Origin of the sequence: Rubinisphaera margarita (assembly GCF_022267515.1) — a bacterium.
Classification (GTDB): domain Bacteria; phylum Planctomycetota; class Planctomycetia; order Planctomycetales; family Planctomycetaceae; genus Rubinisphaera; species Rubinisphaera margarita.
Genome location: NZ_JAKFGB010000009.1, coordinates 459,960 through 921,332, shown reverse-complemented (window position 1 = coordinate 921,332; position 461,373 = coordinate 459,960). Strand labels below are relative to the sequence as shown.

General features: G+C 58.6%; 355 protein-coding genes, 1 tRNA gene and 2 pseudogenes (2 of these 358 running past the window's edge). 171 read left to right on the top strand and 187 right to left on the bottom strand.

Annotation, left to right across the window (positions count from 1 at the left end):
* The 5 genes from L1A08_RS06945 to L1A08_RS06915 form a co-directional block, all read left to right on the top strand.
* On the top strand, positions 1 to 1,544 hold the 3' portion of the coding sequence (locus L1A08_RS06945) for a PVC-type heme-binding CxxCH protein (RefSeq protein WP_238755587.1). Its footprint begins 1,060 nt before the window's first position; 1,544 of the gene's 2,604 nt are visible here — the last part of the coding sequence; its start codon lies off the left edge, out of view; its stop codon occupies positions 1,542 to 1,544.
* Positions 1,545 to 1,751: 207 nt separating this feature from the next.
* The gene (locus L1A08_RS06940) at positions 1,752 to 2,006 is read left to right on the top strand and encodes a hypothetical protein (RefSeq protein ID WP_238755586.1); all 255 of its coding nucleotides are present in this window, start codon (positions 1,752 to 1,754) and stop codon (positions 2,004 to 2,006) included.
* A gap of 14 nt (positions 2,007 to 2,020) precedes the next feature.
* Entirely contained in the window at positions 2,021 to 3,046 is a 1,026-nt protein-coding gene (locus L1A08_RS06930; protein WP_315860567.1) for a DUF1559 family PulG-like putative transporter, read from the top strand.
* Between the two features lie 517 nt (positions 3,047 to 3,563).
* Complete coding sequence (locus L1A08_RS06920; RefSeq protein WP_315860566.1) at positions 3,564 to 4,592, top strand: DUF1559 family PulG-like putative transporter; 1,029 nt, start codon at positions 3,564 to 3,566, stop codon at positions 4,590 to 4,592.
* Between the two features lie 112 nt (positions 4,593 to 4,704).
* Positions 4,705 to 5,172, top strand: coding sequence for a carboxypeptidase-like regulatory domain-containing protein (locus tag L1A08_RS06915; RefSeq protein WP_238755585.1), 468 nt, complete (start codon positions 4,705 to 4,707; stop codon positions 5,170 to 5,172).
* A 76-nt stretch (positions 5,173 to 5,248) separates the two neighbouring features.
* Here L1A08_RS06915 and L1A08_RS06910 read toward each other — a convergent pair whose 3' ends face one another.
* The 3 genes from L1A08_RS06910 to L1A08_RS06900 all read right to left on the bottom strand — a co-directional run bounded on the left by L1A08_RS06910 (position 5,249) and on the right by L1A08_RS06900 (position 7,265).
* Positions 5,249 to 5,932 (bottom strand): NAD(P)H-hydrate epimerase, encoded by a 684-nt coding sequence (locus tag L1A08_RS06910; protein WP_238755584.1) that lies wholly within the window; start codon positions 5,930 to 5,932, stop codon positions 5,249 to 5,251.
* A complete protein-coding gene (locus L1A08_RS06905; RefSeq protein ID WP_238755583.1) occupies positions 5,932 to 6,759 on the bottom strand; it encodes a purine-nucleoside phosphorylase in 828 nt (275 codons plus the stop codon). Before L1A08_RS06905 ends, L1A08_RS06910 begins: the two co-directional genes overlap by 1 nt.
* A gap of 164 nt (positions 6,760 to 6,923) precedes the next feature.
* Entirely contained in the window at positions 6,924 to 7,265 is a 342-nt protein-coding gene (locus L1A08_RS06900) for a hypothetical protein (RefSeq protein ID WP_238755582.1), read from the bottom strand.
* 376 nt (positions 7,266 to 7,641) lie between these two features.
* Between L1A08_RS06900 and L1A08_RS06895 the strand changes: the two genes are divergently transcribed.
* The 12 genes from L1A08_RS06895 to L1A08_RS06840 all read left to right on the top strand — a co-directional run bounded on the left by L1A08_RS06895 (position 7,642) and on the right by L1A08_RS06840 (position 17,795).
* Positions 7,642 to 8,013 (top strand): hypothetical protein, encoded by a 372-nt coding sequence (locus L1A08_RS06895; RefSeq protein WP_238755581.1) that lies wholly within the window; start codon positions 7,642 to 7,644, stop codon positions 8,011 to 8,013.
* 59 nt (positions 8,014 to 8,072) lie between these two features.
* On the top strand, positions 8,073 to 8,525 hold the full coding sequence (locus tag L1A08_RS06890) for a hypothetical protein (protein WP_238755580.1): 453 nt from the start codon (positions 8,073 to 8,075) through the stop codon (positions 8,523 to 8,525).
* Between the two features lie 49 nt (positions 8,526 to 8,574).
* On the top strand, positions 8,575 to 9,330 hold the full coding sequence (locus tag L1A08_RS06885; protein ID WP_238755579.1) for a DUF1573 domain-containing protein: 756 nt from the start codon (positions 8,575 to 8,577) through the stop codon (positions 9,328 to 9,330).
* A gap of 311 nt (positions 9,331 to 9,641) precedes the next feature.
* A complete protein-coding gene (gene ligA / locus L1A08_RS06880) occupies positions 9,642 to 11,654 on the top strand; it encodes an NAD-dependent DNA ligase LigA (RefSeq protein ID WP_238755578.1) in 2,013 nt (670 codons plus the stop codon).
* Between the two features lie 256 nt (positions 11,655 to 11,910).
* Positions 11,911 to 12,474 carry a hypothetical protein gene (locus L1A08_RS06875; protein WP_238755577.1) on the top strand — a complete coding sequence of 188 codons (564 nt, stop codon included), beginning with the start codon at positions 11,911 to 11,913 and terminating at the stop codon, positions 12,472 to 12,474.
* A gap of 230 nt (positions 12,475 to 12,704) precedes the next feature.
* Complete coding sequence (locus tag L1A08_RS06870) at positions 12,705 to 13,502, top strand: alpha/beta fold hydrolase (RefSeq protein ID WP_238755576.1); 798 nt, start codon at positions 12,705 to 12,707, stop codon at positions 13,500 to 13,502.
* Positions 13,503 to 13,632: 130 nt separating this feature from the next.
* Positions 13,633 to 14,541 carry a TatD family hydrolase gene (locus L1A08_RS06865; protein WP_238755575.1) on the top strand — a complete coding sequence of 303 codons (909 nt, stop codon included), beginning with the start codon at positions 13,633 to 13,635 and terminating at the stop codon, positions 14,539 to 14,541.
* A 278-nt stretch (positions 14,542 to 14,819) separates the two neighbouring features.
* Positions 14,820 to 15,641 carry a glutaminyl-peptide cyclotransferase gene (locus L1A08_RS06860; protein WP_238755574.1) on the top strand — a complete coding sequence of 274 codons (822 nt, stop codon included), beginning with the start codon at positions 14,820 to 14,822 and terminating at the stop codon, positions 15,639 to 15,641.
* A 21-nt stretch (positions 15,642 to 15,662) separates the two neighbouring features.
* Complete coding sequence (locus tag L1A08_RS06855) at positions 15,663 to 16,376, top strand: MotA/TolQ/ExbB proton channel family protein (RefSeq protein ID WP_238755573.1); 714 nt, start codon at positions 15,663 to 15,665, stop codon at positions 16,374 to 16,376.
* The gene (locus tag L1A08_RS06850) at positions 16,373 to 16,804 is read left to right on the top strand and encodes an ExbD/TolR family protein (RefSeq protein ID WP_238755572.1); all 432 of its coding nucleotides are present in this window, start codon (positions 16,373 to 16,375) and stop codon (positions 16,802 to 16,804) included. The genes L1A08_RS06855 and L1A08_RS06850 overlap by 4 nt, the downstream gene beginning before the upstream one ends.
* Before the next feature lie 145 nt (positions 16,805 to 16,949).
* Positions 16,950 to 17,417 carry an ExbD/TolR family protein gene (locus tag L1A08_RS06845; RefSeq protein ID WP_238755571.1) on the top strand — a complete coding sequence of 156 codons (468 nt, stop codon included), beginning with the start codon at positions 16,950 to 16,952 and terminating at the stop codon, positions 17,415 to 17,417.
* Positions 17,418 to 17,525: 108 nt separating this feature from the next.
* Positions 17,526 to 17,795, top strand: a complete 270-nt coding sequence (locus L1A08_RS06840) for a DUF167 domain-containing protein (protein ID WP_238755570.1) — start codon at positions 17,526 to 17,528, stop codon at positions 17,793 to 17,795.
* Between the two features lie 122 nt (positions 17,796 to 17,917).
* Here the strand turns inward: L1A08_RS06840 and L1A08_RS06835 are convergent, their stop codons facing one another.
* Positions 17,918 to 19,696: a BBP7 family outer membrane beta-barrel protein gene (locus L1A08_RS06835; RefSeq protein WP_238755569.1), complete on the bottom strand. Its 1,779-nt coding sequence runs from the start codon at positions 19,694 to 19,696 to the stop codon at positions 17,918 to 17,920.
* A gap of 225 nt (positions 19,697 to 19,921) precedes the next feature.
* Here L1A08_RS06835 and L1A08_RS06830 point away from each other — a divergent pair, with 225 nt between their 5' ends.
* From L1A08_RS06830 to L1A08_RS06820, 3 genes are all read left to right on the top strand, one after another.
* On the top strand, positions 19,922 to 21,058 hold the full coding sequence (locus L1A08_RS06830; RefSeq protein ID WP_238755568.1) for a M20 family metallopeptidase: 1,137 nt from the start codon (positions 19,922 to 19,924) through the stop codon (positions 21,056 to 21,058).
* A gap of 72 nt (positions 21,059 to 21,130) precedes the next feature.
* Positions 21,131 to 22,513 (top strand): sulfatase family protein, encoded by a 1,383-nt coding sequence (locus L1A08_RS06825; protein ID WP_238755567.1) that lies wholly within the window; start codon positions 21,131 to 21,133, stop codon positions 22,511 to 22,513.
* Positions 22,514 to 22,598: 85 nt separating this feature from the next.
* Positions 22,599 to 24,233 (top strand): hypothetical protein, encoded by a 1,635-nt coding sequence (locus tag L1A08_RS06820; protein WP_238755566.1) that lies wholly within the window; start codon positions 22,599 to 22,601, stop codon positions 24,231 to 24,233.
* A 52-nt stretch (positions 24,234 to 24,285) separates the two neighbouring features.
* On the opposite strand, the gene L1A08_RS06815 is transcribed toward L1A08_RS06820, so the two are convergent.
* Positions 24,286 to 25,797 (bottom strand): hypothetical protein, encoded by a 1,512-nt coding sequence (locus tag L1A08_RS06815; RefSeq protein WP_238755565.1) that lies wholly within the window; start codon positions 25,795 to 25,797, stop codon positions 24,286 to 24,288.
* A gap of 189 nt (positions 25,798 to 25,986) precedes the next feature.
* Between L1A08_RS06815 and L1A08_RS06810 the strand changes: the two genes are divergently transcribed.
* The 4 genes from L1A08_RS06810 to asnS all read left to right on the top strand — a co-directional run bounded on the left by L1A08_RS06810 (position 25,987) and on the right by asnS (position 29,009).
* A tRNA-Asp gene (locus L1A08_RS06810) sits at positions 25,987 to 26,060 on the top strand.
* 285 nt (positions 26,061 to 26,345) lie between these two features.
* Positions 26,346 to 26,618, top strand: a complete 273-nt coding sequence (locus L1A08_RS06805) for a hypothetical protein (protein WP_238755564.1) — start codon at positions 26,346 to 26,348, stop codon at positions 26,616 to 26,618.
* A 112-nt stretch (positions 26,619 to 26,730) separates the two neighbouring features.
* Positions 26,731 to 27,519 carry a TatD family hydrolase gene (locus L1A08_RS06800; RefSeq protein ID WP_238755563.1) on the top strand — a complete coding sequence of 263 codons (789 nt, stop codon included), beginning with the start codon at positions 26,731 to 26,733 and terminating at the stop codon, positions 27,517 to 27,519.
* 101 nt (positions 27,520 to 27,620) lie between these two features.
* The gene (gene asnS / locus L1A08_RS06795) at positions 27,621 to 29,009 is read left to right on the top strand and encodes an asparagine--tRNA ligase (RefSeq protein WP_238755648.1); all 1,389 of its coding nucleotides are present in this window, start codon (positions 27,621 to 27,623) and stop codon (positions 29,007 to 29,009) included.
* Positions 29,010 to 29,071: 62 nt separating this feature from the next.
* On the opposite strand, the gene L1A08_RS06790 is transcribed toward asnS, so the two are convergent.
* Positions 29,072 to 29,644 (bottom strand): isochorismatase family protein, encoded by a 573-nt coding sequence (locus L1A08_RS06790; protein WP_238755562.1) that lies wholly within the window; start codon positions 29,642 to 29,644, stop codon positions 29,072 to 29,074.
* A 90-nt stretch (positions 29,645 to 29,734) separates the two neighbouring features.
* A complete protein-coding gene (locus tag L1A08_RS06785; protein WP_238755561.1) occupies positions 29,735 to 30,190 on the bottom strand; it encodes a hypothetical protein in 456 nt (151 codons plus the stop codon).
* 386 nt (positions 30,191 to 30,576) lie between these two features.
* Between L1A08_RS06785 and L1A08_RS06780 the strand changes: the two genes are divergently transcribed.
* Entirely contained in the window at positions 30,577 to 31,887 is a 1,311-nt protein-coding gene (locus tag L1A08_RS06780; RefSeq protein WP_238755560.1) for an alpha/beta hydrolase, read from the top strand.
* 88 nt (positions 31,888 to 31,975) lie between these two features.
* Here L1A08_RS06780 and L1A08_RS06775 read toward each other — a convergent pair whose 3' ends face one another.
* On the bottom strand, positions 31,976 to 32,878 hold the full coding sequence (locus tag L1A08_RS06775; RefSeq protein WP_238755559.1) for a hypothetical protein: 903 nt from the start codon (positions 32,876 to 32,878) through the stop codon (positions 31,976 to 31,978).
* A gap of 388 nt (positions 32,879 to 33,266) precedes the next feature.
* Here L1A08_RS06775 and L1A08_RS06770 point away from each other — a divergent pair, with 388 nt between their 5' ends.
* Together L1A08_RS06770 and hisS are read left to right on the top strand one after the other, a co-directional pair.
* Positions 33,267 to 33,698 (top strand): YkgJ family cysteine cluster protein, encoded by a 432-nt coding sequence (locus tag L1A08_RS06770; protein WP_238755558.1) that lies wholly within the window; start codon positions 33,267 to 33,269, stop codon positions 33,696 to 33,698.
* A gap of 146 nt (positions 33,699 to 33,844) precedes the next feature.
* Entirely contained in the window at positions 33,845 to 35,176 is a 1,332-nt protein-coding gene (gene hisS, locus L1A08_RS06765; RefSeq protein ID WP_238755557.1) for a histidine--tRNA ligase, read from the top strand.
* Between the two features lie 84 nt (positions 35,177 to 35,260).
* Here the strand turns inward: hisS and L1A08_RS06760 are convergent, their stop codons facing one another.
* Entirely contained in the window at positions 35,261 to 35,605 is a 345-nt protein-coding gene (locus L1A08_RS06760) for a hypothetical protein (protein WP_238755556.1), read from the bottom strand.
* Between the two features lie 184 nt (positions 35,606 to 35,789).
* Between L1A08_RS06760 and L1A08_RS06755 the strand changes: the two genes are divergently transcribed.
* Positions 35,790 to 36,335, top strand: coding sequence for a putative signal transducing protein (locus L1A08_RS06755; RefSeq protein ID WP_238755555.1), 546 nt, complete (start codon positions 35,790 to 35,792; stop codon positions 36,333 to 36,335).
* A 196-nt stretch (positions 36,336 to 36,531) separates the two neighbouring features.
* Here L1A08_RS06755 and L1A08_RS06750 read toward each other — a convergent pair whose 3' ends face one another.
* The 9 genes from L1A08_RS06750 to L1A08_RS06710 form a co-directional block, all read right to left on the bottom strand.
* Positions 36,532 to 38,151, bottom strand: a complete 1,620-nt coding sequence (locus L1A08_RS06750; protein ID WP_238755554.1) for an arylsulfatase — start codon at positions 38,149 to 38,151, stop codon at positions 36,532 to 36,534.
* Between the two features lie 51 nt (positions 38,152 to 38,202).
* Positions 38,203 to 39,606, bottom strand: a complete 1,404-nt coding sequence (locus L1A08_RS06745; RefSeq protein ID WP_238755553.1) for a sulfatase family protein — start codon at positions 39,604 to 39,606, stop codon at positions 38,203 to 38,205.
* Between the two features lie 227 nt (positions 39,607 to 39,833).
* Positions 39,834 to 41,687 (bottom strand): malto-oligosyltrehalose trehalohydrolase, encoded by a 1,854-nt coding sequence (treZ, locus tag L1A08_RS06740; RefSeq protein ID WP_238755552.1) that lies wholly within the window; start codon positions 41,685 to 41,687, stop codon positions 39,834 to 39,836.
* Between the two features lie 153 nt (positions 41,688 to 41,840).
* Positions 41,841 to 43,211: a hypothetical protein gene (locus L1A08_RS06735; RefSeq protein WP_238755551.1), complete on the bottom strand. Its 1,371-nt coding sequence runs from the start codon at positions 43,209 to 43,211 to the stop codon at positions 41,841 to 41,843.
* A gap of 1,137 nt (positions 43,212 to 44,348) precedes the next feature.
* Positions 44,349 to 44,762: a hypothetical protein gene (locus L1A08_RS06730; protein WP_238755550.1), complete on the bottom strand. Its 414-nt coding sequence runs from the start codon at positions 44,760 to 44,762 to the stop codon at positions 44,349 to 44,351.
* Positions 44,763 to 44,985: 223 nt separating this feature from the next.
* Positions 44,986 to 46,494 carry a carboxypeptidase M32 gene (locus L1A08_RS06725; RefSeq protein WP_238755549.1) on the bottom strand — a complete coding sequence of 503 codons (1,509 nt, stop codon included), beginning with the start codon at positions 46,492 to 46,494 and terminating at the stop codon, positions 44,986 to 44,988.
* A gap of 507 nt (positions 46,495 to 47,001) precedes the next feature.
* Positions 47,002 to 48,339 (bottom strand): hypothetical protein, encoded by a 1,338-nt coding sequence (locus L1A08_RS06720; protein ID WP_238755548.1) that lies wholly within the window; start codon positions 48,337 to 48,339, stop codon positions 47,002 to 47,004.
* Positions 48,336 to 50,000 carry an ABC transporter permease gene (locus L1A08_RS06715; RefSeq protein ID WP_238755547.1) on the bottom strand — a complete coding sequence of 555 codons (1,665 nt, stop codon included), beginning with the start codon at positions 49,998 to 50,000 and terminating at the stop codon, positions 48,336 to 48,338. The genes L1A08_RS06720 and L1A08_RS06715 overlap by 4 nt, the downstream gene beginning before the upstream one ends.
* Before the next feature lie 113 nt (positions 50,001 to 50,113).
* Positions 50,114 to 51,079, bottom strand: a complete 966-nt coding sequence (locus L1A08_RS06710) for an ABC transporter ATP-binding protein (RefSeq protein ID WP_238755546.1) — start codon at positions 51,077 to 51,079, stop codon at positions 50,114 to 50,116.
* 354 nt (positions 51,080 to 51,433) lie between these two features.
* Here L1A08_RS06710 and L1A08_RS06705 point away from each other — a divergent pair, with 354 nt between their 5' ends.
* Entirely contained in the window at positions 51,434 to 51,832 is a 399-nt protein-coding gene (locus L1A08_RS06705; RefSeq protein WP_238755545.1) for a hypothetical protein, read from the top strand.
* Between the two features lie 41 nt (positions 51,833 to 51,873).
* Here L1A08_RS06705 and L1A08_RS06700 read toward each other — a convergent pair whose 3' ends face one another.
* From L1A08_RS06700 to L1A08_RS06685, 4 genes are all read right to left on the bottom strand, one after another.
* On the bottom strand, positions 51,874 to 52,338 hold the full coding sequence (locus tag L1A08_RS06700) for a hypothetical protein (protein WP_238755544.1): 465 nt from the start codon (positions 52,336 to 52,338) through the stop codon (positions 51,874 to 51,876).
* A gap of 83 nt (positions 52,339 to 52,421) precedes the next feature.
* On the bottom strand, positions 52,422 to 52,829 hold the full coding sequence (locus tag L1A08_RS06695; protein ID WP_238755543.1) for a Minf_1886 family protein: 408 nt from the start codon (positions 52,827 to 52,829) through the stop codon (positions 52,422 to 52,424).
* 148 nt (positions 52,830 to 52,977) lie between these two features.
* Positions 52,978 to 53,883, bottom strand: coding sequence for a hypothetical protein (locus L1A08_RS06690; protein ID WP_238755542.1), 906 nt, complete (start codon positions 53,881 to 53,883; stop codon positions 52,978 to 52,980).
* Positions 53,884 to 54,238: 355 nt separating this feature from the next.
* Entirely contained in the window at positions 54,239 to 55,576 is a 1,338-nt protein-coding gene (locus L1A08_RS06685; protein ID WP_238755541.1) for a reverse transcriptase family protein, read from the bottom strand.
* Positions 55,577 to 56,246: 670 nt separating this feature from the next.
* Between L1A08_RS06685 and rsmA the strand changes: the two genes are divergently transcribed.
* The 3 genes from rsmA to L1A08_RS06670 are packed head-to-tail and all read left to right on the top strand — an operon-like array spanning position 56,247 to position 60,052.
* Positions 56,247 to 57,182, top strand: a complete 936-nt coding sequence (gene rsmA / locus L1A08_RS06680) for a 16S rRNA (adenine(1518)-N(6)/adenine(1519)-N(6))-dimethyltransferase RsmA (RefSeq protein ID WP_238755540.1) — start codon at positions 56,247 to 56,249, stop codon at positions 57,180 to 57,182.
* Between the two features lie 4 nt (positions 57,183 to 57,186).
* A complete protein-coding gene (gene guaB, locus L1A08_RS06675) occupies positions 57,187 to 58,680 on the top strand; it encodes an IMP dehydrogenase (RefSeq protein ID WP_238755539.1) in 1,494 nt (497 codons plus the stop codon).
* On the top strand, positions 58,613 to 60,052 hold the full coding sequence (locus L1A08_RS06670; protein ID WP_238755538.1) for a hypothetical protein: 1,440 nt from the start codon (positions 58,613 to 58,615) through the stop codon (positions 60,050 to 60,052). The genes guaB and L1A08_RS06670 overlap by 68 nt, the downstream gene beginning before the upstream one ends.
* A gap of 70 nt (positions 60,053 to 60,122) precedes the next feature.
* Here the strand turns inward: L1A08_RS06670 and L1A08_RS06665 are convergent, their stop codons facing one another.
* Positions 60,123 to 60,965, bottom strand: a complete 843-nt coding sequence (locus L1A08_RS06665) for an OmpA/MotB family protein (RefSeq protein WP_238755537.1) — start codon at positions 60,963 to 60,965, stop codon at positions 60,123 to 60,125.
* 392 nt (positions 60,966 to 61,357) lie between these two features.
* Here L1A08_RS06665 and bfr point away from each other — a divergent pair, with 392 nt between their 5' ends.
* The 4 genes from bfr to L1A08_RS06645 all read left to right on the top strand — a co-directional run bounded on the left by bfr (position 61,358) and on the right by L1A08_RS06645 (position 65,724).
* On the top strand, positions 61,358 to 61,846 hold the full coding sequence (gene bfr, locus L1A08_RS06660) for a bacterioferritin (RefSeq protein ID WP_238755536.1): 489 nt from the start codon (positions 61,358 to 61,360) through the stop codon (positions 61,844 to 61,846).
* 250 nt (positions 61,847 to 62,096) lie between these two features.
* Positions 62,097 to 63,881, top strand: coding sequence for an ABC-F family ATP-binding cassette domain-containing protein (locus L1A08_RS06655; RefSeq protein ID WP_238755535.1), 1,785 nt, complete (start codon positions 62,097 to 62,099; stop codon positions 63,879 to 63,881).
* Between the two features lie 307 nt (positions 63,882 to 64,188).
* Positions 64,189 to 65,145 (top strand): DUF1559 domain-containing protein, encoded by a 957-nt coding sequence (locus L1A08_RS06650; protein ID WP_238755534.1) that lies wholly within the window; start codon positions 64,189 to 64,191, stop codon positions 65,143 to 65,145.
* 162 nt (positions 65,146 to 65,307) lie between these two features.
* Complete coding sequence (locus tag L1A08_RS06645) at positions 65,308 to 65,724, top strand: hypothetical protein (RefSeq protein ID WP_238755533.1); 417 nt, start codon at positions 65,308 to 65,310, stop codon at positions 65,722 to 65,724.
* 72 nt (positions 65,725 to 65,796) lie between these two features.
* Here L1A08_RS06645 and L1A08_RS06640 read toward each other — a convergent pair whose 3' ends face one another.
* Positions 65,797 to 66,186, bottom strand: a complete 390-nt coding sequence (locus L1A08_RS06640; RefSeq protein WP_238755532.1) for a RidA family protein — start codon at positions 66,184 to 66,186, stop codon at positions 65,797 to 65,799.
* Positions 66,187 to 66,420: 234 nt separating this feature from the next.
* Between L1A08_RS06640 and L1A08_RS06635 the strand changes: the two genes are divergently transcribed.
* Positions 66,421 to 67,365 carry a hypothetical protein gene (locus tag L1A08_RS06635; RefSeq protein ID WP_238755531.1) on the top strand — a complete coding sequence of 315 codons (945 nt, stop codon included), beginning with the start codon at positions 66,421 to 66,423 and terminating at the stop codon, positions 67,363 to 67,365.
* Positions 67,366 to 67,373: 8 nt separating this feature from the next.
* Here the strand turns inward: L1A08_RS06635 and L1A08_RS06630 are convergent, their stop codons facing one another.
* The 3 genes from L1A08_RS06630 to glgC form a co-directional block, all read right to left on the bottom strand.
* Positions 67,374 to 69,614 (bottom strand): prenyltransferase/squalene oxidase repeat-containing protein, encoded by a 2,241-nt coding sequence (locus tag L1A08_RS06630; protein ID WP_238755530.1) that lies wholly within the window; start codon positions 69,612 to 69,614, stop codon positions 67,374 to 67,376.
* Positions 69,611 to 70,111: an ExbD/TolR family protein gene (locus L1A08_RS06625; protein ID WP_238755529.1), complete on the bottom strand. Its 501-nt coding sequence runs from the start codon at positions 70,109 to 70,111 to the stop codon at positions 69,611 to 69,613. Before L1A08_RS06625 ends, L1A08_RS06630 begins: the two co-directional genes overlap by 4 nt.
* 434 nt (positions 70,112 to 70,545) lie before the next feature.
* Positions 70,546 to 71,823 carry a glucose-1-phosphate adenylyltransferase gene (glgC, locus tag L1A08_RS06620; protein ID WP_261362783.1) on the bottom strand — a complete coding sequence of 426 codons (1,278 nt, stop codon included), beginning with the start codon at positions 71,821 to 71,823 and terminating at the stop codon, positions 70,546 to 70,548.
* A gap of 105 nt (positions 71,824 to 71,928) precedes the next feature.
* Between glgC and L1A08_RS06615 the strand changes: the two genes are divergently transcribed.
* Positions 71,929 to 72,855 carry a peptidylprolyl isomerase gene (locus tag L1A08_RS06615; protein WP_238755527.1) on the top strand — a complete coding sequence of 309 codons (927 nt, stop codon included), beginning with the start codon at positions 71,929 to 71,931 and terminating at the stop codon, positions 72,853 to 72,855.
* A 300-nt stretch (positions 72,856 to 73,155) separates the two neighbouring features.
* Here the strand turns inward: L1A08_RS06615 and L1A08_RS06610 are convergent, their stop codons facing one another.
* Together L1A08_RS06610 and L1A08_RS06605 are read right to left on the bottom strand one after the other, a co-directional pair.
* On the bottom strand, positions 73,156 to 73,905 hold the full coding sequence (locus tag L1A08_RS06610) for an NTP transferase domain-containing protein (protein WP_238755526.1): 750 nt from the start codon (positions 73,903 to 73,905) through the stop codon (positions 73,156 to 73,158).
* Between the two features lie 35 nt (positions 73,906 to 73,940).
* The gene (locus tag L1A08_RS06605) at positions 73,941 to 74,978 is read right to left on the bottom strand and encodes a hypothetical protein (RefSeq protein ID WP_238755525.1); all 1,038 of its coding nucleotides are present in this window, start codon (positions 74,976 to 74,978) and stop codon (positions 73,941 to 73,943) included.
* A 596-nt stretch (positions 74,979 to 75,574) separates the two neighbouring features.
* Between L1A08_RS06605 and L1A08_RS06600 the strand changes: the two genes are divergently transcribed.
* Positions 75,575 to 76,921, top strand: coding sequence for a DUF1501 domain-containing protein (locus L1A08_RS06600; RefSeq protein WP_238755524.1), 1,347 nt, complete (start codon positions 75,575 to 75,577; stop codon positions 76,919 to 76,921).
* A 190-nt stretch (positions 76,922 to 77,111) separates the two neighbouring features.
* Here the strand turns inward: L1A08_RS06600 and L1A08_RS06595 are convergent, their stop codons facing one another.
* Together L1A08_RS06595 and bioB are read right to left on the bottom strand one after the other, a co-directional pair.
* Positions 77,112 to 77,876, bottom strand: coding sequence for a heavy-metal-associated domain-containing protein (locus L1A08_RS06595; protein ID WP_238755523.1), 765 nt, complete (start codon positions 77,874 to 77,876; stop codon positions 77,112 to 77,114).
* Between the two features lie 257 nt (positions 77,877 to 78,133).
* Positions 78,134 to 79,162 carry a biotin synthase BioB gene (gene bioB / locus L1A08_RS06590; RefSeq protein WP_238755522.1) on the bottom strand — a complete coding sequence of 343 codons (1,029 nt, stop codon included), beginning with the start codon at positions 79,160 to 79,162 and terminating at the stop codon, positions 78,134 to 78,136.
* Positions 79,163 to 79,589: 427 nt separating this feature from the next.
* Between bioB and L1A08_RS06585 the strand changes: the two genes are divergently transcribed.
* Entirely contained in the window at positions 79,590 to 81,200 is a 1,611-nt protein-coding gene (locus L1A08_RS06585) for an isochorismatase family protein (protein ID WP_238755521.1), read from the top strand.
* 107 nt (positions 81,201 to 81,307) lie between these two features.
* Here L1A08_RS06585 and L1A08_RS06580 read toward each other — a convergent pair whose 3' ends face one another.
* The 7 genes from L1A08_RS06580 to L1A08_RS06550 form a co-directional block, all read right to left on the bottom strand.
* The gene (locus L1A08_RS06580) at positions 81,308 to 82,699 is read right to left on the bottom strand and encodes a deoxyribodipyrimidine photo-lyase (protein ID WP_238755520.1); all 1,392 of its coding nucleotides are present in this window, start codon (positions 82,697 to 82,699) and stop codon (positions 81,308 to 81,310) included.
* A complete protein-coding gene (locus L1A08_RS06575) occupies positions 82,699 to 82,923 on the bottom strand; it encodes a hypervirulence associated TUDOR domain-containing protein (protein ID WP_238755519.1) in 225 nt (74 codons plus the stop codon). The genes L1A08_RS06580 and L1A08_RS06575 overlap by 1 nt, the downstream gene beginning before the upstream one ends.
* 355 nt (positions 82,924 to 83,278) lie before the next feature.
* Complete coding sequence (gene nusB, locus L1A08_RS06570) at positions 83,279 to 83,677, bottom strand: transcription antitermination factor NusB (protein WP_238755518.1); 399 nt, start codon at positions 83,675 to 83,677, stop codon at positions 83,279 to 83,281.
* 237 nt (positions 83,678 to 83,914) lie between these two features.
* Positions 83,915 to 84,394, bottom strand: coding sequence for a 6,7-dimethyl-8-ribityllumazine synthase (gene ribH / locus L1A08_RS06565; RefSeq protein ID WP_238755517.1), 480 nt, complete (start codon positions 84,392 to 84,394; stop codon positions 83,915 to 83,917).
* A gap of 181 nt (positions 84,395 to 84,575) precedes the next feature.
* Positions 84,576 to 85,943 (bottom strand): transcription termination factor Rho, encoded by a 1,368-nt coding sequence (gene rho / locus L1A08_RS06560; protein WP_261362735.1) that lies wholly within the window; start codon positions 85,941 to 85,943, stop codon positions 84,576 to 84,578.
* A gap of 137 nt (positions 85,944 to 86,080) precedes the next feature.
* Positions 86,081 to 86,719 carry a dephospho-CoA kinase gene (gene coaE, locus L1A08_RS06555; protein ID WP_238755516.1) on the bottom strand — a complete coding sequence of 213 codons (639 nt, stop codon included), beginning with the start codon at positions 86,717 to 86,719 and terminating at the stop codon, positions 86,081 to 86,083.
* A 416-nt stretch (positions 86,720 to 87,135) separates the two neighbouring features.
* Positions 87,136 to 88,329, bottom strand: coding sequence for a phosphoglycerate kinase (locus L1A08_RS06550; RefSeq protein WP_238755515.1), 1,194 nt, complete (start codon positions 88,327 to 88,329; stop codon positions 87,136 to 87,138).
* Between the two features lie 243 nt (positions 88,330 to 88,572).
* Between L1A08_RS06550 and L1A08_RS06545 the strand changes: the two genes are divergently transcribed.
* Both L1A08_RS06545 and L1A08_RS06540 read left to right on the top strand, forming a co-directional pair.
* Positions 88,573 to 89,112, top strand: coding sequence for an O-acetyl-ADP-ribose deacetylase (locus L1A08_RS06545; RefSeq protein WP_238755514.1), 540 nt, complete (start codon positions 88,573 to 88,575; stop codon positions 89,110 to 89,112).
* Between the two features lie 258 nt (positions 89,113 to 89,370).
* Positions 89,371 to 90,069 (top strand): annotated as a pseudogene (locus tag L1A08_RS06540) (manganese catalase family protein); the annotation flags it as partial.
* Positions 90,070 to 90,396: 327 nt separating this feature from the next.
* On the opposite strand, the gene L1A08_RS06535 reads toward L1A08_RS06540, so the two are convergent.
* The 5 genes from L1A08_RS06535 to L1A08_RS06515 form a co-directional block, all read right to left on the bottom strand.
* Entirely contained in the window at positions 90,397 to 91,785 is a 1,389-nt protein-coding gene (locus tag L1A08_RS06535; RefSeq protein ID WP_238755512.1) for a sulfatase family protein, read from the bottom strand.
* A 168-nt stretch (positions 91,786 to 91,953) separates the two neighbouring features.
* Positions 91,954 to 93,261 (bottom strand): beta-ketoacyl-[acyl-carrier-protein] synthase family protein, encoded by a 1,308-nt coding sequence (locus tag L1A08_RS06530; RefSeq protein WP_238755511.1) that lies wholly within the window; start codon positions 93,259 to 93,261, stop codon positions 91,954 to 91,956.
* A gap of 368 nt (positions 93,262 to 93,629) precedes the next feature.
* Entirely contained in the window at positions 93,630 to 94,694 is a 1,065-nt protein-coding gene (locus L1A08_RS06525; protein WP_390896850.1) for an aldose epimerase family protein, read from the bottom strand.
* Positions 94,695 to 94,804: 110 nt separating this feature from the next.
* Complete coding sequence (locus L1A08_RS06520) at positions 94,805 to 96,466, bottom strand: solute:sodium symporter family transporter (protein WP_261362734.1); 1,662 nt, start codon at positions 96,464 to 96,466, stop codon at positions 94,805 to 94,807.
* A 253-nt stretch (positions 96,467 to 96,719) separates the two neighbouring features.
* The gene (locus L1A08_RS06515; protein ID WP_238755509.1) at positions 96,720 to 97,673 is read right to left on the bottom strand and encodes a universal stress protein; all 954 of its coding nucleotides are present in this window, start codon (positions 97,671 to 97,673) and stop codon (positions 96,720 to 96,722) included.
* Between the two features lie 433 nt (positions 97,674 to 98,106).
* Here L1A08_RS06515 and L1A08_RS06510 point away from each other — a divergent pair, with 433 nt between their 5' ends.
* Positions 98,107 to 99,495 carry a sigma-54-dependent transcriptional regulator gene (locus tag L1A08_RS06510; RefSeq protein WP_238755508.1) on the top strand — a complete coding sequence of 463 codons (1,389 nt, stop codon included), beginning with the start codon at positions 98,107 to 98,109 and terminating at the stop codon, positions 99,493 to 99,495.
* A gap of 159 nt (positions 99,496 to 99,654) precedes the next feature.
* On the opposite strand, the gene L1A08_RS06505 is transcribed toward L1A08_RS06510, so the two are convergent.
* Complete coding sequence (locus tag L1A08_RS06505; RefSeq protein ID WP_238755507.1) at positions 99,655 to 100,329, bottom strand: HAD family hydrolase; 675 nt, start codon at positions 100,327 to 100,329, stop codon at positions 99,655 to 99,657.
* A 291-nt stretch (positions 100,330 to 100,620) separates the two neighbouring features.
* Between L1A08_RS06505 and L1A08_RS06500 the strand changes: the two genes are divergently transcribed.
* Positions 100,621 to 101,157, top strand: coding sequence for a PspA/IM30 family protein (locus L1A08_RS06500; RefSeq protein WP_238755506.1), 537 nt, complete (start codon positions 100,621 to 100,623; stop codon positions 101,155 to 101,157).
* Here L1A08_RS06500 and L1A08_RS06495 read toward each other — a convergent pair.
* The 4 genes from L1A08_RS06495 to L1A08_RS06480 all read right to left on the bottom strand — a co-directional run bounded on the left by L1A08_RS06495 (position 101,148) and on the right by L1A08_RS06480 (position 106,764).
* A complete protein-coding gene (locus L1A08_RS06495; protein ID WP_238755505.1) occupies positions 101,148 to 102,338 on the bottom strand; it encodes a hypothetical protein in 1,191 nt (396 codons plus the stop codon). The genes L1A08_RS06500 and L1A08_RS06495 overlap by 10 nt on opposite strands.
* Positions 102,289 to 102,837, bottom strand: coding sequence for an RNA 2',3'-cyclic phosphodiesterase (gene thpR / locus L1A08_RS06490; protein ID WP_238755504.1), 549 nt, complete (start codon positions 102,835 to 102,837; stop codon positions 102,289 to 102,291). Before thpR ends, L1A08_RS06495 begins: the two co-directional genes overlap by 50 nt.
* 101 nt (positions 102,838 to 102,938) lie before the next feature.
* Positions 102,939 to 104,516 (bottom strand): transcription termination factor Rho, encoded by a 1,578-nt coding sequence (rho, locus tag L1A08_RS06485; protein ID WP_238755503.1) that lies wholly within the window; start codon positions 104,514 to 104,516, stop codon positions 102,939 to 102,941.
* Positions 104,517 to 105,759: 1,243 nt separating this feature from the next.
* Entirely contained in the window at positions 105,760 to 106,764 is a 1,005-nt protein-coding gene (locus L1A08_RS06480; RefSeq protein ID WP_238755502.1) for a thioredoxin domain-containing protein, read from the bottom strand.
* A 306-nt stretch (positions 106,765 to 107,070) separates the two neighbouring features.
* On the opposite strand from L1A08_RS06480, the gene L1A08_RS06475 reads away from it, so the two are divergent.
* Positions 107,071 to 108,333 (top strand): NAD(P)/FAD-dependent oxidoreductase, encoded by a 1,263-nt coding sequence (locus L1A08_RS06475; RefSeq protein ID WP_238755501.1) that lies wholly within the window; start codon positions 107,071 to 107,073, stop codon positions 108,331 to 108,333.
* Positions 108,330 to 109,124, top strand: a complete 795-nt coding sequence (locus tag L1A08_RS06470; protein WP_238755500.1) for a DUF1365 domain-containing protein — start codon at positions 108,330 to 108,332, stop codon at positions 109,122 to 109,124. The genes L1A08_RS06475 and L1A08_RS06470 overlap by 4 nt, the downstream gene beginning before the upstream one ends.
* Before the next feature lie 28 nt (positions 109,125 to 109,152).
* Here L1A08_RS06470 and L1A08_RS06465 read toward each other — a convergent pair whose 3' ends face one another.
* Positions 109,153 to 109,740 (bottom strand): hypothetical protein, encoded by a 588-nt coding sequence (locus tag L1A08_RS06465; protein ID WP_238755499.1) that lies wholly within the window; start codon positions 109,738 to 109,740, stop codon positions 109,153 to 109,155.
* 220 nt (positions 109,741 to 109,960) lie between these two features.
* On the opposite strand from L1A08_RS06465, the gene L1A08_RS06460 reads away from it, so the two are divergent.
* Positions 109,961 to 110,554 (top strand): hypothetical protein, encoded by a 594-nt coding sequence (locus tag L1A08_RS06460; protein WP_238755498.1) that lies wholly within the window; start codon positions 109,961 to 109,963, stop codon positions 110,552 to 110,554.
* A 141-nt stretch (positions 110,555 to 110,695) separates the two neighbouring features.
* Here L1A08_RS06460 and L1A08_RS06455 read toward each other — a convergent pair whose 3' ends face one another.
* Positions 110,696 to 111,145 (bottom strand): DUF4112 domain-containing protein, encoded by a 450-nt coding sequence (locus L1A08_RS06455; protein ID WP_238755497.1) that lies wholly within the window; start codon positions 111,143 to 111,145, stop codon positions 110,696 to 110,698.
* Between the two features lie 125 nt (positions 111,146 to 111,270).
* Positions 111,271 to 112,386: a right-handed parallel beta-helix repeat-containing protein gene (locus tag L1A08_RS06450; RefSeq protein WP_238755496.1), complete on the bottom strand. Its 1,116-nt coding sequence runs from the start codon at positions 112,384 to 112,386 to the stop codon at positions 111,271 to 111,273.
* A 139-nt stretch (positions 112,387 to 112,525) separates the two neighbouring features.
* Between L1A08_RS06450 and L1A08_RS06445 the strand changes: the two genes are divergently transcribed.
* The 3 genes from L1A08_RS06445 (at position 112,526) to L1A08_RS06435 (ending at position 117,682) form a co-directional block, all read left to right on the top strand.
* On the top strand, positions 112,526 to 115,816 hold the full coding sequence (locus tag L1A08_RS06445) for a DUF7133 domain-containing protein (RefSeq protein WP_238755495.1): 3,291 nt from the start codon (positions 112,526 to 112,528) through the stop codon (positions 115,814 to 115,816).
* A gap of 93 nt (positions 115,817 to 115,909) precedes the next feature.
* Positions 115,910 to 116,446: a peroxiredoxin family protein gene (locus L1A08_RS06440; protein WP_238755494.1), complete on the top strand. Its 537-nt coding sequence runs from the start codon at positions 115,910 to 115,912 to the stop codon at positions 116,444 to 116,446.
* Between the two features lie 273 nt (positions 116,447 to 116,719).
* Entirely contained in the window at positions 116,720 to 117,682 is a 963-nt protein-coding gene (locus L1A08_RS06435) for an alpha/beta hydrolase family protein (RefSeq protein ID WP_238755645.1), read from the top strand.
* A gap of 193 nt (positions 117,683 to 117,875) precedes the next feature.
* Here L1A08_RS06435 and secD read toward each other — a convergent pair whose 3' ends face one another.
* The 5 genes from secD to L1A08_RS06410 form a co-directional block, all read right to left on the bottom strand.
* Positions 117,876 to 120,818 (bottom strand): protein translocase subunit SecD, encoded by a 2,943-nt coding sequence (gene secD, locus L1A08_RS06430; protein WP_238755493.1) that lies wholly within the window; start codon positions 120,816 to 120,818, stop codon positions 117,876 to 117,878.
* 134 nt (positions 120,819 to 120,952) lie between these two features.
* On the bottom strand, positions 120,953 to 121,330 hold the full coding sequence (yajC, locus tag L1A08_RS06425; protein ID WP_238755492.1) for a preprotein translocase subunit YajC: 378 nt from the start codon (positions 121,328 to 121,330) through the stop codon (positions 120,953 to 120,955).
* Positions 121,331 to 121,455: 125 nt separating this feature from the next.
* Positions 121,456 to 122,574: a tRNA guanosine(34) transglycosylase Tgt gene (gene tgt, locus L1A08_RS06420; RefSeq protein ID WP_238755491.1), complete on the bottom strand. Its 1,119-nt coding sequence runs from the start codon at positions 122,572 to 122,574 to the stop codon at positions 121,456 to 121,458.
* A 3-nt stretch (positions 122,575 to 122,577) separates the two neighbouring features.
* Positions 122,578 to 123,288 carry a hypothetical protein gene (locus L1A08_RS06415; protein ID WP_238755490.1) on the bottom strand — a complete coding sequence of 237 codons (711 nt, stop codon included), beginning with the start codon at positions 123,286 to 123,288 and terminating at the stop codon, positions 122,578 to 122,580.
* The gene (locus L1A08_RS06410; RefSeq protein ID WP_238755489.1) at positions 123,288 to 123,968 is read right to left on the bottom strand and encodes a 7-carboxy-7-deazaguanine synthase QueE; all 681 of its coding nucleotides are present in this window, start codon (positions 123,966 to 123,968) and stop codon (positions 123,288 to 123,290) included. The genes L1A08_RS06415 and L1A08_RS06410 overlap by 1 nt, the downstream gene beginning before the upstream one ends.
* Positions 123,969 to 124,831: 863 nt before the next feature.
* Here L1A08_RS06410 and L1A08_RS06405 point away from each other — a divergent pair.
* Together L1A08_RS06405 and L1A08_RS06400 are read left to right on the top strand one after the other, a co-directional pair.
* Positions 124,832 to 125,731, top strand: coding sequence for a DUF1559 family PulG-like putative transporter (locus tag L1A08_RS06405; RefSeq protein WP_238755488.1), 900 nt, complete (start codon positions 124,832 to 124,834; stop codon positions 125,729 to 125,731).
* Between the two features lie 2 nt (positions 125,732 to 125,733).
* Positions 125,734 to 126,297, top strand: a complete 564-nt coding sequence (locus tag L1A08_RS06400) for a hypothetical protein (protein WP_238755487.1) — start codon at positions 125,734 to 125,736, stop codon at positions 126,295 to 126,297.
* Positions 126,298 to 126,673: 376 nt separating this feature from the next.
* Here the strand turns inward: L1A08_RS06400 and L1A08_RS06395 are convergent, their stop codons facing one another.
* Positions 126,674 to 128,185, bottom strand: coding sequence for a Gfo/Idh/MocA family protein (locus L1A08_RS06395; RefSeq protein WP_238755486.1), 1,512 nt, complete (start codon positions 128,183 to 128,185; stop codon positions 126,674 to 126,676).
* Between the two features lie 216 nt (positions 128,186 to 128,401).
* Here L1A08_RS06395 and tadA point away from each other — a divergent pair, with 216 nt between their 5' ends.
* Positions 128,402 to 128,890, top strand: coding sequence for a tRNA adenosine(34) deaminase TadA (gene tadA, locus L1A08_RS06390; RefSeq protein WP_238755484.1), 489 nt, complete (start codon positions 128,402 to 128,404; stop codon positions 128,888 to 128,890).
* A gap of 867 nt (positions 128,891 to 129,757) precedes the next feature.
* A complete protein-coding gene (locus tag L1A08_RS06385) occupies positions 129,758 to 130,156 on the top strand; it encodes a hypothetical protein (RefSeq protein WP_238755482.1) in 399 nt (132 codons plus the stop codon).
* A gap of 52 nt (positions 130,157 to 130,208) precedes the next feature.
* Here L1A08_RS06385 and L1A08_RS06380 read toward each other — a convergent pair whose 3' ends face one another.
* Entirely contained in the window at positions 130,209 to 130,475 is a 267-nt protein-coding gene (locus L1A08_RS06380) for a hypothetical protein (protein WP_238755480.1), read from the bottom strand.
* Positions 130,476 to 130,813: 338 nt separating this feature from the next.
* Between L1A08_RS06380 and L1A08_RS06375 the strand changes: the two genes are divergently transcribed.
* Entirely contained in the window at positions 130,814 to 131,689 is an 876-nt protein-coding gene (locus L1A08_RS06375; RefSeq protein WP_238755478.1) for a hypothetical protein, read from the top strand.
* 83 nt (positions 131,690 to 131,772) lie between these two features.
* Here the strand turns inward: L1A08_RS06375 and L1A08_RS06370 are convergent, their stop codons facing one another.
* The gene (locus L1A08_RS06370; protein ID WP_238755476.1) at positions 131,773 to 132,720 is read right to left on the bottom strand and encodes a phytoene/squalene synthase family protein; all 948 of its coding nucleotides are present in this window, start codon (positions 132,718 to 132,720) and stop codon (positions 131,773 to 131,775) included.
* Positions 132,721 to 132,808: 88 nt separating this feature from the next.
* Positions 132,809 to 134,449 (bottom strand): hypothetical protein, encoded by a 1,641-nt coding sequence (locus L1A08_RS06365; RefSeq protein WP_238755473.1) that lies wholly within the window; start codon positions 134,447 to 134,449, stop codon positions 132,809 to 132,811.
* A 323-nt stretch (positions 134,450 to 134,772) separates the two neighbouring features.
* Here L1A08_RS06365 and L1A08_RS06360 point away from each other — a divergent pair, with 323 nt between their 5' ends.
* The 3 genes from L1A08_RS06360 (at position 134,773) to L1A08_RS06350 (ending at position 142,081) form a co-directional block, all read left to right on the top strand.
* Entirely contained in the window at positions 134,773 to 135,681 is a 909-nt protein-coding gene (locus L1A08_RS06360; protein WP_238755471.1) for a LysR family transcriptional regulator, read from the top strand.
* A gap of 178 nt (positions 135,682 to 135,859) precedes the next feature.
* A complete protein-coding gene (gltB, locus tag L1A08_RS06355) occupies positions 135,860 to 140,452 on the top strand; it encodes a glutamate synthase large subunit (protein ID WP_238755468.1) in 4,593 nt (1,530 codons plus the stop codon).
* Positions 140,453 to 140,560: 108 nt separating this feature from the next.
* Entirely contained in the window at positions 140,561 to 142,081 is a 1,521-nt protein-coding gene (locus L1A08_RS06350) for a glutamate synthase subunit beta (RefSeq protein WP_238755465.1), read from the top strand.
* Positions 142,082 to 142,587: 506 nt separating this feature from the next.
* On the opposite strand, the gene L1A08_RS06345 is transcribed toward L1A08_RS06350, so the two are convergent.
* The 4 genes from L1A08_RS06345 to L1A08_RS06330 form a co-directional block, all read right to left on the bottom strand.
* Positions 142,588 to 143,076: a PH domain-containing protein gene (locus tag L1A08_RS06345; protein WP_238755463.1), complete on the bottom strand. Its 489-nt coding sequence runs from the start codon at positions 143,074 to 143,076 to the stop codon at positions 142,588 to 142,590.
* 125 nt (positions 143,077 to 143,201) lie between these two features.
* Positions 143,202 to 144,203 carry an RluA family pseudouridine synthase gene (locus L1A08_RS06340; RefSeq protein WP_238755460.1) on the bottom strand — a complete coding sequence of 334 codons (1,002 nt, stop codon included), beginning with the start codon at positions 144,201 to 144,203 and terminating at the stop codon, positions 143,202 to 143,204.
* Positions 144,193 to 145,116, bottom strand: a complete 924-nt coding sequence (locus L1A08_RS06335) for a tetratricopeptide repeat protein (RefSeq protein ID WP_238755458.1) — start codon at positions 145,114 to 145,116, stop codon at positions 144,193 to 144,195. The genes L1A08_RS06340 and L1A08_RS06335 overlap by 11 nt, the downstream gene beginning before the upstream one ends.
* 163 nt (positions 145,117 to 145,279) lie before the next feature.
* Positions 145,280 to 145,783, bottom strand: a complete 504-nt coding sequence (locus L1A08_RS06330; protein ID WP_238755456.1) for an MOSC domain-containing protein — start codon at positions 145,781 to 145,783, stop codon at positions 145,280 to 145,282.
* Positions 145,784 to 145,811: 28 nt separating this feature from the next.
* Between L1A08_RS06330 and L1A08_RS22725 the strand changes: the two genes are divergently transcribed.
* The gene (locus L1A08_RS22725) at positions 145,812 to 145,940 is read left to right on the top strand and encodes a hypothetical protein (RefSeq protein WP_261362733.1); all 129 of its coding nucleotides are present in this window, start codon (positions 145,812 to 145,814) and stop codon (positions 145,938 to 145,940) included.
* A 35-nt stretch (positions 145,941 to 145,975) separates the two neighbouring features.
* Here the strand turns inward: L1A08_RS22725 and L1A08_RS06325 are convergent, their stop codons facing one another.
* From L1A08_RS06325 to L1A08_RS22850, 3 genes are all read right to left on the bottom strand, one after another.
* Positions 145,976 to 147,316: a DUF1501 domain-containing protein gene (locus tag L1A08_RS06325; RefSeq protein ID WP_238755454.1), complete on the bottom strand. Its 1,341-nt coding sequence runs from the start codon at positions 147,314 to 147,316 to the stop codon at positions 145,976 to 145,978.
* A 221-nt stretch (positions 147,317 to 147,537) separates the two neighbouring features.
* Positions 147,538 to 148,467 (bottom strand): hypothetical protein, encoded by a 930-nt coding sequence (locus tag L1A08_RS06320; RefSeq protein WP_238755452.1) that lies wholly within the window; start codon positions 148,465 to 148,467, stop codon positions 147,538 to 147,540.
* 386 nt (positions 148,468 to 148,853) lie between these two features.
* Positions 148,854 to 149,597 (bottom strand): sugar phosphate isomerase/epimerase family protein, encoded by a 744-nt coding sequence (locus L1A08_RS22850; RefSeq protein ID WP_238755450.1) that lies wholly within the window; start codon positions 149,595 to 149,597, stop codon positions 148,854 to 148,856.
* A 383-nt stretch (positions 149,598 to 149,980) separates the two neighbouring features.
* Here L1A08_RS22850 and L1A08_RS06310 point away from each other — a divergent pair, with 383 nt between their 5' ends.
* The 5 genes from L1A08_RS06310 (at position 149,981) to L1A08_RS06290 (ending at position 160,112) form a co-directional block, all read left to right on the top strand.
* The gene (locus tag L1A08_RS06310) at positions 149,981 to 150,592 is read left to right on the top strand and encodes a hypothetical protein (RefSeq protein WP_238755448.1); all 612 of its coding nucleotides are present in this window, start codon (positions 149,981 to 149,983) and stop codon (positions 150,590 to 150,592) included.
* A gap of 338 nt (positions 150,593 to 150,930) precedes the next feature.
* Positions 150,931 to 153,978, top strand: coding sequence for a PSD1 and planctomycete cytochrome C domain-containing protein (locus tag L1A08_RS06305; protein WP_238755446.1), 3,048 nt, complete (start codon positions 150,931 to 150,933; stop codon positions 153,976 to 153,978).
* A gap of 16 nt (positions 153,979 to 153,994) precedes the next feature.
* Positions 153,995 to 155,440, top strand: a complete 1,446-nt coding sequence (locus L1A08_RS06300; protein WP_238755443.1) for a DUF1501 domain-containing protein — start codon at positions 153,995 to 153,997, stop codon at positions 155,438 to 155,440.
* Positions 155,441 to 155,474: 34 nt separating this feature from the next.
* Positions 155,475 to 158,630 (top strand): DUF1553 domain-containing protein, encoded by a 3,156-nt coding sequence (locus L1A08_RS06295; RefSeq protein ID WP_238755441.1) that lies wholly within the window; start codon positions 155,475 to 155,477, stop codon positions 158,628 to 158,630.
* Positions 158,631 to 158,702: 72 nt separating this feature from the next.
* Positions 158,703 to 160,112, top strand: a complete 1,410-nt coding sequence (locus L1A08_RS06290) for a DUF1501 domain-containing protein (RefSeq protein ID WP_238755644.1) — start codon at positions 158,703 to 158,705, stop codon at positions 160,110 to 160,112.
* A 557-nt stretch (positions 160,113 to 160,669) separates the two neighbouring features.
* Here L1A08_RS06290 and L1A08_RS06285 read toward each other — a convergent pair.
* The 6 genes from L1A08_RS06285 to L1A08_RS06260 form a co-directional block, all read right to left on the bottom strand.
* A complete protein-coding gene (locus tag L1A08_RS06285; RefSeq protein WP_238755439.1) occupies positions 160,670 to 161,839 on the bottom strand; it encodes a beta-ketoacyl-[acyl-carrier-protein] synthase family protein in 1,170 nt (389 codons plus the stop codon).
* A gap of 42 nt (positions 161,840 to 161,881) precedes the next feature.
* Positions 161,882 to 162,049, bottom strand: a complete 168-nt coding sequence (locus L1A08_RS06280) for a hypothetical protein (protein ID WP_238755437.1) — start codon at positions 162,047 to 162,049, stop codon at positions 161,882 to 161,884.
* 108 nt (positions 162,050 to 162,157) lie between these two features.
* Positions 162,158 to 162,670: an HYExAFE family protein gene (locus L1A08_RS06275; protein ID WP_238755436.1), complete on the bottom strand. Its 513-nt coding sequence runs from the start codon at positions 162,668 to 162,670 to the stop codon at positions 162,158 to 162,160.
* Positions 162,671 to 162,776: 106 nt separating this feature from the next.
* Entirely contained in the window at positions 162,777 to 163,652 is an 876-nt protein-coding gene (locus L1A08_RS06270; RefSeq protein WP_238755433.1) for an SDR family oxidoreductase, read from the bottom strand.
* 109 nt (positions 163,653 to 163,761) lie between these two features.
* Complete coding sequence (locus tag L1A08_RS06265) at positions 163,762 to 164,340, bottom strand: hypothetical protein (protein ID WP_238755431.1); 579 nt, start codon at positions 164,338 to 164,340, stop codon at positions 163,762 to 163,764.
* A gap of 426 nt (positions 164,341 to 164,766) precedes the next feature.
* A complete protein-coding gene (locus L1A08_RS06260) occupies positions 164,767 to 165,663 on the bottom strand; it encodes a DUF58 domain-containing protein (RefSeq protein WP_238755430.1) in 897 nt (298 codons plus the stop codon).
* A gap of 801 nt (positions 165,664 to 166,464) precedes the next feature.
* On the opposite strand from L1A08_RS06260, the gene L1A08_RS06255 reads away from it, so the two are divergent.
* On the top strand, positions 166,465 to 168,531 hold the full coding sequence (locus L1A08_RS06255; RefSeq protein WP_238755428.1) for a tetratricopeptide repeat protein: 2,067 nt from the start codon (positions 166,465 to 166,467) through the stop codon (positions 168,529 to 168,531).
* 51 nt (positions 168,532 to 168,582) lie between these two features.
* On the opposite strand, the gene L1A08_RS06250 is transcribed toward L1A08_RS06255, so the two are convergent.
* Positions 168,583 to 168,975, bottom strand: coding sequence for a hypothetical protein (locus L1A08_RS06250; protein ID WP_238755426.1), 393 nt, complete (start codon positions 168,973 to 168,975; stop codon positions 168,583 to 168,585).
* Positions 168,972 to 169,925, bottom strand: a complete 954-nt coding sequence (mch, locus tag L1A08_RS06245; RefSeq protein WP_238755424.1) for a methenyltetrahydromethanopterin cyclohydrolase — start codon at positions 169,923 to 169,925, stop codon at positions 168,972 to 168,974. Before mch ends, L1A08_RS06250 begins: the two co-directional genes overlap by 4 nt.
* Positions 169,926 to 170,375: 450 nt before the next feature.
* Here mch and L1A08_RS06240 point away from each other — a divergent pair, with 450 nt between their 5' ends.
* The 9 genes from L1A08_RS06240 (at position 170,376) to L1A08_RS06205 (ending at position 187,895) form a co-directional block, all read left to right on the top strand.
* A complete protein-coding gene (locus L1A08_RS06240) occupies positions 170,376 to 172,541 on the top strand; it encodes a flagellar basal body P-ring protein FlgI (RefSeq protein ID WP_238755421.1) in 2,166 nt (721 codons plus the stop codon).
* 131 nt (positions 172,542 to 172,672) lie between these two features.
* Positions 172,673 to 176,530, top strand: coding sequence for a chromosome segregation protein SMC (smc, locus tag L1A08_RS06235; RefSeq protein ID WP_238755418.1), 3,858 nt, complete (start codon positions 172,673 to 172,675; stop codon positions 176,528 to 176,530).
* A gap of 389 nt (positions 176,531 to 176,919) precedes the next feature.
* Positions 176,920 to 178,167, top strand: coding sequence for a hypothetical protein (locus L1A08_RS06230; protein ID WP_238755416.1), 1,248 nt, complete (start codon positions 176,920 to 176,922; stop codon positions 178,165 to 178,167).
* A gap of 59 nt (positions 178,168 to 178,226) precedes the next feature.
* Positions 178,227 to 178,361, top strand: a complete 135-nt coding sequence (locus L1A08_RS22715; protein WP_261362732.1) for a hypothetical protein — start codon at positions 178,227 to 178,229, stop codon at positions 178,359 to 178,361.
* Positions 178,362 to 178,644: 283 nt separating this feature from the next.
* Positions 178,645 to 180,819 (top strand): terpene cyclase/mutase family protein, encoded by a 2,175-nt coding sequence (locus L1A08_RS06225; protein WP_238755414.1) that lies wholly within the window; start codon positions 178,645 to 178,647, stop codon positions 180,817 to 180,819.
* A 115-nt stretch (positions 180,820 to 180,934) separates the two neighbouring features.
* Positions 180,935 to 181,393: a CBS domain-containing protein gene (locus L1A08_RS06220; protein WP_238755412.1), complete on the top strand. Its 459-nt coding sequence runs from the start codon at positions 180,935 to 180,937 to the stop codon at positions 181,391 to 181,393.
* 442 nt (positions 181,394 to 181,835) lie between these two features.
* Positions 181,836 to 184,841: a secretin N-terminal domain-containing protein gene (locus L1A08_RS06215; RefSeq protein ID WP_238755410.1), complete on the top strand. Its 3,006-nt coding sequence runs from the start codon at positions 181,836 to 181,838 to the stop codon at positions 184,839 to 184,841.
* A gap of 97 nt (positions 184,842 to 184,938) precedes the next feature.
* Entirely contained in the window at positions 184,939 to 186,630 is a 1,692-nt protein-coding gene (locus L1A08_RS06210; RefSeq protein WP_238755408.1) for a GspE/PulE family protein, read from the top strand.
* 104 nt (positions 186,631 to 186,734) lie between these two features.
* Positions 186,735 to 187,895: an alpha/beta hydrolase family protein gene (locus tag L1A08_RS06205; protein WP_238755406.1), complete on the top strand. Its 1,161-nt coding sequence runs from the start codon at positions 186,735 to 186,737 to the stop codon at positions 187,893 to 187,895.
* A 137-nt stretch (positions 187,896 to 188,032) separates the two neighbouring features.
* On the opposite strand, the gene L1A08_RS06200 is transcribed toward L1A08_RS06205, so the two are convergent.
* Positions 188,033 to 189,508: a pyridoxal phosphate-dependent decarboxylase family protein gene (locus tag L1A08_RS06200; protein ID WP_238755404.1), complete on the bottom strand. Its 1,476-nt coding sequence runs from the start codon at positions 189,506 to 189,508 to the stop codon at positions 188,033 to 188,035.
* A 238-nt stretch (positions 189,509 to 189,746) separates the two neighbouring features.
* Between L1A08_RS06200 and L1A08_RS06195 the strand changes: the two genes are divergently transcribed.
* The gene (locus L1A08_RS06195) at positions 189,747 to 191,261 is read left to right on the top strand and encodes an SMP-30/gluconolactonase/LRE family protein (protein ID WP_238755403.1); all 1,515 of its coding nucleotides are present in this window, start codon (positions 189,747 to 189,749) and stop codon (positions 191,259 to 191,261) included.
* A gap of 106 nt (positions 191,262 to 191,367) precedes the next feature.
* Here L1A08_RS06195 and L1A08_RS06190 read toward each other — a convergent pair whose 3' ends face one another.
* Positions 191,368 to 192,576, bottom strand: coding sequence for a DegT/DnrJ/EryC1/StrS family aminotransferase (locus L1A08_RS06190; RefSeq protein ID WP_238755401.1), 1,209 nt, complete (start codon positions 192,574 to 192,576; stop codon positions 191,368 to 191,370).
* 728 nt (positions 192,577 to 193,304) lie between these two features.
* On the opposite strand from L1A08_RS06190, the gene L1A08_RS06185 reads away from it, so the two are divergent.
* Both L1A08_RS06185 and L1A08_RS06180 read left to right on the top strand, forming a co-directional pair.
* Positions 193,305 to 193,673 (top strand): hypothetical protein, encoded by a 369-nt coding sequence (locus tag L1A08_RS06185; protein WP_238755399.1) that lies wholly within the window; start codon positions 193,305 to 193,307, stop codon positions 193,671 to 193,673.
* Between the two features lie 248 nt (positions 193,674 to 193,921).
* Positions 193,922 to 194,755 (top strand): ParA family protein, encoded by an 834-nt coding sequence (locus L1A08_RS06180; RefSeq protein ID WP_238755397.1) that lies wholly within the window; start codon positions 193,922 to 193,924, stop codon positions 194,753 to 194,755.
* Between the two features lie 245 nt (positions 194,756 to 195,000).
* Here L1A08_RS06180 and L1A08_RS06175 read toward each other — a convergent pair whose 3' ends face one another.
* Positions 195,001 to 195,582 (bottom strand): flavin reductase family protein, encoded by a 582-nt coding sequence (locus tag L1A08_RS06175; protein ID WP_238755395.1) that lies wholly within the window; start codon positions 195,580 to 195,582, stop codon positions 195,001 to 195,003.
* Positions 195,583 to 195,823: 241 nt separating this feature from the next.
* Here L1A08_RS06175 and L1A08_RS06170 point away from each other — a divergent pair, with 241 nt between their 5' ends.
* The 6 genes from L1A08_RS06170 (at position 195,824) to L1A08_RS06145 (ending at position 203,273) form a co-directional block, all read left to right on the top strand.
* Positions 195,824 to 197,149 (top strand): CpaF family protein, encoded by a 1,326-nt coding sequence (locus L1A08_RS06170; RefSeq protein ID WP_238755393.1) that lies wholly within the window; start codon positions 195,824 to 195,826, stop codon positions 197,147 to 197,149.
* Between the two features lie 41 nt (positions 197,150 to 197,190).
* A complete protein-coding gene (locus L1A08_RS06165) occupies positions 197,191 to 198,165 on the top strand; it encodes a type II secretion system F family protein (protein WP_238755391.1) in 975 nt (324 codons plus the stop codon).
* A 72-nt stretch (positions 198,166 to 198,237) separates the two neighbouring features.
* Positions 198,238 to 199,170 (top strand): type II secretion system F family protein, encoded by a 933-nt coding sequence (locus tag L1A08_RS06160; RefSeq protein WP_238755388.1) that lies wholly within the window; start codon positions 198,238 to 198,240, stop codon positions 199,168 to 199,170.
* A gap of 218 nt (positions 199,171 to 199,388) precedes the next feature.
* Positions 199,389 to 201,458, top strand: a complete 2,070-nt coding sequence (locus L1A08_RS06155; protein WP_238755386.1) for a hypothetical protein — start codon at positions 199,389 to 199,391, stop codon at positions 201,456 to 201,458.
* Positions 201,459 to 201,701: 243 nt separating this feature from the next.
* Complete coding sequence (gene ispE, locus L1A08_RS06150; RefSeq protein ID WP_238755384.1) at positions 201,702 to 202,604, top strand: 4-(cytidine 5'-diphospho)-2-C-methyl-D-erythritol kinase; 903 nt, start codon at positions 201,702 to 201,704, stop codon at positions 202,602 to 202,604.
* Positions 202,605 to 202,628: 24 nt separating this feature from the next.
* Complete coding sequence (locus tag L1A08_RS06145; RefSeq protein WP_238755382.1) at positions 202,629 to 203,273, top strand: SpoVG family protein; 645 nt, start codon at positions 202,629 to 202,631, stop codon at positions 203,271 to 203,273.
* An 87-nt stretch (positions 203,274 to 203,360) separates the two neighbouring features.
* Here L1A08_RS06145 and rlmN read toward each other — a convergent pair whose 3' ends face one another.
* Both rlmN and L1A08_RS06135 read right to left on the bottom strand, forming a co-directional pair.
* A complete protein-coding gene (gene rlmN, locus L1A08_RS06140; RefSeq protein ID WP_238755380.1) occupies positions 203,361 to 204,446 on the bottom strand; it encodes a 23S rRNA (adenine(2503)-C(2))-methyltransferase RlmN in 1,086 nt (361 codons plus the stop codon).
* Positions 204,447 to 204,637: 191 nt separating this feature from the next.
* Positions 204,638 to 206,185, bottom strand: coding sequence for a TolC family protein (locus L1A08_RS06135; protein WP_238755377.1), 1,548 nt, complete (start codon positions 206,183 to 206,185; stop codon positions 204,638 to 204,640).
* A gap of 297 nt (positions 206,186 to 206,482) precedes the next feature.
* Here L1A08_RS06135 and purH point away from each other — a divergent pair, with 297 nt between their 5' ends.
* Positions 206,483 to 208,057 carry a bifunctional phosphoribosylaminoimidazolecarboxamide formyltransferase/IMP cyclohydrolase gene (purH, locus tag L1A08_RS06130; RefSeq protein WP_238755374.1) on the top strand — a complete coding sequence of 525 codons (1,575 nt, stop codon included), beginning with the start codon at positions 206,483 to 206,485 and terminating at the stop codon, positions 208,055 to 208,057.
* 580 nt (positions 208,058 to 208,637) lie between these two features.
* Here purH and L1A08_RS06125 read toward each other — a convergent pair.
* The 7 genes from L1A08_RS06125 to coaD form a co-directional block, all read right to left on the bottom strand.
* Positions 208,638 to 208,886, bottom strand: coding sequence for a hypothetical protein (locus L1A08_RS06125; protein WP_238755372.1), 249 nt, complete (start codon positions 208,884 to 208,886; stop codon positions 208,638 to 208,640).
* A 24-nt stretch (positions 208,887 to 208,910) separates the two neighbouring features.
* On the bottom strand, positions 208,911 to 209,756 hold the full coding sequence (locus tag L1A08_RS06120; protein WP_238755369.1) for a hypothetical protein: 846 nt from the start codon (positions 209,754 to 209,756) through the stop codon (positions 208,911 to 208,913).
* Positions 209,757 to 209,798: 42 nt separating this feature from the next.
* Positions 209,799 to 210,359 (bottom strand): molybdopterin adenylyltransferase, encoded by a 561-nt coding sequence (mog, locus tag L1A08_RS06115; protein WP_238755367.1) that lies wholly within the window; start codon positions 210,357 to 210,359, stop codon positions 209,799 to 209,801.
* A gap of 29 nt (positions 210,360 to 210,388) precedes the next feature.
* Positions 210,389 to 213,337: a HEAT repeat domain-containing protein gene (locus L1A08_RS06110; protein ID WP_238755365.1), complete on the bottom strand. Its 2,949-nt coding sequence runs from the start codon at positions 213,335 to 213,337 to the stop codon at positions 210,389 to 210,391.
* Between the two features lie 86 nt (positions 213,338 to 213,423).
* Positions 213,424 to 213,969 (bottom strand): NUDIX hydrolase, encoded by a 546-nt coding sequence (locus L1A08_RS06105; protein ID WP_238755363.1) that lies wholly within the window; start codon positions 213,967 to 213,969, stop codon positions 213,424 to 213,426.
* 11 nt (positions 213,970 to 213,980) lie between these two features.
* A complete protein-coding gene (locus L1A08_RS06100; RefSeq protein WP_238755361.1) occupies positions 213,981 to 214,574 on the bottom strand; it encodes a thioredoxin family protein in 594 nt (197 codons plus the stop codon).
* 171 nt (positions 214,575 to 214,745) lie between these two features.
* A complete protein-coding gene (gene coaD / locus L1A08_RS06095; RefSeq protein WP_238755359.1) occupies positions 214,746 to 215,246 on the bottom strand; it encodes a pantetheine-phosphate adenylyltransferase in 501 nt (166 codons plus the stop codon).
* Positions 215,247 to 215,638: 392 nt separating this feature from the next.
* On the opposite strand from coaD, the gene L1A08_RS06090 reads away from it, so the two are divergent.
* From L1A08_RS06090 to L1A08_RS06060, 7 genes are all read left to right on the top strand, one after another.
* Positions 215,639 to 216,079 carry an Hsp20/alpha crystallin family protein gene (locus tag L1A08_RS06090; protein WP_238755357.1) on the top strand — a complete coding sequence of 147 codons (441 nt, stop codon included), beginning with the start codon at positions 215,639 to 215,641 and terminating at the stop codon, positions 216,077 to 216,079.
* A gap of 51 nt (positions 216,080 to 216,130) precedes the next feature.
* Complete coding sequence (locus tag L1A08_RS06085; protein ID WP_238755355.1) at positions 216,131 to 216,616, top strand: Hsp20/alpha crystallin family protein; 486 nt, start codon at positions 216,131 to 216,133, stop codon at positions 216,614 to 216,616.
* A 118-nt stretch (positions 216,617 to 216,734) separates the two neighbouring features.
* On the top strand, positions 216,735 to 217,244 hold the full coding sequence (locus L1A08_RS06080; protein WP_238755353.1) for an Hsp20/alpha crystallin family protein: 510 nt from the start codon (positions 216,735 to 216,737) through the stop codon (positions 217,242 to 217,244).
* A gap of 67 nt (positions 217,245 to 217,311) precedes the next feature.
* Positions 217,312 to 218,736 (top strand): TAXI family TRAP transporter solute-binding subunit, encoded by a 1,425-nt coding sequence (locus L1A08_RS06075; RefSeq protein WP_238755351.1) that lies wholly within the window; start codon positions 217,312 to 217,314, stop codon positions 218,734 to 218,736.
* A gap of 1 nt (position 218,737) precedes the next feature.
* Positions 218,738 to 219,322: a zeta toxin family protein gene (locus tag L1A08_RS06070; RefSeq protein ID WP_238755349.1), complete on the top strand. Its 585-nt coding sequence runs from the start codon at positions 218,738 to 218,740 to the stop codon at positions 219,320 to 219,322.
* A complete protein-coding gene (locus L1A08_RS06065; protein WP_238755347.1) occupies positions 219,322 to 219,534 on the top strand; it encodes a hypothetical protein in 213 nt (70 codons plus the stop codon). The genes L1A08_RS06070 and L1A08_RS06065 overlap by 1 nt, the downstream gene beginning before the upstream one ends.
* 238 nt (positions 219,535 to 219,772) lie before the next feature.
* Positions 219,773 to 221,233, top strand: coding sequence for a Gfo/Idh/MocA family oxidoreductase (locus L1A08_RS06060; protein ID WP_238755345.1), 1,461 nt, complete (start codon positions 219,773 to 219,775; stop codon positions 221,231 to 221,233).
* A gap of 109 nt (positions 221,234 to 221,342) precedes the next feature.
* Here the strand turns inward: L1A08_RS06060 and priA are convergent, their stop codons facing one another.
* Positions 221,343 to 223,700, bottom strand: coding sequence for a replication restart helicase PriA (priA, locus tag L1A08_RS06055; protein WP_238755344.1), 2,358 nt, complete (start codon positions 223,698 to 223,700; stop codon positions 221,343 to 221,345).
* A gap of 198 nt (positions 223,701 to 223,898) precedes the next feature.
* Here priA and L1A08_RS06050 point away from each other — a divergent pair, with 198 nt between their 5' ends.
* Positions 223,899 to 227,315, top strand: a complete 3,417-nt coding sequence (locus L1A08_RS06050; protein WP_238755342.1) for an efflux RND transporter permease subunit — start codon at positions 223,899 to 223,901, stop codon at positions 227,313 to 227,315.
* Between the two features lie 770 nt (positions 227,316 to 228,085).
* Here L1A08_RS06050 and L1A08_RS06045 read toward each other — a convergent pair.
* The 3 genes from L1A08_RS06045 to L1A08_RS06035 form a co-directional block, all read right to left on the bottom strand.
* Positions 228,086 to 228,391, bottom strand: a complete 306-nt coding sequence (locus tag L1A08_RS06045; protein WP_238755339.1) for a hypothetical protein — start codon at positions 228,389 to 228,391, stop codon at positions 228,086 to 228,088.
* A 12-nt stretch (positions 228,392 to 228,403) separates the two neighbouring features.
* Complete coding sequence (locus tag L1A08_RS06040) at positions 228,404 to 228,778, bottom strand: hypothetical protein (protein WP_238755337.1); 375 nt, start codon at positions 228,776 to 228,778, stop codon at positions 228,404 to 228,406.
* A gap of 308 nt (positions 228,779 to 229,086) precedes the next feature.
* On the bottom strand, positions 229,087 to 231,069 hold the full coding sequence (locus L1A08_RS06035; protein ID WP_238755335.1) for a hypothetical protein: 1,983 nt from the start codon (positions 231,067 to 231,069) through the stop codon (positions 229,087 to 229,089).
* Between the two features lie 232 nt (positions 231,070 to 231,301).
* On the opposite strand from L1A08_RS06035, the gene L1A08_RS06030 reads away from it, so the two are divergent.
* Genes L1A08_RS06030 through L1A08_RS06020 form a run of 3 tightly spaced genes read left to right on the top strand, consistent with a single transcriptional unit; the run spans position 231,302 to position 234,221 of the window.
* On the top strand, positions 231,302 to 232,186 hold the full coding sequence (locus L1A08_RS06030; protein ID WP_238755333.1) for an MBL fold metallo-hydrolase: 885 nt from the start codon (positions 231,302 to 231,304) through the stop codon (positions 232,184 to 232,186).
* A gap of 44 nt (positions 232,187 to 232,230) precedes the next feature.
* Positions 232,231 to 233,466, top strand: a complete 1,236-nt coding sequence (gene pepT / locus L1A08_RS06025) for a peptidase T (protein WP_238755331.1) — start codon at positions 232,231 to 232,233, stop codon at positions 233,464 to 233,466.
* The gene (locus L1A08_RS06020; RefSeq protein WP_238755329.1) at positions 233,466 to 234,221 is read left to right on the top strand and encodes an ABC transporter ATP-binding protein; all 756 of its coding nucleotides are present in this window, start codon (positions 233,466 to 233,468) and stop codon (positions 234,219 to 234,221) included. Before pepT ends, L1A08_RS06020 begins: the two co-directional genes overlap by 1 nt.
* A 16-nt stretch (positions 234,222 to 234,237) precedes the next feature.
* Here the strand turns inward: L1A08_RS06020 and L1A08_RS06015 are convergent, their stop codons facing one another.
* Together L1A08_RS06015 and L1A08_RS06010 are read right to left on the bottom strand one after the other, a co-directional pair.
* On the bottom strand, positions 234,238 to 235,065 hold the full coding sequence (locus L1A08_RS06015; protein ID WP_238755327.1) for a TSUP family transporter: 828 nt from the start codon (positions 235,063 to 235,065) through the stop codon (positions 234,238 to 234,240).
* Between the two features lie 23 nt (positions 235,066 to 235,088).
* Positions 235,089 to 235,709: an RsmD family RNA methyltransferase gene (locus L1A08_RS06010; protein WP_238755325.1), complete on the bottom strand. Its 621-nt coding sequence runs from the start codon at positions 235,707 to 235,709 to the stop codon at positions 235,089 to 235,091.
* Positions 235,710 to 235,911: 202 nt separating this feature from the next.
* Between L1A08_RS06010 and L1A08_RS06005 the strand changes: the two genes are divergently transcribed.
* On the top strand, positions 235,912 to 236,865 hold the full coding sequence (locus L1A08_RS06005; RefSeq protein WP_238755323.1) for a metal ABC transporter solute-binding protein, Zn/Mn family: 954 nt from the start codon (positions 235,912 to 235,914) through the stop codon (positions 236,863 to 236,865).
* Positions 236,866 to 236,868: 3 nt separating this feature from the next.
* On the opposite strand, the gene L1A08_RS06000 is transcribed toward L1A08_RS06005, so the two are convergent.
* The 4 genes from L1A08_RS06000 to L1A08_RS05985 are packed head-to-tail and all read right to left on the bottom strand — an operon-like array spanning position 236,869 to position 242,260.
* Positions 236,869 to 238,206, bottom strand: coding sequence for a carboxypeptidase-like regulatory domain-containing protein (locus tag L1A08_RS06000; protein ID WP_238755321.1), 1,338 nt, complete (start codon positions 238,204 to 238,206; stop codon positions 236,869 to 236,871).
* 9 nt (positions 238,207 to 238,215) lie between these two features.
* A complete protein-coding gene (locus tag L1A08_RS05995; RefSeq protein WP_238755319.1) occupies positions 238,216 to 239,604 on the bottom strand; it encodes a hypothetical protein in 1,389 nt (462 codons plus the stop codon).
* The gene (locus tag L1A08_RS05990) at positions 239,601 to 240,911 is read right to left on the bottom strand and encodes a carboxypeptidase-like regulatory domain-containing protein (protein ID WP_238755317.1); all 1,311 of its coding nucleotides are present in this window, start codon (positions 240,909 to 240,911) and stop codon (positions 239,601 to 239,603) included. The genes L1A08_RS05995 and L1A08_RS05990 overlap by 4 nt, the downstream gene beginning before the upstream one ends.
* Positions 240,908 to 242,260: a DUF4198 domain-containing protein gene (locus L1A08_RS05985; protein ID WP_238755315.1), complete on the bottom strand. Its 1,353-nt coding sequence runs from the start codon at positions 242,258 to 242,260 to the stop codon at positions 240,908 to 240,910. The genes L1A08_RS05990 and L1A08_RS05985 overlap by 4 nt, the downstream gene beginning before the upstream one ends.
* Before the next feature lie 146 nt (positions 242,261 to 242,406).
* Here L1A08_RS05985 and L1A08_RS05980 point away from each other — a divergent pair, with 146 nt between their 5' ends.
* The 10 genes from L1A08_RS05980 (at position 242,407) to L1A08_RS05935 (ending at position 254,419) form a co-directional block, all read left to right on the top strand.
* On the top strand, positions 242,407 to 243,918 hold the full coding sequence (locus L1A08_RS05980) for a sulfatase (RefSeq protein ID WP_238755313.1): 1,512 nt from the start codon (positions 242,407 to 242,409) through the stop codon (positions 243,916 to 243,918).
* A 43-nt stretch (positions 243,919 to 243,961) separates the two neighbouring features.
* Positions 243,962 to 244,408 carry a hypothetical protein gene (locus tag L1A08_RS05975; RefSeq protein ID WP_238755311.1) on the top strand — a complete coding sequence of 149 codons (447 nt, stop codon included), beginning with the start codon at positions 243,962 to 243,964 and terminating at the stop codon, positions 244,406 to 244,408.
* 254 nt (positions 244,409 to 244,662) lie between these two features.
* Entirely contained in the window at positions 244,663 to 245,223 is a 561-nt protein-coding gene (locus L1A08_RS05970; protein WP_315860558.1) for an S-adenosylmethionine decarboxylase family protein, read from the top strand.
* 647 nt (positions 245,224 to 245,870) lie between these two features.
* Entirely contained in the window at positions 245,871 to 247,286 is a 1,416-nt protein-coding gene (locus L1A08_RS05965; RefSeq protein ID WP_238755307.1) for a hypothetical protein, read from the top strand.
* A gap of 345 nt (positions 247,287 to 247,631) precedes the next feature.
* The gene (locus L1A08_RS05960) at positions 247,632 to 247,781 is read left to right on the top strand and encodes a hypothetical protein (protein WP_238755305.1); all 150 of its coding nucleotides are present in this window, start codon (positions 247,632 to 247,634) and stop codon (positions 247,779 to 247,781) included.
* A gap of 168 nt (positions 247,782 to 247,949) precedes the next feature.
* Positions 247,950 to 249,812: an outer membrane protein assembly factor BamB family protein gene (locus L1A08_RS05955; RefSeq protein ID WP_238755302.1), complete on the top strand. Its 1,863-nt coding sequence runs from the start codon at positions 247,950 to 247,952 to the stop codon at positions 249,810 to 249,812.
* Between the two features lie 89 nt (positions 249,813 to 249,901).
* Entirely contained in the window at positions 249,902 to 251,092 is a 1,191-nt protein-coding gene (locus tag L1A08_RS05950) for an iron-containing alcohol dehydrogenase (protein WP_238755300.1), read from the top strand.
* A complete protein-coding gene (locus L1A08_RS05945) occupies positions 251,074 to 252,267 on the top strand; it encodes an outer membrane protein assembly factor BamB family protein (protein WP_238755298.1) in 1,194 nt (397 codons plus the stop codon). The genes L1A08_RS05950 and L1A08_RS05945 overlap by 19 nt, the downstream gene beginning before the upstream one ends.
* 87 nt (positions 252,268 to 252,354) lie before the next feature.
* Positions 252,355 to 253,677, top strand: coding sequence for a coproporphyrinogen-III oxidase family protein (locus tag L1A08_RS05940; protein WP_238755296.1), 1,323 nt, complete (start codon positions 252,355 to 252,357; stop codon positions 253,675 to 253,677).
* Between the two features lie 205 nt (positions 253,678 to 253,882).
* Positions 253,883 to 254,419 (top strand): hypothetical protein, encoded by a 537-nt coding sequence (locus L1A08_RS05935; protein WP_238755294.1) that lies wholly within the window; start codon positions 253,883 to 253,885, stop codon positions 254,417 to 254,419.
* A 51-nt stretch (positions 254,420 to 254,470) separates the two neighbouring features.
* Here the strand turns inward: L1A08_RS05935 and L1A08_RS05930 are convergent, their stop codons facing one another.
* The 10 genes from L1A08_RS05930 to L1A08_RS05885 all read right to left on the bottom strand — a co-directional run bounded on the left by L1A08_RS05930 (position 254,471) and on the right by L1A08_RS05885 (position 267,239).
* Positions 254,471 to 256,852, bottom strand: coding sequence for an ABC transporter permease subunit/CPBP intramembrane protease (locus L1A08_RS05930; RefSeq protein ID WP_238755292.1), 2,382 nt, complete (start codon positions 256,850 to 256,852; stop codon positions 254,471 to 254,473).
* A gap of 92 nt (positions 256,853 to 256,944) precedes the next feature.
* Complete coding sequence (locus L1A08_RS05925; RefSeq protein WP_238755290.1) at positions 256,945 to 257,703, bottom strand: ATP-binding cassette domain-containing protein; 759 nt, start codon at positions 257,701 to 257,703, stop codon at positions 256,945 to 256,947.
* Positions 257,704 to 257,955: 252 nt separating this feature from the next.
* Positions 257,956 to 259,017 carry a DUF1559 domain-containing protein gene (locus L1A08_RS05920; RefSeq protein WP_238755288.1) on the bottom strand — a complete coding sequence of 354 codons (1,062 nt, stop codon included), beginning with the start codon at positions 259,015 to 259,017 and terminating at the stop codon, positions 257,956 to 257,958.
* A gap of 321 nt (positions 259,018 to 259,338) precedes the next feature.
* A complete protein-coding gene (locus L1A08_RS05915) occupies positions 259,339 to 260,394 on the bottom strand; it encodes a DUF1559 domain-containing protein (RefSeq protein ID WP_238755286.1) in 1,056 nt (351 codons plus the stop codon).
* Positions 260,395 to 260,774: 380 nt separating this feature from the next.
* Positions 260,775 to 261,830, bottom strand: a complete 1,056-nt coding sequence (locus L1A08_RS05910; protein ID WP_238755284.1) for a DUF1559 domain-containing protein — start codon at positions 261,828 to 261,830, stop codon at positions 260,775 to 260,777.
* Between the two features lie 199 nt (positions 261,831 to 262,029).
* Positions 262,030 to 263,088 (bottom strand): DUF1559 domain-containing protein, encoded by a 1,059-nt coding sequence (locus L1A08_RS05905; RefSeq protein WP_238755282.1) that lies wholly within the window; start codon positions 263,086 to 263,088, stop codon positions 262,030 to 262,032.
* A gap of 498 nt (positions 263,089 to 263,586) precedes the next feature.
* Positions 263,587 to 264,684 (bottom strand): DUF1559 domain-containing protein, encoded by a 1,098-nt coding sequence (locus L1A08_RS05900; protein ID WP_238755280.1) that lies wholly within the window; start codon positions 264,682 to 264,684, stop codon positions 263,587 to 263,589.
* A gap of 258 nt (positions 264,685 to 264,942) precedes the next feature.
* A complete protein-coding gene (locus L1A08_RS05895) occupies positions 264,943 to 265,812 on the bottom strand; it encodes a heme-binding protein (protein WP_238755278.1) in 870 nt (289 codons plus the stop codon).
* Positions 265,813 to 265,896: 84 nt separating this feature from the next.
* Complete coding sequence (locus L1A08_RS05890; RefSeq protein WP_238755277.1) at positions 265,897 to 266,250, bottom strand: DUF1499 domain-containing protein; 354 nt, start codon at positions 266,248 to 266,250, stop codon at positions 265,897 to 265,899.
* Between the two features lie 131 nt (positions 266,251 to 266,381).
* Positions 266,382 to 267,239 carry an MBL fold metallo-hydrolase gene (locus tag L1A08_RS05885; protein WP_238755275.1) on the bottom strand — a complete coding sequence of 286 codons (858 nt, stop codon included), beginning with the start codon at positions 267,237 to 267,239 and terminating at the stop codon, positions 266,382 to 266,384.
* A 127-nt stretch (positions 267,240 to 267,366) separates the two neighbouring features.
* Between L1A08_RS05885 and L1A08_RS05880 the strand changes: the two genes are divergently transcribed.
* Together L1A08_RS05880 and L1A08_RS05875 are read left to right on the top strand one after the other, a co-directional pair.
* Positions 267,367 to 268,470: a glucose 1-dehydrogenase gene (locus L1A08_RS05880; protein WP_238755273.1), complete on the top strand. Its 1,104-nt coding sequence runs from the start codon at positions 267,367 to 267,369 to the stop codon at positions 268,468 to 268,470.
* 95 nt (positions 268,471 to 268,565) lie between these two features.
* Positions 268,566 to 269,351 (top strand): SDR family NAD(P)-dependent oxidoreductase, encoded by a 786-nt coding sequence (locus tag L1A08_RS05875; protein WP_238755271.1) that lies wholly within the window; start codon positions 268,566 to 268,568, stop codon positions 269,349 to 269,351.
* A 77-nt stretch (positions 269,352 to 269,428) separates the two neighbouring features.
* On the opposite strand, the gene L1A08_RS05870 is transcribed toward L1A08_RS05875, so the two are convergent.
* Complete coding sequence (locus L1A08_RS05870; protein ID WP_238755269.1) at positions 269,429 to 270,595, bottom strand: baeRF3 domain-containing protein; 1,167 nt, start codon at positions 270,593 to 270,595, stop codon at positions 269,429 to 269,431.
* Between the two features lie 562 nt (positions 270,596 to 271,157).
* Here L1A08_RS05870 and L1A08_RS05865 point away from each other — a divergent pair.
* From L1A08_RS05865 to uvsE, 4 genes are all read left to right on the top strand, one after another.
* Positions 271,158 to 271,472, top strand: coding sequence for an ArsR/SmtB family transcription factor (locus L1A08_RS05865; RefSeq protein WP_238755267.1), 315 nt, complete (start codon positions 271,158 to 271,160; stop codon positions 271,470 to 271,472).
* A 27-nt stretch (positions 271,473 to 271,499) separates the two neighbouring features.
* Positions 271,500 to 271,844 (top strand): hypothetical protein, encoded by a 345-nt coding sequence (locus tag L1A08_RS05860; RefSeq protein WP_238755265.1) that lies wholly within the window; start codon positions 271,500 to 271,502, stop codon positions 271,842 to 271,844.
* A 103-nt stretch (positions 271,845 to 271,947) separates the two neighbouring features.
* Positions 271,948 to 272,352: a TspO/MBR family protein gene (locus L1A08_RS05855; protein WP_238755263.1), complete on the top strand. Its 405-nt coding sequence runs from the start codon at positions 271,948 to 271,950 to the stop codon at positions 272,350 to 272,352.
* On the top strand, positions 272,349 to 273,239 hold the full coding sequence (gene uvsE / locus L1A08_RS05850) for a UV DNA damage repair endonuclease UvsE (protein ID WP_238755261.1): 891 nt from the start codon (positions 272,349 to 272,351) through the stop codon (positions 273,237 to 273,239). Before L1A08_RS05855 ends, uvsE begins: the two co-directional genes overlap by 4 nt.
* Before the next feature lie 203 nt (positions 273,240 to 273,442).
* Here uvsE and lptE read toward each other — a convergent pair whose 3' ends face one another.
* From lptE to recO, 3 genes are all read right to left on the bottom strand, one after another.
* On the bottom strand, positions 273,443 to 273,964 hold the full coding sequence (gene lptE / locus L1A08_RS05845) for an LPS assembly lipoprotein LptE (protein WP_238755259.1): 522 nt from the start codon (positions 273,962 to 273,964) through the stop codon (positions 273,443 to 273,445).
* 14 nt (positions 273,965 to 273,978) lie between these two features.
* Entirely contained in the window at positions 273,979 to 275,577 is a 1,599-nt protein-coding gene (locus L1A08_RS05840; protein ID WP_238755257.1) for a tetratricopeptide repeat protein, read from the bottom strand.
* A 163-nt stretch (positions 275,578 to 275,740) separates the two neighbouring features.
* On the bottom strand, positions 275,741 to 276,487 hold the full coding sequence (gene recO, locus L1A08_RS05835) for a DNA repair protein RecO (protein WP_238755255.1): 747 nt from the start codon (positions 276,485 to 276,487) through the stop codon (positions 275,741 to 275,743).
* A gap of 575 nt (positions 276,488 to 277,062) precedes the next feature.
* On the opposite strand from recO, the gene L1A08_RS05830 reads away from it, so the two are divergent.
* Positions 277,063 to 277,800, top strand: a complete 738-nt coding sequence (locus tag L1A08_RS05830; protein ID WP_238755253.1) for a hypothetical protein — start codon at positions 277,063 to 277,065, stop codon at positions 277,798 to 277,800.
* Between the two features lie 320 nt (positions 277,801 to 278,120).
* Here the strand turns inward: L1A08_RS05830 and L1A08_RS05825 are convergent, their stop codons facing one another.
* Entirely contained in the window at positions 278,121 to 279,164 is a 1,044-nt protein-coding gene (locus L1A08_RS05825; RefSeq protein WP_238755251.1) for a formylglycine-generating enzyme family protein, read from the bottom strand.
* Positions 279,165 to 279,323: 159 nt separating this feature from the next.
* On the opposite strand from L1A08_RS05825, the gene L1A08_RS05820 reads away from it, so the two are divergent.
* The 6 genes from L1A08_RS05820 to L1A08_RS05795 all read left to right on the top strand — a co-directional run bounded on the left by L1A08_RS05820 (position 279,324) and on the right by L1A08_RS05795 (position 286,047).
* Positions 279,324 to 280,319 carry an FAD:protein FMN transferase gene (locus tag L1A08_RS05820; protein ID WP_238755249.1) on the top strand — a complete coding sequence of 332 codons (996 nt, stop codon included), beginning with the start codon at positions 279,324 to 279,326 and terminating at the stop codon, positions 280,317 to 280,319.
* A 139-nt stretch (positions 280,320 to 280,458) separates the two neighbouring features.
* Positions 280,459 to 281,913, top strand: coding sequence for a POT family MFS transporter (locus L1A08_RS05815; RefSeq protein ID WP_238755247.1), 1,455 nt, complete (start codon positions 280,459 to 280,461; stop codon positions 281,911 to 281,913).
* 280 nt (positions 281,914 to 282,193) lie between these two features.
* Positions 282,194 to 282,625 carry a hypothetical protein gene (locus L1A08_RS05810; RefSeq protein WP_238755245.1) on the top strand — a complete coding sequence of 144 codons (432 nt, stop codon included), beginning with the start codon at positions 282,194 to 282,196 and terminating at the stop codon, positions 282,623 to 282,625.
* Between the two features lie 401 nt (positions 282,626 to 283,026).
* Positions 283,027 to 284,472, top strand: coding sequence for a sulfatase family protein (locus L1A08_RS05805; RefSeq protein WP_238755243.1), 1,446 nt, complete (start codon positions 283,027 to 283,029; stop codon positions 284,470 to 284,472).
* 41 nt (positions 284,473 to 284,513) lie between these two features.
* On the top strand, positions 284,514 to 285,308 hold the full coding sequence (locus tag L1A08_RS05800; RefSeq protein ID WP_238755240.1) for a TPM domain-containing protein: 795 nt from the start codon (positions 284,514 to 284,516) through the stop codon (positions 285,306 to 285,308).
* Between the two features lie 58 nt (positions 285,309 to 285,366).
* Complete coding sequence (locus L1A08_RS05795; RefSeq protein WP_238755238.1) at positions 285,367 to 286,047, top strand: TPM domain-containing protein; 681 nt, start codon at positions 285,367 to 285,369, stop codon at positions 286,045 to 286,047.
* A 47-nt stretch (positions 286,048 to 286,094) separates the two neighbouring features.
* On the opposite strand, the gene L1A08_RS05790 is transcribed toward L1A08_RS05795, so the two are convergent.
* The 3 genes from L1A08_RS05790 to L1A08_RS05780 all read right to left on the bottom strand — a co-directional run bounded on the left by L1A08_RS05790 (position 286,095) and on the right by L1A08_RS05780 (position 291,664).
* A complete protein-coding gene (locus L1A08_RS05790) occupies positions 286,095 to 288,629 on the bottom strand; it encodes a hypothetical protein (protein ID WP_238755236.1) in 2,535 nt (844 codons plus the stop codon).
* Between the two features lie 87 nt (positions 288,630 to 288,716).
* A complete protein-coding gene (locus L1A08_RS05785; protein ID WP_238755234.1) occupies positions 288,717 to 289,955 on the bottom strand; it encodes an aminotransferase class I/II-fold pyridoxal phosphate-dependent enzyme in 1,239 nt (412 codons plus the stop codon).
* A gap of 176 nt (positions 289,956 to 290,131) precedes the next feature.
* Positions 290,132 to 291,664 (bottom strand): sulfatase-like hydrolase/transferase, encoded by a 1,533-nt coding sequence (locus tag L1A08_RS05780; RefSeq protein WP_238755232.1) that lies wholly within the window; start codon positions 291,662 to 291,664, stop codon positions 290,132 to 290,134.
* Positions 291,665 to 292,172: 508 nt separating this feature from the next.
* Between L1A08_RS05780 and L1A08_RS05775 the strand changes: the two genes are divergently transcribed.
* Positions 292,173 to 295,337, top strand: coding sequence for a tetratricopeptide repeat protein (locus L1A08_RS05775; protein ID WP_238755230.1), 3,165 nt, complete (start codon positions 292,173 to 292,175; stop codon positions 295,335 to 295,337).
* 244 nt (positions 295,338 to 295,581) lie between these two features.
* Complete coding sequence (locus tag L1A08_RS05770; RefSeq protein ID WP_238755228.1) at positions 295,582 to 296,439, top strand: MotA/TolQ/ExbB proton channel family protein; 858 nt, start codon at positions 295,582 to 295,584, stop codon at positions 296,437 to 296,439.
* A gap of 199 nt (positions 296,440 to 296,638) precedes the next feature.
* Here L1A08_RS05770 and trmB read toward each other — a convergent pair whose 3' ends face one another.
* Genes trmB through L1A08_RS05755 form a run of 3 tightly spaced genes read right to left on the bottom strand, consistent with a single transcriptional unit; the run spans position 296,639 to position 298,350 of the window.
* Positions 296,639 to 297,304 (bottom strand): tRNA (guanosine(46)-N7)-methyltransferase TrmB, encoded by a 666-nt coding sequence (trmB, locus tag L1A08_RS05765; RefSeq protein WP_238755226.1) that lies wholly within the window; start codon positions 297,302 to 297,304, stop codon positions 296,639 to 296,641.
* Between the two features lie 33 nt (positions 297,305 to 297,337).
* A complete protein-coding gene (locus L1A08_RS05760; protein ID WP_238755224.1) occupies positions 297,338 to 298,069 on the bottom strand; it encodes a carboxylesterase family protein in 732 nt (243 codons plus the stop codon).
* Positions 298,070 to 298,092: 23 nt separating this feature from the next.
* Positions 298,093 to 298,350, bottom strand: a complete 258-nt coding sequence (locus L1A08_RS05755) for a hypothetical protein (protein WP_238755222.1) — start codon at positions 298,348 to 298,350, stop codon at positions 298,093 to 298,095.
* 498 nt (positions 298,351 to 298,848) lie between these two features.
* Between L1A08_RS05755 and L1A08_RS05750 the strand changes: the two genes are divergently transcribed.
* Positions 298,849 to 300,360 (top strand): arylsulfatase, encoded by a 1,512-nt coding sequence (locus L1A08_RS05750; RefSeq protein ID WP_390896849.1) that lies wholly within the window; start codon positions 298,849 to 298,851, stop codon positions 300,358 to 300,360.
* Positions 300,361 to 300,566: 206 nt separating this feature from the next.
* A complete protein-coding gene (locus L1A08_RS05745; protein ID WP_238755218.1) occupies positions 300,567 to 303,692 on the top strand; it encodes a sulfatase-like hydrolase/transferase in 3,126 nt (1,041 codons plus the stop codon).
* Positions 303,693 to 303,806: 114 nt separating this feature from the next.
* On the opposite strand, the gene L1A08_RS05740 is transcribed toward L1A08_RS05745, so the two are convergent.
* The 3 genes and pseudogenes from L1A08_RS05740 to L1A08_RS05730 form a co-directional block, all read right to left on the bottom strand.
* A complete protein-coding gene (locus L1A08_RS05740; protein WP_238755216.1) occupies positions 303,807 to 305,327 on the bottom strand; it encodes a sulfatase family protein in 1,521 nt (506 codons plus the stop codon).
* A 111-nt stretch (positions 305,328 to 305,438) separates the two neighbouring features.
* On the bottom strand, positions 305,439 to 305,585 hold the full coding sequence (locus L1A08_RS05735; RefSeq protein ID WP_238755214.1) for an ammonia-forming cytochrome c nitrite reductase subunit c552: 147 nt from the start codon (positions 305,583 to 305,585) through the stop codon (positions 305,439 to 305,441).
* Between the two features lie 7 nt (positions 305,586 to 305,592).
* Positions 305,593 to 306,033 (bottom strand): annotated as a pseudogene (locus L1A08_RS05730) (ammonia-forming cytochrome c nitrite reductase subunit c552); the annotation flags it as partial.
* 171 nt (positions 306,034 to 306,204) lie between these two features.
* Between L1A08_RS05730 and L1A08_RS05725 the strand changes: the two are divergent.
* Positions 306,205 to 306,834: a hypothetical protein gene (locus tag L1A08_RS05725; protein WP_238755209.1), complete on the top strand. Its 630-nt coding sequence runs from the start codon at positions 306,205 to 306,207 to the stop codon at positions 306,832 to 306,834.
* Between the two features lie 22 nt (positions 306,835 to 306,856).
* On the opposite strand, the gene L1A08_RS05720 is transcribed toward L1A08_RS05725, so the two are convergent.
* The 5 genes from L1A08_RS05720 to L1A08_RS05700 all read right to left on the bottom strand — a co-directional run bounded on the left by L1A08_RS05720 (position 306,857) and on the right by L1A08_RS05700 (position 312,358).
* The gene (locus L1A08_RS05720; RefSeq protein ID WP_238755208.1) at positions 306,857 to 307,855 is read right to left on the bottom strand and encodes a zinc-dependent alcohol dehydrogenase family protein; all 999 of its coding nucleotides are present in this window, start codon (positions 307,853 to 307,855) and stop codon (positions 306,857 to 306,859) included.
* A 320-nt stretch (positions 307,856 to 308,175) separates the two neighbouring features.
* Positions 308,176 to 309,108, bottom strand: coding sequence for a hypothetical protein (locus L1A08_RS05715; RefSeq protein WP_238755206.1), 933 nt, complete (start codon positions 309,106 to 309,108; stop codon positions 308,176 to 308,178).
* Positions 309,105 to 310,433, bottom strand: coding sequence for a diaminopimelate decarboxylase (gene lysA, locus L1A08_RS05710; RefSeq protein ID WP_238755204.1), 1,329 nt, complete (start codon positions 310,431 to 310,433; stop codon positions 309,105 to 309,107). Before lysA ends, L1A08_RS05715 begins: the two co-directional genes overlap by 4 nt.
* The gene (locus L1A08_RS05705) at positions 310,430 to 312,052 is read right to left on the bottom strand and encodes an acyl-CoA ligase (AMP-forming), exosortase A system-associated (protein WP_238755202.1); all 1,623 of its coding nucleotides are present in this window, start codon (positions 312,050 to 312,052) and stop codon (positions 310,430 to 310,432) included. Before L1A08_RS05705 ends, lysA begins: the two co-directional genes overlap by 4 nt.
* A gap of 42 nt (positions 312,053 to 312,094) precedes the next feature.
* Entirely contained in the window at positions 312,095 to 312,358 is a 264-nt protein-coding gene (locus L1A08_RS05700) for an acyl carrier protein (protein ID WP_238755200.1), read from the bottom strand.
* Between the two features lie 647 nt (positions 312,359 to 313,005).
* Here L1A08_RS05700 and L1A08_RS05695 point away from each other — a divergent pair.
* Complete coding sequence (locus L1A08_RS05695) at positions 313,006 to 314,715, top strand: polysaccharide biosynthesis/export family protein (RefSeq protein WP_238755198.1); 1,710 nt, start codon at positions 313,006 to 313,008, stop codon at positions 314,713 to 314,715.
* Between the two features lie 50 nt (positions 314,716 to 314,765).
* Here L1A08_RS05695 and L1A08_RS05690 read toward each other — a convergent pair whose 3' ends face one another.
* The 6 genes from L1A08_RS05690 to L1A08_RS05665 form a co-directional block, all read right to left on the bottom strand.
* A complete protein-coding gene (locus L1A08_RS05690; protein WP_238755196.1) occupies positions 314,766 to 315,413 on the bottom strand; it encodes a PIG-L deacetylase family protein in 648 nt (215 codons plus the stop codon).
* Positions 315,413 to 316,336: a glucose-1-phosphate cytidylyltransferase gene (locus tag L1A08_RS05685; protein ID WP_238755194.1), complete on the bottom strand. Its 924-nt coding sequence runs from the start codon at positions 316,334 to 316,336 to the stop codon at positions 315,413 to 315,415. Before L1A08_RS05685 ends, L1A08_RS05690 begins: the two co-directional genes overlap by 1 nt.
* Positions 316,337 to 316,440: 104 nt before the next feature.
* On the bottom strand, positions 316,441 to 317,739 hold the full coding sequence (locus L1A08_RS05680) for a class I SAM-dependent methyltransferase (protein ID WP_238755192.1): 1,299 nt from the start codon (positions 317,737 to 317,739) through the stop codon (positions 316,441 to 316,443).
* A 47-nt stretch (positions 317,740 to 317,786) separates the two neighbouring features.
* The gene (locus L1A08_RS05675; RefSeq protein WP_238755190.1) at positions 317,787 to 318,701 is read right to left on the bottom strand and encodes a hypothetical protein; all 915 of its coding nucleotides are present in this window, start codon (positions 318,699 to 318,701) and stop codon (positions 317,787 to 317,789) included.
* Positions 318,702 to 318,753: 52 nt separating this feature from the next.
* Positions 318,754 to 320,031 (bottom strand): DUF4910 domain-containing protein, encoded by a 1,278-nt coding sequence (locus L1A08_RS05670; RefSeq protein WP_238755188.1) that lies wholly within the window; start codon positions 320,029 to 320,031, stop codon positions 318,754 to 318,756.
* 86 nt (positions 320,032 to 320,117) lie between these two features.
* Positions 320,118 to 321,455 (bottom strand): glutamate-1-semialdehyde 2,1-aminomutase, encoded by a 1,338-nt coding sequence (locus tag L1A08_RS05665; protein WP_238755186.1) that lies wholly within the window; start codon positions 321,453 to 321,455, stop codon positions 320,118 to 320,120.
* A 333-nt stretch (positions 321,456 to 321,788) separates the two neighbouring features.
* On the opposite strand from L1A08_RS05665, the gene L1A08_RS05660 reads away from it, so the two are divergent.
* From L1A08_RS05660 to L1A08_RS05595, 14 genes are all read left to right on the top strand, one after another.
* Positions 321,789 to 322,997, top strand: a complete 1,209-nt coding sequence (locus L1A08_RS05660) for a sugar transferase (protein ID WP_238755184.1) — start codon at positions 321,789 to 321,791, stop codon at positions 322,995 to 322,997.
* Between the two features lie 17 nt (positions 322,998 to 323,014).
* Positions 323,015 to 323,914, top strand: coding sequence for a WecB/TagA/CpsF family glycosyltransferase (locus L1A08_RS05655; RefSeq protein ID WP_238755181.1), 900 nt, complete (start codon positions 323,015 to 323,017; stop codon positions 323,912 to 323,914).
* Positions 323,915 to 323,952: 38 nt separating this feature from the next.
* A complete protein-coding gene (locus tag L1A08_RS05650; RefSeq protein WP_238755178.1) occupies positions 323,953 to 324,948 on the top strand; it encodes an NAD-dependent epimerase/dehydratase family protein in 996 nt (331 codons plus the stop codon).
* A gap of 84 nt (positions 324,949 to 325,032) precedes the next feature.
* Positions 325,033 to 325,881 carry a hypothetical protein gene (locus L1A08_RS05645; protein WP_238755176.1) on the top strand — a complete coding sequence of 283 codons (849 nt, stop codon included), beginning with the start codon at positions 325,033 to 325,035 and terminating at the stop codon, positions 325,879 to 325,881.
* Complete coding sequence (locus tag L1A08_RS05640; RefSeq protein WP_238755174.1) at positions 325,878 to 327,104, top strand: class I SAM-dependent methyltransferase; 1,227 nt, start codon at positions 325,878 to 325,880, stop codon at positions 327,102 to 327,104. Before L1A08_RS05645 ends, L1A08_RS05640 begins: the two co-directional genes overlap by 4 nt.
* Before the next feature lie 13 nt (positions 327,105 to 327,117).
* Complete coding sequence (locus tag L1A08_RS05635) at positions 327,118 to 328,182, top strand: GNAT family N-acetyltransferase (protein WP_238755172.1); 1,065 nt, start codon at positions 327,118 to 327,120, stop codon at positions 328,180 to 328,182.
* 43 nt (positions 328,183 to 328,225) lie between these two features.
* Positions 328,226 to 329,383, top strand: a complete 1,158-nt coding sequence (gene rfbG, locus L1A08_RS05630; protein WP_238755170.1) for a CDP-glucose 4,6-dehydratase — start codon at positions 328,226 to 328,228, stop codon at positions 329,381 to 329,383.
* Between the two features lie 188 nt (positions 329,384 to 329,571).
* Entirely contained in the window at positions 329,572 to 331,161 is a 1,590-nt protein-coding gene (locus L1A08_RS05625; protein WP_238755168.1) for a GumC family protein, read from the top strand.
* Positions 331,162 to 331,164: 3 nt separating this feature from the next.
* Positions 331,165 to 332,481 carry a lipopolysaccharide biosynthesis protein gene (locus tag L1A08_RS05620; RefSeq protein ID WP_238755166.1) on the top strand — a complete coding sequence of 439 codons (1,317 nt, stop codon included), beginning with the start codon at positions 331,165 to 331,167 and terminating at the stop codon, positions 332,479 to 332,481.
* Positions 332,481 to 333,794, top strand: a complete 1,314-nt coding sequence (locus L1A08_RS05615; RefSeq protein WP_238755164.1) for an O-antigen ligase family protein — start codon at positions 332,481 to 332,483, stop codon at positions 333,792 to 333,794. The genes L1A08_RS05620 and L1A08_RS05615 overlap by 1 nt, the downstream gene beginning before the upstream one ends.
* The gene (locus tag L1A08_RS05610) at positions 333,791 to 335,005 is read left to right on the top strand and encodes a glycosyltransferase (protein WP_238755161.1); all 1,215 of its coding nucleotides are present in this window, start codon (positions 333,791 to 333,793) and stop codon (positions 335,003 to 335,005) included. Before L1A08_RS05615 ends, L1A08_RS05610 begins: the two co-directional genes overlap by 4 nt.
* A 49-nt stretch (positions 335,006 to 335,054) precedes the next feature.
* Positions 335,055 to 336,011, top strand: coding sequence for a glycosyltransferase family 2 protein (locus L1A08_RS05605; RefSeq protein WP_238755159.1), 957 nt, complete (start codon positions 335,055 to 335,057; stop codon positions 336,009 to 336,011).
* 451 nt (positions 336,012 to 336,462) lie between these two features.
* Positions 336,463 to 337,731, top strand: a complete 1,269-nt coding sequence (locus L1A08_RS05600; protein WP_238755156.1) for a sulfatase-like hydrolase/transferase — start codon at positions 336,463 to 336,465, stop codon at positions 337,729 to 337,731.
* Positions 337,728 to 339,224, top strand: a complete 1,497-nt coding sequence (locus L1A08_RS05595; protein ID WP_238755154.1) for a sigma-54-dependent transcriptional regulator — start codon at positions 337,728 to 337,730, stop codon at positions 339,222 to 339,224. The genes L1A08_RS05600 and L1A08_RS05595 overlap by 4 nt, the downstream gene beginning before the upstream one ends.
* Before the next feature lie 18 nt (positions 339,225 to 339,242).
* On the opposite strand, the gene L1A08_RS05590 is transcribed toward L1A08_RS05595, so the two are convergent.
* Positions 339,243 to 339,578, bottom strand: coding sequence for a hypothetical protein (locus tag L1A08_RS05590; protein WP_238755152.1), 336 nt, complete (start codon positions 339,576 to 339,578; stop codon positions 339,243 to 339,245).
* Between the two features lie 307 nt (positions 339,579 to 339,885).
* On the opposite strand from L1A08_RS05590, the gene L1A08_RS05585 reads away from it, so the two are divergent.
* Positions 339,886 to 341,307, top strand: coding sequence for a DUF58 domain-containing protein (locus tag L1A08_RS05585; protein ID WP_238755150.1), 1,422 nt, complete (start codon positions 339,886 to 339,888; stop codon positions 341,305 to 341,307).
* A 142-nt stretch (positions 341,308 to 341,449) separates the two neighbouring features.
* On the opposite strand, the gene L1A08_RS05580 is transcribed toward L1A08_RS05585, so the two are convergent.
* Positions 341,450 to 342,097, bottom strand: a complete 648-nt coding sequence (locus tag L1A08_RS05580; protein WP_238755148.1) for a D-sedoheptulose-7-phosphate isomerase — start codon at positions 342,095 to 342,097, stop codon at positions 341,450 to 341,452.
* Positions 342,098 to 342,578: 481 nt separating this feature from the next.
* On the opposite strand from L1A08_RS05580, the gene L1A08_RS05575 reads away from it, so the two are divergent.
* Both L1A08_RS05575 and L1A08_RS05570 read left to right on the top strand, forming a co-directional pair.
* On the top strand, positions 342,579 to 343,076 hold the full coding sequence (locus L1A08_RS05575) for a hypothetical protein (protein ID WP_238755146.1): 498 nt from the start codon (positions 342,579 to 342,581) through the stop codon (positions 343,074 to 343,076).
* Between the two features lie 89 nt (positions 343,077 to 343,165).
* Positions 343,166 to 343,642: a hypothetical protein gene (locus L1A08_RS05570; protein ID WP_238755144.1), complete on the top strand. Its 477-nt coding sequence runs from the start codon at positions 343,166 to 343,168 to the stop codon at positions 343,640 to 343,642.
* A 358-nt stretch (positions 343,643 to 344,000) separates the two neighbouring features.
* On the opposite strand, the gene L1A08_RS05565 is transcribed toward L1A08_RS05570, so the two are convergent.
* From L1A08_RS05565 to L1A08_RS05555, 3 genes are all read right to left on the bottom strand, one after another.
* A complete protein-coding gene (locus tag L1A08_RS05565) occupies positions 344,001 to 345,290 on the bottom strand; it encodes a DUF1552 domain-containing protein (protein ID WP_238755142.1) in 1,290 nt (429 codons plus the stop codon).
* A gap of 33 nt (positions 345,291 to 345,323) precedes the next feature.
* On the bottom strand, positions 345,324 to 347,714 hold the full coding sequence (locus L1A08_RS05560) for a DUF1592 domain-containing protein (protein ID WP_238755140.1): 2,391 nt from the start codon (positions 347,712 to 347,714) through the stop codon (positions 345,324 to 345,326).
* Between the two features lie 423 nt (positions 347,715 to 348,137).
* On the bottom strand, positions 348,138 to 349,712 hold the full coding sequence (locus L1A08_RS05555) for a sulfatase (protein WP_238755138.1): 1,575 nt from the start codon (positions 349,710 to 349,712) through the stop codon (positions 348,138 to 348,140).
* Between the two features lie 206 nt (positions 349,713 to 349,918).
* On the opposite strand from L1A08_RS05555, the gene L1A08_RS05550 reads away from it, so the two are divergent.
* From L1A08_RS05550 to L1A08_RS05540, 3 genes are all read left to right on the top strand, one after another.
* Entirely contained in the window at positions 349,919 to 350,386 is a 468-nt protein-coding gene (locus L1A08_RS05550; protein ID WP_238755136.1) for a DUF1801 domain-containing protein, read from the top strand.
* 31 nt (positions 350,387 to 350,417) lie between these two features.
* Complete coding sequence (locus L1A08_RS05545) at positions 350,418 to 354,476, top strand: DUF1553 domain-containing protein (RefSeq protein WP_238755134.1); 4,059 nt, start codon at positions 350,418 to 350,420, stop codon at positions 354,474 to 354,476.
* Positions 354,477 to 354,558: 82 nt separating this feature from the next.
* A complete protein-coding gene (locus L1A08_RS05540) occupies positions 354,559 to 356,013 on the top strand; it encodes a DUF1501 domain-containing protein (RefSeq protein WP_238755132.1) in 1,455 nt (484 codons plus the stop codon).
* Positions 356,014 to 356,022: 9 nt separating this feature from the next.
* Here L1A08_RS05540 and L1A08_RS05535 read toward each other — a convergent pair whose 3' ends face one another.
* The gene (locus tag L1A08_RS05535; protein WP_238755130.1) at positions 356,023 to 356,721 is read right to left on the bottom strand and encodes a hypothetical protein; all 699 of its coding nucleotides are present in this window, start codon (positions 356,719 to 356,721) and stop codon (positions 356,023 to 356,025) included.
* A gap of 25 nt (positions 356,722 to 356,746) precedes the next feature.
* Positions 356,747 to 357,427, bottom strand: a complete 681-nt coding sequence (locus L1A08_RS05530; protein WP_238755128.1) for a hypothetical protein — start codon at positions 357,425 to 357,427, stop codon at positions 356,747 to 356,749.
* Positions 357,428 to 357,624: 197 nt separating this feature from the next.
* Between L1A08_RS05530 and L1A08_RS05525 the strand changes: the two genes are divergently transcribed.
* From L1A08_RS05525 to L1A08_RS05515, 3 genes are all read left to right on the top strand, one after another.
* A complete protein-coding gene (locus L1A08_RS05525; protein WP_238755126.1) occupies positions 357,625 to 358,422 on the top strand; it encodes a ferritin-like domain-containing protein in 798 nt (265 codons plus the stop codon).
* Positions 358,423 to 358,551: 129 nt separating this feature from the next.
* Positions 358,552 to 362,007 (top strand): DUF1553 domain-containing protein, encoded by a 3,456-nt coding sequence (locus tag L1A08_RS05520; protein WP_238755124.1) that lies wholly within the window; start codon positions 358,552 to 358,554, stop codon positions 362,005 to 362,007.
* 17 nt (positions 362,008 to 362,024) lie between these two features.
* The gene (locus L1A08_RS05515; RefSeq protein ID WP_238755122.1) at positions 362,025 to 363,476 is read left to right on the top strand and encodes a DUF1501 domain-containing protein; all 1,452 of its coding nucleotides are present in this window, start codon (positions 362,025 to 362,027) and stop codon (positions 363,474 to 363,476) included.
* Between the two features lie 149 nt (positions 363,477 to 363,625).
* Here L1A08_RS05515 and L1A08_RS05510 read toward each other — a convergent pair whose 3' ends face one another.
* Positions 363,626 to 364,996, bottom strand: coding sequence for a PhoH family protein (locus L1A08_RS05510; RefSeq protein ID WP_238755121.1), 1,371 nt, complete (start codon positions 364,994 to 364,996; stop codon positions 363,626 to 363,628).
* A gap of 385 nt (positions 364,997 to 365,381) precedes the next feature.
* Here L1A08_RS05510 and L1A08_RS05505 point away from each other — a divergent pair, with 385 nt between their 5' ends.
* Complete coding sequence (locus L1A08_RS05505) at positions 365,382 to 365,714, top strand: HesB/IscA family protein (RefSeq protein ID WP_238755119.1); 333 nt, start codon at positions 365,382 to 365,384, stop codon at positions 365,712 to 365,714.
* A 412-nt stretch (positions 365,715 to 366,126) separates the two neighbouring features.
* On the opposite strand, the gene L1A08_RS05500 is transcribed toward L1A08_RS05505, so the two are convergent.
* Both L1A08_RS05500 and L1A08_RS05495 read right to left on the bottom strand, forming a co-directional pair.
* A complete protein-coding gene (locus L1A08_RS05500; protein WP_238755117.1) occupies positions 366,127 to 370,746 on the bottom strand; it encodes a PVC-type heme-binding CxxCH protein in 4,620 nt (1,539 codons plus the stop codon).
* A 170-nt stretch (positions 370,747 to 370,916) separates the two neighbouring features.
* On the bottom strand, positions 370,917 to 371,441 hold the full coding sequence (locus L1A08_RS05495) for a hypothetical protein (protein ID WP_238755115.1): 525 nt from the start codon (positions 371,439 to 371,441) through the stop codon (positions 370,917 to 370,919).
* A 175-nt stretch (positions 371,442 to 371,616) separates the two neighbouring features.
* On the opposite strand from L1A08_RS05495, the gene L1A08_RS05490 reads away from it, so the two are divergent.
* Positions 371,617 to 371,976: an STAS domain-containing protein gene (locus L1A08_RS05490; protein ID WP_390896846.1), complete on the top strand. Its 360-nt coding sequence runs from the start codon at positions 371,617 to 371,619 to the stop codon at positions 371,974 to 371,976.
* A gap of 35 nt (positions 371,977 to 372,011) precedes the next feature.
* The gene (locus tag L1A08_RS05485) at positions 372,012 to 373,085 is read left to right on the top strand and encodes an LOG family protein (RefSeq protein ID WP_238755110.1); all 1,074 of its coding nucleotides are present in this window, start codon (positions 372,012 to 372,014) and stop codon (positions 373,083 to 373,085) included.
* A gap of 619 nt (positions 373,086 to 373,704) precedes the next feature.
* Here the strand turns inward: L1A08_RS05485 and L1A08_RS05480 are convergent.
* The 3 genes from L1A08_RS05480 to L1A08_RS05470 all read right to left on the bottom strand — a co-directional run bounded on the left by L1A08_RS05480 (position 373,705) and on the right by L1A08_RS05470 (position 376,567).
* Positions 373,705 to 374,571 (bottom strand): class I SAM-dependent methyltransferase, encoded by an 867-nt coding sequence (locus L1A08_RS05480; protein ID WP_238755108.1) that lies wholly within the window; start codon positions 374,569 to 374,571, stop codon positions 373,705 to 373,707.
* Complete coding sequence (locus L1A08_RS05475; RefSeq protein WP_238755106.1) at positions 374,568 to 376,031, bottom strand: sulfatase; 1,464 nt, start codon at positions 376,029 to 376,031, stop codon at positions 374,568 to 374,570. Before L1A08_RS05475 ends, L1A08_RS05480 begins: the two co-directional genes overlap by 4 nt.
* Before the next feature lie 125 nt (positions 376,032 to 376,156).
* Positions 376,157 to 376,567, bottom strand: coding sequence for a DUF1844 domain-containing protein (locus L1A08_RS05470; RefSeq protein ID WP_238755104.1), 411 nt, complete (start codon positions 376,565 to 376,567; stop codon positions 376,157 to 376,159).
* 127 nt (positions 376,568 to 376,694) lie between these two features.
* Between L1A08_RS05470 and L1A08_RS05465 the strand changes: the two genes are divergently transcribed.
* Positions 376,695 to 378,113 (top strand): right-handed parallel beta-helix repeat-containing protein, encoded by a 1,419-nt coding sequence (locus L1A08_RS05465; RefSeq protein WP_238755102.1) that lies wholly within the window; start codon positions 376,695 to 376,697, stop codon positions 378,111 to 378,113.
* A gap of 121 nt (positions 378,114 to 378,234) precedes the next feature.
* Here L1A08_RS05465 and L1A08_RS05460 read toward each other — a convergent pair whose 3' ends face one another.
* From L1A08_RS05460 to L1A08_RS05430, 7 genes are all read right to left on the bottom strand, one after another.
* Positions 378,235 to 378,687 carry a hypothetical protein gene (locus L1A08_RS05460; RefSeq protein ID WP_238755100.1) on the bottom strand — a complete coding sequence of 151 codons (453 nt, stop codon included), beginning with the start codon at positions 378,685 to 378,687 and terminating at the stop codon, positions 378,235 to 378,237.
* A gap of 222 nt (positions 378,688 to 378,909) precedes the next feature.
* Positions 378,910 to 379,581 carry a hypothetical protein gene (locus L1A08_RS05455; RefSeq protein WP_238755098.1) on the bottom strand — a complete coding sequence of 224 codons (672 nt, stop codon included), beginning with the start codon at positions 379,579 to 379,581 and terminating at the stop codon, positions 378,910 to 378,912.
* Between the two features lie 413 nt (positions 379,582 to 379,994).
* Positions 379,995 to 384,206 carry a hypothetical protein gene (locus L1A08_RS22845; protein WP_315860554.1) on the bottom strand — a complete coding sequence of 1,404 codons (4,212 nt, stop codon included), beginning with the start codon at positions 384,204 to 384,206 and terminating at the stop codon, positions 379,995 to 379,997.
* 752 nt (positions 384,207 to 384,958) lie between these two features.
* Positions 384,959 to 386,260 (bottom strand): peptidylprolyl isomerase, encoded by a 1,302-nt coding sequence (locus L1A08_RS05445; protein WP_238755096.1) that lies wholly within the window; start codon positions 386,258 to 386,260, stop codon positions 384,959 to 384,961.
* A 142-nt stretch (positions 386,261 to 386,402) separates the two neighbouring features.
* Entirely contained in the window at positions 386,403 to 389,696 is a 3,294-nt protein-coding gene (gene mfd, locus L1A08_RS05440) for a transcription-repair coupling factor (protein WP_238755093.1), read from the bottom strand.
* A gap of 670 nt (positions 389,697 to 390,366) precedes the next feature.
* The gene (locus L1A08_RS05435; RefSeq protein ID WP_238755091.1) at positions 390,367 to 391,170 is read right to left on the bottom strand and encodes an HpcH/HpaI aldolase family protein; all 804 of its coding nucleotides are present in this window, start codon (positions 391,168 to 391,170) and stop codon (positions 390,367 to 390,369) included.
* Positions 391,171 to 391,266: 96 nt separating this feature from the next.
* On the bottom strand, positions 391,267 to 392,550 hold the full coding sequence (locus L1A08_RS05430; protein WP_238755089.1) for a hypothetical protein: 1,284 nt from the start codon (positions 392,548 to 392,550) through the stop codon (positions 391,267 to 391,269).
* Positions 392,551 to 392,715: 165 nt separating this feature from the next.
* On the opposite strand from L1A08_RS05430, the gene L1A08_RS05425 reads away from it, so the two are divergent.
* The 11 genes from L1A08_RS05425 (at position 392,716) to L1A08_RS05375 (ending at position 405,596) form a co-directional block, all read left to right on the top strand.
* Complete coding sequence (locus tag L1A08_RS05425; RefSeq protein WP_238755087.1) at positions 392,716 to 393,918, top strand: FG-GAP repeat domain-containing protein; 1,203 nt, start codon at positions 392,716 to 392,718, stop codon at positions 393,916 to 393,918.
* Positions 393,919 to 394,136: 218 nt separating this feature from the next.
* On the top strand, positions 394,137 to 395,456 hold the full coding sequence (locus tag L1A08_RS05420; RefSeq protein WP_238755085.1) for a nucleotide sugar dehydrogenase: 1,320 nt from the start codon (positions 394,137 to 394,139) through the stop codon (positions 395,454 to 395,456).
* A 69-nt stretch (positions 395,457 to 395,525) separates the two neighbouring features.
* Positions 395,526 to 396,404 (top strand): sulfotransferase, encoded by an 879-nt coding sequence (locus L1A08_RS05415; RefSeq protein WP_238755083.1) that lies wholly within the window; start codon positions 395,526 to 395,528, stop codon positions 396,402 to 396,404.
* Positions 396,405 to 396,454: 50 nt separating this feature from the next.
* A complete protein-coding gene (locus L1A08_RS05410) occupies positions 396,455 to 397,777 on the top strand; it encodes a lipopolysaccharide biosynthesis protein (RefSeq protein ID WP_238755081.1) in 1,323 nt (440 codons plus the stop codon).
* 28 nt (positions 397,778 to 397,805) lie between these two features.
* The gene (locus L1A08_RS22705; protein WP_261362728.1) at positions 397,806 to 398,351 is read left to right on the top strand and encodes an acyltransferase; all 546 of its coding nucleotides are present in this window, start codon (positions 397,806 to 397,808) and stop codon (positions 398,349 to 398,351) included.
* Between the two features lie 19 nt (positions 398,352 to 398,370).
* On the top strand, positions 398,371 to 399,567 hold the full coding sequence (locus L1A08_RS05400; protein ID WP_238755079.1) for a glycosyltransferase: 1,197 nt from the start codon (positions 398,371 to 398,373) through the stop codon (positions 399,565 to 399,567).
* Between the two features lie 34 nt (positions 399,568 to 399,601).
* Positions 399,602 to 400,897: a hypothetical protein gene (locus tag L1A08_RS05395; RefSeq protein WP_238755077.1), complete on the top strand. Its 1,296-nt coding sequence runs from the start codon at positions 399,602 to 399,604 to the stop codon at positions 400,895 to 400,897.
* 15 nt (positions 400,898 to 400,912) lie between these two features.
* Positions 400,913 to 402,145, top strand: a complete 1,233-nt coding sequence (locus L1A08_RS05390; RefSeq protein WP_238755075.1) for a glycosyltransferase family 4 protein — start codon at positions 400,913 to 400,915, stop codon at positions 402,143 to 402,145.
* Positions 402,146 to 402,193: 48 nt separating this feature from the next.
* Positions 402,194 to 402,847: a sugar transferase gene (locus tag L1A08_RS05385; RefSeq protein ID WP_238755073.1), complete on the top strand. Its 654-nt coding sequence runs from the start codon at positions 402,194 to 402,196 to the stop codon at positions 402,845 to 402,847.
* Positions 402,848 to 402,896: 49 nt separating this feature from the next.
* Entirely contained in the window at positions 402,897 to 404,114 is a 1,218-nt protein-coding gene (locus L1A08_RS05380; protein WP_238755071.1) for a metallophosphoesterase, read from the top strand.
* A 54-nt stretch (positions 404,115 to 404,168) separates the two neighbouring features.
* On the top strand, positions 404,169 to 405,596 hold the full coding sequence (locus tag L1A08_RS05375) for a sulfatase (RefSeq protein WP_238755069.1): 1,428 nt from the start codon (positions 404,169 to 404,171) through the stop codon (positions 405,594 to 405,596).
* A 9-nt stretch (positions 405,597 to 405,605) separates the two neighbouring features.
* Here L1A08_RS05375 and L1A08_RS05370 read toward each other — a convergent pair whose 3' ends face one another.
* Positions 405,606 to 406,046 (bottom strand): cupin domain-containing protein, encoded by a 441-nt coding sequence (locus tag L1A08_RS05370; protein ID WP_238755067.1) that lies wholly within the window; start codon positions 406,044 to 406,046, stop codon positions 405,606 to 405,608.
* Between the two features lie 131 nt (positions 406,047 to 406,177).
* On the opposite strand from L1A08_RS05370, the gene L1A08_RS05365 reads away from it, so the two are divergent.
* Both L1A08_RS05365 and L1A08_RS05360 read left to right on the top strand, forming a co-directional pair.
* On the top strand, positions 406,178 to 406,516 hold the full coding sequence (locus L1A08_RS05365) for a winged helix-turn-helix transcriptional regulator (RefSeq protein ID WP_238755065.1): 339 nt from the start codon (positions 406,178 to 406,180) through the stop codon (positions 406,514 to 406,516).
* A 35-nt stretch (positions 406,517 to 406,551) separates the two neighbouring features.
* Positions 406,552 to 407,985 (top strand): aldehyde dehydrogenase family protein, encoded by a 1,434-nt coding sequence (locus L1A08_RS05360; protein ID WP_238755062.1) that lies wholly within the window; start codon positions 406,552 to 406,554, stop codon positions 407,983 to 407,985.
* A gap of 535 nt (positions 407,986 to 408,520) precedes the next feature.
* On the opposite strand, the gene L1A08_RS05355 is transcribed toward L1A08_RS05360, so the two are convergent.
* The 3 genes from L1A08_RS05355 to L1A08_RS05345 all read right to left on the bottom strand — a co-directional run bounded on the left by L1A08_RS05355 (position 408,521) and on the right by L1A08_RS05345 (position 413,847).
* Entirely contained in the window at positions 408,521 to 409,948 is a 1,428-nt protein-coding gene (locus L1A08_RS05355) for a class II fumarate hydratase (protein ID WP_238755060.1), read from the bottom strand.
* Positions 409,949 to 410,206: 258 nt separating this feature from the next.
* Entirely contained in the window at positions 410,207 to 411,388 is a 1,182-nt protein-coding gene (locus L1A08_RS05350; RefSeq protein ID WP_238755058.1) for an SDR family oxidoreductase, read from the bottom strand.
* Between the two features lie 257 nt (positions 411,389 to 411,645).
* Positions 411,646 to 413,847: an efflux RND transporter permease subunit gene (locus L1A08_RS05345; RefSeq protein ID WP_238755056.1), complete on the bottom strand. Its 2,202-nt coding sequence runs from the start codon at positions 413,845 to 413,847 to the stop codon at positions 411,646 to 411,648.
* Between the two features lie 428 nt (positions 413,848 to 414,275).
* Between L1A08_RS05345 and L1A08_RS05340 the strand changes: the two genes are divergently transcribed.
* A complete protein-coding gene (locus tag L1A08_RS05340; RefSeq protein WP_238755053.1) occupies positions 414,276 to 414,632 on the top strand; it encodes a gamma-glutamylcyclotransferase family protein in 357 nt (118 codons plus the stop codon).
* Between the two features lie 74 nt (positions 414,633 to 414,706).
* Here the strand turns inward: L1A08_RS05340 and L1A08_RS05335 are convergent, their stop codons facing one another.
* Positions 414,707 to 415,684 carry an AAA family ATPase gene (locus L1A08_RS05335; protein ID WP_238755051.1) on the bottom strand — a complete coding sequence of 326 codons (978 nt, stop codon included), beginning with the start codon at positions 415,682 to 415,684 and terminating at the stop codon, positions 414,707 to 414,709.
* Between the two features lie 69 nt (positions 415,685 to 415,753).
* Positions 415,754 to 416,581, bottom strand: a complete 828-nt coding sequence (gene map, locus L1A08_RS05330) for a type I methionyl aminopeptidase (protein ID WP_238755049.1) — start codon at positions 416,579 to 416,581, stop codon at positions 415,754 to 415,756.
* Between the two features lie 342 nt (positions 416,582 to 416,923).
* Between map and L1A08_RS05325 the strand changes: the two genes are divergently transcribed.
* On the top strand, positions 416,924 to 418,588 hold the full coding sequence (locus L1A08_RS05325; protein WP_238755047.1) for a PQQ-binding-like beta-propeller repeat protein: 1,665 nt from the start codon (positions 416,924 to 416,926) through the stop codon (positions 418,586 to 418,588).
* A complete protein-coding gene (locus L1A08_RS05320; RefSeq protein WP_238755045.1) occupies positions 418,585 to 419,898 on the top strand; it encodes a PP2C family protein-serine/threonine phosphatase in 1,314 nt (437 codons plus the stop codon). The genes L1A08_RS05325 and L1A08_RS05320 overlap by 4 nt, the downstream gene beginning before the upstream one ends.
* Before the next feature lie 135 nt (positions 419,899 to 420,033).
* Here L1A08_RS05320 and lptB read toward each other — a convergent pair whose 3' ends face one another.
* The 10 genes from lptB to L1A08_RS05270 all read right to left on the bottom strand — a co-directional run bounded on the left by lptB (position 420,034) and on the right by L1A08_RS05270 (position 435,429).
* Entirely contained in the window at positions 420,034 to 420,819 is a 786-nt protein-coding gene (lptB, locus tag L1A08_RS05315) for an LPS export ABC transporter ATP-binding protein (protein WP_238755043.1), read from the bottom strand.
* 195 nt (positions 420,820 to 421,014) lie between these two features.
* Positions 421,015 to 422,796, bottom strand: coding sequence for a signal peptidase I (gene lepB, locus L1A08_RS05310; protein ID WP_238755040.1), 1,782 nt, complete (start codon positions 422,794 to 422,796; stop codon positions 421,015 to 421,017).
* Between the two features lie 177 nt (positions 422,797 to 422,973).
* On the bottom strand, positions 422,974 to 425,529 hold the full coding sequence (locus L1A08_RS05305) for a ComEC/Rec2 family competence protein (protein ID WP_238755038.1): 2,556 nt from the start codon (positions 425,527 to 425,529) through the stop codon (positions 422,974 to 422,976).
* Positions 425,530 to 425,588: 59 nt separating this feature from the next.
* Positions 425,589 to 426,452 carry a sugar phosphate isomerase/epimerase family protein gene (locus L1A08_RS05300; protein WP_238755036.1) on the bottom strand — a complete coding sequence of 288 codons (864 nt, stop codon included), beginning with the start codon at positions 426,450 to 426,452 and terminating at the stop codon, positions 425,589 to 425,591.
* Between the two features lie 314 nt (positions 426,453 to 426,766).
* On the bottom strand, positions 426,767 to 427,552 hold the full coding sequence (locus L1A08_RS05295; protein WP_238755034.1) for a DUF1295 domain-containing protein: 786 nt from the start codon (positions 427,550 to 427,552) through the stop codon (positions 426,767 to 426,769).
* A 1-nt stretch (position 427,553) separates the two neighbouring features.
* Entirely contained in the window at positions 427,554 to 428,705 is a 1,152-nt protein-coding gene (locus L1A08_RS05290; RefSeq protein ID WP_238755032.1) for an SAM-dependent methyltransferase, read from the bottom strand.
* Positions 428,706 to 428,770: 65 nt separating this feature from the next.
* Positions 428,771 to 430,000, bottom strand: coding sequence for an SAM-dependent methyltransferase (locus L1A08_RS05285; RefSeq protein WP_238755030.1), 1,230 nt, complete (start codon positions 429,998 to 430,000; stop codon positions 428,771 to 428,773).
* 253 nt (positions 430,001 to 430,253) lie between these two features.
* Positions 430,254 to 431,249: a C-terminal binding protein gene (locus L1A08_RS05280; protein ID WP_238755028.1), complete on the bottom strand. Its 996-nt coding sequence runs from the start codon at positions 431,247 to 431,249 to the stop codon at positions 430,254 to 430,256.
* A 72-nt stretch (positions 431,250 to 431,321) separates the two neighbouring features.
* Positions 431,322 to 434,276: a hypothetical protein gene (locus L1A08_RS05275; protein WP_238755026.1), complete on the bottom strand. Its 2,955-nt coding sequence runs from the start codon at positions 434,274 to 434,276 to the stop codon at positions 431,322 to 431,324.
* A gap of 121 nt (positions 434,277 to 434,397) precedes the next feature.
* Positions 434,398 to 435,429, bottom strand: a complete 1,032-nt coding sequence (locus L1A08_RS05270) for a KpsF/GutQ family sugar-phosphate isomerase (protein ID WP_238755024.1) — start codon at positions 435,427 to 435,429, stop codon at positions 434,398 to 434,400.
* A 432-nt stretch (positions 435,430 to 435,861) separates the two neighbouring features.
* On the opposite strand from L1A08_RS05270, the gene L1A08_RS05265 reads away from it, so the two are divergent.
* From L1A08_RS05265 to L1A08_RS05255, 3 genes are all read left to right on the top strand, one after another.
* Positions 435,862 to 436,665, top strand: coding sequence for a TrmH family RNA methyltransferase (locus tag L1A08_RS05265; protein WP_238755022.1), 804 nt, complete (start codon positions 435,862 to 435,864; stop codon positions 436,663 to 436,665).
* A 52-nt stretch (positions 436,666 to 436,717) separates the two neighbouring features.
* Complete coding sequence (locus L1A08_RS05260) at positions 436,718 to 438,298, top strand: SLC13 family permease (RefSeq protein WP_238755020.1); 1,581 nt, start codon at positions 436,718 to 436,720, stop codon at positions 438,296 to 438,298.
* A 312-nt stretch (positions 438,299 to 438,610) separates the two neighbouring features.
* Positions 438,611 to 438,823: a hypothetical protein gene (locus L1A08_RS05255; RefSeq protein ID WP_238755018.1), complete on the top strand. Its 213-nt coding sequence runs from the start codon at positions 438,611 to 438,613 to the stop codon at positions 438,821 to 438,823.
* Positions 438,824 to 438,953: 130 nt separating this feature from the next.
* On the opposite strand, the gene L1A08_RS05250 is transcribed toward L1A08_RS05255, so the two are convergent.
* The 19 genes from L1A08_RS05250 to L1A08_RS05160 all read right to left on the bottom strand — a co-directional run.
* The gene (locus tag L1A08_RS05250) at positions 438,954 to 439,328 is read right to left on the bottom strand and encodes an STAS domain-containing protein (protein WP_238755016.1); all 375 of its coding nucleotides are present in this window, start codon (positions 439,326 to 439,328) and stop codon (positions 438,954 to 438,956) included.
* 45 nt (positions 439,329 to 439,373) lie between these two features.
* On the bottom strand, positions 439,374 to 441,905 hold the full coding sequence (locus L1A08_RS05245; RefSeq protein ID WP_238755008.1) for a transglutaminase family protein: 2,532 nt from the start codon (positions 441,903 to 441,905) through the stop codon (positions 439,374 to 439,376).
* A gap of 179 nt (positions 441,906 to 442,084) precedes the next feature.
* The gene (locus L1A08_RS05240) at positions 442,085 to 443,527 is read right to left on the bottom strand and encodes an Ig domain-containing protein (RefSeq protein WP_238755006.1); all 1,443 of its coding nucleotides are present in this window, start codon (positions 443,525 to 443,527) and stop codon (positions 442,085 to 442,087) included.
* Entirely contained in the window at positions 443,527 to 445,068 is a 1,542-nt protein-coding gene (locus L1A08_RS05235) for a hypothetical protein (RefSeq protein ID WP_238755004.1), read from the bottom strand. Before L1A08_RS05235 ends, L1A08_RS05240 begins: the two co-directional genes overlap by 1 nt.
* A gap of 48 nt (positions 445,069 to 445,116) precedes the next feature.
* On the bottom strand, positions 445,117 to 446,796 hold the full coding sequence (locus L1A08_RS05230; protein WP_238755002.1) for a type II secretion system protein GspK: 1,680 nt from the start codon (positions 446,794 to 446,796) through the stop codon (positions 445,117 to 445,119).
* 526 nt (positions 446,797 to 447,322) lie between these two features.
* Positions 447,323 to 448,207 (bottom strand): glucose-1-phosphate thymidylyltransferase RfbA, encoded by an 885-nt coding sequence (gene rfbA, locus L1A08_RS05225; RefSeq protein WP_238755000.1) that lies wholly within the window; start codon positions 448,205 to 448,207, stop codon positions 447,323 to 447,325.
* A gap of 169 nt (positions 448,208 to 448,376) precedes the next feature.
* Positions 448,377 to 448,736 carry an endonuclease domain-containing protein gene (locus L1A08_RS05220; protein ID WP_238754998.1) on the bottom strand — a complete coding sequence of 120 codons (360 nt, stop codon included), beginning with the start codon at positions 448,734 to 448,736 and terminating at the stop codon, positions 448,377 to 448,379.
* Positions 448,737 to 448,944: 208 nt separating this feature from the next.
* A complete protein-coding gene (locus L1A08_RS05215; protein WP_238754996.1) occupies positions 448,945 to 449,955 on the bottom strand; it encodes an NAD-dependent epimerase in 1,011 nt (336 codons plus the stop codon).
* Positions 449,952 to 450,902 (bottom strand): UDP-glucuronic acid decarboxylase family protein, encoded by a 951-nt coding sequence (locus L1A08_RS05210; RefSeq protein WP_238754993.1) that lies wholly within the window; start codon positions 450,900 to 450,902, stop codon positions 449,952 to 449,954. The genes L1A08_RS05215 and L1A08_RS05210 overlap by 4 nt, the downstream gene beginning before the upstream one ends.
* Positions 450,903 to 450,950: 48 nt before the next feature.
* Positions 450,951 to 451,931, bottom strand: a complete 981-nt coding sequence (locus L1A08_RS05205; RefSeq protein ID WP_238754990.1) for an NAD-dependent epimerase/dehydratase family protein — start codon at positions 451,929 to 451,931, stop codon at positions 450,951 to 450,953.
* Positions 451,932 to 452,318: 387 nt separating this feature from the next.
* Positions 452,319 to 453,038 (bottom strand): hypothetical protein, encoded by a 720-nt coding sequence (locus L1A08_RS05200; protein ID WP_238754988.1) that lies wholly within the window; start codon positions 453,036 to 453,038, stop codon positions 452,319 to 452,321.
* 52 nt (positions 453,039 to 453,090) lie between these two features.
* Positions 453,091 to 453,696 (bottom strand): hypothetical protein, encoded by a 606-nt coding sequence (locus tag L1A08_RS05195; protein ID WP_238754985.1) that lies wholly within the window; start codon positions 453,694 to 453,696, stop codon positions 453,091 to 453,093.
* Between the two features lie 64 nt (positions 453,697 to 453,760).
* Complete coding sequence (locus L1A08_RS05190) at positions 453,761 to 454,777, bottom strand: nucleoside hydrolase (RefSeq protein ID WP_238754982.1); 1,017 nt, start codon at positions 454,775 to 454,777, stop codon at positions 453,761 to 453,763.
* A complete protein-coding gene (locus tag L1A08_RS05185) occupies positions 454,770 to 455,750 on the bottom strand; it encodes a nucleoside hydrolase (RefSeq protein ID WP_261362766.1) in 981 nt (326 codons plus the stop codon). The genes L1A08_RS05190 and L1A08_RS05185 overlap by 8 nt, the downstream gene beginning before the upstream one ends.
* A 55-nt stretch (positions 455,751 to 455,805) precedes the next feature.
* Entirely contained in the window at positions 455,806 to 456,789 is a 984-nt protein-coding gene (locus L1A08_RS05180; protein ID WP_238754977.1) for an ABC transporter permease, read from the bottom strand.
* Positions 456,789 to 458,321, bottom strand: a complete 1,533-nt coding sequence (locus L1A08_RS05175; RefSeq protein ID WP_238754975.1) for a sugar ABC transporter ATP-binding protein — start codon at positions 458,319 to 458,321, stop codon at positions 456,789 to 456,791. The genes L1A08_RS05180 and L1A08_RS05175 overlap by 1 nt, the downstream gene beginning before the upstream one ends.
* The gene (locus L1A08_RS05170; protein WP_238754973.1) at positions 458,318 to 459,298 is read right to left on the bottom strand and encodes a sugar ABC transporter substrate-binding protein; all 981 of its coding nucleotides are present in this window, start codon (positions 459,296 to 459,298) and stop codon (positions 458,318 to 458,320) included. Before L1A08_RS05170 ends, L1A08_RS05175 begins: the two co-directional genes overlap by 4 nt.
* 41 nt (positions 459,299 to 459,339) lie before the next feature.
* Positions 459,340 to 460,287: a ribokinase gene (gene rbsK, locus L1A08_RS05165; protein WP_238754971.1), complete on the bottom strand. Its 948-nt coding sequence runs from the start codon at positions 460,285 to 460,287 to the stop codon at positions 459,340 to 459,342.
* A 283-nt stretch (positions 460,288 to 460,570) separates the two neighbouring features.
* Positions 460,571 to 461,373, bottom strand: partial view of a nucleoside hydrolase gene (locus tag L1A08_RS05160; RefSeq protein ID WP_238754968.1) — the 3' portion only. The gene runs 241 nt beyond the window's last position; 803 of the gene's 1,044 nt are visible here — the last part of the coding sequence; its start codon lies beyond the right edge, outside the window — the gene reads right to left on this strand; it ends in the stop codon at positions 460,571 to 460,573.

Sequence of the window (461,373 nt, the reverse complement as noted above, 5' to 3'; positions counted from 1 at the left end):
AAGTGGACTTCCCAGATCTGCAGAACCCCTGCAAGTTCACCTTCGATGGCAAAGGCCGACTGTGGGTCTGCACGATGCCGTCGTATCCGATGTATCTGCCCGGCGAGCCCGTCGACGACAAGATTCTGATTCTCGAAGACACCGACGGCGACGGCAAAGCCGACAAGCAGACGATCTTCGCCGATGGCCTGCACCTGCCGACCGGCTTTGAACTCGGCGATGGCGGCGCCTATATCGCCCAGCAGCCGAACCTGATCTTTATGAAGGACACCGATGGCGATGATGTCGCCGATGAGAAGCGAATCGTGCTGCACGGCTTCGACTCGGCTGACTCGCACCATTCGATCTCCGCCTTCACCTGGGGCCCGGACGGAGCCCTCTACTTCCAGGAAGGAACGTTCCACCACACCCAGGTCGAAACCCCGTACGGTCCGGAACGCTGCGTAAATGCGGGCGTTTATCGTTACGAGCCGAAGACGGAGAAGTTCGAGACGTTCATCTCGTACAACTTCGCCAACCCCTGGGGACACACCTTTGATGAGTGGGGCCAGAACTTCGTCGCCGACGCTTCTCCGGGAGCGAACTACTTTGGAGCCGCCTTCTCCGGACAGGTCGACTATCCCGACAAGCACGGCCGGTTGAAGCAGTTCCTGGTCAAGCAGTGGCGTCCGACCTGTGGCTGCGAATTCGTTTCGAGCCGAAATTTCCCGAAAGAAATGCAGGGCGATTATCTGCTCAACAACTGCATCGGATTTCAGGGAACGCTTGAGTATCGCATGAAGGACGAAGGTTCGGGCTTCCACGCCGATCCGGTCGAGCCGCTGCTGCAGTCTTCGGACCGCAACTTCCGCCCGGTCGATCTGCAGTTCGGCCCGGATGGCGCACTGTATGTTCTCGACTGGTTCAACCCGCTGGTCGGTCACATGCAGCACTCGGTTCGCGACCCGAACCGCGACTCTCAGCACGGCCGCGTGTGGCGAATTCGTCACAAGTCGAAGCCGCTCGTCACGCCGATGGTTGTCAGCGGCAAGCCGGTTCCGGAACTGCTCGAAAACCTCGACACTTATGAACAGCGGGACCGTTACCGCATTCGTCGTGAACTGCGAAACCACAAGACCGAAGAAGTCATCGCCCACGTGAACAACTGGTTGAAGGGGCTCGACCCGAATGCCGAGTCGTTCGCCCGCCTGCAGCTGGAAGGTCTCTGGATTCACCAGCAGCACGACGTGGTCGATGAATCGCTGTTGAAGCAGGTTCTGCAGTCGAAGGACCCGCGAGCCCGAGCCGCGGCGACTCGCGTCCTCAGCTACTGGCGAGATCGCGTCGAGAACCCGCTCGCTCTGCTCGAAGCCAGCGTCAACGATGAGCACCCCCGTGTGCGACTCGAAGCCGTCCGGGCCCTGAGCTACTTCCACGGCGACGACATCCTCCCGGCTCTCGAACTGGCCGCCGAATCGCTGATCCACGAACAGGACGACTACCTCGAGTACACCCTGAACGAAACCATGGGCACGCTCGACAAACGCCTGAACGCCGGCAACTAACGCCGGACCAACAGAACCGACACCTCAACGGCAGTGGATTCCCTTCCACTGCCGTTTTTGTCGTTGATCCCCAGCAAGCCCCGCCCCCTACTCCAGTGGACTCCTCCAGCTAAGGGCCCTCATCCCAACCCGAAGCGTCAGCGAGGGAATTCAACGTCACTCGTACAACCGGGCCCTCGCTCACGCTTCGGGTTGAGATGTCGCGCCATGGACGAGACTTCTTCAAGACCGGATGATCTCACGACATGGGACGATGATGGCGCTGCCTCTTGTCGCTGGTGCGACCTTGCCGCGCCGCCACAGCCGGCCGCGGCTGCAATCGATTCGGGCATGCCTGCCAGAGGATTAGTCAGCCCGTTGGCCGGAAACCCCTACGAAATCGTCAAAAAGCCGTCTTTTCGTGGTTCGGACTGGGATTTGCAAAAGCTGCAATCATCATCTCTGTCCAATTCTCGTTCTTGAAAGGACACGTCACTATGAAGTTTTCGCGAAGAGGGTTTACACTAATCGAGCTTCTTGTCGTGATCGCGATTATCGCCATTCTAGTCGCTCTGTTATTGCCAGCCGTCCAGCAGGCTCGTGAAGCCGCCCGTCGCAGCAGCTGTAAGAACAACCTGAAACAGATCGGCCTGGCCCTTCACAACTACCACGACACCTTCAGCGTCTTCCCGTACAGCACCTCCGCAGATGGATCGGTCACAGCCAACAGTTCTGCGAACACCGCGAACTCCACAGGGTTCACCTTGAACCACCGCGGCTGGGTCGGACTGCTGCCGTATCTGGAGGAACCGGCCCTCTTCGACAAGTTCGATCCACTCTACCCGGCCGGAGCTCACCGCAGATCGGGCGGCACCGCTCCCGCTGCTCTCGTCCAGCCGGAAGCGACCATCGCCAGTAGTGGAAACGCCGAGGTCGTCAGCACGCTGATCGATACGCTTCTGTGCCCGTCCGACAGTGGTAACAATCGCTACACCGGCACCTCGGCCAGCTACGCGGTTTATCCGACGGCCAATGCCGATGGCTACCCCGGAGCGAAGACGAACTACGACTTCTCCGTCGGTCGCTACAGCAGCAGCACAACCGTCTGGTCCTCGTGGGGACTCACGACTCGCCGGATGTTCGGCCTCTACTCAGCCTGTCGCATGCGGGATGTTAAGGACGGAACAAGCAACACAGTCATGGTCGCCGAGACGACTCTCGATGTGAAGAACGGCGTCGGGCAGACCTGGGGCTATTCCAAATGGGTCGGCAATGGTGTCGATCTGGCTTCTTCAAGTGGCATCAACAACTTCAGCATCTGCTGCAGCTGGACAACTCCGCCGAACCAGAATGATTCCAAGACGCAGCTGAAAGACTGGGGACTGGTCGGGAGCCTCCACAAAGGGGGAGCCCAGGCCGTTCTCGCCGACGGATCTGTTCGCTTCCTGAGCGAGAACATGTCGGCAACCACCCGGATCAATCTCGCCTACATGGCTGATGGACAGGTTCTCGGCGAGCTTTGATTCTCCGCAAAGGCGTCGCAGGTTCTCCAGTCTCACGCGGCCAGGGAGACCGCGGGGTTCGAGCAAGTTCGCATGCCCGCGCGGGAGTTCGGCTGAAACTCACGAAAGCCCTTTGCCTACGGGGGAAACTGGCTGGTAAACCGGATGTGTCCAAGAGAGCTGGGTCAACAACTGCGCTGTCGGACTCAGAAGTCCTCGCCACGACACATAAAATTCCACTTACGTATATTGCAAGTTGGAAGAAAAGGATATAGTCTGCAAAGGTCATGGAACTGCAGCGAGAACTCTGATTGCTGCGACATTCTGTCGTTCCATCATTCCAGGTTTTTTCAACGATCGTGCAGCGAACCCATTCGTGCATTTAACTTCAGGAATCTCGCTGGCGAAATCGCCTGCGGAATCTCATAGCGGCGCTGATTTCCCCAGAACGCGGTCCTCGCGTATTCAGACCCGGATTCGCGAAGCGTTTTGAGGCCACTACCTGTCTTCTTAAGTTTTATTGAAAGGCACGGGGTCGATGAAGAAGTTAAAAAGAGGTTTCACGCTGATCGAGCTTCTCGTAGTGATCGCGATTATCGCGATTCTGGTTGCTCTGCTCCTCCCGGCTGTCCAGCAGGCCCGGGAAGCGGCCCGCCGAAGCAGCTGCAAAAACAATCTGAAGCAGATCGGACTGGCGCTTCACAACTACCACGACACGCACAACGTCCTGCCTTACAGCACCTCGGCGGATGGTGCGATCACCGCGAACAACTCGGCAAACACGGCCAACTCGACGGGCTTCACTTTGAATCATCGCGGCTGGCTTGGCCTGTTACCTTATCTTGAACAGCCGGCTCTATTCGATCTGTTCGACAGTTCGGTCCCAACGGGGGCCTATGTGCGTTCCGGCAGTGGGACGACCCCCGCTCCGCTGGTGAAACCGGCCGCGACAATCGGCACGAGCGGAAACGGCGAAGTCGTCAGCACGCTGGTTTCCACGCTCCTCTGTCCCTCAGATAACGGCCGGAACCGTTATCAGGGCGGCTCAGCGAACTACGCGGTCTATCCCGGAGCCGCTGCTGCGGGTCACGAGGGAGCCAAAACGAACTACGATTTCTCCGTCGGCCGCTACAGCAGCAGCACAACCGCCTGGCCGGCCTGGGGATTGACGACCCGGCGGATGTTCGGCACTTACTCCGCCTGCAAATTCCGCGACGTGACCGACGGAACCAGTAACACCGTGATGGTCGCCGAAACCACGCTCGACGTGAAAAACGGCGTCGGACAGACGTGGGGTTACTCCAAGTGGGTGGGCAATGGAGTCGACCTGGCTGCATCGGCCGGCATCAACGACTTCAGCGTCTGCTGCAGCTGGACGACGCCTCCCAATCAGAACTTCTCCCAAACGCAGCTCAAGGACTGGGGACTGGTCGGCAGCCTGCACCAGGGAGGCGCCCAGGCCGTTCTAGCTGACGGCTCTGTCCGCTTTCTGAGCGAGAATATCGACGCCTCCACCCGGGTGAATCTCGCCTATCTCGCCGATGGACAGGTCATCGGGGAATTTTAGCCAACCGCGGCTGAAAGCTTTCTCAACACGTTCTTTTCTATCGATCCAGGGCGACGGGGGCGATTCATCTCGCCCTCGTCCCATGATTCTTCAAGGTTTCAGGTCTGCACTGATGACACGACAAATTCCACGTACTGCATCTCATTTTTGTGGTCTCGTTCTCTGCCTGTTCGGTGTGCTCGGATGCGGCGGAGGTGACAACGTCGAAATTTCCCTGCTGCCCGTCACCGGGACGGTGCTCGCAGACGGTCAGCCGGTCGCGAATGCCGCGGTCACGTTCGCACCTTACGGCGCCCAAGTCGGTCGCCCGGCGTACGGACGAACCGATGAGTCTGGAAAGTATGAACTCGCCTTTGTCGATGGTCGCCCGGGCTGCCCGCCGGGAAACTACATCGTAACGATCTCCAAATTCGCTCAGCCTGATGGCTCGGCCTTCCCGGCAAACGTGCCTCCCGAGGAGCAGACCGCGATCGGCGTTGAACACATTCCGCCTCAATACAGCGACCCGACAAAAACCAAGCTTCTCGCGGAAGTGAGTCCTCAAGGGGGCGACATCCCCTTTGAGATCAGCATGAAATAATCGAGTCCACCAGAGTGGGTGACTCAACGAAAATTCGCGAATTACGTCCCCTGAATGGGCCGGCCGGAAACCGGCCCTACGGAGTTTGATTGAGGACGTCGTCGACGATTCGGTCCGGGACGCCGATGGAGACGACGTCGATCGAACCGGCCTGGTGCGGGCCGCTCTGCCGCATGAGACCGGTTTTCAGCGTAACGAACGTGGCAGTGCGAGTGGCGTTGATGGCATGGCCGAGGACCTCGCCCGTATCGGCGTCGAGGCCGGAGGGAATGTCGACTGCAAAGATCGGCTTACCCGCATGATTGACCAGGTCGATCATGCGGGCGAACGGTTCACGAACTTCGCCGCGGATTCCGGTCCCGAGCAGGGCATCGACGATCCAGTCGGCCTGTCGCAACGACTGCGCAATCGATTCGGACTCGCAGGACGGGTCGACTACTCGGGTGGACAGACCGAACTTGTGGACAATCTCGCAGTTCGTGCGGGCATCCCCGGAAAGGTCTTGGAGCGGGACGAGCATCAGAATCTCGACCGAAACCCCGGCATTGTCGAGATGTCGGGCGATGACGAAGCCGTCGCCGGCGTTGTTCCCTTTGCCACAGACGATGACGACCTTCTTCGGCTCTTCCTGCAGCAGCAGTGCGGTCGAGCCGCGGCCAGCGTTCTCCATCAGGACCAGCCCCGGCACCGCATACTGTTCGATCGCAATGCGATCGACGGCTCGAGACTGCTCACTGGTGAGAACAACGGGCGTATTCATCAGCTGTCGATGCGTGAGATGACTTCGGGAATCAGTTTGGCGAGACGCTCGCCCCCCTTCGCTGCGACGGCCAGAATCTTTGAGAGTTCGACCGGTTCCAGAGCATCCGGCAGGCACATGTCGGTCACGACCGAGAAGCCGAGGACGCGCAGTCCGGCGTGAGCGGCGACGATCACTTCCGGCACGGTCGACATGCCGACACAATCGGCTCCGAAGGCTTTCAGCATCCGGTACTCGGCTCGGGTTTCGAGGTTCGGCCCCGGCACGGCGACAAAGACGCCGGTATGAGCGGGCACCTGCAGTTCGAGAGCGGCCGCTTTCGCTTTGGTGAGCAGCTCCTTGTCGTACGGAGCACACATATCCGGGAAGCGAGGACCGAGCTTGTCGTCGTTCACGCCTCGCAGCGGGTTCTCCGGCATCATGTTGATGTGATCCTCAATCATCATGATGTCGGCCAGCGAGTACTGTGGATTCATCCCGCCGGCGGCATTGGTCACGATCAGAATCTCACAACCGAGCTGCTTCATCACGCGGACCGGAAAGGTCACATCCTGCAGCGAATAGCCTTCGTAGTAATGGAAGCGACCTTCCATGGCGAGGATATTCTGCCCGGCCAGTTCGCCGCAGACGAGTTGGCCTTTGTGCGATTCGACGGTCGACTTCGGGAAGTGCGGAATGTCGCCGTACGGCAGCACGGCCCGTTGCTCGATCTGTTCGGAGAGACCGCCGAGACCGGTTCCGAGAATGAGCCCGATCCGCGGCTTCTCCGAGTCGGCGGCAGCAATGGTTTTGGCGGCTTCTTCGATTTTGGGCATCAAATGCAGCATCTGGGGTCTTCCTGAATTCTGAGTGTCGCGCAAAAAGAAGGGATGAGGCTGGCTCATCCCTTACGCTGCATCGTTATTGTGGCTGCTGAATGGCGATCCGTCGAGTCTCAGGTTGTGTCGAGTCCAGCGGGCTGCCGAGTCACCACTTCGTGTCGAAGCCGATCCTAGTAATCTTCTTCCTCTTCGAAGTCGTCGTCGAGGTCATCCTCTTCGTCGTCTTCAAAGTCATCGTCTTCGTCCTCGAAGTCATCATCGAAGTCTTCGTCGTCGTCGACATCGTCATCGTCGAAGTCGTCGTCGTCGAATTCATCATCGTCGAAATCGTCATCGTCTTCGAAGTCGTCGTCTTCGTCGTCGTCATCATCTCCATCGTCGTCGAAGTCGTCATCGAAGAATTCTTCATCGTCATCGATCGCCGAAATCGGGCCATCGAATAGCGAGAAATCGGCTTCATCCATCCAGGGATGCTCCGATGGTGAATTCCACTCGTGAACGACTTCCGACATGGTGACTATCCTCTGCAGCAGCAATTGAATCGGTATCCCTGAGCCCGCAATTCCGCACCTGGATGACTCGGGATCGCCCACACGATCCATCGCGGGGAAATTCCACACGGCAAATGAACCTGGCGAGCGAACAGCTCATCGGTTTTATGTTGGTACGGTCAATAACTGTCAAGCGTAATCACTCGATTTTCCAAATTTCTTCCAGGCCTCTGCAGAGTTTACAAAGACGACCCCGAAATCAATCACGATTCCCCCCAGAAAGATTGCTCTTCGCCATTCGAAATCGCGACTGTTACACTGAATCCCGTTCAGACCGCACGGCTGTGGAGCCGCCTCGCGGTCCCCTGTTTTTCTGATCGTAACCTTGAGCAGTCTCGTGTCGCGTCCCTTTGACAGCCCGATGCCGGAGTTCGGCGTTCTGTACGATGACACCCGTTTCTGGGTGATCCATCGCCGGGACTGCTACGGGCCGTTCGACTATCAGTGGAGCCCCGATCTTTACGGCGTGGAGCTGCTTTATCAGGGTGAGAAATTCGGGGAATGCTGTAGCATGCATCAGTTTTTTGCCGACCTGAAACCGTTCCGTTTACCGACCCGCGTCAGCGAAGTCGCGATCACGGTGTCGGGAGCGGTGGTGAAATGTCTGCTGCGATCGGTCAATCGAAATGAACGGATGGAGCAGGTCTCGCGGGTCCTTACAGAGACCGGGCTCGGACGGTACCAGCTTTCCATGCGGAGATCGGCCTGATGTCTTCCCTCCTGCCCGGCTTCCCCTCCTGAATCAATCCCTGTACGGAGTCCTCACGGATGAGTTCCCGTTCCTCCCTTCTCCGCGGACTTCCGATTCTGCTCCTTGCGGGCTGGCTCATCGGCCTCCCCGGTTGCACCAGCCTGGTCGATACCCTCTTTCCGGTCGACAGTTCCCGCTTCGCGGAAGAAGAACGTCGCCGCGAGGAGTATCTCGCCACGCACGAATCCGAACACATTCGCTGGCTGCTCAACAATCGAGTTCAGAACGGGATGAGTAAGGGAGATATCGACCGCATCGTCGGTGAAGACGGTGATCGGGTTTTCAACGACCAGGGCGTGTTGACTTCGGAATCGGTGTATCGCACCGACGACCTCGTCTACAGCTGGGGTCCCGACAGTAGCGGCACGGTCTATATGCTGGTCTTTCGCGACAATCGGTTAATCAACTACGAGAACTTCGGCGAACCGGGCCTTCCGACTGAAACCGCCGACCTGAGCAACGATATCTGATCTTCACACCTCCTCAATTCTCCGACTGCTTCAAGACCGAGGACATCACATGCGTTCCGCCGCCATCTGCCTGCTCGCACTGACACCATGCCTGGCCTCCGCCTGGTCGGCGGCTCGAGCTGTCGATTCGCGGTTCATTCCGGAAGCGGCCGTGGCTCCGCTGGCCATGCACATTCATATGGTGCATTTGCGCGAAGTCGATCTGCGGGAAGGGAAAGCCGTGGCCGAGTTCGGCTTCCACAACGCGGGCGAGCAATCGCTGACCATCACCGCCGTGAAGCCGAGTTGCGGCTGCGTCACGATTCGGATGCACGAGAACCGCGAGTTCAAACCTGATGAACATGGCAAATTCTACGTCGAAGTCGATACCGCCGGCGAGCAGGCCGGACTGCAGGAGTACACGGTCGATGTCGCTTACCGCACCGCCGGAAGTACAGCCGAGGAGCACAAACACGTCACCTTCCGCGTCGATGTGCCGGAGAAGAAAGTGACCGTGAAGCCTCGGGCACTGATCTTCTATCAGCTGAGCGCTCAGAAGACGACACAGACTGTGACAATCACCGATTTCCGATCTCTGGGAACACTGGAAGTGCTCGATGTCCGCTGTGAACTCGGTCAGCTGTCGATTGAGAACCGCCGCGTCGAACAGGACGTCCACGGCAACCCGCAGGTGAAGTTTGATGTCGCCATCACCGGCATCGCCCCGGCTGGCCGTCAGACGGATGTCATTATCGTCACCACCAACGACCCCGAGTTCCCGGAAATCAAGGTCCCTCTGCTCGTCAACGGCCCGATGGAGAAGTAACCGTTCTGGCTGCGGGGGAATACGCTTCTGCAGAAAACGGAGGGGCGCTGTCGGCTTACCCCGCCATTCGATCCCAGATTCAACGGCTGACAGTCATCGATAGCTGAAGCCCCGGCGGGTAGAAGAAGGCCGGTCCGGGCAATCGTTCTGCTTCGCGGCCGACCAGCCGTTTGCCGCCCTCCGCTTCCATGGTCTTCGTCGTCGGGAAACGACATACTTCGCAGAGCCGGCTTGCGAGGATGGTCTCCCTCTTCTGCATGCCTGGCGACCGCCCGACCAGACCATCTGTTTCCGACTGACGAGCTTTAGAGATGTCTCAAACGACCAAGGACCGTGTCCAGCATCTGCGTGAGGAGCTGAATCGACACAACCGGCTGTACTACGTCGAAGCCGCCCCGGAGATTACCGATCGTGAGTTCGATCGGATGATGCAGGAGCTGATCGAGCTCGAAACCGCTCATCCTGAACTGCAGTCGCCTGAGAGTCCCTCTCAGAAAGTCGGCGGGGCTCCCATCAGCGGCTTCACACAGGTCCAGCATCGCGTGCCGATGCTTTCGATCGACAACGTGTTCGAGCCGGAAGGGATTGTCGAGTTCGACCAGCGAGTTCGGCAGCTGCTAGGGCGGGACACTGTTGACTACACACTCGAATACAAAATCGACGGCGTGGCTCTCGCGGTCATCTATAAGAACGGCCACCTCACTCAGGCGGTCACGCGGGGCGATGGCCGAACCGGGGATGATGTTACACACAACGCCCGCACTATTCGCGGCATCCCGTTAACTCTGGATGGCAAGAAATTCCCCGAGCGGCTCGAAGTGCGTGGGGAAGCCTACATCGCCAACAGCGACTTCGCGGTACTGCGAGCCGAACAGGAACAGAGCGGCTCCACCGTTCACGCCAATCCCCGCAACAGCACGGCCGGCGCTCTGAAATTGCTCGATCCGGTGCAGTGTCTGCGTCGCAAGGTTCGTTTCGTCACGCACGGCATGGGAGAGATCATCGGCGTTCGTTACGAGACGCATATGGACTACCTGAAAGCCGTTCGCGGCTTCGGCCTGCCGACCACGCCGGGCATTCGCGTCTGTCGTGGTCTCGAAGAGGTTCAGCAGCAGGTTGAAGTCATGATGGACTCGCTGCACGAGCTCGATCTCGAAATTGACGGACTCGTGATCAAGGTCAACTACCTCGCCAGCCGCGACGAAATGGGTGTGACGAGCAAGAGCCCCCGCTGGGTCGTGGCCTACAAATGGGAACGGTACGAATCGTCCACTCAAGTAGAATCAATCGACGTGCAGGTCGGAAAAACGGGCACGCTGACACCGGTCGCGAATCTCACGCCGGTCGAAATCGCCGGGACGACCGTTTCGCGTTCCAGCCTGCACAACCGCGATGAAGTCGAGCGGCTCGGCATCGCCGTGGGCGACTGGGTCATCGTCGAGAAAGCCGGGAAGATCATTCCGCACGTGCTCCGGGTCGAACTGGAAAAGCGGACCGGTGATGAAACCCCCTTTGTCTTTCCGGAAGAATGCCCGGAATGCCAGACGCCAGTGGTGCAGGATGAAGGGGGCGTGTATGTTCGCTGTCCAAATCCAGACTGCCCTGCCCGTCTGCGGGAAACGCTGCGGTTCTTCGCGTCCCGGCAGGCGATGGATATCGATGGCCTCGGCATCAAGCTGATTGAACAGCTCATCGGAGCCGGCCTTGTGAGCAGCCTCGTTGATCTCTACGACCTGAGCGGCAAACGGGACGAACTGCTCAGTCTGGAACGTCTCGGCGAGAAATCGGTCGACAAGTTGCTCGAAGGTATTGAGACCTCGAAAGCACAACCGGTCTGGCGACTGCTTACCGGCTTGAACATCCGCCATGTCGGCACGAGCAACGCCCAGGTCCTCGTCGACCACTTTCATTCGATGGAGAAGATTCGCGAGGCTTCGCTGGAAGAACTGGCGAATGTCGAAGAGATCGGCCCGGTCATCGCGACTTCCGTCCACGAGTTCTTCCACTCCGATTACGGCCTCGCGCTCATCGAGAATCTGGCTCAACGCGGGTTGAAGATGGCCGAAGCGGAAACGTCTTCAGACTCCGGCAGCCAGCAGCTCGAAGGCAAGACGATCGTCGTGACAGGAAGCCTGCAAAGATACACCCGCGACGAGATCAAAGAGCTGATTCGCGAGCATGGCGGCAAGGCTTCCGGAAGCGTTTCGAGCCGAACCGATTACGTCGTCGCGGGCGAGAACGCCGGCAGCAAACTCGACAAAGCGCAACAGCTGAACATTCCGGTGCTCAGTGAAGACGAGTTCCACGAAATGCTGTTTGGGTGAGTTTCGGGAATTTGCGTCAACTCGGTATTGACGGTCGTAAAAACCGCATCACCATCGTTAGATGGAGGAGATGCAGAAAATGCGGAACAGGACACAGCACCCTCCCATTTTCTTCATCCACCCTTGAATAACTCAGTTCGCCATGTTAATACAGTGAACAAACTACAAGAGTCGCTCAGATCACGCGCCGAGTCCCTCGTGTATCTGAGACAACAAATCTGGGACACATTTGATTTCAGTGCAGGGAGAATCAAACATGCGTACTTTTCTGAGCGTCATGGCTGTTGCCATGCTGGTCGTTTCGGTGGCCGATACCGCCGAAGCTCGTCGTCGTGGTCGTAGCCGCTGCTACAGCAGCTACAACAGCTGCAGCAACAACTGCTACAGCAGCAACCGTTGTTACACCAGCAACAACTGCTACAGCAGCAATCGTTGCTACTCCAACAACTGCTACTCCAGCAACCGTTGCTACACCAACTCCTGCGGCAACAGCTGCTACAGCAACAGCTGCTACAAGAGCTCCTGCTGTGGTAACAGCTGCGGAACCAGCTCCTGCTGCAGCACCAAGAGCTACTGCTCTGACTGCGGGCAGAGCTCCTGCGCCTGCGAAACCAAGGGCTGCGATGCCTGCGGAACCGACGCCTGCACCTGTGACAAGGGTGGCAAAGACAAGGGTCACTACGGCGAAGACGCCCACAAGGGTGGCAAAGACGTGAAGAAGGACGACAACAAGAAGGCCAAGAAAGTCGTCGCCGGCGATGACAAGGCCGACAACGACAACAAGAAAAAGAAGAACAACAAGAAGGACGACAAGAAGTAAGACTCTGGATTTCACTCCAGAGCTGACTTCTGTCCGACGGGACGAGCGACACCACGCGGTCTTCCCGTGACAGTTCATGAGAAAGCGGAATGCCCTTCGGGTGTTCCGCTTTTTCTTTTTGTCCCGCTCACTTCTCCGTCTCTTTGTTCCCAAAGATTCCGGTTATAATCGGGGCTGAATCTCGCTGTCCGCCAATTCTTTGAGTCCCCTCTGGCCTTCGGAGTCGTCCGATGAACTACACCGTCGATCAATCCACATTCTCTGTCGAGGATCGTGGAGCCGGCGATCCGCTGCTCTTCGTTCACGGATTCCCACTTAACTCCAGTATGTGGCAGGCTCAACTCGAGTTCTTCGAATCGCGGTACCGCGTCATCGCTCCCGATCTTCGCGGGTTCGGCTCCTCGAAAGGAGCCGCCTCGCTGGTCACGATGCAGGACTACGCCGACGATCTCGCCGAGCTGCTCAAGGAAATGAAGATTCTCGAACCAGTCACCTTCTGTGGACTCTCGATGGGCGGCTACATCGCCTGGCAGTTCGCAGAACGGCATCCGCACCAGATGAAGCGTCTCATCCTCTGCGACACAAAAGCCACCGCAGATCCCGAAGCCGCCCGACTTCAGCGACTGGAACTGGCCGACCGGGTCGAACGGGAAGGCTCCGAGTTCTTCGTCGACACGATGCTCAAGAAGATTTTCGCGCCGGCGACCTTCGCCTCGCAGCCAGAGCTGGTTGACTCATTCCGCAAGCTGATCCTGAACACGGATCCTCAGGCGATCGCCGGAGCCTCACGCGGCATGGCCGAACGTCCCGACTTTACCGAACGGGTCGGCGGCATCACGGTACCGACTCTTCTGCTTTGTGGCTCGGATGACACCCTCACGCCGCCCGATCAGATGGAGCAGCTCGCAGGAATGATGTACAAAGCCGAGTTTCATCTCATCCCGGGAGCCGGCCACATGGCTCCGGTGGAGAACCCGCAGGCAGTGAACGAAGTGATCGCCCGCTTCCTCGCCGCCACCGATGTGTGAAGACAGAGACGCCGGGCAAGAGAGATGGACGCATCAGCCGATTGACATAGTTCTCCCTAAATCCGAAGATGGCAATAGCATTTGATGCACCGCTCCGAAGATCCCGCCGCACAAAACTGGAAGTCTTGCCATGAAAATTATCGATCCCCACATTCACGTCTCGTCCCGCACCACCGACGATTACGAAGCGATGGCCGCAGCCGGCATCGTCGCCGTCATCGAACCGGCCTTCTGGATGGGACAGCCCCGCACGAGCGTCGGCACCTTTCAGGACTACTACTCCAGTCTGGTCGGCTTTGAACGCTTCCGGGCTGCCCAGTTCGGAATTCGTCATTACTGCACGATCGGCTTGAACTCCAAAGAAGCCAACAACGTGCCCCTGGCCGAGCAGGTGATGGAGATTCTGCCACTCTATCTGGCCAAAGAAGGAGTCGTCGCCGTCGGTGAGATCGGTTTCGACGACATGACCGACGCCGAGGAACGCTTCCTTCGCGAACAGCTCGAACTCGCCAAAGAAGCCGAGCTGCCCGTGATGATCCACACACCGCACCGCAACAAAAAGCAGGGAACGCTGCGGAGCATGGACATCATCGAAGAGCACGGCATTCCCCCGCACATGGCCGTGATTGACCACAACAACGAAGAGACCGTGCAAAGCGTCCTGGATCGCGGCTTCTGGGCCGCCTTCACGATCTATCCCAAAACCAAGATGGGGAACGAGCGGATGGTCGAAGTCGTTCGCAAATTCGGCTCCGACCGAATTATCGTCGATTCGTCGGCCGACTGGGGCGTTTCCGACCCGCTGGCCGTGCCGAAAACCGCCAAACTGATGATCGATCGCGGCATTCCCGAGAACGATGTCCACCTTACCTGCTACGGCAACGCCCTCGCCGCCTACGGGCAGAGCGGACAGTTCAACGAGGAAGACTGGCTCAATCCCCCGCCGATCGACCAGCGAACCCTCTTCTCCGGCAACAGCGTCCTCCGCGGCCAGGAACCTCGGGTCGACACACCCGACGCGAAGGAGTTAATCTCCTGACCTGGAGGCGCTCGGCGTCAGGGGTCAGGTGTTACGATACAAGGGAAGACTGCAGCGATAGCCGAAGATGCATCCCGCTGGGGATGCCCTCCGTAGCGGCGGCATCCTGTCGAATGAACGTGGCTATCAACGAAAGTGTGAAGCCTGTCTTCATTTGCCGGAATCGTTCGGATCGCCAGCGTTCCCGACATTCATCGCCTCAGTCAAATTGAAAGCACAACCGGCGGCTGGAAACTGCCGCTACGAGTCCGGAGCAGTTCGTGTCGGCAGGGATGATCATGGAAAGCGAAGTCCAGGAACAGGCTCGCGCGCAGCAGAAACTGCGGCTGTGGTTCGCGCTTCCCGTGCTGATTCTGCTCGTGATCATCGGAGCGGGTCTCCCCTGGGCCGCCGCTCAGTTTCAGCAGCCCGAACGCTGGTCGCATCGGGTCGTTCAGAAATATCCGCACGATGCCGAAGCCTTCACGCAGGGGCTCGTCGTGCACAACGGCATGCTCATTGAAGGGACGGGCCACTTCGGCAAATCCCGCCTGCAGCAGATCGATCTGGAAACCGGCAACGTTATCAAATCGGTCGCGCTGCCGCAGCAGTACTTCGGGGAAGGCATCGCGATTGCCAATGGCGAGCTGTTTCAGCTGACCTGGAAGAACCGGGTCGCCTTCGTCTACAACCCCGACACACTCGAGTACCTGCGAACCGAACGCTATTCGGGCGAGGGCTGGGGGCTGACTTTTGACGGGCAGCATCTCATCATGAGCGACGGCTCGGCGGTCCTTCGTTTTTACGATCCCAAAACCTTCCGCGTCGTCCGCCGCGTCACCGTACACGATGGCCGCAAGACGATCGACAAACTCAACGAACTCGAATTCATTCAGGGCGAAGTCTGGGCCAACGTCTGGTACAGCGATGAAGTCGTGCGAATCGATCCTGCCGATGGCCGCGTGCTCGGCCTGGTCGATCTCAAGGGCCTCAAGCCTCCCAGCCTGCTGCTCGACCGCGACGCCGTCTACAATGGCATTGCCTGGAGCGGTGAAGATCGCCGACTGTTCGTCACCGGCAAAAACTGGCCGGTCCTGTATGAAATCGAATGCGTGAAATAACGCCACAGCAAGGACGTTGCTTTGACTCTCACAGATGGACTTCTTCTCGCTCAGCAGGCCGCAGAGCCGACCCTCGACTGGCAGCAACTCCTGCAGGCCGGCGGCTATGTCGGCTACATCATCGTCGGCCTCAGCGTCATCATGGTCACGCTGATTATGCAGAATCTGCTGATGCTCCGCCGCGGCAACCTGATGCCGCTCGAGATGGCCCGGCAGGCTCATGAGCTCATCACCGCCGGCCGGTTCCAGGAAGCCAACCAACTCTGCCGCGACAAGCCCTGCTTTCTCGGCGACATGATTCAGGCTGGACTCACCGAAGCCGAACTCGGTTACGCGCACATCGAGAAAGCTCTCGAAGACGCCAGTGCCGAACATTCCGCCCGGATGATGCGGAAGGTCGAATACCTCAACGTCATCGGCACTCTCGCTCCAATGCTCGGACTGCTCGGCACCGTCTGGGGGATGATCCAGGCCTTTCTGGAGTTCCAGTCGCAGGCCAGCCCATCTGTTTCGGAGTTCGCCCCGGGAATCTCGCACGCTCTTGTCACCACGCTGATGGGACTGAGCGTCGCCATTCCCGCGCTCGGCACGTTTGCTCTGCTGCGAAACCGGGTCGATGAGATGGTCTTTGAAACTTCGCTGATGGCCGAACAGGTCTTCTCCGGCTACCGTCGCGCCCGTCCGAAGCGAAAGGCTCCGGCTCCTGCCCCCGCTGCCCCGAAAGGCGACGCATGAAGCCGGCCACCGCTCCCCGCTCCCGTTCGCTGCGGTTCGCGATCACGCCGATGATCGACATCGTCTTTCTGCTGATTATCTTCTTTCTGGTCGCTACCCACTTCGTGAAGAGCGAAACACTGGAGCCGGTCGAACTGCCGGAAGCGAGTCAGGCTGAGGACCCGGAAGCCAGTTCGCCGCATCGTATGACGATCACGATTCTCGAAGACGGCTCCTACATCCTCAACGGCCGCAAGCTCGAATGGCTCGAACTCGAATCGATCCTCCTTCAGGTGGAAAAACCACGCGAGAAAGACGCCGAACTCGAAGTCCGCCTGCGGGGTGATGCCCGAGCCGAGTACCGATTCATCAAACCGATTCTCGAAGCGTGCGCGAAAGCCAACCTCACCAAAGTCGGTTTCACCGTCCTCCCGGGTGGAGGAGAGTAATTCGGGATGGCGCGGTCTGATTTCCAGCGGGATACAATCCCCGGATAGACCGGGTTACCCCTGCCAGTGACACATAAGCACTTCAGAGATCATTCTCTGGGCCATCCGAATCAACCAATCCCCCAATGAAGACAGACGAGTAACCATGCGTATCCGTTCCGTGATCGGTGTCGACCGGGATCTCAACGACAGTCAGACGATGACGCCGATGATCGACATCGTCTTCCTGCTGCTCGTCTTCTTCATTTGCGTAGCGACTGATCAGGTGGTTGAAATGTCGCTTCCGACGGAACTGGCGAGCGGCGACGTTTCCGCCCAGGAAACCCAGCCCCAGGATTCGTGGGTTACCGAGATTCGTCTGCACCTCTACCCCGGCCCCGGCGATTCCGGCACGGTTGTCGAAATGAACAGCCGCATCCTCACGTCGTTTCCGGAAGTGAAATCAACCCTGCAGGCCCTGGCCGATGTCTCCCGCGAAAGCCCGGTGCTGCTCAACGTCGAAGACGATGTCCCCCTCGGCGATCTGGTCCAGGTCTACGACGCCTGCCGTTCGGCCGAGTTCGAACTGATCAACTTCGTCATGGACCGCCCAGCCGCCAAGTACGGAATGTAAACCTGCAATTTGCAGGCCGTGCGTTGGGAGGCCGCGACTTAAGTGGCCTGCGGCAACGGGCCGTTATTAACAATCCCGAGAACTTTTTAGTCCAGTGAGCGCGTTCCCGTGGGTCGAGTCTCACTTAAAGTCGTCCCGTCGTCTTCGCGTGACCAGATTACCGGTTGGCTTGGGGCGTCACTGAAAATCAAAGTGCAGGCCCCGCCCGAGAAAGGCAAAGCGAACGCAGCCGTGATTGCCCTGCTGGCTCGATCTTTGAAGATCGACAAGAATCAGCTCTCTCTCGTGAGTGGCGAGACTTCCCCCGTCAAAGTCATCGAAGTGACTGACTGCAGCGACGAAGACCTGCGGGAACGCCTGACTGCGATCACCAGTTGAGACAGAAGCAGGCGGGCGGGCGTTTCTCTTCAGGCGCCTGGAAAGCAATCAGGCCAGACAGTCGGCACTGTCTGACCTGAGGATTCCGTTCGATTTGCGAAAGCCGGCTGTGGCAATCGGGATTACCAGTCGATCAGCACCCCGACCGAGAGACCGCTCAGGCTGATGGTGGTTTCTTCCTTGCGGACAACCACGCCGTTGCTGACATCGTAGTCGGGACCAACGCTGGCCGTGCCGTTGGCGGTCGCCGGCAGTCGGGTGGCGTTGATGTTGTAGTAGATGTTCTCATCCGGTCGCGTGATGTCGGTGAACCAGAGGAAATTGTAACCGGCCGTCAGCGTCACATGATCCCGCAGTCGCACGCGGGCATCGAGCACCATTTCGAAGCCGGCGGAGAAGTTTGTCGAGCTGGCTTCCGTGAAGTTGTCGTCGCCCACGAACAGCAGGTCGTCGACTGCGACTTCCGCTTCCCAGGTATTCACCCCGGCCATCACGTGAGTATCGAGATTGAAGGAGACTCGATCGTCGCCGATCTGCGACCTCAGACCAATCTGCGGTCCCATCACGCGGTTTTCAGTAACAGAGTTGATAACCGAAAGAAGATCATCGCTGGTCGATGTATTCGTGTCCTGCAGTTCGTTGTCGTAAACATAGAACGGACGCAGCGGATCAGGCGCTTCCTGCGTGAACGAACCGACTTGGCGGAACTGTTCCCGGAAATCGAAGTACCGGAAACCGAGCGAGCCGGCGAGCTTGAAACGGTCTGGACGCTCATTGAGAGTCCAGTAGATGTTCGGATCGAACCCCCAGGCTTCCGACTGATAGGTCGCCCGATAGGTATCGTTAAAGATAACGTAGTAGTTGTTGCTGTCGGTGATCAGGTTGCCAGCCGTATCGAAGATATCCGGAGCCATCTGACCGTTGACCAGGAACGGAATCACAGCCGGGTCGGCCGCCGCGCCACTCACTGCCCCGCCCGGGGTTCCGAGCAGTCCGTCGGGAATCGGAACGAATTCCAGTCCCGTATCGGATCGTCCCATCGTGAAGAAATCGAACTCGATCGCACCAAACGTGGTGTCCAGCCCGATCACTCCACGGAAGCCGTTGTTGTTGTCCAGCTGAAAGGATCGCGTATTGGCCAGGCGGCCCACAGTCAGAACAGCGACCTGAGCGGGATCCCCCGCCGTCCCTGTTGACGGAACGAGGACATTTCCTCCACCGACTCCGGGATTCTCGTCACCGCGGAGAAACGAAAGCTTCTGCGTATTCGTGACGCGGGGAAAGATATCCAGATCGTTGTCGTCGTCGTTGATGCCGTCACCATCGGCGTCGATGATATCGTACTCGAACAGATCGCCATCCAGATCCACCAGTTCGCTCGGGTCGCTTTCCCAGATCTGGATCAGGACCAACCCGTCCGGATTGGAACGCAGCAGCGGATTGCGGACCGGATAGAACTGATCCAATCCTGTGACCTGGTTGGCCCGGGCCATATCGATGAAGGCCGGCTTCTCGAAACCAACGTTCTCGTTGAGTCTCTTGCCGGGGGCTCCGATGATACTCTGGCTCGGGTCGGAAACGGACCACAGCAGGTAGTCGAATCGGGTGTAAGTCTGGCTGCCGACCTGCTTCAGAAAGCGATCGAGCGGCGAATCGGAATACTGATCCCAGTCGCGACCACTGGGCAGATATTCGTAGTACTGCCGAGACTGGGGCAGCTGCACCTGCTGGATCCCGGCTCCGGGCATCATTCCTGGCGGGTATTCACCGATCGCATGAACGACATCCGGCTGCTGAGCGTAAGCGGCGACCGGGAAACTGGCCCCGACCGACGAGCACAACAGCAGGCACAGTCGCCCTGCGACGGGTTTTAACCAGCTGCAGTCAATAATGTCATTCATGTGTCAGACGCCACACTGGAGTGAGTTCGATTGCTTTGTCATAATCTGGACCGCTGCCTGGAACCACGCCGAAGCGCGCACTGGGGAGAGTCCGGTCCTATCGTTGGTATCGGTTGTATCGGTCGATCGACTTGCGCGAATTCAGCATCCAGCTGTAAAAACGCAACGATTATTCGGCCTGTGCTGAATGTAGCGTTGCAAAACCGGAAAGATGGAGAACCTGGGATGACACTGCAGCGGGCGTTAGATTACCAGCGAACGCTGGTGAATATGCCATCGGTCAGTTGCGACTCCAATCGCCCGATCAGCGAATCGATCGAGACCACCTTGCAGACACTGGGGTTCCAGACTGAGACCGTTGTCTACACCGATGAGCAGCAGTTGGAGAAGGTGAGCGTCATCGCCACACGCGGCTCCGGGACGGGCGGCCTCCTCTATAGTGCCCATTCCGATGTCGTCCCGGCCGACGCCTGGAGCTTTCCGGAAGCCGGCCCTTTTGAATGCTTCCAGACCAGCGAACGGGTGTACGGTCGCGGCAGCTGCGACATGAAAGGGTCACTCGCCTGTTTTCTTGCCGCTGTTGAATCCGTCGCCGACCGCGAACTGCGGGCCCCGCTTTCGATCATCTGCACGTCCGATGAAGAACTCGGCTTCTACGGAGCCGGTCATGTCGTGAAGCAGTCTCACCTCTACCGACAGTTTGTCGATCAGCAGCCCGTCACGATTATTGGCGAGCCGACGCTGCTCGAAGTCGTCCACGCTCATAAAGGTGTCTATGTCTTCAAGGCGATTGCCTGGGGACGAGCCGGGCATTCGAGTACGTCGCACGGCATCAACGCGAATCTGGCCATGATTCCGTTCCTGCAGGAGATGCTGAGCCTGTATCACGAGACGGCTGAAAATCCCCTCTGGCAGGACACGACCTTCGATCCGCCCGGAATCAGCTGGAACATCGGCATCAACGACTTCACGTACGCCTCAAACATTACGCCAGAACGGAGCGAGTGCACCGTCTGCTTCCGCCCGATGCCCAACCAGCCAGCCGATGATCTGATGGAACGGGCCCGCAAAGCTGCGGAGAAACACGGCCTCGACTTCATCGTCGAAACCGCTGCCCCGCCGTTCCATTCCCCGTCCGACGCCGATTATGTCCGCGATCTGCTCGAACTCGCAGGTCAACAGGCGTCCAGAACTGTCAGCTACGCCAGCGACGCAGCGATGTTCGGCGACCTAAAGAAGAAAGTCATCTGCGGCCCCGGCGACATCGTCCAGGCCCACACTGAAGACGAATGGATCTCCCTCGACCAGCTGGAACAGGGAACCAGTCTGTACCGAAGAATGATCGAACGCTTCTGTCTGTAACGATCTGCACGTTCGCTCAAAGAGCGATTATCCGTGCCGAAGCGATCTCAACGCGGAAAGAGGAGAAACACGATGGTGCGCCGCCTTCTTGCCTGTTGCCTGCTCGCGATTGCATGTTGTTCGCATGCTGTTGCTGCTGAGGATCGCCTGCCCGATATTGTCGTCTATCTTGTCGACGACCTGTCCGCCCTGGATTTGCCCGTCTACGGCGGAACGAACATCGAAACGCCCGCCATCGATGCACTGGCCGCCGAAGGAATGACGTTTGATCGCGCGTTCGTGGCCAGCCCCGCCTGTGCTCCCAGCCGGGCGGCTCTGTTAACAGGGCTGATGCCGGCTCGGAATGGGGCGGAAGAAAATCATACCTATCCGCGCGAGGGAACGGTTCGCCTGCCCCGCATTCTGAACCAGCTCGGTTATCAGACCGCGGCTTTCGGCAAGGTGGCCCATTCAAAAAGTGCGAAGAACTACGGCTTCGACACCATCGACCTGCACAAAGAAATTCCCGAGTTGCGGAACACCGTGAAAGCGTTCCTCGAAAATCGCGACGACCCGCGACCGCTCGCATTGTTCGTTGGAGTCTCTGATCCGCACGTGCCCTGGCCGAGCGAATCGACCGTCGACCCGGAATCAATGAGCCTGCCTCCAAAGTTGCTGGACACCCCGCAAACTCGGGTCCAGCGGTCTCGGTATCTGCAGGAGGTCAAAGATCTGGATGCCTGGCTGGGCGAACTCCGAGAACTGACCGACAAGCACCTGGCGACTGATACGTTGTTCCTCTTCTCCAGCGACCATGGAGCCCAGTTCCCCTTCGGCAAATGGACGCTGTACGACGAAGGCATCCGCGTGCCGTTGATCGTCGCTCGCTCCGGGAAGATTCCCGAGGGAGCCCGAACCGATGCGATGGTCAGCTGGGTCGACATACTGCCCACGCTGATTGACATTGCCGACGGCTCCGTGCCCGACAATCTCGACGGACGCTCTTTCGCCCCCGTGCTTCGGGGAGAGACTGATTCGCATCGGCAGCGGATCTTCACCACGCACAGCGGCGACCGCCAGATGAACGTCTACCTGAGTCGCTCTGTTCGCACCGATCGATACAAGCTGATCTGGAATCCGCATCCGGACTTCGCGTTCACGACGCATATCGATCTACTGCTGCGTGAAACCTCGGGAGACTATTTCAAGCAATGGACCGAACGAGCGAAGACGGACAAGCGGGCCGCAAAGATCGTCGCCAGTCATCACGGCCGCCCCGAGTTCGAACTGTTCGACCTGCAAAAAGACCCCCTCGAACAGAACAACCTCGCTGGCAGCGAGCGTGTCCGGGATGTTCAACAGGATCTTCTCGCCGAGCTGAAAGCCTGGATTGAACGACAGGGTGATAAGTTGACCGTGTTTCATGAACCGCTCATGCTGAATGAGCCGGAGACGTGGAAGCCTCGCGGGAGGTAGTCGAGACCGATTCGAACTGAATCCTTCAGAGCGCTCTCAACGAATCATCTCGAAGAACAGAACCGCTTCGTCGGCCGAAGTCACAATGGGAACACGTACTCTCATCCAGGTCACTCCGATGCAACGCCTCGCACTCCCGATCCTCTCTGTTCTGGTGTTGGGGTTCACGCCCCCGTTAATGGCCTACGAACCAGCCGAGCCGGCCTCCGACACCACGTTGGTCTCTCAAGAAGTCGACGGCATTCTGGTTATCGAGGCGGAGCACTTTGCCTCTCAGGAAAAGACTGACGTTCGCAGCTGGCATCTCTTCGACAACGACCATCAGCCCCAGGTGACCCCGGATCCGGATGAGCCGCACCTGATGGGAGTCAGCGGTTCGGGCTATCTGGAAGCACTTCCCGACACCCGAACGACTCACGACGACAAGCTCATCAAAGGCGAGAACTTCTTCCCCGAACCGGGCCAGGCGGGCGTCCTCACGTATCGCGTCAAAGTAACAAATCCCGGACGCTACTACGTCTGGGTCAGGCATTTCTCAACAGGTACGGAAGACAACGGACTGCACATCGGTCTGGACAGCCAGTGGCCCGAATCGGGACAGCGATGGCAGACAACGAAAAAGCGAGCGTGGGCCTGGGAGAGCCGGCAGCGCACTGACAAGGTTCATACCGGAGTTCGATTCCAGCTCTATCTTGATATCGAAACCGCAGGCGAACACACCATCCACGTTTCAATGCGTGAAGATGGTTTCGAGTTCGATAAGCTTGTGCTCGCGCGAGATCGAGACTATCAGCCCGAGGGACCTGGTCCGAAGCCAACCGTCAGAACTGAATCCGCGCCCGGTTCGACGAGAAAACGTTCTCCTGAAGGAACCGAGAAAGCCCCTATAAAGCCGCCCCGGAAAGCTGTCGAATCAAAAACCTCCGCGGTCGTCCGACCACCTACCGGGCGGCTGGCCATTGTCGCCGACGGAAACTCACCTGACCCTGATGACATCGGTGCGATCGCGGTTATCTTTGGCCTGCTGGACGCCACAGGACTTAACGAACGGCTCGTGCATCTTTCCCACTCCTGCGACCTGAAACCGGTCGCTCGCATTTCCGTTTCAGATGAATTGCGGCGGCAAAAAGTCCTGGATCAACTCTGTAAAGAGGGTGTCGACCAGTTCGGTCCATTCAATCATCTGGCTGGCAGCTTCAATTGCCGCACAGAACAACAGGCCGCCGTGGAGGACCTGCGCGATGCAATCAACGAGTCCTCGGAGAACGATCCTCTGTGGATCATCGAAGCCGGGGAACCGGACGTGATCGGTTTCGCCCTCGCCGCGTCAGCAGTCGGCAAACGGAAGCACGTTCATATCGTCTCCCATCATCCCGCCAACGACAACGCAGGCGACTTTTTTACGTGGCGGGAGATCCTCGATTTCGGAGTGACCGAACACCAGATCGGCGACCAGAACGCAGGCCTGAAAACGGCCATTGAACCTTGGGACTGGGCTCGAGAACATCCCGACCGAGGCGTGCGATGGATCTGGAATCAGCTCGCATACGCTGAGCAGGATGATGTCGTGACGTTTCAATCGGGCCACTTCGATTGTTCCGACGCCGGCATGGTTTACTGGTGGATCACCGGCGCCAGCCATGGCGGAATCAAAGACGCCACGCCGACCGAAATTGCCATCATGCTGCAATCGGCAGGGACGACCAACAACCGAAGATGACCCCCGACGCCGGAAGAGTCCGCTACGTGCGGATATGGTCTGCCGCACACAACTACTCCAGCTCAACATGCACTGAGACGGCGCCGGCGTTGTTGGACCAGCTGCTGGGGCGATCGTTGACGCGGAGGAACAGTTCGCCTCCGGTTTCGGATGTGATCGTCCCCTCCCGGCCGATCGGAATCACGTTCAGGAAACCGTAGTCCTGCTTCTCCCCGGCGACACGTTCATTGAACACAACCGCCTGCAGTTGTCCGACGGGGTGTCCATCGACATATTCCGCCGAGACTCCCTGCGGCTCGGAGATCCACGGCTTGGGGGCATCGTTAATCTGGAACTGGCCTGCTGCCGAGATGCGGCACGTCTGGCCCGCTTTCAACACGACGCCGGCCGGCTGCCAGTTGCGGTCGGCCTGAACCGTCATCTCGACATTCCCCGCCAGCGGCCTGGCAGGGGAATCGTCCCATTGAATCAACATGCGGTCCGGTTCGAAGTCGGGTTCCAGTGTCGTGGCGAACACGGCCCAGTCGGCTCGCAAGCGGGGAGAATCGAGCGACAGATTCTGTTCCAGCTGCTGACGGAATTGCGGCGGGTTCACGCTTGCGAGCAAATTCTCAAAGCCGACGCTGGTCAGCTGGTCATCGGCCAGAAAACGACAGATCGCCCACGCCCACGCATACGATTCCTGATGCGGGTAAAACTCGTTGGACGACATGGTGATCACATCTTCCAGCGTGCGAAAGCGACCGGCTTCAATCTCCCGGTGAATGTTGGCAATGCGTCCGAAACCGCCCTCGACCTGATCGGAGCCGGGCACGATTCCGAACTCCAGCGAACCTTCGGGCGTGATGCGATGCACGGCGTAGAGCTCGGCCATTCCTTCATGGAACCAGACCGGATACCCGTAGCCGTAGATGTCGAGCAGGCAGTGAATCGACTCGTGAAAGAAGAGGTGCCGGCGGTAGTAATCGGTCGCCTGTTCCCGCATCCAGAAAGTCTGATCCCGATAGACGCCGTGCAGCATCTCCCGCAGTTCGAGCGGAGCCAGATCGGCCTGCACGAACAGTTTGAGGTCTTCCATAATGAACGAACGAACCGGCAGCCGGGCCTGAATGGGCAACGAAGGGGCGTACTTCTCCAGCCGCTCGATCATCGTCTCCAGCAGTTCACTCGTCAGCTCCGGCAGGCTCCGTAGTTCTTCCTCATTCTCGAAGGTAACCGCATCGGTTCGCAGAATGACATGCGGCGAGCGGAAGGTTCGAATCCCCAGGTTGAGAAGCTCAGCGTCATCGAGCTCCGGACGGGACACAGCAGGCGGTTCCATTGGCGGCTGCATTCGAGCCTTCGGCTGTTCGTCCCGCATCGGCTCTTCCGGGGACGGGAGGGAATCGGACGCGGAGCTGTGGTCCTGTTCGGGCGTGATCGAGACTTCGACGTCGGCCGGATCGGGTTCCGGAGCCGGGGAATCTCCACAGCCGGCAACCAGGAACGCCAGAAGAGTGACGACCAGAAATTGCGTCTGAGAAGGCGAACTTCCGGGGGAGAAACGGTGTCGAAAAGAAGACATGCCACTGATCTCCCGAAACGGAGTTCCGCTTCGCAAGCGATTGCGGTTGAGGGAATTGCGACGACGAGAGATAGGTCGCAGGATGCGATTACTGTGTCGGATTGAGGAAAATCAATCAAGTCGATTCGAAATTTGGCCGACTTAATTGACTACCTACGACGATCAGCTAAGATGCGTTCGTTGCCACTTGGCCCTGTAGCTCAATTGGTTAGAGTACCGGACTGTCGATCCGGTGGTTGCGGGTTCGAGTCCCGTCGGGGTCGCTAGGTCACCTGGTGACTTTTTTCAAAAAGCCTCTGGATTTTTCCAGAGGCTTTTTCTGTGCGCGGTGCGGTCATTGCAGGTGACTGCCACTGCCTCGATCACTCCGGGGACTCCTGCTCCTCGTCCGTCATGTTCGCGACATTCTCCGGGTACGCACCGCGTTCCGACCGTGGTAAGATAAAGGTGCCTGTGGACGCGGTCTCACCGTGGGATCAGCACCAGCAGGCGGAGGTATCCAGTCCGCTTTGATTCCTACTGGCACGCCCTGGTCGAGAGTGGCAGCGATGACAACGGCCCATGCAGCTCACGAACCGGAACATCGCAGTTGGGCGGACGACCTTCCGCTTCGCTTCTTTTATGGCGTGCTGACGCTGGCGATTTACGTGTTGTCCGAGCCGGTCGCACGGGCGGTGGTGAGTCAGAGCCGGTGGACTTTTCCGGCTGCGTTCTATCAGCTGTTCTATTACCCGGTGATCAAGATCTCGGAGAACTGGCTGTTCCTTCGCATCCTGCGAAGCATTCTCCGCGACTGGTGGAGAGAATTACTGTTCGGGTGAGTCCCGCCGAATCGCGAGCCATTGCGACCCCCGGAGCCGTTGACTACGCTTCCGTTCGAACGTTCAACCATCCTCGCCCGACCGCCAGCTTTCTCTTCCTCGGCCATCCGCCATGCAAGCTCCTCCGCCACTTATCGACAGTCACGCCCATTTCGACGAGCCGTCCCTCGCTGGCGAACTCGAGCAGCTTCTCGGCAACTGCCGCGAGAATGGCGTTATCGGCGTACTCACGATCGGCACCACGGTTGAAAGCAGCAGGGCGTCCATTGAACTGGCCCGGAAGCACACGGAGATCTATGCCGCGGTCGGAATTCATCCGAATTACGTCAGTCAGGTCGGGCCGTCGGACTGGGACCAGATTACGAAGCTGGCCGAAGACGATCTTGTGAAAGCGGTCGGAGAAACCGGTCTCGACCGATACTGGAAAGAAACGCCGATCGAAGACCAGATCGACTATTTCCGCCGGCATCTCGAACTGAGCCGGGCGCTTGGCAAGCCGTTCATTGTTCATTGTCGCGACGCCGAAGAAGACGTGCTGGTCGTCCTCGAAGAAGACGCGAAGCAGGGGCCGCTCAACGGAGTGATGCACTCCTTCTGCGGTTCCGCCGAGACGGCTCGCCGCTGCCTCGACTGGGGCATGATGATTTCGTTCTCCGGGATGCTGACCTTCAAGCGGAACATCGAACTGCGGGAACTGGCGGCCACCGTGCCTCACGATCGGCTGCTCGTCGAAACGGATGCTCCCTATCTGGCTCCGATGCCGTATCGCGGCAAGCGAAACCAGCCGGCTTACGTGAAGCACACCGCGGAAGTACTCGCAGAAACTCTGGGCGTCAGCTATAACGACGTGTGTGAACTGACCACGAACAACGCCCGCCGGTTTTTGAAGATCGAAGGGTAACGGCTGCGTGTGAACCACCTGCATCTGAGGTTTCGCACGAGAAGCCGGGGGAGTTCCACGGAAGTTGACCCGCACGGCGGAAAACGAAGACACGGAGGAAGATTGTGGCCCGCATTAAAGACGTTCGCGATGTCCTCGAACCGGGACAGACTCTCACGCTGCACGGCTGGGTCCGCACCCGCCGCGATTCCAAGCAGGGGTTGTCCTTCATTGAACTCAACGATGGCAGCTGCCTGGGCAACCTGCAGATCATCGTCGAAGGGACCACCGAAGGCTTCGAAGACCAGCAGAAGCACATCACGACCGGGGCTTCGCTCGAAGTGACCGGCGAGCTCAAGGAATCGCCCGGCAAGGGACAGCGGGTCGAACTGCACGCGACGAAGATCGTCGTCCTCGGCTCGGCCGATCCGGAAACGTATCCGCTGCAGAAGAAGCGGCACACATTCGAGTATCTCCGTGAGATCGCCCATCTTCGTCCGCGATCGAACACGTTCGGGGCGATTGCCCGCGTCCGCAATGCGGCCTCGGCTGCGATTCACAACTTCTTCCAGAGTCGGCATTTTCTGTACGTGCACACGCCGATCATCACGACCAGCGACTGTGAAGGCGCCGGTCAGATGTTCCGGGTGACGACACTCGACCTCGCCCGCATCGCACAGATTCAAACTGAGATCGATTACGCTCAGGACTTCTTCGGCAAGGCGGCGTCTCTCACGGTGAGCGGCCAGCTCGAAGCCGAGATCTATGCGACGTCCACCGGCCCCTGCTACACATTCGGGCCGACTTTCCGAGCCGAGAACTCGAACACGACGCGGCACCTTGCTGAGTTCTGGATGGTCGAGCCGGAGATTCCCTTCTTCGATCTGCAGGCCAACATGGAACTGGCCGAGGAGTTCATCAAGTACGTGATCTCTCACGTGCTCGAAACCTGTGCCGAGGACATGGACTTCTTCAATCAGCGAATCGAAAAGACCGTTCTCGAAACGCTGAAGAACATCGTCGATCACGACTTCGAACGAATTCCTTACACCACCGCCGTGGAGATCCTCGAAAAGGCCGACCGCAAATGGGAGTTCCCGGTTCAGTGGGGACACGATCTGCAGTCGGAGCATGAACGCTATCTGACCGAAGAGCACTTCAAGAAGCCGATCATCCTGTTCGATTACCCGCGGACAATCAAACCGTTCTACATGCGGTGCAACGAGGATGGCAAAACCGTCCGGGCGATGGATGTGCTGGTGCCGCGAATCGGCGAGATCATCGGCGGCAGCCAGCGGGAAGAACGACTCGATGTCCTCGAAGCCCGCATGAAGGAATGCCACCTGGATCCCGAAGACTACTGGTGGTATCTCGACCTCCGCCGCTTCGGCACAGTGCCCCACGCCGGTTTCGGTCTCGGCTTCGAACGCCTGATTCAACTGCTGACCGGCATGCAGAACATCCGCGACTGCATCCCGTTCCCGAGAACGCCGAAGAACGCGGAGTTTTAAGCGGGCCGCAGGATGAGCTGACACAACCAGCCATCCACCGATTCCTGAACAACTCCCGCAGCCTACTCCCGGCCCGTAATCATGCGGCTGACCGTTTTGAAGCGGGGGTGTTCGGCGGTTTCGCAGCACTCGAACAAAAGCGTTTCCACGGTAGTCAGAGTCACTCCCATGGACTGCATCCGCTGCAGAGCCGTCTGACGATCGATGGCGTTTCGGCTCGTGACCGCATCGACCGGAATGAGGATTTCATAGCCGAGCGACTGCAGATCAAAGACCGTCTGCAGAATGCAGACATGCGCTTCGATGCCGAGGACGATGACCCGAAAGCGATCGTCGTCCCGCTCGCCGGCACAAGGAAGATCGAGAGTTTCGACACTGCTGAACCGTTTCTTGGCTGCGGCGTGGGGAATCAGTTCGGCAATCGAGGGCTCTGTCGAGCCGAGTCCCTGCGGATATTGTTCCGTGGCCAGAACTGGAATCTCCAGTTCCCGGGCCCCCCGCAATAACAGGCGACAGCGGGCCAGCAGGTCCTCCCGATCGGACATTCCGGCCAGCAGTTTCTCCTGAAGATCGACGGCGATCACCAGGCATTCGGAAGCACGGGCCAGCTGGGGCGAACGGAGATACTCGGGCATAATCAGAGGCCGCAAAAAGAAGATGATCGGGCGAACAAAATGCTCGTCCGATCATAATGCGACTGGCAGAAGTGTACCAGTTCTGCAGGATCAGGTTCGGTGCAGCGACGCTGTGGAGCGTGGCCGCTTGGTCTCATTGGCATCCCAGGTAATCTGATCTTCTTCCGACGTCCACGGCAGCGGGCGGTCGTGAGGAATCTCCTCGGCTGGCCCGGAATGCAGATGGTAGATCTCGCCGCCACGATCCGAGAAGAACCGCTGGAACCACAGCATCCCTTTGACATGGTCGTTCGGGGACAGCAGCAGAATCTCCACTTTCTTGTCGAAGCAGTCCAGCAGCATTCCGAAGAACCCGCTCGGAACATATTTCACGTGTTGCATCGCGAAGGACAGCGACTTCCGCTGATCTCCTTCCACCAGCTGGCAGACGGTTTCCCGGAGGAGAGCCAGATCGGCTCCGTCCCAGATCTCAATCGGCCCCATATCCAGAATGATGGTGCTGCCGTGCTCGTGAAGACTGATCCGTTGACGTTTCTTGCGTGGCATGTCTCTCCCAGTGCATCAGCGTGGTCATAACAGGTGTCTGTCGAGATGCAGGGGAAACGCAACGGACGGGCCAACGTGTTCAGGTTCGGTGTAAACATTTGAAATTGATCGCCCTAAACGCCTTGAAATCCGTGAGTTGCGTCCTGTCAGATTTCCTCCTCGACCCCAGTCGACCTGTTCGCGGTCTGTTGCATTGGGGAAACATCAGTCCACAAAATGTTTCCCGTTCGCACCATTTTTCGAGCGTGATGCCACCCCTGAGGTGCGACGGAAACGCAGGGGAATCGGCCGTGCCGAAACACCACGGCGTGACACTTCTCCCGTGCTGTGGTAATGTCCGATGGATATGCTCGAATGAACACTGTCTGGTTTTTGAAGGAGAAACGATGACGCTGGTCGATTCTTTGCATCGGGTTGTACTGGCCTCTTTGATCGCAACCCTGGGCGGAACCGCGATCGCCGACGAGCCACATGAGCCACTGCTGTCAGACAGCCTGGAAACCGGAGACACAGTTCCCGTGGGCTGGGAGCAGGGAGCGAACCTGAACGGTGTGGAGTACATCTACGACCGGAACGCTGCGTCCGATGGCAATCGTAGCCTGAGCATTCGCAAGACGGCTCAACGCTACTTCCCGATCGCCGCCTGGTGGCGACGTCTCGATCACACCGGCGACGCCCCGGCCGTGCAGCTTTCCGCGCAGGTGAAAGCGGAGAACGTCACCAAGGTCGTCCTCGATTTCACCTTTCGCGGTGCCGGAAAGAACGATCTGGGCCATGCATGGGTGACCTATCTCATTCCCGACTCGCCTGAAGAACCGATCACACACGACTGGAAACTCTACGAAGGCACGGTCGCGATCCCGAAAGACGCCGCCGAGATTATTGTCGGGCTGCAGATGTACGGCCCGGGGCAGGTCTGGTTCGATGAAGTCGAAGTCCGTTATGCCGATGAAGTTCCGTCCAAGTCGCCGACGGACTCGGCTGGCACCGACAAATCGATGAAAGATCAAGGCAGTTCCGACGAGCAACCGGTCGAGTTCGAAGTGGCCACCGACTCCGGGGAACCATCCCGGTATCTGCTCATTCCGACCGACGAGGGAACCGAGAAGCCCGAGGATGGACACCCACTGGTCATTGTGATGCCGGGCGGCGATGGTTCGGCGGACTTTCACCCCTTTGTTCGTTTCATCAGCGATACCGTTCTCCACGGCAAGTTCATCGTCGCGCAGCCGCTTGCTCCGTCGTGGATCGTCTGGCCGACCAGAGCCTCCATCGACCGGATGATGACGACGGAGGACACTTTGAAAGCCGTAATCGAAGACATCGCCTCGCGGCATGACATCGACAAATCCCGTGTCTACGCCGTCTGCTGGTCATCAAGCGGACCAGCCGTGTATGCCTCGCTGCTGCAGAAGGACTCCCCGCTGGCGGGAGCACTGATCGCCATGTCGGTCTTTAAGCCGGATCAGCTACCGCCACTCGAAAACGCTGCTGGCCGAAAGGTCTACCTGCTGCATTCCACCAGCGACCGTGTGTGTCCGTTCTGGATGGCCGAGAAAGCTCGCGACCAGTTGCAGAACGCCGGCGTCGGCGTTCGTCTTGAAACCTACGACGGCGGCCACGGCTGGCAAAGCGGCAGCGTCAGCCACATAGGCAAAGCTCTTGAATGGCTCGACGGGAAAGCCCCCGCCCCGTAGTGGTCGGCCCTGACTGACGCAAAGACCTTCAGCGATATCCGTCGCACGTCAGGGAAAGCCCGGGCCGGATGATGAAAGCGACAGCGACTCAGTTACTGGCGGCATCCTGCGGAGCAGCTGCGGTGCTCGATGTCGTGCCCAACTTTCGCTCCAGCTCGGCGTTGGTGGCCAGCAGCTGTTCGAAGCGGGAATTCAAATCTGCGAGCTGCTTGCGGAGCTGCTGAATGTCGGACAAAGCGGCATTTCGCTGTTCCTCGGCGGCGTCCAGCGTGGCCAGCAGGCCGATGCGATATTCATCCGGAGCTCCCTGCGGAGCATTCGGGTTTCCTTCGAGCTCTTTCATCCTCTGTTCAAGAGCGGTCCTGGCGGCAACTACACTCTGTTGCTGAAATGCCAGGAACTGACGACGATCCGCCAGACGCTGTTCCATTGTCGTCATGCGAAGCAGCAGATCCCCCACCGCCTGACGTTTGGCCGGCGGGATCTGATCGTGAATCCGCCACTTGGTGTTGAAATTCCACGTCTCGGTCTCGCCTTCACGCGGCTGTCGGGCCAGTTGCAGAGCGGCCCGGTTCACGTCGACCTGGGTGACGCGGAACTCGCCCACATAGCTCATCCGGCCATCCGGAAGCTCCTGGAACGCGTACATCAGCGGAAACTGCTCGCCCTGTTCGGTCTGCATCGAAAGGTTCTGATTCCGACCGATCCCGATATTGATCAGCCCTCGTGCGATGTTCGTGCCGGGGGCGACTTCGACGTCATCCCAGTGGCGACCCCAGTCGAGACGCAGCAGAGCCAATTCGTCTTCGAGCTGCGTTTCTTTGGCTTCGACATCCGGCAGCTTGGCGGCCGATTCTTCGTAGGCTTTGCGCGCCTTCTCGACACGCTGATTCCACTCGTTCTGCTTGTCGAGCGTCTGTGCGGTCAGAATGATCGCAGCGATCGCCAGACACAGGGTCAGGAACGCAAAGATTTTACCAGTCAGGTGCATATCGGAACTCTCGAACTCGTTGCGGCTCGATGGTCGACAGGGGATCGAAACGTCGTGAGAAAGCAGCGCGGCCGCGACAGACCGCTGCCTGCGGTCGGACCGGGACCAGACAAAGTATCGGCAAAGACCGCCTCATATCTAATGTCAGCATCAAGAGGTATGATACGGAAGCAGAAAATCGATGGTCAACATGAAAGCCTGTCAAAGCCTGCCAGTTACGACGATTAGTGCGGTCACACGCCCTGGTCTGGCGCAGTATTTCGTCGTCCCACCACCGGAAGACCCGGAAAGCTCAGCGATCGGACCCGCCCATGGCTCGCAGGCAGTTGTGAGCCTTTTCCCGTTCGGTTAAAACATGGCCCGGAACCTTTTTGCGAGAGATCTGTCCATGACAGCAACAAAACGAGTCACGCGAGCCGACCTGAAGCCGGGCGAATTCCTCTGTGATCACTGCACGGCCAAGTGCTGCCGCTATTTCGCCCTGCCGATCGACACCCCCGACAGTCGGGAAGAGCTCGAGAATATCCGCTGGTATCTGCTCCACGAGGATGTCTCGATCTTCGTCGATGAGGGAACCTGGTTTCTGATGGTGCACACCGTCTGCCGGAAACTCCGGTCGGACAACCTTTGCGGCATCTACGAAACCCGTCCGCAGATCTGCCGCGATTACTCGACCGACAATTGCGAATACGACGGCGACGGCTGCTACGACCAGCTGTTCGAATCCCCCGAGCAGATGTGGGAATACATCGAAGCGGTCTACCCGCAGAAGAAACCGAAACGAAAACCGGCACGGACCGAACTGCCGATCGTGAGTTAGGACATCTCACGCAAAGGCGTGAAGCCGCTAAGAGTTTCAGTTCTCGTTCAATCCTTATTCGTTGCGCCCTGGCGGCATTGCGTGAAATCAGTTTTAAGGCAGACATCCGTTCCCATTTTGGGGAACGATCCAACACCAGAGACATCGTGAATCAGCCCATCATCAAACCTCAGACACTGCGCGGCTTCCGGGACTTTTTGCCGGAGACCATGATTCCCCGACTCCAGATCATCGAAGCCGCCCGCGAGGTCTACTCGCGTTACGGCTTCAGTCCGATCGACACGCCGGCTCTCGAATACTCCGAGATCCTGCTTGGCAAGGGGGGCGATGAAACCGACAAGCAGCTCTTCCGCTTCACCGATCAGGGGGATCGCGATGTCGCCATGCGGTTCGACCTGACAATTCCCTTCGCCCGCTTCGCCGCCCAGCACATCAACGAACTCGGCACGCCGTTCAAGCGATACCACATCGCCCCGGTCTGGCGAGGGGAACGTCCAGCTCGCGGCCGCTTCCGTGAATTCATTCAGTGCGACTTCGACACCATTGGCACCGAATCGCTGGCCGCCGACATTGAAACGCTGCTCGTCGTGCACGATCTGCTCGAAAAGCTCGACGTCGGTGAATTCACGATTCGCATCAATCACCGTCAGCTGCTCAACGGTCTGCTCGAACAACTCGGCCTGCTCGAACATTCCAAGCTGCTGCTCCGCGCTCTCGATAAACTGCCGAAGATTGGAGCCGAGGCGGTCGTCAAAGAAATGACAGAGACGACCGGAGTGGACTCCGCCCAGGGGGAACAGGTTCTCGAACTGGCTTCACTGCAGGGTGATCCGGCGACCGTGCTCGACAAAGCTCGCGGCATGATCACCACTTCCGAACTCGGCAAAACGGCTCTGGCCGCACTGACGGAGATCACGGAAACCTGTGCCGCCATCGGCATCAAGCCGGGACGGCTCGCTCTCGATCTGTCGATCGCCCGCGGCCTCGACTACTACACCGGTCTGATCTTTGAGACCTTCCTGGCCGACCTGCCCGACATGGGGAGCATTTCCTCGGGGGGCCGTTACGACAATCTGGCTGGATTGTATACGAAGCAGAAGCTCTCCGGCGTCGGCGGCAGCCTGGGGCTCGATCGCCTGCTGGCCGCTCTCGAAGAACTCGGTCGCCTCGATGCAGCCGCCACGACTTCGAAGGTGTTGATTGCCCGCTTCGTCGAAAACCGTCTGGCCGACTACCAGAAGATGAGCAGATCGCTCCACCAGTCCGGCATCGCCAGCGAAGTCTTCCCGGAAGCGAAGAACCTCGGTAAGCAGCTGAAATACGCCGACAAGAAACGCATCCCCCTTGCCCTCATCGCCGGCGACGACGAATTCGCCAACGACGAATGGCAACTCAAGAACCTCGCCCAAGGAACCCAGCAGACACTGAAGTCGGCCGATGTCCCGGGAGCAGTGCTGAAAGAACTGGCCGGGGCTTAGTTCGAATTGCCTCACGCAAAGTCGCAAAGCCGCAAAGTCGAGCCGGTTTCAAATCGACCGAATGAACTAATTCGTCGGGAGTCGTTAACCCCAGGTTGAGAACTCACGAACGAAATAGCCATTCACGGCAAATGTGGTGATGATCAACAAGGGGACGACAACGACCTTAAAGACCAAGTCTGTCATTCTCTGTAGAAAGCGGTAACGTGAGCAAACTGCAACAAAGACAGCGCAAGCAGCAGCCATCGCAACAAATGGAAGTGCAAACACAAAGAGGAGATTGCCCGGCAGGATCTCTTCAACGGTAATCAAATACCAGAGCAACGACAGTACGCAGACATGCGTGCTAACTGTCAGGAAGACGGTATAACACATCAACCCGATAGTTCGCGTCGGCGTGCTCAGTAGTTTGCCAGGCTCTTGATCCATTCCATCATCATCGGTGAGAGGTCGAGAGCAAACAAGCCCTGAGTCGATCACCGGCTCTCGTGCCTGATCAGTTCCGTCGGAATTCCTTTGCGTCTTCGCGACTTTGCGTGAGGCATAAGCCACCTGGACGCAGCACAACGCCTGACCTGCCGACTGAGTCCGTCGATCTGAAAGAAATAACCGCATGTCTTTTGAGCGAGTGGCCAGTTTCGATAACGCGAACGATGCCAGAATCGCCGCCATCGTTCTGCAGCAGGAAGGCATTCAATCCCGGATCGAAAACGAAGACTCGTTCAGCCTCGTGGGAGCGGCAGCGTTACTTCCTTCATCGTTGCCTCAGGTTCATTTGCATGTTGCGGACGAGTTCGTATCGCACGCGAAAGAGGTTCTCAAGAGCGGCCGACTGGCAGCCGCAGTTGACCATCCCGGAAGCGAGTCATCGCGGGATGCGGAAGTCGTGCAGAGCCTGTTCCGTCGGGTCGCATGGCACTCTGTCTTTGGGATGTTCGCCTTCCCGCTTGCACTGGCCGCTCTGTGGCAGATTCGCAAGCTGACGAGTTATTCGAGCGGCTTTTCAGGTCGCGACTGGATCCGTTTCCTCGTTCTGCTTCTGTTCGCCAGCTTCTCCGTCTTCGTCTCACTGGCCCTCACGACCGTACTGCTGATCGAAGCGGACGAAGTTAAAAAGCTCCTTTTCCCGCGTCCAATGAACTATTACCCCAGCTACTGATATGCAGGCTACCATTCTCCGGGCGAAACTTCGGAGAACTTCTCGCTGTACCTCAAGGCTTCAATGTATTCGCGGGCGGCCTTGATAGCTGTGCTATCAGTCCCGTAGGTCAGGCACCGCCAACCGAATCGGACAAGACCGCCCACGCGAAAACGTTGCGTCTTGGCGCCTTGGCGTGAGCCTCCAAAACCCGAATTCACTTCCCGTCCTGTCCCTGTTTTCTCAGGAACTCGTACATATTGAACCGTTCCGGGAAGGCGACGTCGTGGGCGGTGGCCCATTCTTCCCACATGGCGACCATCTTCTGTTTCTGGTCGGGGTGGGCGGTCGCCAGGTCGTGGAGTTCGGTGCGGTCCTGGCTGATGTCGTAGAGTTCCCAGGGCTTTCTGTACTCGCGAACGAGCTTCCAGTTCCCCATCCGCATCGCGGCATTCCCTTCGTGTTCCCAGTAAATGGGTTCCGAATGAATCGCCTTCTCAATGCCTTTCAGCAGAGGGAGCATCGACTGGCCGGCATGAGCGGGCTTGCCTTCCGGATAGGTGGCTCCGGAGAGTTCGACACACGTCGCCATGAAGTCCGGCAAATAAGCGTACTCGCGAACGAACGTCCCTTCGTCGCTGTCGGCGATGCCGGCCGGCCAGTGGGCGATCATCGGCGTGCAGGCGCCCCCCTCATGGACATAATGCTTGTAGAGGCGGAACGGCGTGTTGCAGGCGTTCGCCCAGGCGAGGCCGAGCTTCACGCCGTCGACCGTTTCGAGCGGCGGGTTGCGGACCATCTTCTCCCCTCCCTGCCCCAGCGTGCCGCCTTCCTGACATGCCCCGTTGTCGGAGAGGAAAAAGATGACCGTGTTCTCGTACTCGTCCTCGTCTTTTAAATGCTCGATGAGCCGGCCGATATTCTGATCAATCGAATCGACGCAGCCGGCGTAAGCCGCCATCACGGCATCAAGACGATCCCGCTGGTTGTCATTAAGCGAATCCCACTTCGGCCCGACATGCGACGCCTGCTCAGTGTCCTCCGGAAACAAACCGAGCTCGACCTGCTTGCGGAAGCGGTCCTGCATCAGCTTCTCCCAGCCGGCCGTGTACTTGCCACGATACTTCTCGAAGTCTTCGACTTTCGCGTTGAGCGGCCAGTGGGGTGCATTGTACGCCAGATACAGAAAGAACGGCTGTTCCTCGTTCTTCGAGGCGTCGGAAATAAACTCGCAGGCGTAGTCGGTGAAGGTATCGGTGGCGTAGAAGTCCTTCGGCACGTCGACGTTCCTGTTGCCGAGCGTGAGCCCGCGATCGCCACCCGGTTTAAAGTAGTTGATCGCGCCGCTGATGCAGCCGAAATAACGATCGAACCCACGCTGCAGCGGCCAGCATTCCTGCTGTTCGGCTCCGAGATGCCACTTGCCGGTCATCAGCGTTTGATAGCCGGCTGACTTGAGCACTTCGGCAACCGTGGTGCAGTTCTGGTTCAGGTACCCCTGATAGGCCCCTTCAAATCCCAGCGGCTTGCCGGGAGAAGCCGTCATGTGGCCGATGCCGACCTGATGCGGATGCAGTCCGGTCATCAGACTCGCCCGCGTCGGACAGCAACGGCCCGAGTTGTAAAACTGCGTAAACCGCAGCCCCTTCTCGGCCAGCTGATCGATGTGCGGCGTCTCAATCTCGCTGCCGTAACACCCCAGATCCGAGAAGCCCATGTCATCGACCAGAACGATGATGATGTTCGGTCGGGGAGCCTCCGGGTTCGCCGCGATAAGAGAGTCCGTCAGACAGAGAGTCAACAGCAGTGTCATTGACCAGATAAGCGTGCGGTGCATGAAATGGTTCCTGGTGAAGCAGTCGAAAAGCAATAGGAAAGCGAAGGAGACTCAGCGGCTGCTGGCGTTCTTCCGGGATTTCTGCCGGGCATTCTTACCGGCGGGCTTCCTGCCACGATTCTGATGATCCCCGGCGGCCATTTCGGTGGCGATGCCCTCATCGCCCTGGTCCGCCATCCACGCTTCCAGCGATTTCCGCAGGGATGCCATCTCCCCGTCGAATTCTTTCTCCCCGGCCAGATTTCGCATGTTGTGTGGATCGTTGACGACATCGTACAGTTCGTACTCGGGACGATGCTGATACTTTTCAGTCAACTCTCGCGCCTGTTCGTTTCCGGAGGCCGCCGCCTGTTCCATCGACTTGAATTCCGAACTCTCTGTGCAGGCGTTCTGGAAGGTGACATCCGGACTCAGATTCCAGATCAGACGGAACTGTTCGTTGCGGGCGGAACGAATGGGATAGTACTCCGAACCGTTGTTAATTCCCCGCGTCGTCATCAGGCTATAGGTGACCTTTTTGTGGTCGTCCCGCTCTCCCTGCAGCACCGGCAGAAAGCTCTTCCCGTCGAGCGTTTTGCGAATGTTCCCACCCGCTGCTTCAACGAACGTCGGTAAAATGTCGACATACTCCACCATGGCATCGGTTTCGCTTCCCGGCTTCACGCGGCCCGGCCATCGGACCACCATTCCCGAAGCGACGCCGGCTTCGTAACAGGTCCACTTGGCGAACGGCAGACTGTTTCCCTGCTCGGAAAGCACCATCACCAGCGTATCGTCCTCGAGGCCGTGCTTCTCCAGCAGATCGACGATTTCCCCAATCTGACTGTCGAAGTACGTGATCTCAGCGAGGTACTTCGTGAACTGCTCGCGAACGTGCGGCGTGCCGACAAGGTAGGGCGGGAACTCAAGTTCGTCGGGATCGTATTGGGACGCATCCCCCTTATTCCACGGCGTGTGCGGCTCGTTCGAGCAGGCGATCAGACAGAACGGCTGCTCGTCGGCTTTGCATTCCTGAAACAGCGTATTGATGACCTGCATGTCGGGATTGCTCTTCCCGGAATACTCGAACGGAAAGACCTCCACCGGTCCGATGTGTCGCTTGCCGGAGAGATGCACGCGATAACCGAGCGGCTTCAGATCGTGGACGATGCTCTTCGTCCCCTTCTTGGCGAACGTATGATTCGGATACGCCCCCGACTTCACCGGGAACAGACCGGTGTAGATATTGTGCCGTGTCGGCGAACACATCGGGGCGGACTGGAAGCATTGCGTGAACTTCATCCCTTCAGCAGCCAGGGCGTCAAGATTCGGCGTCTTCGCCTGTCCGCCGTAGGTGCCGAGATCGCTATAGGTGCAGTCATCCGCAATGATAAGCACGAGATTCGGACGCTCGGCGGCCGTTACTGAACCCGAAAGGAGCAACAGTAGCAAGCAGGTCCACTGGATTGACTTCATAAAAATTCGCCTCAGAATGAGGAATGGAATAGACCGTAGAGCCGAAACCGTAGTCGTCCGCCTGCCGGCATTTGTCATGCGAGGGATTCCACTACTGGCTTGCCCGACGGTGCGATCTTGATCTCAACGACTGACAACGATCGACAGGTGAAGCACCGCCTGACCTGCCCGTGTTCACACATCGGAGACCGTGCATCCATCCTAGACACTGCCGGACAAAAAAGCCATCAGCTGCGTGGCTTTCCGATCACCATGCACTCCCACGGTTGAAGCTTCAGTTCGACGCTGTCTGCCGGTTGCGAATGCGTGCCGAAGGATCCGACTTCCGACAGGAACAGCACGTTGAGATTCTCTGGAAGATGAGCCGACTTCAGGCTCTGCTCGACGCCTGTGAGATTGAAGTAGCAGTACAGATCGTCCTCTTCATCCGCCAGCGATTCTTCGCCGGCAGCCGCCGAGTATTTCCATTCCAGCACCAGTCCCTGTTTCTCGTCGGGCAACAGACGGGCTTCCCGGGATGAATTCTGATGCAGAATCGGCTGACTCCGCCGGAAGTCGAGCAGGCTCTGATAGAGCCGCCGCATTCCCGCCGAATCGGTCTCCTCAGGCCAGCTCCAGCTGAGGATCGCCTTCTGAAACTCCGCGGGATCCTGCGGATCGGGTACCTCGCCTTCGAAATCGTAGTCGCGGGCTCGCCCTTTGCGGACGTTCTCGATCAAACCTTCATCCTGGAACGAACAGAAGAACGGAAACGGATTCGTTTCGCCATACTCTTCGCCCATAAAGATGAGTGGCAGAAACGGACTGAGCAGCGACATGGAAGCGGCGAGTCGACACTGAGCCGGCGACACCAGATGAGCAATCCGTTCGCCGCGAGCCCGGTTGCCGACGTGATCGTGATTCTGGATCCCGGCGACAAATCGGGTCCCCGACAGACCCGCCGCTTCCGCCCCCCAGCGGCGACCGCGGAAACGACTGTACCGACCGGCCAGGCTGAACGTCTTCTCAAAAATCGTTGCGAGATGAGACGCTTCGCCAAAGTCGGAGTACTTGCCGAACTCTTCGCCGGTCAGATACGCCTGCACCGCATGATGGAAATCCTCGTTCCATTCCGCATCGAGTCCGTAGCCTCCTTCTCCGAGCGAGCGAATCATGCGCACGTCGTTCATCAGACTTTCGGCGACAACCACGGCTCGACTCTCACGCTTTTGGGCAGCGGCATCGGCAACCTGTTTGATTTCGGCCAGGAGGTGAATCGGACTCTTATCGAAAATCGCATGCACGGCATCGAGCCGAAGTCCATCGAAATGAAAATCGTGAATCCAGTGATGCACATTCTCGAGCACGAAGTTCCGAACCGCGTCGCTGTCGCGTCCGTCGTAGTTGAGCGCCGGGCCCCAGGGCGTTGAATAACTGGCCGAGTAATACGGGCCGAATTCAGAGAGGTAATTCCCCTCCGGCCCGAGATGGTTGTAAACCACGTCCAGGTAGATCGAAAGCCCAACCGCGTGGGCGGCATCGACCAGCTTCTGCAACTCCAGTGGACCTCCATAGGTGTTCTGAGCCGCATACGGATGAACGCCGTCGTATCCCCAGTTCCGCTCGCCGGGAAACTGGGAGACGGGCAGCAGTTCAATCGCCGTGATCCCCAGCTCTTTCAGCTCCTGCAGTCGGGGAATGACAGCCTCGAAGGTTCCTTCCGGCGTGAACGTTCCCACGTGCAGTTCATAGAAGACAAGATGCTCCCGCTCATGCGGCTGCCAGTGTTGATCGCTCCAGGAAAATCGATCTGTTCGCACCAGCGCCGACATCTGATGCACGCCATCCGGCTGCCACATCGTGCAGGGATCGGGTCGGACCGGACCGCTGTCGAGCCGATACCCGTACTGCGTCCCCTCGGGTAACTCCGGCAGACTCAGTTCCCAGTACCCCCAATCCTTCCGCTCCATAGGACGAGCGTCGTTCTCAAGAACCAGTTCCACATGTTTCCTGCCGGGAGCCCAGACACGAAACACGGTTTGGCCGTCCCGAAACTGCGGACGGCAACGAAACTCCGATTGGTAGCCACTCTTCAGAGGCATGATGTCGATCTGCCATACGAAAGGACACAGGTGCGAGCCGAGAATTCATCTCCGAGTGTAGCAGAGGAATCCGAGGCGCGAAGCAGTGTTTCTGGCGAGGTCTCGCGCGATCCTGACCAAAGCGTCAGCGAGCGTAGGGGATTCCAGTCGGTGTCAGGGAATCGATTCGAAGCGCGTCCACCGCAGGTCCTCGGCGGCGATGCGCCACAGATCCCCTGAAGCTCGCCCACTGACGAAATAGACGTCGTCGGTTTCGCCCGAAGAATACGGGTCGGCCAGATCGAATCCCACGCCAGCTACGCGAGCCACTTCAAGCTGCGCGAATGGATCCCCGATGGTGGAACGCGTCGATCGAGCGATCTGGGTTGAAGATTCCGTTTCCGAATCGGCGGCGAGAGTGGCGTAAAGCCTCAATCCGTTCTCGCCCAAAGACAGCGACTTGAGACGCGTTTCATCGAACGGCCCGGTCGGCAACGGAACCGGTTCACGCCAGGGTTGTTCTCGAGTCGGTCGGGTCAACAGCAGCGGAGAGCCAGACTCCCGCTGTTCAACCAGCAGCATTAATCCGTCGCTGCTGAGCGAAGGATTCGTGCAGTTAAGTTCCCGGAGTGGCGGGATCTCCGTCGCTGGCCCGAACTCGTCCTCCCGGGAGGATCGAGCGGCCACGTGCATCTTCAGGTCCTCGTCGCGTCCCGGCAGAAAAACCATCTCCAGTTGATCGCCCGTGAACGTGGGGGCTTCGCCGATTCGAAGCAATCGCTTCCGGGAGAACACCGCCTGAGCGTCGAGCCTGCTCGCTGTCCAGATTTCGGATTCTGCATTCGGATCGGGCCGCACCCACCAGTAAATCGTCAGTCCGTCCGACGAAACCCAGGGGCCGCGTTCGTCGCCCAGCGTATTGAGTTCCCGCAGGCGACGAGCGGTGACCGGGCTGTTGGTCACAGTTTCATTTCCAGATGCACGGCTGTCGTTCGTTGCGTTCGACATGGTCGCGTTGGAGTCCTCGTCCGACTCAAGATCGATATCAGCCGCAGCCAGATCCGCGTTCGCAGCCGCTGGGTCGAGAGGCTCGTCATTCGACGGCCAGGCGAAGAAGCCCATGATCAGAAGCAGGGCTGCGGTGCCGGCGATGGCGAGCAGCTTTTTCAAATGCAGATCGCCCCCGTCGACGGGCTCGTCTTCGATTTCGTCAACGAACTCAAAAGCGTCGGAGCTTTGTTCCCCGTGGTCGGCCCGGCTGCGAACCGTGTGAGCGAGTCGGCGGTCATAGTCTTCCCGCAACGACGAAGAGAGGAGCGTCGTCTCGGCTTCACCAATCTGATACAGCAGCGAACTGACGACCGAATCGTGCCCGGACCCTCGTTTCGACTGCACGAGTTTCCGCCGCTGAACAGCCGCCCGTCGGATAATCTCGGGATCAGACTCACCGGGATCGATGGCGAGCAACTGATAGAACGTGGGGGAATCGTCGTCGATGTCGAGCCAGTATCGCTGCCCGTTGAAGTCGTCAAATCGGTCGTTCATCGTCGGCTCCCTGCCTGCGTCGCACTTCCAAGACTCCTCACTGCTGAATGGTTCTGTCGCGGGTCCACGTCCGCTGCCGAGATGGTGTCGAACAGCCGTGAAGATTCCGTGAGCAGCCCATGAACGCGAATTGACGAATGCCAATGGGCCACCGCGTCCCTCCAATCCCAACCCGAAGCGAGATGACAGGGGGCACGGCCCCCGCTCATGGCTCGGCATGTATTCACCGCAACACGTCGAAACGCCGCGTGCCACTGGCGTCTCGCCAGTGGAGTACTGGACCCTCGTTTCAGTGAAAGACCATCAGGATTCCAACCACTTCGGCTCAACAGCACGCAATGCCTCGTCAACAACGAAGAGCACTGGCGAGACGCCAGTGGCACACCTATTCATCGTTATCGAATCCGACAGACCGGGCGGCCAACGACCAGCGGCCCTCGCTCACGCTTCGGGTTAAGAAACGAGATGGTAGGCGGCAATCTTGCAACAAGCCCGCTGAAACGTGCTTGAATAAACTGGCGATTAACACCAGTTGCTCCCGGGGCCTTGGGAACTCGGAGCCTCATGCATGGACCCCGAGAGCAGGCGGGGACTCTTCGGAGCGCGCATGAAAAAACCTCGACTCTTCCGAAGAAGAGCCGAGGCATTAAGCATGCGGGACTAACGTCCTGCGTTGATAACCTCGTTCGGATCGAAGATCATTTCCAGTTTGGTTTGCCGTCCTTCGGCAGAAGGACAACCCGGAAATGTCTTGAAGGTGATCCTGACGAGACGGTGGCACTCGGGCAAACAACCCGCCGACCGTCCGCCCTTGCTAAGCGGTGCCACCTCTCTGGCTACAACAACAGTCACTTGTCACAAGACCACCTCCTCTCTAGATGAATAGAACTCGTCGCCTGAACCGGCAAGCCAATCCCGGCCCATCTTGACGACAGAACCTTTTGTCACGTTGCGTTTGGCGTGACCCATGTGCCCGAATTCTTGCACTGAGTCGAGGTTCTGACAATAGCGATTCCGATGAAAAATTCAGGAATTGGAGGATGCCGTTCTGGCTGCTTGTCATGGCTCCGTATGAGCCGTAAGCACTCCCGCCCCTTGCGAAGACCTGACGAGCCGATCGTAAGAACAGACGTCGACTCAGTTCGACTCCGCTGAGGACTCCCCGTCAGCTGGCGGATGAAATTCGTCCCAGCGCTGCCAGGCATAGGTCCACTCCATCCACAATCGCAACAGCGACCAGAGGACACGCATCTTGACGAGGTGATCACTGTCGAGCTTTTCCTGACGGGCCACACTGCTCTGAGCCGCCTGATCGAGACCCCAGCGGGTCGCGAGAAGCTTGCAGAGTTCGTCGGCTGTCAGGTCATGCTCGGCGTTCTCTTCGAGGAAGCCGGCTCCGTGTGCCACTACGAACAGTTCGAACAGTTCGCCGCGAATCGGGTCGACTTCGAGCGGCTGGCTCTTTTCTTCCGACCGTCTCAGGATCTCTTCGACCTGGTTCACCAGTACTTCATGAAGGGGAGCGGTCTGCATGTTGGTCGTCTCTGTCATCACCATTTCACCGTAATCTCAAAACCGGACAAACGTGTCCATTGTCTTACCGACTCCTCAGCAGACCCGATTCCGCAGGGGCCTGCAAGGGAGCCGTCCAAACTATTTGCTGCGGATCGCGAATTCCAGCTCGTGGCTCGCGAATGCTCTCCCGAGCTGCTCACGTCCTGGAGCAAATTCAAACTCCAACTGCAGGCGTTTGCAGGAGAAGCATGAAAATGCTCTAACTTAGCCGATACACATCGCGGAACTTGGTCCGCAGATGAGTCACGAGCGGTTCGGCATCAAACTCATGGTTGGTCACGACCTTCACCAGGTCGAGAGCGGAATATTGTTGTCCACGCTGGTGGATGTTCTCGTTGAGCCACTTCTTCAGCGGTGCAAACTCGCCCTTCGCGATCAGATCGTCCAGTCCGGAGATCTGGTCGTGAGCGGCGCCAAAGAACTGCGAGGCGTAAACATTGCCCAGGGCGTACGTGGGGAAGTAGCCAATCAATCCGGCCGACCAGTGCACATCCTGCAGACAGCCGTGAGCATCATCCGGCGGCACCAGACCGAGATAGGCTTCGAACTTCTCGTTCCAGGCCGTCGGGACATCGGCTGCGTCGAGTTCGCCACTAATCAGCATCTGCTCCAGTTCGAATCGCAACATGATGTGGAGATTGTACGTCACTTCGTCGGCTTCAACACGAATGAACGAGGGCTCCACGGTGTTCACGGCTCGATAAAAGTCGTCCAGCTTCACGTTGCCGAGAGCTTCCGGAAAATAGTGCTGCGCCCGAGTGTAGAAGTGGTCCCAGAACGGTCGTGACCGGCCGACAAGATTTTCCCACATTCTGGACTGCGATTCGTGAATGCCGAGCGAGACCGCTGCCCCCATCGGCAGGCCAAACGCGTCCGGATTCAGCCCCTGCTCGTAGATGCCATGGCCGGCTTCATGCAGCGTGCCGAAGAAAGCCATGTTGAAGAAGCGGTCATCGAATCGCGTCGTGAGCCGGCAGTCGCCGGGACCGAAACCGCTGCAGAACGGATGAGCCGATTCGTCGAGCCGACCGCGATCGAAATCGAAACCGATGGCCCGTGCCGCCTCTTCGGCGAAAGCTCGTTGAGCGGCGACCGGATAGCTGCGGGTCGGAATCGAGGTGTCGGGCCGATTCTTCGCCTCCGCAATCTCGGCGACCAGTGGAACCAACTGGTCCCGCAATGGTTGAAAGGTCGCCTGCAGTTCGGCTGTGGTCATTCGGGGTTCGTAGTGATCGAGCAGCGTATCGTAAAGCGGTCCGCCGTCTTCCTGCAGACAGCGGGCTTCTTCGCGTTTGAGTTCAATGACCTGCTGCAGCCACGGCTGGAAGTCGGCGAAGTTGTTCTTCTTTCGGGCCTGACTCCACGCCTGTTGAGAGAGCGTCGTCACCCGCGACAGTTCTTCGACCAGTCGCTGCGGAAGTTTCGTGGCACGCTCGTAATCGCGACGGGCTTCCCGAACATTCACCGCTTCCGGACTGTGCGGATCGCCCCAGTCCTGGGTCGACAGTTCGGCCAGAAGCTCGCCGAGCTCCGGAGCGGTCGCCCGCTGATGTGCCATGCCAGCGATCAGGCTGATCTGTCGAGAGCGAAGTTCCGCTCCTCCGCCCGGCATGTAGGTCTCCTGCTCCCAGCCGAGCACACTGCCGATCGAGCCAAGCAATCCGACCTGCTGAAGCTGTGAAACCAGTTCTGCGTAACGTTCATTCATGAGTTGTCTGCTTCCTGATGATGACCCTGTATCGAATTCGCGTCGGGTTCCATGGCATCGATGTTTCCAGCCGGCGTCTGATCAACATCTTTAAGGATGGCTCAGACGCGTGCGTCTGAGTGGCGCAGCCACAAGAGGCTGCTTACCGACGTGAACTCAGCTTGTCTCGTCTGAACCCTGCCGCGACGGACAGCGGCTTCCTGTGACTTCGTCACCCAGACGTGCACGTCTGGGCCCACCTGCCGCGTGGCCCCACGTGGAATTACATCGAAATGCAGCCTCCAACGGCTTCGCCGCCCTGATAGCACAGCTATCAGGGCCACCCCGGCCGGCACGATAGACATTGAGCCGGTTTGCCCTGGCAACATCATAGCAGCCTGCCGGGCAACGCAACGACTGTCCTCGGCAGCGCACGAAAAAACCTGCCGCACAAAAGGTCGCACATCCGTGACGACGCCTGCGTGAATCGTGCGGCAGGTCAAATGAAGTTCCAGAGATTCCGAGCGATCAGCCGCCGTAGAGCGTGCGGAACAGTTCGGTGTACTCGGCCGCTTCGGTTGGATACGAATCCCAGAGATTCCTCAACGGGAAGTCGGCAGGCACGTCCTTACCCTGCGCCTGCTTGGCACCACGCCACAGCACGACAGCTTTCAGACATTCCTCGCGGAAGTTGTCTTCCTGCTCCAGTTCCGGCCATTCGGAAAGAATCTCTTCCATGGCGACCATCCCTTCGGTCAGCAGTCGCTCCGCCTCGACCACGTCTCCACGATCGATGAGAGCCCGCTTGCCGAGGAACAGGTTGCGGTGAGCATTGATGGTCTCTTCTTCCGATTCGACCTGACACCGCAGACGCCAGTAACGGTAGTTCGACATGTTCTGTCGACGGTTCACCCATTCCCGCTTTTCGGCCAGGGAGAATCGTTCCCCTTCTTCTTTGACGATCGCCTCCAGGGCCTCGTCGTTGGCTTCGAGAATGATGGCTCCGGCGGGCGTCATGAAGCGTTCCGAACCCCAGTCGTTTCGCAGCTCGGTCGAGGCCACTTCCCAGGCTTCCCGAATACGCTCGATCTCGTCGAACTTCCCTTCCGACTGGAAGGTATCGGCATAGTCAATCTGCGAGCGAACCGGATACGAACGGAACAGCACGCGAGCGAGTCGACTCTGAGAAATGCCCGGCTGGTCTTCGACTTCGTTGGCCCGAACGAACCAGTCCTTGGCCGCCAGATAGTTATCTTTTCCGTCCGGGTTCACGTCCGGATCCGGACCGCCGCCTTCGCGGGTCGGGTCATCCAGGAAGTACTCCCGGAAGTATTTCTTTTCATCCGCACGACCGATTTTCTGCCCCAGAATTCGACCGGTTTCCCAGGCGAGCTCCGGATACTTCTGATTGCGGTCGCTTCCTTTGATCATGAACTTCGCGCCTTCCTTGACCCACTCGTAGCGGTCAGCGACGCCGTCCCATTCTGCGGAGACGTTGTAGGCCAGATTCCAGCCCTGGAACTCCCACACCTGCTTGAAGTGTGGCTGCAACAGGACGATCGAGTCGACCGTAGCCCGCAGTCCGGCCCAGTCTTTCTGATCCTTCTGCTCAACGGCCTGCCCCCAAAGCATGTTCGAGGCGATGCCCCTCAGCCCCAGCAGAACGAGGTTCATCGTGGCAGAAGCCGGATCGACGTTGCCGAGGCTCGTTTCGCCCAGATCGTATTCACTGCGAAGCTGGGACAGCTGGCCGCCGGAATCGTCCGACCCGTCGCCCGGAGCGCCGAAGTAGACGATTGGAGCGAGCAGCAAGCCCATCGCAATGAGGTAAACCAATTTTCGCTGCTGTGACGAAATGCGATTCATTTCGCTTCCATTTCTCTTAATTGCAGTGAGAAGTAACCGAGAATAAGACACGGAATAACAAAGGCGAGGGTCACGGCAATGCTCGGGAGAAGCGATGCTCTCCAGGGCACATCAAAGCCGTTCGCCACGAATGGAATCATGTTGTAGTACTCGAACCGCGGGAACAGGTGCTGCACCGTCCAGAGGAAGCCGATGGCAATCTGGTCCACCAGAGTGATCACGGTTTTCAGCGGACCATCATCGAACCCGGTCGTCGGATTCAGGTGCATAAACATCCGGTAGGCCGACTCGAATGGTCCGCCACCTTCTGTCTGCCCGGCTGCCAGCCCCTGCATCAGTTCGCTGAAGCCGGTTCCCACGACCAGAATACCGAAGGTGAGCAGCGTCGCCACGGGTCCCTTCACGAAACAGCTGGCCGTCACACCGATCACGATGATCAGCACCATCTGCAGCCAGATTCCGAAGACCGCCTTGAAATAAGTTGAGGCGAACGAGCGGTCCGGCATGCGGATAAACAGGTCGGGACGCGCCATTCCCAGGAACTGACCGGGGTCGAGACATTGCACTTCAATCGTGATGTCGCCCCCTTCGAGAACCTCGTCGTACAGGTTCACCGTCTTCAGTTCGTTGGTTGCTTCTTCATTATAGGTGACAGTGTCAATACTGTTGCCGTCTTCGTCGGTGCCGCCCAGGACAATGGTCTTATCCGCGGCCCGGTTACTGAATTCGTGCACCTCGAAAATCGGCAGGGGGACACGTAGTCCGTTGGTGTTATTGACGATCGTCATCTGGCAGGCCAGACGCTTGTCGATATCCCCTTTGTGCGTGCGGAACGCTTCGAAGTTGTATTCGATCCGGAACTGGCCGGCATTGCGGATGGCGCTGACATTCAGGTTGTCGAAGTCGTAGAAGGTTCGGGACTTCGTTCCCCCTTCGATATAACTGCGGAATTCCCAGATGTCGCCGACGTTAACTCCGCTCGACTCTTCGCTCGTGTCCTGACGACGATTCCCCTCGCGGTTGGAGTAAGTCATGTCACCATAGACCGGGACACGGCCCACGAGTTCCGACTTCGCCCCGGCCGGCATCTGTCCCACGGTCCAGAAGTAGCCGATGACTCCCATAACAAGCAGAACCACAGTTCCGACGAGAGAGAATCCGAAGAAGCGTCCCAGGACCACTTCATGACGACGCGTCGGCTTGGTCACTACCGTGTGCAGCGAACGGTTCTTGATGTCGGTCGGCAGCCCCCAGCAGGCGAGCAGCAGGACCACGGGCAGCGTCAGCCAGGAGATCGCGGTCAGCACGAACTTCACGTAGACCTTGAGCTGCAGATCGGGCCGGTCAACCGAGGACCGGAGGAACCAGCCGGCGAACATGATGAGCAACGCGAAGACCACGAAGACGAACAGAGCCTTCTTTCGGCTCGATTCTTTCCAGGTGAGCATCGTGATCGCCCACACCCGGCGCGGCGAGGTATGTACGAAATCGACGACCGCCTGCCAGATGGTCTTGAAGAACAGTCCGAAACCGCGAGGCCCGTACTTCAGGAAGGCGATAACAAGGGACACGACCAGAGCAGCAGCGAGAATGCCGCCGAACACTTTCAGGAAGTGCGTCAGTCCTTCGAGAAAATCAAATCCGACAACGTCAAAGGACATTGATCGAGGTACTCCGCAAGAGAATGAATATCAAAAGATGCTACGGATGATGAATCCGGAATCATTGGCATGTGTGCGGACCTCGCCGGGAGCGTGGCCCTTCAGTCGACGACTCAGGTGCTCGCCTTGTTCTCGGCGGTCTTGTTCTCGGCGGCCTTCTGCTCGTCGTCGAGAGGAGATTCGCCCTGGTCGCCCCCTTCGGCCACAAACCGTTTCCCGGGCTGAGCCTGGCTGATCTGCACCGTTTTGAGGAACAGGTCTTCCAGAGTCGAGGTCGGCCGGTCGGCCGAGATGAAGTCGGCATTGTGCTTCTTGAGAACGGCTTTGACTTCGTTGAGAGCTTCGTCGCTCAGCGTGCTGGTCAGGATCTGTTCCTGTTCCTTCGACTTGAGCAGCTCTTCGACGCGGCCGATGACCTTGAGTTCGCCGCCGTAGAGAATCGCGATCCGGTCACACACATCCTGAACGTCGGCCAGAAGGTGCGAACACATCACCACGGTTTTGCCCTGATCGCGGAGCTTCAGAATCATGTCTTTCATGTCGCGGGTACCGATCGGATCCAGACCGGAGGTCGGTTCGTCGAGCAGAACCAGATCGGGATCGTTGATCAGCGCCTGAGCCAGGCCGATACGACGGGTCATCCCCTTGGAATACTCTTTGAGCTGTCGTTTACGGGCGTGCTGAATGCCGACCTGCTGAATGAGTTCATCACAACGCTTCTTGCGAACATCAGCCGGCATGTTGAACAGACGACCGTAGAAGTCGAGTGTCTCTTCCGCATTCAGGAAGCGGTACAGATACGACTCTTCCGGCAGATACCCGATGCGTTCGTTCTTTTCGACGTTCGAAGCCGGCTCGCCGAAAATGCTGACATCACCGCCGGTCGGAAAGAGCAGTCCGAGCAGCAGTTTCATCGTGGTGGTCTTGCCGGAACCGTTCGGACCAAGGAGACCGAAGATCTCCCCTTTGCGAACTTCGAGGCTCAACGACTTGAGAGCCTGGACTTTCTTGCGCCCCCAGAAATCGCGGTAGACTTTGGAGAGATTGCGAATCTCGATCACATTTTCCGGTTGATTCATGCCTCGGGCCTTACCACCAAGCTGCGTCAGATGGATAGAAAAGATGTTTCACGAAAGACCAGCCGCGAGCTGAATGCCCGACGACAAGAGCGGAGAATGCGCAGACGCTCCCCGCGAAAAAACGATCTGGAGTATATGACCACCCCTACCCCGATACGAGCAATCAACCCGAATCGTTGGCGATTTCAGAATATTTTCGTGCCGAAAATCTCACAATCGTTAGGGCTTGCGCCAGATGAGGAAGCCGGACCGCGCAGTCGTCCCTGCCGATGAGACTACCACCTCAGTGGACACTTTTATATAAGTTCCGCCGGGGTTGTTGCAGCTTCTGGACAGATTTTGGGAAGTGCTCACATGCAGGAATCCGGACTGTCACTCACCTGGGTGGTGGCCAGCGTTATGGTGATTATCGCCGCGTTCGGCTGGTGCTCTCTGGCTGGATCGTACGTTGAAGCTCACGCTCCGACCGTAACCGACGAACCCGCCGACACCCAGGAAACACGGCGGGTGCGAATCACCCGGGTTCACGTTGCCACCCTATGGGCGAAGTCCGTGGCACTCTTCGGTTACCGAGGACTCCACCAGCTGCCAAACGCCCCGGCGGTGATCTCGTGGCATTTCTCCAAACGACTCTGGCTGCCGACGGTTTTCATCGTGTTGGAAATCGTCGCTCTGGCGTCTGGATTCGTCTTCAAGCACGTCGAGAGACAACTGGCCGAGCCGTACCCCTCCAAGCGGAAGCGGAAGACGTAAGCGACTGGGAGGATGCATTATCCCCGAGTAATCGGCCGGACTCAGGAACGAGGGCGCTGCAGAATCTCGTCGACCTGCTCCAGCACCTCGTCAGTAGCCGGGTAATCGAGATGCACCGTGTCGGGCAGCGGAGCCGGGGCGATGGTCCAGTTTCCATTCGCATCCCGCGTCAACGGCAGCACGCGGTTTTCGCCTGCGTTCCAGTGATCCCCAGCACGGTGGATTGAGACTCTCGATTCCGGCTGCAAATCGCCGTCGGCTCGACCTTTCAGAATCGACGACACTTTGACTTCGCCCGTGGGCTCGACAATCTCAGCGATGATAACCGCATCGGCCAGCAGGAGCTGTTCGCGGTTCACCGTCACGGGATTGGCGGTCCAGAGAGAGAGGCCGGCTAGAATGAGAAGCCAGACGAGTCCAATTCCCAGCGCCAGATAAAAGCGAGGATCCCGGCGACGGCCGCGCGTTTCGGCAGGAACGGCATCGGCTTCCTGAGCTGGCGGCATGAGCCCGGTTCTTTCGGAATCGCCCCGGAGAGAATCAGTCAACGGTTTCCGATAACGACCAGGAAACCAGCAATCGCAGAGGCTTAGCGGTCGACCTTGAAGGCTTCGCGAAGATCGATGACGTAGTTGTCGTCGAAGGCTTCTTCGAACTCGTAAACGTGTACGAAGTCGCTGATGCTGTCCCGTTCGGTCTTCTTCATCTCGCCACGTTCGACCAGTTCGAAGACGATACGGCCAAAGTCTTCTGTCGACTTGATGCCCCAGGAGCGGAAGACCATCTGCGAGAGCAGTCCAAACCGCTCCAAAGCGAGCAGACGGACACCTTCGAGCAGTTCCCGGCCCGAGATGTGCGCGGAGTCTTCGGTCATCTCGTCGACCACATGCCCCCGATTGAGCATCTCCTGCGTGTAACGCAGAGAGTCGAAAACAAACTCGTATGCATTGCGATGATACGGTTTATGTGTTTTCACTGCGGGATCCATCGTCGCCATGAATTATCCTGAACTCAGTTCGCTTCGCGTCATGAAAAATACTGAAGAAAACGCGCCCGTATTGTGGCGAGTCTGCCCTCAGAAATCCAGAAGCAATCTGGTTCGTTAAGTAAACTTTTTGCAGTCGATCACATCAATCCAGCCGATTTCATCGTCTTACTGGGGCTTCTGTTCCAGGCTCCGCTGCTGTTGCCGTCAGTTCTTTATAGCCGCGCAGGCTCGGCTCGAAAGGGTTCCCCTTCCACAGCTGACGCACCAGGCTCTGCTCGGCGTTTCGTACGACATCCTGGAACACGTAAACCGTCTCCGCATTCCCACCGGGATGGATCAGCTTGATCGCACTCGGCAAATAGGATTTGGCATTCAGCATCACTTCGGCTTCCTGCCAGTTGGCGGCGTCCTGCTGCCAGAGCGGCTTGACGCGAAGGTGAATGATGCCCTGATTCAGATCGTGCTTGCCACCGGTTTCGGCCGTGTGCAGCATCACGTGATACCGCATCAGCACCTTCTCTTTAGAGATGCCGAACAGAAACGGCAGTGGACCATCGACAATATTCTTGCCGCGACTGTCGATCGGAATCGGCAAACGCTGGTACTCCCGGCGATCTTCATCGATGGCGTAAACCTGCGTGCCATCGCAGATCCAGCGTTCCGGCTTATCGGCTTCAATCGTGTATTCTTTGCCGTTTCGAACCCGCTTTTTCCCTTTTTCAAAGGCCGACGGCGCGGCCAGGTCGAGCCGACCTTTGTCGGGAGCTTCGTAGTAGAACTCGCCGGCGGCCCACTTTTCGACAAAGAATACGTGGTCGTAGATGTAGCGGATATGCTTGCCTTCAAGCCGCTCGGTCACGTCGCCGGCTTTCTCCCAGTTATCCAGGATGAAATTGAGTTCCGGACTCAACTGCGGGCCTTCAGGAGCAGGAGTCTGGACCTGAGCCTGACCAGGAGCATTTCCCTGTTGAGCTGAGACGGTCGTAGACCATGCGCTGGCAAACAGCGTGAGACAGCAAAGCAGCGCAGAAGGTGAAGTCACGGGGAAGCGACAGAGTTTCATGAGACGACATCCTTGTCGATCGATTTGTCGTAGCTTCGGAGGGACAGGTACGACCGCTACAGCGACTGAGTTTCTAGGATTGCTGCGAGAGCAACGTACGCAGGAGCCGCGAAATGTACCACTAATCATCATTTGCGAAAAGAGCGGTTTTCACCGGGAAAACAGGGCTCTTCCGCGGTAAAATTCACAAATCCTGAACACCGGCCGCCCTTCGGACTCGGCACTCCGGGTGAATTCCCAATTCCGGATGAGCGGGGCGATCAGCCGGCCGCGTTCCCCGCAAATCGGGAATCCTCGGTCTGCGAGGTATGGCCCCCGCGTTTCCCCTCATCCTCTCGCCTAACCCGCGTGACATCTACGACCAGTTGATGGCCTGATAGAGGCTGAGCAGTTTGTTGCCACGATGTTCATTCAACTGCTGCACGTAGGCAATGCGTCCGCGGAGATGGGCTCGGAAGTTAGGATGCTGATCGTGATTCTGCGAATCCGGGCCGTGCTGGACGCAATTGTGCAGTGTGGCTTTGAGGCGGTCGAATTCTTTCCGCGGGATGTTCGTTTTGTCGTTGACGACAACGCCAGTGACTTTCTGCTGGCTCACGCGGCGGCGGATCTGCTTCTTCTTGCCGTTCAGAACGAAGCGTTCCTGGCGGATGATCTGATGCGCCAGCGGAATGAACACCCGCAGGGAACGGAGATAGGACTCGTCCCCCGAGAAGGTCAGGTCGTCTCCATACCGCGTGTAGGTCGCTCCGAAGGACTTCGCCAGACCGGACAGCCGAACGTCGAGCGAAAAGGCCACCAGATTCGCCATGCAGGGCGAAGTCGGGGCGCCCTGAGGCAGGTGTCTCGGTAGAAACAGTCTCAACCGTTTCGGCTGCCGTCCCGGGAAATCGAGGTTGGCCGGAATGGCCGAGGTACTCAGCCTCGCCAGCCAGATCGCCACTTCACGCGAGTATCCAAAGCTGCGGAAGACCGCCACGACCCGCGAGTAACGGACACGGGTGTAGAAATTGTCGAGGTCGAACTTCACGACGACGGCCTGGCCGACATGCGGCTCGGCATTGGTGACCACGGACCGGCCCGCACAGAATCCATGAGCGGCATCGTGGGTCGGCACACGGTCGAGAATTTCGTCGAGAATCTGCTCCTGCACCTGTCGCATCAACGGGAGCGGAGCTTCAATGAGTCGGTATCCCCCGCTGCGCTTCGTTCGCCACTGGTAGCGGTAGTGGGCCTTGCTTTTGTCGACCGGGCGTTTGCCATCGCTGAACCGATCGGTCAGCCAGGCGAGTTGCCCCAGCGGCAGATTGAACCACTCGGCGAGCTGCGTCGGAGTTTCAAAGTAAGGCAGATCCCAGCGATCGAGCCGCTCCCGATCGGTATCCTTTGTCAGGTCGAGATAGCTGCCGTCGGAAACCACATACGGATACGCGAAGGGGTATTGCTTGCTGCCCGCGTTCGCGGCGGCATCACGCTCAGGCCGGACCTTCTTGCGACGCAACGGCCGTAGAATCGGCCAGGTCTGTTCTTCTCTGGGTTTTTTGCGCGGCTTATCGGCAACGGCAACGGAGGCCTCAGCAGGCGGCGAGAACCGGCCGTCAGAACGAGACGAGGCGGTTTCGACCACACGTTTTTTCGAGGAAACTGCAGACGAACCAAACAGCAGGCGTTTCAGCAGTTCAAGCAGTAGCATTTGGGTCGATCATCGCTGGATGGGAGGCAACTGTTGAATGATGCGAAGCTGGACAGGTCCCGATGATAACAGGAACGTGCGAGAAATCGCGCTGTTTCAGACAATGAGAACAATGGACAGTGAGAGCCCCCGCACGAATCACGTGGCGAGAGACCCGGAAACGATTCCTGCCAGAGGGACTCGAAAAAAGAGATCACAGTACGGCTCGTATAACCGATCCTGTCGCGAATGAAAACGGGTGGCTTGAAAGCCCAAGCCGCCTTTTCATTCCAATCGTAAAGTCAACAATCAATCGACCATGGGGTAACCCCACAGCGCCTGCAGTTGCCTGCAAGCCGAGCTTATGCGATCGCCGTACTGTGATCGCCGTGCATTCTAATGGGTTTCACTAAGGAACCGTCAACACAAGTTACATGACCGGTTCTAAAAAAGTCATATCACCACGGTTTTCAGGTGGTCAATTGATGAACATTGCCCGATTTAAAGTCGCTTCACCTCGGTCCCTATTGCCGTCGCGGCCCACAAGCCCGCTCCGATGGATTCGTCAATCCCCGTCAATTCGACGAAAGCTTCCTCCAGATGCCTACCGTTTTCGCCCCTTGCCGCGTATGATTCTTGAGTAAATCATTGGCCACATATCCGCCCCGCACATTGATTTACAGACGCTTATATGACCGAGGCTCTCCGCCAGACCAAGACACACCTGCAGGACCTGCTCTCTCAGTTCGGGATCAATCCTCGCACGGACCTCGGTCAGAATTATCTGATCGATCTCAACATCATCGACTTCATCGTTCGCGAGGCCAGAATTGGCCCGAAAGATGTCATCCTTGAAGTCGGCACCGGCACGGGCGGCATGACCGCTTTCATGGCCGAATACGCCGCTCATGTGATCTCAGTCGAGCTCGACCGAAACATGCACGCTCTGGCGTCGGCTCAGCTGGGGGATCGCCCCAATCTGACGCTGATGCGGCAGGACGCATTGCACAACAAGAACCGTTTCGCCCCCGAAGTGCTGGCGGAAATCGAGAAGCAACTGGCGGTCGATCCGTCCCGGCGGCTCAAACTCGTGGCCAATTTGCCATACAACATCGCCACGCCGGTCGTGTCCAACCTGGTCGCGACAGATATTCCGTGGGAGCGAATGATTGTCACCATTCAGCTCGAGCTCGGCCTGAGAATGCAGGCTCGGCCGGGGAAAAGCACCTACGGAGCCCTGTCGGTCTGGCTACAGTCGCAGTGCTACGTGAAGTTGCTGAACAAGCTGCCTCCGTCGGTGTTCTGGCCACGACCGAAGGTGAACTCAGCGGTCATGAAGCTGGTCCCCAATCCGAAAGGACGGGCTCAGATCGCAAATCGGCCGTTTCTGCAGGACTTCGTTCGCCGGCTGTTCCACCAACGGCGAAAGATGCTGCGAAGTGTCCTGGTCGGCATGTACCGCAAGCAGATCGACAAACAGGTCATCGACGACATCATGACCGAAATGGAGCTCGGCGAGAAAACGCGAGCCGAAGAACTCCAGCCGCAGACGCTCGTCGAACTGAGCAACCGCGTATATCACCGCATCAACGAATCTGAAACCGCAAGCGAAACAAGCGAAGAGTAGTCTCATGCAGGAACGCATCCTCACTGAAGGTTTGACATTCGACGACGTCCTCCTCGTCCCGGCATACAGCGACGCCATGCCGGACGAAGTCGATATCAGTACTCGCCTCACGCGCAATATCACGCTCAACGTTCCCATTATTTCCAGTCCCATGGATACGGTCACCGAGAGCGAAATGGCGATCGCCATGGCTCAGGAAGGTGGCATGGGCATCGTTCACAAGAACATGACCGTTGAGCAGCAGGCCCTCGAAGTCGACCGCGTCAAGCGGAGCGAGCACGGTGTAATTGTCGATCCGGTCACCCTTCCTCCGACCGCCACGGTGTCCCAGGCCCGCAAGCTGATGGACGAACGCAACGTCGGCGGCGTTCCCATTACGGAAGATGGGTATTTGAAGGGGATTTTGACACGACGGGACCTGAGATTTCTGGAGTCCGATGACACCAGAATCTCCGAAGTCATGACCAAGGACAAGCTCGTAACCTCTTCTGAGACAACAGATTTGAAAGAAGCAGAGCGGATTCTGCGCGAGAATAAAGTAGAGAAACTTTTACTGGTAAATGACCGATACCAGTTGAGGGGATTAATCACGATCAAGGACATCGACAAGAACCTGCAGTTCCCGCGCGCTTCGAAAGATGCCCGCGGACGTCTGCGAGTCGGTGCCGCGGTCGGAGTCTTTGATTTTGAACGCGTTGAAGCGCTCATCAATAAGGGGGTGGACGTACTCGTAGTCGATTCGGCTCACGGGCATTCGTCCAACGTGATTGAAACAGTCCGGGAGATCAAACGTCAGTACTCGATTGACGTGATCGCCGGAAACATTGCCACCACGGAAGGGGCTCAGGCGTTAATCGATGCAGGCGTGGATGCCGTGAAGGTCGGAATCGGCCCGGGCAGCATCTGCACCACCCGTATCATTTCTGGTGTCGGAGTGCCGCAATTGACGGCGATCAGCTCTGCTGCCAAGGCCGCCGCCGCCTCAGATATTCCGATTATTGGCGATGGAGGAATTCGATACAGCGGAGACATCACCAAAGCACTCGCCTCGGGTGCCCACACCGTGATGCTCGGGGGACTTCTGGCAGGCCTGGACGAAAGTCCGGGAGAAATGATTCTGTACCAGGGCCGGTCCTTCAAGCAATATCGCGGCATGGGCTCGATGGGTGCGATGGTGAAAGGGAGCAGCGACCGTTATCGACAGTCGCTGGTCGACGAAGACGGGAAGAAAAAGTCCGCCAAAAAGCTGGTCCCGGAGGGAGTCGAGGGTCGTGTGGCCTACAAAGGTCATCTCAATCACTTCCTCTACCAGCTCGTCGGAGGATTGCGGGCCGGGATGGGATACCTGGGCGTGCGATCAATCGAGGAGCTGCGTGTCCAGGCGAAGTTCATCAAAATCTCGGCGGCTACGGTGAGGGAGAACCATCCGCATGACATCGCAATCACACAAGAAGCACCCAACTACACCGCCGAGCATTCGCCCGGCGAGAAGAATTGACGGGCGCCTCGTCGCTCTCGGGGTGATTCTCGTCACGCTCACGCTCTGGCTCACCGCGGGAAGTCGAGCAGCCGAGAGCCCGCTGGATCGACTCCGCGGTCGCTCCGCGGAAACGCGATGGAAATCACTGCGGGAACGCGCGGCCGATCGCCGCGAATACCGGGAAGAACGCCGCGAACGCCGGCGGAATGACAAAGGCGAAGAGATTGGCGACGACGGACAGCCGCTGAACCCGTCTCCGGATTCTCCACTGCCAACACCGACGCCTCCGGATATCGCCGGTCTACCCACACCGACTCCTCCGGATTGGACGCCGGCTCCGCCACGGGCTCCAATGCGACTCGAGATCGAATCGGGCCGCCGCCCGGTGCCGACTCCGACAGGTCCGATCGAACTGTACGATCCCGCGCCGCCGAGTTCGGCTCCGCCCGCCCGGCCGCTGTTCCAGAATCATCCGGAACTGATGCCGGTGCCCTCGGTCCCAGCCGCTCCGAAGGACGCTCCGATTCCTGCCCCACCCGTGACCAACGGCTCGGGGAAGGTCGACGACGACAACGTCGCCATCTACGAGGAGATGTTCCAGTTCGAGCAGAAGGACGAGCAGACGATCGCTTCCAAACAAGTCTCGGCTGATCGCGCTTCTGCAGAGGAGCTGCCACCGCAAACGGTAACGGCTCGAAAAGCGGTCATCACTCGCAGTGTCGGAACGCCTTCTGTCACCAAAGACAGCACGCAGCCGCAACTGCTGATCGAACTGCCGATGCCGATCGAGCCTCAGTATTCGACGGTCTCGACACTGCAGACTCCAGAAATCGAAGCCACAGAAAAAGAGATTGAGAACTCTCCGTTCCTGGATGAGCGAATCAAGCCGCTCTCCGACATCTCCCCCTACGTCACTTACGAACCCGATGCTTCGCTACGGGAAGTGGATCCAACGCGGCACTTCTGTCCTCGCGCGGAATTCGCTCACCTGATGCCGAGCTCGAGTAACTCGAAGTGCCCGGAGATCAGCGAATTGCCGGGCGACGAAGTCTCCCACACACGACAGTTTGCTCACCTGCAGTACTGCTGGGCCGCTTCGAACATTAACTACTACCCGCTGTACTTCGAAGATCCGCAGCTGGAGCGTTATGGACACATGCATCACCCGCTCCTTCAGCCGTTCGTTTCGGTCTCCCGATTCAACTGGCAGTTCCTGGGTTTGCCGTATCAGATGTGTCTGAAGCCGGTCGCCAAGTGCGTCTATCCGCTGGGCTACTTCCGTCCGGGCGACTGCGAGGCTCCGAAGCTGTACCACCAGGTGCCCATCAGCCTGAAAGCGGCCTTCGTCACTGCGGAAGTCTACACGGGTCTGTTTTTCATCTTCCCGTAAGCTGACCGATCAGTCATAAAAAAAGGCGTCGCGAGTGATCACTCGCGACGCCTTTTTTCGTTTCGGTCCGTTATCGGACGTGTCTGGGGTCCCAGCCGGCCACCACGGCGTCCGGGGCCAGAACGAAGATCTCGACGCGGCGGTTTCGCTGGCGGGCATGGCTGTTCGTGTTAGGCACGAGCGGCTGTGTATCGCCGTAGCCGGCTGATCCGAGGCGATGATCGGAGATCCCGCTTTCTTTCAGAGCCATCAACACGGAGTTAGCCCGGTTGGTCGACAGATGCCAGTTGGTCGGATGGTTGACCCCCGCGTTATGAATCGGTTGATCGTCGGTGTGTCCGACCACGAGCAGGTTCAAGTTGCGAGCCGGACCATCGTTCATGATCTGAGCCAGATCCCGCAGCAACGGCGAAGCCGAGTCCCGCAGGTTGGCACTTCCCGATGAGAACAGGATGTCGGAGTGGAATTTACTCACGCCGGTGATCGGATCGAACTCGAAGTCCGGGTACCGACGGGCCAGTTCCTGAAACCGACGGGTCGCTTCTTCTGAAAGCGGACTCTGCTGGGTCCGCGAGCGGATGAGCAGGTTCTTGTATCGAGCATGCAGTTCGCTGCGCTCGCTGGTCAGGTTCGCCAGTCGCTGATTCGAGATATCGAGCTGATGCTGGGCCTGGGCGAGCTGCTGAGAGAGCATCTGCTGCTCTTGAGCCATTGCGGTCATGGCTTCCTGAGACTGATACGACTGCATGGCCAGTGTACCATTCTCGTTCATGAGTTCCTGATTCTCGGCGTAGAGACGCATCGCACGATGCTGGCTCATCCGCAGATGACGCCGGGGCACGCCGGTGCAGGCGATCTGGCTCACAGCCAGGACGCAACAGGAACAAAGCAGGGTGTAACGGGTCCACTTCATGGGGAGGAACTCCTTCGCCATCGATGCAGACTGAGGCGTGCATCAACTAGAAGATGGGCAGTTGGATGTGAGGTTCAGGGAGGGGAGAATCGGACCGTTCAGGGACGAACGGAATCGTTTCGGTTTTGATTGGGTCGACAGGCGGAAAGGATGTTGTGCCTGTCGTGCAGGACCGGGACTGTATCGGAAGGGACTCCGGCGGTGAAGAGAATTTTGGAAATCTCGTTTCCGTTGCAAACATTACATTAAGTTTGCCCTGAGACCGGTTCTCAATCCCTGTTTTATAGGCTTTCGCGACTTCGCCAGAAGTTTCCGACGGTTGGCGAGGGCCCGTCATTGCTTTACAATCAGGGACTGTTCACAGGAATTTTTCAACGATCGAGGAGTGAGTGATGAAGGGGAGCCCCAAGGTTATCGAAGCCCTGAATGCCGGTTTGACCATCGAACTGACCGCCATCAACCAGTATTTCATTCAGGCTAAAATGTGTCAGAACTGGGCTCTGCACATCCTCGGCGCTAAGCACTACCAGGAATCGATCGGCGAAATGAAGCACGCCGAGTGGCTGATCGATCGAATCCTGTTCCTGGAAGGTGTGCCCGAGATCGCCCGTTACGATGTCATTCGGGTCGGGGACGACGTCAAAACCCAGTTTGAGTACGACCTCGCTCTGGAAACGAAGGGCGTCAACGCGTATCGCGACGCCATTCAGCTCTGCCACGAGGAAAACGATCCCGGCACCCGCGATCTGCTCGACAGGATTCTCGTCCAGTCCGAAGAACACGTCGACTGGCTCGAATCCCAGCTCGAACTGATCGAAAAAATTGGGATCCAGAATTACCTCATGTCGCAGATGGGACCGCACAAAGAAGACGACCACTAAAAGAGGCCCTTCTTCAGGGTCTGCACGGAGGGGTGTCACCGCGGGCTGGCCCGGCCTGCCCAGCAGTGTGATCTCGCGATCGACGGCTCCTACGAACCCGACACTCCCGGATCTCGAAGCGGTCTCAACCTCCGCCTTTGTTGAGATTTCCTGCCAATTCCCCGCTGGATGCTGATGACGGCGTCCAGCGTTCGAGATAGGATTCCACACGCTCCATATCCTCCTTCGTTCACCTGGCCAGTTTCCTTCCATGTCCGTTCTGCTGCAACTTCAAGATGCGACCAAGAGCTACGGCTCCCAAACCCTCCTCGATCATGCCAGCGTGGCATTGAAAGACGGCGACAAAGTCGGCTTCATCGGTCGCAACGGCGCGGGAAAATCGACCCTGTGTCGGGTCCTGCTCGGTCAGGAAGAGCTCGATCGCGGCGAGATCATTCGGCATCCCAGCCTCCGCGTCGGCTATCTGCAACAGCACGATCCGTTCGAACCGGGCGAATCGGCTCTTGATTTTCTCATGCGCGATTCGGGCGAGCCGGACTGGAAGTGTGGCGAAGTCGCCGCCGAGTTCGAAATCAAGGGAGCCTATCTCGAAGGACCTGTGAAAGAACTGTCGGGCGGATGGCAGACCCGTGTGAAGCTGGCCTCGCTGCTCCTGCACGACCCGAATCTGCTCGTTCTGGACGAACCGACGAACTTCCTGGATCTTCGCACTCAGATCCTGCTTGAGCACTTCCTGCGGCATTTTAAAGCCGGCTGCCTGATCGTGTCGCACGACCGCGGCTTCCTCAAAGCGACCTGCACGCACACGCTGGAACTGTCTCGCGGCGAGCTGACCATGTACACCGGCAATGTCGAGAAGTTCCTCGAAGCCAAAGCAATACAGCGGGAGCACGACGCGCGAGTCAACGCGGCAACCCAGGCCAAGATGAAACAACTCGAACGGTTCATCGACAAGAACCGCGCTCGGGCGAGCACCGCTGCTCAGGCCCGAAACAAAGCCAAGCAACTCGATCGACTGGAGTTGATCGACATTGAAGAGGACGAATCGCGCGTCCGCATCCGCGTGCCTCAGGTCATAGCCCGCAAGGGCCCTGCCCTTCGCTGCGAAGGCATTACGATCGGCTACCCGGATCACAAGGTCGCCGAGAACGTTTCCTTCGAGATCGATCATGGTTCCCGTACCGCTGTGGTCGGGGACAACGGACAGGGAAAAACGACTCTGCTGCGAACGATCGTTGGTTCACTTAAGCCGATGGAAGGCGAACCACGCTGGGGACATAACTGCGATATCGGCGTCTATGCCCAACACGTCTATACCTCGCTGCCTCAGGACTGGACCGTACAGCAGTATCTGGAAAGCGAGTCGGCTGTCGAAGTCACGACTCAGCAGGTGCTCGATGTCGCCGGCAGTTTTCTGTTTCGAGGTCCACTGATCCAGAAGCCAATCAAAGTATTGAGCGGGGGGGAACGGGCTCGACTCTGTCTGGCCGGCCTGCTGCTGAGCAAATGCAATGTCCTCATCCTCGACGAACCGGGCAACCACCTCGACGTCGAAACCCTCGAAGCTCTCGCCGATGCTTTACTCACCTATGAAGGCACGATCATCTTCACCAGCCACGATCGTCACTTCGTGCGACGGATCGCGACTCAGGTGATCGAAGTGAAAGATGGCCACGTCGCCGACTATCCCGGCGATTACGAGACGTACCTGTATCGGGTCGAGAAAGAAATCGACGATCACGAAGCCGAGCGCACCGGAGTGCCCGCCGCTTCCGGCGGATCGGCTCCCAAAGCCGGAAAGCCAAAGAAGCGAAAGGGATCCCAGGACCCCCGCAAGCAGCTCAACAAGATTGAGAAGAAAATTGCTTCGCTGGACGACGAGCGACAGGAACTGCAGAAGACGTTTGTCACGCTGACCGACGCGAAGAAGGCACAGGAAGTCCACGACCAGATGGAAGCCCTGAAAGCCGAGATTGCCACGCTCGAAGAGGAGTGGTTCGAGCTCAATCAGGAGCTGGAAGAAGACTGGGTGTAAACGGATCTACCGTGCTGAACACCGTTTACGCTTGCCCGTCTGCTGCGCGATCGCTGCCTGTTTGATTCTCATCTGAAGGGCCAACGCATCGGCAAGTCTTGCTCTTATCCAGAAGGCATTTGCGCCACGATGCCGTAATAGTCTTGGAAATCAGGGACCTGAGCAGCCCCGTTTCCGGAACGCGACTGAGCCGCCTCAGGTTGGCACGCGATGTGCCTTCTCAGTCATCCACTGCGTTCACTGAAGATCACACCTCGCTTCTCCGCGACTGAGATCCCACCTCAACACATTATTCCAGGAATTCATTATGCACGTTGAGATGACCCTGCTCCCCGCCCGCCTCCGCCGCCAGGCCTTCACTCTTATTGAACTACTGGTAGTGATCGCGATTATCGCCATTCTTGTTGCCCTGCTCCTTCCGGCCGTGCAACAGGCTCGCGAAGCGGCCCGCAGATCCTCCTGCAAGAACAACCTCAAGCAGCTCGCCCTGGCGATGCACAATTACCACGATGCCCATTCGGTCTTCCCTTATGGCTGGCAGCGCGAAGTTTCCGGAGCGACTCATCGTCGTGAATGTTTCTTCCAGCGGCTGTTGCCATTCATTGAACAGGGAGCCCTTTCAGACATCTACGAAGCTGATACCACCGAGTATGTCTTCTACATTCCCAAGTCGCTGGCCGGGACGCCGGTCGACGTTTATATGTGCCCGTCCGATCCTTCGGGGCCCGCGACCGGCGGTTGCGGGAACGACAACGGATTCCAGGGCAACTACGTCGTTTGCGCGGGCGGCGACGTCGACTCAAACGGCATTCCGATCGGACTGACCGGAAGCAAGACGACGGGGCTGTTCTACCAGAGTTCGTCGACCAAATTTCGCGACGTCCGCGATGGAACATCCAACACCCTGATGTTGGGCGAAGGCATCATTCGCGGCTCGACCGGCGGAAGCTGGGGCGGCCTTGGAGGCTACTGGGGAGGAGCCCCTCACGGTTCCTTCGGATTCTCGACCGCAGAGACGCCGAATACCACCGTTCCCGACCGGGTCTACTCCTGCAAGTCCACGACCTTCCCCAATGCTCCGTGTGAAAACGGGAACGCCGATGGTCTCAGCGGACGCTACAACTTCGCCCGCAGTCATCATCAGGGAGGGGCTCAATTCGCGCTGGCCGATGGATCGACCCGGTTCATCTCCGAGAACATCGATCGCCTTACCTTCCGTTACCTGGGACAGATTCAGGACGGAGAAGTACTCGGCGAGTTCTAGAGCAGATCGCTCTACAGTAAGTCCGCGCGTGAGCGTTGAATCGCCTGAAACGCTGCATCTTTCGCGGACCGAACGGTTACACCAAAAATAAACTGCTCTAAACGGCAGGTTCCTGCTCCAATCCCACCTGTCCGCTCATTCCCGCACTCAGGAAGACTGACCGTGAAAACTCCAATGACACTGCTGCTGTTTGCCGTCACAGTGGTGACGGGACTGACTGGCTGCAGCTCCGCCACTGGGCCCGAGATGTTTGAAACATCCGGATCCGTCCATTGGGAAGGAGCTCCGCTGAAAGAAGGTCGCATCACATTCCGGATGCTCGACGGCGAAGGACGGGTTTACAGCGGCCCGATCACGAACGGGGCGTTCAATATCGAAACTCTTCCCGGCGAAATGCGCGTCGAGATCATCGCCTCGCGGCCGATTCCCGGAAAGTTTGACCACAGCAATGGCGAACCGGCTCCGATCGGCGAGATGTACATCCCGGCAAAGTACAACTCCCGCAGCGAGCTGAAGTACTCGGTCGGCCCCGACGCTGCTCCTCCCGATTTCAATCTCATTTCCGATAGCAAGACCTGACCCTCCTCACGCGAGAAAGGCGGCTCGATCAATTCGAGCCGCCTTTCTCGCTGCGTCTGCCGTGTGCCTGTCTCAGCCTTCGACGATAGCCTCGGCTTCAATCTCGACCAGGTGATTGGCATTAATCAGTCGGCTGACTTCGACAATCGTGGTCGCCGGGCGGATCTCACCGAAGTACTTGCCGTGGGCGAGCGCGATCGATTCCCAGTCATCAATCCGCGTGACATACATCCGCGTCCGCACGACATCGTTCATCGAAGCCCCGGCATCCTTCAGAGCTGCTTCGATCTTCTGAAGAATGTATTCCGCCTGCTCGGCTGGTTCGCCGATTCCGACGACATCGCCCTTTTCGTTGGTCGCCGTGGTTCCGGAAACGTGCACCAGATTCCCGATCCGCACTGCCCGCGAATAACCAATCTTGCCTTCCCATGCCGAACCACTGGAAATAAGTTGCTTTGCCATTTGTCCTCAACCTGAAGGGGTATTTTGTATCCAATTGACCAGAATCGTCGCAGGAATTGTGACAGAATCGAGCCCTTAAAAATAGCGTCCGAGCCGATATTCGAAACGGATCATTTCCCGCACGTCCGGCCGGAGACAAAATTCGCATCGACGTCGACCGACCTGCTGTAATACCCTTTTCGCACTGAACGCCATGACACTTCGCCATCGGATTCCCCAGGAGCAGGTTTCTCCATGCACACGTTTCGTGTTTTCAGCTTCTTCAGAGTTCTCGCCGGACTGTTTATCCTCGCGACTTCAGGAGGCATCCTGAGTGCGGAAGAACCGACGGCAGACGAGGTCATTAATCGTGCGATCCAGAATCGCCTGGCAATCACGGACTACGAGATCGAAGTTGCTTTCAATTACGGAGAAACTGCGGAAGAAGGCCGCACGAACCTGGGCCACTACTATCTGCACGGCGAACAACTCCGGGTCGATCTGCGTTACCCATACACGCAGGCCCGCCGCTTTCCAGGACTGACGAAGGATACGTTCTGGGAGCGAAACGTTTATACGCGAACGCGCTCCATCTGCTTCTGCAACATGCTTGGCTCGGGTCAACGGGCGATCAACTTCGACAGTGATCCCCGCCGAACGGTTCCCGACTGGCAAGAAGCCCTCACCCGTTACGATCTGAGAACGCTCGGCTTTCATTCTTCCGGGGCCAGTGTCGGAATACCCATACGCACAATCTTTGATCTGGCGGCCAATGAGAAAAAAATCGCCGAGGAAACAGTGAACGAGATCGATTGCCTGCGTGTGAGCTTTGATCTCGAAAGCGGAGTCCAGTGCGATTTCTGGTTCGCGCCTTCCTGCAGCTACGCCCCGGTTCAAGTCCGCAGCTATTTTGAGCCACTCGACCTGACGGAGAACCTCGAATTGAAGGTCGAAGAATGGGGGCGATCCGGCCTATGGTTCCCGACTCGCTATACTTCGACGGAAAGCGTAGGGAACAAAACGCTCGCGAGCGAAGAAGGCCGTCTGGTCATCCACTCCCTCAACGGCCCACTTCCAGGAGACACATTCCAGCTGAGTGGACTCAACATCCCCAAAGGCAAAAGCATTCAAAGGCTCCCTTCCGATGGCCCAGCGAAGATCTGGGATGGAGAGAAGATTGTTTTGAAGCGCGAACGTTAAACGGTCCCCTACTCCTCGACCGCATCGCCAATGCGATACAGCGGCAGGAAGCGATAGTAGACTTCGAGGGACAGCGTTGCCAGAGCCGTGGAATACACGCGGCCGCCGTAGCCGCCCCACGGGCCGTCGGGATTCCAGCTGCCGGCCAGTTCGCCGGTCTTGCGCTGTTTGGCGATCAGCAGACCACGTACAAGTTCGTTCCACTTCTCCCATTCCGCTCCGCCGAACTGGTACATCGCCAGGGTCCCGTAGTACCAGTAGTAGAGGTTCGGCTCGATCGCTTTCGGGGCGTTGCCCTCGGCGAGCAGATACGCGGCGGCTTCCTGACTGGCAGGATTGCTGCGACGGATGCCCATCATCTGTTTGCAGAACAGACACTCGGCGGTCATCGCCGGCGTGATTTCAGGACCGTATTCTGGATGATAAGCTGCGAGCCCTTTGCGTTCCCCCAGCGAGCGATCGACCAGAAACTTGATCATCCGATTGCGGGCCTCTTCGGGAATGGCAACGCCGGCGATCTCGGCACTCTTCAATGCCATTAACTGCCAGCCAAACATGCTCATATCTCCAGACCACTCGGGAAGATAACGCCAGCCGCCATCATCCTCGTTCTGCATGGCGATCGTGAACTGCACGCCCTTCATCACGGCCTGGCTGAGTCCATCATCCACGCGGCGTTCATTTTGCATGCCGTATGCTTCGGCCAGTGCGTAGGTCGCCATGCCGTGACAGTACATGCCGGCATATCGGGTCGCTTTCCCGCCCAGGTAACCATCTTCCCGCTGCTGACTGATCAGCCATTGCAACGCTTTGGAAACGTTGGCGGCGTACTTGCCTTCTTCCTGCGTATAGCCGGCTCCCAGGAACGCGAGAATCGTGAGCGCGGTTAAACCCGTGTCGGCTTCAACGCCGGCTTTCTGACGATCGATGCCCTGCTCGTCGACTTCAATCTTTCCCGAGCCCCATTTCGAGCCATCCCAGTAGCCGTCGGTCTCCTGAATACTCGCCAGCCAGGCCAGAGCCCGTTCGACGGCTTCTTCGGACGCATCGGTACCGCCGAACTGTCGGGCGATCTCCTTCCGTCGGGCCAGATCGCGCAGTCGATACGTCGCCGGAATCTCAGCCGACTGATCACGCCGGACGGCATCGAAATTCGGAGCGGGCAGGTCGGCCAGTCGCGGCACCTCGTCTTCACCCGGCAGCCGTGGAGCAGGCATGGCGGGAGCAGGATCGAGACTGGTTTCGGGAAGTGGTCCGGAGTTTCGCGATGGCGTCGTCATCTCATTGGGCGGAGCGTCGCCGGTTCGCTGGGAACGCGTCGGCACTCGATTCTCGGTCATGTTCGGCTGCGTGGTTCCCTCACCGGCCACCATTTGCTCGCCGGAAAGAATCTCATCGGGAGCACTCTGCTGAGGGGTCTGTCTGCGTTCCACGGTCTCGGCGATATCGCCCTGATTGGGAAGCTCAGGACGAGGGCCTCGCTCGATATCAGGTACGCGAAGCCGCTGTTGTTCCATGAAGGTCGTGGCGATGCGATCGCTGCCGCCCGCTTCCGGACGCTGAATGTCTTCCGACTGAACCATGCTCCGCGGGAGTTGAGTCCGCGTGCGATCCGGGGCATCGGCGTCAGTTCCCTGCGGATCCGGCGACGGAATGGGAGGAACTTCGGGCGATTCGATTTCTGGCATCGTTGCAACCGGCATTTCCCGGGGTGTGGGAGCCGCCATGGCCAGTTCAGGCTGCTCCTGCTGCGGTTTCGTGATCGGCTGAAATTCCGGGATCTCCGGTGTCAAAGTGACCGGCTCGTCGACTTTACGTTCGGGTGCCACCGAGGGCGTGGTCCGAAACTCTTCCCGTTCCATTCTCGACTGAATCGGGTTCTTGAGCGAAGGGACTGATTCCCAGATCGGCGTATTGCCGGGTGCATCGGTTCGCGTCTGCTGAGAGCCGGCAATGATGACATCCTGGATCCGAATGGGCTCGAGATCACGAACGACTTTCTCGCGGACCGGAGCCGGGGCCAGCGCGATCACGCCAACGCCGGAACTGAGATGGATCAGCACCGAAAACAGCAGCGACTTCGAAGACGCATGATGATCGCCCCAGCGGGTGACCAGCATCGTCAGCAGATGGACGGCCGAGAAGATGAAGCCGAGAACGAGCCCTCCCCAGAGCCATTGTTCGACGGCTTCCGGCGGGACGTTCAAATGTCCGGCAACCCAGACGTAGAAATCGGAGAGGTAGGTCAAGAACCATCCTCCTCAGCCACCCGGTTCGCCAGCGAAAGATTCGTGATCCCGACGCGATGACACACCGCCAGCACATCCATCACGTTCTGATATTCGCCGGCTGCGTCGCCGCGAACAATCACCGATTGATCGGCGTAACGTTCTTTGGCCTGCTGCAGTCGCGATTCGAGTTCTTCGAGCGTGATCGCCTGCTCGCCGAGGAACATCTCCCCCGACTTCGCGATACTGACAACAATTTCATCGGGCAGGTCGGTCAGCGGCAGGGCGTTAGAGACAGTTGGCAGTTCGATCTCGAACTGACGCTCAGCATCTGAAAAGCGGGTTCCGACCATAAAGAAGATGATCAGCAACAGCACGATGTCGATCATCGGCGTCAGATTGAGCACGGGCTCTTCAACTTCTTCGGTTTTCAGCGGCATCGGTTCGGCCCTGGCTTCCGTCTCGCGCGTTCTTAATCGGTCTTCAACATCCGTGGCCTCAGCAGTACGTCGCCACATCACGAATCGCAACAGCCAGAGACGTTCTGGATCTCGCCAAGTTCGTACTCGCAGCCACAGAGCTTGCGCACTTTCCGCGCCCCAGCATATTTCCCCATTAAGTATATCGACCTCGCGCAGGCGAAATCCAATTTTCCTGCAAAATGCGTGCAGTCCGAACGTCTTCACTCGCTCCTCGCCGGAAGACTGGAGAATCTGGTCAAACTTTACCGGTTTGAAACGGATAACGGATGATCACGCGATGAACTGAGGATGGTCGCGAGAGACTGCGCGTGGTCATGTTCCCCATGAGACCGAGCTTCGGGGGTGACCGGAGACGAGTGATCATGCTGGCATGGTCGTCCAACCCGACCTCGCCGCTGGACAACGCTGAACCGATTACGGCGAGCATTCTACGCAATCGATGAATCGCTTCGCCCTCGTTGAGTTGAGTCTCAACTGCAGAACTCGGCGAGATCGCCGACATTGCCGATCACGGCGACTCCGTCTTCGGTGATTGTGAATCCATTCCGGCGATCCTGTTCCGGATCGTAGCCGATCGTCATCCCCGGCGGGATCACCACGCCCTTGTCGATGATCGCTCGGCGGACTTTCGCGTGGCGTCCGACTTCGACGTGATCGAACAGAATCGAATCTTCGACGCTGGCCCAGCTGTGGAGAATGACATTGGCCGAGATGATGGAACGTTCGGCCCGGCCGCCGGAAAGAATTGAGCCGGAGCAGACCAGGCTGTCGAGTGCGGTCCCGACGCGCGGCTGATCACCGTCCGTCTGCGCGAAAACGAACTTCGGGGGCGGCGACAGAGGTTGATAGCTGCGTATCGGCCAGGTCTCGTCGTAGAGATTCAGCTGGGGATCAACGGAAACCAGATCCATGTTCGCCGCGAAGTACGAATCGAGCGTTCCGACATCCCGCCAGTAAGCCGACTTGCCGGTGTTCTTGTCTTTGAACGGGAAGGTCTGAACGTGATACTCGCCGATAATCCGCGGAATGATGTTCTTGCCGAAGTCGCGTGAGCTGCCGCGAATGGTGGCATCGTGACAAAGCTGCTCGTAAAGAAAGTCGGCTTTGAAGACGTAAACTCCCATCGAGGCCAGGCAATGGTCAGGGTCATCGGGCAGCGATTGCGGCTCCCGTGGCTTTTCCTGGAACTCGGTGACTCGACCGTTCCCGTCGACGGACATCACGCCGAAGTCCCGCCCTTCCCGCAGGGAGACCGGCAGACAGGCGATTGTCACATCGGCCCCCGATTCGGCATGCTGGTCGAGCATCTCGGCGTAGTCCATCTTGTAGATGTGATCGCCGGAGAGAATCAGGATGTTGTCGGCCTCGGTTTTCTCGATCGTGTAAATGTTCTGGTAGACTGCGTCGGCTGTGCCCTGATACCACTGATCATCGAGCCGCTGCTGCGGGGAAAGGACGTCGACGTATTCGTCGAGTTCGCGGCAAAGGAACCGCCACGCCTGATTGATATGACGTTCGAGGCTGGCGGCCTTATACTGAGTGAGGACGAGGATGCGACGGAGTCCACTGTTGAGACAATTCGACAGCGTGAAGTCGATAATGCGATAGCTTCCCCCAAAGGGAACGGCTGGCTTGGCCCGCTCTCGCGTTAATGGCTCGAGCCGGGTTCCTTTACCGCCGGCGAGTATCAGCGCAACGTCCCGTCGCATATCGGCCCTCTGTCCTGAGTGATTTCGCTGAAACTCCAGACGCGCTGGAACGCATCAGCGATTGTAGTTATTTTGATCCATGGCCGGAAGAGGGTAAACCCTGAAAGTCTGGCCAGTTTTGAGACTATAAAAGAGGAGGATTGAATGCCCGTTCCGTTCCCAACCCATCTTTGGATCGCCGCGTTCTGCCTCACGGTCTGCCTGCTCGGACCGCCCGTTGAGGCTCAAGCCGCCTTCCAGCCAAAAGTCGTGGCGATGGTGAACGGACAGAGCATCACCGACACCGACGTCCGACAGGCGCTGGCGATGCGAGGCATTCTCAAGGAGGGTTCCGCCGACACCTACTCCACGATGCTGGATCGGCTCGTTGAACGCAGTCTGATTCGCCAGTTCCTCCGCTCCCGAGGCGTCACCGCTCCGCAGTCTCAGCTCGAAAGTCAGATGAAAGTGGTCGATCGCGTTCTGGCTCAGGAAGGTTCAGCCGACGACGCCCTCGCGAAACTTCAGATCACGAGAAAGGATCTGGAAGAAGAACTCGAGTTGTCCCTGGCCTGGCAACGTTATGTTCGGCAGGCTGTGACCGATGAGCAGATCCGGAACTACTTCAATGAGAACCGCACCCGACTCGACGGCACCAGGGTCACAGCGAGTCAGATCTTTCTCGAGCTTTCCAAAGAAGCGTCGTCAGCGGACGCGGAGCAGAAGCTTCAACAACTCACCGATCTGCGCAAGAAGATCGCGTCCGGCGAGCTCACTTTTTCCGAAGCCGCCCGCCAGCATTCGGAATCGCCCAGCGCAGACAACGGAGGCAAACTCGGGACGTTCGCCTACACTGGTCAGATGCCGCGGGAAATTGCCACAGCGGCATTCGACACCGACGCGGGTTCCATGGGCGAGCCGTTCCGTAGCAAATACGGCGTCCATTTGCTGCACATCGACGAAGTCATTCCCGGCCAGCTGAGCCTCGAAGACGCCCGCCCGCAGATATTCCGCCACTTCGAAGACAAGCTCTGGCGGGAAACCGTCGAGAAACTCAACTCTGGTGGAACAGTCCGAATCCTCGGAAGATAGGCCTGGAAAGCGTGTGGTACGCAGAGTGGACTCTCATTGCTTCCGAAGCGATGCTGAAACAATGATGCCGTGAGTCTTCGAGCGAAACGCAATATGCGTCCGTCCAGCGGACCCTGCCTTTCGCTCCACTCCAACAGGGTGCTTAGAGCCTATCCGAAAACCTATCGTGACACCAAGTCGAAGGAATTCTCGCCAGGGCGAGGAAGCCGACTGAGTCCATGCGAGCATGGACGATTGGAGGCTGACGAAGTTCTGACGGAAATTGCGAAGACGAATGTAAAGAGGTTACCAGATAGGCTCTTAGCCGGCTTTGCGTTGCTTCATCACGCCTTCGACTTCGGAGAGCTGATCCTGGGTATTGACGCCCATCGCTTCCTGGATATCGAGGCGGTTCGCGGCGAGCACGGTCTTGCCCTGCTTGAGCAGAATCTCGGCACAGTCGGTGAGATAGTACTCGGCCTGCTGATTCTCGGGACGCAGTTCCTTCAATGCGTTGAACAGTTCGGGGCCATCGAACGCGAAGCAACCGGTGTTGATCTCTTCGATCTTCAGCTCTTCCGATGAAGCGTCCTTGTGCTCGACGATTCGCAGGAACTTACCGGAGTCATCGCGAACAATCCGCCCGAGACCGGCGTTGTTCGCCGTGACGGCCGTACCGACCACACAAGCCGCTTCGTTCTTCTGCTGTTCATCCAGAAGCCCTTTGAGCGAACCTCCCTTCAGCAGGGGAGTATCACCCGCGAGAACAAGAACCGGGCCGGTGTGATCTCTCAGGGCGACTTCCGCCATCATCACGGCGTGACCGGTTCCCTTCTGTTCGGCCTGGAGAGCAAACTCGACATCGTCGTGATGATCGAGAGCCCCACTGACCTGCTCGGCCTTATGCCCAACGACAACCACGATCTTCGTGACTCCGGTCTGCCGCACGGCGTCGAGGACATGCTCGATCATCGGCTTGCCGCACACTTTGTGCAGCACCTTCGGAAGTTCCGATTTCATTCGGGTGCTCTTGCCGGCTGCAAGAATGATGGCCGCAGGAGAAGTCGACATGAAAGAAAGCCCAGAGCGAAAGGGTTTGTGTTGAATTAGAATTCGATTCCAGCCCGGATCATGAACGCGTCGTCCGGGTGCAGCGGGGCGACACTGCTCAGTCCGTGCACACTCCATTTCCGGTCGAACGCGTATCCGAAATCAAGATACGATTCCCACGTGCAGGCTTCCCAGCGAAGTCCGGCGAAGGCTCGCCATTCCTCGATCTGCAGCTGCGGATCGGTGCCATCGATCTCGCCGGCCTGCCACGACTGAATATCGTACTCGGCTCCGGCGTACAGCCAGGTGGCCACTCCCATGGGCGTTCCGATGAACACCTCGGCACGCGATTTGGGGAAGGTCGCCCGGATTTCCCAGAACTCGTTCGGATTCCAGACCACCCCGGCATTCGGCAGGATGTGATCTTCAGCCCGGTCCCAGTACAACACCCCGGCAACCCACATCAGGTTGGGGGAGGTGCGGAAATACGCGGTTGCGTCGGCATCGAAGTTCCATGCCTGCGAATTCAACTGGCGTTGAAAATCGGTCGCAACGGCTGGGGTAAATCCGAAGCGATAGCTGACCGGACCGTACTGCGGCGAGGTCGTTTCAAAGCGATAGCCGATGCGGTAGTAGTTGTCGGAAATGCGGGCCAGGCCATTTTGAGTGGCGACCGGCAACCGCGTTTCTTCGATATTGTTGAAATCGATCTGAGTGAAGTTCAACTCCGGTGAGTGCTTCCAGATCCATCCCGTGGGCGACTGCACAACGTTGTCGAAGCGGATATTGTACTCGTAGACGGTCACATCGCCGGGGCCGCCCGGATTGGCCGGGTCATCCTGCAGATCGGCATTCGAGATGTAAGCGAAGTCGTAATGGGTCGTCCAACCGAAGCGGACCGGCTGCGGTCCAACGACGCCGTAACCCTGCGGTCCGGCAAACGGATCGCCGCCCGCTCCCGCATACGGAGACGCCATAAACGGGTCGTAGCCCGGCATCGCCTGCGGCTGACCGTAAGGATCCATTCCTCCCCCGCCGTAAACTCCTCCGCCTCCGTACGCACCGCCGGCGGCGTTCGGATCGAACGGAGCCATCTGCGGCTGTGCACCGGGTCCGAGGTCATACGTTTGAGGGGTCTGCCCTCGCACTACGACCTCGAACTCCTCATGAAGTCCGAAGTAAGTTGGTCGGGAATTACGGTCCAATGTGCTTGCAGCAGATTCGACGGTAACGGCGCCCTCGGCGACAAAAGGGATCGCCAGGACGATCGCCGGTAATGCGATGAATACAGGATTCACGATCTGTCCCTGTTATCTTCAGAAAGGAGGATCCACAGGACGGTTTGCGAGAAGAGACGGGCAGTTCGCGCGATCCTGCGGCGAGTGTGGCGCGGGAATCTCGCGAAATTCCCCGAACAGGTCAAGATCGATTCAAGATTTTCATACCGCCAGCCGGGGATCGGCTCCGACTGGCCCTCCGAATGTCCTGCGATCAGGGACTTTGGGTGTTTTCCGCGTCTTCCAGGAAGAACAACGCTTTCTCCGGGCGCAGGCGATTCTCCCCAGCTTCACATTGAATATCGCCGATCTAACTGGTAATGTGAAGGTCCCGCCGGCTTTGCCTGCCGCACCAACGAGCGTCCTGATACCGACTTCCACGAAGTCCTCGCCTCCTGAACAGGATTCATTGCATGCTCAAGATTACGGGCCACGGTAAGACGTTGTGTGACGGAGTTTCCCGCAGAGACGCTCTCAAAATTGGAGCACTCGGACTGGGCGGGCTCAGCCTGCAGCAATTGCTTGCCGCCGAGGCGGCTGCCGGCATTCAGAAGTCGCAAAAATCGATAATCATGATCTACATGTGCGGAGCTCCGGCTCATCAGGACATGTACGACATGAAGATGGACGCCCCTTCGGAGATTCGCGGCGAGTACCGCCCGATCGACACCAGCGTCCCCGGCCTGCAGATCTGCGAGCATCTGCCGAACCTGGCCAGGATCATGGACAAGTGCGTCCCGCTTCGCTCCGTGTACGGTTCTCCCAACGGTGCTCACGACTCGTTCATCTGCTACACCGGCCGCACGACCCGTAACCAGCCGCCGGGCGGCTGGCCTTCACTCGGCTCCACCGTTTCCAAGGTGCTCGGACCAACCAATCCATCCGTGCCGGCGTTCGTGGGCCTCTCACCCGATACCGGACATCCTCCGTACGGTTCACCCGGACATCCCGGCTTTCTCGGCGTCGGTCACGCCGCATTCCGCCCGTCGGGCCCCTCGCGAAAAGACATGGTCCTCGGTCAGATCGACGGGGAGCGACTTTCCCGCCGCAAGGAACTGCTGGCTTCCGTCGATAACCTCCGCCGCAACATCGACGCCTCGGGCATGATGGACGGCATGGACACAATCAACCAGCAGGCCTTCGATATTCTGACGTCGAGCAAACTCGCCGATGCCCTCGACATCTCCAAAGAACCTGCCGAAGTCCGTGAGCGTTACGGGCGGAACGGCAGCCCGAAGAATTATGGCGACGGGGCCCCGACGAACCCGGAGCATTTTCTGATGGCCCGCCGTCTCGTTGAAGCGGGAGCCCGCGTGGTGACGCTCAACTTCGGCCGCTGGGACTTCCACAGCAACAACTTCGACGGCATGAAGAAAACCCATCTGCCCCAGTTTGATCAGGCACTGGCGACGCTGATTGAAGAACTGCACGAACGGGGTATGGCCGACGATGTCGCTGTGGTTGCCTGGGGCGAATTCGGTCGCACGCCTCGCATCAACGCCGATGCCGGCCGCGATCACTGGCCGCAGGTTGGCGGCGGACTCCTCGCCGGGGGCGGCTTCCGCACCGGTCAGGTCATCGGCGCCACCGACCGCATCGGAGCCACCATCGCCGAACGCCCGGTCCACTTCAGTGAAGTCTTCGCCTCACTGTACCAGTTCATGGGCATCAATCCCCACGCCATCACCATCGAAGACTTCGCCGGCCGCCCGCAGTATCTCGTCGACCAGGAATACCAGCCGCTGCCAGAACTGGTTTAGTACGGCCTCGAGGAGGTGGCCCCGAAAGATTCTTTCGGGGCGGCGCAGCCGTGGGCGAAGCGGTATTGGACGTGGGTGATTCCATAGGCGTACGCCCGGTGAAAGGGTGTCAGTTGAGCCACGCGACTGATGCATCCTCCGACGGCTTCGTCCGCCCAGCATCCAGTTTGTACGCGAGCAGATTGGCGGCCTACCCGAGCAGATGCCACAACATCGCTCCGGCCATCAGGGCCATCGTGGCGTCTTCAATGAAGGTCACCTTCGACATCGGCAGATCGAAGACCGTGCCGAGGCAGGCACACTGGATCGTCCGCTTGTTGAACAGGGCGTTGCTCACGCCGATCAGCCCCAGCACCATCACGAACAGCGTCACGGCATTGGTCACCACCGGCTGGAAGTTCGTGAGATAGGCGATACCGAGCGCCAGTTCGATAAACGGATAGGCAACCGCATAGTCGGGAACGTGCCGGGCTCCGAGATCGTAGGAGGTAAAGGCATCCGCGAAGCCGCGGACATCGAGCAGCTTGAAGAACGAGAAGGCGAGGAAGAAGCCGCCCATGAAGGTCGACATCGCCCGCATCGTCACCCATTCACCGGCTCGGAATTCGACGAGTCCCGTGATCAGCAGCAGAAAGCCGACAATCAACAGCAGGGGATAGTACGTCTTCAGCTGAAAGCCTTCGGACTCCGCCTGACGATCGTGATGCTGATGAGCAGTTGCCGCATGCTCCGGCTCATCGACCTGCAGTTCCCGCTTCACATGGAAGCCCGATTTCTCCACCAGCGTGGAGATGTGATCGGGGCTCACGTTGTCCCCGGAGACCTTCAGCACTTTGCGGGGATCGTTGATATCGACCGCCCACTCAGCGACCCCCTGATCTTCGTCCAGGAAGGGCGTCACCTTGGAAACGCATTTATTGCAGTTCAGATCGGTCTCGAAATAGCGGGTCGTCATGGTTCAATCTCCTGTCTATGGTCAACCGCTGCGATAGCGGGTTAGCGACGTTGAGCCCCGAGGGAACTCAACGTTCATTGTAGACGGAGATGACAGTGAGTTAAGACGCCAGGTTCAGAAGAATTGCGTCACAATGACGGCGATCAGCGTGCCGATCCCCGCCCCGAGGTAGAGAACGCAGACGGCGACGTAGACCCACAGCCAGCCCGTTCCCTTCTGAGGCTCCTTCAAGCGTCCGCTCCTCTGAACGATATGCTCTAGCGAACCGCTTCCGACTCAGCCGACTCGAATCCCTGCGTCACGACTTCGAAGCCGAGGTCGGTAATCATCTGATAGTCTTCGGACGGCGTCTGACCCTTGGTCGTCAGATAATCGCTGACAAAGACCGAGTTGGCCGGATACAGGCCGAGCGGCTGCAGCGTTCGCAGATGCACTTCCCGACCGCCAGCGATGCGGATTTCGGTCGTCGGATTGGCGAAGCGGAACAGGCACAGCGCCTTCAGACACTTCTGCGGCGACAGTTCCGACGTGTTCTCGAGCGGAGTTCCTTCGATCGACGTCAGGAAGTTGATCGGAATCGACTTCACGTTCAACTCGCGAAGTTCCCCGGCGACGCGAACGAGGTCGTCATCGGTTTCGCCCATCCCGACAATCACGCCGCTGCACAGTTCCATGCCGGCTTCCGAAGCAATCTTCAGCGTATCGATGCGATCCTGATAGGTGTGCGTCGTGCAGATCTTGTCGTAGTACTCGCGGGACGTGTTCAGATTGTGATTGATGCGATCGACGCCGGCATCGGCCAGAGTCTGAGCCTGTTCCGGCTTCAGCAGTCCCAGGCAGCAGCAGATGTGCAGACCGAGTTCGTCCTTGATGCGGCGGACCACTTTGGCGACATGATCGACTTCGCGATTCGTCGGGCCACGTCCGCTGGCGACGATGCAGTACGTCTTGGCCTGATTGTCGGCCGCCTGACGGGCGCCGGCGAGCAGACGTTCTTCGTTCAGCCAGGCGTATTTTTCGATGGGAGCATCGGAGATTTTCGACTGCGAACAGTAGCCGCAATCTTCCGGGCAGAGACCGCTCTTGGCGTTCTTCAGGTAGTAGAGCTGAACCTGATTGCCGAAGTGCTGCCGGCGAATCCGGTAAGCCGCCTGCAGAAGACCGAGCAACTCTTCGTTCGGGCAATCCAGAATCCGCTGGCAAGTCGCCTCGTCGATCGTTTCCCCATTGAGAACCGCGTCGGCCAGTTCATTCCAGGAAAGTGCGGCTGCAGTCGCTGACGTCATGAAACTCTACTTCTTCTATCTGACTCTTCGTTCATTATCGATCAGGAAGATCACGTATTTCAGCAGTCTATCCACGTTTGCGAGCCGGGAAAAGTGACCGGAATAGCGGAACTCAATTTCGTACGTTACTTCCCTCCGGTGGCCCAGACATTCCTCAGTAATGACCAGCTTTGTCGAACTGCTCGTAACTCCCCGGCAGAGGTGCCCCAGAAGATCTTCATCTGCGCGGTATCCCGTTTGTGCGCGAGCCGCGTCAAGCGCTGCGGAAAGCGGTCAGACAAGCCTCCTGTTGCTTTCGCAACCCAGAGATCAATCTCTGTGCCAACCCGGACTGCTCGGAGCTGGAGCGAACCGACGGTTCGTTTGGAACGGTTGGGCCAATCGGGTATTCTCGAATCTCCTGCCACACTCAGAAGAGGGATTGCCCATGATCTGCCGTCTGCTCCTGCTCACTTCACTTGTTCTTCTGCCCGCTTCGCTTCTCAGTGCCGAGCCGCTGAAGCTGCAGTTGCGGTCTCAACACGAGACCAGCCCCGGCTCCGGTCGGTTTCATCGCACCATCGAAGAACAGAACTGGAAGCCCGAAGAGACGGCTCTCATTCTGTGCGACGTCTGGGATTCGCACACCTGCTGGAACGCCGTCAAACGGCTCGAACAGTTCGTGCCCCGGTTGAACGAGACCGTCAACAAGGCGCGAGCCGAGGGTGTGACGATCATTCACGCACCGAGCGGCTGCATGGATGCCTACGCCGATCACCCGTCTCGTCAGCGAGCTGCATCGCAGCCCAAAGCCGACAACCTGCCCGAAGAGATCACCAAATGGTGCTATCAGATTCCAGCCGAGGAAGCGGGGCAGTACCCGATCGACCAGACCGACGGCGGCAACGACGACACCCCCGAAGAGAAGAAAACCTGGCTTGCCCGCCTCGAAGCCGAGCAACGGAATCCGAAACGACCCTGGCAGAAGCAGCATCCAGGCATCAGGATTGTTGCGAAGCACGATTTCATTTCCGACAAGGGCGATGAAGTCTGGAGCATTCTCGAAGATCGCGGAATCAAGAACGTCATCGTTGCCGGCGTGCACACCAACATGTGCGTGCTCGGGCGCCCGTTCGGATTGCGGCAGATGGTTCGCAACGGCAAGAACGCCGTCCTGCTCCGCGACATGACCGACACCATGTACAACCCGGCGTCCGCTCCCTACGTCTGTCACTTCGCCGGAACGGACCTGATCATTTCTCACATCGAGAAGTTCGTCTGTCCGACGATCACGAGCAATCAGTTCATCGGCGGCAAGCCGTTTCGGTTCAAAGGCGACAAGCGTCCGAACCTGTTAATGGTGATCGCGGAAGGGGAGTACAAGACGGAAGAAACGCTGCCGCCGTTTGCCGAGAAGCATCTCAGCGACGACTTCCGCGTCAGCTTCGCGTTCGCCGCCGATGACGATCGGAATCTGATCCCGGGCATCGAGCAGCTTCAGGACGCCGACATCGCTCTTTTCTCTGTCCGTCGACGGGTCCTGCCGAAAGCCGATATGCAGATCGTTCGCGACTACGTCGCCAGCGGAAAACCGATTGTCGGCATCCGCACCGCCAGCCATGCCTTCTACATCAAGCAGCCACCCCCGGAAGGCTATGCCGACTGGGAGCGCTGGGATCAGGAAGTTTTTGGCGGCAACTACCACAACCACTACAAGAACGATTTGAAGTCGACTGTTCGCGTTGACGAGGACGTGAAGTCGCCGATCCTGAAAGGGATCGATCGCAGTAAGAGATTCCCACAGGGCTGGTCGCTCTACAAGGTGATGCCGCTTGAGCCGGGCACCACTCCGCTGATGTACGCTGAAATCGAAGGCCATCCGGAAGAACCGGTCGCCTGGACCTTCAAACGAGCAGACGGCGGCCGGTCGTTCTACACATCGCTCGGCAACGTCGACGACTTCAAGCACCCGACCTTCATCAAGCTCCTGAAGAACGGCATCCACTGGGCCGCCGGAATGAAGATCGAAGCCGGAGAGAAATCCACCAAGGTGGACTAGGCGGCGCTTGAGTGGAGAAGCATTGAGGTTTCAGAAGCACCGGGGCATTGACCCGACTCTCTGTGACCTCTTTGTCTCTGTGGTTGACTCGAACCTTACTCAGCGTCTCACTCGTCGCTCTGTTCTTTGCGCTTCAGGCGTTCGATCTGGCGGATGTATTTCTCGATGTCGAACTTGCGTTTCAGGCCGGAAGCCGCCATGTAGCGGACCTTGCCGAAGATGTCGCGTTCGCCGAAGGCTCGATCGTGGATGCCGAAGAGCCAGGCGACGTTGGTGAACGAGTTCGCGTCGCGGCCGTCGAGAAAGTACTTGTTGTTCAACTCCAGCGCCACCTTGTGGGCGTACTCGGGCGTGTTGCTCCATTCGAGGATCTTTTTGCCCCAGTACATCCGCATGTGGTTGTGCAGGTAGCCGCGGAGTTTCATTTCGGTCATGGCCGCGTTCCAGGCCGTGTCGTGTGTCTCAGCGGCTTCGAGTTCGCTGGCGGTGTACCGATGCGGCCGTTCGTCGTCACGATGCTTTTCGAGTGACTTCCGGGCCCAGTCGGGAATGCAGGTGAACGAATCATAGTTCGGCGTGTAGTAGCAGAAGTTGTGAGCCAGCTCCCGCCTCACCAGCAGTTCTTCGAGAAACGAATCGCGGTCCTCGGCAGGTGCCTTTTTCTCGCGCACCGCCAGAGCAATCGTGAGCGGGGAGATCTGGCCGAAGTGCAGGTACGGACTCAGGTACGAAACGGGCGGATCGGGGACGTTGGTTCGGTCGCTGTTGTAGACTTTGAGCCTGCCATCGACGAACCGCTTCAGCAGCGTGGTCGCTTCGTTCGTCCCGCCTTTGAAGTGATGAGAGACTGAGCCGACCGATTCGTCCAGCTTCAACTGGTTGAGCACCGCCGCAACACTGTCGTGCTCTTCCCCGGCCACAGACAGGTTCGTCGAGTCCTGATCAAGGCTGGTCGTGCGGAGTTCTTCGTAGAAATTCTCGGCCGCCTTGTTGATCTTTCCGCGGATGGTGCGGGCGGCGTATTCGGCTTTGCCCGACGTGGTTTCAATCGGCACGATCAGATCGCTCTCAACCTGCCAGACCTTGCACGGCGATCTCTTTGCGACATGGTCTCTCCACTGCCGTTGATGTCGCAGATAGCCGCGATCGCAGACAACTTCGCAGGCGTCCTGAGCCAGCTTCGCCGCCACTTCCTGCGGAGCTCCGAAGCGAAGCACGAAGCCAATTTTGCGGCGTTTCAGTTGCTCAGCGGTTTCAACCAGCCCCTCCACCATGAAGGTGTAGTGCCGGAGATTGGCTTCCGGGTAGTTGTCGGTCAGACCGAAGGCGACCAGCAACGGAGCTTCGAGAGCGTTGGCCCGCTGCACCGCGAACTCCAGAGCATGATTGTCCAGCGCCCGCTGCGACTGCTGCATCCAGTAGAGAACATACTGGCCGTCAGCCGTTTCTTTGTCATTGAGCAGCTGAACCCGCTCGTCGGCAATCACCTGACTCCCCATCAGGAATCGGCCTCGATTTCGGAGTGCGATTTGAGAACGCGGTCGCCGTCCTCCTGCTCGATCAGGTAAGCCGGGTTGTCATCGCTGGCATCGCGGGTCACGTCGTTGTTCTTGATCTGCCGCGTCACTTTCTCGGTGAAGTGGTCCTGCACCTTGCCGTGCCCCCAGCCATTGCCCCACTTCCATCGGACGTTCTGTCCCTTCTGATACTTCGTCGTCGACATCGCTTCTCCTTTGGTGCAAATCTCGCCTGTTCCGTTATAGGCAAATAGGGAGAAATCGCGAGAGTCTTCCGTGAATTCCTTCAGGAACGAGCGGCGCGGGCGCTCCGCTACTTAACCCGAAACGTCAGTGAGGACATGCGTCAAAGGGACCTCATTGACGTTTCGGGTTGAGGTTGAGGCCTGCAGGCCTGGGAGAGACGAAGCCCATAGCGGCGGCATCCTGCCGTCGAATGGACGTTGCCAATACAGGGCCGCGATGCGAGTGTTTCGACCGGATGCTCGCGTCGCACGAAATGATCAGGCCGCAATAACTGCCTCGCTCTTTCGGCGGCAAGACGCCGCCGCTTCGGGCGCTTTACTCGCGGGGCTTCAACTGATCGAGAATCCCGTTCACAAACGAGGAGGAGTTCTCGGCTCCGAATTTTTTGGCCAGGTCGATTGCTTCGTTGATGACCACGGTCGGCGGGGTGTCGAAGTGCTGCAGTTCGAAGCAGCCGAGGCGGAGCAGGTTGCGATCGGTCGCGGCCATGCGTTTGAGCGTCCAGTTCTTGGCGACAGCAGAGATCGCTGCGTCAATCTGATCGCGGCGTTCCATCGTGCCGGAGAACAACTGCCAGCTGAAGCGGGAGGCTTCCTGGTCTTCAATGCGTTCCTGGATCATTTCCAGCACGGTCTTGCCGTCCACGTCGGGATTCATATCGACGAGGAAGAGCATCTGCAGAGCCAGTTCACGAGCTTTAGAGCGTTTGGACATTCGTTTGTTTCGTTGAGCCGTCGATCAAGACGGCGTTCGTCGTCTGAAAAATGCACTGCCGGGCGAGCCAGCAGCGGTCCCCTTGGGAAAGTGGTGCCTGAAACCGCAGGGCAGGCTATTGCCTGCCTCTCTTCGCTTCGAAGAATAGCACTCGAAGTTCCGGCATTCTCTTAACTATTCAGCCGCTTCACCTGGCCACGCGATCCAGAGGTATCTCATGGGAGGCCGAAGCCTGCCCTACTTCTTCTTGCGAGGCAGTTTGCCGAGGAGGCTGGTCATTTCGATCGCCGCCAGTGCGGCTTCTTCACCCTTATTGCCCGCCTTGCCGCCCGCGCGATTCAGTGCCTGATCGAGATTTTCACACGTCAGGATGCCGAAGGCAATGGGAACTCCGGTTCGCTGCATCGCGTTCATCAATCCCTGAGCCACCGCGTGGTTGATGTAATCGTGATGCTGCGTCTCGCCCTGGACCACGGCCCCGAGACAGCAGACGGCTGCATATTTTCCCGAAGCGGCAGCGGTTTCCGCGGCCAGAGGAATCTCGAAAGAGCCTGGGACATGAATGACAGTCACTCGATCTTCAGCAACTCCGTGCCGGCGAAAGGTATCGATCGCCGCAGTCAGCAGCCGGCCGGTCACCAGTTCGTTCCAGCGGGCGACCACGATGGCGAATTCGCCGGAATCAGAAAGGAGTTGTCCAGAAATCGTCTGCGTCATGATGTCGTTCTTGTGTTGTCAGTGAGAGTGAGCACGTCATTCCGGCGGGGCTGGCACAGACATTCCTGTGTGGTAATCCGACGGAACGCCGTTCAGGAGCGATGAAGACAAGTCGCCAGAGGCTGCGGCTCCCGGACAGTCACGCCCGGGCCGTTCTGTCTGGCCATCAAACGAGCGACCGTTAATTCAGGTTCATGCTCATCAGGAATTCTTCGTTGGTCTTTGTCCGTCGCATACGGTTGACCAGCAGTTCCATCGCTTCGACCGGGTTCATGTCGTTGAGGACACGTCGCAGAATCCAGACGCGACGAAGTTCTTCTTCGTCCATCAGGAGCTCTTCGCGTCGGGTACCCGACTTGTTCACGTCGATGGCCGGCCAGATTCGCTTTTCGACCATCCGGCGGTCCAGATGCAATTCGGTGTTACCGGTTCCCTTGAACTCTTCGAAGATCACGTCGTCCATTTTACTGCCGGTATCGACCAGAGCGGTGGAGATGATCGTCAGGCTGCCCCCCTCTTCCACATTCCGGGCGGCTCCGAAGAATCGCTTGGGATGTTGCAGAGCGTTGGCATCGACACCCCCGGTCAGGATTTTGCCGGAGTGAGGCACTTCGGTGTTCCAGGCCCGGGCCAGACGGGTAATCGAGTCGAGGAAGATAATCACATCCTGTCCGTACTCGACCATCCGTTTCGCTTTTTCGATGACCATTTCCGAGACCTGAATATGGCGGCTCGGCGGCTCGTCGAACGTACTGCTGATGACTTCGCACTGAGGACCTTTGACCTGCCGCTCCATGTCGGTCACTTCTTCCGGACGCTCGTCGATCAACAGCATGATGACATAAGCGTCGGGATGGTTGCGGATCACCGATTTGGCGAGGTTCTGCAGCAGCACCGTCTTACCGGCTCGCGGAGGCGACACGATCAGACCACGCTGTCCCATACCGATCGGGGCGACGATATCGACGATGCGGGAGCTCAGGTCTTCCGGATCAGCTGCCAAACGCAGACGTTTTTCCGGGTGCAGTGGCGTGAGATCGTCGAAGAAGACCTTCTCGGAGAGCAGATTCGGATCCTCGCCGTTGATCGCTTCCACGCGGAGCAGGGCGAAATACCGCTCGTTCTCTTTCGGCGGACGAATCTGGCCGGCGACAGTCGCTCCGTTGCGGAGACCGAAGCGGCGAATCTGGCTCGGCGAGACGTAAATGTCGTCCGGACAGGGCAGATAATGATAATCGGGACTGCGGAGGAAACCGAAGCCGTCCGGGAGGATCTCCAGCGTTCCCTCGCCGAACATCAGCCCATTCATCTTGGTGCGTTCTTTGAGGATCTTGAAAATCAGATCCTGCTTCTTCAGACCGGTATAGTCGGTCAGTTTCTCCGTGCGGGCCAGATCGAGCAGCTCTTTCATGGTGAGCCGCTGCAGCTCGGCGATATTGACGTCGTGGGTATCGAGGGCTTCCAGAGCCGGATCGGCATCGACAGAAGCAGATTTTGAACGGGAGGAGGATCGACTGGTCGAACCTTGATTCTTGGTTTCAGTAGCCATAGCTGCGTTCCAGAAAGGAAGAGTGCTCGAAGGAGCTGGGGACGAGGGAGTTTCGGAAGAGGAGGTTTCCTGAAATGATTAGTGAGCGTCGAAACCTGAATACGACAGCGAACATCTTCGACCGCATTCCGCAGAAATCATTCCTGCCGCCAGCCGAAAGTCTGTTCAACGTAGTTCTGAAGCTGCGTCCCTGCGGCTTCCAGCGTTCCTGAATTATCAATCACAGCGTCTGCACGTTTTCGTTTTTCGGCCAGGCTCCACTGGCTCCGTTCACGCTGTTTCCATTGATCTTCGGTCCATCCCCGCCCCTGCACCACATAATTGCGGCGATTCTGTTCAGGAGTTTCAATGAACACAATTTTGTCACAAATTCCGGCCCAGCCCGATTCGAGCATGACCGCGGCATCGAGAATAATGCCGAGTTGTCTCGAATTTCGAGCCGCCTCGACTTGAGAATCCATCATGCGTCGAATTTCGGGATGCACGATCGATTCGAGAACCCGTCGATTCTCAATCGCCGTCTGATCTTCTCCCCACACCAACCGCCCCAGGGCGGCACGGTGTATTTCTCCATCGGGATTAAGGATTCCCGCTCCAAATCGACCCACAAGTTCCGTTCGAACCGGATTAACCTTCAGGGCCCGATGTCCGAGTTCGTCACCATCAATCCGCGTGACCGGCAATCGTTCGGCCAGCCAGCGGGATAAAGTGCTTTTTCCCGAACCGACTCCTCCAATCAACCCCAGCACAGCGAAACGGTTCTCAGAAGGCGACATAATCAACAGACTTCAGAGAATTCGATCGCCACAAATGCCGGAACGAGATTCTAGAACGTCAATGGGACCTGCTGTGAGGAAAGACGGATCTGGGAAATCACGCTTCGATCGGATGATGAGACCGCAGGCAACTTCTGGTGAGGGATTGTGAACAGGGCTTCTTCAGTCGCAGAATGCTGCTGAAATCAATGAAGATCGACGGGACGTCATCCATGTACGATTAGGGAAATGATTATCTCAGGTATGCACCGTCTATGTTCAATCTCCCGTACCGGTTTGTCAACTGTTAACCGAATTGGCTCACGAAAAATTGGCCAAACCATAAACGGACCGATTCCCCAGTCTGCCGGGGTGGAATCTCCACCCCTTGACCCCAGCAGTTAAGCAAGTCCGCAACTCTCCGCAGAAATAGGAGTTTACTTCTCGTCGAGCAGATCGACCGCTACGAACTTCTGCCCTTCGAGCATGGCCAGCGAAGCTCCCCCACCCGTGCTCACGTGCGACACCTGGTCAGCGAAGCCGAGTTGCTGGATAGCGGCGGCACTGTCGCCACCTCCGATAATGCTGACGGCATCGCTGTCGGCAATTGCCTGTGCAACGGCCTTGGTGCCTTCATCGAACGGAGCCATTTCAAAGACCCCCATCGGACCGTTCCAGACCACAGTCTTGGCCGATCGCACAGTGTCGGCATACAGCTTTGCGGTTTCCGGTCCGATATCGAGACCTTCGAATTCGTCGGGAATCTGACCAGCCGCCACGACCTTCTTGTTGCAGCTGCTACTGAAATCGTCGCCACAGTGGGTATCGACGGGAAGCATGAGCTTGTCGCCCCCCTTCTCCATCAGCTGTTTCGCCAGATCGACCTTGTCCTTCTCGACCAGACTCTTACCAACTTTGCCACCCTTCGCCAGACTGAACGTGTAAGCCATGGCTCCACCGATCAGGACCTTGTCGCAGATCGAGAGCAGATTGTCGATGACCTTGATCTTGTCGGAAACCTTGGCTCCCCCGAGAATGGCCACGAACGGGCGGTCCGGGCTGCTGATCGTATCGGTCAGATACTGAATCTCGCGTGCGACGAGGAATCCGGAAACCTTCGGCTTGTCGCCCATGGCTTTGGGCACGGCGACCATCGATGCATCTTCCCGATGACAGGTCCCGAAGGCATCGTTCACGTAGACATCGGCGTAACCGGCCAGCTTGCCGGCGAACTCGGCATCGCCCTTTTTCTCGCCCTTGTTGAAACGCAGGTTCTCGAGGATGAGCACATCGCCGTCTTTCATCGCAGCCACCTTCGCATCGGCATCGCTGCCGACAGTATCAGTCGCAAAAGCGACCGGCTTGCCAAGCAGCTCGGAAAGACGGGCAGCGGTCGGCTTCAGGCTGTATTTCTGATCGTCAGCCGAACCATCGCCGGCTGGACGTCCGAGGTGACTGACCAGAATCAGCTTGCCGTTGCGATCGACAACCGATTTGATTGAATCAAGGGCCATCACGACGCGGCGGTCATCGGTGATTTCTCCGTTGTCATCCAGCGGCACGTTGAAATCGACCCGCATCAGGACAGACTTACCGGAAACGTCCACATCTTCGATTGTTTTCTTCGCCATATCGCTTCACCTGAGTTGGTCGTGAAATGTCCAATAAGGGTTCACCGCAAACCGATCATTTTCGCGGATTCTAAGTGTTTCGGGGAGCGGTTCCAACCATCGGCCCGGCTGGAATCCGAGTCTCGCAGATATGCAGAAATGCTGATCCTACTCCCGGTCTTTCCTCCGCCCCGAGCGCCAACTACAGTGAACATCGGAGCGTCTTTCCAGTCTGCCTGGGTTTTGTGAACGGGATCATCTCCAATGAAGCGTCTTGTCGGATCATGTGTCGTCGAACTGACCGTCGGAGATATTACGTCTGAACAGACTGATGCCATCGTGAATGCGGCTAACTCCCAGCTGGCCGGCGGAGGGGGCGTGGACGGAGCTATTCATCGAGCCGCCGGGCCGAGTATCATGCGACAAACTCGCGAACATTACCCCGACGGATGCCCGACGGGCGGAGCCGTCGTGACGGACGGCGGACAGCTTGCGGCTCGCTATATCTTCCACACCGTCGGTCCGATCTGGCAGGGAGGACGATCCGGCGAGCCCGATCTGTTGCGATCGGCGTATCGATCCTGCCTGGAACTCGCGGTGGAACACGAGTGCCGCAGCATCGCCTTTCCCGCCATCTCGACCGGCGTCTACGGCTATCCGCTCGACCTGGCGACGGAAGCGGCGCTGGACGAGATCCGGCTGTTCCTGGAATCTCAGCGGGCTCCGGAAAACGTCCGCTGCGTGCTCTTCAGCGAAGGCGCTTTTGGAGCCTACAGCCGCGTGCTGGAATCGTGGGATCGCTGACCTCGCAGGCGGCTTGCCGTCTGAACGCAGGTCGAAATCGCGACGGCTTCGGCTTCATCATGGTCGGAGAACGCTCGCATCCATCCGGAAATTCTCCCATTCAATCGAAAAATTCGCGCTGCCGCGATTCCACTTCCGCCCAACAAATAATGACGATTCTCGCGATTGAAGCGAATCGATTGGCTTCTCGCGGAAGACTCTGGCATATCAGTTGCGAAGGTGACCATTCATTCTCATCTCACAACGCAGGAGGATTGAATGTATCACCATGTGAAAAAGCTGATGTATACAGTTCGCGTCGATGAACCCGATCCGAACTTTGGAAATATGCTGCTGGAGCAGTTTGGCGGAGCCAATGGCGAGCTGGCTGCAGCGATGCAGTATTCGATTCAGGGGCTCAACTGCGACGATCCCGCTCGCAAAGACCTGCTGATGGATATCGGGACCGAAGAGCTGAGTCACCTCGAAGTGATCGGCACGTTGGCCCGACTGCATCTCAAGCCCACCAAGAAAGACGCGGAGGCCGCGGAAGCGAATCCGCTGATCGCGGTGATCGGCGGGGGCGGAGTTTCCCTGAACAACTCGCAGGGAAATCCCTGGACGGCAGACTACCTGAAGATTTCCGGGCAACTCGAAGTCGATTTGCGGAGCAATATCGCTGCAGAAGCCCGCGCGAAGATCACGTATGAGCGACTCATCAACTTCACCTGCGATGCGGGAACCGTCGAGGCGTTGAAATTCCTGATGGCTCGCGAGATCGCCCATATGAAATCGTTCGGGATCGCGCTCGAAACGATGGACAAAGGGCCGCTCGAAATCGGCGAGATGGAAGTGGTCGACGACTTTGTGCGACCGTTCTACAACGATTCGACCGGCGACGGCGATGCAGGCAAAGACCAGCGTGGCCCGTGGAACTCCGACGATGAGTTCGACTTTACAGAAGCCCCGGCGTTCAAAGAGATCGCAGCTCGCAAGGACTGAGGTCTTAGGAAACTAGGATGGAGAAGCCAGCCAGTTCTCTCGTCTCTCTGGCTGGCTTCTTTTTTGCGCGCTGCCGCGTCTACTCCAGTGGTGTAATCTGTGATAACCCGCAGGCGAATCCCAGCACATTGGGTGTTCGATGTCGGGATAAAGCCTCGCTCGTTGCAGACTGAATGAAAATGAAGAGCCATGCCCACGCGAGCGTGGGCATGGCTCCCTGCGCGGGTGTTGCGGGGCCCTCACTGACGTTTCGGGTTAGGAGGTTTTGCTGCGAACTGCGAACTGCAATTTCTGTGGGTGGGATCAGCGTTCGAGCTGATTCGTCACCGGTTTCACGGAGCGGCGATGTTCTTCGGCAAAACGCAGCAGGTCATCAACGACCTCCGGATGACGTTCGGCGATGTTGTACTTCTCGGAAGGGTCGTGCTCCAGATGATACAGCTCGGGAGTTTCATGCTCCTCCCGCTTCGGTCCAATTCCGTAACAGCCTTCCGTAATGAAGTGGGCTTTCCACGGCCCCTGACGGACGGCGTAAAGCTTTTCTTCGCGCCAATAGAAGATCCGATCGCGAGGTGATTCCTTCGACTTGCCCGTCAGCACAGAGGACAGGTCGTAACCATCCATGGAACCGGAATCCACATCGATGCCGGCGAGTGAACAGAACGTCGGTAAGAGATCCATCGTCGCCCCGAGTTCGTGTTTCGTCCCCGACTCCACGATCCCAGGTCCCCAGAAGATCCCCGGAACACGCATTCCACCTTCAAAGGTCGAGCCCTTTCCTTCACGCAGCAGCCCGGCTGATCCGCCATGAGCCTGAAATGGCAACCAGGGACCGTTGTCCGAAGTGAAGACCACGATCGTGTTCTGCTCAAGCTTGAGTTCTTCCAGCGTATCGAGAATCCGCCCGACACCATGATCGATCTCGGCCAGGACATCCCCATAGATTCCACGGGCGCTCGATCCGTAGAACTCCTCGCTGGCGAACAGCGGAATGTGGGGCAGGTTGTGAGCCAGATAAACGAAGAACGGCTGTTTCTGATGCTCGTGAATGAAATCGATCGTCCTGTCGGTGTACCGCCGGGTGATGGTGGTTTGATCGGCCGGGCGTTCGACTTCTTCGTCATCGTGAATGATCGGAACGTTGTACTGTTCGATGGACGGCATGTAGGTCGCCGAAACGTGTGACTGCTGGCGATAGTTCGGATGACCTTTCAACGCATCCATGTCGTTGGAGTACGGGATCCCCCAGTAGGTGTCGAATCCGTGCCTGGTGGGCAGAAACTCCGGCAGATGGCCGAGATGCCATTTGCCGATAGCTGCCGTGGCGTAGTTTTTCTGCCTGAGATATTCGGCGATTGTCGTTTCAGACTCGGGCAGACCTCCGTTGGAATTCGGGAACAGCACGCGCCGCTTTGCCGACATCATTCCATTGCGAACGGGCAGCCGCCCGGTCAGCAGAGCCGCCCGACTCGGCGTGCAGACACTGGCTCCGACATAGAAGTTGGTCCACCGCTGTCCTTCTTCGGCCATCCGGTCGAGATTCGGCGTCTCGATGGAAGGATGCCCGTAGCAGGACAGATCGCCATAGCCGAGGTCGTCGCAGAACACCACGACGAAATTCGGAGCCGCCGCAGCGGCTGTGTTCGTGAGAATCAGACTCATCAGAGCCGCGAAAATTGCGAAATATCGCATCGGGAATCCTCCACAGAAGTCGAACGGTCAATCAGTGAACGCGGATTGTAGCCGGGAATCCATCAAGATTCCTCCATGCGAACTCACCTGGCCCCAAAGAAAAAGCCTCTGCAGTCGATGAAACTGCAGAGGCTTCCGATTTCAATTCGTTTCCGTCTGGAACGTTTCTCAGGCACCCTCAACCAGGAGCGCACTGGCCTGGCCGGCCCGAGTGACGTTGATGTTGAGGAAGATCTTGTTGTCCGTCTTGAGAGGCTCGCCATGCACGATATTCAGCGGACATTCTGGATCGGGCGTCGCGTAGTTCAGCGTCGGGAAGACGACGCCATGTCGCAGCCCCAGGATTGAGCCGGCAATTTCCAGCGTGCCTGAACCCGAGCCGCAGTTTCCGAAGAACGGCTTAAGCGCGGTCACGGGAATTTCCCGTCCTCGATCGCCGAAGACTTCGAGAATCGCCGCCGCTTCGGCAGCGTCCATCGTTTGCGATCCGCTGCCGTGCGCGTTGATATGACCGATCTGGTCGATCGTCACGTCGGCACTCCGCAGGGCGGCTCGAATCGCGTTGACCATCGCCTGCTTCGGATCGGGTCCCGTTTTAGGATGCCGCACGCAAGAACTTCCGATTCCCAGAACGTAGGCGAAGATGGTCGCGTTCCGTTCTTTCGCCTTGTCTTCCCGTTCCAGGATGAAGGCACAGGCGCCTTCGCCGAGGACTTCACCCGACCGGTTCTTGTCGAACGGCTTGAGCACCTCTTCGGGAGCCTGTCCGTTCGGCTCGGCCACTTCCTTGAGGCTGGTGAGATTGATCGACTTGATGACGTGCAGCCGAGCTCCGGTCGTTCCGGCGATCATCGTATCGGCTTGACCGCGACGCATGATGCGGAGAGATTCCCCGAGCGTCAGGTTGCCGTTGGCATCTTCGAGGGTCAGCGAGTTACTCGGCCCGCAGGCTTTGGCGTAAATGCTGATATGACAGGCCGGCATGTTCGGCAGATACTTGAGCAGCCAGAGCGGCTCCATCTGAGCCAGGCCCTTTTCTCCCCATTGGGTATCGGTCGGCATTCCCTGTTCGTTGCGGGAGGCGGCGACAGCTCCGAACAGCACGTCCGGCGGGGAGAGCATCAGATCGGCCCCGAATTCGACGCCGAGACGAGGATCTTCTTCTTCTTTAATGCCGAGCCCCGAATGCTCCAGCGCCAGGTTGGCCGATGCGACACCCAGCTGGATGTCCCGACACATCACCTTGATGCTCTTTCGCTGTGGCTTCAGGTATTCTTTTTTGATTGAGCTGTCGTTGAAGTCGCGACACTGCGCGCCGATATGCCCCGGAGGTGTCACGCCGGGGAACAGATCGATGGCACTGATTCCCGACCGTCCTTCAAGCAGAGACTTCTCGAAGGCGTCAATGCCGTTGCCACACGCACTGACCATCCCCATACCGGTGATGGCAACCCGCTGATTCGAATCTTCACTCATAAACTGATTTCGCTACCAAACTTGAACGCCAAGAGGACACCACGTCCGGGCGGACGGTGTCCTTCTTGAATGCCGCCGACTCGAGTATGTTCGATTCGGGGATCGGAAAAAAAGCCGGAGGACCTGGGGGGATCGATCCCGTATTGTGGACCAAAACCGATTCAGAGTCAAATGGCAGCAGACGCGATGCCGCCCGAGTTTGCAAGGCGTTCGTTTCCATCCGAGCTCAAATTATGAGGATTTCAGCCCGACGGACCGCAACAATCGCGCAGCCCGTCACAGCGGTCAGCCCCTCGCTGGACGTCTTCCTGCCGAAGGAAAGTGTACGCAAAAACACATCCTCGCCGGAGAGGCAGGATTTCCAGGGATTAATCCTTCACGGAAAACCGAAAGATCGTGGACGTTTCATATTCTTCGCCCGGCTGGAGAAGGGTCGACGGAAAGTTCTTCTGGTTTGGACTGTCCGGATAGTGCTGCGTCTCCAGACAGAACCCGCCACGATGAACGTAGGGCTTGCCCGATTTGCCCTTCAACCGCCCGTCGAGGAAATTTCCGCAATAGAACTGAATCCCCGGCTCGGTGGTTTCGATTTCCAGGACACGTCCGGTAGTCGGCTCGTGGACCCGGGCAGCGAGAGCCATCTGCTGCTTCGGAGACGGCTTGGCGAGGACCCAGTTATGGTCGTAGCCGCCGCCGTAGGAGAGCTGCTGATTATCTTCCTCGATGTCCCGTCCGATCGGCTTGGCTTTCCGGAAATCAAAGGGCGTTCCTTCGACCGACTTTCGTTCCCCTGTCGGGATGAGACCGGAGTCGACCGGCGTGAACTTCGGAGCGTTGAGCATCAACTCGTGCCCGAGGATGTCTCCTTCGCCTTCGCCCTTGAGGTTGAAATAGGTGTGCTGAGTCAGATTGACGTGCGTCGCTTTGTCAGTCGTCGCGTGGTAATCAACCTGGAGCTCGTTCTCGTCGTTCAACGTGTAGGTCACGGTCACATTGAGATTGCCGGGATAGCCTTCCTCGCCGTCTTTCGCCAGATAGGTGAGTTCGAGACCGGTCGACGTGTTGCCTTCCACCGGACGAGCGTTCCAGACGACTTTATCAAAGCCGATGATGCCGCCGTGCAGATGATTCTCGCCATTATTAACGGCCAGCTGATAGGTCTCGCCATCAATCGTGAACTGGCCTTTGGCGATGCGATTCCCGTAGCGTCCGACAATCGCCCCGAAGTACGGCTTGTCGACCGCATTCATGTAGTCTTCGACGCGGTTGTAGCCGAGGGCGATGTCAGCCATGTTGCCGTTTTTGTCTGGCACGACAATCGCAGTGATGATTGCCCCGTAGTTGGTGACCTTCACTTCCACGCCGTTCCTGTTCTTCAGCGTATAGAGTTTGATCGAATCGAAGTCATCGACGTTCACCGCTTCGGCTCCCATGACCGGAACTCCCGAAATCGCCACCAGAACGGCAGCCGCACACAACAGAAATGGTTTCATCAGCGGAACTCCCTCAAAGATGTCTCGGATCCTCTGCAGGAAATCAATTCTCAGCTCGAAGTCGCCAGCACGCTGAAGTCAGCGAACGAGATGTAGATCGTAAAGACGATCGCGATCAGCAGCAGACCGACCGGTTTCGCCAGCCCCCACGGCGTCATGTCGACCGCTCCCACGTCTTCCTGCACGAACTCTTCGGCCCGGGGACGCAGCTCCCCGATGATGAGCATCAGCACCACCAGCCAGGCGAAGACGACCCCCAGAAACTGGAAGTTGTGCATTGAAGCGACGATTGTTGTGAAGGGCGGCACGAAGTTGCCGCAGACGAGCACGATAAACCCGACGACGAGAGCGATCTTGGCGGCGACAGAAGGCACGCGTCGCGTCACCATCCCGACCAGAACGACGGCGAAGATCGGAATGAAGTAAATCCCATTCATTGCCTGCAGATAGCCGAAGATGCTCGTCTGATTGGCCAGCAGCGGAGCGATGAACATCGCGACCACAGCCACGATCCAGCCGAAAACCTTCCCGCTGCGGACGATCTGATGCTCGGTGGCGTCCTTTTGCAGGACGTCTTTATAAAGGCCAAGACTGAAGAGCGTGCAGGAGCTGTTTAGAGCCGAGTTAAAACTCGAAAGAATCGCCCCGATCAAAGCAGCGGCGAAGAAGCCCGTCAGTGGCCCCGGAAGTACCCGCTGCACGAGCAAGCCATACGCCTGATTCGGCACCGGTTCGCCGCCCGGAAACTCGATCAGCCCCTTGTTGTACATGGTGAAAGCGATCATCCCGGGCAGGACCAGATAGAGTGGCCCCAGCAGTTTGAGCGCCCCGGTCAACAGGACCCCCTTCTGCCCTTCGGCCAGACTGCTGGCTCCGAACGTACGCTGGATGATCTGCTGATTGGTCGTCCAGTAGAACAGATTGAGCAGGAAGATCCCGGAAAAGATCGTTCCGAAGGGGACGTTCGAATCCGCACCGCCGACGGAGTTGAAACGCTCCTTCTGATCTTCGATGAGAATGTCGTAGCCGCCAGAAAATCCGGTCGGTCCGCCCAGCACCGTGAGTGCGAAATAGGTGATCATGAATCCGCCGACAAACAGGCCGATCGCATTAATCGTATCGGACACCGCCACCGTTCGCAGACCGCCGAACAGGGCGTAAATCGACCCGATAATGCCGACGATCCACACCACGAGCCACAGCGCCAGGGTATGCGGGTCGACATTCATGCTTTCGGCCAGACCACCGACCATGCCCGTGACATCGAGGATGCCGATCATCCCTTCCGCCCCGGTGTAGAGAATGATGGGCAGCAGAATGCCGACATAAGCCAGCAGGAAGATGATGTTGGTGATTACCTGCGTCTGATGATCGAAGCGGATCTCCAGGTACTCCGGCACGGTCGCGACGCCACTCTTGAGGAATCGCGGCAGGAAGAACCACGCCATAAAGACCAGTGCGACCACGCAGACCACTTCCCAGACCATCACACACAGGCCGAACGAGAAGGCGTCGCCATTCAGGCCGACCATCTGTTCGGTCGAGAGGTTGGTCAACAGCAACGATCCGGCAATCAACGGAAAGGTAAGCGTGCGGCCCGCCAGGAAATATCCCTGACTGGTGCCATGATCATCTTTTCGCGTGATCCACCACGTCAGTAGACCAACCAGACCGGTGAAGAACAGAAAGGAGACGAGGGTCACGGCGTCCAAGATCGCAGACTTTCAGACAGGGAAGAACATGCAGACCGGAGCGGTTCTGGACAAGGACAGACAGTTTCTTGCGCCAGCATGTGTGGATCAATGAGACCGATCGTCCCCCGATTGAGATCGCTTGTCAAGCAGGCGGGGCACGCTGGAGAACTCTTCGAAGGCGCAGCGGCCGATGTGCGGCAGGCTGTCCTGGTCCAGAAACAACAGAAGACCGGAACCTTCACAAAGAAGATCCCGATCTTATTGTTCATTCTCAAGCCTTGATAGGGCTGCCGAAGTTCCGCGGCTTCACCGCCAGCAGAGAGCAGTCGAGTTCGTTCAGCAGACGTTCGGCCGTATTCCCCAGGAACATTGCCGAAAGACCGGAACGACCGACCGTGCCGATGACCAGCAGATCGACTTCGTGCTCACGCAGTTTTTCCGCAATAACAACTTCCGGCGTGCCCTTCTCGATGTGAACCATCGCCCCGGCTTCGATGGTTCGAAAATCGGTCTGAGCCAGTCGATCGGCCTGCATCGTCTCCGCACTCTCAGTCTGCTCGTCGTGCAGTTTGTTGAGATCTTCGAGTGTAATCCCGCTGCCAGCGAGTTTGTAATCATCTCCCGATTCGACCACATGCACGACATGCAGACGCAGATCGAACATCCGAGCGACCTGGACGGCCACATTGAGAACGTCTTCTCCGGTCTCGGAGAAATCATCTGCGGCGAGCACACTTTCGACCGGACGGGTCGGATCAGGCTTGGCGACGTAAACCGGCACCGGACACTTCCGCAGCAGTTTCACAGCCGTCCGCCCGAACAGATACTGCACGAACGTCGAACGGGACTTCCGTCCGATCACGACCAGCGAATGATTGTTCTGGACAACCTCGCGAATGAGGGTGTCGGCACTGTTTCCGTAGGCGACCACGATATTGACCGTCTTCACGCCGGCTTCCTGGGCTCGAGCCGCGAGCGTTCCGAGCACGCGTTCAGCCTCCATGCGAATCTTGCACTTCTCCTCGCCACTTTCGAGCTGGATGAGGTGGATCGCCTGCTCGGAGATATCGAGAGCTGTGAAGAATGTGAGCTCTCCTCCGGAGGCTCCGGCGAGCTTGATCCCCTTCTGAACGGCCTGTTCGCACTGGACCGAGAGATCATCACTGATGAGACGATCATCGTGGGACAGGTCTACGCCCACCAGAATTTTGGATAAGGAAATCATCGTGAACTCTCCCGTGGATGCGCTTCTAGATACAGACTCATTGGAGGTCGGCTGAACTCGGATCCGATCACGCAGCCGTTTCTGCCGACTGTCTATCTTACTCAAAAAACGGGGTGGGCTGAAGTATGAGTTGGCAAAGATCCTCCACTCCGGACACCTCGAAGACTTCATGTCATCTTTGCCAAACTCCGGGCACGCTTCATCTTCCGGTCCACCTGGATCAGTCGTAACGAATCGTCGGGTCCGGGGGTTGACCAAACTCATCCATTCCGGGGGATTTTGTTGCCGGTCGGCAACGCGTGTCCTACCGTTGAGTACCTCTCAATGCTCTCAGCGACGGATCGTGGATGATTCGTAACTGTCTTTCTCCCGTGCCCGGGTTCTCCCGGTCGCGGTCCGTCGATACGCATCAGTCACACTGCTGAGAGAAACTATGAAGAACACCCTTGGTAACCTGCTCATCGTCGATGATGATCGTCATATTCTGGAAGCCATGGCCGACTACCTGCGTCGCCTCGGCTACCGCACGGAAACTGCGGCGACCTGCCAGTCCGCCATCGATCGGATGCAGGAATTCCCATTCGACGGCGTCGTCTGCGATGTGAATCTCCCAGATCAGGACGGATTCTATCTGCTCGACTGGGCCACGAAGAACAAGCCGGAAACGCCGATCATCATGCTGACCGGTTACGGCACGATCGAAAGTGCGGTCGAAGCGATCCGTATCGGAGCTTTCGACTATCTGACCAAACCGGTCATCGATGACGAGCTTAATCTGTCGATCCAGCGGGCCATCGGCCAGAAGCGGATCGTCGAAGAAAACAAGAACCTCAAGGCTCAACTCGATCAGAAATACGGCCTGGCCAACGTCATCGGTCGCGATTACAAAATGGCGAAGATGTTCGACCTGATCGAAAGCGTCGCCGAAACCCGAACGACCGTGTTGATTCTCGGCGAAAACGGTACCGGTAAGACGATGACCGCCCGGGCCATTCATCAGCTCAGCGACCGCCGCGACAAGCCGTTCGTGGAAGTCGCCTGCGGTGCCCTGCCCGATTCCCTGCTCGAAAGCGAACTGTTCGGCCATGTTCAGGGAGCCTTTACCGGAGCCTCGCACGAGAAGATGGGGAAGTTCCTTCAGGCCGATGGTGGCACCATCTTCCTCGATGAAATCGCGACTGCGTCGCCTCAACTCCAGGTCAAACTGCTGCGAGTGTTACAGGATCGGGAGTTCGAACCGGTCGGCGGCACCAAGACACACAAGGTCAACGTCCGGCTGGTTCTCGCGACCAACGAGAACCTTGAAGAGCGTGTTGCCGATGGAACATTCCGTCAGGACCTGTTCTATCGCATCAACGTCATCTCCCTGACGCAGCCACCGCTGCGGGAACGAGTCGGCGACATTCCGCTGCTCGCAGACCATTACCTGCAGCAGTTCGTCGAGCAGATCGGCAAGCCGATTCAGGGCTTCGATGAACACGCCATTCAACTGCTGCAGCGTTACTCGTGGCCTGGTAACGTGCGTGAGCTGGTCAACGTTGTGGAACGCGCCGTGGTGCTCGCCAACAGCAAAACGATCACAGCTGCTGACCTGCCGGAAACGATTCACAAGCAGATTGACGCCGGAAAGCTGGCGGCTCACTTCGGCGGCAACTCGCTGAAATCCGCCCTGGCCAATCCGGAACGCCAGATCCTGATCGAAGCCCTCGAAGCCAATGGCTGGAACCGTCAGCAGACGGCCACCATGCTCGGTGTGAACCGAACGACTCTCTACAAGAAGATGAAGAAGTTCGACATCACCTTCGAGTCCTGCCACGCATAAGCCTCGACACCTGACACGTCCCACAAACAGCCGCGACCTGAACCGTCGCGGCTGTTTGCGTTCGAGGTCTCACCAAATCCCAACCCGAAGCGTTTAAGAGACAATGACCTACGGATTCTGAGATCGGAATGCCATCCGCGGCAGCAGCCCCTCGCGGCCCTATCCGAGCAGTGCTTCCAGGATTTCGTCGTGCTGGCTCATGTCGGCGACGGCGACGTCGGGTTCACAGGCGGAAAGTTCTTCGACGCTGTAATGTCCCGTGGCCACCGCCATAACGCGGGCTCCGATGGCACGGCCGCACTTCACGTCAGCCGGTGTATCGCCGATGACCCAGACCTCTTTCAGACGGTCGCCGTGACGTTCGAGACCCGCTTCAGAAGCGAGCCGAGCGACATCATCGCGATCGACGTGATGATCGCCGAAAGCTCCAAAGCTGAAATGATGATCGAGTTCGAAATGACGAACCTTGAGCCAGCCGCTGTGTTCGAAGTTCCCGGTCAGCAGTCCGGTCCAGTCATTCGACTCGACGTTGATCGCATCGAGAACCGAAGTGACGCCGGGCAACACAATGCCCCGTCCATCCGAAAGATGTCTCGGCAGCAACTCGAAATAGCGCGTCTGAAATCGCAGGAAATTCTCCGGCGTGTTTTCAATGTGATGCCACGCCATCAGATCGGTCATGATCGCCCGATCAGTGCGGCCGGCGTAGGAGATATCGCACTCGTCAATCGACTTGCCGAATTCCAGCAGCAACGCTTCCTCCATGGCCGACTGTCCAGCCTGGCCGGAAGTCAGGAGCGTGCCATCCACATCGAAGAGAAATAAGCGAGACATGAGCGGTATTCTGAAATGCGAGGGGTTTGAACGGGAAACCCGGGGAAATTTTCTTCAGGCGGCGAAGATTTTCTGATCGGCAGGGGACCTTTCAGCGTTCCATGTCCCCAACACCCGGAGGTCTGGAGCTATCTTATCAGGCACCAGCCTTCCGGACACTGTACAGAAGAAAACTGACCGCGTTCCACGAGGATGCGGGAAAACTTTCGGGGAGCTGCGATGCGGCCTCCGTCGGAAACCGGTACACTGCGGGCTGTGATTTGACCGATTTTCGAGCAGACAGGTGAAGGTATGCCCTACTTCAGTCGATTGACCGATATCGTAACCTGCAGTCTCACAGCACTGCTGAACGAAGCCGACAATCCCCAGGAAGCTCTTCAGGACATTATCCGTGAGATGGAAGGCGGCCTGGCCGGAGCCCAGCGCTCGGTCCAGTCGGCCCGACAGAACGAGGAACGCCTGCAGACAGAGCTCGAACAGTCGCGTCAGCAGGTGGAGCACTTCGACGCGGAAGCCCTGCGACTGCTGAAGGGGAACGACGAAAACGCCGCCCGCATGGCGCTCTATCGCAAGAAAGAAGCCAGCGACCTTACTGCGGGCCTCCAGCAGCAGGTGGCGGTCGCTCATTCCACCTATCAGGCGTTGATGACCACGTATCGGGCGCTCGAAGCCCGACTGGCCGAAGCCCGTCGTAAGTTGAATGAATACGGACTGTCGGAGTCAGAGGAGTCACGCTTCGATGAACTGACCGACACCGCTCACCAGATGCGACAGAGTGAAGTCGAAGAGGAACTGGCCGCCCTCAAGCAGCGACTCGATCAGTCCTGACGTCCGATCTGGATCCCCTCGTCAGTCACCTCGTAGGGAATCCGTTGTGGTCCGCAAAGTGCTTTCGCCAGCTCGTCCGCATCGGCTTCCTTGATGTCGAAGCTGATTCGCTGTGAGACATCGACACCCTGTGCTTTCAGCTGCTCCAGATCGAATTCCAGCGGAATTCCCGCCTGCTTGAGATACTTGAGCACCTCATCGAGCGGATTCTGTTGCACCCGGAGAGTAAACCGCCGCTGCTTCCAGCCGACCCGCGTATTGGCTGCGTTGCCGGGGCCGCCCGCCCGCCACGCTCGGATGGCATCGTGCAGTTCCACCGGGCCGGTCGCTTCGATCCGCCGGCTGCCGCGAGCCGCCCATTCCGCCGCCGGAAACTCTTCGGCAAAGCGATCCCGAATAGCATCCAGCTGAGCCGAAGGGAGCGAGTAACTCTCCGTAACCGCCACGTTCCGAGGAGCGGGAACGATCTCAAGATCCCCCTGCTCCGTCCAGCGGAACGTCAGTTCGTACTGGAACAGAATCAGTGAGAGAACCTCGATCGCGCTGGCATCCGACAGCGTGCCTGCTCTCCACAGGTCATGGGGAATCGCCTCCGGATTGATGACCTTGTGACCTGACCGCCGGGCGAACTCGATCGCCAGTTCCCGCGGCTGAGCCAGCAGCGGCCACTGAAACCGTCGCCGTTCCAGAAAACTGAGCCAGCCACGCGACTCCACTCCCGCTGACTTCGTGGCGCTGGCCCGAACTTCGGCTTCGCGCAAGGCAATCAATGTTCGCAGTCGTCGGGCTCGATCTTCCGGGATGACGAGCACCGTCGAGCCGACCGTTTCCACAACCGCCCCCTGATCGGCGGCAATGCGATCTACGACTTCCTGCAGAGAGCCGGCGACGGGAGGAGTCAGCGATACAGCCCGCGAAGGATCGAGCCGACGGTCGAGCAGAATGGCCACCGATCGCACATCGGCAAGCCTCTGACTGAGACGCGCTACCGTTTCGCCATCTTCGAGCAGAGAGACTGAAGTCCACTCCTGCAGCCGCTGATCGAACTCGCTTCCTTTCAGCAGTTCGGCGCCTGTCTGGGCAGAAGCCGATATCGCGGAGCACAGCACAGCTGCAAGCACGAAAGCGAGACTACGCATCTTCGCGGCTGACCGGCAGCGGGAATGATTCGACGAGTTCATAGTGCGATCCTCTGCTCGTCAGCGTGCTGCGATAGAGATGAAGGGCCGACACCGGGACGGCCAGCGGCGGCAGTTCCCGGGCCGAATCGAGAAACTCTTCCACGGCCCGATTATCACCCGGCCGTCGCGTTCTCGCTACCGTGATGTGTGGAGAATACGGTCGTTTCTCCAGACGAAACCCGGCCTTCGAAAGTCGTGCTCCCGCAGCAGAGTAAAGGCCCTGCAGTTCGCTGCTATTCTCGACTCCGATCCAGAGGATCTTCCCGTCGCGTCCCCGAAAAGTTCCCGCGTCGGCCAGCGTGACGGAAAACGATCCAGATTCGATCCCGGTCAGTGACTCCACTGCAGCGGACTCCTCCGCTTCGCCGAGGAAGTGCAGCGTCAGATGCAGATTCTGCGTCGGAACCGGACGGACCTGTCGAGAGGCAGCGGGCACAACCGTGGCGAGGGACCTTCGTACGTCCTCAGGAAAATCGATTGCTGTGAACAGTCGAGGCATCTTCGAACTCTGTGTGGAAACCACGATCAACTTGCATGACAAAACGAAACGAGGCGGACAGAAACTGCCCGCCTCGAATGGTTCTTATCGCAGCGTCTGGCTTACAGCACGCTGCGAATCTTGGCCAGGAACTCTTTGTTCGACGGGAACATCGCCAGTCGACGAGTCAGTTCTTCCATGGCCTCGGTCGCACTCATGGAAATCAGAGCCCGACGCAGAGCCGTGACCCCTTCCATGACATTCGGATCGAGAATCTTCTCTTCGCGGCGGGTCCCCGACCGGGTGATATCGATGGCTGGCCAGATGCGGCGATCGGCCAGTTCGCGACTGAGGACCAGTTCCATGTTGCCGGTTCCCTTGAACTCCTGGAAGATCACGTCGTCCATCCGGCTGCCGGTATCGATCAGAGCGGTTCCGACCACGGTGAGCGATCCACCTTCGTCGAAGCGGCGAGCGGTACCGAACATTTTCTTCGGAATGTCCATCGCCTTGACGTCGAGACCACCGGTCATTGTCCGACCAGTGTTGCCGACCCATTTGTTGAAGGCACGAGCCGTTCGCGTGATGCTGTCGAGCAGAATAAAGACATCTCCGCCGGCTTCGGCGATTCGCTTCCCGCGTTCGATGATCAGCTGACTGGTGCGAACGTGACTTTCGACATCGCGGTCCATCGACGAAGCGATGACTTCACCGTTCACCAGCCGACGCATTTCGGTCACTTCTTCCGGTCGCTCATCGATCAGCAGCACGATGAGGTGAACCTCGGGGTGATTGCTACTGACCGAGTTGGCGATATCCTGCAGAAGCATCGTCTTACCGGTTCGAGGCGGGGCGACAATCAAAGCCCGCTGCCCTTTTCCAATCGGCGTGAGCAGGTCCATGACCCGCATCGTGACGATTCCCGGCGTGGTTTCGAGCTTGATCTGCTCGAACGGGTTGATGGCGGTAAGCGAATCGAAGAGCTTAATCTCGGCGTATTCTTCTGGCGTCCGACCATCAATGCTGATGATCTCGTGCAGCCGTGGACCCTGGCCGCGTGAACCGGGGCCAACTTCGCCCTTGATGAGAATTCCTTCACGGAGACCATACTTCTCGACAGTGGTACTGGAGACGAAGGCGTCCGAATCCTGGGAGGCGTAGTTCACCGAAGCATCCCGCATGAAGCCGTAGCCCTTGGGGTGCAGTTCGAGAACGCCTTCGATGGTGCCCGAAATTTCGTTCACGGGCTGACCAGTCGAAGCGACATTCGATTTCGCACTCTGTCGATTCGGCGGCTGCTGGCGTTGTCCCCCGCGACCACCGCGACTGCGTCCGCGGCCTCGATTGTTGTCTCCTCCTCCGCCGCCGCCCGCGTTCTTGTTGCGGGTGTTGCCACCGGAGGAACCATCTTCGCGTCCGCCGGGGCGACGTCGACGTCGACGACGGGATCGCTTGGGAGAATCGTCGCCGGCTTCACCGCTGGCGTTGTTATCACCGCCAGACTGATCGTTCGGGCCATCGGCCTGCTCAATCACTCCGACTCCGAAGTCTTCCGGTCCGCCTGAGGCTTCATCCCGACTGGACTCCACCGTCGTTGTGGAGGCGTTTTCGACCGACGTTTCCTGTTCTGGCTTCGCTTTCTTGCGGCCTTTAGTAGAACGGGGAGCACGACTCGACTTGCTGGAACTCTCGGTGGGCATAAATCTTTCCTAAATAGCGATGCGAATCGGCCACGCGACTCGGCTTCAGACCATGCGGAACCTGCGGATCATCCGGGCGTTCCGCTCAACATCTGAACGAGCGGCAAGAAGAAGCGGCAGTCAATCTGCGGCTTCCGCTGCGTCCGTTCTCAGCTTTCTTTGAACTCAACATCTGGCGGCGCGTGGAACAAGTCCGACCGCACCGGGCGATTGAAAAATGGACAATGGAGACGCCGGGAAACCCGGTTCCATTCCAGGGGATACCCGAAAATATCCCAGTCGCCGACACCGCACCTTCACTTAAACGAAGGCGTCCGTCAGACCGGTCCCCGGCAGACGAAAAAGGCTTCGGCTCAAAGCGTTCGCCAACATGCGAAACACTTCAGAAGATCTTGAACAGACTGGCGAGTAACTCGCCGGAGCTGCGATCTGGAGTCCTTTCCCTGGCGCTCAATCCCTGGACTGCAAAATCCAAGCCGGAACGAGCAATTCACGAAACGTGCCCGGCCAATTACAGCCGAAGCGATTCTCGCTGGTGTTGAAATTCCATTTTCACGTCAAACTCAGGGGGAGTCAGTCAGACGGTCCCGAGGCGTTCATCCCTCAAAACCCATGACGGGGTTCCGAGTGGAATAAGCGGGAACATCACCGGGTTGACGCATCAGTAACGGGAGAAACCTTTCTGGTCGATTCCCGACGCCAGTTTGTGACTCTTCGACTGTTATGCGACTTCTTACAGTGTCCGACTGTCTGTAAGGTGCAGGTCGTTCCGCAACGACCGAAAATCCGCGAAACGGAAACCGGTTACCGGCTGCGAGATCCAACTGAAGAGAGAAGCAATCTTCAGCAGCCTGTAAACGCCTTCCAGCTTATGGACGAATCCGGAATCCTGTCTCAGGCAATCCGGTACACGCCGTCATAAATTAAGGACGTTTATTGTAGTGAAAGATCGTGTCTGCCAGCGATAGGTGCCCAGCAAGGCAACCCGTCAGAAATTGAATGTAACGATCTCTTGCGTGGTGTGAGAGGCAACTCGTAACCGAGAGACAACTCATTCACACACCACCAGTATTGCCCACAGGTCAAAGCCTGTCAATGGATCTTCATTTGCGAATTGTGAACACCACGCTGATTTTTCGAGCGCCCCCTCGGGGCCCGCAACCTGTTTGTCAGCCCCCTGTTCTGTGCAGATCCCGATCCACGATCGCCCCTGTTCCATCCGTCGGGCGATCGGAATGAGACTCTACCGAATCAGAGTCGCTTCCACATCGGCCGGTCGGAGCACATGTCGCGTATTCGTGTAACGTTCCGGATCGAGCTCGAACAGTCGCCGGTTCTCGTCGGATGTAAACAGGTAAAGTTCGTCGTTGTAGTAGGCGGCAAACTCCGTTGTTCCCGGCAGAGCCCGATCGGTTTCCCAGATGATGACCGGATCGCAGCCGAGCAGGCGCGGTGCGAATTGAATCGGATCGGAATCGAATTGTTCTTTTTCGGCTTGTCCGGCGAACTGGTAGCGCTGCTTCTTGAAGATGCTCGCCCAGCGGGCATTGCCCTGCACCCAGTTTCGTCGACTGTGCAGGCTGACCGCGCAGAACCCGTCGAGCGCGAGGAAGACGACTTCCGGTTCATCGGCGTGGCTGCTCTGGGGCTCTTCAATCAGAGCTTCCTGCGGATGTTCGTCGACCTTCTCCTGAGAACTGACTGGACTGGCGGAAGGGAGTTCGCCTTCGTCGCCGAGATGAATCTTCCACATCGAGGTCGGAGCCGGATCATTTCCAGCGTTCTTACGAGCTTCGACGAGTGCCTGTGATTTCTGATATCGGTCTGCGACTTCCAGCCCGCTGCGGACGAACTCCTGGAACGACGCCATGCCAACCAGTTTCGCCAGCATGCGTCCGTTGGAATCGATGAAGACGTCGGTCGGATACGAATCGACCCCATAATTGCGGGCCAGCTCGGCGGCCTGGTCTCCGTTTACTTTCAACAGCACGATCTTCCCGCCCATCTGCGGTTCCAGCTGCGGAGAGCTGAAGACCGTCTGATCCATCCGCCGGCACGGTCCGCACCAGTCGGTATAGAAGTGCAGCAGCACGGGAATGTTGTTTGCGCGAGCCGCCGCCATCGCTTTCTGGAAGTCCTGCTGCATCAGCCGCGGTGCCTGGGCGAATGCGCTCCCTGCGGACAGAGTCAACAGGAGTGACAATGTCAGAGTGCGAATGAATGGCGTCGCGTTATTGATAGATCGCATGGTACGTTCCTCAGCTTACAATGACTCACATTTCGTATCGGCTCCTTAACTGCTTAACGAAAGCGGGCCTTCACAGGGGACGCGATTCTTCATCGAAAGCGTCGCAATCATCGGGTTGTGACGAATTCTCGACCGAAGAAATCCTTACAACCTGCGCGACCGGCCCGCGACCAGAACCGCACGTCCTTCGCCCTGGAGCAACAGAGCACGGAATTCCGCGGTGTGATTTCCCGACTCCCGACTAGAATGCGTCTGGAGAGTGCATTCGCTTCTGACATTCCGTCGTGCTCCTGAGGAACTTCTGCGTTGAGAATCGCGATCATTGGCTCTGGTATTTCTGGTCTGACATGCGCTTACCTGCTGCACCGTCACCATGAAATCACGCTCTTCGAAGCCAACGACTATCCCGGCGGGCATACTCACACAGTCGAGGTGGTGGAAGAGGACCGCGCGATTCCGATCGACACCGGCTTCATCGTTTATAACGACCGCACTTATCCCAACTTCGTAAACCTGCTCAAAGAACTCAACGTCCCGACCCAGCCGACACGCATGGGTTTCAGTGTTCGCTGTCACGAAACCAACTTCGAATACAATGGAGAATCCCTGCTCGGACTGATCTCCGATCGCCGCAATCTTGTTCGTCCACGCTTCTACCGCATGCTGCGGGACGTCAGTCGGTTCTATCGCGATACCGCGGCCTATCTGCGGATGCACGGCGAGGACGACGAACAGACCGTGCTTGAGTTCGCCCGCGAGAAGAACTACTCCGACGCGTTCCTTAAATACCATTTGTTGCCCATGGGAGCGGCAATCTGGTCGTGCGATCTGCAAACGTTCGGCGAGTTCCCCTTTCGCTTCGTCGCCCGCTTCTACGAGAACCATGGGCTCGTGCAGTTGTCTGATCGACCGATCTGGCGGACCGTGACAGGAGGGTCTCGAAAGTACGTCGCCCGGATGACTGCCAGCTTCGCCGATCGGATTCGCCTCAACACCCCCGTGGCTGGTGTTGCACGAACGGACGATGGAGTTCAGGTTCAAACTCACACGGACACGCAGTCATTCGATCATGTCATTTTCGCCTGCCACAGTGATACCGCTTTACGGATTCATCAGCAGCCCGACGCAGCGGAGCGGGAAATTCTGGAAGACTTTCCCTACACACCCAATGTCGCCGTTCTGCATACCGACACTTCGGTACTGCCTCGCTACCGGCGTTCGTGGGCGAGCTGGAATTACGCGCTCTACCCCGATCGCGATGACATCGCCACGTTGACCTATCAAATGAATATCCTGCAATCGATCGAGTCGCGTGAAGTCTACTGCGTGACACTCAACTCCAGTGACCTGATTGATCCCTCCCGCATCTGCGGTGAGTTTCACTATGATCACCCCGTCTTCACGGTCCGGCGGGATCAGGCCCAAAAGAGACACGCGGAGATGATCGATCGAGGAGGCTTCTCGTACTGCGGAGCGTACTGGCGAAACGGCTTCCATGAAGATGGGGTCGTCAGTGCCCTGGCGGTCTGCGGCAAACTCGGCGTCACTGCGGAATGGAACACAGCATGAGCACGACTCTGCAGCCGACGACGAAGTCCGCCGCGAAACGATCGGGAACGCGATCGAGTTGCCTCTATGTGGGACAGGTCTCGCACGCCCGTTTGCGTCCCCACCGACATTCGTTTCGGTATTCGCTGTTCATGGCGATGATTGATCTGGAGGAACTGCCGGAGCTTTTCGATGACTACTGGCTCTGGTCATTTAGCCGATGGAACGTCGCGACGTTCCGCAGAGACGATCATCTCGGTGCCGCGGAAATTCCCCTCGATGACGCGGTTCGGGACCTCGTCGAAGAACGGCTGGGATTGCGGCCGGAAGGCAAAATCCTGTTGCTGACGCATCTGCGATACTTCGGTTTCGCGATGAATCCCGTGAGCTTCTATTATTGCTACGATGGTAACAACGATCTGGTGGCCCTCGTCGCCGAGGTCAACAATACACCCTGGGGCGAGCAGCACTGTTACGTTCATCGATGGGAATCGGATGAGAACGGGATCCATCAGCAGTCCGAAGCCAAAGCGTTTCACGTCTCTCCATTCATGGACATGGAGATGGAATACCGCTGGCAGGTCATCCAGCCTGACGAACGGCTCTCGGTACGAATTGAAAACGTGAATGAGGAAGGACTGCTTTTCTCGGCGACACTCAACATGAAAAGGCAGCCGTGGCGATCGAGATCGCTCGCCGGCTGCCTTTTGCGTTTTCCCGTAATGACTCTACAGGTCTGGATGGCGATTTACTGGCAGGCGCTCAGGCTGTGGATGCGACAGATCCGATACGTGCCGCACCCCCAACGTTGAGTGATTCCGCCAGGTAAAACCCACCGTCCTAGTTCGAAGTCCCAGTCGGGGGTGTCGTGGTTCCTGCGGGTGCAGGAGTCGTCGTGGAAGCAGGATTGGTCGTGCCGCTCAGCGGCGTGGTCGTGACCATCGGGGAAGGAATCGAATCTCCCCGTGCCGGTGCGGACTCGATCATGTGGACCTCCGTCACGACTTCGATGGTCCCGTCCTGGGCACTGGAATCTTTCTGAGTGACGAGACGGACCCGATCACCGGCTTTGACTTCCAGTGCACTCGAAGACTCCTTGTCCTTGCCATGAATTAGCATGGCCCCCTGTTCGAGAGCGAACTCAGCCTCTGAGCCATCTTCGTAGCGAAGTCTCAAAGTGGTGGCTTCAATTTCCACCACTTCGCCCTCGTACGTTTGCTCCTGAGGAGCCACCTTCGGCATTTTCTGATTATCCTGATCGATCGTCTCCAGGCGATCCGCCTGCTGCATACGAGCCACGCTTCCCGCCTCTTCGGCCGGCTCTGTCGGTTCCGGGCTTGTCGTGTTCTGTGGGACTGGTTCGCAGCCCATCAGGCCCGCCGCCAGACCACCCATCGCCACCACGCTCAAAAGTTGTCGAATTACCATTGTTGTTCTCCAGATGTTTTTGTTTGGCCCGCGAGTGAGATCCATCATTCCGCCGTGGGGCACTTGGGCACGACACATGCAGCAATGGAATCGCGGTACTTCAACAGAATGCAATCGACGGACCAACCCACCGCTTTTCGACGCTCGAATGCCCACAGCGACATCCGGAAGTACCCGGCCCGTGCACGGTGCGAACCCCGATGAACTGAGGACTACGAACATGGTCGAATCGTTACTACTTGCAGTGACACGAATTACAACAATGATGAGAGAGAAGCAGCTCTCCTGCTCGACCGGTTTCCAGTTCCGTCGCGATGAGCGTCTTTATCTCGTCACGAATCGCCATGTCGTTCGTGATGAGCCGAACAACCATCAGCCCGATCGACTGCTGATCGACCTGCATCCCGATCCAAAGAATCTGGCCGAGACCTCACAATTTGAGCTACCGCTCTATGACGGTGCGGCTTGGCGATGGATCCGGGCGGTCGATTCCACCTCCGAAGTCGACATCGTTGCCATCCAGATCGATACCACGAAGTTTCCAGCCGACGCCGCGTATACGTGTTTCACGCGGGAGCATGTCAGCGGCAACTTCGAACGGGTCGAAATCGGTGCCGAACTTCTGATCCCCGGCTTTCCGCTCGGATTCCACGATGAACCGCATCATCTGCCGGTGGCTCGACACAGGGTTGTCGCCTCATCGTTCGGGCTGCGCTGCTGGGCGTGCATTGCTCCCGCTTTTACGTCAGTCGGAATGTCGAAGCCGACGAGGCTCTGGGGCTCAGTTCCGCCTGGTACTCCGATGTTATTCTGACGCTTACGGAACCGACGGATCAAGCCGCGAAGCAGGCCGAAGAGGCCGCCGCAATGGCAACAGCGAAATAGCACAGTGATCCACGTGGAATACGGGGGGGCTATAATGATCGCGGAACTACTCCAGCTGCCCCCTGCTGCTCTATACCTTGGGCCGCTTGCGGCTCATTTCCTTTTTGATCAGGCGAAGATTCTTGCGGTTGGCCTTGAACGCCACATCGAACAGATCACCCGCCAGCGGGACGGCTCCAATCAGAAAGTCGATCCCGATATTGCCCATCATTCGCATCTGGGTCCAGCGGGAAATGTTGAGCCTCCGCGCGTTCCAGACAATGTAGGTCGCAATCCCCGCCGTAAGCACATCACCGGCTCCCGGCACCAGGCCGAGAATTGTGTCCCAGCCGAATCGAATATTCGTGCCCGGGACGCGATACTTGTCGTCCAGCCAGTATTCCAGTTTTTCAATCGAGCTGAGGACGGTCTGTTCGTCTTTACTGACCAGCGGCGACTTCGCGGCGCTCCTAAAGAAGTCGTGAAAACGGTCCTTCACTTCGGGAATCGCTGAATTCGCTGTCGCAGATGCATTCTTCATCGGGTCATCTCTCTGATCGTTCATCGGCAGGCTCGTCGCTCGTTTCCCAACGCACCGGGTCGCTCAGAACGCAGACCCGTCCCCGACGGATCACTGCCAAACAGGGATATCCCCCAATGGGGCAACTATTGTGCCGGAATTTCGCCAACAACCTCCGCTCCCTGCAAATTCAGCGAGACATTCTCCAGCTGTCCTCCCTGAAAGTGAACCGTTCCGCCATTGAGGCGAACACGCGCTGGCGACTCGGCCAGCCCCGAAATCCGCAGGTTGACGAGCTTGAGTTCAAACGGCCCCGGTGGCATTCCTCTCGGTCCGCCGACAAGAGCCGCCGCGGTGGTCTCGTTCCGGATCTGGCAATTCTCAAGACAATGTTCGACTCCGAGCAAAAGAACGTCGTTGTTCACGTTTCCGTAGAACACGCTGTCGTAATACGTCGTACGAGCCTCATTGACATCGGCGATTCCGTTGTCGTTTCCCCAGAACGACCCCTTACGGATCGTGCACTCGCAGAGATCGTGGGCGCTGAAACCTTCGTCGAAGCAGTCGTAGCCCTGAATGTTCTCGCAGACGAACCCGGTACAGCGTCCGTGGATATTGAAGCCGTCGTTCAAAAAGTGCCGTGCGTTGAGATTGCGGATCGTAATCCGCTCGCATGTTCCGCCGGTCGCGATTCCATTGGGCCGCACCGCCCATTCCAGGTTCTCAAGACTCCCCCGGACATACAGCCAGCCAGCCTCTTCATCGATTGTTTCGAAGCAGAACTCGCCTTCCTTGAGTTCATCGGGAGTCGGAAACGGCGGAGCGGCTGAGGACTGCGTTCGCCCCATCCGTTGCGCTACGCCGTCGATGATGAGCAGATGACGGTCCAATTGCGGACGCGGGAGCCGTCGCCGATTCAGGCCCGGCCTGACCAGCTCCCAACCCTCAGTCGGCAACGAATCCGCTCCCTCGAGGGTGACGCCGTTGCCTTCGATCGTCAGATCGGTCTGGCCATTCAACGTGGCCGCCTGACGATAAATCGCTCCGGCTGGCAACAATGTGATCTGATCCCCCGGCTCGGCCAGTCGAATAGCTCGCTGCAGCGACTGAACGGGCTCCTCTCGAGTTCCAATGCTGGAGTCCCGTCCTTTCGTATGATGCACGAACAGTTCGGCCGCGAAGCCGGGCGATGCGAACGTTCCGATCAGCAACAGAAGCGAAGTGACGATCGGCAAAGGATGACGGAAACAGGAAGGGATCATCGAAGCTCCTCAGAATCGCGGCAGGTGTCGTCTTCTCGGGCAGGCGTTATCATATTACCATGCGCCGTGCTATCGCGAGCCATTGAGTCGCTCGCCTGTTGATTTGTTCTCCGATCGTCGCCCAGGGACAGGTACATCGATGAGACGCGTACTTACGGATTTCTTCTCCACGCTGCTTCCGCTCCTCGCCGTGATGGCCTCGCCGGGACTCCTTGCGGCTCAACAGGTGCCGCTCAAAGTTCCGTCCGGGTTCGCCGCGCAGCTTTACGCCACGCATGAACTGGCCGGCGATATTCAATGTATGACCACCGACTCCCAAGGACGGATCGTCGTTTCCGGTCCTGGTTACATCAAAACCCTGATCGACGCCGATCACGATGGCACCGCGGAGTCAGCCGAACTGTTTGCGGACGGCCCGAAGACCGGAGCTCAAGGGCTCTGCTTTGACGGCAACACGCTCTACTGCATCGGCGATGAGGGGCTGATCGCCTATCGCGACGAAGACGCCGACGGAAAGGCCGACGGAGCTCCGGAGCTGATTTACCGTTGCCGAACCGGCGGCGAACACTTCACGCATGCGATCCGCAAAGGACCGGACGGCTGGATCTACATGATTGCCGGGAATGAAGCCGGCATCGATGAGTCGGTCATTTCGCTGGAGCATTCGCCGATCCTCAAACCGGAAGCCGGTCTGCTGCTGAGATTCTCGCCCAACTTCGGAGAGATTCAGGTGCTCTGCGATGGACTTCGCAACGCTTACGATTTCGATTTCAACACGAGCGGAGAGCTGTTTACTTACGACAGCGATGGCGAGCGAGACATCTCGCTGCCGTGGTATCGTCCGACTCGCGTCTTCAACAGTGTGCCCGGCATGACACACGGCTGGGTGTCGCGCAGTTGGAAGAAGCCGAATTACTTCCACGAGATGAGCCCGGTCATGGCTGAGACGGGACGCGGCTCGCCGACCGGGGTCGTCTGTTACGCACATCAGCAGTTTCCTGTCGAGTTTCAGAACACCGTCTTTGTACTCGACTGGACCTATGGCCGCGTGATCGCCGTCAAGATTCAGCGGCAGGGGGCTTCGTGGGCGGCTCAGTCCCGCGAATTCGCGACCGGCATCGGCACCTACGGCTTTGCTCCGACCGATGCCGTGGTTGGCCCCGACGGCGATCTCTTCATTTCTGTCGGCGGCCGTGGCACTCAGGGGACCGTGTTCCGCATCAGTCACTCCAGTGGAGCTCCAAAGCAGAACCCGAAAGCAACTCAGCTCGATCAGATTCTGAATGCGCCTCAGCCGCTTGCTGCCTGGTCGCGAGCCCGCTGGCAGCCAGCTGCGAAATCGCTGGGAGAAGAGCCAATCCTGCGAGCCGCTCTGGATCGAAATCGCACCGCTGCGGAACGCATCCGAGCCGTCGAAATTCTCACGGAGTTGTTCCAGGGACCCGACATCGACTTCATGAAGAGCATGGTCCTGGAGAAAGACCGCGAACTTCGGGCCCGCGGTGTCTGGGCATACGGCCGTGTTGTCGAAGGCAGACCAGATCCGCAGGCTCTGCAGCCGTTTCTGGTCGACTCCAGTCCGGCCGTCGTCCGCAGTGCCCTGGAAGCCCTGCTGACCTGTCCGTCGAACGCACTGACAGGATTCGAAAATGAGATCGCCGGCTGTCTTGGTCATGAAGATCATGTCGTTCGCTATCTGGCACTCCGGGTCGCGGCTCGCATGACCGATGCCGGTTTCCGAGCCGTCGGCGACATCGCTCGTACAGCGGGCTGGCCTGAGGCAATGCTGATGGCGTGGGCCTTCGTCGATCGCGGTTATCCCGGCCATCCGTACGGCTGGCACGACATCGGCACCGCGGCCCTGACCCGGCAGAAAGATCCCGAACTACAACTCACCGCCGTCCTGCTGATTCAACATGCTCTCGGCGGATTCGGTTCCAGCCCGGCCCACCCGGCCGTCTTCGATGGTTATCTGCCACGCACGCCACTCGATCAGGATGCCGAACAGCTGCAGACATTGCAGCAGGCGATTGAAGAGATGTATCCCTCCGGCGACGCTCTCGTCGACTGGGAACTGGCCCGGCTGACCGCGATGATCTCCCCCGACAGCCCTGCTCTGCTCGAGAAGCTGCTGACGAGAATCACAGCCGACTCTGATCCGGTTTCGGACCTGCACCATCTGATTGTTCTGGCCACGCTCCCGTCGACCCGAAGTGAAGAACAAACCGGACGGACGGCGACTGCTCTGCTTCAACTGCACGACAAACTTGAGGCTCGCAAAGCCGTGCTCGACCGGAACTGGGATCCGCGCGTCCGGGAACTCTACGACGCTCTCGTCACCCGCGATGCGAATCTGCCCAAAACCATCGCCGAGCATGAAAAGTTCGGCCGCCCCGAGCACAATCTGTTTGTCGATGCGATGACGGGTGAAGCCCGCGACACCGCGATTGCCGCTTACTTCGATGCCGTCCAGGCCGACCGGATCGACCTGAGTCCGGATTTGCTCCAACGATTTCAGGAACTCGATGACCCCGCGGTTCTGCAAATGGCCCGCGAAGCTCTCGAAGACGACTCGCTCCGCAAACAGGCTGTCGCCGTACTGGCCGGATCGAACGAGAGCGAAGATCGCGAAACCATTCGTTCCGGCCTCAAGTTCGAGGAATTCGATATCGTTTCCTCGTGTCTGCAGGCGATCTCTGCCTGGGAGGAGTTCCAGCCCGAGGATCTTGCGGCCGTTGTCGATCTGCTCGTTCGTCTGGCTCGCAGAGACGGCGTCGATGCAGTCTGGGCCGAAGCGTTGCAGTTGACCGAGCCGATCGCCCGGCAACTGGCCGAGGAACATCCTCCAGTCCCGGAAGCGACGTTTCCGGTCAGCTCGATCGATCTGACGCATCAGGAGATTGCCGCGGAATGGCAGGGCTGGCTCGCCGTCAGCTTTCCGGAAGCGCTCACCTTCAACACCCCGGCGGATCGCTCGCTGCAGACCGACTGGCACGAACGACTCCGGCAGATCGACTGGGACGAAGGCGATGCTGACAACGGGCGGCTGCTGTTCGAGCAAAAGCAGTGTGCTCAATGCCATGGAACGCGGAACGCGATGGGACCGGACCTGGCCGGAGCAGCCGACCGGTTCTCGCTCGACGACCTGTTTGAAGCGATCGTCAATCCCCACAAGGATGTTTCGGCCCGCTATCGCGGCACTATCCTGTCGACGGAGGAGGGAAAGACCTATTCCGGCATTGTCATCTACGAAGCTGTGGACGGACTGCTGCTGCGGGACGGTTCACACCGGACGATTCGGATCGAGAGCGACGAGATCGCGTTCCGCAAGCCGCTGGAAACGTCCATCATGCCCGCCGATCTGCTCAAAGACCTGAATGATGGCGATCTGGCTGATCTGTATGCTTACCTGAAGCAATTGGGCCACTGACCGGATTCCCCCTTTTGCTTTCCACGTTGAACGGGCGTAGAATCGAGGGAACGGAATTGTCCCTCCTTACTGACCCACCAGACAGGATTGCCCATGAAACGCTTTGCCATCGCCCTCACCGGTCTCTGCCTCTTGCTGGCTGCCACCGTCGATCTTCAGGCCGCAAAGAAGTCCGCCGCCGAAAAAGCTCCGGAATGGTCCGTCGAGTCTTACACCGGCGGGACGCTGTCCGGCGAGGACTATGACTCGAACGTCCTGCTCATCTTCTACCGCGGCGTGACCTGCGTGCACTGCATGGAACAGCTCTCGGGAATCGCCAGGAACGCCGAGAAATTCGAGAAACGGAACATCGAGATTGTCGCCATCAGCCACGACCTGCCGAACCGTTCGACTGTCGATCGCATCCGCGACCGCAACAACATCAAGTTCTCCATGGGAACTGATCCCCGACTGTCGACCTTCGAAGACTTCAACTGCCTCGACGGCCGCCGGCAGATGCACGGCCTGGTGCTGATCAACCCCAAGGGCCACATCGTCTGGAAATCAGTAACTGAAGGAGCCATTACGAACGTCGACTCGATCCTCAGCAAGATCGACGACGCCCTCTCCCAGAAGGTTTCCGCCCGCTAGAGCGGATCGCTCTACCGTATGTCCGCGAATGAGCGTTGAATCGCCTGAAACGCTGCATCTTTCGCGGGCCGAACGGTTACACCAAAAAGTAAACTGCTCTAAGTAAAACCTGAGTTCCCCTTCCGGAGTACGTTCGATAACGACTCCGGTTTTTTTATGCGCTCTCGCAAAGGGAGGCCCACATGCCGCAGAGCCACATTTGCCGGAGCAGTCGCGATCCCATGGGATGCTCTTCCCCTGTTCCCAACGCCTTGATGGAGAAGTCTCTTGACGATGTTTGTTCCCGGAACTTTTGTGGCAGCCCTGCTGTTTTTCGCTTTTGTACTCTCCAACGTGGCCTCTGCTCAGCAGGCTGTGATTGATCTGCCAGAAAATGTGGACGAAAGCCGCAGTCGAAATGTTCCACTGACATTTCACCTGCCGAAACAGAAAAACGCTCAACCTTTGGTGCTCGTTTCCCACGGCGGAGCAGGCAGCCGGCATGGTTTGTACGCTCTCGCCGTGGAAATGGCCCGGCAAGGTTATGTTGTGCTTTGCATGGAACACATCACCAGCAACACCGACGACATTCGACGCCGAATGCGTACCGGTCGGCTTAGTTTTCGCGAGGCACTGGTGGATTGCGGCAACGATATGACGGCCCGGACGAATCGGCCGCTGGATGTACGATTCGCGATTGATCTCTCCGATCGGCTGAACCGGGAGGACGACCGATTCCGAAGACGGATCGATCTGTCGAAGATCGCAATCCTCGGTCATTCCTACGGGGCGTATACCGCAATGGTCGGTTGCGGCGTGAAACCGGTCGGCATCGAAGTCAACCTCTCTGAACCGCGGATCAAGTTGGGAATCGGCTTCAGCCCGCAAAGCGCGAACGGCGCATTCTTCGACGAGAACAGTTTTGCGGCGGTGAAAACTCCGTTCGTGGGGATTTCCGGAACGCAGGATTTAGCGGGCGATGGTCACCGGGACTTCTTCAAGCTCATGCCGAAAGGCGACAAGCATTTGCTCTGGTTTCACGACGCGAATCACTTTAGCTTTTCCGATCCGACCGGCGGACCACGCAGGCTCCCCCGGACCGATTCGGATGTGACCAACGTCCTCAAACGGATCGTCCCGGAGATCCTTCACACCTATCTGCGCGGCGAGCCGGAACTGGATAAAGCCGCTCGTGAGGATCTTGTTAAGGAAAGCCTTGGCGGCACGGTTCACCGTATTGAATGGCACGTCAATTGAGCAGGGCCTTAGATCATTTCCATGCATCTCCTGCAGTCACATGGGCCGCCAATCCCCTGCCATGCTGAGTTTGCTCGCTTTCTCCGCCGGCGGCTCCCGTCGGTCGATGCCGCAGACCACCCCGCGATTCGGCGCATAAAAAAAGCACTGCCAATCACCCGGCAGTGCTTTTTGATTCTCGTTGTCAGATCACTCAGGCGGTGGTGGCCGGGGTGACTTCTTTCTTCTCGGCTGGACGATCGCGGTTGGCCAGTTTGAGCAGGACCGGGCTGGCCACGTAGATCGAGCTGTAGGTACCGACTGCGATACCGGTCAGCAGGCAGAACGCGAAGCCGTGAAGTCCTTCGCCCCCCATCACGTACAGGATGAAGACCACGATCAAGGTGGTGAACGAGGTCAGCAAGGTACGGGACAGAGTCTGGTTCAGACTGCGGTCGATCATTTCCTTGGTGAAGTTCGGGTTCTTGCCGCGAACTTCCCGAATGCGGTCGAACACGACGATCGTATCGTTCAGCGAGTAACCGATGATCGTCAGGAAGGCGGCGATCATCGGCAGGTTGATCTTGAAGTCGACCAGGCCAAGGATCGGTCCGACGGGAGTCGTACTCAGCATCGCAGCAATTGCGACCAGTCCCAGGACGACCACGATATCGTGGATCAGAGCGACCACGGCGGCCAGGCCGAAGGCGATGCGGGTAAACCGGAACCAGACATACATAATGATCGCGGCCAGCGACAGCAGGATGGCGAGCAGAGCCGAAACTTTGGCTTCGCCAGCGACAGCCGAACTGAAGGTGTTGACTTCATCGAGCACAGGACGGGCTTCCATCCCCTGCTGCATGGTTGTCAGCGACTGTTGAACGGTCTCGGTCGGAATCTCTTCCTGAACCTTCAGAGTCGCGGTCTTGTACCGTTTGACTGTTGCATCGGCGGCATCAACACCAGAGCCGGAAGTCCCGGTGACGGCGACGAGATTCTCGATGGTCGCCTCTTCGGCGTCGTCGATTCCCTTGACCGTCATGTAGGCACTGGTGAACTGGTCGAGGATCATGGTCGTGGTGACTTCATCCGAGAAGGTGAGCGTCACTTCCGATCCGCCATCGAACACATCGTTGGATTCGACAGCTTCTTCGCCCTCTTCGCCTTCCGGCGTTTCGCCACCGATCTGGCTGACTTCACCAAACTCCATGGTGACCTTCTTCAGGTCATGACCGGAGTTCTGGAAGGCTTTGTTCACGAGCGTCCGCACTTCATCGGTGTTTTCGTTCTTGGTTCGCAGACGGAAGTAGATTTCTTCCTGACCATTCTCCTGGAGAACGGGAACCACGAGTCGTTCGAGCGTCAGATCGCTGCCGAATTCTTCCTGCAGCGCGGCTCGGGCCTCATCGATGCCTGGATTGTCACGGAACTGGAAGGTCACCATCGAACCACCGGTAAAGTCGATGTCGAGGTTGTCGTTTCCACGGGAAATCAGCACCGACATCCCGCCGATAATCAGAGCCAGCGAAACAATCGTGGCATAGGTCTGCTTGCTGAGGAAGTTGATATTCGTTTCCCCGACGAAGCTCTTGCCGAGCATCGACTTGGCGGAGAGCAGCTTGAGTCGTTCGAAGACGTCGAACATCAGACGCCCGAAGTACAGGGCACTGAAGAGACTCATCACGATCCCGATGATCAGCAGAGCCGCGAACCCTTTGACCTGTTCAGTTCCGCGAGCGTACAGAATCACGGCGGTGATCAGGGTCGTCAGGTTGGCATCGACAATTGTCGAGAGAGCTTTTGAGAACCCGTTATGAATCGTCATTCGCAGGCTCGAACCCTTGGTGAGTTCTTCCCGCATACGTTCGAAGATGAGCACGTTGGCATCGACGGCCATACCGATGGTCAGCACCAGACCGGCCAGACCAGGCAGCGTGAAGGTCGCATCAAACAGAGCCATGGCTCCGAGGATCAGCGTCACGTTCACGGCCAGAGACAGAACGGCGATAATCCCGGCCATCCAGTAGTAAACCAGCATGAAGATCACGACGGCGATCGCTGCGACCGTGATCGCGGTTTTTCCCTTTTCCTGAACGTCGACACCGAGCAGCGGGCTGATCGTGTACTCGCTGACCGGCTCCTTGACGAGAGGAATCTCGAGAGCACCGGAGTTGAGGACGCTGACCATTTCGTTGACTTCCTCGTTGGAGAAGTCGCCGGTGATGATCCCGTCCTGAGAAATCACATCGTTGATGCTCGGGGCACTGTGGACCCGACCGTCGAGAATCGCCGCCAGACGGTATTTGTTGCCGTCCTTTTTGGGCTGATAGCGGTTCGTCAGGTTCTGGAAGCGGAAACCACCCTGAGCATTGAACGTAAAGCCAATGGCGACGCCGTTCTCGCCCATTGTCGGGCGGGCGTTCACCAGATAGCTACCGTCGACCCGCTGTTCCTTGGGCTCGACAATGACCAGGAACTCACGAACGGTCTGGCCATCGAGCTCGCGTTCGCGGTAGACATCCTGCGGCCCGCCGTCGACGTCCTTCAGCTGGCCTTTTTCTTCGCCATTCTGGATAACGGCGACAGGAACCCATTGTGCACGCAGTTCAGAGCCATCGTAAACGTCTTCTCCGGCCTGTTCGGCGCGGGCGATCAGCGAGGCGTGCTGATTATCATGGCGGGCGGCGAGAATTCCGAACTCGAGGCTACCGAGGTTCGTGATCTGCTTTTTCATCGCCTGAACGTAGTCAGGATCGGCTCCCGGGATGATGATTTCGACCCGGTCTTCGCCCACCTGTCGCACGGTCACTTCTTCAGTACCGGACGCGTTCACGCGGCGGGTGATGGCCCGCACGAGTTCGTCCATCGACTGGTTGTTGACGTCCTTGCCGCTCGCTTCAGCCTGCTCCACGTCGGCCTGGTAGACGAGGTTCGTTCCCCCGGCCAGGTCAATCCCGAGCCGGAAGGCATTCGAGAGCGAATGACCATTCATCAGCTGATTGACAAAAGGCGCCATGAAGATGAACAGCATCATCAGGACGGTGCCGAAGCGGCGGGAGTCGTTTTTCATCCGCAGGGCCCGGGCAATAACCTGTCCGAGCACAAACGGCAGAACGAAAACTCCCAACATCCAAAGAATAATAACCCAGGCGGACATTCCGTAGTGTCTTTCGTTTTCAATCGATTGGCAGATCCGGCCAACTTCCGCCGGAGAGACTGTTGATGTTGGACTTCTCGGGAATCACTCCCAAAGGAGCCTGTTGAGGATGTGTGAGCAAGGAGACAGCGGGGTCAGGCCTCGGCCTTCTTGTCGTCACCTTCGCTCTTCACGACTCCTTCGATGCTGCCTCTGCGGACGCGGATGCGGCTGTTGTCGTCCACTCGCAGAGTTACCTGACTTCCATCAGCGGAAAAACCGCTGATCGTGCCGAAGATCCCGCCGACCGTAACCACCTGATCGTTCTTCTTCAGATTGTTCAGGAAGCTCTCCCGCCCTTTGCGTTCGCGGTTCTGCGGCATCATCACCAGGACCATATACAGAGCGAACATGAACAGGATCGGAGGGCCGTAGACGCTCAGATAGTCACTTAAACCCGGCTCCTGAGCGACATCGGGAGCATCCTGTGCCAGAAGCAAAACCTGAAGCACCAGTTGCTCGAACATGTTCATGAAACACTTCTCCGGAACCCTTGATCGGTTCCGCTATGGACCTGAAAAACGCTGTTTGTTTAAGCCAGAACGGCCCGGAGCAGGACGTACCCTGAGCCCCGTGCCGCGGCAAAGAATTGCGTATATTAGGGTTCCATGCCCCAGCGTACAAGTTGAGTCGCCCGAAACTCGGCACTGCGATTTTCGAAAATCGCCTGTCGGAGTTCACGCACGAGATGCTGGTAGAAAGCGATGTTGTGCCACGAAAGCAGGATTGGGCCAAGCATCTCGCCCGCCATGAACAGGTGCCGCAGGTACCCTTTGGAGTACGTCCGCCCCACGTCCGAAGGGCCCTCCGGATCGAGCGGCTCGGGATCCCGCTGGTATTTCGCGTTCCGAATCTTGACCGAACCGAACGACGTAAAGGCCATGGCATTCCGCCCATTCCGCGTCGGCATCACGCAGTCGAACAGGTCAACTCCCCGCAGGATCCCCTCGACCAGATCGACCGGACGCCCCACGCCCATCAGATAGCGGGGCTTCTGCTCGGGCAGGAGCGGCGTCGTATAATCGAGAGTCCGATACATATCCTGAGGATCTTCGCCGACGCTCAAACCACCGATCGCATAGCCAGGGAAGTCGAGTGGAAGCAGCCCCTCGGCCGAGGTTTCCCGCAGGCTGCGATCGATTCCGCCCTGAACGATACCGAACAACGCCTGATCGTCCCGCTTCTGAGCATCGCGACAGCGAGCCGCCCAGACCCGGGTCCGCTCCACGGCCAGCTTCAACCGATCGGTATCGACATCGTGCGGCGGGCATTCGTCCAGACACATGATGCAGTCCGCCCCGAGCTGCTCCTGAATCTCGACCGCCTTCTCAGGCGACAACTCCAGCAGTCGCCCATCAATATGAGAGCGAAACGCGACGTGATCGTCGGTCAGCTTGCTGAGTTTGGCGAGACTGAAGACCTGAAATCCGCCGCTGTCGGTCAGAATCGGGCCTTTCCAGTTCATGAAGTTATGCAGTCCGCCCAGATCGGCGACCACATCGGCTCCCGGACGCAACGCCAGGTGATACGTGTTGGCCAGCACCATCTGAGCCCCGGCCTGAGCCAGTTGTTCGGGCAGCAGTCCCTTCACCGTGCCGAGCGTGCCGACCGGCATGAATGCCGGGGTATCGACGATGCCGTGCGGCGTGTGCCAGCGGCCGGCTCGAGCGCCCGTTCCCGGATCGGTGTGTTGCAGTTCAAAGTGGAATTTGGACACCAGTCAGTCCGCCTTTTCATCTGGAGCCGCATGATCCGCGCCTTTGGGATCCTCCGGCAAATGGAGTTGGTCACGATGCAGATGGAGTTCCGGCAGAGCTTTCAGCAAAGCCCGCAGGCCATCATCGGTGACATTGGTTCCGTCGAGATAGAATGATTCGAGCTCCTGTTTCTCGTGCAGAGCTTTGAGTCCCTCGTCGGTGACCGGGACATCGATCAGATGCAGAAACTTCAGGCTCGGCAAGCTGGCAATCACCGTCAGGCTGGCATCCGTCACGTTCGGACTGCCGAAGCGAAGCAGCTCCAGATTCTCCAGCCCCGCCAGTGACTGCATCCCTTCATCACTGAAAATTCCGTTCGGCAGATTCAACATTCGCAGCGAATCGCAGTCGCCAATGATCGCCATCTGTTCGTCAGTCACCGGAAATTCGAGCCGCAAGCGAGACAGCTCCGGACATTCCGGCAGCCATTTCAGATCCTCAGCGGAGACGCCTTCCGCATTGAAGATCTCAAGCCGCTTGAGTGGACCACTGTGAGGCGCGAGGCCGCGAAGCTGTTCGCCGGTGACGGATTCTTCGATGACAACGTAGTCAGTCAGCCCCTGCTCCAGTGCCTGGATCTGTTGATCCCACTGGCTGATTTCCTCGACGACCGGCTTCTGCCGAACGCAGCCGGTAATAAGCAGCAACAATAGTAGCGTGATTCGAAGTCGCATCAGGTCCCCCGTTTGTTGCCGAACTGCTGAATCTGCAGCCGGGTCGCCAGGTGAAAGCCATGGTCCATCGCGAGCGGCTGCAGCCAGTGCAGTTTCTCGGTGAGCACATCCGGCTCGATCGCCTGCGGCATCAGCCACACCTGCTCGTTGGCGATCTCAGAGATCTCTTCGAGGTACCCGAGCACATCGTCGATATCGCTCGGCTGGTCGATAACGAACTTGAACTGACAGGGATAGGTTTCGAGCAGTTCGCGAATCACATCGGGCCGATGCCGCCGCTGTTCGTGCCGCTCGACCCATTCCGGCGTCTGCCAAGGAGTCGAGTTCTGCCGCTTCGGGCTGATCGACATCAGATCGGCTTCGACATCGGCCAGCACGGTCCCGGCGGTTTCGATGGTGAGAAAGCGCCCGTTGCGTCGCAGAGCTGCGGTCAGCTCGGGCAGCTGGCGAAACATCATCGGCTCGCCACCGGTAATGACCACATGCGGATGCCACCAGGCATTGGCGGCTTCGACAATCTCGGCCACCGACATCTCTTCGCCTTCGGGATTCCAGGAGGCGTAGGGCGTATCGCAGAAGTGGCAACGAAGATTGCAGCCGGACAGGCGGATGAACACGCTCGGCGTGCCCGTATATTGTCCTTCCCCCTGAATCGACGCGAAGATCTCAGAAACCAGCACGAAACGCAGCACTCCCGGCGAAAACCGCCACCCAAAAGAACCAAAGCCGGCAGATTCTACGCGGACAGCTCACACATGTCGAACGCGCCGGAAAGTCGACCCCGTCGTCGTTGTGTGACGATCGGTAATCGCCAGCCGAGGGGTGCCACTGCTGGCTTGCCCAGCAGTGCGTTCTGCGTCGACAGGCAGTTATCGACTGCCATACCCGCGAGGAAGGCTCCCGCAAGGGTGGCACAGACATTCCTGTCTGTGCGCAATCGACGTTTCATTTCATTAGCCGTCGACCAGAACGATCCGTCGCCATCATTGTCTCGCTAATTCAAAGGTGACCTGATTCCGCAGCCAAGTTTTCCGTCCACAGACAGGAATGTCTGTGCCACCGACGGAAGGTGACGGCAAAGCACTGCCGACAGTGCCTCCTGTTGCTTGGAACGCGGGATCTATTGCGCAGAAGGTTTTGAACAGATGACGTAATAGACAACCTAGCCTTGGTACTCAGGCGACTCTTGTCCCTTCGCCCCCTTCAGGGGGAGCGGCTTGATAACTCTGCCAGAAGCAGAAGGCCCGAAGGGCGGATGAGGGGGCGATCAACCAGCGATGATCCATACAATTAAGAAGCTAAGAAGCAACAGCCCGTGGAGCATGTCACCCGCATTTCCCCCTCACCCTCACCCTCTCCCCCCCAAGCTCGTTCATTGAAAATGCTCCGCCCCAAAGATCCCGCGTTCCCTGCAACACAGAGATGAATCTCTGTGCCATCCTTTTTCGACAGAACTAGTGGTTACATATTTACACTACGTGGCCAACATGGCATTATGTCCAACACCCCTTCTTTGCGGCCATGTCTTCAGATGGTGTCATCCATGCCACGTGCCCGTTCGTGCGATCTCCGTTCTGGGCTAAGTCTCGTTGAAGTACTGACGGTGATCGGCATTCTCTCGCTGCTCGTTGCTTTATTTCTGCCAGCGGTGCAGGCTTCACGAGAATCGGCTCGGCAGGTGCAATGCAAGTCGAATCTCAACCAGATCATGCTGGCGCAGCACCAGTACCTGGGCATCTATGGCGTCTTCCCCACCCTCGAAGGGCACTTCCATTATCGAATTGCCGGGATGATCGAATCTCCCAACCCCGATCAGTACACCACATCCTCACTCTACACCTGTCCGACCGACGCGGAGGCGCTGGGTTATGTGCGCACGGGCGCTTCGAGCTCGTATCTGGGGAGCATCGGCCTGAAAAGGGACGGATACCGGGGCATTGGAGACGGCTTCAGCGGTGGCTATCTCCCGGATACATTCCACGGGGAGACCTATCTGAGCGACAGCCATATGAAGGACGGTCTGTCGAACACGGCCGCGGTCGGGGAATGTCTGGCGATTCCCTCGTTTTACACCTACGACGTCGACTGGGACGACTACCCACAGTTCTGGAATCGGCTGCTCCGCCTGACCGACACACGGTATAACGATCTGACCGCCATGGCTGATGACTGCCAGTTCAACGCGGGCCGCCCGCGTGTGAGACAGTACCCCACGACATTCTATAACCACATCCTGCCGCCGAATCAGCACACGTGCACGAACGGCCGCCCGTTTGATCCGTATCTCGATTATCCGGTCACCAGCAGCAGTCTGCACCGCGGTGGTGTGAATCTGGCGATGGCGGATGGATCGGTGCGGTTCGTCTCCGAAACCATCAGCCGCAACGTCTGGTGGGCGATCGGAACACGCAGCGGAGGCGAGACGATCAGTCTCGACGAATGAGGATGAGCAAGTCTTTCAGGAAGTGGACCGCTCTGGTCGTTGCTGCGATCCTCCTGCTGCTGGCATGGGACTGGTACAGACTGCATACGGCGGAAGATAAGTTCGACCACGGTCCTCTGTCACTTCTTGACAAGCGTCCCGCGCATACCAACACGGAACGGATTGAAGACTGGTCTCTGTTGATCAACGGCAAAACACTCGCCGGCCAGCATCATGAAATTCGTATCGACGAAGAACTGCATTTCACCGGACACGTGTCACCGGTTATGAGCAAACTCCCGCCAGGAGGGATTTTGCAGCTGTTGATCGCGATTCGTCCCGCAGAGCGATTCAAGATCGACGAGCCGTGGGACGTCGAAGGAATGGACTTCCAGCTCGAATGGCGTTGCGGCGCGATTACCGAAGACCGGATCATTGATAATAAAACCTTCGCGAGCGGTCATGTCTATTCACCGGGAGACTACAACGCCCGCATTTACTACACGGTGGAAGACCAGGACGCCGGTGAGAATACGATCGATCTCCTCGCGACCTGCACCTTCACGCTACTCGCGCCGGAACGATAGCGGTCGCTTCCAGGAGGCCGCGCCAAATGTAGGGCAGGCTCCCGCAAGGGTGGCACAGACATTCCTGTCTGTGCGTAATCGACATTTCATTTCATTTGCCGTCGATGAACACAATATGAGGGGATCATCGTCTTACGAATTCTCCGCGCCTGATTCCGGAGCCCTGGTTTCCGTCCACAGACAGGAATGTCTGTGCCACCGACTGAAGGTGACGGCAATAGCCGTAGAGCAGGCGTACCACCTGCATGAACCATTCGATGCTGAAGACAGGCCTCTTGTTGCCTGGCAACACAGAGATGAATCTCTGTGCCATCCCCATTGAAAAAGCCTCATGCCACTTTGGTGACATGAGGCTTTGGTTCATTCGCTGAAACGCTTAGACGTTCTCTGCCGTGGGGCAGGTGAATTCTGAGCGGTATTCGCGGCGGAGCTGCTCGTTGGCGGCTTCGTTGTTCTTGAAGACTTCCTGCTTCGGATCGAACTCAAGATACGGTCCGAGAGCCAGCGGGTACTTCTCGAGATCGACGCCGTTGTCTTCGAGGTGCTTCACCGTGCGGTCGAGCGTGGCGACGTTGTCGTCCAGGCTTTCGATGCGGGACAGTTCCGAACGCAGCGAATCGACAGAGACCTTGTTCTCTTCGCCGACGTAGTAGGAAATGTTGCCCAGGTGGCTCATGGCCGCCGACAGGTGTCCGACTTCGACATCGGCATTCAGGTCTTCCATGTTACGGCTGACGCAGGCATCGACGAAGTTGGTGAAGTGGTCGTCGCCCCCCTTGAACTCCTTGATCACTTCAAAGTCCTTGTTGTAGGCGATGCAGTGATTGTAGGAGAGCTGAACGACGTAGCCGTCGCTGCCGTACCAGACCACGCCGATCTTATTGCCGGAGTCGCTCTGGAACAGCTTGTTGAGCTCTTCGTCCTGGCTCTTGTCGACAGACAGGCCGCGAGTTTCGAAGGTGATGAACTTGTCGCCGTAATCGTACAGCGAGACGATCGTGTTCGGCGTATCGCCGGCATCGACGTAGTTCGGATCGTTCCGTTCGGCTTTGTAGCCGAGGCGTCCCCCGTAGCTGACGATCTTGTTCGGGTGACGATCGAGTCCCAGTCCCCAGCGGGCGATGTCGGTCTGGTGAGGACCCTGGTTGCCCAGGTCGCCGTTGCCGTAGTGACGCTGCCAGTGCCAGTCGTAATGGAACTTGGGACGGGTCACTTTGGGATCGGTGTACGTGGCCGGTCCACTCCAGAGACTGAAGTCGCAGCTTTCAGGCACTTTGTAATCGCCCAGAGCACCGATCGACTTCCGCCGTTTGTAGCAGAGACCGCGGGCGAATTTCACATCGCCGACTCCACCCTCGTTGATAAAGTCGACAGCGGCCATCACAGCCTTGCTGGAACGACACTGCGTACCGACCTGGCACATTTTGTTGTACTTGCGGGCAGCCGTGATCAGAGCACGACCTTCCTGAATCGTCTGACAGACTGGTTTTTCAACGTAGGCGTCTTTGCCGGCCTGCATGGCCCAGATGCCGCAGAGAGCATGCCAGTGATTCGGCGTGGCGGTCGAAACGATGTCGACGCTCTTGTCATCGAAGGCTTCCCGCATATCGCGGACGAACTTCGGACGGAAGCCCTGCTTCTTCTCGACCGAATCACATTTTGACTGGCCGTTCTTTTCGTCAGCGTCGACAATGTAGGTGATTTCGGTACGCTGGTCGTTCAGAAACGCCGAGACGTGCGAACTGCCCCGTCCGCCAGCTCCGACAACGGCGACAGCCAGTTTGTCGTTTGGAGACTTGGCACGGGCGATGTGAGGAGCGGCGAAGACGCCAGCTCCGACGGCTGCGAGAGAGGACTGAACAAAGCCGCGTCGCGTCAGTTGAGTCATTATGAGAATCCCAGTCAGGTAGGTGGAAAGAAGCCGATTCGCTGGGGACATCCTCATGGGAGATCGCATCCCGAGGACATGGAACCGACTGCAGGGTCGACACATCGATGAATGTTAATCGAACATGAGCCTGTTTTTCAATTACTGAACGCGATTTCGGACTGAACGGAGAGAGACTGATCCGGTTCTTCGTGAACTGCGGACTGGAGAAATGAGATGATTGATACGCCCCTGAACCCCCTGCTGATCCACGAACACTTCATGCGACAGGCCCTTTCCGAGGCCGAGGCGGCCTTTGAAGAACAGGAAGTTCCCATTGGTGCGGTCATCGTTTACGAAGGCGAAATCATCGGGGCGGCTCACAATCAGCGGGAGACTCTCCGCGATCCGACCGCTCATGCTGAGATGATCGCCATGACCCAGGCCGCAGAGGCCCTTGGCGACTGGCGGCTCGAACACTGCATGCTCTACGTCACGCTCGAACCCTGCCCGATGTGTGCCGGCGGCATCGTTCAGGCGCGAATTCCAACGGTCATCTACGGAGCCACCGACCCGAAGGCAGGTGCCTGCCATTCGCTCTATTCCATCACCGACGATGAGCGACTGAATCACCGAGCCGGCGTGCTCGGCGGCGTCCTGGCCGAAGAATCCAAGCTGCTACTGCAGTCATTCTTCCGCCAGCAGCGAGCACTGGGCAAGAAGTAAGGGCAGAACGGCCGTACGGGATCGCTCAGACGCGTGCGTCTGAGCGGCGGAGCCACAAGAGGTCGGGTGGCCCGGATAGCTCTGCTATCAGGGCGGCGAAGCCGTGGGAGAATGCACCAGCCGCGTGCCTCAACTTGTGGCCTTTCGCTCGTCTTCCGGGTGACCTCACCCGTCCGTTGATTCGACGTCCCATCCCGTACTCCTACGGCTGCGCCGCCCCGAAAGAATCTTTCGGGGCCACCCCTGTTGTGGTCACTTTGGGAAATAACCGCCGCTCAAGACAAGCCTCCTGTTGCTGCGCAATACAGAGATGAATCTCTGTACCATCCTTGCGGAATCGGGCGGGCGACTCGCATCCGGGTGGCCCTGATAGCTGCTATCAGGGCGGCGCAGCCGGGAGAGAATGCCGTTGGGCCAGGGTGTCGATTCCGTGCTGCTTCGTCTTCTGCGTGAGCGATGTCCCTCACCAGGAACTCGGGTCCAATCCCATACTCCGACGGCTGCGCCGCCCCGAAAGAATCTTTCGGGGCCACCCCTCAACCACGCTTTTAAGGCGTTTCAAGAGATTTATCGGGAGGAGTCGATCAGATTCGGGCCTTGAGGGAAACCGGACGCGTTTCAGAGTTCCCGGCGGGAAAAGGCTCTCTCGACGCCGCAAAATGCATAACCGCCACAACCTGAACTCCGTTCGCAAATGATCGCACGAATCGAGCAGAGTGCGGCATTCCTTCTTGAGTCACACGTTCCGTTTTCACATGCTCAGGATGTTGCCAAAACGCAACGCCCACCGCATCCAAGGCCAGACGAGTCTGCACGAGAAACTGCTGCGACGCGTGGCTCGGACATTTTTTCGAAAACGGTTACGATATGGCTTTTCCCCCAAGCTGGATCGAGGATTTTGTACATCAACTCTCCTACAGCATCTTCCCGCACGAAGTGCCAACCCCACTGGGGTGCCATTACCATCAGGAACAGGGCGCCTGGGAAGTTGCTCTGTTTCCTTCGATGCGGCGTGTGAAAGATCATCGCCGGGAGAAGGACTCGCTGTTCCCGGCGGCCTTTTCGTTCGATATCCAGCAGGCGCTTCCGCTGTTCGAAGAACTGCATCATCTCGACTGGGTCGCGATGCCGATGACCGGCGAGAATGAAGTCGGACCGCACCTGCTGTTCGAAGGCATCGTCGATGGCGAACCGGTCCTGATCCGCATCTGCTCCGAAATCCCCCGCCGCTTTCAGTCCGATCCGGATCTGATCATCTCGGCGTAGCTGCTGCAGGCTGGGATACGCTTCGCTATCCCAACTGCCAACTGCATACCACCTACGCCCCCTGCTCCATCCACTGGCGGCCTTCCGGGGTTAACTCCAGGCGTTCGTCGTTGAGCCGGCGGATGTAGCGGCGTTCGAGCAGAAATCTCAGGCCTTCGGTGAAGTCGGAGAGCGCGTCCTGCCCGCGATGCTTCAGGAAATCCTCCCGCAACTCGTGGATGGTCCGCTCGGGAGCGGTGTAGTTCAGAACGTCCTGATAAGACTGCAGGACGACTCGGGCCAGAGCCGCGTTATCATCTGGAAGTTGTTGTTCGGTCATGAGTTAGGCGGGAGTCTCTTCGCTGGAGGTACGACGGGCGATCGGAACGAACTCTCGGCTGACGCAGCCGTTTGACTGAACCCGATTTTGTCAGAGTGACAAAATTTGGAGCCAAAATGCCCGCTGCCGAGAAGATCTTGATCAAATCTTAGATATCTCCAAAAATCGTCTCAAGACTCGCCCCCTGCGAGTTGTCCATTTCCAATCCGGCGAATCTCCCGTCCGCTGAAGGTGCTCCCTGCACTCTGAGGACGTCCCCCCTGAACCGATCCTGGTTCGTGATTCGCTCTCCTTCACCAACTCCCTCCGAAAATATGCCTACCTCAGGAGTGCCCGTTATGCGCTGGCCCGTCATCCTTACGTTATGCCTTGCGGCATCTGCCGTTGGCCTGGAACAGACTCAGGCTGTCGCCCAGATCAATCCTTACGTTGCTCGAGCCTGCGGCGGCTGCAACGGAGCCCGGAACTGTCGCCCTCGACTGTTTCCGCGACTCTTCTGCGGACGCTGTCGCGGTTACGACTGCGGCTGCACTGGCATGGTACCGTCCGCTCCAACGTGTGCGGCTCCGCCTCAGATCAATTGTGCTCCGCCGCCCGTCTGCCCGCCGCCGGTTTGCCCGCAGGTGACGACTCGCCTGCGTCCCCGCCGCGTGGTCAACTGGGACATGTGTCCGCAGACCGTATATCGCCCGCAGACCTATTGCGAGCAGATCCCGGTCACGACGTATCGTCGCGTCGTCATGATGGTGCCTCAGACGGAATGCCGGACGGTTGTCCGTCGGCAGATGGTCCCGACACAAACGATGGTGCCTCGTCGCCGAGTTTCCTGCGTGTGGGAACCGTATCAGTGTCTGAACTACGCTCCGGCTCCGATCTGCAACGATCCCTGCACCGACATGAATCCGTACGGCGGTGCCTATGGCTCGCCCATGGCTCCCAATCCGATGATGTCGCCGTCGATGTCCTCTCCCATGATGGCACCAATGATGGCCCCGGGGCAGCCGTCTCTGTCGGTTCCTTCGACACCGAATATGGACTCGACCTACGATCCGAGTCACATCGTGCCGACACCAGCGGACATCGATCAGCAGTCGAAGTTCTCACCATGGATGCCGATCCCTCAGAAGGACCCGTATTTCCAGGCGAACAGCGACGGTTACCGCACGCTGGACAACGTTCCCCGCACCGCCGGCCGGTTCAACGCCGAGTGGTAACCGCTGAAGCCAGTACTTGAGCTGGCCTCGAAGCACACGATGAATCAAAAGCTCCGGTCTCCCATTGGGACGCCGGAGTTTTTTTATGAATTCAGCTGCTGGCCAAGCGGAGCGCTCGGAGTCGAATCGGCGTCCGTCTGGCGGGGCGGACAATGACGAAATCGCGAGGCGAGCGAACAGTGAGGAGCCATCAGGAGAATCTTCAGTTTCTGCGACTTTGTCAGTCGAACCCGTCGAACCGCCACCACATCCGGATCCCGGATGATCTGCTCCAGCAGGCTGTGATAAGTCGCGAACATGATGCGAAACATGCGACGACCGGGCCCCGAGAGCAGACGTTCCAACTCGCTGGCCTCGGCGTAGAACGCATTGGTTCGCCCAATCTGAAACTGAATCAGATTCCGCCAGGCAGGGTGGAAACGGCCGGACTCGACCATCTGTTCGGGGCAACCGAAGTGGACTCGCTCATCAGCCGGAAGATAACACCGGGCGCGGCTGGAATCCTCAACAAGATCGCGGAGAATGTTCGTCATCTGAAAAGCGCGGCCACACGTCAGAGCCAGCTCGCGAGTCTGCGAGAGATCCGCTCCCCAGAGTGCCTGACAACACAGTCCAGACATGCCGGCGACCTGATCGCAGTATTCACTCAGACTGTTGAAATCCGGGAACTCCCGCCAGTCGAGATCGCGTTCCATGCCGAACAGCACCTGCAAGAGCCAGTCGCGCTCGATGCCGCATCGGGACATCACATCGCCGAGTGCGGGGAACAGCGGATGGTCAGCAGGATCGGGAAGCTGCTCGACCTTGTGCTTCCAGTCGTTCAAAGCGAGCCGCGGATTCCCGGCGGGGGAATCGCAGCCGTCGACCAGATCGTCAGAAATCCGCATGTAGGCATACACCACGCACATGGCGCGGTACATCGGGCGCGGAAGGGTTCGAAAAGCGAGATGGAAATTGCTGCCGGCCCGACGCGTGACGCCAATCGCATAATCATACGAGGCGTCTAAGGATCCGGGGGCAGTCTGTGGCATAACACTGATCGCTCAATGGGTGCGTCGGATCCGCGGAAAGGGGTGCGGAACGCGACCCGCCAAAACGGATGCGTTCCGCGTCTTCCGCTTACTGCTCGCCGCGGCTGCGAGGTCGCCGACGACCTCCACGGGAACCGCGCCGTTCTCCGCCACGGCTGCCTTCGCTGCGACCGCCACGCTCGGACGACTCTCCACTGCGGCGACGGACAATCATGTTGATCGCCTCACCCCAGGTCGGCACGTTCTTGTATTGCGGATCGGGAGGTCCGGTTTCGATCGTGTCCGTATCGTCCATCGACGAATCGGCCTGCTCAGTCTGATCGGCGTCGGAAGCAGCCGTGCTGGCCTCCGCTTTCTCAGACCGAGCAGAGTCAGACCGAGCAGAGTCAGACCGAGCAGAGTCGGACCGAGCAGAGTCGGACGAATCGCGACCCCGCCCTCCTCGACGAGAACGACGGCGAGGTGGACGCTTTTCTTCAGCGTCTGGCCGAACGTCCTGATCCTCTTCTTCTTCGTCCTCTTTTGATTCCCTGGCCTTCTCTTTTCGCTTCGACACAACTTCGTCGTCGTCAGCGTTCCAGAGTTCGTCGATCAGTTCCGGATCGATCTCTTCTTCTTTCGCGGAGGACGACTTGGGCTGTTCCTCACGTTCCGAACTGGCCGACTGATCCTGAGAACGTCCCCCCCGACGACGACGACGGCGACGGCGACGCGTCGGTCGTTCCTGCTCGTCACTTTCAGTCGACTCGGCGGTCACTTCATTGTTGTCATCATCATCGTCGTCGTCATCGGTGTCGTCGATGGCGACTTCTTCCTTGCGACGGCGACGGTTGCCACCCTTCTTCTCACCTTCCCAGTCCCATTCGTCGAGGGCGTCCCAGAAATCGTCGCCTTCGTCGGTCGCGCCGGAAGCTTTGCCGGAGCGACGACCGGACTTCTCTTCGGTCTCCTCTGACTTTGATCTGGTGTCGTCCGACTTCGCTTTGGCCCGACTTTCCCGTCGGATCCGCTTTGGCTCTGGTCTGGGAGCGACCGGTTTGGCCTCGGCTTTCTCTTCGTCTTCCTCGTCTTCCTCGTCTTCGTCCTCGTCATCATCGAAGTCGAAACTCAGATCGCCGAAGTCATCATCGTCGTCGTCGGCTTCCGCCACGACTTCCTCTGTTTCTTCGAAGCTGACGTCGTCATCCACGTCATCTTCTTCTTCGTCGTCATCCTCATCATCGACTTCCGCAGAGGCCTGAACGGTCTGCTTGCGAGCATTCTCGTCGTAGAGATCGATGTCTTCGGACGCCACATCGTCGACTTCGTCCTGAGCAATAATGCCGAAGCCGAACGGATCTTCATCGTCGAAGGTTTCGCGAATCGAACCGACGCGAGCTTCCGGTTCTTCCTTCTCCGCGCGAGACGGCTTGCCGCGACGCGATTCCGAGCCTGATTTCTCGGCCCGCACCGGCTTCTTTTCAGCACGTTTGGGAGCGACCGGCTCGTCGTCGTCTTCGTCAAACGACAGGTCCGGTTCTTCCGCGACAACATCGGAAGCAGGACGAGACCTGTCTCCCTTATCAGACGACCCTACAGGATTCATTTGTTCAACAACCTCCGCCACCGAATCGATATCCAGATCCTGAAGATCGGTCTGATCGTCGAAGTGAATACCGAAAAGACTTCCTGCAAGCGCCTTCCAGGAAGATTTCTGATCCGAGTTTTCTGAGTCTTTTTTCTGGTTCATGGGCAGATCATACGTTTAAGTCGCTGTTATTTCAATGAATACAGCGATCACCCCTTTCCTCACTTTTTCAAGGTTTTTTGCCACAGCCGAACATCCCGCCCAATCAGAAGTGCACGCAAGAACATTAGTGCCAGGTCGAAGTCGCCGGGTGAGTGTCCGAATGACAAGCCGGTCGCTGGGAATGCCTGTGAGGAGCTGAGATTGTCTCACTCGCTGGTTGACAACCCGAAGCAGATCGTGATAATCCCTCGAACAATTTTTGTGATATTGTGTCACTCACTCAATAAGATTCACTGATATAACGAGTCCCACGGCGACCTTCCATGCATCTTCGTAATGTCGAAATGTTTTGCGATGCGGTTGAACTGCGCAGTTTTTCGCGCGCAGCCGAGCATCAGAAGGTCTCGCAATCCGCCGTCAGCCAGGCCATTCAGCAGCTGGAGAAGCGATTGGGGATGCAGTTGATCGACCGTTCGAAGCGACCTTTTGAATTGACGACCGCCGGCTCCATTTACTTCGAAGGCTGTCGCGATCTGCTGCACAGTTTTCGCGAAGTCGAGGACCGTGTGCGGGAGATGGAGAACCGGGTTGTGGGCCGGATTCGGGTCGTGGCGATTTACTCGGTCGGCCTGATTCAGATCAATGAAACCATCGAACGCTTCCAGCGGGAGTACCCCGAAGTTGAAGTCTCGATTGATTTTGTGCATCCTGATGAGGTCTACAGACGGGTCGGTCAGGAACAGGATGATCTGGGTCTGGTCTCCTTTCCAAAATCTAAAGGTCTGTTCGAGTGCGTCCACTGGCAGGATCAGCCCATGGTCATTGTCGTGGGGCGCAATCATGCCTGGTTCGACCGCGAGACGGTCACGGCCCGGGAACTGGATGGAGTCCGCTTCGTCGGATTCAAGCCCAACCTCTTCATCCGCAAGGCGATTGATCGCTGGTTTCGCGAAGTGGGCGTGGGCGTTGAGACTGTGCACGAGTTTGACAACATCGAATACGTCAAGCGGGATGTGGAATCGGGAACGGGCGTGGCCCTGCTTCCCGAGCCGACTGTTCGAGATGAATGTCTGCGGGGCCGAATGAAAGCCCTGCAGGTCGAAGGGACGTCCTGGGTCCGGCCTCTGGGCATGATTCACCGCAAAGGTCGCGAACTGTCGCTGGCCACGCGGAAATTTGTCGACGTGTTATTGAGCGAAAGCTGCACGGAACTGAGTTCTTCACCCGGCTGATTCACAGCAGGCAGCAGAAATTCGATGCCATCGCGGCATCACTTCACTCGGCAGGACGCCGGGGCAGATCACCGGTCGCGACGACCAAACTATCGACACCGATGGTCCCGACCACTCAAGTGGACTCCGAACTGGCTTTCAGTCGGCGGGATTACTTTATTTACCTGGAACGATGAAGATGACCGACATGCAACACTCTCATGAATGGCCGTTTCGCCGAGACAGCTATCCACCAGCCTTCGATATGTATTCGCCCGACTACGAGCATGAAAACTGCGGCGTCGGATTTGTGGCGAACATCAAAGGCGAGCGTTCGCACCAGCTCGTCGACGATGCCGATCGTCTGTTGCGGCACATGGATCACCGTGGAGCCTGCGGCTGCGAAGAGAACACCGGCGACGGAGCCGGGATGCTCACCGGTCTGCCGGATGGCTTTCTGCGCGATGTCGTTAAGAAGGAGTTCAGCCAGGACCTGCCCGAAGCGGGTCGGTACGCAGCTGGCGTGATCTTCCTGCCGAATGACGCACAACGTCGCGAGCACTGCAAGACGGTCGTCAACGATTTGATCGAAGAGTACGGCCAGAAGCTGGTCGGATGGCGCGATCTGCCGACCGATCCGGACACTGCGGATGTCGGTCCGACTGCCCGCGCCTGCATGCCGGCCATGGAGATGCTCATCGTTGCTGCCGGCGATGGCGTCGAACAGGCTGAGTTCGATCGCAAGCTGTTCCTGATCCGTAAGCGGGCCAGCCACAAACTGCGCGTGCCGGAAGAACACCCGGAAGCCCTGCTGTTCTATTCCTGTTCGCTCTCCTCGTCGATCATCATCTACAAGGGGATGCTGACCTCGTTCCAGCTGATGCCGTTCTTCAAGGATCTGCAGGATCCGAACTATAAAACGCATCTGGCCATGGTCCACTCGCGTTTCTCGACCAACACGCTGCCGAGCTGGGACCGCGCACAGCCGTGCCGCTACATGGCTCACAACGGGGAAATCAACACGCTCCGCGGAAACAAGAACTGGATCTTCGCCCGTCAGGGGATGATGCAGAGTGAACGATTCGGCGACGAGCTGCAGAGCCTGTTCCCGATCATCGAATCGCACTGTTCGGATTCCGGTTCCTTCGACAACGCCCTGGAACTGCTGCTGCAGGCCGGACGTTCTCTGCCGGAAGCCGTGATGATGATGATCCCGGAAGCCTGGCAGAATCATCATTCGATGTCCGAAGAAAAGCGGGCCTTCTACGAATACCACTCCGCTCTGCAGGAGCCGTGGGACGGACCGGCCTCCATCTCCTTCACCGACGGACACTACATCGGAGCCGTGCTCGACCGGAACGGTCTGCGTCCGAGCCGCTACTATGTGACCAAAGATGACAAGGTCATCATGGCCAGCGAAGTCGGCGTGGTCGAAGTCGATCCAGATAACGTGAAGAGCAAGGGCCGTCTGCAGCCAGGCAAGATGTTCCTGGTCGACTTCGAGCAGGGTCGCATCATCGGCGATGACGAAGTGAAGAACGAAATCGCCACGAAGCGTCCGTACCAGCAGTGGCTCGAAGATCAGCGGATCACGCTGGGTGAACTGCCGCACGCGGATATTCCTCAGGACGCCCAAGACGAAGACGACCTGCTCCGCAAGCTGCAGGCGTTCGGTTACACCACGGAAACGATGAACTTCATGCTGCTGCCGATGCTGCGTCAGAAGCGCGACCCGGTCGGCTCCATGGGCGACGATACCGCACTGGCCTGTCTCAGCGACAAGCCGCGGATGCTCTACGACTACTTCAAGCAGCTGTTCGCACAGGTGACGAACCCGGCCATCGATTCGATCCGGGAAGAAGTCATCATGTCGCTCGAATGCTTCATCGGCCCAGAAGGCAATCTGCTCGATTCCACTCCTGAGCACTGCCACCGTCTGGCCGTGCCGCATCCGATTCTGACGAACGGCGAACTCTCCGCTCTGAAGCATCTCGATTACCGTCACTGGAAGACGAAGGTCATCGACATCACCTATCCGCGGAGCGAAGGCGCTGCCGGAATGAAGGCTGCTCTGGATCGCATCTGCCAGGAAGCTGTTGATGCCATCAACGAGAATTACTCAATCATCATCCTGTCCGACCGGGCCCTCTCGGCTGATCGCGTGGCGATGAGTTCGCTGATGGCGACCGGAGCTGTGCACCATCACCTGGTCAAGCACGAACTCCGCACCCGGCTGGGCATCGTGGTCGAATCGGGCGAAGCGCGCGAAGTGCATCACTTCTGCCTGCTGACCGGTTACGGTGCCGATGCCGTCAACCCGTACATGGCTTTTGCCGCCGTGCAGAAGGCACTCCGGGATGGCGATCTGGTCGGCGACTGGGACGAAGTCACGATCGTCAAGGCTCTCCGCAAGGCGGTCGCCAAGGGAATGCTCAAGGTCTTCGCCAAGATGGGCATTTCGACGCTGGCCAGCTACAAGGGAGCCCAGATTTTCGAAGCGGTCGGTCTCAACGGCGATGTCGTTGATCGCTGCTTCGTGGGCACCGCCAGCCGCATCAAGGGGGTCACCCTCGACATCCTGGCCGAAGAGAACCTGCGACGTCACGCCGTCGGTTATCCGGAACGGGACGAGAACCAGCTCCCCGTGCTGCCGAACCAGGGGCTGTTCGCCTGGCGAGCCGCTGGCGAAAAGCATGCCTGGAACCCGTACACGATTTCCAAGCTGCAGGAAGCCGCCCGCTCCGGCAATCGCGAAGCCTATTTCGAGTTCGCCAAGCTTTCCGACGAAGAAGCGACGCGGAACTGTCACCTGCGTGGACTGCTCAAGATCAAGGAAGGCAAGTCGATTCCGCTCAGCGAAGTCGAGCCGGCCAGCGAGATCGTCAAGCGGTTCTGCACCGGGGCTATGAGCTACGGCTCGATCTCGGCGGAATCGCACGAGACACTCGCCATTGCCATGAACCGGCTCAAAGGCAAGAGCAACACCGGCGAAGGGGGCGAAGACTACAACCGCTTCGAGCCGATGCCGAATGGAGATTCCAAGCGTTCCGCCATCAAGCAGATCGCCTCGGGCCGCTTCGGCGTCACGAGCTGGTACCTCACCAATGCCGACGAACTGCAGATCAAAATCTCGCAGGGAGCCAAGCCAGGTGAAGGGGGCGAGTTGCCCGGCAAGAAGGTCAACAAGATCATCGCCGCCACCCGACATTCGACTCCGGGCGTCGGTCTGATCAGTCCTCCGCCGCACCACGATATTTATTCGATCGAAGATCTGGCACAGCTGATCTTCGACCTGAAGAATTCGAACCCGTCCTCACGCATCAGCGTGAAACTGGTTTCCGAAGTCGGGGTCGGTACGATCGCCACGGGGGTCGCCAAGGGTCACGCCGACAACATCCTCATCTCCGGGGACAACGGCGGAACCGGGGCATCTCCGCTGACCAGTATCAAGCATGCCGGTCTGCCGTGGGAACTCGGTCTGGCCGAAACTCACAAGACGCTGGTCATGAACGACCTCCGCAGCCGAATTCGCCTGCAGACCGATGGTCAGCTGCGAACCGGACGCGACGTCGCCATCGCCTGTATGCTGGGAGCCGAAGAGTTCGGATTCGCCACCGCACCGCTGATCGCCGTGGGCTGCATCATGATGCGGAAGTGCCACCTGAATACCTGCCCGGTCGGGATCGCGACTCAGGATCCGGAACTGCGGGCGAAGTTCAACGGGATGCCGGATCATGTCGTCAACTACCTGTTCATGGTGGCGGAAGACACTCGGAACTACATGGCTCAATGCGGCTTCCGGACCATCGAAGAGATGTGCGGCCGCAGCGACCATCTCGACTTCAACAGCGAGATCGATCACTGGAAGGCTCGTCACCTCGACCTGTCTTCGGTGCTCGCTCTGCCGAAGTCGCCGTATCCGAACGCCGGCACTTACTGCACGCGGGACCAGAATCACGAACTCGAGCGAGTGCTCGATCAGACGACTCTGATTCCGATGTGTCAGCCGGCCATTCAGCACGGCGAGCCGGTCGACCTGCAGATGAACATCCAGAACATCGACCGCGCCTTCGGCACCACGCTGAGCCACGAAGTCTCCAAGAAATGGGGACCGAATGGGCTGCCGGAAGACACGATCCGCATCAAGTGCCTCGGATCGGCCGGTCAGTCGCTGGGTGCCTGGATGACTCGCGGCATCACGATTGAAGTCGAAGGAGACGCCAACGACTACGTCGGTAAGGGATTGTGTGGTGGCAAGATCGTCGTCTATCCGCCGGAAGAGTCGGAATTCAACCCGGCTCAGAACATCATTGCCGGGAACGTCTGTCTGTACGGGGCTACTTCGGGGGAACTCTACCTGCGTGGAGTCGCTGCCGAACGGTTCGCCGTGCGGAACTCCGGAGCCACCGCGGTGGTCGAGGGAGTCGGCGATCACGGTTGTGAATACATGACCGGCGGTAAGGTGATTGTTCTCGGCCAGACCGGGCGCAACTTCGCAGCCGGGATGTCGGGCGGCGTCGCCTACGTGTATCAGCCGGTCGATTTGTTCCGTCCGAACTGCAACCTGGAACTGGTCGAACTGGAAACGATCGAGACTCCGGAAGAAGCCGCTGGGATTCGACAGTTGATTGAGAATCATCAGCAGTACACCGGCTCCTGCTCGGCGGCTGAAATCCTGTCCGACTGGGACAACAACTGGAAGAACTTCGTCAAGGTCATGCCTGTGGATTACAAGCGGGCCCTGGCTGAACTGGCCAAGGAAGAGATGGATCAGGAGCCGGCTGCGGTTTAATCGCCCCGCTCCCTGGAACAGGCTGCGGCGGATTGGCTGCCGCGGCCACCATCCCGATCTGCAGGAACCATTCACAGTTTTATCTGACCGAAAGCGCAATACAGTACGATGGGTAAGCCAACCGGATTTAAAGAAATCGCCCGCAAGACGCCGTCCGAGCGGGATCCCCTGTCCCGCCTCAAGGACTGGCAGGAGTTCGCACCACAACTCCCGGTCGTCGAACTGAAGAATCAGGGCGCCCGCTGTATGGACTGCGGCGTTCCCTTCTGCCACACCGGCGGCCTGATCGCCAACATGGCGGCCGGGTGCCCCGTGAACAATCTGATCCCGGAGTGGAACGATCTGGTCTATCACGATCAGTGGCACGAAGCCCTGGACCGACTGCATAAGACCAACAACTTTCCAGAATTCACCGGACGGGTTTGCCCGGCTCCGTGTGAAGGCTCCTGCGTGCTCGGCATCAACGAGCCGCCCGTGACGATCAAGAACATCGAACGTTCGATCATCGATCGCGGCTTCGAGGAAGGCTGGGTCAATGCTCGCATCCCGAAGACCCGCACCGGAAAAACGGCCGCGGTCATCGGCTCGGGCCCCGCCGGTCTGGCGGCTGCCGACCAGCTCAATCAGGCCGGACACGAAGTCACCGTCTACGAACGGTCCGATCGGGTCGGCGGACTGCTCATGTATGGCATTCCCAACATGAAGCTGGAAAAGCCGATCGTCGAACGCCGGATTAATCTGCTCAAAGAAGAAGGCATTACCTTCGTTACGAACACGGAGATCGGCAAGGATATCTCGGCTGACGAGCTTCGCGGCAAGTTCGACGCCGTGGTTCTCGCCACCGGTTCGACCGTTCCGAACGACTTCTTCGCCAACACGCCGGGTCGAAAGCTGAAGGGCATCCATCACGCGATGGAGTTCCTGCACGCCAATACCAAGAGCCTGCTCGACTCGAATCTCGAAGATGGCAATTACATCTCCGCCAAAGACAAGCACGTCATTGTCATCGGTGGGGGGGATACCGGTAACGACTGCCTGGGCACGAGCCTGCGTCACGGTTGCAAAAGCCTCGTGAACTTCGAAATTGTTCCCCAGTCGCCGAACGAACGTGCCGCCAACAACCCGTGGCCGCAATGGCCCCGCGTGCACCGTGTTGATTACGGCCACAAGGAAGCGGCTGCCGTCTTTGATTACTCGGCCGATCCCAACAAGTCACTGCAGAACGACCCTCGCGAGTACGCCATTCAGACGGTCGAATTCCTCGACGATGGCAACGGCAACCTGCGGGGCGTCAAAACAGTTCAGCTCGACTGGAGCCGCCCGGCCAAAAGCGGGGCTCCGTTCTCGCCGATCGAAGGGACCGAAAAGGAATGGCCGGCTGATCTGGTCTTCCTGGCACTCGGTTTCCGGGGACCGGAACAGACGGTGGCTCAGCAGTTGGGTGTCGAGACCGACAACCGCTCGAATTACCAGGCCGAGTACGGCAAGTACACGACCAATGTCGAAGGCGTCTTCGCCGCCGGCGACTGCCGCCGTGGTCAAAGCCTGATCGTCTGGGCCATCAATGAAGGCCGGGAAGCCGCCCGCGAATGCGACCGCTTCCTGATGGGGACTACTCAACTCCCGTAGTGTTAGAGCAGTTTACTTCTTGGTGTAACCGTTCGGTCCGCGAAAGATGCAGCGTTTCAGGCGATTCGACGCTCATTCGCGGACATACGGTAGAGCGATCCGCTCTAGGGTCAGGAGCATAGAACGACAACCCGCCCCTGAGAATGATACGTCCTCGGAGGATGGTACAGAGTTTTAACTCTGTATTGCACAGCAACAGGAGGCTTGTCCTCAACCGTACTCTTGAACCACAGACAGGGGTGGCCCCGGTAGATTCATATGGGGCGGCGCAGCCGTGGGCGCAGTGCAGTTTGACCAGTCTTGTTCCATCAAGCGTCGGCCCGTGAGATTCAGCGAAGCCGTGCAAGCTGAAGCATACGGCCGATGCATCCTCCGAGGGCTTCGCCGCCCTTGAGGTCTTCGGCTGCACAGACTTGCTGAATTGACAACGACAGACTCATCTCTGTGCCTACCGCTATCCAGCCCCACGCGACCGTGGGCATGGCAGCCGATGTTCAGTCTGGGCTCTACTGATAGCGGCGGATGAGGTCGACGATTTCCTGGGCCGATTCGATGCCCTTGATCTCGATTTCCATGTCGTCCTGGCCGGAGCTGGAGACCGCCAGATCGCCGACGCCGAGGATTCGCTGAAAGAACGACTGGTCCATTTGAATATTGCGGACGTCGTCGTGCTGGACTTCGTTGGTGCGCTTGGAGAGGATTCCCTGCCGATACAGCGTTCGCTTCTCGGTCACGGACAGCACCTTGAAGTGGACATTGAGCTTCCACCAGCCGAAGGAGATGGCTCCAAAGAGAAAGGCGACGAAGCAGCCGAGGGCGGCTCCCGGATTTCCCATGACCAGGAACGCGATGCTCCCGATTGCGCCTCCGACCAGCAGAATGGCCAGCCCGATGTAGGAAAAGGGATGATTGGCGAACATCGCCGGGTGATATTCCTTGAGCGTCTCTTCCCGCTCTGGCACGGGCTCGTGGATCTCTCGTGGTTGCTCGCTCACCGGTGCTGCTCCTGGATGACTGCTCGACGTTGTCGGAAAATCTCGTCTTCGTCCCCTGCTCGGTCAAATCCGGGATCAGGGTTTGTCCATTATGCCGGTTTGGAGAGCTTCTGCAATGGCGGGCTTCAGGACTCGCGGCGATGCTCTCTTAAAGCGGCCAGCAGCCGCTCCATGTCGTCCGGGATCGGAGCGATGAATTCCACCCGCTCCCCGGTCGCCGGATGATCAAACTGCAGGCGGTGAGCGTGCAGCGCCTGGCGGCTGATCAGGCAGGGGTTTTCGGTCAGATGTTCCCGCGAATCGAGCAGATCCGCCAGATGGACGATCGAGTGACCTCGATAGAGGCTGTCGGCCACGATCGGGTGCCCGAGATGCTGCATGTGCACCCGCAGCTGATGCGTTCGTCCGGTCTTCGGCAGCATCTTCACGGCGGTGAAATCGCGGAATCGCTCCTGGACCTCATAGAATGTCTGGGCGAGCCGGGCTTCGGGATCGGGACCACAAACGATCATCTTTTCACGATGCTTCGAGTGCGCCCGGATGTGCGTTTCGACGAAGTCCGTATCAAACTCGAGTTTTCCCCAGACCACCGCCTGGTATTCCTTCTCGACGGTCCGGTCGGCGAACTGAGCGGAGATGTGGTCGTGCGTCTGATCGTCTTTGGCTACGACAATAACGCCGGTCGTATCCCGATCGAGACGATGCACGATGCCCGGCCGATGCGCGCCGCCAGTTCCGCTGAGCTTCTCGAAATGATGAATCAGCGCGTTGACGAGCGTGCCGCCGTAATTGGCTTTTCCTGGATGCACGATCAGCCCGGCCTGCTTGTTGAGCACGACAATATGATCGTCCTCATACAGAATGTTGAGCGAGATCTGTGGCGCAGGAGGCAACACGGCGGGGATGGAAGGTTCCGGGTAGCCGCCGGCGATCTGCTCGCCGAGACGCAACTTCCACGACGGTTTCACCGGACGACCATTGATGGTGACGCCGCCCGCCGAAATGAGTCTCTGCCACTGGGACCGCGAGAACTCCGGAAAGCGCACGCTCAGCCAATAATCCAGCCGGCGATCCACATCGATTTCGGTTGCTTCCGCGGCAAACGTGTTGTCGTCGTTACTGTCCATCAGACGTGGTTTCAGGCGCCGGAGTGGAGGTGCCGGCGGGAGCGGGCGTAGCCGTGGTCGCCGGCGGAGTCGCGGTTGTTCCTTCTGGAGTCGGCATGGCGGGAGCCTTGGCCGGCGTTGAAGTTCCAGCCGGAGCGTTCATGACCGGCGGGAAAGCGGGAGCTCCCGGAACAGACAGCGTCGGATTCGACGAGGTTGTGCCTTCCGGAGTGTCGCTGGACGTCCCCGATGGGGCGGGCATGTCGGGCATCTGCGGCATCAGATCCCGGGGCTGCTCCAAGTCCTGCGGCTTCGGTTTCTGCTCGGCAAACCAGGTGTAGAACTGCTTGGCGTTAGAACGCTTCAGATCCTTCAGGCGGGCTTCGGTAATCTCTTTGAACGGAGATTCTGGTGACTCATTGAGGAGTTTCTCGTAAGCGGCAATCGCTTCGGTGAAATCGCCGCCGGAAGTCGTTTCGAGTGTCGAGGCCAGTCCGAACAGGGCACGATCCTTAACGATCGGCAATGAACTCGACTGATTCAGGACCTTCTCGAAGATCGTTTTCGCTTCGTCCAGTTCGGTCAGTGCCGCTTCGCGATCGGTAAACATCAGCTGAACGCCGGTCTGCAGATACTGCTCGGCACTCTTTAGCTGAGCGAGATCGCCGATCGGCGTGCCGTCGTAAGACTCGGCGATGCCAGCCAGCTCCTGAGCGTTCTGAGCACCGGTCAGAGCGGCCCAGCCATCGGCGTTCGTGGCCTGGCTGGTGCGCGTGGCGTAAACCGCCGCGGCAATCAACAGCAGCAGAGCCGACAGCCAGAGAAGAATCCGGTTTCCGTGGACCTCGGCGATCTCGCGGAACTTCATCCGCGACTTATTGAGCGCTACTTCCAGGTCGTTCTGTGCCAGTTCGTGGCGATGTTCGCTTTTCATATCGATCGGTGCCGACGGTGTCTGTCTGGTGATCTGTTGCCAAAGCCAGTAGGGAAAATCGCTGCGCAGAGGCGTACTGCAGCCTGCATTCGCAGCCAGGTGGAAACGCGGAGTATAGGTTGCACCGACAAAAAGGGTCAAGCAGACTCCAGTTGTCGACCGCTCAGTCTGCGCCACTCGAATCGACATCGAGCGTCTGCACCGCGTCGCCGGTTCGAATCTGACCGCCCTGCTCGACCGTCGCGGTGATTCCGCCGTGCCCCCGCATCGCCGCATAACCGCCGGGTCGCAGCGTTTCTTCCATCCGCGAACAAGGAGCACACGGGCCAGATCCCTTCAAAACCGCCGTGCCGATCCGGAACGTACGCTCCTTCAGGACCAGCAGGTTCAGTCCAGAAACGACAATATTTCTCCGTAGCAGTTCCGGCTCGATCGCCTCGCGTCCCAGAAAAGCCGCAATAGCCGGGAGATGTTCAGCCTGAATCAGCGTGACCTGTCGTTTGCCGCGACCGGAGCCGGCATGATGATCCCCATCGATTCCGGTCTTCTCCTGCACCTGAACGCTCTCGATAGCCACAATCGATTCCCGCCGCCCCGGACTGATCCCAATCCACTCCACCCGTCCAATTCCCATCGGACTGTTCAGCAGGTCCTGCATGAGCGACATGAAAATATTCCGGAGACGATCAAGAGTCGTGGCAGCGTTTTACCGTCGCTTGCGGGGAGCCAGCAGCGACGGGTTTAATGGAGCAGGGGGCGTCACGACGTACCCGACGATCAACGGCGGCAAGATGCCGCCGCTCCGATTCGCTACCAACATCTGACGAGGAGTGCCCGACCGTTTCTAACCGACTGGACGCTACACCAGCTCCCGCATCGGGCGATGGATGTTATGGTCGATCAGATATCGGGGGCGGCCCTGCAAGTCGTTGAGAGTCAGGTCGTCGATGTTGATCCCCAGCTGGTGATACAACGTCGCGAAGACTTCCTGGAAATGCACTGGCCGTTCCGTGGCGTACTCGCCGAGTCGATTCGTGGCACCGATGACCTGACCGGTTCGCATGCCCCCACCGGCGAGGAACGCACAGGAAACACGCGGCCAATGATCGCGACCGCCGTTACTGTTAATCTTCGGCGTGCGACCAAATTCGCCCCAGCAGACGACGCTGATATCATCCAGCAGACCCCGCTGTTCCAGGTCTTCAATCAATGCGCTGAGAGCCTGATCGAGCATCGGCATGTCTTCCCGGCCGCGCTTGAAGTTGCCGCCATGCCAATCCCAGCGACTGAAGCAGAGCGAAACGCACCGAACGCCGGCTTCAATGAGGCGACGTGCGACCAGGAAGTTGTCGAGCAGCTTCGGGCCTCCATCGGACTGCAGTTTGGCTGTACCACGACCGTACCGGTCGCGAACGTGCACCGGCTCCTTCTCGACGTCCAGAGCATCGGCAAGTTTGCTCGATGTCAGAATGCCGAAGGCCTGCTGCGAGAAGGCGTCCATCCCGTCCATCATTCCGGTGGCATCAGCCGTTCGACGGTATGTGTCGAGGGAGGCGAGAACGTTCTTTCGATCGCTGAGCCGATCCACCGAAATGCCGTTGAGCGTCATATCTTCGCGCCCATCGCCATGCGGCTGGAACGGAGCATGAGCCACACCGAGAAAACCGGGCTGACCGGGATCGCCCCAGGGAGCATGGCCGGTCTTCGGAGACAGTCCGACAAACGCGGGCACGGCGGGATCTCGGGAGCCGTACACATGGGAAAGGACTGAGCCCATCGACGGCCAGCCGCCGGGAGGCTGTTGACGATCGGAGTTGCCTGTCAGACATTGAAACGCGTGATGCGAGCCGGTCGCGCCGACGATTGAACGGACAAAGGCGCACTTGTCGGCAATCTGTGCGATCCGCGGAAACATCTCGCCAATCTGAATCCCGGGGACGTTAGTGTCGATCGGGGAGAACTCACCGCGAATCTCGGCGGGAGCGTCCGTCTTGATATCCCACATGTCCTGGTGAGGCGGCCCACCAGGCAGGAAGATCATGATCACGCCCTTCTTATTGTTTCGGATCCCCTGAGACTGCTCGGCCTGCAGGATCTGAGGCAGCGAAAGGCCTCCGAGCGCGAGCCCGCCAATCTGGAGAGCGGAGCGACGCGTCATGCCATCGCACAGCTTGTACTTCGGCCCATTTACGTTCAACATCAATTCACTCCCGGGAATCGATCAGGCAGGAAAGAAAGAGGGTACTCAGAGGATCTTTGGAGCAAGGCTCCCGCGGGCATCAGAGTTCAAAGCGGTCGTACAGGGAGATCGTCATTTCAACATCGGTTTATGCGTGGGCCGAATTTTAGTCAGTCTCCGAGGGATGTCAATCCTCTGGGTGAACTCCGGCGGTCGAGTCGGCTGGGCAGTTCGGGTCGTCTTCAGGGCTTCTCCAGCGAAGAGGTCTGCCCCGGATTGAGCAGTCGCATCGAGATTTCAGTCGTGACTGACTGTTTGAGCGACTGGCCGATTGCGCTCAGCTCCATGTCCATGGTCTGCTTCAGCCCACTGGCCAGGATGCAGCCGTGACGCGGATCGAACAGATACACCCCTTCACCGTCGGCAGTCTTCATTTCGATCTGGAACGGACTGTTCGGTTTGGGCTCGAGGCTGATGCGGGTGACGGCATCAATGCGGTCAAAACCTTCTTTGGTTCGTCCGGCGTAGGTGAATTCGATCTGAGAGTTCATCCGGCCGAACGGAAGCTCCGTGCTCAGTTCTCGTGTCCAGGTATCGTTCCGCTGCAGAGGGCGATCGGGAAAGACGACGCTTCCCTGAGAAAGCATGCGTTCGATCGCCTCTGGCGAGTTCATCCCGGCAAGTCCCGGCCCGCCAGAAAACTGCTCGAGAAGCGCCTGAGGAATGTCAACATCCTGCACCTCGCCGCGGGGAGACATCGTGACCAGAATTTCCTGCTGAACCAGAGCGGCCAGGGAATTGGCGATCACGCCGAAGGGGCCGGCCAGTTCCTGCCCCGAATTCGAGTCGTATCGCAGCGGTTCCTCGACTCCGGGCTGGGTCGCTTCCATCTGAATGCGTTCGATGGTCTTGGCGAGCACAGCGGTGCCGTCGGGTTGGACTTTCTGCACTTTCGCACCCAGCAGCAGATTCTGCGTGATGCGGTTGGTCATGACCTGCCCGGAAACATCGGCTGACGTGGTGAGCGTCTGTTTCAGTTCATAGCGGCGACTCTGACCTTCGGCGAAGCGATACTGCAGTTGAACCTGGGCATCGGCGAGCTGCGCGGAAAACAGCGTGGTCAATGTCATCAGGCCAAGCAGTAGACCTGTTCGCGGATGCAATCCATGCATGTAACATTCCCCCCGTCCCTGGGTGATGGCATGCTCGTACTGAGCATTGGAGCGCTTTCGTTGGACCTCGGCTCATCGGCGAGCGAAGGTCAGAATTCAGCCCCGGAGGATAAACCGAAGCTGAATTCTATGCAATTGGAATCCGCGTGGCCCGCGCTGTTGGCGGATGTCCGCCACGCCAGATTCCCTCATTCCCGCAGGAATCCTGCTTCCGGAGAGCCGGTCCTGCAGCATCTCATCGTCCCACAAGGAGCTGTGTTTTTCAGACGAATGATCGAGCGAACTGTCCAGAGCGGATCGCTCTCCCGTATGTCCGCGAATGGGCGTGAATCGCCTTAAACGCTGCATCTTTCGTGGACCGAACGGTTACACCAAAAGTAAACTGCTTAGAGCAGTGACTCGAGCAGCATCCGCAGTTTCCGCATTTCGAGACCGCGCTGACTCGGTTCGGTCAGTTCGGGCAACAGATCGACGCTGAACGCCCGACGATAATCGTAGCGTTTCAGGCTGGAGATAATGCGGCTGTAATCGATTTCACCCAATCCCACCGGAACCTGCAGCTTGTCGGGTGTCGAATCGCGGAAGTGCACGTGAGTTGTGTACGGAGAGACGATATCGAAGTCCTGATCCCGGTGCGGACCCGCGGTGTAATGGCTCGGATCCAGTGTCAGTCCCAGTCCTTTGACCGCCCGGCAGAGTTCGATCGCGGTATGCGGATCCTCCGTCAACCGGCCGATCTGCGTCTTCAGCGAAAGACGGATTCCGTCCTGCGTTGCCTGTGCAACCAGATGCTTGAGCCGGTCGGTTTCGTCGTTGAACGGCGTGCCGATCTCCAGCGAAGGCATCGTGACCTGGGTCACCTTCAGGAGTTTGGCGAATTTGAATAGAGCCGTGTAGTCGGACGGATCGATCTCCGAAACGACATGCAGGGCACAGATGGATAGACGCGTGGCAGTCCGACAGCGAGTCATGGCCGCATCGGGATCGGCCACGATACTGGCGATGGAAAAATCTTCCCGCTGACTGCTCAGTTCGATTTCAATGCGATCGAATTCCAGATCGGCGATCTGGGTGCAGGCGTTCTCAAAGCTGAGATCTGCGAAACAGCCGGTCGAGGCAGCGATAAACACTCCGACACACTCCTTTGGGTCTGACTTTCATGACGGACGACTCGACATCGTCGCTCCCGGGTGGCAGGCTCCCGTCCTGCCTTCAGCTGGAAGCTGTGCGAATCAGCAGCGAGCCGGGGGCTGTGAATTTACAGCGATTGGAGAAATTCTGCAACGACGTCCTGTTAGTCAAATCCTGCCGTGGGAAACAAATGAGAGGATTCTGCGTAATTCGCCGGGCATTTTAGCCGATAACTCCCTCAGGTCTACGAACAAACTCCGTTCAGACAGCTTACGCCGATGCGGATCACCGGTCCGCGGCGATTTCAGAATCAGGAATCTGTCGAGGGACTGATCCGTTCCGTCGACTGAATTAAGCGGGATCATCCGAGGGGGAACCGGGAATGCAATTTTACGGCTGGAAATCAATCACCTCTGCTGCCCTGCTCGTCGGACTCTGCTCCGGCTGCAGCACGTTCAACCAGGCCACCGTCCGCAGTCAGAGCCCAGAAGCTCAGCTCATGATTCACGAGCAGTCGGCTCAGGCACAAGGTGGAGACATTCAGCAGGTTCGCGGCTTCAACCCGGTTGATCCGCCCTTCGAAGGCGAACTCAAGGGAGCCGTGCAGAATCATCTGTACGATGAAACCGTGACGCATCACCGCTATCGCAGCGGACCGGGCATGGAAGGTGCCTACGCCGGACCGATGCCAGGTGCTGCCTACGGACCCGGACAGAGTCCGTATCGCCGCTACGGCGGTTTCGACAGCCAGCCCTGTCCGACCGGACCTTATGCTGGCTTCAGCAACTGCCCACCGCAGTATCAGGAACAGTGCTGGGACCACGGCGGACGTCGCCATCGCGGCAACTACAACTACCACACCTATTCCTATCACGAACCCAAGGGACTGGTTTACCCCGCTCCGAATCAGCCGGCCGGCGCGGTAACTTACCCGTATTACACCCACAAGGGTCCCAGCGACTTCTTCTGGAAGGGTGACACGGTCGAGTATTAAGCGAACGCTCCCGGCCGTGAGTGAAGCCCGACAGGAATTAATGCCCTTTTTCCGACGTGGTGAGACGGCCAGTGTTTGACCTGCGGTAACCGCCCGACGTCGCGGCGATTCCCGATTCTGAACGAAAAGCCTTCGTCGCTGTTGCGATGAGGGCTTTTTGTTTTTGCGCGCCCATCGCTCCCCCATCCAGCCGGGTCCCCCCTTGAAACGTGGACCCAAACTCCCCACAATTGATATCAGCGCATGAGCATATCACCTGCGCCACTCCCTCCTGCTGAGCTGCCCTCCGTGCGTCCGTCCTGCACTGCCCAACGTTTCTGAAACCGATGAGCGAACGCATGAAAGAACTGAAACCGAACGCCCGAGTTGCCATCCTGCTCATCCTTTTTGGATCGCTGGCCACCACTGCGCCGTCGGCCCAGGCTGCGGAAACCGGGAAATCACTGAGTTTCGCCCGTGAAATCCAGCCGATCCTCGCTCGGAAATGCTACGCCTGCCACGGCCCCGACGAAGGGGACCGCCAGGCCGATTTGCGACTCGATGTGCGGGAAGCCGCCGTCGATTACGGAGCGATCGTTCCCGAGGATGTCGAAAACAGTTCGCTGATCGAGCGGATTTTCTCCGACGATCCCGACCTGCGGATGCCCCCGCCGCACGCTCATGACCAGCTGACGGACGAAGAAAAGCAGAAACTTCGGCAATGGATCGAGGCCGGCGCAAAATACGAAGCCCACTGGGCTTTCACCCCGCCGACCCGCCCCGAGCTGCCAGCCGTCGAGAACTCTGCCTGGCCGCGAAACGGGATCGATCATTTTGTCCTCGCTCGCCTCGAACAAACCGGACTTTCGCCCGCTCCGGAAGCCGACCGCTACACACTGATCCGCCGCCTGTCTCTCGATTTGACCGGGTTGCCGCCCCGTCCGGAAGAAGTTGATCAGTTTATCAACGATGAATCTTCAGACGCCTATGAGAAAGTGGTCGACCGGCTGCTTGCTTCGCCCCGTTACGGCGAGAAGTGGGCCCGGCTCTGGCTCGATCTGGCCCGCTATGCCGACACGAACGGCTACGAGAAAGACCGCGCCCGGGAGATCTGGCCGTATCGCGACTGGGTGATTCGCGCGATCAACAACGACATGCCGTTCGATCAGTTCACGATCGAACAGCTCGCCGGCGATCTGCTCCCCGAGCCGACCATCGATCAGCTTGTCGCCACCGGCTTTCACCGCAACACGATGCTCAATGAAGAAGGGGGCATCGATCCGCTCGAGTACCGCTATTACGCCATGGTCGACCGAGTCGCCACGACTGGCACCGTCTGGATGGGCATGACGATCGGCTGTGCTCAATGTCACAGCCACAAGTACGATCCAATTTCTCACACCGACTACTTCCGGTTCATGGCCCTGTTGAACAACGCCGACGAACCGGATCAGATCCTGCCGGATGAAACCGTCACAAAGAAACGAGCCGAACTGCAGACCCGCATTGAAAAACTGCAGCAGAGTCTCAGCGACCAGTATCTGGCCAGCATCTCGCCCGCCGACGAGGAAACCGTTGAAGACGTTTACGAGCAGCGATTCACAACTTGGCTCAAAGACGAGCAGCAGAAGGCGATTGACTGGACGATCGTCGAACCGACCGCGATGCAGACCAATCTGCCGCGACTCGAAGTGCTCGACGATGGCTCGATCTTCTCGACCGGAGACATTACCAAGCGGGACCTCTTCGAACTGACGTTCGATCTTTCAAGCTTCAAGAAACCAATCACCGGACTCCGCCTCGAAGTGCTGCCCGATGATCGTCTGCCGGCTCGCGGTCCGGGGCGGGCTTTCTATGAAGGCCGTAAAGGCGACTTCTTCCTCAGTGAAGTCACCGCGAAACAGAACGATCAGCAGCGCACCTTCGAATCCGGCTCGGCTTCGTACGGCAAGATCAGTATCGGCAGCGGCACGGCAGACGCCGGCAATGTGTTCGACAACAACGGCTCCACCGGCTGGTCGACATCGGGGCGCGAAGGCGAAAGCCATCAACTTCTGTTGACCTTTGCCGAACCGGTTTCGCCAGACGCTCCGCTGAATCTGGAAATGCTGTTCGAACGCCACTTCGCCGCCAGTCTGGGACGCTTCCGCATCTCCTTCACCACCGACCAGAAACCGTTTCAAGCCAAACCGTTCGACGCGGCAACCGAGGCTCTGCTTGCCAGTTCGATCGACGATCTCGCGGCTGCCGACAAGCAACAGATTGAGCGGCTCTTTCTGCTGCAGACGCCGGAACTGGAGAAGACGCGAAAGCAGATTGAACAGCTGCGGAACCAGATGCCCGAGTATCCGACCACGATGGTGATGCGGGAGCGGCCGGAGGACAATCCCCGCCCCACCCATCGGCATCATCGCGGCGAGTTCCTCAGCCCGAAAGAAGAAGTCTCGGCTGGCATCCCCCTGCTATTCCCGCAGATTGAAACCGCAGAGCCGAGTCGCCTGGCTCTGGCGAACTGGCTGGTGAGTGAACAGAACCCGCTGATGAGCCGCGTGGTCGTCAATCGGCAGTGGCAGGCGCTGTTCGGCGATGGACTCGTCCGCACGCCGAGCGATTTCGGCACGCAGTCGGAACCGCCGACACACCCCGAACTGCTTGACTGGCTGGCGGTCGAATTTCGCGAACGCGGCTGGTCCCGCAAGCAGCTGCATCGACTGATCGTGACCAGTGCGACCTATCGACAGACGTCCGATGTTCCCGCCGAAGACTACCGGCGTGATCCCGAAAACCGGCTGCTGGCCCGTGGGCCCCGGTTCCGCATCTCCGCCGAAACCATCCGTGATACGATGCTCCACGCCAGTGGATTGCTATCCAAAAAGATGTACGGGCCCGGCGTTTACCCGCCTCAGCCGGAAAGCGTGGTCGCCCTCGCCTACGGCAACGAGAAGTGGCCGACCTCAACGGGTGAAGACCGTTATCGACGTTCTCTTTATACCTTCAGCAAACGTACGGCTCCGTTCGCCGCGTTCACGACTTTCGACGGTCCGACGGGCGAAACGTGCACCGTGCAGCGGGATCGCAGCAACACGCCGCTGCAGGCTCTGACGCTGCTCAACGATGAAATGTATCTCGAAATGGCCCGGGCCATGGCTCGCGATGTCGTCGACTCTGTTGCGACGCCGCAGGCGATCGTGCAGGAGATGTTCCGGCGTCTGGTGACGCGGCCGGCCACGGACGCCGAGCTGGAGACGATCCTCGCCTATCACGAACGGCAACGACAGCATCTGGACGATGATGCCGTCGCGGTGAAGGCTGTGACCGGCGAAGAGAAGAGCGATTCTACCACGGCGGCGTGGATCCTCACGGCGCGGCTGCTGATGAATCTCGATGAAGCCATTACCAAGTTTTAACCACGGAATCGATGTGATGAATCCGGACCCTCAGAACCAACTGCTCCACGCTCAGACGCGGCGGCACTTCTTCCGCGACTGCGGAGTCGGCGTCGGCAAGATTGCGCTCGCCTCGATGCTCGCCAATGGCGGTGCTCAACTGGCGCACGCCTCGTCCAGCGACAGCCCCGCTCCGCCGCATTTCGCGCCCCGGGCCAAGCGGGTCATCTACCTGTTCATGGCGGGAGCCCCGAGTCAACTCGAGTTGTTCGACTACAAGCCGAAGCTGAAAGAACTCGAAGGCAAACCGATTCCGCCCTCGGTCATCGCCGGTCAGCGGTACGCCTTCATTCAACCCGACGCCGCGGTGCTCGGGCCGCAGTTCGAGTTCGCCAAGCGGGGCCAGTCGGGGATTGAACTTTCCGATCAGCTGCCGCATCTCTCCCGCGTAGTCGATGAGCTGACCTTCGTGCGGTCGTGCCATACCGATCTGTTCAACCACTCGCCGGCTCAGCTGTTCATGAACACCGGCAACGGCGTTCCGGGTCGCCCGAGTATGGGAGCCTGGCTCAGTTACGGGCTCGGCAACGAAGCCAACGATCTGCCAACGTTCGTCGTTCTGAAAAGCGGCGGCAGCCTCAGCGGCGGCTCCGGCATGTGGTCGGCTGGCTTCCTGCCCTCGAAGCATCAGGGGGTTCCCTTCCGCGGCGAAGGTGATCCGATCCTGCACATTTCCAATCCAGCCGGGATCGACCGGAGCATTCAGCGAGACACTCTTGATACGCTCGAACGCCTCAACTCGCTGCAGGCCGAACGGACGGGTGATCCGGAGATCGACACGCGGATTTCGGCTTACGAGATGGCGTTCCGTATGCAGTCGCGGGCCCCGGAGTTGATGGATTTCTCGCAGGAAACCGCCGCGACGCTGCAGTCGTACGGAGCCAACCCGGGGAACGGGAAAGCGGCTTTCGCGAACAACTGTCTGCTGGCCCGACGTCTGGCCGAGCGTGGCGTGCGATTCATTCAGGTGTACCACTCCGGCTGGGATCATCACAGTAACGTCGCCGGCGGCATCAAAGGGCAGACACGACAGACCGATCAGGCCTGTGCGGCTCTGATCGAAGACCTGAAGCAGCGCGGTCTGCTTGAAGATACGCTCGTTGTCTGGGGCGGCGAATTCGGACGCACGCCAATGGTCGAAGCAAGTGCCGCCCTCGGCCGCAGCCAGGGACGCGACCATCATCCGCAGGCCTTCACGATGTGGTTCGCCGGCGGCGGCATGAAGCCGGGGCTGGCTTACGGACAGACCGACGAACTCGGTTTCCACGTGGTCGAGAAGCCGGTCCACGTGCACGACGTGCAGGCGACGATTCTGCATTGTCTGGGCATCGACCACGAGCGACTCGTCTACAAACACCAGGGGTTGAACTTCAAACTGACCGGTGTCGAAGAACATCACCCCGTGACCGATCTCCTCGCCTGAGATGCGACTCTCATCTACGAAGAACGCTTTAGCCATGTCGAACAGCCGCTCTTATTTTCGCATCGCAGGTCCAACCGCGACTCTGCTTGTTGCTGTCATTCTTCTCAGCCAGCCGTTCGCGGCGGCAGTCGCTGGTGTTGACTTCAATGAACAGATCCGCCCGATTCTCTCGGACAAATGCTTCTTCTGTCATGGTCCCGATCCAGAAACCCGCGAAGCCGATCTCCGGCTCGATGTCCGGCAGGACGCGATCGACTATCTGGCGATTGTGCCCGGTGAGCCGGCCGAGAGTGAACTGATTCGTCGGATCGAAGAGACCGATCCCGAGTTGAGAATGCCGCCGCCCCACGCGAAACGATCGATCTCGCCAGAAGAAATCGCTCTGCTGAAGCAGTGGATCGCCGAGAAGGCGCCTTATCAAGAGCACTGGTCGTTCAACCGACTGGAGCCGACGGAAGTCCCCAGGCATCCCGACAGCGACTGGCCGGCCAGTGAGATTGATCAGTTCGTGTTGAAACGAATGCGGGAGAAAGGACTGGAACCATCGGCTCCCGCGCAAAAGGCGGCTCTGCTCCGCCGGGTGACATTCGACCTCACTGGACTGCCGCCCACGCTGGAGGAACTCGACGCCTTTCTGGCCGATGAATCGCCAAACGCCTACGAGAAGGTCGTCGATCGCCTGCTCGCCTCCCCCGCTTACGGCGAACGAATGACAGCCGAATGGCTCGATGTCGCCCGCTACAGCGACACGTATGGCTATCAGGTTGACCGCGATCGTTACGTCTGGCCGTGGCGAGACTGGGTCATCCGGGCCTTCAATGCGAACAAGCCTTACGATGAGTTCGTGACCGAACAGCTCGCCGGCGATCTCCTGCCGAACGCGACCGACGATCAGATCCTGGCAACCACCTTCAACCGCCTGCATCCACAGAAGGTCGAAGGAGGCAGTGTGCCGGAAGAGTTTCGCGTCGAATACGTCTCCGACCGCACGCAGACCGTGGCAACCGCGTTTCTGGGACTGACCCTCGAATGTGCCCGCTGTCATACGCACAAGTACGACCCGCTCACGCAGACCGAGTACTATCAGCTCTCGTCGTTTTTCGACAACATCGACGAAGCCGGGCTGTATTCGTATTTCACGAACGCCGTCCCGACGCCGAACCTTCTGCTCGCCAGTGACGAGCAGAAGGCGAGCATGGCTTCTCTCCGCGACAAAATCGCACAGCAGGAACAGGAACTTGCCGATCTCGAACAGCAGACTCCCCCCGGCTTCAAAGCATGGTGGGACAACTCGCGTCCGCTGAAACCCGAACCGGTCCTTCTCGAAGAGTCAACTCCCGCGCCCGCGGCCGATCCGGAACTGATCCCCGGCCGCATCGCTCATCTCGATTTCGAGGAATGGAAGGACAACAAGAACATCGCGGTTCCCGGCGTGAAGGGACAGGCCATCAAGCTGACAGGGGACGATGCGGTCAATCTGGACGTCGGCAACTTCCAGCGGTTCCAGCCTTTCAGCGTCGCTCTGTGGATGCAGACCCCGGACGTGAAGGAACGAGCCGTCATCTTTCATCGCTCGCGGGCCTGGACCGATGCGGCCAGTCGCGGTTATGAGTTGTTGATCGAAGAGGGTCATCTGGCTGCGTCGCTGATTCACTTCTGGCCCGGCAACGCGTTGAGCGTGAAGACAAAAGAACCGATCCCGACCGGCGAGTGGCTGCATGTCGCGGTGACTTACGATGGTTCCATTGAAGCGGCTGGTCTGCAGATCTGGGTCAATGGCCAGCCCGCCGAGCTCGACGTCGTCCGCGATGAATTGACCAAGAACATCACCGGAGGGGGCGGCGACAACATCGCCATCGGCGAACGCTTCCGCGACCGGGGATTCAAGAACGGACTGGTCGACGAGTTCCAGGTCTTTGAACGGGAGTTGACTCCGCTCGAAGTCGGGCAACTGCACGATGGAACGTCGCTCGTCAACCTCCTGCAGCAGCCGCTCGAATCGCTCGGCAAGAAAGAACGCCGGCTCATGGAGGAGTACTATCGCTCCACCGTCGGCGAAGTCTGGCAGAAGAAGCAGGAGGAGTTGCGACAGGCTCGGCAGAAGCTGTGCGATCTGGTCGATCCGATACCTGAGATCATGGTGATGCGGGAGAAGTCCGAACCACATCAGACGTATCTGCTGCAGCGCGGCGTCTACGATGCCCGGGGAGAAGCGGTTGAATCGGCAGTCCCGGCTGCTCTGCATCCGTTCCCGGAAGACGCTCCCAGAAACCGTCTCGGCCTGGCCCGCTGGCTGATGTCACGCGACAATCCGCTGACCGCTCGTGTCACCGTCAACCGGTACTGGCAGATGCTGTTTGGTCAGGGAATCGTGAAGACTCCCGAGGACTTCGGAAGCCAGGGAGCCGTGCCGAGCCATCCGCAACTGCTCGACTGGCTGGCGCTCGACTTCATGACTCACGGCTGGGACCTGAAGCGACTCATGAAACAGATCGTGATCTCGTCGACCTACCGGCAGACGTCGCGTGTGACGGCCGAGTCTCTGGCCAAAGATCCGGTGAACATCTGGCTGTCGCGATACCCGGCTCATCGCCTGCCGGCCGAGATGCTCCGCGACAATGCCCTGGCAGTCAGCGGGCTGCTCGTCGACAAGATCGGCGGCGATCCGGTCAAACCTTACGAACTGGAAGACGCCTTCAAGCCGACTCCCCGCAGCAAGGGCGAGGGGCTCTATCGACGCAGTCTCTACACCTACTGGAAACGCACCAGCCCGGCTCCCGCGATGACGACGTTCGATGCCGCCAAGCGGGATGTCTGCCAGCTGAAACGGGATAAGACATCCTCGCCGCTGCAGGCCTTCATCATGCTCAACGGCCCGCAATACGTTGAAGCGGCTCGCAGCCTGGCGGAGCGAACGCTGAAGCAGCATCCCGACGATGTCTCCGCCGGGATCGAATCCATGTTCCGTCTGCTGACCGCTCGCGTACCGAGTGAGCAGGAACAGACGGTCCTGAACGAACTTCACGCCCTGAACGCGGACCACTTCGCAAAGAACCCCGAAGCCGCCACCTCCTTTCTGGGTATTGGCGACAAAGAGTTCGACAAGTCGCTGAACGCGGGACAACTGGCGGCCATGAGCATCGTCGCCAGCACCCTGCTGAACTACGACGAATGTATGATGCAGCGGTAAAGACGATCAGACCAGCATGCCCGCGCGAGAGTGGGCATGGCCCCCGACATCCGATGGGAATCTATTACCATGATGCCACGACGACATTTCCTGCAGCAGTTCGGAATGGGACTGGGAACGATTGCACTCGGGGACATGCTGAACCCGGTTTCTGCGAACGCGGCCAGTGCAGATGCCGTTTTGCAAACGCTGCATCATGCTCCGAAAGCCCAGCGGGTGATTTATCTGTTTCAGTCGGGCGCTCCGTCGCAGATGGATCTGTTCGACTACAAGCCGCTCCTCAACGAGAAGCATGGCGAGCAGCTGCCCGACTCGGTGCGCGGTCAGCAGCGGTTGACCGGAATGTCGGGCAACCAGTCGAGTTTGCCGCTGGTCGGGTCGCCGTTCAAGTTCGCTCAGCACGGCGAATCGGGACTCTGGATGAGCGACCTGCTGCCGCACACCTCGAAGGTCGCCGACGAACTCTGCGTGATTCATTCGATGTACACCGAAGCGATCAACCATGGCCCCGGCGTTACCCACATGCAGACCGGCTCGCAGTTCCCGGGACGACCGAGTATCGGCGGCTGGCTCAGTTACGGGCTGGGCAGCGAGAACGCCGATCTGCCGGCGTTCATTGTGATGACAACGCGCGACAAGAAAGGGCAGCCGCTCGTTTCCCGGTACTGGGGCAACGGCTTCCTGCCCGCCCGTCATCAAGGGGTGCAGTTCCGCAGCGGCGGCGATCCGGTCCTCTACCTGCAGAACCCGGCCGGGATCAGTTCGGACACGCGTCAAGGCATGCTGCGGGCGCTGAATCGACTTCACGAGATCGAGAAACAGGAAACCCTCGATCCGCAGATTGACACGCGAATCGCCCAGTACGAAATGGCCTTCCGGATGCAGACTTCGATTCCGGAAGCGACCGATCTTTCTTCAGAACCAGAGCACATCTTCGAACTGTACGGCGAGCAGGCGCGAGAACCGGGGACGTTCGCGGCCAACTGTCTGCAGGCCCGCCGTCTGGCCGAGCGGGGTGTCCGCTTCATTCAGCTCTATCATCCCGGCTGGGACCACCACGGTGGACTCCCCGGCGGCCTCAGGACCCAGTGTCAGGAAACCGATCAGGCCTCCGCGGCTCTGATCACCGATCTCAAGCAGCGCGGACTGCTCGACGACACTCTCGTCATCTGGGGCGGCGAGTTCGGTCGCACGAATTACTGTCAGGGAAAGCTGACCGCGAACAGCTTCGGGCGCGATCATCACCCCCGCTGCTTCAGTCTCTGGATGGCGGGAGGCGGCGTCAAAGGGGGCATGAGTTACGGCCAGACCGATCCGTACTGCTACAACATCGTCGAGAAGCCGGTCCACGTTCACGATTTTCACGCGACGCTGCTCCATCTGCTCGGCATCGACCACGAACGCCTCACCTACCGTTATCAGGGCCGGGCCTTCCGCCTGACCGATGTGCACGGACACGTGGTCGAGGAGATTCTCGCCTGACTAGAGACTTCGACGATCCTGACACGAAGTGTGAGAGCTTATTGACGTTGGCGTTAAGGCGACTGAATGTCCGAAAGGGTGGCACAGACAATCCTCAGTCGATGTCGATTTCGAAGACCTTACGGGTGGCCCTGATAGCTGTGCTATCAGGGCGGCGAAGCCGTAGGAGAATTCAGCTGTAGCGTGCCTCGACTGACAGCCATCCACTGGTATTTCACATGACCACAACAATTTTTGATTAGACGTCAAATCCCACTTCGCCTACGGCTGCGCCGCCCCGAAAGAATCTTTCGGGGCCACCCCTGCCGGTGACACAGGGGCATTCCGACAAAGCTGGCTTCTACTGAGGAATGTCTGTGCCACTGACTGAAATTGACGGGAACATCTGATGTTACTCACGGAGAGGGTACGAATCTTAGGCACCTAGATCCGTTTACTTTTTGGTGGAACCGTTCGGTCCGCGAAAGAAGCAGCGTTTCAGGCGATTCAACGCTCATTCGCGGACATCCGGTAGAGCGATCCGCTCTAAGTGCACCGACGCGACATTGCGCCTGCGTCTAATTCCCGGTTCGTTCGCCGCGGGTGATGAGGGCGGCGCTGTGGTGGCCGCCGAAGCCGAGGGAGATTTTGAGGCCGCAGTCGATGCTCGCCGTTAACGGTTGTTTCAACACCGGGCGGATGGGACAGGCGGGATCGAGTTCTGAGAGATTCCAGACCGGCGGGAGAATTTGATCGCGCAGGGCCAGCAGCAGCCATGCCAGTTCCATGCTGCCGGCCGCCCCGAGGGGATGACCATGGGCGCCCTTGCTGGCAGTACTCCACGGCTGTTGATCCGGCTTCCCGAAGACGCGGCCGATCGCCGTCGCTTCGCTGAGGTCGTTGGCCGTTGTTCCGGTGCCGTGCAGATTGAGCACATCGACGTCCGACGTCCGGCGCCCCGAGCGAATCAGCAGATCACCCAGCAGCCGCGTCAGCACACCGGCCTGCGGATCGAGCTGGGTCATTCCTGAAGGATCGTTGTACTGCAGAGCGCGTTCGAGGTATCCATAGGCCGAGCCGGCCGGCTGCCAGGGCGCTTCGTTGCGAGCCAGCACGAACATGGCGCCGCCGGCTCCGATGACAAACCCGGAACGATCGCGATCGAACGGACGGCAGGCCTGTTCGGCCGGGCGATCCTCGCGGGCCAGCACCCCAAGGCGGCGGTACGAATAGCGGACGAAATCGTTGATCGAGGCATCGACACTGCCGGCGAGCACCAGATCACACTCCCCCTGCTCAATCAGCTGAGCCCCGCGAATCACGGCATCAAGTCCGGTTGCGCAAGCGGAAACCGGACAGAGGGCCGGGCCGGTCAGCGGGTATTCCTGCAGGATTCGCTGCAGCGGAGCCGAGGGCCAGAGCGAGGGAAACGGATGAGGACTGTCCGGGCGGTACAGTTCGAGCGGGCCCTTGCTCGTGCCAACCACACAACCCCAGCGGTGTTCCTGAAAGGTGGTGGGATCGGTCCAGCCGGCGTCGGTCAGCGCTTCCTGGACGGTGGTGAGAGCCAGTTGCTCCGGCAGCGTCAAATTGCCAGGCAAATCGCACGCCCCCTCAGCGAGTGGCAGGGTCGAAGGAACCGGCGAGGAATTCTGCGGGCGGCAACCGGACAGCAGTGTCTGCCAGCTGGTTTCGCGGTCCACTCCCAGGGGGGTCCAGAGTCCGATGCCGGTCAGGGCGACTGTCATGGGATCGCGTTCACTCGCCGCAGCGCTCTGGAGACCTGAAGATCAGCGGCGGTTGGCCGAACGGCAGACGGCGAACAGCGTCCCGCCGATGGCGGCCAGGACGAGGAGCAGATCGATCCACGGAATGCCGCCGCCCGTATTGGAAGACTGTGCAACCACAGGACCGATCACCATCAGTCGGGAAATCAGGGCGGTGGTTGTCAGTAACATCGTGGCATCCCGTTAAGAGTCGCTCAAGCCGTTCTCATAAAAGGTGGAGCCGTCCGGCCCGCGTCAGGAAATGTCCCTCGACGCGGTGCTCCGATCGAGCGACCCGCTCTAAAGCGCCGTCGCAGAACCGGAGAGTACGGTTTCCAGAGGGAACCGGCAATCGCGGAACGCCTCTTTTGGCACCCAGACCGTCTGCCACCGGGGTGACCGCTGTTTCATCACCTGCCGATAGTCGTCGACCCAGACGCCGTAGAAATCATACCGTTTCTCACGGAAATTGACGAACGAACGAGACCCGGCTCCGGCAGAATTGAGTTCCGATTCGTAGGCAAAGACCAGCAGACTGCGGAAATCGCCGCCGAAGACCTCCTGCCATTTGGCCAGACACTCGATATCTTCGACCGTTGCCCAGTTCTCCCAGCGGCGTCCGCCCGTCCGGCGGCGGCCTTTCACATCGACCAGCAGATTCGTCGATCCAGGCGAATAAACGATGAAGTCCATCGATTTCAGCGAAACATCCGCCAGCAGGGCCCGCCGCGACTCGTCGACCGCGACGTAAGCGGTCCGCCTCTCTCGCAAATACGCCTCAAACGCCACATCGTAATGGTTCGATCGCAGCATCGGCGTCTGCTCCTTCTGTTCATCCGGTCAACGCAAGTTTCCTGTACCGATGCTATCGGGCGACTGAACTGGAGTCAATCTGTCCGAAGTCGTGACGCAGGGTCCGTCAGACTTCGAGTTGCAGGGCATCGACGAGGCCCTGTTCGATCGTCGGGAACCGCAGTTCCGGCACAAGTTCGGCCTGCAGACGCTGATTGGAGCAGCGCTTGTTAAGTCCGCGGTCTCCTTTCGGATCGTCTGCTGCGGCATCAAAGACCGGTGCGGCCGTATTCAGCAACTCGGCCAGACGAGTGTAGTACGCCCGGCGGGTAACCGGTTCATTGTCGGACACCAGATACAACGAATGGGGCAACTCCCGTCTGGCCGCCCCGATGACCGCCTGAACCGCGTCCTCGACGTGGATGAGATTGAGCCAGGCGTCCGGATTGCCAGCGAATGGCGTTTTCTGCTCCAGTTGCTCGGCTCGCGCCAGCAGCCGCTCTGGGCCGTAGATGCCGGCCAGACGGAGAATCACCGTGTTCGCCCGCTCATTGAGAAGCTGCTCGGCTTCCAGGCAGATCTGTCCATTCTCCCGGGCCGGTTCGCAGGCGGAGGTCTCATCGACCGTTTCGCCGTCGGTTTGTCCGTACACGCTGGAGCTGGAAATATGAATCAGTCGCGACTGCTCCGGAAGTGCAGCAACCAGATTCCGCAGACCTTCGACGTAGACCTCCCGCATCGACTGGTCCGATTGTCGGTCGTAACCGACCGCGTGCAGGACCGCTTTCGCGGGCGGGAGCCAGCTGAGCGTTTTCGGATCGAGGACGTCGCAGACGATGGGAAGAATCCCCTTCGCGACGAACTCCGAGGCTTTCGCCGGGGAGCGGGTTGTTGCCGCGACCGAAAGTCCCTCTTGTTGCCATGCGGCCGCGACGCGGCTGCCTAAATATCCACAACCGACGATGAGCCGGTCGACTTCTGCCTTGAATTCTGAATCGTGCATGACCCGATTGTGGGAGAATCCCCCGGGGTGTCAATGCTGGGGGTTAGGCGATAGACGCTGGGCGTCAGGTGGTAGGCGCCAGGGAGAGGCAAAAAAACACCTGCGGCAGTCAGTCCTGGCGGAGCTGGACGAGGATAGCGCGTTCGAGTTCGAGGTCGCGGCCCTGGGGAATCCAGCCGGAGGGGCGGGACTGGCCGAGGACGGGTGTCAAATCGCGTTTCAGCGGGGAGGTTTCCTGAAAGGTGGCTCCGCCCGGCGAATTGGCGGTCAGGGCGTCAATATCTTCCTGCTCCTTGAGCGCGACGACCTGGATTGCGTATTGCGGGTGCTTGCCTTCCTTCACCGGCGTGACGGTCACGACCACCTTGCGACGAATCGATTGGAGCGTGCTTTCGAGCCGGTTCTCCCAGCCGACCGATTCCCGATGCCACGGCTCCAGGAGTCCCGAGCCGACCCGGTAACGGGTTTCGATCGTGCGGGCCTGACGGTTTTCGCGTTCGATTTCAAAGTGAAAGGCGTGCAACACATCGATCGAACGCTCCCAGGCGTCTTCCTGCGAAGCCGCCGGAATCACGAGCGGATTGGCGATCGGAGCGGCGTCCGCACCACGTAACGAGTCCCCTCGCGAACGCCACTTCTGGGAAGAGCATCCGGAGAAGATGGAAAACAGAATCAACAGGAGGAACACGCGCGTCACACCATGAATCACATCGGAAAGGACAGAAACCAGCCACCAGACGGCAGTGGAGAGCGCGGAAGTGTGCCTGATCAGCCGATTTCTGACAACCCCGATTCCGGGATGCGTTGGGCTTGGGGAATGAGTAGGACTCACGCCAAGCCGCCAAGGCGCAAAGGAAGAGGGAGACTTCTCCAGCAGCAGAACAAACTGGTTCATGTCGAGCTGTCGGCGAGGATCTAGAGAAAACCTTTCTCGGCTTCTTTGCGGCTTGGCGCCTTGGCGTGAGGCCTGAGAAACCGTCGTTGGCCGAATCGCACTGGCGAGACGCCAGTGGCACCCAGGAAGCGTTCCGCAGCGAAACGCTCTCGTCTCCCCCCGACGATCCACTGCAACAAAGCACGTCAGTGCCTCGCCAGTGCCTCGCCAGTGCAGTGTTTAGAAACGGGCCTGGCGCTGGGAGAGGTATTCGACGAGGGCTTTGTCGAAGCGGAGGCTGGTGTCGAGAGGGACGTAATCGACGCCCATCGTGAGGCATTCTTGACGGTACTGTTCGCGGAGAGCCTGCACGGCGTCGAGATAGTCCTGACGAATGCCGGAGGCGTCGAACTTCATCTCGTCATTGGTTTCCGGATCGCGGAGAGCGACCGAGCCGCTGAAGGGGAAGCTGACCTCGGCTTCGTCGAGAATATGAAAGATGATGACATCGTGCCCGGCGTGCCTCAGCCGTCGCAGCGACTGCATGACGGGCTCGGGATCGACCAGCAGATCGGAAAAGAGCATCACGAGGCTCTTGTGCCGAATCATCGGGGCGAACAACTGCAGAGCCTGGGCAACATCGGTTGTCCCGGTCGGTTTGGCCCGGGCGAGCAGGGCCAGAATACTGGCCAGCTGAGACCGCCGGCTCTTGGCTCCCAAAATCGTCTGCAGTTTCTCGTCGAAGGTGACCAGCCCGACCGGATCCTGCTGGTGGATCATCATGTAAGCCAGTGCAGCCGCGAGGGAAACGGCGTACTCGAACTTGGAGAGTTCCTGCCGGAAGGTGTAGCCCATGCTTTCCGAAAGATCGAGCAGCAGATAGCCGGTGATGTTCGTCTCGGCCTGGTATTTCTTGACGTAGTACCGGTCGGTTTTGGCGTAGACGAGCCAGTCGATGTCCTTGGGATCATCGCCGGTGGAGTATCGGCGGTGTTCGCTGAATTCGACGCTGAAGCCATGAAACGGGCTGGCATGCAGGCCGCTCAGAAAGCCCTCGACAATGAAGCGGGCCCGAAGATCGAGCCGGGCGACATTGCGGATCACTTCCGGTTTCAGATACTGCTCGGCATTGGCCATGAGGTGTCTCAGCTGAAAGAGTGCGGTCCACGCATCTTACAGGATTGTCCGACAATTCGTAGGCTGGAACGAGGCCGGCTGCGCGTCGGACGTCGATTTCCCTCACTGACGTTTCGGGTTGGGAAGTGTGCAGACTGGGAGAGTTTCAGGCATATCACGGACGGGGGATGACGTCACAAGAGTTCGCGCCATGGATGCGATTTCGTCGGGACCGGATGATTTCGCTGAACAAGACGCGGATGGTGCGGCCTCTTGTCGCTGGCGCGACCCGCCCGCCGAGGCGGACGGGCCACCCTGATGTCCGGAACTCTCATGAGATGGTGTCTTCACTGGAGTCACGTCCTTTGACGCACAGACAGGAATGTCTGTGCCACCCTGCTGGCGTGAGAGAGGGCCAGCTGCGCGTCCGACGTCGCTCTTCCTCACTGACGTTTCGGGTTGGGAAGTCTGCAGGCTGGGGGAGTTTCAGGCTTGTCACGGGCGGGCCACCCGTTCTATCTCGACCTGAAGCGGAGGGGTACGGCTGTGTTTCTTCCAGCCTGCAAATGGACGGCTACGGCATCGGGCCGTGAGTGCCGGCTACGGAACTTCCTGGAGGAGGCCTCTGTAAATTTTACAGAAGCGGGCCTGATTTGGGCTCTGGGGAGCCGATTTGGCACTCACCTCGACACCCGGCCGCCATTTCCGTTATACGACGCGGTTGCAGAGCCGATTCCGGCTCATCATGCGCTCTAATCTGACGATTTCGGTTGATGTTCGACCGTCTCATGAACGACCTGTTCCCCGATCCGTGGAACGATTATGAAACGATCTCTCCTGATTCTGGCCTGTAGCGGCTGCCTGCTAACTGGCTGCCAGTCTGCAAACACGAATCCCATGAGCTGGGCCCGGAATCCGTTTCGGCCGAAGTCGACGCACAGCTTCGATCAGACCGCGGAAGCCAGCCGGGTCATTCCGGCCGCCAAGCCAACCGGAACCGGTGATGCCTTCGCCAAGGGAGAAGCCGATCTGAAGAACGGGAACTACAAATCAGCCCGCAAGCATTTTCTGGAGGTCGTTCAGGCCGATCCTGAAAACGGAGCGGCCCATCACCGACTCGGATATATCGGCGATAAGCAGAAAGACTATCAGGCTGCAGAGATTCACTATCTCGCGGCTCTTCGACTTGAACCGGACGATGCCAACATCGCCTGTGATCTCGGCTACTCGTATCTGCTGCAGAATCGCACCAAAGACAGTCGCCGCTTTCTCGAGAAGGCGCTCAAGATCGATCCGAATCATCAGGCCAGCCTGCTGAACCTCGCCGGAATTTTGGCCAAAGAAGGCGATTACGACGGGGCCCTGGCTCTGTTCCGTCAGGCCGGTCCCGAAGAAGAAGCCCAGGCGAATATCGCTCGCCTGTTCCCCAAAGGTCGCCCCGCGGGCGCTGATCAAATGCAGCTGGCCAGCAACAACCGGCCGCAGGAAGGTTCCGGTAACCGCGACGGACAGCAGAGCTTCCAGCAGTTGCCCGTAGCGCAGAACCCGACGACTCCCCGGAAGAAGCTGCCCAATGATATTTCGCAGCTCGATCCTCGGGAAATCCCGGCCGATCAGATCAATAATGTGTTCGCTCAGATCGACGCCGAGTTCGAGCAGCAGCGTATGCAACAGCAGAGTCGCCCTCAGCAGAAACCAGCCCCGACTCAACAGGCCGCAGCGATGCCTAACGTCGCTCAAAACATGCCGTCCTACCAAGGGCAAACCCGGCAGACCTCATCGGTTCCCGGACATCTGCCCATGCAGTCTCCACAGCAGGTTGCTCAGAATCAGCCGGGAAGCACTCCGCAGAACCCGGCGGATCAGTTGCCGCAATCTCCATACATGCAGCAGATGCCGCAGACGACTCCGATCGCCAGCCAGCCGGCGACTCCGCCCGCTCAGCAGCCGCAGACGCCTGACCCGTACGATGACTATGCGATCGTTGGCCTGACTCCGAATACGGAAACATCCACGGCTCAACAGACGCAGGCCGCGGTACCGACTCCTCCGGAAATGAACACACTCCCGGCGACCCGCATGCCTGTTGGCGGGGCGCCACAGTTGACCAGTTCCAGTCTGCCCGGACACCCCCCCGTCAATACCGTGCCTTACAATCCGGCTGGACGCGGTTCCGCCGCTTCTTCGCCTCAGCAGGATGTGATGTCCATGGCGCTGCAGATGGGCATGAACGCCGGCCCCGGTCAGATGTTCCCCGTTCAGACCACTTCGGGCGCTCAGAGTGGCACGTCCGTCGCGATGCCGGGCAGCCAGCGGCCGCAGATCGAAACCGAACCGATCACCACACCGCTCGCCGAAGCGACCTCGCCCTCCATGCCCGCGATGAATGCGCCGCAGATGCCCCCAGTCCAGTATGGGCTGCATCAACAGAATCCGATCGCCGATCCGAGCGGCACCGGTGTGCAGCAGGTGAATGGTCAGCAGGGCAACAACGTTCAGGCGGCATCTGGCACCGCGATTCGCGACTGGCCGCATACGCAGACTCCCGCCACGCCGACTCTGAACATGCCACAGAATGGACAGAACGCACCGAGCCCGTCGAACACTCCGGCATCGAACGGAAACACGCCTTGGCTGGACTCGTCCTCTCAGCCGAACGGAGATATCTGGGGACAGACGACCCCGCAGATCGAACCTGCCGGGAACACGCCACAGCAGTGGCCTCACTCTCCGCAGGCTCACAACGGCTCGAACACGAGCGAAGTTGTCGTCCATCGTCGCGCCACGCCGCCGAGCACCGTTCCGACAAACCCGTCGTCCCAGAACGCGCCCGCGAACCAGCCCCTGCCGATGAGCTCGCTGCCTGAGGTGGTTCCGCAGTACCGTTAAACGAGTGTTCGGAATTCCGGCGAGGGATTCACGCTCGGGAGCGACGCGAGCTTACTGCATCACCCGTAGCAGTTGATTCAACTCGGCTCGAATCCGCACCGATGAGGACTCGTCGTTCAGGAATTCTTCGGCGTTGAATTTCAGATCGCTGGCGAGCTGTTCGGCTCGCTCGGAACTGCAATGTCGCTGCAGTTGACGCACCAGGGTCGCGAACCCTTCATCTCGGGCGACTTCGGCGGCGGTTTCGTGCCGACCAAGCAGATGATGCGGAGCCGTCCGGGCGACAATCTCCCGGCACGCATTCGCAGTTTCGAGATCCCCGCGCTGGCAGGCGTGATGCATGGCGAGGACGAGAAATCGATCGCGTCCCGGCTGCTGCCCTTTCTGATGGGCGGTCGCTGCCAGAAACAGCAGATTCAGCAGGTCGCGGTCGTGGATGCTCATTGGATTCCAAATGATTTCCGCAGCAGGTCCTCATTCACATCGCCAAAGCACTGCACATTCCCGGTTTCGATGTTCTGAAACACCACCTGAGCGGGACTGAAGAGCAACGGATCGATCTTATAAAAGTCGCAGCCGACGGCTTCAAAGATCTCTTTGAACGGGCGGCCCGAATCGGACGAGGCACACGACGGAACCTTCGGCCCGATTTCGGCAATCGAGTCATCATCCCCGCGAACGTAAAACGTGATGCGGCCGCCGTACAGAATGGCATCGTTGGTGCGTCCGATGGCGGTCAACGTATCGGCTGCGACCGGAGACAGAGGAGCTGTGCCGACCGCCGAGTGAATCCGATGGACGTCGAAGCCGAGTTCGAACAGTTTATGCATCCCCGTTTCGACGGCTCGAGCGTTGATCTGCAGACTGCCGGCGATGCTCGATGTCGAAGCGGCCAGCAGAATCAGGTTTCGCGGCTCGACCTTGGCCTTCGTGGCGATTTCACGCACGATGCGGGAGTCGGGCAGTTTGTCGGTCTCCAGCACGCCGACGCTGCAGTAGAACTCTTCGGTATAGCCGAGGCGGTGAAACAGCTCTTCCCGAGCCGCATTGGCCCGCATCGGACCGGACCCCATCGCGAAATAGTCATCAACACGCACTTCCCAGCCCGCATACTGGCTGTAGAGGCAGGCACTGACGGGAAAATCGGACGTGAACTGCACGATCGGCCAGTTCACCGAGCCGATGGATCCGGTGTGCAATGTGACGTCGGCCTGGTCGGAGGTGCAGACTTTGGCCAGCAGAATGCCGGCTGACAGACTGCCCAGTGCGTTCACGCCAAAATCGAGAACGCGTGCTCCGCAGTCGAGCTCTTCGACTTCGACTCCCAGTTCTCCCGGGTTGTCCACGATGTTGTCGACCAGATCCCAGGCACGGGCATTCAGAATACGGGGCATAGCGCTGTGGTTTTTCTCTCGGGCCAGGGACGCAATTTCGAAGCGGCTTATCTTCGCGACTTCGCCGAGGGGAAACAAGCGAAGCGTTCGCAGCCGGAGCGCCACATGCGGTCAGACGTGTCATTTCTACATTTTCACAGCCGAATTGAGCGCAATTCGTGTCTTCCGGAAACCGTTTCAGCCTTGAATGGAGACATCTTGACCGGATCGGCGGCGTCACGTACGTTCTGCATCCCACCTTTCCGGGACGAAGGGTCCGTCAAGGACTCCACAACCGTCCCACCTGTCTGATGATTGAGTGTTTTTGTCCTTGCCAGGTGAGCAGAACCGGACATCCGTCCGCGGCTCACAGGCAAAGCCGACCGGCTTCGGCCGATCGAACTCCTGTCCCACCTTGAACAGTCTGCTCCTCCCCTCCTTTCGAGCAGCCCATTCCCCGCAGGATGATTCATGTCCGCATTCCGCCCCGACTTTGATGTTCCGGCATCGGCTTCGATCCTGAAATCGTTTCTTCGACTCCGCTGCCTCAGCACGGTGTCCAGAACGCGACTCGTCACTTCCCTGCTGCTGATGCTCTGTCTCGGGCTCACCGGCTGCATGGAGATGAACCTGATGACGCCGGTCATCCAGTCGATGAAGTTCAAGAGCGCGGCTAAGGACGACAAAGACAATTCCTTTGAAGACGACTTCAACCTTGATGGACCGGAAGAAGTCCGCCCGCCGTTTATCGGCGATTACGTCGTCGTTTCCGGGTTGAACCTGGTCGTGCTTGAAGGGGTCGGTCTCGTTACCGGTCTCGACGGAACCGGCGGTGACCCGCCTCCGTCTCAGTATCGAACCCAACTGCTGCAGGACATGCGGCGTCGCGAAGTGGAAGATCCCAACCGCATCATCAGCTCGCCTTCCACCGCTCTGGTGATCGTGCGGGCGTATCTGCCGCCGCTGGTCGAACCGGGCGAAAAGTTCGATGTCGAAATTCGAGTGCCGGAAGGTAGCACGACAACAAGCCTGAACGGCGGCTGGCTGCTTGAATGCAGTCTGACTGAACGGGCGATCGTCGCCGGCCGCGGCGTTCTCGAAGGTAAAGAACGTGCCCGGGCTCAGGGCCCGATTCTGGTTTCGACTGGCGAGAATGACTCCAACAGTCTGCTGCGTCGCGGACGCATCGTCGGCGGTGGTGTCGGGATGGAAACCCGCGACATGACCCTGCTGATGAAGAACGACTACCGCAGTGTTCGTAACACGACTCGTATCGCCGACAAGATTGGCGAGCGGTTCTTCAGCTACGACCGCTACGGACATCGCGAGCCGCTGTCGAAAGCCAAGACCGATCAGAAAATCGAACTGCGGATTCATCCCACCTACAAAGACAACTTCCCCCGTTACATCCAAGTCATTCAGGCAATCGCTTTCCGTGAAACCGATGTCGAGAAACAGGTCCGTATGGAGCGGCTGGAGAACGAGCTGTTGATTCCGGAACGAGCCGAACGGGCCTCCCTGGAACTGGAAGCTCTGGGACCGGAAGCGATTCCGACCCTCAAGAAAGGGCTGGAAGCCCAATACCTGGAATGCCGTTTCTATTCCGCGGTCGCCCTGGCATATTTGGGTGAGCCGGCTGGCCTGGAAACCCTTTATATTGCCGCTCGGGATGAACCCGCGTTTCGCGTGTTCGCTCTGGCCGCGATGACGGGTGTCGAAGCCGGCGAAACCTTCGTCTATCTCCGTCAGCTGATGGACGAACCAATCATGGAAACCAAGTACGGTGCGTTCCGCTGTATGACGACCATCGACGACAACGAGCCGTTCGTGAAGGGCGAGCTTCTCAACGAACAGTGCCGACTGCATCCGCTCGACGTCGCCGGGGAACCGATGATTCACCTGACACATCGTCAGAAAGCCGAAATCGTGCTGTTCGGAGCTCATCAGGAGTTCCGTACACCAATGGCGTTGAACGCTGGTCCGCACATCATGGTCAACTCGGCTACCGGTTCCGACGAAGTCGTCGTCAGCCGCTATCGCGTTGGTCAGAAGGATCAGCGGAAGGTTGTTCCGCGTAGAATCGCTGATGTGATCCGGGCGGCTGCCGAAATGGGAGCCAGCTATCCAGACCTGGCCCAGATGTTGGTTCAGGCTGAACGACAGAAGAATCTCCCGGGCAAAATCGGCATCGATATGCTGCCGGAAGCCGGTCGGTACTACGAACGTCCCGATGCTCCCGGTGAATCCGGCAAACCGGGTATGAAGAAAAAGAAGACGCGTGTCGGACGCTCCAGCATGGCTCCGAACCCGTTCACCAAGGGAACGGACGAGGAAGACGCTGTCAGCACGAAACCGCTGATGACCGAAGAACTGCTGCAGGACGGCACTCAACCAACGGAATTCGGCGATGAGACCGAACCGCAGGAAGATGTCGAACCGCAGGAGGAACTCGATCCAGCCGGTGAAACTGCGACCGAAACCTCCGACGCCCCGCCAGCTCAAACGTCCGAGCTTCCCCCGCAGGAGGCTCCCCCGACGGAAAGCGAAGGCTTCAGTCCGCTGAAGAAGCTCAAGCAGCTGATGAAGCACGAACGAAACGGCGAAATGTTGTATCCCGATGTCGAGGAAGAGGAGTGAAGCAAAGCCTGTCCTTCGTGGCGTGAGCTCCGAGCTGATGCCATCTGTAATTGCCGATCCCGGTTCGGGAGGCTGACGATGCTCTCCCGTCTGCCTCCTGCCGGGATCACGTCCTTGCCCAGAAGTCTGTCATGTTAAAGTCCCTGGAAGTCTTTGGCTTCAAGAGCTTCGCCGACCGCACTACATTTGCGTTCGCGCCGGGGATTACGTGCGTCGTTGGTCCCAACGGCTCGGGCAAGAGCAACGTTGTCGATGCGATGAAGTGGCTGCTGGGAGACCAGAGTCCCAAGTCGCTCCGCGGCAAGGCCATGGCCGACGTCATCTTCAACGGTTCCCGCTCCCGCAAGCCAAGCGGTCTGGCCGAGGCCACGCTGACCTTCGACAACTCCCAGCAGATTCTGGCCACGCCGTATGAAGAGGTCCGGATTACCCGCCGTCTGTACCAGGGGGGCGATTCGGAATACCTGATCAACGGCGAAACTTCGCGGCTCAAAGACATTCGCGATCTATTCATGGGCACCGGGGCGGCGACCTCCGCGTACAGCATTATTGAACAGGGTCGAGTGGGACAGGTCCTGCAGGGGAATCCGTCCACACGTCGCGTCCTGTTTGAAGAGGCAGCCGGGATCAGCCGCTTCAAATCCCGACGCATCGATGCCGAACGAAAACTCGAACGGGTCTCGCAGAACCTGCTGCGACTCACCGACATTGTCGATGAAGTCGAAACGCAGCTGCACGCCTGCCGCAATCAGGCCGGCAAGGCGGCCCGGTATCGGGAGTTGACTCGCGGTTACGACGCGCTCCGCCTCGGACTGGCAGCCGATGACGCCCGGATCCTGTTCACGAGACTGCGGGAGATTTCGGGCCAGACGAATGAGGCTCAGGAAGCACTCTCGAAAACGCAGAAGACACAGGCCGATCTCGAAGCTGAACGGGAACAGCTGCGCAGCCGCTTCCGCAGTGCCGATGAAATGCTGCAGGAAACCGAGGCCAAACTCTCGACTCTGATGCAGCAACGCTCGAGCGTGCAGACGTCGCTGCATCATCAGTCGGAACGCGCCCGGGAAATTTCGGGAGAAGCCGATCTGCTTCGCAAGCAGCGCTTCGAGCTCAAACGTCGCGTCCACGATATCGATGAAGAGATCGCCTCCGAAACGCAGCGGCGGGAAGACGTGCAGTCGGAGATGGATCGCAAAGTCGCCGACCAGGAAGCGGCCGCCAACCAGTTGCGGGAACTGACCGAATCCATCGAACAACGCCGCGAGGAACAGGCCGAGCAGCGCCGCATGCTCGTGGAACTGCAGCGGCAGCAGGCTACCGCGGAAAGCCATCGGAAACATCTCGACAGTCGCCGCGAAACCATCCTCGCCGCGCGGGAGAGACTGTATCACGAACGGGAAGCAGCTGACGTCGAGATCGAACGCATCGGGCAAACCGTCACTGAAGCGACCGAGGTCTATCAGGCCGCTGCCGATCGACACAGCGAACACAAGCGAAGAATCGATGGCATTCAGAAGCGTCGCCAGGAACTGGAGCAGCAACTCGCCACCATCAACGCCCGTCAGGCGCTCGATCGTGAACAGCGAAGTGCCTGGGAAGCGCGGCTCGGTCTGCTTGAAGACATGGAACAGCGGCAGCTGGGACTCAGTCTTGGCGTGCAGGAGATTCTGAACCGGGCCCGCAAAAGTAATCTGTCGCCGTGGAAACACGTACTCGGAATTCTGGTCGACTTCTTCGAATGCGATCTCGAAGACGCGGCCCTCATCGAGATCGCTCTCAATGGTGGCTCGCAGATGATCGTGGTCGATCAGCTCCCGCCGTTTCTGGAATATCTTGAACGTCACAACACGCAGTTCGAAGGCCGGCTCGGCTTCGTCGAACTGCCCCGTCACGTGCAGGAATGGAATCCGGAGCAGCACGAGTTGCTCGGTGAATTCGAACAGCAGCACAGCGAACAGGATGGGCTCCTGGCACGAGCCGATCGACTCGTACGATGCGATGACCGATTTCGTCCGCTCATCGAGCAGCTCCTGCGATCGACATGGATTGTCGATGGATTGACGACTGCCCGGAGGCTCCTGCTCAACGCGCCGGCAGGATCACAGTTCCTGACTCAGCAGGGCGATCTGCTCACGCCGAATGGGATCGTGCACACCGGCACCATCCAGGCGGAAGGCTCCGTCGTTTCTCGTCGTTCCGAGATCCTGCGGATCAAGCAGGAACTCCTCGAACTGACCCGTCACATTGAACGGCTCGATCGAAAAACAGAAGAGCTGGGCGACGTGCTGCTGCGTCTGGACGAAGAACTCGCCAACGCCCAGATGTGGATGGAATCGCAGACCGCTGAACTTTCGGAACTCCGGCAGCAGGTCCAGAGCCGGCATAACGAACTCGATTTGGCTTCCCGGGAACGGGCCCGAATCGACAGCGACTACACTTCGGTCGAACAACAGCTTGCGTCCGTTCAGCACGAACAGGGCGAACAACTTGAAGAACTCGATCAGATCGCCGGTCAACTGGAGTTGCTGACATCGCAAATCGAGCAGTTCGATCACGATATGCGGCAGGCCCGCGAACACGAACAGGAACTCGCGGCTCAACACAGTCACTTCAAAGTGGAATTGTCGAAAACGCACGAACGTCTGGCTTCGATAGACGCCGTTTTGACGCGACTCAATAAAGACAGGCAGCTGCGCGAGGCCCAGTATGCGGAAGCGATCTCCCGGTTGGAGAATGCCCAGCAGAAAGAAAAACGGCTCGAACTGCAGATTCTCACGGCTCAATCGCGACTGGCCGAATACTATCTGATCGGCGAACAGCTGCAGGTCGAAGTTCAGCGGGCCCGGCGGCAGCGGAACGAGATCCAAATCCGTCGCGACCGCAGAAACGAACAGCTGCGGCAGTTGACGGACCAGCGTCGGGAAGAAGAAGAGCGGGTTCAGGATCTGCGGATCGAACTCCGTGATGTCGAGACGGAGTTGCAGGTCCTCCGCGATAAACTCTTCGAAGAGTATCAGCTCGGCGTGCAGCAGATTATTGATCTCGGGTTCTCTGCACGCAAGCCGTTCGAGGCCATGCGCCGCGACGAAGAAATCGAAGCCATCGACTTCCCGCGACCGGAAATTCAGGCCGCCGTCGCAGACAAAGAGACAGACGCCGATGCTGAAGCCAACGACGCAGAAGGCGACTGGACCGAGTCAACTCCCGAAGGATCGATCGAGAATCTCCATGAACTCGACGTCGAGAGCACGCCCTGGCCGTGGCTGGAAAGCGAACATGATTTCGCGGAATCGCGGGACGCCATCGAACGCGAAGTGCAGAGGCTGCGTAAGAAAATTAAATCACTGGGTGCGGTCGACCCCTCCTCTCTGCAGGGGCTGGACGAACTGGAGTCGCGCTATCGTCATCTGAGCACACAGCTGCAGGACCTGAAGCACGCTCAGTCGACGCTGGAAGACATCATTCGTCGTATTAATACTGAGAGCAAACGCATCTTCATCGAATCGTTCACGGCCATTCGCTCGCAGTTCCAGGAGCTGTTCCGACAGCTGTTTGGCGGGGGCGAGGGCGATGTGATTATGGAAGATGAATCCGATCCGCTCGAATGCGGTATCGAAATTGTCGCGCGTCCTCCCGGCAAGGAACTCCGCAGTATCAGCCTGTTGTCTGGTGGCGAGAAAACAATGACAGCGGTCGGTCTCCTGCTGGCGATCTTCAAGAGTCGCCCGAGTCCCTTCTGTATTCTGGACGAATGCGACGCCGCTCTCGACGAGGCGAACATCGACCGCTTTGCCGGGGTGATCAAACAGTTCCGCGATAAAACTCAGTTCATCGTCATTACGCACCGCAAACGGACGATGACCGCAGCCGACCGGATCTTTGGCGTGACAATGGAAGAAGCCGGTGTTTCCAAGAAGCTGACCGTCCGCTTTGAAGATGTCGGCGAGAATGGCGAGATCAACAGCTCGGACAAGAACCGGGCGGCTTAGAGCATTTTCCGGCTTCCCCTGCAGTCGCCTGGGCGCTGATCCCCTGCCATGCTGAGTCTGCTCCTGCAAACGCCTGCAGTCGAATTTTGAATTTGGCTGAATCCTGTCGGCAGAGCGTCCTCGGGGAAAACCGGCGAAACTGCTAAAGCATGGGCATTTCCCCGATACCGATTTCGCGATCCTGGGAATCCGTATTTGCTCTCTGAGCGACCAGAGGGCGGGCGACTCGATTCCCCATCGACCAGCCGTTCACTCGCTTTTGCGAACAAGTTCAAGTAATCGCAGCATCTCCCCCAAGTTGCCACTGAATGGAACAGTGCTTGCTCGTCCCCTAAGCACGCCATATCACCACGGCAACAAGGTATCTAGAAAACACTGGGAGGGCTGCCATGACAGAACACGTACACGAACAACCGGAACACCTCAGCACGCGAGACGTCGCATACCGCCATCGTCCCGTGCGGGTGGCGGACCCCGGACACCCCTTTGTCAGCTGGGGGGCGATCTTCGCCGGGCTCGTCATTTTACTGGGACTGAGCTGGCTGCTGCATCTGCTCGGTCTGGCCTTTGGCGTCAGCGTGGCCGATGCGGCCGATACGACTGAAGGACTGCCGACCGGAGCTGTGATCTGGATGGTCCTCAGCTGGATGATCGCGTTTTTCGTGGCGTCGCTGGCAACCGCTCGACTGGCGGGATTCATTGATGATGTCGCCGGAATGCTGCATGGTTTTGTCGTCTGGGGCCTCGGCACCGTAGCGATTCTGGTTATGGGCTGGATGGGGGTCTCGAGTCTGCTGCATACCGGTCAGCAGGTGGCCTCAGCCGCTGCTCAGGGAATTGCCGCAGTCGGTTCGGGCACCGCATCGGCTGTGAGCTACACCGCTTCTGGCGTCGCCTCGGCTACGGAAGCCATCACAAGTGAGTTCGGGGGTCAAATTCAGGATCGGCTCTCCGATCAGGCTGCTGAGATCGCTGCCAACTCCTCAGGTCAGCTTTCGGCTGCAGAAATGCGGAATGTGATCTACAGCCTCGACGACCGGACAATGCGTCGTGTCGTGCTCGATCTGACCAACAACGATCGTGAAGGAGCCGCTCAACTGCTGGCGGACACGACCGAGCTTTCACAACAGGACGCCCGCGCTCTGGTGAACTCGGCATATCAGGCTCTTGAAGAGCAGATCGGCAACCCGGAAAACGAGGCGAGTCTGACGCAGGATCTGAAGAATCAGTTCGCTTCAGGTGTCGACGGTTATGTCGCCACGCTGGATGCTCGCGGTGGTCCGGAAGTGACTGAACAGGACGTCCGACGAGCCGTCGCCAGCCTGGATGGGGAAGCCGTTCAGGGGATCGCCTCTCGTCTCGCCGCTGGGGACTCGAATGGTGCCAAACGCATCCTGGTGCAGAACACGAGCCTGTCGACCGAACAAGTGAATGATCTGTACGAAGGAGCCATGAATGGCATTGAACAGGAAGTCGAAAAGTATCGACGGGAACTGAACCAGGCCGTCGAAGCGGTTTCCACCTACACGTCGCAGTTGCTCTGGGTCGCCTTTGTCGGTACGGCTCTGGCCCTGCTGGTTTCGCTGGGCGGAGGCTGGTTGGGTGCAGACACCACCCGCCGTCTTCACACCAGCTAATTCCGGTGACAAGTAACCGACAACTTCGATTCCACATCCTGACTGAAAGGTAATACATCATGCGACTGGGTCTTTTTGGAGTTATCCTCGCGATCCTTCTCATCGCCGTGCTGGTTGACAGCGTGGCCCTGGGAGGAATCGGCGGCCTCGTGCTGCTCATCCTGCTGATCATGCTGCTTCTGGGCCGCGTGTAGAATCCGCAGCGACAATCTGAACATGTTGAAAGCCGATCGGGAAACAGGAGTTCCGGTCGGCTTTCTTTATTCAGGCCTCCGGCGCCTGGCATCAGCCGTTGGGAAGGGCAACAGCCCTCCCGTGAAATCCTGAACACCTCGCCTGACGCCCCACGTGAAATTGGGCGTGCGTTCCGATCCCCGGTTCACTATATTGCCGGGCGTTGCTGCCGGAGGTGTCGCCCTGGATCGGACTGAGCGACTCTCTCTGCAGCGCACCGATTTCAGCATGGAGCGAAAAGAGATGGAGTCAGGACGACAGGACGCACGGTTTCTCAGGCACGACCAGGAACACACGCTCGAACAGGCCGGACTGCAACCCCGCACGGAGTTTCCCACCCAGACGACAGCAGACTGGACTCCGCTGGGACGGGCGATCGCCAACACGGTCTCGTTTCTGAATGATCAGCAGCACCCGGAAGGCTACTGGGTCGCCGAACTCGAAGGAGATACGATCCTCGAGTCCGAATACATTCTGCTGCTCGCTTATCTGCACGAAGAAAAGACGCCTCAGGCGCAGGCTGCTGCGCGCTACATTCTGGAGCAACAGGCTCCCCACGGCGGCTGGGCTCTTTACCCCGGCGGCCCTTTGGAAATCAGCGCGTCGGTCAAGGCGTACTGGGCTCTGAAAATCACTGGCCATTCCCCGGACGCCGATTACATGGTGAGGGCTCGCGAAGCGATTCTCGCCGCCGGCGGAGCCGAGCAGGTCAACAGCTTCACCCGCTACTACATGGCGCTGCTCGGGTTGATCAGCTATCGGCAATGCCCGGCTGTCCCGCCGGAGATCGTCCTGTTGCCGAGATGGACCCGCGTCTCGATTTACGACATGTCGGCCTGGTCGCGGACGATTCTTGTTCCGCTGAGTCTGCTCTGGGCCTACAAGCCGGTCCGCAAACTGCCTGAACAGATGCAGATCGAAGAACTGTTCATCAAGTCGGCCCGCAAGCTCTCGGTCTGCAACGATGTGACGACCAAGATCGACAGCATGAGCTATCGCAGCCGGATTCCCTGGGCCTGGATCTTCCGGCAGTTCGATCGCGCCTACAAAACGTTCGAACGCCTGGGCGATCCTCCCTATCGACAAAAGGCCATTCGCGTCGCGGCGGGATGGATGCTTGAACGGTTCCAGAACAGCGACGGACTCGGTGCGATTTTCCCGCCGATTGTCTGGTCCCTGGTCGGGCTGAAATCGCTTGGCTTCGATGAGGACTCTCGCGAAGTGCAGGAAACCCGCCGGCATCTCGACGAACTGATTCTCAAGGGACGTTCGAAGAAGCACACGGAACACGAAACGATTCGACTGCAGCCCTGCCATTCTCCCGTCTGGGACACAGCAATTGCGACAGTCGCCATGGCGGAAGCGGGCGATGCGGAATGCCGCGGCAGTGTCGAAGCCGCTTCGTCCTGGCTGCGTTCCCAGGAAGTTCGCTCTTACGGCGACTGGAGCATGTCCCATCGCATGGTCGAGCCGAGTGGCTGGTGCTTCGAATACAACAACGAGTTTTACCCCGATGTCGACGACACGGCGATGGTTCTCATGGCCCTCTCCAAGAGTCTGCCGGATAACCTGCACGCCGACTGGCTGGCCGAACTGGTTCCGCAATCGGAGTCACGGACCGAACCCCGGCTGTCGACCATCGTTTCGGGCAAAGCGAATCATCTGCAGGCGGCCATCGGCGATGTTTCTCGACTGCAGCCAAGTCTCGACTCGTTCCGTCGCGGCGTCCAGTGGCTGCTGTCGATGCAGTCGAAGAACGGCGGCTGGGGAGCGTTCGATTCCGACAATGATTTCGAGCTGCTCACGCGAGTCCCCTTTGCCGATCACAACGCGATGATCGATCCGCCGACACCCGACATTACCGCTCGCGTGCTGGAAGCCCTGGCGATGCTGGGTGTGAATCCAGAGCACGCCGCGATCAAGCGGGCCATCAGCTTCATCTGGGAGCATCAGGAACCGGATGGCAGCTGGCCGGGTCGCTGGGGTGTGAACTATATTTACGGCACCTGGCAGGTGCTGGTCGGTCTGACGGATATTGGCGTTCCCAAAGACGATCCACGAATTCTTCAGGCGGTCCGCTGGCTCAAGACGCATCAGCAGTCGAACGGGGGCTGGGGCGAAACGCCGCGTTCATACGACGAGCCGGAGCTTCGCGGCACCGGGACGGTCACGCCTTCGCAAACCGCGTGGGCCCTGATGGGTCTCATTGCCGCTGGCGAATCGCGATCAGCTGCGGTCAGCGACGGCATTCGTTATCTGATCGAATCCCAGCAAGCCGACGGAACCTGGGATGAGCCGGAGTACACTGGAACAGGATTCCCTCGTGTCTTCTATTTACGTTACCATTATTATCGAGTCTACTTCCCCTTAATGGCGTTAGCCCGCTATCGTCGGGCCATTTCGCCAATCGCCCGGTAGGATCGATCCGGCCGCGGCTGCGATTCGCATTCTGATGATCGTTCACTCGAAGTGTTGGCAAGTCATCATGAAACAGATGCCCGGCCGGTTAGGATCTTTGAGAGCTCGCGACGTGATGTCGGCCGACGTCCACCTCCTGCAGGAAACGACGACTCTGACGGATGCCACGGAGCAATTGAAGACGTACAAGCACTCCGGAGCCCCCGTGGTCGACAGCCGGGGAAAACTCGTCGGAACGTTCTCGCTTCGTAATCTGACAGGCGTAAAGCCCGGGAACTCTCAGGCGTCCCGGGCGCTTTCTTCGAGCCTGGAGTCGGCCATTCTCTCGGCGGAAGCCGTGGAACGGATGATGAAGACTCAGATTGGGCAGGAGAAAGTCGCCGACCGGATGACGGAGAATCCTCCCTCGGTCACCGAGAACGCCTCGTTGATTGACGTCGCTCGGCTGATGTGCAACTTCCACACGCATCGCATTCCGGTCACCAATTCCCGCTTCGAACTGGTCGGCATCATCACGACCATGGACATCCTCGCTGCCCTGGTCCACACCGCCGACGAACTGTCGGAGCAGTAAACGCCCCGCCGCCTCTGTCGTGAAGTCGTCGGAATAAATCGAAAAGCGAAGCCCAACCCGAAATGTCAGTGAGGGCTTTTCGCCATTCCAGCCGTTGCTCACACTTCGGGTTGAGAGGCGCGGTGAGACAAATTTCCGCCGCTTCCGAAACCCGCGTCCATTCGCGGGGTTTCTTCCTGTAGAGCCTTGGCGGGGAAGGTATGCGCCGTGAGAATGGCGGATGAAGACGTCGGTTTCTTGAATCGACCAGGGACGGGCAAGGGGGTTTGCGAGTCGAAATCGCGAATGCCCGATGGAATCGGAACAACCGACACAAATCCTCAGAATCCAGCTGACCAGCGGTTTCCGACCTGAGTCGCCTCGCAGTCGCGTCGATACAACTGGGTGTCGTGGCTGGGACCGCTCTGGACTTCGTAAGACTCTGAGATCGATGGTGTCGATTATGCCGATCAAACCATTTCTGCAATATTGCTCGCTCGTACTCGTCACCGTGATCGGTGTTCCTGTTGCGGAGACGCTCGCTCAGCCGCCCGCCAGCGAGTCCACTCCAGCGCCCGCTCTGAGCACGGCCGAGATACCGGCTCCGGAGTCGACTTCGGAAGCTCCGTCCGCGCCGGCGATGCCCGCCGAAGACATCGGAATCGACGACCTGTTCGATCTCTTCCAGGACAGTCCTCCGCAACAGCCTCCGGCCGGGAATTCGACCGCCCCGCAAGCTCCGATGACTTCGAACGAGTCGGCCGACGCCCCCGCAATTACAGACGGTGCTCCGAAGTCGGGACCAGCGGAGACGCTGCAATTCAATTTCCGGTATGCGTCCTGGGAAGACGTTCTGCGAACCCTCGCCGATGTCGCCGGGCTGACACTCGACATGCAGTCCACGCCGCCGGGAACGTTTTCGTACTTTGACAAATCCCCCAAGACGCCGTCTGAGGCCATCGACATTCTCAATGGCTATCTCATCCAGCGAGGTTATCTGCTGGTTCGTCAGAATAACTTTCTCATTGTGGCCAACATCAGCGAAGGGATTCCCGCAACGCTGATTCCCACGGTGGACCTGGACGAGCTTCCCAATCGTGGCAACAACGAACTGGTCCGCGTCGTCTTCGACCTGGAAGAACTTCGAGCCGAAGATCTCGCCGAGGATGTTCGCAGCCAGCTCGGCGCGCACGGAGAAGTCACGCCTCTCGGCACCACGAATCGGCTGATTGTGACCGGCATGACGGGCAACATCCGCCGGGTCGATCGTCTTCTGCAGGGATCCCGCCTCGCAGCCGGTGCCGGCGATCTGACGTTCCGGGCGTTCATTCTTGAGCACATTCCCGCCGCCGATGCCGAGCCAACAATCCGAGCTCTGCTGGGTGTCAATAATTCGCTTGGCCAGTCCAGCGGAAGCGGGGGAAGCAGTCGCGGTTCTTCGGACCCTCGGCAACAGTTCATGGAAATGATGGCCGCCCGCATGCGGGGCGAAGGCGGACGCGACGGGGATCGTGGCGGCGATCGCGGACGAGGGGGCCCCAGTTCGTCGTCCTCTTCGGCGGGGACCGAAGGAACGGCGCGGATTACGCTCGATGAGCGGACCAACAGTCTTCTCGTGGCGGCGCGGCCGGCCGATCTGATGATCGTCGAGCAGGCCATCAAGCAGATCGATCTCCCCTCGAAAGACGGACGGTCCGCCTTTGAAGACCGCGGCGGCCCCGTGCTTCGCGTCTACGAACTGGATGATGCCGAGCTGGACGAAATCGCCGAGACAATCATGGCGATGGTCCCTGGCGTAATGATTAACGAAGACAACCGCGCCGACGCCCTGCATGTGATTGCCACGGAGTCGAAGCAACGGGAAGTCAAAGAGCTGATCGACATGATTGCGAACAAAGGTCCCGGCATGGAAATCGGACTGGTGCCGCTGTTCAACCTCGATCCCGACTGGACCATGATTACACTGCAGAACATGTTCGTCGGCGAGAATCCCGCCCCGGTGATTCAGACGGACCTGTACGGTCAGAATCTGGTCGTTCGCGGCAATGCAAATCATCTGGTGCAGGTGAAAGGGCTAGTCCTGCAGTTGACTCAGGCCGCCGGCAATCAGAGTAGCATTTTCGGAGTCAACTCCGGTCCGGTCCGCCAGATTCCGTTGGGCGGGCTCGATCCGGCCGACCTGCTGCCGACTCTGCAACAGATGTGGAAATCAAGCGGCCGCCCTGCCCTGGAGATCAATCGTCCCGGTGAAGAAGGTCCTGAGCGACCGCAGGCCAATCCGAATCCTCCAGCCGTGGATGAGAACTCGACCGAGTACCGCCCCGGTGAAACAAAGACGATTCCGGTCCTCTTTCAGTCGGAAGAACAGGCTGCCCCTGAGGATCAGGAGACCGTGAACGAGGAGCCGTCCGATTCGAAGCCGAATTCAGCTGAAGGTCCTTCGATCACGATCGTCGGCGATCAGCTGATTCTCTCCAGTGAAAACGAAGCGGATCTCGATGCTCTGCAGCGGATGCTCTCCATGCTGGTGCAGCAGATGGCCAACAAAACGAAGTGGACCGTCATTTATCTGAGAGCTTCGGAAGCGGAAGCGACTGCCGAGATGCTGCGTCAACTGTTCGCCGACATCGAGGTGACGACCAGCAAGCCGTCCGTGCTGACCTTCGGACGCGGCTCCACTCCCGCGCCTACCCCAGTGACGACCACGCAGTCCGTTCGCGTCATTCCTGAGGCACGCAGCAATGCCCTGTATATCAGCGGTCCGGCCGATCGCATTCGCGAGATAGAAGAAGTCCTGCAGATCCTTGACCGAACCGATCTGCCGGAGTCGCTCCGCGATCGGGTGGCGCGAACCATCCCCGTCCATTACGCCAGTGTCGAGGATGTGGCCGAAGTGCTGAACGACATCTACGTTGACCGGTTGCCGCAGCAGTCGCAAAGCCGTCGCGGCGGTTTCGGAGGGGACAACGACTCGAGTACCACCCTGGTCGCCGGCGAACTGACCATTGGCGTCGACGCCAACACGAGCCAGATTATCGTTTCATCGAATGAATCGCTGTTCCGCGAGATCGAAGAACTGGTGCAGTCGCTGGATGAATCGGCTCGGGAAGCCCGGCGGACCGTCCGCATCATCAGCCTCGATTACGCCGATGCCGACGATGTCCAGAGCACACTCGGTACATTGCTGCCCAAGGTGACCTTCTCGGCCAGTTCGTCGTCGAATCGCGTCAGTTCATCGCGCAGTGGTTCCTCGTCGCGGGATTCCTCGAGCGGTTCGGGATCCCCGTTCGGATCACGTGATTCCGGGGATCGAGGTCGCTCTGATTCGGGCGATGATTCCCGGCGGCGATTCTTCGAAGATATGATGCGTCGCCGTTCAGAAGGGGGCGGCGACCGAGGGGGAGATCGTGGTGGTGATCGCGGTGGTTCTCCATTTGGTGGTGGCTTCCGCGGCTTCGGCCGGGACTGACCCGCAGTATCAAGGCCCTACTACGATCTGAAAGGGTGCCACTGCTGACTGGCCCTGCAGTGCGAAGGATCACCGCGGCACTTCTGGTGAAGACGTCATGAAACTTGAACCGATCCTCCAACGAATCCTGAGCCCGTCCGACTGGGAGCAACTTCAGTTGTTGACTCAGAATCAGGACAAACGCCCCGATGAGATTGCCGTCGAAAACGACATGATCACCGAGGATGAGTGGCTCAGCGCGGTCGCCAGTGAGTTCGGACTCGAAGTCGTCAACCTGCGAAACCAGACCATCGACCGGGATCTGCTGGCGAAGTTCCCCACGAAAACAATCTTCCGCCACGAACTGCTCCCTTACGCCCGCGTCAATGGATTCGCGAACGTCGCGGTGGGCAATCCGGCTCACCTCGAAGTCGTTGATGAACTGAGCACTCAGAGCGGGATCCCGCTGATTCCCGTTCTGGCCCGCCGTCGTGAGATTGCGGAAAAGATTCGGGAACTTCTCGGCGTCGGCGGCGATACGATCAACGAACTGGTTCGTATTCAGGCCGATGACGATGAAGACATCGATCTTCTGGAAGGGCTCGATCACGAAAGCGGGGAACTGGCCGAATCGGCTCAGGCTCCGTCAGTCATCCGGCTCGTGAACGAACTGCTCGTCGAAGCGGTGACTCAGAAAACCAGCGATGTGCACATCGAACCCCACGAGAGAGGAATCGTCATCCGGTTCCGTGTCGATGGCATGCTCCGCATTCAGCCCGTGCCGCCGGAGATTAACCGGTTTGCCTCGGCCATCGTCACCCGCATCAAAATCATGTCGCGGCTCAACATCGCTGAGAAACGACTGCCGCAGGATGGGCGCATCAAACTGCGGGTCGCCGGCCGCGAGATCGATGTCCGCGTTTCGATCATCCCGATGATCCACGGCGAAGGCATCGTGCTGCGTCTACTCGACAAGGACCGCATGGTCTTCGACCTGACGCATGTCGGCATGCCCTCCGAGATCCGCAAGCCCTTCAACGAACTGATCCGCCTGCCGCACGGCATTATTCTGGTGACCGGTCCGACTGGGAGCGGGAAATCGACCACGCTATACAGCGCTCTGAACGAGATCAAATCGCCGGAAACGAAGATCATCACCGTTGAAGATCCGGTCGAGTATCATTCCAATGGAATCAGCCAGATTCAGGTGCATTCCAAGATCGGCCTCACCTTCGCGGCTGGGCTGCGCAGTATTCTGCGTCACGACCCGGACGTGATTCTCATCGGCGAAATCCGAGACGGCGAAACCGCGATGTCGGCCATTCAGGCCTCACTGACCGGTCACGTCGTCTTCAGCACGCTGCACACTAACGATGCCCCCAGCGCGATGACGCGACTGATTGATATGGGCGTCGAACCGTATCTGGTCGCGAGCACGGTTGAAGGCGTTCTTGCTCAGCGCCTGATCCGCCGCCTCTGCAAGTTCTGCAAGACGCCGCACCATCCGCACGCCGAAGAACTCCCGATCGATTTCCGTTCCGATCTGCCGGAAACGCTCTACGAAGCGGTCGGCTGCCGCGAGTGTTCCGAGATTGGCTATGCGGGACGAATCGGGATCTTCGAACTGTTGCAGAACGATCCCGAGATTCGCGAGATGACCGTCAATCGGGCCTCCGCCGGAGCGATTCGCAAGCACGCCATCAAACACGGCATGACGACCCTCCGTCATTGTGGCTGGAACTACGTCCGTGAAGGCCTCACCAGCATCGACGAAGTGCTGCGCGTGACCAAGGGTGATCTCCTCGGGTAGTGCACCGGGACCTCCTGCTCTTCGCCGTTGATGTTTGCATCCGGGACACAGGGCTTCAACAATATCGCAAACGACTCCTGTTCCCTCCAACGGAAGGCGATCGAATGCGATTCCCCCTGCTGTCCCTCCACTTCTTCGCCGCGCTCTCTTTCTGCTTCACTCCCGTCACGGCTCAAACTCCGACTCTCGACAGCCGCCAGCAATCACCGTCCGATTCCTGGAACGCGATCTTTGAGCATTTCGAAGTTCCCGCGAAATATCAGGGGCAGAATGGCGACTATCGAAGTCCACTCCGGTTCAATGATGGCACACCGGTCAAGACTCCCGAAGACTGGGCCAAACGTCGTGAAGAGATTCTCAACGACTGGCACGAGCTGATGGGCGAGTGGCCCGAGTTGATCACCGATCCAGAAGTCGAAGTTCTGGAGACGACAGAGCGGGATGGGTTTACGCAGCATAAGATTCGATTCGGCTGGCTGCCGGAGCAGTTCACAACCGGATATCTTCTCATCCCCAACGATGGCAATGAACCGAAACCGGCCATTGTCACGGTGTATTACGAGCCGGAGACCGCGATTGGAAACGGAAAGGAACTCCGCGACTTCGCCTCCCAACTGGCGAAACGCGGTTTCGTGACTCTCTCACTTGGCACCACCGAGACGACGGAAGCCAGGACTTATTCGTTGTACTATCCCAGCCTCAATGAAGCCGAAGTGCAGCCGCTCTCGCTGCTCGGCTATGCAGCCGCGAATGCCTGGCATGTTCTGGCAAAACGACCGGAAGTCGACTCCGAACGAATCGGCATCGTCGGTCATTCCTATGGCGGCAAGTGGGCGATGTTCGCCTCGTGTCTATTCGACAAGTTCGCCTGTGCGGCGTGGTCTGACCCCGGCATCGTGTTTGATGACCGCCCCAGCGTGAATTACTGGGAGCCGTGGTATCTGGGGTATCATCCGCAGCCGTGGCGAAGGCGAGGTGTCATCACCGAGGACAACCCGGCTCAGGGTCTCTATCTGGAACTCCTTGAAGCCGGCCGGGATCTGCATGAACTGCATGCGTTGATGGCTCCCCGCCCGTTTCTCGTCAGCGGCGGCTCCGAAGACCCTCCACACCGGTGGATCCCGCTCAATCACACGATCGAAGTCAACCGCCTGCTCGGCTACGAAGACCGTATCGGCATGACCAACCGCCCCGACCACGGACCGAGTGAAGAATCGAACGCGGTCATCTACGGCTTCTTCGAGCACTTCCTGCAGCCGGAGTGATTTCGTTTACCACAGAGACACCTTCGCCGAACACCACCTGAGTGGACTATACTCCCGTGGATCACTAACAGTTTTACGGGAGAGGTACGCGGATTCCGCGTCCGCCCAGCGGAGCCTACGGGGGATCGACGAAGAGATTATTTGTGATCGTCGATGAAGCGGAAGATGCGTTCGACGTCGGCTTTGGTTGTGTAGGGGTTGAGGATCACCGCTTTGAGCCAGCGGGATTCGCGGAAGTGGGGCAGTGAGAAGAATGTTTCATCGTCTTTAAGCAGCCGCTCCTGCAGGCGGGCGTTGGCTTTGCCCAGTGAAATCTCATCGGCTCCGAAGCGGCGATCGCGGAAGCAGAAGATGTTCATATCGGGCGTCGAGGCGAGTTCCAGAAACGGACGCTGGCGAATCTGCTCGAGAAACAGTTCGGTCAGTTCGTAACTGTGGTTGACCAGCGTCTCGAGCCCACTGCGGCCAAACTGCAGCAGCGTCAGCCACCATTTGGCGATGTCCGGAGCCCGTGTCCCCTGCACGCCCCACTCGCCGAGATTGCGTTCGCCTTCAGCTTCATTGAGGCTCATATAAGGAGCGGAGATCCGGAAGTGACGATCGAGTACCTGCTCATCGCGGAACATGACCAGCGCGCAGGCTTTGGTCACATAGCACCATTTCTGGGGATTGAACGTGATCGAGTCGGCTCGGTCGATGCCCGCCAGACGATGCCGATGCTGATCGCTGAAGATGATCGCCCCGCCGTAACTGGCATCGACGTGAAACCAGAGATTGTTCTGCTGACAGATTTCAGCGACTTCGGGCAGCGGGTCGATATTCCCCGTGACGGTCGTTCCGGCCGTCGCGACCACAGCGAACGGCTGCTGTCCATTTTTGCGAGCCATCTGCACGGCTTTGTTCAACGCTTCGGCCGACATCCGATTATTGGCATCGACGTGAATCGGAATGACCGCACTCGTTCCCAGGCCGAGAATCATCGCCGCTTTCTGGATCGAGCTGTGACAGAGTTCCGAGGCAAACAGAACCGGTTGCTGCTTGAGGGTGCTGAGGCCCGTGCGATGAATATCGAAGTGACTGTTGCGGGCCAGTGTGAGCGCCTGAAGATTACAAAGAGTGCCGCCACTCTGAAGCATCCCGCCGGCGGTTTTGGGGAGGCCGAATAGTCCGGCCAGTTCCCGCAACAGCCGTTGTTCCAGATCTGAAAAGATCGGCGACATCTCGCGGCTGAGCATGTTGTTGTTCACAGCCGCCGTGACCAGCGAAGCCATGACGGAGCTGACGGAGGCCAGCGGATCCATATGGCCCAGATAGCGAGGGTGAGCCGGATTCATGGACCCGCGAACAAGATCGCGACATGCCTGCAGCAGATCGGAGTCAGGCACAGCCTGGCCGGGAATCAGGTTCTCGGCGGAGACTTTGCTCCATTTCAGCGGGACAGGCGGAAGCGAAACGGGCTCGGTCAATTCTCCCGTGATGAGATCGACCGTCTGATGCAGCAGCTGTCGGACTTCCTGCAGATTCGCTCCACCGGGATCGAGAAACAAGGAGCCTAAACCAGCGAGCGAAGCATGCGGGGCTGGAGCCGAAGTGCGGGCAGTCAGATCACTCACGCGGGGTCGTGTCCGTGGGAAAATCAGTCGGAAACAGTTGGGACGTTGAAAATCGAGTCTGCTTTGTTAACAATCTGGGTTCTCTCGATCTGTTGCGAAGTCTATCCGAATCGACACGAAATGACAGGTCCGCACCCGTTCGCTCAACCGGTTTTCGCGGGCCTGCTGAAATTTCTTCCCGACTGGGGACGATCGCAACCTGTTCTCATGCACAAACTGCGAGGAACCGATGCTGCTCATGGAACTGCTCCGATCTGCCGTTCGTCGCCCCCTGGCCGCGGCTGTCCTGATTGCTTTCTCGGTCGCTTCCGCCGGCATCAGCCAGGCGGGTGAATGGGAACAAATTCTTCCCGACGGCGCCAAAGTCGAGAAGCTGGCCGATGGCTTCACGTTCACCGAAGGGCCCGCCTGGCATCCGAACGGCTTTCTGCTGTTCACCGACATCCCCAACGATCGCATTGTGAAGTACGACGGAAAGAACACGTCGGACTTCGTGAAACCGGTCGGCCGCTGCAACGGCCTCATGTGCGATCAGCAGGGCTACATCTACGCCTGCCAGATGGGCGAAGGCCATGTTTTGAAGATGGACGAAAGCGGCGAAGTGCTCGGCCAACTGGTCGATACCTTCGAAGGCAACCGGATGAACGGTCCGAACGATCTGGCGATCGACAGCAAGGGCGGCATGTACTTCACTGACCCGTACTACGGTCCGGACAAGCCGCTACCTCAGCCGATGATGGCCGTCTACTACATTACACACAACGGCAAGGTCACGCGGATCATCGATGACCTGGAACGCCCGAACGGCGTGACGATTTCGCCGAACGGCAAGTTCCTGTACGTCGCCGAGCCGAACAAGGGCGAGGTCTATCGTTACGAGATCACCGCCCCCGGCAAGATCACGAGCAAGAAGCTGCTCTTCACAGGCGATAAGTCCATCGACGGTCAGGGCGGACCGGACGGCATGACTCATGACGTTCATGGCAACCTGTACGCGACTTACAACGGGATCGTCGTATTGACTCCGGATGGCGAACTGCTTGGTCGGATCGCCGTCCCTGAAAAGCCGGCCAACTGCACGTTCGGCGGTAAAGACAACAAGACGCTGTTCATCACCGCTCGCACCGGCCTGTATAAGGTCGAGCTCGGCCTGGCCGGCCTGCCGTTGGCGAAGAATGGTCCGGAGCTGCCGAAGACAGCGGCAAAGTCCTCGAAGGGAACCATCGTGCAGACGGTTGCGGACACCAAGCCGGCGACGAAAACCCGCGACGTCAATCTGGGTGGACTCACCCTGAGCGTTCCGGAAAGCTGGCAACAGCAGGAACCCTCCAACCGCCTGCGTCTCGGACAGTTCACGATTCCCGCCGCTGAGGGAGTTGAAGCCGAAACCGAACTGGTTGTCTTCCCGCCATTCGGAGGGTCGATTGATGACAACATCGGTCGCTGGGTTCGTCAGTTCGAAGCCGAAGGAGCGGAAGTCAAGTTGACGCGCGGCAAAACCGAACAGGGCGAATATCACATGGCCGACATCGCCGGAACCTACAAGAAGCCGGACGGCCCGCCATTCCTGCAGAAGACCATCGATGCTCCGGACCACCGGATGCTGGCGGTGATCATTGCGATCGAAGGACAGGGAAATTACTTCCTGAAGCTTGTCGGTCCCAAAGAAACCGTGGCCAGCGCGGTCGATGACTTCCGGGCCAGCTTTGGAGCCAAGGCGGACTCGGAAGAGGAATACAAGCTCGCTCAGTAGTCGCTGAGAGCCCTTCCGGAAATCGAAGAAAGGCCAGCTCAATTTGAGCTGGCCTTTCTCTTTCGCCTGACCTGATTCCATGAATTCGGGCTGAACCCGCTCTCGGCTACGCCGCTTTCGGCAGCGACTTGGCCGAGGTGCTCGTGCAGCTGGCGACGGCTTTGGAAAGCCCATCGACGACGCGCTCGAGTTGAGCCAGCGTCAGCTCCGCGAAGATCGGCAGAGCCATAATATCGCGGCTGAGCTGTTCCGAGACCGGGAACTGACCTTCTTTGTAGCCGTGATGTGCGAAGCACGGCTGCAGGTGCAATGGCTGCGGATAGTAAACCGCACAGCCGATCTGCTGATCGCGAAGCGACTGCAACACCTGGTCCCGCAAGCCGTCGTGGACGCGGATGCAGAACTGGTTGTACACGTGACGGCGATCCTTAAGCGTCCGCGGCAGTTCGAGAACACCGTTCAGATTCTCACGATCGAACAGTTCCGTGTACCAGTTCGCGTTTCTCTGACGGCCTTCGGTCCAGCTATCGAGATAGCGGAGCTTGACGGCCAGAACGGCGGCCTGCAGTGCATCGAGCCGACTGTTCATGCCGACTTCAACGTGCTGATATCGACCGGAATCGCCGTGAACGCGAAGCCGTTTGATGCGGTTTGCCAGGGCAGGATCATCCGTTGTGATCAGACCTCCATCACCGGCTCCGCCGAGGTTCTTCGTTGGGAAGAAGCTGAAGCAGCCGATGGTGCCGAGCACGCCGGCGCGGCGTCCGCGAAACTCTGATCCGATCGCCTGGGCGGCGTCTTCCACCACGGCCAGGCCATGCTTGGTCGCCAGACGGTTGATCGCTTCCATCTTGGCACACTGTCCAAACAGATGGACGGGCAGAATGGCGCGGGTTCGTGGCGTGATCGCCGCGGCGATGGCATCGGGATCGATGTTGTAGTCTTTGGCATCGACATCGACGAAGACCGGTGTGGCTCCGACGCGTTCGATACAGCTGGCCGTTGCGAAGAACGAAAACGGAGTCGTGATCACCTCATCGCCCGGACCGATATTGAGCGCCTGCAGCGCCAGGATGAGGGCATCGGTTCCGGAACCACAACCAATCGCTTCGCGTGAGTCGCAGTACTTCGCCATATCGGCTTCGAAGTTGGAGACTTCTTCACCGAGCACGAAGGACTGATTGGTGAAGACGCGCTGCACCGCCGCGTCGACCTCAGACTTGATGCTTTGATATTGCTGTGTCAGATCGATCAGTGGAACTGGATCGGGCGTGGAAGCAGGAAACGGAACAGTGGAAGCCACGCTGGTACTCATTAAAGCGACTCCATTCGCAAGAGAGTAGTGCCCTGTCAGGGCATGTTGTCCGGACTTGGCCAGCCGCAACCCACTGGGGTGGTGGTGAGCGAGGAGGCCGGAGCATCCAGATTTCGGAATCTGACAGAGGTAAGGACGTCACGATTCGTTCGTGTAGGAAATCAACTCGAGTTCCGAAGCAGTTTCACGAGGAGCACATCCCGCCCTGACAGGGGCTCTCGCAGTTGATTCCGGAGGGGACGGTAAATCGCAGGCGGAATGCTGTCAAGATGAGGTGGAATTCCGGATTTCAGGGGCTTTTCGCGTGACAAAATGCCCCTTCGGATTGCAAAATTTACAGAGTGAACCGACTGGCTGGGAGGTCAACCTCAGTGGCATATTCGATGCAATCGTTCCGCGCTCGTCGCCCAATCTTCTCACATTGCACAAAAAGGACATTGTGAACAGGTACCCGCGTTGTATATTTGACGCAGGGTGTATGCCCAACGGATTTGACTCATTTTTCCTAAACACCCCTTGAACACGATTTTACCCAGAGTTACACTCGGGATGAACAGTGGTATGGGTGTCAGGAACCGATGAGCTTCATCGTCCCTGGTCCTGCTGGAAGCCGGATATGTGGGCAATCCGAGGGCAAACTTCACCTTCCACATTTTGAGTAACGTCTTCTGTGTTGGAAGACAATTTTCGTTCCAGGATCTGCAGGACAGGCAACGAAGGAGAAGGAAATGCGTAAGAGTGGTATGTTCTTTTTGACAGCAGTCGCAGCACTGGCTTTCGCGTTCTCAACGGACGCTGAAGCTCGTCGTCACCACAGCAGCGGTTCCAGCGGAAGCTGGGGCAGCAGCGGCGGCAACCACAGTTCGGGCAGCCGCGGCAGCAGCGGTGGCTACAGCCACAGCTCTGGCAGCCATGGCAGCAGCGGTGGTTACAGCCACAGCTCTGGCAGCACCGGTAGCAGCGGCGGTTCCAGCGGCTACAGCGCCAGCAGCGGTTCCAAGGGATCCAGCGGATCCAGCGGAAGCGTCGGCCGTAAGTGGCGTAAGCGTGGTTCGAGCGGATCCAGCGGAAGCTGGGGTTCCAGCGGAAGCCGCTAGTCTCGCCGCCGCATTTTGTGCGGTAAGAGATGATCCAGAGCAACTCATTGCTCATCGAGCAGAAGGTCCTCACGACCTTCTGCTTTTTTTATTGCACGGCGGCAAATTCACCCGGTCGGAGGCTCGAATTCAATCGAGATCGCTCTTCACGCCCACACACGGTTCCGGTATAGTCCGCCCGCCCCAGGGACGGGACTCGCTCCGCTTCGACGCGAGCGATTCAAATAGAATTCAGTGGAAGGAACCCGATGCGAATTATCGCCATCATGAATCAGAAGGGCGGAGTCGGTAAAACGACTTCCAGCGTCAACATTGCAGCCGGTCTTGCTCGTCATGGGAAGAACGTCTGCCTGATCGACCTCGATTCGCAGGGCAATTCCTCTTCGCACCTCGGAGTCGATTTCTGTCGGGGAACGAGCACGGTTTACCAGGTCTTTTCCGGCGAGAAGAAACTGGTCGAAACCCGACAGCTGGCCAAGCCCAATCTCTGGGTCGTGCCGGCCAACATCGATCTGGCGGCTGTGGAAGTCGAACTCGTTGACGCCCAGGGACGCGAGTTTATCCTTAAACGGGCTCTGGAACAGTACTGCCGCGAAGAACGCCAGAAGCCGTTCGACTATGTGGTCATGGACTGCCCACCGGCGTTGAACACCGTGACAATCAACGCACTGACCGCGGCGACGGAGATGTTCATTCCTGTCCAGCCCCACTACTTGAGTCTGCAGGGATTGTCTCGACTGCTGGAAACAACGGCTCTCATCAAACGCCGCCTGAACCGGAACCTGTCGATCACTGGCATGCTGCTCTGCCTTTACGAAACGGGCACCCGACTGGCCGCCGATGTCACCGACGATCTGATGCGGTTCCTTGAGGAAAGCGATCCCCAGGCTCCCTGGGCGACGGCCAAGATCTTCCGCAGCCGTATCCGTCGTAACATCCGACTCGCAGAGGCCCCCAGCTTCGCCCAGTCCATTTTCGAGTACGCCCCGGAATCAACCGGAGCGCACGACTACGGCAATCTGATCGACGAAGTCCTCGCCGACGAAGCCCGCATGAATACGTCGATCTCGGCAGCTGCCTGAAAACAACCAGTTTCGACAAAGCAAAGGATCACCTGCCCGTGCAGGCGATCCTTTTTCGCTTGAGTCTCCTGGCACGGGCCGATCCCGCGTGTGGCGCCGATTTCCCTCGCCGACGCTTCGGATTGGGAATCGCGGACAGGCTGGGATCGGCGCAATCGTATCTCCGCATGGAACGGGCATTTGCCAGGATACGCCTGACGGCTATCCCAGCCGACTTTCTGATGCAAAAGCTGTCACTCTTCGGGTCAGGAATCTCCTGCTTCAGCGGCCCAGCGGTCGATTGCCTCTCGATCGATTTGCTGATCACGCTGGAGCGACTCGCTGAGTTGCGATCGCTCGCCCGACTCCAGCAGATTCCACATCTCGTCGAAGCGGAGCGGGGTTCCTTCACGAAACTGTCGGCTCTCCAGAAGATCGAGCAGGTACAATTCCCGGTCTCCGAGGGACCAGCTTCGAACGACGCGGCAATCAAAAGCCGCCAGAGCACCAGTGAGAATCGGCGCTCCACTCTGGAGCGTTGTCGTCGTCATCTCCGCCAGCTTATCGGTCTTTCGTCCTGTCGGAATGCCAAACCGCGCGACCCAGTCGACCTGATCGCGTGTGATCAGATGCAACGCACAGCAGCGGGATTCTCGGAGCAGCTCGTGACTGAAGTGGTGTGTGGCGATCGCGGTCACAAATCGGCGACGGTCCGGCACAATCGACACAGGCATGACGAACGTTGCGATCATCGCATTCCTCGTCGTACCAGACTGCGACGTAATGACCCAGAGTTCGGGATCGAGCAACAGGAAGGGATCTGCGGCTGCAGAATCGTTTGTATCCATGAGACCGGCTTTCCCGGAGTTCCGATTCGAGTGACTGGGCGAACTGGGACGTGGCCAAAAATCGACATCCCGACTCGGATCTTCCGACGCGGTTCGAATTCGTAAGCTAGATTTTCAGCGAGTACCACCCGGGAGATGATCCCGTGTGGGGTTGGTGCACTCACCCGCACAAGTACGGACCACCCCCGCAGTCTAGCGACGATGGATATGCGTCGCAGCATCAGAAGAGATGGAGAAAGAGATGCCCCCAGTCAAAGGCCCGCTGCCACGATCGAACCGCCCCGCTTCGTTTTCGCAGGATGATTTCGAAACGCTTAAGCGACTCATCCATGGCAAGCTCGTCGACAAGCTCGACCTGTCCCGTCTGGGCGATCTCGAAGGCGACACGCTGCGACGGGAGATCCGGCTGGTCGTCGAGCATCTCTGCGATACCGAGAATCCGCTGCTCAACCGTTCGGAACGCGAACGGCTGATTGAAGAGGTTCTCGACGAAACATTTGGCTTCGGCCCACTCGAGATCCTGATGAAGATGGACGACGTGGCCGACATCATGATCAACGGCCCCAAGCATGTCTTCCTGGAAAAGGGAGGGCGCATCGTCAAATCCGATGTTACCTTCCGCGATAACCAGCATCTCCTGCAGATTCTCGACCGTATCGTCTCCCGCGTCGGTCGACGCGTCGACGAAAGCAATCCGATGGTCGATGCCCGACTGCCGGACGGCTCCCGTCTGAATGCCGTCATCCCGCCACTGGCGCTCGATGGCCCCTCGCTCACCATTCGTAAGTTCGGTTCCAATCCGCTGACGCTCGAACGCCTGCTCGGCTTTGGAGCCTTCACGCCTGAGATGGCCATGTTTCTTGAAGGAGCGACCAAGGCCCGTCTGAACACCGTAATTTCCGGCGGTACCGGTTCGGGGAAAACGACTCTGCTCAACACACTGTCGAGCTTCATTCAGAACGATCACCGCATCATCACCATCGAAGACGCGGCCGAACTTCAGCTGCAGCAGGAACACGTGCTGCGCCTGGAAACCCGCCCGTCCAACATCGAAGGCAAGGGACGCGTCTCGGCAACCGACCTGGTGAAGAACGCCCTGCGTATGCGTCCGGACCGAATCATCATCGGGGAATGCCGTGGCGCCGAAACGCTCGACATGCTTCAGGCCATGAACACCGGCCATGAAGGATCGTTGACGACAATTCACGCCAACAACCCGCGCGACGCCGTCTCCCGTATGGAAACGATGATCTCGATGGGGGGCATCGAGCTGCCAATGAAGGCCATCCGCCAGCAGTTCGCCGCCGCGGTCGACATCATCATTCAGGCCAACCGCCTGCAGGGCGGACCACGAAAAATCACACACATTACCGAAGTGCTCAACATGGAACAGGACACGATCATCATGCAGGACATCTTTCTGTTCGTGCAGGATGGGATCGATGAAGACGGCCGTGCCGTCGGTCACTTCGAGTCCACTGGAGTGCGTCCGCACTGTATGGCTCGCCTCGAAGCCGCCGGCGTGCGGTTGCCAGGCAATCTGTTCTCAGCCCGCGTCCTCGGATAGTTCAACCCGCACGGCTTACGCTGCCTAGTCACAGGTGAAATATGGATCCTATTGTGATCTCCATTATGGTCTTCGTCGCCGTGGTCGCCATCATCATGGCGATTATGAGCGTGATGAATGACCTGGGTGCCTCGGACGTTGAAGACCGGCTTCAGGTTCTGACCGGCCACAAAACCCGCGAGGAAGCCAACGAAGACAAGAAGATCCTGAAGAAGGAAATGCTTCGCGAAGGCGTCGGCGGGATCTCCAAAGCCTTTAACCGGGCCGTGTCGCGTTTCGGCAATCTACCGCTCATCTTCGAGCAGGCTCACTCCCCCATCGGCATCGATGTCTTCGCGATCATCTCGCTGGTTTGTGTGGGCGTGGGCGTCGTTGGCGGCATGGCCGCTCAGGCCCCTGCTCCGATGCTGCCTGTCTGCGGACTCACCGTTGGCATCCTGCCGTATATGTGGATTCTGTATCGTCGCAAAAAGCGATTCGCCCGGTTCGCCAAACAGCTTCCCGATTCGCTCGAACTGATCGCCCGAGCTCTCCGCTCCGGCCACAGTCTGTCCTCGGGAATTCAGGTTGTCGTTCAGGAAATGCCGGATCCGATCTCGCACGAATTCAACATGGCCTATGAAGAACAGAATCTGGGCATCCCGATCGACCAGGCCCTGAAGAGCGTCTTCCGCCGTGTGCCGAACCTCGACTTCAAGTTCTTCGTGACTGCCGTCGCGATTCAACGACAGGCCGGGGGCGATCTGGCGGAGATCCTCGACAAGATCGGACACATCGTCCGTGAACGGTTCCGCATCATGGGACAGGTGCAGGCGTTGACCGGGGAAGGTCGAATTTCGGGCATCGTGCTGATGGCGTTGCCGATCGTCCTGTTCTTCGTGATGTACTACCTGAATCCCGAATACATGATGCTGCTGTTCACCGAAGAGCTTGGCCGACAGATGATCGCCGGAGCGGTCGTCCTGCAGCTGCTGGGTGCGGTCTGCATCAAGAAGATCATCGAAATCAAAATCTGACACCGCCGGCGTGAACCGCGTCAGCGTTCGTCATACACATTCCTGAATTCTGTTGTTGCTGAGAGCCTTATTATGGACATGGTCAGCATTCTGCCGTACGCCATCTTTGGCGGGATTTCCGCTCTGATCTGGTTTGTCGTCACCCAGATGAGCAGCAAGGATGACCGCGTTGCCGAGCGGCTGCAGGATATCCGGGATCCCGGACGAAGAAACAAAGAGGCTCAGGGTAAGCAGGAGGGTGTCGGCGGCATGCTCGACAAAGCCGCCCCGACGCTTTCGAAAGCGCTCAAGCCAAAAACCGAACTGGAAGAGAGCGAACTCAAGATCCGCATGGCCAATGCGGGGTTCAACTCCCCGAACGCCGGACAGGTCTTTCTCGCCGTCAAGTTTCTCTCCATGATCGTCGGGGTGCTCATCGGAGCCGCGATCGGATTCATCAACTGGGGAAACACTCAGAACGGCTGGTCCGCGTTCGCCATCGGAGCCGGATTCGGCTTCTACATTCCCGAGCTCGTCCTCGGCTACATGCGTATGAAGCGGAAGCAGAGTATCTTCCTGACAATGCCCGATGCCCTGGATCTGCTCGTGGTCTGTGTGGAATCGGGCCTGGGTCTGGATGCGGGCATGCGTCGGGTTTCTGATGAACTTCGTGATACCGCGACCGACATCTGCGCGGAATTCGATCTGGCGAACTTCCAGCTCCAGATGGGCCGCCCACGTCGCGAAGTGCTGCACGACCTCGGAATTCGTACGGGAGTCGACGACATGAAAGCCCTGGCCGCGATCCTGATTCAGGCGGACCGATTTGGCTCCTCCATCGCTCAGGCGCTTCGCGTTCAGTCGGACAGCATGCGGGTCAAACGGATGCAGATGGCTGAAGAAAAGGCCCAGAAAACAGCTGTCCAGATGATCTTCCCACTGGTTCTCTTCATTTTCCCGGGAATCTTCGTGGTGCTGGTCGGCCCGGCCGCAATCTCCATGATGGACAGCCTGCTGGCCATGTAAAGGTGCAGTCGTCACGCCGCATGTGACGGTTATCGCATGGGAATTTGAACCTTCTCGGGCTGATCTGCGGAAAAGATCTTGTTAGAATCCAAGGTGATTCCGCAGAATTGTCTTAGAGCCGTCTGGCCTGTATTTCCATTCCGGAAGCGGGCGGCTCCACGGGGTCGTCGGATCCCTTCGTCCCCACATCCAATTCATCGTCCTGATCTGCAGAAGATATGATTGCGTCTATATCCTCCTGCCCGAAATGCAACTCGCTGATTCTGGAAGACACGAAACTGTGTCCCCATTGCAATCACGTGTTGGAGGAAGGCGCCGAGCATCTGGCCGAGGTCTACTCCTCGACCAACGACCGCTACGACGGATCGGGCGAAGCTCCCTGCCGTGAGTGCGGAGCCGACAACCGCAAAGGCCTGGTGCGCTGCTGGCAATGCGGCGCGTTCCTCAAGGAAGAGATGGAGAAGCTGTATCAGGAGATGCAGCTTCGGCCTGCGCCGATCATTACCAGCGAGGAAGTCGACGACGATCCCGATTCAGTTCACGATATCGAGACCTTTGAAGATCACAGTCCGCCCGAAAGCGGAGATGACTTCGAACTCGACGACGACTTCCAGATGATGGAAGGCAGTTGGGAACCGGAAGGCGGCGAGATCTCTTCGTTTGACGACGACGAAGAAGAGGACGACGTCCCAGCGACCGCGACCGCTGAAGAAGCCGAAGACGAGGCCGACGAAGACGAAGAACTGTTGAAGCTCGCCGAGACGGAAGAACGGGAACAGTCTCGACAGCATGTGCGACGCAAAAAGTCGAGCGTCAAAAATACGTTCATGGTTCAGGCCCCCTGCGGGTGCAAGATCCGTGTTCAGAAATACCACCAGGGCCAAATGGGACTTTGCCCGAAGTGCAAGGTTCCGTTCGTTGTCCCCGTGCTCAAGCAGGCGGAAAAGAAAACCGCTGCCAAAAAAGAGGAAGCGAAAGCCGAGCCACTGGCTGACGAGCTGACGATCCTGGACACGCTCTGGCACGAGATCGCGCTGAAGAAGTTCAAGCCGAAGGTGAACGCTCTGAAAGGAAAGGGCGAGAAAGTCGACCTGGTTCGCTGGGACGATCAGATTCTCGTCGTCTGGCCGAAGCAGAAGGGCGTGAAAGGGAACGCCGCGAAACAGGCGGAAACGGTTCGTCTGAATGTCGCCGCTCACCTCAAAGCGGGGCGCCCGCTCGTCGCTCTGCCGACCGATCGCCACGAGGCGTTTTCCGCCGAGCAACTCGTCAGCCTCAAAGTCATTCAGCCGGGTGGTCAGGAACAGTTCACGACCGGCATCGAAGTTTTTGGCCCCGGCACAATCACGATTCAATTCCCGGATGTCCCTGCCCTGCCGGCAGGCGCCGCCCATCCTTCGATCGCCGCTTCAAAGGCGAAGAAGAAGGGGAAGAAGCCTAAGAAGCCGACGCCTCCACCGGAACCGCCTACGCGCTGCGTGACACTGACGCTGTCTCAGTATCGCAAGTTCCGCGGCTGGATCGCAGAGCTCCTCAACAATGCGGACGCTCTTCAGATCGAGGACATCCCGCTCGAGAACAAGACGCTGTACTACGACTGTGTCCTTGGCGAACACACCTTCGAAGCTCTCGACGCCCCGGAATGGTATCAGGCCGACGAGGCTCTGCCGGTCGTCGAAGTCGGCTGGCTCTGCCAGTGTGGCGAAGTGGCGGTCTGCGAAGAGCATCGAGCCGAACAGAAGTTTGGCGGCAAGAAGCCAGCGGGACTGGCCAAGACGAAGTGTCCCAAGTGTGAACAGAACTTCGGTACGAATCCACTGTTTCACCTCAAATCGGTTGTCGCTCCCGAGCCCGAGAAACCGGCCGAAGATGCCAAAGCCGAAGAAGGTTCCGAGAAGAAATCCAAAGGGGGGTTGTTCGGTGGCCTGCTGAAGAAAAAAGCTCCGGCGGAATCCGACGAAAAAGCGAGCGTGCAGACCGCCGATTCAGAATCCACAGCAGCGGGTCCGACAGAAGAAGCATCTTCCGACGAGGACGTCAGGCCGAAGAAGCGTGGCCTCTTCTCTCGAAAGCCAAAAGACGATCAACCCGCCGCCGATCCGGCCGATCCCAAGGTTGCAAAGAGAGCCGCGAAGGAAGAAGCCAGGGCCGCGGCCCGTGCCGCCAAAGAGGAAGCGAAAGCCGCGAAAGCCGCAGAGAAGGCAGCTGCCAAAGAGGCGAAAGCTCGGGCTGCCGCCGAAAAGAAGGCACTCCGGGGCCGCAAGACAGAAGCGGACAGCGGGAAATAATCGTCTGTTCAACAGCTGGCGTCAGCCCGCTGTCGTCGGTGAACCCGTCCCGCTGAACGCCGCCTGCTCCTGTTCGCCAGCTTGAAAATCCGTCCCGAAAGCGATATTGACGGAACGCATATTCGCGGATAGGGTAAGTTTTGCGGCTGTTTTTCTGCGGTCGTCCAAGAGAATACCACCATTGAGCTGATCTGACCGTGAGCCGGCGACCGCCGGAAGGCAGATCACAGGATGTCTGCTCTTATGAATGCAGAGCTGACTTCCCCGGTCATCGGCCAGGCGCCGGCGAAGTTGAATCTCTTCCTCAATATCCTGGCAAGAAGAGACGACGGGTACCACGAAATTGAAACGGTCATGCAACGATTGGCGTTGCACGATACGCTTCGTTTTTACCCGGCGACTGGAGACACTGTCTCCCTGCGCGTCGAGCATGTTGCTCCGCATCGACTCAATCCGCGCCCCGTCGACCCTATTCCGACCGATGAGCGGAATCTGATCATCAAGGCGGCTCGTCTGCTGCAGTCCCACACCGGCTGCCACCACGGAGCCGATATTCTGCTGCGAAAACGAATCCCCTCTCAAGCCGGACTTGGCGGAGGGTCTTCCGACGCCGCGACGACGTTGATCGTCCTGAACCGCATGTGGAATCTGAACCTGACTCAACCTGAGTTGATGGGTCTCGCTGGCCGTATCGGCAGCGACATCCCCTTCTTCATCGCCGAGCAGGGTCTTGCTGTCGGTACCGGACGGGGCGAAGATCTCCAACCGGCTCGTGGCCCGCTGATGCATTACGTGATCGTGAAGCCCTTCAGCGGTCTGTCAACAGCCGAAGTTTACGCCAACTGCAGAATCTCTCCATTCCAACATTCCGCGAAAGATGTGTTAAATGCTCTGCACGGACCAAATCTTGCTGGTGTAAGATGGACGATCAGGAACGCACTGCAGGAGCCTGCGGAACAACTGAATCCGGACGTGCGGCATGCACTGTCGGTGATGCGGCGGCAGGATTTTCTGATGTCGATGATGAGTGGTAGCGGGACGGCGTGCTTTGGTGTTTGCCGGAGTCGTGCGGCCGCGAACACGATCGCGGGTCGCCTGGAGGCTCTGCGAATCGGGAGTGTTTTCGTCACTCACAGCCGTGTGTAAGCAACTTTGAGGAGTAGACTGGCTATGGAGATAACGGAAGTTCGCATCAAGCTCATGGAGGATTCTGGCGAGCGTCTGTGCGCGTTCTGCTCGATCACTCTGGACAGTTGCTTTGTCATCCGTGATCTGAAAATCATCCAGGGCTCCAAAGGTGCCTTTGTGGCGATGCCCAGCCGGAAATTGACAGACCGCTGTCCCAAATGTCACTTCAAGAATCATTTGCGGGCCACCTTCTGCAACCAGTGTGGAGTCCGACTGCGTTCTGAACGTGCTCCCAAGGACGATGACGGTCGAGCCAAGCTCTATGCCGATATCGCACACCCGATCAACTCGGAATGTCGGGACATGATCCAGCAGTCGGTCATCTCCGCTTACGAAGAAGAAGTCGTCCGCGCCCAGCAGGAAGGCTACATCTGCACCTACGATGATTTCGAGGAAGATCGCTACGCGGTGCTCGATGGAAACGAGGACGATTCTTCGCAGCGAAACAATGACTCGCAGAACCATCGGTCTTCCCTGCGAATGGAAACCGAAGACGGGAAGATCCACCGCGTCGACACGCAATCCCAGCACGAATCGAACGCCGGCTCTCCCCGGGAGCGCAATCCCTCCGACGCCGTCTCGCAACAGCCGCCTCGCCGGGATGCCTTCGGGGATGGGATTATCTGACTTGTCGCCGAATTGCGCACAGACAGGAATGTCTATGCCGGCCGGTCGGAGTGGGCTTCAATTCGAGCAGGCTCCCTGCTCCGGTGATTACGACTTCTGGGTCTGCAGTTCCTGCAGAGCGCGGTCGCGGACTTTGGGCAACCGGAGTTGACCGCAGGCGGCGTCGATGTCGGCTCCCTTGCGTTTGCGAACCGTGGCCGTCAGCCCGGCTTTCTGCAGGATGTCGACGAAGTCCCGGGCGGCTTGCTGGGTTGAGCCTTTCAGCGACAGCAGGCTGACGTCGTTCATCGGAATCAGATTCACCAGCGTCGACCGGCCGCGAAGCAGATTGGCCAACTCGTGGGCATGTTCGCGGGAATCGTTCACGCCCTTGAGCAGAATGTATTCAAAGGTCACGCGGCGCCCCGTCGTTTCCAGGAAGTAGTCGGCGGCATCGAGAATCGCCTTGATGCCGATCTTCTGGTTCGTCGGAACAATCTGGTTTCGCAGTTCGTCGTTGGGAGCATGCAGCGAAATCGCGAGCGTGTATCGTTTCCCCAGATCGGCCAGCTGGCGGATCTTCTCGGGCAAACCGACGGTGGAAATCGTCACGCGACGGGTGCCAAAGTTCCAGCCGATCGATTCCTGCATCCGATCGAGAGCCGGCAGGAGGTTCTGCAGATTGGCGAGCGGCTCCCCGATGCCCATCACGACCACGTTCGTCAGCTGTTCTTCGTCATCGAGCAACTGCACGAGCCGAGCGATCTGCTCGACAATCTCGGCTGTGGTCAGGTTTCGCGTCAGTCCAGCCAGGCCGCTGGCGCAGAAGACACAGCCCATGGCACAGCCGACCTGCGTGCTGATGCAGATCGTATTTCGGCTCGGTTCCCGCATCAGGACACATTCGACAAACTCGTTGTCCCGGAGTTTGAGCAGAAGTTTTTCCGTCCGGTCGGATGCGACCTGATGGGATTCCACTTCGCTCTGATGGAACACGAGTTCCTGATCCAGCTGCTCACGGAGCGCCACTGGCAAGTCGGTCATCGCGTCCCAGGAACTGGCCCGCCGCTGGTAGATCCAGCGGAAGATCTGTTCTGCACGGAACTTACGGATATCCCGTTCGAGACACCATTGCTGGAGATCCTCGAAGGAAAGTGAGTAAATCGAAGGCTTTTCAGCTGTCATGACATTCATGGGGAGTCCCTTCGGGCAGTCAATCTCCCCGTCGATGGAAGCAGTGGGCGTGCCCGTTCTGCTGGAATTGTGCCGACACCCGGTCACAACTTCAAGACCCCGTCTCCGGAAAAGCCGGTCCGAAGCCTATTCTCGGCAGTGATTCGCAGACGTGACCCGGCCCCGCCTCGTGGCCGGGTCGCTCGTTCAGGTTACTCACCGCTCAATGTCTGCCCGCGGAGTTCGTCGCCATCGTCGACGGTTCCGGGAGCCGTCAGAGCACCCGTCAGCAGCAATCCGTCCAGCTGTGCCTGCGCCTGGGCCAGTTCCTTGCGAGCGGCGATCGCCTGCAATTTGGCTTCGAAGTAGGTCCGGCGAATGACGAGCAGCTGCAGGAAGTCGGTCTCTCCCAGTTCATAGGCTGAGTTGGCCAGTTCGAGAGCTTCAGCAGCCTGAGGCAGGATTTCACCCTCATACTTGGCGACTGTCACGCGAGCCGAATCGTACTTCTGCGACACGCGGGCCAGTCGGGCCCGGATATCGGCTCGAATCCGGGCGACTTCATGCGTAGCCCGGCAGAACTCGGCATAAGCGGCCGTCACATTCCCCTGGTTCCGGTTGTAGATCGGCAGCGGTCCCCCCACCTGCAGGTTAATCAGACCGGAGTCGGTGGCGTTGTCGTAACCAGCACCGAGTTCCAGCGTCAGGTTCGGTATCGCCTGCACTTCCTGCCGACTCAGCAAGGCGCGAGCCCGTGAAACCTTCTGTATGCCGGCCGCCAGTTCCGGGCTGTTCGCCTGGATCGAATCGTACAGATGGCACCAGTCGACACAGACTGCGTCGGCAGTCTGAACGGGTGCGAGGGGGCCCGGTTCCAGGCACTGCACGCCAACCAGAGCGACCAGTTCTTCCCAGGCGCCGACGAAGGCGATACCCGCCTGTCGCTGAAGCAACTCAACCTCGTTGAGCTGAATTCGCGTCTGGAGCAGATCGATCCGGGAATCTTCCAGTGCGTCGACACGCTGTTTGGAGATGTCGGCCGCCTGGCTCATCACGGCGACGAATTCGTCGGTGGCTTCCTGTCGCTGCTGAGCCGCCACGGCTTCGAAGTAAAGAATCCGCACATCTGTCAGCACACGCAGTCTCTGGGCTTCGAGTTCCCAGATCTGATAGTCGGTCGTCTGGCTGAGCACTTGATCGTTCAGAGCCAGTTTATTCCCACGAACAATCTGCTGTTCCCAAAAAACGCCGTGCTGGTCAGTCCCCTCATCGGCGAGCTGGCTGGCGAAGTAACCAACCGTAGGGTTGGCGGGACGGCGGACCTGCGAACGGATGCCACGGGCTCTGACGATCGACGATTCCGCCTGTTTCAGCGTCGGGTTGTTGCCCAGAGCAATCGTTTCGAGTTCGGCCAGAGAAATCAGCCCGCCCGAAGGCCGGCAGTAAACCGGATCCGCTGCGTCCAGACCGTCATCGTCGAGTTCGAGAGGGACTTCGAGTTTGAGCCGATCATCCTCGAGAACGGGAACTTCACCAGCTGTGAGCGTAATCCGTTCTCGCGCATCCGATTCGGAATCCAGAGGGCTTGATTCCGTCGGCGACTTCTTCGCGACCGTCGGCGAACTCTGATCGAGTGGGATCGCGGAGCGTTTCTGTGCGATCGGTTCGATCTCGATCGCCTTGGGGCGTGAGGACAGGCACCCTGGTAGTGTCACCAGAGCTCCGGCCAGAACCATCCTGCTGGCGATCTGTTTACGCATCCCTGCACTCTCCTTCGGTCCTGGCGGCTCGATTTCCGTGCTTCACCGCGACAACCGTCCTCTCAGTTCGAACTCTTCCAGAACTGTTTTCGGTTACATCCGGCATCCCGGTTAAGACCGTGAGATTGGCTGCAATCGGAATCTCCCCTTCCGCTTGGCAGGACTGGAGCGACCCGCAGGGCCGTCAAACTTTATCCAGCCGGTGATTGGAACCGATGGGATGCGATCTGCCCGCGATTGGTTTAAGATGCATCGCGATCACTCTCCTTTTTCACTTTTCAGCCTGCACAAAGACTCATGAGTAACAACACCTCTCCCAACCGCGTGCTCGTCAGCGTCAGCGATAAGACAGATCTCATTCCGTTCGTTCAGGAACTGGCTGGTCTTGGCTACGAAATCGTTTCCACGGGCGGCACGCGAAAACATCTGCAGGACGCCGGGCTGAAAGTGATCGACATCTCCGAATACACGGAGTTTCCCGAGATCATGGACGGCCGCGTCAAGACGCTGCATCCCCGTGTGCACGGGGGTTTGCTCGGACGTCCGGATCTCGACAGCGATGCCTCGGCCATGTCCGCGCACGGGATCATCCCTTTCAAGCTTGTTGTCTGTAATCTCTATCCGTTTGAAGCAACGGTCGCCAAGCCGGGGGCAACACTGGCCGACGCCATCGAGAATATCGACATCGGCGGGCCGAGCATGATTCGCTCGGCAGCGAAGAATCACAAGTACCTGGGCGTGGTCACGGCCCCTGCTCAGTACTCCAGGGTCATTGAGGCAATCAAGAACGACTCGTTCGACGAAGAACACCGTCGCACGCTGGCGATGCAGGCCTTCGCGCGCACTGCGGCTTACGATTCAGCGATCGCCAACTACTTCGAATCGCTGCACGCCGATGAGGCCGACTTTCCCGAACGACTCACGCTCTCCTTTCGCCGACAGGAAGCGTTGCGTTACGGCGAGAATCCGCATCAGCGGGCAGCTTTCTATGTCGAACCGAATGCCGGGGCGTCGACGGTCGCTGCGGCCAAGCAACTCAACGGTAAGGAACTCTCTTACAATAACCTGCTTGATCTTGATGCCGCGTTCGGTCTTGTCACCGAGTTCGAAGGGCCGGCTGTTTCGATCATCAAGCACAACAACCCTTGTGGATGTGCCACGAACAAAACCCTGAGCGAAGCCTTCGCGAATGCTCACGCCGGCGATCCGGTCTCGGCGTTTGGATCGATCGTCGGAGTTAACCGCGTGGTCGATCTGGCGACGGCTGAGAAGATGTGCGAACCGGGCCAGTTCATTGAGGCAATCATCGCCCCCGGCTATGCAGACGATGCCTTCGAACTCCTGACAACGAAGCCGAAGTGGAAGAAGAACGTCCGACTGATGCGGTGCGAAGTTCCCGCTCCTGCTGAACGACTGAGCCTCGACTATCGCCGCATCTCTGGTGGCCTGCTCGTTCAGGATCGAGACATGCTGGCCGATCCCGAAGACGAATGGAACATCGTCACCGATCGCGAGCCGACCGAACAGGAATGGGAAGACCTGAAGTTCGCCTGGAGCGTCTGCAAGCATGTGAAGTCAAACGCAATCGTCTTCGCCAAGGGTGGCATGATTACCGGCGTGGGAGCCGGCCAGATGAGCCGTCTCGATTCGGCCGAGATCGCTGCCAAAAAATCGGGCGACCGCTGCCAAGGCGGCGTCGTCGCTTCCGATGCCTTCTTCCCGTTCAAGGACGGCATCGAACAGGCCGCTCAGGCGGGCATCATCGCCGCGATCCAGCCGGGCGGATCCCGCAACGACGAAGAAGTCATCGAAGCCGCTAACGCCGCCGGCATGACGATGGTCTTCACCGGACGACGTCACTTCCGCCATTGATTCTGAAGACCAATGTGCCCCGCAGGATCGGATAGCCGTCAGGCGTATCCCAGCATGTGCCAACTTTGTTGAAACGCTTATGGGCCCCCGACTGGGGTGGCCCCGAAAGATTCTTTCGGGGCGGCGCAGCCGTGGGCGAAGTGGGATTTGACGTCTCATACACACAGCTATCAGGGCCACCCTCCAAATGGTCTCGATTGCTCGAACTACGGGAGCCTGGCTCTCAACCGCCATCGCCCTCACTGACGTTTCGGGTGATGAAGGCAATGGCGGGAACCACGCAGTCCACTTCCGTAGACCCCGGTAGGGTGCGTCTTGACGCACCGATCGGATCGAAGATCCGGGTCTGCCCTATTGATGTCGTCTGGACATAGTGGCGACGCTGGTTGCCTGGTGCCGATGTTGGCCAGGTCACTCGGGTCGCATCGGCCTGCGAAGCACAACACACGCAATCCCCCCTCACCCTAACCCTCTCCCCCAGGGGGCGAGGGAACTTGGTGCGCGGCTGGCAGCGAGGGCCGCATGTGAAATCGCCCTCACTGACGTTTCGGGTTGGGATTCGCTGGCACCTTGCCCGGGTCTACTCGCGTAGAAGCATTTCGAGGCGGGCTTCGTACTGGGCGGCGATTTCATCGCGGGAGTAGCCGCAGCCGGCGGCGGCTTCGTGCATGCCGTTGATTTCGGCCAGAGCCTGACGCAGTTCCTGGACTTCGCTGAACGCGGTCAGACATTCCTGCAGGGTCTGGAAGCGTCCTGACGAAACGCGGGTTTGAGCGTACTCGTGGAACGCGGTAAGGTTCTCGGTGGTGAGTGGAAGATCGCGGGGCATGTTGAAACCGGGTGTTAAGAGAAATTAGTTCTGCTCGGGAAAGTCTTCGCGATACCGCGTGAGCAGCTGATCGATGTCGTTGGGCAGCAGATAGATCCGGCCGCGAATGGATTTCGTTTCTCCGGGCTGCAGTCCACCCAGGCGAAAGTCGCTGTGCAGACAGCGGATGACTCCCTGGAACAACTCCTGATACGGCTCCCACGCCATGGCGAGGAGTTGCTCGTCGTTGCCGCTGAAGCAGCCGATCAGTCCGTTCGAGGGCACGTGAGGATTCAACGGGCGGGGATTCACGTCGTCCCGATCGACTCCGGGTGCCGCCCAGACCTGACCGGGAACATAGCGGGCTTCAGTCGCCCAGCCGGGGGTCGGCATCAGCTCGAGTTGACCATTGAGGAAAACGAAGCTGCGTTGAATGTAGGCATACGGCTCGTCTTTCCGATCGCAACCAGTGAACGCCCCCACCCGCATGCAGGGTTGAGCCCAGTGGGCGGCGGAAACGGCTTTCGTCGGATTGTGAGCGGTCACATCGAACTGGATTTCATCGGCTTCTGCTCGAATCTGATGAGTCACCTCGACGCCGTCTTCCAGCCGACACTTCAACGTGAGTTGAGTACCATCTTCACTCCTAGAGACCAGTTCGGTCTGATGCGGAATCACCGTTTCCCGCCATTCCCGATCGGTGGAACCAGGTCGGCAGTAGGCTTCCAGATACCAGATCTCAATCGAACCACCGGGAATCTGCTCGCTGTGGATGCGGAGCATGTTCTTTTCCCAGGTCAGCGTGAGCGGGTCAGCTGCCTGAATCGAATGGGTGGTGGAGAACAGGAGCATCCCCGAGACGAGGCAGCAGCGCAACAGACGGGAGAGCATCGAACACATTCCTTTCACGAGCGGGAGTGAGGAACGGGCCGGCTATTTCTTTTTCGGACGAAACGCCTGGAGCCGGTCAGGATCGGTTTCCAGAAACGGACCGCCGATCAGATCGATACAGTATGGCACAGCGGGAAAGACAGCGTCCAGACACTCGCGGATGGCTTTGGGTTGCCCCGGCAGATTGATAATCAGACTCTGCCCGCGAATCCCGGCCGTTTGACGCGACAAAATCGCGGTCGGCACCTTCTCCAGCGAAACCTTCCGCATCAGCTCGCCGAAGCCGGGCATCAGCTTCTGGCAGACCGCTTCGGTGGCTTCCGGAGTCACATCACGGAGAGCCGGTCCCGTTCCGCCTGTCGTCACGATCAGACAGCAGCCGAGATCATCGGAGAGTCGCGAGAGCTCGGTTTGGATGAGCGACTGCTCATCGGGAATGATAACCGCGTGCGGCTCAAACGATGTCGTCAGGACTTCGCGGAGATAATCGCGAATGGCGGGGCCGCCGAGATCCTCGTAGTCGCCGCGACTGGCGCGATCAGAGACGGTAACAATGCCAATGCGGGGCGTAAGTGTCTGGTCGACGGGAGTTGATTCTGACACGGCGATTTCACGAATGGGGCTGGAGCCGGTTATCTCGAATTGGAGGCTTCACTCTGAGCCTTCTTCATCGCATCGAGGACGGCTGCGAACCGGTCGTCTTCGTGAAGGAGTTCCAGGTCGGGATCCTTCCGCGTCCAGTTGGCATCGATGTAGCCCTGCTTGACGCTCCGATTCAGCTCCTCGAAGGCGGAGTCGACCAGGCGATCGATTCGCATTTTCTGGTCGGCGGCTGCGTTGGCGTGCCTCGAAAGGTACTCAGCGGCTCGAGTGTAAGTACAGGCCGCATTGTAGGCGAAAATCGCGTCATCGCCATGCTGCACACGCCCGCGTTTGAGCTGTTCAACCGCTTCATCGACCTTGCCGTTAATGGCCAGCGAAAGTGCCACGCCGGTGATGGCGGTCATAAGTTCCGGATCGAGTTCGAGGGCCCGACGGTAATCCGCCTCGGCATCCGGAAAGCGTTCGAGCATCGAGTTCACATGGCCGCGTGAGGAATACCAGACAGCCTTCTTGGGATCCTGCGAAATCGCCCGATCGAAATACGGACGGGCATCTTCAAAGCGATACATCGAGATCAGGATCTGCCCCACGGTTCCCTGCGCGGAAGGCCAGCGGGGATCGATCGAAAGCAGATGTTCAAAGTCGGCAAGCGCCTGGTCGTACTGATCGAGATGCTGATAGGCGAGCCCCCGGCCCTGAATCGCATGAGGGAAGTCGGAGTCGAAATCGAGTACGAGCGAGAACTGAAGCACGGCCAGAGCCGCATCGCCCTGACGCAACGTCGACATCGCCTGCTGGTAAATATGATTGACCGGCGAGCGGGAGAACATCGCATCCAGAGCCGCCGCAGCCATCTGACTGCGGGCTTCCGAGTCGGAATCGCGAACCTTGATCAGGTAACTGCGTGAGCGATCACTCAGAAATCCACCGAGCGCACGAATCAGCGAGGTCGCGACCGGGCTGTCTTCAGGACGTTTCTCAATCAGAGCGATGAGGACATCGACCGCTCGTTCGTCGGTCGATCCCTGCAGCAGGCTCACGAGCACGTTGGTCAGATGCTGATCTTCCTTGAGCAACGCGTTCGGAGCGAAGTCGAGCAGACTGTTCTGATCGATCTGGCCCACGGCCCTGAGAACGGCCTCCTGTTCGGACACCTCAAGTTCTGGATAAACCGTAAGCAGGGGCTCGACGATCCGATTGTCGCCAATCTTCGCCAACGTGTTAATCAGGGTGTCCCGCAGCGAGTTTTCCTGCTCCAGATAACCGAGCAGTGTCGGCACAGCGGCCTGCACGCGGTATTTGGCGATGGCCTGCAGCGACTGACGGTCTGGATACTCCGCTTCAATCCTTTTCAAGGCGAATCGAATCAACTCCTGTCGACTGGCGTCGTCCTCGCGAGCGGCCAGCATTTCGAAGGCAATCGCCTGAAGCTTCTTGTCGTCGCTCTTGAGAATTCCGACGAGAAGATCGTGCAACTGCGGATGCCCTAGGGTATTGAGCGCCTGCAGCGATTCGATGCGTGTTTCTTCATTGCCAGTACGGGCGAATTCGTACAGTTTGTCCGACCATTCGGGTCGAGGATACTTCGCGAACGTGCCGATCACGCGGGACTGAATTTCCGGCGACTCATTGAGCATCGCCAGCAACGCCTGATGATGGACCGGGAAACGCGAACTGCCAAGACTGCTGAGGGCGGCTTCGGAGATGGCGTTATCCGCACTGCGGACCGACTGCTTCAACAGCGTGACTGCCTGCGGATCGGGAAACTCGCCCAACGCGATCAATGCAGCCCGCTGCAGGGCAGGATCGTCGGTCGTGTTGAGGATCTCGGCAATCTCCGACCAGAAACCAGCGGGCAGTCTCATCGCCCCGTGAACCAGAGCGGCGTATCGCGAGAGCCGGTGTCCGGAACGGATCTCAGCAATCAGTTCGTTGAGCGGAATCGATTCGTAAATGCCGTGCGTCGCGGCGAGCATGGCATCGAGCAGATCCTCGTGGGAACGAGCGGGACCGCTGACACTTTCCTGCCGAACGATGTGATCGGGATCGGGCAGAGACGAAAGATGCACTTCGCTGATGAGCGGTGGAATTGACGGAAACTCGAACTGCGGCTGATTGGTCGATTCGCGTCCCGCCATCACCGCCATGGTCGCAAACCATTGAAGCAGGTGCGGATCAACCGCGGCGGCTTCCTTGTCAAAATGCATGATCACCCGGGCCACATCGTCGACAGCCAGTTCGGTCATGTCATCGACAATTGTCGCCAGATTCAGCGGATTGACTTCGCCGTGAATCGTCGTCAGGGCCAGCACATCACGCGGCCCGATGGTTTCGCGACGCCACTTAAGTTGAGCCCGACCGAACAGACTCATATCGAATTCATGCGTCTTCCCGTCAATGGGAATCAACAGCTTGAGCGGCGGAACGGAGGTCCCGGCCGGAAGCCCGTTGAAGACGACCCAGCTGGAAGCCACCTGACCAGCTGGAGCGGTGAGCTGCTCCGGCACCTGAAGTTCCGAAAGACTGTAATGACGTCGCTCCCGCTGGAACGACGTGTAGCCCTCGAAATCCTCAACGGGGCGGAACTCGATCTTCTGTCCGCCGGCGTCGAGAACGATCTTCCGGGGATTGAATGTCACTTCCCGATTGGTTTTATTGAGAACCACGATGCGACCGAGCACGAACCGCTGCTGCCGCTGATTGGTGTGATACTGAGCGACGTAAGGAGCATCGAGATAGAAAGCGAGTCCGTCGCCCGCCAGCGACAAGCTGGACGGAACCGGTCGCCCCAGAGCGGCCAGTTCGGCCTGAATCTCCGAGAGCTTCTGGCGATAGGTGTCGAAAACGTCCTGGCTGTCGGTTCCGGAATCTGGAGGGAACTGCTGGTCGAGACGGGGATCGGCATGGACCGGGAATGAGAAACTCAGCCCAAGAGCAGAGATCAGAACAAGCCGTGCAACGTTTCGCAGCACATCCATAAATAAATTCCCGTCAGCTCGGGACCGCAAGGCAGACTGCGGTTCCATCCGAAATGCTACGTTGCCTCAGGTAGAGGAAGAACCCCTCAGTCCTCGGTGAGATCAGAAAAGCCGGCACGCTCAGCCAGAGCAAACGCCGTCCAGACTTTGCCGTCGAGCAACTGTCCCGATTTTACGCGTTCAGCCAGCCAGGAAGCAGCTTCGTTTCTCGGAATTTTGTGAATTCGAATCGATTCTCCGCCAATCCCCCCACCCGGCCCAGTCTGCCGACAACCCACAGCGAGGCAGATTGTCGTCGTTTCATCGGTCAGTCCGGCTGAAGAACAGAACGTTCCCAACGTGTGCAGAGATCGTGCCGTGAACCCGGTTTCTTCTTCGAGTTCCCGATTGGCTGCGATGGCGACCTCCTCGGTTCCCTGGCCGGGATCGTCACCGACCAGACCGGCGGGAAGTTCGAGCACTTCCGCACCGATCGGCGGACGAAACTGTTCTACGAAGAGCAACTCGTCATTCTCCGTCACGGCAAGAATGGCGACGGTCGTCGTACAGTTTGCCCGGCGAACGAATTCCCATCCGTTTTGAGAAACGAGCTCCAGAAACCGGCCGCGATGCAGACTCTGCTCTTCGGTCATGAACGGACCTTTCAGACAGCTGGCTGTCCGGTGAAGTAATTCGGAGCGGCCCCGTCTTTCCATTTGATGTTGCAACCAATGCTCGGCTTCTGCTGCTCGGGAACGGGTTGGCCCGCCAGGACGGCGTCGGCGGCTGCGCGAAGATCGGCTCCGTTTACAGGCAGACCGTTGCCGGGGCGGCTGTCGTCGAACTGACCACGATAGACGAGCTTATGATCCTTATCGAACAGGAACAGGTCGGGTGTGCAGGCCGCCTGATACGCTTTGGCGACTTCCTGCGATTCGTCGTACAGATACGGGAAATTCCAGCCGCTCGCTGCGGCCATTTCCTTCATCTTCTCCGGGCTGTCATCCGGATAATTCTCGACATCGTTCGAGCTGATCGCGACGATGGTCAGTCCCTTCTTCTGATACTCGTCGCCGAACTCAGCCAGTGCCGACTTCAAATGCAGCACAAACGGACAATGATTGCAGATAAACATCACCAGCAGCGGTTTGTCTTTCGGCAGGTCGGACAGTGACAGAGTCTTGCCGTCTACATTCGGCAGGGAAAAGTCGGGAGCGGGACTTCCGAGCGGCAGCATTGTCGAAGCGGTCTTTACCATGATTTCAGTCTCCTCGAATGTCGTTCGATGGGCACACCGCGGGAATCCACAGGCGTGATATTTCAGTTGTGAGACGACCTCCCGGCGGGCGGCAGGCCTCTTTCCGTTGTAGCACAGCCTTGCCGGAAGATACAGGTTTCGAATTGCGATCGGCGGCTTTTGACAGCAGCTTTACGAGTACTTCGCCACCAGCGGTTTGATGATCTGCGGAGGGACAAACTGCGCCAGTTTGTCCGCGGCTGAGTCGCGGCCCATCTGGGCGATCTGTTTGATGAGCGAACTCGAAATATGCGTGTACTGCTCGCTGGCCATCAGGAACACCGATTCAATCTCCGGCTCCAGCGTGTGGTTGGCCAGGGTCATTGTGAACTCGGCTTCGATATCCGAAAGCGTCCGCACGCCGCGAAGCATCACGGCGGCCTGATGCTGCTTGACGAAATCAACGGCCAGCCCTGTGAAGGTATCGACCTGCACGTTATCGAGATCCGCGACGACATCGCGAATGAGCTGCAGTCTCTCTTCGGGCGAGAACAACGGTTTCTTGTCCGGGTTGATCCCGATGCCGACTGTGAGCTGGCGAAAAATATGAGCTCCGCGACGGATCACATCTTCATGCCCGAGCGTCAAGGGATCGAAGCTCCCCACATACACGGCGTGTCCGGTGTCCAGCATGGCCAATCCTCGTGAGAGCGTGAGGGTGAAGGGAGTGTCCCGAATGAACTGTCATTCGGGCGTCTCGCGAATGACAGGGGTATCGGCAATTCCTCATGATACTGGCCACTCTGCTCCCCTCCAAGGGGCGGGACCGGTGACCTTCTGCCCAGACCCTGAAAAGCAGCCCGCTGCCACACTGGCAGGCTGCGGGGGCTTTCGCAGCAACAGGCGACCGCACAAAAAACAGACAGAACATGTTGACCTGAAATGACTTACAGACACACACGTTTCCCGCCACCCATGGCATATGATTTGCGACATTATCCAGAAAAGGCCAATGTAAGTTCTTGTGCGGCAGTCTTTTAAGCTTTTCAACCGACTGCCCGGTCATCTGCGGAGCGACTTCAACCATGCCTGTTTTTCGCTGGGGGAATGCCTGGGGATCGCTGGAAGAATTTGAGCGGGAAATGGATCGCCTGCTGCAGAGTATGCAGATGTCGAGCCGCAACGCCCGCTCGCTTCGAGCGTTTCCCGCAGTCAATCTCTACGAGTTCGACAACCAGCTCATCATCACCGCCGAAATCCCGGGCGTCCTGCCGGAAGATCTCGACCTGAGCATTTCTTCGGGCGTGCTGACGATTCGCGGACAGCGGTCGGTCGACAGTTCGATTCCTCAGGATCAGTTCCGTCGCCAGGAAAGAATGCACGGGAAATGGGAGCGAGTGCTGAACCTGCCTGAGCGGGTCAATGAAGACGAATTGACCGCGGAGCTGAAGGAAGGCGTGTTGAAAATCACACTGCCTCGTGCCCCTCAGACGCAGGCCCGGCAGATTCCAGTCATCACATCCTGACGCGGCAACACCAGGGCAGCTCCAAGATCCCGGTTTCGAGAAGGTGAATCTGTGAATAATCATTCGGACGAACGCGAAGAGCAATCTCAGGAAAGCTCCGAGTCGCAGACCCACGAACTGACCATCCGTCGGGAAACGGAATCCCGTAGCGACGAGGGGAACATTTCCTCCCGCAGTCCTGAAGATTCCGCGATTCAGGCACGCCGTCTGCTCTTCACACCTCCGATCGATATCTTCGGCACCGAAGAAGGGCTTGTCTTACGGGCCGATCTTCCCGGTGTCTCGGTGGAACGACTGGAACTTCAGATCGAGGACAACAAGCTGACTCTATTCGGGCGGGTCAAGGAAATTATTCCGGACGAAGCCAAGCTGTTGCATCAGGAGTATCAGGTCGGCGACTTCTATCGGTCGTTTATTTTGAGTGATGAGCTCGATTATGAGCGAATCTCTGCGAAAATGACTCATGGCGTCCTGGAGATCTCGCTTCCGAGAATTCCCCGGGCTCGACCACGGAAAATTCATGTCCAGGCGGATTGATTTCTCATCACTCCGGCCTGAGAGAGTACAATCGGGGCGGTTGCGTTTCGAACTCAGTGATTGATTCAAACCATTCCGCAGTGAATCGTGCCGCCCTATATAACCGGAGGAACTTACGATGAGCCGTCAGACTGGAACCGAACCGAACAACGCCCGCTTTACTCAAGCCGTGGACCGCTTCCGCACGGAACTCGATCGCATGGTTGATATGGCCTGGAATCGCGGCGAAGAAATCTGGGGACAATTCCGCAACACTCAGGACGCCAACTGCGACTGGATCCCCGCCATCGATGTGGTCGAGACGGCCGATACGGTCGTTCTGCTGATGAATCTGCCGGGGCTTGCGTCACAGGATGTCGAACTGACACTTGTCGGTAATACGTTGCAGGTGGTTGCGAATCTGAACTCGCTGCCGCTCCAGTCGGGCGATCATGTCGTTCGTCGCGAACGGCCCACCGGCCATGTGCAGCGAACCGTCACGCTTCCCTGTTCTGTCGAAAGTGACTCGGCAGTCGCTCATGCCGAACGGGGTGTTTTCAAAGTCGAGATGCAGAAGATGGCCGATAATCGGGTTCGTAAGGTGCCCATCGAAGAGCACGATGTTCCCGTGACCGGAAGTATGTCATAATCAGAACGGCCCCGAGTAACTCGGGGCCGCTTTCTTTGCGACGCACATCTTCCGGATACGACCAACCATGAAGCATTCGCCAGACTCGCCCTCCGACTCCGCAGATAAGAAACCTGGCTTCTTTGAAGAAGCCGAACGTTCAAGCCGGGATGCCTTTGCGATTTGGGGGCCGGTCGCGCTGCTGTCGCTGACGGGCTTCATCGTGGCCTGGATGTTCGTGGAGCCCGCTCCTCCCGGATACATCAAGATCGCCACCGGATCGAAATCAGGCGCTTATTACGAGACCGCCCAGAAGTACGCCGAGATCTTCGAGCAGGAAGGGATCGACGTTGAGATCATCGAGACGGCGGGCACGGTGGAGAACTACGAGCTTCTGCTCGAAGACAACGATGTCCATCTCGCGATCGTGCAGGGCGGATCAAAGCCGGCCACACTCTCCGGACGAAGCGTTGAAGCCATCGCCAGTCTGTACTTTGAACCGCTTTGGATTTTTACCAGTGCGGAAACAAGCGCTTCGAGCTTGAACGACCTGGCTGGAAAGCGGGTCAACATCGGCCCTCCCGGCAGTGGAACCGAAGCGTTGATGGTTCGCCTTCTCGCCTCGAACGGCCTGGTCGATCCTGTCAGCGGCAATCCCATTGACGGAAAGATCACGATCTCACGCGAGCCCAACGCCAGGGCTCTGGAACAGTTGAAAGGGGGCCAGCTCGATGGCCTTTGCATGGTCACCTCGCCCACCAGTCCCCTGCTCCAGCAGATGTTCGCGATGCCCGAGATCAAACTGATGCCGTTCCGCAGGAATGAAACCTATCGCCTGCTGTTCCCGGCTCTCTCAGCGATCACGCTGCAGGAAGGAATCGTCAACCTGAAAGAGAACCGGCCGGAAACAGCCGTTCCTCTGCTGGCTCCGGTCGCCAACCTGATCTGCACGTCCGAACTGCACGACGCCTTCATCCCGGTTCTCTGCAAAGCCGCCAATCAGGTCCATGCCGAAGGCAATCTGCTGGTGCCGCCCGGCGAGTTTCCCTCTCTCGATTACATCGAATACGAAGCTCACCCGGCTGCGGTCGATTTCTTCGAATCGGGTCCCTCGTTCCTGAACCGCTATCTGCCCTTCTGGATCGCCTCGTTTCTGAATCGCACGAAGATTCTGCTCGTTCCATTACTCACCCTGGCGATTCCGCTGATCAAACTCGCCCCGCCCATCTACCGCTGGCAGATTCGCTCGCGGATTTACCGCTGGTATGGCACCCTGCGAAAGATCGATCAGGAACAACTCCGTTCGAACGATCCGGCGGACAAAGAACGTTTACTCAAAGCCCTGGATCGGATCTCAACCGAACTCAGCGAAGTCAACGTTCCTCTTTCGTACATGGAAGAGTTCTACAACCTGCACATGCACATCGAACTGGTCCGCGGCCGCATCAAAGGCTGGGAACTGGGCACCGAGGAGGATAAGGACGAGAACGAGTCAGACGAGGGACAAGGCTGAGATGGAAAAGCCTCAGCTGTATGTTATCGCAGGCCCGAATGGTGCTGGGAAGACGACGTTCGCAAGAGACTACCTGCCTGATTTCGTCGAGTGCCGCGAGTTTCTCAACGCAGATCTTATTGCTGCCGGGCTGGCCCCCTTCGCACCAGAGACCCAAAACGTGCAGGCAGGACGTTTACTCTTGAAGAGAATCGAAGAATTGGCGATGAAGAACGCCAGTTTCGGATTTGAAACGACCCTATCCGGCCGAACCTACGCGAGGCTGTTCACCAACCTGCGAAATAGTGGTTACGAGATTTCGTTATTTTTTCTTTGGTTACCGACTCCTGATCTAGCTGTTCGACGAGTCAGTAACCGCGTTTGTCAAGGTGGGCACCACATCGAAGAATCCGATATCAGAAGACGGTATGTTTTGGGCCTGCAAAATCTGTTCGAGCTATATAATTCAAGAGTCGACTCAATGTGGTTTTATGATGCCACTCTGACACCCCCGTTGCTTGTGGCGCGAAAAGGCACTGAAGAGGCTGCAGCCACAATCTTCGACGAAGCACGATATCAGTCAATTCAATCATCGAGAATTCGGTAATGGGCAAAGCCTTTAACATTGAAGAGCGGACGAAGCTCGCCAACGCAGCGTTCATCAACGCTACTCGAAGAGCGATCGCGGTCTCACGGCAAACGAACACTCCATTCATCACCTGGAGGAGCGGTCAGATCGTGGAACTCACGCCCGATGAAGCCGAAGCCGAGCTCAATGCCAACCTCGCGAAGCAGAACGCCGAGAAAGAGCAGGCGTAAAACCAGGGATGGTACAGAGATTCATCTCTGTATTGCGCAGCAACAAGCGGTCTGTCTTCAGCCTCCGAGCATTTCTTCCGCGTCCCGTTCCTTTCAGATTCTGATCCACCGCTCCAAACAAGCCTCTTCCGATTGAAATTGCGTCGGATCGTCATTCTTTTTATGCTGGCCGATCCATCAACCAACGGGAATGCGTTCTCGAATTCCGCTAACTCAACTTGCGTGAGGATTTTGAAATATGTGTGCATTGGATCGTCGACAGTTTCTCAAGGGCAGCCTCGCTGCGGGGGCATTTGTTTCGCTGTCAGCAGCTGGCGTACGGGAAACACGAGCCGCCAATGAAACGATCAACATCGCCATCATCGGGATGGGGGGACGTGGCGGGGAACATCTCAAGCAGTTCAGCTCGCTGGAAAGCGTCAACATCGCCGCAGTCGTCGACCCCGATGAAGCCCGCACCGGCAATGCTCTGAAGAATGCTCCCAACGCCAAAGCCTACACCGATCTGCGGAAGATGCTCGAAGATCCGAACATCGATGCCGTGACGATCGCCGCCTGTAACCACTGGCATTGCCTGGCCGCCATCTGGGCTATGGAAGCCGGCAAGGATGTCTATGTCGAAAAACCGCTGTCGCACAGTCAGTGGGAAGGTCGGCAGGTCGTCAATGCGGCTCGGAAGTACAACCGCATCGTGCAGATCGGAACGCAGCAGCGGTCCTCGCCGATCCAGGAAGAAGCCAAACGGTTCCTGCACGAAGAACAGGGACTCGGCAAGATTCAGTGCGTGCAGGTCTGCCGCTACGGCGTCCGTTCTTCCATCGGCAAACGCTCCAAGCCGCTGCCGATTCCTGAAGGCGTCGATTACGATCTCTGGCTCGGACCTGCTCAGGATGAAGAGCTCTATCGCAACAAATTCCACTACGACTGGCACTGGGACTGGAACACCGGCTCCGGTGAGATGGGCAACTGGGGCGTCCACGTACTCGACGACGTCCGCAACGTCGTTTTCCAGGATTCCGTCAAGCTGCCGAGCCAGATCATGGCCGGCGGCGGCCGCGTGGTCTGGAACGATGCCGGCGATACGCCGAACGTTCACTTCGCTTACTTCGACACCGGCGAGATTCCGACCTATATCGGCCTGAGCAACCTGCCCGCCGAACCGGGCGACAAAAAGGGACTCAACTACCGTGGAACAACCAGCGGTTACGTCGTGCAGTGCGAAGGCGGCCGCTACAACGGACGTCGCGGCGGTGGCGATGCCTACGACAAGAACGGCAAGAAGATCCGCGAATTCCGTGGCTCCTCGGGAACGTCACATGCACTCAACTTCATCGAAGCTGTCCGCAAGGGCGACAACTCCGATTTGAAAGCCGAGGTTTCTGTCGGCCACGATTCGACCGGCTGGTGCAATCTGGCCAACATCGGCTTCCGTTGTGGAGAGGACTTCAACTCCGAAGTCATTCAGGACGTCACCCTGCCGAACGATGCCGCCCGCAAGGTCTGGGACGATCTGCTCACTCAGATGGAACAGCACCTCGGCGCTCACGGCTACAAAATGAGCGACTCCGAAATCCGTCTGAGCCCGATGCTCGCGCACAACCCCGAAACGGAACGCTTCACCGGCGACCACGCCGAGAAGGCCAACTCGTTCCTGAAACGCAAGTACCGCAAAGGATTCGAAGTCCCCGAGATTTCGTAAGCAAGTCCGCAACCCGCCCTCAAGAAACTCCCCGCGAACCACAACTCGCGAGGAGTTTTTTTGTGGCGATAACGGAGTGAGTCGCAGAGTGGAGTACCGATACCGGCCTTTACCGCATCTGCAGGGGATCGACATCCAGGGCGTATTCGATGTCAGGGATCTTGTCGATCTTTTCGCGGCAGCCTTTCAGCAGGGTGCGGTGAGCTTCATGTGAAGGCGCCGTGATCAGCAGATGATAGCGGAAGTAATCCTTGTGTCGGGCCAGCGGGGCGGGAGCGGGACCAAGGAAGCGGTACGAGTCGGGAAGTTCTTTCGAGTAATCGCGAAGAATATCGCCCATCACCAGAGACGCCGCCTCTAGCGGCTCTTCATGCTTGCCTCGCAGGATGATTCGCAACAGAGCGGTCTGCGGCGGCATGCGGCGTACTTCCCGGTGCCCCAACTCTCGTTGAGCGAAACCAACGTAATCGTGACCGGCGGCAAAGCGGATCGCTTCAGCGTCAGGCTGCATTGTCTGCACCAGCACTCGGCCGCCGCGGGAACTGCGGCCTGTTCGTCCCGCGACCTGAGAGATCAGCTGAAACGTGCGTTCGGAAGCTCGGAAATCGACCTGATGCAGCGCGGTGTCTGCATCGACAACGCCAACCAGCGTGACATTCGGGAAGTCGAGCCCCTTGGCGATCATCTGTGTCCCCAGCAGGATGGAGACCTCGCCGTGACGGAATCGCTCCAGAGCTTCGTCGTGGCTGCCCGGCTTCCGCATTGAATCGCTGTCCATTCGCAGGACGGCCACGCCGGGAAATTTGTCACGGACCTCTTCCTCGAGCCGCTGTGTCCCGGAGCCGAAATGCCGCATGCCGGGTTTCTTGCACTTCGGGCAGTGCGATGGCATGGGCGCTGAGAAGTCGCAGGTGTGACACAGACAAAGCCTCTTGTCCTTGTGCCAGGTCAGGCTGGTCGCACAATGCGGACAACTCAGTTTCTCGCCACAGGCTCGGCACCAGAGCACGGGGGTAAATCCGCGGAGGTTGAAGAAGAGAATGATCTGCCCGTCGTTCTTCAGAGCCTGATCGATCGCGTTCTTGAGCGCCCGTCCGATGTTGTGTCCACGCCGGATGAGTGGATCGTTGACGGTATCGACCGTGACGACCGGCGGCATCGGCAACTTCTCGATTCGCTCCGGCATGCTGACGAGGTGGTAACTGCGATTCTTCGCGTTCCACCAGCTTTCGAGCATCGGCGTGGCCGAGCCGAGGACGAGGGGAATGCCTTCCATCTCCGCCCGTTTGCGGGCCACTTCCCGGGCGTGATACCGAGGATTGGTTTCCTGCTTGAAGGTCGTTTCGTGTTCTTCGTCGATGACGATCAACCCGAGTCGAGGCGTCGGGGCGAAGATCGCACTGCGGGCCCCGACCACGACCTGCACTTTGCCGGCTGCAATCTGTTGCCAGTGCCAGTGTCGTTCACTGTCACTCAGATGACTGTGCAGCACGGCAACGGAATCGAATCGGCGGCGGAAGCGGCGAATCGTCTGCGGCGTCAGGCTGATTTCCGGAACGAGCACGATGGCCTGCCGACCGAAATCGACCGCGTGCCGGATCGCACGAATGTAGACTTCGGTCTTGCCGGACCCGGTCACGCCGTGCAGCAGGAATGTTTTGTTGCCGCCGAACAGATCGACCGACTTCACCTCCTCGGTCCCCTCGGCTGCCGATCGCGGAGCCGCCTTCCGCTGGTCAATCGCTTTCATGATCGCCGTGAGAGCCGCCTGCTGCTGAAACGACAGGTTGAGATCCTTCTCCCGTTCCACCGGACGAAGGGCCGGCTCGAAGTGCATTCGCGTTTCACGAAGCGCTTCGAGGACATCTTTCTTGAGCAGCGTATTAATCGGCGATACTCCGCAGCCGGCGGCTTCGGCCAGTTGATCGACCGGCAGCGGCACGCCCGCTTCCTGCAACGCGGCGATCACTCCCTTTTGCTTTTTAGACAGCTGCAGCTCTTCGAGTTGATCGACCATCTCCGGGGCGATCTGGATCAGCTTGATCTGCCGGGTTCCCGCACTGTTCTTGACGGCAGCGGGAATGACGGCGTGCAGCACCTGCCCCCAGGAGCAGAGGTAGTACTCGCCAATCCACTTCGTGAGCGCGAGCATCTTCCGATCTGCTAGCGGTTCGCGATCGAGGACGGCCAGAACCTCTTTGAATCTCCGCGGCTTCTTGATCTCTCCCGGAAGTCCGTGGGTCAGTTCCACGCAGAAGCCATTCGTCGGACGATCGCCACGTCCCAGCGGAACCTGAACACGCTGTCCGGGCTGGATCATTTCCCGCAGTCCGGTCGGAACCAGATAGTGGTAAGCTGTCTCCATAGGACGATTGAAGACCACAGCCGCGAACAGCTGGTCGTCGCGACTGGCCTGCTGCCATTTCAGTTCGGCAGCATCTTCAAACAGATTCTGTTGGCGGCTCACGCAGAAAACTCGGGGTCGTCTTGGGTTCAGGGGAAGTGCACAGGAATCTTTACGCGTTCCCCGAGTCACATCAAGCCGGGAGGGGCACTGCATTCTCATCTCGCGGCGGCGGGTGCGGCGAAAAGTCCGCTGTGCAATTCCCCATGGCCCAACTAAACTCCAGGGGCTTCATCCCGCCTCTTTTTTGAACTCGAATCTATGTCGCTTCCACGGTTCAGCGTTAACAATTCGGTTCTGGTGAACATGCTGATGCTCGTCCTGCTGTTCGCCGGGACGGCGCTCGCGTTCACGCTCGTGCGGGAAATGTTCCCCGAAACGCGGCCCGATCAGGTCACGATTTCGGTGATCTACCCAGCCGTGCAGCCCGATGAACTCGAAAAAGCGGTCACGATCAAAATCGAAGAGGCGATCCGCGATCTCGAAGAAATCGAGAAGGTCGATTCGACGGTTCAGGAGGGAATGAGTACGACGGTCGCCACGTTGTACAACGAAGTCGACGACATCGATACGGTCCGCGAGAAGATCGATATCGAGATCAGTGCGATCAACAACGAGCTGCCCGACGATATTGAGAGCATCACCGTGCGCAATGTCGAGCCGATGCTGCCGGTACTGTCGGTTTCGCTGTTCGGGGAAGGAAGCGAAGCCGAACTGAAGAAGGCGGCTCGCGATCTGCGCGACGAACTGCTCGAACTGCCGGGGATCAGTGACATCACCATTTCCGGCACCCGGGACGACGAAATCAGCGTCGAGATCCGCCCGCTGATGCTGCTTGAATACGACCTGACCTTTCAGGAAGTCGCCTCCGCTATCCGGGCCACCAATCTCGATGTCTCCGCCGGCAACCTGAAAGGTCCCCGCGCGAATGTGAATGTGCGGACGCTCGGGGAAGAGATCGAGGGAAAAGAGCTGGGCGATATTGTCGTCAAGAACACGCCGACCGGAAAGAAGATCTACCTCCGCGACGTGGCGACAATTCGGGATGAGTTCGTCGATGTCGATATCGAGAGCTACTTCAACGGGAAGCCGTCCGTCACCCTGATCATTCAGAAGACGAAATCGCAGGACGCGATCCAGATCGCCAACATGGTGCGGGCCTACGTTCGCGGCAAGCAGCAGGCCGACTTCGATGCCTACGGACTGGAAGCGGCGGCGAAACAGCCCTGGTACAGCCGGCCGTTCGCGATTGCCCTGGCGAAGTTCTCCAGCACGGTCAACTGGATCGCCGGCCGGCCCGATCCGAAGCAGATCTACGAAACAAGCTACGCCGACCCGTTCCGCCACAACTTCGAAATCGCTCTGCACAGTGATCTGTCGCGATTCATCCGCGGGCGTCTAGACCTGATGACCCGCAACGGGATGTCGGGGCTAGTGCTCGTGCTCCTCTCGCTGATTCTGTTCCTCAACTGGCGGGTCGCTCTGTGGGCCGCGATGGGACTGCCGATCTCGTTCATGGGCACCTTTCTGGTGATGTGGATGTTCGGCGTCTCGATCAATCTGCTGTCGATGTTCGGGCTGATCATCGTGCTGGGGATTATCGTCGACGATGCCATCGTGATCGGCGAGAACATCTTTCGGCACGTCGAAGAAGGCGAGGAATCGACCGAAGCCGCCGTCCGTGGAGCCGAGGAGGTGATGTGGCCGGTGATTGTCGCGGTGACAACCACCATCGCCGGGTTCGCTCCACTGCTGTTCATCAAGGGCCGCATCGGCGACTTCATGCGGGAACTGCCGATCGTCGTCCTCGCGGCTCTCTCCGTCTCGCTCATCGAAGCCCTGGTGATCCTCCCCGCTCACCTGCGACATCTGAAGAAACCGAAAAAGAAAGGCTCCGCCGAACGCCAGTCCAGCAACACCGGCATCCGCAAACTCTGGCACAGGCTGGAAGATTTCCAGGAATCGTTCATGCAGAACGTCCTGATGAAACCGTACGAGGTCATCCTTCGAGGAGCCATGCGGTGGCGCTATGTGACGATCGCCGGAGCGATTTCGCTGGTGTTCATGTCTATTGGACTGATGGCCGGCGGCATCGTTCCCTTTGAATTTATACAAAAAATGGATAGTGAAACCGTCACGGCTGATATCGAAATGCCGATCGGAACCGTGATTGATACGACGAGAGAGAAATTGATCTCCGTTTCTGAATTGATTGCTGATCCCGAACGCTTTCCCGAAGTGAACACGGTCCAGACGACAGTCGGTTCACAGATCAACCTTGGTGGAACCGGTGCAACAGGCGGAAGCCAGCAATCTCATCTCGGTCAGGTGATTGTCGAACTTTTGGAAGCTGATCAACGAGAAAAGCGAGGACTCCGCTCAAGCGAAGAATTGTTGATGGAGTTTCGGAAGATCACGGAAACGTTGACCGGTGTGAATTCTGTGAAATGGGAAGCCATGAGCGGAGGCCCAGCCGGAAAAGATATCGAGATCAAGGTTGTGGGCGAAGATCTTGGAGAGCTCTATGCAGTCTCCGAACAGATTAAAACCGAGCTGGCTTCCTATGAAGGCGTTGTGGACCTCGACGACGATTACGATCTTGGGAAGCGCGAAGTGCAATTGCGGCTACTTCCTTCAGCAAGGGCTACTGGAATCACCGTGAGCGAGCTCGGCAACTTTGTGCGATTCGCCCTGTATGGAATCGAAGCGAGACGCATTACGCGGAATCGGGAAGATGTCAAAATCATGGTTCGGTTGCCCGAGCAATTCCGATCCGAAGTCTACAACCTTGAGATGCTGCGAATCCCACGGCCCGCCAATCCGGTCAATGCAGTCGGACTAAGTAATGAAGGAAGAGCGTTTCGCTGGGTTCCAATTTCGGAAGTTGCAGAGCTCACCGAAACTCGGAGCTACACCAGCATTCATCGAGCACAACAGCGACGCTCGATTTCAATCTATGGAGACGTTGAACAGTCGAAGAACAATGCCAACGCGGTTATGACCCAGTTCCAATCGGAAGTCGAACCGGTCATTCTTCGCGAACATCCCAACGTTTCGATCAACTATTTAGGTACGACTGAAGAACAGACAAAATCATTCAGCAGCCTCCTGATCGCAATCCCGGCAGCATTTCTTCTGATCTACATGCTGTTGGCCGGCCTGTTTCGGTCGTATTTTCAACCAATTGTCGTCATGTCGGCGATTCCGTTCGGGGTGCTGGGAGCCATCATCGGCCACTGGGTCACTGGGAATCCAGTGACGTTTTTAAGCTGTGTCGCATTCCTCGCCCTCTCTGGGATTCTTGTGAACGATTCGCTGGTGCTGGTCGACTTCATTAACACCCGCATTGCCCGCGGGATCGATGCCTTTGAAGCGAACGTGATGGGGGCCAAGCTCCGTCTGCGGGCCATTCTGTTGACCTCGCTCACCACAGCAGCCGGGTTGATGCCGCTGATGTTCGAGACCAGCTTCCAGGCGAAGTTTCTGATTCCCATGGCGGTCACGCTGACTTACGGTCTCGTTTTCGCCACGGCTCTCACGCTGATCATCGTCCCCTGTCTCAACATGATCTTCCTCGACGTCTTCTGGGTCCTCGGCCTGGCCACCCACCACCGAGCCGAACCGGGGGAAGAGATTCAACGCACCCCCGAAAAAGAACTCGCCGGAACCACGGTGTGAGCCGCTACGGGATCACACATTCGGCGGCAAGACCCCGCCGCTACAGGGTTTCAGCAACGTCTATCCAAGGTTGGCTCAGACGCGTGCGTCTGAGTGGCGGAGCCACAAGAGGCGGCTGACCAACGTGCTTTTTGACGGGCCGCGAATTCTCAAAGTTGGTTGTAAGACAAGTTCGATCGACGGACAGCTTCTTCCCGTGACTTCGTCACCCAGACGTACACGTCTGGGCCACCCCTTCGGTACGGTAAAAGTCGCACGGAGTCCGGGATCTACGAAGCCGTATCCAATACGCACCAGGTTTAGCTGGGACGGGTGGCCCGTCCTGCGAAGCGGGCGGGTCGCGAAAGCGACAAGAGGCAGCACCATCCGCGCATTTTTCTGAAATCGTCCGGCCCTCGCAGACACCTCATCTATGGCGCGGCCTCTTGTGACTTGGGATTTAAGACTCAAAGGGTTTAGAACAGATAACGCAACAACCCGTCCACTACAAGTTGCGAGGCGAATCATGTCCCTTCGCCCCCTTCAGGGGGAGAAGGTGCCCGAAGGGCGGATGAGGGGGCGGTCAACCAGCGATACTCCATACAAATGAGAATCAACGGCCCGTGGAGTATGTCACCCGCATTCCCCCCCTCACCCTAACCCTCTCCCCCCGAGAGGGCGAGGGAACTTGCTTACTGGTGCTTCCCCTCAGAGTCGTTCATTGAAAACCCTCTGACCAATAAATCCCGCGTTCCCCGCAACCGGGAGATAAACCTCCCGGCCATCCCGCGTCAGCCGATATACACATCCCTAGTATTCCCACCGCCATAATCCCGCAATGTTGCTATGCAGCGATCGACCCTTTGCGTTTCCTTTCCGGTTTCAAAGAGAGCCTTACGAATCTCAACGAACTCGCGACATATTTGTTCACAATCATCCGGCGACACTGGAAGGCCTCCCGAAGCGATAACATCTATAAACCCCAATTCCTCTTTTACAACTATCGGCAACCAGACATCTTCATACTCACTATTACCAGACAAACTGTATACCACCTCTTCTCCGGAGAGCGTCCTATAGTGCACTTCGATTCCCATAACTCCTCCTATTTATTTGTTTACACCGTATTCTACTGAGAACGTAAACTGAGGAAACTCGCCTCGTAGTCGATCAAGCTGCCTTTCAACTTCGGCGCGAATATCCGGCCGATCTGCTTGAATCTCAAATTTTATATGGCGAGATTGTGAAACCAAGTCATGCCCCGGAATGTTCTCGACATCGCCTCGTGTACCCTGAGCATTCAATATCGCTTCAGCTTTGCGTTTCCCAGCTTTATACACCTGTTCGATCCCAAACTTACTGACTTGGATGGCTGGGTCGACAAAAGGTTTGCCAGTTTTGGGATTTATACGCCCAATACCTCGACCGTCCTTCTTTTCGATAGCAGTCACTGTTCCCTCAGAGTCGATTTCCAGTGCATCCAATTGCCCGAGATCGTTACCACTCTCGTCGACTAGATAGATGCCCCCGTCAAATCTCTGCTTGTCATCTCACGGGTGGCCCGTCCTGCGAAGCGGGCGGGTCGCGAAAGCGACAAGAGGCAGCGCCATCCGCGCGTTATACCGAAATCGTCCGGCCCTCGCAGACACCTCGACTATGGCGCCGCCTCTTGTGACTTCGTCACCCGCCCGTGCCGGACGGGCCACCCCTCGTGGATTCCGTTCACTGGATGACCCAGACGCACGCGTCTGAGCCACCCCTCGATTGAGTCGCCACGACCCCGTTGCGGCGACTACCGGTCTTCAATGATCACTTCACCCGACTGTTTCGCTGTGATGTCCACGACTCGGTCGCCGATGTGGATGTTCCGCACGGTCAGCGACGGCCAGTCGGAAGGTAAACTCGGGTGGACTTCGAAGCTCTCTGCCGTTGGCTCGAAGCCGAGGAAGCCGTAGAGCATGATCTGGGGCACGAGCACGCTCTCCATGAACTCGTGATCGAGGCCCAGTCCGCCAGCCGTGCCGCCTCCCTGTAAGGTTCCACGATCCGGTTTCGCGTAGTACTCCCGATACCCGCCCTCGGCCTGAACGTCATCGAACCAGCTCAGAATCTGCTGCAGCCGTTGCCACGCATCATCGGGGCCGTTGGTTTCCAGACGGGCCATCAGGTCGAAATAACTGAAGCCGAGGACGGCTCCGCCATCCTGCACCTGCCCGCCCCAGGGAATCGCTTCGGGATTCGACCAGACCCAGGCATAGGTATCGATATTCCGCAGCGTGGTGGCCCGCGGCGCGAAGCGCCAGTGATAGATGTCCGCTCCCGTGGATGTGTCGCCGGCGACCGTCCGCTCGCCATCGAGCCAGTCGAGAATTGTTCGCGACTGCTCCTCGCTGGCGAGACCGAAGGCAATCGCTTCGATGTTCACGAAGGTGAAGCCGTAGTCGTACTGTCGGCCCGAGATGTCCTGCCAGCCGGCGAATCGACCTGTTTCAGGGAGCCAGAACCGATCCTGAAACTCGGCTTTGATCTCGCTGGCCAGGTGAGTCAACTCGGGATGAGTCAGGCCGTTCGGCGGAGCCGGCACGTTCCACTGCGGATGACTGGCGATGGCCGTTTCGAGATCAGCCATCTTTCGCAGGGCATCGTAGAGGTACACCGTCGCCAGAGCATCATGGCCGCCAAATGGAAGCAGGTCCCAGTAATTGTTGCCGACTCCCTCGCCATGCAGCAGTTTCTTCCCTTCTTCAGTGCGGGAAATCCCCGTCCGCCCTTCGTGACCGACCCACGGCACCACGACATGCTTCTGTTCCCGGACGTCGAACTCCGTCAGCGTGAACTGCAATGCTCGGCGCATGCGGCCGATGTTCTGACGCAGGAACTCGACATCTTTCGTCCAGCGGAAATAGTCGGTGCTTCCCTGCAGAAACAACGAACCGGTGATCGGATGCCGCGTGTCGATGGCCGTGATGATCGACTTCAGATCAATCTCCGCCCCTTTCGCCCGGACGAAGCTGAGCCGCAATCGGTTGAGCGTCCCCTTAAAGCCGGGCCGTTTATAAATCGGCAAATTCCGGAAGTGCATCTTCGCTTCGTTGTCGACGGGCACAATCGGCAGCGAGCGATCGAGATGCCACGGCTGGTCTTTGAGTTTCCAGGACAACCCCGCGGCTGCCTTCTCCGGCCAGCCGTGACGGGCCCATTCGACGCGAATGAACGGAGCGAGCCGCACGTTTGCTCGAAACTGCGGCGTGGCGATTTCGGCCTGATCGGAGACGATCTTCAGCCTCAGTCCGCGGTTGTCATCGAAGCCGACGATTTCTGCTCCCGTGATCTCCCAGCCGTCGAGATTGCGAAGCGGCTGCGTCCGAAAATGGCGCACCGCCCAGACGTCTCCGGTCGTCGAGAAATGCCAGCCGATGCCGCCCGCCTGTTGCCAGGCCGGGAATGGCCAGCCTTCGCTATGCGCCATCCCACGATGCTGCTGCATTGAAACGTAGCCCGCTTTGTCGATCCGGCGATTCAGAAAGACATTGCGATACCGCTGCCGTGGCTGCGGACCGGTCCAGAGCGTCGAATGCGGCAGCCAGGCATCCCAGAGTGTGCACGGCGTGAACGCCCGATCGATATGCAGATCGAACAGTTCCTGCAGTGACTCCATCTCGGCTTCATGACCGGGGACGTGAAACCACTGTTCGGGGCCCTGCGCGGACGTTTCTGGAGCAACAGCAATGGACAGCAGAATAGCGAGCAGGCCGGACGTGAACATTCGAGGCAAACCGGTGTCTCCTTCAGAGCGCAGCAGGAAATCGGAAACCGTGCATCGTAAATGCTCGAACTCCGATCTGTAAAACCACCGATCGGCGTTTGCTTCTTCGTGGTGAGGGAAACTGCTGATGGTTGCCCGTTTCCCCTGTAGTTCGATAGAGTGAGCGGATCGACCACACAAACCGCAAATGCCGGGCTGACAGCCGGGTTTTATGAAGAATTCGCATCAAGCGTCACAGATAATGGATGACCTACCGGCAGACGACGACACGACGGAACTGGAACCAGTCGTCAATAATCTTCCCCTCCGAGCGGTCACTCACGGCGGTCTCACGGTTGAAGGCTATTCGCGGGCGGCTGTGCAGACGTACTGGCGAATCCCCGAACTGAAGATCGGTTTCGATCTCGGCGGCAGCCCGTGGTCCTTCATGGGGACGCCGACTTACTTCCTGTCGCACGCCCATCTCGATCACATGGCCGCTCTCCCGGCCTTCGTGGCCCGCCGGCGGATGATGAAGATGTCGCCGCCGACGATTTATCTGCCCGAGCCGGTCAAAGCTGACACCGAACGTCTGCTCCGCGCCTGGCAGAGGCTCGATCGGGGCCGCATGGTCTGCGATCTCGTCGGCGTGAATCCGGGCGATGAATTCGAACTCTCCCGCGAGCATGTCGTCACGGTTGTCGAAACCAAACATACGGTGCCTTCGGTCGGTTACATCATCTGGGACCGACGGCGGAAACTGAAGCCGGAGTTTCAGGGACTGCCCGGCGATCAGATTCGTGACCTGCGACTCGGCGGGGAAGAAGTCACGCACGAGGTAAGGATCCCGCTGATCGCCTACCTCGGCGACACCGCTCCTCCGGGACTCGACAGTTGCGACGACATCTATCGGGCGAAGATTCTGATTACCGAGATGACGTTCTTCCGCCCGGAACATCGCAAAGCCAAGATCCACAAATTCGGTCACACGCATCTGGACGATATCCTCGAGCGAGCCGACCGTTTTCAGAACGAGCGGATCATTCTCGCTCACTTCAGCACGCGGTATCACACGTCGCATCTTAAACGAGCCGTGCTGAAGAAGCTGCCGGAGTCGCTGAAAGAGCGCGTGATTCTGTGGTCCTGATTCGCCATTCACACTGATTCGTTTTCACGCCGTGAGGACTGCCCATGTCGACTCTGCTCGAACGTTTTCTCCGCTATGTGAAGATCGATACGCAGTCGGATGAGACCTCAAAGTCTGCACCGAGTACGGCCAAACAGCTCGATCTCTCCCGTCTGCTCGAACAGGAATGTCGCGATCTCGGACTCGAAAACGTCTCGCTGAGTGAACACGGCGTCGTCCTGGCGACACTGCCGGGGAATGTCGATGCCAACGCTCCGGCGATCGCCTGGGTGGCTCATGTCGATACCTCCCCCGAGTTTTCCGGCACGAACGTCAATCCGATCGTGCATCAGAACTACGACGGCAAAGACATCGTCCTGCCGGGTGATAAGAGCCGCGTGCTGACGGTTGCCGAGAATCCCGAGCTCTCGTCGCTGGTCGGAGAAACGATCATCACAACCGATGGCACCACGCTGCTGGGAGCCGATGACAAATCGGGCGTCGCGGTCATCATGGCCGCCGTCGAGCATCTCATCGAACACCCTGAGATCCCGCACGGTCCGATTCGGGTCTGCTTCACGGTCGATGAAGAAATCGGCCGGGGTATCGAGAATCTCGACATCGAAGGGATGGACGTCGTCTGTGCTTATACCCTCGACAGCGATGGACGCGGACGTATTGATTCCGAGACCTTCTCAGCCGATCAGGCCAATGTCACCGTTCGGGGCATCAACACGCATCCGTCGGTTGGCAAAGATGCGATGGTCAATGCGATCCGCATCCTCTCCGCGTTCATCGATCGACTGCCGCAGCGCACGCTCAGTCCGGAAACGACCGACGGACGCGAGGGCTTTATTCATCCTTATCATATTGCCGGGGGTGTCGCCGAGGCTTCCGCCCGGTTGATCCTCCGCGACTTTGAAGACGATGCTCTCCAGGTGCAGGCCGACCTGCTGCGGAGCATCGCGGCTTCGCTCGAAGCGGAATTCCCGCTGGCAGAGATTCAGATCGAGATCCGCGAGCAATACCGCAATATGCGGGAAGGGTTGAAGAAAGAACCCCGGGCGCTGCAGTTCGCCATTGAAGCGACCGCCGCGGCCGGCCTGGAACCGCATCAGGATATCATCCGTGGCGGGACCGATGGTTCGCTGATGACGGCTGCCGGTTTGCCGACGCCGAATCTTTCCTCCGGACAACATAATCCGCACAGTCCTCTGGAGTGGACCAGTGAGATTGAAATGCTCTCGGCGATGAAGGTCCTCGTCGAACTGGCCCGCCGCTGGGGTCAGGAGACCGCCTGATGTCCGTCGCGGCTGAAGCCCGACCATTGCTCGACCTGCAGAACATCGGCCTGCAGTTCTCCGGAGCAGCTGCCCCGACGCTCGATGACATCCAGCTGACAATTCACAGCGGCGAGACCATCGGCATCGTCGGGCCCTCCGGCTGTGGCAAGTCGACGCTCCTGCGAATCATTGCCGGACTGCTGCAGCCGACAGCCGGAACCCGTGCGCTGCGGGAGCCAGAACTGGCGAGAACCGGGCAGATCGGCATGGTGTTTCAGGATGCCCGCCTGCTTCCCTGGCGTTCGGTACAGAAGAACATGGAACTTCCGTTTGAGCTGGCCAGGCAGCCAGTCGATCAGGAACGAATCCGGCAACTGCTGACCACGACCGGCCTTCACCCTGACGACTACGGAAAGTTCCCTCGCATGCTCTCCGGCGGCATGAAGATGCGCGTCGCCGTGGCCCGGGCACTGGTGCTGAAACCTCAGCTCATTCTGCTGGATGAACCGTTTGCAGCCGTCGATGACCTGCTGCGGGAACAGCTCAACAACGAACTGCTCCGCTGGCAACAGCAGTTCGGCTTCGCCACCGTGCTCGTGACTCACCATCTGGGCGAAGCGACGTTCCTCGGTAACCGCGTCCTCGTCATGTCGAAACAGCCGGGACGAATCATCGAACAGATCGATCTCCTCTGGTCCACCCGGGATGAGTCCCTCCGTGAATCGCCCGAATTTGCCCGAACGATCAGCCGGGTCAAAAAGCACCTCACATAGAGTCCGCGTTTCTCATTTACGGAGTGTTGAAGAGGGTCTGGTAAAACGTGACGAAGGCAACGAGGATTCCCGCAGCGGCGATGGGGGCGGCGAAGAGTCGTTCGGAGGCGTGGCGGCGCCAGAAGGCTCCGAGGAGCCACATCATCCAGGCGAATCCCCAGAGGGCAAAGAACAGCAGCCAGTCGGCTCCGCTCTGCAGAATGTTCGGATCGTGGAACAAACCCAGCCAGATGTAAAACGGAATCTTGAACAGGTTGAGCACGAGAAAGAAGTAGGCGACCGTTGCGGTCAGGTCGTCTTTCTGCAGGCCGCGAGACTGGAAGTACCACGTGAACAGCGGGCCGGCGACGTTGGCGACGGTGGAGAGCACCCCTCCGACCAGTCCCAGCAAAATGGACGCTTTCGGGCCCAGATGCGGCGTCGGGTACAGTCGGAGGACTCTGCTCATCAGAATGTCGGTCGCGATTGCGAGGACGATCAGTCCGCAGGCGGCTTTGAGCGTGTTCTGAACGCCGAGGGTGTTCGGGAGTTGGATCAGATATCCCCAGACGGCGATGCCGCCGAACATTCCGATGGTGGTCGGTACAAGCGCACGGTGAGCGAGTCGGGTTTGAATGTGACTCCGCTGGGGCTGAACCAGCGCCCGCATCTGACCGACGATCAACAACGGGACAACGAGCGCCTGTGGTTTGTCGAGCCGAGCGAAACCGAGGGCCACCATGGGAGCGGCGAGACTGCCGACGCCCGGGGCTCCCCCAGCCGATAGCCCGACTAGACCGGCAGCAGCCATCAGACAGAACAGGAGCGGAAGATTCCCGTCTCCTGAGAAAATCAGCTCATACATACTCGGGGAACTTTCGTGGCAGCCTATTCCCCGGCGTCAGGAGCGGCGTCTGAGTCGCCGTGTTTTTCAAAGAAAAGGATCTTCATGCTGGCGACTTTCAATTCCAGTTCCGACCGCATCCAGACGGGAGGAAGAACCGGATCGAGTCGAATCGGCAGGCGGAGAATCAGCAGCGAGATCTCCGGAGCCGTTACATCATCGGCAGCCAGGCGTTCCATCGCTTTGTACAGCGGCGTGTTCTCGGCTTTGAACTGCTCGATCGCCAGCGGATAAGGCGGGTCGTAAAACACAATGTCGAAAGGGACCATGTCCGGGACCCCTTTGGGACGGTACGAGGAATTGACCCCGTCGTTCCGCCAGCAGACAGTCTGGTCTTCGACGCCCAGATGGGCCACATTCTCGCGAAGCAGACGATGGGCCTGGTGATCCTTTTCAATGAAGACACAGGTCGCCGCCCCGCGACTGAGTGCTTCCAGCCCGAGCGAGCCCGTACCGGAAAAGGCATCGAGCACGCGGGCACCCGGCAGGTCCTGCTCGAGCCGGTCGAACAGCATCTGCTTGGCCCGGTCCAGAATCGGTCGTGTCGTTTTCCCGGGATTGGCCTTGATATTACGCCCCCGGAACTTTCCCGCAATGATCCGCATTTCGCCCTTGTTCCTCACGTCTGTGGATGTGTTCTGCGGTGACTATACTCATCGGGAGCCGGATTGAACATCGACCATTGCCTCAAAGTGTAACCCTGGCTACACTTTGGAAGGCAGTCGCCACAATACGGCGTTGCCCGCCACCCGGTCCTTTCTGGTCAATTGGGTTCGTCCCGGGTGCGAGCCGAGGAAGGATTGTCGCGTGATTTCATTACCGAGCCGCCTGTTCCATCTGGGAGTTTTGATCTGTTTTCTGGCGGTTTTCACCGGGGGTTGTTCCAACGACTCTCCCGAAAATTCAAACGCGCCCCGAGTTCTCCGCTCGATTATCTGCACTACCGGCATGGTGGGCGATCTGGTTCAGGCGGTCGTCGGTCCCGAAGTCGATGTGCAGGTGCTGATGGGGCCCGGCGTCGATCCTCACCTGTTCACCCCCTCGCCGCGGGATATCTCTCAGCTGAGTGTCGCCGATGCCGTCATCTTCAATGGACTGCACCTGGAAGCGGGGCTGTCGCAGACCCTCGAAAACCTCGAAGAAGACTCCCGGCGTCTGGTTTATTCCCTGGCGACACCGCTGGAACAATCACCGGCCGGACTGATCCGCGTCGGCGGCGAACAGTTCGATCCGCATTTCTGGAACGATCTCGAACTCTGGCAGCAGGCCGCCACGGGATTCGCGAACAAACTCGCCGAAGTGTTCCCCGATCAGGCGGAACGGTTCCGCAGCAACGCCCAAGCTTACAACCAGAAACTGACCGAGCTGCTGACCAGATCGCAGGAGCAGATTTCCGCGATTCCGCCTGAACGCCGGATTCTCATCTCGGCCCACGATGCTTTCGAATACTTCGGCCGCAGCCTCGGACTCGAAGTCGCCGCCGTGCAGGGCATCAGCACGAACACCGAAGCCAGCGTGAAAAAGGTCGAACAGCTCGTCAGCCGCGTCGTCCAGAATAAAATCCCGGCGATCTTCGCTGAAACAAGCGTGAGCGACAAAGCGATTCAGGCGATCATCGCCGGTGCGAAGCAGCAGGGCTTCGATGTCCGCCTGGGGGGCACCCTCTATTCCGACGCCCTCGGCCCGGCCGGCAGCGACGCGGACACATTTCCGAGCATGTACGAGGCCAATGTCAAAACGATCGTCGAGGCACTGAAGTAGACGTCATTCTTCCGAGGTCGAAACGGGCAGCAGCGAGACGGCTGAACTTCCTGAAGTCAGGTCGAAGAGGACCTTGATGTCTCCAGTTCCCGCGATCTGCTCGGGCCGGAGTTTCAACGTCGCGGGCCCCAGCTCCATGTCGACTGTATGGCCGAAGATTCCCGGGTAATAAACATGCCGTGTCGTCAGTGGGAACTGGTCGGTGGTGTGATGCACTTTCGGATGCCGGCTGCCTTCCGGCCCGACAACATAGTGCTGGCTCACCTGCAGACATAGCTGAGGCGGCCCGCCGGCATGATCGTCGGTTGTGATCGTGGAGAGATCCCCCTGGAGTTGGACGTAAACGGTCCGCAGAGGGGGCAACTGAAAGACGACCTCCTCCTGGCTGGCACGAATGGCGTCAAAGGTCATTCGTCGATAGTCGGGAGCAATGATCAGCCCCTGATACGACGCATGTTCAATGAGCCCGGACAGCGCGAATCTTCCGTCGGCATCCGTTTTTGCCAGCAGAGTGTGGTTGGTTTGTTCATGACGAAAGGGAGCTTCGTGTTCGGTGATCCCGCTTAGCCGAATCTCAGCCTCGGCCACCGGAGCTCCATCGGGTCCCACCACGATGCCGGTCGCGATCAGATCCTGATAGACATTGACCAGATCGAACTGCCCCGGCCGATGCCTGACCGGCACCCGATACTCCACGAAACCGGGAGCGGACGCGGCCACCATATAGGTCAGTCCTTCCGTCCAGGAGGAATAAGTCAGCACGTCGCCATCGACCTGATCGGGGGGAAAGAACTCTCCTTCGTCGTCGAAGCCGAACATGGGGCGAGCCAGAACTGTCGCGCCCGGCAGAATGTTGTCGCGGTAATCGGCCACCTGAAACTGATGCGGCGTCCCCTCGCGAAAGACGAGCTCAAGATCGCCGAGCAGTCCATTCGCATGATTCGCGATGGGACCGGCCCAGGCCACGTTCATCGAGCGGGGACGAAACGCGACCAGATAGGTGTTCCCGCTCGGAACCTGCACATCGAACGAATCGGTGACTTCTCCCCATACTCCGGCGAACTTCTCCGCATCCCGACTGCTGCCGCGAATGGAACGATATTCCAGCCGAACCGGCTCGGTATTCCGACTCCCATCGGCATTGCGAATCACTCCCCGCAGCCTGCCGACGCCCTCAACAAATTCAATCTCTGCCCGATGCTGAACCGGAGCCATCTGTTCGATCACTTTGGCAGGCGGTTCCTCCCAAAGCCTTCGCAACCTCCCCACACCAAACATGGCAGCCGCAACGAGCGCCATGATCAGAGCTGGAATCAGGACGAAACGAAACGTGGGAGACATGACGGTGACTCACTCCGAAACATCAGGCATTGAGGAACTCAGCGACTCAACCCGCGCAGTCGTCAAATTGTATGTGAGATAAATATCGTCCGACTTGGAAAGCACGCTTCCGTCGACCGTAACCTGATCGGGCCCGATCTGAAGCATGATCTGATCTGCAAAAATCCCCGGGCAGGCGAATGTTTCAGCTGCTCCAGTAACATCAACGCGGATACGATCTCGACTTCTGTAGTTCACAAACGTCTTGGCCCATTCACCGTCAACCGTGTACTCACGTCTGGTGGGCATCTGCTGCGTGATCACAACTTCGAGATCAGTCCGCCGACCGCGTTCTCGAGCCACTTCCTGGAGTTCCGAGATATCTCCGACCAGTGTGCAATGCAGGATGCGGAGAGGCGGCAAGACATGCCTCCCCTGATTGTTTCCCGCATAAAGATTGTCGAAAACAACACGACGTTTGTCAGGGGCTTCCACGATCCCGACATACAGGATGTCATCGACCAATGTGTCCGCAGAATACCATCCCCGTTCGTCGGTAATCCCGACAACCTTCCCTTCGAAGACTGACTTATCCCATTTTCCCATGGCGCAGCTTATTCCCTGCGTCAGCATTAACTTTGCCCCGGCCACCGGTCGCCCCTGCTCGTCAACAACGTATCCCGACGCGTTGTTGGACGTCTCGAGTTTGATCAGCGTCGAAGTCAATCTGCTGTCGAGTTTGGGTTCGTCGACATACGGCTGATAGCCCGGACGTGCGATGTGGAATTCGTAAGAAATCTCTCCAGCATGATTCAGCAGGTATTTACCGGGAGCCACTTCCGGTAGATCGCGGTCAATGGTCGAGATGCCGAACCATGCCTGCTTGAACTGGGGCTTCGCAACGATGCTGGCCTCTGAAACCGGACTTCCCGCCTCATCAACCAACGTGATCTCGAAGTGATTGCCCTCGGAAACAACAAGCTTCAAGTCCGTATGTTCGTCGCCAGGGTGCGTGATGAACGGTCCGTAAAACGAGGGAGCGACCTCGTCGCCCATCGCCAGCAGATAAACCTCTCCACTTGCCGCCCGGATTTCGAAGTCGCTGGTCAGCGTTCCGACCGCCTGGCTGAGATTGTCGCCGGGGACAGGCCCGGCAACGCGACGCGAACTGAAGTACAACGTGAGGGGTGCCGTATTCGGGCTTCCATCCTCTCGAACAATAACGCCCTTCAGCGTCCCTTCCCCCTGGTCGAAACTCGTCGGCCCATTTTCCCCAGTCGGTACGTCGGAGTCGGAAGCAGAACCAGGCTTCCACACAATCACGAACCCTGTGGCCAGAAGCGCTCCCATCACAATCAGGCCCGCCATCCGCAACCGCGCGTATCGCCCCGGGCCAGGAAGTCCTTGTTCGTCATTCACGGTTTCGACTCCCAATCGACGATCGTCACTTTCGACTGACCGGAGTCGAGGTCGTAGCCCAGGAGGATGTCGCCGTCTGCGGTGGCGATCTCGGGATCAAGTATCACGGAATACGGACCGATGCGAACTTCGACATCGTCGGCGAAGATGCCCGGCAGTTCGAAATGGCCGACATCGTCCGTGATTTTGACCTCGGGCCGGAAGCTCAGGTAATGGCCACCCCGTTCCTCCGGTCGGACTTTGTAGCGTTGTACCACAACGACACTGGGATAGTGTTTCCTCTCTTCCAATGAGAAGGATCGCCGGAGTTGGGACAGGTCGCCGTGGATGAGGCCACGCAGCGTCCGCCGTCGCGGCATCTGATACACCAGACCGGTATGTCCCGCCTTCAGCTCGAGGAATGTCATTCGATCGCCGTCCGGTCCTTCGATATAGCCTTCGTAGGTTTCCGCGGGATCGAGCTGGTTGAGATCGAAGTGACCATTCTCATCGGCCTGCCCAATCACCTTGCCGCAGTTGCCGGTCGAGCAGTTCAGAATAAACCTCGCACCGCCGATCGGTTTCCCATCAAACGTAAGAACCTGTCCCGTCGTGGAAGGAGTCGGCTGCAGTGAGAGTTCGTGCTCGCCCTGCGCACCCGCCTGTTCCAGTTCTGCCTTGAACGGAGCGAAGCCGGGTGCTTCGATCGTGATGAAATAGGTCGCATCCGAGACGTGAGGGAACCGGTAGCGTCCCTTCCCCTGCTCCGTCGCTGTCTGACGGGTGCCGAACGCTCCGTTCTCGACCACCTTCAGCAGAATCTCGACATTTGCTCCAATGACCGGGTTTCCGTTCGGCCCTCTCAAAACCAGATCGAGTGGCTCGCCGTCGTCAACGACAATCGTAAGATCGCTGATCACCCCGCCGGCATGGTTTTCCAGCGGTCCAATCGATGTCTGTGCAATCGAGTCACCACTGACCAGAATCCAGGTCTCTCCACTCGGAATTTCCTCATCAAACTCGTCGGTGCAGCGTCCCATCGAGCCCATCGAGACGGAGCGCCCTTCCCCGGTCCTCCGTTCGGCATCGTAGGACAGAAAGACCGGCTCGGTATTTGGCGAGCCATCCTTTCGCACGATCCGCCCCTGCAGCCGCCCTTTTCCTTCCTGATAGAAAACCTCCGTGGGAACTGCCGCCGGTTCTTCGTGGAGCACAACGGGCATCCGCCGATTGCCGACAACAACCCAGATCAACAGCCCCAACAGCACGGTGATGAGAAAGAGGATCGGCACGTAAACGAAATAGAAAGTCGCCGACCGCTGGGTCATTCAGGGGCCTTTGTTTCTTCGGTCGATTCCGTATCAACCGGAGTGACTTCGTGCTCATTGGTATCAAGATTGTAATCGAGCCGGAGATCGCCGGTGCCTTCAAGATCGCTTTCGTCGAGTTGGACGCGGTAGGGACCGAGGTAGATTGTGACGCGATCGGTGAAGATGCCCGGGCATTCGAAGTGTCCCGTTTCTTCGGTGATCTCGACAGGCACATAGTCGTAGTGCAACTCGCCGTGGGTCCCGCCGTCGACCTTCATTGAGTAGCGTTGATCAATCTTCACATAGGGCATTCGCTTCTTCAGTTCCCGATCATACCTTTCGCCGAGGACCGAGTGATCGCCGCGGATCGTTCCCAGCAGTGACCGCATCGGTGGCATCTCATAAACGAGCCCCGTTTCCCCCGCCTGCATTTCACTGAAGACGGTGCGGCGTTTGTCGGGAGCTTCGATGATTCCGTAGTACAACGCGCCCGGTTCGAGGATCCTTAACTCGAAGCGTCCTTCGTCGTCAGTCCGCCCGATCTCTTTCTCGCTCCAGCCGCGTGAGCCCCGACTGCCGCTGACCGAATAACTCTTGAGGTTCAGCAGAATGGCGGCGTCGGCGACCGGTTTGCCGTCGACATCGATGACAGTGCCAGTCGTCGGGTCGCCGGGAACCAGCGTGAACTCGACACGTCCCCGCATGGAAGCAGCCGCGACCTCCTCGTCGAGCGGCTGAAAGCCGGGGGCTTCGGCAAAAATCCGGTAGGTGGCAGCCGCTGCGTGCTCGATGCGATACACGCCCGGTTCCACTTCCTTCGTTGGATAATGACTGCCACCCGCATTCCTGCCCACAATCGGGAATCCCGTCACATTACCCGCTGTCACGGGATTGCCGGCCGGATCCTTCAGTGCAATGTCAAGTGGACTGCCTTCCGAGAGAACGATCTTGAGATCTTCGACGACGCCATCGGCATGGTTTTCAATCGGGCCGATCCAGGACGGAGCAAAGCCGTCTCCCGTCGCAATCAGCCAGGTCTCCCCACTGAAGACTTTGGCATCGAACTCCCCGACGACCTCCCCCACGTGGCCGGAACTTGAGTGCGACGAGTTCTCTTCCTTCCGGGTCGCACGGTAGCTCAGCTGAACCTCACTCGTGTTCGGCGACCCGTCAGCTCGAACGATGGTTCCTCTCAGCGTTCCCTCGCCTTCCACGTAAAGCGTGGGCGGTTCCTCATCCGTTTCGACCTCAATAACAACCGGCGGTTTGCTGCCAGAGACGGCCATCCAGATCGCGAGCCCGGCCATTACCAGGATCATGAACAGGATGGGCAGAACGATAAAGGTAAACGTGGCTGAGCGTTGCATGAGTTTCCTTGTCTGTGTTGAGAAACGCTCGATCGGCTGCAGACTTGCATTCCTCAACTTTGATGTGTCAGACTGCAAAGTACAAGCAAATGAAACGAACCAGTCGCCCGGCTGGATGACCAAAGTTCAAGATAAAGGCTGCTCAGATGCCGTTCACGGTTTTCCGTTCCCCACTTATCCCCTGGCGTTTGCCTGTTCTGCTGCTGGCATGTGCTCTGCCAGCTCTTCTGGTTCAGACAATCACGGCTGCTGAGAAACCAAACATTCTGATGATCGCGATTGATGATCAGAACGACTGGATCGGCTGCCTCGACGGGCATCCGGCCATCAAGACGCCGCATATCGACGAACTGGCAGAACGGGGAACCGTTTTTCTGAACGCTCACTGTCAGTCGCCGCTTTGCAACCCGTCCCGCACCAGTCTGATGACCGGCAAGCGGCCCGATACGACCGGCGTCTACGGTCTGGCTCCCTGGATTCGTGAGGTGCCGGAACTCAAGGATCTCGTCACGCTGCCGCAGTATCTGCATCAGCAGGGCTATACCAACTATTCGACGGGTAAGATCTATCATGGCGGCAACGGACGCCGGAAGACGGACAACGAGTTTCAGAAGCTCGGCCCGCCAGCCGGTGTCGGGGCTCGTCCGAAGAAGCCGCTCGTCAACACGCCAAGCGGACATCCGCTGGTCGACTGGGGTGTCTTCCCGCATAAGGATGAAGACAAGGGCGACTGGGCGGTCGCCAGCTGGGGTGTTGAGCAGTTCGAAAGCGAAATGCAGGAGCCGTTCTTCCTGTCGGTCGGATTCTTCCTGCCACACGTTCCCTGCTACGCGACCCAGAAATGGTTCGACCTGTATCCGGATGACGACTCGGTTCTCCCGCCGTTCCTGGCCAACGACCGAGCCGATACGCCTCGTTTCTCCTGGTATCTCCACTGGAAGCTGCCCGAGCCGCGACTCAAGTTCCTGACCGAAAGCAATCAATGGCGGAATCTCGTCCGGTCGTATCTGGCAAGTACGAGCTTCGTCGACAGCCAGGTTGGTCGCGTGCTGGACGCTCTGGAGAAGAGCGGACATACCGACGACACGATCGTGGTCCTCTGGTCCGATCACGGCTGGCATCTCGGCGAGAAGGAGATCACCGGCAAGAACACGCTCTGGGATCGTTCCACTCGAGTGCCTCTCATCTTCGCCGGCCCGGGTGTGACGGCCGGTCAGCGGGTCAACAGCCCGGCTGAGCTGCTCGACATCTACCCGACTCTGGTCGACCTGTGCAAACTGCCCGAGAAGGACGGTCTCGAAGGACACTCGCTCAAACCGCAGCTGAAGGACGGCTCGGCGAAGCGGGAGTGGCCGGCCATCACGACGCACAACCCGGACAACCACGGACTGCGAACCGAGAAATGGCGTTACATCCGCTACGCCGACGGCTCGCAGGAACTCTACGACATGACCAGCGATCCGAACGAATGGCACAACGTCGCCGACGAGAAGAAGCACGCCAAACTGATCGCCGGGTTCCAGAAGTATCTGCCCGAGAAGTCCGTGCCGCCCGCCCCGGGAAGCGCCCATCGCATCCTGACCGTGGATGAAATGGGGAACGTGATCTGGGAAGGCGAAGCGGTCGGCAAAGACGACCCGATTCCGGAGCTCGATTAGTTAGTCAGCTCGGCGCTCCGCACCTGAAAACGAGGAGATCGAAATGCGCTCCCCCCTTTTCCGTGCAGCTGTTGCAGTCCTCTGTCTCACGTTGACTGCCGGGGCGGGAGCGTTTGCCGCTGATCGGAAACCGGACGCGGAGAAAGTTCCCCGCCCGCAGTTACGGACGTTAAGGCGGCCGCTGGTGCTGGCCGAGGATGTGAAGACGAAGATCTTCGCAGGTCGGCAGAATCCAACAGAGGTGGACTTCGAAGCCGTTCCGCTACTGCAACCGCTCAAAGTAGAGATCGACTTCACTCTGGATGAACGAGTTCCTGATCAGGCCAGGCTGCACCTGCATTTGAAAGTCGTTCGCTACAGGGAAGACGGTCGGAGACTGATCTATCAGTCGGGTGGGGGAAAGGCCCTTCGCGAGGAGAACGGCCGCTTTCGTGGTCAAATCGAGGCATCCAAACTGCGGGACCCGGGGGACCTACATCCTGCTGATTGAGTCAAGTACCAGGGACGTGAAGATCGACATCCTCCAGGATGAGATCACTTTCGTGGACCCGGCGGCAACCGACGACTGAGAAGCGATGGGGAACCGGTTTTCATGAGGGAGATTGCCCACTGGCTGGGCAGCAGGGCGCCCAACATAAGCTGAAGAGATATTGGATTTCGTTCATTTGACAAATCCTGAGAGATTTCCCCTGTTCGGCATCAATCCCAGTCGTAGAATTTGACGAAAATTGCAGCAAGTTCCGCTTGCGTAGTGGACTGCAGTTTTTGTATTTTCCCCGCCTTGTCTTTTCCTCACCGCTATTTCGATCGATAGCGAACGAACCGTTCCATACTGGGTGTTCCAGTACCGGGCGACACGGCGAGGATTCTCTCACCTCTGGGAGGGTTTATGAGTTGGAAAAAGGACGCCATCTATTAATTGACTGTTACAACGTCCCCGAAGACGTTTGTTTGAACGATCAGCTGATCCTCGAAGCGATGGCTCGCGGAGCCACAAAAGCGGGGGCGACTGTGATTTCCCAAGTCCGATATCACTTCGGACACAACTCACCGCCAGGCTTTACGGCGATGGTTCTGCTTGACGAAAGCCACTGTTCGGCTCACTGTTATGCAGATCAGGGCATGATGGCCCTCGACGTCTTTACCTGCGGTTCGACCGACCCTCGGGTTGTGCTTCAGCACATCCGGGAAATGGTGGACCTGGGCGATGTCTACATCAGACAGGAACCTCGTTTTATTCGAGACCCTGCCACACAGCAGCTTCCCGCTGACTCACCGACCGAGGATATGCTCGTAACCGTTTAGGCGGTCGACCAACTCAGTAACGTGTCGCGGTTTTCATAAGATTTGAGCGGCGGTCCCGGTCTACCCGGAACCGCCGCTTTTTTCATGCGCCGATCTCCGGGCACATTGTTCTTCACACAGGATTCCGAGCGACCCCGGTCACACAGACACTTCGGCTGAGAACGCTTTCTGGAGCGAATCTGGCCAGAGTCCACTTCGCCCATGGTTGCGCCCGCCCCGAGAGAATCTTTCGGGGCACCCCTGCTGAGCGCACGGAAGGACTTTCACGAAACGCAACGACTGGCTGCCGTCCGGGCGTGAACCGGCTGAAGGCTGCGGCTTCCGGGCCAGGCTCCCCTGCGATTCCTGCGGGAATCTCCCGGTAATTTTTGCAAAGTCCGCTTGGGATCTGACTCGTCTATCGGCGGAGTTCCCCCCTGCGTTATAAACTGCCGCGCGTTGGTCTGGTGAAACTTTGACGGCTGTATCAGCCAGTCAGGAAGCCGGTCGCCGATCCGGAAGCTGTGCGGCTTCTGCCGGTTTTTCGGCAATGTGCATGCCCTCGGGCCGTCGATGATTGACGTACTCTTGCCACCTGCCGCGCTACGATCAAGCCATAGCTCGCCTCGCCGTTTCTGATACCGCAGTTGAGAGAAACCATTCGAACGATGATCAACAAGCATCTCGTCTGTATCTTTATGATCGCCGTATCGGTTTCCGCATCGAGCGCAATGGGCCAGTTCCGTGAGCCGAACTATGCTCCCGCCGAACAGGGAGTCATTGCCTCGCCACGGATCGTTACCAGGACACCGAAGGCCCCGAATCGAGATCTCATTGAGACCGTTACGGAAGCCATCGACATCTCGAGCCGCCGTTATCTGGTCGCCAACGAGCACTCGCCATGGCAGATCTATCACGGCCTGAACGCCTACCGGCGTGATTTTATGCTCGACCTGGACGGCAAACTCGTCCCGGCCGTCGACTGGCTCTCCGCCACGAACCCGCAGTTCCGCGGACTGCCGTGGTTTGAAAAGACCGTCCATGGCGGACGCGCCCACAAGTTTACATCGCCTTACCACTTCGAAGGCCACCCGAACCAGTCGCTGGCTCTGCTGGTGATGTGCAACCTGCCCCTCGATCACACATTCCAGACCGACGGCGGACCGATCACCGTTCAGGACATCGTCAATAACGCCAAAGCCGATCTGAATCCTCGCGAAGAACTGACGTGGACCCTCTGGTTCCTCACCCACTACCTGGAATCGGAAGAAACCTGGCTGACCCGGCGTGGAGAAACCTGGAGCATCGAAAAGCTGGTCGCCAACCAGATCGAAACCCAGGTGACGAAAGCGGCCTGTGGAGGAACGCATAATCTCTACGCCCTCGCCGCCGCCCGCAACAATCACGTTCGCCGTGGCGGACAGATTCGCGGCGTCTGGCTGCAGGCTGACCAGAAAATCAACCGCTACCTGGTCGCCGCCAAGTCGCTGCAACGGCCCGACGGATCATTCCCGACGAACTATTTCCGCGGCTACGGCTATCCCAAGTCGTTCAGCGAGCAGATCGCTTCGACCGGCCACATGATGGAATGGATTGTTGTCGCCGCCAACCAAAAGCAGTTGGATGATCCCTGGATCGAGAACGGAATTCGCTACATCGCCGAACGGCTCATCCAGTACCGTGATGAATCGGCTGAGTGCGGCCCGCTGTACCACGCTGTGAGTGCTCTGGTCCTGTACCGGGAGCGAGTCACGGGCGTTGCATGGCCACGACACGATGTCCAGCCGACGTCTCCCTCGGTTGCCCCGGAAGCCAGCCCGCTGGCCAAAGTCCCGGCGACGGAATCGTCCGAGCCCGCCAAAACCGCCGAGAACTTTCCGGCTCCCGTTCAAATTGACGACCGAAAAATGGACGCAAAGCCGATTGCCCCGAAGCAGACCGCCGAAAAGCCAAACGATCTGAGCAAGCAGGCCCAGGATGGAACTCTGTCGATTGGCATCGAAGAAGACCTGCTGCGCGAACCGCAGAAAACGGCTCCTGTTGAACGACTCGCCGCACCCGACTCCGGGTCAGTCGTCCAGTAGTTCGACGAATCGCGAACAGTCAAACAGCCGGCTCTCCAGGGAGCCGGCTGTTTTCGTTTTCCGCCCGACGCGAGTTTGCGCGATGCGAACGGATCGAGTTCAACAAACGGTTCCGAAGGCGGCAATCTGCGTAATGTTCCGGACTGCATTCATAAAAGTTCACTGAAATTGCAAAGATCTTCAACCAGATGAGTTGAAAAGCACAAATTCATAAGTACTAATGAACCTTCGCACGTCACGGTCCGTTTGGATCTGAACGATGCACCGCCGAAAAGGAGGAATGTTCCTCCCCTAAAACCCCGGCGAAGACAGTGGGTCTAAAGCTTACATCAGAGAGGATCAGACATGAATCAGCTGTTCAAAATGGGACTGGCCGTCCTGTTCGGTTTCACCCTCACCTTGACCAACGTTGGCTGCGATAACGCAGGCACCGAACCTGCTCCGGCTCCGGCTCCTGCCGGCGATGCACCGACCGATGGCTCGGCCGCACCGTAGTGAGCAGCACCTGAGGGTGCACAGTTTTCTGTGCAGCACATAAAGGTGCATGACGAAGACAACAGTAAGCCGCACGCAATTTTGTGTGCGGCTTACTTGCATTCTGGCCCTGCGAGACAGCATCCTTTGAAGAACCGCGAAACTGGGACTCGCTTCGAAAGCCGCACCATGACCGCTCCGAACCGCTGGACACCGGCTGCCATTCTCACACTCTCCGCGTTGCTGACTGGCCTGACTTCGGCCCAGGCCGTGGAACCGATGTCCTGGCCGCATCATCACGGTCCACAATTCAATCGCATCAGTCGGGAACGGGATCTGACGCTGGACTGGGATTCGGACGATCCTCAGGCCTCCTCCCAGAAACAGGAACTCTGGCAAATCGAGGGGTTGTCGGCGGCCGCCGATCCGCTGGTCTTCAACGACAAGCTCTACGTTCTCCATTGGGGATCGTCAGGTCAGGAACTCCCGGCTCAGGACGAAGGAGCCGATCCTCAGCGGGAACGACCGGGCCAGTCTCCCGTTCAGATCCTCACGTCGGTCTCGGCCTGGCATATCCAGGGACGCGATACAGTCGCCCGGTTCCGTTTCGATCTGCCTTCCCTTGAACTCAACGACTCCGCACCACTGCCGACGTTCGCCGGTGATCCGATCTGGCGGCAGCTGTATTGCCTCGGAATGGGACACGAGATCATCGCCATCGACGCCGACTACGGCTACGAAATGTGGCAACGGCCGAGTCTGCCTCCCACCTTTCAAAATACCCGCGTGATCAGCACGGTGCCGCCACTGGTTTACGAGCACCTGCTCATCATTACCCAACTTCTGCAGACCGAGGCTTCGGAACGGCTGGTGCTGATCAACGCTTATGATCGCCGAAACGGATTGCCGGTCTGGCAACACGAACAACAGGTCGAAGCAGATTTCGAACTCACCTCGCTCGTCCCCAGCGTGCTCGCCAACCAGGTTGTCCTGACAGTTCCCGACAAACGCGGCACCCTCGAGTTGATGCAGATTCAGACCGGACGGTCTCTACTCACATTGCCAACCGACGAAGAAAATGCTCGGGCTTCCGACCGGGTCCTCACTGAGATTCTGTTCCAGAACGGCCAGTTGATGGCGCTCTCGTTCGAGAAGAACGGCGATACTTCGGATCAGGCCCAGCGCAATTGGAGAATCGATCTTTGGACGCTGCCGAACGGGGTGGGTGGCACCGATCCGAAGAAAGTCGCCAGCTGGACTCCGAAGCAGGCTCATCACATGACGAGCCTGCTTCACGACGGCATCCTCTATACCGCGTCTTCAGCGAACCGCCTGCAAGTCTACTCCAGTGTCTCTGGAAAACAGCTGCACGATCTCGAACTCGGTGAAGGCCTGCATCGCGAGTACTCGCCGCAACGACTTGAGACTTCGGACGACAACGGGGAACTGGAAGAAGAACGCAGCAAACTGCCCCGCTATCATCTGGTCTGGGTCGCCAACCAGTTACTGGCCACGAGCACCCACGGTTACTGGCAGACATTCGATTGTGCACATTCGGCCTGTCAGATCATCTACACCGCGGAGCGGAACGAACCGCTGGTCGGCATCCCCGCGATTTCGAAGAAGCGACTCTATGTCCGGACTTCCCAGCATCTGATTGCCATGGGTCCGATCGACAACGGCGATGCGATTTCGCATCCGCTGATTCCACTCTCGGAAGTCGCCAACGATGCCCAGTCGGTCACGCCCGGAGCCATTCAGCTCGTTCCGGCTTTCGCGACGCTCGAACCTGGCTGGCAGCAGAACTTCCGCGTGATGCAGTACAACGAGCACGGTCACTTCCTCGAAGAACTCGATCCGACACGGGTCGAATGGACCTGGACCGGCCCCGGCATGCTCGATTCCGCGGCCGCAACGCTGGAGATTCCGACCGACTCGTCGGCCAACGACGCTTTCGAACTTACGGTCAAAGTGGGAAATCAGACGGCATCGAGCGCAGTATCCCTTCGTCCCGCTGCAGCGAACGTTCAGGCCCTCTCTCCGGGCGAATGACCGTTTAAGCATTGCTCCCGATTGATTTACGCGTAAAATAAAAGTGCGTTCCGATTCGACTTCCTCCCTCAGACGCCCACCAAATCATTGTGACTCTTTCCCTTCAATCGACGTCATCAATCGATGCCCCCGCTGCATTCGATTTCTCGCTGCCGACGCGTGTCGTGTTCGGCGCAGGGACATTGAATCGACTGGGCTCACTGGTCCGCGAACACGATGGTTCCAACGTTCTGCTGATCACCGACAAGGGGCTGACAGCCGCCGGCCACGATCAGAGAGCGATCGCCTCGCTGAGCGAAGCGGGACTGAATGTCATTCGCTTCGACGATGTTCACCCGAATCCGACAACCGAAGACGTCCAGCGCGGACTCGACGCAATCGGCAGCAGCAAGATCGATTTTATTGTCGGTCTGGGTGGCGGCAGCAGTATGGACTGTGCCAAGGGGGTGAACTTCCTCTACTCCAACGGCGGCCGGATGGAAGACTACTGGGGAGTGGGGAAAGCTTCGAAGCCGATGCTCCCGTTCATCGCCGTGCCGACGACTTCCGGGACGGGCAGTGAAGCCCAATCGTTTGCGCTGATCGCCAACGCCGAAACACACATGAAGATGGCCTGCGGCGACAAGAAAGCCGCGGCAAGGGTCGCGATTCTCGACCCGGAACTGACAAGCACCATGCCCAAAAGCGTGGCGGCTGTCACCGCGGTCGATGCACTGAGTCACGCGGTCGAGACTTACGTCACGCGGAAACGAAACTCCGTCTCGGCCATGTTCTCGCTGCAGGCGTGGAAGCTGCTCACACAGGCGTTCCCCGAATCCTTTGGTGAGGGTGATTCTCCGATTGCCCGAGAGCGGATGTTGCTGGGAGCCCACTGGGCGGGGGCAGCGATCGAACAGTCGATGCTTGGAGCAGCTCACGCTCTGGCTAATCCTCTGACCGCTCACTTCGACACGGTCCACGGGATCGCCGTCGGCGTGATGCTGCCGCACGTGGTCCGCTTCAACAGCGAGTCGGTTGGCCCGCTGTATGGCGAACTGGCGGAGGCCGCGGGACTCTGCCGGGCCGATGACCCGCAGGCGGCCGATCGACTTGCCGATCACATTGCCGAGTTGATTCAACTGACCGGACTGCCCGGCACTCTGGATCAGGCGGGTGTGAGCCGGGAACGGTTTCCCGTGATGGCTCAGGAAGCGGCTCGCCAATGGACGGGCACATTTAATCCAAGACCGGTTGACCCCGATCGTCTGCAGGAGTTGTACGAATGCGCATGGACGAACTGAGGTTCCGCACGAATCTGCAACGACTCGGAGCGACACGACTGATACTGGCTTTCTGCCTGCTGGTCATCGCTCCTGCTGTTGTCCGAGCGGAAGAACCGGCAACCGACGACAACTGGCCGTCGTTCCGCAACGGGAACATGCTGCACGGCGTCGCCGATTCCACGCTCCCGGCTGAACTGAAACTGCTGTGGAGTTACGAGACGAACGACGGAATCCCGGGCACGCCGGCCATTTACGACGGCCACGTTTACTGTGGCATTCTCGATGGCTACGTCGTCTGCCTGGAAGCGAAGACCGGCAAGGAAGTCTGGAAGTATCGTTCGATTACCGATCCCGATCCGAAGACATTCGCGCCCGGATTCAAAGCGGCTCCCCTCGTGACCGACGCCGCCGTTTTCATTGGCGACGAAGAAGGGATCTTCCATTGCATCGACCGGAAGACCGGTCAACAGAAGTGGACATTCGAGACGTTCGGCGAGATCGTCAGCTCGGCATCTCTGATCGACGACCGGGTCATCTTCGGCTCTTACGACAACTCGCTGTATTGCCTCAAAGCCGAAAACGGCGAACAATTGTGGAAGTTCGAGACGGAAGGCTATGTGAACTGCACGCCGGCCATCGTCAACGGGTTCACGTTTGTGACCGGTTGCGATGAACAGCTGCGGGTGATTGACGTTCAGACCGGCGAGCAGATCAAACACATGCCGCTCAATACCTATCTGATTGCCTCACCGGCCATCATGGGGGATGAACTCTACGTCGGCACCTACGCCAGTGAAGTGATTGCCGTCAACTGGAAGCAACTCACCACGCAATGGGCGTTCCGCGGATCGGTGGGCGATTTCCCCTACCACTCCTCGGCGGCCCTCACCGGGGAACTCGTCGTCGTCGGAGGACGGGACAAGATGGTCCATGCCATCAATCGCCGCAACGGTGAAGAAGTCTGGTCGTTCCCGACCCGAGGAAAAGTCGACAGCTCGCCAGTTATCGTCGGCGAACGGGTATTCGTTGGCAGCGATGACGGGCAGCTCTACGAACTCGATCTGAAGAGCGGCAAGGAACGCTGGAAATACCGCCTCGGACGCAAAGTCCCGGGATCCCCCGCGGTCGGAAGCCAGATTCTGGTTATCGGCTCGGCGGAAACGAATGGAAAACTGTTTGCCTTCGGACAGTAACTGACGCACAATCACTCGCAGAAGTCGAAACGTGTTGAAGAAGCCGACGCATCCGCCGGCTCGTGAAATCGACTGGAAAGTTTTGTTATGTCTACCGATCTCCCGCTTACTGAGTCGACGAAGACTGAGGTCGGCAGTTACTTCATCAGCAATTATCCCGCCTATTCGGTCTGGAACAAACCAGATATCGCTCAGGCCCGGGAAGCGTTGGAAAGTCCTGCCGACACGTCTGTGCCGTTCGGGATCTACACCCACATCCCGTTCTGTCGTAAGCGCTGCAAGTTCTGCTACTTCCGCGTTTATATTCAGCAGAACGCGAAGACCATCCAGCGTTACGTTCAGGCCATCGACGACGAGCTCCGCATGCTCTCCGAACTGCCGGGCGTGAAAGGCCGACGGGTGGATTTCGCCTACTTCGGCGGAGGCACGCCTTCCTATCTCAGCTCCAAGCAACTGCTGCAGTTGCGCGATCGTCTCAGCCAGTCGGTTTCCTGGGAGACCGCGGAGGAAGTCACTTTCGAATGTGAGCCGGGCACATTGAATTTGGAAAAGGTCCGCACACTCAAAGAAATCGGGATCACCCGAGTCTCCCTCGGCGTGGAGAGCTTTAACGACAAGATTCTCGAGATCAACGGCCGCGCCCATCTCTCACCGGAAGTCGAACGGGCTTACGGCTGGATTCAGGACGTCGGCTTCCCGCAGGTCAACATCGATCTGATTGCCGGAATGATCGGCGAGACCGACGAGAACTGGCACCGCAACATCGACAAGGCGCTCGAACTCGCACCGGACAACATTACCATCTATCAGATGGAGCTCCCTTACAACACCATCATCTCACAGGAGATGAAAGAGACCGGCGCGGCCTCACCCATTGCCGACTGGCCAACAAAACGCCGCTGGGTCAGCGAAGCCATGGACCGCCTTCTCGAAGCCGGCTATGGCGTGGCCTCCGGGCAGGAGTTCATCAAGAATCCCGAAACCGATCGCTTCCTCTATCGCGATCACCTGTTCCGCGGACATGACATTCTGCCTCTGGGCGTCTCTTCGTTCGGTCACCTCCAGGGCATTCACTATCAGAACAACGATCAGCTCGAACCGTATATCGAAATCGTCGAATCGGGCGAACTGCCGATCAATCGTGCCTACGTGCCGAGCGATCGCCAGAAGCTGATCCGCGAATTTGTGCTTCGTCTCAAGGAAGGTGTGATCGACACCGGCCCAATGGACGAAAAGTACGGCGTCAACGTACTCGAAGAATTTTCCGAAGCACTGGAGAATCAGGAACGAGCCGGCTATCTCGAAGTGGATGGGCAGACGGTTCGCCTCACGCGGAAGGGACTCCTGCAGGTCGACAGCCTCCTGCCGGAATACTTTGAACCGCAGTATCGGAAGATCCGCTATACCTGATTCATCGCCGTGGACTTCCTGCGGCTCCTTCCTCGAATCGATTCCCGCCCTTCTCCGCATAATCGTCTCAGATGGATTCACTGCGGAGAGTCTCCCGCGACGAACTGTTCGACTCGATTTCTCGATGACATCGGTCTGCCGTTCCGTTAGGTTAGCAGCGGGAAAACGTGTCCGCCCGACGAACCTCGAAACGTAGTGGTTGCCCGTGAACGCACTGATTGAACTGCAGTCTCTGCTCGACCTGTTTCCGGATCAGCCGCCCCTGCTCCAGGCCGCGGAACACGTCCCCGGTTCGACAACTCCGGAGCCTTACAAGAGCATGCTCGTGCACGAGCATCACATGACCGTGACGATGGAGAACTACCATCACTGTCAGGTCGAAGTCCAGGTGCTTGATCGCAATCCCGACGAGTCGAACTACAGCCGCAAGATTCTGCTGCTTAAGGAAGGCACCGACAAGGTCGTGCAGTTCGGCATCGTCCGCTTCAACTTCCAGTACGTGACCGAGCAGGTCAAGAACGAGATCATCGCCGAAGAGACGCCGCTCGGCCGCGTTCTGATCACGCACAACGTACTCCGGCACATCGACCTGGGTGCCATTCTTCGCGTCGAGTGCGGTCCGACTCTGGCCCGGCACTTCAACTGCGAAGTCGGCACGGTCACCTACGGCCGGCTGGCCACGATCTTCTGCAACAACCGCCCAGCCGTCGATCTGCTCGAGATCTCTTCTCCACTCGAGTAACGCTCGCGAAGCCTCCCGCAGTACAAAGTGACGAGAGGCGGATGCCGCGGCTTATGACTCGGCGCTCTGCGGTCCCTGGACGGGCAGCGGGATCGTTCGCTGTTTGATGAGCCAGGCGATCAACAGACCGCCGAGCAGTCCCGCGATCAGGACAACCGAAAGGCGATAGGTCGTCCCGAGTTCGGAAGTCACCGTCAACTGCTGCGTCCAATGACCGACCCAGTCGTTCTGCTCCCGAATCGCTCCCAAATTCCCGTGCAGCACCCCCATCGCGTTATTCACCAGATGGAACAGCATGCATGGAATAATGCTGCCACTCTTGATTGCCAGCAGGCCCAGAAGAACGCCGAGAAGCGAGGCGTTGAACACCTGCTGGGGAATCATGTGCATCACGCCGAACAAAATCCCGGAAAGCGTAATCGCGAGCCCGTGCCGCCCGGAGTGACGGAATCCTGAGAGAATGAATCCACGAAACGCGAGTTCTTCACAGATGGCGGGAGCCACGGCGAAGGCCAGAATCAGCCAGATCCACGGAACACTGCCATCCGACATCGTTGCCAGCGCGGCCTGGGCATGAGGCGGCAGCGAAGGGAAGAACCACGCCAGTCGCATGGCCAGTTCGACAACGACCGGATGCAAAAGCAGCGGTAGCAGCAGGCCAAGCAACAGGTATTTCGCCCTGGGCAGGCGCAGCTGGAAGGTAAACAGCGGGTTGTTCGTCAGCAGGATTCCCATGAACAATGCCGGACAGGCGATAATCACCAACTGCTGCACGACCAGCAGCCGAAGCATCGTCCAGCTTTCCTGGCCTTCCGGCGCATTCTGCAGCGCACTGCCAAACGTCTTGAGCAGCGCGAACTGCAGCAGCATGATCATCACGAAGCAGAAGATCGCTTCGGAGAAACTGGGGATCGATTCCTTATCCCGCAGCAGGTGTCGAATCCACAGCCGCACGTTGAACCGCTCGGCTTCCCGGAACAGGACTTCCTCGCGCTGGAACTGATCGATCGCCCAGGCGAGCGCCAGTCCGCTGTAGGCGAAGCTGCTGACGAGCACGGGGATCACGTACCACATCAGTCCCGGCTGGGAATTCGAGGTTAGCAGCATCCCCTTGAGCAACAACGCCGGGCCCATCACCGGAATCAGACTGTAGAACGGTGTCAGCTCCACGGCTGGAGACAGGCAGAACACCGTCAGGCCCATCGTAACGGTAAGCAGCGGCGTGAGGTAATACTGCCCTTCTTTCGTACTCTTGGCGAACAGAGCGAAGGCAAGACTGAGCGAGGCGAACAAAGCTGCCAGGGGAATCGCCAGGATGCCAACCCAGACCAGGACATCGAGTCCCGGAATGGCCACATCGCCCACTGCGGAGAGTTCCCCGCCGCCAGCGGTATTCAACACATGCAGACCGGTCACGCCCATACTCACCAGATTGAGCAGAGCGGTAATCAGGCTGAACAGCAGCACGGTGAGGAACTTCCCAACCACGATCTCGCTCCGGAGTGCTGGGCAGATCAGCAGCGTTTCCATCGTGCCGCGTTCTTTCTCGCCTGCTCCCAGGTCGACGGCTGGGTAAAAGGCGCCGGTCATCGCCATGATCACCAGCATGGCCGGAAACAGTTTACTCCAGACATTCGCGGCCAGTTCCTCGCCCTTGGCCAGATCGACCCGCTCGGCGTTGATCGGCTGTGTCAGATCCGCGGGGAGATCGGCCATGGCGAGCCGTTCGCTCAACACCGCCTGTTCCCAGCTGTCAAACGCCTCGCGGACCCGCCCGTAGGCGATCAGCGACTTCTCGTTCGCCGAGTTGCGGATGATGGTCGGCTGGAGACGAAGTTCATTGTCCAGGTTCGGCTCGCGAGCGGCGAGCCGTTGATTTTCACGGCGGATATATTCATCGAAGCCTTTGGGAATGACGATCAGCACCTGGATATTCGCACGGGCAAAGTACTCGGCGATCTCCTCGAGCAGCGACTCGATCTGCCCCTGCTTCATCGCGACCATCTCCGGGTCACTCTCGGCCAGTGACTTGACCCCATCCCGCAACCGCTTGAGTTCATCGAGCCTCAACCGAATCTCCCGGGCCAGCTGAAGCGCTTCCTGCTCCGTGGGAGTTCGCGGTGAAGCCTCTTCATCGTTGGGCAAATCCGAGACGACCTGCAGGGTTTGCGAGTCTCCTTCGGCAACGAACCAATGGTCCAGAATGCGGCTGCCATCCTGCGACAACAGCGGCGGACTCGGCAGGGATTCGGCTCCAAGGATGACCACGGTTCGTGGCTGCTCCGAGAAGAGCAGCGTCATCTGCATCATTCCGATGCCCATGGCCGGGTAAAGCAACAGCGGCAGGATGACCACCATGAACAGCGTGCGTCGATCACGAAGCTGGTCGGCAACTTCCCGGAAGAAGATCAATCGTATGTTACGCCACGTCATCCGGTTCCCGTACCCGTCTCGTCCCTGGTCCTGTGCCTGTTGCCGGAGCTCTCATTGTAATCGATGCCCGACCCGCGAAAAATGTCAGCTCGCTATTCGAGTTCCAAGGCGTCCTGATCCGCCTGCCGAATCAGATCGAAGAACAGCTCTTCCATTTCCGGCTCGTCGTATCGAGTCGAGAGCTCTTCGATCGTTCCCGACGCCAGAATCTGTCCTTTATGAATGATGGCCACGCGATCACACAGTTTTTCGACTTCCCGCATGATATGCGTTGAAAAGATGATCGATTTCCCCTTGGACCGGAGGGCATCGATGGCTTCGAGCAGAGCCCGCGCCACCAGCACATCAAGTCCTGACGTTGGCTCGTCGAAAATCAGCACCGGCGGATCGTGTACAATCGTCCGGGCAATCGACACCTTCTGTTTCATTCCCGTCGACATCTTCGATCCGAGGACGTCCCGAACGTCTTCCATCTTCAAAGTCTGGAAGACTTCGTGAAGCCGATGCTGGAGCAGATCTTCCGGCAGACCATAAAGGCGGCCGAAATACTCCACCAGCTCCCAGCCGGTCATGCGGTCGTAAATGCCGGTATTACCCGACATAAACCCAATGTTCTGACGGACTTCGGCCGGATGATGGGCGACATCGAACCCGGCCACAATCGCCTCCCCAGCCGAAGGTTTCAGGACCGTGCTGAGAATCCGCAGACAGGTCGTCTTCCCGGCTCCATTGGGGCCCAGCAGACCGTAAATTTCGCCGGGGCGGACTTCGAACGAGACATCCTCCAGCGCGTACACCCGCCCTTTGCGGAGGTCTTCGAAATGCTTGGAGAGGTGATTGACCTTAATCATGCAGACCCGATCCGAGGGCGGGAGGCTTCATCGGTAGTGTGGTTCGCCGGCACTATCAGGCGGGCGAATACACCTGCTACGAACGACGCGGACGAATTGCTGGCGCAGCGGGTGCCTCTTCGCATCGTATCGACTGAAAAAGCAGGGCGGAATCAATAGAAAAGCCCGCTGCCGGTGCAACGGGCTTTTTTTGTCGGAAGTGGACGCACGGGCGGAACTTAGAACTGCTCCCCCGAGAGGAGGGATTCCGGTCTAGAACTCGCCGATGACGAGGCCGTCATTCTTGTGGTGAAGTCGCTGCCAGAGCCCCATCACGCCAGCCAGAGCCGTTTTGTTCGAGAAGAATCCCGGGCTGTCGCCGCACGAATTGGCTTCGTTGCGGAACAGGCAGCCTGCTTTGAGCGCGGCGTTGTGCGGCGGGACGGAGGTGTCGGCGCCGGTCTTTTCCAGAATGTGCTCGATGTTCTCGGAGATGAACCGGACGGAACCATCCGCCATCAGGAACTGAGCGCCGCCATCATGCTCGCTGCCGAACCGGATGTTGGTGTAAACGGAGACCGGGGTGTTCTGAATCGGATAGCGGGCGTAGTTCAGGTAATGATCCTGGCTGCTCGCGAAGTCCGAACCACCCTGGACCTGAGCAGAACTGTTTGCTCCCAGGAACGAACCGCCGTTCCAGACGGAACCAGCTTTCTCACCCACAGCGATCGTGTTGGACGTTCCGTCTTTGATCGAGGCCATTGTCGAAGCGGGCGCGGGATCGATGGTGAAGAATCCGCCCGAGGTCCGCATGTTCGTGCCATCACTCCAGTTGAACGGTCCGGTCGACCCATAGTAGCTCGTGCTCGGCACCGACGACATGTAGTTCAGGTTGCCGTTGGTGTGAAAGGCACGACGCGGGCTACGATCGGAATCGCTGGGGCAGATAACAACTGGAGGAGAGATCAAATTCTGGATGACGGTCTTGTTGTTTCCCTGGAACACGCCGAGCGAGAAATCGAGCTGATCGTAGGTCGGCCCCTGCTCCATGAACGGAAGCAGCATCGCGCCCCAGCTGAAGCCGTTGCCGAATTCCTGGTCGGTCGTCGAGTTCGGCACATCGAAGAAGCCGCGAATCTGTCCCGGGGGGAACACAGAATGCGTGTCGTGGTAGTTGTGCAGAGCCAGTCCCAGCTGTTTCAGGTTGTTCTTACAACTCGAGCGACGTGCCGCCTCCCGGGCCTGCTGGACGGCCGGCAGCAGCAATGCAACAAGGATCGCAATGATTGCAATCACAACAAGCAGCTCAATCAGGGTAAAACCGCGGCGTTTCATCGATACGTCCTGGCGAGAAAAGGGAGGATGATTCCGGGGGGAAATGACAATCGATCGGGCGGAATCAAGACCGATCTACGATGCGGATTATCACCACGGCCAAATCATAATGTCAAGAAATTTGCCTCCTCGCAGACAAAGAATTTTGACCAGCCCGGAAAACCGTCCCCTCCAGCATGGTCGCCCAGTCGGATCCTGACATCCAATCGCCAGAAATGACAAAAGAGCGACTTCCGGAATGCAGAAGTCGCTCTTTATCAAAAAGGGATCGCTTCAGCGTCCTGTGCGGGACATCCTGCTCAGGGCGTCGAGCACTTCCCTTTAGAACTCGCCGATGGTCAGTCCATCATTCTTATGGTGGAGACGCTGCCAGATGCCCATAAAGCCCGCCAGGGCGGTCTTATTGTTCCAGGCGCCGCCGGTCCCGTCTGCACATCCCCCCGGGTTATTCGTCCAGAGACAACCGGCTCCACGGGCGGCTGTTTCAGTCGCGTGACCTTCGGTCTCGAGAGTGTGGTTAATGTTTTCCGAGATGAATCTCACGGAGCCATCCGCCATCACAAACTGCGCGCCGCCGTCGTGTTCGCTACCGTATCGGGTGCTGGCCGCATACAGCGTCGAGTTGAACTGGTTCGTCAGCGGAAAACGTGCATAGCCCAGATACCAGTCGGGACCATTGCAGAAGTCCTGTCCCCCTTTGGCAATGCTCGAGTGGTTGTAACCGAGGAACGATCCTCCCCCCCAGACCGAACCACACTTCTCTCCGATGGCAATCGTGTTCGACGTCCCATCCTTTACAGTCGCCATCGTCGAAGCCGGGGCGGGATCGGTCGTAAAGACTCCACCCGAATACTTCACGTTCGAACTGTCGGCGTAGTTGAACGCACCGGTCGAAGCGAAGTAACTCGTGTTCGGAAGCGACGTCATATAACCGGGTTGTCCCGACGTATTCGCAGCCCGCAACCGGGGACGATCGACGTCGCTGGGACAAATCGCGAAGTCGAAGAAACTGAGATTCTGAACGAACGTCTTATTGGTGCCGAGAAAGATGCCCTGTCCAGCATCAAGTCCATCGTAGACGGCGGACTCTTCCAGGAACGGAAGCAGCATGGCTCCCCAGCTGAACCCGTTGCCATGCTCTTCATAGGCCGGACTCGCCAGGGGACGATATCCCCGAATCTGTCCCGGAGGAAAGACAGAATGGGTGTCATGGTAGTTGTGCAGAGCCAGTCCCAGCTGTTTCAGGTTGTTCTTACAACTCGAACGACGTGCCGCCTCACGGGCCTGCTGAACGGCCGGCAGCAGCAGTGCGACGAGGATCGCAATGATCGCGATCACGACGAGCAACTCAATCAGGGTAAAACCACGGCGTTTCATCGATAGATCCTGACAAGAAAAGGAAGAATGATTCCGAGGGGAAAGGGAAATCGATCGCAGGGAATCACAAACGATCAACGATGCAGATTATCACCGTGGCCAATTCATTCTGTCAAGGAATTTGTGACCCCGCCGAAAAAGATTTTCGACCTGTCCACAAGCTCCCTTCATCCCTTCGTGGTCGCCCACGTAGATACTGCCCGGACCTGACTTTGCGGCGACGGATCGATCAGCTTTTCGGTCACGCGCCGAACTGGAACTGGCCCCGGACTTCGGTTGCCAGGAATGAGAAATGGGCGACCTCCGCAATGCAGAAGTCGCCCATTCTCAGAGAGATTTCGGTGTCGTGTCCCGTACCCAGGGCAGCTGTCGATAAGCGGCTAGAACTCGCCGACCACCAGACCATCCCGCTTGTGGGTCAGTCGCTGCCAGACACCCATCAGATTGGCGAGAGCCGCCTTGTCCCGGAAGGCTCCGGTGGAACCGTCCGCACATCCGCCGGCCCCATTGCGCCACAGACATCCGGCTCCATTGGCTGGTTTGTGCCACATGTCGGCGTCCGTCGTATCGAGAATGTGATCCACGTTCTCGGAGATAAAGCGGACGGCTCCGTCGGCCATCAGGAACTGGGCTCCACCGTCGTGCTCGCTTCCGAAGCGAATATTCGCCCCATAAGGAACCGGCAGCTTATTCGAGATCGGATAGAGCGCGTAGTTCAGGTACCAGTCCTGGCAGCAGGCTGGATCGGAGTCGCCGATCGAGTGCGTGTTATGCTGAAGTCCCAGGAACGACCCACCAGCCCACACTGACCCAGAAGCTTCTCCGACGGCGATGGTGTTCGAAGTTCCGTCTTTAATCGTCGCAATCTTTGATGGCGCAGCCGGATCGATGGTAAAGAACCCGCCAGACAGCCGCGGGTTCGTGCTGTCACTCCAGTTGTTGAAGGCTCCGGATGATCCGAAGTAGCTGGTATTCGGCAACGACGACATGTAGTTCGGCGTTGAACCTCCATGGACGCTTCTCAGCTTGGGACGCTCGGTATCACTCGGGCAAAGAACAGCATCGATCGGCCCCAGTCCAAGGATCAGAGTCTTGTTGGATCCTTCGAAGATTCCGATCGTGAAGTCCATCTGATCGTAGATGGCCCCCTGCTCCAGGTAGGGAAGCAGCATGCAGCCCCAACTGAAACCGCCCCCCATTTCCCGGGTGGGACTGGTCATCCGACCGCGGATCTGTCCCGGCGGAAAGACGCGGTGAGTGTCGTGATAGTTGTGCAGTGCCAACCCGAGCTGCTTCAGGTTGTTTTTGCAGGAGCTGCGGCGGGCGGCCTCGCGGGCCTGTTGCACAGCCGGCAACAGGAGGGCCACCAGAATGGCGATGATTGCGATAACAACGAGAAGCTCGATTAATGTAAATGCTCGACGTCTCAGGATCATGTTCGTGTCTTTCGTGATATGAACAGAAAATATGTGGCGATGTTCGACATGAATGAAAACGCGTGCGGAGCCGACTGTCGTTCAGTCAGCTCTGCACGCCGGCCCGTGGCCAGAAAACCCGTTGTGCTCTTTCCTCCTTCTGTGCTTGCGGATTCAGAAAACAAGAAATAACAGTTTTCGAAGGGATGCTTGATCGGGTTTAGAATTCGCCGATCACGAGTCCATCCCGTTTATGATGCAGCCGTTGCCAGACTCCCATCAGACTCGACAGAGCCGCTTTGTTATCGAACTGTCCGGTACCCCCGGAACCGCAGGACTGGTTACTGTCAGTCCGCCAGAGGCAACCGGCTCCGTTGGCAGCTTTGTGGTTCGCGTCCAGATCGGTTTTCTCGAGAATGTGATCGATGTTCTCGGAGATGAAACGAACGCCGCCGTCAGCCATCAGGAATTGAGCGCCTCCGTCATGCTCGCTCCCGAAACGAATGCTCGCTCCGTATGGAGCCGGAGCCTGATTCGTGATTGGGTACAGAGCGTAAATCAGGAACCAGTCTTGGCAGCACGCAACATCCGCACCCGGAATCGTCTGGGTATTGTGCTGAACTCCCAGGAATGAACCTCCGCCCCAAACCGCCCCGGAAGCTTCGCCGATGGCGATGGTGTTCGAAGTGCCGTCCTTAATGGATGCCATGGTTGATGGCGCAGCCGGATCAATCGTGAAGAAGCCCCCGGAGAGCTTAGTACTGGTACTGTCACTCCAGTTGTTGAATGCTCCCGAGCTCCCGAAATAGCTCAAATTCGGCAACGATGATACGTAATTTGGTGTCGTGGAAGCATGGATGTTGCGCAGTCGAGGTCGCTCCGTATCGCTTGGACAAAGCGCTACATCGATCGGCCCCAGACTCTGAATCAATGTCTTGTTAGCTCCTTCAAAGACGCCGATTTCGAAATTTAACTGATCGTAAATCGCACCCTGCTCGAGATAAGGCAGAAGCATCGATCCCCAACTGAATCCGTTACCGTACTCCAAGTTAACAGACGAATTTCGGCCGCGAATTTGTCCGGGTGGAAAGACTGAGTGCGTGTCGTGGTAGTTGTGCAGGGCGAGGCCGAACTGCTTCAGATTATTCTTACAGGCGCTTCGACGAGCCGCCTCCCGGGCCTGCTGAACGGCGGGCAGAAGCAGTGCAACCAGAATGGCGATGATCGCGATGACGACGAGAAGTTCGATCAATGTAAATGCGCAACGTTTGGTGACCATGAGGGCCCCTTTCAAGATGTATTCGATAAAACTGTTGCGTCTGACAGGTTTTCGTTACACAGAACGCACTCAGACCGGGCGTTCTGGTGGCGGGCTAACAGCCCTGGCATGGATCGATGGCATCTCCTTTAACTGAGAACGGGAAGAAGCGCTGTTACGGGTTATGAAGGTTCCAGAGCAGAAAGCGTGAGAGACGCGAGAAATTCTCTTTCGCGCAGTCACATTCGAAGGAAAACAGGTTGAACATTTCCAAAGCCCGAATCGGGCAAGGCTACGCGAGAAATCACGCCGCCAGAAACGAAAAAAGATCGCTTGCCCGGAGAGCGAACGATCAGATCGATGAACAGGAAAGAAAGGAAAGACGGTCATCGGCCACGACATGTCGTGCGGATGACCGTCTTGAGTTAACGTCAGACCAAGTCATGATTCCATTGAGCCGCGAACCGGATGCCACCTGAATCGGTGAGACCTGAAAGCAGTCCGCGTTGAATCTTGTCGTTAAAATTCGCCGATTACGAGACCATCCCGCTTGTGATGCAGCCGCTGCCAGACACCGAAGTGATTGGCCAGGCCAGGTTTGTTATCAAAGTCGCCAGGTGTCGTCGCACACGAATTGGCCTCAGCCCGCCAGAGGCAGCCGCTGCCGTGAATCGCTTCGTGCTTTACCGTTGACGTATCGTTGTTGGTCTTCTCAAGAACGTGATTAATGTTCTCGGAGATAAAGCGAACTGAACCATCCGCCATCACAAACTGGGCACCGCCATCGTGCTCACTCCCGAAACGCCACGATGCGTAGGTCGACACGGGCCCCTTATTGGTGATTGGATAGAGGGCGATCTTCAGGAACCAGTCCTGACAGCAGGCATTATCGCTGCCACCGATTGTCTGCGTGCCGTTCTGAACGCCGAGGAACGAGCCGCCCGTCCAGACTGATCCCGAAGCTTCGCCGACGGCGATTGTGTTCGAGGTTCCGTCTTTAATCGAGGCCATGTTGGAAGCGGGAGCCGGATCGATCGTAAAGAAACCACCAGACAGTTTTGTGCTCGTACTGTCGCTCCAGTTGTTGAATGATCCCGAGCTACCGAAATAGCTCATTCGTGGAGCTGATGAAACGTAATTGGTCGCCGTACTGGCATGGATCGAGCCTTTAACCGGACGCTCAGAATCGCTGGGGCAGAGGAAGACCGGAACGGGAGCCAGGGAGTTGATCAGGGTCTTGTTCGTTCCTTCAAACAGTCCGATCTGCCAGTTCATGGCGTCGTAGATCGTGCCCTGCTCCAGGAAGGGGAGCAGCATCGCGCTCCAGGCAGCCCCGTTGCCGTACTCGCCGGCGGTCGGAGTGGATCGATAGCCGCGCAGCTGACCCGGAGGAAAAACCGAGTGGGTGTCGTGATAATTGTGGAGAGCCACACCAATCTGCTTCAGATTGTTTTTACAGCTTGAACGGCGGGCCGCTTCCCGGGCCTGCTGGACGGCCGGCAGCAGCAGGGCGACCAGAATCGCGATGATCGCGATGACAACGAGCAACTCAATCAGAGTGAACGCGGAACGGAAAGTTGGATGACGACGCGAAAACAGAGCAAAACGCGATTCCATGGAACCACACTCCAGAAAGGATATGAAACGGACCGAAGACGCTTCGTGTCCCGTTTAAACACCGACAGGTGAAAATCGATTCGCGCCAAAGAATCAGAATGATTCGATTTTTTGATACTTACTGAATCTAAATCTGCGTACCCAAATGTACAAGCAAAAAGAACTCGCAATTCACCCGGCACCGATTATTTCGCTGGACTGGTCTTATCAGTTCCCTTCCTGGAGACGCGGCTCGAGTCGCCGCTGCAGCCGAATGGCTCATCTTTCGTTATCGACCTGTCTCACAGGGATCTGGACTTCAAAGTAGCGGTTGAACGGCAACACGAATGGACTGTTGTAAGCCATCGTGCGCATCGCTCCAGTTGCTTCATATTCCGCACCTTGCGTCTCCAGCCATTCCTCCAGCCGCTTGACCGCGAAGTCAAGTTCGCTACGTCCGGCTGTGCCCCGGCAGCCGATCGACACAAACTTCCCGGCCGGCACGTCGACCACTTCCACGCGCTCGTCGGCGGGGTCGGCTCCCGTGCTGCCCATCTCCGGCTTTCGATAAAGGAAGGCCATTGATTCCTGATCCGCGTCCGGCCCGGTCGACTCGTAATTGATCTCAACCGGTACCGTCATCGCGATTTCGTTCCGCTTGATGTGGCCGAAAAGCCTCATGAAGGTGCCGTCCTGGCCATTGGTCATACCAGCTTTGGCAATTCGGTAGCCAGGATAAGTTTTCACTTCGATGACATTCACCGGCGTGATCTCAGGGAAGCCCTGCGGCAGCTCGCCTTCGACCACAGGGACGAACGTCAGCGATTCGCGAGCCCACTCCAGCTCCCGCCGCATTCGCTCGATCATCTCACTTTCCGTGGACTGTTGCTGTGCCCGCTCAACCGCCTCCCGCAGCATGGCGACGCCGTAATGGTCCTCGGGCAACATCTCGCCAGCCCGATGGGCAACCTCCTTCCAGTCCTCCATTGTCGAAGATTTCTTCAGAGAACGATCCTGCAGAGCCTGCTTGAGCACCTCGGCGGCTTCGAGAACCTCCTCAGGGATCTGGTCACCGGCCCGTCCGAGCCCGGCAGCGAACACGAGAGCAACAACAGCCGAGACACTGGCGAGAACACGTTTTCGGAACATGGAACCTTCTCCTGAGTGCGAAAGACACGATACGACGTCACATGTTCGTTCTAGACACCCTCTGAGGTGGAACAAGGGAAAGCCTCAGGAAGCCGCCTCGAACTTCTGTCGGATCTCATCAATCCGCTTGCGGTTCACATTGAAGTCCCAGGTGCCGAGCCGGGCGGCGGATCGGAAATGAATGACCCCAGCCGCTTCGTCGATTACGAACTCGATATCATCCACGAACCGAAAGACGAGACTGCGAGCCTCGGCGTGCAGATAGTCGTCCCGTTCCTCGACAATCTTTGTACGGGGCAACGATTCCAGAATGCTTTTGAGCCGTTGTCGAGCCTCATCGACAGAGCCTTCAAACGGGATCGGCTCCATTTTCTGCGAATCGAGGGTCGCCTGGGTCGAAACGCAGTTCGGAGTTTCCGGGCAAGGTTTCAGCGTCATCCCATCAACTCCTGTTTCGCGTAGGGGTGTCATGGCAAATCGAACCAGAATCGCCAGGACGCAGAGAGTGACAAAGATCAGGGCCAGATGCAGCCGCTTTCTTCTTCTGGTTCTGGCGGACGGTGGTTCGCTCATGACTGGGAAATCGCTCCCCACTGGTACGGGTCATGATCGAACAGCAGCCACCAGCCGCGATCCTGAATCAGCTCCATCAGCTTCAGCTTGTTCTGCCGGGTCTGCAGCTGATACATGTCGTATGCCATGCACCACGCCATCGGACAATGAGCGGCCGTGGCACAGAGATCTCCTGCATAAACCGCTCCTTCGTCGCCACTTTCCAGCAGGATCGACTGATGCCCGAGCGTGTGCCCCCCGCTCTGCCAGACGCTGATGCCGGGAACAATCTCGTCGCCATCCGATACGAGCCGCAGTTGTCCGGTTTCCTGAAGGATCTCGAAGTCGGCGCGGAAGTAGGAGCCTTTCAGCTCTTCGGCATCACTGCTGGCGGCTTCCCACTCACTGCGGTTGACCACGTATTCGGCGTTAGGAAAGGTCGCCACGATCGTCCCATCGTCGGCCTGACGCGTTCCACCTCCGGCATGGTCAAAATGGAGATGCGACAGAATGACCCGGTCGATCCCCTCCGGAGAAACCCCTACTGCCTCAAGGTTCATCACCAGGGCGTTCCCATCCTCGATGGCATGATGAAAACGGAACTTCTCAGGCAGCTTGGAGCCGTAACCGGTGTCGATCAGAATCCGTTCCGTTCCTGTTTCGACGAGAATGCAGTTCGTTTCCTGCAGAATCGTGTTTCGCTCGTCCGGCTCGAAGTGCTTCGACCAGAGCTTTCGCGGGACGACACCGAACAAAGTGCCGCCATCCAGACGGTACGTTCCCCCGGAAACGGCTGTTATGCGTAGATCTCCCAGTTGCATGGTGCGCGAGGCGGGAGCGGGACGGAATTTCTCAAGGGGTGCATTGGACGACAATCGGTGGCTCCTGTATTCTGGTCCGTTCACTTTTTAATGATAGCCTACCCGTTTTGATTTGAAATCACAGAACCAGCCTGAAGCGGCTCCGCCCGAGCCGATGCGTGAAAACAGAGAGTTTCCTCCCATGAAAGCGATCGCCGTCCATCCCGGTAAGGCGCACACTATGCACCTGCGGGACATCGATAAGCCCAGCATTTCGGATATTCCGAATGGTCGCGGCGTGCTCGTGAAAGTTCTCCAGGTCGGCGTCGACGCCACGGACATGGAGATCAACGAAGCCCTCTATGGAGCCGCGCCGGCCGGCGACGATTACCTCGTGATCGGTCATGAAGCCTTCGGCATCGTCGAAGAAGTCGGCAGTTCTGTCACCCACGTGCAGCCGGGCGATTACGTCGCCTGCACCGTTCGCCGTCCCGGCAAGTCGATCTACGACCGCATCGGTCGGTCTGATATTACGAGCGAGGAAACGTACTTCGAACGCGGCATCAACCTGCTGCACGGCTTCATGACGGAGTACTTCGTCGACGACGCCGAGTTCATTGTGAAGTACCCGGGGGCTCTGAAGAATCTCGGCGTACTCGCGGAACCAGCCAGCGTTTGTGCCAAGGCCATCGAGCAGGCTTACGCGGCTCAACAACGTCTGCAGGTCTGGGAACCGAAAACGGCCTGGGTGATGGGAGCCGGTCAGATCGGCCTGCTCGCTACGATGATGCTCAAGCTTCGTCGGCTCGATGTCTGTACGATCGCTCGCAGTCCGGCCGAAGGAAACCTGAAAGCCGAGATCGCGGAGAGCTTCGGGGCTCGGTATGTCAGCACCAAGAATCAGAGTCTCCACGATGTCGCTCGCGAACATGGTCGTCCCGACCTGATCATCGAAGCGACCGGGAACAGTATGATCGCCTTCCAGTGCATGAACGTCCTGAATCTGAACGGGGCCCTGGTGTTGACCAGCGTGACCGGCGGATCGCGAAGCACGGAAATCGAGTCGGACAAAATCAACCTGGAGTGGGTGCTCGGTAACAAGCTGCTGCTCGGTTCGGTCAACGGAAACTTCCGTCACTTCCAGTCGGGCATTGCCGATCTGGCCCTCGGCTCATCGATGTACCCGGGTGTGCTCGAGCGAATTCTGACGCATCCTGTCGATGGCATGGAGAAGTACGAACAACTTCTGCCGCTGCTTTCCGATTCGAGTGTACTCAAGGTGTTCGTCAACATCGCCGAAGGTTAATGCCGCTGGCGAACCGCTGCCTGAATATCGTGTCCTGAGGGCGTTTTCATCGCCGGAGTTGACTCCGGTTCCTTACGCACCGAAAGGATGACAGCATGTCTCAGCAGCGCGGTCGACTTGAGCAGAAGCGGGCAGTTATTACGGGCGGCAGCGACGGAATCGGACTGGCGATCGCCGCCGCCTTCGTGGCTGAAGGTGCGGAAGTCTGGCTCATTGCCCGTAATCGGGACAAACTCGAGGAGACAGCTCGCTTCCTCACGACTGCCGGCGGAACGGTCCGCAGTATCGCAGCCGACCTGACCGATCCCGTGCAGGTTCAGATCGCCGCCGAGGAGATTACATCGGCATGGGAGCGCTGCGATATTCTGGTGAATAACGCCGGCATGGCCCGCTTCACCCCGTTCGCCGATGTCCCTCCCGCCGAGATTCAGGACCAGGTTCAACTGAATCTCCTCACGCCGTATGTGCTCACGCAGGCTCTGCTTCCGCTGCTTCAGAAGGCGGGAGGGAACGTAATCAATATCTCTTCGACCTCGGCTCATCGGTTAATTCCGGGACGGCCGGCTTCGGTGTATGCGATGACAAAGGGCGGCATTAATTCGCTGACCAAAGCACTCGCTCTGGAACTCGGGCCGACTGGCGTCCGAGTGAATGCGATTGCCCCCGGTACCGTGCGGACCCCATTAACGAAGAACATGATCGCCGGTTTTTCCGATGAACGGCGGGCGGCTTACGAAAAGTTTGTCAGCGAAGCGTTCGCGATGGGGCGGCTCGGCGAGCCCGAGGAAGTCGGGCATCTGGCGGTCTATCTGGCCTCCGACGAAGCTCGCTGGACGACCGGCTCGGTGTTCGTTCTGGATGGCGGATTGAGCACGAACTGATTCTCTCTCCCAAATGCAACAGGCTGAGGTCCTGCCCTGGACCTCAGCCTGTTGGCGCTTCCCAAAGGAGGGGAAAATCAATAGCGGAAGATTGCGGCGACACCGTCCTCGCTGAAGGACTGATCGCCATTAATCAACCGGACTTCGCCGTCGGCTCTCAAAGTTTTGAGGGCAGCGACGTTGCAAAGGTCGTAGTTGTCGGCTGCGTTTTCATCCGCATTGGAAATCGAACGCTGCTCTTCATCGAAGGTTCCCCAGATCGGGTGCCCTTCCTGCAACAGCAGCGTTTCCACTCGTCCATCCTGCGCAGCGATGAGAATCTCGGCAATCGACTCCTTGCCGGCCGGCGACGTGCGGGCTTCGCCCCAGCGATCCAGAAGAAGTTGCTCATCCTCCCCGATCTGCTTCTCGACCATTGGCCAGGCGAGTTTATGCAACTCCGCCGGGTTCATGTTGTCGTGATTTCCCGAGATCGGCTCGGACACGAGATGCGGATAGTCGCACTCCTTCCGAAAATACGAGAAGAGCTCATCGACTCCCGCGAACACCAGCGGCTTATGGCTGTTGTAGAGATACTCATTGAGCGGCTTTGCGACCGCCTTAAGAAACTCCTTGTATTCCGCGTGCCGATCGTGTTCATAGTGTCCGTGCGGCACAGCCTGATCTTTGGCCCCCGGCTGTCCCCCGAAGGAATGCAGAGCAAATCCTTTCTGCTGATGGCCATTGATGACTTCGATCAGCGAACCGGGCAGATCATCGAGTTCCACTGCGGTGAGCCCCGTCCGCGAACCCTCAAACAGTCGGACCTGATTCTGACTGACATCGAGCAGACAGAATTGTCGATCGTGCTGAAGGGCCCCGAGCAGCGGAAGCACATGGAACCGCGGAGCGATGATCGTCTGCTCCTGAACTTCATCAGGCAGCGAGAAAATCTGGTGTTCCTGATTGGGTGAAACGAAGATTGCGAGCCCTGCCCCCTGATGCTGCCAGAACTCCTGAGCCTCGGCTGGACCGTCGCTGCGATGCAGATCTTCGAACGGCTGGAACAGAAGTCGGATTTCTCCGCCGGGCATTCCCCAGTCGGCCAGCTGTTTGCTTGCCTCATTAATGCAGTTCCTGAGACGAATCGGATCCTCTCGCGTTTCTGGTCCCTTCTCGTGTGTGGGCAGGTAGATCGACACACACGGCTCGCCTCCCTCTGCGGACAATTCTCTCACGTCGTTCATCTTCGGTGTCTTCAGCATCGCTCTCCCCTTCGTGCACGTGTGCGTGTAATTTCGGATTCGCAGTCGGCTGATACACTTCAAAGTCGCTCGGACTCCCCCTCGATCTTACCCGGAATCTTCCGAACCGCAATTCCTTCAGCGTCGACGGCTGCGCACCAGGCGTCGTCGGGCACTGAAGCAGCAGGCTGATCGGTCATCCTCCAGTCGAAGGCGTTTCTCGCAGACTTTTTTGCGACAGCGAACTGCAGAACGATAAAAACGCAAACTGCGGACCAAAACCGGACCGATTCCGGGTGCCGGACCTGCTGCATTCGAGCCCTGCTCTCCCGGACTCAACCCTGTTTTCAACGTATCCTCGATCGCATTCCGTGTCCGAAGTATCTTTCCGGAATCGCAACGAGCTTTGAATCCTGCACTGGCTCACAGCGCGTCTGTGTCCAGTCGTGAGGACGGGAAAGATTCTGAAATGAACCTGTCTCGCGCCACTTTCTCTTGGTATTATCTATCGTGCTTCGCATGGCCATACGGATTCAGACGAGCATGACAGCATCAGAAAGTTCCTGGAGAACGGATAGGGTTCGTGGCTGAGGATCGGCTTCAATCGAAACTGTGTGCGGAAAAGCTCAAAGCGTTGGGCGAACCGATTCGCGTGCGAATTGTGGACCTGCTGCGGGATGGCGAGAAAACCGTGACGGAGATCGCGGAGAGCCTGAGCGAGGAAATCGTCAACATCTCCCACCATCTCGGCATCCTGTATCACGCCGGGCTGGTTGAAAAGACGAAGCAGGGTCGCTTCATGCTCTACCGGCTGCATCCGGATGTCTCGGCCGTCAGCCGCGGCGGAAAGCAGCATCTCGATTTCGGCTGCTGTCGTCTGGAAGTGCCCGACGAGTAACCACGGAAACCGTGATGGAGTCCTGTTTTGAGTACTCCCCTTGCCGAGTCAACACCCGCAGCTGCATTTGCGACCCGCCCCGGCGTCTGGTGGCTCGTGTTCTTCAGTCCGCTGCTCAGCTTTCTTACGCTCGCCCTCGCTGGATGGGCGCGACTTCCCGAACTGGCCGTTCAGGCTGCTCTGATCGCCACGCTTCTCAGTCCGCTGGCTGCTATCGTTTATTGCCTGCCAGTCATCTGGTCGCGGTATCGCGGCTCGGGAAGCCGAGCGGTCGGACTCACCGCGGTGCTGCTCGGGATTCTCCTGCAGTTCGCTTTCGTTCTGGTGATTCTCGCAGCCGTAGTCACGGCGATGATCAGCTACGCTCAATGAGCCGTTTCTTCCCCTTCGCTTCGGAAGGCGGGGGTTTCATCCTGAAGTGTCCGGTCTAGAATCGAGCGGTCGGCCTTCAGTCTCTCAGCAATCAGGCGTTTTCATGTCGTGGATGGAATGGTATCAGAGTCTCGCCAAACCGGAGTGGACCCCGGCTCCATCGACGATCTCGCTGATGTGGCAGATCCTGTATCCGATCATCGTCATCACGTTCGGATACGTTTTCGTGCAGGTCGCCCGGCGGAAATGGCCGGTGCGGGTCGCGATTCCATTCGCCATCAATCTGGTGGCCAACCTCAGCTTCACGCCACTGATGTTCGGACTGCAAAGCCTGCCGCTGGCGACGATTGATATCCTGATTGTGTGGTCGACGATTATCTGGATGATGATCGTCGTCTGGTCGTCCAGCCGCTGGATCGCTCTGGTCCAGCTTCCGTATCTGACATGGGTGTCGATTGCGACGGTGCTTCAACTGTCGATTACGGCCATGAACTGGTCGCGGATATGATTCGGTTGGGCCTCTGCTGTACGTTCCGCGATGAACCGATCAAGTTCTGCACGACGACGGTCGCAGCCGCAAGCAAAATGGAACGGGCCGATTCGCTGCAGAAACTGAGTCGGCTCTGCCTGTCGAATGCCGATGCGCTCTATGCCGCGTTGCAATTCTGTGGCGAGAACGGCATCGGCTGCTTTCGGGTGAACAGTCAGATCCTGCCGCTGAAAACGCACGACGAGTGTGGCTACGACATCGCCGAACTTCCCGATGCGGAAACGATCATCGCCCGCTTCAAAAAGTGCAGAGCATTCGCCCGGAAGAACAATCTGCGAACCTGTTTTCATCCCGATCAGTTCGTAGTTCTCAACTCGCAGCGAGAGGATGTTGTCGAACGTTCGCTGCTGGAGATCGAGTATCAGGCCGAGGTCGCCGAGTGGATTGGAGCCGATGTCATCAACATTCATGGCGGAGGCGCTTTCGGCGACAAGCAGCTCGCACTCTCTGAATTCGCCCGCAATCTGAACCGGCTGTCCGCGCGAGCCCGCAAACGGCTGACCGTCGAGAACGATGATGTGACCTACACTCCTGTTGACCTGCTTCCCCTGTGCCGCGATGAGGGGATTCCGTTCGTTTACGATGTCCATCACCATCGCTGCCGCCCGGATGAATACTCCATCGAAGAAGCGACCGTGCATGCTCTGGCCACATGGAAAAACCGCGAGCCGCTGTTCCATATCTCCAGCCCTCTCGAAGGCTGGCACGGCCCGAAGCCGCGACGGCATCATGACTTCATCGACGTCGCCGACTTCCCCGACTGCTGGAAAGAACTCGACCTGACCGTCGAAGTCGAAGCGAAAGCAAAAGAGGTCGCCGTCCTTGAGTTGAAGAGCAAGCTGTAGCGGCGGCTTGCCAGGACGACTCGCGACGTTCGTTCGCTGTGATCTCTGTGTCTCTGGTGGTTTTCTTCTGTCCTCGCGTTTCTCATCCCGGCATGGGCGCCTAACAGGACGATGGCTCCGTGCATCCCCGCTGCCTCTTGTCGCTGTCGCGATCCGCCCGCTAAGGCGGACGGGCCACCCTCGATGATCTCTGGCGGATAGTGCTACCAGGGCATTTCCATCAGGTCGACAATGCGGCGAGCCAGGCGGGTGATGGCTTCGTGCTTGGCGGTTGCGAAGGACTGACCGACTTCCGGGGCGAAGTTGGCCTGCATCAGCAGTTGTCGCGTCGGGGCGTCGATCGGCACCTGATGGCGGGCGAGCAGCTGTCCGGTGTGGTTCTCTTCCCAGAGGACTTCGACACCAATCCCGAGCTGCAGCTGTCGGGGATCGTCGAAGGCGGTTTCGCCGAGAACGTCCTTGCGGACTTCGACCACATGGCCAATGAGCACGGTATCGGCATGCTCGGCGGACGAGATCTGGAACGGGGTGCGGGCCCGGATCTCTTTCTGCACCGCTTCGGTCAGCTCGATGTTGATATCACGACGGAACAGGTCCGAGGTGAAAATCGGAACGTGGACCGACCGCACTTCGGGGTCATACGGCCCGCCGATTCTGTAGCCGCAGCCGGCGATCGCGCCAACAGCCACACAGCTGAACAGATTCAGGAAATCTCGACGGGTCATGACCTCAAATCAGACTATTTCTGCGGCTCTTCGCCCAGTGTCAGCGTCGCACGTCCGGGTGCCATTTCGCCGGGACTCGGATTGAAAGGCGGAGCGTCTCCCGGTTCAGGCGGAGCCGGTTCGTCGCCCTGGAAGCCCGGAATTGGAATCGGCTTCAGCTTGGGAATTCCCCACGATGGGAAGTAACGCGGCTTAGCTTCTTCTTCCTGAGGTTCCGGAGCGGCGGGCGCAGGTTGCGTCTGCGGTTGCTGAGGCGGCATCGGCGGAGCTTCCGCAGTCTGCGACGGCATGTTGTCGACCGACGGGATGTCGTCGGCGGTGATGTGCTGCATCGCCAGGAGCAGCGTATTCTGCTCTTTGTATTGCGGCAACAGAGTCAGCAGTCCGCGTGCCTTGCCAGCGTATTTGGAACTCGGATAGGTATTAATGATGTGATGGCAGTGCATCTCGACCGCTTCGAATCGACCGCGATTCAGCCAGTAGAGTGCCCCCGCAAAATCACGGGCCACGGTCGCGTCATCGACCTGCTGCAGTTCGGCTTCGAGCCGCTTCCGCTCTTCTTCATCGAGGTTCCCCAACGAATTGAGAGCGATCAACCGCAGTTGACGAGCTTCGGAAAGCTCCTTGCCGTCGTAATGAGCCCCCTGATACGAAGCCTGCGTCACGTGGGCTCCCAGCAGGTAGGCGTCTTTCACGTGCGGACTGTCCGGGAACTCTTCCCGCAGCAGACGATAGGTCTCCGCGGCTTCAAAGTTTCGGCCCGTACGAAGGTAATGGCTGGCGGTCAGCATCAGGGCGTCGTCAGCGAGCGGCCCGGTCGGGTCGTTCAACCAGATCGCCTTAAGGCATTCCAGAGCGCGCCCTTCGGTGTCGGTGAATGGTCGCTTGCGATCCGTCAGATTAAAGAAGCTGGGGCGATCGTAGTCGGGATCGTTCACAACTTCCGGCTTGCTGGCCCGACCGGCATCTTCGTAGGCGGCCAGTTCGACATCCTTGTTCGTGGTCGGCTTGAACTGCATCCAGATGCGGGCGATGTCGTACAGTCGCTGCGTCGAGGTTTCCAGGTGCCGCGTGTGCGGATAAACCTTGAGCAGGCCAAGGTACATGTCCTGAGCGCCGGGATACTCCTTCTGCTGGTACCGACATTCGGCAACCATGAAGACGGCGTCTTCCCGAATCGGACCATCGGTGTAGCTGGCGACCCGTTCGGAAAGCGGTTTGTACCAGTTCGAGAATCTACGTTTGCGATACTGACCATTCTCGTCGAGTTCGAGACGGTCGGCCAGCTCCTTGAAGGCCGTCTCGGCTTCGGAGTACTTGCCGGCATCGTAAAGCTGCTTGGCCGCCAGGTATTCCTGGAAGTCGGGGGTGTTCTGATGAGCGGCCAGATCGACGATCGACTGACTGCGGTTGGCCAGCAGCTGTTTTTCCAGCGGGCCCTTCACGCCATCGATCGAAGTTTCGGCGGAAATCGGCGTGGCGAGCGGACCGCCCTTGCCTTCGCTCTCGCCATAGCGGAACGTCTGGCAGCCGACAGCGCAAAGCATGGCCCCGGTCAGGCTGGTTTGCACCAGAGACCGCTGGCAGCGGAGAATCATGCGGTAAATATTCATAGGATCGACCTTGCCCTCAGGATGGGAGTGAGGTGAGGTGGGAGGTCACCAGCAGGACGCCGGCGAAAATTCAGAGAAAGGACGGGTGCGAAGTCCTGCTCGAGGGATTGAGACAGACTGCGCAGGAGGGTGGCTGGAAGCCGGAGGAGTTCGACCGGAACGGTCAGAACTTGAGGTAGGCGAGCATCTTGGGTCGACGATCGATAATGTTCGAAATCAGAGCCGTCAGCAGAGGACGGATGATGCGGAGTTGTATGTCGGGAATGGGAGGAATTGTCTCGTCGGCCATGTCGGAATGGCTCAGTCGGCGCAGCGTCGACAGGACCTCGCCGGTCAGCGGTCGCGCGGACGCTTCGTGATGTCGACATTGCGAACACAACAAGACTCCCTGTTGAATCCACAGCGACCAGCGTTCGGAATTTTCCTCGACTGGACGTCCGCACTGACATTGCTCAAATTCCGGCAGCAGCCCCAGTTCCGCCAGGGTGACGAGCTCGAATCGGATCACGGCCTGTCTGAAGTCGGCATCCGACTGCAACCGGCTCAATGTGACGACCGCGGCATCGTACCAGCGGGGGTAAGGGTCGAACTCCTCGGAAAGGGACTGAAGCAGCTCGGCCACGTAGAGACCGGCGTAGTACGCATTCACCTGATGCGACTCCGCCCGAAACCGGTTAACGAGCTTGGCTTCCGTAAGAATGTCGAGACTGGATGTGGATTTGTGGAGGAAAACTATCTGACATCTCGTCAACAGGTCAATAGCAGCCTCGAACGCGCTCTTGAGCCGCCTGGCCCCCTTCGCCAGGACCGAGATGCGACCGTAGTCCCGCGTGAAAAACGTCACCACGCGACTGGTCTCACTGAAGTCGACCTGTCGAATGACGATTCCTTCTGTCTTGTTTCTATCCATTGTCAGTTCAGGACTTACGTGTAATCCAACGCGAAAGAATCGACAGGAAAACGGGCGGAATTCACCGTCTCGGCCTCGGAACACCCCACCATGGTTCCTCGTCCTGATCCGGAAAGACTTGAGAGAGATTTTACAGTTTCGGCGACCATGGGCGAACCCGCAGCGGACCTTCCGGACAGGTGCCGCGAATCAACAGCCATGATGACAAATCGGAACACACACGATTTGGCCGGGCGAGAAGCCGGACGCCGGCGACGGCGATTTCTGCCTTCCGCCATGAAAAATGCGCGAATTCCGGAGTCATTCGGTTGGGATTGTAGCGACTGGGGGCTCTGTACGCCCCGAAACGAGCGTTCCCCGACAGGAATGCGACTCACGGGATGACAGATGGTGTCCCGGCATTCAAACTGCATTGAAGAACGGTGTCGGGACGATGGAGCAGTTCTCGCCCCGCCACTTCGACAGAAGCCGCTGCGTCCAGGGACGAACCAGCCGGCGGTTCTGCCTCACCGTGTCTTTATGTGCGGGTGACGTGATCCCACGAATCACCCTCCCTGATAGTCAGGAACGGTCTATTGAACCTCTCGCATACTGTTGACGCCGCCGCCCAACTCGTGGCGCACGCCGACTGTCTTGTCCAGCATTCGCAGTTGATCAAGGATGCTCCGCTGCATGCCTACTGGTCGTACTCGCGGGAGTTGACGAATACGTGGATGCAGAATCTGGCGATCTGCCAGCGGGTCCTCGAAGACTCCAATCCCATTCGCCGCCGGCACTGCTGGCTGGAGTATGAACCGGATCTGCGAGATATTCTGCGCGCTGATGTTCTGCATCGCGTCTGGTACACGATTCTCCGCTCCGCCGATCAGGCCGCCGGAAAGCGGCATGTCGAACCGATCGCCCGCAGTGTGCTCGCTTCCCAGATGCAGGTACGGATCCGCTGTCTGAAACTGGTTCTGGCTGGTCACAGCATCGACGCGGCTCGCATGCGGAGCCTCAATCAACTCCGGAAGAACGCCGAGATGTGGTCCGACTTCCTCTGTGCCCACCTCGCACTCACGCACGAGGTCGACGACATCTTCTACAACAACCGCCGCGCCCGCGAATGGGGCCAGCAGCGTCTCTCCGTCGTGTTCCCCGAACTCCGCCTGCCCGAACGTCTCCCGACGTCCGATCTCAACTGGCAGATGGTCTCCGGCATCCGCAAGAACGACTCGCTCAACGCTCTGCAGCAACTCATCCGCAAAATGCTCGACTGCTTCCCCGACACGGCCTTCGACAAAAACGGCCTGCTTCGCGGCGAAGAAAAGTAAGCAAACCCGTACCCGCGACTTATCCACAGCGGATGACACAGAGATTCATCTCTGTGTTGCAGGGCAACAGGAGGCTTGTCTTCAGCGGCCGTCGGAATGACAGTGCTGAAACCCGACGGCCCCGGAAGGCTCAACCAGTGACGTGCTTACTCAATCGGGAAGTACGGCCCACAAAGCACGCCGCACGCATTTCCCCCTCACCCTAACCCTCTCCCCCAAAGGGGGAGCGAGGGAACTTGAAGGGCCACCCGGGGTTCACGCCCGACGTAAAAAAAGCCGCGACTCATGCCAGTCGCGGCTTTTTTCTGTGCTCACCGGAATTACTTCATCAGTTCCGGCGGCGGATCCGGATGCATGACTTTGTCTTTGATCTCGGCTTCGCTCGGACGACGCAGCGGGCGGATTACGCGGAAGCCGACGTGCAGAGCGTCAGTGTGATACCACATGCTCTTGGGCAGCTGAGGATCGCGAACCTTCCAGAGCGGATCAGACTTCTGGCGTGATGCGCTGCGGAGGAAATCGGGATCATCGTCCCAGGAGCCGCCACGGACCACGCGGGGATACAGCGTCTCAACGACGGCCATCGGGTTGTCGGCAACTTTGCCGTCGAACTGCTTGTAGAAGTCGGGCTTGTACTGGTCGAGGCACCATTCGGCCACGTTGCCGTGCATGTCGTACAGTCCCCAGGGGTTCGGCTTCTTCTGGCCGACCTTCTGGTACTTTTCGTCGGCGTTGTCGTAGTACCAGGCGTAATCGTCGAGATCTTCCGGATCATCGCCGAAGGAGTAAGCGGTGGTCGTGCCGGCTCGGCAGGCGTATTCCCACTCGGCTTCGGTCGGCAGACGATAATAGTCGCCCGTAATTTCCGTGAGCCATTCGCAGTAGGACTTCGCAGCCAGCTGGGTCATGCAGATGGCGGGATAGCCATCGTGTCCCATGCCGAACGTCATGTCGCGGTATTCTTTGGTCGGTCGGGTGACGGCATCGGCCTTCACGTCGATGTCGGTAGCATCCAGTCCGGCCAGTTCGCGGCGCTGCACGTCGAGCTTGTAACGGTACGTGTCGTACTCGTCCCAGGTCACTTCGCATTTGCCCATCCAGAACGGTTCGATCTTCACCTTATGAACGGGACCTTCATCGTCCTGGCGGTCGACTTCCTCTTCAGGGCTGCCCATCTGGAACTCGCCGCCGGGGATCGGCACCATATCGAACGTGATCTCGGTGTAAGGAAGTTCGACGGTGAACGGCTTAAGTGTCACGTCTTCTGCCGGCACAGCCTTGTCGGCCGCCTGCAGGGGCGAAACAATGACTGCCGTAGTCGCCCAGAGGCTCAACGACAACAGGATTCGTGAAGTATGTTGCATCTATTCGATCTTTCGAGAGTTCTTCCGCAAACAACTGGAGGGATTGTGTGGAGGGATTGTGAACGGGGACCATCCGCTGTTCAAGTGAATCTTCGCTCCCGGCTGCAAGATCGAGTCCGGTCCGCACTGATTCACGGGTTTGCGTCTATCATAGTGGTCATGGGACTTGAAAACTGTCAAGTACGTGCATCCGAAATCTCCGATACCACTCCGGCCCGCTATCAGTTTCAACAGGTCTGCATGGGAGTCCCCTGGCGAATCGAGTTCGAAGCCGACTCCAACGAAGACGCTCTTGCCGCCCAGAAGGCCGTGTTTGCCCGCGTTCGCGAGATCGACCGGGCCCTCTCCGATTACGACCCCGACAGCGAGCTGAATCAGCTCTGCCAGCAGGCGAAAACAGGCGAGAAAACCGAAGTCAGCGAGGATTTGTTCACTGTATTGTCAGCCGCCCAGACAATGTCCTGCCGCAGCGGCGGGGCATTCGACGTCACCGTCGGCCATATCACTGATCTGTGGCGGCGGGCCTATCGCAAGAATGCGCTGCCAGAGGAGGCGACTCTCAAAGACGCTCTGAGCCGCACGAGCTTCCGCTTGCTGCGACTGCATCCGGAATGTCGGACAGTTGAGTTTTTGAAGGACGATTTGCAGCTCGATCTGGGGGCGATCGCCAAAGGCTATGCAGCCGATGAAGCCCTCGAAGTCCTCAAAAACCAGGGAATTGACCGAGCATTGATCGACGCGTCCGGCGATATCGTCGTCGGCGACCCGCCCACCGGAGCCGAGCATTGGGTGATTGGCATCGCCCCGCTGAAGAGCCCTCAGGGGGAGCCGGACGTGTTTTTGAAGCTCGCCAACTGTTCCGTCGCCACATCCGGCGATGCGAGCCGTTATGTGGAGATCGACGGCACGCGATACTCGCACATCGTCGACCCGAAGACCGGAATCGGCCTCACCGAATCGAGCAGCGTGACCGTCATCGCCCCGGACGGCATGAATGCGGACGCCCTCGCCTCGGCTCTTTCCGTGATGGGCCCTGAGAAAGGATTGGCCATTCTGAAGAAGTACTCGGCCTCGGCCCTCATCGTGCTTGGGACAGACGATGGTTTCGAGCAGCACTCGTCAGCCGGCTTCGAGAAGCATCTTCTGAAGGAGTAAGCTCTCTCCCTTCCGGGGGTCCACTCGGGAATCTCTCTCGACCAGTTGCCGCAGGTTCTCTATTCTGCACGACACTCACGACAGCCATCGTGCGGTTGCGTGTGAATCACAGGGAACGCTGAGGAAAGAAAGTTTGCCCATGGCCGGTCAGAAGAAGCACGCGACAGCCCCCTACGACATCGAAACCATGCCTCCGGGCATTCCTTATATTGTGGGGAACGAGGCTGCTGAGCGCTTCAGCTACTACGGCATGAAGGCGATCCTGACCGTCTTCATGACTTCCTTCCTGCTCGACATGCAGGGAGAAGTCGCCCCGATGTCCAAAGAAGAAGCCCGGGAGTGGCTGCACGGGTTTGGCTCGGCCGTTTACTTCTTCCCGATCTTCGGAGCCATCCTCGCCGACTGGCTGTTCGGGAAATACCGGATCATCATCTCGCTGTCGATTGTGTACTGCTTTGGTCATGTGGCCATGGCTCTCGTCGATTTGCCTCAAGTGACCGGCGTCCATCCACGAACGATGCTCTTTATCGCCCTGGCCCTCATCGCCGTCGGGTCCGGGGGGATCAAACCGTGTGTCTCCTCGCACGTGGGGGACCAGTTCGGAAAACGCAATCACCACCTGCTGCCGCGGGTGTTCCAGTGGTTCTACTTTTCGATCAACTTCGGCTCCGCCATTTCGACGCTGCTCATTCCGGTGCTGCTGACGCAGTTCGGTCCGAGTGTCGCCTTCGGAATTCCCGGAGTGCTGATGGCGATTGCCACCTTCGCCTTCTGGATGGGCCGCAACAAATACGCTCATATCCCACCGGCCGGAACGAGCTTCTTCCGGGAAACCTTCAGCAAGACCGGTCTGCTGGCCATTCTGAATCTGATCCCGCTCTACTTCTTCATCGCGATGTTCTGGGCTCTGTTTGATCAAACCGCCTCGGCCTGGGTGATTCAGGCCCAGTCGATGAACCGCTCTGTTGGCGGGTGGGACGTGCAGCCGTCGCAGTTGCAGGCGATCAATCCCGTGCTCGTGATGATCTTCATCCCGCTGTTTTCCTACGTGATCTACCCGGCGATGGGCAGGTTTTTCACGGTCACGCCGCTACGCAAGATTGCGATTGGACTCTTTCTCACCGTCCCGGCCTTTGCTCTGCCGGCATGGCTGGAGATGCGAATCGCTGCAGGAGAGACGCCGCACATCATCTGGCACTTCTGGGCTTACGTGCTGATCACCGCAGCCGAGATCATGGTGTCGATCACGTCGCTGGAGTTCTCCTACACGCAGGCTCCGAAGCGAATGAAGTCGTTCATCATGGGGCTGTATCTGTTGAGTGTGTCGCTCGGCAACTTCTTTGTCGCCGGCGTGAACCATTACATTCAGAACGAAGACGGCACGAGCAAACTGACCGAAGTGCAGTACTACCAGTTCTTCACCGTTTGCATGCTGGTGACGGCCGTCCTGTTCGTGATCTTCGCCCAGTTCTATCGCGGCAAGACTTACATCCAGGACGAAGAACTCGCCATGGAAGCCGAGCACCGTCTCGACGATTACCAGGATGATGTGATCGACAAGCAGGTTGACGAAGAAGGCACGACTGGCACCTGACTGAGCCACCACTCCTGAATTCTTTGAATCCCAACCCGAAGCACCGCGCTTCCGGTTGGGATCTTTTTTTCTGCAGAGCCGAGTTCGTGTAGAACACGCGATAGTTCCCACAGCCATTCCCAATCCCGAAGCGCGTTTCGGCCTCTTTTCGAAAAACTTTCGGAAAAAGTCCGTCACTTCTGTCCCCTGCTCCGCCTTTGCTTCGCTTCTAAAGGCAGGACACAACACACAACACTGGCGAGTCATCGCCGGGCCCACTCACAAGACAGGAGTGAATTACATGAATCGCCTCATCGTTTCGATCTCGACCCTCGCCGTTCTCACCGCCTTCATCGTTCCGGTTGCCGAAGCCGGCAGCTGTTCTTCGAGCGGCTATCGCACTTCGCACTACCGCGTCAGCACCCCGAGCTGCGAAGTTCGCCGCCCGGTCAGCTGCAGCAAGCCTCCGAAGCTCGGCTTCTACGGAGAGATCTGCCGACACGGCATGAAGGTTCACGATGTCGAACGTCGCTCGCTGGCCTGGTACGCCGGTCTGGAAGAAGGCGATGTCATCAAGCGGGTCGATGGCGAACGCATTCACTGCGAGCGGGACTGGGACGACGCCATGCGGCACGCCTGCGATGAACTCTGCCTGATCGTCATCAAGTGCGATTGCGGCAAGATCGAAGAAATCCACATCGACCTGAACCGGAACAATCGACGCAGCTACTAGACGAGCCACGACGATCCGAAAGGCTGGCTCAGACGCGTGCGTCTGAGTGGCAGAGCCACAAGAGGTCGCTGACCGACGCTCTCTGCCGACGCTTTCATCCGACGAGTCAGTAGTGATTCTACGATGAATAGCTACTTCCCGGGACTTGGTCACCCAGACGTACACGTCTGGGCCATCCTGAAAGTTAATCGAATTCGCTGACCTGCAAGGCCTTTGCGACAGGAGTCGTGAAGGCCTTGCTGCATGGATGGGCGTTCTTCGAGCCGCGCGAACGCTTTCGCGAACGAACCGTCATCGGGTACAGTCAGGCGCAAGGAACATCGGCCGCTTTCTACCGGCTGTTGAGGCGAGAACTCCACTCGACTCGATTCCCCCGTCCTCTCTGCACTCCGGGAGTTCCCATGAGACACCGCGTCTGGCTGATTTTGTTCGCCCTGCTCTGCACGATCCCATCACTCTCACACGCCGCCGATCAGCCGAACGTGCTGATGATTACGGTCGATGACATGAACTGGGACTCGGTCGGCGTCTTCGGCTGTCCGCTGAAAGGGATCACGCCGAACATCGACCAGCTCGCCGCGGACGGCATGCGTTTCAATCATGCTCATGTCACGATCGCCATCTGCCAGCCAACCCGTTCGGTCTGGATGACGGGGCGTTATCCGCATCGCAACGGAGCCCTCGGCTTCGATCCGATCGATCGTGCCGTCCCTACGTTGCAGGAATCTCTGCGAGACGCCGGCTACTACAACGGGATTCTCTCAAAGATTGAACACCTGGAGCCGAAGGAGAAGTTCTGCTGGGACTTCGAAGGTGCGATGAACGATCTGGGGCGGGGTCGCGATCCCGAGAAGTATTTCGAGTTGACGAAGACATTTCTCGCAGCGGCCGATCAGGCGGAGAAGCCGTTCTTTCTGATGGCGAACTCCAACGATCCGCATCGGCCGTTCGCGGGAAGTACCCAGGAACAGGGACGCCGCGGCAATAAGAACAAGAAGCAGGCCCGGGCGCCCGCTTATCCGGAATCGGAGCCGTTCTGCTCGCCGGACGAAGTCATCATTCCCGGCTTTCTTCCTGATCTGTCCGACATTCGTCAGGAACTGAGCGAATACTTCACCTCAGTGCATCGAGCCGATGCGATTACCGGAGCCGTGCTCAAAGCGCTCGACGAAAGTGGGCATCGTGACGATACCCTCGTCGTCTTCATGAGCGACCACGGCATGCCGCTGCCGTTCGCTAAGACGAACTGCTACCTCAACAGCACGAAGACGCCGCTGATCGTCCGCTGGCCGGGCCGAATCTCGGCGGGAACGGTCGACGATCAGCATATGGTCTCGGGGATCGACTTCATGCCGACCGTTCTTGAAGCACTCCAGTTGACTCCCCCGAAAGGAATGGACGGCCGCAGCTATCTGTCCATTCTGCGCGGGGACACGCAGAAGAATCGCGATTGGGTCTTCACGAGCATCAACACGCTTTCCAGCAAAAAGCCGTTCCCGATGCGGGCCATCACGACTCGTACGCATGGCTACATCTTCAATGCCTGGTCGGATGGCGAAACGGTCTTCAGGAATGAATCGCAAAACGGGTTGACGTTCAAAGCGATGCAGCGAGCCGCGGAGAACGATCCGCAGATCGCCGAGCGGGTGAAGCTGTTTCAATACCGCCAGCCGGAAGAACTCTATAACTACGAACAGGATCCGGCTGCCCGCGACGATCTTTCTGATGACAACGGAAAGCGGGAGATTCTGGAAGATCTGCGTTCTCAACTGGAAACAATCATGACAGAAACGGATGATCCGCAGCTGGAGAATTACCGTTCGTATTTGAAATCCGCGGAAGAATAGATCCCGGCTACACGAAATCGTCCCGAAAGAGTTTCCCTCCGATGCGAATCCTGCTCTCGTTGTTGCTCACGTCCGTCTGTTTTCTGCAGCCCGCCATGGTGCAGGCTCAGGAGAACTTCCGTATCGAGCTCGATCCGCCGGGGCAGCGGGACTTCATCCTCGACCGGGCCAATCTGATCACGCCGGAAGATGAAGCCGAGATCAAAGAGCTGGCCGACAAACTGCTCACCGACACGGCTGCTCCGCTGGTGATTGTCACGATCAACTCCATGAGCGAGCACGGCGGGATGGGCCTGCGGATCGAGACGTTCGCCCGACTGCTGTTCGACCAGTGGCAGATCGGTCCGGCCGAAGTGAACAAGAACGTCTGGAACAAAGGGATTCTGCTGCTCGTTTCCAAGAACGACCGGAAAGCCCGGATCGAGCTGGGAGCCGGCTGGGGACGAGAGAAGGATCAACTTTGCCAGAAGATTATGAACGAACAGATCATCCCCCGCTTCAAGGAAGGGGACTACTCGGCTGGCATCAAAGCGGGAGCCATTTCGCTTGAACGGATGGCTCGCGACCTGAAACTTCCCGCTGCTCCCAAACCGGCCTGGTATTACCCGGTGATGATCGGCGTGGTCGCCCTCGGGATCTTCACCGTGGTCTCGATGATCCGCAGAGGAACCGGCGGGTGGGCGTGGCTGTTCTGGGGCTTCCTCTTCGCCGCCATCGGCACGGTGCTGTATCACATGGCAACGAGTTCCGGCAGCAGCAGTGGCGGCGGGTTCTCGGGAGGCTCGTTCGGCGGAGGCGGCTTCTCCGGCGGCGGAGGAGCGAGCGGCTCCTGGTAACTTTCGCTCTGAACGATTCGATTCACGCACACAGTTTGACGAGACATCAGGACTTGCGATGACAACCGCACTCGAAAAGCAGTTTGGCCAGCCGGAACAGGCGGAGATCACAGCCGCCATCGCGGCTGCGGAGAAGAAAACGTCCGCCGAGATCGTTCCGGTCATCGCGGAAGCCTCAGGGCGTTACGATCGCGCGGAAGATGTCGCCGGCGTCTGGCTCGGTTTGATTCTGCTGGCAATCACGTGGGCTCTCTATCCGCCCATCGATACGGCGGAAGGAAGCTGGGCAGCCGGACATCCCGTCCAGCAGCTCGTCGCCTTTCTGCTCGTGACACTGATCGGGTTTCTGGTCGGAGCGTCGCTGGCAAGCCAGTTCAATGGACTCCGTCGACTCTTCACGCCAGTCGATCAGATGGCCGACGAAGTCTGGCTGAAAGCGCGGGCCATGTTCTTCGATCAGCGGGTCCATCACACCGCGGGAGCGACCGGGGTGATGATCTACGTCTCGCTGTTTGAACATCGGGCGGTCATTATTGCCGATCAGAAGATTCTCGATCAACTCGGTCAGGATCGCCTGAATGTGCTCTGCAACGAAATGACCGCCGGCTTCCGAACCAGCGGGATCATTCCCTCGATGAAATCAACGATCGACCAGCTCGGCGACGAACTCGGCAAAGTCCTGCCGCGAGAAACCGACGACGTCAATGAACTCTCCGACGCCCTGATTTTGCTCTCGTAAACAGACACCACCACGGTGGACTCTCAACCCGAAGCGTCGCGATGCTGCTATTTCAGCTTTTGCGCCAGTTCTTCGAATTGTCGGTCGAGCACTTCTGAGCCGGTGGTGGGGTAGAGCAGTTGTGTAATCTGGACCAGCTTCTTCGCTTCCGGCTTCCGGTCGGTCAGGAGGCAGGCGCGGGCCAGTTCGAGGCGGGCTCGGTGCCAGTCGCGGCTGCCCTGTTTTGTGGTCGAGACCTTCCCCTTCCAGAAATCATAGAGCTGTCCGAAGCATTCGGCATTGTTGCATTCCCGCAGCAGTGAACTGAGCCGCTGCGTAATGGGATCGGCTGGCCCCGTCGATTTCGCCACTTCCTGATAGATGGGAATCGCCTGACTGAGTCGACCCAGTGTGTAGTGGGCTTCCGCTTCGCCGAGCCGCAGAGCAATCAACTCTTCTGGAGCCAGTGCGTTCGCTTTGTCGGGCGACGTCAGATCGCGGATCAGCTGCAGCTGAATCTCGGCGAGGATCTGTTCCGACTGAGGATCGGGCGGATTGACATCAGCCAGCTGGTGAACCAGAAACAGCGTTTCCGAGGCGTCTCCGGCGGTGACGCGATCGTTGCTGAAAAGCGCCATCGCTTCCTGGGCTCGCCCCTGCCGGGCCAGCATGATGCCCTGATACGCAGTCACCATTCTCAGCCAGCGTTGCCTTACCGCTGGTTCAGAAACGGCTGCAATCGGGGAATCGGTGATCTGTAATCTTTGCTCCAGGTGTTTCAACGCAGTCGGGAGAACGGGATGAAGGCCGGTTTCGTACTTCAACAACAGCCGGCAGGCGTTCAACAGGGCATCGACGTGAGCGGGCGACTGCAGATTCTCCCAGTCGGTTCCTTCAAGCAGCCGGTTGCCGAACAGCACGGCTTCTTTCATCACATCGAGCGAAGCGGTCGCGTCGCTGGAGAGCAGTGCGTCGTAGCATTGGCCCAACCGGAGTTGAGCCGCGTAAAAACGTTCGTGCGTCCGCGGGAACTGCATGTACTCAAGAATCGCGTGCCGATACTGCTTACGGGCAAAGGTCAGTTCCGCCTGCAGCCAGCGGGCTTCGAAGCTCGACTCACGCTCGTCGTATCGTTGCAGATGATCGGCAATTGCAGCGGCATAGGCGTTCAGACGTTCGACACTCGGCCCAGCCGAGTATTGCCGCTGCAGGCTCGTGATCCAGAGCAGATGAACCTGTTCCATACCGGGAAGATTTGGAGAGCTTCGCCAGATCGACTCGAGTTGACTGGCCGCCTGATCGAACATCCGCTCCTGAAAATAAACCGCGGCAATCTCACGAGCCAGCTCGATCAGTTGCTCAAACCGCCCCTGGTTTGTCGCCACCGCGATCCCGGCTTCGTACTGCTTCCGAGCCTCCGCAGCGTTTCCCGCTCGGGCCGCTTCACGAGCCAGTCGCACAATCTGAGCCAGTTCCGGGCCGAACTGATGAATCGCGTAACTCTCACGTAATTCGGTCGCGACCAGCTCGGCGTCGAATGTATGTCCTTCCCGGGCGAGCTGAGCCATCCGGGCTCGCACTTCCTGAATCAACTGCTCGGCGAGTGCATCGTTACCCTTCATACGGACTTCAACCGACATGGCGATCAACGCCTGCAAACGGAGCCCCCGCAACTGCGGAGACAGCTCGCCATCGGGACCGGCCAGATTCGGGACGAATTCCGCCGCTTCGGTCGGGCGGTTCTGTTCGAGCAGATAGCGAACCCGTTCCGCCCCGGCTCGCTGACGAAACGGAATCGAATCGGATTCCGCACGAACGGTGTCGTACAGGCGATCGAATTCGCCGCGTCGGTTTTCAAGACGGGCAGCTATCAGTAGCAGCAGCTGAGCTTCCAGGTAATTCTGATCTGAAAGCAGCGAACGCCGCATCCCATGCAGAGCCGTTCGGCCTTCCGACAACAGACGGTTCCGTTCGGCGATGTTCTCCCGCATTACCTCGGCCAGTCGGATGTGAACGCGGCCCAAAGCAAGATACAACGCTTCCTCATCGATTCCGGCAATTCCTTCATCGCGGCCTAGTTTGCCGGATTGCTTCTGCCGATCGAGAATCTGCCGGGCGTCGGCCAGTTCCTGCAACGCACGCCGTCCGATTGTCTGCAACTCGCGGAGCAGTTCGGCGTTCTTCGGATCGAGCTGACGGACCCAAAAAATCTGCTCCAGCTTCGATGCCTGCAACAGGGCGGCTTCAAAGCGGCAGCGTTCGGCATGAGATCCTCGCACGTCGAGAGTTCGGGCGGCCTGCTGCCAGAGTTCGACCGCTTCCGACCAGGGAACGGTGTGGGCATGGTCGCGGAATGTGCGGGCCAGCTCGAGTCGATAGATGAGCTGATCCCCCGGCCGCATGGCCGAGTCATTCAACGCCCGTTGACAAAGAAGTTCGGCCAGTTGAAACAGCCGCCGTTCCCGCAGCGAAGCGAAGTAACGTTCCTGGGCATCGCCCGGATTGACGATGACAAACTCACGATCATCGGCCAGTGAAACAGAGCACGCACCGTCCCCACACAACAGCATCAGTCCGCAGAGGAGTGGGAAGAAAACCTTCATGAAACCAGTTTCGCTCTGGTTTGAGTGACGATAACAGGGGGAACCCCGGTTGATTCAACCGGGGGCGGCCCGATGTCGGTTCAGCAATCAGGTTTCCGAGGTTACGGCGGACTTGTTCAGGCAGCGGTCGATTTGACGGACGGCCTGACGGAGTCGGTGGACGTTCTCGACAATGGCCAGACGCAGATAGCCTTCGCCATCTTCGCCGAAACCGCGCCCCGGACTCACGGCGACGCCGGCTTCGTCCAGAAGTTTCATTGAGAAGTCGATGGAACCCATCTGAGCCCACGGCTCGGGAATTTTGGCCCAAACGAACATCGTTCCTTTCGGGCGTTCGATTTCCCAGCCGATCCGTTCGAGACCATCGCAAAGAGCATCGCGACGAATCTGATACTCCGCGGCGACACTTTCGACAGCCGATTCGCAATGCCGCATCGCCACGATGGCGGCGATCTGAGTCGGCTGGAACAGGCCGTAATCGTAATAGCCTTTGATGGTGGCCAGAGCCCGGACCATTTCCTGGTTACCGGCACAGAAGCCAACGCGCCAGCCAGCCATGCTGTAGCCTTTGCTCATCGTCGTGAACTCGACCCCGACATCACTGGCTCCCGGAGAGGAGAGGAAGCTCGGAGCCTTGTAGCCGTCGAAAACGATGTCGGCGTAGGCGAAGTCCGAAATGACCATGAACTCGTACTTCTTGGCGAGCTTCACGAGGTCATCGTAAAAGTCCTGCTCGACAACGGTCGTGCTCGGATTGTGCGGGAAGTTGACGATCACCAGCTTCGGCTTCGGATACAGATGTTCGCAGGTGTAGGCGATGTTCTGCAGAAACTTCTCCGGCTCGCGGCAGTCGAGCGAAATCACGTTTCCGGCGGCCAGAGCCACAGCGTACACGTGAATCGGGAAGTAGGGAGCCGGCACAATCGCGGTATCACCCGGCCCCATGAGCGCGAGGCAAAGGTGACTGAACCCTTCTTTGGAGCCGATACAGGTGACGATTTCGTTATCGGGATCGAGCCGGACGCCGTACTTTTTGAAGTACCGGGCGGCCACTTCCTTGCGCAGGTTCGCGATGCCATTCGAAACCGAATAGCGGTGGTTCCGAGGATCGGACAGCGCTTCGGTCATTTTTTCGACGATCAACGGATCGGGCGGATCGGTCGGATTGCCCATGCCCAGGTCGATTACATCGACGCCCGCCACCCGTTTCTGGTACTTCAGCTTATTGATCTTGCCGAACAGATAGGGCGGCAGCCGCTTGACACGGTCAGCAACAGGAATGGAGAACGGATTGTCCGTAAACGGGACTTCGGATTCACTTCGCATGGTCGCGGTTCAATGGTCCTGGAGGATTGGAGTGGGTGCGGCAAGGCGCGGCTTTCATATCATACTCACTCGAATCCGAACAGGACAGTATTTCTCCCGATCAGGTTCAGCAGGTTTTCGACGGGAAACGCATCCATCGAGGTGGATGAGTCGGAGAAGTGGCCCGGCCAGGTTCGCTAAAACCGCGTCGGGTTCTTCTGGATTTCGTCCAGCCGAGCTTTGAGTTCTTCGGCTTTCTTCGGCTGCTCGTCGATCAGATCCTTCGTTTCCCCCGGGTCGTTCTTCAGGTTGTAGAGCTCGACGAGTCCCTTACCCTTCTTTTCGAAGGTCTTCCCGGCTGCTTTGGCGTTCTTGTAGACGACCAATTTCCAGTCGCCATGGCGGAAGCCGAGGGAATTGGTCCCCTGCTCCACATTCTCGGTTCGCCCTTCGGCATCCGGCTTGTCGAGCAGAGCGGGCAGCACGTTCAGGCTGTCGGGGAAGGCCTTTTCCGGCAGCGGCTGGTTAACGAGAGCCGCCATGCTGGTTGCCAGGTCGATCGTGTTTACGATGTGACTCGACTCACCCGGCGAAACCGTTCCCGGCCAGCAGGTGATGAACGGCGTGCGGGTTCCGCCCTCGTAGCCGCTGTATTTTCCACCCCGATACGGCCCGGCCGGCTCGTGCTCGCCGAGCTGCTCGACTGCTCCATCTTTGTAGCCGTCATCGAGAACCGGGCCATTGTCGCTGCAGAAGATGATCAGCGTGTTCTCCGCCAGGCCGAGGCGGTTGACGGTTTCCCGAACCTGCCCGACCTGCCAGTCAAGTTCCAGAATCGCATCGCCCCGATAGCCGAGGCCCGACTTCTTTTGGAACCGCTCATGCGGCATGCGGGGCACGTGGATGTCGTGCGAAGAGAAGAAGAGGAAGAACGGCTGATCCTTGTTCGCTTCCATGAAACGGTTCGCTTCATTCACCCACATGTCGGCCAGATCTTCATCCCGCCAGCGAGCCGCGTGTCCGCCGGAGTAGAAACCGATGCGGCTGATCCCGTTGTGAATGGTGTCGTGATGCCCGTGCGACCAGTCCATTTTCAAAGTGTCGCGATGCGTCAGTCCGGTCGGTTGCCCGTCCGGATTCTTGCGTCCGACCCAGAGCGGATCAGCCGGATCGAGGTTCACAACGCGATGATTCTTCACGTAAACCTGCGGCACGCGATCGTTGGTCGTCGGCAGGAGGAAGCATTCATCGAATCCGATTTCGAGCGGCCCCGGCTTCAGGTCGCCGTTCCAGTCCGGCTGCTGCCCTTCGCCCAGTCCGAGATGCCACTTTCCGACCACAGCCGTTTTGTAACCGGCGTCGTTCAAAACCGAAGCAATCGTCGGCGTGCCCGGCTGGATGAGCGAGGTCGCGTTCGGCGGAGCAATTCCGGTTCCCGGCTGACGGAAGGCGTACATTCCGGTCAGAAACGAAAACCGTGTCGGCGTGCAGGTCGAAGCCGAGCAGTACCCGTCGCGGAAGAGCACCCCATCCTTCGCCAGACTGTCGATGTGCGGCGTTTCAATCTCCGTGGCTCCGTAACAGCTCAGATCTCCGTATCCGAGATCGTCGGCCATGATGACGATAATGTTCGGCCGCGGAGAATCCTTCGCCACTGCAGTGGACTGGCACGAAAGAGCCGCGATGAGCAGCAGAAGTGGAAGTGCAAACGAAGAAATGCGTCGAGCCATGGGAACCCTCAGAAGAGCACGAGAAATCATCGAACGAGAGGACTCGATTCTGCAGGGTGGGATTCGGGAAGTCAAACTAGAGCATTTTCATGCTTCGCCTGCAGTCCATTTTGAATCTGCTCTTGAGTTGCCGGAGCAGCCGATCATCCCGCGACCTTCCGTTGCTCGTTAACACAAGCGGGTCACGAAGAACGTCACCCGAATTTCGCCCTCACGCTAACCCTCTCCCCCCACGGCCGATGTCGACCAGCCCCCTTCGTACGCACGCCCAACCCGCAAAACCGGCACATCTGGCAGGATAGACACTCTGCGTAAGCCGAAGGATCGGGAGTTCGGTAGGCATTCGTGATGAAACATTTTCCTCTGCCTGTCTCTTTGCGATACAATACGGCGGAAGTTCTACTGGACTTGCGCGAATTCCGTCGTTCGTTTAGAGGCGGGTTTTCGCGCTCGCGCGCCGCAGCTGGATCTTGAATTCGACGAACTGGTAATAAGACGAAGCATGAATATGAGCAGTCGCTGGAATCGGACAACAGGTCGTCTTTGCGGTCTCCTCGTGCTTGCGGTTCTGTGTCAGTTATTCATGGTCACCCCGGCAACCGCTGCTCCGGCGGATGAGGAATACACGCTGGCGGTCACCCTGTACGGCCAGAAACGCTGGGAACTGGCACGCGATACTTTTCAGAGCTATCTGAAATCGTACCCGGACCACAGTCAGGCTCCACTTGCGAAGCTGTATCTGGCACAGAGCCTGGTCAATCTGCAGAACTACAAGGATGCCCGCAACGTGCTGCGGGACTTCCTCAAGAATCATCCCGACAACAAGAACCTCGGGCAGGCGATGTACCGCGTTGCCGAGTGCAGCTACTTCCTCGACGACTTCGACTCGGCAATCACCGACTTCGAAGCCTTTCTGAAGAAGGCTCCCGATGACCAGCTCGTTGAGTGGGCCCTGCCCTATCTGGCTGATGCCTACCTGCGGACGAACAAACCGGTCGAAGCCGAGAAGCAGTTTCGGGCCTCGCTGGAGAAGTTCCCGAATGGACGTTTCGTCGAAGACAGCCGCTTCGGACTGGCCCGGTCGCTGGAACTGCAGAACAAGAACGCTGCGGCGATCGATCAGTATCAGCTGTTGACCGAGATGAAGGGGGCGCAACGGATTGATGAGTCGCTCTTCAATCTCGGCATGCTCTACTTCCAGGACAACAAGTTTCAGGAAGCGGCCGGGACCTTTACCGATCTGGCGACCCGCGATCCTGAAGGACGCCTCGCAGCTCTGGCCCGACTGAATGCCGGCTATGCCCTGTATTCTCTGGAAGACTGGGACAAGGCCGTCGAGCAGTTTGCTGCAGCCGAGCAGAGCGAACAGTACGGCACGACGGCTTCGTACTGGATCGCCCAGACTTACAAGCGATCAGGCAATCTGGAGCAGGCTGCTCAGCGACTCGATCAGTTGCTGAAGAACACTCAGGACGGAGATCTGCTGCCGAAGATTCACTATCAGCTGGCCGACTGCCGTTTCCAGCTGGCCCATTACGATCAGGCGTTGCCGCTGTTTCTCGACTACCTCGAAAAATATCCGAACGGCGAATCCGCGGTGGCTGCTCGACTGGCGGCGATTGAAGCCTGCCTGCTGACTGGTCAGCTCGGCCAGGGGTGGGGACTGGCGGAGGAAGAATTCTCAACGAAGCCAACCGAGCGTCAGACCAGCGAAGCGACGCTGCTCAAAGCCCGACTGCTAAGTGCGGAAAATTCCGGGAAGGATCCGCTGCCGGAATCACTGGGTGATCGCTCCACGCGACTCGCGAAAGCCACCGAATTGCTGGATGGCGTGTTGAAGTCGGTTTCCGACCCGACCGAATCGTTGACTCAACAGACGCACTATCAGGCCGCCCGCGTGCTGCAGGAACGGGGCAATCACCCGGCTGCGATTGCGGTCATCAGCCCCGTCACCCGCGATTTGGAACCAGAGAAACTCCAGTATCCGGAAAGCTGGCTGCTGCTGGCGAACAGTGAATACGAGACCGCCGCTTACGACTCCGCTCTGAAATCGCTTGATCAATATGAAGCGTTGATCGGCAACGACGCTTCGCTCACGCAGGCGAATATCGTGCGGATGAATGTGCTGATCAAGATGGGCGACGTCGCACCGGCTCGCGAGGTTCTCGAGAAATTGCGTTCCACGGGTATTGCTCCGTCAACGCTTGCCGAAGCGACCTATCAGCTGGCCGAACTGAGTTACGCCCGGCAGCAGTGGGAGACCGCTCAGGAGCTCTACCAACAGGTGATCGATCTGAACCTGTCGGAAGACTGGACGATTAAAGCGCTCTCGGGACAGGCCTGGAGTTATTTCGAAGCGGGCGACTTCGCGAAGGCGGATGAACGATTCGACAAACTCCAGCGTGACTTTCCGAAGTCCGCACAGGTCGCAGCCGAGGCCGGCTATATGAAAGGCATGTCGCGACTCAAGTCCGGCGAGCAAATCGAAGCCGCGGAGGCGTTCATGAAGACGGCTCAGGCTCATCGCTCGCCCTCCGATGTTCCGACCGGGAACGAAGTTCATCACGTCGCTTACCGAGCGGCTCGGGAAGCGGCTCGCATTTACCGCCAGCAGAAGCAGGTCGATCCGTCGGCCGAAGCATACCGGATCGCGTACGAAGAGCTCCGCAAACAACCGGAGAGTCGACGTTCGGAACTGGATAAACTGCTCGATGAATGGGCTCTGCTGCACTACGAAAGCGAACAGTTCGCCCAGGCCGATCAGGTCTTCGAGATTCTGCTGAAGGAAACCCCGAACAGCGATCGCGCCGATGACGCCCTGCTTTCACTCGCCGAGAGTGACTTCGTCGATGGCGAGATTGAGTCGGCCCGGCAGCGGCTCGACATGCTTCTCGAACGGCAGCAGATCGACGACTTCGTCAAACGGCGAGCGCTGTATCAGCGGGTGATGGTCGCCGCGAGTGAAAACAACACTGAAGCGGTGCAGGAGTATGCCACGCGTTATCTCAAGGAAGCGGGCGCGAGTCCCGGCGACGCCGCCGAAGTTGGCGAGATCGAACTGCAGCTGATTCAGCTCTTCATGGATCAGAATCAGCTGGCAAAAGCCCGGGATCAGCTTGCCAGCTTACGCGAACGGGCTCAGGCGATTCCGGATGATGATCGCCCCGAGTGGTTCCCGCGGATGTACGTCCAGACGGGAGAACTGGCCCGCCGCAGCAAGGACTATCAGAAGGCGAAGGAGGCTCTCGAAGTTTTGCGGGAGCAGTATCCGAACACGCCTGAACGTGAAGAACTGGAAGTGATTGTCGGACGAATTCACATCGCTGAAGCCAACTTCGAAGCCGCCGAACAGGCGTTTCGGGCCGTTCTCGATCGAGCCGCCGGTACGAAAACCCTGGCCGCCGCCCAGAGTCAGTTCTATCTGGCTGAGACCGCTCTAATTCAGAAGGATTACCGGCTGGCGATTAAGGAATATATTCGCATGGCCATTCTCTTCCCCGGCTTCCCGGAGTTGCAGTCAGCTGCTCTGTATCAGGCCGGACAATGCGACGAGGTTCTGGGAAACAAGGAACAGGCGGTTATCAACTACGAGAATCTGATCCGTCTGTATCCCCAAAGTGAATTCGCAACCCGGGCCAGCGAGCGGGTCGAGGCGTTGAAACCAGCGGGATGATTGAAAGGCTTCGTCGCGGCGGCTTCCGTCGCCGTCGAATTCAGGGACGATTCAGAACCTTACACATCGCCCCGGGTAATGAACGTCCATTCGGCGCAAAGAGGCCACCGCGACCGGAATTCAACAAGCAGGGAAAGCTGGAAAACCTGGAGAGTGTCTGACTCTCGCAAATCCGGTGGATTGAGAAAATGGGGATCACCTGCAGCCTTTGTGCGTTCGATATTGATCAGGGTGAGTGATTGACGTGAAGTATTTATCCGCGGCGTGGGATTTCCCGACAATGAAGCAGTTTCGACTCCTCGGCCTGGCGATGATCATCGTTCTGGGCATGACCACGTCTGGAATGCGCTTCGCGACCGCTCAGGATGCTGAAGTGCAGCCTGGTGCCGGCCCCGCTGCGCCCGTAGAAGCCGCTCCGGGACAGAATCCAGCCGCTCAGCCGGAACGCAGCGTGATTCCGGTGACACCCGCCCAGGCCGTGACCGCTCTTGGCTGGTGGGGACTTCCTTTCGGTCTGGCCACTCTGATTTCCCTTTGGTTCAGCACGGAACGTCTCGTTGTTCTCCGTCGGGCCCGCGTGATTCCGAAGCCGTTTGTCGACCGCTTTCTGCATCATCTGCGAGAAGGCACCATCGAACCGGACGAAGCCCTGCAGTTGTGCGATGAGAACGGCAGCCCGGTTGCTCAAATCTTCGCCCACGGCGTCCGCAAGTGGGGCAAGCCGAGCGTGGAAGTGGAACAGGCCATCATCGACGGCGGTGAACGTCAGGTGAGCCAGATGCGAAAGCACCTGCGGGTGCTCAACGGCGTGGCGACTGTTTCTCCGCTGATCGGTCTACTGGGCACCGTCTGGGGCATGATCGACGCCTTTAACGGCATCGCCGGCAGTGCCGCGATGGGCAGCCCGGAAAAACTCGCCGCGGGCATCGCTCTGGCTTTGCTGACGACCGCAGCCGGCCTGATGGTCGCGATTCCCTCGCTGATCATCTACATGTACCTGTCCGGCCGCGTCGACCGACTGGTGATGGACATGGACCGACTCGCTCAGGAAGTCGTCTACAGCATCTCCGCCGAAGCTTTACACGAACGCACGCGATCATAAAGCCGGAACACGAGTCCCAACCGCTTCGCCGCCCCGATAGAATCTTTCGGAGCCACCCTGACGCACGCAGCTCTCATGTGACGGTATCCGGGTGAGTCGCGTCCCGTGACGCACAGACAGGGATGTCTGCGCCACGCTGCCGAAAGAGGTTAGCCCCGATTGCTCCGCTGCCGGGGCACTCCGTGACCCGTTCTCTTCGTTACGAAATGGGCTGCTTCTGCCAGAGGCCGCGATAGATCGGCCAGCCAGCGAGACGCTTTTTCCGCTCGAAACTGGTCTGATAGTCCATGTGATGCTGCGGGATCCGCTCCTCGGGAGCCTGTCGCTCGGCGAAGCCGCCGTGATCGGTAATGTGACCGGTCATCAGCTCCCAGTAGTCGAACACGTCGGTCCAGCCATGCAGATGGCCGTCGGGCACGAGCACGTCGTAGATCTGCTTCGTGAAGTCCTCGGTGAAGACCCGTCGTTTGTGATGCTTGGCCTTCCACCAGGGATCGGGGAAGTAAACATGCACCGCGGCGACCGACTGCTTCGGCACGAGCTGATCGAACGCCCGGTGGACGTTCCCCCCCAACACGCGGGCGTTGGGACGTTCCGCTTTCTTAAGACGCTTCGCGCCTCGACGCCCTTCCTTGAAATCGATCTCGATGCCGAGATAGTTCACGTCCGGGTTCCGTTCGCTGGCGTTGAACAGAAACAGACCTCGTCCGCATCCGACATCGATTTCGACGGGATTGTCGTTTCCAAAGAACTCCGACCAGTTCAATCGACCCTCGATATCCTCGAGCGTGAGAAACCAGGGGCTGAGATCTTCACGTTCCGTTTCCGCAGACGAAGCGGAGTCAGCAGCATTTTCCAGATTCATGAATACGTCAGACAGTCAATACAGTGTCGGGTGTTATCGGGTGTGAGAAAGGAGCCAGTCGTAGATCTTCGGATTCGCGTAGGTTTGCGTCCACGAATCATGAGCCACGCCGGGATAGATGGTCTGTTTGATGTCACCGTCGGTTTCCTGAATCGCTTTCACCATTTCCAGCGTGCGTTCCACGGGCACGGCTCGGTCCTGGTCACCATGAAACGCCCAGATCGGCACGTTGGCCAACTGATCGGCCCACTCCGTTTTGCCGCCCCCACAGACGGGAATCAGCGCCGCGAACCGTTCCGGCTGCTTGGCCCCCAGTTCCCAGGTCCCGAATCCGCCCATACTCAAGCCAGTCACGTAAATCCGCGACTTGTCGATGGCGTACTTCTCTTCGAGTTCGTCGAGCAACATAATGAGATGATCAACGTTCCACCAGAGTGGCCCCTTCGGCAACTGTGGCGAAGCCACGATGAACGGCATCTGCTTCCCCTCGGAAATCAACCGGGGTGGACCATGCGTGAGCACGAGGTCCAGATCATCGCCCCGTTCTCCGCGGCCGTGCAGAAACAGCATCAGCGGAGCAGGCTTGTCTTCCGAATACTCCTGCGGCAGATACAGCCAGTAATCGAGCGGGCGGTCGTTTGTCAGTTCCAGACTCTGTTCCACCTGCTTTCCGGGAGCAGGTTCCTCTGCATGAGCAGATCCAGCAACCATCAGCACGACTCCCAACGCCATCGTCGACAGATAAAACCACAGATTGTTATTCACCGGTATTTCTCCAGGGAGAGAAGTTATTTGAGTTCACGATCGCAATGCTGACAACGCGGTTTGAGGGCATCAGTTTCTTTCCCGCAATGCCAGCAGGTCAGTGTCGCGTTCCCCTGAAACAGGGCCTTCCAGAATCCCGGCCCCGATTCGGAGTTCGATTTCGATCCGGTTCTCATATTCAACCGGACAACGATGCCGATCAGAACGCCGACGATCAGCAGCAGTTCAATGAACCCAAGGGCAAACACTGCAAGTGGAAACAGGTTGACCTTGAAATCCATCGCACTGGCTCTCTGGAAGTCACGACACGGGAACCAGTCCATCGTATCGAGAGGGAGCCGTCAGGTAAAATCTGCAGCGTCTGAACGACGGAAGACGCCGCCCGAGGACTGTCCTCCCCGCAGGCCCAACTGCGTTCCTCATTTCAATCGGCGGCCACCCGGCAACTCGCAGAGCATGGTTGATATTAAGTTTTCGTGAAGATCATGAACTTGAGTCGGTGCTGTTTAAATTGAAGTGGTCGACGGGTGATAAATCGGGTTGAGCCCGGCTATACTCCTGTGAACACATCTCTTCACACGATCGACGGGCCATCGATCGACATTTCCAAATCGCTTCCAATGGTTTGTTGTCCTTATTGCGCGCCAGGTGCATTCAGTCGCCACGCGCGTTTTGGTAACGAACGACGCCAGTTTCTGCCGACCGAACTGCGTCGGCTTTTCCGTCCTTCGAAGGAGACCCCGATGACGAGACCACGGCCCCCATTCTTCCTCATGCTGATGCTGTGCGCCCTCACAGCGAGCTCAGCGACGGCTCAGGACAAACCCAATATTCTGGTGATCTTTGGGGATGATATTGGCCAGTCCAATATTTCCGCCTATACGATGGGACTGGTTGGCTATCAGACGCCGAATATCGATCGCGTCGCCAGAGAAGGAATGATCTTCACCGACTACTACGCCGAGCAAAGTTGCACTGCGGGGCGATCCACATTCATTACCGGCCAGTGCACCTATCGCACAGGGCTGGCGAAGGTCGGTATGCCCGGCGCCAAAGTCGGTTTGCAGGCCGAAGACCCGACGATCGCCGAACTGCTCAAGCCGCAGGGCTACGCCACAGGTCAGTTTGGCAAGAATCATCTCGGCGATCTGGATGAGTATCTTCCCACCGCACACGGTTTCGATGAGTTCTTTGGAAACCTCTACCATCTGAACGCCGAAGAAGAACCCGAGAACCGCAACTATCCGACCGATCCCGAGTTCCGCAAGAAATTCGGTCCTCGCGGCGTTATCAAGGCGACGGCCGATGGCAAAATCGAAGACACGGGTCCGCTGACGAAAAAGCGGATGGAAACGATCGACGACGAAACCTCCGCCGCGGCGATCGACTTCATTGAACGCCAGACGAAGGCCGAGAAGCCCTTCTTCTGCTGGTGGAATGCGACTCGCATGCACTTCCGTACGCACGTTCGGGAAGAGCATCGCGACAAGCCAGGCGTGACCGCCCGCACGGAATACGCCGATGGCATGATCGAGCACGACAACCACGTCGGCACCCTGCTCCAGAAACTCGACGATCTTGGAATCACTGAGAACACGATCGTCATCTATACCACGGACAACGGCCCTCATAAGAACACCTGGCCGGACGCCGCAGTCAGTCCGTTCCGCAATGAAAAGAACTCGAACTGGGAAGGTGCTTTCCGCGTCCCCTGTATGATCCGCTGGCCCGGCAAAATCAAAGAAGGCAGCATCTCCAACGAAATCGTCAGCGGACAGGACTGGCTGCCGACGTTCCTGGCCGCCGCCGGCGACAGTGACATCAAAGAAAAACTTCTTAAGGGACACAAAGCCGCGGGGAAACAATTCAAGGTTCACCTCGACGGCTACAACCTGTTGCCGTATCTGACGGGAAAAGAGGAAAATTCGCCCCGGGAGTCGTTCTTCTACTTCAATGATGACGGCCAACTGGTCGGTATGCGATTCAAGAACTGGAAGCTCGTCTTCCTCGAACAGCGAGCGGAAGGCACGCTGCGGGTCTGGTCCGAACCGTTTACCACGCTCCGCGTTCCCAAGATCTTCGATCTGCATGCGGATCCGTACGAACAGGCCGATATCACGTCCAATACGTACTACGACTGGCTGCTGGATCACGCCTTCATGCTTGTGCCGGCTCAGGCCTACGTGGGAGAGTTCCTGCAAACGTTCCAGGACTTCCCGCCCCGCCAGAAACCGGACAGTTTCAACGTGCAGGAAGTCATGAACAAGCTCCAGGAAGGGGCCACTCACTGACGTTTCGATCTGACTGACGAGACACAATTGAACGGGACGTCTTCTTCAGGCGGCCCGTTCTTTTATTTCGAATCAACTTCAGCTTCTCTTGACGCATGACAACAAATCTCAGGACGCTGACCGCTCTTTTCATTGTTCCTCGGGAGCAGCCGGGTACGATAAACGGGTTCTGATTCCAGACTCCGCTCTCACGGGAAACCCGCGCGATGCTCAACTGCTCCCTTCGCTTTCTCGCCGCCCTGCTCTTAAGCACTCTCTCAGGCACGCTCCAGGCCGCCGAACGGCCCAACGTATTGCTGATCCTCGTCGACGATCTGAAGCCGGCGCTGGGGTGCTATGGCGATCCGATTGCGAAGACGCCCCACATCGATAATCTCGCCGCACGCGGGATGCGGTTTGATCGTGCCTACTGCAATCAGGCGGTTTGTGCTCCGTCTCGGTTTACATTGATGCTGGGCTCGCATTCGACGTCGACCGGGCTCTACGGACTTGGCAGTGAGTTGAGACAGATTCTGCCCGACGCCATCACCATGCCTCAACATTTTGCGAAACATGGCGGCTATCGCACCGAGTCGCTGGGCAAAGTCTTTCACATTGGCCACGGCAACAACGGGGATCCCGAATCCTTTCAGGTGCCGCACTTTCACGACAAGGTGATTGAGTATCTCGATCCGGCGAGCACCGGCGGCCAACTCACCCGGGAAGAGGCGTACTTCACGAATCAGAAACTCAACGCCATCCGCTCGCTCCCGCGTGGAGCGGCCTTCGAATCGCCGCGAGTGGAAGACACCGAATACGCCGATGGACGGGTTGCCGCCGAAACAATCCGTCGATTGCGAGCCGCCCGCGAACGCCGTCAGAACGACGGGACTCCGTTCTTTATCACAGCTGGATTTGCCCGTCCGCATCTGCCGTTCAGTGCGCCTCAGAAGTACTGGGATCTGTACGATCCCGCCTCGCTGCCGATGCCGGAACGTGAAACACTGCCGGACGAAGCTCCGCCGGTCGCCGGGAAACGGGGTGGCGAAATCACCAATTACAAACCGGTACCGACGGAACCGGACGCGGAGTTCAGCGAGGACCTGAAACGCCAGCTGATTCATGGCTACTACGCGAGCACCAGCTTCGTCGATGCCCAGATCGGAAAAGTGCTCGATGAACTCGAACAACTTGGCCTCGCCGAGAATACAATCGTCGTCCTCTGGGGCGATCACGGATTTCATCTCGGCGATCTGGGCATCTGGACCAAACACACCAACTACGAACAGGCCAACCGGATTCCGATTCTGATCGCTGCGCCCGGCATCACGAAGCCGGGCACTTCAACGCACCAGCCGGCCGAGAGCGTCGACATCTTCCCGACTCTTGCTCAGCTCGCGGGACTGCCGGCTCCGGAAGGGCCGCAGCCGATCGATGGAGTCAGCCTTGTGCCGGTTCTGAACAATCCGTCCACCCGAGTCCGCGACCATGCTTATCATGCCTACCCGAAGAAGAAGCTCGGCCGCGCGATCCGAACCGAACGCTACCGCCTTGTGGAATGGCAGGCGTTCAATGACGGAGAGGAATCAGCCGAGTACGAACTCTACGATTACGAGACCGATCCACTGGAAACTCTCAATCTCGCCCCCAGCCAGCCGAAGGTCGTTTCGAAGTTGAAGCAGATTCTCGACCGCTACCCGGAACCGGTCGATCGCGACCGACGCCGGGCTGATGAGAAGACTTCTCACCCCCCGAACGCGGAAAACGTTTCCATCAAGACTCCGGAAATCGCACTTCGCCCCCTTTCGATTCAAGGACGAGTGGAAGCCGTTCAGGGAGACGGCGTGATCGTGGCTCAGGGTGGACGCGAACATGGCTATGCGGTTCATATTCTCAAAGGCCGTCTGACATTCGATGTCCGCGTCAACGGCAACGTCACTCGAGTTTCAGCGTCCGATCCGACTCCGAAGAAGTTCGACTTCAAAGCCGTCCTGACTGAGGAAAAGATCACCCTCATTCAGAAAGGGAAAACGGTGGCGACGGGAGACTCGCCCGGCTTCATCCCCGTTCAACCGAAAGACGGATTGAACGTGGGACACGATGAGCTCTCAGCGGCAGGCGACTACGAAGCTCCCAATCCGCTGAATGGCCGTGTCGTCGAGTTGAGCGTCACCTCCTCGACGCCCAATGTCGTCCGAATGGCTCCGAAGGACGAGGACGATGCGACTCAGTTTCCGAAATTAGCTTTTGAACAAGTGGCGACCGATCGCAAACCACGTCCTGTTATGGATGCGGCGACGATTCACAAAGGGCTGAAATCACATGATCGAGCCCTGTATCTCAAAGCCGGGTGGATCCGTGATCCTTACATCACGCTCGGACCTGACGACAGGTACTATCTGACGGGAACCCAACCTCGCGAAGGGGACGCACGAGCTGACGAGAATCCCTACAACATCGGCCTGGGAGACGAGAGCATCGTCGGCGATCAGGTCCGGGTCTGGCGAAGTGACGATCTTGTGAACTGGGAGGATCTCGGCCCGATCTTCACCGTCGCTGACACCTGGAAGTCTCGCCACGAGGGCAAGAATCCACGACGACTGATCTGGGCGCCGGAACTCCACTGGCTGGGCGATCGCTGGGCTCTGGTCCACTGCCCGAAAACGCATTCCAGTCTCGCGACGACGGAAGGCCGCGAACTGGCCGGTCCGTGGACCCATCCGATGAAAGGCGACCTGGGCCCGCGGCACGATCCTTCGCTGTTCACCGACGACAATGGCACACGCTACCTCCTTTGGGGGAACACGCTGGTCGCTCCACTCAGCGAGGATCTCACCTCATACACCGCAGAGCCTGTTCGGATTGATCCAGCCGGTTTCCGCTCTGGTCCCGATGGCACGCCGATCAACCGAATCGGCCACGAGGGAGCCACGATGATCAAGGTCGGCGGCAAGTACGTTCACATGGGAACGGCCTGGTCGACCGATGAAGGCCGCAAAGGCTCCTACAATCTCTACTACTGCGTCGCTGATCAGATCACCGGGCCGTATGGCCCTCGTAAATTCGCCGGCCGCTTCCTCGGTCACGGAACGCCCTTCACCGACAAGGACGGGCAATGGTGGTGCACGGCGTTCTTCAATGCCAACGTACCGCCCCTTTCCCGGAAAGGAATCGCGAACCGGGATCTGAGTGAGAACGCGCAGACCATCAATGAGCAAGGGGTCACGATCGTCCCGCTCGATGTCCGTCTCCTCGACGACGGCGAAGTCTTCATCCGTGCCAAAGATCCCGCCTACGCCAATCCCGGCCCCGACGAAGCACAGCAATTCCCGGCCGTCGCAGCAGATCGATAGCACTCTCTGCACGGCTGATCGTTCCGGCCTCAAGGGATCAGATCGTTACTGAAGCCCCCGGCATCGGCCTGACGCCGCGATAGCGAAAGGCTGATCTGATGGATCGGAAGAAGTTCATTCCCTGCGGCGACTGTTCTTCAACAAGGTGGCCTTCTCGGACCATGAGACCGCGCGATCGAAGATGACCCCGTACTTCTCATAGTCGTTGTAGTCCACAGCATTCTCCCGCCATCTCCGCACTTCTTCGTCGTACAGAGCCCGCATCTCCTGCAACTGGGAACGCGACTGACTGTCTTTCGCCAGATTCGTCAACTCCAGTGGATCTTCCGCGGTGTTGTACAATTCTTCGGTCGGCGACATCCCGTCAGCTGCATGCGGCCAGAAAATATACTTCCAGTCTCGCGTGACAACCGCCAGCGAATGCACCGCAGCCGGTCCCCAGACATTGATGAGCGGTAGCGACTCGTGAATTGTCGCCTGCGGGTTGTCGTAGACCGCCATCAGATTCCGCCCGTCCATCTCGGCTGGGCACTCGATGCCTGCCAGAGCGCACATGGTCGGAGCAAAGTCGATATTGCCCGTCAGGGCGTCCGTTCGGAGCTGTCGTCCGCTGTTGCGATGCCGCGGATCGTAGATAATCAACGGCACGCGGGACGACTCTTCATACGGAAGCACCTTTGAGCCATACCCGTGGGAACCGCAGAGGAACCCATTGTCGGATGTGAAAATGATCACAGTGTTATCGCGAACGCCGGCTTGTTCGATTGCCTCTCGAATCATCCCCACGGCGACATCGATCGCGTAAACCTGCTGATGATAAACCGCCATCACCTCGTCGTACCGGTCGGAATAGTTCCACGAATGAAAGCGTTCATACTGGCGTCCCCGCCGGCTCTGCTCTGAAAAATGGAGGCCGTGCTCCCGTCCATAGTTGTCCGGCTTCTGAAATACTTGACCTTCGTAGATCGCATTAAATTTCGGATCCGGCGTCGCGGGCTTATGCGGGGCCTTGAAGCTGATTGACAGGCAGAACGGTCTGTCTTCAGCGGCGGCGTCTCTGACGAAGTCCCGTCCGAACGCTCCGTACGACAAAGTGGAGTGCGGGTACTCGTCGGCATATTCGACCATCGATTTGTTCTTGCGGGTTTCGTAAAACGTCTGTCCCGGCCCGCCGCCCCAGCGATCGAAATCGCCTTCGGGAAGCCGACGATCTTTCGAGGTTGGAGAATCGACGACCTCGAAGCCAAACTTGCCCGCAAAAGCTGTTTGATACCCGGCGGCTCGCAACAGCATCGGGTACGACTTCTCCCACTTCTCCTGCGTGAGCGGGCCATGCTCGAAATTGCAGCCTGTCTTGTATTCGAGCATTCCCGTCATCACGTTCGCACGGCTCGCCATGCAGATCGCGGTCGTGTCGTAATGGTTGTCGAAGACAAGCCCGTCCGCAGCCAGCTGGTCGATCTTCGGCGTTTCAACATCGGCGTTGCCGTAGCAGCCGAGACTGTAACAGCACTGGTCATCGGACATCAGAAACACAATATTCGGACGGCCTGCAACTTCGGCTCCCAGTACGGGAAACGCCCCCAGAAGACCAATGACCGTGAGGAACATTGCGTTCAGAACAGTGCGTCTCATGCTCTCGATCCCATTCACCTGACCAGGCCGCTGATTGTCTCCCGCATAATCACCGGAAACGACAGAGAACGTCAACATGCGTGGGAGGTTTCTCAGCCGTTTCTACAATAATCAGTCCGATCCTGCGGCAATCGCGCGAGCCGCCTGCGTCGCGGCCTGCCGACTGTAATCGATCGACTCGGCGAGAATTCGGGCCGATTCCTGATCGGCATGAAACCCTTTCGAGTTTTCACTGCTGATATAGTCAAGCCTCCACATCGCCTTTCGCTGCAACTCGCGAATGGGAGCGACACGCCCCCGCCTGCTGGACTTCGGTCACCCGCTTTGTAACCTCCTGATCGCTGAGCATGAAGGCGTGACCACGAGCCTCACGATAGTCGATGCTGAACGCGTAACCGGCATAGAGTCGTTTCAGCCACGGCTGCTCTTCCAGTTTGCTGGGAGGCAACGCGTGATTGCCGCCATAGTCGGTGTATTCCGAATCCGCCGTCCGTAGATAGGTTTCATATTGCACGGGGTAGTTCAGCCCCCACGGCTCCGGATCCGTGCTGATCTCAGTCACATCCACAACGCGGACGATCGGCGAGCGTGCCTCCTGCTTCCGCTCAAAAATATTGATTAACAGAGCGATCACGCCGAAGGTCGCAAAGCCCACCAGAACGGTCATCAGGGTAAACCATCCGGCCGTTGATTTTGGTATTCCCATTGATCAGATCCTGTTGTCTCTCTACTGGGGATCGCGGGCAGAGGCAGAACGCTCTGGAGTACCGAGCTGCGCGGATACGATCCCTCATTCGCCAGCCACTGGAACACAGAGTACGTCTTCGGTTTCCGCCGTGGACACCACATCGTTCTCGATACCGCTACAGGAACACTCTTGCGAGAACAGCCTCTCTACACCGGAGCCACAGTCTGGAAGTGGAATGCCAGTGCCGAAGACTGGTCCCGGCAGACCGATGTCGCCGTGAAAGCGGGCAAAGGACACCCCAATACGAATCAGGCCAATATCGTGATCGGGGACTGGCACTGGTTTCTACCGCACAACGTCCGCTACCTCGGACGTGTGCACGTCGAAACCGGCCAGGTCGAGTATCTCGAGTTGCCTGCCCAGTTGATGCCCGACGAAAACTCCCGTGAAAATGATGTCTGGCTCTGGGGACGGGGCCACGCCGGCAATCTCCCACGCAATGCCGGCGGCTTTGCCGTGGGAGATCACGGTCATACCGGAACCGGTTGGGGACACATCTCGGCGGCAAGCCCGACGCGTGTTGGTCGATACCTGTTTCTGCCGGTCGTGACCGGGACGGTCTATGTCATCGATACCACGGTGAAGTTACTCTCGCCTGCCGCTCTCGTCGCCATCAACGATCTCGGTCCCGGCGGCGAAACGTGGACGCTGGCAACCGTGACCTGCGCCGGAGATCGTCTCTTTGCGCATACGATGAAGGAGATCATCTGTATTCAATCCCCCGCTCAATCTGGTTCGGACACACAGAAGAGCGACTGATCCCGGCCAGAGTTCAACCGGCTTACAGAGACGGCGAGTGGTCGATGACGACCTTTCCCATTGCCCGACCGCTTTCCAGTCGCGCGTGGGCGTCGCCCGCCTGTTCCAGAGAATAGTGGTTCTCATCGAGGACAGGCTTCAGTCCTCCGTCGTCAACGATTTCGGCAAGCCGCGTGAGGATCTTCGCGTGGTCTTCCCGTCGGAAGTTATGCAGCATCGGAATCAGCATGAAGACGACGTGGAGCGAGAGCCCCTTGAAGTGTGCCGGATTCAGATCGAGTTCGCACATGGAAACGGTTGTCGCAATTTGTCCGTTGAGTGCTGCGGCTTCAAAGGAGTTCGTGAGGTTGGCCCCGCCAACTGAGTCGAAAACAATCTCGAAACCGGCTCCCTCAGTGTGTCTGGCGACGTAGTCTTCCACCGATTCGGTTTTGTAGTTGATGCCGGTCGCGCCGAGTTCTCTGATCAACTGCAGTTGCGGTTCACCGCCGCCCGTCGAATAAACGTCGGCACCAAAGTACTTCGCCAGCTGAAGAGCAACATGCCCCACGCCGCCTGACCCGCCGTGTACGAGGACCTTCTGTCCGGCCTGAATACCAGCTCGAGTCAGCCCCTCATAAGCGGTGATGGCAACCAGAGGCAGAGCAGCAGCTTCCCGCATGGAAAGACTCTTCGGCTTCCGGGCAATCAGATTGCTGTCGACCACGGCATACTCGGCCAGCATACCAGGCAAGTCGGCCAGGCCGCCCGCGCAGCCGTAGACTTCGTCCCCAACGGCATAGTTCGTGACTCCCTCGCCGACCGCCTCAATAGTGCCGGCAAAGTCCATCCCCAGGATTGCAGGCGGATCAGGCGAGAGTGGCAGTTCTTTGCCCATCGTGCGAATCATGGTGTCGACCGTATTGACGCTTGAAGCCGCGATCTTGACCAGCACATGCCCGGCTTTCACACTCGGCTTCTCGACCTCCGCCGCCTCAAAAGTTGCATCCTCGCCATAGTTGTTGATGACCATTGCTTTCATGAGATCTGCCCTCGCTCTGCGACTTGGTTTCCGATTTCGTTGTGCTGGACGGTCTGTCCGCATCACTTGTGAAATGGATACTACGGGACGTTGCCGGCAAGACAAGTACGCACTTTTCGGACTGCTAGGCACAGAAAGGATACTATTGAGGCTTCTCTCACAAGCGGTGAGTCCCCAGGCAGCCCGTGCCCGCATCGGAAATGGAATTCCCCGAGGCTCGATTGACCGGTCATAGCGTTAAGCCGATCAGTACGACGAAAAGAGTGCAGGGGCCTGCCCGCGTCTCGGCCAGCAATCCCTAGAATCAAGGAGCAGGTCAATCATACTCCGGCGGTTGAGGCGACTTGTCTCTTCGAGCGTCTTTCCCGAAAGGCACTACTCAGGGACTTAATCGTCGCCAGTTGAAGATAGGCGACATCCGAATACAGACTGTCAATCTGATGTTCCTGCAGCTGGCGACTGCGAAACAGTTGCCCATTGGTGAATGTCCATTTGAAGCTGAACGGGATTCGCGACTTGCGGAACTGCCGGTCGTTCAGGACGACCGTGCCAATGCCTTCGAGTCTGGAAATCGCTCTGCGGATTGCCAGCGAATGTTCGACAAACAGCTCGGGATCGCTGATGAAATGCACAAAGCAGTAAGGCACCCGCCACCGCGTCACACGGCTGTAGACGACAAGACAGCGGCGATTGTTGACGCTCACCTCAACTTGGGAAAAGAGGGGCGTGGGATGGTCGAGAAGGATCTTCTGCAGATCTGGTTCGGAGGACGGCGCGATCTCCTCAGAAGTCACTCTTCGGCATTCGATTTTGTGTCGAGCCGGCACGACGGAGGGGCAGGGCAGAAGGACCCGGAGGCTTGAGTCCAGCGACTGGAACCCGAGTCGTCTGGAAATCTGGCGGACGGATTCGGTGGGCGTGAAATCGGTAACAGTATGGTCAGTCAGCGAGAGAGCCGGACGCATGAGCCGAAGACTGTGTCCGCGAAATTCGGGATCGACTTTCCAGGTGTGGAGATTGCATAGCTGCACGAGATCTCCGTTGATCCGCCGTTGACTGAAAAGCATCCCGAGAATTCCGACGAGCTTTCCTTCTGCTCTGAGGACATAGCCCGCATAGTCGTTTCCGAACTCCGGCCGGGGACGAAACAGAGCTTGCCACTGCTCACGTGTCGTCAGTTCATCGTCGTCACGCAGGAACGTGTCGTAGATGCTGTCGAAATGTTCGGAAGTGATTTTCTCAAGATCGGTCACAGGGGCCTCGTCTTGCTCGAACTGGAAATGAGTCGGTCTGAGTTGCTTTCCACCAGAACTTCGGCCGGCGTCGGATGGCTCAGGAAGCCGGTTGGACTTGAGGTCAGACCGTAGGCACCCGACTGGAAGACCCCGATCAGATCGCCGACCCGCGGCTGGGGAAAAGGGAGCTGACGAGCCAGAGAGTCGAGCGGCGTGCACAGCGGGCCGACGATATCGACCTTGGTATCGATCGCCGCGTCAAGACGGTTCACGAGGGCGATCGGAAAGTTCCGTTTGATGGTCTGACCCAGATTGCCGGAAGCCGCAAGCTGATGATTCATGCCCCCGTCGAGCAGGACGAAGGTGCGGCCTCGCGACTGCTTGCAGTCGATGACGCGGGCCACATAGATTCCAGATTCCCCGACAAGAAACCGTCCTGGTTCGATCACCAGATCGGCCAGCTTCAGGAGAGGATCGCGTTCCGTTTCCCGGATGAGAGGCGCGAGGCCTTCTGCAAGCTGGTTGAGATCGAGCTCAGACTCGTGCTCGAAGTACGGAATCCCCAACCCGCCACCAAAGTCGATCGTCCGCAGCGGATGGGGAAGCGTTCTAGCAACGCGACGCGCAAGTTCAATCGCCTTCCGGTACTGCTTCAGCAGAATGTCCGCATCGAGAATCTGTGTGCCGGTGAACTGGTGGACGCCGGTTATTCGTAACTGCTTTAATGTTCGGATCTCCGCAAGCACCTCATCAAGGACTTCCTCGTCGAATCCGAACGGCGACGGCTTACCCCCCATCCTCATCGCGCCTCCCTGGACCGATGCGTCAGGGTTGATTCTCAAGGCGATATCGACGACCGATCCCAGCTCCTGGGCGATCCGATTGAGCCGACGGGCTTCGCCCATCGATTCGACATGCACTTCCCGGATCGGTAACGAGGCCGCGAAACGAAGTTCCTCATCCCGTTTGGCGGGACCGGCGAACAGAATCCTGTTTGGTGAACATCCCGCAGAGAGAGCCGTCTTCAACTCACCGGCGGAGGCAACTTCAAGACCGCAACCCCGTTGCAGGAAGCTTTGAACGAGAGCCGGGTTCGGATTCGCCTTCATGGAGTAGAAGATTTGAAAGCGATTCCCGTAAGCACGTTTCAGTCGATCGTGCGCTGAGCTCTGAACATCTTCCGAGTAGACGTACAGAGGCGTTCCGTACTGTTCTGCGAGAGCCTCGATAGAACGTCCCGAGACCGACAGAACCCCACGGTCCTGCTGAAAGCATCGGTCAATGATTCTGCGGGCGCAGTCGGACTTCGGCGGGGTCGAAACGTCTTCAACGTTGGCAATCATGTTGCACCATTCGTGGAAAGTTGAAGTTCAGAGCCTGTCTGGCCCCGATCTTCCAATGAGATCCCCTTCAGGACCTTGTAGTCAATTTTGCCGCTGGACGTCTTCGGAAGACGGTCCAGAAACGACACACGCTTCGGAACCATATGACGGGGGAGCAGGAGCGCGCTGCGGGCGATGATCTCGGACGCTTCCAGCCGGGCCCCTTCCCGAAGTACGGCAAACGCGTTGATGTGCTCGCCGATCAGGTCGTCCGGCGTGCCGACCACAGCGATCTCATGGATCCCCTCGATCTTCATGAGGGCCTCTTCGACTTCAGTCGGACTGACACGGAAGCCGCACGTTTTGATCTGATTGTCTCTGCGGGCGACAAAGTAGAGAAATCCGTCGTCGTCCAGGGTCACAAGGTCGCCGGAATAGCAGACGCGAACTCCGTCGTCGTTGCTGGACATCGGGAAGGGATGCGGCCGCAGGACCCGAGCGGTCAGTTCGGGATGTCCCCAGTAGCCCATCGAAACCGTCGGACCGTGATGAACGAGTTCTCCGACTTCACCGGGTTGGCAACGTTTCCCCTGTTCGTTGATGACCAGGATCTCCGTATTGGGAATGGCCCGGCCCATAGAATTCGGCCGCCGATCCAGTTCCTCAGGAGGGAGGTACGTCGACCGAAAGGCTTCGGTGAGTCCGTACATCAGGTAGATATCGGTCGAAGGAAGTTCTCGCCGCAGCACCTCCAGGGTCGGGCCGGGCATATGACCTCCGGTATTGGTAATGTACCGCAGCCCTTTCATGCCTCCCGATGTGAGCCCAGACCGGGGCTGAATCAGAAGATTCCAGAACGGAGGCACCCCGGCGAGTCCGGTGATGTGCTCCCGTTCGACGAGAGAGACCACTTCGCGTCCGAACGTAAATCGCATGAGGACGAGCGTGGCCCCCTGTTGAACGGCGGTTGTCAGCTGATTCAGCCCGGCATCGAAGCTGAACGGCAAGACCGCGAGAATTCGGTCCCGCTCTGTGATCCGCAGGTAGTTCGACACGATGCTTGCACCAGCCACGAGATTGGCATGACTCAGCATCACCCCTTTCGGACGTCCCGTCGAGCCCGATGTGTACAGGATCGCCGCCAGATCTTTCTCAGTGACGGTGTCAGAAAGCGATCCGGTAAGTTCTCGATCAAGCAGAGAATTCAGCGGGTAGATCTGATGGGAGTCGCTCTCTCGTTCCCCCGAATCGCTGAGAACAACCCGCTCGATCGCGGGCAATTGTTCCAGCGCTTCCTGAAGATCGTCGTACTTCCCGGAAGAGACAATCAGTGTGGTGATGCCGCAGTCCGCGCAGATATGCGAGACTTGCTCGGCCATCAGGCTGTGATGAATGGGGACGAAGACCGCTTGAGCCTGTGAGACGGCAAAGATCGAAAGGACCTGCTCGACCGAAGGATCGAGAAGAACTCCAATTCGGTCGCGTCGCTCGACGCCAATCTGGCACAGAGCTTCCGCGTAGCGAGCGACGCTCGCTGAAAGTTCGGCATAACTCAGTCGGGCTTCCCCGCAGACGAGTGCCTCTTTCTCGGGGAAGCGACCAGCGGCTGACCGAAGCATGTGGTGTACGAGATAGTCCATGAGTGACTGCCATCTCCTGGCATCGAGCCGGTTCGTTGGTTTTCAGGACCGCTTCGATGCGACAAGGTTTGCGATCGTTGAGATCGATTCGAAATGCTCGGCGACCAGATCATCGTCGTCGATGACAATGTGGAACTCCTCTTCCAGAAAGGCGACCACATCCAGCGTTCCCAGAGAATCGATGACTCCGTTCTGAAGCAACGGATCGGTTTCGCCCAGCTGTTGTTCCTGAGCCAGCGGAAACTGCTTGTAAATGAAGTCTCGGATCGATTCGTTCAGGGGGCTGTTTTCAGTGACGTGCTGCATTGGTGTCTCCTTGGGAACAATGAATCCATGAGGCAGTGTGAGCTTGAAGTCGGCGAAAACAGAAACAGATGCTCAAGGTCGAAGCCTGTTCCGTTCGCGATGTCCCTATTCCGGTTGTGGTCGATTCCACACGTCTTTCCAGAGCAGCCGCGCCTTAGAGGGGCGTCTGCACGGGGGCGTCTACCATTGAAAGGAGGTCTATTCTGAAGAATAGATGAGGGAATCCGGCCCAACGGACTCAACGCACGTCCCGTACGCGATTTCTTTCAGGAAGAGCGAGGAGTGCGGAAAACTTCGAATTTCCGGATTGTGAGCACTGCGGCCGGGATCGCTTTTCTGGCGATGCCAGGGCGATCCGCCTTAACGGATCGTGACGATTGTGCCGATATTGACGACGGGGAGGATCGGACACGGCACGCCGCCGGACCGTAGAGCCATTGGCTCGCAGGTCGACGGCTGGGCACGTGACCTCTCATGTAGGGACAGCACGTGTCGAACCTGGCGGATGCCTAATGAATCTGGCTATGGACAATAAATCGAGCACTGGTCGAACAATGTCCGTCACGAACAGGCTGGTCTTGTGTGCCGTTCTCGGAATGCTTTGCTTCAGCAGCGGCTGCGCCGCAGTTATGCACCCGGTGACAGGGGTGAAAGCGACCAAGCTTGATCCCAGCCTGTCACTTCCCTGCCGGACCGGTCAGAAGACCATCAATCTCGCTTTGCTTCGGCAGGTTCCTCCGCCCGAACATCTCGTCGACACTGGGGACACTCTCGGCGTATTCGTCGAAGGCATTCTTGGCGGCATCGAGGAAGCCCCGCCGATTTATCTGCCCCAGCAGGACATTTACCGCCCTGGGATGGGATATCCAGTAACTGTTCACGCGAACGGCACGATTACCTTACCGCTCGTTCCGCCCGTGTTTGTGCGGGGGATGACGATCTATCAGGTTCAGGAAGCCGTCATCAAGGCCTATACCACGGGCGTTCGGCCGCTTCTGCAGCCCGATCAGGCTCGGGTTCTGGTCTCGTTGAATCGTCCTCGGACGTCGCGAGTGCTGGTGATTCGTCAGGAGAGTGACAACCGACAGGGGAACCTCGGTGCCTCGGAGTCTGTGAACTTTGAAGCCGACAAGCAGGGAACGGGGCGGATCGTCGAACTGCCGGCTTATCAGAATGATGTTCTGCACGCTCTAGCCGAAACGGGCGGTCTCCCGGGGCTCGACGCGCAGAACATGATCTACGTCATTCGACGAGATCCTGTCGTGCCGCCGCACTTCCTTCCGGTTCATCCCCACGGCCCCGCTCCGAATGGGTATTATCAGCCAATGGCCGCGCCTCCGCTCTCGATGCGAGACCAGACGCGTTCAAAGCCAGCCGAACAGGTCACCGTTCGCGCTCAGGGACCAGACGGCCCGCTGCCGGTGCAGTCCTCGAGCTATCGATCGAACTACCGTTCCGGTCCCCTGCATGCGGCGTCTTCGTATCGGTCCGCTCCGCAGGGAACGACGGCAGCGTCCCATGCGTTACCGGTCCGAGAGTCTTCAGTCAGTGCCCATCAGCCGGCTTCGCAGATCTCCCGGTATGGGGGAACGCCAGTCACTCCAGCATCCCACGGAATCGCGAACGGTCCAGCCGAACCAGGCCTCCCGGGCTGGCAGCCACCTCCGATGCTGGCACCGCAGCCGTATGCGAATCTGCCGCAATATGAAGGGCCGACAGATTCGATTTCGGGAGCCTATCACCCCCCTGAATACCAGGCGGGTCCCGGAGCCGGGCTTTACGAAGAACTCGACTACACTCAGGATCACGAGCTGAGAAATTATCTCGGCGTTCCTTCTGGTTCCCGCATCATTCGGATCCCCGTTCGACTCTTCCCGGGCGAGCCGATTCCCTTCACGCCAGAAGATATTCTGCTGCAGGATGGGGACATCGTGTTCATCGAGAGCAGAGAGCTGGAGTTCTACTACACCGGAGGCTTACTGGGGGGGGGACAATACACCTTGCCCCGTGATTACGACATCAACATTCTGGATGCCATTTCCATTGCCGAGACCCGTGCTCGATTCGGACAGTTCCGCGGGAACCCGAAGTCGATCGGCGGCCCGTCCGTCCTGAACCAGGACGTCTCGGTCGGGGCCAGCAAGGCGATCATTGCCCGTCCGCTTCCGGAAGGGGGCCAGATGCAGATCAGCATCGACCTGGCCAAAGCGATGCATGACCCGGCCCAACAGATCATCATCAAACCGGGGGATCGCATCTATTTGCGATACACATTCCCGGAAGCGTGCCTGGCCTATCTTGAACGGCACCTGCTGGAAGGATCGATCATCGGAGCCACCATCGGTAACTCCAATTGATGGTCGCCCGAGAGAGGCATGGAGTTCACGGTTGTTCGCTGGCGGAGCGGTTACGTAAAGAGTGAAAACTTCCGAACGTGAAATCCTTCCGCCATTCTCGACTTCGAATGGCATTCCATACCGCGGATTCTCAGCAGCGCACGAAACGTTTCTGCGTCGTACCAGTCTTTCTCGTGCTGACTGGGGAAGCTCTCCATTAACAGCTCGATCTTTCGATCAGCGATCGAGGTCGTTAAGGGAACATAACAGTTCGGCGTCTTCAGGTCTCCGTCGTACTTCGGGATCTCGTATTCGCAGATCACGTGATTCCGAAACGCGCAATGGGTCAGCTCAGAAACGACCCGGTGATCCTGATGCCGATCCGCTGAACTGTGCGTGAAGATCAGATCCGGCTGAAATTCGCGAGCCAGACCGTGCATGTAATCTTTCAGTTCCGCCCACTGGGCAGGGAAGTAACTGTCTCGGAACGACTCGATACGAACGGAGGTTCGCTCGACCCGTTCCAGCCACTTCCCGGCACTCTCCTGAGCTTCCTGATGGCGAACGTCGTTACTGCTCAGGACAACCCAGATCACCTGGCAATCAGTAAAGCTGTCGGTCAGGTGAAGCAGGGTGCCTCCGCAGCCAATCTCGATATCATCGGCGTGAGCCCCGACACAGAGAACCGTTCGACAACTGGCGGTCGTGAATGGATTCATCAGTACCCGATTCCCGTTGAAGAGCTGTGCGATGCGGTGGCGATTCCTGACTTCACGTCTGGCTTGCCGGCCTGCTGAAGCTCGTTCGAGAGTGAATTCACTTCGTTGAGAAGGCGCAGGTCTGGGTCGGTCGCGGCTTGTTTCCGCTTCTTGTTCCACACTTCCCAGGGGGTGTCCCCGCGCGAGTACATGTCATCGAGGGTCTGCTTCTCCTTGAAGGTGTCCATGCACGCGAAGAAGCCTGGGTAACGGTAAGCCGTTAAGCGGTCCTTCTCAATCAGTCGCTGGAACGGTTCAATCACCAGTTCGTCGCCGTCGTTCATGTAATCAAAGATCTGATTATTGAGGACGAAGAAGCCGGCATTGATCCAGGTGTCCGACTCGGTGACGGCTTCGATCTTCTGCACGTGGCCAGACTCCGTGGTCGTGACCGAGTGGAAGCTCTGCATCGGCTTGACCGCCAGAAAACTTGCGACCGACTCGGTGTCGCGATGGAAGTCGATCAGCTTGGGCAACGGGAAGTCACTCAGCCCGTCGGCGTAGTTCGCGAGAAACGTTTCCTCGCCCTCGAGGAAGGGACGAACCGCCATCAGCCGTTCGCCAATGTTGGACGACGTTCCCGTATCGACAAACGTGATATTCCAGTCCTGGATGTCCCGGTTGATGAGGTCAACCGATTGCCCCCCGCCGGACAGCACGAAGTCGTTGGAGACGCACTCGTCGTACTCCAGGAAGTACCGTTTGATGACGTCCGCTTTCCAGCCGAGGCAAAGGATGAAATCCTTGTGCCCATAATGGGCGTAGTACTTCATCACGTGCCACAGAATCGGACGGTATCCGATCTGGACCATCGGTTTGGGAACCGTCTCCGAGTACTCCCGAAGTCGCATCCCGAGTCCGCCGCAGAACAGAACGACTTTCATGGTGGCCTAACCTAACTGTGTATCGTTGTATTTGTTGAGAGCATTCCTCTCCGGGAACACGTCGGCGACACGAGCCTGCCGGCGTGTTCCTGAGAGAACGCTGCTTAGTAAACTTCGAGATGCGGAATCGGGACAACGAGTTTCGCACCCCATTCCCGTGTGTATTCCAGCTGCTCGGTAATCTCTGATTTCAGATTCCAGGGGAGAATCAGGATGTAATCAGGACGGGTCTCGGCAATCTTCTCCGTCGCGTGAACGGGGATATGTGTTCCCGGCAGATACTTGCCGTGCTTGTACGGGTTCCGGTCGACCACGTAGTCGAGGAAGTCTTCGCGGATTCCACAGTAGTTGAGCAGGGTGTTCCCCTTGCCGGGAGCCCCGTAACCGACGACCTGCTTGCCTTCGCGTTTTGCTTCGATCAGGAAACTCAGCAGAGCCCGTTTGACTTCCTTCACGTTCTCGGCGAATCCGGTGTAAGTCGACATCTCGGTGAAGCCTTTGGCTTCTTCGAGAGCGAGCATGTCGTGAACGGCCGAAGAGATGGGCTTGGTCGTATCTTCGATGTGGCGGACATAGATTCTCAGAGAGCCGCCGTGGGTCGGGATCTCGTCGAGATCAAAGATTTCCATCCCGTGATGGCGATAGACCTTCTGCAGCGTGGTCAATGAGAAGTAGCAGTAATGTTCCTGGTAGATCGTGTCGAACTGATTGAGTTCGATCATATTGACAGCCGTGGGGAACTCGACGGTGAGGACACCCTGATCGGCGAGAATCGTCTTCATGCCGCCGACAAAATCATTCAGGTCATGAACGTGGGCCAGACAGTTATTGGCGATCAACAGATCGGCTTTGATCCCTTCGGCGACAATTCGCTTGGCCGGCTCAACGCCGAAGTACTCAACGCGAGTGGGGACGCCTTTCTCGATGGCAACTTTGGCACAGTTGGCGGCCGGCTCGATGCCGAGGCAGGGGATGCCCTTGCTGACGAAGTTCTGCAGCAGGTAGCCATCGTTGCTGGCCAGTTCCACGACCTGACTGTCGGCGTTCAGAGCGAATCGCTCGGTGACATGATCAACGTAGCGGCGGGCATGCTCGAGCCACGATGAAGAGAACGAAGAGAAGTAGGCGTATTCCCCTTCGAAGATTTCGCGGCCGTTGACATACTCTTCAACCTGAACGAGATAGCATCGTTCGCAGACATAGGCGTGCAGAGGATAGAAGGGTTCTTCTTCGCTGAGCTGCTCACGAGTCAGAAAGTTCTCGCACAGGGGATGCATCCCCAGGTCGACCACGGAGTGATTCAACGGGGCATCGCAGAAGCGGCAGCCGTGAATCGCCGGGCGTGATTCTGGAGCAGAGGCATGAGGCTGAGTCTTACAGACGGATTCGGCAACTGGGGGCATAGTGGTCTCCAAACTGGATATACGTGGCGATATTGAGATGGCTTAACTTACGAGCAACTTGTCATAGTGGTGCGAACGCTGTTCGGGTTAGACAGATAGTCCTCCTGAACCTCCTGGGGAAGGTGAGACAGATCGCTCGCTCGGAGGTAGTCACCGACGGTGGTGCCGCTGCAGGCGCTGTCCAGATTGGGAGCCCCCACTCGATTGCGCAGATCTCCAACGTGCACGGTCCGGAAATCAAGACTGATCCGCGTACTGCTGGATGTGTTGGGAACACTGGAATGAAGGTGGGCCGCCGAGAAGATGAACATGCCGCCTTCTTCAGGCACGACGCGAAGGTCCGGTTCCAGTTCGAGTGGCTCCAGGGCTTCCGACTGCCGGCGGGTATCTTTGCCAACCTGATTGGCCGCGGCCTTGCGGCCGTTATTGTTCCAGTCCTGGTAGTCGAACTCTTCCGAAGAGTTCAGCACGGGACGATCCCAGTAAGCCGGATGGAATGCCATGCAGTTGTCTGACTCCGTCGGATAGACCGGCAGCCACCAGTTCAGCTGACACATCGGCGGCGAATACCAGGTATCGCGATGCGGTTTGAAGGCGTATGCCAGTCCCGAGCTGAGGTAATCGCCGTGACAAGCCGTTCGCAGACGGGGGATGTCGAAATAGGTCTCTTCGGGATCGCAACCGTACTCAGCCAGCAACGCCTGCATCAGCGTCTTTGTGATCGGGTCATGAATAAATCCGGGCTTCAGTCCCTTCAGAATCTCGACGTACTCGGTCACGGAGAGATGGTCCTGGGCTTCCTGCGGGTGATAGGGGGCAAAGGCCCGCTCGCAGTACTCTTTGGCGTAGTCACACAGGGCCCGGGTTGTCGTTGAAGCCTGGTAGAGATAAATGTCTCCGGCGTACAGGCGAGAACGACGGACATCGTCCGAATGTGTCGAGTTTACGATTACAGCCGTCACATTGAGCTCCCATATAAAAATGAAAATAGAATCGGAGGCCGACTGAAGTCGATCAGGCTCGCGCTGGTACCGACATGGGCAAATCTTCAAGGATTCCGCAGGCTTCGAGACGCTGGGCCGCATCCAGCACCGCGGCGAATGGCAATCCGGATCTCTTCGCAATGTCGAGAAGAGTGTTCTCGCCGTCGCAGTAATTCAGAACCCATTGGACCGCGTGCTGCAGGGCGGGATTGTGTTCCCGCGATCCGTGACTGGAGTAAAGGTCGTACCGATCCAGACGGGGTTCACAATAAGGCTGGCGATTCAACAGGCATCGGTCCTGTTCCAGCACATCAACGATTTTTAGGCACGTATTAAGCGAATCGACGAGACTGTCTGGATCGATCAGATCCAGGTTGTCCAGCGAGGTGTGATACTCCGGATACTCGCCATTGGGAGATCGCGTCAGTCGTCCGATGGGAAGGTTGATTCCCGGCGAGCAGAACTGCCGTTCGTCGTATCCGAATGGTTCAAAACTCCGCAGAGAAGCCGCCGGGGACGACATCTGCAGCACGTACTCAGCAATCTGATCGATCCTTGACGTGGTCTGCCGCGAACGTTTGTAGGTCAGGGGACCGCGGTCGCCGAGGCATCCCAGAATCAGACCCTGCCTGATGTGACCGAGACGCGACTTGTTCTGAGCCAGCCAGGTAATCGCCCCGATCGTGGCGGGGGCGAGAACGAACCGATAGGTCAGACGAGTCTGCTTCGACTGAAGGGCCTGAGCAAGTTGCGTCAGAACAGCAACGCCGGAGAGATTGTCATTGGCCAGCGACGGATGACAAATATGGGTGTAAAAGAGACATTCCTCATCGCTTTCCCCAGCGACGACGAACTCGCCATAGGTCAGGGACCCGTCCTGGTAACCGGAGTCGATAACGACTTCGAAGTCCTGGACGTCGCTGTTGCGGAGTAAGTCGTACTGCTCCTGAGAGACACAAAAGCCCCAGGAGTCGCGTCCATAGCAGGTGCGAAACGGCACCGCTTCTGGATGAGCAGGGTCCAGGTGGAGATGATCTTCAAGTTCATTCCAGTGCAGGACGCTACGAACGGGGACACTTCCCAGCACAACCTGCAGGTTGCTGCGTCGGAAGTCGATCAGACGCCGTCCGGTCTGATCTGCGATATACGCGTCTCGGATATTCCATTCCTGAGGGACAGTCCAGTTGAAGACTTCAGTTCCCGTGGGAACCTCGATCATCTCCAGTGGAATGTGTTCGCCAATCACGCGAAGAGATTCGCGCACGCCGTGGCCGGTCTGCGCCCGACAGATCGGGAACAAACGTTGCATCAGGGATAGCATCGCTGATGCCGACTCCGGGGTCGGTTTCTGTCTGGTGACTGTTTGGCTCACGGATTGCGATCTCGTTGCGGTGTTTAGTTCCATTTTCGATAGACCGACTGAGTCGGAGCTCCCTGCAGGAACTTTTCGACGCCGTCATTCAAGGCTGCTTCGTAAACGTCGAGCGCCCGGTCGAACGCCCGGACCGTCTGTTCCACATCGAGATCGGTGTGGGAATAGCTGATCACCAGGGAGGGAGCGATCACGCCGTGCCGAATGGTTTCCTGCATAAGCAGCGTGCGGTAGTCCTGAGAGTGTTTTCCGTCCGGTCCCGCAGAGCTCCAGACCATGCTGCAGGGGCGACCGTGAATCTTCACATAGTCCTGCAGTTGATGATCGCGGATGACTTGCTCAAGTCCGTTCTTCAGGTGCATTCCCTGGCGGTGTAAGGTTTCAACGACTGGTTCCCGCTGATAGATCCGCATGGTGGCGATCGCGGCGGCCAGCGCGTGAGTTTCCGCACCGTGTGTGGTGGAAAGCAGGAAGACCCGTTCCCGCGGATGGTTCAGTCCGCCCAACTCCATCAGTTCGCGTTTCCCGGCCAGGGCGGAAACAGAGAAGCCGTTCGCGATCGCTTTCCCGAACGTCGACAGGTCCGGCGTGATGTTGTAGACGTGCTGAGCACCTTTTTCGTGCCAGCGGAAGCCGGTGATCATTTCATCGAGCACGAACACAGCTCCATGCAACCTGCAGAGTTCCTGCGCTTTGTGCAGGAAGTTGTCTTCTGGTTCGTCGTACTTGGCCGGTTCCAGAATGACGCAGGCGATCTGATCGGGGTACTGCTCGAAAAGCCGTTCCAGGCTCGGGAGATCGTTATAGGTAAAGGTGTGCGATAGCTGTTTGATGGATTCAGGAATCCCCGCATCGATCGCGGTGGTCCCGATGAACCAGTCGTTCGTGGCGAAGAAGGGATGGCTGCCGCAGAGGGCGACATGATCGCGGCCGGTATAGGCGCGGGCGAGTTTGAGAGCAGCCGTCGTGCAGTTCGATCCATCCTTTGCGAACTTGACCATGTCGGCGCCATCGATCAGCGACAGGAACTCTTCGGCCGCTTCGACTTCAATGGGGGCGGGCCGACTGAAATTCGTCCCGTGGGCGAGCTCTTTCTGAACGGCTTCGATGACTTCCGGATACGCGTGTCCGAGAGCGACAGCTCGGCAACCTGCTCCGTATTCGATGTATTGGTTGCCATCAATGTCCCACGAATGGGCGCCCTGCCCGCGCACAATAAAGGCGGGGGCAGACTCGGGAAACTGATCGTCGCCCTTGGCGTAGGTATGGCATCCCCCCGGGATGAGTTGATGGGCCCGTTCCTGGAGACTGCTCGCAGGTTCAGACTTTCTCTGTAGCGGATTCCTGGTGCATGGGTTCATCGTGATGCCGTCCTGCTACGGGGAAGTCAGTAAAGGAGAATTCTGAGAGCAGCTAGGAAAGCTTATGTCGACTTTTTGCATCGTCAAAAAAATGGGCAACTTGGGGGAGCAACTCCCGATCTGCGGATGGCGGGACCGCTTCGAGGGAACGTGAAAGTCCTTCCGATCGGCACATTCCGACTAACGGGAAACTCCCTTGCAGCTTGCACATTTTCTGAACCCCCGAGGGGAATCCCGCTGAATTCGAGTGATTTGGCGCTCTAAGTTTTGCCAGCGACCTGACTGGCGAGCGTTGCGAGTTCGCATTCTCTTTTCACACAGAAGGCATCCACGATGCGGGCAACCTGGCTTCCTTGGATCAAAGGAGGAGTTCAACGGGAGAACTCGTTGAGCATTCCGCAGCGAATTCACTCTAAAGAGGCCTTTGCATCCCTGCTTCACGTCGAACGCATGCGTTCGGACCGCAGCGGTCGCCCGTTCTGCCTCGTCAGCATGGACCAGCGCCAGCACTCCGAAAACGCGGAGGCGTTGAACGTTCTGCTCGAAGTATTGAATCAACGCATCCGAGCGACCGATCACGCCGGCTTTCTTGGACGCTATGAAGTCGGCGTGGCCCTGTGGGACACCAATCCCCAAGGCGCCAGAACATTCATCGAAGCCCTGCTGGAACAGATTGCAGCAGAGCATCGTCCCAGGATCAGCATCTTCGCCTATCCCGAGAATCGCGATGACGACGACGATGGGGATGAGGCCGGCGGCCTTCCAGAAAGCCCGTCCCCCTTCGACCAGCAGGAAACCGAACCACAGGACCGCGAACAGGAACAGACAACTTCCGCGCTCGCATCGTGCGCTGAATCGCCGGCCGGGAATGCGGAACGTCACAGCTCGCTAAATAACGAGAGTCACTATCGCGTTCAATCACTGACTGACTTCTATGTCCGATCAATTCCCCTTTGGAAACGAAGTCTGGACGTGGTCGGATCGGGTCTCGGCTTGATCGTCCTGTCCCCATTCCTGCTCTGTTGCGCCATGTCTGTCAAACTGACGTCTCCCGGCCCCATCCTGTTTTACCAGGACCGAACCGGGCTCGGAGGTCGGCGATTCAAGATGATCAAATTTCGCTCGATGATCGTCGATGCCGAGAATCGCAAGCAGTCATTGATGACGCTCAACGAACAGGACGGGCCGGCTTTCAAGATGGAAGCGGATCCTCGCATTACTCCCGTCGGCCGCTTCCTTCGTGCCTTCAGTATTGATGAGCTCCCGCAGCTGTGGAACGTCTTTCGGGGCGACATGACGCTCGTCGGTCCCCGGCCATTGCCGTGCGCTGAGGCGGACGCCTGTGAGATCTGGCAGAGACGGCGACTCGACGTGACCCCCGGCCTGACATGCATCTGGCAGGTGAAGGATCGCAGAAACAAGATTCCCTTCTCCGACTGGGTCCGGATGGATCTCGACTACATCAACAGACGCACGCTGGCACAAGACATGTGCCTGATTCTTCAAACCGTTCGAGTCGTCCTGCGGCGACGGGGCATTTAGACCAGAGAGGTTCCCCCATGGCCAGTGCAATCCCGGTTCCCGGCGGCTCCTGCGAGACAGTCTCGATCGCTGCCGAACTCGACGCCCACTTCGAACAGGACGAGTCCGGCGCGAAGTGGCCGCGGCAGGTCGACCTCTGCGGCGTGCCTGTCAGCATCACCTGTTACACGGAAGCCACAGAAGCGATCGTTCAGGCAGCGAAGGTAAGACGGGGCGGGCTCGTTTCCTGCCACGCGGTCCACGCGATTGTGACCTTTGGTGCCAGTCCACAGCTGCGCCCCCTGATCAATCACTTCGACATGGTCACTCCCGACGGTCAGCCTGTCCGGTGGGGATTGAACCTGCTTCACGGGGCCGGATTGAAAGACCGCGTCTACGGTCCCGAACTGACGCTGCGGGTTTGCCAGGCCGCAGCCGAGGAACAGATTCCGATCTACCTCTACGGCGGCAGCCCCGCAGTCATTGAAACACTCCAAACAAATCTACTTGAGCAGTTCCCGGATCTGGAGATCGCTGGAGCGGAATCTCCTCCCTTCCGTCCGCTAACTGAAGCCGAAGACGCCGAAGTGGTTGAACGCATCAACCAAAGCGGGGCGGGCATCCTGCTGATCGGACTGGGCTGTCCGAAACAGGATATCTTCGCGTTCGAGCATCGAAAGACGCTGCTGCCCGTACAGCTTTGCGTGGGAGCCGCCTTCGATTTCCACGCCGGGGCAAAGCCGAAAGCTCCACGATGGATGCAGGATCGAGGCCTGGAATGGGTCTTCCGCCTCTGTTGCGAGCCGAAGCGTCTGTGGAAGAGGTATCTCGTTACGAATTCTCATTATGTCTGGCTCATCTTCAAGCAGTTGTGCAACGTGCGACAGATCCTGAAGAACCGCCGAACAACATCCGCGCTCAGTAACAACTGTCATTGAACCAGCTTATTGAAGTCCCTTTTTGCAGGAGAACGTCCATGGACAACGATCTGATCGTCATCGCCGGTGCAGGTGGATTCATTGGTGGCCATCTCGTCAACTACTTTCTTGAACAAGGCCACGTCAACATTCGCGCTGTCGATATCAAACCATTCGACGAGTGGTATCAGGTGTCGGAAGTTGCTGAGAATGTTGTGCTCGACCTTCAGGATCGAACGAATTGTCGCATGGCCGTGCGTGGCGCCACTGAGGTTTACAACCTGGCCGCCGACATGGGCGGGATGGGCTTCATCGAAAACAACAAAGCCCTTTGCATGCTCTCGGTACTCATCAACACGCATCTGTTGATGGAATGCAAGGACGCCGGCGTCGCCCGATACTTCTACGCCAGTTCGGCCTGTGTCTACAACGCCGACAAGCAAACCTCTGCCGACGTCATTCCTCTTCGCGAAGAAGATGCCTACCCCGCCATGCCGGAAGACGGTTACGGCTGGGAGAAGCTGTTCTCAGAACGGATGTGCCGCCACTTCCGGGAAGACTTCGGCATCCAAACACGGGTCGCCCGGTTCCACAACGTTTATGGCCCGCACGGGACCTGGGATGGTGGTCGTGAGAAAGCACCGGCCGCTGTCTGTCGCAAGATTGCCGCGGCAATCGATTCCGGCGATCACGATATTGAAGTGTGGGGGACTGGAGAACAGACTCGCAGCTTCATGTATATCGACGACTGCGTGTATGGAATCGATCGCATCATGCACAGCGATATCGAAGAGCCGATCAACCTGGGATCAGACGAGTTGACCACGATCAACGGTCTGGTAGATCTCGTGGCAGACATCGCCGGGATCACTGTTCAGAAGCAGCATCTGCTCGACGCTCCCAAAGGAGTCAACGGCCGCAACAGCGACAACACACGCATTCAGGAACTGCTGGGATGGGCACCGCAGGTGACTCTCAGAGAAGGCATGCGTGAGACGTTTGAATGGGTGCAGGCCGAATATCGCAAGAGCCGCGAAGCCTCGGTGATTTCCTAACGTCCGACGACACTTCTCGCGGTGCGCTCACCAGAGGGGAGCGCACCTGACCAGCCTGTACTCAAGCAGAACGAGTTCGAACCCATGGCGATCGTAACAACAGCTGAACAACAGCCTGGAGTCGACCTTCTCGGAGAATCGCCGGTTCGATCCGGTTCGCATTCAGTTCCGGGAACCGGGCCGACCGTGGTTCGCGTCGATCCTCTGAAAGTCGCGCTCGTGCTCGCCGCGATCAGTCTGCTTCTGGCCGTGGTCGGAACGTGCACACGCATCGCGATCTATCAGATCGCACCCGACTTCGGAACTCCCGGTATCGAGTCTCCGCCGTTGGCCAGGGCTCTGTCCCGGCTCGATCTTGGACACGAGCCGAGTCTGCCGCAACTGTATTCCAGCCTGTTACACGCCGTCGCCTCGGGACTGCTGGTTCTTCTCGCTCTCCGCGCTCGAGCGAAGGGCGAGCGATTTGCCGGATCCTGGTGGCTCCTTTCCTTCGTGTTCGCGATGTTCGCGATCGACGAATCTGTGATGCTCCACGAGATGGCCAACAGTGTTCTGGAACGGGTCGTCCCCGCGCAGGGCATCCTTCGCTATCCGTGGATTCTGGCGGGAGCCGGATTCACGGTGGCTGTCGCCGCGGTTCTAATTCCGTTTCTGCGGAATCTGGATCGGCGTACGAGAAACCTGTTCTTCCTTGCCGGCGGACTGTTCGTCGGAGGAGCAATCGGTGTCGAGATGATCGAAGGGATCATTACCGATACCTGGGGCGAGACCTCACTCCCGATGGCGTTGGCAATTGCCGTGGAGGAGGGCATGGAGATGTGCGGGATGTGTCTATTCATTTATGCACTTCTGGCGAAGCTGCGTCTGAGTTCGAACGTCATTCGGTTCGAACTGGGACAGCGGAAGCTTGCAACGGAAGGTGGAGAGCGATGAGCGCGCCAGCAGTCAAAGTGAGGGAACGAGGTTCCGAAGGCACCCATTCCGCAGCGACATGCCAGGTCTGCGGGTCCTCTGCCGTGGTCGATATCTTCGAATCGCGGGGAGTCCCGGTCCACGTCGGCATGTTCTATGACTCGCCGGAAGCGGCCCTCGATGCTCCCACGGGAGACATCGTTCTGGCCCATTGCTCGAACTGCACCTTCACCTTCAATCGCACGTTCGATCCGGCCAAGGTGTTTTATTCTCCCGGTTACGAAGTGGCGTTGCATCACTCGCCGGTGTTCCGCGCCTACATCGAAAGAGTGGTTAACCGACTCGCGGACCGTTACGAACTGCGAAACAAGACCATCCTGGAAGTTGGCTGCGGCGATGCCTGGTTCCTCAAGCAGCTCTGTCAGATCGGCGGCAATTCAGGAATTGGAGTCGATCCAACCGCACCCTATGAAGGGAAGCGGGCCTATGACTTTGGAACGATTGAACTGATCAGAGAATACTATGGCGCGGCGCAGTCATCTCTGGAGGTTGATTTCGCGTGCTGCCTTTCCGCGCTGGAGCACATAGCCCATCCCCGAGAATTCCTGCAGACAGTGCGAAGGAATCTCGGTCGCTCGGGCATCGTCTGTTACTTCGAAGTGTTCAACGCCTACCAGGCATTTCAGCGCCAGGAAACCTGGAGCCCGCATTACGAACAGTGCAACTATTTTTCGCTGGAATCCCTCCGAGCCGCTTTTCTGCAATCTGGCTTCGAATTGCGAGATTCCGGTGCCGATTATCAGGGCGATCAATACCTCTACGTCGAAGCATCGACGGGCGTCGAAACTCCTGACATGAAGTCGAATGTCGACTCGAGCGAGTCGCAGCCTCAGTCAACGATTGTGGAGTGTACCACTGCCCACGAGGAGAAGCTCAACCACTGGCGGCAACGGATGGGCGAGTGGAGAGCGCAGAACACCGACGTGGTTTTCTGGGGAGCGGCCGGCAAGGGCATCAGCTTCCTCAACACGTTGCCGACGAAAGGTGTTGTCAGCCGGGTCGTGGATATCAACCCGGACAAACAGGGAAAATTTGTGCCTGGTACCGGACAGCCGATTGTGGCGCCGCAGGAACTCGTCTCCTCACCACCGGCCGTCATCATTATCTCGAACTCGCTGTATCTGGAAGAGATTCGCCGACAGGTTGCCGATATGCAGATGACCTGTGAAGTGCTGGTCGCCTGAGTGGAGTGAAACAATGAACTCTTTACAGATTAAATGCACCGGGGAATTGTCGAACCGTGACGTCGCGGCCTGGCGGGAAATCGCCAGTCTGAACGAGGTCACGTCGCATCCGTTTCTGCAGCCAGAGTTCGTTCAGGCTGTCGGAAAGCATCGACCTGAGACCCGGGTGGCGGTCATTCAGAATGGAAGCGACTACGTCGGCTTCTTTCCTTATCAGACAACTTCGGCGGGCGTCGGCCACCCGGTTCTTCCTGAACTGACCGATTACCACGGGCTGATCGCAACCGATGCTCTGGATCTCTCAGCCGAGGAACTGCTTCGGAAATGTGGACTGCTCGTCTGGCACTTTGATCATCTCCCGGTGTCACAGGGGATGTTCCGGCGCCATCACGCTTACCAGGACCCCAGTTATCTGGTGCGTCTGTCCGCAGGGTTTGAGAACTATGCTGCGGAACTGCGTGAGCGGAAGTCTTCGGTCCTCTCGCAGGCCCTTCGCAAATCGCGAAAGCTCGAACGAGAACTTGGACCCGTCACCTTCCACGTTCACGAAGAATCAGAAGAAGCCGTGACAAATCTGGTTGACTGGAAACGGGTGCATCTGGACCGACGGTCGGGTTCCAATCCGTTTGTTCGCCCCTGGATGCACTCGCTGCTGCGTGAAGTCTCTCAAACTCACGGCGAGACCTTCCACCCGGAACTTTCCGTCCTGAGAGCCGGGGGACAGTGCCTCGCGGTCCATTTCGGACTCCGCACCGGGAATCGTCTCGTCTCATGGATACCGACGTTTGCTCCGGAGTTCAGTCAGTACTCGCCAGGACAAGTTCTCTACGCTGAGTTGATTCGCTCAGCCGCGGACCGCGGGATCGCCGAGATCGAACTGGGGCGCGGGGAGAACCAGCTGAAGCTGAGCCTGAGCAATGCTTCGGTGCCACTTGCTGTCGGGGCGGTCGATTTGAGGATGACGTCCCGGGTGATCAGAAGCGGGTGGTTTCGGATGCGACAGATGGTGCACTCCAACGGCTTCCTGAAACAGCACTCACTGCCATTTCTACGTCGGATCAAGAGCTTCGTTTCCTGAACCGGCCCTTCACATATTTCTCTTGAACGGATTGCAACGACCCATGTCAGAACCATTCGACGGAATCTACGCCGGCAAACGCATCTTTGTGACAGGCCATACCGGATTCAAAGGATCCTGGTTGGCGCTCTGGCTCAAGGAACTGGGAGCCAGCGTGACGGGATATTCGTGGGAACCTCCAACCAATCCCAGCCACTTCGAGGTGGCTTCGGTCCGCCAGGATCTTGATGGCCATCACATTGGAGACATCCGCGACGAAGAACGGATGTTCGCGGCGATGCAGGCCTGCGATCCGGACATTATCCTGCATTTGGCGGCTCAAACCGTCGTGAAGACTGGCTACCTCAGTCCTAGAGAGACATTCGATATCAACGTCATGGGCACGATCAGTGTCCTGGAGTGTGTGCGTCGTTTGAACAAGCCCGTCACGGTTCTTTGCGTCACGAGCGACAAGTGCTACGAGAATCGTGAGCAGATTTGGGGTTACCGCGAGACCGACGCGTTTGGTGATCATGACCCTTACGGCGGCAGCAAAGGAGCCGCGGAGATCGCGATCCGCTCTTATCGACACTCGTTCTTTCATCCGTCGCGCATCGCAGAGCACGGGGTCAAGCTGACCAGTGCCCGGGCGGGTAACGTCATTGGCGGGGGCGACTGGACGGCCAACGCGCTGATCGTCGATCTGGTTCACTCCCTGATTGAAGGACGCGCTGTCGAACTTCGGAACCCTTCGGCCTATCGTCCCTGGCAGCACGTTCTCCAGGCTTTGAGTGGTTATCTGACACTGGTCTCGAAAGCTTATCAGGCGCCTGATGGCCGCTTCTGCACGGGCTACAATATCGGGCCTCTGTCGGGTAATGAACTCTCCGTCCAGGAAGTGACCGAGGAGTTCATCTCCCGATGGGGAAGTGGGAGCTGGGTCGATGGCAGCACCCCGGGGCAAGTTCACGAAGCCACTCTGCTGCATCTCTCGATCGACAAGGCGATGCGAGAACTGGGCTGGAAGCCCTCCTGGGATGTCCGAGAAGCGATCGGACGGACTGTCGAGTGGTTCCAGCACTTCTGTTACGAATCCGAGCCGGTTCGCCTCCATTCGATCCGTCAGATTCGAGACTATCAGGAGGCAATGGCAGCCGGGCGGCGCGGAACAGGCTCTGCCGGCTCTTCGGATAACGCCAATCCGCTTGAGGCGGTTCACTGATGATTGCTGACTGAATGTTGCAAAAAGTCAGCGCGAATCTGCGACGGGACGCAACATCGTGAACTATGGTTGATTGCAGACGCTATCCAGCAGTGGCCTATTAGCGATGGTGCAATACCTTCACGAATGGTCGCCGCACGCTCTCTGCACACGGAAAGCAATTCCCACGCAGCGCGAGTGATCGATCCATGCAGCTTCCCAATCAATCCGAGTATGTCGAACTGGACCCCGTCGTCGTTGTCCGCAAAATGGGCGCGACGTTATGGCGGCGGCGGTTTCAGGCTCTGTCCATTTTCATCTTCGCCATGGCGTTAATTACGCTCGGCCTTCTGATCTGTCCCAGGGCTTATCGATCCGACGCGAAACTCTTCGTGCGCGTCGGACGGGAAAGCCTGGCTGTCGATCCGACGGCTACAACGGGACAGACTGTCCAGTTGCATCAGACTCGGGAAAGCGAGATTGCATCCGTCATGGATCTTCTCAAAACCCGCGGACTGTTCGACCAGGTCGCTGATCGCATCGGCGTCGACGTCATTCTGGGGGACCGACCATTCGACTACGAGGAGTGGCAGCAGCGACGCAAGCAGCCAGCGACACTCGCGCAATCCGATGAAGGAGCCTCGCTTCGCAAAGAGAAAGCGATCAAGTCGCTGATTGGCGATATTGAGCAGGACCGCGAAAAAGAGTCGAGCGTCATCACCGTGGAGTGTTTCGCGGACTCGCCGCAGCTCGCTCAGGCCATCCTGACCGAGTATGTCGATCTCTTCCAGCAACAGCAGTTTACCGCTCACCGCACGAATGGATCGTTCGAATTCTTCGAAGGCCAGACCGCCGAGATTCGGGAACAGTACCTGGCGGCTTCGGAAAAGTTGAGAGCCTTTCGGGAGAAACTCGGAACCGTCTCGATCTATACGCGACGGGATTCGATTCAGACTCAGATCAGCCAGCTGGAACAGGAACGGCTCACGGCTGTCACATCGCTCAAGGCTTCCGAAGCAATGCTGAAATCGCTTCGGATTGCGATCGATAAGCTCCCCGAACGCCGCATCGCCGAATCGGTGACCGGTTTACCCGATGACGCGACCGGGACCCTGCGTCGGGAATTGAGCATGCTGACCATTCGGGAAGGTGAATTGCTCGCTCGCTTCACCGAGAGTCATCCGGCCGTGATCGCTGTGCGCAGACGTCGCGATGAGGCGAAGCGGGTGCTTCAGTCCACTCTGGAAGAGCCCAGTCAGGTAACAAATGCCGTCAATCCCGCGTGGCAGGAAATGAACGTCAAACTCCTGTACGAGGAGTCGAACGCGGTCTCTCTGAGAGCCCGAATCAGTTCCCTGGATGAGTCTCTGGTTCAGGTCCGCACCCAGCTGGCAGATCTGAACAGCCAGGAGAGTGAAATGATCACTCTCGAACAGACCGTCGAACTGCTGCGTCAGAAACTGTCCAATTATGCCGAGCGAACCGAAGAGACTCGAATCGAAGCGGCTATGGCCGACAGTGGCATCTCCAACGTCAACGTGGTTCAACGGCCTTCTCTGATTCTGAAAGCGGCCAGCCCTAAAAAGGCTCTCGTGTTGATCATCGGCTTCCTGTTCTCGGGCGGGCTGGCTGTATCGACCGTGTTGCTGACCGACAATCGGAATCCGGGCTCGCCGCGAGTTCCAGTGACGGACCCGGAGCAGACCTATTCTCGCCAGACGACACACAGCCCGACCGATGACGATCCTGCCACCAGGGTCCACCGGGCGACAGCCATGCTCAATGAAGCGTGGTATTAATCCATGTGTCCGGTCGCTACTCCGCCAGCTCCGCGTGCTCGGTCGACGTCGATCACATCGAAGCTGATTCTGACAAACGGCTCACTGTCGCTGATCGATCAGATCGTCGTCAGTGGAAGCCGGTTTGCGACAACGATTGCCATCGGCCGATTCTGTGGCGTTGAGGAACTGGCGAACTATTCGCTGCTCATGTCGCTGTTTCTTCTGGCCCTTGGTATTCAGCAGTCGCTCGTGATGGGCCCATTCTCGATCTTCAGTAATCGATCGAGCGAGAACGCCGATCCCGATTACCCGCGCACCGTTCTGGCACTCTTCTGGTTGCTCGCTCTGTCGATGTCGCTGGTCGTGACAGGAGGAGCCGGCATCGCCGCTCTGGTGGGGCCCGCTCAGTTGAACGGAACAATGCTCGCGCTGCTTGCGATCTGTCTTCCTGCGTTGCTGGCCAGAGAGCTGGTTCGCCAACTCGGCTTTGCCGCGCTGAATCTGCGAGACGCCGTGATCACCGACACCATCGTCGCCTGCGTGCAATTGACGGGGATTCTCCTGCTGGTTTTGAACGGCATGCTCGATGCTTATACCGCCGTGATTGCTACGTCTCTCGGAACAGCAATCGCCTCGGGGCTGTACTTCTACCGTCGTCGATCGCGCCTGACCCCGCGAACCTCGATGCTGGCAGCCGTGGCCCGGCGTCACTGGAACTTCGGTCGATGGAACCTTGGAAGTCAGGTGGCGGAACTGTTGACCTGGCATTCGCTCAGTTGGATTCTGCTCTTTCAGGTCGGCCTGGAAGGAACCGGGATCTTCGCAGCCTGCATGACGATTGTCGCGCTGCTGAATCCTGTCCTCCTCGCTGCGAATAACCTGATGGCTCCCCACGCGGCTCGGGCGTTCGATCAAGGTGGGATCGCCAGTCTGCGTCGCATGATCTTTCAGGCGACCTGTGGACTCGGCGCACTCGTGGGCGTCTTCTGCTGTGTGATCGCGATCTTTGGCCAGGATCTGCTCGAACTCATCTACGGATCGCCCAGTTACGCTTCAGGCGTCGGTGCGCTGATCATCGCCAGCTTTGCGCTCCTGGCTGAAGTCATCGGAGACACGGCGAACCATGCACTTCGAGCGTTGGATCATCCTCACGTCAATCTTCGATCAAGCTGCCTGGGCCTGGTGGTGATGCTGATTCTCGCCGTTCCACTCATCCACTCTCTGCAGATCACCGGCGCCGCGCTGGCACTTCTCGCAGGAAGCTCAGCGACTTCATGGGCTCGCTGGCACGCTTTACTCGCGATCTCGGCGGATCCTTCAGAGGAGGAGACTCTGTAATGGCAGTCGTTGTCTATCACGCGGACCGAGCACCACATCTCCGGACGTCGTCACGCGAACTCCTGATCGTCCCGCTCCTCTGCGGGCTCATCATGATGCTGCTGACCTTTTCCCTCGTGGAACGGGAAAGTGGGAATGACGTCGACTGGATTGCGAAGTGCAAGGTCGCGGGGCGAGCCGTCTGCGGGCTGCTGTTTCTGGGACTCCTGACCTGGCAACGATGCCGGCCGTCACTCCACTTCGCGACCGCTCGTTCGTGCTGGCTCATTCTTTTCATCGGCTGGGCCGTCGTTTCGACGATGTGGTCTCCGTTGAGAACGATCTCGCTGGGACAGTCGGGCAGTCTGGCAATTCTCCTGTTAATGAGTCTGGCAATCGCCATGCTCTGGAAGGATGAACGGGACACCTCGTTCATTCTGTCGTTTGTCTCGCTGTCGCTGTTGTTCATCTGCGCGATGCTTCTCGTCTTGCGGATCGCCGTTCCCGCCAGTGGGAGTTTGCAACGGGTTGGAGAAGGATTGCTGCATGCGACAAATGGAGCCGCGACAGCCTCACTCGGCATCCTGATTCTTCTGGTGGCGCGGCTGAAATGGCGTTGGCTGTGGGCCAGACTTTTGTTTGTTCCCGGTCTCTGCGTCTACGCCGCCGTGCTGGTGTTCGCCGCCAACCGAACGAGCCTGGCTCTCACCTTTCTGTTAAGCGCCGGCCTGGTGTTCGTCGCAACGAACAGAAAGATCTGGTCCAGCGGGCTGATGCTGCTTTGCGGCGTGTTCGTTCTTTACCTCACCGTCGATCCTGGTTTAAGGCTTGTTGGTTCCGGTGGAGAAGGCGTTGAAGAATTTCTGATGCGAGGCCAGTCCCTGGACCAGCTCAGGGAGCTTTCCGGGCGAAATGAGCTTTGGACAACGGTCTGGTCCTCATTTCTGGAGTCTCCCTGGATTGGCCACGGGTATTTCATGACCTCCTCAACCGGAGAGATCGAAGTCTGGTATCGCGAAGGCAATTTCCCCGCTCACAACATCTGGCTTCAGGCCCTGGCGACGACCGGGGTCATCGGAGCTCTACTGTTCGTGATCGGACTGCTCACCACATACGGCAAAACGAACTGGACCCTATGGCGAGCGTCGGCTACTCGCCCGATGGCCCTGCTGATGACGACGGTTGGTTGCTGGTATCTGGGATGGTCGCTTACGAGCGATTCGATTCTCGGTCCCGTTCAACCTGAGACGGTCGTGTTCTTCACATTACTTGGGATCGGGCTCGGCAGCGAATTCCAGCTCCGTCGTCTCGCGGGAGCAAAGGGGAGATCATGAGAGTTCTGCTCTGTCACACGTACTACCGACAGCGAGGGGGCGAAGATCAGGCCTTTGAAGACGAGCAGTGGCTGCTCGAATCCAACGGACACGAAGTCATCACGTACTCCCGTCGAAATGACGAGCTGACGGATGCGTCCCGGCTCACGCAGGCTCGAAAGACCATCTGGAATCGGGAAGCCCATGCCGAAGTGCGGGAGATGATCCGGTCCCACCAGCCGGACTTAATGCACTGCACCAATTCGTTTCCGTTGCTTTCGCCATCAATCCTCCATGCGGCTCACGAGGAATCGATTGCCGTTGTGCAGTCGCTGCGAAACTACCGCCTGATCTGTCCGGCCGCTGTGTTGATGCGGGATGGAAAAGTTTGTGAGAAGTGCGTCGGCAAACGGCTGCAACTGGCTGCCGTGAAACACGGCTGTTATCAGGGAAGTCGAGCAGCGACGCTGGCCATCGCCGGCCTCAACGCCTTTCACAGACTCCGCGGAACATGGACGGAGACAGTCGACCACTTCCTCACGCTGACAGAGTTCGCACGAAACAAATTCATCGAAAGCGGAATCCCCGCCGAAAAGATCTCGATCAAACCGAATATGGCCTACCCTGATCCGGGAGTCGGTCACAACAAAACGAATCACGCGATCTTTGTCGGCCGACTGTCGCCCGAAAAAGGAATCGAAACTCTGCTGAATGCCTGGGAGAAGCTTTCGTCTCCCGTTGAACTTCACATCGTGGGCGATGGCCCGCTGATGGAACTTGTCCGCGCAGCCGCAGAACGCCAACCGCTGATCAAGGTGCATGGGCAACTTCCGTTTCAGGAGACGTGCCAGAAAATCCAGGAAGCCGGTTTCCTGATCATGCCGTCCATCTGGTACGAAACCTTTGGCCGAACCACGATGGAAGCGTTCGCGACCGGAACTCCAGTCATCGCATCCCGACTTGGAGCGATGGAAGAACTCGTGACAGAGAACAAAACCGGATGGCTGTTCGCCCCAGGCAACGCCGATGAACTCGCGGCGTGTGTCGAAAAGCTTTCCCGAGCAGACGAAACTCGCGTGCGAATGGGGGCAGCTGCCCGCATCGAGTTCGAACAGCGATACGTTCCCGAAGTCAGTTACCAGGCGTTAATCGACATTTACGAAAAGGCTCTGGCGAATCGCGACGCGCGACGACCGAGTCCAGAAGCAGCCGGCCACGCGGTCTGCCCCTAGCCGGCGACGCGTTCGATCTGATACGGCCCCAATGAATGGAAGACTTCCAATGACAAAGCCAAGAGTGAGCATCGGCCTGCCTGTTTACAATGCGGCCAATTATCTCGATGAGTGCCTGCAGTCCATGCTGTCGCAGACGTTCGAAGATTTCGAGTTGATCATCTCGGATAACGCCTCAACGGACGAAACGGAACGCCTCTGCCGATCCTGGCAGGAAAAAGATGAGCGTATCCGTTACATCAGGCAACCAGAGAATGTGGGAGCCGTTCGAAACCACAATCTGCTTGTCGACTACGCCCAGGGGGAGTACTTCAAGTGGATCGGCCACGACGATGTTTACGATGAGCGGTGGCTGGAACAGTGCGTTCAACTGCTGGATTCTGAGCCTGACGTCGGCTGGTGCCAGTGCCGCGTTCTGCATATCGACGAAGCAGGCACGGTCATCGCCCCGGAAGAAGATCCTGCCATTCTCGCCGGTCATTCCTCTCACAGTCTGCTGGAAACGGGCCTCGTCAAACCAGGCTACACGCGCGCCGACCGAGCCGCCTGTAATCGCTTTCACTCTGTCATTCTCGGAACGACGTGGTGCTCCGATTCTTACGGTTTGATTCGTACCGAAATTCTCAGCCGAACGGGCCTGTTTCCACAGTGCTACGGCCCAGAAAAAGTTCTGATGGCTGAACTCGCATTGCACGCCCGGTTCGCCGAGATCCCAGACGTCCTGTTCTATAAGAGAATTCACCGCGGAGCATCGGCCCAGATCGAAACACCTCAGGAACGAGCCCACTTCGTTCACGGAAAGACGTCCAGCCGCATTCCCTCGGATCGTCTCGTACTCCTCAAAGGCTATCTGTCGGCGGTTCGCCGAGCTCCCCTGTCGCTCTCGGAAAGAGCCAGGTGCACGGTCTCCGTCATGCAGTACCTGGGCCAGGTGAATAAGTGGAAGAGAATCCTGTTCTCGCGGCCGAATAAGGCCCCCGCCGCGCGGATTCCTCAGAACGTATGATGAGCCCCACCGCTTCGTCCCCGGGCTTTGTTTCGATCCCGAGGCCAGGTTCGCCCATGTCAGCGTCTCACGTGACAGTGCACACTCGACTTCGCGTTTTCTGAGCGTCCCGCAGGTTTGTCATTTCCGCGTCTGGCCGAACCCTGCGATTGACGACGCTTCCCGGGAGCTCGATTCATCGTGTCCCTGCCTTTGATCGGGGAATTGTCCGGCGCTGGATTGACCATGAGGCCCCCGCGATTGATACTCGGATACTCACACCAGCGTTTTGCTCACGTAACTGGAGACGAAGGCCATGGAACCGGATACCGCGACACTCCGCACCGCAGCTCACTCCACCAAACATTTACTACACAGAATAACGACACTGCTACTTGCCGCGCTGACAACATACTCGGGACTGTGTTCGTCAAAAACAGCATTTTCTGCGTCTCCAGGCAATGCCCCCAACGTGCTCATCATCTACACCGATGATCAGGGAACGCTGGATGCGAAATGCTATGGATCGGCGGATCTGCAGACGCCGGGTATTGATCGACTGGCTGAGACCGGGGTGCGGTTTACGCAGATGTATGCTCCGAGTTGTATCTGCTCGGCGTCTCGGGCGGGGTTGTTGACGGGGCGGTTTCCGGTGCGAGCCGGGGTGCCTTCGAATGTGAGTTCGCAGGAAGGCAAGTCCGGTATGCCGCCGACGGAGTATACGGTTGGCGAAGTCTTTCAGGATGCCGGGTACACGACGGCACATGTCGGCAAATGGCATCTGGGATACACCCCCGAGACGATGCCGAATGCTCAGGGCTTTGCGAGTTCGTTCGGGCACATGGGAGGCTGCATCGATAACTACTCACACTTCTTCTACTGGCACGGCCCGAATCGACATGACTTGTGGCGGAATGGCGAGGAGATCTTTGAGGATGGTCAGTTCTTTCCCGACTTAACCGTTCGCGAAGTGAAGGCGGCCATCGAGAGCGCGAACGACAAACCGTTCCTGATTTACTGGGCGATCAACGTGCCCCATTATCCGTATCAGGGAACCGACAAATGGCGGAATGAATACGCCGACCTGCCAACACCGCGGCGCGAGTATGCGGCGTTCGTCTCCACAATGGACGAGAAAGTCGGTGAGGTTCTGGATTACCTCGAAGAACACAACCTCCGGGAAAACACGATTGTCGTCTTCCAGTCTGACCATGGGCATTCCACGGAAGAGCGGGCGTTTTTCGGGGGCGGCAACGCCGGTCCTTATCGCGGCGCGAAAGGTTGCCTGTTCGAGGGTGGGATTCGCGTGCCGTCGGTCGTTTCCTGGCCGAAGGGGCTGGCGCAGGGCGAGGTTCGCGATCAGATGGTTACCGGCTGCGACTGGCTGCCGACTCTGGCAGCGCTCGCCGGCATTTCGCCAGGCACCGCTCATCTGGATGGGAAGGATCTGTCTGAGGTCCTCCGATCCGCGTCCGCTCCTTCCCCACACAAGGAGTTCTTCTGGCAGATGGGCAATGGAAAGAATGCTCAATGGGCGGTTCGTCAGGGGGACTGGAAACTGCTCGGCAACTGCCGAGACACCAGCAACCGGGGCGGCCTGTCACAGTCCGACAAGGACTTGTTTCTGGCAAACCTGAAGGCGGATCCGGGAGAGATGACGAATGTTGCGGAGGACCATTCCGAAGTGGTCGAGAAACTGAAGCAGATTCGGGAGCGCTCGCTGGAAGGAATCCAGAATTGACGGACCCGAACGACACCGTGAAGCAGGCGGCTTCGATGGATAACAATCCGGAACAGATCTGGTCGGAGCCGGAAGAGTTCTCGACCGAGATGACACCGGCTGACGCGACGATCTTGATTGAGTTGCAGCGGGAACTCGTGACGCTGATGCGGGAAGCCGGAACGGGTACCGGCCAGTTCCTGGACTCCGGGCTCACCGCTCTGCAACGTCATCTGGGTGCTCAGGGGATCATTGTTCTTCAGCGCGAGCAGAACTGGACCGAACGGGCGAGCGTCAGCCCTCGCTTCGTGGGCAAATATGAAGAGTCTCTCCTCGACCGGGCAATCGAAACACAGCGAGCCGTTTTTCTCCGCGATGTTCCGGCGGCGAGCTGGGCTCAGATTTTCGTGCCGTTGTCGCCGGACTCGATCCTCGTTCTGGCTGGCCGGAAGTTCGGACCGAGTGACCTCGAAGTCGCCCACCTGGCCGGGGAACTCTTGGAGACTCTCAGACAAACTCTGGATGGCCTGAACCAACTCCAGTTGACCACAAGCGTGCGGGCGGCGGCTGAGCAGAGCGAACGCGAGTTCCAACTGGAACGTGCCCGCGGCGACTCGGAGTTGATCGGAGCCAGTGAGTTTCTATCGACGCTGAAAGAACAGACCGGTGCGCTGACTCAACTCGAGTTCCCATTATGCCTGTCAGGGGAGCCGGGCGCAGGCAAGAGGGCGGTCGGCCGCTACCTGCATTGGCGCAAGTCCGAGTCGCCCGGGTTGCTTGTTGAATTTTCGCCAGGGAACACAGACGGATGGGAGCAGCTGCGAGCTGTCGCCAACGATCCGGGTCAAGGGACGATCCTGCTCAACAATGTAGAGCTTCTGAGTCACGATCAGCAGGAGGAACTGCGGCAGCTTCTGGGATCGGCCGAGATTGTTCCGTCGTCTCTGCGAAGAACCTGGTTGATCGTAACCACCACGGCCGATCTGCAGCGTGAGGTCGATGCGGAGCGGTTTCAGGAATCGCTTTACCGTCGGCTCACGGTTTGTTCGCTGAAGGTCCCTGCCCTGCAGACGCGGGCCGATGATGTCCTTCCGCTTGCGCAGCATTTCCTTCAGCAGGCGTTTCGAATGGCCGGGCGTGCGATCCCCGAACTTTCTCACGCCGCCTGCGAGGCGCTTCTACAGCATTCCTGGCCGGGCAATGTCGCGGAGTTGCGGACGGTTATGGAGCGGCTCGTGTGGCGCGGGACGGGAGACACGATCAACGCCAACGACCTGCTGACGGAACTGAAGTGGATTCGGCTGTCCGATCCTTCCGAGGAATTCACCACGCTGAGCGATGCGACAATCGAGTTTCAACGGGCTTACATACGGGCGGCGATCTCGAAAGCGCGCGGAAATATGACAGAAGCATCGCGGATGCTGGGACTGCATCGCACGAACTTTTATCGGAAGATGCATCAACTTGACATGGTCGAGGCCGGTTCGACACCGCAGGCCGCACTCGATTCGTAAGACAGTGAGCGGCTCTCGTCAATCGCCGAGAATTTGCGGTTCGCCCGCTTCGCGTACGCGAACGCCTTCACTCTCCGATTCCTCTTCGCTGGAGGCGGCCTCGGGGGTCGGCGTCAGGCGGATGGGCGCATTCGGCGAAATGTTCATGATCAACACAATGAGCAGACCGAACACCATGAAAACGGCGATCACGGAGAGTAGACCGATGACAACGCGGTCCATTTGATTCTTCTTCGCCGGATCTTCGGGCACGAAGGGCGCCTGCGAGGTTCCATGCTTGCTACTGTCGGGCGGGAGGTTCCTCGGCGAGCCGGTCGATCGACCATATTCATCGCTGGCAAAAGGATTGCTCATCGGACTCATCAATCGCACAAGGCAACAACAAAGCATTAACGCGGGGGAAGAGTACGCCAATCACGTACGATCACAAAGAAAAGCCCGGGTGAGGTGGGCAGGCGGTCCTAATTATCCTACCGATCCTGATACGCTTTGCAAAACTTATTCTGCTCCAGATCCGACAATCTTGACGAACGCAAATCGCGGTGAAGATTTGGTTTGCATGAAGTTGGACCGCTGACTTTGCCCTCGACGGCAATTGTGCGAGAATGATTTCGCACTCCCGCTCCGGCGGGTTCGAACGACTCGACGTAGAATTGTGAACATGTCCGATCCGGTTGCGAATCCTCGGCAAACTCTCGTCGCCGCCTGGCTGGCGATGCTGGTGGCCATTCTGGTCCTGCTCTTCGAGTATTCGACCGGAACTCTCCAGCGGTTCCTTCCCTGGCCGTTGCTCTGGGGCACCTATCTCACTCTGCTCTTCAGTTCAATCTGGGGGATGAAGAGTCTGCTCGAATGGCAGTCCCCGGCGAAAGTCGATCCGACGCTTCGTCGAAACGGAACATCGCGAGCCCGCCGTAATGTCGTCACGCACAACCTGTGGAAGCTGCCGGTCGAGGGCCAGATGTATGTGCTCATGCTCATCATCATGCTGCTCGGGGCACTCTTCGGGAAGACGAACACCCTGATGCTGATGTTCGCGCTCATGGCCGGTCCATTCATCGTGAACGGCGGCGTAACCTTCGCCATGACACGGCGTCTGCTGATCAGTCGCAACATGCCGGAGCGGCTCATGGCCGGGGAGACGGTTTCCATCGACATCACACTCGAGAATCGAAAGCGGATTCTCTCGTCCTGCCTGCTCGCCATTGAAGACCGGATCATTGGTCCACGCGAGTTGCTGACGGGAAAGCTGATGTTCGCTCAGGTCCCGGCTCGTCAGTCCCGCACAGGCCGCTATCAGGCTCGCTTCATGCAGCGGGGACGATACCAGCTGGGCCCCGCACGCGTCGTCTCCCGATTCCCGCTCGGAATTGTGGAACGAGGTCTGCAAATCGAAGTGTACGACGACATTCTCGTGTATCCACGAATCGGCATCCTCGCCAACTGGTGGAAGAGCAGGCTCTCCGACGGACAGGAGACGAGCCGCATCGCTCAGGGACGATCGGGAGCCCATCACGACGAGTTCCATCGGATTCGCGAATATCGACCCGGCGACGAACTGCGTTCCATTCACTGGAAGACGACGGCTCGGCGGAATGAACTGATGGTTCGCGAGTACCGTCAGCATCGCGATCGCCGCATGCTGCTGATTCTCGATCTGGCTCCGCTGCCGAACGTCGATGAAGAGCACCAGCTGGAGGTCGTCGAGAACGCCGCCTCGCTGGCGACGACCATCGGCTGGGGACATATTCAGGAATGTGGGTCGCAGCACCTCGATCTGCTTTGCTTCGGGACGGCCCGCACGGAATGGCTGGGAATGTCTCACGGTCCGGATCTGCACGGCTGGCTCGATCAACTGGCCGAAGCCGAACCGGGCAAGGAATTCGCCGCCTCCACGATTCTGGAAGAAGCCAACCGTCGCCAGTCCGCGTTAACGCGCTGCGTGCTCGTCACGACCCGTCCCGAGACGGCTTACGGAGGGTCGGCTCAAAGCGGCGGTCGGGACGCACCCGCGGCGACGAACGTCATTGTCGTCGAAGCCGATCCTGCGAAAACAGCCGAGTACTTCACGAGAGACGTTTAGAGCATTTCCATGCTTCTCCTGCAGTCGTCTGCAGTCGAATTTTGAATTCGCTCCAGCATTCCGACGCACTTTCCCGACCGCGCATGGAAAAGCGGCGACGGAAGGAGAGAAAGCCGTCGCCGCTTCAAATCCGTTCGCTCGACTAAGCCGCCTTGCGGAGCGGCAGAGTCTGTGGAGCCGTCTGAGAGTCGTAGCGTCCAACGCTGTTGATACGAGCGTGGACATCGTTGAGCACCCAGTGGAAGGCCAGCAGGTGAGCAGTTTCCACCATGCCCATGTCGTCCAGCGGAATGTGCAATTCGTGCTGAGCCAGATCGCGAAGCTTGCCGCCGGTGTATCCGGTAATGCCCCAGGTGGTGAGACTGTGCTTGTTGGCCCAGTCGACCGCCTTGAGAATGTTGGCGCTGTTGCCACTTCCGCTGATCGAAATCAGCAGATCGCCGGGCGACGCGAAATTCTTCAGCTGTTCGACGAAGATCCGATCGAATCCTTCATCGTTCCCCCAGGCCAGAATGTAAGGGGTATTGTCGGTGAGGCTCATCACCTTCAGGCGTTTGACGTCGTCGTTCTCGAAATCCTTGGGATCCAGAGTACTTTTTCCGAGATCTTCGCAGAAGTGAGACGAATTCGACCCACTGCCGCCGTTGCCGCAGATAAACACCATCCGGCCCTCTTCATAGCAGCGATAGATATCGTCGCTAAGCTGGGCCACCGTAGTGGCATCAATCTGATTCAGCAATTCGCCAAAGCGACCGAGGTAGGCTTCGACGTTCAAGACTGTACCGAGCATAACTGCGACTCCTTCCGCAGCGGGGACCTGCAAACTGGCCCGATCGCCAGCATCGTGCCGCCAACTGGACCGCCAATCTCGCCGATTTCAACGAGGCAGGGGAATCTACCGACTTCGCCGTTCTCCGCCTAGTCGAATTTCCGACTTGAAAGATCGACAATCACGGGTGATTCCCAAATGCATCCGACCCCGCCAATCCAGACGATCTCTGCAGGCATGCAGGCCGGTTATCCCGTTTGGAGAAGTCGCGAAAGCAGGAGAAAGACTGTCGAACGCTCAATGGAAATGTTGCTGAAAAACGAGGGCGATTCTCCAATTATCCGACCGCTGGCTGCTGGTGTGATAGGTTTTCGTAGCGTCTGTTCAACTCGACTGTGTCGGGTTCGACGTCGCGGCTGACCACGCGGAGTTCCCGCCTGATTGTCGCCGCGACATTTCTGAGCTCGCTCAATCCCCTGTCCGGTATCGGAATGGAACGATTATGAATTCTGCAATCACACGACTTCTGGCTCTCGGGGTCACACTGTCCCTGGTCCCACACAGCGCTCAGGCCGGATCGCCCTTCCAGGCAGGTGCCGAGTGCTTTCAGGGTGCTTTGGGCGGCGGCCCCCCGATTCCGTCCGGTCCGGACCGTCTGACGGCGGCTCCGCCTCGCGGCACCATCGGCCGAACCTACAGTCTTCCGAGCCGCGACATTCCGGCCGACAAACATCCGCGGACCGCGATGCTCGACGTAATCGCTCCCGAAGCCATCAGCGTTCGCCTGGTCAATGTCTATGTGCATCGCGAAGAAGATGATGTCGACGGCTTCGAAGATGGTCGCCTGAAAGGGCTGTGGCGGTTCGAAACCCTGCCGCTGGTTCCGGGCAATCCCCACATTTACAAGGTGGTCTTCCGGTTCTCGGACGATCCACGGGCCCCTGAAGATGTCCGCTTCGTGCGACTGATCCCGGGACGGATTATCGAACTGACCTATTGATTAAACGTTTTCACCCCGGCATGATACTAAAGCTGGCGTTCCGGAGCGGATTGGCTCCTCCCCTGAAATCACACGAGAGGATTGAGATCATGAAATCGGTGTTGGCTGGGTTTCCGTTCCGGGTTGCAGCCTTGGTGGTGGCAGTTGCTGCCGCACTTGGCAATTGTTCCGCAGCTCACGCCGAGGACGACGACGGCCGTCTGTCGGCCATCGGTGGCCTTTCCGCGGCTCACATGTATACGACCTACATCGCCATCGGGGCAACGGCCGATGCCTTCGGCAACGATGTCTACGAGACGGAGCAGGTTCAGGACATCATGGGCGGTCTGGTCGGCATGATCGACACGCTCAAGAAGCAGCTGCTGCTGGTTCAGGAAAACTGCGACGATCCGTCGGACCAGAAGTACATCGACGAAACGATCCAGGTCTACAACCTGCTGCAGGAAGAAGCCCGTCAGCTGTCGACCTTCGCCAAGTCCCGCGACGTCTCCGACCACCGGGCCTACGAGAAAGCCCGCACAACAGTCTGGCCGCGCATAGAAAAACTGCTGGGGCTGGATGACTGATCGCTCTCCGAGTTGAACTCACCAACCGCTGCCGGACTCGTTCCCGCAGCGGTTTTTTCATTTCCAGAATCGACTTCGCACCCCGAAACGTCAGTGAGGGACCAACACGAACAGCCCTCGCTCACGCTTCGGGTTAGGATACGGCAAGGCACGCGATGGGTAGCCCCGGTTGATTCAACCGGGGTGGCGCAGCCAAAAGAGGTTGCAAGGGAATCGCTGAGGTTACCCAATGCGGCGGCCAAAACCTCCTGCCGACTTCGTCGGCCCCGGTAGCAGAGCAACCGGGGGTACCCGTTAAACGCTCCGCTCGAAGAATCGACTCCGCAACCCGAAACGTCAGTGAAGGACCAACACGAATCTACGCGGTTTCCAACCCGCGGATGCCGGCGGCTGTGCTGGAGCCGAAGGTGTCGGTTTCGATGCCCATCTGCTGAGCGAAGGTGACGAACAGATTCGCCAGCGGAGTGTTGTTCTGCGCGTCGTGAGCGACGTAGCCGTGATGCCGATACCCGCCGCCGGCGACGATGATCGGCAGATTGTGCCAGTCGTGAGCCGACGCGTTTCCGAGATTGGAGCCGAACAGGATCGACGTGCTGTCGAGCAGCGGCCGCCCTGCTTCGGTCAGGCCGCGGATCTTTGTGAGAAACTCGCCGAAGGCCATGAACTCGTGCTCTTCGATGATCTTGAGTTCCTCGATCTTCTCTTCGTCCTTCCCGTGATGGGACAGGTTATGCCAGTCCGTTGACACGCCCGGGATATTACTCGGCACGGCGTTCATGCCGCCGAGGGAGAATGTCATCACCCGAGTGGAGTCGGTCTGCAGGGCGAGTGCCATCATGTCATACATCAGACGCTGCTTGGCGAGGATATCCTGCTTATCGGCCACGTCCTGCGGCGGCTCGTAATTCACGGCCGGTTTGTCCCGCTTCGTCCACTGCTCGGTCTGTCCGATGCGTGTTTCAAGGCTGCGGACGGATGTCAGGTATTCATCGAGCTTGGCACGATCCTGCGGACCGAGCGTGCGATCGAGTTTCCGCGCCTGTCCGGCAACCGTGTCGAGGATGCTGCGCCCCCGTTCAAGTTCTCGAAGCTCGGCTTCGATCTCGCGCGGACTGCCGGTGATAAACAGCGTCTTGAAGAGTCGCGACGGCGACTGCTCGGCCGGGATACTGACTCCGTTGGCCGTCCAGGAAAGTGATTCTCCGTTCGTGCTGAGCGACAGATACGGCAACCGCGTCACGCCTCCGAGCCGTTCGGCCATCAGCTGGTCGAGTGAGACTGTGTTCTTGAACCCGGCCAGCCCCGGACGCTGGGCCGATGTCAGCCAGGTGAGCATTGAAGCGTGGCCGTTGTTCCCGTTCTGCTCTGGATGCGACAACCCCGAGAAAACCGTGAATCGATCCCGATGATCGGCCAGATGCTGCAGGTAAGGCGTGAGCGGATACTCCTTCCCTTCTGCCTCGGGGAACAGAGCCGGGGTGTGAAATCCCAGACTGCCGCAGACCGCGACAAAGCGATGCACGCCTTCCGGATTCGCCCGGCCGGTGGCTTGAGCGAAAGCCGGTTCCATCGCACTGAGAAACGGCAGAGCGACCGCCGCGCCGGTTCCCCGCAGAAAATGCCGCCGATCCAATACGCGTCGCTTCATGAAATCTATTCCTGTGGGAAGGCTTGAACACAACTACTTCTGCCGAAAGATCTCACTCTCAACGGCGGCATACAGCAGATCCTTCAGACCGTAATTGCTGGCCCGGGCCTGCTGCACGATGTTCTCAATGACCGGACGATCGGAGAAGCCCATTTCGCGGCCCGTGGCGAACGTCAACAGTTTGGTCACGAACGTTCTGGCGAGTATTTCATCATTCTCCGCCAGTTGATCGCGAAACTCCAGATAATTCTGAAAACGCGAGCCGTCCGAGAGCTCGCCCGAGCAGTCGACCGGCGGGCCGAGGCGATAACGAACCTTCCGCCCGTCAATCAGCACGTCCGGCCGCTCTCCGTCGCCCAGGGAACGATATCGTTCCCGGTAGCCGCCCACCGGATTGAACGCCTCCAGCGCGAAGCCGGGGGGATCGATCTTCTCGTGACAGGCTTTACAGCTGTCGAGATCACGGTGCTTATCCAGCAAAGCCCGCAGGGTTTCCGCTCCGCGAATATCGGGTTCGACTCCCGGAATACCCGGCGGAGGGGGTTGAGGCACAGTGCCGAGAATCCGTTCGGTGACCCAGACACCCCGGACGACCGGTGAGGAATTGGTTCCATTCGCGGTCACTTTCAGAATGCTCGCCTGTGTGAGCAGTCCCCCGCGCAGATGTCCGGCTGGGAGAGAGACCTTGCGAATCTGCGCTCCATCGACCGGTGGCAGTTCGTAATGACTGGCCAGCCGCGAGTTCAGCATGGCGAAGTCCGACTTCACCAGATTGCAAGCCGGCAGATTGGAAATGATCAACTCGCGTAGAAACGCTTCTGTCTCCAGCGGCATCGAATAGCGGAGGAACTCGTCGTATTCGGGAAAAAGGGTTTGATCGGGAGCCGTGAAGTCCATCTCCCGCAGATTCAGCCAGGACTCCGTGAAGTCGGTCAGAAAGCGGCCGAATCGCTCGTCGTTGAGCAGCCGATCGACCTCTGCCCGTAACCCGCCTGGTCGTGAGAGTTGGTTCGCATCCGCTTTGGCAAGCAACTTGTCGTCCGGCGAGCTGCGAGTCAGGAAGTAGGACAGGCGACTTGCCAGCGCATAATCATCCAGCGTTCCGGCCGGCTCGACCAGATAGAGGAACTCCGGCGAGGTGAAGACAGCCGTCACGGCCGTTCGCAGAGCATCTTCGATTTCGCTGCCACGTTCACGTTCTGCCTGATACAGCTCCAGATAGGGGAGCAGATCCTCCGAACGGGCCGGTCGACGGAAGGCCGCTGTGGCAACTCGTTCCAGCGAACGCCGCACATCGGCGGTTTCATCGTTCGAGCTGACCGTAAACGTCGGACGATAGTAGGTCCGTTCCCGATCGCGGGGATTGCGGGGCGGAATCTCTTCGCGGCTCAGGCCATCGAAAATCAGCCGATGTCCCCGCGACGGAAACTCGTCAACCAGTGGCCCTTCCATGACGACCGAATGAATCGCCAGACCGGGGCCGGTGTAGCCGTCGATCTTGTCCCGTTTGTAGCGATCGGGATCGTTGATGCCGTAGGGCTCGATCTGAATCATGTAGTTGTTTTCGATCCACGTCGTGAACTCGATCGACTGCGGCGACTGCTCGGGCGAACCCGGCTTGAACGAGTAGAAACCGAAGATCGGCTTGTCGGAACCTCGCGCAAACGAGGTTCCTCCGACCGAGAACCCGATCGGCTGCTCCGATTGATAGGCGTAGCCGTTCACGCGAACGCGATAGTAGCCCGGATTGCGAACGTTGGTCCCGCGCAGCATCCCCGTCGGATAGCCGCCTCCGGCGAAGCGAACGACCGAGTCATCGGCCAGCTGTTTCCAGACCTTGCCGATGAACTGATCCCCTTCGCGGGAGCCGAGATAGCTTGCCTCGATGAGATTCGCTTCCGGGCGTTCGACCGTGCTGGCGATCGCCGAGTCAAGCACAACGGAAGCCGCGTCCATGTAGCTTTGCAGATGAATCATCGACAGTCCAAGCGCGGAACCGACATTATCGAACTCGTGCGAACGCCCGTCTTCCGGCAGCATCGCCTCCAGATTGAGGTTTGTCCCGAACAGGTCGTTCATCGTGTTCTCGTACTCACGACGATTCAGCCGCCGCAGCACGGTGCCCCGTTCGGCCTGATGGGCGGTCGTGAGACGCTGATTCAGCTGAGCGAGAAACCTCTGCTTCTCGGTCGCGGCAGGCTGCTCGGCATCAGCGGGCGGCATCTCACCGGAGTCGATCCGGTCGTACAGCCGTTCCCAGATCGCGAAGCCAGCGGCTGACTTGAGATCCTGATCCAGACTCGAGAGTTGAAATCCGCCCTCTGCCGATTCACCCGTATGACAGTCGGCACAATAACGGGTGACAAAGGCATCCGCCGCAGTTGCTGGACGACCGGAAAAGAGGGTCAGCGAAACCGCGAGCATCGCAGCTGCAGCAAGACACCCGACACGACCTGAAAGCGCACGATCGACCACGCCACGACCCTGAAAAAAGAAGACACCCGAGAAAACGGGAGCATTCGCCTCCGTCTACGGAGAAACCGCCGGACTGCCGCAGAACGGCGTCCTCAGTGTCCAGAAAGTCGAATCAACTTGCAAGGAGATTCTGATGGGAGGATTTCATGAAACTCCTGCCCTGTGGCTGCCCTGCCAGCAGGGGTGGCCCCGAAAGAATCTTTCGGGGCGGCGCAGCGGTATTTGACGTCTAATCAAAGTGACGATGTAGTCACCCGGAAGGCAGGCTGCAAGTTGAGGCAGGCGGAAGGTGCATTCTCCCACGGCTTCGCCGCCCTGATAGCGGAGCTATCAGGTCCACCCTCGTTCGTCTCTTGACCTCAAGGGGTCCCATTACTTCTTCTCATCCCACCAGCCGCCGCGGGGGGTGAAGTCGGGTTTCAGGTAGCGGGCGTGTTCACGTTCGCGGTTGGGGACATCCTTCTCCTTCAGGTTCTGCATTGAACGGGCGTCGGCGGCTTCGTTGTAGTTCTGATTGCGGGTCGGGTAGCTGGCGTCGACGTCTTTCTGCCACTCCTTCAGGTCGGCCAGCATCGTTTTGACGCGATCCGGGTGCTTCTCGGAAAGATCGTTCTGCTCGCCGATGTCTTCGGCTACGTTGTAGAGTTCGTTGCGGTCGTCTTCGAAGTAATGGATCAGCTTCCAGTCGCCCTGCATGAGGATCGACGAAGGCTCGCCCCCCTGGTTGCCGTAATGCGGGTAATGCCAGAAGAGCGAACGCTCCTTCTCGCCGTTCCCCTTGAGGACCGGCACGAGGCTGATGCCGTCTTTGTGCTGATCCGGTTTGAGGGGGATGCCGGCGATATCGAGGATCGTCGGGTAGAAGTCCATCCCGGTGGCAAGTTGGTCGGTCGTGCCGCCGCTGGTGACGCCGGGCCAGTGAATATAGTACGGCTGCCGGATGCCCCCTTCCCACTGTCGTCCCTTGCCGCCCCGCATTGGCAGGCAGCTCGTGGCGAAGCCATCGCCGGAGGAAACGCCGCCGTTGTCGGAGGTGAAGATGACGACCGTGTTCTTCGCGGCTCCGCTTTCTTCCAGAGCGGTCAGCACCTGCCCGACGGCGTCATCGAGAGCGGCCATCATGCCGGCATAAACCGGGTGGTCCTGCACCTGGCGGACTTCTTTGGTGCGATCGATCAGAAACCGCGGCTCGGTGCGTGTTGTCAGGCCCATCTCTTCAGCTTTGGCCTGGAACTTCTCGAATCGCTCGCGGCTGCACTGAATCGGAGCGTGCACGGAGTAGAACGACAGCATCGCGAAGAACGGCTGATCGGCGGCGGCCTGATCGCGAACGAAGTTGGCCGTTTCCTTTCCGAGCCGCTGCGGCAACTCGGTGCCGGGGGGATCGTCGCTCAGTTTCGGATTCCGGTACGGAGCATGAAAACCGCCGGGAGGGGTGCCGAAGTGGAAGCCTCCCTGATTGATATCGTAACCCTGATCGCTCGGCGTGTAGCCTTCTCCCCCCAGATGCCATTTCCCGGCGAAGAAAGTCTTGTAGCCATGTTCCTTGAGAGCCTCGGCAATCGTCACTTCCGACAGCGGCAGTTCCGGCTCATACTCGGCCGGCATCAGTTTCGTGTTCCGTTTCCATTTGTCCGGCTGATTCTGCCGCCCGACGGCGATGTAATCGGTGATCTTCACCCGAGCCGGCGTCTTACCCGTCTGAATGGCGGCTCGTGAAGGACTGCAGACCTGGCAGGCCGAATAGCCGCGTTCAAACCGCAGCGATTTCTCGGCAATGCTGTCGATGTGCGGCGTCTCGTAGAACTCGCTCCCCTCGATGCTCATGTCTTCCTTGCCGAGATCGTCGACGAGAATGAAGACAAAGTTCGGCTTCTCAGCTGCGGAAAGGGGAAGCGTAACGAGGAGGGACAGCAGGCCGGCGGCCAGTCTCAGATGTTTCAGCATGACATTCGCTCACAATGAGGCAGTTGAAAACGATCGGCAACAGTTGATGCGATCACCGTAACGGAAACCGGGCCGTTCGTCGAGTAGAACGCTTCGCAGGTTCGCGCGGATGTTCAGATGGCCCTTGACTGATCAACGCTCATGGATTTCAATGAAACCGCCCGACCCGGCGGGTAATGACTCCCTCCGCCAGAATCTCCTCGCCGATGCAATCCGCCGCCGCCACAGTCGATGACTATCTGAACGAACTGCCCGAAGAACGTCGGCAGGTTGTGGCGAAGATCCATCAAACGATCACCGAGGCTCTGCCGGACGGGTTCGATGTGCAGATGGCCTATGGCATGATCGGCTACGTGGTCCCGCATGCGCTCTACCCGAGTGGATACCACTGTGCCCCGAAACAACCGTTGCCGTTTATGTCGCTGGCGAACCAAAAGCGGCACATCGGTCTGTACCACATGGGACTATACGAGGGCGGAAAACTCCACGACTGGTTCGTGGCCGAGTACCCGAAACAGTGTCGCACGAAGCTCGACATGGGCAAGTGCTGCGTCCGCCTGAAGAAAGTCGACGACATCCCGTACGAGCTGATCTCCGACCTTGCCGGAAAGATAACGGCCCAGGAGTGGATCAGCATCTACGAGTCCTCCCTGAAACAACCGAGAACCAGATGACCTGCCCCACGGGTCTCAGATTGGTTATGCGATGAATCCTACACCCTCTTCACTCCGATTGCTCCTGGCCGTATTCTCCGCACTGCTGTGGACCTCTCCGGTCTTTGCGACGGAAATTCCGGCCGAACAGATCGAGTTCTTCGAAGCGAAGATCCGCCCGGTTCTGGTGGAACACTGCTACGAGTGTCACAACTCGCTCGACGCCGCGGAAGGCGGGCTGGCCGTCGACTTTCGCACCGCGATTCTGAAAGGCGGCGATGGCGGCACGATTATCGAGCCGGGCAAACCGGAAGCGAGTCGTCTGTTGCCGATCCTCCGGCATGAAGTCGAAGGGCTCGAAATGCCGTCGAGCGGTCCCAAACTCTCCGACGAAGTGATCGCCGACTTTGAGAAGTGGATCTCACTCGGCGCGCCCGATCCCCGATCGGAGAAGCCGACCGCCGAATCACTGGCCGAAGCTACTTCCTGGGAAGCGGTTCGCGAACGCCGCCGCCAGTGGTGGAGTTTCCAGCCGATTACGACTCCCGAGATTCCTGCTGTCGAGAATGATCAATGGTCGGCCCACCCGGTCGATCGTTTCATTCTGCAGAAGCTCGAAGCTGAGGGACTTGAACCGGCTCCCCCGGCGAAGCCGACTGTGCTTGTCCGCCGACTCTACTTCACATTGATCGGTCTGCCTCCCTCGCCGGATGAAGTCGAATACTGGAGTGGACGTCTGGCCGAGGCTTCGGCAACGGAACGAGATGCGGTGACCGGCGAACTGATCGACGAACTGCTGGCTCGTCCCGCATTTGGCGAACGATGGGCCCGGCACTGGATGGACTGGATTCGCTACGCCGAATCGCACGGCTCCGAAGGCGACCCGGCCATTCCCGATGCCTGGCGGTATCGCGACTATCTCATTCGTGCTCTGAATGCCGATGTGCCGTATGACCAGCTGGTTCGCGAGCACATTGCCGGGGACCTGCTCGACGAACCCCGCATCAACAAAGAGCTGGCGATCAACGAATCGGCGATCGGTCCGGCTCACTGGCGGATGGTCTTCCATGGTTTCTCGCCGACCGATGCCCTCGATGAGCGAGTTCGTTTCACCGACGATCAGATCAACGTCTTCAGCAAGGCGTTTCTCGGACTGACCGTCTCCTGTGCCCGCTGTCACGATCACAAATTCGATCCGATTTCTCAGGCCGACTACTACGCCCTGTTCGGCATTCTCAGTTCCTGTCGTCCGGGCCGAACGGTCATCGATCTTCCGGAAGAACGTCAGGCGGTGCGGGAACAACTCGACGAGTTGAAGTCTCAGATTCAGCAGTCGCTGTCGACCGAATGGACCGCCTCGCTGGAGAACCTGGCGGAGCGGCTGCAAACCGCAAAGAAGCCGGCGGGGCCGAACGATCTGCTTTCGCCGTGGTTCGAACTGCAGTCGGCGAAGTCGCCCGAAGAGTTCACCAGCCGCTGGCAGGACCTGAAAACAAAGCACGCCTCGAAGCCTGAGCCTTCGCAGTCCGCCCTCGCAACATGGGATCTCTCCAGGAAGGATGATTACAAGCAATGGTTCCCGGGCCCGGATACGCTTCCCGAGCAGCCGCAGCCTGCGGGTTCATTCGCGATCGCGACATCGGGGAATAAGATCCTGAAAGGCATCTACCCGGGTGGAGTTTATTCGCATCTCCACTCCGATCGGGAAGCGGCTCGGCTGACGTCGCCCGATGTGGATCTGACGGAGAAGCATCAGCTGTGGGTCCGCGCTCGCGGCGACGGAAAGTCGACCGTGCGGTTTGCCGTGCAGAATTATCCCCGCCGTGGGAACCTCTTTCCTGTGCAGGAGATTAAGTCGGACTGGACGTGGCATCGCTTCGACCTGTCTTACTGGACTGGCGACCTGGTGCACGTTGAACTCGTGACCGCACTCGATGCTCCTCTGCTGGTGAAGGATGAACAACGCTCCTGGTTCGGTGTGCAGGAAGTTCGCGTGCTGCCCGTCGATGCACCGGCTCCGACCTCGCCGGCGGTCTGGTTGAGTCCGCTGTTCGAAGCGGCTGAGGCTGCTCCGCAATCGACAGACGATCTCGTCGCTCTTTATCAGAAGACGATTCGCACGGCGATTCGCGACTGGCAGAACGGTTCGCTGACCGATGCCCAGGCCGAGTTTCTTGATCGATGTCTCTCCTCCGGATTGCTCAGCAATCAGGCGAGTGACGCTTCGGCGCTGAAGCCGTTGGTCGACAGGTACCGACAGGTCGAACAGCAACTGAAGACGCCGACTCGCGTCCCGGGACTCGATGAGACGCAGGGCAAAGACCAGCCGCTGTTCGTTCGCGGGAACCACAAGCAGCCCGCCGAAGTGATTCCCCGGCGGTTTCTGGAAGTTGTCGACGCAGCTCCCTACGACTCGGAACTCAGTGGCCGCCGGCAACTCGCCGAGGATGTGCTGCGCGAGGACAACCCGCTCACACGGCGGGTCATTGCCAATCGTCTCTGGGTGCATCTGTTCGGGCACGGCCTCGTCGGCACACCAGACAATTTCGGGCGTCTCGGACAGGAGCCGTCGCATCCGAAGCTGCTCGACTGGCTGGCGATCGAGATGAGCAACCGGAACTGGTCGATCAAAGATATGATTCGGCTGCTGGTCACCTCGAAAACCTGGCAGCTCTCTTCGAAGCCGGATGAACTGGCGATGGCCGCGGATCCGGACAACAAATGGCTTTCGCACGCCCACGTTCGACGGCTCGAAGCCGAGGCGATTCGCGACTCGATGCTCTCCGCTTCGGGCACATTGCAGGATCAGTTGTATGGCCCACCGGTCGGAGGCAACGCTCCCCGTCGCAGCGTTTACGTTCAGGTGATTCGCAATCGGCTCGATCCGTTCCTGCGATCGTTCGATTTCCCGGAGCCATTCAGCGCGACCGGCCGCCGGAGTGCGACCAATGTCCCTGCGCAATCGCTCATGCTGATGAACGACAGCCAGATCCGGGCAGCCGCGACGAACTGGAGCAGTCAGGTTCTGAAGCAGAACGATGTCAGCAAAGAAGACCGGATCCATCAGATGTTCCTGACCGCCTTCGGACGAAAGGCAAAGCCTGCCGAGATCGACCGCATTCAGGCATTCCTGCAGACTTCCTCGGCAACCCGCGAGCAGTTGCGTGAACAATACGATCAGAAGCAGCAGGAGCTCGCCGGTTATCAGAGCGGCATCCAGAACATTCTGGGGCCCGTGCGGCATCAACTTGAGTTGGCTCATGGGGGGCTCGATACCTCGATCGCCAAAACCGTTGTGCAGCCGCTGGCCCGCTGGGACTTTGTCGACGGCATGGAAGATGGCATCCATCGTCTCGCCGCCCGGTCTCATGGAGACGTGTCCGTTTCCGAGGAAGCGCTGGTGGTTAAACGGGGCGGCTACGTCACAACCGATCCCCTGCCGTGGACGATTCACGAAAAGACACTGGAGGCCTGGGTCCAGCTCGATCATTTCAATCAACGAGGCGCCGGCGTGATCACACTGCAGTCGCCCAACGGTCGCTATTTCGATTCGATCGTCTTCGGGGAACGGGCTCCGGAAGAATGGCTGGCCGGCAGTGATCACGGCGTTCGTTCTCAAATCTTCCAGGGACCCGCCGAGAAGGACGCGGTCAGCCGTCCGGTGCATGTCGCGATCGCCTATCACGCGGACGGCACCATTCAGGCTTACCGCGATGGCGAGCCGTACGGCAACGCCTACAAGAGCAACGGACCGTTCGAATTCAAAGCGGGCGAGTGCATCGTTTCGTTCGGCGTGCGGCATCTTCCTGCGGGAGGCAATCGCATGCTGTCCGGTCGGATTCTGCGGGCCCGGCTGTACGATCAGGCCCTGACCGCCGAGCAGGTTCAGGGCAGTTTCCGAGCAGCGCCGACGGCGATTACCGAGAGCGAAGTTCGTGAAGCCCTGACGGCTGCTCAACGGGAGACGCTGCAGCAGCTCGAAACGAAGGTCAGTCAACTGGAGCAGACTCTCGAACAAATGGGGCCTGCTCCCGAAACCGGAGAAGCCGCCGCGTGGGCCGATCTGGCGCAGGCGCTGTTCACATTCCAGGAATTCATTTACTTGCGGTAGTCCTCGCGAACGACCACGGGTTCCGTTGCTGGCTGGCCCGGCAATGCTCAGACGAAACAGCGATACTACAGCGGAGTTCACTATGTCCGACTATTCGATCCACCACAGTTACTCCCGCCGCCAGATGCTGCAGCGGTCTTCGATTGGCTTTGGAGCGATGGCCCTGTCGAGCCTGCTGCATCGCGAGGCGGCAGCCAGTCCGCTCAGTCGCGATCTGCCGGAGCGAGCCGGGCTCAAGCAGCTGCATCATCCGCCAAAAGCGAAGCACGTGATCTTCTGCTTCATGTCGGGGGGCGTGTCGCATGTCGACTCGTTCGATCCGAAACCGAAGCTCGAAGAACTGCACGGCCAGCCGATGCCGGTCACGGTGCAGCGGACGCAGTTCAACAACAACGGCAACGTGATGGCCAGTCCGTTCAAGTACACGCAGCACGGCGAGAGCGGCATTCCGGTCAGCAGCATGTTCCCGCAGATCGGAGCCCAGGCCGATGAACTGGCCGTCATTCGTTCGATGACGACGCCGGTGAATGAACATGCTCAGGGCAACTTCTTCATGCACACCGGCTTCCCGTTCATGGGCTACCCGAGTGCGGGGGCCTGGTGCGCTTACGGACTCGGCACTGAGAACGAGAATCTGCCCGGCTACGTTGTTCTGCAGAGTGGCGATGCCGTCCCCCCGCATGGCGGGGTGCCGCTTTTCAGCAACGGCTTTCTCCCCGCTCAACATCAGGGTTCAATTCTGAAAGCCGACCAGCGGGAAGCTTTGACGAATATCCAGCCGCCCGATGCCTCGACCCTGCAGAAGCAGCGGCTCGATTTCGCGCAGTCGTTCGACCAGGACTTTCTCGCCACTACCGGAAAAGACTCGCAGGTTGAAGCGGCGATCCGCAACTACGAAACCGCCTTCCGCATGCAGACCGCCGTGCCGGAACTTTGCGACATCTCTGGCGAGACACAGGTGACGCACGAACTGTACGGGCTCAACTCGAGTGACAAGGAACTGGCCGCGTACGGGCGGCAATGTCTGCTGGCCCGCCGGCTCGTTGAACGGGGCGTCCGCTTCATTGAATTGAGCTGCCTGAACGAACGGGTCGGAGCCGGGAATGGGCCGAATCCCTGGGACCAGCACGGGGATCTCGAAAAGGGACATCGGGCCATGTCCAATCAGGTGGACCAGCCGATCGCCGGCCTCATTCAGGACCTGCGGCAACGCGGTCTGCTCGATGAAACGCTCATTGTCTGGGCCGGGGAGTTCGGTCGCACGCCGTTTTCACAGGGCAGCAACGGCCGCGATCATAACCCGTTCGGCTTCAGCATCTGGATGGCGGGCGGCGGTACCAAAGGGGGCACCATCTACGGAGCCACCGACGAACTCGGCTATCACGCCGTCGAAAACCGCTGCGAAGTCTACGACCTCTGGGCCACGGTCCTGCACCAGCTCGGCGTCAACCACGAGAAACTCACCTACCGCTACGGCGGCCGCGATTTCCGCCTGACCGACGTGCACGGAAACGTGCTGAATTCGGTGCTGGCGTAGCTGGGCCTTTCACTCCACCTCAAACACCATCAGCAGATAATCCCCGTTCCCGAGTTCTCGCCGAAACATCAGCGATGTTCCCGGCAGCAGCTTCCCTTCATAAAGCACGTTGCTGTGCAGAGACTGCGAGGCGAAGTCCGGGTTATCGGGCAGAGTCGGGGAATAGTGGCGGCCGTAACCCAGGTTGCCTTCAACACGGAACAGACGGGTCCCATTGCTGAGGCGGGCTCCCAGAAACCCGGCGAAGGATTGCGATTCGGTTTTCATCACCGAGATCACGCCGGGGATCACGTCGCCGACATCGAGCGGAATCCTCTGGCTGCGGGCGCTGCTCAGCGAGAACGACGTTCGCGGCCACATGCTGCACCCCGCCTCTCCGGAACTGATGGCGTAGCGAACCGAGTCATCCGGCAGCCTGCGGAAAGCTGCGAGCTGGGCGTCGTCAAGAACGATCGCGTCAAACGCCTGCGATTCTCCGGCTGGCGAACCAGGATGCACTTCGCCCTCGAGCGATGTCCCGGTCTCCGCGTCCACCACGTACCAGCTCCACTGCACCGTCGTGTCGAGTGTGTGGTTCAACTGCCAGTAGATGAACCCGTACACCCCGACCGCCGCGGCGGAGGCCATCAACAGCCCCCACATGACCGCACGCGTCCCAATGGGAACTGAGCCGGATGTCGTTTCAGGATTTGAGTCTTCGTCGGGCACTCAGTCTCCTTTGCCGCTGAACGTCTTACTTCATCTCGAACACCAGAATGTAAATCGATCCGTCGCTCAACTCTCGCCGCAGGGCAATTCCCTCTCCGCGATTCAGCGGTCCCTCATAAAGAACATGACTGAAGACGGCTTCCGGAGCATAAGCTGGATCGCCGGAGACGGGCGGGGCGAAACTCCGCTCATAACTCAACTTGGCTTCGATCCGAAACCACGGGCTTCCGTTCTGCAGTCGCGCCCCCAGAAAGCCGGTCAGTGAACTCAATTCGCTCACCATCATGCTCCCCGTGGGAGAATCGGGCCTGCTGACTCGCTTTGTCTTTGAACCGGCAAACGTGAAGGCGGTCCGCGGCCAGCTGGTCACACGAACCGATCCGGAGACGATTGCATCACGCGGCGAGCCATCGGCCAAAGTTCTCAGAGCGGCCACCTGTTCGGGTCCCATGTGAATCGCATCAAAGGGCTGCGGATCTCCCGGTCGCGATCCCGGAGAGAGTCTCCCCTGCACCACCGAGCCTTCACTCGCGTCGATTCGATACGTGACCCAGTCGACCTCGACATCCAGATTCCGATTCAGCTGGTGATACACGATCCCATAGGCGATCAGGCAGAGAGCAGCCACTCCCAGCAGGCACCAGATGAAGAGAGGGCTTTGAAGCGGAGAACGCCCGGATGAGGAATCGGAATGCTCTGTCGACACGATGGTCTTTCACAACAGTGCCAGGGAAATGAACTTCGACAGGAAGAACACAGAATACACAAACTGTACCGGGAAGTTCTCGCCTTTCTGAACAACCGTCTCCGTTTTTTCTTCGGGATCTCCGTTGCGTTACGTACTCTGAACGAGAGCCGCGGCGGCGAGTCGCGAGGAATTCCGGTCTTAGAAGGAGCGTTCACGTGACCCGCGAAGTTCAGCAAGCCGCCCCCCGTCCGTCTCTGCGAAGTTCCCGTCAGTGGGACGACTACTTCGCCCGCAACGAACAGGAACTGATGCCAATCCCCTGGGAAGCCGGCGGCGAGCTGACCGATCAGGAACGCAAAGCGATCACCAGTTCGATTCAGGGATTCCAGCTCGGCGAGAGCTCGGAAGGCTTTCACCTTTCGAAGTGTGCGCAAGCCTGGAGCGAACGCCACGCCGATCCCGATTATTACGAGGCGATCAAACGATTCATCCGCGAAGAGCAGCGGCACGCCCGCGATCTCGGCCGCTTCATGGAGATGGCCGACATCCCGAAAGTTCGCCAGACGTGGCCCGACACCGTGTTTCGCAAGCTCCGCCATTGCGCGAATCTGGAACTCTCGATCGCGGTCCTGGTGACAGCCGAGATCATCGCGAAGGTCTACTACCCCGCACTGCAGCAGGCGACCGCCTCGCCGGTGCTGCGAAAACTGTGCGATCAGATCATTCAGGATGAGAAGCCCCACGTTGAATTTCAGTGCGAACGTCTGGCCATTCTCCGGCGGCATCGCAGTCGCTTCACGGTTGTTTCGCGGCAGGCGCTGCATCGCTTCTTCCTGTTCGGCACCAGTCTGGTCGTCTGGCACAAACATGGCCGGGCGATGAAAGCGGGCGGCCTGGGGTTCGCCGCCTTCATGCGGGAATGCAGCCGGGAATTTGAACTCGCCCGCCAGCTGATGGATCCCGCCGCGTACGCGACCGAAGAGGCAGCCCTGACCCGGTTTGAGAAAGCCTGAACAAAGAACGAGGCGGCGGCCGGGATTCGTCAACTTTGGTGGTTTCCCGGTATTCCTCTTGGATTTTCGGCCTGAGAAGTGCATCATAAATCAGTGTCCTTCGATGCCTCCCGCTGAACGTCTCGCCTTATGAAGCATTTCCTCCTCACACTCAGTGTGCTCGCGTTCTGTCTGTCGGTTCGGCCGGCTGCTGCCGAGGATTCTCCGCAGATTGATTTCGTGACGCAGATTCGTCCGCTGCTCTCGAACAAATGCTTTCATTGTCACGGCCCCGATGAAGCCGAGCGTCAGGGCGATCTTCGACTCGATACTCAGAGCGGAGCTTTCGGCGAAACCGCGTCCGGTCTTCCCGCAATCACGCCGGGAGATGTCGATGACAGCGAACTGTTCCGACGCATCACCAGCGAGGACGATTCCGAACGGATGCCGCCCGCCGGCTCCGGCATGGAACTCGATGAGAAATCGATCGCGCTGATCCGGCAGTGGATCGAACAGGGAGCCGAGTACAAAGGGCACTGGTCGTATCAGAAGCCGGAACGCCCTGAACTCCCCGCGGTCCAAAACACCGACTGGCCGAACAACGAGATTGACCGGTTCGTGCTCGCCCGCCTCGAACGGGACGGTTTAAAACCGCAAGCCGAAGCCGACAAAGCCGCCCTGCTCCGTCGCGTGACGCTCGACCTGACGGGACTGCCGTCGACGCTGGAAGAAGCCGAAGAGTTTCTGAACGATCCGAGTCCACAGGCGTACGAACGGGTCGTCGATCGGCTGCTCGACACGTCCGCTTATGGCGAACACTGGGCACGGATGTGGCTCGATCTGGCCCGCTACGCCGACTCCGCCGGTTACGCCGATGACCCTTCGCGAACGATCTGGCTCTATCGCGATTACGTGATCCGCTCGCTCAATTCCAACAAGCCGTTCGATGAATTCACGATCGAACAGCTGGCCGGCGACCTGCTGCCGAATCCGACAGAAGACCAGCTGATCGCAACCGCGTTTCATCGCAACACGATGACCAACAATGAAGGGGGCACGAACGACGAAGAGTTCCGCAATGCGGCCATCGTCGACCGTGTGAATACGACCTTCGCCGTGTGGATGGGCACCACCATGGCCTGTGCACAATGCCATACGCACAAGTTCGACCCGATCAGCCATCAGGAGTATTTCGAGCTCTTCGCGATCTTCAACAACACCGCCGACGCCGACAAACGGGACGAGTCGCCGCTGCTCGAATGGTACTCGGAAGAGACAAAGCAGAAGAAAGCCAGCTGGCAGGCCGAGATTGCCGAGCTGAAGAAGATCCTGTCGACGCCAACCGAAGAGCTCAAAGCCGAGATGGCGGAATGGGAATCGCGTCTGCAGAAGCCACTGGAGTGGACCTCTCCGAATGTGCTGATTTTGACCGGCGCAAAGGATGTCGACATCGCCGGGGACCAGACGATTTCCGTCCCGGAATCGGGAGACCGGAGTACCTACCAGATCGAACTGCAGCCGCAGGAATCGGGGCAGTCGCTTCATGCCATTCAGCTCCAGTCACGCCCTGAAGATGGCGGAGCAGGACACGCGGACGGCGGGAACTTTGTCATCACCCGCGTGACGGCAGCCGTCGTTCCCGACGAAGGAACCGCTGTGCCGGGCCGGTTTGTGCGGATCGAGCTTCCGGGCAAAAAGCAGATTCTCTCGCTGGCCGAAGTGCAGGTCTTTTCCGCCGGTCGGAATCTCGGCCCCGAAGGCAAAGCGACGCAGAGCACCACCTCATACGATGCCCCGGCTGCCTACGCGATTGATGGCAATACCGACGGCAACTTCGACAATAAATCGGTGACGCATACCGAGACTGCCGACAATCCCTGGTGGGAAGTTGATCTTGGTCCGCTGCAGCCGATCGATCAGGTCGTGGTCTGGAATCGGACCGACAACAATCTGCAAAGCCGGCTGAAGAACTTCCGCGTGAGCATTCTCGATGCAGATCGAAAGTCCGTCTGGGAGCAGATGGAAGCGAAGCCGCCTCAGAACTCGACGACGTTCGCCGCGTCCTCCTCGCGACCGATCCCATTTTCACAGGCCTTTGCCGACTACGAACAGGAAGGCTTCCCGGCTGGGAATGTTCTTGATGTCGAGACTAAAGAGAAAACGGGCTGGGCCGTCGGCGGAAAAACAGCCGAGCCTCATACGCTGACGTTGACCGCGGAGAAGCCGTTTACGATCGGTGAGGGCGAGAAGCTGGTGGTCACCATCGAGCAGCAGTCGAAGTACGACAAGCACACCCTGAAACGATTTCGCATCGTGGCGACCGAGGATGATCGAGCAGCGGAGCTGGCTCGCATTCCCGATCAACTGCGAACGATTCTGCAGCAGCGAATGGAAGACCGCTCCCCTGAGGATCAACAGGAGTTGACGGCCTTCTACGTGCGAGAGATCGCACCGTCCCTGCAGAAATCGCGAGAGCGTCTCGCTTCTCTGGAAGCGTCGCTGGAGAAACTGAAGCCGACAACCACTGTTCCCGTCATGCGACAGTTGCCGGAGGATCAGCAGCGGAAGGCGCACATTCAGATTCGCGGCAACTTCATGGTCCACGGCGACGAGGTCTCGCCGGGGCTGCCCGAAGTCTTTGAGATTCCACTGGAAGTCGAGGAACCAACGCGACTCGATCTGGCTCACTGGCTCGTGCATCCGGCCAATCCGTTGACGCCGCGGGTGATTGCCAATCGGTACTGGGAGAAGTTGTTCGGCCTCGGGCTCGTCACCACCAGTGAGGAGTTTGGCTCCCAAGGAGAACTGCCGACGCACCCTGCTCTTCTCGACTGGCTGGCCACGGAATTGCTGCGACTCGACTGGGACCTGAAAGCGTTCGTGAAGACGATCGTCATGTCGGCTGCTTATCGGCAGACGGGAGCGGTTACTCCCGAGTTGCTGGAGGTTGACCCCGACAATCGACTGATAACACGCGGACCGCGCGTGCGGCTCTCCGCGGAAATGATTCGCGATCAGGCCCTCCGCATCAGTGGACTTCTCAGTTCGAAGATGTACGGCCCGCCGGTCAAACCGCCACAGCCAGATATCGGACTCAAGGCGGCTTTCGGAGCGGGAATCGACTGGGTGACCAGCAAAGGCGAAGACCGTTACCGCCGTGGACTTTACACGACCTGGCGACGATCCAACCCGTACCCGTCGATGGCCGCCTTCGATGCCCCGAACCGCGAGGTCTGCACCGTTCGCCGTGATCGCACGAACACCCCCCTGCAGGCGTTTGTGACCCTCAACGATCCCGCTTATGTCGAAGCAGCTCAGGCACTCGGACGTCGCATGGCTTCCCGGGAGGGAACGATTGCCGAGCAGTTATCACACGGATTCCGACTCTGTCTAATCCGCGAACCGAGCAAAGCGGAACTCGATCGTTTGCTGAATCTGTTCGAGACCGTGCGAACGAATTACCAGAACGATCTTGCAGCCGCGAAGACGTTTGCCGAAGAGCCGCTCGGTCCGCTTCCGGAAGGAGCCGATCCGGCTGCGATGGCGGCGTGGACGCTGGTCGGAAACGTCCTGTTGAATCTCGACGAAGTACTGATGAAGCCGTAACGCGGAAAGTGACTCTCATGTCTCCGATTCACGATTCAATGTGGAACCCTACGCGACGCTACTTCCTGCAGCAGTCCGGCATCGGGCTCGGTGCGGCTGCCCTGTCGTCGCTCTTCCCCGGTTCAGCCGCAGCCAATTCCGATGGCGAGGTCAATCCACTCGCCGTTAGAGATCCGCACTTTACGCCCAAGGCGAAGCGGGTCATCTACCTGCATATGACCGGCTCCCCGCCGAACCTCGACCTGTTCGACTACAAGCCGGAACTGGTCCGCCGCAATGGGGAAGACTGCCCGCAGTCGTTCCTCGAAGGCAAGCGATTCGCGTTCACGACCGGCGTGCCCACGCTGCTCGGAACGCCGCAGAAGTTCAAGCAGGTCGGCGAATCGGGCACGTGGATGTCGGAAGCGATTCCGCATCTGCACGAAGTTGCCGACGAGATGTGCCTGATCCATTCGATGACGACCGACCAGTTCAATCATGCCCCCGCCGAACTGCTGCTCTACACCGGCGCAGCTCAATCGGGGCGCCCTTCGATGGGATCGTGGATCACCTACGGGCTCGGGTCCGAAAGCGAGAACCTGCCGGGCTTCGTGGTTCTCATCTCCAGTGGAGTCCAGCCGAACGGCGGGAACAAATCGTTCGGCAGCGGGTTTCTCCCCTCTGTCTTTCAGGGCGTGCAGTGCCGTTCGCAGGGCGATCCGGTGCTGTTCGTTTCCAATCCGGAAGGCATGGACCGCAACGTGCGTCGGATGAGCCTCGATGCTCTGCGGGACCTGAATGAATTACAGGCCGAGCGGCTCGGACATCCGGAAACGCAGACGCGGATTGCTCAATACGAGCTCGCGTTTCGCATGCAGGTTTCCGTGCCAGAAGTGATGGACATCGGGAGTGAAACCAAAGAGACGCTCGAAGCGTACGGAGCAGAACCGGGGGCGTCTTCACTGGCGAACAACTGTTTGCTCGCCCGGCGTCTCGTGGAGTCGGGCGTCCGGTTCGTGCAGCTGTTCGACTGGGGCTGGGACTATCACGGCACCTCGGCTGGATCGGGGATTGGCGATGGCCTCAAAGACAAATGCAAAACGATGGACAAGCCGGTCGCCGCGTTGATCAAGGATCTGAAGCAGCGGGGTCTGCTCGAAGACACGCTTGTGGTCTGGGGCGGCGAGTTCGGTCGCACGCCGTTTCGCGAAGGACGCACCGCGAAGAGCAAGATTCTCGGACGCGACCATTACCCGGACTGCTACACGATGTGGATGGCCGGTGGCGGCGTGAAGCCGGGATACAATCACGGGCAGACCGATGAACTCGGGTTCGGCGTCACCGAGAACAAGGTCCACATCCACGACTTCCAGGCCACCATCCTGCACCTGCTCGGCTTCAACCACGAACGCCTGACGTATCGCTTCCAGGGCCGCGACTACCGCCTGACCGACGTGCACGGCCACGTGGTGAAAGACATCCTCGCCTGAGTCGCCAGGCGACAGATCGCTTCGGTCGGTCAGGACGGAGAAAAGTGCTCAGTGCATTCTTTCATGCTTCTCCGGCAGTCGCATGGCGTTAATCCCCTGCGCTGCTGACTTTGCTCCTGCCAACGCCTGTCGTCGACTTTTGAATTTGCTCAGAGCAGGTCGCTGGCGAGTTCGGCCAGGGCGCTGCGTTCTCCCTTTTCGAGGGTGATGTGGGCATACAGCGGCTGACCGACCATGCGGTTGATTAGATAACTGAAGCCGTTTGACAGAGCGTCGAGATAGGGATGGTCGATCTGGTGGATGTCACCAGTGAAGACAATCTTCGTTCCTTCGCCAGCTCGGGTGATGATCGTCTTGATCTCGTGCGGCGTCAGGTTCTGCGCTTCATCGACGATGAAGAAGATCCTCTGCAGGCTGCGACCACGGATGTAAGCCAGCGGCGTGATTTCGAGCTTCTTGGTCTCGAGCAGTTCCTGAATTTTGTCGCCGGCATCCGACTGCCGGTTTTCATGTCGAATCACGGTAAGGTTGTCGAAGAGCGGTTGCATGTACGGATCGAGCTTGGCGGAAACATCGCCGGGCAGGTAGCCGATATCCCGATTGCTGAGCGGGACGATCGGCCGGGCCAGCAGAATCTGCCGGTAGTTCTGCCGTTGTTCCAGAGCCGCGGCAAGAGCAAGCAACGTCTTACCGGAACCGGCTTTGCCGGCGAGCGTCACGAGTTTGATGTCGTCGCTGAGCAGCGCCCGGATGGCGAAGGCCTGTTCGGCGTTTCGAGGCGTGATCCCGTACGTGGTGTGCTTCTCGACCCGATGATACGACTGATTCGTCGGATCGTAAGTGGCCAGGACCGACTTGGACCCATTCCGGATAATGAAATTCTCGTGGGCCAGGGGCAGTTCGATCGGCAGCTGAGCGTCTGCAGCCGGGACGGTTCCGGAGCCGGTGTAGAACCGGTCGACTTCAGCCGAGTCGACCCCTTCGATCAGTCGCTTGCCGGTGTAGAGTTTGTCGAAGCTCTCGACTTTATCGTTGCTGTAATCCTGAGCGACCAGGCCGACGGCCTTGGCTTTCATCCTCAGGTTGGTGTCTTTGGTGATTAGAATGACCGGGCGTCGGGTTTCCTGATCGAGCACCTCGAGAGCGGAGTTGAGAATGCGATGGTCGGGAACGTCCTGGGTCAGGACATCTTTCAGACGGGAATGGGCAGGTCCGCCGAGAATAACGCGGATCCGGCCGAGTCCGGGACCAAGCGAGGCCCCCGCTGAAGAAAGGACGTCTCCGGTCAGATCATCAAGTGTCCGGAGAAACTGTCGGGCCTGGAAATGGATATCGTCATTTCCCTTTTTGAACCGGTCGAGCTCTTCGAGCACGGTCATCGGGATCGCGATATCGTTTTCCTCGAACTTGTGAATGCAACCCGCGTCGTGCAGGATCACATTGGTGTCGAGAACGAAGACCTTTGGATTGGAGATACGGGCCGGGGACGAATACTCGAGAAGCGAAGCCTGATCAATCATATGCTTCCTTGCAGGTGTACCGGTTGTCGTAAACAGGTCAGGCTGCGGTATATCAGAATCCGCGCGACTCCGAAACGCCAATCGCCCAACCCCGCTATTCTTTCACCCCATTTTCATGAAGTCCAGCGGAATCTTCCCAATCGCGACAGGATGCCCTTTGGCCGTCAGACCGGAATCTGCGGGGGTTTCTGGGGAAAACGCCCTTGGATTTTTGGAAGAACGACGTTTATAATTGCGACACTGGGGTTTTGACTCAGGAATGCGCCACAACCAGCCGCCCGTCGGGTGGACTGCTGAAGTTACCCGCCTCCCGGCCAGTCGTGTGCAATCGCACCGGTCGGCGATACCGAGAACACCTTGCAAGTTTGCTGAGGAGATGAGTGTTATGGCAGTGAATGTCACTGAAAAAGCCGCCAATGAAATCAAGCGCGTGATCGGCGAGCAGGCCAAAGACGGAACGACTGTCCTCCGTATCGGCGTCCGTGCCGGCGGTTGCAGCGGATTCCAGTACAACCTGGCCCTCGATGATCAGTTCGATGCTGCCAAGGACGATCTCTCCGAGCAGCACGGCGTGACCGTGGCCGTCGACAAGAAGAGCATGCTCTATCTGGACGGCACGACCATCGATTACTACGACGGTCTCGAAAAACGCGGCTTCTCGTTCGACAACCCGAACGTCGTCAAGAGCTGCGGCTGCGGCAGCAGCTTCCAGGCCTAATCGCCTGAGGTCGAAACAGGAAGCCGGCTGGACCAAACGGGACAGCCGGCTTTTTTCACGCGCGGTTCCAGCCTGTATTCCCGATCCGAAACGTGAGTGAGGGCCCAGGAGGGGTGGCCCCGAAAGATTCTTTCGGGGCGGCGCAGCCGTGGGAGAACGGGATTGGACGCTGGGAGTCGTTGAACCGGGGAGACGTTATAGAGCCGCGGAACTCAGACGCTGATCTTAGTCAAACTGCATTCTCCCAGGGCTTCGCCACCCTGCGAACCGTTCACGGTGAGCATTCAATACCGAGATGAATCTCTGTGCGATCCCGTCATCCGGTTTGAACCCTTCCGCGATCTACAGACAAGCAGCGTCGCTACGGTTGGGTTCCGTGCTTCCCTATCACCTAACGCCCAGTGCCTAACGCCTATTTCTTCTTCTCCTTCAGCGTCAGCATGTAATCGACTACGTCAACGAGTTCCTGTCCGGACATCACCTTCTGCAGGTCGGCCGGCATGAGGGAGACCTCCTGTTTGACGAGTTCTTCGACGTCCTCCATCGGGACGGTTTTCACGAAGCCTTCGGAGTTCTTGATGCTGATCTCGTCATCGGTTCGGCTCTGGAGCAGGCCGCTGACGACTTCTCCGTCAATCGTGACAGCCGTGTACGTCTCGTAGTTGTGGCTGATCCCGGCGGAGGGATACAGGATCGATTCGAACATCGCCTGCTTGCTCAGCTTCTTGCCGATTTCCGACAGGTCCGGACCAACTTCCTTGCCCTGTCCGTTCACCTGATGACACTTGGCACAGGTGCCGTTGGTGTGGAAGACGATGCGACCGTTCTTGACGTCGCCTTCCCGTTTCACCAGTTCCGAAATCGGAGGCAGCGGTTCAGCATCCTTGGACGGAGGCAGCGGATACAGTTCGCTGGCGACGTCCTTGACGTCTTTGTACGTCGACGCGTGCAGCACGGCTGCAATGGCCTGCTGCAGAGATGCCGGGGCCTTACCTTCCTTCGCGAAATTCATTACGGCCACGGTACCCGGACGAGTCCGGCCCATCGAGCCAGCCGCAGCTCGGCGGACGCTGAAATCGACGCCGTCATCAGTGAGAACCTGCCGCAGCCATTTGGCCGCTTCATTCTCTCCAGCAAGTCCCATGGCCTGGGCAATCTTCCGGGCATCTTCGGGATTACGTTCTTTCATCGCCGTGACCAGTAACTTACCCTGCTTGTTATTGAGCAGCGTGCGGACGGCGTCGATTCCGAGTTGCTGATCGGCGTGCGACACCACAATGTCGATCAGATCCGGATAGCGTTCCTCAAGCTTGAATCGCTCGACGATCGTGAGAAACGTCTGCGATTCCGGCTTCGACGTGAGCAGATCATTCAGCGGCTTGCGATAGTCGGGACGGGCATTCAGATCGAGACTGCGAACTCGGGAGATTGCTTCGGAGGCGATCAGATCGGCTCGGGCATCGCTGTCTCGCTTCGTGAATGCAAGTTCGGCCAGAGCTTCCTGCGGAACCTGGGGAGCGAAGTCGAGTGAGCGGAACAGTCGCGGCAGTTCTTCGGCAGGAGTCTGCGGATCGTCGATGAGTGCGATCAGATGCTCAGCCGTCACGTCGGCTCGGGATCGCCAGATGATGTCGCGACCCGCTTTGGTTCGCCAGTTGTCGCCAACCCGTGCCAGCCAGGCATTGAGGCATTCGCTCCATTGCCCGTGAGCGGCGATGCCCAGGGCTTCGAGATACCAGCGGTCTTCGCCGTCGTGCTGAACCGCCAGATCAGCCCAGAATTCAGGCTCGTTCGGCAGATCGAGATCGCGGATGGCGATCAGCATTTCGCGGCGGACAGCGGGAGATTCGTCGTCGGGACCAATCACGCCGATGAACTCGGTCGGCGGAATCTGATCGGCCAGCTGGCGAGCCAGGCGAATGGCCGTGATGCGAATATCGGGATCGGCATCTTTCAGACCGGCTTTGATGTACTCCTTTGTCTTTTCAGGACCGAGCCCCAGTTTGCCGAGCGCCCAGAGAGCACGGGCCCGATAGCGGGACACATCGGCATTCCACATTTCGACGAGAGCGGCTTCCGCCTTCGGACCGGCTTCCTGCAGTCGCGTCCACGCCTGATAACGAGTCGCCTGATTCGGGCTCCAGAGAGCTTTGACCGCACCTTCCACCGTTGAGGTGTCGATCTTCGCGATCTTGTAATGATGCTCCGGCGGAGCGACGCGGAAAACGCGGCCCCGGTCGACGTCGCCCATGCGGTGTCCGCCGACGCCCGGATCGTACCAGTCGGCAACAAACAGAGACCCATCGGGAGCGACGCAGACATCGGAAGGCCGGAACCACTGATCGCGGGCGCCTTCGAGAATGTTGACCGTTGTCGCGGTATAGCCCGCGCCCTCTTTCTCGACCGGATAGCTGCGGACGACGTTCGGGCCGGCGTCGCAGTGGATCAGTTCGTCGCGAAAGACTTCGGGGAGCAGGTTGCCTTCATAACAGAGAATTCCAGTCGGCGAACCGGCTCCGGTCTGCAGGAGGTTCGGCATCGTGCCCGGATCGTTCAGGTGCCAGTGACGCAGCGGGATCTCCTCACTCCAGCCGGTGCGGGGATCGCGCCAGCCGGCTCCGGTCAGCTCGTCTTTGTAGCCGTAGTTGCCGAACTCCATTACGTAGTTAATGCGAACGCCGCGGTTGCCGTCGTCGTCATTGTCACTTTGCCAGATCGTGCCAAAGGAATCGACGCAGACTTCCCAGTTGTTGCGGAAGTTCCAGCCGAGGGTTTCGAACTCGGAACCATCCATGTTGCAGCGGAAGACCATCCCCTCCTGATACGGCTTGCGGGAACTGTCGACGACGTTTCCCTGCTTGTCGACGATCGGCTCGCCGTCTTCGTCTTTGATCTGCTTGCCGGAGTTGCCGAAGTTGAAGTAGAGCTTGCCATCGGGGCCGAACACGACGGCGTGAATCCCGTGATCGTGCTGGGTGCCGTCGATGCCGGTGAAGAGCGTTTCCTTGTAGTCGGCTTTGTCGTCGTGATCGCTGTCGGTTAACACGAAGACACTGTCGCCGGCGGAGACGATCACTTTGTTGCCGAGCACGCAGATGCCGTGAGCCGAGTCGATGTCGCGGCCCTGGTAAAAGGTCTTCACATCATCGGCTTTGCCGTCGCCATCAGTGTCGGTGAGGATCAGAATCCGGTCGCCTTCTTCACGGACCGGCGAATCGGTGTTCCGGAAGTTGCGATAGTTGACAACCTCGCAAATCCAGACGCGGCCGAGATGGTCGATATCCATGTTTGTCGGGTTGCCGATCAGCGGTTCTCCGGCGAAGACCTCCGCGGTGAGACCCTCCGCGATATCGAGCTGAGCAATCGCATCCTTCAGCTCGCGGCTCTGTTCGGGCGGATCGGTTTTCGCCACCAGGGCGACCGGTTTGACGGAGATCGCCTTCTCCAGTGCCTTCTCAGAAACAGGTACGCCGAGCGGCGGATTATATTTCCAGTTCTTCGGCTGTTCGTAGTCCTGGTTTTTCTGAAGGTCTTCAACGGTTGGCGTCGGCGATTCGATGCCCGACGCGGGGACTTCGGCGTGAGCGGTCCAGGCGATCGCGTTCAGCACGACTTTGCGGAAGTTGTCGTTCTGCCAGTTCTGGTGGAAGTGCCCGCCGGTGAACCCGAACGAGCGGCCATTGTTGTCCCGCGTCGCGGCCCAGCCGACGTGCTGCGGTTCCTTGCGGACAAGGACGGCGTCGCGAACGTACGGGTTGCCGCTGTGGTGTCCGTCTTTGCGGCTCAGTGTTTCACGGGGCGGCAGGTCGGTCAGGATCGGCGTGACGCCTTCCATGTCTTCCCGGAACCGCATGTGATAGTACCATTCGTCGTTGATCGTAAACGGCTGCACGCCGCGTGTGATCGGATGCTTCGGCAGGTTGTCGAACGAAGCGGTCCAGTGCGGATTCACCGACCAGTCGATCTCAAAGTAGCCGCCAAGCCATTCGAGAAAGTGCTCACCCTCCGGGCCTTTCACCGTTTCGACCGCATAGTGCAGGCAGACGAGGCCGACGCCTTTGTCCATGACGCTGTCGAACTCTTCAAGGTGATTGTTCAGAAAGTGACGGCCGCCCCCGTCGCAGTAGGCGACGACGGTATCGGCGTTGTCGAACGCGGTGACATCCTGCGGCCAGCCATCGGCGTAAACGGTGGTGATGACGGGAAGTCCACTTTTGTTGAGCGAGTCAGCCAGCAGCATGCAGCCTGCTTTGTGCTCGTGGGAGAAGTAGCCGTGACTCTTCGTCCCGGCGACAAAGACGATCTTCTTTGTGTTTTCAAGCGGCAGTCGCTTCAATTGGATGTCGCGGAACTCGACTTTCATCGGCGGGCCGGAATGCAGCTGCAGAGCCAGCACACCCATGAATTCCCGATTGTCTTTGTCTTCGTCAATCACTTTTGCGGTGGTCTTGCCGTTGATCGCCAGCGTGAGCTCATTCCCTCTGGCGGTGATGTGATACGTGTTCCAGCCGTCGAGGTTAATCGATTTCAACAACTCGTCCGCATCGCCAATCGAGCTTCGCTCCATGTCGTCTTTGCTGTTGACGACCGTCTTCATGCCGCGCGTGGCAAGCGTGCCCCGGCCGTGCTCGTCGTAGCAGGCTCCGAGCCATTTTCCGGCCAGATCGATATCGGCCTGATAGCCGACGACATGACCGTCGGGGGCGACCTGAGAGCGGAACTGAATGCCGGAGTTCGCCGATTCCGACCCCGAGATGCGGAACTCGAGTTTCAGTTCGAAGTTGTCGACATCGGCTGCCCAGCGAAGAAACTGATTCGTCTTGCAGGGCTTGTCCGGTGTCGATTCGGCGACGATGGCACCGTTTTCGACCCGCCAGAAGATTTCATCGCCCGACCAGCCCGAAAGGTCCTTGCCATTGAAGATCGGCTTGAAGCCATCCGGTTCGTCAGCCGCCGGGCTCGTGCAGGCGGACATCATCAGCATCACGACTGCGGTGAAGGCAGACAGGGGGCGAAAACACGAGACAATCATGGGCTACCTCGGATAAGAATCTGGCGCGAACGGTCCCTCCGCAACAGTCAGAATCTCCCAGTCTGACCGGAGCGACGCAGCGCAGTCGCATGTGTAAGGTTTGATTCGACACTATAACACTGACGTACACAACCGCGAAAGTATCGACCGCTAAATTGCGGCCCGGCACCCTACCTGTTCTGTCGGCGGAATACGAACACGGCAGCTGCACCTCCCGCGGCTGCGAGCACGATTTCGCCGACGAGCAGGCTCCAGCAGAGCGACGATTCCGGGGAGACTGAGAGAGCCGAGTAGCGGTGTGCCAGATAGTCCGTCAGTTCGATCTGTCGTTCAGTTGCGATCTGTTCCCGGAGTTCGGGGAGGAAGCCGGGGAGTTCATCCAGTTCCTTCTCGATCGCGGCCGCTTCATGGTTCCGGTAGATGCGATACGACTCGGCGGTGCGTCCGACTTCCGCCAGTCCAGCGGCGAGAACCAGCAGAGCAATCTGCCAGCGAGCCGGGGGAACGGCGAGGGAACGCAACAGGGTAAGTCCGGTCCAGACCACGGCTGCTCCGAGTACACAGGAGAACAGGCCAATCTTCCGGACGGGGGCAGGAGCCCAGACAGCCGCGAGGGTCCAGAGCAGTGTGCAGCCGGCGACCAGAAGCAGCCAGCGGAGCGTGCCGGAATGGGTCGGAGGGGCGGGAGTGTTCATCGGCGGGTTACTGGCGTTGAATTTCAGCCTCCGGAGATTCGCCGAACGGGAGGCGAATGGGACGAGCCGTGGGTTCTCAATGTCTGTCGGAGTGAATATACTCGCGACGAGCAGGGCCATTATAAGGATTGTGGCCGACGATCAGGAACGCTTGCAGGGTCGTGAAAGAAGACGTATGGCGAATCAGGAAGACTTTCGTCTGGAATGGCACGGCGACATTGTCGTTGTCACACCGGCCAGCAATATCGAATCGATGAACTGGGACCTGATCGAACAGGCCGCCGAAGTCATCATGGCCCCGCTGCAGAATCAGGACGTGCCGGTCGTTGTCGTCGACCTGAGCGAAGTCGGCTATTTCGGCTCCGTCTTCCTGGCCCTGCTGCTTCGTTGTCATAAGTACGTGAAGAGCCGGGGTGGCGAACTGGTCCTTTGCGGAGCCAGCGAAATGGCGACCGAACTGCTGCGAATTACCGCACTCGACACACTCTGGGCCATTTACGACACTCGCGAAGAGGCCCTTGATGCGGTTACCTAAGGAGACCGCATCGACAGTTTGAGCAGGAGTCAGGGATGTCTCAGCACCATAAGCGTTCGCAACCGGACGAGTCCGAAGAGTCCGTCCTTCCCGATGTCGAGGAGTCCTTCGAAACCGAAGAGGACCCCGAGGCGATTGCCCGCCAGCGAATCGTCGATGAGATCAAGGAAACGGCGGACAAGCTCCATCGCGACAAAGCGACCCTCGGCGATCTGAAGATCCTCAGCCGGGCGCTCCGCGAACTCCGCTATGCTTTCAAGGTCTTCAAGCCGTTTCGGCGGAATCGGAAGATCACCGTCTTTGGCTCGGCTCGCACGCCGCCGGACGACCTCAATTATCAGCTGACGGTCGAGTACGGTCGCCGGATGGCTCAGGAAGGCTGGTACGTGGTGACCGGAGCCGGGGGCGGCATCATGGAAGCCGCTCACGTGGGAGCCGGCGTCGATCAGTCGATTGGCGTCAACATCATGCTCCCGTTCGAACAGTCGGCCAACCATGTGATCGAGGGAGACGACAAGCTCGTCAACCTGAAGTACTTCTTCACCCGCAAGCTGCTGTTCGTGAAGGAAGTGCACGCGATCGCCATTTTCCCGGGAGGCTTCGGCACCCTCGATGAATGCTTCGAAGTCCTCACGCTGGTCCAGACCGGCAAACGCGATCTGATGCCGATCGTTCTTGTCAGCGATCCGAGCGACCAGTACTGGACCATCTGGCAGAACTACGTCCACAAGGAACTGCTCGACACCGGCCTGATTTCGCCTGCGGATACGTCGCTCTACCGCGTCTGTCAGAATGTCGATGACGCTGTCGAAGAAGTGATGCGGTTTTACTGTGTCTACCACAGCATGCGCTACGTGAAGGGCGACCTTGTGCTCCGACTCCAGGTGGAACCGAGCGATGAGTTCGTCGAAGAGCTCAATCAGGAATTCGGCGAGCTGTGCGAAACGGGGAAGATCGTGAAAACAGAGGCCGACCCGGTTGAAGCCAATGATCCGCACCTGCTGCATTTGCCGCGTCTTCGCCTCAACTTCAACCGCCGGGAAATGGGCCGCCTCCGCCAGATGGTCGACGTCATCAACGACCGCCTCGGCATGGAAGACTGCGACTAAACATTGAATCGGGTGCCATGCCCACGCTCGCGTGGGCATGCCTGAATCGTGCCGGGCGGCCCCATCGAAAGGGATGGCTCAGACGCGTGCGTCTGAGTGGCGGAGCCACAAGAGGTCGCTCACCGAAGTTCTTTCCGTAAGCTCGTCGAGTCCACATCTGTTGCCTCCCCGGGCGTACCGCTTTCTCGGCGATGCACAGCTTCTTCCTGTGACTTCGTCACCCAGACGTGCACGTCTGGGCCATCCGGGGCGGCGTTCTTGATTGACCGAACGCGGAAGACAGGCCTCCTGTTGCCGTGCCATCCGGTTGGTGGCGGGGGGCTCTCCTAACGCCTAACGCCTAGCGCCTAGTGCCTAGTGCCTAGTGCCTAGTGCCTACCGACCAACAGGGGTGGCCCCGAAAGATTCTTTCGGGGCGGCGCAGCCGTCGGAGCACGGAATGGGACGCTGGGATTCACTGGAGTGGTGAGCTCTCGTACTGCTGCGGACCTCAGTTGCTGATCTCTGTCAAACGGCTTCCTCCTACGGCTTCGCCGCCCTGATAGCCGAGCTATCAGGGCCACCCCTGTAGAGGACGCTCAAGACAAGCCTCCCGTTTATCCCGTCGGAACTCCTCTTCTCAGATCCACGAAGTCGGGGCGGTTTTGTCCTGTTGGCGGCGGAAGACGAATTCGTTGCAGCCGAGGCTGCGGGTCAGCTTTTGTTCGACGAGGTCGAAGCCGTGGTTCTTGTAGAACTCGCGGACCTGGTGGGGCCTGGCGACTTCGAACGGATATCCGCCAATCCAGTCGATGATGTCGGTCACGACCGACATGCCGCGGGCATCGTGGGCGGACCGGTAGCGGGCGAACGGATTCCGGAAGCGGCGGAGATCGTTCACAAAGAACGCAGCCAGAAACAGCGGCACAAACACCCCGGTGATGAACCAGCGGCCGAAGGTTCCACTGCAGTAGATTCGTTTAACAAGCCGCCAGAAGTCGGACTTGCGGCCCTGGTCGTTATACAAGGCGACCACGAGCAGGCCACCCGGTTTCACGTTGTTTATCAGGTTCTCCATTCCGAGCCACATCGCACCGGTGTGATGCAGCACGCCCCAGCTGTAGACGATATCGAAGGTCCCGAGGCGGGCCAGAAAGCTGTGGTCGAGAACCGAACCCTGCTCGATTCGCCAGTCGTTCTCGTCGGGCAGAAACTGCTTGCGAAGTTCCTGGGTGCAGGCAACGGAGTTCGGGTCGAAGTCGAACGAGACCACGCGTGCCCCGAGCTTGCGAGCCGCCAGACTGAAGGTTCCGGAACCGGAGCCGGCGTCCAGAAACGACGGGTGTTCGAGGTCCTGAGGCCAGAACTCCAGCAGCGAGGCCTGCGCCTGTTCGATGCGGTTTTCGTTCAGCAGGTTCAGAAACTTCTGCCAGTTTTTCCCGAAGCCGAACCGGAGTTCCGGATCGATCGGCTGCTCGGGCGTGGCCACATGTTCGGAGACGGTCATTGTCGACCACCGGCTTTCGATTTGAGCTCGTTCCGCTTCCTCGTCACGGCGGCGTCCATCCGCTTCACAATATCAGCATGGTCAGCCGAGTCCGCCAGGTTGTGGTACTGGTGAGGATCATTCTCCATATTATAGAGCTCCTGCGAGCCGTCACGATATTTTATGTACGCCCATTGGTCGGTTCGCAGCATTTGCCCGTTTCCGGTCACGGAATAGGCCGCTCTGCGAACCCCTTTGGCGTCTCCCTGCAGGACCGGCACCAGCGATTTCCCCTGCACATGAGCCGGAATGTCGAGACCGGACAGTTGGGCCAGCGTCGGGTACAGGTCGATCTGTTCAGCGAGGGCATCGGTCGTCGTGCCTCGGGGGCCCTTCGGGGTGGAAATGACGAGCGGAATGCGAGCCGATTCTTCGTGCAGGCTCATTTTCTGCCAGAAGGTGTGCTCGCCGAGGTGATAGCCATGATCGGACGTGAAGACGACGATCGTCTCTTCGTCGAGTTCAAGATCGCGGAGTGCCTCAAGCAGCCGCCCAACCTGGGCATCCATGAAGGCGACGCTGGCATAATAGGCGGAGAGGACCTCCTGTTGTTTGCCCGGTTTGCCGGCCAGTCCACTGCTGCGCGAGGTTTTGGAGACGCCCGGCTTCGGGATATCGGCCAGGTCATCCTCGACGACGGGAGCGAGCTCCATTTCCGCTGGGGGATACGGATCGTAATAGCTGGCCGGAGCCACCAGAGGCACGTGCGGGCGAACCAGTCCCACCGCCAGAAAGAATGGCTCATCACGATGAGCTTTCATCAGCTCGATCGCCTTGTCGGTCGCCATCACGTCGGGCTGTTCGCGGCCGTCGCTCTCGCCTTTCACGACATAAAAGGCGCCGCCGAACCCGAGGCCGTAGTGCTTGTCCTTGTCGAAGTTCAGCTTCTCGTTGGTGAGATGAGAGTGCTCCCCTTGGGTCATCCACTCCGGAGCGTGCATGTTGAACCGCTCGGTCCACGAGGCTTCGTGATCCGGGCCGGAAACGCCAGCCGTGATGTCGCCCGGCACCCGCATGTGGTAGATCTTGCTGACGCGGGCGACGTAGTACTCGTGATCCCGAAAGTGCTGGGACATCGACGGACGATCGCCCAGGTTCTTCGTGAAGTTGCTCGCTCCCCCATTGCCCATCACGCGGATCGACTCTGGGTACATCCCCGACATCAAAGCGGCCCGGGAGGGGCCACAGATCGGGAACTGGCAGTAGGCCCGCGTGAAGCGGATGCCGCGTTCCGCGATCGAATCGATCGCCGGCGTCTGGGACTGCTCGTTGCCATAGCAGGAGAGAGCCTCAGCCGAGAGGTCATCGGAAATGATGAACAGCACGTTCGGCGGATCGGCGGCCTGAACCGGACTCTGAACAGCGAACGCAATCACGACGCCCAGGAGGACCGAAAACGAGCGAACGAAGGAACACGGCATTGAGCACTTCATGGTCGAGTCCACTGGAGTAGTCGGGGAGTCCTGAATACGACGACCGTGGAATCACACCGCTGGACGAGCCAGCAGTGGCACCCTCTCCGTCGATGATCCATTGCAGCGACCCGTCAGGCGTTCTGGCCGGTCTGCTGCACATAGATCATTCGCAGTTCATGAACCGTCTGCGTAATCATCTGCTCTTCTTCGTGCTCCAGGTTGCCCTTGGATTTTTCTTCGAGCACGGCGAGCAGGTCGATGTAGTGCCGGGCCAGTGCCGGCTGCAGATCGGGCTTATTCGTCATTGGATTGGGAATCAATCCGAGAGCGACCATCGCCTGAGTCGAGAACATGGACACGAGCAGAGGGAAGCTCGCGGGAGGAAGCTGGCTGGCGTCGATCTGCTCAGGAGCTTCTCCTTCACTTTCGACAGGTTGATTCTGTCCGGCGGCCTCGGCGGCACGCTCGGATTCAACCTTTGTTTTCCAGTCCTCATCGATGTGGATTTTGTTGTCCGAAGAGCCTTGCTGATCCTGAGACATGCCGGCTGGTTCCTTTGCGTGACAAGAGAAAAAATCGCAGCCTCTCATTATGATCGATCCGAGCTGAACTGCAACCGCCTTCCCGATCCATCCCTCCTTAGAGAACCTTGAAAAAGGGAGCCGCCTGATGCCGATTCGAATTGCTGTTGTCCTGCTGCTGATGTTTGGTCTGGTTCGTCTTTCCGCGACCGAGTCGATTCCCGAGCAGCCGAAGACAAACTCCCCCCTGCCCGGTTTCATTGAAGCGATCCCCGATTCCGAGGACGATACCGAGCGAATTCAGCGGATCATCGACAGCGGCGTCGGCTCGATTCGCTTCGGCAAAGGAACCTTCAAACTGTCGAAGCCGCTCGAGATTCGGCTCGACGAAGTCGGCTTCACGTCGTTGCATGGCGATGGCGTCGCCCGGCTCGAAATGAACGGAGCCGGGCCGGCGGTCCGCTTCATCGGCACCCACGGCGGCACGGCTGCTCCCCACACGGTGAAGGACAATGTCTGGGAACAGCAGCGAACCCCGCTGATGGACGGCATCGAAATCGTCGGGACTCATGCAGAAGCGAATGGCGTCGAAGCCAAAGGAACGATGCAGCTGACGTTGAGCCGGCTGACGATTCGCAAGTGCCGCCATGCCGTGCATCTGATCGATCGCAACCGCAACGTCATTCTCTCGGAGTGTCATCTCTACGAGAACACCGGCGTCGGCGTCTTTCTCGATCATCTCAACCTGCACCAGATCAACATCTGCAACTGCCACATCAGCTACAACCAGCAGGGGGGCGTCGTCTCGCTCGATTCGGAAATCCGCAACCTGCAGATCAGCACCTGCGACATTGAAGGCAACATGGGTGATGAGAACGCCCCGCCGAGTGCGAACGTGCATATCGATGGCAGTAACAGCTCGATCGGTGAAGTCGCGATCATCGGCTGCACGATTCAGCATGCTCACAATGCGGTCGAGTCGGCCAACATCCGCATCGACGGCACCGGCAACCCGCTCAAGTTCACCGATGAAACCCGCCACGGTCACATCACGATCGCCGATAACATTCTTTCCGATGTGCAGTTCAACATCGACCTGAAGCACTGCCGCTCCGTTACCGTGACCGGCAACACCATCTGGAAGGGGTACACCTGCGACCTGCGAATGAACGACTGCAAGGATGTTGTCCTCGCCAACAACGTCTTCGACCGTAACCCCCGCTACCACTACAGCGACGGCTCCCAGGCCACGCTCGGCCTGCTGATCGAGAACTGCCAGGACTGCCTGCTGAACGCCAACATGATCACCGGCACCAACCACGAGATTGCAGCCGTGCAGATGCGAAACTGCGACCGCATGAACGTGACCAACAACACGATTCTCGATTACGGCCGCTGCGGCCTGCTACTGGAAAAAGTGACCCGCACCCGCGTCTCCGACTGCCTGTTCGACTCCGACGGCGAGACGGAATGCTCGATCGAACTGAAAGAGTGCGACCAGTACATGCTGCGGGATAACTACAAGAGCGCCCCAGTCCTCGGAGCAGAGAACGCGACAAAAGACTAACGGACGCCGCAGCAGGACACCGCAGGTCAGGCATTTTCGATTCTTAACCCGAAGCGTGAGCGAGGGAAATTGAAGCTGTTTATACCACGGCCCTCGCTCACGCTTCGGGTTGGGATGCCGACTACCTTTCAGGCGTTGGCCCTTTGGCGGGAGGCAGCACCAGCGCTTCAAGCTCGATTCGTTTGGAGTTGAGTTTGATCCTGACCTGGAAGTCGTGGGAGTGGGCGTCGTGGATCACTTCCCAGTCGAAGTCGGCTTCTGCCTTGATGAAGCTCACGCGAACGGTGGTGCCTTCGCAGGCGGCCAGGTTTTCGGCGAGTTTGTTCAACGCGGTTGTGTCGCCCTGAAAATGCAGGGTGGAGATCCAGTTGACGAAGTAGCCGTCGGTGAACGTCAGGTCGTCGTCGAGCAGCGTTTGCCGGATCTGCTTCTGAGCGTGTTCCGGGTAGTCCGACGAGAAGGCGATGCCATCGGCGGACTCGATCTTTCCGGCAATCGCGTATGCGGCGGAAAGGTTCGTCAGCAGGACGGCGGCGGAGGCCATCGCGGCCAGGAGGAGGGAGCGTCTGGACATGGGGATCTCCGTGTAACGAACGCCAGATTGTCTATTCCTTGAGACGCAGGTTGTCGCGAGTTTGTTGCACAGATTTTCGTTTGTCAGTGAATGAAATAGGAAATCACCGCAAACGGTGCCCCTTCATCTGATCGACGTGAATGAATGTTGCGATCGGTCAGAGAAGAAACCGAGCTCTGCGTCGAACGGGGAGGGTTTAAGAACGAACTTTCCATCGCGTTGTCAGGCCTGATTGCCTGGGTTTGCGCTCAGCCACGCCTTCGCGGCCGCCACCGGATCCTCTGTCTCCATGAAAGTTTCATTCGTCAACTCGGCGAGAATCTCCGCACATTCCCACTGATTGTCATCATCATCCCAGTCACTTGAAGTAAGAATCTGTCGAACGGCTGCTAGAATTGCTGACCCACCAATGACTGACAAAGCACGCAGCGCCACAGCCGCCGCTTCGGCCTCCTTTGTATCATCTTGTGGCGGTGTGACTGCCAGCGTCACCAATTCGGAGGCGATCGCCTCTTTGTCGTCGCCGAGCCTGTCGTTTTCAGCCAATTGGCTGATCAGCCAGACCGAATCTTCGCGTGCCTCATATTCAGCATGAGACAGGCTCTCACGGGCCCAGGCCAATCCTTCATTTCCGCGTTTCGAAATGATCTCCAGTGCGTGTCGATGCACTTGTGAGTCACGAATAATTGGCTCGTCTTCATTAGTGCAAAGACAACTATTCCAATAGTCCTCGCAGAGTGAAATCAGTGCAGTGGTCGAGGCCTCATCAAGAGTATTCAACCGTGGAGTTGTGCCGTTGGCCGGCCAGAGATCGGGTACTCCAGGTGATGAAGGTACGAATCGACGCGGTTTCGATTCGTACGGGCGGAATAGATCGAAAATTCGTCGAAACACGTGGGCTCCCTGTTGGCAAAACTTGTTTCTAGGAATAGCCGTCACGATGGTTCTTAACGGCCTGAAGAGGAATCTCGCTTCGTTTTCGTTGCCCGGTTGTCGAGTTCGGTGCGTAGCAGTTCCCGGGGTCGGATCGGAGATCCGATGGTGCGTTGAAAAGCCCCCTACGATGTTGAATTCTGGCCCGAAGTGTCGGACAGGGAAGTCGGCGTCGCTTGTACTGCCGGCCCTCACTTACGTTTCGGGTTGGGATGCGAATGAGCTGGGCTCGAACAACGGAAAAGCGGTGGTCGGGAATAGCATCCCGGCCACCGCTTTTTTCATCGTACAAAAAAAAGAAATCGCCGCAACGATGCCCATTCGCTGCGACGATTCCCGACCCTGAAAGTTTCGCTCAGGTGATTGACTCGGCGTTAGTCGAGTTCAATTCCCAGGAGCTGTTCTTCTTCTTCCTGGATGATGATGCGGGGAGTCACCATCAACATCAGGCTTTCGGTTTCCCGTCCGACACCGGTGTTCTTGAAGAGCCGGCTGACGTATGGGATCTTGTTGAGGATCGGCACCCCGGCCATGTTGCGGCCTTCACGGAGTCGTTTGACTCCACCCAGGAGGACCGTACCACCGTCAGGCACGCTGACGACCGTGGAGACGAAGACCTGTTCCTGGATAGGCTGCTGGACCGTGACAGAGCCGCCGATGGCTCCACCCTGCTGACCCTGCTGACCCTGCTGGCCTTGCTGACCGCCCTGCTGGCCACCCTGGCCACCCTGACCACCGAAGCCACCGATGCCGCCGAAGCCGACGTTACCACCGCCGCCTCCGCCGAAGCCGCCCTGGCCACCACCCTGCTGACCACCGAATCCACCCTGGCCGCCCTGCTGGCCACCACCGGCTCCACCCGTTCCACCGGCGAAGGTGAAGGTCTGGACGTCGGTAATATTGGTGAAGGTTGGCAGAACAGAGAGTCGGACATAGCGACGGTCGGCTGAGATGACCGCGAGAACTTCGAGGTTAACCCCTTCGTTGATGAACTGGATCTGAGGCTGGAAGCCGACGTTGAACACACTCACCGATGGCGTCAGGCTGATCACGAACGGCCGGCTGACCTGGTCGGCCACGGTGGCCCGCTGTCCGTTGAACAGTGTGACTTTCGGTGCGAACAGGATGTTCGATCGCTCATCCGACTGGGCAGCCTGGATGAAGAAGAAGGCTTCGATATCAGACAGAACCGCGAACCCGACCTGGATACCGACTTCCGGGTTGAAGTTACCGAAGTCCGGTACACCCACCTGGAACGATCCCTGACGGAATGGGATGTCGAGGTCCTGGCTGAAGCTGTCTGGAGAGTTCATACCGACGATCGTTCCACCAGACTGGTAGCGGTCGCGGTTGACGAGGTTCAGGACAGGGTTCTGATCGAACAGTCCGCCGGTAGCGACGCCCTGCTGACCCTGTTGCCCCTGTTGACCCTGCTGGTTCTGTTGGTTGTTGTTACCGCCACCCTGGTTACCCTGCGTCGAGCCACCCGTGTTGTCGACAGTACCGAAGGCCGGCAGAGGAATTCCGCTGTCATCAGTTTCCGGGCCACCGATGGTGTCCTGGACGTTGAAGTCGAAGTCGATACCGATTCGTTCGAAGAAGCGGTCAGACACGGTGATGAACCGGACTTCAATCGTAACCTGCAGGTCCTGCAGACGTCGCAGCTGCTTGAGCAGTTCAGCGATTTCGTCGTGCACGGCCTGAGTCTGACGAATGACCAGAGACAGAGTCGAGGCATTCTCACGCACCACACCGTTGCCGCCGAGGTGATCCCAGGATTCCGGACGGACCACGCTGGTGATCAGTTCAGACAGGGCGTCGAAGTCGGCCTGGCTCTGACGAGGATCGCGAGCGTCTGGCTTACCGAGAAGACCGGTGCCATTCCCTGCTCCCGCCATGGCCAGCGGATCGCTGATCTGTGACATCGAGTTGCCGAACGGCTGATTCGGGATACTGTTCATGCCCATTGGAGTCGCCCCCATCACTCCGTTGTTCGGAGCGAACTGTCCGGCGAGAACCGGCAGCGGCACGACCAGGTCGGCGACGTTGTAGACGATCGGGACCAGTTCACCCTGCAGACGAAGGCTGCTGGTCACCTTGAGGACGTCGTCGTCGATGCTGTAGTCGAGGCCATAAGGTTCGAGCAACAGGTTCAGAGCGGACCGCAGCTTGATGCCGTCGATGTGCATCGTCACCGGCGTGTTACTGCTGGCTCCGACCTCTTCGAGACCCTGCTCGTCGGTCCAGATGTTGATGTTGGCGAGCTGTGCGATCTGACGGAAGACTTCCGACAGAGGTTCGTTATCGAAGTGCAGACTGATCGGCTGGGACAGGCTGTCGATAATCTCGAGTTCTTCCGGAGTCCGTTCGCGATTGTCCGGGCCGCTGAACTGGCGACGAGACTTGGTCAGTTCACGCCATTCCTTCGGATCCGGGTAAGCGATCGAGTCTTTGGTGACCGGGTTGATCGAGCTCTGGTCGACAGCGTGCAGCTGCTGCCAGAAGCTTTCTTCCTTGCCATCTTTGACTTCGTCGTTCATCTGGATTCGCTTGGCGAAGCGAGCCTTCCAGACCATCAGTTCGGTCACGGGTTCTTCCGGAGCCAGTTCCTTGGCCTTTTTGGCCACGACTTCGGCTTCAGGGAAACGTCGTTCCCGCATCAGGCGGTTGAACTCTTCGGTCATATCGGCCAGGTCCTGCTCGACGCGAATTCGCATCTTGCGTTCCTGTTCGATCTGATCGCGAACTTCGTCGTTCCGTTTCTGCATGGCGATCACAGGAGCCCGCTGTTCGCGGAACTTCTCGATCGAGTTGCGGGAGTTGCGGAGACGAGCGGCCAGTGCGTCGGTCTGTTCAGCCGGCAGGCTGGAGCCAGCCAGCTTGGTCATGGCTTCGTCGATCAGGTCGAGAGCCTTTTCGGAATCGTTTTCGCGAAGACGTTCGGCCTGGTAGATCGCATTGAAGGCTTCGCTGCGAAGACGGTCAAACTCGACGGTCTGCTGCTGGCGAACAATGTTGATCCGATCGGTCGATCCGTTGACGTCGCCAGACGTTTCCTGTCCGTTGACCATCTGAATCTTCTCGTTGCGAGCGGTCGACAGTTCCCGCAGGAAGTCCTGCAGCTGCTGTTTCTGCTGACCGGTCAGTTCACTCTGGTTTTCGAAAGCGACCAGGAAGGCCTGGCGAGCCGCTTCGCGATTACCACCGCGGAGCTGGGTCACACCTTCACGATAAGCGTCCTGTGCCGTGATCTCGACGCCAGCCTGATCGGCGGTGACAATCGACGTTTCGATCATGGTCTTGTCGGTCGGAGAAACTTCGTGAGGAATCGGTGTGGCCTGCATCTTCTGAGCCACTTCAACTCCGGCGACCGGGTCGACGCTGTTCTCTTCGCTGACCGGAGCGGTCTTCTGCTGAGCCAGCATCTGCTGCTTCTGAACGGCTTCGATTTCCGCCATCAGCAGTTCCGGACGATCGTCGAAGATGTCGTAGGTGACATTGAACTGACGAGCCTGAGCCACTTTGGCCCGAGCCAGTGGCAGATTCCCTGTTGAAGCGGCCTGACGAGCTTCAGCCAGCAGGTTCATGGCCATCTCACGATCGTGAGACGACTGAGCACTGGTGGCCATGGCCGGAGCCGAGTCAACTGGAGTATAAGGACGGCTGTTTGCAGTCGCCGCGGCCACCTGTGGTGCAGGTGCCATCTGAGGAGCTGGCGTTGCATTCGGGATGACAGGAGCGACCTGGACGACTTCCGGTTCGGGAGTCACGGCAGGAGCCTTCACGGTCGGAACCGGAGTCACCGTGTATTCTGAAGGAGGAGTCATCTTCGGCTGCTGAGCTGCAATCATCTGCGAGTTGGTTGCCCGCTCGATAACCGCCATGATCTGATCCGGCTTCTTGTCGAACAGGTTGTAAGCAACCGGGAGTTCTGCAGCCTGAGTCGCCAGTTTCCGGGCGTCGTCGTAACGACCTTCCTGGACGGCTTTCTCAGCGGCGGCCAGCAACTGCTGCGACTGTGCCTTGGCTCCGTTGGTTGGAGAAGTCACGTTCGTCGCAGGAACTTCAGGAGCAGCATTCGTTTCCTGAGCGGCCATCTCGGTGGAAGCCGGTACAAAGAACGGGCTTTCCGAGAAGCCATCAGCCAGCTGCTGCTGATTGGATGACGTTTTGAGCTGTGCGATGTCAGCCAGAACATGCTCGGGACGATCGTCGAACGGACCATAGGTCACGCCGAGTTTCTGAGCCTGCTGGGCCTTATCCAGAGCGGCTTCAATGTTGCCCGACTGGAGATACTCGCGACTCGTCCGCACCAGATACTGGGCGTACTCCTGGCGATTCTCCGGGTTCGGAGCAGCAGCCGGCGGAGCCGACTGGCCATTGAGCTGCGAGATCAGAGCATTGGGAGTCAGCTCTTTCTCGGCGAAGGCGATTTTGAACCGCTGAGCCAGATCGCGGGCGGCGACAGCTCGTCGCATCGCCTCTTCCGGCTTCCCTTCTTCGCGAGCTTTTACAGCCAGACGAAGCTCGTTCTGGATTCGCTGACGGATGACTGTTTGAGTCCCCGTTGACTCGGTGTCGTTCACCGGTCGGAATCCAGCCGAGACCCCTGCAAAGGGATCAGCGGACTGATTCTCCGAAGCAGGAGTGTTCGCGGCAGGCTGCATCGCCCACGGCGGTGCTTGAGGTTGTTCCTGGTCCTGGGCCTGGCTCAAATTAAACAGCCACAATGAGGCTGAAGCCAGAGCGCCACATGCCATAAGTCCGATGACCCTGGTCAATTTCCAATCCTCCTTCAGGCCGTTCGAATTCTCTGCATTCGAGTTCATGATGATCTTCTTGCGAAGTGGGGTCGATGGGGGTGAGAGCAGTCGCCGCTTGTCTTGAGATGGGCTCAGGATGGAATCATCCCACTGCTGATACAGTCAGAATGACTGACGTTGAGATCCAGAGAGAATCGCATCGTCAGGCACGGGGAAGTGAGTGGTTGCGACAGGCGTCGCGAGGGGTGTATCCGATCGGTTCGTTACCGGTCAAGGTGGTCTTGAACGAGCGCTGAACCAATCGCTGTCTTGGAGTTTTTACAAAATGAAATCGCCACAAGCGGGCGGGTTCACTCGAAGGGAGGTCGTGTAGAAGAGAGACATTTCGACGGGAATCGTCGGTGGGAAATGTGAGTTGATCGGGTTATCTCTCTTATCGAACCAAACTCGGCTCAAGATTGACCTGTTTTCGGGAAGATGAGAGAAAGTTAACAAATTGTTTCCGACGTCTGAAAATCTGAGGGCCGCGAGCCGAACATCTTATCCAGTCCAACGGACTGGAATGCCCTGCCCGACTACCGCGTAAACTTTCCGAAGGCCCGCATCTTTTCGTGGAGTTCGGGATCGGAATCGAAAATGGTTTCGATCGTGGCCGACTTCTTCAGACGGGCCACAACTTCTTCGGTCTTCTTTCGCTGGGCGGCTTCGATGATCGTGCCGCGAATCTCCAGCTGAAGCTCTTCAAACGGTGTGATGTGGGCATCCTCCCGAGAAATCACGCGAACGACGCGGAAGTAATTGGGAGTTTCCATAATCTTGCTGATGCCGCCGACAGGCAGCGTGAACAGCTGATTGTCGACGTCTTCGTCCGCCAGGCTGCCTTTGATCGTCCAGTCCCACTCGCCACCCAGGGAAGCGGTTGGACCATCGGAGTGCTTCCTGGCGACTTCGCCAAACGAAACACCCGACTGCAGATCCTTGACGGCGTCGTTGAGTTTTTCGAGAGCCCCGTTTCGTCCGTCGTTTCCGTCGAACGAGATCCGCAGCTCCTGCCATTTCACGCGGGACGGATGCGAGTAGTCCTGCAGATGAGCGTTGTAGTACTCCAGCAGCTCCTGCCGACCAATCTCGATGTTGATCTCCGATTCGGTGGCCAGGTACTGCATGGCCAGCTGATGCTTGCCGAACGTCTTTCGCAGATCGTCCAGAGACGTTCCTTCTTTCTTCAGCTTGGCATTCAGCTCCATGGCCGAAGCCGTGCCCGTTTTTTCCAGCAGCTTGGCGACGTGTTCGTTGAAGGCTTCGTCCAGAACCTGATCGAGCTTTTCGACCTGTTCCTGCTTCAACGAGGTCTTCAGGGCATGAGCCAACAGTGTCCGTTCGATGTGGTCGGGCAGATCGCGTTTGAGGAGATCCCGCTGAGCCTGAGCGAACTGCTCCGGCGTCAGCTGAGCCTTCATGTTCTCCATCTGCTGTGAGTAAGCCCCGAAGACGTCACCGGCCAGAATCTGATTGCTGTTCACGATGGCGACGACTGTCGACTCGCTGATCTCGTTCTGCCCGTAGATCTCGAACTGAGACAGTGGAACGACTTCTCCGGTCTTCGAGCCGCTTTCAAGAGCGGCTGTCTGCGCGATCACCCCGGCCTGTCCGGCAGGCGCCTGGGAATCGTCCATCGTCAACCGGGGCGGCGGGGGACCGACCACGGGATTATTGGGACGCACGCGATTGAAATGTTCTTTGATTTGCTGACAGCCCAGGCAGGTCACCAGCGACGTCACACCGATCAGACCCCAACCCGTTCGGACCCACGTCTTACGAAGCGGGGAACGCGCGAGAAATCGTGCGGCATGCGGAATCTTGGGATCCGTTGGCATAACTGAATTGTTTCGCGGAGAGGATTAAGATTCGACCAGTGCCGCTGCCCCTGGGACGGGGCTCGTGAGACTCATTCGACAGAGTAAATCCGCCGTTTGTAAGCACCAGTCTCTAGGAGGGGCCGGGTTTATACTGGGCAACTCAACGATCCTGCAACACGGATTTAAGGAATCGGAGGATCTTTTGCTCCGAGGCGACTTCTTCCAATTTGATCTTGCCGGGAATCGGAACGTAGATCGTGTGAGCATCCACGAGTCGCAAGTCGTGCTTTGACAACTGCTTGAGAATTTTCAGCTTACGCGGATCGGTCCCTGAGATCACAAAGAAGTGCTCTTCGATGCGAATCCGATCGATCGAGATAATCCGGGCCCAGACTTGTAATTCTTTCAGCGCCAGCAGCTTTTCGACCGGTTCAGGAGGCGTTCCGAAGCGATCCCGCAGTTCTTCGCGAAGATCTTCCAGCTGTTGTTCGTCACCCACAGTCGAGATCTTTCGGTACATCTCGATCTTATGCCGCCCGGGAGGAATGTAGTCCCCCGGCAGATAGGCGGTGATCGGCAGATCGAGATTGACGTGCGGATGTTCCCGGGGCGGCTCGTTCTTGAGTTCCCGGACCGAGTTGTCGAGCAGCTGGCAGTAGAGCTCATAACCGACCTGCGAAATATGGCCGCTCTGCTCGGTGCCGAGAATATTCCCCGCACCCCGGATTTCCAGGTCCCGCATCGCAATCTTGAAGCCAGCTCCCAGCTCGCTGTACTCCTCCAGGGCCTTCAGCCGCCGCGTGGAAGTCGTGGAAAGCACCTTGCCTTCCTCGATGACCAGATAGCAATACGCCCTGTGTTTATAGCGTCCGACGCGTCCCCGCAGCTGGTGCATATCGGCCAGTCCGTAGCGGTCGGCCTGGTGAATGAACATCGTGTTCGCGTTGGGAATGTCGAGTCCACTCTCGATGATCGTCGTCGCCACCAGCACATCGGTTTGTCCGCTGACAAAGCCGAGCATCTGACGTTCAAGCTCGCTCTCGTTCATCTGTCCGTGAACGATGCCAAAGGAGGCTTCCGGCACGATCTGCTGCAGTTTGTCGGTCAGCGTTTCAATGTCGTAGACCTTGTTGTGCACAAAATAAACCTGCCCGTTGCGGTTCAGCTCCCGCACGATCGCATGACGAATCAGCTCCGGATCCCAGCGGCAGATCCGGGTTTCGATCGCCTGTCGACCCCGAGGCGGCGTCTGCAGGTTGGAGATATCGCGGATTCCCAGCAGCGACATATGCAATGTGCGGGGAATCGGCGTGGCTGACAGCGTGAGAATGTCGATTTCGAGCCGGAGCCGCTTCAGCGTTTCCTTGGCTTTCACGCCGAATCGCTGCTCTTCATCGATGATAATCAGCCCGAGATCCTTGAACTTGATATCGGGCGAGACGATTCGATGGGTCCCGATCACCATATCAATCGATCCGGCGGCGAGCCCGGCGAGAATCTCCTTCTGTTGCTTACCCGACCGGAAGCGGGAGAGCATTTCGATCGCGAACGGATACTCGCCCATCCGCTCACAGAAACTGCGAAAATGCTGCTCGGCCAGCACGGTGGTCGGCACCAGCATGGCGACCTGCTTGCCGGCGTCCATTGCCCGAAAGGCGGCCCGCATCGCGACTTCCGTCTTGCCGTACCCGACATCGCCGCAGATCAGCCGGTCCATCGGGCGGGGCCGCTGCATGTCGTCCCGGATCGATTCCATCGCGGTCAACTGGTCGGGAGTTTCATCGTACGGGAAGGCGGCTTCGAACTCTTCCTGCCAGTGCGAATCGGCCGGGTAGGTGATGCCCTCTTTGGCTTCCCGGGCGGCCTGAAGACGAATCATGTCCGAAGCCATGTCGGCCACGGCCTGCGTCACCTTCTCTTTTTTCTTGCTCCAGGTATTCGTGCCGATCTTGGACAGATTCGGATGGGCTTTGCTGGCTCCAACGTACTTCTGGACCAGGTGAATCAGCGAGGTTGGCACGAAGATGCGGACGTTGTCCGCAAATTCGAGCACCATGTGCTCTTCAGAGCGGTCTTCGCCTTCGACCAGCTGCATGCCGCGATACTTGCCGATGCCATGCCCGACATGCACGACCAGGTCACCCTCGTTGAGCTCGAGAAAACTCTCGATGGCCCGCGTCTGCAGTGTCCGCTTCTTCTGGTTCGGCCGCACATCTCGCCGGCCGTACAGTTCGTGATCGCCCACGACCAGCAGCCGCTGCCGCACGAGACGGAATCCACGCGTTAGCCGTCCAAGGCAAAGCCGTGTTCGCTCCTGCAGCCCCGGATGCTTCTCGGCAATCAGTTCCCCCAGCCGCGACCGTTCCCCTTCGTTCAGACAACAGAGGAGGACCGACTCATCAGCCGCCAGCGACTGTTCCAGCTCGTTGAGAGGATCCGAATCGCCGAAGGCGAAGCGTTCGATCGATTCGGTTCGCAGATCGCAACTCTGTTCGAAACTTCCGGCTGAAATCGCGGAGATACTGACCGATGGAAACTGTGTGCATCCCTCAATGGCACCCCGCACATGAAACAGGCCGGTCCGGTCGTCGAGGCGATCGAGATACTGCTTCCCTTCGTCCATCACTTCCTGCAGTTCAGAAAGCACAAACCAGCTTTCCGCAGGAAGATAAGACGCCAGGTGCTGCGAGAATTCTTTCCCGGCGTTGAACGGTTTTCCCTTCAGCGACTTGGGAAAGAGAGTCAGTGAGATTTCCTCGAGCGAGTCCACTTTCCGCTGCGATTCGACATCAAAAGTGCGGATCGACTCGATCTCGTCTCCGAACAGTTCAATGCGGTAAGGAAGAGCCGCATCGGTTGACCAGAGGTCGATGATCCCCCCGTGGATCGCGAACTCGCCCCGAAGCTCGATCGCGGTCGTGCGTTCCAGGTTATGCTCGACCAGCCAGCGTGAAAATTCCTCCAGGTCGAGCTCTTCGCCGACTTTAAGGATCCGCGAGTACTGCCGCATCTGATCTGCCGAAGGGACCGGCTGCATCAGTGCTTCGATGGAGGTGACAAGGCAGGAAACGCCGCCGTCAATGAGCTTCTTCAACGTCGCCAGACGCACGGCGTATTGAGGATCAACGGGATTCCACGATGCCGGACTCCCGTCAATCACCGGCAGGACCGGCGGTTCATGTCCCAGAAACTCGGCCAGGTCGACGGTCAGATCTTCGACGTCTGACGCCCTTGGAGCGACAACGACCAGAGTGTCCGGACAGGCTCGAGCGAAGACGGCTGTTGCGAGGGCGCGTGAAGATCCCCAGGCACCATCGACAGTCCCGCTCTGTCCCCGCTGGAGGGCGGCGACAATTTCTGCAATCTCAGGAGCGGATTCCACCAACGGAACCAGATCGGGAATACCGGCCACCGCAGCCGCGGTCCCGGCGACCATTTCCTCCTCGGGAGCCATAGACGCATTGTAGACGGGGAAGAAAAACCGTCCAGCCTGGACGGTCGACGCCCTCAATCCCGAGAACCAAGCCCGTTTGAGCATGCCTCCATGTGGCTTGTCGTGAGGGGCCCCTGCCGGGGTGGCCGTGATAGCTCTGCTATCAGGACGGCGAAGCCGTGGGAGGATGCCGTTTGACAGGGATCAGCGACTGAGGTCCTCAGCTGTCCAACGTCCCCCCGGGTTCAGTGACTTGCCGCGTCCAACCCCGTTCTCCTACGGCTGCGCCGCCCCGAAAGAATCTTTCGGGGCCACCCGGTTGGTGGTTAGGGGCTAGGCACTAGGCGTCAGGCGTTAGGAAAGGCGGAGTGCAGCCCTTCAACAAGGGATGGCACAGAGATTCATCACCGTGCTGAATGCTCACCGGGAACGGTTCGACGTTTCGCAGTAACAGGAGGCTTGTCGTGAGGGGCCTCTGCCGGGGTGGCCGTGATAGCTCTGCTATCAGGACGGCGAAGCCGTGGGAGGATGCCGTTTGACAGGGATCAGCGACTGAGATTCTCAGCTGCCCAACGTCCCCCCGGTTCAGTGAATCCGAGCGTCCATTCCCGTTCTCCTACGGCTGCGCCGCCCCGAAAGAATCTTTCGGGGCCACCCCTGTCCCACGCAGCATTGCACCCCATTGGGGCGATTAATACTTGGCGAGATCTCCTTTGGCGGCGGAGAGGCCAAGTTCTTTCACCACGCGGCTCGCTTCGTTGACCATCATTTTCAGTTCGCTCGCCATGGCGATGAACTGCCAGCCTTCGTCGATGCGGCGTTTCGTGTCTTCGACGGTCAACACATGCAGACCGACCGGGGTTCCGGTTTTCTTGCCCGCGGCCAGAATCCGCTGGAGCATCGCTTCGAACTCGTCCGGGGTCGGATCGCCGCCGTCGGAGGTGAAGTTTCGCATCTGGAATTTGAGGTCATTGGGGCCGACGAAAATGGCATCGACGCCCGGCAGCGCGTAGATTTCCTCGGCGTTTTCGACTCCCTCTGGCGATTCGGTCTGCAGCACGACGAGGATCTCGTCGTTGGCGTACTTGTAGTAGTCGCCGGCGGCGGCATCGAAGTTCAGCGCATGAATGGCTCCGCCAACGGAACGGTTGCCGACGGGCGGATACTTGGCCGCCGCGATCGCTGCTTTGGCCTCTTCGACGGTGTTGACCATCGGCACGACAATTCCCATCGCGCCGGCATCGAGGACCCGCTTGATGAGATCATGGTCGCCGCGCGGGACCCGGGCCAGAGGAACGCAGCCGGCATCGGCGATGGCCCCAAACATGAGGGCCGCCGTCTCCCAGTCGACCGGAGAATGCTCGATGTCGACGGTCAGCCAGGGGAAGCCGACTCGTGCCATAAAGCGAGTCGCAAACACACTTTCCAGCGACAGCCAGGTTCCGACCTGAGGTTCGCCGTCTCGAAGGGCCTGCTTAACGGGGTTCTTTTTCATGGATGTCTTTCCGAGCAGTAATGTCGGGGGCGTCTAAACGCCCCTTAGATTGTGATTTCACGCGGTTTCTGTTGCGTCGAGACGCACCAGACTGGGTTATCCGACGATTTCGCTCACGTCGATCAGGTGCACCTGGCGGCCGCCGCCGGCGTGAGGGGAATCGATGGCGACGGTCCGGCCGTCGTTACTGGAACGGGGATGCAGGTCGCATCGCCACTCGCCGGTGTACTCGGGCGGCAGGTAGAAGTGGCCGAGATTGACCCGTTTTCCGGTCGGAACGTGGTACAGATACGGCGTCTGCTCGCGGGTTTTTCGGTCGGGATAGGTGTCGTTCAGGATCCATTCATTGCCGGCGATCGGCAGGTAGGTGTTGTGCCCGTTGAGGGGCATCTTCTCCGGAGCGACGACCTCAATCTCGTCGGTCTGATCACGGAAGAGATAGAACTTCGCCGGTTTCCCCTCCGGCTTCGTCCAGGCACAGATGTGCTCAGGATCGCGCCAGATGAAGTGGGAGGTGTGCCCTGAAGGATCGAGGATGTACCGTTCGGAGCCGTCCATCGCTACCGTGAACATGCGGGTGATGAATCGGCCGGTCGGCTCGGCATCCGGACCGTCGCCGGTACTGTCCCGCCAGCGGTGCAGGACGATGAACCGGGAGCTGTCCGGGCTGATGAGCAGATGATTGAAGTAGTTCCATTTGTCCTTGAGCGACTTGCCCTGGAAGGGAACCTTCGCGGCATCGGCGAGTGAGAAAATCAGCTCGGCTTCGCCGGTGTCCATGTTCATCTTCCAGACGCCGGAGTCTTCGGGAGCCCGTTCGGTGTGACACGGATCCTGCAGTCCGACGTAGCCGTACCCGGGCCGCATCCGCTGGATCCGTGAGAAATCAGCCGTGATCGCCGATTTGCCATCTGGACTCAGTGTATAAATCGGCCGGGGCAGTGTTCGCGTCTTGCCAGTGACGACATCCTTCACCCGGCAGACGTGATGGTCCCCCTCACGGTCGTTCCAGACGACTTCGCTTTTCGAACCAGGCCGCCACTGCAGCATGCAGCCCTGCTGCCAGCCCCAGGAATCGCTTTTTCCGAGCGGAATCCAGCGGTCGCCATCCTGCGTATCGACCATGCCGACGTTGATTCGGTCTTCGGCGGTCGGCGTGCGGTGTTCGAAATCGACCTCGTTGGAAAGGACATACCGGTTCGTGGGATCGAACTCGAGCTTGTCGTAATACCCGAACCAGTGATGCTTGGGGCCGCGAGTGATCGTGCGAACCGGCGGCAGAGCTTCTTCTGCGGCCTGGATCGGTCCGGGAAGCAGGGGAAGCACGGAGGCAGCGGCCAGGCCCTTGAGTGCGGAACGGCGGGTGATGCGTTGTGTCATGGCGGAGTCCGGGGTCTCGGGGGTCGATTCGTCCGGGCTGATGATACCTCTAAACAGAGACTGGTTCCAAGCCGGGGGAGTGCCCACTGATCGGGATTGGCGGCGACGCATCAATCTGCGATGATGTGTTGGCTTTGGTTTCCGAGTCGCGAGGAGCAGAGGTCCATGCTGAGGAATGTTGCGTTTGGAGTACTGCTGGTCTGGGCGGCTTCCGCATCGGCGGAGCCGTGGAAGATGCATGTGATCGACAATTCCTCGCGGGGAGCGGACGGCGTCAAACTGGCCGACATCAACGGCGACGGGCGGCTCGATATCGCAACCGGCTGGGAAGAAGGAGGCCGCATCGGGCTCTGCCTGCAGCCGCCAGTTCATCGCATTCGGGAGGCCTGGCCGTCGGTGACTGTCGGGAAGGTTAAGTCGCCGGAAGATGCCTTCTTCGCAGATGTGAATGGCGATGGCCAGCTCGATCTCGTCAGCTGCTGCGAAGGGAAAGAGCAGGCGATTTATCTGCACCTGGCCCCGGCCGATCCCAAGCGGATTCCCCACGCCAGTGCGTGGAAAACAGAGCTGCTGACCGATTCGCGGGACAAAACCCGCTGGATGTTCGGCACAGCGGTGAACTTCGATGCCGACCCGGCTTCCGAGTTATTCTGTGGTTCGAAGAATCCGCATGGGCAAATTGGCTGGTACGACATCTCAGCCGACGATCCCTCTGCGGCTCGCTGGCATCCGATTGGCCCGGCTGGCTGGATCATGTCTCTATTACAGGTCGACGTCGACGGCGATGGGGATCTCGATCTGGTCTATTCCGACCGCAAAGACGCACGGCGGGCCTGCTGGTTTCGGCTCAACCCCCGCGATGGCTCCGATCCGGCCGGCTGGGCTGAGGGGGTAATCGGCGGAAAGGACTCGGAAGTGATGTTCCTCTCCGCAGCCGATGCCAACGCGGATGGCCGCATCGACTTTGTCTGCCCGATCAAAGGGGGTTCGTTCGAGATCTATCTGAATCGAGGCTTGTGTGATTCCGAGCCGATCTTCGAAACGGTCCGCATCGCATTTCCTGAGAAGACGGGAACGGCGAAATGTGCGAAGCTGGCCGATCTGAATCTGGATGGCCAGCTCGATCTGGTGGCCAGTTGTGAACATGCCGAGCGAAAGTATGGCGTGTTCTGGATGTCAGGACAGATTCCGGAGTCGGGCGAGGAACCGGTTCGGTTTGCTTTTCATGAGATTTCCGGGAACGAGCACGGGGTCAAGTACGATCTCGTCGAGCTTCTGGATCTGGATGCGGATGGCGATCTGGACCTGATTACCTGTGAAGAGCGGGATAACCTGGGCGTGATCTGGTACGAGAACCCGACCCGCTGAACCGGCGTGAGAGACGACGATGGTGACTAGATAGACTGGGGTAATTCCGTATTGCTTCCAAAATGAGCCGTTGATACCATTCGCCGCCCTCAGGGAAAGTAGCGGATGGACGCCCGGATGGCGGCCCGCTCGAGAGGAACCAAGACAGGTGTTTTTGCCCGCCCTTTGTGACGGCGGCATCCGGTTCAGGAACAGCACTTACAGTACAGGTCAGGACGATGCACGCGGAGCTCAAACAGAAAATCGAAGATAAGAAGTCCATTATCGGAGTGATTGGACTGGGCTATGTCGGCCTCCCCCTGATCAGTGCATTCTTCAATAAAGGGTTCAAAGCGCTCGGCTTCGACGTCGATCCGGCCAAGGTCGACGCGCTCAACGCTGGTAAAAGTTACATCAAGCATATCAACAGCAAGGAAGTGACCGACTGGCGGGAATCGGGTCGTTTTGAAGCGACCGCCGATGCGTCCCGCATGGCCGAAGCCGATGTCCTGCTGATTTGTGTGCCGACCCCGCTGAGCGACAGCCGCGATCCGGATCTGGCTTATGTCGAGCAGACCACCGAGTCGATCGCCAAGACTCTGCGGAAAGGTCAGCTGATCATTCTCGAAAGCACCACGTATCCGACAACGACCCGGGACGTGATGCTGCCGATTCTCGAAAAGAGCGGACTCAAAGCCGGCGATGACTTCTACCTGGCGTACAGCCCCGAGCGGGAAGATCCAGGTAATCCCGACTTCACCGCAGCCGGAATTCCCAAGGTGGTTGGCGGCTACGATCCGACGAGCCTCGATCTGGCCACGACATTGTATTCTCAGGCGATCGTGAAAGTGGTTCCGGTTTCGAGCTGCGAAGTGGCCGAAGCCTGCAAGATTCTTGAGAACACCTATCGAGCCGTGAACATCGCTCTGGTCAACGAACTGAAGACTCTGTTCGATCGAATGGGCATCGATGTCTGGGAAGTCATCAATGCCGCCAAGACCAAGCCGTTCGGTTTCCAGGCGTTCTATCCCGGCCCCGGCCTCGGTGGACACTGCATTCCGATCGACCCGTTCTACCTGACCTGGCTGGCCCGCAAGCAGGGACTGACCACGCGGTTCATCGAACTGGCCGGGGAAGTCAACTCCCGCATGCCGGAGTATGTGATCACTCGCCTGGCCGAGTTTCTCAACGAAAACGGCAAGCCGATCAAGGGAAGCAAGATCCTGCTCCTCGGCGTGGCTTACAAGAAGGACGTCGACGATCCTCGTGAAAGCCCGTCGTTCGTGCTGATGGAAGAACTGCTCCGCCGCGGTGCCGATCTGTCCTACAACGATCCGCACGTGCCGAAGCTGCCAAAGATGCGTCATCACGATCTGCCGGCCATGGAGAGCCTGGAACTGACTCCGGAATCTCTGCAGGAGCAGGACTGCGTGCTGATCGCGACCGATCACTCGGCTTACGATTACGAGTTCATCGTGAAGCACGCGAGGATGGTGCTCGACACCCGCAACGCGACGGTGAATGTCGCCAGCGAACGCGAGAAGATTTACAAAGCCTGAGACTGCTCCGATCTGGATGATCTGAGCAGGGTGTGGTATGGATACCTCTCCTTCAGGAGTACGACGAGCATGAAGCTCATCTATATTCAGTCGCTGTCGCGCAGCGGTTCCACGTTTCTTCAACAGGTTCTGGCCGCCCAGACGGGCATGGTCAGTCTCGGTGAAATCGAGCGCGTCCTCAAGAACGCGTCGCTTCAGCGCGAAGATCCTTACGATCAGGCACGTCGCGTGGCGGGCAACACGCGCACTCACGACAAGTCGCCCTGTTCCTGCGGAGAGCCGCGGGAAACGTGCGAATTCTGGAACCCGCTGCTGAATCGGATTCAGGGTCTTCCCCTGGCTGACTGTTATCGGGAGTTGATGGGGCACTTCGATGCCTCTTATCCCGAGCAGGTCCTCATCGATTCGTCGAAGGTGGCCGGTGGGCATCTTCGCAACTATGTCGATAACGAACTGGTCCAGACCGAAGACGTTCGCGTGATTCTGCTGATTCGTGATTTCCGCGCCTGGTGCTACTCGATGCAGAAGTGGAAGAAAGTCCGCTATGCAACCGGGAAATACCCGCCGGGTTATCACAGCTACCTGGCCGACGCATACCGCTGGATGGTGAATAACCGTCGAGCCGTGCGGACGCTGACCAGTGGACCGGTCAAGTTTTGCATCGTCTCTCACGAGCGGCTCGTCTTCCAGTTCGAGCAGGAGATGTCGCGGATTCTCGGGTTCCTGGGACGCGACGCCAACTCACTCGAGTTGAGTCATCCGCCGCAGGGACACGAACTGTTTGGCAGCCAGTCGATGAAGCGAAACGAAGGCGAAGCCTATCGCATCGCTCCGCGTTACGATGCCAGCTGGATGTCGGACAACCGCGCGACCTGCTACGGGCCGATCCTGTATCCGGTGGCCAGCTTCAATAACTACGTGCACGAAAACCTGGCCAAAGCGGCCTGAACCCCAGCTTTGCATCTGGTCACCCGAATGCGGCTGCGGAAAGGCCCGTCATGACTTCCGGTTCACTGCCAATTCGTTCGCTCGGGATCAACGCACTGTTGATCCTCGTGGCCAACGTGATTGCGTCGGCCGCGTTGCTGGTCCAGTTCCTAATCATCACGCATCTGTTCCAGGCAGAGGCGGCGGGGCGATACGCATTGCAGGTCGCCTTCATTGCTCCCTTCTTCCTGGCGGCCTCCTTCCAGCAGCGCCGGATCCTCGCGACCTCGGCTCCGGATCGAGGCTACGGAGCAGCCGCTCATTTGCGGTACTTCACGATCTCCCATGCGGCAACGGCTGCGCTCGTTGTCACCGTCTTCGCGATTCAGTGGGACCTCGCCGTGTTGGCCGTGGCCGTGCCGATTATGGCTTTGCGAGCGTTGGAGAATGCTTCCGATGCCTGTTACGGCTACTTTCAGCAGCAGGATCGCTACCGCTACCTGTCCATCTCCCGATGGATGCACGCAGCGGTAATGATCGGCGTGACGGCTTTTTGCGGTTATCAACTGCAGTGGTCACTCTGGCAGATTCTCGCGGCGACTGCGGTGGCTCGTCTGGCTCTTTCACTCTGTTATGAGTTTCAACTGGCGTGGAAGCTTACGCGAGCCGGTTCACCAGAAGCAGCCGACGGAGCTTCGATCACTTCCGAGGAACCGGTCGAAAAGAATCTGATTCGCCTCGGACTCCCGCTGGGAGCGAGTGGATTGATGGCCTCGCTGGTCGGAAATACCCCTCAATATGTGCTGGCCGGTCTCGGGCGGGTCGAGTTGATTCCCGCTTTCGTGATTCTGTCGCGACTGGCGTTGATTGGTGCCAACGTGACTCGCGCAGTCAACGAAGCCTTCGCACGACCGTTGACCCAGGCCGTCGCGGCTGCCAATCGCGTTTCGACTTCCAAACTGCTGCGGTTCGCGCTCGCAGTCGATGTCGCAATTGGGTTGTCGATTCTGACGATCTGCCTGCTGGCGTATGGACCGCTTGATCCCGTACTTCAAATGAGCCAGAACGGCGCGACGCGATTCGATCTGACGTGCGTCTTTCTTTCCATGATTGTGAACAACGTGACCGGCCTGGCCACGGTGGTGATGTCAATTTTCCGGAACAGCCGGCAGATCCTTTGGCTGCAGGGATCTTCCCTCGTGCTGGTGATCGCGGTTTCGTTGTGCCTGATTCCCGCCTGGGGGCTGACCGGAGCGCTGATGAGCATCGCGATCGGCAAACTCCCTTCGCTCGTCATGAGTGGCTGGATCATCTCGAAACAGGTTCGCGGCCTGCAGTCGGCTGCGAACGAATGTGAACAGCGAATCGTCGAGCCGGTTCGTTCAGCGGCCTGAAACTCCTGTAAGTGGACAAGGACGACCAATGCGCAGGATTCACAGACTCTTCGAAAAGCTATTTCAGACCGGACTGCTTCTGCTGTCCCGCGAGCGGTTCGCCCGTCACCTGGGAGTGCGCGTCGGTCAAAACTGCAAACTGATCGGCGTGAACTCGCGAACGTTCGGTTCCGAGCCCTACCTGGTTTCCATCGGCGACCATGTCGAGATCACTGATGGCGTCCGCTTCATCACGCACGACGGGGCAGTCTGGGTTGGGCGAGGGACGATGCCGCAGCTCGACGTCATCAAGCCGATCCGCGTCGGGAACAACGTCTTCATTGGCATGAACGCGATTCTGCTGCCGGGCGTCACCATCGGCGACAACGTCGTGATCGCCGCCGGTTCGGTCGTGACGAAAGACCTGCCATCGAATGCCGTCTATGGCGGCAACCCGGCTCGTCACCTGCGGGATCTGGAGACGTATCTGTCGAAGGCAGCCGATGCCAGCCTGGGAACGAAGGGGATGGGACCAGCCGAGAAACGGCAGTTCCTGAAGTCCCGCTACGCCGAAACACTGGAAGCGGCGGGTTAAACCCGCGAGGAGATTGTTGATGTCATCTGTTGCCGCCGCTCGCCCGGAAACCTCCGCCGCTCCCGCCAAGGTGCTCCGCGTTCTGTGGAGCCTCAACCGGGGTGGAGCTGAAGTCCGAGCCGTCGATGTCGTTCGGGCTCTGGATCGCGAACAGGTCGCGGTCGACTTCGTCGCCCTCTGTGGTAAGCCGTCTGAACTCGATGAAACCGTCCGCGATCTGGGAAGCCAGATTCACTACCTGCCGATGGACAGAAAGTTCGTCTTCCGGTTCTGGGCTTTGCTGCGTCACGAACGACCGACCTGTGTGCACTGTCAGCTCACGCTGTTCTCCGGCATCGTGATGCTGATGGCCTGGCTGGCCGGCGTACCGAAACGGATGGCGTCGTACCACAACATGCGTTGCCTGGAGAAAAAGTCGCTGATTGGCAAGCTGTACTCGGGAACAATGAAGTGGCTCGTGAAGCGATTCGCGACCAACATCGTTGCTGTCAGTGAAGGCACGCTCGACGCCTGTGTTTCGGACTGGCGGAGCGACGACCGTTGTCGCGTTGTTTACCAGGGCTTTCCCCAGCAGAGTTCCACGGCTCGTGAGCAACAGGCCGTCCGGGAAGAGCTCGGGTTGGACAGCAGTCCCATTATTATCAACGTCGGAAACTTCCGCACGATTAAGAATCAGATCCGCACCCTGCAGATCTTCGCTCACATGTATCGGGACTTCAAAGCGGGACATCTGCTGTTCGCGGGCGGGACGCACGGCTATCCCGAAAGCGAAACCAACTTCGCTGAGATCCAGAAGGTGATCAACGAGCTGGGGCTTGAATCGTGCGTGCATCTGCTCGGTAACCGACAGGACGTGAGCACGCTGATGGCCGTGTCCGATCTGATGCTCTTTACGTCGGTCTCCGAAGGATGTGCCAATGTGATCTGGGAAGCCATCGCCCAGGGAACTCCGGTTCTGACGAGCGAACTTCCAATTGTCGACGAACTCTCGACGTACATGCCCGGCGTCGTGCAGTGTTCCCTCTCTGAAGACAACGAAGTCTGGGTGCAGAAGCTTCACGAGTTGAGGCTGCAGTCGAAAGACACGACGTTTCGGCAAGAGCTGAAGAATCAGTTCGCAGCCGGCCCACTGAATGTCACTCAATCGAGCCGCATCTATCAGCAGTTATGGACCGGTCAGGCCCCAGTCGAAACGGGTCTGCGAAAAGCAGCCTGAGTGATTGTTACGTAGCGAAGGCGGAAGTCACATCATGATGTTCATGTTGATCTGCAAAGGACTCTACATCGCCAATTTGTGCGGTGGACTGTTCTATTTCACGACGGCACGTCGCCAGGCCGACTGGTTCTGTGTCGCGTTCGCGTCTGCTGCGATCTACTTCATGGCCGGTCTCCTCGGCGAAACCAGTATTCCAATCGACAGTCTGCGGGTCTCGGCCGGTTGCTACTTCGTGATGGCTCTCGTGATGGGGGCCATCTGGTATGCCGCGATCCTCCGCGACCACGAGACAATCCACACGTCGCGTTCCGTTTCCCGGCTGCCTGTTCCGGGGCGTCCGGTTCAACGAAAGCCGATTTCCGATAACTACTACGCACTCACAGCCACGATTCTTCAGCTGGTCGGGTTCTATCTCGCGCTCAAGATCTCGGGATCCGCTCTTCTGGCCCAGAACAAGCACGAGATGGCCAGGACGTTTACGCCGTATCACCTGCTCTGGCTGATGGGTGCTCCGACGGCGTTCATCATCTCGGTCTATTACAAACGCTATCTTCTCGCGCTGATTAACCTGGCGTCTCTGCTGGGGATTCTGTTCATCGGCAGCCGTAATCAGCTGGCGATTGGCGTCATCGGAGCGATGACAATCTGGCTGGCCCGCCGCGGCGTCAATCCGCTCATCAAGCACAAGAAGATCTGTATCACGATCGTTCTGTTTACGAGCTTCATCTTCCTTTACAAAACCTGCTACATCTTTCTGAAGGCGGGCGACTTCGACGGCGCCTCTGCTCGAATGTCGGAGAAGGGAACCGATGCGTTCATCAAATCGGAACCGGTCGCCATTCAGCACATCCTGAATGTCGTTATCGAGGAAGATTATCGCATGGATGCCTGGGAACGGCTCGAGTTGATTGTGATGTCGAATATCAGTTCGGGCATCACGTCCAGCCAGGCGGCATTCGGTGACACCGCGACCTACGAACTGTTTGGTGATGTCGGTTACGGCATGGCTTCGAACATCTGGGCGGAAGGCTATGCCTATGGCGGCATGATCGGCGTCGGGATCTTCGTCCTCGGCTATGTACTCGTCATCTTCATCAGCCAGATGCCTCAGCGGTACGACTTCGTGCAGGTGTTCTTCGTCAGTTTCATGCCGTGGTGGTGCTTCTACATTCACCGCAACGACATTTATCGCATGATTAGCTTCTCGAAACAGCTGATCGCCTTTCTCGTCGTCGTCGCCGTTGCCAGTCGAATCGTGAAAGGTCTGGCGACCTTGTACTTCAGTTCCAGGCAGCATCGTTCGTTGCCGAATCCTGCTTTGACCCGCTGACGTCTGGACCTCCCCATGACAACCTCAGAGTCTCCCATCCGTCTCGCCTACGTCGTGACTGATGCCAAGACCGTGGAAGCGTTCCTGTCTCGGACCGGGCAGCTGGCGTACTTCCGTGATCTCGGCTACGAGATCCACGTGGTCTGCAATCCCGATGCGAGGCTGGAACAGATTGCGGCCAGAGACGGCGTTCAGATTCACGAGGTTCCACTCAGTCGAGCCATCTCGCCTCAAGCGGATCTCAAGTCGCTGTTCCAAATGGTTCAGTTATTCCGCACCATTCAGCCGCAGATCGTCAACGCGAGCACACCGAAGGGCGGACTGATCGGCATGCTGGCCGCTCGTCTGGCGGGGGTGCCAATTCGTCTGTATCTGCTCCGCGGACTCCGTTCAGAAACTTCGACCGGACTGACCCGCTGGCTGCTCGACTCGACCGAATGGCTGGCCGCGGCCTGTGCGCAGGAGATCGTTTCCGTCTCCGAATCGTTGCGGGAATGTTATCTCCAGCGCCGACTGACATCAGAGCACAAGATTCGCGTTCTGGGAAATGGATCGTCCAACGGAGTTCGAGCCGATGTCTTCGAGGCCACTTCGGCTCGAACCACTCATGCCGTCAAACTCAGGCGATCACTCGGCATTCCCGCCGAGTCGGCGGTGATCGGTTTCGTGGGAAGGCTCGTGGTCGATAAGGGAATTGACGATCTCGTCGCAGCTTACATGCAGATTGCCGATCGGACTCCCCGCGAGTTGCACCTGCTGCTCGTCGGCGGTATCGAAGACAACGCCCCGCCGGCCGAAACGACCTGCGATCTGCTCAGGAATCATCCGCATATTCATGTCACGGGTTTCGTGAAAGATCCCGAAAACTACTACGCCGCCTGCGACCTGCTGGCTTTTCCATCCTATCGCGAAGGCTTCCCGAACGTTCCTCTGGAAGCAGCGGCGGCTGGGCTTCCCGTAGTCGGGTACCGGGCCACCGGCACGAAGGACGCGGTCGTGGATGGCGAAACCGGAACGCTGGTCGAACTCGGCGATGTGACCGGACTGGCTAATGCCATCGAACGATATCTGCAGGATCGCCTGTTGAGTCGCCAGCACGGCGAGAACGGGCGGCTGCGTGCACTCACGAACTTCCAGCCCTCCGTGATTTTCGAACACTGGGCTGATCTCTACGAACAACATCTCTGGTTGCGGGATTTGCCGTTGCCGAAAGCGATACCGGCAGCGTCGAACCAGCGTGCCGCTTAATCAGAGTCTTATTCTCAAAACTTCATCAGGAAACCCAGGGGCCGAATCATGTCGAAACATCCCCGTTCCACGTTCTACGGTCGCTACGGCAAGCGTCTGTTCGATGCCTACGTGGCCACACTCGTTCTGATTGTCGCCGCTCCCGTGATGGTGGCCGTCGCCGGCCTCGTTGCTGTCTTTCTCGGGCGTCCGGTACTCTTCAAGCAGAAGCGTCCCGGCAAAGACAGCCGCATCTTCACGATGTATAAGTTCCGCACGATGACCGACGCCCGCGATGCCAGCGGCGAACTGCTGCCGGATGATCAGCGGCTCACCAAGTTCGGCAAGTTCCTGCGTTCCAGCAGTCTCGATGAGTTGCCGGAGTTGATCAACATTGTTCGCGGCGACATGAGTCTGATCGGCCCGCGCCCGCTGCTCGTTTCGTACCTTCCGAAGTACTCCGACTATCAGGCTCGCCGTCACGAAACTCTGCCGGGGATCACCGGCTGGGCTCAGGTGAATGGCCGCAACGGCGTTCCCTGGGACGAACGGCTGGCGATGGACGTCTGGTATGTCGATCACTGTTCGTTTTCGTTCGATCTGTGGATCCTCTGGAAGACGGTCGAAACTGTGGTGCGTCGCGACGGCATTGCCGCCGAGGGACACGCCACGATGCCGGCCTTCGGAGAAGAATCGCCCTCGACAACCTCTCGAGCCGCTTAGAATAGATGAACCGCTCGGATTGTGAGTGAATGGAGACGTGGGCGCCCTGATGCCGATTGTGACACTGATGATCGAACCGTTTTCTGCACTGGCGTTACTGGCGGGCGGCGTTCTCGGGAACGCCTGGTTCTGGTCCAGCTACGCCAATCGGCTTTACAGCCTTCGCGTCCGCTCGAAAATCCTCGACCGGTTTCGCATTCCGCACGACCTGGCCATGGTCTCGGGGCCGTTCATCCTGCTGCTCAGTCTGCTCCGGTTGCCGATTCTGCTGCAACGATCGCGGCTCGATACGCTGGAGCAGATCGAACTGGGACTCTGGGGCATTCCCTGGGTGATTGCCGCGATGGGCCTGTTCGCTCTCGGTCTCCGTTTCTTTCATCGCATCGTCCGCCGAAAACCACCCGGGTATCAACTCACGCGCAGTGAAGTGGTTGATGTCGAACTCCAGCTCGGGCATCGTCCGATTGGAGACGGGCCGTATCAGTCGCTGGTCAATCTGCCGGCGAACCAGGCGTTCGCGCCGGAGTTCAATGAAAAGCAGTTTGAGTTCGCCACGCTGCCAGCCGCTTTCGACGGGCTGCGGGTGCTTCACGTCAGCGATGTGCATTTTCTCGGAACGATTGATCTCCCGTTCTATGAGGCGGTCTTCAAGCAGATGCAGCTCTGGAAGCCCGATCTGATTGTCTTCACCGGCGATCTCATTGACCGGAAGGAGAAGCTCGACTGGATCAATACGACCTTCGGCACGCTCTCGGCTCCACTCGGGTGTTATTACATCCTCGGCAACCACGACTGGCATCACAATTGCGATCCGATTCGCGGCCGCATGGAAGAACTCGGCTGGACGTTGTGTGCGGAAGAGCCGCAGTTTATTTCCAGTCCAGACAATCCCGATGACGTGATCGCAATCGCCGGGGACGAACGCCCCTGGATGGGGGAGGCGCCTACATTCGAGAGCGTTCCCGAGAATGTGTTCCGTCTGCTGCTCAGTCACAGTCCGGACAATATCGCCGATGCCCGCCGGCAGAATGTGCAGCTGATGCTCTCCGGTCACAACCACGGTGGACAGGTCAAGCTGCCTCTACTCGGCCCGGTCTATTCCCCCAGCTGGTACGGCGTGCGGTATGCTGATGGCGTTTTTCAGGAGCAGGGGACGACGCTGCACGTTTCGCGTGGCGTCTCCGGCAAGCATCCCCTGCGGATTCGCTGTCGGCCCGAGGTCAGTCTGTTAACATTGAACCGTGCTCAGAACGCAGTGCACGGCTGATGCGTGATCGGTTCCGGCTCTGCGGTGAATTCTCCTCAGGCTGGAACAGGTTTCGTGCGACAACTTCTGCTGATTCTCCTTCTGCTCATCGTCACGGCCGCCCCATTGCAGGCGGCTCCGAATATCGTCTTCATTCTGGCCGATGATCTCTCCTGGAGCGATCTCGGCTGTTACGGGCATCCGTATCACCAGACGCCGCACCTCGATCGACTTGCCGAAGAGGGAATGCGGTTCACGCAAGCCTACGCCCCGGCTCCCATCTGCTCGGCGTCCCGGGCGGCGATTCTGACCGGCAAGACCCCGGCTCGCCTGCACTTTGAGTTCGTCACCAAGTCTGATCCCGGCGGGCAGGACTTCGATGTCCCGCTACAGTCGCCTCCCTTCACGCTCGACCTGCCACTTTCAGAACGAACGATGGGCGAAGCACTCAGCGAGTGCGGCTACACAACCGGCTTCTTCGGCAAATGGCACGTGAGCCGGCATCATCAGGGATACCTCGGCTGGTCGCCGACGCATGGGCCGCTTGAACAGGGTTTCGCTGAAGGAGACTCTGACTTCGGCAGTCACCCGTATGTCTATGGCAAGAAGAAAGGCCTGAAGTCGACTCCCGTGAAGGAAGGCGATTTCCCGCTCGACACTTTGGTGGACAAGGCGACCGGGTTCCTGAACCGGCATCAGGACGAACCGTTCTTCCTGTATCTGTCGCAGTATTACGTCCACGATCCCGTCCACTCCCGCAGCGAGTCGCTGATTGAGAAGTATCGGAAGCTGATTCCAGAGGGTTCGAAGGAGATTCGAGTCGAATACGCGGCTATGGTCGAGACGCTCGATCATTTGGTTGGGCGCGTGCTGTCCGAGCTCGATCGGCTCGATCTGGCGGACGACACGCTGGTCGTCTTCCTCTCCGATAACGGCGGGCATCCGAATTACACGACAAACGCTCCGCTGCGAGGCAGCAAATGGAATCTGTATGAAGGGGGCATTCGCGTGCCGATGATCGCCCGCTGGCCGGGCAGGATTGAAGCCGGCGTCGAATGCGATGTCCCGGTCCACGGCTGCGATCTGCTGCCGACCTTCCGGGATGTCGCCGATCAACCGCGGAACGGAGCCGACGGCGTGAGTCTACTGCCGTTGATGGCAGGGCAGGTCGTGGACGTAAACCGGTCACAGCCGCTGGTGTGGCACTTTCCGTATTATCATCCCGAAAAGAAATTCGCTGACTGCCCGGAGGAGATCGGCGTGGGGGATTTCGTCACGAGCCAGACCCGGCCCCATTCGGCGATCCGCTCTGGTAATTGGAAGCTGATTCAGTTTTACGAAGAAGATCGCGTCGAGCTGTATGATCTCGCGAACGATCTGGCCGAGCAGCATGATCTGTCAGCTGAGCATCCCGACAAGGCGCGAGAGTTGCGCAGAGAACTCAATGCTTATCTGAAACAGGTCGAGGCCCGCCTGCCGCAACGTCGGCAGGCCAGGCCGTAACCCGTTCGATCAGCCGGCCATCACCGGGCCATCCCAGCGAACTTCGCCCGGCACGGTTTCGCCGTCGCCGATGAACCGGCTGCTGAGGGAACCGGCCGTCGCCTGAATGCAGAGAAAGCAGAGCGGCTCCTCGGCTCCCGACCGAATCGAGCGTACGCCCTCCGGGGCGATGCGGATCACGGTCCCTTCGTTAAACGGGATGATCTCGCCATCGACCTGCATGTCGCCCCGACCGGAGACCGCGATGAAGACTTCTTCGTGCTTGTTGTGCCTGTGCAGGAAGGGGTAACTCTGTCCGGCTTCGAGCCGATTCAGCGAAACCTCGCAGCCTGAGGAGTCGACCTTCTCGCTGAGAAACACTTTGCCGGGCGCCTTGATCGGGCCGTACTCGAACACGTGCTGCTCCAGATTCTGCCACTGACCGGCGTCAAATACACTATAATTCGACATGTTCACCCTTTACCGCGGAAGAGAGAAATCGATACTTGCAAAGTGCAAGTATCGTAACGCTTGCATTATGCAAGTTACCCTCGGTCTGGCAACAGCGCTTTTTCAAGATTTCACAATCTCAAGAATTCACAATGATGGATGACCAGCGACGATCTCCCTGTCCCGTTTCCTGCACGCTGGACGTGATTGGTGATAAGTGGACTCTGCTCATTATTCGCGATCTCATCTTGGGGAAGTCGCACTTCAGCGAGTTCCAGAAGTCTCCGGAGGGGATCGCGACGAATATCCTTTCGAACCGTCTTGCCCGGCTGGTCGACCATGGTATCGTGGAGAAATACCCCTCAACCTCGATTCCCGGCCGCGATGCCTACCGGCTGACTGCGAAGGGCAAAGCTCTTCGTCCGGTCCTGCGGTCGATCGTCAAATGGGGCCTCGAACACATCGAAGGCACATCCCGCGAACTCGATTAGCCAGAGTCCTGAGCGACGGAAGGCGAAGCAGACTCATGAAGACTTACCCGTACTTTCTGGCCAACGAGCCGGAGCAGCCGAACACCGATCTGGAGGTCAAAGACAAGTATTCCGGCGAGGTAATCGCGAAGGTCGCCCAGGCCGATTCGGGCTCGCTGGCTCGGGCGATCGCCGCCGCTGCCGAGGCGGCCGAGCCGATGCGGCGGCTCAAACCGTATGTGCGCCAGCAGATTCTTCAGCATTGCGTGAAGCGGTTTGAGGAACGCGCGGAAGAACTCGCGCTCAGTCTCTGTCGCGAAGCGGGCAAGCCGATCAGCGTCAGCCGCGGGGAAGTGACGCGGCTCATCGATACCTTCCGCATTGCTGCCGAAGAGTCGGTTCGCATTGGCGGCGAGGTGCACAACCTGGAAATCTCCGAGCGAGCCGCCGGTTATCGCGGCTTCGACCAGCGGGTGCCTGTCGGGCCGTGTGCCTTTATTTCGCCGTTCAACTTTCCGCTCAATCTGGTGGCTCATAAAGTCGCCCCGGCGATCGCGGCTGGATGTCCGTTTGTGTTGAAGCCCGCCAGCCGTACGCCGATCGGAGCGATCCTCATCGGCGAGATTCTGGCGGAAACCGATCTGCCGCCCGGCGCCTTTTCGATTCTCCCCTGTGATCGGGAAGCGGCTGGACTGCTCACAACCGACGAGCGGCTCAAACTGTTGAGCTTCACCGGCTCGCCCGAAGTGGGCTGGGATCTGAAGGCGAAAGCGGGGAAGAAGAAGGTCGTCCTCGAACTGGGGGGCAACGCCGGCTGTATTGTCGATGAAGATGCGGATCTTGATGACGCCGTCGACCGGATCATCACCGGAGCCTTTTATCAGTCGGGACAAAGTTGCATCAGCGTGCAGCGGATTCTGATTCATGAGTCGGTCTACGAGAGCTTTCGTGACAAACTCGTCGCGAAGACAAAGCAACTGAAGATGGGCGATCCTCGCGATGAAGACACCTTCATCGGCCCGGTCATCAGTGAATCGGACGGCGAGCGGCTCAAAAAATGGATCGATCAGGCGGTCGATCATGGAGCCACCGTGCTATGCGGCGGCAATCGCGAGGGCGTGATGGTCGAAGCGACTCTGCTGGAGAACGTGCCGGAGGATTTGCCGATCTGTGCCGACGAAGCGTTCGGCCCGGTCGCGGTGCTCTCCCGGTTCACTGACTTCGGGCAGGCGCTGGCTCAGGTGAACGACAGCCGCTACGGATTGCAGGCCGGCGTGTTCACCCGCAGTATCGATCACATGCTCCGCGCATGGGATGAGCTGGTCGTCGGCGGGGTGATCGTCGGTGATATCCCCTCGTGGCGTGTGGACAACATGCCCTATGGCGGCGTGAAGGACAGCGGCCACGGCCGGGAAGGGATTCGCTACGCCATTGAAGACATGACCGAACGCCGCCTGCTGGTGATCCGCACGCCCGGGGTGGCTGAGTAAAGCCGATGCATTCGAAGGGCCCCGGCGGGTCTGCTATCAGGACGGCGGAGCCGTAGGAGGATGCCGTTTGACGGGGATCCTGTCTGAGGTCTGCGACTGTATAACGTCTCCCGGGTTCAGTGATTCCCCGCGTCCAATCCCGTTCTCCGACGGCTGTGCCGCCCCGAAAGAATCTTTCGGGGCCACCCATCGAGACCGCGATCGTTTCCTTGCTAATGGACGTCGATGGTGCAGCCTCTTGTCGCTGCTCGACCCGGCCGTTGTTGCGGCCAGGCCATCCATGGACCGTAGGCTGGGATTGGAAGGGGTGGCCCTGATAGCTGTGCTATCAGGGCGGCGTAGCCGTAGGAGGATGCCGTTTGACGGGGATCCTGTCTGAGGTCTGCGGCTGTATAACGTCTCCCGGGTTCAGTGATTCCCCGCGTCGAATCCCGTACTCCCACGGCTGCGCCGCCCCGAAAGAATCTTTCGGGGCCACCCATCGAGTACACGTTCGTTTGTTGCGGCCGGGTCACCCGAGTTGAGGCGTGTTCAATCAGTCGGCGTGGGGTTCGGTCATTCGCATCGGGTCGAGGGCTTCGTTCAGCGTCGCTTCGTCGAGGATCTGCTGTTCGGTGCAGAGTTCGCGAATTGTCTTGCCGGACTTGAAGGCTTCCTTGGCGAGCTTGGAGGCCTTTTCGTAGCCGATGTACGGGTTCAGGCTGGTAACCATGGAGAGGCTCTGTTCGACCATCTGTTCGCAGGCTTCTTCATTGGCTTCCATGTCGTCGCTGCAGAACTCGACGAAGGCATCGGCGGAGCTGGCGAGCAGGTTCACGCTTTCGAGCGTCGTCTGTCCCATCACCGGCATCATGATGTTGAGCTGGAAGTTGCCGCCGGCGGCTCCGCTGAGAGTGATCGTCTGATCGTTCCCCATCACGCGGGCAGCGACCTGCATCATGCTTTCGCACATCACGGGGTTCACTTTGCCCGGCATGATCGAACTGCCCGGCTGGCGGTCCGGCAGTTGGACTTCATAGAAGCCGCATCGCGGACCGGAACCGAGCCAGCGGATGTTGTTCGACACGTTAAACAGCGTGGAAGCGATCGTCCGCAGATGCCCGTGGCATTCGACGAGTCCGTCCCGTTGTGCATTGGCTTCAAAATGATTCTCGGCTTCGACAAACGGGATCGATGTTTCCTCGGCCAGCGCGGTGGCGACGTGATCGCCGAACTCGGGATGTGTGTTGATTCCCGATCCGACAGCGGTGCCGCCAACCGGAAGTTCAAGAACCGCTCCGACAGCCGCCTCGGCTCGATCGATGCTCAACTGAAGTTGACGGGCAAAGCCGCCGAACTCCTGACCGAGCCGCAACGGGGTCGCATCGGCAAGGTGCGTTCGACCAATTTTGATGATCTGGTCCCAGGCTTCGGCTTTCTTCGCCAGCGACTCGTGGAATTTCTTGAGCGCGGGAATCAGTTTGTTGCGAATTGCCATCGCCACGGCGACATGGATCGCGGTCGGGAACGTATCGTTCGTGCTCTGTCCCATGTTGACGTGATCGTTGGGGTGCACCGGCTTTTCGGCCGCAAAGCGGTCCCCATCGAGAAGTTCGATGGCTCGGTTGCTGATCACTTCGTTGACGTTCATGTTGCTCGACGTGCCGGAGCCAGTCTGGAAGACATCGATCGGGAACTGGTCATCGTGCTTGCCATTGGCCACTTCTCGGGCGGCGTTGAGCATCGCTTCGACTTCCTTGTCGTTGAGCGGTCGTTTGCCGGTTCCGGTCAACTTGCCGAGATCGCGATTGGCGATGCCGCAGGCGAACTTCACAAGGCCCATGGCATGGATGAGATCGGTGTGGAGCGTCCAGCCCGAAATCGGAAAGTTGTCGACGGCTCTCTGCGTCTGGGCCCCATAGTAGGCGTTCCGGGGAACCTGGACGTCGCCCATCGAGTCTCGTTCGGTACGGAAATCAGACATCACCTTCTCCTGCTCACGCTCAACTATTTCGGAAGCCGCGATTCGCGGCATGGTCTGCAAATCCCATGGTAGCGAGTCGTCCGGACAATCTCACGTGGACGAAGATGAGATTTGAATGAACACCAGCCGGTGTTGTTGAGAACCGGTTGAGCACCCGGGCAGGCGCAGGCGGGCGGTCGAGAACCAGACGTGCGTGCCAAGTCCGTTTCGCTCGCAGTCACGCTTCGGATTCGAATCAAGCGGCCGCCTGGCGGTTGATTAGCGGGAGTTGACTGTCAGTCGGGAGGTTTCTTTAACCAGCGGTTTATCCCGCCAGCTGAAGTTCATCTCAATGGCCTGCCGCGCCAGGAACAGCAGCATGTTGTAATCCATGTGCGGACACGGCAGATGCGGGGCGGCCTGCTGGGTATTCGAGCTGTCGAAGACTGGATCGTCGCGCCAGTAGGAGTTGTAGATATGGATGTGCTCGTAAAAGAAGCCTTCCATTTCCGTTTGATCGGGGACTTCGGCGTTGGCTCCGACCATCGTCGAGCCGAAGAAACGCGTCGAGGCCTGCAGTACGGAATGAATTGTCTTGGCGCGAACGGCGTTCCGCGGAGTCAGATGGTAGGTGTCTCCGTGCAGCGAGCGGTGTGACAGGATATGTGCCATCACAGCCGAGACCCAGTCGACGGGAACGAAATTCTTGCGTTCCGTTCCGCTCAACGTCACGCGGGTCGGGAAGGAGTCGGCGAAGCCGGTTTCGCGGCCCTTCTCGTTGTTCTTGGCCAGCGTATGGACCAGTTGCACGGCTGCATAAAACCCATGGAACGTGTTGGTGAAACCGGTTTCGGAATCTCCCACGATAATGGCCGGGCGATAGACCGTGAGTGAATCGATGAAGTCCGCTGAACGGACCATTTCTTCGGCCTGAACCTTGCTCTCTTCGTAAGGGTTGCCGAATTCCTGCCCCTCATTGAGCTCGGATTCGAGGATGTTTCCCTTGCGAAGCCCGCAGACGTAAGCGGTGGAGACGTGATGGAACTCCCGGATCCCTGCTTCCTGGCAGAAGCGGAGCACATTCTTCGTGCCGCCCACATTGGAGCGATAGGGCTCGGCTTCCGGCCCCGTGCTGACAAACGACAGCGAAGCGGCGTTGTGAATCACGCCGCGACAATTGTTGATCGCCCAGCGAATGTCGTCGGCTTCCAGCCCCAGAGAATCTTCGCAGAGTTCGCCTTCCAGGACGACCGGGCGAGCGAGTTCCTGACCGAGCTCGCATTCCCAGTAGCTCATGATGGCATCGACCCGGGATTGAGCCGATTGTCGCCGCGACGGGCGCACCACCACAGCCAGCGGAACATTCGCCAAAGCCAGGTCACGCATGAGGTAACGACCAAGAAGGCCGGTGGCTCCGGTGAGCAGCAGGTACTGTGCGTCAGGTTTCGTCGCGTTGATCATTCAAAGTGTCCCATGGCCTCTATTCTATCCAATGTAACAAGTTTCCGACAAACCGGGCGGATGTCAATAAATTGTCGATTGAATTCGGCCGCGAACAGGCGAAACGTTCGCGCATACGGGGAACAGGATTGATTTTCGGCACGATCCTTGTTGATTCGGCCCGACTCGCTGGATTTGCCACCCAAAGCGGAATTCGCCTCAAGTCCCGGGAGCCAGTCGTCGTCGCCAGGCCGCAGCCTTGCGGAAGTCCCTCAATTTTAGTGGACTGCCGACCTACGGGAAGAGGAAACCATCGCTCTGTGCGGCCCCTTGAGCTGGAGCTCCTGACTGACCGGTTCCGGCTGAGCCTTTCGTCGGCGGGAGGGCCGCAGTGCCAGCATGGCCGGCAACAACACCAAATCGCCCACCAGAGCCGCCATCAGCAGGCCCGACATCAGCAATCCAAAGCGCGATGTCGGTGCGAACTGACTGAATCCCAGCGCCAGCATTCCGATGGCGGCAATCACGGCTGCTTCGGCAATTGCCGGCCCCGTATGCACCAGAGCACATTCAGATGCCCGCGGCGAGTCTCCATCAGAACGGAATTCCCTCTCGTAGTGAACAAGGTAGTGGAACGTCCCGTCGACCGCAATTCCGAGTGCTATACTCCCCGTCATCATCATCCCGATATCGATCGGGATTCCGCACCAGGCGAGCAGCCCGAACACCATCAACAGCGGGGTCAGGTTGGGGATCATGGCGAACAGGCCGGTCGTGACAGATCGCAGCGCCAGCATCATCACAGCGGTGATGATGACGAACGCCGTTCCGAAACTGGACCAGAACCCTTCGAAAATCTGACTCTGAGCCTGCTTCACGAGCGGGGAGAGTCCAGTGAGTACGACGGAATAGCCGGCCAGTTGACTTCGCAGCTCTTCGACCATCTCCGCCTGATGCTCCCGGGCTTCCGGCTCGATACGAGCGGAGATCCGCCAGAATCGCTGTCCGCAGGCGAGATAGTCGCTTTCCCCGGCCCGCGACTTGGCGGTTTTCAGCAACGAGCCGATTTCGTGCGTCGATTCCGGCATCTCGTCGACTGTCGGGAAGAAGCTGGCCGGCGAAGATGTTCGCCGCACCCAGGGATGCCGGGCCACGATCGCTTCGATCTTCCGCACGCGATCGAGCCGATTCAGGAAGTGATCCTCCTGACCGTCGAAATCAATCACGATCTCGATCGAGTCCAGGGTCGTGAGCCGGTTCTGAACTTCCTTGACGTCGGTAAGAACCTGATTGGCGGCCGGGAGGAAGTCGAGCGGTTCCAGGCGGCTGCGCAGCTCCGGCACGGCGATTCCCGTCCCGGCAACGATGATCAGCGGGATCGCGACGGAGGCGTAGCGATGCCGCAAAATGCCCCGGAAGATCGAGCGTTGATACTCCAGCAGGCGCGTTTCGCCGAATCCCTTGAAACCAAACGCGACGACGATCGCCGGCATCGCCGTCAGCGCGGTCAGCATGGCCACGATGCATCCCAGGGAGGCGGCGTAACCGAACTGCCGCACCGGCATAATGTCGCTCAAGCCGAGACTCGCCAGACCAATCGTCGTGGTCAGCGTTGCGAACAGACAGGGGCGTAATGCCGCGAGCAAACCTCGCCCGACGGCAAACGGCTTGCGTCGCACGGCATCGTAGTAGTGCAGATAGTGGATGGCGATCGCGAGCGTGAAGACCATCACCATTACCGGCAGGGCGCCGAGAATGAAGTTCATTTCCCCGGCAAACCACTTCACACCAGTGGTCGTCGCCTGAATCGCCCATACGGTCAGCAGCATCATCGCCGAGCTGACCCGCCAGTCGCGTACGATTCCCAGCAACAGCAGAAACCCGAGCAGCAGGGTCATCATAAAGAACTTGCGGTTGTTCTTCTGTCCGCCGAGCCGATCGAGCTCCGCAACGATCACCGGGCCGCCAGCGAGTGCATACTGCTTCCGGGGAATCTGACAGTACTCCAGCTCCTGTCGAATCCCGGCGACCACTTTCTCACGAGCCGCGGTCCCGTCTTCATTGAGAAGGACCAGAATCGCCAGGAAACCGCCATCAACCGACTCGGTCATCCCGACGAGGCGTTCCTGAATGGTTGGCTCGGGGACCTGCAACTCTTCCATCATCTGTCGGAAACGAGTCGAGTCCCAGGTCTGGCGGACGCCGGGGACCTGTTCGAGTCGATTGGCCAGAGCGGAAACGAGTCGTTCCTCATCGGCTCCGTTCTTCAAGCCGACAACAATCATCTCTTCGCTGCCGAAGTCTTCCCGGAATCGATCGTACCGCTGCTTGAGTTCAGACTGAGCCGGCAGCCAGGTTTCGACGTCGTTATTCGTCGGAATGCGGGCGGCTTCGTAGACCAGGAATGGCAACGTGAGGATCAACGCCGCCAGCAGATGCCGGCTGTGCCGCTGATAAAATGATTCAATCGTTCCAAGCACTGATGCATACTCCAGACGGGCAGACAGCCGCATCGGCCCGACCAGTCTTCTTCATGGGGACAGATCGTGACTCCCTTCCCTGGGAGTACTGACAATTCACAGGCCCCGAGTGAATCGTCTCTGGCAGGTTGCCGACCGTGTCGATTTGCACACCAGTTCCGTGTGCAGGGATCGGAACGAACGGAGCAATCCCGCAGGCGGTCCCGACGAGAGCGACTTTTCCCGTCGTACCATAAGCGCGTATCGAACTTCTTTGATATCGGCAGTGAGTCCAAAAGCAGGCCGTGTCGTGATCACGACACGGATTTTAAGAATTGCCGGCAGCACACTCAGGACAGGACAGGTCGAGGCCATCTCGCCCCGATTCGCGATTCGTTACAATCGCTACAAACGCGCCCGGTCGACAACAGAACGGTGGAGAAACGTTCGTGAGTGAGTATGTATTCGTCTATGGAACCCTGAAACGAGGCTTCTGCCGCGCTCATTACATGCAGGGAGCGCGATTCATCGATACCGCTCGCACCGAGCCGGGCTATCTGCTGTTTGATGTCGGCGAGTACCCTGCTCTGGTTCGCCACGAGACAGGACAAAGCGTTCAGGGCGAGTTGTACGAAGTCGAGCCCGATCTGTGGCCGATCCTCGATGAAGTGGAAGGTGTGGCCGCGGACTTGTACCGACGGCTCACGGTTCAGCTCGAAGCGCCCCACGACGAGCTTCGGGTGGAGACGTATCTCTATCGGCGATCGATCACCGGGCTTCGCCGCTGCGGCTCTCACTGGCCGTGAGCCGAACCGAGGCTCTCGAGCAAACTCAGCATGGGATTGGCGCCCCGCGACTGCAGGATAAGCCTGAAAATGCTTTAATCTTCGTCGTCGAAGTCGTCGTCATCATCTTCGTCATCGTCGTCATCGAAGTCGGGATGAAGCGGATCGTTGGGATCGAAAAAGAAATCGCCCAGGCCCATCGGCAGGACATTGCCGCCGAGGGACTGATTCTTGCGTTTGGCCAGCGACTCCAGGTCCATGGCTTCATCGCCGAGGCAGCATTCCAGTGCTTCGCGCCAGGCGGTGTCTTTCGCCAGCGGATGCTCCGGATTCTGTGCGATCCGCTTCAGAGCATACCGGAGTACGTTGAGTCCATCGCGGGTCGAGAAGTCGAGTTTCAGCTCGTGCGACTTCTGCAGGAACTCAACGGTCAGGTTCAGCAGGTCATCGTCGGCGAAAGGCAGATGATACTTCAGGATGTTCATTTCGTCTTCGCGAGACGGATAGGTCAACAGCAGTGTCGGCTGCAGACGGCTGAGGATGTAATCCGGAATCTCGAACGTCGATTCATCATCGTTCATCGTCACGGCACAGCGGAATTCAGAATGAGCTTTGATGGTGATGCCAGCCACAATCGATTCCACATAGCGTCGATGATCGAGCAGCGGAGCCAGAGAAGCCCAGGACTTCTCGTTCATCCGGTTGCCTTCGTCCAGAATACAGACGCCGCCGGTGAGCATCGCGGATACTAACGGAGAGGCGTGATACTGAATCGTTCCCTTCTCGCCGAGGACGGGCGTCACAAGCAGGTCTTCCGGCCGGGTATCGGCGGTGCATTGATAGATAAACGCCGACTGCTGCCGTTCACGAGCCGCGGCGAGTGCGAGCGTGGTCTTGCCGATTCCGGGCGTTCCGACCAGTCGCGGCGCGAGGGGCAGGTCCAGTTTGTCGACGACCAGCCAGCAGGCCAGAATCTGCTTGAGAACTTCCGCCTGACCGATCCAGGGACTGGCTGTGGTATCGGGCTGGGACAGATGGAGGGAAACTCCATCAATCTCGATATGTTCGTTCATAATGTTCGATCAAAGGGGGATTGGGCGCCCGAAAGAGTTTCAACGCAAGTGCGGTCGGCTGAAGTCCAACTAGAACTGATGCCCTTCCTGAGGGCCATTCTCAGTCATCGTCAGAATTTCCGGACCGGCTTCCGTCATGTAGATTTGATGCTCAAACTGAGCTGACAGCGAACGATCCTTCGTCCGCACGGTCCATCCGTCGCGTTCGATGACCGTCTCCGGCCGGCCTGCGTTGATCATCGGCTCGATTGTGAACGAACAGCCGGGAACGATCACATTTCTTCGCGTGGACTCATGCGGATAATGCGGCACGCCCGGTTCCTGGTGGAAGGCCTGTCCGATACCGTGTCCCTGATAGTTGCGGACCACGCCGAAGCCCCGCTCCTCCGCATACCGTGTGATTGCGCTGGCGATATCGTAAACTGTGCCATTGGGTTCGATCGCCCGAATCCCCACATACAGGGCATCGAAGGCGACCTGCGTCACGGCTCGCGCCTCTTCGCTCACTTCCCCGACGAGGAATGTCTCTGACTGATCGCCGTACCAGCCATCGACAATGGTCGTGACATCAAGATTGACGATGTCGCCGTCCTGAAGTTCGGTTTCGTCGGGAATTCCGTGGCAGACGACGTCGTTAATGCTGGTACAGATCGACTTCGGATAGCCCTTGTAGCCCAGACAGGCCGGCGTGTGACCGTGATCCCGGGTGAACACGAACGCGATCTCGTCGAGTTCGCTGGTTCGAATTCCGGGAGCCACATGTGTTCGCAGTTCGTCCATCAGCCGGGCATTGAAGCGGGTCGCCCGACGCAGCTTCTGCAGCTCTTCCGGACCGTAGAGAGGATACTCCCGACGGGCATTCGGAAGAACGGCTTTTCGCAATTGGCTTAATTTCACAGCTGCGTTTCCGCTAGAGAAGAGATTTGGAGACCGCATCGGCCATTGTTCCGCCTCGCATCTCACGTTGCAAGGTCGGCGGAACGACAACTTCCCGGATTCAGTTCGCAATCCCCATCATAACTTCATCCGGCCCGGCGAAAATCCCGAGTCGCATCAACAACCACTGATCACAAACCGGAGTCGCAGGCAGCGATCCTTCTTTTGGGGGTTTCCGGGAGGTTCGAGCCGGTCTAAAATCGTTCGGTCAATCGGTGCGGCTGCCCTTCGAACACGATGTTCGGAACGTGTGTCACCCTGACCACCCCGCACTCGTAACAGATCACCCCCAGGACTGCACTGATGAACGAGTCGCTCACGGAATCCTCTGCTTCTCCGGACGCTGATGGGAATGCTGAATCATCGGCCACCCAGCCGAGCCGCCGCAACTGGTATCGCGTCTGGGGCATGCCGGTCTCAACGATCGTCATTATCGGCCTGGGACTGATCTGGGCGCGATTTCTCTTCGATCCGTTGCAGGGACGGGCGATCGTCAATTTTCTCACCGTGTCGCTGATCGGCTCCCTGGGAATTCTGCTGGCGTTCTGGTTCTGCTGCCTCTCGTATTTTTCCCGGCGAACAGTTCTGACCGTGATGATTCCGCTGATTCTCGTCGGCGTCGGCTGGGCGGCTTCGGTCCGTTCGGTCGAATTCGACGGCGATATGAACGCCGATTTCGTCTATCGCTGGGAACCGAAAGCCCAACTTCAGGAAGTCCAGACCGCGGAACTGGCGGGAGACGACAAAGAATTCGTCGTCACGGCTACCGATATGCCGGCTTATCGCGGGTTGAATCGGGACGGGATTGTCGTCGGGCCCAGCGTGAAGACCGACTGGCAGCAGAATCCGCCCCGGGAACTCTGGCGAACCGATGTCGGCGAGGGTTATGCCTCGATGGCCATCGTGGGAGATTCGCTGGTCACGCTCGAACAGCGAGACACACAGGAAGCGGTCACCTGCTACGACACACAAACCGGTCAACTGAAATGGATTCACGCTTATGAAGCCCGCTTCTACGAAGCCATGGGAGGACTCGGTCCCCGGACCACGCCGACCGTGGTCGATGGCCGGGTCTACTCCGCCGGAGCGAGCGGCGATGTCCTCTGCCTCGATTTCTGGACCGGAAAACCGGTCTGGTCCCGCAATCTGCTGGAAGACCTGGAGATCCCGAACGTCGTCTGGGGAATCTCCTCCAGCCCGCTGATTTATCAGAACATGGTGATCGTGAACGCCGGCGGACCGGTCGGCGACGGACTCGTTGCTCTCGATCGCGAAACCGGCAAGACTGTCTGGCAAGCCGAAGGGATCAGTGAATACAGCGACGAACTGCCAACCAGCTACGCCGGCTACAGCTCGCCGGATGTCATGATCATTCACGGCGTCGAGCAAATCGTGATGTTCGACGGATTTGGCGTCAGCAGCTACGAACCTTTGACCGGCCGGCGGCTCTGGAATTATGAGCACAAGAATGGAGCCGGCGTAAACGCCGCCCAGCCGATTCTGCTCGACGATGGTGACCACCTCTTTATTTCAGCTTCGTATGGAATGGGGAGTGCTCTCATTGATATCCAGAAAAAAGAGGACAACTGGACCGTCACCAGGGTCTGGCACGACACGCGCGTGCTTCGCAGCAAGTTCGCCAATGCCATTTATCACTCCGGTCACGTTTTCGGTCTCGATGAAGGCATTCTGATGTGCATCGATCCTCTAACCGGCGACAAACGCTGGAAAGAGGGGCGATATGGACATGGTCAGATGCTGATGACCCACGAACTTCTGGTGATCCTGGCGGAAGATGGCACGTTAAACATTGTGGCAGCTGATCCCGTCGAGTTTCGGCAACTGGCGACCATGACTGTTCTGCCGAATGCGACCAAAGTCTGGAACCCGCCGGCGCTGGCGGAGGGGATCGTTTATGTACGCGATCACCGCGAAATGGCAGCCTTCGACTTGCGAGAAAATCAATGAGCCAACAGCCGATGGAACTGGACGAACTGACTCCTCCCATGGATTCATTCGCGTTCTCAGGCCAGCTTTCCGAGATCCTGGAGATGATGCGGGCCATCAGCGTTCATGATGACCCCGACGACGTTTTCCGCGAGTACGCCACTCGCATTCGTCAGATCTATCCCGTCGACAAAGCGGTGATGCTGACGCTGACCGACGAAGACGCCGGCGATGTCAAAGCCGCGATGATGGACGACTGGGAAAACCCGATTCATCCGTGGGGGAACACCCATCGGTTCCACCCGCTGACGTCCGGAATCCTGAAGAGATTGTGCCTGGACGGACAGCCGGCGATCATCAACGACCTCGATCCTGTTGTGGACGAAGGAGATCTGCCGTATCTGCACGAGATCGGCTCGCTCCGCGCCATTCCGTTATTCGAGAACGGCGTGGCTCGACACATGATTGTCGGTCTCAAGTACGGCAGGAACGGGTTCTCTCAGGAAGAGCTGCCGGCGCTGGTCTGGCTGTCGAATCTGTTCGGTCGCGCCATCCAGAACCTCATTCTGGCCCGCCAGTTGAAGAAGGCGTACGAGTCGGTTGACCGGGAACTGAAAACCGTTGGTGACATCCAGCGCAACCTGTTGCCTGAAGAGATCCCGCGTGTCCCGACCCTCGAACTGGCCACCTATTACGAAACCTCGCAGCGAGCCGGGGGCGACTACTACGACTTCTTCCCGCTGCCGAACGGGAAAGTCGGAATCTTTATCGCCGATGTCAGCGGGCACGGGACGCCGGCGGCTGTGGTGATGTCGATCATGCACACCATCGCCCACACCTACACCGGGTCGCACGAGCCGCCGAGCGAGTTCCTGAATCACCTGAATCAGCACCTGTCGCAGCGGTTCACCGCCAAGAGCGGGATCTTTGTGACGGGATTTTACGCCATCTATGACCCGCAGACGCGGCAGATCACGTACTCGTCCGCCGGACACAATCCGCCTCTCCGCCGTCGTTGTGGAGAAGCCAATGTGAGCACCCTCGATGGTGCCGGTCGCATGCCGCTCGGCATCGCCGAGGATATCACGTACATCGATGCGACCGAGCAGCTCTCGCCGGGAGACCGGGTTGTGCTTTATACCGACGGAATCGTCGAAGCGCATGGCCTGGACGACAGCCTGTTCGGCGTCGATCGACTCGGCGCCATTGTCGGGCGTTGCGATCTGACGACGACAACCATCGTCGAAGCCGTCGTGAAGCAACTGGAGAAATTCAGCGGTCAGAAACGTCAGGCCGACGACTGCACCCTCGTGGTGATGAAGGTCCACTGAGGTGGGGCACCTGATCGGACAGGAACCCTGCCAGCCGGGAGAGGCGTAGCCGTACCCCGGCATCGACCGCACAATGTGCTGAGATACGTCTGACGGCTATCTCAGCACGCGGGGCTTCCTAACGAATAGTCGATCTTACGCAGGCTTGCGGAGTTTCTCTGCGGCTCGGAAGTTGCCCTTCTCTTCGATGATCGATTCGGCATCGAAGCGAGTTCCGAAGTACAGTCGCTGAGCCATTGGATCGCGAAGCACGGTTTCCGCATCGCCGGAGACGAGCACGCGGCCCGCGCAGATGACGTTGCTTCGATCGGTGATCGTCAGCGTCTCACGTTCGCGGTGGTCAGTCAGCAGAATCGAGATGCCGCGGTCCCGCAGATCGTAGATGATATCCTGAATGCCGTTGATTGTGACCGGGTCGATTCCGGTGAACGGTTCATCGAGCAGAATCAGTTCAGGGTCGCTGGCCAGGCAACGCGCAATTTCGAGCCGGCGACGTTCCCCGCCCGAGAGGGTTCCGGCCAGCTGCTTTTTCTTGTCGAGCAGACCGAACTGGTCGAGCAGTTCATCGATGCGGTGTTTCCGGTCGCGGGAACTGAGAGGCATGAATTCAAGAATCGCCCGCACGTTATCGGCAACGCTCAGCTTGCTGAAGACGCTTTCATCCTGCGGCAGATAGCCCATGCCCTGCCGGGCGCGTTTGTACATCGGCCAGCGGGTGACATCTTTCCCGTTGAGCAATACCCGGCCCTCAGTCGGCGTGACGAGGCCGCAAGTCATCTTGAAGGTGGTCGATTTCCCGGCTCCGTTCGGACCGAGCAGACCGACGATTTCGCCCCGCTCAATGTCGAAACTCACCCCGTCGACGGCTCGCTTCCCGCCCGGGTAATCCTTCACCAGATCAACGCATTCCAACAACGGCATCCTTGCCTCCCTCGCATTTTCAGGCCTGAGCCCGGCAGTTTATCACGAATCCGCCTGTCGGCTGAAGATCAGATTCGAGCCGGAATTCCTGACTCTGCACCCCAGAGGATGCCCGAACCAGTAAATCGATGTCGACCAGAGGGGTGGCTCTGAAAGATTCTTTCGGGGCGGTCTCCGGACTCAATGTTTCCCGGATCAGCGGATTCGCTGCATTCTGGGGAAGTTCGGATAGAACGGGAAGTAGTGGAGCGGGTAGCTGCGATCAGTGACGATCTCTCCGTCCCGCGTGAATTTGCGGTGGTAACTCAGCGTGAACGCCATGCCACTGTCGACTCCGAGCGGAATGCCGTGTGGCCAGTAGATGAAGAACGCCTTGCCGACGAACGCTTCCCGGGGCACGGTGTTGGTTTCGAGCCAGAACCGCCCGTCGGAACTGCGGGGGCTGTTGTCGCCGAGCACGAAGAATTCGTTCTCCGGGATCTGCACCTCGAAGTTGTCAATCTGCTTCCAGTTGTTCCGATAAGCTTTCTGCCATTCGACCACATTCCCGAGCAGACGTGAGCCCTGCTCCAGCGGATCGTCGCTGCCCCGATAATAGATGTCCCGTTCGACGATGAGATCGGAAACGGTGCCCGAGGCGGCCCGGAAGGCGATGCCGGCGGGAGTATAGTCGGCCTGCGTGGGGAGCATGCCGTCCAGAATACTGGTCTCGTAACTCGCCCCCGGTCCGAAGTCGACGAGCGAGTCGTCAATCCAAAGACAGAGGCGGTCATCGACATTGGCAAAACGGAACGCAAACGATCCCGTCCCGGAGACCGATGTCGTCGCCTTGGCCATCTCGATCTCTTCGTTGGGATCGAGCCCGGACTCCACGCGAGTAAGCCGGGCGACTCCCGTGTCCAGTTCGATGTGGCAGCGATACCAGTGCGTTCCCTCGGTCAGTTCGAGCACGACTTCGCCGCCGGCTTCCACCGCATCAATTTCAATGGAGCCGGAAACGGTCAGGTCGCCGACCCAGAACAGTTCATCCGAGTAGGTCGGCTCCAGCGTATGGGTGACCGTGTTGTAGCCGCAGAAATCGCCAATCAGACGAGGCGACGGCGAAAGCGGATCGTCATTGTCGAAGGCCTTCCAGTCGTCGGCCGTCGGGGCGAAGTGGCGATAACGCAGCCAGTTGAGATTCCCATTTCCGGCCAGTTCGGGAGGGAGCTGGTACACGCGGGCATCGTCACGAAGATTCCAGGAGGAATCGACCGTTCGCCAGCCGGCTACGGCTTGATCACCGTCCCCGGCGTTGGTCGGCTCAACGGCCGCCCAGCGTTCCGGCCAGCCCGCCTCCAGCAACTCCTGAGGGGGGTAATTGTCATCGTAGACCGGAATCTGGATCAGCTTCTGCTTGTTGGGGTCATCCTTGCGGAGGATCTCTTCCCCGCCGTTCTCGCCGACGCGGTAAAGATTCCCGTGATGAATCCGCACGGTTTCGCCGGGAAGGCCGACGAGCCGCTTGATGTAATTTGTCTTCGAATCTTCCGGATACTTGAACACGACCACATCGAATCGTTTCGGATCGCTGAGCTCGTACTGAAACTTATTGACCAGAATCCGATCACCCTTAAACGGAGCCGCTTCGAACGCGCTGCGATTACTGTAGTGACAGTTCGGGCAGAGAGCTTCACGAATCCGTCCTTCCGGACTGATCACGTTGCCTTCGCGGCCAATCTCGGTGCTCGCTCCAAACTGGAACGTGTACCCGCACTGCTCGCAGTCGATATCTTTGTGCCGCCCGAACAGCGTCGGTGCCATCGATCCGGTTGGGATCACGAACGCCTCGGCTTCAAAGGTTCGAAACAGAAAGGCCAGGACGAACGCAAAGACGATCGATTCGATCGTTTCCCGAGCCGTTTCCTTCTCGCGAGGTGGTTTCTGCTTGCTGTCGGACGGCGCGGGAGTTTCCGCAGTTTTCTGGGGTTCGTTCATGGAGTTCTTTCACCGCGTCCAGAGAGGCTCAATGCAGTCCGGGTCCGCGAGGGAAGGAAGACTGAGGAGGAGAATGGGACCGCTTCGAGCAGCCGGTTCTGTTCATCCAGTACGGTACTTGATCGGCGGACGTTGGACAAGAAGCGTTGAGGGGAGCTCGATGCAGAATTTGAGTCGCTATCGGGGCTTTTCCGCAAGCGAGGCCCATCGCTGATCCGCAGCCCAGCGATCGAGATTCAGCTTCCCCTGGGAAGTGATCCGAACCCGAACGGCTCCTTCCGCGGTATTCGTAAGCCGTGAGCGATTATAGACTTCGGTGAATTGAGGTTCGTAACCGGCATCGCCTGTGGAAACAATGACTGCTTCCGGTCGGGCCCAGTTTGCGAACTCCGGCGTGTTCTCCCGTCTTCCGCCATGATGCGGAGCCACGATCACGGAATAACTCTCCGCGGATGTCTCGAACAAACGTTGTTGCCCTGCTCCGGAGACATCGCCGGGAAACAGCAGACGGTGCCCTGCGTATCCAACTTCGACGACCACCGAATGTTCATTGTCGTCGACTCGCCCGGCGATCGGCGAGTTTCCGCTCTGCCGCACCCGAATTCTCACTTCGGGATCGAGTGCGATCTCGTCGTGATGCCGAACGACTCGTAGCGGCACCTGAGCCTCGGAAGCTGCGGCCACCACCGCCGCCAGCCCACGATGGTGGGGATTGAGTCCGACCGGGTTTAGCAGCACGGCCCGCACCGGCAGATCCCGCAAGAGAAACGGAACGGCGTTGAGATGGTCGGTGTCGGTGTGAGAGATCAGAATCGCATCGAGCCGGTCGCAACCCATGTCGCTGAGGCTCGCCATAACCGCATTCGCCGCGGCCTGGCCGTTCTCCATCGAACCGGCGTCGAGAAGAATTGTCCGCCCGTTGGGGCACCGCAGCAGACAGGCATTGCCATGACCGACGCTGAGGGCTCGCAGTTCCAGATTCCGTTGCCCAAGCATGGCTTCGAGCGTACGGTGCGACACGGGTGAAAAGCCAGCCGCGAGGAGCACCACCCAGCTCGCAAGCAGAACCGGCTTCAGACGGGGAATCCGACTTCGGGTCTGAACGATAAGAATCCCTGCGATGAACACGAAACAGAGGACAACAAGAAACGGGATCCGAGCCGGCATCCACTGCAGTGGGCCTTGCGAGAAGAGTTGAGCGATCTCGGCCATCAACCACAGCAACCGCGAGACCGGCCAGGCGAGCGGCGTGACCAGCACTGTCGAGAGCAGTCCTCCCAGGGCAATGACCAGCAGCCCCGGCAAGGCGAGCGTTAGCAGGAGGAGCGCAAGCACGGTCGCGGGAATTCCGGCCAGGGACACCAGGTGAAACGATTGACCAATCACCGGCAACAGGCAGAGCGTAACCGCCAGTGAGATGATGCAGGTCTCGAACAAGAACCGCCCGAAGATCGACAAAGGCCCGCTCCATGCGGATGGTTCCTCCGTCGGGTCAATCGGTTCGCCATCGCCGGTCCTTCCCAGCAGATCCGGCAGCCATTTCCAGCATCCCAGTATCGCCACAATTCCCAGAAACGAAAGCTGGGCGCCAGCGTCAAACAGCCACGTGGGATTAACGATCAGACAGACCCAGGCGGTCAACCCCAGCGCCTGCACGGTTCGCCACGGACGGAACGACATCGAACTGGCCACGAGCAGCACGCCGAGCAACCAGGCTCGAAACACCGGGGGCCGGAACTCCGCCAGGAGCAGGCTGAGTGTCATCCCGCCCAGGGCGAGCCATTGGATAAAGCGCGTCTCGGGACGGAGGAAAATTGCAATCGCTCCGGCGACCACGCCGATTAGAGCCACGTGCAATCCGGAAATCGAAAGCAGATGCATCAATCCGCTGCGGCGGAAGTTGAGCGAAATTTCGCCATCGAGACCGCTTCGCTCTCCCAGCACGAGCGCGTTCGCCATCGCCGCGACGTCCGTTTCGAAGACCTGCTCGTAAACGTGAGAGATCCTCTGTCGAAGCCCGCTGAGCAACATCGGGGGAGACCAGGCCGGCAAACCCTGCTGCCGATCCCTCACAACAATACCGTCGGCATGTTCGCAGAACAGCGTGCAGAGAACGCCTTCACGACGCATTGACTCGGCGAAATCGTACGTCCCGGGATTGCGAGCCGGAGTCAACCGCCGCAACGTACCTCCCACTTCGATACGATCACCGTCCCGGACATGCGGGATCCGCCCCGTGACCGTCAACCGGAGTCGACCCGTCACCGGAATATTTCGTTCCGGAAGCAGAATTGCCTCGGCTTGAAGGTGACAGCGGCTTTTCTCTTCCCCCGGCCAGGCGGTCGCGAAGTCAGGAAGCCGATGTGGCACCAGCACGGGAGCATCGAGAACAGTCGCTCTCAATCGAAGCGGTGTGGCCTCGCTCGCGGCGTATCGGACCACATGCTTCGGATTAGCAATCGACCAGACATGATGATGCCAGCAAATTCCCGACGTGGCGACCAGCCCCACGGCAGCGATGACGGCGAACCGCGACCGAATCGCGGCCAGCACGAGCCAGATCAGGCCCACGACCAGAGCAGCGGTCAACAACCAGTCCCAGTGAAAGCGATCGCCCTGGGATCGATCGAGAGCAATGCCACCCGCAAAGGCGATGGCGGCCACCAGAGCCGGCGTTCGCGGTCGTGACCACGAACGCTTCTCCACGGAAACATCGGGCGAGTTTTGCAACATCGTCACCCTCCCGATTCCGGAGAGTCAGCCATGGTGGACTGTCGTGGATACGACTGAAATCAGGCCTGTTCGCCCCACAACTCGGCTCGTGTGGCTTCCAGCAGTTCGACGGCCTGGCCGACATCCTTCTTCTGCTGAAGTCGATCGCTGGAGAGTTCCCGCTCAATCGTCAGCGGACCCTTGTAGCCGATCTCCTTGAGCGTCTCGAGGTACTTCTTGATGTCGACGTCGCCCTGTCCCAGAGCCACTTCGCGTCCCCAGGACGTGCCTCGCTGATCTTCCGGAGCCCAGACGGCGTCTTTGCAGTGGACACTGCGAACGTGCGGGCCGACCTGCTTCAACGCTTCGATCGGATCGCCCGTGCCGTAGAGAATCATGTTGGCCGGATCGAAGTTGATGAACAGGTTATCGCGATTGACATCGTTGAAGAACTGCAGCAGGTGACTGGCCGTTTCCTGTCCGGTTTCAAGGTGCATCTTCTGCCCATGTTCGGCCAGTTCGTCGAGCAGTGCCTGAGTGACGGCCAGCAGATCACGATAGGATTCGCTGTTCCGGTCTTCCGGCACAAAGCCAATGTGCATGCCGAGGGTATCGCAGCCGAGGTGGCGGGCAAACTCGGCGATCTTCCGGGCATCCAGAACCCGCTCCTGCCGTGTCGCTTCCGGAACCAGGCCGACTGTCCGAGCCGTGGTTTCAATGTCGGCGTAACTTTCGCCTTCAAATCCGCAAAAGACGCAGGTGACAGTCACACCCGCATCGGTGCAGCGGGCGAGAAAGTCGCGGGCCTGCTCTTCGGACCGCATGTTGCCGTGCGGAGTGTGCACGTGAATGCTGGGGATCTTGAGTTCAGAGACGACTTCGAGATGCACGCCGAAGCCTGCATCGATCGAGGTGAATACGCCAATCGGCCAGATTTCTGCCATCGTCAATTCCTGTCAATAATTGCGGCGGAGGGTCATCGGGAGCTGCTTCTGAGAACGAGCATAACGGCTGAAAAGTGACTCCGCCAAGTGAGGCGTCGAAATTGCCGGCGGCTCGGGCGGCTCAACCTGAAAAATCGGAGAAAAATTCGCGTCCCCTGTCGTCCCCGGCGGTCGCTCAGTCCTTTGTGAGACGAAACAACCGGGAATGACACAATCCAGAATAACTCGCAGATCCCGCCACGAAAGTGGCTTCACTATAGAAAAGGCTCAGAGCCCCTTGGGGACTCTGAGCCTTTCGTCTTTTTTGGGCCCATTCACGTCGCCGCCGATTCCGTCCGGGGAAACCATGGGAAAAAGGCATTTGTGCGGCGGGTGTATTCTTCGTACTTCGGTTTGTCTTTCCTCATGTGACGCTCCAGCAGTGTCACGCCGGAAACGTGGAGCAAAAGGAATGACATGTTGATCGGACTGATCACCGTCCAGTACGGTCCACCAGCGGAGATCGACAGCACCCAGAATCCCCACCAGAGGCAGAACTCTCCAAAGTAGTTGGGATGCCGGGTGTAACGCCAAAGGCCGCTGTTCAGGACTTCGCCCTGGTTCTCCGGGTTCGCCTTGAAGCGAGCCATCTGCCAGTCGCCGATGACCTCGAAGAAGAACCCGATCATCCAGAGCCCTGTTCCCAGGAACGTCCACACGTTGACGACGCCGGGATTGCGGGGGATACCGAGCTGCAGAGGCAGCGAAATGATCCACATCAACACGCCCTGCAGCAGAAAGACCATGAACAGGCTGATCCACCAGAAGTTGTCGGGCCGCCTGGCTCGCATCTCGGCGTAACGCTTGTCTTCCTCCTCGCCCCAGCTTCTCCAGGCGAGGTAACCAAACAGCCTCAGCCCCCAGATGGCAACCAGAACCGGCAGCAGATAGCAGACTTCACCGGTTTGCACCGACATGAGGTAAGTCACCCAGGCGACGATCACGAACCCGAGCCCCCAGACCGGGTCGATGATGCTCACGTTTCGCAAAGGGATACTGATCAGCCAGACGAGGAGCATCAGTGTCAGAATGGCGGCAGCGTTGGCGAGAAGAATCGTCATATCAGGTCCGTTTCGAGAATCGGTAGTGGGAGACCCACCACTCGTTTCCGTCGTTGTAGCCGAACAACTCCGCGCAGGCCATGAAGAAGATCCGCCATCGCTGCAACCAACTTCGGGCCTGCTCCGGTCCGTAGCATTCCCGGAAGAGAGTCAGCACCTGATCCCGAGCCGCATCGGTCTGAAGGAGCCAGTCTTCACAGGTCCGCTGGTAGTGCTGCCCGTTCCATCGCCAGCGACGCTCGCAGATCAAATCTTCCTGATAATGCAGAAACAACTCATCACTGGGCATCATGCCGCCGCTGAAAAAATGCTCCGACATCCAGTCCTGTGGCCCCGCCGCACTGAACAGATAAGGATGAGCCCGGTGGCAGAAGATGTGCACATACAGCTTGCCGTCGGGATTGAGCCATTCCGAAATGCGTCGCAGCAGCAGGCGATGGTTCCGCATATGCTCGAACATCTCGACTGAGACGACGCGATCGAACGTTTCTGTCGGAGCGAACTCGTTCATGTCAGCCGTGACGACATGCAGATTCAACAGCCCCCGCTCAGTTGCACACTCATCAATGAAGGCCTTCTGGGACCGCGAGTTCGAGACAGCCGTGATCTGTGACCCCGGAAAATGCTCAGCCATCCAGAGCGAGAGTGAACCCCAGCCGCAGCCGAGTTCGAGAACTTGCTGACCGTCGGCGAGCTCAGCCTGAGTACAGGTCAACCGAAGTGCCTCCTCCTCAGCCGTGCGGAGCGACGTCTTCGCATCCGGGTAATAACAGCAACTGTATTTCTTCCGAGGTCCCAAAGCCCGGGCGAAGAATTCTGCCGGGACTTCGTAGTGCTGTTCGTTGGCTTTCTCCGGCACGTCCGCAATCGGTCCGCTGCACGCCGAAGCGATAAACCATTCGATTCGTTCCTGATGGTCGGCGCACGTGCCCTCTTCCCGTTCCGCCAGACGTGCGGACAGCAATCGGCGAATCGCGCGGCGAATCAGAACGTCCGGAACGACGCCCTGCTCGGCCAGATTCAAGCCGACGCCAAAGAGCCTGTCTGTCAGTGAGAGTCTCGGTCCTGCGGAGACTTCAGGTCCGTCTCCACAGAAGTCGCAGGGAATTGCTTCCCGAGGAACCGTCTCCACAAGGGCTTCTGTTGTCGTCATCACATCTGCTCCACGATTGTTGAGTCCACCGCTTGCCCGTGCCTCAGCTCCGACTTTCCCGCTCGTCAATAAGCGACTTTACGCCAGAGGAAGTGGCCCACTGTGGTTGCGTGCTCGAGGAACGCTCCCTCGCAATAGCAGAGGTAGTACTCCCAGAGCCGGATGAATCGTTCGTCAAAGCCCAGCTCCCGCACCCGATCGAGTTTGTCCTTAAAACGCTGCCGCCACTCGTGGAGGGTCCGGGCATACGATTCCGGAAACTCTTCATACTCGACGAGCCGCATCTGGCTGCTGTCGTCGAATGCATGCTGAATGGCTCCCACACTCGGCAGGTGCCCGCCTGGGAAGACGTACTTCTGAATGAAATCGACCGACTTGCGGTAACGTTCGTACCGCTGATCGGGCATCAGAATGCTCTGCACCAGCATCCATCCCTCAGGCTTGAGCAGCGATTCGCATTTCCGGACATACTCCGGTAGATAGTCGTGGCCCACGGCTTCGATCATTTCGATCGAAACGATCTTGTCGTAGCTCCCGCTGAGATCCCGATAGTCCTTCTTGAGCAACGTCACCCGATCGGCGATCTCAGCCTGCTCGATTCTCTTCTTCGCAAAATCGTACTGCTGTCCGGAAACAGTTGTTGTGGTGACGCGGCAGCCAACGTTCCGCACCGCGTACTCGGCGAAGCCCCCCCAGCCGGTGCCGATTTCAAGCACGTGATCTTCCGGTCCGAGATCAAGCTTTCGGCAGACGATATCGAGCTTGGCCAGCGACGCCTCGTCCAGAGACATGGCGTCGTCCTCATAGTAAGCCGAGGAGTACATCATGGTTGGATCGAGGAACAGTTCGAAGAACGCGTTGCTCAGATCGTAATGAGCGGCAATGTTCTTCTGACTGCCAGCCCTGGAATTCTTCCGCAGCCGATGAGCGAAGGCCGCGAGTCCCAGGAAGAATCGCGAGACCCCCGAGTCCATGACCATCAATCGTTCGCGATTGCGACAGAGGATCCGGAAGAGTTCGACCAGATCATCACATTCCCATTCGCCCTGCAGGTAGGCTTCCGCCGCACCGAGACTCCCCTCGAATGCGACCCGTTGATACATCTTCGGATCGACAACACGGATAACGGCTTCAAGACCATCGCTTCCCAGCGTCCCGAATACGGTCGTCGTTCCGTTTTCTTCGAGAATGATCCTTCCATGACGAAGATCATCCAGAACCCGACTCACCTGACTACGAAAGACGGAAGTCCGACCTGTTGTCGATCGGATTTCTGAAGGAGCCGCAACCGCCATGAAAGTCTCTCACTGATGTCCTGGGTCGGCATCTCCGACGTATCGCCGGTTCACTGCTGATTATAGACAGCTCGTTGAGAAACAAAGTTTTGAATTCGAGAAGTCGCGTATTTCCGGAATTTGTACCCGGCACGCGTTTCGGATCGACCGACATCTCAATGTCGATAGCATGTAACGCCGAACCAGGCGTGCGGGAACCATTATGAACTCGAAGCACACAGCCGCCTGAGAGTTGACCGGCGAACCGGAATGCTCAGTTCACCACGTTCAGCGGGGGCATTCCCTGCAGGACACGGAGGCAGTTCTGGGAACCTTTGACTCGCATTTCCTCAAGACCCTCTTCGCAGTAAAACGCTGCATGCGGATTGAGGATGAGACGCTCGTAGGCGGGATGATCCGGATTGCGCCAGGCTTGAATGAGCGGATTGTCGGGAGAGGGAGGTTCATCGGGAAGCACATCGATTCCTGCACCCGCCAACAGGTTATTCTCAAGAGCATGGAGAATAATCTTCGGATGGACCACGCCGCCTCGAGCCGTGTTGATGAGATAGCTGCCGGGCCGCATCTGACCGAGCATCTCTTCATCAATCAGATTGGCCGTTTCTTCGGTCAGCGGGCAATGCAGGCTCACGACATAAGCTGCAGAGAGCAACTCGGGCAGAGAGTGAACCTGTCGGATGCCGAGCGCTTTGTCCATGCCTTGTTCGACATACGGATCGTAGAATCGAACATCGCAACCGAGAGCTTTGGCCCGAAGTGCGGTCGCTATGCCGATGCGTCCCAGCCCAACGATGCCGAAGACTTCCCCTCGAAGGCGTGGCTTCGGCACGATCTGCTGATACGACCAGGGCCCGAACTCGCGCTGCAGACGATGATTGAGAATATGGGTGCCGCGAGTGAACGCGAGGGCCATGGCGATCGCGCTGTCGGCGACTTCTTCGGTGCCATAATCGGGAACGTTGGCAACGCTGATGCCTCGTTTGCGAGCGGCTGGACGATCGACGTTGTCGTAGCCGACACCGCAGCGGACGATCAGCTTACATCGCTCCAGCCGATTGATCGTGTCCGCGGTAATCGGCACGGTGTGATAGACCATTACAGCCGACGCCTTCTCGATGACGCCGTGAAGTTCTTTCTCTTCGAAGGCATTGAGCGCGACCACTTCGGCAACGGAGCCCAGAATCTCGCGTTCGATCGCAAGGGGCTCTTCAATGAAGTCGGTGACAACAACCAGCGGGCGATCGGACATGAAATCGGATTTCGACAAGAGGATGCGGTACAGTCGTCGCCGCTCAGTGGGAATCCGATTCCGAAAGAAAGGTTACCTGAATCCGGACGCTCCTTTGGTCCGATCGAGTTCCAGGATGTTTCCGTCCGGAGAGATGCGAATCATCATCACATCGTAACGGGAGCGCGGCGCGTTGGGATGAGCGAAATGCCAGATCCTGACATGACGATTCTCCATGCCCCGCATCATAAACATTCGGTTGGCGTGGTTGTAGGAAATGACATCGGCACTCGCCTGAAAACTGTCGCCTTCGATCTCGGCGTTCTCGCGCGCCTGAATTTCAACGGACCAGTTCTCCGGTTTGGCTGCCTCCTCTTCGCCGTCGCCGCCAAGCGAGCGCAGCAGCAGTTCAAGCGTTTCACAGCGAACCCAGACACTGTCTGGTGGACGGGCATCGCGGACAAATCGAACAAGGGGTTCGGAAACCGGTCCGTGCAATACGTTGACCATGCGATGCAAAGTCGCCTGACGCTGCATGTAGTTGCCCGTCATCTCGCCCTCGAAGGTGATCCGCGTGTAATCCCACCCGGCGGGCGGATCGGCTTTCTTGTCGATCTCCTTCGGTGACTGACTCATCGTTGCTTCCGGAAGTCCGAGTGGCGACTTGCCGGTCCGCTTCTGCCAGAACTCCAGATCGCCCGGTCCCTGAGCCGTCATCGCTCCGGTTCGCTGGTCCATACTGAAAGACCAGACATTGACGTAACGGATTCCAACAAGTACTCCTTCTTCGTAGTGCTTCATCTCAAAGTGGACGCGATCCTGACATTCGATGCGGGCAATCTGCGGCCGCACGGCCAGCGAATTCATCTTCAGCGAAACCGCCTGATCGAGATGGACCTTGAGTTCTTCGCATGTGATGACCGCATCGCCCAGGGTCGCCTTCACGCCGCCGATGAAGTGAGCGGTCGCGCCTTCAAATCGCATCTGTTCTTTCCAGGAGACTTCGAGCGTCTGTGGCTGAGCCGACTTGTCGCCGTTCCAGTTCGAGTCGACCGGAAACTCGATCGAGCCGCTTCCCATCACGCGGGTGAAGTCCTGTTGACGATCGAGGAACAGATCGATCCCGTCGATCCGCATGGCTCCGTGTTGAATCGAGGCGTAACGTTCCTGATTTCCGAGCAGTTGAAACCGCTGCCGATTCTGTCCGGCGTTGGAGATCTCAACCGATTGTCCTTCCAGATGCAGCGGCTCATTCTGCCCAGACAGAATTCCGTTCGCCTGGATCTTTCCTTCGGTCTGAACGTGCGCGACGTGGACTTCTTCAAACGCCGGATCATGCAACACCTGCAGTTTGAGTCGTGTCGCATCAATCTTGAATGGTGACTCCGGCAACTGCCGTTCAGCGGGAGTCGACTCCGAAGAGCCGCCTGCAGTCTGCTGGACGGGCGAGGTCTGCTTGAGCTGAGCGAGCAGTTCCTTCGACTCGGGACGGAACTTGATGTCGAGCGACTCGTACTCCCCTTCCAGATACGGGCTGACAACTGCGACCTCACCTTCCGCCAGCGTGCGATCGATCCGGAGATCGCGGGCCATGGGTGGAACACTGTCCGAGCCGGCCTGAACGACCGGTTTGGAGTTCTCTTTTTCTCGCGACAGCCAGACTTTGATGGTGTGCGACATGAGGCCCGTCTGATGGGGCGGGGACTGCAGTACGGCTTTTCCGGTCAGGGTCAGCACGTCGAGTGAGCGGCCCGACTTCTCATCCGGAGTGAATGTGAGCGACTCCTGCCAGTTCGCCTGCGCGAGAATCGCCTGGATCGGCAACGCTCCGCCGATGTTGTTTGCCTGAGGGACGCGACTGTCGAGGTACTTCACCTGGCCGTGCCCGTTACAGCGGGCGAAGATCGGCTCCTGATCCTCATCGAGGTGCACATCGAGTTGTGGCGTGAACAACTCAGCTCCCTTGTATTGAATCTCGACGCCGCTCCGCTTCCGGAGGATGAGTGTCCTCTTCTGCAGATCGTACGTAAGAATTTCGCCCACCGCTTCGAGTTGATTGTAAGAGGACTTGGCCAATACATGGTCCCCGGAAGCCGTGAGCGACAACAACTCCATAGTCGCAGCTTCTCCGAATGGGGAGGACTCTGCCGATGCAATCTGATTCTTGTCCTTCTCGGCAAACTGCAATTCGAGTCGATCGCAGCTCAGCGAGTCGACCATGCCGTGAGGATCGGTCCGATGCACGAAGACTTCGTCTTTTAGAATCGCCTGCTGGCTGGCGACTTCGTATCGGAAGGAGCCTTCGCAGGTGACGAGCACGGGCGGTTCGTCCGACTTCGGTTGCAGATTCATCTCCAGATGCTGCGTGATGACGAGGTTCTTCACGCCGAGCATCTGCGGATTGTCGGCGTACTGCCCCCCATCGAGCATCGACAGATTCAGCTGAATGTTGCTCGCATACCCGTGATGCTCCTGCATATGGAACTCGACCGGGTGATAACTGCTGATATTTTTGTTGGCTCGATCGAACACGAAGTTCTGACCGAGAATCTTGAGCCCGTCGTCTCCCTGAACGGAAACCCGGCCACGAAGCTGAATCTGGCCGATCATTCGCGTGCGGATCTGCGAAAGTTCCACTGGTTCGTCGAACACAAAGGTGCCGCGATCGGCGAGAATGACGACTGGTTTCGAGTCGGACTTCGCTCCGCCCTCACCGCTGTCTGCACTCCAGACCATGGCGATGGGGCTGACTTCGATCTCGGTATTGTCGCGGACAAACCGCTTTTCATTGAAGAACAGATGCAGGCCATCGGCACGGATCTTGGCCCGCGCGGCGACCGCCCAGGGAGCGTCCTTCAAATGCTGCTGAGCCATTTCGACACTGGCACGCGGCCCCATCGAAGGCAATGCCTGCAAGACCGTGCGAGCGGTCTTCGATTCCTTGACGTGCGAACGGCTCAAGACCCGCTGCGAAACCTGCGCATAGGCGGAGTACAGGCCGAGCACGACCAGCATGGCGGTGAAGGTGGTGAAGTAGCGCCGCGTCATGACGGGGACCTCCTGCCACGTAACGCGAACAACCTGCGAACCGGTCGACACCAGATTCGCAGGTCAGAATGTTCGCGTTGCCGACATGGAAATGTCATGAGGCTTAAACGTGGGTGATACTTCAGGAGTTGATCGCCAGTTCGAGTGACTGCGGCATCAGGGCGATCAGATCGGTGATGTCGATCATCCCGACCGGGAAGTGGTCGTCGTCGACCACCGGCAGTTCGCTCAGTTTGCGTTCGGCCAGCAACTCGACGGCTTCACCCAGAATCGCCGTGCGGGAAATCGTGACCGGACGGGCGGTCATCACTTCGCGGATGGGACGATCGAGTTTGTGTTCCTGATGGTTGGCCAGAATGCGGGCCAGATCGGAGTCGGTGAAGATTCCCGACAGACGACCATCTTCATCGACGATCATCACCGCACCGGTCCGACGAGCCTGATTCCAGGACTGGCTGAACACTTCGCGAACCGGCTGGTCTTCTTTCGCAATGCGAAGAGAGGCATCGGTTCGCATGATGCGTGTGACCGGGGTCAGCTTGCGGCCCAGGCTTCCAGCGGGATGGAAGCGGGCGAACTCCTGCGTGCTGAATCCACGAAGCCGGGCGAGCACGAGAGCCAGCGCATCGCCGATGGCGAGCATCGCGGTTGTACTTGTCGACGGCGGCAGGCCATGCAGCCCCGCTTCGCGAAGGCGGCCGAGTGGAATTGTGATTTCCGAAGCCTGCCCCAGCGTGCTGTGGCAGATCGCGGTGATCGACAGAATGCAGATCTTCCGCTGTTGCAGCAACGGAAGCAGACGATTGATTTCTTCGGTCTCGCCACTGTTGGACAGAACCAGAACGATGTCGTCTTCATGGACCGAGCCGAGATCTCCGTGGACAGCCTCGGCTGGGTGCAGGAAGTGAGACCGGGTTCCTGTCGAAGACAGCGTGGAAGCGATCTTCTGACCAATGATACCGGCTTTGCCGATGCCGGTCAGAACGACGCTGCCCTGACACTGGGCGATTCGGTCGACGACAGCACAGAAGCGGGCATCGAGATCGATCGCGATGTTCCGCAGGGCCGTGGCCTCGTGTTCGATGATCCGTTTCGCTTCTCGTAGCTGCTCGACATGCGAGTACGGAATGATCTGATCGGCTGATGCCACCATGAGATCGCCCTCACCTTCCATGGGATCCAGAATAAAGCGCTATAAAATGATCGCGGACTTGTACCCCAACAGCTGAAAACAGGTCAACGGCGATTTGCTTGTGCGATGCAACACTTAAACCCGTTGTGAGAACACGACTTACAACCTGAAAAAGTTGCACAGGGCAGGTCATCCAAGCCGTCGGAGGAAGCAGCCGCGAAGCCACGGAGAGCCACGAATTCTCGTCCGAATCGGCCTTTCGGAGCTCACTCCGAACTCGTCACGGCAAGAAATGAAGATCGCCCCTCGGAATCCCGGAATTTCTGAAAATTGTCGGCCGTCGCGTTCCGGAACCGTGAAACTGCGGCATTGTTGTGAGAGACTTCGTTGCGCAGTAAGACTCACTTCTACCTGTCGTTCTCCTGTCTTCCGTCGTTTGTGAAAGAATCGCTCATGCCACGTGGTCGCGGATCCTCGGCCCGACCGTTGCTTTCGAATCACCAGAAAAGCTGGCTCTGGGGAACCCTCTGCGTGGAGGAAACTCTCCGAGCCGGGCAGTGGCCGATCTACGAACTGTTGCTGGCGACCGAGTCCGACCAGCCGATTCATCGTCAGATCGTTGAGCACGCGGAACGACTCGAAATCCCAATCGACCGCCAACCCGCCCGCCGGCTTGAACAACTGTGCAAAGCTCGCGACCACCAGGGAGTTCTGGCTCTGATGGGGCCGTTTCCGTACACGTCGCTTGCGCGGTTCGAACAGCAGTTGACTCCTCAGTCCCGCATTGTCGTGCTCGATCGCCTGCAGGACCCGTTCAACTTCGGAGCGATCGTACGCTCAGCCGCCGCGTTCGGAATGACCGGCATTGTGATCGGTGCCGAGAATCAGGTGCAGGTCAACAGCCACGTGGCCCGCAGTTCCGTGGGACTGGTCAACCGCATACCGATCGTCCGCGTCGAATCGCTGGGCGAATCCCTGCGGACGCTGCAACAGGCGGGCTGCCGGTTCATCGCCGCCCGTCAGGATGGAGAGTTCCGCCTGGGCGAACTGTTCGCCGAGACCGACTTCGCGGAGCATCCCCTCGCGATGATACTCGGCAGCGAAGCTCACGGCGTGTCGGCGGAACTCGACCGATTGTGCAATGGTTCGGTACGGATCGACATGGCGGAAGGCGTCGAGTCGCTTAACGCCGCTGTGACCGCCGGCATCCTGATGTATTCTCTTTCTCCTCTTACGAATCTGCGATCCGAGTCCTGAAGCGATCGCGACATCCATTCCGCTGAGACAGCGTTCAACAGAAAGTACGATGATGGCTGAATCGAGTCCGGAAGATCAGAGTGTGGGCTTTCGCTGGGGCATGATTCTGCTTTCCACCGCCCTGTTCCTCGCCGTGCTGTTCGCTCCGCTCGGATCGGAACTGAGCATCGAAGGCCAGCGACTGGCCGCCACGATTGTCCTCATGGCTCTACTCTGGTGCACTCAGGCCATCCCCCTGGCGGTAACCAGTATGATCCCGCTCGTGGCGTTTCCGTTTCTGGGGGTCCAGTCCGCCAATACGGTCAGCCAGTCGTACATGAACTCCACAATCCTGCTGTACTTCGCGGGATTCACAATCGCGATCGGTGTCGAGAAATGGGGACTGCACCGACGGCTCGCTCTGGCGGTCCTGTCCGTGCTGGGAACCGGCCCGAAGATGGTAGTGCTCGGTTTCATGCTCGGCACCGGACTGATGTCGATGTGGATCAGCAACACGGCGGCCACCCTGCTGATGCTTCCGATTGCTCTGGCGGTCCTCGGGTCGCTGCACGTCGATGAGGAAGATGTCGCCCGTAAGCGGCGCCTGGAGCATCGATTTGCCGTCGCCCTGTTGCTTGGCATCGCGTATTCGGCAAGCATAGGCGGCATGTGCACCCTCATCGGCACGCCGACCAACGGTGTGTACGCCGGCTACTGGGCCGCCAGCGGCGCGACTCCCGATGAGATTGCCCGTTACTCGGTCTCGCTTGGGCAGTGGGTCATCATGTTCACGCCGATCACGGTGCTGATGATGATCGTCGTCTGGCTGGCAGTCTGTCTTCCGATCTGGCGAGGAGTATCGTTCGGGGAGGAAGCCCAACGGCAGATTCGCAGTCAGTATGCTGGCCTCGGAAGAATGTCGTCCGGGGAGTTTCGCATGCTCCTGGTCTTCCTCGCCACGGCGACGCTGTGGATCACGAGAGTTTCACTGGAAATCGGCAGTCTGCGACTGATCGGCTGGGAAGAAGGGCTGACTCATCTGTTGTCCCAGGTGGAACCAGGTCTGGATTACTCGGGATTGCTGCACGACTCCACTGCGGGTCTGCTGATGATGTTTGTCATGTTCCTCATCCCGGTTCGCGATTCCGAGACCGGCCGGAGCGAGTTCCTGATGAACTGGCAGGTGGTGGAATCCCGGATTCCGTGGGGCATTCTACTGCTGTTTGGTGGTGGATTTGCGATCGCTGATGCGTGCTCAGCGACCGGATTGTCGGCCTGGTTGGGCCAGAGACTGGCGACGCAGATGGAATTTCTCGGCACGTTCGGTCAGATCGCCAGCGTCACGTCGCTTGTCATTTTCCTCACCGAATTCACGTCGAACACCGCGACGATTTCGACGCTGCTGCCCATTCTCGATGCGACCGCTCGTTCGCTGTCTCTTGATCCCCGTCTGCTCATGCTGCCGGCTACAATCGCGGCCAGCTGTGCTTTTATGCTGCCTATTGCGACCCCACCGAACGCCATTGTTTTCAGCTCCAACCGGCTCACCGTGGGAGACATGATGAAGGTCGGACTGCTGCTCAACCTGTGCGGAATCCTCATTGTCTCGCTGCTCACACTCGTCTGGGTCATGCGTATTGGACAAGTTACATAATGAGTCGCTCCGGCATGCGTGTTGCTTGGATTGTTAATTCTCAGGAACTCAGCCTTGTCGCTGGATGTCTTATCATTAAGAATTGATGGAACTGAATATTAACTTTCTGTTAACAATTCAGTCCGTCCGATAAGGACGAGAATAGACGATCCTTTTTGCCTGTTCGAAGATCTGAGAGGCAGGACGCTCTTCAGGAATCCGGGAAACCGGAGTTGTTAATGCCCCCCGTTGAAAAAGATCGGGCGGCGTGACAGCTTCGAACGGCGTGAACCTCCATTAGAAATGGGAGGGTTAAGCATGAAGCGAACCTTCATGACTTTCGCAACCGTCGTTTTCGCGATTTGGGGTGGTACGAATCTCTGGCTTGCCGGTTACGAGCAGGGATACGAGGCGGGAGAAGACTCCGCCTGGACTCGGGCGAATTCTATGCCTCTCTCGGCCGTCTCAGGCCGGGTCGAGTTCAAAACAACCGATGAAAGCCCTGAATCGTTTCGATTGATCTCCAACTCCACCGAATCGAACTGAATCGGTTTCCAGGCTGACTGCTCATCAACCGCTGTCAGGACGTGGAAACTGCCCTCGCTCTTCGCGACTTAAGGTGAGGGTAATGGTTAAGAATCCGTTGGCGGTGTGCTACGGCTGAGTCGCGGAGCTTTTACCCTTTCCACGCCTTCGCAATTTTGACCGCGTCATTGCGATTGGGGAAATGGGGCCAAAGAGTGTCCAGCTTCATCACCTTCATGATAGCCTGCATATCGGTCGACGCTCCGGCCAGAACCATCATGCCCCCCTGCTTCTTGACCGTCTGCCCGAAGCTGTTGAGGATGCCGATCAACAGGCTTCCGAAGTAGTTCCCCTCGCTCAGATCAACGACGAGCCGCTGCACGTTCTCCCGCTGCAACAATTCGTTGACCATCGTTGCTTCCCTCTGGACGTCGACGTCGCGGTGACTGAGAGCATCCCCGTGAGGCGTGATCACAGAAACGCCGTTCTGCTCCGAAATCGCGAAGAGTTTTGTCGTGCTGGTCATCTGCCTGTCTCCATGAGCGGGGAACATGAGTCGTGACAGCCGAACTCAGGACGGCGACGCCTTCAGCGAACTTTGCAGCTGGTCGATCTGACTTTCCCAGTAAGTCGTCTGCTCGTCGGTCAGTTCCGTCCCTTTGAAGCGCGCCTGATAGTAGGCATCGGTCAGGGCAACCGGGAGTGACATCAAAGATGCCTGCCGGAGTTCGGAGGAGAACTGACGCTGGAACGCGTGCGCGAATTCCATACCGGTCTGCTGCGGTTCTTTATGCAGTCCATGTCGTCCCGCCAGATCGACAAAGGACCGGAAGAACTTGATCATATGGCGGCTTCGCATCGCTCGCCGTTGTGGGAACAGCCAGTCCAGAAAGTTTCGCAGCCGCTGCCGGAAGAGAAGCACGGCGACCACCCCGGCGATCACGATCACAGGGAACAGAGTCGCCATCGTCATGATGATGCGGTTGTAGATCGAATAACGGGTTTGGGCCCCGGGAACCACCGAATCGGTCACCTGATCCCGCACGCTGGTCATCGCGTTGAAGGCCGCTTTGGCCGTGTCTCGCAGCGGATTGTAGATCTTGTCCTGCTGTTCGGAGAGCGTCACCCCCAGCACTCGGGACTGCCAGAAACTCATCAACTGGGCCCGCATCCAGGAGAAGGAGTACTTCGCCATCTGGTTCGAGTAGTCGATGACTTCGGATCCACCCGTTGTAGGGTCCAGGACAACCCAGCGGCCGTCAATAAATGCTTCGGTCCAGGCGTGGGCATGTCGTTGCTCGACAACGAGCCGGTCGTCCGACTCGTCGTATCGTCCCGTGCGAAACCCGGTCGCCATTCGCGAGGGAACCCCAACCGCTCGCAGCATCAGTGTCAAAGCAGACGCGAAGTACTCGCAGTGTCCCTGTTTCCGCAGCAGCAGGAAGTCCTCGACCGGATCTCTGTTGGGATCGGTAACGGTCATGTCGAGCGTGTAACCATACTCGCCGCTGAACTTGAGATAGTCGTTCAATCGTACGGCCCGCTGAAGTGGGCCTAACGGATCTTCCCCATCGGTTTCACACAGATCACGAGCCAGAACTTTCAATTGGCTGAGTTGTTCTTCGTCGTAAACGAGCAGGCTGCGATAGTAGCGATCAAATCCCGCCACGGCAGCCCGCGTCCGACGATCGACGTTGAACTGTGACAGATCGACGACCTGATCGGCGACATTCCCGTCTTCCTGGTATTCCGATTCGATACTGCTGGAAATCTGCCGCAACACATCGATGTAATACGGATCGGGAATGACCTCGTATTCCGGATAGCCGGATGGATAAGACGTCTCCCGCTCGAACGTGACGACCTCGTATTTGATCGTGCTGAGCCGTCCCAGATCGGCCGAAGGAGCCGCACTGATTTCCTGCGTGAGAAAGTTCCGCTCAATGCGCTTCTCGACGACTCCGTCATTGAGAATCCGGCCAAAATCGACGGGGGGCACAGCGAACAGCGTCTCGCGGCCGATCGGCTCCAGCTCGTAGTTGAATTTGATCAGACCTTCTCGTCCCCGTCGATAATCGGTTTTGACGAAATCGTGCACCATCGTTCGCGTTGGTCGCCAGCGGCCGTTTTCGTAGCTGTGCAGAGTGGCCCCCCGGAACAGCAGATCGTCGAGCTTCATCCGATCCATGACTTGTTCATTGGAGAGTTCTTCGCCACTGTTCACATCGGAGAATCGGACATAAAGCACCGGGGTGGGATTCGACAGAATCTCGCCGATATCTCCCAGCTGTACCTCCGAAGTGAATCCCGAAACCGTCGAACCGAAGGACATCGGCAGCGCCTGTTCATCGGCGGAAGGCAGCTGCCAGTTCCCGATCCAGATGCGCGGCGTGATCAGAAAGACCCCCAGCCCGACCACCGTCGAGGCAACAACCAGATAGAACACCCCGGCGACCAGTCGATAGCCGAGCCAGTTGTCAGAGGGATCGAAATGGAACCCGCCACGAACCTGGCTGACCGCCGGGATCAGCGGCGCCTTCGGAGCCGGCCCCGGCGAAACTCCTGCTGGAGCGGCGGGTTCGGAAGCCTTCGCCTTTTGAGCTTTCGCCTCGGCGTCCCTTAAGTACGTGGTGCCGCGAAAAGCGGTAAACAGGGCCAGTGTCCAGATCGCCAGAAAGAGATACAGCAGGACAGCCAGCCCGAACATTCCAGACGTCGTGAGACTGGCCGAAACCGCCATGTTGAGCATCGACAGGGCAAGCAGCCACCAGTACTGCTGGTGTCGCTTCTCGAGCAGCAGCACGATCCACGTAAAGTAGGCCAGCAGGTGCGAGGCGGAGAGAATCCGCATCTCGATGTTGACGCGACCGAGCTGAAATTCCCAGAGGGCCATCAGCAGAGCGCAAATGCCGACGACACTCGTGGCGACACTTTCGAGCTTGAGCAGCGGACGATCCTGCAGCAGCAGATAAACGACGATGATCAGCGGAATCGTCAGCAGATGCGGGAACAGATTCCCCTCCGCCAGACCAATCGTCAACGACGACAGACCAAGCAGTGTATAGATGCTGAGCCGAAAGACATGGGAAATACGATGGATCATTCGCGTCGGCCGTCCGGAGCGCGGAGTTCAATGCAGAAACAGGCAGTTGCATTTTAGGCCCCGGCCCCCACAACTGACCAGCGTGATCCCCCGGCCCCTTCAAAACGTCACAGGAATTTCATGGAGAGACACCCGGAACTGAGCGGACGTCACCTCGAAATCCTATTCCGAGGTCACGCCTAATTCACCGCCGTCCGCTCAGTGAGCAGATTTCCCACGCGGAGAACATCTTTTCCGTCCTCACGTTCCACGACGATCCTGTCGACTTCAATCTCCGCAATTCGCCCCTGATAACGGCCGACTTCGAGGCGGTCCCCTTTCGTCAGCTGGTAGCGGTCCTGAGAATCTTTCTCGCGGAACCAGGCCGTCCATTCCCCATCGACCTGAAGGCAGCCGACGAGTTGTGTGGTCGGCTCGAGATCCCGCTGAACGTCGATCCGCAGCAATGCCTGCGACTGTCGGCTCGGATTGCCATTGTCGGACACCGCCACTTCGACCGTTACGAGTTGTCCAGCGGAACTCTCCGGCGGCGTCCAGCGAACCAGCCCGGTACGCGAATCGATGCTGATCCCTTCCGGTCGGGATCCCTGCAGAGAATAGCTCAGCATCTGCTGGGGCTGATCGTCGTCTTTGGCGGAGACCTGATATTGCCACTCCGCACCGGCGTACACCACATGAGAGGGTGTTACCGACAGCGTCGGGGGGGTATTCGGATAGCGGACATCGACCACGACATTCTGCCGGGCGTCGAGCGACTTCTCGCCATCGGAGGAAACCACGATGCTCAACGGATAGGGCTTCAACGTTGTTTCCGCCGAGGTCTGCCAGTCCAGTATCCGGGTTTCTTCGTCATAATGCATTCCGTCCGGCTGGCCTTCGAGTCGAACCGACACCACGGCATCGGCCGGGAAACCCGCCCAGGCGACTTTCTGCTGCAGACGTTCGCCCGGGTGAACCAGAATCTGTGAAGGGACCTGAACGGTGGGCGTCTGCACGACCTGAGGCGGCAGCAGCGAGAACGGACTCCGCTGCGTGAATTCCGACCAGAAGGCCGTCAGTTCCACGGGCGAATCGTCCGCTTCGAGTTCTTCCCGCTTCGCTTCACTGAGCGCGATGGCTTCCGTCGTGAAGCTGACATCGAGCAGATTCCCAGGCTCGATCGACTGACTCTCAATTCGCGTTCGTTCGAGACGATGGAGAATTCCCGATGATTCATACGCCGAGAGGAACCGCGACAGGCTCGCGGCTGTGGCCACGCCCTCCACGCGAATCTGCACCGCCGAACCGAGATTCTCGAACCGTGTGATCTTGCCGGGCGTGACTTCCTGAGCCGCCCACTTCGCAGCTTCAATCTGATCCGTCAGCCATGCCGTGTAGTCACGCTGCGCCTCATACGGATCCGCAGGCAGCGACTGCTCACGGAACTCGGCCAGCTGACGCGTGGCGGTCAACACGAGATCCTGCTCGGCCTGTTTTTCTTCGAGTCGATTCTGAGCGGATTGCAGCAGCCCCCGCTGTTCTTCGAGAGGGGTCAGAAAACTCTGCAGCAGGACCGGACGGGCCCACCAGAACACGACGACCGCAATTAGGGAGATCAACAGAATTTTTTCGCGTTGTTGCATCAGCGGGCTCCTCCGGTCGTGGTCGCGGTCGGCGTCACCCGAACCCGCGGACTGGCCGAAGCGGCTGTCCTCCGCTCCACGGGGATCTCGCAGTCCAGATCAAACTCATAGGTAAACTGACCGGAATCAGCGGTTCGAATTACGGGAGAGCGGACAATCCACCCGGCTGCCGCCAGACGCTCCGCGAAACTCTCGACTGCCTGCCGCGACTTCGCGATCCCCCCGCTGACGATTCGTGTGTGCGATGCTCCGGTCAGGGGGATGCTCTGCCAGGACGTCAACAGCAGTTGATCCCGTTGCGGCAGGTCTGCCAGAATCTGCTGGAAGTGGTCTCCGACATCGAGCGAACGCCGCCGATACTGATTCAATGTTTCCGCGTGCTTCACGAGTTTCCCCTGGTCTCGCAGAAACTTCTCCACTTCGACGACCTTATCGTTCACACCTTCGACCTCAGCCTGAAGGGAAGAGAGCTTCCACCACCAGCCCAGATAGGCTCCGATCAGCGCCAGACAACAGACCGAGATCAGCCCGATCTTCCGAATCCTGCTGTAGTCTCTCGTCTCTTTGAGACGACGGGGATGTACCAGATCGAGCTGGGCAGTCTGAGCACCATGTCGGGCCAGCAGCCCTCCCATCGCCGGCATTGCCCCTGCGGTGTAAAGTCCGGCTGCTGTTTCAGGGGCGCAGGCTTCATCGATACGAATCCGCGAATCGATCTCCTCGAACGTCAGGACTTCAACATTCCAGTCGGCCGCCGACCTCATCTCGGTAACCAGTTCCCGATCGTTTCGCGACGTCAGATTCACCAGCTGGACCGGACGAGTCTCTGCTTCCTCTGCGGCAAGCAGCCGGCGAATCTCCGCGACCGCTTCCCGACCCTGAAATGGCTGTTCGTGATTACGACGGCGAGATCCGGATGCCGTCAGCTGCTTCTCGGAAGTCAGTAACGTTTCAATTCGCTCCTCGGTGCAGATCGAAACGACGCTGGTAAGCAGAGGCTCATGAGCCCGCGCAATCGCTTCCCACAAGGCGACCGAGGAGACGCCGACAGACACCAGATCCCCGTGCAAGCCGGTCGCCAGTTTCTGCAGTTGATCCATCTGATCCCGAGGCAACGCGGCGGCCAGAGCAGCCTGTCCTCCGTCCTCGCCGGACGAAGCTCGAAGTCCCGGAAGAAAGTCGATGACAAGATCATCCGGCCGAGCCGAGAGCTGGGACGCGATCTGCAATGGAATAACGCCGGGAAGTTCATCGACCGGCATCGGCGGAACTTCCAGCTTGCGGATCGTCATTCGATCGCGGGGCAACACGATCGAAATCTGCATCGCGTGCTCGTTGTCTCCTGATGTGCGGAGCCATTCCGGCCCGTGGTGCTGCAACCAGTCCGCCGCATCCTTCCCCACGGAAGTGGACTCGGCAATCTGCTGGGGCAGATCGAGCTTCGCCCAGTGCTGAATGGACGTCGTCCCCCCTGATGTGCTCGCGGAGAGCAGCTTCAGATGGGGAAGATCCCACTCGATAATGACCTCGTGATTCGACATGTCTTGATTGGATCTGAAATGACGGACAGACGGGGGGACTGTGGAAGACTATTCGATCTCTTCGGCCAGCATCAGTTCTGAAATGCTATAACCCGGCCCGAGCGGAGTGAGATTTCGGTGCCGCAAAACAACCGGCTCGGTTCCGGCAAGATCGATCACCACTTCGATTCTGACGACCGGTCCACCCGATTTCCAGAAGCCGGTCGTTACGAATCGATAAGTCCGGCTCTGTGCGGTGAGAAACGGCTCCAGCCGGACAAGACCGGCGACGTCGACATTTCCGTTCTGCAGCAGTTCCGCGGGCGAGGTCCACGTCCCGGCTCCATTGAGAATCTCATCAATGAGTGCTTCCGGAATCTCCGGCAGCCCGGCCAGAGTTTCATAGGTCGCATGATTCATATCAATCCGTCCCGGCCGCGTCGGCGTATCGACGGTCGAGAGCAGTTCTTCCGCCAGGGGCACAAAAGAAAGATCGGCACTGGTCCACGGGCTGAGGACTGTATCCCCATCGACTTCGATCTCGGCATCGATCAGTTCATAGGGTGACTGAATGACATACTGGCCGGACGAACCGGCATTCCCGTTATTCACCATATTGGGTCCGTTGACATTGACGTCGTTCGCGCCCTGATTACTGACATTGCCGGGGTTTTCCCGGGCGGTGATGAGGGTACCAGTGCCAATACCGCCGCCGGCATTACCACCTCCTCCACGGGCTTCGCCACCGCCACCGCCTCCACCGCCGCCGCGTGGCCTTTCTCCTCCTCCGCCGCCTCCTCCGCCACCTCCGCCGCCACCACCATCTGCGTTCGACGACTGCTTCGGTCCATTCTGTCGGTATTGCACGACGAACTGGGCGAACTCTTCGCCAAACTCGGCCGTGAGATCGGCTTCAAGCTGCATCAGGTCTTCCGAGTTGAGGTCAATCTGTGGTGTCCCGTCCACACGAAGATTCGTTTCCCGGCTCCAGAGAGTGAGATATTCCTCCCAGCCCAGATCGAGCAGACCATCGGCATTGTCGATCGGCTCGCGGACTTCGCCATCGTCTTCCGACAGATCGAGTCGCCCGTTGCGGTTCGCGTCTTCGCCATACAGCATGTCGGGAGTAATCTCCGGAATGCCGAGCAAATCATCCAGCGCCGTCAACGGAGCGTTGCGGATGATCATGTCGCCATCGTCGGATTCGGTCCCGAAGTCGCGAGGCTCAGCATCGGCGTCGATGAAATCGAGGATGGTATCGGCCAGTGACTCCGTCATATTGGGAAGCATCATCAGAACGCCTCGCTGATCTTCGAGCGGAACATCGAGCTCGGCCAGAGCGTTGAGGTTGATCTTCCCCCCCTCCGAGCCGATCCCAAAGGTGAGAGCCCCATTCTTGACGGTCGCATCGCGACTCACGAAGACGCACATCAGGTCATTGGGAACCTCGGCGTCTTCATTCCCGGCCTGGACCAGCTGCCAGGCATAATCCTCAACCAGCATGGCCGGGAGTTCCGTGGGATCCATCTCAGGGTCTGTCAACCAGGCGAGCACGAAGTCGATGCCCGACTGAGCCGCCTGCCGGGCCTGCGCTTCCGCTTTGTAAATGCTGGCGATCTCGCGTTCGGTCGTCATCCGCTCGGCGAACTGGTAGCACGTCAGCGACGCCATGATGATGACAACCATCACCACAACGAGCAGAAACCCACGGCGGTTCGGAACTGAGGGAGAAAGACGGCAGCTGCGCATACGGGATTAAACCCTGCCAACCGGAAAATGGGTTGCCCGGAGAAGCGGGAACCGGGGAATTCTCGATAACTGCGACGATTATAACGAAAACACGGACCAACGAGCGAACGCGACTCCCCGGGGTGCCATGCCCACGCTTGCCGTGTGCATGCCTCGCTTGACGCAGAACTTCAAAGAATGACTGAACTCAGAAGACCGGAAGGGAGAGACTCAGCGATTCGACCGAGTGACGTCCATTGCATGCCCACGCGAGCGTCGACAAAGTAGTATCGCGTTGCGAAGACGTTTGAACGCTCAAGACAAGCCTCTTGTTGCTCCGCAATACAGAGATCAATCTCTGTACCATCCCCAGAGATCCCCCGGGGTGCCATGCCCACGCTTGCCGTGGGCATGCCTCGTGTGACGCAGAACTTCAAAGAACGATCGAACTCAGAAGACCGGAAGGGAGACACTCAGCGATTCGACGGAGCGACGTCCATTGCATGCCCACGCAAGCGTGGGCATGGCACCCGATATTGGGGGTCGTTCAGATCGTTTTGCGGGCTTCCAGCAGTTCGAGCAGGTACTTTCCGTAACTGCCGCCGCCGAACTGTTCCGCGAGCCCGGACAGCTGGCCGTCGTCGATAAAGCCCATTCGCCAGGCGATTTCCTCGACGCAGGAGATCTTCAACCCCTGTCGTTCTTCGATGACGCTGACGTAATTCGACGCTTCGAGTAATGAGCGGTGGGTTCCCGTGTCGAGCCAGGCGGTGCCGCGACCGAAGATTTCGACCTGCAGTTCGCCCCGCTGCAGGTAAACGCGGTTGAGGTCGGTGATCTCCAGTTCGCCCCGGGCCGACGGTTTCAGATCCCGAGCAAAGTCGACCACCTGATTGTCGTAGAAGTAAAGGCCGGTGACAGCCAGCTTCGACTTGGGCTGCTTCGGCTTCTCTTCAATGTCGATCGCCCGTCCGTCTTTGTCGGGGACGATGACGCCATAACGTTCCGGGTCTCTCACGTGATACGCGAAGACGGTCGCTCCGGTGGACTGCTCGTTGACGCGTTGCAGGACCTGACTGAGCTTGTGGCCGTAGAAGATGTTGTCGCCGAGAATCAGACAGCTCGGATTGCCGCCGACGAAGTCCGCTCCAATCAGAAACGCCTGCGCCAGTCCTTCCGGCTTCGGCTGCTCGGCATACTGCAAATTCAGCCCCCACTGGGAGCCGTCCTTGAGTAGCCGTTGAAAGAGTGGCAGATCGTGCGGCGTGCTGATGATGAGCACATCCCGAATCCCCGCGAGCATCAGCGTCGACAGCGGATAATAAATCATCGGCTTGTCGAACACCGGCAGCAACTGCTTACTGATCGGCAGCGTCGCGGGATACAACCGCGTCCCACTGCCCCCTGCCAGAATGATGCCGCGTCGATTCATGAGAGACTCTCAAGTCCCCTCGCCCCCTTGGGGGAGAGGGTTAGGGTGAGGGGGAAATGCGGGTGACATGCTTCACGGCCGAATTTCTTAAGGAACAGGAACATCACTGGTTCATCACCCCCTCATCCGGCCTTCGACTACCTTCTCCCACAAGGGGGCGAAGGGACATTCAGCGGCCTCCTATGACATTCTTTATCGCACGAACAATCACGTCGACGTCATCGATGACATCTTCGTTGGCGAATCGCACCACTCGCCAACCCAGGCGTTCCATCGTTCTCTGTCGACTTTGATCCCTGTCGAAACACAAGTCGTGGTAACCACCATCGAGTTCAATGACTAACTTTTCTTCGACGCAGGCGAAATCCGCGATGAAGCCAGCAATCGGATGCTGTCGGCGAAACTTCAACCCGTCAACTTTCCGTTTGCGAATCGCTCCCCAAAGCAAAGCTTCGGCCTGAGTCGCTCGTTGACGAAGCTCACGCCGTCGCTTCAACATCTCGGGGTCATCGTCCCGCCATTCATTCATCGCCCGCTCTGACTCCCAGACACTCAAGTCCCCTCGCCCCCTTGGGGGAGAGGGTTAGGGTGAGGGGGAAATGCGGGTAAACTGCTCTGTAGGCCGTCGATTACAGCTTGAGTGGAACGTCGCTGGTTCATCGCCCCCCTCATCCCCCCTTCGGGGACCTTCTCCCCCCTGAAGTGGGGAGAAGGGACGTTTCCACGCCTTGTACTGACTACACCTGGTAATACTCGCGGTACCACTCCACGAAGTTCGCCACGCCGGTTTCAATGGGGGTCGCCGGAGAGAATCCGACGTCGCGGACGAGGTCTTCGACATCGGCGTAGGTGGCCGGGACGTCGCCGGGCTGCATCGGCATCATGTTCTTTTCGGCTGTCTTGCCGAGACATTTTTCGAGCGTCTCGATCATGTACATCAGCTCGACCGGCTCGTTGTTGCCGATGTTGTAGAGCTTGTACGGAGCGTGGCTCGAACCGGGATCGGCGTCATCGGCCGACCAGTTCGGGTTCGGCTGCGGCACGTTATCCGAGACGCGGACCACACCTTCGACAATATCATCGACATAGGTGAAGTCGCGACGCATCTTGCCGTAGTTGAAGACGTCAATCGGGCGGCCTTCGAGAATCGCCTTCGTGAACAGGAACAACGCCATATCCGGGCGCCCCCAGGGACCATACACGGTGAAGAACCGCAGTCCGGTCGTCGGCAGGCCGTACAGATGGCTGTAGGTGTGAGCCATCAACTCGTTGGCTTTCTTGGAAGCCGCGTACAGACTGACCGGATGGTCGACGCTGTGGTGAATCGAGAAGGGCATCGTCTTGTTGGCACCGTACACCGAGCTCGACGATGCGTAAACGAGATGCTTGGTCTCGTTATGGCGGCACGCTTCCAGAATGTTGACGAACCCGACCAGGTTACTGTCGACATAGGCGTGCGGATTGGTCAGCGAGTAACGCACCCCGGCCTGAGCGGCGAGGTTCACGACGACGTCCGGCTTCTCGTCTTTGAAAACCTGATACAGAGCATCGCGGTCTTCGAGGGCGACTTTGTAGTTCTTGAACCCTTCGCGGGCATTCGACTTCGCGAGCCGGGCTTCTTTCAGGGTCGGATCGTAGTAATCATTGACGATATCGACGCCGACCACGGTGTCGCCGCGATCCAGCAGTTTATGAGTCAGATGAAAGCCGATGAAGCCGGCTGCTCCCGTGACGAGGTATTTACTCACAATTCACCCTTTCGAATCCGTTCGCGGTAATAATCGACTGCATGGCGCAATCCTGTTTCCAGTGACGTAGTCGGCTCCCATCCGAGGAGCGTCCTGGCTTTCGTAATATCGGGACAACGCTGCTTCGGGTCGTCCTGCGGAAGTGGTTTGTGGATCATGCCGCTCTGGGCACCCGTGACCTTCAACACCGCTTCCGCCAGTTCCTTCATCGTGTTTTCCGTCGGGTTGCCCAGGTTGACCGGGCCAAGTTCCTCGTCCTGATTCATCATCCGCATCAGGCCATCGACGAGATCATCGACATAGCAGAACGACCGAGTCTGTTCGCCATCGCCGTACAACGTGAGCGGCTCGCCGTGCAGGGCCTGCATGATGAAGTTCGACACGACGCGGCCGTCATCGGGATGCATCCGCGGGCCGTACGTGTTGAAGATGCGAACAATGCGTACCTCGAGCCGATGGGCGAGGTGGTAGTTCATGCAGAGCGATTCGGCGACCCGCTTGCCTTCGTCGTAGCAGCTGCGGGGCCCCAGAGGATTCACGTTGCCCCAGTAATCTTCCCGCTGCGGATGCACTTCGGGATCGCCATAAACTTCCGACGTCGAGGTATGCAGCACACGGGCGCCGCATCGCTTGGCCAGACCGAGCACATTCACCATGCCGACTGTCGACGTCTTGATGGTCTTGATCGGGTTGAACTGATACGCCTTGGGCGACGCCGGGCAGGCGAGGTTGTAAACCTGATCGGCTTCGACAAACAGCGGACGGACGATGTCATGCCGAATCAGCTCGAAGTTGGGGTGGTTCAGTAGATGCGCGACGTTCTGCTTGGAGCCGGAGAAGAAGTTGTCGACACAGATGACCTCGTGTCCCTGCTCGATCAGTCGATCGCACAAATGACTTCCAAGGAAGCCGGCTCCTCCGGTGACCAGGATCGTTTTATGGGACATGTCGCTCTGCTGTTATTGGGAAGCCTGACGAGCGAGGGTCCACAGCAGTTATCGCGGCTCATCGTCTGCGAAATACTGCCGGGAGAACCAGCTCACGGTATTACTCAGGCCTGTTTCCAGGGTGGTTTCATCGTTCCAGCCGAACGTCTGACGAATGCGGTCCGCGTCGACAAGATTGGAGCGCAGATCGCCCGCCCGGGCAGGCCCGTGGTCCGGCTCGGGTACGGTAGTTAAACGTCCCGCATCCCGCAATGCCTGTTCGTTCAGGGCTCGCAGCCGCTCCGCGAGCTGGTTCACATCGGTCGGAAATCCGGTCCCGACATTGAACGCGACGTGCGATTCCGGCAAGGTTTTCGTGAGGGAAAGGACGTTCGCACGAGCCACATCTTCGACATACACATAGTCCCGAATGTACTTGCCGTCGCCGTTGACCCGCGTCGATTCGCCCCGGATCATCCGCTGGCAGAAAATGGCGACTACACCCGCTTCTCCATGTGGATTCTGTCGCGGCCCATAAACATTCGCATACCGCAGGGCGACCGTTTCGAGGTTGTGTTCCCGATTGAAGAACTCCAGATAGCGCTCGCCCGTCCACTTCGCAATTCCGTATGGCGAGATCGGATTGGCGGGCCACGATTCGGCAACCGGTTCGGAGACATCGCCATACAGCACGCCGCCGGAGGACGCAAAGACGAACCGTTTCACGCCGTGCTTCGAAGCCAGCTCCAGCGTTGTCAGCAATCCCATAATGTTTACACGGGCATCGTAAGTCGGCTCGGCGACCGACTTGCTGACCGACATCTGAGCGGCCTGATGACAGACCGCCTCCGGCTGCTCCTCCGCGAAGACCCTGTCGAGCGCGGCGGCATCGCAGACGTCGAGTTGATGAAACGTCACACCAACCGGAAGATTCTCTTCAAAGCCAGTCGAGAGATCATCCACAACAACCGGCGTATGCCCGGCTGCCAGGAGCTGATCGACAACATGACTCCCAATAAATCCGGCTCCGCCCGTGACGAGTATTTTCATGATCGATTCTTCCTGCTGGATGTCGCTCGCCTGTTGTTGTTCAGAGGGAGATCATTCCTCACGGAGACACCGAGAACGGAATGAGCGTGCCTCGTGTTTCTATCGAACGATTGTTACATCAGAATGAAGAAAGGGAAGCAGGGCGGTCTGCTCCTGAGGGCGTTGTCCCGTGCTTCTGCCTGGAAAACGAGTCCACCCGGGTGGCCCTGATAGCTTGGCTATCAGGGCGGCGAAGCCGTGGGAGAATGCCGTTGGGCGACGTTAATAAGTCAGCCCCCCTTGTTGCCCCTCTGAACGAAGCCTCTTCACAACAGGCCGTCCAACTCGGTACTCCTACGGCTGCGCCGCCCCGAAAGAATCTTTCGGGGCCACCCGGATGCGGCTGTTTTACGGCTTTGCCACATCCCAGATTCGGACGTCATCAATCACGGCATTCTTCGGGACGCTGAAGGCGACATGTCGTTTCACCGGGTGGCCGTAGCCGGGGGATTGATGAGTGACCGAATGCTTACCGTCGACGGTCGCCGTGCAGGTATCGCCTTCGATCACGATTTCCATCTCGTGCCACACGTCCGGCTCCAGGGAGATCTTCTCGGCTTTCACGAAGTCGGCGACCTCTTCCCGCAGTTTCTTTGGATCTTCGCCCGCCTTGCGGCGTTTGTAGCGGTCGAGTTCCATGGTGCCGTATTTCTGGTCTTCGACCGAGAGCCGATTCGTATTCACTTTGATGCTCGCGATATGCCCGGCGTGGACCGTCTTGAGTTGCAGGTCGCTGAAGTTGAAGGCGAGCTGATCTTTCGGACCGAGCTGAAAACGAAAGCGAACGCAACAGTCGCTCAGGTCGAGGACCTGCTTCACTGTCACGGCGTGATCGGCCTGCGGCGAAATGTTGACGACGAGCGTTCCGTCTTTCAGGTCGACCTGTTTGTCCCCCTTCGCCCTTCCCTTGCTGTTCGTGGTCCAGCCGTTGCCGACCTCTTCTTTCTGGTCGTTCTTTTCGGAGCGTTCAAACTGATCGCTGAAAACCGGCTTCGTGGCCGGCTCTTTGGCAACAGCCGTCAACGACAGACTTCCCAGCAGCAATGCACTCAGAGCGAGACTTTTCATGAGAGATTCCTCAGCAGGAGAATGGAGCCCGGAAGCGGGCAGGAGACTGCCCCTATGATACCGGCCTGGCATCTGGACCGCACGCTTTCAGAGCGAAGCCATAGACACGGAGCGACCGCAACTGCGTTCGGAACAGGATCGTTGTCAAAACCGCACAGAGAACAACCAGCCCCACGCCAAGCAGCATGCCGCGTGAGGAGTCGATCTCACCCTGAATCGCCCGCCAGCCCGCAATCCCCAGGACGAGTGCCGCCATGACGCCGTTGTTGATGAGCCCGGTGAGCCAGATGATCCGCAGATCCCGATCATCCGTTCGTATAGTGAGGGCAGCCCGCTCCGCAGCTGAGATTTCTCTCCCTTTGTGCAACGTTTTACGGGCTCGAACGAGTCGTCGGCGGAGGATCACGATCAGCAGACCGTTGAGAGCCGCAACTTCCATCAGCAACGTAAACACGATCAGCGGTGGGAGTGAGTTGAATTCCGGATTGTCGACTTGCTGCCTGGGCAAGAACCAAACAACTGGGTAGTACGTCAGAATGAAAAGCCAGCCGTTGAAGTACAGCAGTAGTCGGGTCAGCGCTCCAATCGAGAACAGCTCCCGGTCGGTCGGGAGATGGGGTTTAGAGAGGTCTGGAGTACTCGGTTCTTCAGAGGTCATCGGTCCGTCCTGCTGCATTGACGCTGACAGCTGACGCATACCCCCTGACGGGCCACCCGTCGAACTACTCGGGCGAGTGGATGCGCGACTTCTGCATCATCAGTTCCTCGATCTGCTGCGTCAGCTTATCGGGGGTTCCTTTGATGATCACATAGGCGTGCTTCTTTCGCCAGTCGGTACTCCAGCGGGAGTGTCCGTCGGAATCGAAGATGGCCCGGCCATCGCGGCGGACTTCCCACAGTTCAGGCTGCGGTCCACGGACGGCGAGCAGGACAGCCGCCTGGTCGTGGCTCGGCTTGCCGTGATCGATCGCGAAGCCCTTTCCGAAGGGTCGAAGTTGGAACGCCCGGCGGACCGGATTGTATCTGGGCGCGTGCTGCAGGCAGTCGCCGGTGATGATCGCTTTTCCGACTTCGTACCCCTGCCAGAGGATCTCCCCCGGCCAGAGATTCGCAACCGTCACCGCCGCGGCCGGGTCGAGTTTGATGTTCGTCTCGGGCCGTTCGGTTTTCGGGAAGCCGCCCCCCATGATGACCGTAAGACGAACCTTGGCGGCGATCAGCTCCGGCCCTGAAAGCGGACTGTGTTCATCCGCTTCCGAGTTGTAGAGATCTTCAAGATTGCTCAACGCTCCGACACTGCAGATGACCACAGACTTGTCGGGTTGAGCAGCCAGCCTTTTCCGATACACCATCAACGCATCGGAACATTCTGAGTCCGGGGGCGTGTCGTGCGGAAACCCGTCCCGCAAAGCCGGCGTGTAGGAACTGGGCGACGGGTCCGGAGTCTTCGATTCATCCTTGTCAGTCCCGATCGGCGTGTCGCCGTGACCGTACCAGGTGTTGATCGCATCCACCGCCGCAGCCGAGGCCTCGGACGGACAATGGCGGTTCGTCACCACGGCCAGCATCTCAGCTTCACCGCGATCAACCAGGGCATTCAGCACCGCCAGTGCCCCGGCGTCGTCGCAGTCGTTGGCCATGTCAGTATCGAGGATCACCTTCACCGGCTCGGCGGCCTGCAGCATTCCCGCGTTCAGAAAGAGTCCCAAAGCCAACTGCAGTACAAGCGTCTTATTCATGGCCGGCTCCCTTCAACGGCGGTTGACTGGTCAGACTGCGGAGGCATTCGACGACTCGAACTCGTTGCAGATCGGTCATCGTCAGGAAGCGATCCCGTTCCGATGCCCCGGCGTCGTAGCGGCAGTAGCCGTCGTCTTCAATGGTGACCTTGCCCGTGCCCGACAGCCCGAAATAACCATCGTTCGGGCGGACGGCATACAGGACGCTCGTCAGATCCCAGCTCGGGCGATCGTGGTTCGGCCCGCTGTGCAGCAGGTACGATTCGCGAACGATGTGATGATCGACGTAGTCGAAGTCGCGATGGATACTGCGACGGGGGTAGCGAGTGGCGATGCCGATCTCGAATCCACTCCAGATGACCGGCACCGACTCGGGCCATTTCGCGGCGAACCGCTGCATCGAATCAATGCCGTTTTTGACGTTCGCTTCCAGAAAATGGTCATCGCCCCGGATCGGCTCGAACGCTCCCGCCATTACCGAGACGAGTTTCACCTTCTGCTTGATCAACTCGACACCATTGAGCGGACTGATTCCATCCGGCTGCGATTCGACCAGATCAGCCAGATTCGCAGCCAGCCCGACCTGAACCAGCACCACGGAATGATCGTCTGCTTCCGCCAGTGTCTTTCGCAGCAGATCGACGGCGAGCGGAAGCTCATCGTTCGATCTCACATCATGCGGATAGCGGAGTTCCCCGTTGTCTTTCTCGTTAATGAGGTCCAGGTACTTGCTCTCCCGGACCTGAGCATCGCGGGTGACGCCGATCGGAATATCGGGTCGGTTGTAGAACGTGTTGACCGCATCGGTGAATGGGCCGGTGAGCGGATTGATCTTCGAGATCGTGACGGCAAGCAGTTCGCATTCGCCGCGATCGGCCAGTGTGTGCAGCATCGCCAGAGCGAGCACATCATCGACATCGCCGGTGATATCGGTATCGAAAATGACCTGCACCGGACGGTCATCGGCTGCCATCACGGACTGACACAGAACGCCAGTCAACAGCAGCGCCCCGAGGAATCGGCATGTGTTATTGAGCACGGGAGTTTCTCTTTCGTTGTCGAAGGGCATCCAGCAGCACGGCTATGACAATCACGCCGCCGGTGATGATTCGTTTGATGGGGTCTGTGGCCCCGACATGGGCCAGACCGGTTTGCAGCACGGCGATAATCAGCACGCCGAAGAAGGTGTGAATAACGGATCCGCGCCCCCCCATCAGGCTCGTTCCGCCGATCACGCAGGCTGCAATTGCCGCCAGTTCGAGCCCGACGGCCGCATTCGGATCAGCCGAGGACAGCCGCGACGTCTGCATCACACCCGCCACCCCGCAAAGGAGTCCGCTGATGGTAAAGATGGCAATCGAATACGGAGCCGCATTGATCCCCGACATCCGGACCGCCTCGGCATTCGTCCCGATCGCCACTGCGTAACGTCCGAAGACCGTGCGAGTGAGCAGAATCTGCCCGGCGATCACGACCACGATCGCGACCAGAAAGGCCGGGGAAATCGCCAGGCCGGGAATCGCGGTGCCGATCCATTCGACTTTGGAGCCGATGTATTTCGTCTGGGAATCGGTCGCCAGATACGCAAAGCCGCGGGCCATCTCGAGCATGCCGAGCGTGACGATAAACGACGGGATCCGCGCCTTCACACTGATCAATCCGTTGATGAGACCGCACAACGCGCCGACGAACAGACTCGCCGGAATCGCCGCGGCCAGCGGCAGGCCCTGATCGATCATCACCACGCCCATGATCGACGAGGACAACGCGAGCAGCGAACCGACCGAAAGATCGATGCCGCCAATGATCAGCACGAGCGTCATCCCGACGGCGATCACGGTCAGGTCGGGAATCTGATTGAGCACCGAGGTGACGGTCGACGCCGACAGAAAGTTTCGACTGCTGAGACTGAAGATCACGATCAACAGCAGCAGCACGCCGAGCATTCCGGCATACGGCAGCACCGAGGCCAGCAGAGCCGAACGACGGGAGGACTTCGCAGGTTCCGACATCAGGCCGCTCCTTCCGATGTTGAGCCGTAGCCGGCGAACGATTGTCGCATAATGGTCTCCGTCGACCAGTTATTGCGGCGGTTGACTCCGACCATCCGGCCAGCCGACATCACGCCGATGGTGTCACACGTTTCGTACAGTTCTTCCAGATCGCTGCTGACAATCACAATCGCCTTTCCCGCCGCGGCCAGTTCTTCAATGAGGGCATGAATTCTCCTTCGAGCCGCGACGTCGATTCCGCGAGTTGGTTCATCGAACAGATAGACAGCGGCTTCTTCGACCAGCCATTTGCCGACCGCGACTTTCTGCTGATTGCCGCCGCTCAGCGTTCCGACGGGCTGTTCGATTCCGTTGCAGCGGGTATCGAGTCGCTTCCGGAGTTCTTCCGATTCGCTACGCTCGCCGGCCCGATTGATCCAGCCGAGCCGCTGAAACTGCTGCTTCAGACTGACCAGCGTGGAGTTCATGCGAATCGACTGAGCCAGCAGCAGACCGGTTTCCTTGCGGTCTTCCGTCACCATGGCGAAGCCATGCTGGACCGCCTGCCAGGGATGCCGGAAGCGGTACTTCTGCGGCTCGCCATTCAACTGGAGAGCCCCCTGCTCCGCGACATCGGCTCCGAACAACAGCCGCAACAACTCGGTCCGGCCGGAACCGACCAGCCCGGCGATGCCGAAACGCTCGCCAGCGTGAACGGTGAAAGAAACATTTCGCACGACCGGTTCGCGGGTCAGTCCGTTCACCTCCAGCACGACACGATCGGTCTTCTTCGAGACAAACTCCTGCACCGGTGAAGTCACTCCCGTGGAGTTCGTCATCAGGTCGACCATCTGGTCGGCTGTCACGTCCTTCGCCGATCTCGTCGTCACATGCCGGCCGTCGCACAGGACGGTAATCTCATCGGCCAGCCGAACCACTTCTTCGAGACGATGACTGATATAGATCATCGCCGTCCCCTGCTCGCGGAGTTGTTCGAGCCAGTGAAACAGCCGCTCCGTTTCGCCGCCACTCAAAGCAGCCGTCGGTTCATCGAGAATCAGCAGCCGGCACTCCCGATCGAGAGCCGAGGCGATCTCGATCATCTGCTGTTGGCCGATTCCCAGCTCGCCGACGGGCTGATCGACCGGAATGTCTTTCAGGCCGAACCGGTCCAGAGCCTGCCGGGCCTGCTCCCGCTGTTCCCGCCGATTGACGAAGCCGAGCCGGTGCGGCATCCGCCCGAACATCACATTCTCGGCGACCGTCAGCGTTGGAATCAGGTTCAACTCCTGTTGAACGATCTGGATCCCGGCGGCTTCCGCTTCACTCTTCGTACGGGGAGCGTACGCGGCTGCATCGAACATCATCGATCCGCCGGTTGGCTGCGTCAGTCCCGAGATGATCCGACACAGCGTGCTCTTCCCGGCACCGTTGGCACCGAGCAAGGCGTGAATCGTCCCAGATCGCACGTCGAAGCTGACCTGATGCAGCACGCGGACGGCGTAGTCCATCGTGATCTCAGTCAGGCGAAGCAGAGGCGTCGCGGCACTCATTCGCCCAGATCCTCAGCCGTGATCAGGTCGACCGGCGTTTCACGGTCTTCGACCTCAGCGTCGGAATCGTCGATCAGCTTCAGGGCGTACTCGATGCCATACACGGCCAGCTTGTCGCCATGCTGATCGGCCGTCGCCAGAACCTTGCCTTCTTTCATCGCCTCCCGGACGGCGGGAATGTTGTCGAAGCCGACGACGAGAACCGGATGGTCGAGCCCCGCACTCTGCACGGCGGCAACGGCACCGAGAGCCATGTTGTCGTTAGCGGCCAGAATCGCTTTGATCTCCGGATGCTCACTCAGCATCGACGAGGCCACCGTATTCGCCTGGCTCATTTCCCATTGAGCCGACTGACTGGCCACAATATTGATGTCGGCGGCTTTCATCGCTTCTTCGAAACCGAGCCGCCGCTGAGTACCGTTGAACGAAGTCCGAATCCCTTCCAGCACAGCGACGGCGTCCCCTGCTGCGAGTTTCGTCGCCAGATAGTCGCCAACCTTCTTCGCTCCGGCTTTGTTATCCGGCCCGACAAACGGAATCGAAACGCCTTCCTGCTCCAGCACTTCCTGATCGAGGCGGTTATCGATGTTGATCACCACAATGCCGGCTTTCTGAGCCCGACGCAGAGCCGGGACGAGAGCTTTGGAATCGGCGGGGGCAATCACGATGGCATCGACGCCGGCGGCGATCATCTCTTCCACCAGCGCGACTTGCCGACTGAGGTCCCGCTCATCTTTGATACCATTGACGATCAGCTCGTACTCCTCGGCATGGGCAGCCTGATGCTCTTCCGCCCCCTTCGCCATCGCCGAGAAGAAATCGTTGGCGAGCGACTTCATAATCAGAGCGATGCGGGGCTTGCCGGAGTCGGATTCCGCCGAACCGGACGTGTTGCCGCCGTTCTCGCCCGGAGCACAGCCGAGGACCGTGCTCATCGCGAATGTGGCCAGCAGAAAAAGTCTCTGAGCAGTTTTCATGGTGTCCCCTTCAAAGGGCCTGTTTGATAGTGTGATTCGAGTTAGTTGTCCGTCGTGCTTGCGGGCTGCTGCAGAAGCGATTCGACCTCGTCGCGTCGCGGCATCGCCGGTTGAGCGCCGTGTCTGGAGGCCGCGAGGGCACCGGCTGCACAGGCGAAGCGGGTCGCCTGCAGCAGATCGCCCGTTTCCATCCAGCGGACGGCGAGGGCTCCCGCGAACGCGTCGCCGGCTGCGGTGGTGTCGACCGCTTCGACGACAAACGGAGCGAGGAACTCCAGCGTCTCGCCATTACAGAGGACGGCTCCTTCCGAGCCGAGCGTGATAATCGCGTTCTTCGCACCACGACGCACCAGCTGCCACGCCGCCTGCCGGGCATCCTGCACCGATTCGACCGGCGTCCCCAGCAGAATCTCCGCCTCCGACTGATTGGGGCAGATCACATCGACCCTCAGCAGTTCTTCCGGGAGATTTTCGACGGCGGGAGCCGGGTCGACGATCACTTTCACCCCGGCTTCACGAGCGATATCGATCGCCGCCAGCACGGCATCGAGCGGAATCTCAAGTTGAACGACGAGGACATCCGACTGCCGAATTATCTCGGCATGCTGTTCGACATCAACCGCGGTCACTTCCCCGTTGGAGCCGGGGACGACAACGATCGAATTCTCTCCCGAGTCCTCGACCATCACGACGGCGAGTCCACTGGAGATATTCGGCGTCCGCAGAACATGGTCGGTCGCCACGCCTTCATTGTTCAAATTGTCGATGAGCCGATCGGCAAAGCTGTCGCTGCCGACGCGGCCGAGATGAATCACGTCCGCTCCGAGACGAGCCGCTGCGACGGACTGATTCGCCCCCTTGCCCCCGGGACTTTCCACGGAGTCCGTAGCCGTGATCGTCTCCCCGGGCGCAGGCAGCTTGCGGGAACGAACAACGAGATCCATGTTGATGGACCCGACGACAGTGATACGCGGTTTGGTACCGGACATGTTCATTCTCGTTGGGTCCGTTGCGGACGGGGATCCTTAAAAATCGAGAGTTCATCTGGGTAGCCCCGGTTGCTCCGCTACCGGGGCCGACGCAGTCGGCAAGAGGTCTCAAACATCGCCTCGAACTGGGAGATTGCGACAGACCTCCTGTGGCTTCGCCACCCCGGTTGAATCAACCGGGGCTACCCTCAAAGTCGTTCATTCAAAACCGTAGATCAAAGAAACAAGGCCCGCTGTGGATTTCGGGAGGACGCTTTCCGCGTCCGCACGGCGGACCCTACTCTTAGTTCTGGTGCGGGGGTTCGCTGGAGAGGAAGATGAGGGCTTCCTTGACGCGGATCTTCTGGGCCTCGTCGAGCGTAAGATACTGATGCTTGCCTTCCGAGTCGGCTCGGAACGTGGTCAGTCCGTCATCGGCGACATCGACGTAACCCGATTCCGACAGTCCGAAGTAACCACGATTCGGTCGCACAATCTGCAGAACGCTCGTCAGGTCCCAGGTGGGGCGATCGTGAGGCGGCGGGTTGTAGAGAATGTAGGCTTCCTTGAGCGGATGATGTTCAACGTAATCGTAATCCTGCTCGATACTTTCATGCGGATATCGCAGGTTCAAACCGATCTCATATCCACTCCAGATGACCGGCGTCGGCCATTCCTTCGCCAGCTTCTGATTGGACGGGATGTCCTTGATGATATTGTATTCCTTGTGATCGTACGGTTTCCCTTCGCGGTTCGGGATCTGCTCGAAAGCCCCCGCCATAATCGACAGCAGCTTCACCTTCTTTGCAACCAGATCCTTGCCGGAGAGCGGGCTGATGTCATCCGGCTCGCTGTCGAGCAGGTTGGCGAGGTTTGTTGAAAATCCGACCTGGGCGATAGAGACCGAGTTGTCTTCGGCATCGGCCAGAGCCTGACGCAGAACCGTAACGGCAGCCGGGGCGTTCTTCCCCGATCGCAGGTCGTGCGGATAGCGGTCCTTTCCGTTGTCCTGCTTGGACGCCAGCACATTGAACCGGCCCGCTTCCGGCGTCACGCCGCTGTCGCAGACACCGATTGGGATCTCGCCCCGTCCGTAGAACGTGTTGA

Coding starts and splice junctions, on each gene's coding strand:
- L1A08_RS06940 (WP_238755586.1), top strand. CDS start 1,752: ATGGACGAGACTTCTTCAAGACCGGATGATCTCACGACATGGGACGAT.
- L1A08_RS06930 (WP_315860567.1), top strand. CDS start 2,021: ATGAAGTTTTCGCGAAGAGGGTTTACACTAATCGAGCTTCTTGTCGTG.
- L1A08_RS06920 (WP_315860566.1), top strand. CDS start 3,564: ATGAAGAAGTTAAAAAGAGGTTTCACGCTGATCGAGCTTCTCGTAGTG.
- L1A08_RS06915 (WP_238755585.1), top strand. CDS start 4,705: ATGACACGACAAATTCCACGTACTGCATCTCATTTTTGTGGTCTCGTT.
- L1A08_RS06910 (WP_238755584.1), bottom strand. CDS start 5,932: ATGAATACGCCCGTTGTTCTCACCAGTGAGCAGTCTCGAGCCGTCGAT.
- L1A08_RS06905 (WP_238755583.1), bottom strand. CDS start 6,759: ATGCTGCATTTGATGCCCAAAATCGAAGAAGCCGCCAAAACCATTGCT.
- L1A08_RS06900 (WP_238755582.1), bottom strand. CDS start 7,265: ATGTCGGAAGTCGTTCACGAGTGGAATTCACCATCGGAGCATCCCTGG.
- L1A08_RS06890 (WP_238755580.1), top strand. CDS start 8,073: ATGAGTTCCCGTTCCTCCCTTCTCCGCGGACTTCCGATTCTGCTCCTT.
- L1A08_RS06885 (WP_238755579.1), top strand. CDS start 8,575: ATGCGTTCCGCCGCCATCTGCCTGCTCGCACTGACACCATGCCTGGCC.
- ligA (WP_238755578.1), top strand. CDS start 9,642: ATGTCTCAAACGACCAAGGACCGTGTCCAGCATCTGCGTGAGGAGCTG.
- L1A08_RS06875 (WP_238755577.1), top strand. CDS start 11,911: ATGCGTACTTTTCTGAGCGTCATGGCTGTTGCCATGCTGGTCGTTTCG.
- L1A08_RS06870 (WP_238755576.1), top strand. CDS start 12,705: ATGAACTACACCGTCGATCAATCCACATTCTCTGTCGAGGATCGTGGA.
- L1A08_RS06865 (WP_238755575.1), top strand. CDS start 13,633: ATGAAAATTATCGATCCCCACATTCACGTCTCGTCCCGCACCACCGAC.
- L1A08_RS06860 (WP_238755574.1), top strand. CDS start 14,820: ATGGAAAGCGAAGTCCAGGAACAGGCTCGCGCGCAGCAGAAACTGCGG.
- L1A08_RS06850 (WP_238755572.1), top strand. CDS start 16,373: ATGAAGCCGGCCACCGCTCCCCGCTCCCGTTCGCTGCGGTTCGCGATC.
- L1A08_RS06845 (WP_238755571.1), top strand. CDS start 16,950: ATGCGTATCCGTTCCGTGATCGGTGTCGACCGGGATCTCAACGACAGT.
- L1A08_RS06835 (WP_238755569.1), bottom strand. CDS start 19,696: ATGAATGACATTATTGACTGCAGCTGGTTAAAACCCGTCGCAGGGCGA.
- L1A08_RS06830 (WP_238755568.1), top strand. CDS start 19,922: ATGACACTGCAGCGGGCGTTAGATTACCAGCGAACGCTGGTGAATATG.
- L1A08_RS06825 (WP_238755567.1), top strand. CDS start 21,131: ATGGTGCGCCGCCTTCTTGCCTGTTGCCTGCTCGCGATTGCATGTTGT.
- L1A08_RS06820 (WP_238755566.1), top strand. CDS start 22,599: ATGGGAACACGTACTCTCATCCAGGTCACTCCGATGCAACGCCTCGCA.
- L1A08_RS06815 (WP_238755565.1), bottom strand. CDS start 25,797: ATGTCTTCTTTTCGACACCGTTTCTCCCCCGGAAGTTCGCCTTCTCAG.
- L1A08_RS06805 (WP_238755564.1), top strand. CDS start 26,346: ATGACAACGGCCCATGCAGCTCACGAACCGGAACATCGCAGTTGGGCG.
- L1A08_RS06800 (WP_238755563.1), top strand. CDS start 26,731: ATGCAAGCTCCTCCGCCACTTATCGACAGTCACGCCCATTTCGACGAG.
- L1A08_RS06790 (WP_238755562.1), bottom strand. CDS start 29,644: ATGCCCGAGTATCTCCGTTCGCCCCAGCTGGCCCGTGCTTCCGAATGC.
- L1A08_RS06785 (WP_238755561.1), bottom strand. CDS start 30,190: ATGCCACGCAAGAAACGTCAACGGATCAGTCTTCACGAGCACGGCAGC.
- L1A08_RS06780 (WP_238755560.1), top strand. CDS start 30,577: ATGACGCTGGTCGATTCTTTGCATCGGGTTGTACTGGCCTCTTTGATC.
- L1A08_RS06775 (WP_238755559.1), bottom strand. CDS start 32,878: ATGCACCTGACTGGTAAAATCTTTGCGTTCCTGACCCTGTGTCTGGCG.
- L1A08_RS06770 (WP_238755558.1), top strand. CDS start 33,267: ATGACAGCAACAAAACGAGTCACGCGAGCCGACCTGAAGCCGGGCGAA.
- L1A08_RS06760 (WP_238755556.1), bottom strand. CDS start 35,605: ATGGATCAAGAGCCTGGCAAACTACTGAGCACGCCGACGCGAACTATC.
- L1A08_RS06755 (WP_238755555.1), top strand. CDS start 35,790: ATGTCTTTTGAGCGAGTGGCCAGTTTCGATAACGCGAACGATGCCAGA.
- L1A08_RS06750 (WP_238755554.1), bottom strand. CDS start 38,151: ATGCACCGCACGCTTATCTGGTCAATGACACTGCTGTTGACTCTCTGT.
- L1A08_RS06745 (WP_238755553.1), bottom strand. CDS start 39,606: ATGAAGTCAATCCAGTGGACCTGCTTGCTACTGTTGCTCCTTTCGGGT.
- treZ (WP_238755552.1), bottom strand. CDS start 41,687: ATGCCTCTGAAGAGTGGCTACCAATCGGAGTTTCGTTGCCGTCCGCAG.
- L1A08_RS06735 (WP_238755551.1), bottom strand. CDS start 43,211: ATGAACGACCGATTTGACGACTTCAACGGGCAGCGATACTGGCTCGAC.
- L1A08_RS06730 (WP_238755550.1), bottom strand. CDS start 44,762: ATGACAGAGACGACCAACATGCAGACCGCTCCCCTTCATGAAGTACTG.
- L1A08_RS06725 (WP_238755549.1), bottom strand. CDS start 46,494: ATGAATGAACGTTACGCAGAACTGGTTTCACAGCTTCAGCAGGTCGGA.
- L1A08_RS06720 (WP_238755548.1), bottom strand. CDS start 48,339: ATGAATCGCATTTCGTCACAGCAGCGAAAATTGGTTTACCTCATTGCG.
- L1A08_RS06715 (WP_238755547.1), bottom strand. CDS start 50,000: ATGTCCTTTGACGTTGTCGGATTTGATTTTCTCGAAGGACTGACGCAC.
- L1A08_RS06710 (WP_238755546.1), bottom strand. CDS start 51,079: ATGAATCAACCGGAAAATGTGATCGAGATTCGCAATCTCTCCAAAGTC.
- L1A08_RS06705 (WP_238755545.1), top strand. CDS start 51,434: ATGCAGGAATCCGGACTGTCACTCACCTGGGTGGTGGCCAGCGTTATG.
- L1A08_RS06700 (WP_238755544.1), bottom strand. CDS start 52,338: ATGCCGCCAGCTCAGGAAGCCGATGCCGTTCCTGCCGAAACGCGCGGC.
- L1A08_RS06695 (WP_238755543.1), bottom strand. CDS start 52,829: ATGGCGACGATGGATCCCGCAGTGAAAACACATAAACCGTATCATCGC.
- L1A08_RS06690 (WP_238755542.1), bottom strand. CDS start 53,883: ATGAAACTCTGTCGCTTCCCCGTGACTTCACCTTCTGCGCTGCTTTGC.
- L1A08_RS06685 (WP_238755541.1), bottom strand. CDS start 55,576: ATGCTACTGCTTGAACTGCTGAAACGCCTGCTGTTTGGTTCGTCTGCA.
- rsmA (WP_238755540.1), top strand. CDS start 56,247: ATGACCGAGGCTCTCCGCCAGACCAAGACACACCTGCAGGACCTGCTC.
- guaB (WP_238755539.1), top strand. CDS start 57,187: ATGCAGGAACGCATCCTCACTGAAGGTTTGACATTCGACGACGTCCTC.
- L1A08_RS06670 (WP_238755538.1), top strand. CDS start 58,613: ATGACATCGCAATCACACAAGAAGCACCCAACTACACCGCCGAGCATT.
- L1A08_RS06665 (WP_238755537.1), bottom strand. CDS start 60,965: ATGAAGTGGACCCGTTACACCCTGCTTTGTTCCTGTTGCGTCCTGGCT.
- bfr (WP_238755536.1), top strand. CDS start 61,358: ATGAAGGGGAGCCCCAAGGTTATCGAAGCCCTGAATGCCGGTTTGACC.
- L1A08_RS06655 (WP_238755535.1), top strand. CDS start 62,097: ATGTCCGTTCTGCTGCAACTTCAAGATGCGACCAAGAGCTACGGCTCC.
- L1A08_RS06650 (WP_238755534.1), top strand. CDS start 64,189: ATGCACGTTGAGATGACCCTGCTCCCCGCCCGCCTCCGCCGCCAGGCC.
- L1A08_RS06640 (WP_238755532.1), bottom strand. CDS start 66,186: ATGGCAAAGCAACTTATTTCCAGTGGTTCGGCATGGGAAGGCAAGATT.
- L1A08_RS06635 (WP_238755531.1), top strand. CDS start 66,421: ATGCACACGTTTCGTGTTTTCAGCTTCTTCAGAGTTCTCGCCGGACTG.
- L1A08_RS06625 (WP_238755529.1), bottom strand. CDS start 70,111: ATGTGGCGACGTACTGCTGAGGCCACGGATGTTGAAGACCGATTAAGA.
- L1A08_RS06615 (WP_238755527.1), top strand. CDS start 71,929: ATGCCCGTTCCGTTCCCAACCCATCTTTGGATCGCCGCGTTCTGCCTC.
- L1A08_RS06610 (WP_238755526.1), bottom strand. CDS start 73,905: ATGTCGACTTCTCCTGCGGCCATCATTCTTGCAGCCGGCAAGAGCACC.
- L1A08_RS06605 (WP_238755525.1), bottom strand. CDS start 74,978: ATGGCTCCGTTCGATCCGAACGCCGCCGGCGGTGCGTACGGAGGCGGA.
- L1A08_RS06600 (WP_238755524.1), top strand. CDS start 75,575: ATGCTCAAGATTACGGGCCACGGTAAGACGTTGTGTGACGGAGTTTCC.
- L1A08_RS06595 (WP_238755523.1), bottom strand. CDS start 77,876: ATGACGACCCGCTATTTCGAGACCGATCTGAACTGCAATAAATGCGTT.
- bioB (WP_238755522.1), bottom strand. CDS start 79,162: ATGACGTCAGCGACTGCAGCCGCACTTTCCTGGAATGAACTGGCCGAC.
- L1A08_RS06585 (WP_238755521.1), top strand. CDS start 79,590: ATGATCTGCCGTCTGCTCCTGCTCACTTCACTTGTTCTTCTGCCCGCT.
- L1A08_RS06580 (WP_238755520.1), bottom strand. CDS start 82,699: ATGGGGAGTCAGGTGATTGCCGACGAGCGGGTTCAGCTGCTCAATGAC.
- L1A08_RS06575 (WP_238755519.1), bottom strand. CDS start 82,923: ATGTCGACGACGAAGTATCAGAAGGGACAGAACGTCCGATGGAAGTGG.
- nusB (WP_238755518.1), bottom strand. CDS start 83,677: ATGTCCAAACGCTCTAAAGCTCGTGAACTGGCTCTGCAGATGCTCTTC.
- ribH (WP_238755517.1), bottom strand. CDS start 84,394: ATGACGCAGACGATTTCTGGACAACTCCTTTCTGATTCCGGCGAATTC.
- rho (WP_261362735.1), bottom strand. CDS start 85,943: ATGGCTACTGAAACCAAGAATCAAGGTTCGACCAGTCGATCCTCCTCC.
- coaE (WP_238755516.1), bottom strand. CDS start 86,719: ATGTCGCCTTCTGAGAACCGTTTCGCTGTGCTGGGGTTGATTGGAGGA.
- L1A08_RS06550 (WP_238755515.1), bottom strand. CDS start 88,329: ATGGCGAAGAAAACAATCGAAGATGTGGACGTTTCCGGTAAGTCTGTC.
- L1A08_RS06545 (WP_238755514.1), top strand. CDS start 88,573: ATGAAGCGTCTTGTCGGATCATGTGTCGTCGAACTGACCGTCGGAGAT.
- L1A08_RS06535 (WP_238755512.1), bottom strand. CDS start 91,785: ATGCGATATTTCGCAATTTTCGCGGCTCTGATGAGTCTGATTCTCACG.
- L1A08_RS06530 (WP_238755511.1), bottom strand. CDS start 93,261: ATGAGTGAAGATTCGAATCAGCGGGTTGCCATCACCGGTATGGGGATG.
- L1A08_RS06525 (WP_390896850.1), bottom strand. CDS start 94,694: ATGGGAGCCGAAGCGGTGAACGTCGATGACTTCGATTCGATCAAACTC.
- L1A08_RS06515 (WP_238755509.1), bottom strand. CDS start 97,673: ATGATTTCCTTATCCAAAATTCTGGTGGGCGTAGACCTGTCCCACGAT.
- L1A08_RS06510 (WP_238755508.1), top strand. CDS start 98,107: ATGAAGAACACCCTTGGTAACCTGCTCATCGTCGATGATGATCGTCAT.
- L1A08_RS06505 (WP_238755507.1), bottom strand. CDS start 100,329: ATGTCTCGCTTATTTCTCTTCGATGTGGATGGCACGCTCCTGACTTCC.
- L1A08_RS06500 (WP_238755506.1), top strand. CDS start 100,621: ATGCCCTACTTCAGTCGATTGACCGATATCGTAACCTGCAGTCTCACA.
- L1A08_RS06495 (WP_238755505.1), bottom strand. CDS start 102,338: ATGAACTCGTCGAATCATTCCCGCTGCCGGTCAGCCGCGAAGATGCGT.
- thpR (WP_238755504.1), bottom strand. CDS start 102,837: ATGCCTCGACTGTTCACAGCAATCGATTTTCCTGAGGACGTACGAAGG.
- rho (WP_238755503.1), bottom strand. CDS start 104,516: ATGCCCACCGAGAGTTCCAGCAAGTCGAGTCGTGCTCCCCGTTCTACT.
- L1A08_RS06480 (WP_238755502.1), bottom strand. CDS start 106,764: ATGCGATCTATCAATAACGCGACGCCATTCATTCGCACTCTGACATTG.
- L1A08_RS06470 (WP_238755500.1), top strand. CDS start 108,330: ATGAGCACGACTCTGCAGCCGACGACGAAGTCCGCCGCGAAACGATCG.
- L1A08_RS06465 (WP_238755499.1), bottom strand. CDS start 109,740: ATGGTAATTCGACAACTTTTGAGCGTGGTGGCGATGGGTGGTCTGGCG.
- L1A08_RS06460 (WP_238755498.1), top strand. CDS start 109,961: ATGGTCGAATCGTTACTACTTGCAGTGACACGAATTACAACAATGATG.
- L1A08_RS06455 (WP_238755497.1), bottom strand. CDS start 111,145: ATGAAGAATGCATCTGCGACAGCGAATTCAGCGATTCCCGAAGTGAAG.
- L1A08_RS06450 (WP_238755496.1), bottom strand. CDS start 112,386: ATGATCCCTTCCTGTTTCCGTCATCCTTTGCCGATCGTCACTTCGCTT.
- L1A08_RS06445 (WP_238755495.1), top strand. CDS start 112,526: ATGAGACGCGTACTTACGGATTTCTTCTCCACGCTGCTTCCGCTCCTC.
- L1A08_RS06440 (WP_238755494.1), top strand. CDS start 115,910: ATGAAACGCTTTGCCATCGCCCTCACCGGTCTCTGCCTCTTGCTGGCT.
- L1A08_RS06435 (WP_238755645.1), top strand. CDS start 116,720: ATGTTTGTTCCCGGAACTTTTGTGGCAGCCCTGCTGTTTTTCGCTTTT.
- secD (WP_238755493.1), bottom strand. CDS start 120,818: ATGTCCGCCTGGGTTATTATTCTTTGGATGTTGGGAGTTTTCGTTCTG.
- yajC (WP_238755492.1), bottom strand. CDS start 121,330: ATGAACATGTTCGAGCAACTGGTGCTTCAGGTTTTGCTTCTGGCACAG.
- L1A08_RS06415 (WP_238755490.1), bottom strand. CDS start 123,288: ATGCGACTTCGAATCACGCTACTATTGTTGCTGCTTATTACCGGCTGC.
- L1A08_RS06405 (WP_238755488.1), top strand. CDS start 124,832: ATGCCACGTGCCCGTTCGTGCGATCTCCGTTCTGGGCTAAGTCTCGTT.
- L1A08_RS06400 (WP_238755487.1), top strand. CDS start 125,734: ATGAGCAAGTCTTTCAGGAAGTGGACCGCTCTGGTCGTTGCTGCGATC.
- L1A08_RS06395 (WP_238755486.1), bottom strand. CDS start 128,185: ATGACTCAACTGACGCGACGCGGCTTTGTTCAGTCCTCTCTCGCAGCC.
- tadA (WP_238755484.1), top strand. CDS start 128,402: ATGATTGATACGCCCCTGAACCCCCTGCTGATCCACGAACACTTCATG.
- L1A08_RS06385 (WP_238755482.1), top strand. CDS start 129,758: ATGGCTTTTCCCCCAAGCTGGATCGAGGATTTTGTACATCAACTCTCC.
- L1A08_RS06380 (WP_238755480.1), bottom strand. CDS start 130,475: ATGACCGAACAACAACTTCCAGATGATAACGCGGCTCTGGCCCGAGTC.
- L1A08_RS06375 (WP_238755478.1), top strand. CDS start 130,814: ATGCGCTGGCCCGTCATCCTTACGTTATGCCTTGCGGCATCTGCCGTT.
- L1A08_RS06370 (WP_238755476.1), bottom strand. CDS start 132,720: ATGCCACAGACTGCCCCCGGATCCTTAGACGCCTCGTATGATTATGCG.
- L1A08_RS06365 (WP_238755473.1), bottom strand. CDS start 134,449: ATGAACCAGAAAAAAGACTCAGAAAACTCGGATCAGAAATCTTCCTGG.
- L1A08_RS06360 (WP_238755471.1), top strand. CDS start 134,773: ATGCATCTTCGTAATGTCGAAATGTTTTGCGATGCGGTTGAACTGCGC.
- gltB (WP_238755468.1), top strand. CDS start 135,860: ATGACCGACATGCAACACTCTCATGAATGGCCGTTTCGCCGAGACAGC.
- L1A08_RS06350 (WP_238755465.1), top strand. CDS start 140,561: ATGGGTAAGCCAACCGGATTTAAAGAAATCGCCCGCAAGACGCCGTCC.
- L1A08_RS06340 (WP_238755460.1), bottom strand. CDS start 144,203: ATGGACAGTAACGACGACAACACGTTTGCCGCGGAAGCAACCGAAATC.
- L1A08_RS06335 (WP_238755458.1), bottom strand. CDS start 145,116: ATGAAAAGCGAACATCGCCACGAACTGGCACAGAACGACCTGGAAGTA.
- L1A08_RS06330 (WP_238755456.1), bottom strand. CDS start 145,783: ATGTCGCTCATGCAGGACCTGCTGAACAGTCCGATGGGAATTGGACGG.
- L1A08_RS06325 (WP_238755454.1), bottom strand. CDS start 147,316: ATGTTGAACGTAAATGGGCCGAAGTACAAGCTGTGCGATGGCATGACG.
- L1A08_RS06320 (WP_238755452.1), bottom strand. CDS start 148,467: ATGCATGGATTGCATCCGCGAACAGGTCTACTGCTTGGCCTGATGACA.
- L1A08_RS06310 (WP_238755448.1), top strand. CDS start 149,981: ATGCAATTTTACGGCTGGAAATCAATCACCTCTGCTGCCCTGCTCGTC.
- L1A08_RS06305 (WP_238755446.1), top strand. CDS start 150,931: ATGAAAGAACTGAAACCGAACGCCCGAGTTGCCATCCTGCTCATCCTT.
- L1A08_RS06300 (WP_238755443.1), top strand. CDS start 153,995: ATGAATCCGGACCCTCAGAACCAACTGCTCCACGCTCAGACGCGGCGG.
- L1A08_RS06295 (WP_238755441.1), top strand. CDS start 155,475: ATGTCGAACAGCCGCTCTTATTTTCGCATCGCAGGTCCAACCGCGACT.
- L1A08_RS06290 (WP_238755644.1), top strand. CDS start 158,703: ATGCCACGACGACATTTCCTGCAGCAGTTCGGAATGGGACTGGGAACG.
- L1A08_RS06285 (WP_238755439.1), bottom strand. CDS start 161,839: ATGACAGTCGCCCTGACCGGCATCGGACTCTGGACCCCCCTGGGAGTG.
- L1A08_RS06280 (WP_238755437.1), bottom strand. CDS start 162,049: ATGTTACTGACAACCACCGCCCTGATTTCCCGACTGATGGTGATCGGT.
- L1A08_RS06275 (WP_238755436.1), bottom strand. CDS start 162,670: ATGCTGCGATCGAACCATTACGATGTGGCGTTTGAGGCGTATTTGCGA.
- L1A08_RS06270 (WP_238755433.1), bottom strand. CDS start 163,652: ATGCACGATTCAGAATTCAAGGCAGAAGTCGACCGGCTCATCGTCGGT.
- L1A08_RS06260 (WP_238755430.1), bottom strand. CDS start 165,663: ATGGCCAATGCCGAGCAGTATCTGAAACCGGAAGTGATCCGCAATGTC.
- L1A08_RS06255 (WP_238755428.1), top strand. CDS start 166,465: ATGAAACGATCTCTCCTGATTCTGGCCTGTAGCGGCTGCCTGCTAACT.
- L1A08_RS06250 (WP_238755426.1), bottom strand. CDS start 168,975: ATGAGCATCCACGACCGCGACCTGCTGAATCTGCTGTTTCTGGCAGCG.
- mch (WP_238755424.1), bottom strand. CDS start 169,925: ATGCCCCGTATTCTGAATGCCCGTGCCTGGGATCTGGTCGACAACATC.
- L1A08_RS06240 (WP_238755421.1), top strand. CDS start 170,376: ATGTCCGCATTCCGCCCCGACTTTGATGTTCCGGCATCGGCTTCGATC.
- smc (WP_238755418.1), top strand. CDS start 172,673: ATGTTAAAGTCCCTGGAAGTCTTTGGCTTCAAGAGCTTCGCCGACCGC.
- L1A08_RS06230 (WP_238755416.1), top strand. CDS start 176,920: ATGACAGAACACGTACACGAACAACCGGAACACCTCAGCACGCGAGAC.
- L1A08_RS22715 (WP_261362732.1), top strand. CDS start 178,227: ATGCGACTGGGTCTTTTTGGAGTTATCCTCGCGATCCTTCTCATCGCC.
- L1A08_RS06225 (WP_238755414.1), top strand. CDS start 178,645: ATGGAGTCAGGACGACAGGACGCACGGTTTCTCAGGCACGACCAGGAA.
- L1A08_RS06220 (WP_238755412.1), top strand. CDS start 180,935: ATGTCGGCCGACGTCCACCTCCTGCAGGAAACGACGACTCTGACGGAT.
- L1A08_RS06215 (WP_238755410.1), top strand. CDS start 181,836: ATGCCGATCAAACCATTTCTGCAATATTGCTCGCTCGTACTCGTCACC.
- L1A08_RS06210 (WP_238755408.1), top strand. CDS start 184,939: ATGAAACTTGAACCGATCCTCCAACGAATCCTGAGCCCGTCCGACTGG.
- L1A08_RS06205 (WP_238755406.1), top strand. CDS start 186,735: ATGCGATTCCCCCTGCTGTCCCTCCACTTCTTCGCCGCGCTCTCTTTC.
- L1A08_RS06195 (WP_238755403.1), top strand. CDS start 189,747: ATGGAACTGCTCCGATCTGCCGTTCGTCGCCCCCTGGCCGCGGCTGTC.
- L1A08_RS06190 (WP_238755401.1), bottom strand. CDS start 192,576: ATGAGTACCAGCGTGGCTTCCACTGTTCCGTTTCCTGCTTCCACGCCC.
- L1A08_RS06185 (WP_238755399.1), top strand. CDS start 193,305: ATGCGTAAGAGTGGTATGTTCTTTTTGACAGCAGTCGCAGCACTGGCT.
- L1A08_RS06180 (WP_238755397.1), top strand. CDS start 193,922: ATGCGAATTATCGCCATCATGAATCAGAAGGGCGGAGTCGGTAAAACG.
- L1A08_RS06175 (WP_238755395.1), bottom strand. CDS start 195,582: ATGGATACAAACGATTCTGCAGCCGCAGATCCCTTCCTGTTGCTCGAT.
- L1A08_RS06170 (WP_238755393.1), top strand. CDS start 195,824: ATGCCCCCAGTCAAAGGCCCGCTGCCACGATCGAACCGCCCCGCTTCG.
- L1A08_RS06165 (WP_238755391.1), top strand. CDS start 197,191: ATGGATCCTATTGTGATCTCCATTATGGTCTTCGTCGCCGTGGTCGCC.
- L1A08_RS06160 (WP_238755388.1), top strand. CDS start 198,238: ATGGACATGGTCAGCATTCTGCCGTACGCCATCTTTGGCGGGATTTCC.
- L1A08_RS06155 (WP_238755386.1), top strand. CDS start 199,389: ATGATTGCGTCTATATCCTCCTGCCCGAAATGCAACTCGCTGATTCTG.
- ispE (WP_238755384.1), top strand. CDS start 201,702: ATGAATGCAGAGCTGACTTCCCCGGTCATCGGCCAGGCGCCGGCGAAG.
- L1A08_RS06145 (WP_238755382.1), top strand. CDS start 202,629: ATGGAGATAACGGAAGTTCGCATCAAGCTCATGGAGGATTCTGGCGAG.
- rlmN (WP_238755380.1), bottom strand. CDS start 204,446: ATGAATGTCATGACAGCTGAAAAGCCTTCGATTTACTCACTTTCCTTC.
- L1A08_RS06135 (WP_238755377.1), bottom strand. CDS start 206,185: ATGCGTAAACAGATCGCCAGCAGGATGGTTCTGGCCGGAGCTCTGGTG.
- purH (WP_238755374.1), top strand. CDS start 206,483: ATGAGTAACAACACCTCTCCCAACCGCGTGCTCGTCAGCGTCAGCGAT.
- L1A08_RS06125 (WP_238755372.1), bottom strand. CDS start 208,886: ATGCCCCGCGATCTTCCACTCACCACCGAGAACCTTACCGCGTTCCAC.
- L1A08_RS06120 (WP_238755369.1), bottom strand. CDS start 209,756: ATGCTCTCCCGTCTGTTGCGCTGCTGCCTCGTCTCGGGGATGCTCCTG.
- L1A08_RS06110 (WP_238755365.1), bottom strand. CDS start 213,337: ATGGATGTGCTGCGAAACGTTGCACGGCTTGTTCTGATCTCTGCTCTT.
- L1A08_RS06105 (WP_238755363.1), bottom strand. CDS start 213,969: ATGACCGAAGAGCAGAGTCTGCATCGCGGCCGGTTTCTGGAGCTCGTT.
- L1A08_RS06100 (WP_238755361.1), bottom strand. CDS start 214,574: ATGGTAAAGACCGCTTCGACAATGCTGCCGCTCGGAAGTCCCGCTCCC.
- coaD (WP_238755359.1), bottom strand. CDS start 215,246: ATGCTGGACACCGGACACGCCGTGTATGTGGGGAGCTTCGATCCCTTG.
- L1A08_RS06090 (WP_238755357.1), top strand. CDS start 215,639: ATGCCTGTTTTTCGCTGGGGGAATGCCTGGGGATCGCTGGAAGAATTT.
- L1A08_RS06080 (WP_238755353.1), top strand. CDS start 216,735: ATGAGCCGTCAGACTGGAACCGAACCGAACAACGCCCGCTTTACTCAA.
- L1A08_RS06075 (WP_238755351.1), top strand. CDS start 217,312: ATGAAGCATTCGCCAGACTCGCCCTCCGACTCCGCAGATAAGAAACCT.
- L1A08_RS06070 (WP_238755349.1), top strand. CDS start 218,738: ATGGAAAAGCCTCAGCTGTATGTTATCGCAGGCCCGAATGGTGCTGGG.
- L1A08_RS06065 (WP_238755347.1), top strand. CDS start 219,322: ATGGGCAAAGCCTTTAACATTGAAGAGCGGACGAAGCTCGCCAACGCA.
- L1A08_RS06060 (WP_238755345.1), top strand. CDS start 219,773: ATGTGTGCATTGGATCGTCGACAGTTTCTCAAGGGCAGCCTCGCTGCG.
- L1A08_RS06050 (WP_238755342.1), top strand. CDS start 223,899: ATGTCGCTTCCACGGTTCAGCGTTAACAATTCGGTTCTGGTGAACATG.
- L1A08_RS06045 (WP_238755339.1), bottom strand. CDS start 228,391: ATGGGAATCGAAGTGCACTATAGGACGCTCTCCGGAGAAGAGGTGGTA.
- L1A08_RS06030 (WP_238755333.1), top strand. CDS start 231,302: ATGGATGACCTACCGGCAGACGACGACACGACGGAACTGGAACCAGTC.
- pepT (WP_238755331.1), top strand. CDS start 232,231: ATGTCGACTCTGCTCGAACGTTTTCTCCGCTATGTGAAGATCGATACG.
- L1A08_RS06020 (WP_238755329.1), top strand. CDS start 233,466: ATGTCCGTCGCGGCTGAAGCCCGACCATTGCTCGACCTGCAGAACATC.
- L1A08_RS06015 (WP_238755327.1), bottom strand. CDS start 235,065: ATGTATGAGCTGATTTTCTCAGGAGACGGGAATCTTCCGCTCCTGTTC.
- L1A08_RS06010 (WP_238755325.1), bottom strand. CDS start 235,709: ATGCGGATCATTGCGGGAAAGTTCCGGGGGCGTAATATCAAGGCCAAT.
- L1A08_RS06000 (WP_238755321.1), bottom strand. CDS start 238,206: ATGTCTCCCACGTTTCGTTTCGTCCTGATTCCAGCTCTGATCATGGCG.
- L1A08_RS05990 (WP_238755317.1), bottom strand. CDS start 240,911: ATGACCCAGCGGTCGGCGACTTTCTATTTCGTTTACGTGCCGATCCTC.
- L1A08_RS05985 (WP_238755315.1), bottom strand. CDS start 242,260: ATGCAACGCTCAGCCACGTTTACCTTTATCGTTCTGCCCATCCTGTTC.
- L1A08_RS05980 (WP_238755313.1), top strand. CDS start 242,407: ATGCCGTTCACGGTTTTCCGTTCCCCACTTATCCCCTGGCGTTTGCCT.
- L1A08_RS05975 (WP_238755311.1), top strand. CDS start 243,962: ATGCGCTCCCCCCTTTTCCGTGCAGCTGTTGCAGTCCTCTGTCTCACG.
- L1A08_RS05965 (WP_238755307.1), top strand. CDS start 245,871: ATGATCAACAAGCATCTCGTCTGTATCTTTATGATCGCCGTATCGGTT.
- L1A08_RS05960 (WP_238755305.1), top strand. CDS start 247,632: ATGAATCAGCTGTTCAAAATGGGACTGGCCGTCCTGTTCGGTTTCACC.
- L1A08_RS05955 (WP_238755302.1), top strand. CDS start 247,950: ATGACCGCTCCGAACCGCTGGACACCGGCTGCCATTCTCACACTCTCC.
- L1A08_RS05945 (WP_238755298.1), top strand. CDS start 251,074: ATGCGCATGGACGAACTGAGGTTCCGCACGAATCTGCAACGACTCGGA.
- L1A08_RS05940 (WP_238755296.1), top strand. CDS start 252,355: ATGTCTACCGATCTCCCGCTTACTGAGTCGACGAAGACTGAGGTCGGC.
- L1A08_RS05930 (WP_238755292.1), bottom strand. CDS start 256,852: ATGACGTGGCGTAACATACGATTGATCTTCTTCCGGGAAGTTGCCGAC.
- L1A08_RS05925 (WP_238755290.1), bottom strand. CDS start 257,703: ATGATTAAGGTCAATCACCTCTCCAAGCATTTCGAAGACCTCCGCAAA.
- L1A08_RS05920 (WP_238755288.1), bottom strand. CDS start 259,017: ATGAAACGCCGCGGTTTTACCCTGATTGAGCTGCTTGTTGTGATTGCA.
- L1A08_RS05915 (WP_238755286.1), bottom strand. CDS start 260,394: ATGAAACGCCGTGGTTTTACCCTGATTGAGTTGCTCGTCGTGATCGCG.
- L1A08_RS05910 (WP_238755284.1), bottom strand. CDS start 261,830: ATGATCCTGAGACGTCGAGCATTTACATTAATCGAGCTTCTCGTTGTT.
- L1A08_RS05905 (WP_238755282.1), bottom strand. CDS start 263,088: ATGGTCACCAAACGTTGCGCATTTACATTGATCGAACTTCTCGTCGTC.
- L1A08_RS05900 (WP_238755280.1), bottom strand. CDS start 264,684: ATGGAATCGCGTTTTGCTCTGTTTTCGCGTCGTCATCCAACTTTCCGT.
- L1A08_RS05895 (WP_238755278.1), bottom strand. CDS start 265,812: ATGTTCCGAAAACGTGTTCTCGCCAGTGTCTCGGCTGTTGTTGCTCTC.
- L1A08_RS05890 (WP_238755277.1), bottom strand. CDS start 266,250: ATGACGCTGAAACCTTGCCCGGAAACTCCGAACTGCGTTTCGACCCAG.
- L1A08_RS05880 (WP_238755273.1), top strand. CDS start 267,367: ATGAAAGCGATCGCCGTCCATCCCGGTAAGGCGCACACTATGCACCTG.
- L1A08_RS05875 (WP_238755271.1), top strand. CDS start 268,566: ATGTCTCAGCAGCGCGGTCGACTTGAGCAGAAGCGGGCAGTTATTACG.
- L1A08_RS05870 (WP_238755269.1), bottom strand. CDS start 270,595: ATGCTGAAGACACCGAAGATGAACGACGTGAGAGAATTGTCCGCAGAG.
- L1A08_RS05855 (WP_238755263.1), top strand. CDS start 271,948: ATGTCGTGGATGGAATGGTATCAGAGTCTCGCCAAACCGGAGTGGACC.
- uvsE (WP_238755261.1), top strand. CDS start 272,349: ATGATTCGGTTGGGCCTCTGCTGTACGTTCCGCGATGAACCGATCAAG.
- lptE (WP_238755259.1), bottom strand. CDS start 273,964: ATGACCCGTCGAGATTTCCTGAATCTGTTCAGCTGTGTGGCTGTTGGC.
- L1A08_RS05840 (WP_238755257.1), bottom strand. CDS start 275,577: ATGAATATTTACCGCATGATTCTCCGCTGCCAGCGGTCTCTGGTGCAA.
- recO (WP_238755255.1), bottom strand. CDS start 276,487: ATGGATAGAAACAAGACAGAAGGAATCGTCATTCGACAGGTCGACTTC.
- L1A08_RS05825 (WP_238755251.1), bottom strand. CDS start 279,164: ATGCAACATACTTCACGAATCCTGTTGTCGTTGAGCCTCTGGGCGACT.
- L1A08_RS05820 (WP_238755249.1), top strand. CDS start 279,324: ATGGGACTTGAAAACTGTCAAGTACGTGCATCCGAAATCTCCGATACC.
- L1A08_RS05815 (WP_238755247.1), top strand. CDS start 280,459: ATGGCCGGTCAGAAGAAGCACGCGACAGCCCCCTACGACATCGAAACC.
- L1A08_RS05810 (WP_238755245.1), top strand. CDS start 282,194: ATGAATCGCCTCATCGTTTCGATCTCGACCCTCGCCGTTCTCACCGCC.
- L1A08_RS05805 (WP_238755243.1), top strand. CDS start 283,027: ATGAGACACCGCGTCTGGCTGATTTTGTTCGCCCTGCTCTGCACGATC.
- L1A08_RS05800 (WP_238755240.1), top strand. CDS start 284,514: ATGCGAATCCTGCTCTCGTTGTTGCTCACGTCCGTCTGTTTTCTGCAG.
- L1A08_RS05795 (WP_238755238.1), top strand. CDS start 285,367: ATGACAACCGCACTCGAAAAGCAGTTTGGCCAGCCGGAACAGGCGGAG.
- L1A08_RS05790 (WP_238755236.1), bottom strand. CDS start 288,629: ATGAAGGTTTTCTTCCCACTCCTCTGCGGACTGATGCTGTTGTGTGGG.
- L1A08_RS05785 (WP_238755234.1), bottom strand. CDS start 289,955: ATGCGAAGTGAATCCGAAGTCCCGTTTACGGACAATCCGTTCTCCATT.
- L1A08_RS05780 (WP_238755232.1), bottom strand. CDS start 291,664: ATGGCTCGACGCATTTCTTCGTTTGCACTTCCACTTCTGCTGCTCATC.
- L1A08_RS05775 (WP_238755230.1), top strand. CDS start 292,173: ATGAGCAGTCGCTGGAATCGGACAACAGGTCGTCTTTGCGGTCTCCTC.
- trmB (WP_238755226.1), bottom strand. CDS start 297,304: ATGAATCTGGAAAATGCTGCTGACTCCGCTTCGTCTGCGGAAACGGAA.
- L1A08_RS05755 (WP_238755222.1), bottom strand. CDS start 298,350: ATGGATTTCAAGGTCAACCTGTTTCCACTTGCAGTGTTTGCCCTTGGG.
- L1A08_RS05750 (WP_390896849.1), top strand. CDS start 298,849: ATGCTGTGCGCCCTCACAGCGAGCTCAGCGACGGCTCAGGACAAACCC.
- L1A08_RS05745 (WP_238755218.1), top strand. CDS start 300,567: ATGCTCAACTGCTCCCTTCGCTTTCTCGCCGCCCTGCTCTTAAGCACT.
- L1A08_RS05740 (WP_238755216.1), bottom strand. CDS start 305,327: ATGAGACGCACTGTTCTGAACGCAATGTTCCTCACGGTCATTGGTCTT.
- L1A08_RS05735 (WP_238755214.1), bottom strand. CDS start 305,585: ATGTGGAGGCTTGACTATATCAGCAGTGAAAACTCGAAAGGGTTTCAT.
- L1A08_RS05720 (WP_238755208.1), bottom strand. CDS start 307,855: ATGAAAGCAATGGTCATCAACAACTATGGCGAGGATGCAACTTTTGAG.
- lysA (WP_238755204.1), bottom strand. CDS start 310,433: ATGATTGCCAACGTTGAAGACGTTTCGACCCCGCCGAAGTCCGACTGC.
- L1A08_RS05705 (WP_238755202.1), bottom strand. CDS start 312,052: ATGGACTATCTCGTACACCACATGCTTCGGTCAGCCGCTGGTCGCTTC.
- L1A08_RS05700 (WP_238755200.1), bottom strand. CDS start 312,358: ATGCAGCACGTCACTGAAAACAGCCCCCTGAACGAATCGATCCGAGAC.
- L1A08_RS05690 (WP_238755196.1), bottom strand. CDS start 315,413: ATGAATCCATTCACGACCGCCAGTTGTCGAACGGTTCTCTGTGTCGGG.
- L1A08_RS05685 (WP_238755194.1), bottom strand. CDS start 316,336: ATGAAAGTCGTTCTGTTCTGCGGCGGACTCGGGATGCGACTTCGGGAG.
- L1A08_RS05680 (WP_238755192.1), bottom strand. CDS start 317,739: ATGCCCCCAGTTGCCGAATCCGTCTGTAAGACTCAGCCTCATGCCTCT.
- L1A08_RS05670 (WP_238755188.1), bottom strand. CDS start 320,031: ATGCAACGTTTGTTCCCGATCTGTCGGGCGCAGACCGGCCACGGCGTG.
- L1A08_RS05665 (WP_238755186.1), bottom strand. CDS start 321,455: ATGAACCCATGCACCAGGAATCCGCTACAGAGAAAGTCTGAACCTGCG.
- L1A08_RS05660 (WP_238755184.1), top strand. CDS start 321,789: ATGCGGGCAACCTGGCTTCCTTGGATCAAAGGAGGAGTTCAACGGGAG.
- L1A08_RS05655 (WP_238755181.1), top strand. CDS start 323,015: ATGGCCAGTGCAATCCCGGTTCCCGGCGGCTCCTGCGAGACAGTCTCG.
- L1A08_RS05650 (WP_238755178.1), top strand. CDS start 323,953: ATGGACAACGATCTGATCGTCATCGCCGGTGCAGGTGGATTCATTGGT.
- L1A08_RS05645 (WP_238755176.1), top strand. CDS start 325,033: ATGGCGATCGTAACAACAGCTGAACAACAGCCTGGAGTCGACCTTCTC.
- L1A08_RS05640 (WP_238755174.1), top strand. CDS start 325,878: ATGAGCGCGCCAGCAGTCAAAGTGAGGGAACGAGGTTCCGAAGGCACC.
- L1A08_RS05635 (WP_238755172.1), top strand. CDS start 327,118: ATGAACTCTTTACAGATTAAATGCACCGGGGAATTGTCGAACCGTGAC.
- rfbG (WP_238755170.1), top strand. CDS start 328,226: ATGTCAGAACCATTCGACGGAATCTACGCCGGCAAACGCATCTTTGTG.
- L1A08_RS05625 (WP_238755168.1), top strand. CDS start 329,572: ATGCAGCTTCCCAATCAATCCGAGTATGTCGAACTGGACCCCGTCGTC.
- L1A08_RS05620 (WP_238755166.1), top strand. CDS start 331,165: ATGTGTCCGGTCGCTACTCCGCCAGCTCCGCGTGCTCGGTCGACGTCG.
- L1A08_RS05615 (WP_238755164.1), top strand. CDS start 332,481: ATGGCAGTCGTTGTCTATCACGCGGACCGAGCACCACATCTCCGGACG.
- L1A08_RS05610 (WP_238755161.1), top strand. CDS start 333,791: ATGAGAGTTCTGCTCTGTCACACGTACTACCGACAGCGAGGGGGCGAA.
- L1A08_RS05605 (WP_238755159.1), top strand. CDS start 335,055: ATGACAAAGCCAAGAGTGAGCATCGGCCTGCCTGTTTACAATGCGGCC.
- L1A08_RS05590 (WP_238755152.1), bottom strand. CDS start 339,578: ATGAGCAATCCTTTTGCCAGCGATGAATATGGTCGATCGACCGGCTCG.
- L1A08_RS05585 (WP_238755150.1), top strand. CDS start 339,886: ATGTCCGATCCGGTTGCGAATCCTCGGCAAACTCTCGTCGCCGCCTGG.
- L1A08_RS05580 (WP_238755148.1), bottom strand. CDS start 342,097: ATGCTCGGTACAGTCTTGAACGTCGAAGCCTACCTCGGTCGCTTTGGC.
- L1A08_RS05575 (WP_238755146.1), top strand. CDS start 342,579: ATGAATTCTGCAATCACACGACTTCTGGCTCTCGGGGTCACACTGTCC.
- L1A08_RS05570 (WP_238755144.1), top strand. CDS start 343,166: ATGAAATCGGTGTTGGCTGGGTTTCCGTTCCGGGTTGCAGCCTTGGTG.
- L1A08_RS05565 (WP_238755142.1), bottom strand. CDS start 345,290: ATGAAGCGACGCGTATTGGATCGGCGGCATTTTCTGCGGGGAACCGGC.
- L1A08_RS05560 (WP_238755140.1), bottom strand. CDS start 347,714: ATGCTCGCGGTTTCGCTGACCCTCTTTTCCGGTCGTCCAGCAACTGCG.
- L1A08_RS05555 (WP_238755138.1), bottom strand. CDS start 349,712: ATGCTGAAACATCTGAGACTGGCCGCCGGCCTGCTGTCCCTCCTCGTT.
- L1A08_RS05550 (WP_238755136.1), top strand. CDS start 349,919: ATGCAATCCGCCGCCGCCACAGTCGATGACTATCTGAACGAACTGCCC.
- L1A08_RS05545 (WP_238755134.1), top strand. CDS start 350,418: ATGAATCCTACACCCTCTTCACTCCGATTGCTCCTGGCCGTATTCTCC.
- L1A08_RS05540 (WP_238755132.1), top strand. CDS start 354,559: ATGTCCGACTATTCGATCCACCACAGTTACTCCCGCCGCCAGATGCTG.
- L1A08_RS05520 (WP_238755124.1), top strand. CDS start 358,552: ATGAAGCATTTCCTCCTCACACTCAGTGTGCTCGCGTTCTGTCTGTCG.
- L1A08_RS05515 (WP_238755122.1), top strand. CDS start 362,025: ATGTCTCCGATTCACGATTCAATGTGGAACCCTACGCGACGCTACTTC.
- L1A08_RS05510 (WP_238755121.1), bottom strand. CDS start 364,996: ATGATTGATCAGGCTTCGCTTCTCGAGTATTCGTCCCCGGCCCGTATC.
- L1A08_RS05505 (WP_238755119.1), top strand. CDS start 365,382: ATGGCAGTGAATGTCACTGAAAAAGCCGCCAATGAAATCAAGCGCGTG.
- L1A08_RS05500 (WP_238755117.1), bottom strand. CDS start 370,746: ATGATTGTCTCGTGTTTTCGCCCCCTGTCTGCCTTCACCGCAGTCGTG.
- L1A08_RS05495 (WP_238755115.1), bottom strand. CDS start 371,441: ATGAACACTCCCGCCCCTCCGACCCATTCCGGCACGCTCCGCTGGCTG.
- L1A08_RS05490 (WP_390896846.1), top strand. CDS start 371,617: ATGGCGAATCAGGAAGACTTTCGTCTGGAATGGCACGGCGACATTGTC.
- L1A08_RS05485 (WP_238755110.1), top strand. CDS start 372,012: ATGTCTCAGCACCATAAGCGTTCGCAACCGGACGAGTCCGAAGAGTCC.
- L1A08_RS05480 (WP_238755108.1), bottom strand. CDS start 374,571: ATGACCGTCTCCGAACATGTGGCCACGCCCGAGCAGCCGATCGATCCG.
- L1A08_RS05475 (WP_238755106.1), bottom strand. CDS start 376,031: ATGCCGTGTTCCTTCGTTCGCTCGTTTTCGGTCCTCCTGGGCGTCGTG.
- L1A08_RS05470 (WP_238755104.1), bottom strand. CDS start 376,567: ATGTCTCAGGATCAGCAAGGCTCTTCGGACAACAAAATCCACATCGAT.
- L1A08_RS05465 (WP_238755102.1), top strand. CDS start 376,695: ATGCCGATTCGAATTGCTGTTGTCCTGCTGCTGATGTTTGGTCTGGTT.
- L1A08_RS05460 (WP_238755100.1), bottom strand. CDS start 378,687: ATGTCCAGACGCTCCCTCCTCCTGGCCGCGATGGCCTCCGCCGCCGTC.
- L1A08_RS05445 (WP_238755096.1), bottom strand. CDS start 386,260: ATGCCAACGGATCCCAAGATTCCGCATGCCGCACGATTTCTCGCGCGT.
- mfd (WP_238755093.1), bottom strand. CDS start 389,696: ATGGCTCCCGAGGAGGAAATGGTCGCCGGGACCGCGGCTGCGGTGGCC.
- L1A08_RS05435 (WP_238755091.1), bottom strand. CDS start 391,170: ATGAAAAAGAACCCCGTTAAGCAGGCCCTTCGAGACGGCGAACCTCAG.
- L1A08_RS05430 (WP_238755089.1), bottom strand. CDS start 392,550: ATGACACAACGCATCACCCGCCGTTCCGCACTCAAGGGCCTGGCCGCT.
- L1A08_RS05425 (WP_238755087.1), top strand. CDS start 392,716: ATGCTGAGGAATGTTGCGTTTGGAGTACTGCTGGTCTGGGCGGCTTCC.
- L1A08_RS05420 (WP_238755085.1), top strand. CDS start 394,137: ATGCACGCGGAGCTCAAACAGAAAATCGAAGATAAGAAGTCCATTATC.
- L1A08_RS05415 (WP_238755083.1), top strand. CDS start 395,526: ATGAAGCTCATCTATATTCAGTCGCTGTCGCGCAGCGGTTCCACGTTT.
- L1A08_RS05410 (WP_238755081.1), top strand. CDS start 396,455: ATGACTTCCGGTTCACTGCCAATTCGTTCGCTCGGGATCAACGCACTG.
- L1A08_RS22705 (WP_261362728.1), top strand. CDS start 397,806: ATGCGCAGGATTCACAGACTCTTCGAAAAGCTATTTCAGACCGGACTG.
- L1A08_RS05400 (WP_238755079.1), top strand. CDS start 398,371: ATGTCATCTGTTGCCGCCGCTCGCCCGGAAACCTCCGCCGCTCCCGCC.
- L1A08_RS05395 (WP_238755077.1), top strand. CDS start 399,602: ATGATGTTCATGTTGATCTGCAAAGGACTCTACATCGCCAATTTGTGC.
- L1A08_RS05390 (WP_238755075.1), top strand. CDS start 400,913: ATGACAACCTCAGAGTCTCCCATCCGTCTCGCCTACGTCGTGACTGAT.
- L1A08_RS05385 (WP_238755073.1), top strand. CDS start 402,194: ATGTCGAAACATCCCCGTTCCACGTTCTACGGTCGCTACGGCAAGCGT.
- L1A08_RS05380 (WP_238755071.1), top strand. CDS start 402,897: ATGCCGATTGTGACACTGATGATCGAACCGTTTTCTGCACTGGCGTTA.
- L1A08_RS05370 (WP_238755067.1), bottom strand. CDS start 406,046: ATGTCGAATTATAGTGTATTTGACGCCGGTCAGTGGCAGAATCTGGAG.
- L1A08_RS05365 (WP_238755065.1), top strand. CDS start 406,178: ATGATGGATGACCAGCGACGATCTCCCTGTCCCGTTTCCTGCACGCTG.
- L1A08_RS05360 (WP_238755062.1), top strand. CDS start 406,552: ATGAAGACTTACCCGTACTTTCTGGCCAACGAGCCGGAGCAGCCGAAC.
- L1A08_RS05355 (WP_238755060.1), bottom strand. CDS start 409,948: ATGTCTGATTTCCGTACCGAACGAGACTCGATGGGCGACGTCCAGGTT.
- L1A08_RS05350 (WP_238755058.1), bottom strand. CDS start 411,388: ATGATCAACGCGACGAAACCTGACGCACAGTACCTGCTGCTCACCGGA.
- L1A08_RS05335 (WP_238755051.1), bottom strand. CDS start 415,684: ATGAACGAACATATCGAGATTGATGGAGTTTCCCTCCATCTGTCCCAG.
- L1A08_RS05325 (WP_238755047.1), top strand. CDS start 416,924: ATGAACGAGTCGCTCACGGAATCCTCTGCTTCTCCGGACGCTGATGGG.
- L1A08_RS05320 (WP_238755045.1), top strand. CDS start 418,585: ATGAGCCAACAGCCGATGGAACTGGACGAACTGACTCCTCCCATGGAT.
- lptB (WP_238755043.1), bottom strand. CDS start 420,819: ATGCCGTTGTTGGAATGCGTTGATCTGGTGAAGGATTACCCGGGCGGG.
- lepB (WP_238755040.1), bottom strand. CDS start 422,796: ATGAACGAACCCCAGAAAACTGCGGAAACTCCCGCGCCGTCCGACAGC.
- L1A08_RS05305 (WP_238755038.1), bottom strand. CDS start 425,529: ATGTTGCAAAACTCGCCCGATGTTTCCGTGGAGAAGCGTTCGTGGTCA.
- L1A08_RS05300 (WP_238755036.1), bottom strand. CDS start 426,452: ATGGCAGAAATCTGGCCGATTGGCGTATTCACCTCGATCGATGCAGGC.
- L1A08_RS05295 (WP_238755034.1), bottom strand. CDS start 427,552: ATGACGATTCTTCTCGCCAACGCTGCCGCCATTCTGACACTGATGCTC.
- L1A08_RS05290 (WP_238755032.1), bottom strand. CDS start 428,705: ATGACGACAACAGAAGCCCTTGTGGAGACGGTTCCTCGGGAAGCAATT.
- L1A08_RS05285 (WP_238755030.1), bottom strand. CDS start 430,000: ATGGCGGTTGCGGCTCCTTCAGAAATCCGATCGACAACAGGTCGGACT.
- L1A08_RS05280 (WP_238755028.1), bottom strand. CDS start 431,249: ATGTCCGATCGCCCGCTGGTTGTTGTCACCGACTTCATTGAAGAGCCC.
- L1A08_RS05275 (WP_238755026.1), bottom strand. CDS start 434,276: ATGACGCGGCGCTACTTCACCACCTTCACCGCCATGCTGGTCGTGCTC.
- L1A08_RS05270 (WP_238755024.1), bottom strand. CDS start 435,429: ATGGTGGCATCAGCCGATCAGATCATTCCGTACTCGCATGTCGAGCAG.
- L1A08_RS05265 (WP_238755022.1), top strand. CDS start 435,862: ATGCCACGTGGTCGCGGATCCTCGGCCCGACCGTTGCTTTCGAATCAC.
- L1A08_RS05260 (WP_238755020.1), top strand. CDS start 436,718: ATGGCTGAATCGAGTCCGGAAGATCAGAGTGTGGGCTTTCGCTGGGGC.
- L1A08_RS05255 (WP_238755018.1), top strand. CDS start 438,611: ATGACTTTCGCAACCGTCGTTTTCGCGATTTGGGGTGGTACGAATCTC.
- L1A08_RS05250 (WP_238755016.1), bottom strand. CDS start 439,328: ATGACCAGCACGACAAAACTCTTCGCGATTTCGGAGCAGAACGGCGTT.
- L1A08_RS05245 (WP_238755008.1), bottom strand. CDS start 441,905: ATGATCCATCGTATTTCCCATGTCTTTCGGCTCAGCATCTATACACTG.
- L1A08_RS05240 (WP_238755006.1), bottom strand. CDS start 443,527: ATGCAACAACGCGAAAAAATTCTGTTGATCTCCCTAATTGCGGTCGTC.
- L1A08_RS05235 (WP_238755004.1), bottom strand. CDS start 445,068: ATGTCGAATCACGAGGTCATTATCGAGTGGGATCTTCCCCATCTGAAG.
- L1A08_RS05230 (WP_238755002.1), bottom strand. CDS start 446,796: ATGCGCAGCTGCCGTCTTTCTCCCTCAGTTCCGAACCGCCGTGGGTTT.
- rfbA (WP_238755000.1), bottom strand. CDS start 448,207: ATGAATCGACGCGGCATCATTCTGGCAGGGGGCAGTGGGACGCGGTTG.
- L1A08_RS05220 (WP_238754998.1), bottom strand. CDS start 448,736: ATGAATGAATGGCGGGACGATGACCCCGAGATGTTGAAGCGACGGCGT.
- L1A08_RS05210 (WP_238754993.1), bottom strand. CDS start 450,902: ATGTCCCATAAAACGATCCTGGTCACCGGAGGAGCCGGCTTCCTTGGA.
- L1A08_RS05205 (WP_238754990.1), bottom strand. CDS start 451,931: ATGAAAATACTCGTCACGGGCGGAGCCGGATTTATTGGGAGTCATGTT.
- L1A08_RS05200 (WP_238754988.1), bottom strand. CDS start 453,038: ATGAAAAGTCTCGCTCTGAGTGCATTGCTGCTGGGAAGTCTGTCGTTG.
- L1A08_RS05195 (WP_238754985.1), bottom strand. CDS start 453,696: ATGACCTCTGAAGAACCGAGTACTCCAGACCTCTCTAAACCCCATCTC.
- L1A08_RS05190 (WP_238754982.1), bottom strand. CDS start 454,777: ATGAATAAGACGCTTGTACTGCAGTTGGCTTTGGGACTCTTTCTGAAC.
- L1A08_RS05185 (WP_261362766.1), bottom strand. CDS start 455,750: ATGGCAGCCGATGACCGTCCGGTGCAGGTCATTTTCGATACCGATATC.
- L1A08_RS05180 (WP_238754977.1), bottom strand. CDS start 456,789: ATGTCGGAACCTGCGAAGTCCTCCCGTCGTTCGGCTCTGCTGGCCTCG.
- L1A08_RS05175 (WP_238754975.1), bottom strand. CDS start 458,321: ATGAGTGCCGCGACGCCTCTGCTTCGCCTGACTGAGATCACGATGGAC.
- L1A08_RS05170 (WP_238754973.1), bottom strand. CDS start 459,298: ATGAAAACTGCTCAGAGACTTTTTCTGCTGGCCACATTCGCGATGAGC.
- rbsK (WP_238754971.1), bottom strand. CDS start 460,287: ATGTCCGGTACCAAACCGCGTATCACTGTCGTCGGGTCCATCAACATG.